Origin of the sequence: Sphingobacterium sp. Ag1, assembly GCF_000988325.1 — a bacterium.
In the GTDB taxonomy this organism is placed as follows: Bacteria; Bacteroidota; Bacteroidia; order Sphingobacteriales; family Sphingobacteriaceae; genus Sphingobacterium.
In genome coordinates this window covers 346,030-807,402 of the sequence record NZ_LBGU01000043.1, presented here as the reverse complement: position 1 = coordinate 807,402, position 461,373 = coordinate 346,030, and the positions used below count along the sequence as shown (strand labels likewise).

At 42.1% G+C, this 461,373-nt stretch carries 326 protein-coding genes, 3 tRNA genes, 1 pseudogene and 1 riboswitch (2 of these 331 cut by a window edge); of the genes and pseudogenes, 94 read left to right on the top strand and 236 right to left on the bottom strand.

Annotated features, from left to right (window positions below):
* The 5 genes from obgE to AAW12_RS20680 all read right to left on the bottom strand — a co-directional run.
* On the bottom strand, window positions 1-152 hold the beginning of the coding sequence (gene obgE / locus AAW12_RS20700) for a GTPase ObgE (protein ID WP_046675449.1). Its footprint begins 847 nt before the window's first position; 152 of the gene's 999 nt are visible here — the first part of the coding sequence; it begins with the start codon at window positions 150-152; its stop codon lies beyond the left edge, outside the window.
* Window positions 153-188: 36 nt separating this feature from the next.
* Complete coding sequence (locus AAW12_RS20695) at window positions 189-758, bottom strand: adenylate kinase (protein WP_046675448.1); 570 nt, start codon at window positions 756-758, stop codon at window positions 189-191.
* Between the two features lie 74 nt (window positions 759-832).
* A tRNA-Arg gene (locus tag AAW12_RS20690) sits at window positions 833-906 on the bottom strand.
* Between the two features lie 173 nt (window positions 907-1,079).
* Window positions 1,080-1,153 (bottom strand) — tRNA-Arg (locus AAW12_RS20685).
* Window positions 1,154-1,180: 27 nt separating this feature from the next.
* Window positions 1,181-1,254: transfer RNA gene (locus tag AAW12_RS20680), tRNA-Arg, on the bottom strand.
* Window positions 1,255-1,441: 187 nt separating this feature from the next.
* On the opposite strand from AAW12_RS20680, the gene AAW12_RS20675 reads away from it, so the two are divergent.
* The gene (locus tag AAW12_RS20675; protein WP_046675630.1) at window positions 1,442-2,275 is read left to right on the top strand and encodes an alpha/beta fold hydrolase; all 834 of its coding nucleotides are present in this window, start codon (window positions 1,442-1,444) and stop codon (window positions 2,273-2,275) included.
* Between the two features lie 105 nt (window positions 2,276-2,380).
* On the opposite strand, the gene AAW12_RS20670 is transcribed toward AAW12_RS20675, so the two are convergent.
* Window positions 2,381-2,716, bottom strand: a complete 336-nt coding sequence (locus tag AAW12_RS20670; protein ID WP_046675447.1) for a DUF3276 family protein — start codon at window positions 2,714-2,716, stop codon at window positions 2,381-2,383.
* 266 nt (window positions 2,717-2,982) lie between these two features.
* Here AAW12_RS20670 and AAW12_RS20665 point away from each other — a divergent pair, with 266 nt between their 5' ends.
* The 6 genes from AAW12_RS20665 (at window position 2,983) to AAW12_RS26535 (ending at window position 8,389) form a co-directional block, all read left to right on the top strand.
* Window positions 2,983-3,861, top strand: coding sequence for a LiaF transmembrane domain-containing protein (locus AAW12_RS20665; protein ID WP_053003878.1), 879 nt, complete (start codon window positions 2,983-2,985; stop codon window positions 3,859-3,861).
* A 3-nt stretch (window positions 3,862-3,864) separates the two neighbouring features.
* A complete protein-coding gene (locus tag AAW12_RS20660) occupies window positions 3,865-4,911 on the top strand; it encodes a sensor histidine kinase (protein WP_046675446.1) in 1,047 nt (348 codons plus the stop codon).
* Complete coding sequence (locus AAW12_RS20655; protein ID WP_046675445.1) at window positions 4,904-5,644, top strand: LytR/AlgR family response regulator transcription factor; 741 nt, start codon at window positions 4,904-4,906, stop codon at window positions 5,642-5,644. The genes AAW12_RS20660 and AAW12_RS20655 overlap by 8 nt, the downstream gene beginning before the upstream one ends.
* 31 nt (window positions 5,645-5,675) lie before the next feature.
* Window positions 5,676-7,106 (top strand): serine hydrolase domain-containing protein, encoded by a 1,431-nt coding sequence (locus AAW12_RS20650; protein WP_053003877.1) that lies wholly within the window; start codon window positions 5,676-5,678, stop codon window positions 7,104-7,106.
* Between the two features lie 153 nt (window positions 7,107-7,259).
* On the top strand, window positions 7,260-8,234 hold the full coding sequence (locus AAW12_RS20645; RefSeq protein WP_046675444.1) for a 2-hydroxyacid dehydrogenase: 975 nt from the start codon (window positions 7,260-7,262) through the stop codon (window positions 8,232-8,234).
* Window positions 8,231-8,389 carry a hypothetical protein gene (locus AAW12_RS26535; protein ID WP_197084121.1) on the top strand — a complete coding sequence of 53 codons (159 nt, stop codon included), beginning with the start codon at window positions 8,231-8,233 and terminating at the stop codon, window positions 8,387-8,389. The genes AAW12_RS20645 and AAW12_RS26535 overlap by 4 nt, the downstream gene beginning before the upstream one ends.
* Here AAW12_RS26535 and AAW12_RS20640 read toward each other — a convergent pair.
* Window positions 8,386-9,243, bottom strand: a complete 858-nt coding sequence (locus tag AAW12_RS20640) for a mechanosensitive ion channel family protein (RefSeq protein WP_046675443.1) — start codon at window positions 9,241-9,243, stop codon at window positions 8,386-8,388. The genes AAW12_RS26535 and AAW12_RS20640 overlap by 4 nt on opposite strands.
* Window positions 9,244-9,388: 145 nt before the next feature.
* Between AAW12_RS20640 and AAW12_RS20635 the strand changes: the two genes are divergently transcribed.
* From AAW12_RS20635 to AAW12_RS20610, 6 genes are all read left to right on the top strand, one after another.
* On the top strand, window positions 9,389-10,255 hold the full coding sequence (locus AAW12_RS20635; protein ID WP_084823260.1) for a helix-turn-helix domain-containing protein: 867 nt from the start codon (window positions 9,389-9,391) through the stop codon (window positions 10,253-10,255).
* Window positions 10,256-10,257: 2 nt separating this feature from the next.
* Window positions 10,258-10,683: a DUF983 domain-containing protein gene (locus AAW12_RS20630; protein ID WP_046675442.1), complete on the top strand. Its 426-nt coding sequence runs from the start codon at window positions 10,258-10,260 to the stop codon at window positions 10,681-10,683.
* Window positions 10,684-10,709: 26 nt separating this feature from the next.
* Complete coding sequence (locus AAW12_RS20625) at window positions 10,710-11,888, top strand: cysteine desulfurase family protein (protein ID WP_231585316.1); 1,179 nt, start codon at window positions 10,710-10,712, stop codon at window positions 11,886-11,888.
* 81 nt (window positions 11,889-11,969) lie between these two features.
* A complete protein-coding gene (locus AAW12_RS20620; protein ID WP_046675441.1) occupies window positions 11,970-12,296 on the top strand; it encodes a HesB/IscA family protein in 327 nt (108 codons plus the stop codon).
* A 253-nt stretch (window positions 12,297-12,549) separates the two neighbouring features.
* Complete coding sequence (asnA, locus tag AAW12_RS20615) at window positions 12,550-13,596, top strand: aspartate--ammonia ligase (RefSeq protein ID WP_231585315.1); 1,047 nt, start codon at window positions 12,550-12,552, stop codon at window positions 13,594-13,596.
* Between the two features lie 235 nt (window positions 13,597-13,831).
* The gene (locus AAW12_RS20610; RefSeq protein WP_231585314.1) at window positions 13,832-15,085 is read left to right on the top strand and encodes a DEAD/DEAH box helicase; all 1,254 of its coding nucleotides are present in this window, start codon (window positions 13,832-13,834) and stop codon (window positions 15,083-15,085) included.
* 475 nt (window positions 15,086-15,560) lie between these two features.
* Here AAW12_RS20610 and AAW12_RS20605 read toward each other — a convergent pair whose 3' ends face one another.
* The 4 genes from AAW12_RS20605 to AAW12_RS20590 form a co-directional block, all read right to left on the bottom strand.
* Entirely contained in the window at window positions 15,561-16,289 is a 729-nt protein-coding gene (locus AAW12_RS20605) for a menaquinone biosynthetic enzyme MqnA/MqnD family protein (RefSeq protein ID WP_046675438.1), read from the bottom strand.
* Window positions 16,282-16,908 carry a histidine phosphatase family protein gene (locus AAW12_RS20600; protein ID WP_046675625.1) on the bottom strand — a complete coding sequence of 209 codons (627 nt, stop codon included), beginning with the start codon at window positions 16,906-16,908 and terminating at the stop codon, window positions 16,282-16,284. The genes AAW12_RS20605 and AAW12_RS20600 overlap by 8 nt, the downstream gene beginning before the upstream one ends.
* Window positions 16,909-16,921: 13 nt before the next feature.
* On the bottom strand, window positions 16,922-18,121 hold the full coding sequence (mqnE, locus tag AAW12_RS20595) for an aminofutalosine synthase MqnE (RefSeq protein WP_046675437.1): 1,200 nt from the start codon (window positions 18,119-18,121) through the stop codon (window positions 16,922-16,924).
* A gap of 103 nt (window positions 18,122-18,224) precedes the next feature.
* On the bottom strand, window positions 18,225-20,060 hold the full coding sequence (locus tag AAW12_RS20590; RefSeq protein WP_046675436.1) for an ABC transporter ATP-binding protein: 1,836 nt from the start codon (window positions 20,058-20,060) through the stop codon (window positions 18,225-18,227).
* Window positions 20,061-20,325: 265 nt separating this feature from the next.
* Here AAW12_RS20590 and AAW12_RS20585 point away from each other — a divergent pair, with 265 nt between their 5' ends.
* Both AAW12_RS20585 and AAW12_RS20580 read left to right on the top strand, forming a co-directional pair.
* A complete protein-coding gene (locus tag AAW12_RS20585) occupies window positions 20,326-21,486 on the top strand; it encodes a pyridoxal phosphate-dependent aminotransferase (RefSeq protein ID WP_046675435.1) in 1,161 nt (386 codons plus the stop codon).
* A gap of 130 nt (window positions 21,487-21,616) precedes the next feature.
* On the top strand, window positions 21,617-22,456 hold the full coding sequence (locus tag AAW12_RS20580) for a prephenate dehydrogenase (RefSeq protein WP_046675434.1): 840 nt from the start codon (window positions 21,617-21,619) through the stop codon (window positions 22,454-22,456).
* 54 nt (window positions 22,457-22,510) lie between these two features.
* On the opposite strand, the gene AAW12_RS20575 is transcribed toward AAW12_RS20580, so the two are convergent.
* The 3 genes from AAW12_RS20575 to AAW12_RS20565 all read right to left on the bottom strand — a co-directional run bounded on the left by AAW12_RS20575 (window position 22,511) and on the right by AAW12_RS20565 (window position 26,870).
* Window positions 22,511-23,722 carry a tetratricopeptide repeat protein gene (locus tag AAW12_RS20575; protein WP_053003876.1) on the bottom strand — a complete coding sequence of 404 codons (1,212 nt, stop codon included), beginning with the start codon at window positions 23,720-23,722 and terminating at the stop codon, window positions 22,511-22,513.
* Window positions 23,723-23,771: 49 nt separating this feature from the next.
* Complete coding sequence (locus tag AAW12_RS20570; protein ID WP_046675433.1) at window positions 23,772-24,155, bottom strand: hypothetical protein; 384 nt, start codon at window positions 24,153-24,155, stop codon at window positions 23,772-23,774.
* Between the two features lie 102 nt (window positions 24,156-24,257).
* A complete protein-coding gene (locus tag AAW12_RS20565; protein WP_046675432.1) occupies window positions 24,258-26,870 on the bottom strand; it encodes a TonB-dependent receptor in 2,613 nt (870 codons plus the stop codon).
* A 397-nt stretch (window positions 26,871-27,267) separates the two neighbouring features.
* Here AAW12_RS20565 and AAW12_RS20560 point away from each other — a divergent pair, with 397 nt between their 5' ends.
* The 12 genes from AAW12_RS20560 to AAW12_RS20505 all read left to right on the top strand — a co-directional run bounded on the left by AAW12_RS20560 (window position 27,268) and on the right by AAW12_RS20505 (window position 37,994).
* Window positions 27,268-27,897, top strand: a complete 630-nt coding sequence (locus tag AAW12_RS20560; RefSeq protein WP_046675431.1) for a Crp/Fnr family transcriptional regulator — start codon at window positions 27,268-27,270, stop codon at window positions 27,895-27,897.
* Between the two features lie 59 nt (window positions 27,898-27,956).
* On the top strand, window positions 27,957-28,802 hold the full coding sequence (locus tag AAW12_RS20555) for an NAD(P)-dependent oxidoreductase (protein WP_053003875.1): 846 nt from the start codon (window positions 27,957-27,959) through the stop codon (window positions 28,800-28,802).
* Between the two features lie 118 nt (window positions 28,803-28,920).
* Complete coding sequence (locus AAW12_RS20550) at window positions 28,921-29,664, top strand: dienelactone hydrolase family protein (protein WP_046675430.1); 744 nt, start codon at window positions 28,921-28,923, stop codon at window positions 29,662-29,664.
* A 33-nt stretch (window positions 29,665-29,697) separates the two neighbouring features.
* Window positions 29,698-30,948, top strand: coding sequence for a hypothetical protein (locus tag AAW12_RS20545; protein WP_046675429.1), 1,251 nt, complete (start codon window positions 29,698-29,700; stop codon window positions 30,946-30,948).
* Window positions 30,949-31,088: 140 nt separating this feature from the next.
* Window positions 31,089-31,931, top strand: coding sequence for a VanW family protein (locus AAW12_RS20540; protein WP_231585313.1), 843 nt, complete (start codon window positions 31,089-31,091; stop codon window positions 31,929-31,931).
* Window positions 31,932-31,994: 63 nt separating this feature from the next.
* A riboswitch (TPP riboswitch) is annotated at window positions 31,995-32,087 on the top strand.
* Between the two features lie 79 nt (window positions 32,088-32,166).
* Window positions 32,167-32,970 carry a hydroxyethylthiazole kinase gene (thiM, locus tag AAW12_RS20535; protein ID WP_046675427.1) on the top strand — a complete coding sequence of 268 codons (804 nt, stop codon included), beginning with the start codon at window positions 32,167-32,169 and terminating at the stop codon, window positions 32,968-32,970.
* Window positions 32,960-33,592: a thiamine phosphate synthase gene (thiE, locus tag AAW12_RS20530; RefSeq protein ID WP_046675426.1), complete on the top strand. Its 633-nt coding sequence runs from the start codon at window positions 32,960-32,962 to the stop codon at window positions 33,590-33,592. Before thiM ends, thiE begins: the two co-directional genes overlap by 11 nt.
* Window positions 33,589-34,428: a bifunctional hydroxymethylpyrimidine kinase/phosphomethylpyrimidine kinase gene (gene thiD / locus AAW12_RS20525; protein ID WP_046675425.1), complete on the top strand. Its 840-nt coding sequence runs from the start codon at window positions 33,589-33,591 to the stop codon at window positions 34,426-34,428. Before thiE ends, thiD begins: the two co-directional genes overlap by 4 nt.
* Window positions 34,415-35,071, top strand: coding sequence for a thiaminase II (gene tenA, locus AAW12_RS20520; protein WP_046675424.1), 657 nt, complete (start codon window positions 34,415-34,417; stop codon window positions 35,069-35,071). Before thiD ends, tenA begins: the two co-directional genes overlap by 14 nt.
* A gap of 243 nt (window positions 35,072-35,314) precedes the next feature.
* Entirely contained in the window at window positions 35,315-36,058 is a 744-nt protein-coding gene (locus AAW12_RS20515) for a GIN domain-containing protein (RefSeq protein ID WP_046675423.1), read from the top strand.
* Between the two features lie 320 nt (window positions 36,059-36,378).
* Entirely contained in the window at window positions 36,379-36,957 is a 579-nt protein-coding gene (locus AAW12_RS20510; protein WP_046675422.1) for a DUF1572 family protein, read from the top strand.
* Window positions 36,958-37,106: 149 nt separating this feature from the next.
* Window positions 37,107-37,994: a helix-turn-helix domain-containing protein gene (locus AAW12_RS20505; protein WP_046675421.1), complete on the top strand. Its 888-nt coding sequence runs from the start codon at window positions 37,107-37,109 to the stop codon at window positions 37,992-37,994.
* On the opposite strand, the gene AAW12_RS20500 is transcribed toward AAW12_RS20505, so the two are convergent.
* The 21 genes and pseudogenes from AAW12_RS20500 to katG form a co-directional block, all read right to left on the bottom strand.
* Entirely contained in the window at window positions 37,991-38,797 is an 807-nt protein-coding gene (locus AAW12_RS20500) for a DUF2490 domain-containing protein (protein WP_053003873.1), read from the bottom strand. The genes AAW12_RS20505 and AAW12_RS20500 overlap by 4 nt on opposite strands.
* 28 nt (window positions 38,798-38,825) lie before the next feature.
* Window positions 38,826-39,716: an urea transporter gene (locus AAW12_RS20495; protein WP_046675420.1), complete on the bottom strand. Its 891-nt coding sequence runs from the start codon at window positions 39,714-39,716 to the stop codon at window positions 38,826-38,828.
* A 10-nt stretch (window positions 39,717-39,726) separates the two neighbouring features.
* Window positions 39,727-40,524: an urease accessory protein UreD gene (locus AAW12_RS20490; protein WP_046675419.1), complete on the bottom strand. Its 798-nt coding sequence runs from the start codon at window positions 40,522-40,524 to the stop codon at window positions 39,727-39,729.
* A gap of 2 nt (window positions 40,525-40,526) precedes the next feature.
* On the bottom strand, window positions 40,527-41,165 hold the full coding sequence (ureG, locus tag AAW12_RS20485) for an urease accessory protein UreG (RefSeq protein WP_046675418.1): 639 nt from the start codon (window positions 41,163-41,165) through the stop codon (window positions 40,527-40,529).
* 12 nt (window positions 41,166-41,177) lie between these two features.
* Window positions 41,178-41,867, bottom strand: coding sequence for an urease accessory protein UreF (locus AAW12_RS20480; RefSeq protein WP_046675417.1), 690 nt, complete (start codon window positions 41,865-41,867; stop codon window positions 41,178-41,180).
* 42 nt (window positions 41,868-41,909) lie between these two features.
* The gene (locus AAW12_RS20475) at window positions 41,910-42,485 is read right to left on the bottom strand and encodes an urease accessory protein UreE (RefSeq protein ID WP_084823259.1); all 576 of its coding nucleotides are present in this window, start codon (window positions 42,483-42,485) and stop codon (window positions 41,910-41,912) included.
* A 3-nt stretch (window positions 42,486-42,488) separates the two neighbouring features.
* Entirely contained in the window at window positions 42,489-43,076 is a 588-nt protein-coding gene (locus AAW12_RS20470; RefSeq protein ID WP_053003872.1) for a hypothetical protein, read from the bottom strand.
* 158 nt (window positions 43,077-43,234) lie between these two features.
* Window positions 43,235-44,956 carry an urease subunit alpha gene (ureC, locus tag AAW12_RS20465; RefSeq protein ID WP_046675416.1) on the bottom strand — a complete coding sequence of 574 codons (1,722 nt, stop codon included), beginning with the start codon at window positions 44,954-44,956 and terminating at the stop codon, window positions 43,235-43,237.
* Window positions 44,957-45,021: 65 nt separating this feature from the next.
* Window positions 45,022-45,327: pseudogene (gene ureB / locus AAW12_RS20460) on the bottom strand (urease subunit beta); the annotation flags it as partial.
* A gap of 18 nt (window positions 45,328-45,345) precedes the next feature.
* Window positions 45,346-45,648 carry an urease subunit gamma gene (gene ureA, locus AAW12_RS20455; protein ID WP_046675414.1) on the bottom strand — a complete coding sequence of 101 codons (303 nt, stop codon included), beginning with the start codon at window positions 45,646-45,648 and terminating at the stop codon, window positions 45,346-45,348.
* 175 nt (window positions 45,649-45,823) lie between these two features.
* Entirely contained in the window at window positions 45,824-46,174 is a 351-nt protein-coding gene (locus AAW12_RS20450; RefSeq protein WP_046675413.1) for a hypothetical protein, read from the bottom strand.
* A 186-nt stretch (window positions 46,175-46,360) separates the two neighbouring features.
* Window positions 46,361-48,799, bottom strand: a complete 2,439-nt coding sequence (locus AAW12_RS20445; RefSeq protein ID WP_053003871.1) for a TonB-dependent receptor — start codon at window positions 48,797-48,799, stop codon at window positions 46,361-46,363.
* A 42-nt stretch (window positions 48,800-48,841) separates the two neighbouring features.
* Entirely contained in the window at window positions 48,842-49,435 is a 594-nt protein-coding gene (locus AAW12_RS20440) for a GNAT family N-acetyltransferase (RefSeq protein WP_231585312.1), read from the bottom strand.
* A gap of 95 nt (window positions 49,436-49,530) precedes the next feature.
* Window positions 49,531-50,373, bottom strand: a complete 843-nt coding sequence (locus AAW12_RS20435) for an ABC transporter ATP-binding protein (RefSeq protein WP_084823258.1) — start codon at window positions 50,371-50,373, stop codon at window positions 49,531-49,533.
* Window positions 50,370-51,386, bottom strand: coding sequence for a FecCD family ABC transporter permease (locus AAW12_RS20430; RefSeq protein WP_231585311.1), 1,017 nt, complete (start codon window positions 51,384-51,386; stop codon window positions 50,370-50,372). The genes AAW12_RS20435 and AAW12_RS20430 overlap by 4 nt, the downstream gene beginning before the upstream one ends.
* Complete coding sequence (locus AAW12_RS20425) at window positions 51,383-52,384, bottom strand: ABC transporter substrate-binding protein (protein WP_046675412.1); 1,002 nt, start codon at window positions 52,382-52,384, stop codon at window positions 51,383-51,385. Before AAW12_RS20425 ends, AAW12_RS20430 begins: the two co-directional genes overlap by 4 nt.
* A complete protein-coding gene (locus AAW12_RS20420) occupies window positions 52,385-52,915 on the bottom strand; it encodes a hypothetical protein (protein WP_053003870.1) in 531 nt (176 codons plus the stop codon).
* Window positions 52,916-53,070: 155 nt separating this feature from the next.
* On the bottom strand, window positions 53,071-53,799 hold the full coding sequence (gene hypB, locus AAW12_RS20415; RefSeq protein WP_053003869.1) for a hydrogenase nickel incorporation protein HypB: 729 nt from the start codon (window positions 53,797-53,799) through the stop codon (window positions 53,071-53,073).
* Between the two features lie 11 nt (window positions 53,800-53,810).
* A complete protein-coding gene (locus tag AAW12_RS20410; protein ID WP_046675411.1) occupies window positions 53,811-54,155 on the bottom strand; it encodes a hydrogenase maturation nickel metallochaperone HypA in 345 nt (114 codons plus the stop codon).
* Between the two features lie 82 nt (window positions 54,156-54,237).
* Window positions 54,238-54,639 carry a hypothetical protein gene (locus AAW12_RS20405; protein ID WP_046675410.1) on the bottom strand — a complete coding sequence of 134 codons (402 nt, stop codon included), beginning with the start codon at window positions 54,637-54,639 and terminating at the stop codon, window positions 54,238-54,240.
* Between the two features lie 408 nt (window positions 54,640-55,047).
* The gene (gene katG, locus AAW12_RS20400; protein WP_046675613.1) at window positions 55,048-57,327 is read right to left on the bottom strand and encodes a catalase/peroxidase HPI; all 2,280 of its coding nucleotides are present in this window, start codon (window positions 57,325-57,327) and stop codon (window positions 55,048-55,050) included.
* A 266-nt stretch (window positions 57,328-57,593) separates the two neighbouring features.
* Here katG and AAW12_RS20395 point away from each other — a divergent pair, with 266 nt between their 5' ends.
* On the top strand, window positions 57,594-58,178 hold the full coding sequence (locus tag AAW12_RS20395; RefSeq protein WP_046675409.1) for a DUF4126 domain-containing protein: 585 nt from the start codon (window positions 57,594-57,596) through the stop codon (window positions 58,176-58,178).
* A gap of 670 nt (window positions 58,179-58,848) precedes the next feature.
* Here AAW12_RS20395 and AAW12_RS20390 read toward each other — a convergent pair.
* From AAW12_RS20390 to AAW12_RS20350, 8 genes are all read right to left on the bottom strand, one after another.
* Window positions 58,849-59,304: an Hsp20/alpha crystallin family protein gene (locus tag AAW12_RS20390; RefSeq protein WP_046675408.1), complete on the bottom strand. Its 456-nt coding sequence runs from the start codon at window positions 59,302-59,304 to the stop codon at window positions 58,849-58,851.
* Between the two features lie 75 nt (window positions 59,305-59,379).
* Complete coding sequence (locus AAW12_RS20385) at window positions 59,380-59,673, bottom strand: hypothetical protein (RefSeq protein ID WP_046675407.1); 294 nt, start codon at window positions 59,671-59,673, stop codon at window positions 59,380-59,382.
* Window positions 59,674-59,910: 237 nt separating this feature from the next.
* Entirely contained in the window at window positions 59,911-60,249 is a 339-nt protein-coding gene (locus AAW12_RS20375; protein ID WP_046675405.1) for a hypothetical protein, read from the bottom strand.
* Between the two features lie 12 nt (window positions 60,250-60,261).
* On the bottom strand, window positions 60,262-60,819 hold the full coding sequence (locus AAW12_RS20370; protein WP_197084120.1) for an RNA polymerase sigma factor: 558 nt from the start codon (window positions 60,817-60,819) through the stop codon (window positions 60,262-60,264).
* Window positions 60,820-61,143: 324 nt separating this feature from the next.
* A complete protein-coding gene (locus tag AAW12_RS20365) occupies window positions 61,144-62,124 on the bottom strand; it encodes an FAD:protein FMN transferase (protein WP_046675403.1) in 981 nt (326 codons plus the stop codon).
* A gap of 85 nt (window positions 62,125-62,209) precedes the next feature.
* Window positions 62,210-64,408, bottom strand: coding sequence for a PepSY domain-containing protein (locus AAW12_RS20360; protein ID WP_046675402.1), 2,199 nt, complete (start codon window positions 64,406-64,408; stop codon window positions 62,210-62,212).
* Between the two features lie 13 nt (window positions 64,409-64,421).
* Window positions 64,422-64,907, bottom strand: coding sequence for a DUF2271 domain-containing protein (locus AAW12_RS20355; RefSeq protein ID WP_046675401.1), 486 nt, complete (start codon window positions 64,905-64,907; stop codon window positions 64,422-64,424).
* Window positions 64,908-65,025: 118 nt separating this feature from the next.
* Window positions 65,026-66,531 (bottom strand): ankyrin repeat domain-containing protein, encoded by a 1,506-nt coding sequence (locus AAW12_RS20350; protein WP_046675612.1) that lies wholly within the window; start codon window positions 66,529-66,531, stop codon window positions 65,026-65,028.
* Window positions 66,532-66,955: 424 nt separating this feature from the next.
* Between AAW12_RS20350 and AAW12_RS20345 the strand changes: the two genes are divergently transcribed.
* Window positions 66,956-67,900, top strand: a complete 945-nt coding sequence (locus AAW12_RS20345; protein ID WP_046675400.1) for an alpha/beta fold hydrolase — start codon at window positions 66,956-66,958, stop codon at window positions 67,898-67,900.
* Here AAW12_RS20345 and AAW12_RS20340 read toward each other — a convergent pair.
* The 9 genes from AAW12_RS20340 to AAW12_RS20300 form a co-directional block, all read right to left on the bottom strand.
* Window positions 67,892-68,953, bottom strand: a complete 1,062-nt coding sequence (locus AAW12_RS20340; protein ID WP_046675399.1) for an acyltransferase family protein — start codon at window positions 68,951-68,953, stop codon at window positions 67,892-67,894. The two genes, AAW12_RS20345 and AAW12_RS20340, sit on opposite strands and share 9 nt — an antisense overlap.
* Before the next feature lie 67 nt (window positions 68,954-69,020).
* The gene (locus AAW12_RS20335; protein WP_046675611.1) at window positions 69,021-70,109 is read right to left on the bottom strand and encodes a family 43 glycosylhydrolase; all 1,089 of its coding nucleotides are present in this window, start codon (window positions 70,107-70,109) and stop codon (window positions 69,021-69,023) included.
* Between the two features lie 54 nt (window positions 70,110-70,163).
* Window positions 70,164-72,638 (bottom strand): glutaminase family protein, encoded by a 2,475-nt coding sequence (locus tag AAW12_RS20330; RefSeq protein ID WP_046675398.1) that lies wholly within the window; start codon window positions 72,636-72,638, stop codon window positions 70,164-70,166.
* 90 nt (window positions 72,639-72,728) lie between these two features.
* Window positions 72,729-74,573, bottom strand: coding sequence for a glycoside hydrolase family 2 protein (locus tag AAW12_RS20325; RefSeq protein ID WP_231585310.1), 1,845 nt, complete (start codon window positions 74,571-74,573; stop codon window positions 72,729-72,731).
* Between the two features lie 38 nt (window positions 74,574-74,611).
* A complete protein-coding gene (locus AAW12_RS20320) occupies window positions 74,612-76,657 on the bottom strand; it encodes a beta-L-arabinofuranosidase domain-containing protein (protein ID WP_046675396.1) in 2,046 nt (681 codons plus the stop codon).
* A 2-nt stretch (window positions 76,658-76,659) separates the two neighbouring features.
* On the bottom strand, window positions 76,660-77,334 hold the full coding sequence (locus AAW12_RS20315; RefSeq protein WP_046675395.1) for a DUF3823 domain-containing protein: 675 nt from the start codon (window positions 77,332-77,334) through the stop codon (window positions 76,660-76,662).
* A 10-nt stretch (window positions 77,335-77,344) separates the two neighbouring features.
* Window positions 77,345-79,165 carry a RagB/SusD family nutrient uptake outer membrane protein gene (locus AAW12_RS20310; protein WP_046675394.1) on the bottom strand — a complete coding sequence of 607 codons (1,821 nt, stop codon included), beginning with the start codon at window positions 79,163-79,165 and terminating at the stop codon, window positions 77,345-77,347.
* Window positions 79,166-79,169: 4 nt separating this feature from the next.
* The gene (locus AAW12_RS20305) at window positions 79,170-82,331 is read right to left on the bottom strand and encodes a SusC/RagA family TonB-linked outer membrane protein (protein WP_084823257.1); all 3,162 of its coding nucleotides are present in this window, start codon (window positions 82,329-82,331) and stop codon (window positions 79,170-79,172) included.
* A 200-nt stretch (window positions 82,332-82,531) separates the two neighbouring features.
* Window positions 82,532-83,692, bottom strand: a complete 1,161-nt coding sequence (locus tag AAW12_RS20300; protein ID WP_046675393.1) for an aldose epimerase family protein — start codon at window positions 83,690-83,692, stop codon at window positions 82,532-82,534.
* Window positions 83,693-83,868: 176 nt separating this feature from the next.
* Here AAW12_RS20300 and AAW12_RS20295 point away from each other — a divergent pair, with 176 nt between their 5' ends.
* Both AAW12_RS20295 and AAW12_RS20290 read left to right on the top strand, forming a co-directional pair.
* Window positions 83,869-87,024 (top strand): sensor histidine kinase, encoded by a 3,156-nt coding sequence (locus AAW12_RS20295; protein WP_197084119.1) that lies wholly within the window; start codon window positions 83,869-83,871, stop codon window positions 87,022-87,024.
* Window positions 87,025-87,026: 2 nt separating this feature from the next.
* A complete protein-coding gene (locus AAW12_RS20290; protein ID WP_046675391.1) occupies window positions 87,027-87,806 on the top strand; it encodes a response regulator in 780 nt (259 codons plus the stop codon).
* A 52-nt stretch (window positions 87,807-87,858) separates the two neighbouring features.
* Here the strand turns inward: AAW12_RS20290 and AAW12_RS20285 are convergent, their stop codons facing one another.
* The 16 genes from AAW12_RS20285 to AAW12_RS20210 all read right to left on the bottom strand — a co-directional run bounded on the left by AAW12_RS20285 (window position 87,859) and on the right by AAW12_RS20210 (window position 108,739).
* Entirely contained in the window at window positions 87,859-89,322 is a 1,464-nt protein-coding gene (locus tag AAW12_RS20285; RefSeq protein ID WP_053003866.1) for a glycoside hydrolase family 76 protein, read from the bottom strand.
* 162 nt (window positions 89,323-89,484) lie between these two features.
* Entirely contained in the window at window positions 89,485-90,234 is a 750-nt protein-coding gene (locus AAW12_RS20280; RefSeq protein WP_046675390.1) for a YoaK family protein, read from the bottom strand.
* Window positions 90,218-90,718, bottom strand: coding sequence for a hypothetical protein (locus tag AAW12_RS20275; protein WP_046675389.1), 501 nt, complete (start codon window positions 90,716-90,718; stop codon window positions 90,218-90,220). Before AAW12_RS20275 ends, AAW12_RS20280 begins: the two co-directional genes overlap by 17 nt.
* Window positions 90,705-91,223, bottom strand: coding sequence for a hypothetical protein (locus tag AAW12_RS20270; protein ID WP_046675388.1), 519 nt, complete (start codon window positions 91,221-91,223; stop codon window positions 90,705-90,707). The genes AAW12_RS20275 and AAW12_RS20270 overlap by 14 nt, the downstream gene beginning before the upstream one ends.
* A gap of 129 nt (window positions 91,224-91,352) precedes the next feature.
* On the bottom strand, window positions 91,353-92,783 hold the full coding sequence (locus tag AAW12_RS20265) for a TolC family protein (protein WP_046675387.1): 1,431 nt from the start codon (window positions 92,781-92,783) through the stop codon (window positions 91,353-91,355).
* 7 nt (window positions 92,784-92,790) lie between these two features.
* Window positions 92,791-94,152: an HlyD family secretion protein gene (locus tag AAW12_RS20260; RefSeq protein WP_053003865.1), complete on the bottom strand. Its 1,362-nt coding sequence runs from the start codon at window positions 94,150-94,152 to the stop codon at window positions 92,791-92,793.
* On the bottom strand, window positions 94,142-95,143 hold the full coding sequence (locus AAW12_RS20255; RefSeq protein WP_046675386.1) for an ABC transporter transmembrane domain-containing protein: 1,002 nt from the start codon (window positions 95,141-95,143) through the stop codon (window positions 94,142-94,144). The genes AAW12_RS20260 and AAW12_RS20255 overlap by 11 nt, the downstream gene beginning before the upstream one ends.
* Window positions 95,144-95,210: 67 nt before the next feature.
* The gene (locus tag AAW12_RS20250; protein WP_046675385.1) at window positions 95,211-95,693 is read right to left on the bottom strand and encodes a hypothetical protein; all 483 of its coding nucleotides are present in this window, start codon (window positions 95,691-95,693) and stop codon (window positions 95,211-95,213) included.
* Between the two features lie 124 nt (window positions 95,694-95,817).
* Window positions 95,818-97,176 (bottom strand): ATP-binding protein, encoded by a 1,359-nt coding sequence (locus AAW12_RS20245; protein WP_046675384.1) that lies wholly within the window; start codon window positions 97,174-97,176, stop codon window positions 95,818-95,820.
* 10 nt (window positions 97,177-97,186) lie between these two features.
* On the bottom strand, window positions 97,187-97,951 hold the full coding sequence (locus AAW12_RS20240) for a response regulator transcription factor (protein WP_231585309.1): 765 nt from the start codon (window positions 97,949-97,951) through the stop codon (window positions 97,187-97,189).
* Window positions 97,952-98,097: 146 nt separating this feature from the next.
* Window positions 98,098-100,560 carry a phosphocholine-specific phospholipase C gene (locus AAW12_RS20235; RefSeq protein ID WP_046675383.1) on the bottom strand — a complete coding sequence of 821 codons (2,463 nt, stop codon included), beginning with the start codon at window positions 100,558-100,560 and terminating at the stop codon, window positions 98,098-98,100.
* Entirely contained in the window at window positions 100,560-102,053 is a 1,494-nt protein-coding gene (locus AAW12_RS20230) for a SusD/RagB family nutrient-binding outer membrane lipoprotein (RefSeq protein WP_046675382.1), read from the bottom strand. Before AAW12_RS20230 ends, AAW12_RS20235 begins: the two co-directional genes overlap by 1 nt.
* A 12-nt stretch (window positions 102,054-102,065) precedes the next feature.
* Window positions 102,066-105,284 (bottom strand): SusC/RagA family TonB-linked outer membrane protein, encoded by a 3,219-nt coding sequence (locus AAW12_RS20225; RefSeq protein ID WP_084823256.1) that lies wholly within the window; start codon window positions 105,282-105,284, stop codon window positions 102,066-102,068.
* 118 nt (window positions 105,285-105,402) lie between these two features.
* Window positions 105,403-106,752 (bottom strand): MATE family efflux transporter, encoded by a 1,350-nt coding sequence (locus AAW12_RS20220; RefSeq protein WP_046675381.1) that lies wholly within the window; start codon window positions 106,750-106,752, stop codon window positions 105,403-105,405.
* A 15-nt stretch (window positions 106,753-106,767) separates the two neighbouring features.
* Complete coding sequence (locus tag AAW12_RS20215) at window positions 106,768-107,592, bottom strand: siderophore-interacting protein (protein WP_046675380.1); 825 nt, start codon at window positions 107,590-107,592, stop codon at window positions 106,768-106,770.
* 160 nt (window positions 107,593-107,752) lie between these two features.
* The gene (locus AAW12_RS20210) at window positions 107,753-108,739 is read right to left on the bottom strand and encodes a helix-turn-helix transcriptional regulator (RefSeq protein ID WP_046675379.1); all 987 of its coding nucleotides are present in this window, start codon (window positions 108,737-108,739) and stop codon (window positions 107,753-107,755) included.
* A 185-nt stretch (window positions 108,740-108,924) separates the two neighbouring features.
* Between AAW12_RS20210 and AAW12_RS20205 the strand changes: the two genes are divergently transcribed.
* Window positions 108,925-109,185, top strand: a complete 261-nt coding sequence (locus AAW12_RS20205) for a hypothetical protein (protein ID WP_046675378.1) — start codon at window positions 108,925-108,927, stop codon at window positions 109,183-109,185.
* Window positions 109,186-109,252: 67 nt separating this feature from the next.
* Here AAW12_RS20205 and AAW12_RS20200 read toward each other — a convergent pair whose 3' ends face one another.
* The 7 genes from AAW12_RS20200 to AAW12_RS20175 form a co-directional block, all read right to left on the bottom strand.
* Window positions 109,253-110,092: a glycine betaine ABC transporter substrate-binding protein gene (locus tag AAW12_RS20200; protein WP_046675377.1), complete on the bottom strand. Its 840-nt coding sequence runs from the start codon at window positions 110,090-110,092 to the stop codon at window positions 109,253-109,255.
* Window position 110,093: 1 nt separating this feature from the next.
* Window positions 110,094-110,921, bottom strand: coding sequence for an ABC transporter permease (locus tag AAW12_RS20195; RefSeq protein WP_046675376.1), 828 nt, complete (start codon window positions 110,919-110,921; stop codon window positions 110,094-110,096).
* Between the two features lie 2 nt (window positions 110,922-110,923).
* Window positions 110,924-112,165: a glycine betaine/L-proline ABC transporter ATP-binding protein gene (locus AAW12_RS20190; protein ID WP_046675375.1), complete on the bottom strand. Its 1,242-nt coding sequence runs from the start codon at window positions 112,163-112,165 to the stop codon at window positions 110,924-110,926.
* Between the two features lie 481 nt (window positions 112,166-112,646).
* The gene (locus AAW12_RS20185; protein ID WP_046675374.1) at window positions 112,647-114,389 is read right to left on the bottom strand and encodes a RagB/SusD family nutrient uptake outer membrane protein; all 1,743 of its coding nucleotides are present in this window, start codon (window positions 114,387-114,389) and stop codon (window positions 112,647-112,649) included.
* Between the two features lie 4 nt (window positions 114,390-114,393).
* Window positions 114,394-115,659 carry a hypothetical protein gene (locus tag AAW12_RS26685; protein ID WP_053003864.1) on the bottom strand — a complete coding sequence of 422 codons (1,266 nt, stop codon included), beginning with the start codon at window positions 115,657-115,659 and terminating at the stop codon, window positions 114,394-114,396.
* Window positions 115,634-117,661, bottom strand: a complete 2,028-nt coding sequence (locus AAW12_RS26680; RefSeq protein WP_053003863.1) for a SusC/RagA family TonB-linked outer membrane protein — start codon at window positions 117,659-117,661, stop codon at window positions 115,634-115,636. Before AAW12_RS26680 ends, AAW12_RS26685 begins: the two co-directional genes overlap by 26 nt.
* A gap of 663 nt (window positions 117,662-118,324) precedes the next feature.
* On the bottom strand, window positions 118,325-119,224 hold the full coding sequence (locus AAW12_RS20175; protein ID WP_046675373.1) for an SPL family radical SAM protein: 900 nt from the start codon (window positions 119,222-119,224) through the stop codon (window positions 118,325-118,327).
* Window positions 119,225-119,546: 322 nt separating this feature from the next.
* Between AAW12_RS20175 and AAW12_RS20170 the strand changes: the two genes are divergently transcribed.
* The gene (locus tag AAW12_RS20170) at window positions 119,547-120,392 is read left to right on the top strand and encodes a cold-shock protein (protein ID WP_046675372.1); all 846 of its coding nucleotides are present in this window, start codon (window positions 119,547-119,549) and stop codon (window positions 120,390-120,392) included.
* 115 nt (window positions 120,393-120,507) lie between these two features.
* Here AAW12_RS20170 and AAW12_RS20165 read toward each other — a convergent pair whose 3' ends face one another.
* Both AAW12_RS20165 and AAW12_RS20160 read right to left on the bottom strand, forming a co-directional pair.
* Window positions 120,508-122,268 (bottom strand): alpha-L-fucosidase, encoded by a 1,761-nt coding sequence (locus tag AAW12_RS20165; protein WP_046675605.1) that lies wholly within the window; start codon window positions 122,266-122,268, stop codon window positions 120,508-120,510.
* A gap of 12 nt (window positions 122,269-122,280) precedes the next feature.
* The gene (locus tag AAW12_RS20160) at window positions 122,281-123,564 is read right to left on the bottom strand and encodes a Gfo/Idh/MocA family protein (protein WP_046675371.1); all 1,284 of its coding nucleotides are present in this window, start codon (window positions 123,562-123,564) and stop codon (window positions 122,281-122,283) included.
* 348 nt (window positions 123,565-123,912) lie between these two features.
* On the opposite strand from AAW12_RS20160, the gene AAW12_RS20155 reads away from it, so the two are divergent.
* Window positions 123,913-124,782, top strand: a complete 870-nt coding sequence (locus AAW12_RS20155; RefSeq protein WP_046675370.1) for a DMT family transporter — start codon at window positions 123,913-123,915, stop codon at window positions 124,780-124,782.
* A 161-nt stretch (window positions 124,783-124,943) separates the two neighbouring features.
* Here the strand turns inward: AAW12_RS20155 and AAW12_RS20150 are convergent, their stop codons facing one another.
* Window positions 124,944-126,626 carry an FAD-binding dehydrogenase gene (locus AAW12_RS20150; protein WP_084823255.1) on the bottom strand — a complete coding sequence of 561 codons (1,683 nt, stop codon included), beginning with the start codon at window positions 126,624-126,626 and terminating at the stop codon, window positions 124,944-124,946.
* A gap of 331 nt (window positions 126,627-126,957) precedes the next feature.
* Here AAW12_RS20150 and AAW12_RS20145 point away from each other — a divergent pair, with 331 nt between their 5' ends.
* Together AAW12_RS20145 and AAW12_RS20140 are read left to right on the top strand one after the other, a co-directional pair.
* Window positions 126,958-127,941, top strand: coding sequence for an aldo/keto reductase (locus AAW12_RS20145; protein WP_046675368.1), 984 nt, complete (start codon window positions 126,958-126,960; stop codon window positions 127,939-127,941).
* Between the two features lie 9 nt (window positions 127,942-127,950).
* On the top strand, window positions 127,951-128,928 hold the full coding sequence (locus AAW12_RS20140; protein WP_046675367.1) for a cyclase family protein: 978 nt from the start codon (window positions 127,951-127,953) through the stop codon (window positions 128,926-128,928).
* A 284-nt stretch (window positions 128,929-129,212) separates the two neighbouring features.
* Here AAW12_RS20140 and AAW12_RS20135 read toward each other — a convergent pair whose 3' ends face one another.
* The 3 genes from AAW12_RS20135 to AAW12_RS20125 all read right to left on the bottom strand — a co-directional run bounded on the left by AAW12_RS20135 (window position 129,213) and on the right by AAW12_RS20125 (window position 131,750).
* Window positions 129,213-130,199: a Gfo/Idh/MocA family protein gene (locus AAW12_RS20135; protein WP_046675366.1), complete on the bottom strand. Its 987-nt coding sequence runs from the start codon at window positions 130,197-130,199 to the stop codon at window positions 129,213-129,215.
* Between the two features lie 92 nt (window positions 130,200-130,291).
* Window positions 130,292-130,774, bottom strand: coding sequence for a YdeI/OmpD-associated family protein (locus AAW12_RS20130; protein WP_046675604.1), 483 nt, complete (start codon window positions 130,772-130,774; stop codon window positions 130,292-130,294).
* A gap of 19 nt (window positions 130,775-130,793) precedes the next feature.
* On the bottom strand, window positions 130,794-131,750 hold the full coding sequence (locus tag AAW12_RS20125; protein ID WP_046675365.1) for an aldo/keto reductase: 957 nt from the start codon (window positions 131,748-131,750) through the stop codon (window positions 130,794-130,796).
* A 308-nt stretch (window positions 131,751-132,058) separates the two neighbouring features.
* On the opposite strand from AAW12_RS20125, the gene AAW12_RS25775 reads away from it, so the two are divergent.
* The 4 genes from AAW12_RS25775 to AAW12_RS20105 all read left to right on the top strand — a co-directional run bounded on the left by AAW12_RS25775 (window position 132,059) and on the right by AAW12_RS20105 (window position 137,313).
* Window positions 132,059-133,099 (top strand): sensor histidine kinase, encoded by a 1,041-nt coding sequence (locus AAW12_RS25775; RefSeq protein ID WP_053003861.1) that lies wholly within the window; start codon window positions 132,059-132,061, stop codon window positions 133,097-133,099.
* A complete protein-coding gene (locus AAW12_RS20115; protein WP_046675364.1) occupies window positions 133,089-133,778 on the top strand; it encodes a LytR/AlgR family response regulator transcription factor in 690 nt (229 codons plus the stop codon). The genes AAW12_RS25775 and AAW12_RS20115 overlap by 11 nt, the downstream gene beginning before the upstream one ends.
* Before the next feature lie 154 nt (window positions 133,779-133,932).
* Window positions 133,933-136,461 (top strand): outer membrane beta-barrel family protein, encoded by a 2,529-nt coding sequence (locus AAW12_RS20110; RefSeq protein WP_046675363.1) that lies wholly within the window; start codon window positions 133,933-133,935, stop codon window positions 136,459-136,461.
* An 87-nt stretch (window positions 136,462-136,548) separates the two neighbouring features.
* Window positions 136,549-137,313: a helix-turn-helix domain-containing protein gene (locus AAW12_RS20105; protein ID WP_197084118.1), complete on the top strand. Its 765-nt coding sequence runs from the start codon at window positions 136,549-136,551 to the stop codon at window positions 137,311-137,313.
* A 385-nt stretch (window positions 137,314-137,698) separates the two neighbouring features.
* Here the strand turns inward: AAW12_RS20105 and AAW12_RS20095 are convergent, their stop codons facing one another.
* From AAW12_RS20095 to AAW12_RS20085, 3 genes are all read right to left on the bottom strand, one after another.
* Window positions 137,699-138,391, bottom strand: a complete 693-nt coding sequence (locus AAW12_RS20095; RefSeq protein ID WP_046675360.1) for an HAD family hydrolase — start codon at window positions 138,389-138,391, stop codon at window positions 137,699-137,701.
* Window positions 138,392-138,489: 98 nt separating this feature from the next.
* Window positions 138,490-138,939: a membrane protein gene (locus AAW12_RS20090; RefSeq protein ID WP_046675359.1), complete on the bottom strand. Its 450-nt coding sequence runs from the start codon at window positions 138,937-138,939 to the stop codon at window positions 138,490-138,492.
* Between the two features lie 52 nt (window positions 138,940-138,991).
* A complete protein-coding gene (locus AAW12_RS20085; protein WP_046675358.1) occupies window positions 138,992-139,558 on the bottom strand; it encodes a Crp/Fnr family transcriptional regulator in 567 nt (188 codons plus the stop codon).
* 300 nt (window positions 139,559-139,858) lie between these two features.
* Here AAW12_RS20085 and AAW12_RS20080 point away from each other — a divergent pair, with 300 nt between their 5' ends.
* Window positions 139,859-140,959 (top strand): hypothetical protein, encoded by a 1,101-nt coding sequence (locus AAW12_RS20080; RefSeq protein ID WP_156167712.1) that lies wholly within the window; start codon window positions 139,859-139,861, stop codon window positions 140,957-140,959.
* Between the two features lie 33 nt (window positions 140,960-140,992).
* Window positions 140,993-141,874, top strand: coding sequence for an AraC family transcriptional regulator (locus tag AAW12_RS20075; RefSeq protein WP_156167711.1), 882 nt, complete (start codon window positions 140,993-140,995; stop codon window positions 141,872-141,874).
* 56 nt (window positions 141,875-141,930) lie between these two features.
* Here the strand turns inward: AAW12_RS20075 and AAW12_RS20070 are convergent, their stop codons facing one another.
* Entirely contained in the window at window positions 141,931-143,517 is a 1,587-nt protein-coding gene (locus tag AAW12_RS20070; protein ID WP_046675355.1) for a glycoside hydrolase family 16 protein, read from the bottom strand.
* 263 nt (window positions 143,518-143,780) lie between these two features.
* Between AAW12_RS20070 and AAW12_RS20065 the strand changes: the two genes are divergently transcribed.
* On the top strand, window positions 143,781-144,152 hold the full coding sequence (locus tag AAW12_RS20065) for a nuclear transport factor 2 family protein (protein WP_046675354.1): 372 nt from the start codon (window positions 143,781-143,783) through the stop codon (window positions 144,150-144,152).
* A gap of 42 nt (window positions 144,153-144,194) precedes the next feature.
* Here AAW12_RS20065 and AAW12_RS20060 read toward each other — a convergent pair whose 3' ends face one another.
* The 8 genes from AAW12_RS20060 to AAW12_RS20025 form a co-directional block, all read right to left on the bottom strand.
* On the bottom strand, window positions 144,195-146,189 hold the full coding sequence (locus AAW12_RS20060) for a hypothetical protein (RefSeq protein WP_046675353.1): 1,995 nt from the start codon (window positions 146,187-146,189) through the stop codon (window positions 144,195-144,197).
* 6 nt (window positions 146,190-146,195) lie between these two features.
* Window positions 146,196-147,719 carry a hypothetical protein gene (locus AAW12_RS20055; protein WP_053003859.1) on the bottom strand — a complete coding sequence of 508 codons (1,524 nt, stop codon included), beginning with the start codon at window positions 147,717-147,719 and terminating at the stop codon, window positions 146,196-146,198.
* Window positions 147,720-147,780: 61 nt separating this feature from the next.
* Window positions 147,781-149,409, bottom strand: coding sequence for a RagB/SusD family nutrient uptake outer membrane protein (locus AAW12_RS20050; RefSeq protein WP_046675352.1), 1,629 nt, complete (start codon window positions 149,407-149,409; stop codon window positions 147,781-147,783).
* 17 nt (window positions 149,410-149,426) lie between these two features.
* Complete coding sequence (locus tag AAW12_RS20045; protein WP_197084117.1) at window positions 149,427-152,762, bottom strand: SusC/RagA family TonB-linked outer membrane protein; 3,336 nt, start codon at window positions 152,760-152,762, stop codon at window positions 149,427-149,429.
* A 109-nt stretch (window positions 152,763-152,871) separates the two neighbouring features.
* The gene (locus AAW12_RS25770) at window positions 152,872-153,927 is read right to left on the bottom strand and encodes a FecR family protein (protein WP_197084116.1); all 1,056 of its coding nucleotides are present in this window, start codon (window positions 153,925-153,927) and stop codon (window positions 152,872-152,874) included.
* Window positions 153,928-153,987: 60 nt separating this feature from the next.
* Entirely contained in the window at window positions 153,988-154,536 is a 549-nt protein-coding gene (locus AAW12_RS20035) for a sigma-70 family RNA polymerase sigma factor (protein WP_046675351.1), read from the bottom strand.
* Between the two features lie 251 nt (window positions 154,537-154,787).
* Window positions 154,788-155,621, bottom strand: coding sequence for a universal stress protein (locus AAW12_RS20030; protein WP_046675350.1), 834 nt, complete (start codon window positions 155,619-155,621; stop codon window positions 154,788-154,790).
* A gap of 80 nt (window positions 155,622-155,701) precedes the next feature.
* A complete protein-coding gene (locus AAW12_RS20025) occupies window positions 155,702-157,102 on the bottom strand; it encodes an inorganic phosphate transporter (RefSeq protein WP_046675349.1) in 1,401 nt (466 codons plus the stop codon).
* 471 nt (window positions 157,103-157,573) lie between these two features.
* Here AAW12_RS20025 and AAW12_RS20020 point away from each other — a divergent pair, with 471 nt between their 5' ends.
* Window positions 157,574-158,692 carry an alpha/beta hydrolase family protein gene (locus AAW12_RS20020; protein ID WP_197084115.1) on the top strand — a complete coding sequence of 373 codons (1,119 nt, stop codon included), beginning with the start codon at window positions 157,574-157,576 and terminating at the stop codon, window positions 158,690-158,692.
* Window positions 158,693-158,786: 94 nt separating this feature from the next.
* Here the strand turns inward: AAW12_RS20020 and AAW12_RS20015 are convergent, their stop codons facing one another.
* The 5 genes from AAW12_RS20015 to AAW12_RS19995 form a co-directional block, all read right to left on the bottom strand.
* A complete protein-coding gene (locus AAW12_RS20015; protein ID WP_046675348.1) occupies window positions 158,787-159,452 on the bottom strand; it encodes a hypothetical protein in 666 nt (221 codons plus the stop codon).
* A 169-nt stretch (window positions 159,453-159,621) separates the two neighbouring features.
* Window positions 159,622-160,614 carry a hypothetical protein gene (locus AAW12_RS20010; RefSeq protein ID WP_046675347.1) on the bottom strand — a complete coding sequence of 331 codons (993 nt, stop codon included), beginning with the start codon at window positions 160,612-160,614 and terminating at the stop codon, window positions 159,622-159,624.
* Between the two features lie 18 nt (window positions 160,615-160,632).
* Window positions 160,633-161,307, bottom strand: coding sequence for a hypothetical protein (locus tag AAW12_RS25765; protein ID WP_053003855.1), 675 nt, complete (start codon window positions 161,305-161,307; stop codon window positions 160,633-160,635).
* Window positions 161,304-161,642: a PadR family transcriptional regulator gene (locus tag AAW12_RS20000; protein WP_046675346.1), complete on the bottom strand. Its 339-nt coding sequence runs from the start codon at window positions 161,640-161,642 to the stop codon at window positions 161,304-161,306. Before AAW12_RS20000 ends, AAW12_RS25765 begins: the two co-directional genes overlap by 4 nt.
* A 378-nt stretch (window positions 161,643-162,020) precedes the next feature.
* Entirely contained in the window at window positions 162,021-162,788 is a 768-nt protein-coding gene (locus AAW12_RS19995; RefSeq protein WP_046675345.1) for a pentapeptide repeat-containing protein, read from the bottom strand.
* Between the two features lie 617 nt (window positions 162,789-163,405).
* On the opposite strand from AAW12_RS19995, the gene AAW12_RS19985 reads away from it, so the two are divergent.
* A complete protein-coding gene (locus AAW12_RS19985; protein ID WP_046675343.1) occupies window positions 163,406-164,452 on the top strand; it encodes a hypothetical protein in 1,047 nt (348 codons plus the stop codon).
* Window positions 164,453-164,463: 11 nt separating this feature from the next.
* Here AAW12_RS19985 and AAW12_RS19980 read toward each other — a convergent pair whose 3' ends face one another.
* Window positions 164,464-165,633 (bottom strand): glycoside hydrolase family protein, encoded by a 1,170-nt coding sequence (locus tag AAW12_RS19980; RefSeq protein ID WP_053003854.1) that lies wholly within the window; start codon window positions 165,631-165,633, stop codon window positions 164,464-164,466.
* Between the two features lie 249 nt (window positions 165,634-165,882).
* On the opposite strand from AAW12_RS19980, the gene AAW12_RS19975 reads away from it, so the two are divergent.
* Window positions 165,883-167,658 carry a family 43 glycosylhydrolase gene (locus tag AAW12_RS19975; RefSeq protein WP_084823253.1) on the top strand — a complete coding sequence of 592 codons (1,776 nt, stop codon included), beginning with the start codon at window positions 165,883-165,885 and terminating at the stop codon, window positions 167,656-167,658.
* 201 nt (window positions 167,659-167,859) lie between these two features.
* On the opposite strand, the gene AAW12_RS19970 is transcribed toward AAW12_RS19975, so the two are convergent.
* The 17 genes from AAW12_RS19970 to AAW12_RS19895 all read right to left on the bottom strand — a co-directional run bounded on the left by AAW12_RS19970 (window position 167,860) and on the right by AAW12_RS19895 (window position 202,788).
* Window positions 167,860-170,703, bottom strand: a complete 2,844-nt coding sequence (locus AAW12_RS19970) for a hypothetical protein (RefSeq protein WP_046675342.1) — start codon at window positions 170,701-170,703, stop codon at window positions 167,860-167,862.
* 4 nt (window positions 170,704-170,707) lie between these two features.
* The gene (gene galB / locus AAW12_RS19965) at window positions 170,708-173,224 is read right to left on the bottom strand and encodes a beta-galactosidase GalB (RefSeq protein WP_046675341.1); all 2,517 of its coding nucleotides are present in this window, start codon (window positions 173,222-173,224) and stop codon (window positions 170,708-170,710) included.
* 65 nt (window positions 173,225-173,289) lie between these two features.
* Window positions 173,290-175,524 (bottom strand): glycoside hydrolase family 3 C-terminal domain-containing protein, encoded by a 2,235-nt coding sequence (locus AAW12_RS19960; RefSeq protein WP_084823252.1) that lies wholly within the window; start codon window positions 175,522-175,524, stop codon window positions 173,290-173,292.
* 69 nt (window positions 175,525-175,593) lie between these two features.
* The gene (locus AAW12_RS25760) at window positions 175,594-176,559 is read right to left on the bottom strand and encodes a glycosyl hydrolase family 95 catalytic domain-containing protein (protein ID WP_053003853.1); all 966 of its coding nucleotides are present in this window, start codon (window positions 176,557-176,559) and stop codon (window positions 175,594-175,596) included.
* Entirely contained in the window at window positions 176,513-177,880 is a 1,368-nt protein-coding gene (locus AAW12_RS25755; RefSeq protein WP_053003852.1) for a glycoside hydrolase N-terminal domain-containing protein, read from the bottom strand. The genes AAW12_RS25760 and AAW12_RS25755 overlap by 47 nt, the downstream gene beginning before the upstream one ends.
* Window positions 177,881-177,988: 108 nt before the next feature.
* Entirely contained in the window at window positions 177,989-179,245 is a 1,257-nt protein-coding gene (locus tag AAW12_RS19950; protein WP_084823251.1) for a DUF2264 domain-containing protein, read from the bottom strand.
* 84 nt (window positions 179,246-179,329) lie between these two features.
* Window positions 179,330-180,736 (bottom strand): alpha-L-fucosidase, encoded by a 1,407-nt coding sequence (locus AAW12_RS19945; protein WP_046675340.1) that lies wholly within the window; start codon window positions 180,734-180,736, stop codon window positions 179,330-179,332.
* Window positions 180,737-180,798: 62 nt separating this feature from the next.
* Complete coding sequence (locus AAW12_RS19940) at window positions 180,799-183,114, bottom strand: GH92 family glycosyl hydrolase (RefSeq protein ID WP_046675339.1); 2,316 nt, start codon at window positions 183,112-183,114, stop codon at window positions 180,799-180,801.
* A gap of 470 nt (window positions 183,115-183,584) precedes the next feature.
* Window positions 183,585-185,729: a right-handed parallel beta-helix repeat-containing protein gene (locus AAW12_RS19935; protein ID WP_046675593.1), complete on the bottom strand. Its 2,145-nt coding sequence runs from the start codon at window positions 185,727-185,729 to the stop codon at window positions 183,585-183,587.
* A gap of 26 nt (window positions 185,730-185,755) precedes the next feature.
* A complete protein-coding gene (locus AAW12_RS25750; protein ID WP_053003850.1) occupies window positions 185,756-187,201 on the bottom strand; it encodes a glycosyltransferase family 2 protein in 1,446 nt (481 codons plus the stop codon).
* 150 nt (window positions 187,202-187,351) lie between these two features.
* Entirely contained in the window at window positions 187,352-188,647 is a 1,296-nt protein-coding gene (locus tag AAW12_RS19925; protein ID WP_197084114.1) for a family 43 glycosylhydrolase, read from the bottom strand.
* 128 nt (window positions 188,648-188,775) lie between these two features.
* Entirely contained in the window at window positions 188,776-191,184 is a 2,409-nt protein-coding gene (locus AAW12_RS19920; RefSeq protein WP_084823250.1) for a family 20 glycosylhydrolase, read from the bottom strand.
* A complete protein-coding gene (locus AAW12_RS19915; protein ID WP_084823249.1) occupies window positions 191,177-193,105 on the bottom strand; it encodes a right-handed parallel beta-helix repeat-containing protein in 1,929 nt (642 codons plus the stop codon). Before AAW12_RS19915 ends, AAW12_RS19920 begins: the two co-directional genes overlap by 8 nt.
* A 26-nt stretch (window positions 193,106-193,131) precedes the next feature.
* Window positions 193,132-195,411 (bottom strand): hypothetical protein, encoded by a 2,280-nt coding sequence (locus AAW12_RS19910; RefSeq protein ID WP_053003846.1) that lies wholly within the window; start codon window positions 195,409-195,411, stop codon window positions 193,132-193,134.
* Between the two features lie 40 nt (window positions 195,412-195,451).
* Window positions 195,452-197,680, bottom strand: coding sequence for a hypothetical protein (locus tag AAW12_RS19905; protein ID WP_046675338.1), 2,229 nt, complete (start codon window positions 197,678-197,680; stop codon window positions 195,452-195,454).
* A 110-nt stretch (window positions 197,681-197,790) separates the two neighbouring features.
* Window positions 197,791-199,578 (bottom strand): RagB/SusD family nutrient uptake outer membrane protein, encoded by a 1,788-nt coding sequence (locus tag AAW12_RS19900; RefSeq protein WP_046675337.1) that lies wholly within the window; start codon window positions 199,576-199,578, stop codon window positions 197,791-197,793.
* Between the two features lie 12 nt (window positions 199,579-199,590).
* Complete coding sequence (locus AAW12_RS19895; protein ID WP_084823248.1) at window positions 199,591-202,788, bottom strand: SusC/RagA family TonB-linked outer membrane protein; 3,198 nt, start codon at window positions 202,786-202,788, stop codon at window positions 199,591-199,593.
* 289 nt (window positions 202,789-203,077) lie between these two features.
* Here AAW12_RS19895 and AAW12_RS19890 point away from each other — a divergent pair, with 289 nt between their 5' ends.
* The gene (locus AAW12_RS19890) at window positions 203,078-203,959 is read left to right on the top strand and encodes an AraC family transcriptional regulator (protein WP_053003845.1); all 882 of its coding nucleotides are present in this window, start codon (window positions 203,078-203,080) and stop codon (window positions 203,957-203,959) included.
* Here the strand turns inward: AAW12_RS19890 and AAW12_RS19885 are convergent.
* From AAW12_RS19885 to AAW12_RS19845, 9 genes are all read right to left on the bottom strand, one after another.
* Window positions 203,946-204,377 carry an L-rhamnose mutarotase gene (locus AAW12_RS19885; protein ID WP_084823247.1) on the bottom strand — a complete coding sequence of 144 codons (432 nt, stop codon included), beginning with the start codon at window positions 204,375-204,377 and terminating at the stop codon, window positions 203,946-203,948. The genes AAW12_RS19890 and AAW12_RS19885 overlap by 14 nt on opposite strands.
* Window positions 204,378-204,477: 100 nt before the next feature.
* Window positions 204,478-206,037, bottom strand: a complete 1,560-nt coding sequence (locus AAW12_RS19880; RefSeq protein ID WP_046675585.1) for an SLC5 family protein — start codon at window positions 206,035-206,037, stop codon at window positions 204,478-204,480.
* Window positions 206,038-206,059: 22 nt separating this feature from the next.
* Window positions 206,060-207,232: an enolase C-terminal domain-like protein gene (locus AAW12_RS19875; protein ID WP_046675335.1), complete on the bottom strand. Its 1,173-nt coding sequence runs from the start codon at window positions 207,230-207,232 to the stop codon at window positions 206,060-206,062.
* Complete coding sequence (locus tag AAW12_RS19870; protein WP_046675334.1) at window positions 207,225-208,124, bottom strand: aldo/keto reductase; 900 nt, start codon at window positions 208,122-208,124, stop codon at window positions 207,225-207,227. The genes AAW12_RS19875 and AAW12_RS19870 overlap by 8 nt, the downstream gene beginning before the upstream one ends.
* Window positions 208,125-208,158: 34 nt before the next feature.
* Window positions 208,159-208,695, bottom strand: a complete 537-nt coding sequence (locus AAW12_RS19865; RefSeq protein ID WP_046675584.1) for an RNA polymerase sigma-70 factor — start codon at window positions 208,693-208,695, stop codon at window positions 208,159-208,161.
* A gap of 249 nt (window positions 208,696-208,944) precedes the next feature.
* Window positions 208,945-210,840 carry a glycoside hydrolase family 97 protein gene (locus AAW12_RS26090; RefSeq protein WP_046675333.1) on the bottom strand — a complete coding sequence of 632 codons (1,896 nt, stop codon included), beginning with the start codon at window positions 210,838-210,840 and terminating at the stop codon, window positions 208,945-208,947.
* A 165-nt stretch (window positions 210,841-211,005) separates the two neighbouring features.
* Window positions 211,006-213,369: a beta-galactosidase gene (locus AAW12_RS19855; protein WP_197084113.1), complete on the bottom strand. Its 2,364-nt coding sequence runs from the start codon at window positions 213,367-213,369 to the stop codon at window positions 211,006-211,008.
* A 123-nt stretch (window positions 213,370-213,492) separates the two neighbouring features.
* Window positions 213,493-215,823, bottom strand: coding sequence for a GH92 family glycosyl hydrolase (locus AAW12_RS19850; RefSeq protein WP_046675331.1), 2,331 nt, complete (start codon window positions 215,821-215,823; stop codon window positions 213,493-213,495).
* Window positions 215,824-215,858: 35 nt separating this feature from the next.
* Window positions 215,859-219,914 carry a hybrid sensor histidine kinase/response regulator transcription factor gene (locus AAW12_RS19845; protein WP_046675330.1) on the bottom strand — a complete coding sequence of 1,352 codons (4,056 nt, stop codon included), beginning with the start codon at window positions 219,912-219,914 and terminating at the stop codon, window positions 215,859-215,861.
* A 64-nt stretch (window positions 219,915-219,978) separates the two neighbouring features.
* Between AAW12_RS19845 and AAW12_RS19840 the strand changes: the two genes are divergently transcribed.
* Window positions 219,979-221,331, top strand: coding sequence for a glycoside hydrolase family 105 protein (locus tag AAW12_RS19840; RefSeq protein WP_084823246.1), 1,353 nt, complete (start codon window positions 219,979-219,981; stop codon window positions 221,329-221,331).
* Window positions 221,328-222,584, top strand: a complete 1,257-nt coding sequence (locus tag AAW12_RS19835; protein WP_084823245.1) for a DUF2264 domain-containing protein — start codon at window positions 221,328-221,330, stop codon at window positions 222,582-222,584. Before AAW12_RS19840 ends, AAW12_RS19835 begins: the two co-directional genes overlap by 4 nt.
* Window positions 222,585-222,820: 236 nt before the next feature.
* Here AAW12_RS19835 and AAW12_RS19830 read toward each other — a convergent pair whose 3' ends face one another.
* The 11 genes from AAW12_RS19830 to AAW12_RS19780 form a co-directional block, all read right to left on the bottom strand.
* On the bottom strand, window positions 222,821-224,668 hold the full coding sequence (locus AAW12_RS19830) for a right-handed parallel beta-helix repeat-containing protein (RefSeq protein WP_053003842.1): 1,848 nt from the start codon (window positions 224,666-224,668) through the stop codon (window positions 222,821-222,823).
* 93 nt (window positions 224,669-224,761) lie between these two features.
* Window positions 224,762-226,375 (bottom strand): glycoside hydrolase 43 family protein, encoded by a 1,614-nt coding sequence (locus AAW12_RS19825; protein WP_084823244.1) that lies wholly within the window; start codon window positions 226,373-226,375, stop codon window positions 224,762-224,764.
* A 26-nt stretch (window positions 226,376-226,401) separates the two neighbouring features.
* Window positions 226,402-229,326, bottom strand: coding sequence for a glycoside hydrolase family 2 TIM barrel-domain containing protein (locus tag AAW12_RS19820; protein WP_053003841.1), 2,925 nt, complete (start codon window positions 229,324-229,326; stop codon window positions 226,402-226,404).
* 16 nt (window positions 229,327-229,342) lie between these two features.
* Complete coding sequence (locus AAW12_RS19815; RefSeq protein WP_197084112.1) at window positions 229,343-231,868, bottom strand: beta-galactosidase; 2,526 nt, start codon at window positions 231,866-231,868, stop codon at window positions 229,343-229,345.
* Entirely contained in the window at window positions 231,865-234,222 is a 2,358-nt protein-coding gene (locus AAW12_RS19810; RefSeq protein ID WP_156167710.1) for a glycosyl hydrolase family 95 catalytic domain-containing protein, read from the bottom strand. Before AAW12_RS19810 ends, AAW12_RS19815 begins: the two co-directional genes overlap by 4 nt.
* 169 nt (window positions 234,223-234,391) lie before the next feature.
* Window positions 234,392-236,011, bottom strand: coding sequence for a RagB/SusD family nutrient uptake outer membrane protein (locus AAW12_RS19805; protein ID WP_046675328.1), 1,620 nt, complete (start codon window positions 236,009-236,011; stop codon window positions 234,392-234,394).
* A 17-nt stretch (window positions 236,012-236,028) separates the two neighbouring features.
* Entirely contained in the window at window positions 236,029-239,370 is a 3,342-nt protein-coding gene (locus AAW12_RS19800) for a TonB-dependent receptor (RefSeq protein ID WP_046675327.1), read from the bottom strand.
* A 119-nt stretch (window positions 239,371-239,489) separates the two neighbouring features.
* A complete protein-coding gene (locus AAW12_RS25740) occupies window positions 239,490-240,584 on the bottom strand; it encodes a FecR family protein (RefSeq protein WP_053003840.1) in 1,095 nt (364 codons plus the stop codon).
* Between the two features lie 72 nt (window positions 240,585-240,656).
* Entirely contained in the window at window positions 240,657-241,235 is a 579-nt protein-coding gene (locus AAW12_RS19790) for an RNA polymerase sigma-70 factor (protein ID WP_046675326.1), read from the bottom strand.
* Window positions 241,236-241,378: 143 nt separating this feature from the next.
* Window positions 241,379-243,805 (bottom strand): hypothetical protein, encoded by a 2,427-nt coding sequence (locus tag AAW12_RS19785; RefSeq protein ID WP_046675325.1) that lies wholly within the window; start codon window positions 243,803-243,805, stop codon window positions 241,379-241,381.
* Window positions 243,806-243,862: 57 nt separating this feature from the next.
* Window positions 243,863-245,860, bottom strand: coding sequence for a DUF5054 domain-containing protein (locus AAW12_RS19780; protein ID WP_053003839.1), 1,998 nt, complete (start codon window positions 245,858-245,860; stop codon window positions 243,863-243,865).
* 208 nt (window positions 245,861-246,068) lie between these two features.
* On the opposite strand from AAW12_RS19780, the gene AAW12_RS19775 reads away from it, so the two are divergent.
* Window positions 246,069-248,258: a hypothetical protein gene (locus AAW12_RS19775; RefSeq protein WP_046675324.1), complete on the top strand. Its 2,190-nt coding sequence runs from the start codon at window positions 246,069-246,071 to the stop codon at window positions 248,256-248,258.
* Window positions 248,259-248,415: 157 nt separating this feature from the next.
* Here AAW12_RS19775 and AAW12_RS19770 read toward each other — a convergent pair whose 3' ends face one another.
* The 3 genes from AAW12_RS19770 to AAW12_RS19760 are packed head-to-tail and all read right to left on the bottom strand — an operon-like array spanning window position 248,416 to window position 254,370.
* The gene (locus tag AAW12_RS19770; protein WP_046675323.1) at window positions 248,416-249,264 is read right to left on the bottom strand and encodes a metallophosphoesterase family protein; all 849 of its coding nucleotides are present in this window, start codon (window positions 249,262-249,264) and stop codon (window positions 248,416-248,418) included.
* A gap of 23 nt (window positions 249,265-249,287) precedes the next feature.
* Window positions 249,288-251,096 carry a RagB/SusD family nutrient uptake outer membrane protein gene (locus AAW12_RS19765; protein WP_046675322.1) on the bottom strand — a complete coding sequence of 603 codons (1,809 nt, stop codon included), beginning with the start codon at window positions 251,094-251,096 and terminating at the stop codon, window positions 249,288-249,290.
* Window positions 251,097-251,115: 19 nt separating this feature from the next.
* The gene (locus tag AAW12_RS19760) at window positions 251,116-254,370 is read right to left on the bottom strand and encodes a SusC/RagA family TonB-linked outer membrane protein (protein WP_084823243.1); all 3,255 of its coding nucleotides are present in this window, start codon (window positions 254,368-254,370) and stop codon (window positions 251,116-251,118) included.
* A gap of 898 nt (window positions 254,371-255,268) precedes the next feature.
* Here AAW12_RS19760 and AAW12_RS19755 point away from each other — a divergent pair.
* Together AAW12_RS19755 and AAW12_RS19750 are read left to right on the top strand one after the other, a co-directional pair.
* The gene (locus AAW12_RS19755) at window positions 255,269-255,844 is read left to right on the top strand and encodes a Crp/Fnr family transcriptional regulator (protein ID WP_046675321.1); all 576 of its coding nucleotides are present in this window, start codon (window positions 255,269-255,271) and stop codon (window positions 255,842-255,844) included.
* Between the two features lie 132 nt (window positions 255,845-255,976).
* Window positions 255,977-256,675 (top strand): type 1 glutamine amidotransferase domain-containing protein, encoded by a 699-nt coding sequence (locus tag AAW12_RS19750; RefSeq protein WP_046675320.1) that lies wholly within the window; start codon window positions 255,977-255,979, stop codon window positions 256,673-256,675.
* Between the two features lie 144 nt (window positions 256,676-256,819).
* Here the strand turns inward: AAW12_RS19750 and AAW12_RS19745 are convergent, their stop codons facing one another.
* The 7 genes from AAW12_RS19745 to AAW12_RS19715 all read right to left on the bottom strand — a co-directional run bounded on the left by AAW12_RS19745 (window position 256,820) and on the right by AAW12_RS19715 (window position 266,450).
* The gene (locus AAW12_RS19745; RefSeq protein WP_046675319.1) at window positions 256,820-257,020 is read right to left on the bottom strand and encodes a helix-turn-helix transcriptional regulator; all 201 of its coding nucleotides are present in this window, start codon (window positions 257,018-257,020) and stop codon (window positions 256,820-256,822) included.
* Window positions 257,010-257,489: a hypothetical protein gene (locus tag AAW12_RS19740; protein ID WP_046675318.1), complete on the bottom strand. Its 480-nt coding sequence runs from the start codon at window positions 257,487-257,489 to the stop codon at window positions 257,010-257,012. Before AAW12_RS19740 ends, AAW12_RS19745 begins: the two co-directional genes overlap by 11 nt.
* Before the next feature lie 201 nt (window positions 257,490-257,690).
* A complete protein-coding gene (locus AAW12_RS19735; protein ID WP_046675317.1) occupies window positions 257,691-258,566 on the bottom strand; it encodes a hypothetical protein in 876 nt (291 codons plus the stop codon).
* The gene (locus AAW12_RS19730; RefSeq protein ID WP_046675316.1) at window positions 258,566-259,756 is read right to left on the bottom strand and encodes a hypothetical protein; all 1,191 of its coding nucleotides are present in this window, start codon (window positions 259,754-259,756) and stop codon (window positions 258,566-258,568) included. The genes AAW12_RS19735 and AAW12_RS19730 overlap by 1 nt, the downstream gene beginning before the upstream one ends.
* 71 nt (window positions 259,757-259,827) lie before the next feature.
* Window positions 259,828-261,495 (bottom strand): DUF5018 domain-containing protein, encoded by a 1,668-nt coding sequence (locus AAW12_RS19725; protein WP_046675315.1) that lies wholly within the window; start codon window positions 261,493-261,495, stop codon window positions 259,828-259,830.
* Between the two features lie 18 nt (window positions 261,496-261,513).
* The gene (locus tag AAW12_RS19720; protein WP_084823242.1) at window positions 261,514-263,217 is read right to left on the bottom strand and encodes a RagB/SusD family nutrient uptake outer membrane protein; all 1,704 of its coding nucleotides are present in this window, start codon (window positions 263,215-263,217) and stop codon (window positions 261,514-261,516) included.
* A gap of 23 nt (window positions 263,218-263,240) precedes the next feature.
* A complete protein-coding gene (locus AAW12_RS19715) occupies window positions 263,241-266,450 on the bottom strand; it encodes a SusC/RagA family TonB-linked outer membrane protein (RefSeq protein ID WP_046675313.1) in 3,210 nt (1,069 codons plus the stop codon).
* A gap of 310 nt (window positions 266,451-266,760) precedes the next feature.
* On the opposite strand from AAW12_RS19715, the gene AAW12_RS19710 reads away from it, so the two are divergent.
* A complete protein-coding gene (locus AAW12_RS19710; RefSeq protein ID WP_197084111.1) occupies window positions 266,761-267,990 on the top strand; it encodes an ROK family protein in 1,230 nt (409 codons plus the stop codon).
* A 39-nt stretch (window positions 267,991-268,029) separates the two neighbouring features.
* On the opposite strand, the gene AAW12_RS19705 is transcribed toward AAW12_RS19710, so the two are convergent.
* From AAW12_RS19705 to AAW12_RS19630, 16 genes are all read right to left on the bottom strand, one after another.
* Window positions 268,030-269,871 (bottom strand): carbon starvation protein A, encoded by a 1,842-nt coding sequence (locus AAW12_RS19705; RefSeq protein ID WP_197084110.1) that lies wholly within the window; start codon window positions 269,869-269,871, stop codon window positions 268,030-268,032.
* 10 nt (window positions 269,872-269,881) lie between these two features.
* The gene (locus AAW12_RS19700) at window positions 269,882-271,048 is read right to left on the bottom strand and encodes an AGE family epimerase/isomerase (RefSeq protein ID WP_046675572.1); all 1,167 of its coding nucleotides are present in this window, start codon (window positions 271,046-271,048) and stop codon (window positions 269,882-269,884) included.
* A 135-nt stretch (window positions 271,049-271,183) separates the two neighbouring features.
* A complete protein-coding gene (locus AAW12_RS19695; RefSeq protein ID WP_046675312.1) occupies window positions 271,184-272,122 on the bottom strand; it encodes a DUF4434 domain-containing protein in 939 nt (312 codons plus the stop codon).
* Window positions 272,119-272,838: a GDSL-type esterase/lipase family protein gene (locus tag AAW12_RS19690; protein ID WP_053003838.1), complete on the bottom strand. Its 720-nt coding sequence runs from the start codon at window positions 272,836-272,838 to the stop codon at window positions 272,119-272,121. Before AAW12_RS19690 ends, AAW12_RS19695 begins: the two co-directional genes overlap by 4 nt.
* Window positions 272,835-273,524: a GDSL-type esterase/lipase family protein gene (locus AAW12_RS19685; protein WP_053003886.1), complete on the bottom strand. Its 690-nt coding sequence runs from the start codon at window positions 273,522-273,524 to the stop codon at window positions 272,835-272,837. Before AAW12_RS19685 ends, AAW12_RS19690 begins: the two co-directional genes overlap by 4 nt.
* A 5-nt stretch (window positions 273,525-273,529) precedes the next feature.
* Entirely contained in the window at window positions 273,530-274,846 is a 1,317-nt protein-coding gene (locus AAW12_RS19680) for an MFS transporter (RefSeq protein ID WP_197084109.1), read from the bottom strand.
* 1 nt (window position 274,847) lies between these two features.
* A complete protein-coding gene (locus AAW12_RS19675; protein WP_046675311.1) occupies window positions 274,848-276,275 on the bottom strand; it encodes a DUF5009 domain-containing protein in 1,428 nt (475 codons plus the stop codon).
* Between the two features lie 24 nt (window positions 276,276-276,299).
* Window positions 276,300-278,150 (bottom strand): FAD-dependent oxidoreductase, encoded by a 1,851-nt coding sequence (locus AAW12_RS19670; RefSeq protein ID WP_046675310.1) that lies wholly within the window; start codon window positions 278,148-278,150, stop codon window positions 276,300-276,302.
* A gap of 125 nt (window positions 278,151-278,275) precedes the next feature.
* Window positions 278,276-279,067, bottom strand: a complete 792-nt coding sequence (locus AAW12_RS19665) for an alpha/beta hydrolase (protein ID WP_046675309.1) — start codon at window positions 279,065-279,067, stop codon at window positions 278,276-278,278.
* Window positions 279,068-279,316: 249 nt separating this feature from the next.
* On the bottom strand, window positions 279,317-281,815 hold the full coding sequence (locus tag AAW12_RS19660) for a sugar-binding domain-containing protein (RefSeq protein WP_046675308.1): 2,499 nt from the start codon (window positions 281,813-281,815) through the stop codon (window positions 279,317-279,319).
* A gap of 26 nt (window positions 281,816-281,841) precedes the next feature.
* On the bottom strand, window positions 281,842-283,755 hold the full coding sequence (locus tag AAW12_RS19655) for a family 43 glycosylhydrolase (RefSeq protein ID WP_046675307.1): 1,914 nt from the start codon (window positions 283,753-283,755) through the stop codon (window positions 281,842-281,844).
* A gap of 123 nt (window positions 283,756-283,878) precedes the next feature.
* Window positions 283,879-284,556: a DUF3823 domain-containing protein gene (locus tag AAW12_RS19650; RefSeq protein WP_046675306.1), complete on the bottom strand. Its 678-nt coding sequence runs from the start codon at window positions 284,554-284,556 to the stop codon at window positions 283,879-283,881.
* Between the two features lie 12 nt (window positions 284,557-284,568).
* The gene (locus AAW12_RS19645; protein ID WP_046675305.1) at window positions 284,569-286,419 is read right to left on the bottom strand and encodes a RagB/SusD family nutrient uptake outer membrane protein; all 1,851 of its coding nucleotides are present in this window, start codon (window positions 286,417-286,419) and stop codon (window positions 284,569-284,571) included.
* Window position 286,420: 1 nt separating this feature from the next.
* Window positions 286,421-289,543 (bottom strand): SusC/RagA family TonB-linked outer membrane protein, encoded by a 3,123-nt coding sequence (locus AAW12_RS19640; protein WP_046675304.1) that lies wholly within the window; start codon window positions 289,541-289,543, stop codon window positions 286,421-286,423.
* A 362-nt stretch (window positions 289,544-289,905) separates the two neighbouring features.
* Window positions 289,906-290,691 (bottom strand): response regulator, encoded by a 786-nt coding sequence (locus tag AAW12_RS19635; protein WP_262506885.1) that lies wholly within the window; start codon window positions 290,689-290,691, stop codon window positions 289,906-289,908.
* Window positions 290,692-290,696: 5 nt separating this feature from the next.
* On the bottom strand, window positions 290,697-293,900 hold the full coding sequence (locus AAW12_RS19630) for a two-component regulator propeller domain-containing protein (protein ID WP_046675302.1): 3,204 nt from the start codon (window positions 293,898-293,900) through the stop codon (window positions 290,697-290,699).
* A gap of 369 nt (window positions 293,901-294,269) precedes the next feature.
* On the opposite strand from AAW12_RS19630, the gene AAW12_RS19625 reads away from it, so the two are divergent.
* Together AAW12_RS19625 and AAW12_RS19620 are read left to right on the top strand one after the other, a co-directional pair.
* The gene (locus tag AAW12_RS19625) at window positions 294,270-296,561 is read left to right on the top strand and encodes a family 20 glycosylhydrolase (protein WP_046675301.1); all 2,292 of its coding nucleotides are present in this window, start codon (window positions 294,270-294,272) and stop codon (window positions 296,559-296,561) included.
* 137 nt (window positions 296,562-296,698) lie between these two features.
* On the top strand, window positions 296,699-297,466 hold the full coding sequence (locus tag AAW12_RS19620) for a DUF4382 domain-containing protein (protein WP_046675300.1): 768 nt from the start codon (window positions 296,699-296,701) through the stop codon (window positions 297,464-297,466).
* Window positions 297,467-297,630: 164 nt separating this feature from the next.
* On the opposite strand, the gene AAW12_RS19615 is transcribed toward AAW12_RS19620, so the two are convergent.
* Entirely contained in the window at window positions 297,631-300,087 is a 2,457-nt protein-coding gene (locus AAW12_RS19615; protein ID WP_046675299.1) for a PIG-L family deacetylase, read from the bottom strand.
* A gap of 136 nt (window positions 300,088-300,223) precedes the next feature.
* On the bottom strand, window positions 300,224-301,255 hold the full coding sequence (locus AAW12_RS19610; protein WP_046675298.1) for a sulfite exporter TauE/SafE family protein: 1,032 nt from the start codon (window positions 301,253-301,255) through the stop codon (window positions 300,224-300,226).
* A gap of 254 nt (window positions 301,256-301,509) precedes the next feature.
* Here AAW12_RS19610 and AAW12_RS19605 point away from each other — a divergent pair, with 254 nt between their 5' ends.
* On the top strand, window positions 301,510-301,749 hold the full coding sequence (locus tag AAW12_RS19605; protein WP_046675297.1) for a hypothetical protein: 240 nt from the start codon (window positions 301,510-301,512) through the stop codon (window positions 301,747-301,749).
* An 11-nt stretch (window positions 301,750-301,760) separates the two neighbouring features.
* On the opposite strand, the gene AAW12_RS19600 is transcribed toward AAW12_RS19605, so the two are convergent.
* The 8 genes from AAW12_RS19600 to AAW12_RS19565 all read right to left on the bottom strand — a co-directional run bounded on the left by AAW12_RS19600 (window position 301,761) and on the right by AAW12_RS19565 (window position 310,990).
* Complete coding sequence (locus AAW12_RS19600; RefSeq protein ID WP_046675296.1) at window positions 301,761-302,474, bottom strand: LytR/AlgR family response regulator transcription factor; 714 nt, start codon at window positions 302,472-302,474, stop codon at window positions 301,761-301,763.
* Window positions 302,471-303,583 (bottom strand): sensor histidine kinase, encoded by a 1,113-nt coding sequence (locus AAW12_RS19595; protein WP_197084108.1) that lies wholly within the window; start codon window positions 303,581-303,583, stop codon window positions 302,471-302,473. Before AAW12_RS19595 ends, AAW12_RS19600 begins: the two co-directional genes overlap by 4 nt.
* 261 nt (window positions 303,584-303,844) lie before the next feature.
* Window positions 303,845-304,531: a class I SAM-dependent methyltransferase gene (locus tag AAW12_RS19590; protein ID WP_046675294.1), complete on the bottom strand. Its 687-nt coding sequence runs from the start codon at window positions 304,529-304,531 to the stop codon at window positions 303,845-303,847.
* Between the two features lie 293 nt (window positions 304,532-304,824).
* Window positions 304,825-306,036, bottom strand: a complete 1,212-nt coding sequence (locus AAW12_RS19585) for a GTP-binding protein (RefSeq protein ID WP_046675293.1) — start codon at window positions 306,034-306,036, stop codon at window positions 304,825-304,827.
* A 123-nt stretch (window positions 306,037-306,159) separates the two neighbouring features.
* The gene (locus AAW12_RS19580; RefSeq protein WP_156167709.1) at window positions 306,160-306,738 is read right to left on the bottom strand and encodes an RbsD/FucU domain-containing protein; all 579 of its coding nucleotides are present in this window, start codon (window positions 306,736-306,738) and stop codon (window positions 306,160-306,162) included.
* The gene (locus AAW12_RS19575; RefSeq protein WP_053003837.1) at window positions 306,735-309,449 is read right to left on the bottom strand and encodes a GH116 family glycosyl hydrolase; all 2,715 of its coding nucleotides are present in this window, start codon (window positions 309,447-309,449) and stop codon (window positions 306,735-306,737) included. Before AAW12_RS19575 ends, AAW12_RS19580 begins: the two co-directional genes overlap by 4 nt.
* Before the next feature lie 215 nt (window positions 309,450-309,664).
* Window positions 309,665-310,261: an outer membrane beta-barrel protein gene (locus tag AAW12_RS19570; RefSeq protein ID WP_197084107.1), complete on the bottom strand. Its 597-nt coding sequence runs from the start codon at window positions 310,259-310,261 to the stop codon at window positions 309,665-309,667.
* Window positions 310,262-310,540: 279 nt separating this feature from the next.
* Window positions 310,541-310,990, bottom strand: coding sequence for a protein-disulfide reductase DsbD domain-containing protein (locus tag AAW12_RS19565; RefSeq protein WP_046675290.1), 450 nt, complete (start codon window positions 310,988-310,990; stop codon window positions 310,541-310,543).
* A gap of 368 nt (window positions 310,991-311,358) precedes the next feature.
* Between AAW12_RS19565 and AAW12_RS19560 the strand changes: the two genes are divergently transcribed.
* Together AAW12_RS19560 and AAW12_RS26335 are read left to right on the top strand one after the other, a co-directional pair.
* Entirely contained in the window at window positions 311,359-311,880 is a 522-nt protein-coding gene (locus AAW12_RS19560; RefSeq protein ID WP_046675289.1) for a ClbS/DfsB family four-helix bundle protein, read from the top strand.
* 85 nt (window positions 311,881-311,965) lie between these two features.
* Complete coding sequence (locus tag AAW12_RS26335) at window positions 311,966-312,118, top strand: lmo0937 family membrane protein (RefSeq protein WP_112376008.1); 153 nt, start codon at window positions 311,966-311,968, stop codon at window positions 312,116-312,118.
* A 92-nt stretch (window positions 312,119-312,210) separates the two neighbouring features.
* Here the strand turns inward: AAW12_RS26335 and AAW12_RS19555 are convergent, their stop codons facing one another.
* Window positions 312,211-312,717, bottom strand: a complete 507-nt coding sequence (locus AAW12_RS19555) for a pyridoxamine 5'-phosphate oxidase family protein (RefSeq protein ID WP_046675567.1) — start codon at window positions 312,715-312,717, stop codon at window positions 312,211-312,213.
* A 183-nt stretch (window positions 312,718-312,900) separates the two neighbouring features.
* On the opposite strand from AAW12_RS19555, the gene AAW12_RS19550 reads away from it, so the two are divergent.
* Window positions 312,901-314,154 carry a putative DNA modification/repair radical SAM protein gene (locus AAW12_RS19550; RefSeq protein ID WP_046675288.1) on the top strand — a complete coding sequence of 418 codons (1,254 nt, stop codon included), beginning with the start codon at window positions 312,901-312,903 and terminating at the stop codon, window positions 314,152-314,154.
* A complete protein-coding gene (locus AAW12_RS19545; RefSeq protein WP_046675287.1) occupies window positions 314,154-314,912 on the top strand; it encodes a TIGR03915 family putative DNA repair protein in 759 nt (252 codons plus the stop codon). Before AAW12_RS19550 ends, AAW12_RS19545 begins: the two co-directional genes overlap by 1 nt.
* Before the next feature lie 32 nt (window positions 314,913-314,944).
* Here the strand turns inward: AAW12_RS19545 and AAW12_RS26530 are convergent, their stop codons facing one another.
* The 5 genes from AAW12_RS26530 to AAW12_RS25725 form a co-directional block, all read right to left on the bottom strand.
* Window positions 314,945-315,118: a hypothetical protein gene (locus tag AAW12_RS26530; protein ID WP_197084106.1), complete on the bottom strand. Its 174-nt coding sequence runs from the start codon at window positions 315,116-315,118 to the stop codon at window positions 314,945-314,947.
* A gap of 547 nt (window positions 315,119-315,665) precedes the next feature.
* Window positions 315,666-316,532 carry a helix-turn-helix domain-containing protein gene (locus tag AAW12_RS25735; RefSeq protein ID WP_053003835.1) on the bottom strand — a complete coding sequence of 289 codons (867 nt, stop codon included), beginning with the start codon at window positions 316,530-316,532 and terminating at the stop codon, window positions 315,666-315,668.
* A gap of 436 nt (window positions 316,533-316,968) precedes the next feature.
* On the bottom strand, window positions 316,969-317,460 hold the full coding sequence (locus AAW12_RS19525; protein ID WP_046675284.1) for a c-type cytochrome: 492 nt from the start codon (window positions 317,458-317,460) through the stop codon (window positions 316,969-316,971).
* A gap of 42 nt (window positions 317,461-317,502) precedes the next feature.
* Entirely contained in the window at window positions 317,503-318,357 is an 855-nt protein-coding gene (locus AAW12_RS25730; RefSeq protein WP_053003834.1) for a FixH family protein, read from the bottom strand.
* A gap of 83 nt (window positions 318,358-318,440) precedes the next feature.
* Window positions 318,441-318,818, bottom strand: a complete 378-nt coding sequence (locus tag AAW12_RS25725) for a hypothetical protein (RefSeq protein WP_053003833.1) — start codon at window positions 318,816-318,818, stop codon at window positions 318,441-318,443.
* A 119-nt stretch (window positions 318,819-318,937) separates the two neighbouring features.
* Between AAW12_RS25725 and AAW12_RS19510 the strand changes: the two genes are divergently transcribed.
* The gene (locus AAW12_RS19510) at window positions 318,938-319,654 is read left to right on the top strand and encodes a hypothetical protein (RefSeq protein ID WP_156167708.1); all 717 of its coding nucleotides are present in this window, start codon (window positions 318,938-318,940) and stop codon (window positions 319,652-319,654) included.
* 501 nt (window positions 319,655-320,155) lie between these two features.
* On the opposite strand, the gene AAW12_RS19505 is transcribed toward AAW12_RS19510, so the two are convergent.
* The 3 genes from AAW12_RS19505 to AAW12_RS19495 form a co-directional block, all read right to left on the bottom strand.
* The gene (locus AAW12_RS19505) at window positions 320,156-321,049 is read right to left on the bottom strand and encodes a sensor histidine kinase (RefSeq protein WP_046675282.1); all 894 of its coding nucleotides are present in this window, start codon (window positions 321,047-321,049) and stop codon (window positions 320,156-320,158) included.
* A gap of 294 nt (window positions 321,050-321,343) precedes the next feature.
* On the bottom strand, window positions 321,344-321,733 hold the full coding sequence (locus tag AAW12_RS19500) for a hypothetical protein (protein ID WP_231585308.1): 390 nt from the start codon (window positions 321,731-321,733) through the stop codon (window positions 321,344-321,346).
* Between the two features lie 38 nt (window positions 321,734-321,771).
* Window positions 321,772-322,128, bottom strand: coding sequence for a PKD domain-containing protein (locus AAW12_RS19495; protein ID WP_197084105.1), 357 nt, complete (start codon window positions 322,126-322,128; stop codon window positions 321,772-321,774).
* Between the two features lie 185 nt (window positions 322,129-322,313).
* On the opposite strand from AAW12_RS19495, the gene AAW12_RS19490 reads away from it, so the two are divergent.
* From AAW12_RS19490 to AAW12_RS19480, 3 genes are read left to right on the top strand one after another with little or no spacing between them, the layout of a single operon-like run.
* Window positions 322,314-323,408: a zinc-binding dehydrogenase gene (locus AAW12_RS19490; RefSeq protein ID WP_046675279.1), complete on the top strand. Its 1,095-nt coding sequence runs from the start codon at window positions 322,314-322,316 to the stop codon at window positions 323,406-323,408.
* A complete protein-coding gene (locus AAW12_RS19485; RefSeq protein WP_046675278.1) occupies window positions 323,408-324,685 on the top strand; it encodes an MFS transporter in 1,278 nt (425 codons plus the stop codon). The genes AAW12_RS19490 and AAW12_RS19485 overlap by 1 nt, the downstream gene beginning before the upstream one ends.
* Window positions 324,682-325,695, top strand: a complete 1,014-nt coding sequence (locus AAW12_RS19480) for a metallophosphoesterase family protein (RefSeq protein ID WP_053003832.1) — start codon at window positions 324,682-324,684, stop codon at window positions 325,693-325,695. Before AAW12_RS19485 ends, AAW12_RS19480 begins: the two co-directional genes overlap by 4 nt.
* Window positions 325,696-325,806: 111 nt before the next feature.
* Here the strand turns inward: AAW12_RS19480 and AAW12_RS19475 are convergent, their stop codons facing one another.
* Entirely contained in the window at window positions 325,807-328,245 is a 2,439-nt protein-coding gene (locus AAW12_RS19475) for a mechanosensitive ion channel family protein (RefSeq protein ID WP_046675277.1), read from the bottom strand.
* A 126-nt stretch (window positions 328,246-328,371) separates the two neighbouring features.
* Window positions 328,372-329,388 carry a zinc-binding alcohol dehydrogenase family protein gene (locus AAW12_RS19470; protein WP_046675276.1) on the bottom strand — a complete coding sequence of 339 codons (1,017 nt, stop codon included), beginning with the start codon at window positions 329,386-329,388 and terminating at the stop codon, window positions 328,372-328,374.
* A 364-nt stretch (window positions 329,389-329,752) separates the two neighbouring features.
* Here AAW12_RS19470 and AAW12_RS19465 point away from each other — a divergent pair, with 364 nt between their 5' ends.
* A complete protein-coding gene (locus tag AAW12_RS19465; protein ID WP_046675275.1) occupies window positions 329,753-330,616 on the top strand; it encodes a helix-turn-helix transcriptional regulator in 864 nt (287 codons plus the stop codon).
* 47 nt (window positions 330,617-330,663) lie between these two features.
* Here AAW12_RS19465 and AAW12_RS19460 read toward each other — a convergent pair whose 3' ends face one another.
* From AAW12_RS19460 to AAW12_RS19395, 14 genes are all read right to left on the bottom strand, one after another.
* Window positions 330,664-332,715, bottom strand: a complete 2,052-nt coding sequence (locus tag AAW12_RS19460; RefSeq protein WP_197084104.1) for an alpha-glucuronidase — start codon at window positions 332,713-332,715, stop codon at window positions 330,664-330,666.
* 19 nt (window positions 332,716-332,734) lie between these two features.
* On the bottom strand, window positions 332,735-333,706 hold the full coding sequence (locus AAW12_RS19455) for a glycoside hydrolase family 43 protein (protein WP_046675273.1): 972 nt from the start codon (window positions 333,704-333,706) through the stop codon (window positions 332,735-332,737).
* A 5-nt stretch (window positions 333,707-333,711) separates the two neighbouring features.
* Entirely contained in the window at window positions 333,712-334,857 is a 1,146-nt protein-coding gene (locus tag AAW12_RS19450; RefSeq protein WP_053003830.1) for an endo-1,4-beta-xylanase, read from the bottom strand.
* 19 nt (window positions 334,858-334,876) lie between these two features.
* Window positions 334,877-336,289: an MFS transporter gene (locus tag AAW12_RS19445; protein ID WP_046675272.1), complete on the bottom strand. Its 1,413-nt coding sequence runs from the start codon at window positions 336,287-336,289 to the stop codon at window positions 334,877-334,879.
* 170 nt (window positions 336,290-336,459) lie between these two features.
* Window positions 336,460-338,523: a hypothetical protein gene (locus tag AAW12_RS19440; RefSeq protein WP_197084103.1), complete on the bottom strand. Its 2,064-nt coding sequence runs from the start codon at window positions 338,521-338,523 to the stop codon at window positions 336,460-336,462.
* A gap of 114 nt (window positions 338,524-338,637) precedes the next feature.
* Complete coding sequence (locus tag AAW12_RS19435; protein WP_046675270.1) at window positions 338,638-340,542, bottom strand: sialate O-acetylesterase; 1,905 nt, start codon at window positions 340,540-340,542, stop codon at window positions 338,638-338,640.
* Window positions 340,543-340,553: 11 nt separating this feature from the next.
* Window positions 340,554-341,930 (bottom strand): glycoside hydrolase family 43 protein, encoded by a 1,377-nt coding sequence (locus AAW12_RS19430; protein WP_046675269.1) that lies wholly within the window; start codon window positions 341,928-341,930, stop codon window positions 340,554-340,556.
* A gap of 6 nt (window positions 341,931-341,936) precedes the next feature.
* Window positions 341,937-343,496, bottom strand: coding sequence for a glycoside hydrolase 43 family protein (locus AAW12_RS19425; RefSeq protein ID WP_084823269.1), 1,560 nt, complete (start codon window positions 343,494-343,496; stop codon window positions 341,937-341,939).
* Between the two features lie 28 nt (window positions 343,497-343,524).
* Window positions 343,525-345,996: a glycosyl hydrolase family 95 catalytic domain-containing protein gene (locus AAW12_RS19420; RefSeq protein ID WP_197084102.1), complete on the bottom strand. Its 2,472-nt coding sequence runs from the start codon at window positions 345,994-345,996 to the stop codon at window positions 343,525-343,527.
* 106 nt (window positions 345,997-346,102) lie between these two features.
* Window positions 346,103-346,939 (bottom strand): alpha/beta hydrolase, encoded by an 837-nt coding sequence (locus AAW12_RS19415; RefSeq protein ID WP_231585307.1) that lies wholly within the window; start codon window positions 346,937-346,939, stop codon window positions 346,103-346,105.
* 113 nt (window positions 346,940-347,052) lie between these two features.
* Complete coding sequence (locus AAW12_RS19410; RefSeq protein WP_046675266.1) at window positions 347,053-348,015, bottom strand: transketolase family protein; 963 nt, start codon at window positions 348,013-348,015, stop codon at window positions 347,053-347,055.
* Between the two features lie 27 nt (window positions 348,016-348,042).
* Window positions 348,043-348,903 carry a transketolase gene (locus AAW12_RS19405; RefSeq protein WP_231585306.1) on the bottom strand — a complete coding sequence of 287 codons (861 nt, stop codon included), beginning with the start codon at window positions 348,901-348,903 and terminating at the stop codon, window positions 348,043-348,045.
* Window positions 348,904-348,910: 7 nt separating this feature from the next.
* Complete coding sequence (fsa, locus tag AAW12_RS19400; protein ID WP_046675264.1) at window positions 348,911-349,579, bottom strand: fructose-6-phosphate aldolase; 669 nt, start codon at window positions 349,577-349,579, stop codon at window positions 348,911-348,913.
* 184 nt (window positions 349,580-349,763) lie between these two features.
* Window positions 349,764-353,840: a hybrid sensor histidine kinase/response regulator transcription factor gene (locus AAW12_RS19395; protein WP_046675263.1), complete on the bottom strand. Its 4,077-nt coding sequence runs from the start codon at window positions 353,838-353,840 to the stop codon at window positions 349,764-349,766.
* Window positions 353,841-354,273: 433 nt separating this feature from the next.
* Between AAW12_RS19395 and AAW12_RS19390 the strand changes: the two genes are divergently transcribed.
* The 8 genes from AAW12_RS19390 (at window position 354,274) to AAW12_RS19355 (ending at window position 369,495) form a co-directional block, all read left to right on the top strand.
* Window positions 354,274-357,456, top strand: coding sequence for a SusC/RagA family TonB-linked outer membrane protein (locus AAW12_RS19390; RefSeq protein WP_231585305.1), 3,183 nt, complete (start codon window positions 354,274-354,276; stop codon window positions 357,454-357,456).
* A 13-nt stretch (window positions 357,457-357,469) separates the two neighbouring features.
* Entirely contained in the window at window positions 357,470-359,368 is a 1,899-nt protein-coding gene (locus AAW12_RS19385) for a RagB/SusD family nutrient uptake outer membrane protein (protein WP_046675262.1), read from the top strand.
* Between the two features lie 27 nt (window positions 359,369-359,395).
* Window positions 359,396-362,275, top strand: a complete 2,880-nt coding sequence (locus AAW12_RS19380; RefSeq protein ID WP_046675261.1) for a SusC/RagA family TonB-linked outer membrane protein — start codon at window positions 359,396-359,398, stop codon at window positions 362,273-362,275.
* A 24-nt stretch (window positions 362,276-362,299) separates the two neighbouring features.
* On the top strand, window positions 362,300-364,060 hold the full coding sequence (locus AAW12_RS19375; protein ID WP_197084101.1) for a RagB/SusD family nutrient uptake outer membrane protein: 1,761 nt from the start codon (window positions 362,300-362,302) through the stop codon (window positions 364,058-364,060).
* A gap of 16 nt (window positions 364,061-364,076) precedes the next feature.
* On the top strand, window positions 364,077-365,102 hold the full coding sequence (locus tag AAW12_RS19370; RefSeq protein WP_046675259.1) for a DUF5627 domain-containing protein: 1,026 nt from the start codon (window positions 364,077-364,079) through the stop codon (window positions 365,100-365,102).
* Window positions 365,103-365,125: 23 nt separating this feature from the next.
* Entirely contained in the window at window positions 365,126-366,811 is a 1,686-nt protein-coding gene (locus tag AAW12_RS19365; RefSeq protein WP_046675258.1) for an endo-1,4-beta-xylanase, read from the top strand.
* 31 nt (window positions 366,812-366,842) lie between these two features.
* Window positions 366,843-368,573, top strand: coding sequence for an RICIN domain-containing protein (locus tag AAW12_RS19360; RefSeq protein WP_046675257.1), 1,731 nt, complete (start codon window positions 366,843-366,845; stop codon window positions 368,571-368,573).
* A gap of 100 nt (window positions 368,574-368,673) precedes the next feature.
* Window positions 368,674-369,495 (top strand): sialate O-acetylesterase, encoded by an 822-nt coding sequence (locus tag AAW12_RS19355; RefSeq protein ID WP_231585304.1) that lies wholly within the window; start codon window positions 368,674-368,676, stop codon window positions 369,493-369,495.
* Window positions 369,496-369,629: 134 nt separating this feature from the next.
* Here AAW12_RS19355 and AAW12_RS19350 read toward each other — a convergent pair whose 3' ends face one another.
* From AAW12_RS19350 to AAW12_RS19320, 7 genes are all read right to left on the bottom strand, one after another.
* A complete protein-coding gene (locus AAW12_RS19350; RefSeq protein ID WP_046675256.1) occupies window positions 369,630-370,772 on the bottom strand; it encodes a TlpA disulfide reductase family protein in 1,143 nt (380 codons plus the stop codon).
* 33 nt (window positions 370,773-370,805) lie between these two features.
* Window positions 370,806-372,257: a PKD-like family lipoprotein gene (locus tag AAW12_RS19345; protein WP_197084100.1), complete on the bottom strand. Its 1,452-nt coding sequence runs from the start codon at window positions 372,255-372,257 to the stop codon at window positions 370,806-370,808.
* Window position 372,258: 1 nt separating this feature from the next.
* Window positions 372,259-373,065, bottom strand: coding sequence for a DUF4843 domain-containing protein (locus AAW12_RS19340; protein ID WP_046675254.1), 807 nt, complete (start codon window positions 373,063-373,065; stop codon window positions 372,259-372,261).
* Between the two features lie 12 nt (window positions 373,066-373,077).
* Window positions 373,078-374,571, bottom strand: a complete 1,494-nt coding sequence (locus tag AAW12_RS19335; RefSeq protein WP_046675253.1) for a RagB/SusD family nutrient uptake outer membrane protein — start codon at window positions 374,569-374,571, stop codon at window positions 373,078-373,080.
* Between the two features lie 43 nt (window positions 374,572-374,614).
* Window positions 374,615-377,986 carry a SusC/RagA family TonB-linked outer membrane protein gene (locus AAW12_RS19330; RefSeq protein WP_046675252.1) on the bottom strand — a complete coding sequence of 1,124 codons (3,372 nt, stop codon included), beginning with the start codon at window positions 377,984-377,986 and terminating at the stop codon, window positions 374,615-374,617.
* Between the two features lie 112 nt (window positions 377,987-378,098).
* Window positions 378,099-379,295 carry a FecR family protein gene (locus tag AAW12_RS19325; RefSeq protein ID WP_053003829.1) on the bottom strand — a complete coding sequence of 399 codons (1,197 nt, stop codon included), beginning with the start codon at window positions 379,293-379,295 and terminating at the stop codon, window positions 378,099-378,101.
* A gap of 65 nt (window positions 379,296-379,360) precedes the next feature.
* Window positions 379,361-379,948, bottom strand: coding sequence for an RNA polymerase sigma factor (locus AAW12_RS19320; protein WP_046675251.1), 588 nt, complete (start codon window positions 379,946-379,948; stop codon window positions 379,361-379,363).
* Window positions 379,949-380,186: 238 nt separating this feature from the next.
* Here AAW12_RS19320 and AAW12_RS19315 point away from each other — a divergent pair, with 238 nt between their 5' ends.
* Complete coding sequence (locus AAW12_RS19315) at window positions 380,187-381,893, top strand: trypsin-like peptidase domain-containing protein (RefSeq protein ID WP_046675250.1); 1,707 nt, start codon at window positions 380,187-380,189, stop codon at window positions 381,891-381,893.
* 5 nt (window positions 381,894-381,898) lie between these two features.
* Here AAW12_RS19315 and AAW12_RS19310 read toward each other — a convergent pair whose 3' ends face one another.
* From AAW12_RS19310 to AAW12_RS19295, 4 genes are all read right to left on the bottom strand, one after another.
* Window positions 381,899-383,533 (bottom strand): alpha-L-fucosidase, encoded by a 1,635-nt coding sequence (locus AAW12_RS19310; RefSeq protein WP_046675249.1) that lies wholly within the window; start codon window positions 383,531-383,533, stop codon window positions 381,899-381,901.
* A 252-nt stretch (window positions 383,534-383,785) separates the two neighbouring features.
* A complete protein-coding gene (locus tag AAW12_RS19305; protein ID WP_046675248.1) occupies window positions 383,786-385,390 on the bottom strand; it encodes a RagB/SusD family nutrient uptake outer membrane protein in 1,605 nt (534 codons plus the stop codon).
* 15 nt (window positions 385,391-385,405) lie between these two features.
* A complete protein-coding gene (locus AAW12_RS19300; protein ID WP_046675247.1) occupies window positions 385,406-388,513 on the bottom strand; it encodes a SusC/RagA family TonB-linked outer membrane protein in 3,108 nt (1,035 codons plus the stop codon).
* A 780-nt stretch (window positions 388,514-389,293) separates the two neighbouring features.
* Window positions 389,294-389,797, bottom strand: coding sequence for a hypothetical protein (locus AAW12_RS19295; protein ID WP_046675246.1), 504 nt, complete (start codon window positions 389,795-389,797; stop codon window positions 389,294-389,296).
* A 173-nt stretch (window positions 389,798-389,970) separates the two neighbouring features.
* Here AAW12_RS19295 and AAW12_RS19290 point away from each other — a divergent pair, with 173 nt between their 5' ends.
* The 3 genes from AAW12_RS19290 to AAW12_RS19280 all read left to right on the top strand — a co-directional run bounded on the left by AAW12_RS19290 (window position 389,971) and on the right by AAW12_RS19280 (window position 393,340).
* Window positions 389,971-390,942 carry a helix-turn-helix domain-containing protein gene (locus tag AAW12_RS19290; protein WP_046675245.1) on the top strand — a complete coding sequence of 324 codons (972 nt, stop codon included), beginning with the start codon at window positions 389,971-389,973 and terminating at the stop codon, window positions 390,940-390,942.
* Between the two features lie 190 nt (window positions 390,943-391,132).
* Window positions 391,133-392,593, top strand: coding sequence for a tagaturonate reductase (locus tag AAW12_RS19285; protein ID WP_046675244.1), 1,461 nt, complete (start codon window positions 391,133-391,135; stop codon window positions 392,591-392,593).
* A gap of 267 nt (window positions 392,594-392,860) precedes the next feature.
* Entirely contained in the window at window positions 392,861-393,340 is a 480-nt protein-coding gene (locus tag AAW12_RS19280; protein ID WP_046675243.1) for a hypothetical protein, read from the top strand.
* A gap of 33 nt (window positions 393,341-393,373) precedes the next feature.
* Here the strand turns inward: AAW12_RS19280 and AAW12_RS25720 are convergent, their stop codons facing one another.
* Window positions 393,374-396,775, bottom strand: coding sequence for a family 43 glycosylhydrolase (locus tag AAW12_RS25720; protein WP_053003827.1), 3,402 nt, complete (start codon window positions 396,773-396,775; stop codon window positions 393,374-393,376).
* Window positions 396,776-397,048: 273 nt separating this feature from the next.
* Here AAW12_RS25720 and AAW12_RS19270 point away from each other — a divergent pair, with 273 nt between their 5' ends.
* The 3 genes from AAW12_RS19270 to AAW12_RS19260 all read left to right on the top strand — a co-directional run bounded on the left by AAW12_RS19270 (window position 397,049) and on the right by AAW12_RS19260 (window position 404,788).
* Window positions 397,049-399,778: a DUF5695 domain-containing protein gene (locus AAW12_RS19270; protein WP_197084099.1), complete on the top strand. Its 2,730-nt coding sequence runs from the start codon at window positions 397,049-397,051 to the stop codon at window positions 399,776-399,778.
* A gap of 402 nt (window positions 399,779-400,180) precedes the next feature.
* The gene (locus AAW12_RS19265) at window positions 400,181-403,225 is read left to right on the top strand and encodes a SusC/RagA family TonB-linked outer membrane protein (RefSeq protein WP_046675242.1); all 3,045 of its coding nucleotides are present in this window, start codon (window positions 400,181-400,183) and stop codon (window positions 403,223-403,225) included.
* A 21-nt stretch (window positions 403,226-403,246) separates the two neighbouring features.
* Complete coding sequence (locus tag AAW12_RS19260; protein WP_046675241.1) at window positions 403,247-404,788, top strand: hypothetical protein; 1,542 nt, start codon at window positions 403,247-403,249, stop codon at window positions 404,786-404,788.
* Between the two features lie 89 nt (window positions 404,789-404,877).
* Here the strand turns inward: AAW12_RS19260 and AAW12_RS19255 are convergent, their stop codons facing one another.
* The 5 genes from AAW12_RS19255 to AAW12_RS19235 all read right to left on the bottom strand — a co-directional run bounded on the left by AAW12_RS19255 (window position 404,878) and on the right by AAW12_RS19235 (window position 412,326).
* Entirely contained in the window at window positions 404,878-405,534 is a 657-nt protein-coding gene (locus tag AAW12_RS19255) for a response regulator transcription factor (protein WP_046675240.1), read from the bottom strand.
* 83 nt (window positions 405,535-405,617) lie between these two features.
* Window positions 405,618-406,445 carry a CheR family methyltransferase gene (locus AAW12_RS19250; protein WP_046675239.1) on the bottom strand — a complete coding sequence of 276 codons (828 nt, stop codon included), beginning with the start codon at window positions 406,443-406,445 and terminating at the stop codon, window positions 405,618-405,620.
* Window positions 406,442-406,816, bottom strand: a complete 375-nt coding sequence (locus AAW12_RS19245; protein ID WP_046675238.1) for a response regulator — start codon at window positions 406,814-406,816, stop codon at window positions 406,442-406,444. The genes AAW12_RS19250 and AAW12_RS19245 overlap by 4 nt, the downstream gene beginning before the upstream one ends.
* Before the next feature lie 20 nt (window positions 406,817-406,836).
* Complete coding sequence (locus AAW12_RS19240; protein ID WP_046675237.1) at window positions 406,837-410,472, bottom strand: response regulator; 3,636 nt, start codon at window positions 410,470-410,472, stop codon at window positions 406,837-406,839.
* 138 nt (window positions 410,473-410,610) lie between these two features.
* Window positions 410,611-412,326, bottom strand: coding sequence for an FAD/NAD(P)-binding protein (locus AAW12_RS19235; RefSeq protein WP_046675236.1), 1,716 nt, complete (start codon window positions 412,324-412,326; stop codon window positions 410,611-410,613).
* 206 nt (window positions 412,327-412,532) lie between these two features.
* Here AAW12_RS19235 and AAW12_RS19230 point away from each other — a divergent pair, with 206 nt between their 5' ends.
* Window positions 412,533-413,000, top strand: a complete 468-nt coding sequence (locus AAW12_RS19230; protein ID WP_046675555.1) for a PA2169 family four-helix-bundle protein — start codon at window positions 412,533-412,535, stop codon at window positions 412,998-413,000.
* A 68-nt stretch (window positions 413,001-413,068) separates the two neighbouring features.
* On the opposite strand, the gene AAW12_RS19225 is transcribed toward AAW12_RS19230, so the two are convergent.
* Both AAW12_RS19225 and AAW12_RS19220 read right to left on the bottom strand, forming a co-directional pair.
* Entirely contained in the window at window positions 413,069-415,513 is a 2,445-nt protein-coding gene (locus AAW12_RS19225) for a glycosyl hydrolase family 95 catalytic domain-containing protein (RefSeq protein WP_156167706.1), read from the bottom strand.
* Window positions 415,514-415,701: 188 nt separating this feature from the next.
* Window positions 415,702-416,304 (bottom strand): Crp/Fnr family transcriptional regulator, encoded by a 603-nt coding sequence (locus AAW12_RS19220; RefSeq protein ID WP_046675235.1) that lies wholly within the window; start codon window positions 416,302-416,304, stop codon window positions 415,702-415,704.
* Window positions 416,305-416,764: 460 nt separating this feature from the next.
* Between AAW12_RS19220 and AAW12_RS19215 the strand changes: the two genes are divergently transcribed.
* On the top strand, window positions 416,765-417,637 hold the full coding sequence (locus tag AAW12_RS19215) for an AraC family transcriptional regulator (RefSeq protein WP_046675234.1): 873 nt from the start codon (window positions 416,765-416,767) through the stop codon (window positions 417,635-417,637).
* On the opposite strand, the gene AAW12_RS26085 is transcribed toward AAW12_RS19215, so the two are convergent.
* From AAW12_RS26085 to AAW12_RS19160, 10 genes are all read right to left on the bottom strand, one after another.
* Window positions 417,634-419,148, bottom strand: coding sequence for a tetratricopeptide repeat protein (locus AAW12_RS26085; RefSeq protein WP_084823238.1), 1,515 nt, complete (start codon window positions 419,146-419,148; stop codon window positions 417,634-417,636). The two genes, AAW12_RS19215 and AAW12_RS26085, sit on opposite strands and share 4 nt — an antisense overlap.
* A gap of 140 nt (window positions 419,149-419,288) precedes the next feature.
* Window positions 419,289-419,657, bottom strand: a complete 369-nt coding sequence (locus tag AAW12_RS19205; protein ID WP_053003825.1) for a helix-turn-helix transcriptional regulator — start codon at window positions 419,655-419,657, stop codon at window positions 419,289-419,291.
* Window positions 419,658-419,865: 208 nt separating this feature from the next.
* The gene (locus tag AAW12_RS19200) at window positions 419,866-421,359 is read right to left on the bottom strand and encodes a hypothetical protein (RefSeq protein WP_046675233.1); all 1,494 of its coding nucleotides are present in this window, start codon (window positions 421,357-421,359) and stop codon (window positions 419,866-419,868) included.
* A gap of 32 nt (window positions 421,360-421,391) precedes the next feature.
* Window positions 421,392-421,580, bottom strand: coding sequence for a hypothetical protein (locus tag AAW12_RS19195; RefSeq protein WP_046675232.1), 189 nt, complete (start codon window positions 421,578-421,580; stop codon window positions 421,392-421,394).
* Between the two features lie 482 nt (window positions 421,581-422,062).
* Window positions 422,063-422,935 (bottom strand): SMP-30/gluconolactonase/LRE family protein, encoded by an 873-nt coding sequence (locus AAW12_RS19185; protein ID WP_197084098.1) that lies wholly within the window; start codon window positions 422,933-422,935, stop codon window positions 422,063-422,065.
* A gap of 57 nt (window positions 422,936-422,992) precedes the next feature.
* On the bottom strand, window positions 422,993-423,784 hold the full coding sequence (locus AAW12_RS19180) for an SDR family NAD(P)-dependent oxidoreductase (protein ID WP_046675229.1): 792 nt from the start codon (window positions 423,782-423,784) through the stop codon (window positions 422,993-422,995).
* Window positions 423,785-423,796: 12 nt separating this feature from the next.
* Window positions 423,797-424,963, bottom strand: coding sequence for a mandelate racemase/muconate lactonizing enzyme family protein (locus tag AAW12_RS19175; protein WP_046675228.1), 1,167 nt, complete (start codon window positions 424,961-424,963; stop codon window positions 423,797-423,799).
* A gap of 13 nt (window positions 424,964-424,976) precedes the next feature.
* Window positions 424,977-427,883 (bottom strand): glycoside hydrolase family 2 TIM barrel-domain containing protein, encoded by a 2,907-nt coding sequence (locus AAW12_RS19170; protein WP_046675227.1) that lies wholly within the window; start codon window positions 427,881-427,883, stop codon window positions 424,977-424,979.
* Window positions 427,870-428,577 carry an RraA family protein gene (locus tag AAW12_RS19165; RefSeq protein WP_197084097.1) on the bottom strand — a complete coding sequence of 236 codons (708 nt, stop codon included), beginning with the start codon at window positions 428,575-428,577 and terminating at the stop codon, window positions 427,870-427,872. The genes AAW12_RS19170 and AAW12_RS19165 overlap by 14 nt, the downstream gene beginning before the upstream one ends.
* Window positions 428,578-428,677: 100 nt before the next feature.
* Window positions 428,678-431,647: a glycoside hydrolase family 2 protein gene (locus AAW12_RS19160; protein WP_046675226.1), complete on the bottom strand. Its 2,970-nt coding sequence runs from the start codon at window positions 431,645-431,647 to the stop codon at window positions 428,678-428,680.
* Window positions 431,648-431,862: 215 nt separating this feature from the next.
* Between AAW12_RS19160 and AAW12_RS19155 the strand changes: the two genes are divergently transcribed.
* Complete coding sequence (locus AAW12_RS19155; protein ID WP_046675225.1) at window positions 431,863-432,741, top strand: AraC family transcriptional regulator; 879 nt, start codon at window positions 431,863-431,865, stop codon at window positions 432,739-432,741.
* 70 nt (window positions 432,742-432,811) lie between these two features.
* Here AAW12_RS19155 and AAW12_RS19150 read toward each other — a convergent pair whose 3' ends face one another.
* The 3 genes from AAW12_RS19150 to AAW12_RS19140 are packed head-to-tail and all read right to left on the bottom strand — an operon-like array spanning window position 432,812 to window position 438,456.
* The gene (locus AAW12_RS19150) at window positions 432,812-433,363 is read right to left on the bottom strand and encodes a DUF5018-related domain-containing protein (protein WP_046675224.1); all 552 of its coding nucleotides are present in this window, start codon (window positions 433,361-433,363) and stop codon (window positions 432,812-432,814) included.
* A gap of 31 nt (window positions 433,364-433,394) precedes the next feature.
* Window positions 433,395-435,263 carry a RagB/SusD family nutrient uptake outer membrane protein gene (locus tag AAW12_RS19145; RefSeq protein ID WP_046675223.1) on the bottom strand — a complete coding sequence of 623 codons (1,869 nt, stop codon included), beginning with the start codon at window positions 435,261-435,263 and terminating at the stop codon, window positions 433,395-433,397.
* 16 nt (window positions 435,264-435,279) lie between these two features.
* Window positions 435,280-438,456, bottom strand: coding sequence for a SusC/RagA family TonB-linked outer membrane protein (locus AAW12_RS19140; RefSeq protein WP_197084096.1), 3,177 nt, complete (start codon window positions 438,454-438,456; stop codon window positions 435,280-435,282).
* A gap of 393 nt (window positions 438,457-438,849) precedes the next feature.
* Here AAW12_RS19140 and AAW12_RS19135 point away from each other — a divergent pair, with 393 nt between their 5' ends.
* Entirely contained in the window at window positions 438,850-439,200 is a 351-nt protein-coding gene (locus AAW12_RS19135) for a lipocalin-like domain-containing protein (protein WP_046675222.1), read from the top strand.
* A gap of 185 nt (window positions 439,201-439,385) precedes the next feature.
* Here AAW12_RS19135 and AAW12_RS19130 read toward each other — a convergent pair whose 3' ends face one another.
* Together AAW12_RS19130 and AAW12_RS19125 are read right to left on the bottom strand one after the other, a co-directional pair.
* Window positions 439,386-441,635, bottom strand: a complete 2,250-nt coding sequence (locus AAW12_RS19130; protein WP_053003824.1) for an alpha-L-fucosidase — start codon at window positions 441,633-441,635, stop codon at window positions 439,386-439,388.
* Window positions 441,636-441,972: 337 nt separating this feature from the next.
* Window positions 441,973-443,454, bottom strand: coding sequence for a TlpA family protein disulfide reductase (locus AAW12_RS19125; RefSeq protein ID WP_046675221.1), 1,482 nt, complete (start codon window positions 443,452-443,454; stop codon window positions 441,973-441,975).
* A 568-nt stretch (window positions 443,455-444,022) separates the two neighbouring features.
* Here AAW12_RS19125 and AAW12_RS19120 point away from each other — a divergent pair.
* From AAW12_RS19120 to AAW12_RS19100, 6 genes are all read left to right on the top strand, one after another.
* Entirely contained in the window at window positions 444,023-444,205 is a 183-nt protein-coding gene (locus AAW12_RS19120) for a hypothetical protein (protein WP_046675220.1), read from the top strand.
* Between the two features lie 45 nt (window positions 444,206-444,250).
* Window positions 444,251-444,979, top strand: coding sequence for a PRC-barrel domain-containing protein (locus AAW12_RS19115; RefSeq protein WP_046675219.1), 729 nt, complete (start codon window positions 444,251-444,253; stop codon window positions 444,977-444,979).
* A 302-nt stretch (window positions 444,980-445,281) separates the two neighbouring features.
* Window positions 445,282-445,440: a hypothetical protein gene (locus AAW12_RS26330; RefSeq protein WP_156167705.1), complete on the top strand. Its 159-nt coding sequence runs from the start codon at window positions 445,282-445,284 to the stop codon at window positions 445,438-445,440.
* A gap of 94 nt (window positions 445,441-445,534) precedes the next feature.
* On the top strand, window positions 445,535-450,943 hold the full coding sequence (locus tag AAW12_RS19110; protein ID WP_046675218.1) for a translocation/assembly module TamB: 5,409 nt from the start codon (window positions 445,535-445,537) through the stop codon (window positions 450,941-450,943).
* Window positions 450,909-453,239, top strand: a complete 2,331-nt coding sequence (locus AAW12_RS19105) for a BamA/TamA family outer membrane protein (RefSeq protein ID WP_046675217.1) — start codon at window positions 450,909-450,911, stop codon at window positions 453,237-453,239. Before AAW12_RS19110 ends, AAW12_RS19105 begins: the two co-directional genes overlap by 35 nt.
* A 46-nt stretch (window positions 453,240-453,285) precedes the next feature.
* Window positions 453,286-453,549 carry a SemiSWEET transporter gene (locus AAW12_RS19100; protein WP_046675216.1) on the top strand — a complete coding sequence of 88 codons (264 nt, stop codon included), beginning with the start codon at window positions 453,286-453,288 and terminating at the stop codon, window positions 453,547-453,549.
* A gap of 51 nt (window positions 453,550-453,600) precedes the next feature.
* On the opposite strand, the gene AAW12_RS19095 is transcribed toward AAW12_RS19100, so the two are convergent.
* On the bottom strand, window positions 453,601-453,786 hold the full coding sequence (locus AAW12_RS19095) for a CsbD family protein (RefSeq protein ID WP_046675215.1): 186 nt from the start codon (window positions 453,784-453,786) through the stop codon (window positions 453,601-453,603).
* A gap of 95 nt (window positions 453,787-453,881) precedes the next feature.
* Entirely contained in the window at window positions 453,882-454,865 is a 984-nt protein-coding gene (locus AAW12_RS19090) for a YihY/virulence factor BrkB family protein (RefSeq protein WP_046675548.1), read from the bottom strand.
* A gap of 307 nt (window positions 454,866-455,172) precedes the next feature.
* Between AAW12_RS19090 and AAW12_RS19085 the strand changes: the two genes are divergently transcribed.
* Complete coding sequence (locus tag AAW12_RS19085; protein ID WP_046675214.1) at window positions 455,173-455,634, top strand: PA2169 family four-helix-bundle protein; 462 nt, start codon at window positions 455,173-455,175, stop codon at window positions 455,632-455,634.
* A gap of 285 nt (window positions 455,635-455,919) precedes the next feature.
* Here the strand turns inward: AAW12_RS19085 and AAW12_RS19080 are convergent, their stop codons facing one another.
* The 3 genes from AAW12_RS19080 to AAW12_RS19070 all read right to left on the bottom strand — a co-directional run bounded on the left by AAW12_RS19080 (window position 455,920) and on the right by AAW12_RS19070 (window position 458,578).
* A complete protein-coding gene (locus AAW12_RS19080; protein ID WP_046675213.1) occupies window positions 455,920-456,741 on the bottom strand; it encodes a LytR/AlgR family response regulator transcription factor in 822 nt (273 codons plus the stop codon).
* A 2-nt stretch (window positions 456,742-456,743) separates the two neighbouring features.
* Window positions 456,744-457,775: a hypothetical protein gene (locus AAW12_RS19075; RefSeq protein WP_046675212.1), complete on the bottom strand. Its 1,032-nt coding sequence runs from the start codon at window positions 457,773-457,775 to the stop codon at window positions 456,744-456,746.
* Between the two features lie 113 nt (window positions 457,776-457,888).
* Window positions 457,889-458,578, bottom strand: coding sequence for a hypothetical protein (locus tag AAW12_RS19070; protein WP_156167704.1), 690 nt, complete (start codon window positions 458,576-458,578; stop codon window positions 457,889-457,891).
* A gap of 819 nt (window positions 458,579-459,397) precedes the next feature.
* Here AAW12_RS19070 and AAW12_RS19065 point away from each other — a divergent pair.
* The 3 genes from AAW12_RS19065 to AAW12_RS19055 all read left to right on the top strand — a co-directional run.
* The gene (locus tag AAW12_RS19065) at window positions 459,398-460,420 is read left to right on the top strand and encodes a helix-turn-helix domain-containing protein (protein ID WP_046675210.1); all 1,023 of its coding nucleotides are present in this window, start codon (window positions 459,398-459,400) and stop codon (window positions 460,418-460,420) included.
* A gap of 108 nt (window positions 460,421-460,528) precedes the next feature.
* Window positions 460,529-461,101 carry a MauE/DoxX family redox-associated membrane protein gene (locus tag AAW12_RS25710; protein ID WP_053003823.1) on the top strand — a complete coding sequence of 191 codons (573 nt, stop codon included), beginning with the start codon at window positions 460,529-460,531 and terminating at the stop codon, window positions 461,099-461,101.
* A gap of 163 nt (window positions 461,102-461,264) precedes the next feature.
* Window positions 461,265-461,373: the beginning of a hypothetical protein gene (locus AAW12_RS19055; RefSeq protein WP_046675209.1), read on the top strand. Its footprint extends 233 nt past the window's final position; only the first 109 of its 342 coding nucleotides appear in the window; it begins with the start codon at window positions 461,265-461,267; the stop codon falls past the right edge of the window.

The window sequence follows — 461,373 nt, the reverse complement described above, 5'->3', positions numbered from 1 at the left end:
AGTATAATATGTCCGCCACGACCGCCGTCACCACCATCGGGTCCACCAGTCGCGGTGTGCTTGTCACGGTGCAAATGAGCCGAACCTGCCCCACCATGTCCAGAACGACAACACACTTTCACATAATCAACAAAATTCGAACCTTGCGCCATTACAGTTTATTACAGTCTAAAAAATACTTATCTTAATTAATAATTATCGATGATATCTGTCAAACTTTTAAAGATAGAATCGATATCGCCGATACCATTCACTTTAGAAAGTTTGCCTTGTGCCTCATAGTACGGTAACACATGAATCGTCTTGGTGAAATATTCATCAATACGCTTCACCAATTTATCCGCATCATCATCCGCACGGCCAGAAATTTCCTTCCGTTTAGCGATGCGTGCTTTCAATTCATCCTCATTCACATCCAGTGCGATCACAACCGAGATTGAAGTATTGATACCTTCTAAAAAAGCATCCAATGCCTCAGCTTGAGCAACAGTACGAGGAAATCCATCAAAAATAAATCCTTTTGCATCTGGATTTTTCTTCACTTCCTCTTCCAGCATTGCTATCGTAATCGAATCTGGCACTAAATTTCCCTCAGCAATAATCTGGCTCACTTGTTGACCAAGTGGCGTTTGACCTTTAATATGTGCTCTAAAAATATCACCGGTTGAAACATGAACCAATTGATATTTTTCAATAAGCTTTGCAGATTGGGTTCCCTTACCTGCACCCGGAGGGCCAAATATTACAAGGTTTAGCATAGTTTTATTTAAGAAATTAAAACGAGTTAAAAAATAAAAGCCTAATCACAGATGATGACTAGGCTTTTCAGTTGTGCGCTCCAAGGGAGTCGAACCCCTAACCTTCTGATCCGTAGTCAGATGCTCTATCCAATTGAGCTAGGAGCGCAATAAACCATTACGTTTAGAACTCTGTCCCATGTGTTTTGGTGACGCAAATATAGTCAGAATTCGTTCTTTTACAAATTTTTTTTCAAAAAGAAGTTCCCCCCCTCCCAGCGACAACCTTGCAACAGCGCTACTAAAAACAAAAAGCCAATCAAATTGACTGGCTTTAATTTGTGCACTCCAAGGGAGTCGAACCCCTAACCTTCTGATCCGTAGTCAGACGCTCTATCCAATTGAGCTAGGAATGCCTTTTTAACATACAGAACCTGTATTTGTGCGCACCAAGGGAGTCGAACCCCTAACCTTCTGATTCGTAGTCAGATGCTCTATCCAATTGAGCTAGGAGCGCTAGGCAACCAAAACAAATCCGTTATCCTTTTCCGTTTTGGTGATGCAAATATCGTTATATTTATCGATTTAACAAACATTTTTTCTCTTTTTTAAACTTTATACAACAACATTTCTTTTATCTCGTTGATAATATTATATTTAAAATATCAACTTTTTTTTTCAGACACGGACAAATGTTAGCATTCATGAGCAAAAGAGAATTAAAACTCAGCAAAATTCGCATCGGAGATATCAGTATCTCCTATTATCTTCGCCCCAGCAAATTATACCCCGCTCCAAAAACAGTCATTTTTATCCATGGTTTTCCCTTCAACAAAAACACGTGGAAACAACAGCTCCTGCAACTCGACGAAGATTATATGGGCATCGCTATTGATGTTCGAGGACATGGCCTAAGTACCAACGGTCATGGTTTTTTCTCCGTTGATGTTTTTGCCAAAGATCTCGTGGAATTTATTCGTAAACTCGACCTCAATCATGTCATCCTTTGCGGAATCTCGATGGGGGGCTATATCGCGCTCAGGACTTATGAACTGATCGGACAACAGCTTAAAGGACTTATCCTCTGCGACACAAATTCGCTTGCCGACGACAACAAAGCCAAACAAAAGCGTTTTGATTCCATTCAGGCTTTATTAAAATATGGCAGAAGACCGTTTGCCATTGGCTTTATCGCAAATGTGTTTCACGATAAAACAATCCGTGAAAACACCGAAGCTGTTGAACTCATCAAAAGCTGTATTCGCAGAAATGAGGTTGCCAGCATTTGTGCAACTCAACTTGCTCTCGCTTCACGAACAGATACAACCCATTCGCTGAAGACGATTATTATTCCAACACTGCTCATAAAAGGGAAACACGACAAGATGATGAGCGAAGAACAAACCAATATCCTTATTGAAAATATACCAGACGTCCGCTATATGGAGTTTGAAGAATCCGGGCACTTGCCAAATCTCGAGGAACCCGAAAAATTCAATACCGTGCTAAATGATTTCCTACGAAATATACCACAATAACACTCTATTTGGTCGCCAAATACCATATCGGATATAAAAACAATAAAAAAAGCCACATCAGTGGCTTTTATTTCTTTTTTTCATTCAGATTTCGCTCTACGGATACTAGAACGAAAAATCATCTTTTGACCGAACATCCGCTTCTTCAGCGTATGCATCATCAAAGTTAGGCTCATAACGTTTCTCGATTACTTCCTGATTAGACTTGATGTAATTAACTACATCTGTCAAACCCTCAGCGAACTTTTCAAAATCTTCTTTATATAAGAAAATCTTATGCTTAATAAACTGGCCATCCTCAAAGCGTTTCTTGCTTTCTGTGATAGTAATGTAGTAATCGTTCGATCGAGTTGCTTTTACATCAAAAAAATAAGTACGCTTACCTGCTCTCACCTTTTTTGAAAAAACTTCTTCACGTTCTTTGTTTTCAAAATCTCCCATTGGTTGTTATTTAAGTTTAAAGTAATCTTAATCTTTGATAAATATATAATAATTCATTTTAATACACCAAATAATATTAAAAAAAAAGACAATTACGCGTAAAAATGGCAGTTCGCTTCAATTTATAGCCAAGATAAAAAATAAACAACAAGATTTTTTACCGACGAAATCATTACATTTACCGAAAATATAAGTTGTATTACCTAAAGCAAATATGTAGAATATATTTGTGACGCTATCTTTGAGTCATAAATAGTAAAAACATTATGGAAAAAGAACCCATCATACCAAACAGCAATAATAGCCGCAATATTGTAGGAGCGATTGTGATCATCGTAGGTATATTCTTATTATTGAATAACCTCAATTTAGGAAGTTGGTTTCCGGATTGGTTATTTGGCTGGCAAACGATATTAATCATAATTGGATTGGTCATTGGCATAAATTCCCAATTTCAGAAAAAATCGGCAATTATCCTATTGATCATAGGCGGAGCGAGCCTTATTTCAAGAATGATGCGCACCGACTTCGGTTCTGTAACCGTCCCTATCATCATCATTTCGCTCGGGATTTACTTTATCATGAGCAAAAGGAAACCACCGATGGTTCCCCCAGCTTACCCTAATCCGCCGCAAGGCTCTTACGACTGGGATAAGCGAGTCAATGTACCTACCGAGGGGACCACGGACAGCCTTACTGATCAGGAATCCAGACCATTTAACGAACAATACGGTTCAAGCCAACAAGCCTCGCCTAATCAGCAGGCTTTTGGCGACAAAGAGAAAGATTCCTTTCACCAGTCATTTGAGGACAACCTCAATCTGAACAGCATCTTTGCGGGCCAAAAGAAAGTAATCTATTCCAAAAACTTCAGGGGAGGCAATTTGACCAATGTATTTGGAAGCGTAGAGCTGGATTTAACCAAAGCGGATATTCAGCAGCCAATTGTGATTGATACGTTCCAATTGTTTGGCAGCGCACGTATAATTATCCCCCCGCATTGGACAGTATTTAGCAACGTCGCCTCGGTCTTAGGCTCTGTCGATGACCGTCGGTTCCAAACGATTTATAACCCCGATACAGATAAAAAAATCTATATAACAGGCACCTGTATTTTAGGTAATTTAACCATAAAAAATGCTTAATAGATGAAAAGCAAGCTGTTCCTCAGTGTTAAAAGTCGACTAATTGGCATTATCTGCATATCCGTATTTATCGGATATCTTGCATTACAATACCTATTGATGCTTCGTTCTGGTTTTGACCAACAACTCGCATTCAAAGATTCATTTATAAACAGCATGGTGATGATGTTTTGCTGCTATGGCATGTCATCAGCACTCAATTTTTATACCCCACAACCCCGGGAGATTTGGAAAGTACTCATCATCGGTTTAATCATGGGCGCAATAAGCATCGCATTAAGCCGATTCTTGATGAGTTACTTTATTCAATCGACCTTCACCCCACTTTTGGATTTAACATTACCCTATCGCGGTATTGTTAATTTCCTTATTTTAACTTCGGTTGCTATTATCAACATTGTCTGGAACATCCAGGAAGACAATATCAACAACATCAAACGGAAGCAGGAATCTGAAAATTTACTTCGGGAAGCCGAACTGTATAATCTAAGGCAACAGTTACAGCCTCATTTCCTCTTCAATAGTCTCAACTCCATCATAGCACTTATTGGTGCCAATCCGGACGAAGCCCGAAACATGACATTCCAGCTGTCGGACTTTTTAAGAGGAACATTAAGAAAAGAAAACAATCAAATTATCACACTTGAAGAAGAACTCGATCACCTTCAACTTTATCTCGATATTGAAAAAGTACGCTTCGGTCATCGACTCCATACATCCATCTCTTCCTCAGAAGAAATTTTCAACAATAGATTGCCAGCCATGATTATTCAGCCACTGGTGGAAAATGCGATTAAACACGGATTATACAATGTAACCGATCAAGTAGAAATTAAAATAAAATGCTATTCGATTGATGGTCAACTACTGATCCAGATTACCAACCCCTTCGACACCGAAGAACAGTCAAAGCCGAAAAAAGGCACTGGATTTGGACTATCGAGCATTCAACGCAGATTATATCTCCTTTATGGAAGAAATGATCTACTGGAAACTCAAATTCAGGACAACATATTTACCAGCACCCTAAAAATACCTCAATATGATTAAAGTCGTTATTATCGATGATGAACCCCTTGCACGCTCCATTATTGCGGGTTACCTAAAAAATGAAGCCGATATATCCATCATGGCGGAATGTGGTGATGGCTTTGAAGCTGTTAAAGCTATCCATGCGCACGAACCGGATTTAATCTTTCTGGATGTACAAATGCCCAAATTGACCGGATTTGAAATGCTTGAACTTGTTGACAACCCTCCGGCGGTCATCTTTACGACCGCTTTTGACGAATATGCCTTGAAAGCTTTCGAAAAGAACGCCTTGGATTACCTATTAAAACCGGTATCACCAACACGTTTCAAAAAAGCCTTAGAAAAATTCAGAGCAAGCTACTCCGCACCCGAGAAAAAAGTTCAACCCAACTACGAAGTGCTTACAGCGCAGGACGAAACAAAAATCGACCGTATTGTTGTCAAAACAGGCACCCAGATCAAGATTATTCCGATTGATACCGTCAAATACCTGGAGTCTTATGATGACTATGTTAAGATTCATACCAAAGATGGCATGTACCTAAAAAATAAAACAATGGCATTTTTTGAAAAATCTTTGGATCCGAATCAATTTGTCCGTATACACCGATCTTTTATCATTAAAGTGGATCAGTTGGCCAAATTGGAACCTTATGAAAAGGATTCGTATATTGCTGCACTGACATCAGGAGAAAAGCTCAATATCAGTAAATCAGGCTATGCCCGATTAAAACAATTGATTGGAATTTAAACATTCCGTAGATTTGTGCCCATCAATCGTTATGAAACATTTTATTACAATAGTATTGCTGGGCATCACATCTTACTCCTTTGCCCAAACGAATCCTGAGGAACAGATCAACAGAGGAGTTTACAATAAGCTGGAATTTTTTATCAATTCCCAGATGACAGACTCCGCCTATAATATGGCCAGTGACGCCTTCAAACAACAATTTAGCCTAGCCAAATTTACCCTAGTACTACAGGAGCTCTATCCTTTAGGAAGGGTAAAAAGCTCAACCACAAAAAAGTTTGAAAAAGGGCTTGCAACCTATCAGATGGACTTCGACAGCCAATCGTATGAAGTTCTTTTTGCAACGGACACAACCTTAAAATTCAATACATTAAAATTCACTCCTCTGGCAATCAAGCCTCAAGTGGAAAAAACTATTGTGGTACCTGCCACACAGAAATCAGTCGATAATGACGACCTTTTTGTCGATTCCGTTGCAAATGCTTATTTGAAACAACAAAATACGCAATCACTTGCAATTGGCATTCTAAAGAATGGACAAACAAAAACCTATTTCTATGGTGAGACTGCCAAAGGCAACCAAACAGCGCCTACAAAAACGTCTACCTATGAAATTGGCTCGTTAAGTAAAGTTTTTACCGCTATACTTTTGTCAAATCTTGTCGAGGAAGGAACGATAACCTTAGATCAGCCTATTGCGCTATTTCTTCCTGATACACTCAAGAAAAATGAAGAACTTTCAAAAATAACGTTTCAGATGTTGGCCAATCATACCTCTGGCTTACCAAGACTTCCTGACAATCTCGACAAAGTCAAAGGATTTAACGAAAACGATCCTTACAAAACATACGATAAAAAAGCACTTTATAGCTACCTCGCAAGCTTTAAAAATACGAAAAAACCAGGTGAAGAGTACGAGTACAGCAACCTTGGTTACGCCGTATTAGGAGATATTATATGCAGTATCTATAAAAAAAGTTATGATCAGCTCGTAAAAGACATCATCTGTAAGCCGCTTGAAATGAATAATACCTTTCAGGTATTGGATCCTAAGAGGAAAGATACCTTTAAAGTATATAACAAAGATGGTCAAGAAGTAATTCCCTGGTCGTTTGACGCTTTTGGTCCCGCTGGCGGATTAAAATCGACTCTTGAGGATCTACTTAAATTTGCGAATGCGCAATTCAAGATGCCGCAGACCCCATTGGAAAACGCCATGGCAACCACCAGATTGTTTACTTTTTTTCTACCTCCAGACACCGACCTGGGACTCGCATGGCATATGAACCTGATTGACGACCTAACGGTCTATTGGCACAATGGCGGAACTGCCGGAAGCAGCTCCTACCTAGCCTTATCGCCCGATAAAAAAAGTGGCGTTATCATCTTGTCCAATTCTGCCATCTCTGCCGATGACAAGGGTAAAGCTATTTTAGATTACATACTCCGTAAAAAATAAAGTTCAAAAAATAGAGAATAATGCGCCATATTGAAACAACAATATGGCTTTTTTTGTTGTTATAGCGATGAGTGATCATTAATTTTGACTAGAAGAAAACACAAATTGGTTTACCAAAATCAATCACAAGAAAGCTAAAGAACAGCTATTTACATGAAGATATTTATCACTAAAAAAATACCACAAAAAGGTATAGATTTATTAAAATCTGCCGGTCACGATCTAACGATACACGATTCAGCCGATCCCCTATCCGAAAGGCAGCTTATCGAAGCGAGCCAACAGGCTGATTACGTGCTCAATGGCGGAATGCAGAAGTTTGATGCAAATTTTTTCCAAAACTGCCCAAACCTTAAAGCCTTATCCCTCATGAGCGTAGGCTATGACAATGTAGATATCTCAGCTGCCACACTGCATGGAATACCTGTAAGCAATACGCCTGGCATACTTTCGGGAGCAACAGCTGATGTCGCCTTCCTTTTAATGCTGTCGGTATCACGGAAGGCATTTTTCAACCACAAGAGAATTTTGCAGGGCGAATGGAAAGGTTTTGATCCAACGGCAAACCTAGGCATCGAGCTCAACAACAAAACACTGGGTATTTATGGACTGGGGCGAATTGGCTTTGAATTCGCGAGAAAAGCCAAAGCAGCGTATAACATGGATATTATTTATTACAATCGGAGCCGTAATGACGAAGCAGAACAAATTCTTGGCGCACGATATGTGAATTTCGACGATCTACTCACGCGGAGCGACGTCCTTTCAATCCATGCGGCTTTGACAGCGGAGACTAAAAACCGGTTTGACAAAATGACATTTGCGCGCATGAAAAACTCCGCTATATTGATTAATACCGCTAGAGGCGGATTGGTCAATGAAATAGATCTAACAGAAGCCCTAGAGACTGGCCAACTATGGGGTGCCGGACTTGATGTGACAAATCCTGAACCGATGGATCCGAAAAATCCACTGTTAAATATGGAAAATATCTGTGTACTACCACACATCGGGTCTGCTACAGAAGAAACGCGGGATAATATGGCATTGATGGCCGCCAGTAACTTACTGGCAGCAATTAAAGGCGAAAAAATGCCCCAGATTATCAATAAAGAGGTATATCAATGAAACGAAGATTTTTTCAGATTTTAAACAGCTTAAATAAAGCCATCTTACCAAAATATGGTAAGATGGATCCATTGAAATTAAAAAAGTACCAGCAGGCTATCATTGCCTACCGGTACTTTGTCCTTATACACGCCTTGGGAACAGATCAGGACTAAACTTTTGCAGTCCCTAGGTCGCTTGAATTCGAAACAATGCTAATCTGTGTCGGATTGGAAGATAAACTAATATCGTTCCTTTCCAGCTCCAACATAATCTTTTCCTGCATTGAGTTTCGAGCAGCGACATAATGCTCTCTTTTCGTCCACGCACGAACGGTTAAAACCATGGCACTGTCTCCCAATTCTTTGATAAAAACAGTTGGCTCAGGAGTCGTTAATACGTTTTCGTTGGAACGAAGTACCCTTAAGATAATGTCTTTCGCTTCTTTCACATTTTTATCATAAGAGATACTGATGGTATATTCAAACATGCGTTGCACAATTTTCGTATAGTTTTTAATAACCGAATTGGCCAAAGGGCCATTTGGGCTAAAAACACGTACACCATCATCGCTTATTAAAGTGGAATACAAGATATCAATCCGTTCTACAGTACCTGCGGTACCATTTGCACTCGATATGGAATCGCCTACTTCAAATGGTCTAAACATCAAAATCAGCACGCCGCCGGCAAAATTACTCAAACTTCCCTGCAGCGCCATACCAACGGCCAACCCGAAGGCGGATAAAGCGGCAATAAAAGAAGTTGTCTGTATTCCAATCTGACTTGCGACGGTAAGGAGCAACATCACCCACATGACGATCTTTACAATACTGGAGATAAATGCCCGAATAGAGGGATCTACATTCTTCTTTTCGAAACGTTTATGTAATAAGCGATCTACAAAATTGATCACATATTTCCCAAGAATCAATAGGATAATTCCCCCTATAATCCCCGGAATAGACTCAATGACAATATCGGTCAAACGACCAAATCTACTCCCCAAACTATTTAAATTACTTTCCATGTTTTAAAATATATTTTAAACCTCTAGGCACAAGGATTGTTCCAACATATCGCATACCGTATCAAAATATAAAAATCATTGAAAAACACCATAAAAGACCAAATAAACACCACTATTAAAAGGATATTTAGCGTAATTTTGCTATATGAATAGAAAAAATACCATTCCGATTATTGATAGTTGTAGCATTGATCTCAATAACAAAACAACGATTCATATTGATGATCTAAAAGAATATATCATCAAGCATCAGGATATGGTGTTTCCTCACAAACATAATTTTTTCCATTTCGTGCTATTCACCAAGGGCTCAGGAGAACACATTATCGATTTCAATCATTACAACATTGAACCTTATCAAATCTATTTTATGGTACCAGGTCAGGTTCATACCTGGAACTTTACAGGTGACGAAGAAGGCTATGTTGTCAATTTTTCCATTGACTACTTTCAGTCTTTTCTCTTAAGAACCGATTACCTGGAACGCTTCAGCTTCTTACAGGGTAAAATTGAGCAGCTGATTTTTGTTATTGCGGAACAATTTCGAAAGCAGGCTATTCACATTCTTGAACAAATTGCTTCCGCAAAAGCGGCAGGTCAATCGGAAGACTATATCCGTACACTTCTGCTCCAATTTATATTGTATATCTCAATTTCTACAGAAAAGGATCATCAAGAGCACAGTACGCCATATAATCACAAAATATTCAATAGTTTTCAGCAATTGGTTGAACAGCAATTCAGGTCTACCAAATTGCCCAGTGTATACGCAGATCAGTTATTTATTACGCCCAATCACCTGAATGCAATCTGCAAATCATACATCGGCCAATCAGCAGGTGAAATTATACGAAACCGGATTGTACTCGAAGCGAAACGACTATTAGTCAATCGAAACTTAAATATCAGCGAGATTGCAGATGAACTGCAATTCAATGACAACTCATACTTTACTAAATTTTTCAAAAAATCCGCTGGGCTCACACCGGAAGAGTTCAGAAAACAACTATAACTATGGAAGAAGTTAAATACGAATTATCTGAATTTAAAGCTGCATGGCAAGCGAAATGTCCAAGATGCCGGATCGGCCATGTGTACCAAGGTCCTGCATATGGTCTTAAAGTACAAAAAATGAATAGCCATTGCGAATACTGTGGACTTCGTTATGAGCGTGAGCCAGGTTATTTTTATGGTGCCATGTATGTGACCTATGCGTTCTCCATTGCAGAAATGGTGACAGCTTGTATGGCGACCTATATCCTGACAGGCAATGACTCTTCTTTTATACTCTATGCAACCGTTGCTATCATGAGCGTTGTTTTAATGTCGCCATTCAACTACCGCTATTCCCGTATCATATTGATGTATTGGTTAACTCCAGGCTTAAGATATGATCCGAATGTCAAAAAAAAGGAAGTTGACGTGAAGGCTTCAGCATAACCTTCATTATCCTTATCTTTATCCTGATGAAGGATATGATTTATTTGGACAACAACGCAACAACGCGGATTTTGGATGAGGTATGGAATACCATGACGCCCTACTTCATCCAAAACTATACGAATGCATCGAGTGTCTATCACCAAATGGGGCGTGAAGCCAATGCCGCCGTCCAACTGGCTAGAGCGCAAATAGCTGAAGTGCTGAATTGTTCACCAAAAGAACTATTTTTCAATTCAGGTGCAACAGAAAGTATTAATACCGTAATCTGTGGCATATTTGACAAATATCAATCCAAGGGAAATCATATTATCACCGTTTCAACAGAACACAAAGCTGTATTAAGCTGCTGTGAACAACTGACGAAAAAAGGAGCGCAGATCACCTATCTCCCCGTCGATGCACAAGGCATGATTCGTATAGACGATTTAAAAAATGCGATGAGCTCCCAGACCATACTCGTTTGCATCATGGCGGCAAATAACGAGACAGGAGTATGCACATCGCTAACTCAAATCGCCACTATTTGTAAGGAGAAAGACATCTTATTTTTCTGTGACGCTACGCAGGCTATTGGAAAAATCAACATTGATCTACAAAAAGTCCCGATTGACCTTTTATGCCTGAGCGCGCATAAACTTCATGGCCCGAAGGGAATCGGTGCCTTATATATCCGTCGAAAATCGAAGCCGATACAGATTACTCCGCTGATTGTAGGCGGTGGTCAGGAAAGCGGATTTAGAGGCGGTACGTACAACGTTCCAGCTATCGTCGGCTTTGGAAAAGCCCTGTCTCTGCTTAAACCAACATCTTATCATACGGTCGAACGAAACCGCGATCTATTGGAAGAACTTTTAGGTGGTATTCCTGAAATCATCATTCATGGAAAAAATGTACCCCGCCTACCAAACACCAGTTACATTAGTTTTAAACATATCCTAGCCAGCGAAATAATGACTGCCTGCCCTGCTTTGGCCCTCTCCTCGGGCTCAGCCTGTGTAACCGGATCCAGAGAACCTTCCCATGTTTTAATGGCTATGGGTATTTCTAAAGAAGACGCATTATCGGCCATTCGCTTTAGCTTAAGCGTGTTGACGACGCAAGAGGATATTATACACTGTGCCCAATTGATCACAGAAGCGGTTGGCAAAATCCGCGATCAATCCCCCATCTGGCAACTTTTCAAAGCTGGCCTGATCGATTAATTTATGACATTCTAAAAACTTTAGAACAGGCGAAATATAACAAGATTGTATGTATCTTTGTGCTATACAAAGGATATTACTATGATTACAGTTACTGACAAAGCAAAAACTCGTATCGAGGAAATCATGAAGGATGAGCAATATGACAGCAATTACTTTGTGCGTGTTGCTGTGGAAAGTGGCGGTTGTTCGGGCTTGAGTTATAAGCTGAACTTCGATAACGAAGAAAAAAAAGGTGATCAATTTTTCGAAGATAAAGGCGTGAAGGTCTGTTTGGATATAAAATCGTTTTTATACCTAGCAGGTACAGAACTGGATTATTCCGATGGTTTGAACGGAAAAGGGTTTGAATTCCACAACCCGAATGCCAGCCGGACCTGTGCATGCGGCGAGAGCTTCTCAGTTTAATTAATCACGTCGATCCACCATAAACAAAAGAGCCCTGAAATATTTCAGGGCTCTTTTGGTAAGTAACCAAACACTTTTGGTTGCACCAACAAATTATTAGTTTTATAATTAAATATTGACCTACCTTCATTTTGTTAGAATTTTTTTATTTTTTCAACTTTTTAATGGATAAATATTAAAAATAACAACCAAACAGATTAACCAATGATATTTTCATACTTTTGTATGAAATAACTGAATAAAAAATAAAACGATGCGTACCAACCCACGCATGGTATTTCATTTGACTCATATGGAGGGAAGAAAACTTTTAAATACCGAAGTTGCTATCAGCTTCGTGAAAGATACATTTGTCCAACAACTAAAAAAAGCATTAAATTTAATTCCGATCTCGTCACCATTGGTGGTTTTAGATGGCACAGGATTAAATGATGACTTAAATGGAATTGAGCGTCCGGTATCATTTCCGATTAAATCATTGAATGAAAAAAGAGCGGTCGTGGTACATTCATTGGCAAAATGGAAAAGAGTCCGTTTAAAAGAGCTTGAAATGTTACCCGGGGAAGGCATTGTGACCGACATGAAAGCACTGCGGCCTGATGAAGATTACACCCCTATCCATTCGATCTATGTAGACCAATGGGATTGGGAAAAAGTAATCAATAAAGATCAACGTAATTTGGCCTTACTGAAAGAAACCGTACTAAAAATTTACGATGCCTTACGCTATACAGAACAACAGGTTGAAAGCAAGTATCCACAGATAAAAGCTATTCTTCCAGAAAATATTACATTCATTTCGGCTGAAGAATTACTGCAAAAATATCCTAATCTAACTGCAAAAGAACGTGAAAATACGATCACAAAAGAATATGGTGCGGTGTTTTTATATGGTATCGGAGGGGCACTCAGCAATGGTGTTGCACACGACGGACGCGCAGCGGACTACGACGACTGGAGTACTGCAAATGAAGCTGGACACAAAGGATTGAACGGAGACATTCTGGTATGGAACCCCATCTTAAATTCAGCTTTTGAGCTTTCTTCCATGGGAATCCGCGTCGATAAAACCGCTTTGGCACATCAGATGGAAATCAGAAATTGCACTGAAAAATCCAAACTGACTTTCCATAGCATGCTTCTCAATGATCAATTGCCGGAATCTATGGGCGGTGGAATCGGACAATCGCGTGTCTGTATGTTTATGCTCAAGAAACAACATATCGGAGAAGTCCAAGTCAGTATCTGGGAAGAGGACAAAAAAGAAACACTAAGACAAGAAGGTATTGATATATTATAAAACAATACTTATTGAGAATTAATAACGCGACAACTATACCGAGTTTTTCAGTATACCGATACAAATCAGCGCAAGGTAATCATCTTTTATAGACCGATTACCTTGTTTCTTTTTCATACAATGCCTTAAAAATTTTCATTCCTTTTGTTCCGTTCAAACTAGCGGTATTTTGTATTTTTGCTAAATGCAGCTAGAAGCTATTTTAAATAAATTAGGTATTTCATCCTTAAATGAAATGCAAGAAAAAGTAGTGGAATCGTACCAAAAAGATCATGATTTCATCTTACTTTCACCCACAGGATCTGGCAAAACCTTGGCCTTTTCATTGCTGATTTTAGAGCAACTGAAGGAAATCGTTCGGGAGGTTCAAGTACTGATCTTAGTTCCGACCCGCGAACTGGCCTTACAGATAGAGCAAGTACTGCGCAAGGTAGCCACAGGTCACAAAGTCACCTGTGCCTATGGCGGTCATAGTACCCGCATCGAAAAAAATGAATTCAAGGATGCTCCCGGAATTATTATAGGAACTCCAGGACGCATAAAACAACATATCGAAGAAGGAAATTTTGATCCTTCCGGTATTCATACCCTCGTGCTAGACGAATTTGACAAATCGTTGGAACTGGGATTTCAGCATCAAATGGATTTCATTATTCGGCATATACCGTCCATCAGATCACGTATACTGACTTCTGCAACGATGATGGAGGTAATTCCGCCATTTACACAGATACAGGAGCCTATTCTTATTGATTTTTTGAATAATTCACAGAATATACCCCACATTACAATCAAAAAAGTAGTTGTCCCAGTTCAAAAGAAATTGGAGGCATTACTAAAACTCATCTGCAAGATCGGAACGAAAAAAATGATTATCTTCTGTAATCATCGCGATGCAGTAGATCACATCAGCGAACTGCTGGACAATCGCAATATTATTCACGACACGTTTCATGGCGGACTCGAACAACAAGATCGTGAGCTGGCGCTTCTCAAATTCCGCAATCATTCCAACAATGTTTTGATCACGACCGACTTGGCGGCAAGAGGACTGGATATCCCTGAAGTTGATGCCATTATTCATTACCAGCTACCACATAAAGAAGATGGCTTTATTCATCGCAATGGACGTACTGCGCGTATGCAGGCAAAGGGTGATGTCTATGTCATCCTAAAGCCTGAAGAAGCCTATCCCTATATATCGACGGAAATACCTGAAGAGGAATTTCCCGAGTACTATGATCTTCCGGAGAATTCACCTTTCGCCACACTTTATGTTAGTGCTGGACGAAAAGATAAAGTCAATAAAATTGACATTGTAGGTTTTCTCCTGCATTTGGAAGGTGTTGAAAAAGACGACATCGGTATAATAGAAGTGAAAGATAAGGTCGCCTATGTCGCCGTTAAAAGAAAGCTTGCTTCTGTTATTATCAACAAGGCAAATGGGCAAAAAATCAAAGGACGTAAAGTAAAAATTGGACGTACCTAGTTCTTCGCGCGCGAAGGTCAGTCGATAATCCAACTGTGATTCCAATCCATAAGGAGACCTGCATTGTCGTTAAAATAAGTCGATATAAAAACCCACTCAATGAGTGTTTTTTATAGGAACCTGGTTAACTCTTGGTTAATACCATGTTTAATTCTAACAGGGGTATTACAGGGGGTTAGCAGGGGTATAACAGGGGGTTAACAGGGGTGTACCCCTATTAACCCCTTGTTAATACCCTGTAAAAAGGGTACTGTCACCCTTTTAATTCCAGACATGGCGTAATCGGAGTTATACGCCTTACCAAAGTCGTTAAAAACAAAAGCAAGAAATAAAGGGAATTTATCAGGGGGTAGTGCACCCGGAGAATCAATCGCCAGATAAGCCTTCACAACGCCGTGTAAGGCTTACCTGGCGATTCTGATTTAAAATTTTTCAGGGTATGTCATCGTTCCTGTTCAGGCCAAGCGCCCCCAGGTTAATCCAATTCTTTTAAATACCGGAGATACAATTGCACAGCTTCGCGCTTCTTGGCTGTCAAATGAAAATTAAGATGCTCCGTCAGATATTTTGTATAATCAAAGCCCTCAAATTCTGGGAGACCAGCTATCACATCGGTTGCATGTTCAACACCATACGCTAAAGCGTCATTAAATTGCTCCACAAAAGAGTCGGGAAGTTTTTTGTTACTCACCCATAAGGCAAAAGCGAAAGGTAACCCGGTAAAGTTAAACCACTCTTTCCCTAAATCATAAACATAAGGTACTACATTCTTCTTACCGAAAGTACGATCCCCAATTAAAACATAGGCATCTGGTTCTATAGATTCATCAGTGACCAATTCCACATCCTTTTTCCAATAATTTTTTATCAATACACGTGCTAAACCATTTGAAGTGCGCGATTGCTTATCTAAACGTAAAGTTTTTACCTCTTCAATAGGTTTATTGGCAAAAATAAATACAGAATCGACAGCACCTTCTGTACCGATACAAAAATCAGTGTTAATATAATACTCAGGTAGACTTAACAAGGCAGCGGTCGGTATGATCCCGATATCAGCTTGATCATCGATTACTTTCTGTGCACAGGCACTTGGATAATCGACGCTCAAATCGATTTGTTCCATCACTTTTGATTTACGTATTCCATTCAAAAACGGATAAGTATTGGTATACGATACGGCAGAAACTCTAATTTTATTCATTTATCAATGCTTCTAAGTGTGCAGTATTGTAATGGTCTACAATCTCAAATTGGCCATTATCATACAGCAATTTATATAAAGCAGTATTTGTATGCGGGAAATCATCCATATAACGGGCATCGACGCCAGTCATTAGACAAAGCATTATCCGTAGAGCACGCCCGTGCATACAGACTAATATGTTTTTTTCATCTGTCTGAGCGAGCATATGATCCAAGGCGACTTGTTGACGAGCCATTAATTCATGGGGAGACTCTCCGTTTTCAATACTGACATCCAATTCTCCATTACGCCATGCTGCAACCAATTGTTCAAAACCAGCAAGCAACTCCGGTGTTTGTTCTTTCCCTTCATAAATTCCCCAGCTTATTTCATCCAAACCAACGAGCTGTTCCCAAGGCAAATTCAAATCAAGGAAGCCCTGTACAGTTTGATGAGTACGCAATAAAGTGGAGGTATATATCTTATCAAAAGGCACCGTACTATAGTGATCAAAGAAAGCCTGAGCTTGAGCTATGCCCATCTTATTGAGTGGGGAATTAACACCACGCCCCTGCACAATACCTCTTAAATTTAGATCAGTCTGTCCGTGTCGTATAAAATAAAATGTCTTTTTCAATGTGCGATATGAGTTATGAATTGACAACAGGTAATGCGTAATAGCTTTTCTTTTGATCAACTTGATCAAAAACAACATCATTATAATCGGTTACCACATTGTAGAGGGTATCTCTTTCAATCGGATGGCGTCCAACATTTTTTATCAGCTCGACAACCTCTTGTGTGGTCATCCCTGGTTTTTGCTCTTCTGCTCCTGCCATGCTGTATATTTTTGTCGTATCATCCAGTGTTCCGTCTATATCATCGACCCCAAAAGCCAAGGACAACTGGGCCGTATCCCTCGATATCATTGCCCAATAAGCTTTAATATGATCAAAATTATCCATGTAAATTCGAGCAATCGCGTAATTCCTGAGGTCTTCAATAACGGATACCTCCGGAATATGGGACATTTGATTCTCCTTGTTTCTAAATTTTAATGGAATAAAGGTCTGAAAACCACCAGTCTTATCCTGCAGCTGTCTTAAGCGCTCCATGTGATCCACACGATGCCAAAACTGCTCTATATGGCCGTATAGCATGGTTGCATTGGTATGCATGCCCAGCTTATGCGCCTGCTCATGAATATCCAGCCATTGTTCGGCTGTGCATTTATCATGTGCAATCTGCTCTCTGACTTCCGGATGAAAGATTTCCGCACCACCGCCCGGCATAGAATCTAATCCGCAGGATTGCAGATACTTCAATCCGTCGTAATGGCTCAATTTTGCTTTCTTGAAAATATAGTAATACTCTACAGGTGTAAGTCCCTTGATATGCAACTCGGGGCGATGTGCCTTACATTTGCGAAAAAAATCGGCGTAAAATTCGAGGTTCTGCTTAGGAACAACCCCTCCGGTAATATGAACTTCAGTAACAGCCTCCTTGTCGTACTTTTTCACAATATCCATCATGCCGTCGACTTCCATCTCCCAACCTTCAGCCCGTTCTTTTATTAAGCGGGAATACGAACAAAACTTGCAGTCATAGACACAGACATTAGTCGGCTCGATGTGAAAATTACGATTGAAAAAAGTATGATCACCATGGCGTTTCTCGCGAATATAGTTAGCAAGCACACCAAGGTAGCCTAACTCACCTTTCTCATACAAAAGTACGCCTTCCTCAAAAGTGATACGTTCCTCTCGCAAAACTTTCTCCGCTATATCTCTCCATTCGACAGCTAAATTCTTATCGTTAATCAAGAAATTCAATTTATCTATTGCGTTCATTAAATGTATCTCCTATCTTAAATCAAATGTACCGAAAAGGCAACAAAAGTTATAATAAAAAATGTGACAACAACTAATTTGACATAGCTCTTAGAAAAGGAGCCTAATCTGTAAACTGTTGCATTTCGATTAATTTACGGTATAATCCTTCTTGCTGTATCAGCTCACTATGGCTACCTGCTTCTACAATCTTTCCGGCTTCAATAACCACAATTTTATCCGCATTCTGAATGGTACTTAAACGATGGGCAATAACAACCGTTGTTCTATTGTCCATTAATTTATATAAGGAGTCCTGCACCAATTTTTCAGATTCGGTATCTAAAGCAGAAGTCGCCTCATCAAGAAGCATGATCGGTGGATTCTTCAAGACAGCTCGTGCAATACAGATCCGCTGACGTTGGCCACCAGATAATTTACCGCCCCGATCACCTATGTTGGTCTGATAACCCTGTTCTGTTTTCAAAATAAATTCATGCGCATTGGCAATCCGTGCAGCGGCTTCTACTTCCTCTTGACTGGCCGAAAGATTAGCAAATGCAATATTATTGAAGATCGTATCATTAAACAAAATGGACTCTTGATTGACGACACCGATCATGTCCCGTAAAGAATCCTGGTCTAAATCCCGTAAATCAATACCGTCAAACAAAATTTGCCCCCCAGTGACGTCCATAAAACGCGGAATTAAATCAACCAGCGTTGATTTTCCTCCTCCCGAAGGCCCGACCAGTGCAACGACTTTTCCCTTTTCGATGGTTAAATCGATGTTCTGGAGAATCTCTTTATCTTTGGTATACGAAAAATTCACCTGATTGAAGACAATATTCTTCTCAAAGCTTTTCACAAGCTTCGCTTCGGCCTTATCTTTCACTTCCGTCCGTTCATCGATAAGTTCCAATACACGCTCACCCGCAGCGAGACCGTTATGAATACCGCTAAAAGAATCTGTTAACGCCTTTGCCGGACGCATCACCTGCGAAAAAATAGCGATATAAGCAATAAATGCGGGAGCAGTTAAACTCTTGTCACCCGAAAGCACCAAATGGCCTCCATACAAAAGAATAATAGCCACCATAATTACCCCTAGCAATTCGGACACAGGTGAACTTAACTGTTGTCTTTTAGCCATAGCACGACCGATATTGGCGTAACGTTCGTTTTCATTATGAAACCTGTTCTTAATAAATGAAACGGCATTGAAAGCTTTGATAATTTTAATTCCAGACAATGCTTCGTCCAAATAAGAAATCATATTTCCATACGACTCCTGTGCCGCATGCGCTTGGCTTTTAAGATTCTTAACGATTCTAGAAATAAAAAATGCAGAGACTGGAATGACCAATAGGGAAAAGAATGTCAATTGTGCGGAGATATTAAAAAGCATCACGATATAAGCGATCAATTGCAAGGGCTCTTTAAAAACCACCTGTAAAGTCCCCGTCACAGAATACTGCACGACTTGTACATCAGACGCAACTTTAGAAACAATATCTCCTTTTCGCTGTCCTGTAAAATAACCGACATGTAAATCCATTACGCTATCAAATACCGCTCTACGCAATTTGAGCAAAGTATGAATACGGAAGTTCTCCATAATTCGTTGACAGAAATAGCGAAACAGATTACTGATAAATACGGAGATCACAATTGCAATACAGACCCTTTGCAATGCGCCATAGGCACCAAACTGCTCATTTGCCATCGATGCATAGTAATTGAACCAAGCTAAAATATCTGTGTACGCTTCAGGTTTCACGACTTCAGAAGCTGCTTCACAAGCCTCTTTTCCGGTTTTAAAAAGTGTATGGAGTAAAGGAGCAAGTAATGCCAAATTCAACGTGCTAAAAATAACCGTGATCAGCGTGCAAATTACATAGGGGATTGCAAATTTCTCAATGGGTTTAGCAAACGATAAGAGCCTAAAATATGTTTTCATTTATGTTGAACTAAGACAAATTACTTTTACATCAAAAGTAATTCGTCGGTCTCTCCTCTACCTTTCAGATTTTTGACGAGGAAATTGAACAAAAATAATAAATTAATCAAGAAAAGCACATATCCTGGCAAGGGACTGTAAAATTGTTGCATCGCAAGAATAAAGCATTCAGCTTGTTCAGCTTGAAAAATCGATAAAAAAATCTCCTTTTAATAGATAATTCCCTAATTTAGCCTTATTCAAATACCAAATTTATTAAAATAAAATGCAAATAGACGTTGCCAAAAGATTGCAGCACACTGAAGAATATTATTTCTCCAAAAAATTAAGAGAAATAGATGAGTTGAACAAACAGGGAGCGCGTGTAATCAACCTAGGAATTGGAAGTCCAGACTTACCCCCGCATCCGGAGGTGATCGAGACATTAAATACGAATGCCCAACTTCCAAATGTGCATGGCTATCAAAACTATAAAGGCGCACCCGCCCTACGACAAGCCGTTGCAGATTGGTATCAACGTTATTATAATGCGACTTTTAATCCCAATACCGAAATATTACCCTTAATTGGGTCAAAAGAAGGCATTGTGCATATCTGTATGACCTACCTACAGGAAGGGGATCAGGCACTTATACCTAATCCTGGCTACCCAGCTTATGCGGCTGCAGTGCGGCTGAGTGGTGCTGAAGCGATTACTTATAATCTTACACAAGAAAAAAATTGGCTTATTGATTTAAATGAGCTCAAAAAACAAGACTTGTCAAAGGTTAAACTGATGTGGATAAACTATCCCCATATGCCAACAGGTGCCTCAGCACCCGATGCATTTTATCAAGAGCTGATTCAATTTGCCAAAGAGCGTAATATCCTGATTTGCCACGATAATCCGTATAGCTTTATTTTGACAGATACGCCAAAAAGCATTATGAGTATACCTGGCGCCAAAGATGTGGCTATTGAATTGAATTCGCTGAGCAAATCTTCCAATATGGCGGGTTGGCGAATTGGCGTACTCGTGGGTGCTGAAGAACGTATAAACCAAGTACTCCGTTTCAAAAGCAACATGGACTCAGGAATGTTTTTACCAGTGCAGCTCGCCGCGGCAAAAGCGCTACAACTTGATGTATCCTGGTATGCTGATCTAAACAAAATTTATGCTGAACGACGCGAACAGGTTTATGAGATCATGGATTTGCTGGACTGTGCTTATCAAAAAGACCAAGTAGGTCTATTTGTATGGGCGCGTATTCCGGAGAAATACGAGAATGGCTATGCCCTGAGTGATGCTGTTTTGGAGAGATCACGGGTATTTATTACACCGGGCGGAATTTTCGGAGATAAAGGCGATCAATATATACGCATCAGTCTCTGTGCCACCGTGGATGTACTCAAAGAGTCAATCCAACGTATCAAAGATAATTTCTAAGCACATTGTACGTCAAAGGCTGCAATGTCCTGAAAATGATAAATAAAATAATTAATGGACAAACAACCGCTGTATAAATTGCTCAATGGATTCCATTGAACAAAAGTACGCTTAATATAATTGTTTATATATGAACATTGCCATTGTAGGCGTAGGCTTAATTGGTGGCTCAGTCGCCATTCGCCTAAAAGAAACAAAATTCTGCAACAAAATAATCGGTGTAGATAAAAGTCAAAAAAACTTAGATAAAGCGATGCATATCGGCTTTATCGATGAAATAGCCAGCTTAGAGGAGGCAATTAAAACCTGTAAAGTACTGGTGCTCACAATACCTGTTGATGCTATTTTGCATGTTGTCCCCCAAATCTTGGATTTGGTTACCGATCAGGTCGTCATTGACATGGGATCGACAAAAACAAATATTCTCAACAAAATCAAGGATCACCCTAACCGGGGGCGTTATGTTGCAGCCCATCCCATGGCCGGAACAGAGTATTCTGGGCCTGAAGCTGCAATAGCGGGCTTATTCAAAGGAAAAATGATGGTGTATGTTGAAGCATTTAAAACGGATGAGGATGCTTTCGAGATTGCCGATGCCATCACCGACCAATTGGAGATGCGCAGCTGTTTTATGAATGCAGATGAACATGATGTGCATACGGCTTATGTATCCCACATTTCTCACCTGACGTCTTTCGCCCTCGCCTTAACAGTATTGGAAAAAGAGAAATCTCAAGGGCGTATCTTTGAGCTGGCAGGTTCGGGATTTGAATCTACAGTACGTCTTGCCAAAAGTTCCCCCGATATGTGGACACCGATTTTCAAGCAAAATCGCGAAAATGTACTCGAAGTACTCGAAGAACATATCAAACAGCTGCAATCGCTGCACGATTCTATTGCCACGGAAGATTATGACAAATTGCACAAACTGATTACCCGTTCCAATAAGATAAAAAGGATCATTAAGTAAAGGATACTTTAGTTAAGATAGCCGGTATAAAAGTCCACCATAAGGTGGACTTTTTTATTCATCTTCCAATTCATTGAATTTATCCAAGTCGGCTTTTGCACCAATAGGATCACCCAATTTCTCGCGAATTGCCGCGCGATATGAATACAAATCTGAGTAATATGGATTCAAATCGATCGCCTTCGAGTAATCTGCTAAAGCAGCGGGAAGATCCTCCAACTTTTCATTCAAATCGGCCCGTAGGGAATACACATAAAAATCTTCCGGATTAAGCGTAACAAGACGGTCAAAATCCAATAATGCTTCCTCAAAATTCCCTAATCGCTCAAACAAAGATGCCCTTTCTTCGTATACGATCGATGAATCACGGTCTATTTCCTCCGCCTTAGCATAATCTTCCAACGCACTTTGGTAATTGCGATAAGATTCAAACACTTTTGCCCGAAATATATAGGCGGCAGAACGATTCTCATCAAGAGCAATGGCCTGATTGAAGTCAGACAATGCCAGCTCAAAACAAGTCAATTTCAGGTACAAACTTCCCCTGAAAACAAACAGGTTGCTATCCTTGTTGTCGGACTCCGCAATAGCAGAAGAATAAAGCCCAATTGCTTTTAGATAGCTATAGCAATGGACATATTCCAGTCCCAATGAATTTATTTCGTCTATACCGAGCGTCCTAGATTTCGATTCCAGCTCTTGTATGACCAAATTTTCAGCTTCAAAATACGTTAGTTCAGCTTGATTTTCCTGCCATTCCAAAACGCTATGGTAATTAAAATCCAGTCTTTTAGCAATTTGATAATCATAGAAAGCGCCTTCATCTTCCTCGACCTGTCTGTAGACTAAACAACGACTTGCATAAAAAAATGGTTCTTCTTCATATTGTTCAATGGCGCTTGTAAAGGTCGCAATAGCTTTGTCATAGGCCCCTATCTTAAAATAATAAAGCCCTAAATAACTATAAGCAAGCGCATTGTTATCCAAAGCAATCGCCTCCTCAAGTAAAGCGGCAGGATCGCCATTCCCAACGATTCCGCTATTAAAACCTTCCAGTGTATGCCTCAAACTACCCTGTTCGACTGTATCAAGTGAAAAGGACAGGCTCTCTTCCGGAAAAAAGGATGAAATCGGTAAAAAAGAAAACTTAGCGAGAAGTACAGGTACTGGCAGTGTAAAATCTGATCCCACAAAAGTATTGTTCTGTAGGATAACAGCTAGATTTGAAATCATATGCTTCATGCCCAAAACTAAGGTAAATTTCATTACAAAAGAAATCTAACGATAGATCAGGTATTATAGTCGGGTATGCTCATTAACTAATTTCACCTGTCAGGTACAAGTATTTATAGCGGACAATATCCCTCGAATTTGTAAAACGGATTAATTTTTCCTTTTTGAAAACATAATTGGAAACCTTCTCTTCCATCAAGCGTAGGAATTCGACAAATTCAGCAAAGAAGTTTTGACGTTCTACGGGTGTAAACTGGCTATTTTTGACAATCCAAAAGAATTGCTCCTCATTCACATGGAAAGATACCTCATTTTTCTTTTCTTTTCGAAAAATAAAAATCGGGTCATTTTCTTGGTTAATAAATAAAGCAAAGCCCGTATTTCCACCATCCAAATTAACAACAAAAGCAGAAAAATGGACAGTACCGATCTGTAAATTTTCCAGACAAATTAATTTATGCAACATCAGGTTGACAATTAGATCACCTAAAATTATTAAGTTTTTATTAAAAAACAAAAAAAGGCCCACAAAATAATTGTGGGCCTTTTTGTATTCAAGATAATTTTATTAGAATGTAAATTTCACAGATGCATTCCACGTTCTACCTTGGCCGATCAAAACAAAATTGGACGTATCAATACCATTCCAAGTATTGTTCACATCTGTCACCAAGTTGCTAGAAGTAGCTTCCGAGATATAGAACTTATTCAACACATTGTTCATGTTGACACGGAAACTCATGCTGTTCTTGTCACTTACCTTAACATTGTAAGAAAGACCGGCATCCAAAAGATTAAAAGACGGCAATTTCATATAGCGTCCATAGGTTTGGCCATCGATAACTTCCCTACGATAATTCGACGCATATAAACGCTCATAGTATCTGTAATTTGCGTCAACAGACAAACCTTTAAACACTTTATATTTAGCGCCAAATCCGTAAGAAGTTTGTGCTGCGTTACCAACGTGTTCACCTGTTAAATTCACCTGAGAACGCCCCAGTTCGATGCGGTTGTCGTTACGTACGACCGAATTTACTGCACCATCATACTTCCAGTCACCTATCGATAAAAATCCTGTTAGGCTTAATTTTTCGATTGGACGGGCTTCAAAATCAACTTCTACCCCTCTATGCACCTGTTTTACACCGTAATTGGTTGTATAAAGGTAGGCACCTTCGACCAAAATACCAGGATCATTTGTCGGATTGTATTTTTTCACATCATCTGCCGTCGCTAAACTCGAACTACCCGTAACACGATTTTCCCAAGTTGTACGGTAAACATTCACATTCACATCCAAGAATCGAGAAGCAAATTTGTAACCAGCCTCTAAACCAAGGATTTTTTCATTTTCAGCATTTTCATTAATATCATTTGCAAAGTTCATGAAAATATTGTTTTGATAAGGCTGACGGGAATAATACCCCGCATTACCAAAAACACTATGATGTCCCATTGTATAACTTACACCACCCTTGGTATTGTAGCCAAAATTGTTCACGTCTTTAGAATCCTCATTACCTGGCGTGTATTGAAAATAATCAGAACGTTTGTTTTGTTGTTCGGAAACCGATCCTTGGAAAAACGCTGTAAAGCCATTTTTCGCATATTCCAATTGACCGAACAGACCTCCGTAACGGATGTATTGATTGTAATCCCAAGCTAAACGATCTTCACGCGAATCAGGTTTACTGGAGAAAGCTTTCCAAGGATTTGTTGAGTATGTATTGGTAACCAATGGCTTATTAGGGAAATTAACATTACCGCCCAATACAACACCATTTGTATTTCCAAGTGGATCTGTCAATTTACGATAATGTGTACCCTTATAATCTCTCACATCAAAACCCACATTAAAATTCAGGGACTCTGAAAGCTTACGGTTATAATTGGAAACTATACCAAACCACTGATGATTGTTCACATCAGCAGCCAAATATTTGCCTTTGTTGTATTTATCACTTCTTAACGATTGACCACCCCCAGCAGCTAACGACGCATAAACGACAGTTGACAAAGATGATTTATCATCGATGGTCCAGTCCCAGTTCAAGTTGGCTACCGGCTTATGATAGAAGTTCTTTTGTGCATTCATCATCACGCCGTTTGCATCCTTATAATTGTCGTTGTAACGTCTGCCATTAGCGAGATAGTTCGACAATTTTGAGGTATATCCTTGGTTGTGCCACTGTGGTGCACCGGTTACCATGAAGTTCAGGTTGTGCTTTTCATTTGCTTTGTATCCAACGGACAAGAAATAACTTTGTCCAGCACCTTCCGTATGATCCATATAACCGTTACCTGACCATTGCGTAAACATAGCCGAAACAGCAAAACCGTTTTTCATCAGACCGGTATTGTAACCTACTGTTGCCTTCATAAACATATCGTTACCAACAGTAGTGCGGACAAAACCACCTTCTTTCATTGCGGTAGATTGTGTCACGTAATTTACGGTACCGCCGACAGATGAAATCGCTAATTTAGATGATCCCAAACCACGTTGAATCTGCACTAAAGAGGCAATATCTGTAAGTCCCGACCAATTTGACCAATATACACTTCCATTGTCCATACCATTGATCGGCTGACCGTTCAACAAAAATGCGGTATTGGACTGATCAAAACCACGTGTTGTCATAGAAGACTCACCAAAACCTTTTGCCTGACCAGTGATATAAACCGACGGGGTATTAGCTAATGCTGAAGTAATATCCTGTGCGCCTACCCTTTCCTCTAAATCCTGTTTACGGATCGTCGAAACGGCAATCGGCGTCTTTCTTCCCGCAGCAATATCAATAACACCATGACCGACAACAACAACCTCATCCAAATTTGTTGAAGATCCAGCCGTAAAAATTGGATTGATATTCAACGATTCCCCCGATTTCAGCATGATGTTTTCGAAAACAACAGGCGTTTCGCCAATGTAGGTTACCTCTACTTTGTAGGGACCTCCTTCTTGCAGATTTGAAATTTGAAATTTTCCTTGGGCATCGGCTGAGCCACTTACAACTTGACCACTTGGGATGTGGGTAATTTTAATGGTTGCTCCTTTAACCGTTTGTCCAGTAGCTTCTTTGACAACTCCTGAAACCGAACCAGTATTTGCTGTTTGACCATGAACGGCACTATAACTAGCAAAAACGAGGGCAAAAAAAAGTAAAGACTTTTTCATGTTAGATGTGATTGTTTTGTTTTTGTGGCGCAAAATTAGGAATTGATTGTCTTTTTAACTAATTTTAACAATAGGATTATCAGACCCTAGCGCTATACAAAACAAATCAGTTTTAAGCTTCCACAGAAAAATAGCTACTTCTAAAACAAAGAGGCAATAAAAAAACAGATTAAATAAAATAAATACAACACATTCATCACATTCTTAAAAAAACACTAAAAACAATCAGAATAACATTTTGTCTGTTTTGAATAAATCAAAATTTATCAATTTCGCGATTTTATATATACTACAAAAAATCGGGTCTTTCCATACATCATTTTTATCGACGTTCTTTTCCATCCACAGTAGATAAAATAAGCCCGTAAATAATTAACTTTAACTAAAATAATACCGTATGTTGTCAATCCAACAAGCTTATACAGGCATTCTTGAGCCAGAGTTAATTACTGCAATAGCCGAAAACGCACACATCAAAACGTTTCATGAGGGGGATCTCATCATTGATACCAATCAATACATCAAGTCGATGCCCCTCCTCCTAGATGGAGCAATAAAAATTGTCCGGGAAGATGAGGACAAAGGCGAACTGCTACTCTACTATTTGGAAAAAGGTCAAACCTGTACGATGTCAATAGCCTGTTGTCTCGGAAATAAAAAAAGTGAAATTCGTGCCCTCGCAGAAAAAACAACAACGGTTGCCATGATTCCAAATGAGCTTGTCAACCTTTGGATGGGAAAATACCCCTCTTGGCGAAATTTCATCATATCAAGCTATTCAAGCCGTATGGACGAAATGTTACAAGCTATTGATAGTCTAGCTTTTTCCAATATGGAAGAACGAATCATCCAATATCTGAAAGCCAAAGTAAAGCTGAACAACGACCGAATACTTACTCTTACGCATCAGGATATTGCTTCTGACCTAAACACATCCCGGGTAGTTGTCTCCCGAATTTTAAAAAAACTGGAACAGGAAGATAAAATAGTGCTCCTTCGCAACGAAATCAGGGTATTAGTGGAATGACCAAAACATTTGTATCTTTAGTTAGACGTAAATTTCAAGAGCTATTAATGTAATTTTAGATGAAGATAGAAAAATTAGGATTTATAGGATTAGGAAACATGGGGCATCCCATGGCTAAAAACCTGGAAAAAGCAGGATTTCCCCTTTCTGTTTACAATAGAAACCGTGCAAAAGCAGCGGGCTTTGAAGAGCAATCAATGATCAGAGAAGGTATAGCCGAATTGGTCGAACATGCTGATATTGTATTCTCCATGCTCACCAATGATGAAGCTGTCAATGAAGTATATGAAAAAATCCTTCAAGGAGATATCAAAGGGAAATTATTTGTCGATATGAGTACCATATCCCGTGAACTCACGCTGTCTATCGCATCCAAACTCAAAGAAAAAGGAGCCGCATTTATAGATGCACCTGTGGCCGGGAGTACAAAGCCAGCCACAGAAGGCACTCTTATTATTATGGTGGGTGGTGATCCCGAAGATCTTCATCGCGCCCGGCCATACCTCGAGCAGATGGGCAAGTCGATCAAACATCTTGGCGAAAATGGACAGGGAATTGCCGCCAAACTTGCGATCAACTATTTTCTTTCAACGATCTATCAAGGTCTCGCAGAGACGATCTTATTTTCAGATAAACTGGGAATTCAACGGAGTGATATGCTCGAAATCATCAATGATAGTGCCAGTGGCAGTGGCGCAACAAAAGTCAAAACGCCTTTACTGGTGGAAGAAAACTACAGTCCTGCTTTCGCGCTAGATCTTATGCTGAAAGATATTCGACTGGCGCAACAAGCCGGTGCCGAATATCCCCTCCTCAAGACATTACTCGATACCTACGGAAAAGCACACGACCAAGGTCTCGGACAACTCGATGTTATTGGTATTATTGAATCCATAAAGTCGTAACTTCAGGTTGGCGACAGCGGAAAAAATATACATTGAAAATTATATTTAGTTGAGATGGACTCCAAATTAGGTTCATTTCTGATCACATAAAATAATGAGCGGAACAAATTATTGACAGATGAAAACAGTTATGACACTATTGATGCTTACTATGGTCACGATGACTACGCAGGCCCAACAATTAAAGCAGGTTTCTTACCAGGATGGTGAACAAAAACTCAACGGCATGGTGACCGCCAATAGGGCAAAAAAAGGCCCTGCTGTCTTAATTCTTCCTGCGTGGAAGGGAATTGACAACGAAGCGAAACAAGCGGCATTGCTTCTTGAAAAAGAAGGTTACATCGCGTTCATTGCCGACATCTACGGTGAGGGAAATATTCCTGCGGACAACACCGCAGCTTCGAAAATTGCAGGCCACTACAAGACGGACTATAAAGCTTATCAGCACCGCATCAAGCTCGCATTAGAACAACTGAAAAAAGAAGGCGCAGATCCGACAAAAATTGCGATCATTGGCTATTGCTTTGGAGGTTCAGGAGCATTAGAAGCGGCGAGAGCCGACTTCCCCGTCAATGCCGTGATCAGTATCCACGGAGGCCTATCCAAAGCTGCCGATAGACCCAATGGTTCCATTAAAACAAAAGTACTCATTGAGCACCCTGCAGCCGATAAGAGCGTATCAAAAGAAGATTACGATGGGCTGGTCAAGGAATTAAATGAAGGAAAAGCAGACTGGCAAATAATTACCTACGCAAATTCTGGACATACGTTTACGAATCCCGAGTCAGCGGAATATAATCCCGTGATGGCCAAACGTGCCTGGGAGCACACCTTATTATTTTTGAAAGAAGTATTAAATTAAATAGCAAAGTCAACAACAGCAATATCGACCCAAATGAATTATAACGCGAAACTGCACATTTATCCGATTATCATTCAGTTGTTGATATTGCTGTTATATAGTCCCATTGCAGCATCGCAAACAGTAAAATCGTTAACAATAGCTAGCCCTACACAGGCAGTTCTGTTTGTAACCAATGAGTCCGATAAATCAACTGATTTTATCATGCGTTTACACGAAAAAAATGCTGCGGCGATTTTCAAGCAAGTACCTTTTAGCACAACAAATTTACTGGTCACAAAAACCGATGCAAAAAAACTTACATTTAGCGTTAAAAATCAACAATGGACCATCGATGTATTGTCATTGAAACAACGTCATGCCATGATCTTGTTTGATGGCTTAGGCAAACCCAAGATCATATACGATAGTAATACCTATCTGGCAGCAGCCAAATCCATATTAAGCAACAACACACAAGTTGCGTCAAAGAATCCTTCGTCACAATATAATGCCCAACATTTCTTTGACTCCATTGCACAAGTGCAATTTATTCCATCCAGGCAATATGCAGCGGCTATTATCGCCAATACAGCTCTCCCTCTTTACTACAGTCAGCGTAAAAATCAATGTGACGGCACGTACGTCATGCAGCAGTTTTCCGATGAAAATGAGGTGGAAACTGGAGCAATTGTGACGACTGTATATGAAGAAGGCAAAGAGCTCACATCCAACAATCTTTCCGGCGGAAATAATTATTTCAGCAAAAGATGCTATAATCAATTCGGACTTATCGACTCCATACAGTACCTTCAAAACAGCAAATGGAGCAACAGCACCATTTACCGTTATCTCCCAAACGCCATTGTTTCCTACGATCCAACATTACAAACAGCGACAATAGACCACTTGAACAGCAAACTCCAGGTTGTAAAAAGTGAATCCATTCATTTTTTATACCAGCGGATAGATTGGACCATTTACAGTTATGACAAACAGAATCGCATTAACGAAGAGGTGTCGGGCAGAAATGATCAAAGGGAAAGTCGGGTCCGTTATGCGTATAGCGATCCGAAAACAAGTGATTATATACTACGCCAAACCTTCGACCAAAATGACCAACTCACAGCGGAAATCAAGCGATCCTACCGGGCCAACGAAACAGTTGATGAATTCTACTTCAAGGGAGTATTGCAACAAAAATCAATTGTAAAAGATTTGGGAAACTGTACGTATGAAAACTGGAACTATAACGGGCATGGGAAGCTCACGGGCAAATACGTACAAACAAGAAAACCGCAATAGACATAGACCGAAAAGACAGTATACACCCGATGGAACAAAAGTTCTACCTCCTTATACAGTAAAAACGCAGGACAAAATCAAAAAAAGCGGCAAAAGATAGATTTCTGCATTAATTTTGATAGCGATAAATAAACATCGTATTGAAAAAAAGAAAACTGATCAGTCAACAGCACCCCATACTCTATTTTTTTGCAGTATGGGTAAGAAGAATGCAGCGAAAAGCCGTCTGGCTATTTGACGACAAAAAATACAGCACAGTTAAATCAGCTGAAAAACTTCCCTTTCGTATTAAAAAGCATCAGTCTGTATTATTAAAAAAGCTGGGCGAAAATAATATGCAATTGCAGATCAACAAAGTGACCAACCTAAAAATTGCAGCAGCACAGATCAATAGCATTCTGATCAGACCGAAGGAAACCTTTTCATTTTGTAAACTCGTGGGGCTTCCCACCGTAAAGAAAGGGTATCTGCCCGGCATGGAGTTATCCTTCGGTGAAGCAAGGGCGGGTATTGGCGGTGGAATCTGTCAAATATCCAATCTCATCCATTGGCTTGTTATCCATAGTCCACTCACCGTCAGCGAACGTTATCATCACTCCTTCGATCCTTTTCCTGACGATGGTCGTGTTTTGCCATTCGGCAGTGGGGCTACCGTATTTTATAACTACCGTGATTATCAATTCACCAACAACACGCCTTACACCTTCCAGATCAACCTCTGGTTTACAGAGAAATGTTTAGAGGGCGAATTGAGGATCGATCAGGAGCTGGATTTTGCATACCATGTCTTTGAAAAAGAACATCACTTTCTCAAAATAGACAATCAGTTCTTTCGTAAAAATGAGATTTGGCGCGAGAAGTTCTTAAAGTTTCAGGGTGGAAAGATTTTAGAAACAGAACTTTTAACCAAAAATTTCGCCCGAGTCACCTACGTCCCTACCCTGTATACTGAAATTAGTGCCGATCAAAATACGACCGATTAATTCAGCGAGCGAAGTGATCGAAAAATGATAAATATGAAAAGTCCACTTTTTTGTTTAAGTTTGGTATGGCTTTGGGGGTATTCTGTATAGAATTGAGATAGTCCCTTTGAACCTGATTCGGTTTATACCGGCGTAGGGAAAAGCAAAAATCCACTGTACAGCATACTCCTTCTGCACAGGCTATCGCTCTTCTTCCCCCCAAGGCCGCACCGTACATCTTAGCACATGTAAAAGAATGGAAGATTCAATTATCAATTTATTAGCGCAGCTGAGGGTTGAAAAACCCCTTGTACACAACATCACAAACTTTGTCGTGATGAACAATACCGCCAACGCACTTTTAGCCCTAGGGGCGTCCCCTGTGATGGTTCACAGTCCTTTAGAAGTACGCGAAGTTGTCGATATTGCGCAAGCTCTTGTCATTAATATCGGCACCTTGAGTGAAGATACAGCCGAAGCTATGCTGGTTGCTACCGAACATGCCAATACCATTGGACGGCCATGGGTACTTGATCCCGTGGGTGCCGGAATATCGGCATTCCGCAATGATTTATTAGCCAATCTACTTGATCTCAAACCAACGGTTATTCGGGGAAATGCATCAGAGATCATGACGCTGTACAATTTCAACCAACCGAACACAAAAGGAGTCGACAGCACGACAGCTAGTAAGGATGCACTCCGATTTGGCCAATTATTGCAAAAACAAACCGGCTCCATTATCTGTATTTCCGGAGAAGTAGACTATATTCTTTCCGAACAATACAGGGTTGAAGTCTTTAATGGCGCCCCTTTAATGACGCAAGTAACAGGACTTGGCTGTAGTGCTACTGCACTTATTGGTGCATTTCTAGGTGTTACAGACCAATATGTTGAAGCAGCTGTTGCCGGCGTGTCCATTTTGAGCTTGGCTGGAGAACTCGCGGCCCAAAAAGCCACTGGCCCGGGTACCCTACAATTGAACCTCTATGATGAGCTCTATCAGCTCAATGCAGAACGTCTAAAATCAAAGCTCAAGATCAAATGTTATGCGCATTAATCCGCTTTTTCCCTACCCTTTATATTTGGTAATTTCTGAGCGGGACTGTTATCCTCAACATTGGCTCAATGTCGCCGAAGAAGCCATCATTGGTGGAGTCGATCTTATTCAATTACGCGAAAAAGCTGACGATCCGGCCACATTTTTGGATAAAGCCATCCGTTTGAAAAAACTGACCGATCATTACGGTATTCCGCTCGTGATCAATGATGCCGTAGCAATCGCTGCAAAAATCGAGGCATGGGGAATACATGTGGGGCAAAATGATGTGCAGCCGCTCGCTATTCGCGAAAAATATGGTGACAAATTAACCATAGGCTGGTCCATAGAAGCTGTTCAACAGCTAGAAAGTCAACAAATGTGCGCTGTCGACCACCTTGGTGTAAGCCCCATTTTTTCAACGAGAACAAAAGTGGATACGGTAACCGAATGGGGAATTTCGGGTTTAAAGCAACTTAGGACTAGGACGGAAAAACCATTGATTGCAATCGGCAGCATGAATTTGCAAACCGCTGAACAGGCTTGGAAAGCAGGTGCAGACTCCATTGCAGTCGTTTCGGCCATCTGCCAAAGTCAAGATCCCAGAGCGGCCAGTGCACAACTAAAAGAACTATTAAAATGACAAAAGATAAAAAATACCGTGTCCCTACTGTACTCAGCATTGCAGGGTTCGATGGTAGTGGTGGAGCAGGCATACAAGCAGATACCAAAACCATATCGGCATTAGGTTGTTATGCCATGAATGTTTTAACTGCCTTACCCGTTCAGAACACACAAGGTGTAAGAAATATTTATGAAATCCCCACTGCAGCCGTCAAGGATCAATTGGATGCGATTTTTGACGACATCTATCCCGATGCAATCAAAATAGGGATGGTACACCATATTGAACTTGTGGAGCTTATTAGCAGCTATTTAAAAGAATATAAAGGGCCTATCGTATTTGACCCAGTCATGGTATCGACCAGTGGACACAAGCTCATTCACGATGATACGATTCAGGCCTGCATTGAACTTCTTTTTCCTTTGTCCACGTTAATTACACCCAATTTAGATGAGGTAAGTGTCTTAGTAAACGAAGTTATTGACACTGTTCAGAAAATGGAAAAAGCGGGAAAGACCTTGTTGGCCAAAGGTTGTCAATCCGTACTGATTAAAGGCGGACATCTCCAAAGTCAAGAGTTAACATCCTTATTGTTCCAGCACACGAATTCACCAATTGAATTCAAATCACAAAAAATTAACAGCAAAAATACACATGGTTCCGGTTGTTCGCTTTCTTCAGCAATTGCGAGCCATTTGGCACAAGGCGTTGGTCTCGATAGCGCGGTAGATTTCGCATTGGCCTATATACACGCAGCAATAGCCGGTAGTAAAGATCTTCTTATTGGCAAAGGAAATGGGCCATTAAATCACTTCCACAATCCGATTAAACTTATTCAATATGAACTGGACTGATCATGCCTGGGAATCCATAACAGCTATTTATTCGGATATACTTACTATGCCGTTTATTGTTCAGCTTAGTGATGGTAGTCTTCCCCTGGATAAATTTCAATTTTACATGCAGCAGGATGCTTTCTATTTAGAAGAATTTGGCCGTGTGCTCGCCTTTATAGGTGCAAAAAGTGCGGATAACCAACAAGCATTGGACTATTTCGAATTTGGTCGCAATGCGCTTCTTGTTGAACGGGCATTACACGAAAATTACTTTCGGGAGTTTGGTTTAAGTCCTGTCGACGAGAACAACAAGATCCAACCAACCTGCCATCATTATGTACATTTTCTCAAAAGCGTCGCCGCTTTCGAGAGCGTTGAGGTCGCAATGGCGGCAACACTTCCCTGTTTTTGGATTTATAAAGAGGTCGGAGACCACATTGTATCGACAGCAAATACGCAGGGAAATTCCTATTCAAAATGGATAGAAACTTATAGCGGTGACGATTTTGCACAAGGAGTTATCAAGGCGAAAGACTACGTGGACAAAATTGCAGCAGAAACTACTGCAACAAAACGGGAGAAGATGCGACAAGTATTTGTAACAGCTTCCCAATTAGAGTATCAATTCTGGCTAGCAGCCTACAAACGAAGGGTATGGTAAACAAACTATTGTCCGATACCGAACAGTTGATGTTCAAAAATGAGCACGAACTAAAATAGGACTCAGCAGCAAAACTGGTGTTAACCAATATTTTAGACGGATTTAAAGTTTTGGCATTACTATTATACTATAAGTAGCCGTTAACAATAAGGTGTACATATAATAAGCACACAGGATAAGATAAAAGGGAAATTAAAATGAAACTTTAAGCAGTAATATATCTAAACTAATAACAGAAAAATAATGAAAAGAATCTTAACCATTGCCTTTATTTCATTTTTATATGTAGCTCAGGCACAAGAACGCGAAACACGTAAGATCACTGCTCCAGATGGCATTTCATCGGCAACTTCATTACGTGTAGATTATATTTACTCTAATCGCAATGAGGTTGTTGTTGAAGCAGATAATCCCGAACATTTATCCCTCATCGAAACGACTGTAAAAAACGGTACACTGTATGTACAGTATAAAAGAAACAGTTCAATCAGAAATGCGAGAAACAATCGCGTAACTGTTTACTCAAGCAAGATACCGACACGCTTTTCGGCATCATCCAGCAGTTCGATCTATACCGATGAAACGATTAAGGCAAACAAAATTTCTGTAGACGTATCCTCCTCCGCAAAAATATCGCTTAAAAAATTAATTGCTGATGATATCAACCTTTCAACGAGCTCTTCTAGCAAGTTAACGACAGATGTCAGCAGTAAAAATTTGCAAGTATCGGCAAGCAGTTCGTCTAAGCAGGAAATTGCGGGTAGCGCTTCAAATTTAAATTTGAACACCAATTCATCCGCATCGGTTGACATGAGCCGTTTCTCGACAACAAATGCCCAAATACAAGCCAATTCGTCTGCAAATGTAACGCTCAGCGTGAAAGAAAACTTACAGGGAAATGTTTCTACATCGGCAAGAATTGCGTTAAAAAATCAGCCAAAAAATGTCCAAGTTGACAAATCAACAAGTGGCAGAGTAGTATTGTAATTTTTAGTGTGGTCTTTAAAAAAGACTGTTTATTTATGTTTAATGTTTAGTTAGCTTAAAGGTGATACATACCCCAGTATCACCTTTGCTTTTATCGGCCTTTTTGCTCACACTTCTCCTTCTCCTTCTCCTTCTCCTTCTCCTTCTCCTTTCCTTCTCCTTATAAATTCACACATTTATCACCTCAAAAAGCAATATCAGGAGTTTAGTGAAATCGATAGCAACACCAGATTTCAGCTTAAAAAAAACTATTTTTAGATCTCGGTTTCACGACATTTTTGTATATTAATATTCATAATAAATGACAAACTTTCGAGGCAATGGATAATCTTATAGCGACTTGTATCAAGCAATTTCAATATTATAAATCATTGGGTGATAAAACAATTGCACAGCTAAGCACTGAACAACTCTTTTGGCAACCCAATGATTCGAGCAATAGCATTGCATTAATTGTTAAACATTTAGGTGGAAATATGCTTTCTCGATGGACCGATTTTCTCACCACAGATGGCGAAAAAGAAAATAGAAACCGTGATCAGGAGTTTGAGAACAGCTGGGCCGATCGCAATGAGCTTATTACCTATTGGAATGCCGGATGGGCCTGTTTGTTTCAGGCTATTGAATCCCTCAAAGAAGAAGATCTCGCTAAAATTATCTATATCCGTAATCAAGGACATACCGTCATGGAAGCGATCTTACGGCAGCTAGCACATTATCCCTATCACATCGGTCAGATGCTCTATATCGGGAAAATATGTTTGGATGACAAATGGACCTCCCTATCGATACCCAAGGGTAATTCAGCTTCCTATAATAAGGAGAAATTCAGCCACGAAAAACAGCAACAACATTTCACGTCCGAGTATCTACAGAAGGATCAGGAGAAGAGGTCTTAAATCAGCTTTTAAACTCAATTAACGCCGTAATTACTTGTATGGAAGCAGTGGATTTTAAGTTAATTTTCGCAAACTTTTAAGTATATTTGTCATACATACAATTAGTCTTTTTTTTTGATTTCATTGGTAAGTAGGTTGTTTTAAAAACTATGAAAAATTCGATTAAGATCATCAATAATTACGAGTACAAAAAGTTATTTCTACCGGATGTTTCTGAGCACAATTTATTCAATGAGAATAAAATTCAAGTCTATCGAATCGAGAATTACCTCCGCAGTATCCTGATGCCTGTCATCCCCTATCGTACAACGTTTAATTTTCTCATTTTTGTAACGAAGGGATCACTGACCCAGCATCTCGAAAGCGCATCTTATACCTTAACCGAAAATCAAGTCATTAACATTAAACAAGGTAATATCACGGCAACGCTGGCAATTTCTGATGATGTAGAAGGTTTTTTCGTGGTCTATGAAAATGAAATTGTGACTGATATTGAACTCGGTATAAACGATATCAAATTTTTCAATTCCCATCCTTTTACCACACTAAAACCCCATGTAGCGCACTGGATCCAGCAAATGCTCATGTTGTTGGAAGAGGAACTTTTTACCGAGGGCCGCGTGATGGAAGTCTGCATATCCATGATGCAGTGTGTCCTATTGAAGGTGATAAAATCGGATATTGAAACAAAGGCACCGATGAGCCGACAGCTCGATATCGCTTTCCGTTTTCGCGAATATGTACAAAAATTCCATATTGATCATAAAAACGTATTATTCTATGCCAATTTATTGCATATTTCAGAAAATTACCTCAATAAATGTGTAAAAGAAGCGACGAATAAACCTCCGAAGCAATGGATTAGCGAAATAAGTATTTTACATAGTCAGATTCTGCTGCAGGACGCGACGAGAGATATCGCTGGAATAGCCTTTGAATTGAAATTTCAATCGCCATCCTATTTCACCAGACTATTCAAAAAAATCACTGGGTATTCACCCAGTGACTATCGGAAACATAAGTTCATGGCGGACTAATGCTTTTTTCGGTAAGGCAGATTCCAGATTAAATCTACAGCTAAATAATGAACCCCAAAATCTACGTTATCATAGCCTTTAATTAAGTCGTTCATATAACCCAGATCCAATCGCAAAGGTGTCTTAGGAATATCTGTCATGTAATAGAAACCCAAGCGGGTCTCTTTATAGCCAAAGCTAGACCAGGTACTAACAGGTTCGTAGAGCTTACTGATTGCAAAAAGTCCCTCTGCGCTCAACGCCAATTCCTGCTTATTTTTAGCTGAAATTTTAAAATTCAGTTGCGACTTCAAGCGGGTCCTAAATTGAAAATTCTCTTCTGCTTTTTGAAAATCGGCTGTAAAGAATTTTCGGAACTCTTGCCTTAATGTATTTTTCCATTTCAAACGATCGTTAAAGGTCAATGTATACGCGTATCGACCATACAACCTAAACTCTTGCTCAACACCTTCGTTATGATATGGCGCCGCCTCATCGTAAACGTTTTGGCGACGGTAACTCAACGCATAACTATATTGTTGATTTTTGGCAAATTTATGATAGACCTCATGGTTTAACACCCAAATAGCCTGCTTGTGAAATGGATTTGAATCGTCCGGTGTGCTTTTAGTCCCTAGACCAATATAAGTCAATGCTTCCTTCGTTCCAGCACTGTCCAATTTCCTTCGCAAGCCCAAAACCGACCAAGATGCGGTCCTTGCTTTTCCTAATCCCGGCGGACTGACTTGTCCGTACACCGTATTCACATGAATTCCCAATAAGAGCATTATTGGGAATAGTTTTACTAAACGAAATTTAAACATACATAAAATTTTAGTTCACAAAAAAGGACTAGGAAGTCCCTTCAGCCGATGAAAACCTATTCACCAACCATTGATCGATCAGTTTGACAGGGTGCATAGCCCACATCGCAAAAACAAATGGAAAAGTCAATGTTGTCCATCCGTTGTGAATCAAAAAATGATCAAAATATGTTGCGATAATTGTTCCGATCAGAACAAATACACCATCTCTAACGCGGGGGCCGCTTAGGGCAATTCCAACCAAAACCGCATTGAAGCTAAAAATGCCATTATTGGTCATATCTACAGATTCATGACCATGGTGTGATATATAAACACTGATGATAACAGCAGCGAAACCGTAAAGTGCGCCCATAGGATTGCTCAGGAAAACCCCGATGAAAAAGATCAATCCAGCAATTAAACTACCCTGAAAAATAACCTGACCAAAGGCATGGCCTTCGATTAAGAAGTCATCCATTTCCTGAATATCAACAAAATGCTCGGGAACAGTCCGCAAGGCCAGTTCTGGAATACTCAACACATACAATGCGATCCAGGTAATTAAGATAAAAGGAAATGTAAATACCGGCAGATTCTTCTTTAATGCAAACCCCATCAAGATGGTGGTCAACGCAGATCCTACGATTAAGGCTCCCCATACCCAAACGTTTGTCTGGAAATAGAACACCAAAGCAATACCGTAAAGCGTAGCATTAAATCCGAAAAGTCCATCATTGATATGATCCTCATCAAATTTCATCAACTTGGCCGTCAGTACGCCAACGATGTTGGCGAGAACCCCTGCAAAGCCCATAAGTGCCGAATCATAAATAATGGCTCCGATAAATAAGATACCCGTCCAAATGTTACCCTGTAACATAATCTGCCCAAATCCTTTAAAAAAAGCTTTAATAAAAGCTAGGATGTTATTTTTCATTGGAATATAATTAGTTGTTATTCAAAAATATGTTGTCCCATAATGTGCTTTGCATTTCTTTAAAAAGAAGATAAAGCTGTTCGGCACCGTAACCTAAAACGCGAACCATAAAACCGTCATGTTGCAATTCACTAATACCAAACGCAACGTCTTTGGTTTCCCCGTATTGCTCATGGAAAGCCTCGATCCAATCACTTGGATTCAAGCCGGCGCTATTCAGATAGATCAACGTTCCCTGGTGCGTATAGCCTTCCAAAATACCCAAACCTTGTATAGGCATACGATCTGGCTGCAGCAATACATTATCCTTCACCACGAGCCTACCATTGACATAGCATTCTGTCAGATTTTGAAAGTGGTTGTACATAAACTCTTCACCGGACATTTTCCGGCCACAAGTCACGATTTCACTCAGCAATAAGTGACAATTTGAAGCAAGATGTACAATGTTATGGCTCAAAAAATGAGACGAATGCTGAGGTACTACTGGATGAGGTACATAAGAAAAAACAGCATTTTCGCCTACATTCACTTCCATCGTTTGGGACGAATGACCTTTCATATGAAACAAACGCTGGTAAGCCTGCGTTTGTAACTGTAACTTAGAACCCGGAGCAATATCAACTTGAATACGATGGTCATCTCCATCCAACAAACCAGGCGATGAACTCATAATCATCAAGTACGCGGCATTGTCTTTTTGATATTGCCCAACAGGAACGATACGAAACGGTTGTGTGGCATACGCATCTTTTAAAAAGGATTTTCCTTCGCGATGTGCTATCTTAATAGCTAAAGAACAAATCATAATTAACGTAGTAAATTAGGTTCCTCAATATCTTGAAGGAGTGCGTATTTTTTAATCCAGCCCACAATCTCTTCCAAACCATCGCCGGTTTTTAGATTTGAAAACAAGAACGGAGAACCTTTACGCATTTTACGCGCATCATGCTCCATCACTTCTAAGCTTGCACCTACATAGGGTGCCAAATCTTTCTTATTAATCAACAACAGGTCTGATCTTGTAATTGCCGGACCACCTTTACGCGGCATTTTTTCACCTTCGGCAACATCAATGACGAAAATGGTGATATCGGCGAGATCCGGACTATAGGTAGACGTCAGGTTATCACCGCCACTTTCAATCAAAATCAACTCTAAATCCGGGAAACGACTTGCCAGCTCATCCACAGCTTCCAGATTCATACTCGCGTCTTCCCGTATCGCGGTGTGCGGGCAACCGCCGGTTTCTACACCGATAATTCGTTCACGGGGAAGCAAACTATTTTTGGCCATATATTCCGCATCCTCCTTGGTATAGATATCATTGGTAATTACGGCAAGATCAATTTCATTCATCAAACGTCTGCTCAATCGTTCCAATAATGCTGTTTTACCAGATCCTACCGGACCACCAACCCCTATTTTAACATATTTTCTATTTTCCATTTTAATTGTTCTTTAAGAAATATAAACTCTAGAATATAATCGTTCGTGTTGCATGCAACGGATATCAAATCCGATGTTGCATAAACCCACTAAATTCCGTTCAACTGTTAAGGTCTCTTTGCAGAGATCAAGTATATCATCATGTAAACCAAAAAGTATATCCTGGCCATCCAATTGTCCTAATGGCACAAGTTTAACAGCATTGGTCACCATCGTAATGGCGGCATTATAGTAAAAGCCGTGTAACGCTTCTTCCAAAGGAATTTCTAAAAGTGACGCCAACATGCCATACATCAAACAGTAATGACTATCTACTTCCTTCTTTTGGATTAATTCGCCCCAGGACAGCATAAAATCCTGCTGTTGATACCGACTGAATATTTTATAAATACGTAAGCCCAGTTTTTTACTGGCATCGCGAATTTCTCTTGGGCTTTTTAATGCTGTACATTCTTGATCCAGGGCGATCAATGTATCCATGTCCTGCGAAGAAGTTGCTTCATAGGCCAATTTCATCAAAGCAGCATCATTATACTTCAAATTATACCAGAGGTTATGACGCACATAATTGTCTGCCGTAGCCTTATCACAGACCAAGCCCTGTTGCACATAAGTCTCCAGTCCATTGGAATGGGTAAACCCACCAATTGGCAATGTAGGATCTGCTAAATGGAGTAACTTGCCTAGAAATGTATTTTTCATTGACATTATTTTTTATTATAAGTATATATCATCAAGGACCTATCAATTCCTTGCGCAATCTTCGCTATCATTGGGCATTAAACCGATACCGGCTGTTGGCGCCTGTAAATTCATGAAGACTTTATCGCTGATTAACAGCGGTATATTCTTCGTCGAAGACTTCATCTTCTGATGATGTTTCGGATCGACATTAGCATTGAGCTGATGTAAAAGTTGACGCTCGCCACACTGGGGGTCAAAACCTTGTTTCACAAGCCATTCATACATTGACCGTTCATAAGGCATGAGCAATTCATTTGCCTCCACAAATAGAGGCAAATGTTTGTTTCCAATTTCACTGCTTACAAAGGCCGTTCGCTGGAAATCAATTGCCATGACACGGATGACTTCACAAGGTTTGATCGTTACCACAACAATTTTCTCTTCATCTTCGTACAAGATATCGCCATCCTGCAAGCTGGATGTCTTGCCCAACAATTTGACAGCAATATCCATTCCCTCCGCTGTACGTAAACGTTGAATACGTTTGGTCGACTCATACCATTCAATAGCAAGCAAATCCAGACGCTTAGTGACCTGCTCACCATGAATATTCCTTGTGATTTCCGTGATTATCATTTTTTAATTCTTAACAAATAGATTTTTAGACAGACCTAAACCTACAGTTGATCCATTGATTCCTGTAATAACTTCGTGATCGTTCGGAATAGCGGGATCTTTACTATTCGTCTTTTTATAAGAAAGTTCAGCTATTTTGGCCTTTAATGCCCAACCTTTTCCCAAGGCGATGCCAACAAGTGGATATACTCTAAACAAGTAACCGTTGTATTTACCATCGACCATGGCTCCGTTGGAATTGACATGTTGATCGCCCCAAAGGTAATGTACGTCCACCTGGCCTATCAACATAAAGTGCTCACTCAATGGCCAGGTATTGCTGTAAAATGGTCCTACTTCATGCGAATGATCCGTAAAATCCAAGGTCTTATTTTTGGACGAGTTGAATCCATAATTTAAACCGACGTTCATGTTGTCGGTGAAAAAATATGCAGCACCTAATGGTGCGGCACTAAATTGATGCCCAGCCGTCGTTTCGTGGTAATTCAGTGACCCATAAACCATGATACCTCCCTTTTGCGCATAGGCAGATTGAATGGTAAAGCACGCTATTGCTATACAACAGCCTAAGAATGTCTTCAAATTTTTCATTAGCGTAAATCGTATTTTAGCTTAATGAAGCACCATGAGCAATCATTATTCCCTCTCTTTATGCGCTTTTGATAAGCCCATGATGATTTCATCAATACATTGTTTTTTCATAGCTTATGGCGTGATCTTAAATCACGCCATAAAAAGTAGTTATAGGGTTAAAACAAGAAGTATCGTTGTCCCAACGAAACGGTATCCACAGGTTTCGACCGCAAGATCTCGCCGTCAAGACTTACCTCATAATTCTCCGGATTGACGATAATTTCAGGTGTAGCATCATTATGGATCATATCTTTTTTGGAGATATTTCGACAATTTTCCACAGGTAACAAGGAGCGTTCCAAACGATATTCATCCTTAATGCCTTTTTCAAAAGCCACTTTAGAGACAAAGTTAAAGCAGGTACGATGCACAGCCTTTCCTAATCCGGCAAACATGGTTCTAAGGATAATAGGCTGCGGTGTAGGAATAGAAGCATTTGCATCCCCCATTTTAGCAGCGATGATCATTCCTCCTTTCACAATAATTTCTGGTTTTGCACCGAATAGATCTGGACGCCAGATAACCATATCGGCAATTTTACCAGGCTCGATTGAACCAACATAGTTGGAAATGCCGTGAGCAATTGCTGGGTTGATGGTATATTTCGCTACATAGCGACGTGCACGGAAATTATCGTTGTCTTTACCTTCGTCTTCAGGTAACGGACCGACTTGTTTCTTCATCTTGTCTGCAGTCTGCCAAGTCCGTGTGATGACTTCACCTACACGACCCATTGCCTGTGAATCCGAGCTCATGATACTGAATACACCACGATCTTGCAGTACATCCTCAGCAGCAATCGTTTCTGGACGGATACGAGAATCGGCAAAAGCTACGTCTTCCGGAATTTCTTTACTCAAGTGGTGACAAACCATCAGCATATCCAAGTGCTCGTCAATCGTATTTTTAGTGAATGGACGTGTTGGATTGGTCGATGCCGGCAAGACGTTTGGATACATCGCAGATTTGATGATATCTGGAGCGTGACCGCCACCAGCACCCTCGGTGTGGAATGTATGGATGACACGTCCATTGATAGCTTGAATAGTATCTTCTAGGAAACCCGCTTCATTCAGTGTATCCGTATGGATGGCCACCTGCACATCGTATTTATCAGCAACTGTAAGTGCACGATCTATCGTTGCCGGAGTCGCTCCCCAATCCTCGTGGATTTTTACCCCCAAAGCTCCTGCTTCGATTTGCTCCACAATTGGTTGCTCTGTCCCCACATTACCTTTTCCAAAGAAACCAAAGTTCATCGGAAGGTCTTCAACCGCTTGTAACATGCGCCGTATATTCCACTTTCCTGGAGTTACCGTAGTTGCATTTGTTCCATCTGCGGGACCAGTTCCGCCACCTATCATTGTTGTTACCCCACTATACAAAGCGGTCTCAATCTGTGTAGGGCTGATGTAATGGATGTGTGTATCAATACCTCCTGGTGTAACAATATATCCAGCACCACCATGTACCTCTGTAGATGCGCCAATAATCATGTTGGGTGTAATATTGTCCATGGTATCAGGGTTCCCTGCGCGCCCCACACCGACAATCTTACCATCTTTGATACCGATATCACCTTTTACTATTCCCCAGTGGTCAATCACAATGGCACCGGTGATGACCAAATCTAATGTTCCTTCATCACGCTTCTGAATGGAAGACTGACACATCCCGTCACGTACCGTTTTACCACCGCCAAACTTAGCTTCATCACCATAATGAGCATAGTCTTTCTCCACCTCAACAATGATATCGGTATCTCCTAAACGAACTTTATCTCCTGTTGTAGGGCCAAAAATGGCGCTATAATTGATTTTTTTTACTTTCAAACTCATGATACTTTATTTTTAAAGCCTTGTTCTTTTACTTTTTTCAGCGCATTTGCTTTCGCAACCTCAGTTTCGGTATTACCATTCACCAAATCGTTGTGACCATAGATATTTCGGCCACCTGCATACGGTACCAACTCAATCTCTTTTGTCTCACCGGGTTCAAACCGTACTGCTGTGCTGGCAATAATGTTCAATCGTTTACCAAAAGCTTTCTCACGATCAAATTCCATCATTTTATTCACTTCGAAAAAGTGAAAATGTGAGCCTACCTGAATTGGTCTGTCACCAGTGTTGGTAACTTCTATTGTAGTAACTTCTCTACCTTCATTGCAGATCACATAGCCATCTGCAATAAAAAATTCTCCTGGGATCATAGATTATATTTTTAACAATTAGCGAATCGGGTTATGAACAGTAACCAGTTTTGTACCATCTGGAAATGTAGCTTCTATCTGTACATCATGAATCATGTCGGGCACACCTTCCATAACATCTTCACGTGTCAACAATGTTGCACCATACTGCATTAAATCGGCGACAGTACGTCCGTCACGAGCGGCTTCCAATAGTTCACTACTGATCAATGCAATAGACTCCGGATAGTTTAATTTAAGTCCTCTAGCTTTACGTTTTTTCGCTAGTTCGCCGGCAAGATGAAGCAATAGCTTCTCTGTCTCTCTAGGTAATAAATGCATATAAATTTATTTAAATTGTTGTTATTCGAATTAAAAACAAGTCACGGTGGGTACAGGTCACGACAAGGTCATACGACTTAAAAAAATCGTTCAAAATCGTGATTAAAAGGACAGATTACACCCTTATGCAGCGCAAGGTCTGTCTCTTCTCAACCCTTGTAAGAAATGGAAATTTTTATCCCAGAAACGGGATCTTTAAACTTTGGAAAAGAATATATTTTGGCGGAAGGATCAATCGATCCATGTAAGGCCTTCTGTTATTCTGAATTTTGAGACATACAGGATAGCAGAATACAAAAAGACAAATTGAAAGCACCCCCCAATAGAGCAGCTTGCTCCATTCATCCTTGAGGTCCATCTGCTCAGTAATATCATAGAAATCATGATCTTTAACCGCAGCAACCAAGTTTTCCCGCTCGGTATTTCCTGAACCTTTTTCTAGATGAGCTTGAAGTGTCGACAGACTTAGGCGGACGAGGGGTAAATGCTGAACAGTAGAATGCGATGGCATAGCTATTCCTTTCATGAGCAGGGTGCTCAAAAGAAAAACTAAAAAGACTAAACTATACCTCATTCTTGTGTTCACAATACTATTATTTGTTGTTCAAATTTACAACCAAAGCGGGCTACTTGACTAGCACAAATCTTGAATTAAATAGTCCAAATTTGTTGAAAAAGCCCGCTATGGCGGCTATAGATTACTATTTCAGCATTAAAAAGAGTAACCCACTGATACCATGACATTTCGCGGTGCACCAGCAAAGGCCCGTGTGTAGTCAAAACCACCTAAAAAGTAATATTGATCGAATACATTGTTCAGATTTAACGCCATTTTCATCGCACCAATGTGGTAATATGCAGCAGCATTTACAGTGGTATACGAAGGCCATTGTCCCCAAAGTGCATTTCCTTCGCTATCCTTTCCGATACTGTTATCCATCCTTTTACGATCTACATAGTAAACACCGGCGCCAAAACCCAAACCTTTTAATGTACTAGTTGAAAACACATATTTCAACCAGGCACTCGCCATATTTTTGGGTGCTCCCGGCAGGGACTGCCCTATTTCAGCAGGAACAGAGGAAGATTTTACCTCCGTATCGTTATAGGTATAATTGGCCATAATCTGGAACTCACGTGTCAACTGCCCACGGACATCGAGTTCGACCCCCTGGGATAACGCTTTGCCAGATTGTCTATACTCCGGCAGCCCTGAATCATTGATAGCCCCTGTGGCAATGAGCATATTCCGTCGTTCAATTCGGAATAAGGAAAGATCAACTTGCAATTGCTCTTTAAAAAAAACCGCCTTCATCCCCGTTTCCACCTGGAAACTCCGCTCGGCATCAAAGGGTTTATCAGCTCCGTAATCTTTATAGTTCTGAATAAAATTGGCACCCACAGGCACAAAGCCCTGTGAATAACTTGCAAAATAATTAATCTGCTTATTGATTCCATAGGTCACACCGAAACGCGGTAATAAGGCATTTTGTGTCGCATGAAAACGATTTTGTCCATCAAGTGTTTCAGAAGAATAGTGTTCATGACGTAGACCTAAAATAAGTTTCAATCGGTCGTCAATGCTGATTTGATCCTGAATATATTTACCTGTTGTTTTATAAGGGCTTAAAAAAGGATAAGCGACTCCCGTGCGCCACACATAATTAGTCAGGTCATGCGTTGTATAAGTGGGATTGTTCAAGTCAAAAGTCAACGGGACAACTTTGCCATCTACAGTTTGCTGCCGCGCCTCCCGCAATTGATTTTCTTTGTCGCCCCGATACTGTGCAAAATCAACTCCCGCAACTAAATGATGATCAACCCGATCACCCAAAAGATCCCACTTAACATAACCCACAACATTATCTGTATAGTCACGTCCATGACGATCAAAAAAACGCATATTCATAATGGTATTATGTGGCGCATCAGCAAAGGTGTTCATTGTCCGATGTTCGTTGACATCCTCCTGATAGATGGATTTCATGTAGCTCAGATTCAAGCTAACATGTTCTGCCAGACGCTGAGACAAGCGGCCGTTTAACGAAAAAGTCTTGGAATTATAAAAATCGGAAGGCTGGCTCAACGTAAATGATCTTGGCAAAGCATAAAAGTTATTTTCCTTAATACCCATTCCCCGATCAAGATAACCGTTGAACTGATTATACACCATATCAATATCCACCACCGTGCCCTCAGCTGGTTTAAAGGTGAACGAAGGAGCCACCATGACTCGTTTCTGGCGATTTACATCTCGGAAAGTCTTTGTATCTTCGTAACCCGCATTAAAACGATATAAAATACGTTTGGCACTGTCCAGAGGTCCACCGAGATCCACAGTTGTTCGCATCGTTTCAAAACTACCACCTGAAAAATTCACATGCCCTCTAAAATCTTCCAAAGGCTTCTTGGTCGTCATGTTAATCGTACCACCCGGTACGATATCTCCAAACAAGGATGCTCCTGGCCCTTTCAAAACCTCGATATTTTCAAGATTGATTGTTAAGGGAGAGTTATAATAACTGTTACCATAACCATACCCCGAGCGTAAGCCATTGACAAGCCGTACACCCGTTTCATAACCGCTTTTAAAGCCACGAATGACAACATCATCATAGGAAGATGCTTCGGTCACACCAGCCAAATCCTGAACCAATGCCCCAGTAGTGAATGCCTGCTTATCCTCTATAAATTCCTTACTTAAAACAGCAACAGATTGTGGAAGATCTTTTAATTTTCCAGCAAATTTTCCGCCCAACTCCATGTCATTTGTCAAATAGGAATTGTTGCGTCTACCTGTTACCAATACCTCATCCAAGGTATTATCACCGGCTACCATCAGTAATCGAACTCCTTTTTTTGCATTCCAGCTAGCGGCGTTCAAATCCAGCAATACAGGCTTATAACCAATTGCATCTGCACGTAACTGTACAGGAAAAGAAATTATTCCTGTAAAACTAAATTCGCCCTGAGCATTAGAACTTGTCTGTTGTTGTCCACCGACTAAGGTCAGTGTAACCCCAGCGATGGGATCACCGTTTTCATCCTGAATTTTTCCAAATAATGCTACACCTTGTTGTGCATATACAGCTCCCGGTACGGAAGCACTTGTCAATAAAGCGAAAGCTAGCGCTTTCATCACGTTGTTCATTCGAATAATTTTTCTTTTTTTTGGGGATTACCCAAATTGGGGTTAAGCAATACGATCAATGAATAATTCCATGTGAATCGTTGGAAAATTCGATTCATTACAAAAGTCCTTTAATTGAAAGCCCTGTTTTCCCCAAAACTCATAGGCTCCTGCCAAGAATGGGTGCGTATGTAAATAAAGCCTTTCAATACTTTTCTCCTTAGCTACAGCGACCAAGCCCTTGAATAAGGCTGTTCCTAAACCGGACCTACGGTAACTCGGATCCACAAAAAGTCGCGCAACTTCTACCGTTTTCCTTCTATCTATATCCAAATGCGGAAAACGGTAATCATAAGCCGACATACCAACGACGCCGATCAAATTACCCCGATGATCTTTTGCCTGCAAGAATGCAGCAGCTTCAGCCTCAAGATATACGGCTGAAAATGCGAGTAGATCCTTAGGAAGCTTATTGGAATCCAACATGGGGAACAACTGTTTCCGAAATTCAATGACATAAGGTAATACGACATCAATATCCTCCTCTTCAACACGAGATATGGTTATATTTTTCAACTGAGGTTGAGCGGGAAGAGATCGCTTACTCATCCGTTTATTTTCAATCAATATATGGCCACTGTCTTTAAATATATTCATAGTGTTATCGCTATTTTAAAATAATCGCCCCGTAAACTGGGCATCTTACCTACAATCCATGATGTTTTTACAAAGGCGCTTACTCCAGCACTTCATCAGAGGGTATTCATCTCAGTGACCGTTGCTGGACTATGTTGTGCCTCCACCATAGGTTCAAATGCCGCAGCGCCACTCAGCCTCGGAACAAACATCCACTTCTTTTGATTCTCCAAACTAATCAATGGAAGTTGATAGGTCTGTTCCAATAAATTTCTTACTTGTTCCCGATCCAGACCGTGGAGGTCCACAAGCCTATTGTCTTTCATCAGATAAAAATGATCACCAAAAAGAAACGCCATATTAGGGTCGTGCATTACACATAACACGGTTGTTCCTTCCTTGACCAGCTCCTTGGCGGTCTGCAGCACCGCAATCTGATATTTCAGATCCAAATGATTCGTAGGCTCATCAAGCAATAATAAATCAGGTTGCTGTACCAATACCCGACATAGTAACACCAATTGTCGCTCCCCTCCAGACAACGACGTATAGGGTTTGTCCTTTAAGTGTGTGAGGTTAAATTTATCCAAGATCTGTTCTACTGCCTCGAAGTCTTCTTTACTTGGTGAAAAACGAGAAAATGAAGCTCGTCCCGTCAGAATAACATCAACAACGCTAAAAGGAAATGTGGTCTGATGGAACTGGTTCAGAAAACCCAATTTCAATGAATTAGCCCGACCAACCTTCCAATCGCGACGCTCCGTTTCATTAATAAGAACCGATCCATCATATTTTTTTTCCAGCCCTGCAATAATATTGAACAGCGTAGATTTACCACTTCCATTCCGACCGAGAATAACAGAAAGCTTTCCTTTTGGGAATGACATGGTTACATCATTTAAAATGATATCCTTGCCGTAGGCAAAAGAAAGGTTGTTGATATGAATCGAATTACTCATGAATTCCAGTTGATTTCATTACGACGCATCAGGTAAATAAACAAGGGAGCGCCAATAATCATTGTAAATACACCGATCGGAATTTCAAATGGCATGACCGCCCTGGAAAAATCATCGATCAGTAGAAGAAAAGTACCACCAATACTGATATTTGCCCACACAACAATATTGTTATTGGGGCCAAAGATCATCCGGCTGATATGTGGAACAATTAATCCAAATAGACTTATTACCCCTACAGCTGCAACGGCTGATGCTGTAATTAGTGTAGCTACAGCAATAAATCCCAGTTTCAACAGTTTCGGATTGACGCCAACAGCAATGGCTTCTTGATCGCCCAAGGCTAAAAGATTCAGCTTCCAACGAAACAGAATCAGGATAGCCAATCCTATCGTTATCGGCAGAAAAGCATGCTGCACTTTCGACCAGGAGGCCGTATGCAGATTCCCCATTGTCCATTGTACAATAGCTTGTAATTTATAGGGATCACTGATGTATTGCAACAAGGTTAACATGGCTGTAAATACACCGGAAATAACCATTCCTGCCAATACCATCCCAATAATCGAGGTTTTCAAACCAGCATTTGAAACAAAATAAGTCAACCCCACAGCACATACACCAAACAAAAATGCGGATATATTGACCGGCAATAGCGGAAACAACATAGCCAAGGCGGCCCCAAAAGCAGATCCCGAAGAAATACCCAATGTAAAGGGATCAACGATTGGATTCCTAAAAATGGCCTGCAAGATTCCGCCGGACGACGCTAGAGCAGCTCCGACCATAAAGGTCAGCAGAATCCGTGGTAAACGTACCTGCCACAATATGGTATCCATATTATCCTTCAATACCGCAGTAGGGTGACTTAAATATCCCCCCACTTCCGATCCAATGCGTTGGCAGAGCTCAACAAAACCAATATTCTGGCTTGAGCCCACCAATAGGGAAAACAATAAAACCAACAATGGTAGAACAACGAGTAATAACAGCTTTTTTAATTGATGCATCATTGAAGTAGTCCCGCTTTACCGTAAAGTTTTTCAAAAGCGATAGCCATATCCTGGTCAAGTTGCTGTTTCGTATAATCCGAAAAACACCAATGCCTTATCTGTTTGGCAAAAAGCATAAATTTGACGGTATGTGGGTCGAATGGAAACGATGGTGACATCACAAATACCTGTTTATTTCGCACTGCCGGTAAGGCCGCGAGTTCCTTTAAGTTATAGACATCTGCCAATGTAGAATTCCAAAGAATAATGAGGTCCGGATTCCATTTATAAATTGTCTCTGCGCCGACATTTGGGGCTTCCATTTCCAACGGACAGGCGTTAGCTGCGCCCGAAAGGCGGATCGCCATATCAATCAAACTACCACGACCGGATGTCGAAAGGACCCGACCTTTAGACCAAGCGTAATAAACCTTCTTCTGTATTTGATCCTTGGGAGCAGTCATTTTTTTGATCTCCGCCGAAACAAACTTAACAATTTCTTCCGCTCGCGCTTTCTTTCCGAGTAATACTCCCATCCCTGTCAGTTCATTAAAAATACTTTTTTCATCCTGCGAAGAAAAAGTGAACACGGGAATTCCAAGATCTTCTAGTTGGGAAATATTATCCTGATCGGTATTGAATGTCAAAACAAGGTCAGGGTTTAAGCTCACTATGCTTTCCACATTATTTGCCTGGCCTGCGAAAGTAGGTGTCGCCAGTGTTTTTTTTGCGATCCTATCATCCAATTTGGACAAAAACTTATAGGTATCTTCGACATGATAAACCTGTTCAGGAATACCAACAAGGCTATTTTCAGCACCCAACATGTAGACTTCATCAACAAGGGACGGAAATAATACAACCACACGTTGTGCCGTATGCGCTAATACCACTTCTTTTCCACGGCTGTCGACAGCTTTCACTTGATTGCTGACCGTACCTGCTTGCCGATTTTGGCAGGCGCTCACCAAACACAAACATGCCAAAAGCAATACAGGTATAATACGATTCACTTTCATCTACTTATTTTTTAGGACTTGCTCACGCGGATCAACATGTTCATCTGTTCCGCTTAAATCTGCTTTCTTTTTATTTCTCGCCTGCAGTCGAATCAAATTCTCGGATAACAGTAAGGCTTCCTCCAATTGAATCGAGGTTCCATACTTTGCCAGGACCTGCTCATAGAGCCGTCCATCGTAAGGAAGACGAAGTGATTGGGCATCTGTTACGTTGAATATGGGCAGATGTCTGTTTCCGATAAAATAACCAAAATCTGCAAGCTGCACCAAATCTATTGGATTGAATCTTATGGTCAACGTAGGCTTGACAACCAGGATCGCCTGTAGCGTTTCCTGATGAAATAAAGCATCGCCATGACGCCATTCCGCACCTTTCTCCAATTGCATAAAGATTGTCTTTCCGCCCGTTGTATTGCGTGTTAGGCGCCTTTTGTGGACTTCATACCATTCAAGATACACTTGATCGACTTGACTAAGAGCAAACTCATGCTTTGCTACAATTTTATCTATTGGTACAGGTAGCTCATTCATATTGTAAACCTATCTTCTTCATTTCCTTAACGGCACTGACACAGTTTCGTTCTCCGTCAAATCTATTTCCTCTAAACACAAATAACATGTCAACATATACAGTATAACAATGAAGCGCGGATCATTGCTATACCACTCTTTTTATCAATTGGCCGTTATTTTACTTCAAGCGCCTTATATTGATCTTTTTTCGCCTGAACTCTTTCTTTCAACCAATCACACCAGGTATCAAGACCGTCACCATTTAATGTACTGATTGTAATAACTTCCAAATTGGGGTTCACCTCGCGCGCATCTTTCGTTACCGCATCTACCGAGAAAGGTACATATGGCAATAAATCAGCTTTGGAAACCAACATCAATTCGCTTGTTAAAAACATACGTGGGTATTTTTTCGGTTTATCGTCCCCTTCTGTGGTCGCCAATAAGGTCACGCGGTAATCTTCTCCCAAATCAAATGCTGATGGACACAATAAATTCCCGACGTTCTCAATAAACAGCAGGTCTATTCCTTCGATATTGATATGATCCAAGGCTTGTAAGATCATCTGTGCCTCAATATGACACATTCCGCCAGTGACAATCTGCAATGCATTAATGCCTACCTCACGCATACGAACCGCATCACGTTCGGTTTCCGGATCACCCACCAAAACAGCAATATTCAGATCTTTGGCCAAACGTTTTCCCGTTTCTTGCATCAAGGTGGTTTTACCCGAACCCGGAGAAGAACATACATTGATCACACAAACGTCTTTCAGTCTATCGCGGATGGCTTTTGCGACAAAATCATTTGCTTTTAATAAATGTAGCGTTGTATTTTCACATTGAACCGAACCTACACGGTTACCTAAACTTTTAGGATTTGAAGTATTGTCTGACATGATAAACGATTTTAGTCTTGTTTAAAAATTACTTTTGATATATAGAGTTCATTCCCTTGAACAATTGTACTAGAAGCTTGTCCGCAATCACATACAAATCGATGAAAATGAACCGGGAAGTTTTTCTGACAATGTTCACAATATGCAATGATATCGTTTACAACGACTTCCATTTCCATATCTTGGTATTGCGTATTTTCGGCAATAAAAGCATCAAATGCATTTTGGATCAATACAGGCTGGACGTTGGATAACAACCCTGCTGTAACTTGAATTTTTTGAATATCATCTACCCTAGCCTCATAATGCGAGGTCAACGTATCAAAAATATCCTTTACTATACTTAGCTCGTGCATTGGTATATTTTAAGAAATAAATAAATTTAGAAAAGAAATGACAGTTCTCCTTGCCTGTATGATTTGAAGAAAAGCGTATGCTTTAGCATGGAATTTTGATTTGCTCAAACAGCAAAAATCGAGCGATGGGTATATGCTCTAGATCAAGGGTATGTTCATACCGATAATCTTTCTGTTGTGGGGATGGCAGAAGTTCATGCCATAGCAAATCAACCGTAACCAACCAACGCTCCATCAACCAATCTTGCGCCACTTCGGCGTCCAATTCCGCAACAATGGATTGAAGCGATGGGTAAAGCGAACAAAATTGACTATGATCTTTATGAAAATGGACGATGTGTGTATGGTCCGCATTGTTGGAAGGAGTTTTTGCAGATAAAAACTGGGATTCGACACTTTCACTTTTCAGTACAAGACTGTTTGCATTTAAATTCTTAAATGAGAACAACAGTGCTGCAAATAGAAAAATAAAGTGCTTCCACATAGCTTTAACCTAACAATGTATCAAAGATTCCTTTGAAACCATTACAAAGTTACTACCGATCAAAGAAGAAAAAGTAGCACAAATCTTGAATTTTATTTCACAAAATAGGAAACACCCAAAGAAAATTCCATAATTCTTCATATATTAAATTAAAATTTGGTTAAAGTGAGATTAAAATGATATTAGAGGCAAAAATTGGTTCTTTTTTGGTTGCTATTCTCATTAAATAAATTGGTCCATGTCGTAGACCATAGCGATAAATATTGGTCAAGTACATCATAAAAAATCTGAGCCAATCTTAGCGCAGGAGCAAAAGGTTAATTTCAGGGTTATCTGGATAAATCTAAAATAACAAGAAGCCAGGTTCGCGTCGGACCTGGCTTCTTGAAAAACTGATATTCTTAACAATTAGCGATGCAGATCAAAACGGTCTAACTCCATCACTTTAGTCCATGCCTTCACAAAATCTTGTACGAATTTATCTTTTGCATCGGCACTGCCATATATTTCAGCAACAGCTCTCAGTTCAGCGTTGGAACCAAAAACAAGATCTGCACGTCCGGCTTCCCATTTTTTAACACCAGATTTACGATCTGATCCTTCAAAAACTTCCCGATCCGGAGAGATGGCTTTCCAAGCTGTTCCCATATCCAATAGATTGACAAAAAAGTCATTCGTCAATTGGCCTGGCCGATCTGTCATCACTCCTAATGCAGAACCATCAAAATTTGCCTGAAGAACACGAAGTCCGCCGATCAATACCGTTAGTTCCGGAACAGATAGCGTGAGTGATTGCGCTTTGTCGATCAATAATGATTCCGTAGACACGGTATAAGCACCTTTACGGTAATTTCTAAATCCATCCGCAATTGGCTCAAGATAGCCCATGGATTCTACATCAGTCTGCTCCTGTGATGCATCCATACGCCCCGGATGGAACGGTACGTTGACAGCATGTCCAGCTGCACGAGCGGCCTGCTCTATCGCAGCAACACCACCTAAGACAATTAAGTCAGCCAATGAGATCTTCTTTCCGCCCTGTTGCTTTCCATTAAAGTCCTGTTGAATTTGCTCAAGCGCCGTAAGAACTTTTTGCAATTGTGCTGGATTATTTACTTGCCAATAACGCTGCGGAGCCAACCGTATCCGCGCACCGTTTGCACCACCTCTCTTGTCAGATCCACGGAAAGTAGAAGCTGAAGCCCAAGCGGTCGTTACGAGCTCTGCAGTGCTGAGCCCCGCGTTCAATAGGGCAGATTTCAATGTGTTAATATCATCAGCATCGACCAAAACATGATCGACAGCAGGAATAGGATCTTGCCACAATAATTCCTCAGCAGGAACTTCGGCACCTAAATAACGCTCTCGTGGTCCCAAATCACGGTGCGTCAATTTAAACCAGGCGCGAGCGAATGCATCAGCAAATGCGTCTTGATCTTCGTAAAATTTACGCGAGATCTTTTCATAAATTGGATCAAAACGCAAGGACAAATCTGTCGTCAGCATCGTTGGCCTACGTTTTTTAGTTGGATCAAAAGGATCTGGAATAGTCGAATCAGCTCCTTTGGCTACCCATTGATGCGCTCCTGCAGGACTCTTTGTTAACTCCCATTCATTTTCGAAGAGATTTTTAAAAAAGAGATTGGTCCATTCTGTCGGTTTCTGTGTCCAAATAACCTCCAAGCCACTCGTGATCGCATCTGCTCCTACTCCACTGCCATAGGTACTTTTCCAACCAAGCCCTTGTTGTTCAATGCCGGCTGCTTCAGGTTCTTTTCCGACATTGTCGGCAGGTCCTGCTCCGTGTGTTTTTCCAAACGTATGCCCTCCAGCAATCAAAGCGACAGTTTCCTCATCGTCCATCGCCATCCGACCAAAAGTATCCCGTATATCTTTTGCTGCAGCGATAGGATCTGGATTTCCGTCTGGTCCTTCCGGATTAACATAAATTAATCCCATCTGTACCGCTGCCAACGGTTTTTCAAGATTGCGCGAATGTTGTTTACCATCCGCATCATCATCGGCAGATAATACACCGTGTGATTCCACTACGCCTTCTGAACCATGAGCATAGCGTACATCACCACCCAACCATGTTTTTTCAGAACCCCAATAGACATCCAATTCAGGTTCAAAAGCATCCACACGTCCACCAGAATAACCAAAAGTCTTGAAGCCCATAGACTCTAAAGCAACATTACCTGTTAAAATCAATAAATCTGCCCAGGAGATATTTTTACCATATTTTTGTTTGATAGGCCACAACAGGCGACGCGCTTTGTCCAAACTCACATTATCAGGCCAGCTATTCAGTGGTGCAAAACGTTGTTGCCCAGACCCAGCTCCGCCTCGACCATCGCTTACCCGATAGGTTCCTGCACTATGCCAAGCCATCCGGATGAATAATGGTCCATAATGTCCAAAGTCAGCAGGCCACCAGTCCTGCGAATCGGTCATCAAGGCATGCAAATCTCTTTTTACGGCTTCTAAATCCAATTGTTTAAATGCTTCCGCATAATCAAAGCCCTCGTCCATCGGATTTGACTTGCTCGCGTGTTGTCTCAACAGATCTACACGAAGTCTATTTGGCCACCAGTCCTGATTTTGAGTTCCCCCTCCCGCAACGGCGTTGCGCATCGCACCATTATGAAATGGGCATTTGCTAATGTCTTTTTCGTTGTTGTCCATATGAAAAGAAAGTTTATTTATATAATATCTTAAGTGATCAAATTGTTTGACTCCCACTTTCATAAAATTACACAAATGAGATCCCACTTGTACATCGAATGATTCGATACACTATAATCAAAATCTATATACACAATATATAATTATATAAAATACTAAAAATCATCTTTTAATGAGCAGCTAGAATATGACGATTTTTGGAAGTCTGAAAAACAAAAGCGATTCTTTTACTATTCTATAATTAGGTTGTATCAAAAATATTGACCATGAATGAGCTATCCACATTTTTGGTAAGTGCTTTTATAGGCTTGAGTCTGGCTGCTGCTACCGGCTTCCGGGTTTTCATGCCGCTATTCTTATTGAGCCTTGGCTGTCGGCTTGAATTGTTCCAGGTTGGCAATGAATTGGCCTGGGCGGGCTCACCTATTGTTTTGGCAGCTACAAGCCTAGCCATGATCCTAGAAATAGCGGGATATTACATTCCTTTTATTGACAATATATTGGACAGCCTTTCAATTCCTCTCGCGACGATAGCAGGCACCTTACTTTTTGCCATACAGTTTGCAGATATTTCACCCTTTTTCCGCTGGGCCATGGCAATCATCGCTGGTGGCGGTACCGCGGCGACCATTAGCACAGCGCTAGCTGGCACCCGGGCAGTCTCGTCTGTTGGAACGGCAGGTTTTGGCAATTTTATGATCTCGACCATGGAAACCATCGGTTCAACCATTTTGACCATACTCGCCATATTTGTGCCCTTTATGGCAATTATAGTTGTTATAGGCCTATTCTATTTCTTTTGGCGATTTGGCAAAGAACAACTCAATAAAAAACTTAAAAGAACGGAGTAGCTTTCACAACATAACATCTAAATAAACTTCACACAGTGCCATACGAGCGACAATAAAGCCAAGCCTCACCAGCACAGGCGTAAGCAAATTTAGCGCAGACAAACCAACTAGGGATATTGTAAACATCTTATAGCCCTAGCTGATCTATAGCTGCGTAAACTCCAAATCCCTAACCTTTATACCTTTCAATCAAGCGAATACCTGGCAGGTATCATGTTATGCCTTTCGACAGTGTTTATTCAGTGCTCGTTCAGTGCTTGTTCAGTGATTGCTCAGTGATCGTTCAGTGTAGACTGAATAAACAATGACTGAGTACTGTTTAAAAAATGATTAAAAATTGTTGTTACCTACAATCTGGTGTTAGTTCATTTCCGTTTTGAGATTATCTTGATCTAGGCCCTTATTGAGCAATTATGGCACTCGTCAACAATCGAGACAAATTCTGGGAATACTTAGAAAAGTAGTACGGATATAAGGACCATAGCGCCAAACAGCTATTCGAAATTCGTTTACTGTTCACTGCTTTTGGGCACCGGTTGGTGGTAAATTAAGAGACAAAAAAAGGACAGCAAAATTCGATGCTGTCCTTTTTCAACATCAGCTCTTACGCTGATTTAAGGCTACGCACATCAGCAGCCTTGATGTGCGCCCAGATCAAAACTGGTTTTTACTAATCAATAACAACCTCTTGTGGCCGTTTTACTTTTTCAAGATCTTTTGGAAGGATAACCGTCAATACCCCATCCTCGAAACTTGCATGCACATTATCTGTAAGTACTTGTTCATTTAACTGGAATTCACGTTCAAATGCCAATCCATCCTGCTCTTTATAGATATAATCTATGGCATTGTCCTGGGTGTTTTCTGTACATGAAATCTTCAGTATCCCGTCATTTATGCTGACTTGGAATTGTTCTTTCTTACGTCCAGCGGCAAAAAGCTGCACTTCATAGAACTCTTGATTTTCGGCAATATTTACAGGAACAGCTTGCTGTACGCCAGCATTGTGCCCGGCTTCACCATCAAAAAACTGTTGTTGGAATTTTTCAAAGCGGTCTTTGAAATGTTGTCCGCAAAATTTATTATGATTTGAATATTCGCTGGTATAATGATTTCTTTTAAACATGTCTTTAATTTTTAATATTGAATAATACGTGTAAACTGATGTGGGATGAATTTCCTCGTCTTGCAATTTTTAAACTTAGTAAACTGGAACTATTGTTGCTTTCTTAGCACGTTTTTGCCCTTGTAATGGAACAATAGCGACCACAGTTTTATAATGACGGTGAACGTTCGGATATACCGGAGCCCTATCCATTTTGAATGCTTGTCTATCTCTTCTACGCATTCTTGCCGCGGCAAAGCTTCCTATACCAAAGAGAACTGTCCCAAACAACAAGAGTTTAAAGATCGTCCCAATAATCAATGTTGCTAATCCTGCTATTGCCGTAAGCACAATGAGGCGTGGCAATATAAATCGAAGTTTATTTTTCATTTGAATACATTTTTTAAAAATGATCGCGGATTATATCTATTTTCAGCACATTGCACATAGAATTTTCCTAGATCATTTGTATGTTGTAATTAACTATTTGTTTTATCCAACATCCCTGCTGACAGATCCTCGCGTTCTGTTATTTGTTTACCATCAGGATATCGGCATAAAAAAAGGCGCCTTTATAGAAGAAGACGCCCAACAACAGTTTTTACTTTAAAATTTTTATTCTTTTTTTCAGAACCCGCATCGTCCTCCAAAACGACGCTTCCATTCTTCGCGCAAACGTTCCCTTTCCTCATCGGAAAGATCTTCTCCTTTTTCCATCTGAGGCGGAAAATCCCGTCGGAATCGGCCACCTCCCGGTTTACCGAAGCCCCTGCCGAACAAGATTTTCGACAAGACAAAGAGTCCCAGCGCCTGCCAATAGGTAATTGCTTTCAGATTGAAAATATCAACCATTAATGTATTCCACAAATATTGTAGTAATGCTACCAACAAAAAAACACCAACGATGATAGCGACAACCATAAAAGCGAATTTACCCTTCCGCTGTCTTTTCATTCTTCCATTCATAGCTTAATCCTTTTAAAATTTTAATTCTTCATACAAACTTCGCAACCGTATTCTCAGGTGCTTCACTGCATACCCTTTTCGGCTGATAATCGTCTTTAGGTTCTCATTTTCCATGACTGCAATTTCCTGAAGAGTTTTCTCTTCCAGTTCATTGAGCACAAAAACCCGGCGTTGCTTCTCCGGCAATTCCTCCAATGCTTTCATCAGCTCATCCCAAAAGATATCCTTAAATAATTTTAGCTCAGCATTATTGGAGTCGTCAGCTAAAAGGAGCTGACGAATAGGAAACGTACTTTCGCTATCATCGTCACCTGCTATAAGCTCATCAAGCGATTCACTTTTCTTTTTCCGGTAGCTGTCTGTAATCTTATTTCGTGTGACAGCATAGAGCCACGCTCCAGCATTCTCCAATTCGTCCATATTGGTCAAACGGCTAAATTGATACCAGACTTCCTGTAAGATATCCTCTGCATCCTCCGTTTTCTTTACCCTTCCCTTAACAAAACGTAGCAGCTGACTTCCATAAGTCTTAACGATATCCGTAAATGATCTGGAATTTTTTTCTGCCATATGATTTTGGTATGCAATGTCCATAGCAGCATAGACGAACTAGTCAAACTTTTACTTTAAATTATTTTCATGAATCTTTCTTCTTGCTGACTTCCACCTCCCCAACAATGGCACACGTTTTCACGGTCTTCTTTCGTATACGCTTTGTTAGGATAAAGATACGAGATAATCAGCTAATAGCTGATGCATTCAACCTACTTTATCAGGAATAAAACAAAACCTTCATGACTTCGCAGACACCAACAGCAATGAAAGCAAACTGAAGGTTCTTTCTGGCCAATAAGATCAGACACTTTCAGAAAAAAAATGATGCTGTGTGGTCTATTACTTCCACCGCTGCTGAATGACTTTACCTTTATCGGTAATAAAAATATAACGGTATGCAGGGAAACGCTGAATTAATTTTTTTCCTTCTTTCTCACCAAGTACCATGATTGAGGTACTGAGGGCATTTGCAATCTCGGCGGAAGGTCCATAAATCGTCACTGATGTTAATCCCGTAGCTGGATAACCTGTCACTGGATTTATAATATGTGAATACCGTTTTCCATTGATCTCCGCATATTTCTCATAGCTGCCTGAAGTTGCTACGGCCATTTCGTTCAGATGAAGAACCTTGACCATTCGATGGGGTTTGAACGGATTGTTTACACCCACTTTCCAGGCATCCCCCCGGGGTGGGTTTCCCCAAGCCGAAAGATCTCCGGAAGCATTAACTATACCTGCTTCAATTCCTTTTGCCTTCATTATGTCCCTGCCACGATCAGCAGCATAGCCCTTCCCGATCGAGCCGAAACCGATCTTCATACCGGGCAATTCCAGAAAAATTGTCGAAGATGCACTGTCGAGACGGATGTGTTGATAGCCCACCTTGGCGACAGACCTTTTAACCAGATCTTCCGTAGGCATCGTGGTCATACTACCATCAAATACCCAAACTTTATCCAAGGCAACAATACTAATATCAAAGGCTCCGCCTGAATTTTGAGCATACTGGATCGCTCGCTTTGTTAATTCAAATACTTCCCGATCCACCTTAACGGGCTTAATCCCTGCATTGCGGTTCACCGCTGCTATTTGGGTTTGCGGACGCCATTCTGAAATCAGGTTTTCTATTCGATCTATTTCGGAGATGACTTCATCGATATGCTGATTTGTAATCGCGCTATCCCGATCTACCAAGCTGATTTCAAAAACAGAGCCCATAAGGGTAACCTGCCGCTTGACCAAGACCTGCGCAATCCCCGAAGTAATGGACACAAAGCAGAGCATTAAAAGCAGGACACATTGTTTATTGTTCTTCATGAGATTGATCCAAAAAGGAATTATAAAGTCGATCTATACCAAAAGTAGTCTTCGTGACGGGATTTACCATTGTACCATCAATTTACTAATAACAATCCGTTAAGATTTGTCCACTTTCTTTGTAGTCGGCAATAGTTTTGCCGACATGCGCCAGGAGAAGTTCATTTAAAGTATGTTCAACATCATGCTGCATACGCAATGCACCACAAAGCAATACACAACCTCCTTTTTCAAGCAATTCGACAAAATATAGCGCATCCCGACGGATCAGGTCCATGACATATTGTGGATTTTCCTCGCGCGAAAAAGCCAGTTCAAGCTGCTGCAGATGCCCTAATTTCAGCTGTTGATCAGCAAAATCCACATAGTGCGCAGTCATTTCATTTCGATGGCGAAAACCAGCATACAGACGCAAAGGCGTCCTACTTTCATTTTCTGAAATCATGCCAAGAAAGGGTGCTACCCCTGTACCATTCGCAATTAAAGCGACTGCATTTGCTGCTTTCGGGAAATGAAAACTTGGATTAACCATGACACGTGCCTGGAGGGTTTGATTCGGTTCCAATCGATAGAGGAAGCTAGAACCAAATCCATCAGGAAACAATTTCACCACGAGCTGCACCATTCCATCTTTGTAGCCGATCGAATAAAAACGTTCACGTTGATCTTGCGCGGGATAGATTGCCAATAAATCGCCCGATTGCATGTTAATTTTACTTGCAGGCTTCAGCACTAAAGTAAAGGTCGTGTTAGTCGCTGAAACAGCAGACTTCACTACCACCTTAAATTTCGTCAGTCCGACAACTTTAGCACTATAAATAGCTGGTGCAGAAGCGAGTGCAATAGTGGCCTGCGAAGACCAGTCATGTATCCATGAAATAAGTTCATCAACATCCTTATCATTAACGGTATGTAAGTCTGTTAAACGCGAAGCCCAACCTTGTTTTTCTAGTAAACAATCAATTTCGCGCGCATAAGCACAAAAATCGGGATAGGCTTTTGAACCAAAGCCGAGAACCGAAAATTGTACATCTTGTTTTTGTGGATGGCTATTGAGCTTTTGTTCAAATTGAAGTGCATTGGAGGGTGCTGTTCCTAGCCCGTATGTCGAAGTAAACACAAGCAAGTGTTTTGCCTTTGGAAAGCACTGATATTGATTCATTCCGAGCAGCAACGATTTTTGCCCATCCGCCAAGAGCTGTTTATGGATCTGATTGGCGAAAAACAGCGTACTTCCATTTTCCGTTCCGAAAAGAATAACAATCTCCGCTTCTTCAGGTTTATATTTATTCTTGATTTTTGTACGCGTGCGCTTGAATGTAATGACGAACCCTGTATAAATAAAGAACACAATATTCAACGATGCGAGCCCCAGTACAATAGCCCATATAATATTGGTCTTACCCGTATGAAGGTCCAAAGACAACTCTTCGGCCAATGCAGTAAAGGGGTACTTGACTTCTTTATGCAAGCTTCCATTCAACTGGTTGATGGTCAATTCCCGATCGCGAAGCTTCAATACAAAATATTCGTCAGGATCGCCTTCCATAAACGGAAACTCCAAGGTCTTCAAATCAACAAGTTTTGTATTTTGGAATATTGAAAATTTTGCCACCTCCAATTCGATATCTTCCTTCATCTTATTGGGATATTCGATGGTTTGATTCGGCTTCTTTAAGATTTCAATACGTACCAGGAATAAATAGGTACCAGTTAGGGCCAATATCAAAATTGGTATCAAAAATAAACGTCCTGAAACAACGTGGAAATACTGGGCAAAAAAGTCCCGATTGATTTTGGCAAAGAAGTGTCGAACGCCCTGTTGACGCTTAACAATCAGAACAATTCCTGAAATAGTAATAAGAAACAACAGAAATGAAACCACACCAATAATCACCCGGCCGGTCACTTTCAGAAAGAGCGAGCGGTGTAAAGCTGTAACCCATTGAATAAATTGGGACTTATTCAATTGGGGACCAAGCAGACGCCCGGTATTCGGATCAATATAACCCTTCACGGTATTGCCATCAGCGTCTATGGCATCAATACTCACAAATTGATTGTGATCTACCGAAATCGCTATGATTTCGGGATAAACCTTGCGCAAGGCTGTTACGGACTGCGCAAGGTTTAAAGTTTCAATATGTTCAACCCGATAAGGTGGAATTTTTTCGTTGACAGCGTCAACGGCCAATATTACGCCAGTTATCGATAATAAAAGTAAAAAGACAGAAGAAACAATAGCTAAGGCTAAATGTGCATACCTCCAAATAGATACCAGCATTTTTACCCCTCTTTTATTGTATTTTATTTAACTTGACAAGTTTGATGTATCCCTTGCCGTTCGTTTTTTCGGTAATGGCTTCTTTTGTTAAAGGGATTTCAACATCGGCAGTATGATATTTTTGTTCCTCTACAGCAGATTCAAAACGGAGTTTATACCCTTTGTTGAACTTCGATTCGTCAATATCCAATGTACGCATGGCACGGTCACCGCCACCAACTGACGCACCCGTCACCGCATTTAGCTTCTCTTTGGTCTTATTTTGAAACTTGTACCATTCCTTGATCGTATTATACCATTGCTTATCAGATCCCAATACGGCGAGTGTTTTTTCGTAAGCTCCACTAGGATTAATCAGTGAAATCACGACGTAGGCTTTCTCACCTTCGTAGGCATTCATTTGGATCATGCACTTATATTTAGCTGCCTGTGCGAAAGAGCTTAGGGCTGCCATTGAAAATAAAAGAGTGGCTATCGTTGTTTTAAATATGTTATTCATCTTCAATTGTATCTAATTTTAAGGTATCCGTAGTCCATTCAGCGTTACCAATATTTCTATTATTTATCGGGATATTTCATCGATATGATTAGAAATACCACTGAAATACGATGTTGTCTTATTTCAAAAAGTCAAGCTGCACATTGGACTTAGCTAAGAAATCGTTCTCTTTCGCCAGGTCATAAGCTGTTTCATCGAATTCTGTTTTCAATTCCTTTTTTGCACCAAGCGAAACCAATGTTTTTAATATGGAATCGTCTTTAGCTAGGAGAGCTGCCTTATGTAGTGCCGTCGTTCCTTCTTTATCTTGTGCGTTAATGTCTACTCCAAGTTCGCTAGCTTTCTGGATAAGCTTCACATTCTCTTTGGCTACTGCCAAATGATACAATGTACTACCATTTTTTTGCGGAGCAATAACGTCCAATCCGTTCGTCTTAAGGATCGCTAATTTTTCTTTAAACTCATCTCCTTGTGACACATTTCCCTGACCACCTGGTCTGCCCCCCTGTGGCAATTCCTTGTAAGAATTAAACCAATAGAACGCTAAGTTATTGCCCTCCTTATCCAATACCTTGGTATCGGCTCCATTTTTAACCAATGCCGCAGCTACTTCAGGAGTTCCATTTGCTATTGCTTTAGTCAATGCAGATTCTCCTTTTTCATTTACAGCATTCACATTTTTCGCTTTAGTAAGCAGCAACTCGACCAATTTAGTATCTTTACCACTAGCAGCCACCATAAGTGCCGTATTTCCTTCGTTGTCAGCTTTTGCGACATCTACACCTTTATCCAAAAAATAATTGATCACATCCATATCTGGCCTACGAACCAAAGCATGAAGTACCGTAGCACCTTCCTTATTTACCGCCTTAGGATCCAATTTGAACTTTTCAACCAAATAGGTATAAACCGCCAAACCGTTAGAAGCTTGTCTAGAACCTTGAGTCGCAAAAAACAACGCATTGTTGGTCGGCTTTACACCACGGGCGATGAATTTCTCCATAAGCGCGGTATTTCCAAGTTTAGCAGCATAATCCGTTACCGTACGGCCCGACTCATCTTTATCTTGAATAGATAATCCTTTTTTTATGAAATAATCCGTCAATGCCAGGTCCTTGTCTGCAGACGCTGCAAGCATCATCAAAGTTGCACCACCTTCATATTTCTGTTTGGGATTCACACCTGCTTTAAACAAGGCATCATACACAGCAGTATTTGTATTTCCTGTTGAAGCTGCATAAGCGACAATTGGGTAACCATGGCTATCTTGGTAATTGACATCAGATCCCTTCGCTATTAAAAAATCGACCAATTCAGCATTTCCACTTGACGCTGCCCAGTGTAAATAACTACGGCTGTGATGTGTCTTCTTGGTTACACTATTCCCTTCTTGTTCGATCATGAATTTGACGACATCAGTCGGAGCACCATTTAATATAGCCATAGTGACCGGATCAAAGGATGCCGCATTCGGCTGAGAAGGGCTATTTCCTTTGCTGATTTCTGATTTAACAACGGTCAATGTAGGTTTGCCCTTCCAGAACTCGCCGTTCATCAACGAGTTTGTCTGCGCCTGTGCATAAGATGCAGCGAATAATAAAGCTGCCAAAAGTGTCTTTTTCATTCTTTTATTTGTCTTTTGAAGGTGATGGAGCAACATAACCTATTCATTCCCTACTCAATTATTCTGCAAATTGAGCTTTAATTATACGATAACATGGGTTGAAATATATCGTGTTGGTTTCATCAGAATATGTGTAAACGCGTATATTTTTAGAACATGGATGCGTTCCGAATTCGATGTTTGCAACAATTTCTGCATACAGACAAGCCCATGTCTAAAATAGATTAGCTACTTTATTTAAATTAATTCTAAATTAATGCAAATCTAAAAAATATTCCCAAACCACAAAAATTAATCGTGCTAATTTTTATTGATCCATTGCCCTGAAAGGCTTTCGGCTTCATCCGAACAACATCTGAAAGAAGATTGTTAAACTTGCAAATGCACTAAAATTATCTTACTTTACTTAAAATAAAGTGGTATAATGAGCAAGGTAGTTTCCAATTTTTATACAATCAGCGCAACGACTGAACCTGAACATAAAATTTTCTATCGTCTGTATGTACCCGACGACAATCAAATAGTGGCAACATTACTCTTGGTTCATGGCATGCAGGAACATAGTGGTCGGTACGAAGAATTGGCCAGTTATCTGACTACACAGAATTTTGCGGTTTTAACCTACGATCAATTGGGCCATGGAAAAACGGCGCTACAGGTCGATCAATTGGGTTATTTTAAAAAGCGTGGGGCTAAAGAACAACTTATTGATGACGCCATTACAATGAGTAACTTCTTACGTGAAACCTATCCGCAACTGCCTCAATTTATTTTAGGGCATTCCATGGGATCCTTTGTCACACGTTGTGTTTTACAAAAAATTGGTCGGCAATTTAAGGGGGCCATCATCGTGGGGACAGGCCAACGTCAAAAAGGATCCACAGCTTTTCGTCTTTTACTCACTCTTCTCAATAATATTGCCCCTAAAGGAAGAAGTAAATTGATCAATCGCATTTTTGACAAACGTAATAATGCTCGGTTTAAGAACGAGCCTAACCAAAATAACAGCAATTGGTTAAGCATAAGCAAGACAAACCGTATTTCATTTTTGGAAGATCCTCTTTGTGGGGGATTGTTTACCAACAATGGGTTTCATACCGTATTAGACCTTTCCTTGCAAGCGACAGCTATCGAGGCTACCAAGAATATCCCAAAAAACCTACCAATTGTATTTATCAGCGGACAGGATGATCCAATTGGAGATTTTGGCATAGGCGTTGAAAAAAGTGCGGCACAGTTAAGGGCACAGGGACAGACCGATATAACCCTTAAATTATATGCAGGCATGCGGCATGAAATTCTTAATGAAGACTGCAAAATGGAGGTATTCCAGTTCATCAGTAGCTGGCTTCATCGCCATTTACTTTAGTTTTCGACCGTAATATTTCCGAATAGGCTCATCTAAATAGTTAAAGACTAATAAAGATAAAAAAATCAACAACAGCATTCCAATAACAATAATCACAGCCATTTGCTTATTCGATGGGTGATTAAGTTCTACATAGCTCATAAAAATCCAGATAAATGGATAATGAATGATATAGAGCGGATAGGAGATATCACCTAAAAACTTGCATAACTTCTTGACCCCTCCAAACACAGGCTGCCCTCCTATCCCCAGTAAGAGTAATAAAGGAAAATAGAAGATAACGACAATAGGATCAATGTATTTACCATAAGCTTCAGAAAATGGAATAAAAAATACGGCGGCAAGTAGACCTAGAACACCGAAAAAAGGAAGCTTGTTGGAAATGGTCCAGTTCGATCTAAAAATAAGTAGTCCCATTGAAAACGAAAACCATAAACGAATTCCACCAGCCCAAAAGTTGTCTGCTCCAAAACCGACAGCTAAATAGCCCGAACGAAATGATTCGGCACATAGCGCTGCTGCACCAAGGAGCACTATCCCCCAAAGAAACTTTTTTGGAATCCGTACCGGTACCAAAGCATAGGCTATATTAGCGATATACTCCCAAAATAGCGACCATGTAGGTGGGTTTAAATGAAAAAGATTAAAATAGCGTTCTGGTACAACCGGGTATGGAATCAACGTTATCCCACTGATGAACATCCCCATCTTTTGCAAAACAGAAAATGAGCCAGACAAACTGCTGAATGGATCGTAAATAAATGCGAATAAACCAATCAACGTACCGATGATAACCAATGGGTGCAATCGCAGCAAACGCAAGAGAAAGAATCGTTTTAGACCGATTGCGGCCAGCTTCTGATCGTAGGCATAGGCAATGACAAAACCCGATAAACAAAAGAAAAAATCAACGGCTAAATAGCTATGTGGAATAAAACTATTGCGATAATCCGGTTGTGCAATTTCCATAAAGTGAAACAGGACGACTGCGATTGCGGCTACCCCACGCATGGCGTCAAGAAGTTCAAAATGTTTCTTCGTTTGATGTACCATATTTTTTATCGGCAGCGAAAATTAAGACCGACGAAGATCGAAGATCCGCTGCTAGCTATTGAAAATGCTATTTAAAATTAAACGTTGGTGCTGGTTGTGGCGCAACACTGCTGGTTGTCCCTTCAATTTTTGGCCAGTCCTTATCCCAGACGATCTGATCCAACAATAGCATCCGGCGATTTCCCCCCGTAGCAACACGAGGCTGTTTTGGATCTATACCATGATAGAGTATCCAATCTTTTCCCTTGTCGTCTGTAATAATGCGCGAAGTATGGCCCGTCCCCACAAATTGATCATTTCCTTTTAACAACAGTGTTCCACTCCCCCGCTGTGTAAGGTTGCGGCCTTCTTGATCCACATAGGGTCCTTTCAGATGGCGAGAGCGCCCCACAAGAACATGATAACTGCTTTTTTCTCCTTCACAACAGGAGCCTTTGGACCCGACAAAGTAATAGTACCCTTTCCGTTTATGAATCACAACGGCTTCAAAATCTCCTGCGGCAACTTTAAATTTTTTATTTAAATCGGGTACCACTGTCCCATTTTTATCCAGTTCAACACCATATGTACCCTGCGTGCTCGCATCGCTAAAACTGCCCCAGAATAGATAGTTCTGCCCATTTTCAGTAAAAAAATAAGGATCTATTGAATTAGGCACATCGATCTCCTTGCTATCAAAAAGTTTACCTTGATCGATAAAGGGGCCTTCCGGTCTAGCTGCTAGGGCTACACCGATGCCGGGATTGGGATCGCCCCATGTTGAATAGGCATAATATAAGAGATACTTATCACTTAACCTCACCACATCGGGAGCCCAGATTCCGCCTTCTGCTTTCCAGCTTGGTTTTGAGCTGAAGGCCGTACCAATCCAAGTCCAATGAGCAAGATCAGCCGATTGTAGAATAGACACCAAACGTTGCCCCTTTCCGTCGCCCCAATTGTCGGCTGTCCCGTACGCATAGAACATTTTGCGCTGTGGGTCTCTAACGACTGTAGGATCAGCAAGTATGGGCTCAAAAACCGGATTGCTATAGGTTTTATGCTGAGCCGTAGCATTTGTTATTTGTCCCGACGGCTTCACTGAACCTGTAGCGCTTCCACAGGAGCTCAACAGGTTCAGTACGGCAACTCCGCCAATCCAATATCTGAACAACATTGCATTCAACATCTTATTATTCTATTTATATTATTTTCTATATCATAGGGAAAGCTATTTTGCTTTTCCCAATTTCTCTTCCAACATTTTGATAAAATAGCCCCCGACAACGGATCTTGCTTTAAATCCAGCTCTCTTAGGACGGTCTGTATAGGTCCAATCCGACATGGGAACGCGATCGGTTGTTTCGTTCATAAAACGGTAGACTGGCTTCAAAAATGCCTCAAAGGTGGGCTTATCATCTGCCATGGTCGCCGTCCAAATAATCCAATCGGTTTTGGTGTAAGGCTGACGATTGTCCAGGGGAAGTCCGTATTTATTTTGTTTGCTGAGATAGTATTTAATTTCAGTTTCACGGATAGAAGGGTCAAAAATATCCATCTTAAGCAATTTATCCCAGACCATATTATACTTTTGACTCCAGGTTCCACTTTTATCAAAAGTTAACTTGTAGTGATCCCCATCTTCGGCCATCTTTTTCCATTTCATCGCCATTGCTTTTGCTTCGGTCAAATACTTTTTCGCCGTAGCCTCTTCACCAAGCATTTGGGCCAGATAACCGTAAGATGCAATACCCAAAATAGCTTTAATGGATAAATTGGCATTATGCGCAAAATGGCCTGCAAAATCATCTGTACACAACTGATTTTCGGGGTCAAGACCTTTATCGACTAGATAATCTACCCAGGTAGACAACACTTTCCAATGTTTTTTGGCATAAGCGGCATTGCCTTCCACCTTGGCCAAAGCATAAGTTAATAGCAGCATATTGCCTGATTCTTCCACGGGCATATCCCCACCGTAAGTTTGGCCATTCGCTAAAGGATAGGTCCCAACATCATGCGCAGCAAAAGGTTTTGTCCACTTATTGCTTTCACTATAATAAAAAATGGCGTTCATTAGTGCTTTTGCCAGTTCTGGATTATAGTAAAGGAAAATCGGAGCCGAAGGATAGGTTACATCAACAGTTCCTATTGACCCATTGCTATCATTTTCCTTGGACAGTAAAAGCAGATCGCTATTGGGTGCTTTTACAAGTTTATGAGCGGCGATTGCCTGTCTATAGGCCAAGGCACATAATGCAGCATAGTCTTCACCTCCGTTGCGCAAAGCCGTACCCCATAATTCGGCATCAAATTTATCAGCAGCCTTTTTGAGAACAGTATACTCTTTGTCGGCCAGTTCAAATTGTTTCTCAATGGAACTATTTCCATTGGTATTCCAATAAGGCCGTAAATTTTGTCCAAAATATTGGATCGAGTACAGGTCATCATAGCCCAACAAGATCTTATCCTGGTAGCTTGATGAGACATCAAAAGTTTGCATCAGTGCCAATTGTTGCCCTCCATTTGGAGAAGAGCTATTTTCACTCTTCAGAAAATTAGAGCGTAATTGATGGCTACTTCCGACCGCGGACTTTGTCTTTGATTTTGCACCTGCCATATAGAAATACCCCCAATCTATCCGTAGGTCGTCACCTTTCCTTCCTAGAACCTGCTGGCTTTTGCTTCCTGTCTTTACAAATTGGAGATTTCCGGAAATAAAGGAACTGCTTGTCGCATCTTGAAGAGGAGAATTCAGTGCCCAATTTGGTGCCGCCTCCAAATAAAGTTGTACCTGGTGTTTCTTGCCATCCTTCGCATGGACTGTATAGGAAAGATAATTTACGGGTCTAGCCATTAAGTCCAATTTATCCAAAAACATCGGCGCAGTAAATGTAATATTTAAGTCCACGGGCCCGCAGTTAAACGAATAATGTGTTTGTGTTGCCTGCACATTGGAAGTGATCTGATTCGCTTCATTGTCGAATTGAATACTACCTTCTTTTTCTGTAAAGAGTCCAAAATCAAAATATCCATTCGCTACCCTATTATAGCAATAACCCGCGAGTATATTTTTTCCTTTCTTCAATGTTTTTACGACATGTTCGGGCAGCTTGACCCGACTATTTTTACCTGTCGAATTGCCTGTATTAGCAACCTCAATACCGTTGACGTACAAAATAGCGTCATCGTCATGTGTAAATTCGATATATACAGATTTGCCCGTAAGATCCTCAGTCAGTTCAACTTCCCTTCTAACCCAAATTTTAGGTTCCTGCCAATCAGTCTCCACATTGGGTTCTTTGTCCTTGGTGCCGAATGGCGCTGCTCCCATTTTCCATTGCCGTGCATCAAATGAAGGTTTCATCCAGTCTGAGGCAGGTTCATTGACAACGTAACTTCCCGTCCAAGCCGCATGTTCGCCCATCCGTGCCAAAGGCAAGAGTTCAGCCTCTTCGTTGCCCAGGAAGCGATAGGGTTTTCCATCCACTTTAAGGACGCCCAATAAGGGAAAGGATTTTCCGGTCCAATGGCGTACAACATCCGCATTCAATTCGTTGCTATAGGACCAGGCACTTGTATTCGGGTCAATTGTTACTAAAGGATAGGCAGGCGCGCGAAGATCATTCTTAAGGACTTGTTTTTGTGCAAACGACGATACCGATTGACATACAATAGCCGTTGCAATTAGTAATTTTAATTTCATTGATTTCGTATAAAATAGGTTTAGGTTGACAGGTATACTTTCAGCTATAAATTTAGGCCGCAACCCGAGTTGCGGCCATATCGCTATCAATTATTTGGTAGGTGCATTATAAAGCGCCTGATGTGCAGCCTTCAATTCTGCTTCAGGCATTTTTACAACTTTTCGATCATAAGTCATCAAACCATTTGTTTCTACTTCCACATCTGTTGTCTGTGTATAAACAGCGGCAGACAATCCCATCGGAATTAGACGTGTCAAATCATGGATAAGGCGTTTGTAACGCTCCAATAATTCCGTTTTATTTTTAAAACTTTGGTATCCCCAGTTGTCTTTCTGTTGCCAAGAATGTCCGTCTATCGGTAATCCCAGACCACCAAATTCACCCAATGCAAGCACTTGTTTAGCACCAAACAAATTTGGATCAGGCATGGCTGCATCCGGATAATTATGGATATCCAAGATATGTCCAGTTTCCATAAAGTTACCACCACTGGCGCTATTTACGAGTCTTGAAGGGTCATTAGCCATGGTCCATTCCGTAATTTCCTTCGTTTTGAATTGCCCCCAAGCCTCATTGAAAGGCACCCAGATGACAATACTGGGGTAGTTGTGCAATACCTCCATAATGGTTTTCCACTCTTTCCGGTAGTAATTCTCAGATTCCTGTGAACGTACTTTATCCCGATTGCCACCTGAAATCTTTCCCGGTTGCATATCCCAATGATTTCCACCAAGATCGCCGCTAGGCATATCTTGCCAGACAAGCATACCTATACTATCACAGTACCGATACCAACGTGCCGGTTCTACCTTGATATGCTTACGGATCATATTGAATCCCATTTCCTTTGTTTTGACGACATCAAACTTCAGCGCTTCATCCGTTGGTGCGGTATGTAGACCATCCGGCCACCAGCCTTGATCCAATGGACCATATTGGAACGTAAACTTATTGTTTAACATTAAACGTTGAACGCCGTTTTCATCTTTCTGCATGGCTATCTTCCGCATGGCGAAGTAGCTTTTCGTCTGGTCTACGATTTTTCCTTTTCGAATCAGCTGAATTTCCAGATCATAGAGTTTAGGGTTACTCGGCGACCAGGGCTCCAGATTGGGTACCGAAAGATCAAAGGATGTATTGGGTTGTCCTATTTGTTCTTTAATAAGCTTTCCGCCATCCAATGCACGCACCTTTATTTCGTCGCCGGCTTGGCTTCCCTCTACGGAAGCTTGAAAGGCCAAGACAGCATCGTCCAATCGCGGCGTCTGTTTGGTACTTACAATATAAGCTTGTGGAACACTTTCTAACCAAACGGTCTGCCAAATTCCCGTCACTGGTGTATACCATATACCATTCGGCTTGTTCACCTGTTTACCCCGTGGTTGTGGGCCATCATCAGTCGGATCCCATACCCGAATGGCTATTTCCTGTTTCGCTCCTTTCTTTAGGAAGCTTGTCACATCCATCGAAAATGGATCAAAACCACCTTCATGTCTTCCGACCAATTGATTATTTACATACACATCACATTGCCAATCTACGGCACCGAAATGCAACAGGACCTTATTTTTATGGACAGACTTGTCCAATGTTATGGTATTATTATACCATAAGGCTTTATCTTTTCCAACCTCTTTACCAACACCGGACAATGCCGATTCAATAGCAAAAGGAACAAGGATGTTGCCGTCCCATTGCCGAGGAATCTCTTTAGTGCCTACCGGAGTGACAGCATATTTCCATAGTCCATTTAAATTCTGCCAGTTATTGGTTCTGATTAATTGTGGCCTAGGGTATTCAGGATGTGGCTTTTGGGCCGTTACTTTCTCGCCCCAGGGGGTTAATATATGTGATCCGGCGGGTTTCCAATCCTGAGCAAAGTTCAATTGTGCTGCCATCATCAAACTGGCAAAAAATAAGGTTTTCTTCATCATAAAAAATCGTTAAGTCATTTATTTATATCGTATTTATATTATTTCACCGTGGGAAAAGCAGCAATGCGCAAACGTGCTGCTCCCATTGGAATTAGTTCAACTTCCTGTACCTCGCTTTTGCTTTCCACGGGGCTCAGAGGCAATACCCCCGTTAACCCGTTTTCATCAATTTTCCACCCATCGATACGTTTCGCTTTCACAAGAATCGAAATAGGTACTGCTTCTGCGTCGAAAGGAAATGCATCTTTAGGCCATGGTCGTTTGACCACTTTTAGGTGGTTAACAGCTTGCAATTGATTTTGTACAAGTCCGTAATTCCAATCACTTGCAGGAAGGATTTCATAGGATGGCCACTTGGATGGATCTGCAGTCTCCTGCCATTTGGAATCTCCTATTGCCGAAGCCTTACTATCTTTTTTCACATAATTCTCCTTGATTTTAAGGGCATAAGTCAATGGTCCACGCTGGATACTCACTGAATTTTTATTGGCTGTCCATGTTTTCAGATCTATGGTCATTGGTAAGGAAAGTTCGACCTTGTCGCCGTCTTTCCACTGCCGTTGAATCCGAATATATTTTGCACCAGCTTCCACAGCTTGGCTTTTACCATTAACCGTTACTTTCGCTTGTTTCGCCCAGGCTGGAATACGGAGATAAAAGGGAAAATCAACCATTTTGCCCTGTGTTCCTATTTCAAATCGTAGCGATTCTTCAAAAGGATAATTGGACTCTTGCCGGATCTGAATAGCCTGCTTGTTTCCGACGTTGATTTCAGCCTTTGATGCGGCATATAGTACTGCCGCAACACCATTATCATTCGTTGCCATATACAAATGCTCAGCATAATATGGCCAGCCCTGACTGTGATTATGCTGACAACAGCGTGAACTAAAGGGATTCATCATTAAAAATGGCCCGTTATTATCAATTCCAGGAGCATGATTATGGCTGTCACTGATGGTCATATTTGGACTTGTAATATACCTTAAGGCCTTGAAATCTGCTGTTACGGCTGCTGGATAGGTATTGAAAGCGACTTCCTCCGCATGATCTGCCCAAAATGGGTCGCCTGTTATCCCAAGAAGGATTTCGTTGGAGGCCATCTGTTCGACCATACCACAGGTTTCCACCCCTTGACGGGGATCGGTATATCCTGGACGTGCATTTTCATCGGCACCGAACATACCGCCTGGAACCTGACCAAATACCTCCCTGACAAAATGAAAATTAGCGTAGGTCGCCTTCAGGTCTTCACTCGATTGGCTTTTCAGATAATAGGTTGCCGGCTCTCTGAAACATTGTGCAACATTGACATTATGCCAATTCGGCAAATCATCTTTCTGTCGCCAATTGGCGGTATTGCGATGGATTTTATCCGCTAAATCCATCAGCCATTCATTTCCTTGTGTTCTATTATAGAGCCAATAAACCGAGAGCAGATTGTCACCACCCCGACTATTTTCCCAATAGTCTTTAAGAAAAAAACTATCCGGCAAATTGGCCTGCCATTTAAAGTAATTGGTCATCAACGTTAAGACACGTTGGTCACCGCTATATTCATAATAGGATTGCAGGCACCACAACATCAACATATTCCCCCAAAGATCCGGTTTGTTGTTACGCAGCATCAATGGCCCAAAGTATCCATCAGGACGCTGGCTTTTTAGTGCGGCTTCCAACCATATCTTTGACTCCGCTAGGATTGTAGGATCTTTTAAGATGTAGCCCAGATTAGCATAACCTTTTAGCCAATAAGGAACTTCTTCCCAGCCATAATCTCCTGTCCCATCCGTACTTAACCATGCATTATTTTTTTTGGACAACCAGGCACTAATTTCGCCCAAATGACCTGTAAGACCATCTTTTTGCAACGCTAGGTACTTCCCTAACCAGCCTTCAGGCACTATACTGCCTACCGGCAATTTCAGCAAGGCATTCTGTCTTAGTGGAGCCCTATTGTTCACGTATTGTGTATTCTTACCTGTCAACGGCAATTGGTTTACGGAAGTTGCTATTCCTGATTGGGCCGACGCAGCTAAGCCAAACCCCAACAATAAGCTTAAAAAGCCAATTCTTTTAATCATTTTTATTTTAGTTTCTTTGGTTCACTATCGTACAGCGCCTCGGTAATCCCATTTACCCGTAACCCTACGCGCGCATACACCGCTGCACTCTTGGTCAAAATATCTTTGATATCCAGTTCCAATTCGACATGGCCGGCATTTAATCCGGTTTTTTCCATCTTGTAAGTATATTGGCCCAAATCCACAAATTTTGTATCATTGACCAATAAGGTGACTAAATCAATCGTTCTTGAAGCATCTATTGTTTCGATATCAAAAGATGCTTTAAGGATATTTCCTTGTGTGTTATAGGTTATATTACTCATCATGTAGTAGGGTTTCACCTGATAATCCACTGTGGTATTACCCTTCACATCAACCAGCAAGGTATCGGCACTGCTCACCCATGGTCCATTTCCACTGGTTGTCACCAATTTGTACTTTCCATCAAAGAGTTTCGTGGAAAACGAACCATCTTGAGTTAAATAAACATTAATAGGAGACCGAAATTGATAACCATCCTGCCAGAGTTGAAGATAGACCGATTGATTGGATCCTCTCAGCCCCAAAGGTTTGGAATTATAGGTTACATGTCCGCTTAATGTGCTTTGTGGTGCATCATAATTATCTTTGCCACAAGCAAAAACACCCAAGAGTAAACACAACCCGACTATTAATTTACAAAAAAAAGTTTTCATAAGAATAATGCTATTGATAAGGATTTCGGACTAGCTTCGGATTGTTGTTAATCCAATTTTGGTCAATGAAATTATAATAGTTCTGATATTTAAAATTTCGCGGATAGAGCGTATGGCTAGATTTCTGTTTCTCGAAAACCCACTTGCCATTGTTAGGATCCCCAGGAGCATATATTTTATACGGAAATAGGGCATAGTGCACCGCATTGTAATTATCAGCACTTCCGTTCCAGATTTCATGGGCGATGCGCAAACGTTTCAAATCCCAATAACGATGATCTTCGAAAGCAAATTCAACGCGACGTTCCTGAATGATATCATTTAAAGAAATAGTCGTCAATGCTTGTATTCCCGCGCGCTCCCTGATCTTATTGATATATCCAGTCAACTCAGCTTGCGGTTTACCAAGTTCAAGCCCCGACTCTGCAGCGATCAACAGAAATTCAGCATAACGAAAACGGACAAACCAAATATCCGAACCGCGCCCGCGTGTAGAGGCATCTTTATTTTCGTCAATAAACTTCCGGATATTAAATCCAGTTTTATTGACATACATATCGTTGGAAGTCGTAGGGCCATCCTCACTCGTAATAAGTCCGCCAAATTTATCATTTGAGGAACCAGGCGAACCTGTTACTGTCTTCCATGTACCATTTTCTTTATACCGAACCCCCGCCTGATAAGTTATTTTTGTTCCAGCAAAATCTGCTCCGGAGTAAATTACCGTACCATACAAGCGTGCATCCTTATTGGCAAAAAGATCTTCGGGATTTGTATAATAAACATAGTCACCAGCAGCAGTCTTCGTTTTCAGATCCCCTTTTCGATCATTTGTATATTCAAATGCTTCTACCAAATTGAGTACTGGGGTTACGAAATTGGCATCAATATCACCGCGGACTGATGAGGCTATATTATTATTGGTAAAAGAATGGGTCTCACCAGGATAAGCATAGTCTTTTGCCCAAATTACTTCATTACTTGATTTTGAGGTTACGGCAAGATAAAAGTTCTTGCCCTTATCCGGATTTGCATTATACAGCGCATAAGGGCTATTATTTATAATATCCAAAGCAGTTTCATAAGCTGTCTGATAATATTTAGTTGCTTCAGATGCAGGGATACCTACCTCATTGCCTGCGGTCTTCACATCGGGTGTTTTATAATTATACTTTGCGATGGATGCGGCATATAAACTTGCGCGGGCTTTAAGCGCCAAAGCTGTCCATTTATTGGCTCTCGCTGAATTGATGGTTTTCTCTGTACCGAGCATTTTAGCCGCTTCAGTACATTCACTGATGACATAATTATAGCTCTCAGCTTCCGTGGCTCTGGATAACTGCAGTTCGGCCGGATCCATCCCACTTGTATAATCATATACCTTATCTCCCACCAATGGCACACCGCCCAAACGCTTGATCATATTGAAATACGTCCAAGCACGAATAAAACGAGCCTCCCCTTCTATGCTCTTCTTATTATTATCGTCTAGTGTCGATTGACGGACACCCACAATAAATTGGTTTAAATTGCGGATCAATTCGTAATCATACATCCGCCAAAAATCATTTGGAAACTCTTGCATATTGTTGGGAGAACCGCTGGAAAATCCGGCTTCATCTAGCATTGCAAAGGAGCCGTTGTCGCCAAACTGCTGGCCCCAGCTGACTCTTCCGTAATAATTGGCCAACACTGACTTCACCATATTTTGATCTGAAAATATCTGATCGTCGGTAAAAATTGCCTGTGATTCCCGGTCCAAAAACTTATTACAGCTTGAAAATGTACATACTAAACATACACCCCATAAAATAACCTTCCTCTTTATCATGTTATTAAAAAGTTAAATTAACACCCACATTTATAACCCGGTTTGTTGGGTATTGAACACCTGAATCACTTGTGATTTCCGGATCGATCTTCATATCACCCAAATTATCTATACTGAAGAGATTCTGCATCATTGTATATATTCGTAATTTTTGGATTCCACGAGCTTTCATCCACTTATCTGGCAAGGTATATCCAATCTGAAGATTTCTTAGTTTTATATAATTGACATTGGTGAGCCAAAAATCGCTATGCCAATAATTACTATGGTTTTGATTTCCGCGAATCAATGTTGGATATTTGCCCGGGATCAATGCACTATTGGGGTTGGTAATATCACTGAGCATCCATTGATTCTCCATGTAATATTGCGGGTTATTTCCACCATCGTGGAAAGGATTCATCGCTTCGTAATTGGGACGATAGGATGCAAATGCTGCTCCTGTCAAATCCATGGCCAAATCAAATCCCTTGAATTGTCCGCCCAGATTAATTCCAAAATTGAAATAAGGAAGTCCGCCTTGCCGATATCCTATTGGCCGCTGATCCAGCTCATTGATCACTTTATCCCCATTGATGTCTTCATATTTTATATCTCCTGGTCTCAAGGTAGAATTACCTTGACGGTCATTGTCTACATCGTAATTGGCAATTTCTTCCCAGGACTGAAACTGTCCAGTAGCATGTAAGCCCCAATTTAGATAGGCGTAGCGGTCAAAAATGGAGTTCCGATACTGATCCCAGGAATTCCCAAACCGGGGTTTATATTGTTCACCATCAATCTGACGGGCAAATGTAAAATTACCACCGACAAAGTAGTTGAAATCGCCAGCCTTACTCCGCCACATAATTGAGCCATCGATACCCTTATGCATATCGGAGTTTAGGTTTTCATAAGGCAGACTAAAACCAACCTCATTTGGTATCAATACATCATTTCTGGAAGCCGGTAGACCGCTTCTTTTCCTTCGAAAGAAATCCAAGCTACCCGTCAATCTTCCCTTTAATGTGCTAAAATCGAGCCCGACATTCAACATGTGTGCCTCAATCCAGGAAAGCGTTTTAACAGGAAGTCCACGGGGTTGGGTGCCAATAACATATTTTCCGTCAATCGTCGAACCTTTGGAATTATAGGTATATCCGCTCAGGTAACCAAAAGCATAATATTTCCAATCATCCAAATTGTCATCCCCCAATATCCCGTAAGATCCCCGAAGCTTAACATCATCAAGTACCTTCCGCATGCCATCTGTCCAAAACTTTTCAGAAGAGATCCGCCATCCCGCGGATGCTGAAGGAAAAAATCCCCATCGACTTCCAGGAGCAAACTTCCAGGATCCATCATAACGCGATGAAAGTTCTAAAAGATATTTTTGATCGTAGTCATAATTGACCCGACCTGCAAAGCCGGCTCTTGCTTGCGTATTTACTCCAGTATCATTATAGGTATCCATCGTTTGAAAATAGATCAAACTCAAGGCATTCGATGCTGGTCTGTCGTGGACATAAATATCGGGGTTATCTCGTTTTATTGACTCCGCGGCTAATACAGCATTGACACCATGCTTTCCAAAACGTTTGTTATAATTTAAAGTGAATTGTGTTGAAATTTCTTCGATTTGAGCGATAGACCGCTCCCGCCAAGGGTTATCCATGCTAAATATAACTGGATAGGTATCCGTTTTTTCATCATAGCCATACAATTTGTAAGTGAACTCCTGATTATCCATCCATTTATTAGCCAAATAATACCCTACCGTTCCTTTGGCAACCAAATCATCTGTAATCTTATACTCGGCATTAAAATTTAGTTGCATCACCCGCCATTTTTCCTGATATGTACCCGATAGATCATAATTCAGCATCGCAAAATTCGTCTCGGTATTGGCTGCAGTTTGTGTTGGATAGAGCGGATTGTCATTGGCAAATGGCCGCGCAGTAGGTAAGTTGCGATAAATGGCAAATAATGCCTGCCAAGTATCGTCAGCACCGGGTACCCCAGGTTGTTTACGCTGTTCAATCCGTCCGTTCAAATTAGCCCCTATTTTTAATCGTTTAGATACGCTCGCATCAATGTTCATCTGAACATTAGTACGTTTGAAACCGCCATAATTACGGATAATGGATTGTTGGTCGAGATGCCCAGCACTTAAGTAATAATTGATCTTTTCGGACCCACCACTCACATTTCCAGCAATATAGGTTTGCGGACTAGTTTTTAAGATATAATCGTACCAATCAAATGGGCGGTAACCCTTTTCTGTCCCCTGTTGCCATTTTTCAAGATCGCTTAATGTGTATTTTGGATCCTTCACACCAAGAATGGCATCCGATTGAATGTAGCTCTTTACATAGGTACTTGCATCTGCAGGCTTAGGAAAACGAAACATACTTTGCCAACCGTAATAGGAATTGATATTAAAGGTATTGTTATCGCCCCGCTTCCCCTTCTTTGTCGTTACAACCACCACTCCGTTGGCTGCACGTACACCATAAATCGCTGCGGACGCATCCTTCAAAACCGAAACAGATTCGATGTCATTGAAGTCCAAATTATTGAATTGGCCTTCATCTTTTTGAACACCGTCGATCACATACAAGGGAGTTCCCATATTCCGGATGCTGATCCCCGTCCATGCACCAGGGCGTCCATCCGACATCCGGCTATTGACCCCTGCAATCTTCCCGACCAAAGCTCCTGAGGTTGTTGTCGCAACAGATCTGGAAATATCCTGCGAAGAAATTGCCGTGATTGCACCAGTAACAGATTCCTTCTTTTGTGTACCGTACCCCACCACAACCACTTCGCCGATACGTGAATTTTCATCGTCCAATGTAATGGCTAAATCGGCGCTCGCGGCCACTTCTTTTGAGAGATACCCAACTGAACTTACAGTCAGTAGATCCCCAGCATTCACACCTGTTAGACTAAAATTACCTTTTGCATCCGTTGAAACGGCAGTGCTCGGTTTGGATTTTAAAGCGACTGTCGCTCCTACGATCGGATTGCCGCTTTTATCTTTAACCACACCCTTGATTGATTTTTGCAAAGCAATGCTTTCTGCAGGAACTGGAAATAAATCTGCTCCCTTTGCTAAAGGAATAAAACTGCTCGCACAGCAGAGTAAAGTAGCAGAAATTGGCAGACATTTAAGACCCTTAAACATACCTAGATTGATTAGTTTGTATAATTGATTTGTCCAAAATTAAGGTATATTCAATCGGACAGGCTTTCGTTTTTTCTCAAAAAACTGCCTATTTGTATCAAATAATTAATACAACCTAAAACGTTTTAAAGTCTATTAAACAGAGAAAGTACACCTCTTTTCAGCGGTATACTTTCAAACCAATCATTATTAAATATGTATTATTTTACTGAAAAACGATACAGGGATTTCGTTTGATATACTTGCCCCGGGTTCAGGACTGTTGTTGGAAAAGCTGGCTGATTCGGAGCGTCCGGAAAATGCTGCGGTTCAAGGCAAAAAGCCGTACGGAAGGAATCTTTTTTACCATTCTTCAATTGTACTTGTTCGTTCATAAAGTTGCCGCTATAAAATTGAATACCAGGTTCGGTTGTCAGAATATCCATGACCACCCCTGATTTATCACCGATCACATGTGCCGCTTTAAACCAGTCGCCATCTTTCTCTTTACTTAAGACAAAATTGTGGTCATAGCCCTTTCCAAAACTAAGCTGCTGGTCATTGGCATTAATATCTTTTCCTATCGGTTTCAAGGTTGTAAAATCAAAAGCTGTTCCCTTTACCGGTGCTAATTGCCCTGTGGGTATTAGTGTACTATCTACTGGTGTGTATTCATTGGCAAACAATTGAAGTTGATGATCCAGAATGGTACCACTTCCTTCACCGTTTAAATTAAAGTAAGCATGGTTGGTCAAATTGATCACCGTCTTTTTATCGGAAGTAGCACGATAAGCTATCATCAATTCATTATTATCGTTCAGCGTATAAGTCACCTCCATTTGGATGTTTCCTGGAAAACCCTCGTGTCCGTCAGGTAAGGTGTAAGCAAATGTAAGGGATGATTTATCTGACGATTTTAATGTCCAATTGGCAAAATGCACACCTTTAAAACCGCCATGCAGGGTATTAGGACCGTTATTTACCGCCAATGTATAGGTTTTATCATCCAACTTAAATTTGCCTTTGGCGATCCGATTACCAAAAGGCCCTACAATAGTACCAAAAAATGGTTCTTTGGGATTATTATAATCAGCCGCTTTAGAAAAACCCAAAACCACATCGCATAACTCACCCTTATTGTCAGGCACCCATAATCCCACCAAACGTGCACCAAAATTGGTAAAATAAGCTTGTACGCCATTTTTATTGCTCAGTTCATATAGATACGCCTGTTTTTGATCAATAGTTCCGCTGAACTGCGCGGTATCCATGAAGGCCGATAAAGAATCTGCTTTGGGAGTTTTAGAACCAGTCGGCTGCTGGCAAGACACACTAAAAGCAAGTATTGCAGAAAGACCCAGCAAGGTCAATTTTCCTCTCATTCGTAATATTTTAAAGGGTTTATAATCTTTGTTTAGATAGAACTTACGTCCTTTTCTAGATTTTTTATAATTTTAACGATTACAATCTATAAGCTAAAGTCTTAAATTTTTTAGAAATTTTAAGATTAAATTGTTTCATTTTAGCTCTATTTTGTATCAATAACCAAAAAATGATCATGATCAACCTGAAGCCTTTACGATTGCTATTTATCCTGTTACTCCCTTCCTTGCTATATGCGCAGCCCTACTATTTCAATCATTATCAAATCAATGAAGGTTTGTCAAACAATGCTGTCATTTGTAGCATGCAAGATAGTCAGGGTTTTCTTTGGTTCGGCACAAAGGATGGATTAAATCGCTTTGACGGTAACAATTTCAAACATTTTGATGCCACCCAATCTGGGAAAAACAGCTTGGGTGGTAATAATATCATCTCCTTGAAAGAGGACTTTCGAAAAAGAATTTGGATTGGAACAGATCAGGGAATCTATTGCTACGACCCCGTCGACGAGCAATTTAGATTACTGAGCAAACAATTTGAAAATGCGGACGTACCCGTCATTGTTACCGATCAACGCAAAAGGATCTGGTTTATATCCAATGGAATGCTCTATTGCCATGATTTGGTTAGTCACGCAATTCAACAATTTACAAAATCGGACCTCTATATTACGTCTATCAGCTGCACAAAAAATGGAACTGTATTTTTTGGAACTCCTGAAGGTAAGATCTTCCAGATAGGTTCTTCTGGAAAACCCGCACTCATGCTTGACTTTCAAGCAAAATATGGTCCTAAAGACTGGTTTAGTATTGAGAAAATAATGGAAAACCGCGATGGAGACTTATTGATTGGCACGTCGAAAACTGGGGTTTATAGCTACAATTTTAAAAACAAGTCCCTCAAGTCAATTCTTGGTCCGGACAAGCTGCATCAATTTCTCTATGTAAGAGATATTATACAGCCAAACGATCATGAATATTGGTTTGCAACCGAATCTGGCCTCTTTATCTACCAAATTGCGAGCGGAAATTACACCAATATTCAAAAAGAACAAGAAAATCCTTGGGGGATATCTGACAATGCCATTTATAATATCCTACAAGATAAGGATGAGGGTATTTGGCTGGGAACCTACTTTGGTGGGATTAACTATTATCACAAGAATAATAGTATAATCGAAAAATTCCTCCCACAAGATCGCCCCGGGAGCTTAAAAGGCTCTGTCGTTCGGATTATCAAAAAAGACATCAACCACGATATATGGATAGGCACCGAAAACGGAGGTCTATCTAAATTGGATCCTAAATCGGGTTATATCCAGAACTTCTCCGATAAACAGGGGAATCTGGCAAATAACAATATTCACGGTATTCTCCCTATTGGCGACAAACTATTGATTGGTACTTTCGTCAATGGTCTGGACATTTTTTCGCCAAAGCTTCAAAAAGTTATCTATCACATCGATCGTAACAGCAATGTATCAACATCCGATCTCCAAAGTAATTTTCTTTTTTATCTCTATAAAACTCGAAAAGGAGAAATCATGGCTGCATCCACTCGCGGCCTATACCGCTTTGATCTAGAAAAAAAATCTTTCCACCTTATTGATAATGTCCCAGAATACATGTTTTATACAAGCATTTTGGAAGATAAAAAGGGGAATATCTGGGTCGGAACGTGGCGTGATGGACTATTCTGTTATCATCCGACCACACGTTATTTCAAACACTATACGCATCATCAGAGCGATCCCAATTCCTTGCCCAACAACAGGGTAAACAGCATATTTGAGGATTCAAAAAATCAAATATGGATAGCTACCGAAGGTGGGATGGCTAAAAAGAAATCAAATCAGGATGGCTTTGAAAACATTGGCCTGGAAGAAGGAATGCCCAGTAATGTGACACTCGCCTTTTTAGAAGATAAACAAAATAACCTTTGGGTGAGTACTTCCAAGGGCCTGGTACGCTACCATCTTCCCAGTGGAAAAAAACGCATCTTCAACTTGGAGTCTGGCCTACCGACTATTCAGTTCAATTACAATTCATCCTTTAATGATGATAATGGAAACTTTTATTTCGGCACCATCAATGGACTGATACGTTTCAATCCCGAAAGGCTCAACCAAATCAACTACAAGAATCAAATTCCGATTTACATCACTAATTTTTACATCAACAATAGGGCGATCAATCAGTACACCGATACAAATATTCTGTCCAAATCAATTCTGTTCACGGATAAAATCAAACTGAAACACGACGAGTCATCCTTCAGTCTTGATTTTGCGGCATTACACTACCAAGCCCCCCATTCCATTCACTATAGCTACAAAATGGATGGTCTCGACGACAATTGGATAGACATTACAAGCAATCAACGAGCTTACTTCACCAAGCTAGCGCCCGGAAACTATGTTTTTACTGTAAAAGCAGAAGATCCAAATGGCAATACAATCCCCACTTTTGCTAGTCTTAAAATCACTATTCTTCCTCCGATCTGGGCAAGTATACCGGCCTTTGTTTGCTATGCTCTAATCCTTGTGGGGCTGATTATATTTGTTATTCATCATTTCAATGAAAAGATCAAACAACGCAATCGACAACATCTTTTAACCGTACAAAATCTACGCGAGCAAGAACTCTATCGCTCAAAAATCAATTTTTACACCGATGTTGCGCACGAAATACGCACACCGTTGACATTGATCAAGGCCCCCTTAGAGAAGCTTATGGACAAAGTCGATCACAATCCTGTAACCGACAAGCTACTATTGACCATGCAAAACAACACGGAGAAGTTGATTGCCCTTAGCAATCAGCTATTGGATTTTAGACAGGTCGAAACGGAAGGATTCAAATTACACTTTGAATCAGAAAACATAAGCCAAACGGTCCAGGAAATTATCAACAATTTTACAGTCACACTGCAGGCGCAGGACAAGCAGATGGTATCGCACATTATGCCAGATATCATAGGTCAAGTCGATATCGACGCATTCGACAAGATATGTTACAACCTCTTGAATAATGCCCTGAAATATTCTTCATCCTATATTGAAGTGAATTTGAATATGGATAAACAGAAAAATATCTTTATATTGACCGTGAAAAACGACGGAGCTTTAATTCCTTCAGAAGAAAGGGAAAGAATTTTTGAACCATTCAATCGCTTAAAACAAAATAAGAATGTTCCTGGAAGCGGCCTAGGCTTGGCATTGACAAGGTCCTTAACGTTAAAACACCAAGGTACCCTGTTATACAGTACAAACGACCTCCAATTGAACGTATTTAGTTTGACATTGCCTTTGAATCACAATACAAACCCATAATTATGAATGCCAAATCCAATTTATTATTAGTAGATGATCATACTGAACTACTTGAATTCATTGCGGATGATCTCAATGAGGATTATCAGATAACAACGAGTTCCAATGGTAGGGAAGCGCTGGATTTATTAGCCACTGAATATTTTGATCTGATCGTCAGCGATGTGATGATGCCAGAAATGGATGGTTTTGAACTCTGTCAAAAAATTAAAGAAGATATCGCATATGCACACATTCCAGTTATACTCTTAACGGCAAAAAATAGTATTGAATCAAAAATTCAGGGTTTGGAGTATGGTGCCGACGCTTATATTGAAAAACCTTTTTCACCTGCCTTTTTAAGAGCACAAATCGCGAGTTTATTAAAGAATAGAGTTAAAGTCAAGGAATTTTTTATTAAAAATCCGATGTCGCAAATACAGCAAATCGGTCAAAATCAAAGTGAACAAGAGTTTTTGTTGAAGATTGAAGAAATCATCATGCAACACCTCGATGACCCACAGTTTAATGTCGATCGGATGGCCGATATTCTCTGCATGAGTAGACCTACCCTCTATCGCAAAATTAATGTGGTATCGAGCCTATCGCCCAATGAACTGATTAATTTAACGCGGCTCCGAAAAGCAGCAGAACTGCTCATCCAAAAGCAGCATAAAGTCTACGAAATTTCTAATTTACTAGGCTATAGCTCCGCGACTCATTTCTCTCGTAATTTTCAGAAGCAGTTTGGACAGAGCCCTACTGAATTTCAAGACGCCCAAACTGCTTTATCTAAATCATAACGATGCAGACAATTCTATCCCAACCAAAATAAGTGCCTCATTAGGGGAGCATCTATTTTGGTTGTTCAACTTGCGCAAGTGTAGCATACTGTGCCGCAAAAGTGAACATAAACATTCCCTCCAGATCATTCTTGCTTTTATCTTTTGCCCAACCTCCGAGCAAATCATTTGGCAAAAATCCTTCGCTCAAGAAATGCGTATAGCCATAATCCAAGTTTTCCTGAAAAGACTTCACATACATCCCAGCCTTACTATAATTCGGTAATATAGTGGTATAGCCTCTTAACAAAACACCGTTAAACCAGTTATTAAAACCGTCTGTCGCATACGTATAATGCTCAGGAATCTGCTGCCCTAACTTTCCAAAATAAGTAAAAGTCGCATCGGCCAGTTTCTTGCCATCTTCTAAATAGTTTTTAGCTTTCGTAACACGATATAAGTCTGCTGCTCCGGAAATCATCGTTCCACTATTATAGGAAAATGCAGTTCCGACGGCTTTTCTGAGTTCGGTATTTTTTCGGTATCGCACACCGTTGACCGTTTCATAAGCTATCGAACAATCTGGATAACAATCACCCATCATATCCGCATAGACACCTTTTTCATTAAGAAGATTTGCCTTTTGCCAGTCGTAAATCCTTTTAGCAAAACGGAGATAAAAATCGGCCTTCCGCTCTTTTTTAGCAATACGGGTTAGTTTATCTTGCTGATCGATCGAATGTGCAATTATTTGGTCTCCTTTGTTTTTATAGATTTCATACAATGTAACAAGCGGACTAATGATCGGTGCATTACTACAGGCATGCTTCGTTACATATCCTGGTCCCCATGGAATTCCGCCATGCTCTTTCCCTTTCTCATCCAAAGTACAATCCCAACCATCAAGAACATAAGCCGTAAGGTACTCCGCTTCTTGCAAATAGCGATCTTGCCCGGTCAAATGATAAGCTTCCAATAATTCCCGTACCAACCACATCTGATCATCATAGACGTTCAATACGCCCGTTACATTTGCTTTTCCTTTTTCTCGAACGCGATCGACAGCATACACTGTCCATTCTTTATGCTGCGTAAACGACGTTAGCGTAAAGGTCCCTAAATAATAGGCTGCATTTGCATGAAGCTTAGCCAATAAATCTACATAGCGGGAATAATACATTTTATAAAGCTTGCCGTTATCTACCTTCTGTTGTTTTTTCAAGCCACTCAACACAGCGTTTACAGCTTCTATGGAAGCAGAATACATCCATACACTAGCTGTTTCTTCGGATCGAACCTTCGTAAATGGGTTATAAAAACGATGCATTTTGAAATCTTCACCGGAAAAATAGACGTCCATTGATCGATCAATCAATTGGATTGCCCGTAAAAGATTCTGCTGGCTTTTATTTTGATCATGTACTGATCTTTGGGTGTGCAATTCTTGCGCATAAGCCTGTTTTACGCAGAGGGGTGATACTGACAGCGAAATTAGAGAAAGTGCCCAAAAAGGCCGGTTGGAAAAGAATTTGATCATGATACGGTTTTAAATTGATTAAGTAGTCTTTCATTCGCTTCGGTAGAGCGTGATAACTGTGTATGAAGATAAGCATTTTTTGGACAAAAAAAATCGCATTTTTTGAAATGCGATTAAACTATTTGCCCTTTTGCTTAGCTAACCAAGAACTTGCTCAGTCAACTAAGCTGCCACTGGTTGACGATGACGATTCACAAATTGCTTTTTCAACAGATACAATTTGTAGTGATCGTATAAACCGATGACTAAAAGAACAAAACAAACCACGTAAAATGTTTTATTTGATAGGTAAGTGAATGAAATACCGCTCACAAGTCCGCCAACGACATACGCGCTCACGATGCTCAATAGCAAATGGAATTTGTCGACCAATGCCTTATTGCTCCGGTTAGACTCCTTGGTGAACATCGAAATCAATATGGCCAAATCTGTCGTTAGCCCGGTCAAATGTGTTGTTTTCACAACAGAATTCGATATGCTCGCAGTCAAACCGTTTTGTAGCCCCATCGCAAAGAGCAATGCACCGACAAGTATCTCAGTTTCTTTCAAAGAATCCTCATAAAATACATCAAGATATATCCCAACAAATAATATACTCAATATTTCCAATACCAAGGGAATGGAATGTGTCAAATAGGAGCTAAAACGTCCTTTACCATGAATGATGATCAGATTAGAAAGCATACTCCCTACTAGAAAAAGTAAAATCCAAAAAAGCACCACAGCACCTTGGTACCAATTCCCTTTCGCTATCTCCTGTGCAAAAACAGCATAATAACCCGTTACATTCGAGGTAAACGAGAAAAAGACAATGACAGATGCGACATTGACCATTCCTGCAGAAAACGCGGTAATTCCCCCCAGCCTAATGTTATCTTGAATCGTCCTATGGTTACTATATTTTCTCAGCATACTTTTCCTTTCCTCCTTTTTTCAGCACGATACGTGCAATTCCTTTCGTCTGCATATCCAAATTAAGATGCAGCACCAACTGGTTTTTATTCAATTTTTGGATAACGAAGCTCTCTATTAGCTCGTCATTCTTACGAAGCTCAAGAATATGGCCTCGTCCCTTCAAAAACCAATTGTATTGTTTGTCCTCATGATGGGCAATAAAATTTTTATCACCCATTTTTTCAAAATGCCATAATCCATCCTGCAGGGGTGGAAGGTGCGCGATTGCAGCATCTTTTATTCCTTCATGGATAACCGCCTGTTTTTTGAATGTTGGAGACTTCTCCACTTTCTCAAAGTACCAACCCTGCTCTTCCCACTCCCCTTCTAAAAGCCGCTCAGGGTTTTCATAAAACATAACCATTGAACTAGCCCCTAAAAGCAAAAAGGACAACAAGACAAAGTTGAATTGTGCCAATATTTTTCTCTTAATAATTAACATCCCATTTCTTGTTAAAAAATAAATCCGCCAAGACATTTCTGCCGGTTTTGTTTGTCCCGGGTTTTTCTACGATCGAGACATTCTTCTGCTTACTTTTACTCAAGTGAAGCAAAGCCCGTCCGACGTCAAAAAAATGCCTTGTTCTTTTTTCAAATTCATAATCTGTGGGAACCTTAACTTCATCAATCCGAGCTCCGCGCAAATAATGTTGTAAATAATTGAGATTGTCAGAGCCGATAATATCTGTATAGATATTTAGCTTACGATTTTCATAACGATGACAGATCATCTGGCAGGCTTTCAAAAAATCTTCTGATTGCAGATTATTAAGCTGATCTTCCAGTGTAATCCCTAATAACTCACTAATCGAAGTACTGCTCTTATTGCCATAGACCAAAATAATGTCTAGCTCTTCAGCTGACGATTGTTCTATACTATGAATCACAAAAAAAAGTGAATCAATCGTAAAATCACTTGGAATCAATACACGCATTGCCTTTGCCATATCCAATTATTTTTATACAAAATTAATAGGTCATCATGGCAACCGAATGAATCTGAAATTAACTTTCTATTAGAATTTTAGGACTTGTATTAAAATGAGATTAAAAATAAAATGTAGATTAAAATGAGATTAAAATTTAGTTCCGGCCTTGTAGTATAACTCTGCCAGTGCCTTCCGATAGTCCGTAAAAAGCTTCTCTTGCTTGATACGCATTTCAATCAGCTTGTTTTCCCTGCTATTGACAACAAACAAAGTTGATTCACCCAGCTCAAACTTATTTAATTCACCCTTAAGGAGCAATTCCTGGTTACTTATATTGATCGATTGAAGTTCAATCTGTTTACTGTAAGCATTTAAATCATTGTACTTTTTAACGACGTCATTGTAAATATTTCTTTCAGTCGCTACCTGCTCAAATCGTAGTTGATCTTGCTTAATCCGTACCTCTTTGAGCTTCCCACGTTCGGCGCGAATAAAAAGTGGAAATGCAAATTCAAAACCTAGCTTATAGTTCTGCCAATTAAAATCATACTGCGGTGGTACAAAATCATTTAAACCGCGACGGCTAGAAATGAGCGTACCCGACACATTCAATTTAGGTTTAAGCATTTCTTTTCGATAACGTTCTTCAAATAGCAGTTGCTGATTTTTACTAGCCAACTTGATCATTTCGGGATGAGCAATTTTTGCCGAATCCAGTAGTGCCTCGATCACACGATTATCCGGCAAAATAACTTGGTCTTCGAGCTTATGTGGTATGGCGTGATCGGGAAGTTCAACCGGAAATTGTTGATCATTCCACAAATGATTGGACAATACAATTTTCGCATTTTTAAGTTCTACTTCATACTTTGAAAGTTCTATCCGACGTTCTTTTACAACGACCGAGGCTTCTATGGAATCGATTACAGGTTTATCACCCAGCATAGTCTGCTCACTGATTGCGCTAAACCGCTGATCCGCTAATTTAACGCCCTCTAATAAAAGTTGGTATTGCTGGTAAGCAAAATACCAGTTCCAATAATCTGAAAGTGCCTGAAACCAAATGGCATTAATTTGCTTGATCTTTTCGCCTTCCAGATAGCTGATCATCGCCTTTGCCTGCTGTAACGTATTCCTTCGGCTATCGACGATTAAACCTTGCCCCAAAGGAATACTTAAACCGATTGCAGAGAGCCCCGCATTATTCGTTCGGGATTGTGGGTTTGTATAATCCCCTACATTTCGATCATAAGCTATTTTCAGATCTGCTCCTGCTAACCAAAGTGGGATTTTCAACTCGCTATTCCACTCATTGTAATAATCCGTATGACCGAAATGCTTATTTTTAAAGCTCGAATTTAGTGTTGGATCAAACTTCCCTAACGCTTGTGTTACTTGGGCTTTTGCAGTTTCACTCAGTAGATTTACTTGTTTAACAATGGGATGATTAGCCATTAAAAGCTCTTCCATGTCATCAACTGTAAAAGTCTTCGGTGCTCCATATTCCTTTTCCTGAGCCAAAAGATGAGAATAGAAAAAAAAGCAGAACACGATAAAAATAAAATTCAATTTATTCATATAACAATTACTTTTTCTCACTTTCTTTTGGTTCTCGTTCCAAACTCGGGGGAAAACCATTCAACTGTCGCCATATCTCATACCACAAAGGAACTTTGTTTAAAATAACCCTTCCATAAGCACCTGAACCTTGGTTTAACTGGATTGGCCAAGGCTCGTCACCCTCAGGAACCGGATCGGTCGCGCGTATTAAAATCCTAAATCGACCATTCGTACTGCTCACTTTATCGATGACTGAAACTTTTCCGGCAAAGGTACCCACCGCGACAGAAGGCCATCCGGAAAATTGGATTGATGGCCAGCCATCAAATTGTAGCCTTACATCACTCTCCGGCTCAATCAATGGTACATCCATCGCGTTTACATAAAGCTCTACGGCCAGCAGTGGTTTTTTAGGTTGCAATGTCGCAACGGACTCCCCTTCCTTCATATTTTCACCGATTCCTGCTTTAAAGGTTTTTACTATAAAACCATCTTGTGGGGCCCTCACGACATATAATCCTCGTCGGACATCGATATTGGAGATCTCATTTCGCAGTTTGGCGATATCGCCCTGTACTGAGGCCTTGGAAGAAAAAGCGGAACTTAAATCAGACTGCGCTTTCGCTAATGATTCATTATACTTTGCACGGATGTTGTTTAATTCGATGCTCGCATTTGTTAGTGATTGTCTTGAATTTGATAATTTGTTATCCGCACTTACTACTTTAGCTCGATCATTTTGTAGATTTAAGCGTCTTGTCTCAATATCCGTTAGCGAAAATAAGCCATCACGATACCCTTCTTCGTACCGTTTAAGCCGCTTTTCACTGGTCTCAAAAAAGCTCATGACAGCGACAAGTTCTGCACTATCTATTTTTACCACATTTTGTGCTTGAACCACCTTATTTTTAGCTGATGCAAGCTGAAAATCCAGCCCATTTTTCGATGCTTCAATCTGTGCTTGGGTAGCTTGCATCTTTTGATTAGCGGCATCTTCTCCACTCCTTTTGGCATGCAATTGTTCTTCTAATCTCACAGGTAGCATGGGATCAAAATAGGATTGTGCAGTCTCCGAAAGGACCAAAATTGTGTCACCTTTCTTCACTTCCTGCCCTTCGGTAACTGCCCAATACTCGATGCGGCCACCAATCTGATTTTGGATAGTCTGCGGTCTATCTTGTGGACGTAAAGCGGTAACCGTTCCTACTCCAAGAATTGTTTGCCGCCAGGGGAGAAAAAGTGCCAGTACAAAAACAATCCCAGATAACACAAGGATCCGCCCCAAAACTAAGGATCCCCGCTCTTTCAATAAGCTATCAACAGCATCATGAGAAAGATCTCTCCAAGAGAGCGTTGTTCGATTCGAATGATCCTTATTAATCAACATAAACCGCAGCGTCCTCCTCCAACGCAAGATCGGTTACAGCCGCTAGTTTGACAACTCCCGTAAGCATATCAAAAATCGTATTTAAGTTAGTCATCAGTTTTTCAATGGCATAACCAATTTGAACGATCACAACTTCAGCAGCTACAAATTGACCAAAAGTCATTTGCCGCTCGACAACAAAATAGGATCCAAGCAAGAGCATCGCTCCAAACAATAGCGTCCGAAGCAGGACAGAACCTAGAAAAAAACGCTTTAAAACTTTAAAATGATCGTTTCGAGCCGATAAATATTTACTGACAATGGAATCTGTTGTTCTTGTCACTTCGTTCATTTTCATCTCATCTCCACGATAATGGTCGATTTGTCCGGCAACAACTTCCAAATAAGCTACCGTCTCATATTTGTATTCAGACTCTTCAATACTTGTTTTCAAGCCTCTTTTATAGTATAAAACAAGTATCGCAATGACAGAAAAAATGACAATAAGGCCAAAGGCCAAAAATACGGGATGATAAAAAGATAATAAAACCACGCTGAAGAAAATTGTCACGACCGCGGCGATGATATCGATCAAAAGTTTGATAATTCCCTTTTGAATAATGATGACATCAAAAAATCGGTTGACCAACTCCACTAGGTTTTTTCCAAGTAACTCTTTAGGTTTAATTCTTGGCAGTCGATACGAAAATTCAATCGCCGATTTTAGAAAGATTTTCTGCTCCAAATACTCGACCAAGGTCAATTGTCCGATCAATAATACTCCACCCACGATCACGCCAAATAACACAAAAGCAATTAAGATATAGGTAGAGCTATACATCGCTCCATTGCTTAAAAAATTAAATATTGCTGTTATCCCTATTGGAATAGTCAAACTAAAAATACCGATCACAATAGCATAAATAAATATATAATTGATCGTTTTCCGTTCAGTATGTAATAGGCTTGCCAACCGCTGTAAGGGGGATGGTCCGCCTTGTATATGCCCCATAAAAATAGATAGAAGATAAGTTAGAAATGATGAATTTCAGCTAAAACAATGGTAAAACTCCGAGCGATCATTCAACTAGTCCGGTTGCTCTGTTTCCGATACTTGATTGCTCTTTAAATATAATCGTAGAACAAATTTGGCCCTCAACCTTACGGAGTGCATTAGCGACATTAAAAAAATTGCGTGTTTTCTTTTTGTAGATATAATCTCTTGGTATTATGATCTCATTTACAGACTGTCCCCTAAGATAATGCTGCAAATAATGACTGTTATCGGTACCCAAGATATCTGCAAAAATACTGAGCCCACGGTTTTTATAGCGCTGATAGATTACGCTGCAACCTTTTAAAAAAGAATCCGATTGAAGTGTCTCCAGTTGATCTTCCAATCCAATTCCGAGTAATTCACTCGCAGAAGTGCTGCTTTTATTGCCATACACAAGGATAATATCGATAGAATCTGCCGTTGACTCTTCAATACTTTGACGCACAAAATGAAGGGAGTCGACTGTAAAATCACTGGGTATTAATATACGCGTTGTTTTAGCCATGCTTTTTTTTAGCAAAGTTAAAACGCACATATGGCAACGGAATGAATCTAAAATTAGCTTTTCATTAGAAAGCTCGCAACTGTATTAAAATGAGATTAGAAATGCCATCTAAATTAAAACTACATTAGAATCGAAGGTAAGTGGGTAGTTCAATTTCTACAGTGGTACCTTCACTCACAACAGAATTGACTTTCAATGTCCCACCATGCAGCTTAATAATATTCCTGGCTAAGGGTAGTCCTATACCATAACCATCTATCCCACTCGTATTGGAAGCTCTAAAATAGGGATCGTAAATATGGTCCAATTCACAGGAAGGTATTCCGATACCTTTGTCTTTTATTAGAATAAAGACTTTATTGTCCAATGCACCCAAAGCAATGTATGCTGTTCTATCAGATGAATACTTACATGCATTGCTGATAATATTGGATAGCGCAAGCTGTAGCAAAATTGCATTTCCATTCACCTTAAGTCGCATACTATCATCTGGTAATAGACTGAAATCTGTAATAATCTTAAACTTGTCATTGATGGCCTTAACTGTTAGTTCGGCATCCATCACAATCTGATCAATACGAACGGGGCTAAATGCAGTCGCATTATTAACAAAACCTGTACGCGCCAGCAGTAAAAGTGCTTTTGTTTTCTTTTCCAAATGCTCTGCCGACTCAATGATCTTAAATAATGTTCGTTGGTACTCCTCCATTGTGCGTTCTTTTGATAAAGCAAGATCTGCCTGTCCTATGATGGATGTCAATGGCGTATTCAGTTCATGTGATGCATTGCTGATAAAGTTCTTTTGTGTTTCGAAAGAGGTTTCCAAGCGCGTCAACATCCGATTAAAGGTGAGTGCCAGACCATGAAGCTCCCCTTTATATTTATCCTCATCCAATCGTTTATAGAGATTTTCAGAACCAATCTCCTGCACCTCTTTCATCATGGTCAATATGGGCTTTAAAAACGAGCGCTTCATAAAAACCGAAACAACGAATATAAAGAGAATTCCCAAAATCAGACTTATAATAAGGAGATTACGAAGATAGGCCAAATGGTGTGTATAAAAGTAATTTTCAGCAGAAGCGCCCACGATATACTTTCGACCATTTTGCGAGAAATATTTGGTTGAATAGAATTGATTGCCCGACTTGAAATTTGAGCTTCCGTTTTTATTGATTTTATCCCAAAGCTCTTTATGGAATCCCTGGCTTCTTACAATAGCACCATTGCTATCAAATTCCACCAAAAATTCATGCTGATTATTGAGATTTTCAATAAAATCAAGGCTCCACTGATCAGTTTGGGAGGCAGATTTACTATTCAGAAATTTCTCTGCAGCAATATTTCGCCGCAGGTCCAGCCGCTTATAAAAATCTGTAAAAGCAAAATTCGTAATGGAATAAAAAATAAAGCCAACAAAACAACTCACATAAATGACTAGAATTGCAATGAGATAAGTAAGCTTTCGGTTATAATTGTGCATGTTTAAATATTCAGTCTTCTATTTTTAAAACATATCCCATACCAATAACCGTATGGATCGCTTTTTTGCTCGTTACTTTTTCAATCTTTTTTCTCAGATAATTCACATAAACATCGACAACATTTGATCCGATATCGAAATTTATACCCCATATTTTGTCCAAAAGCTCCGTGCGCTCAAATACCTTTTTGGGGCTCTGAATAAACAACAAAAGCAAACGATACTCGGTACTTGTCAAATTGAGTTCCTGCCCGTCACAATAGGCTATTTTTTTATAATCATCGATACGCAGAAAACCATAACTAAATGTATCTTTCGAAGGTAGCAATTCACGTTGCGTTGCCTGTACGATAGACTGTTGTCTGCGGATCAATGAACGTATCCGAGCCTTCAATTCAATGAGCTTAAAGGGTTTGGAAAGATAATCATCAGCACCATTATCGAGTCCGAGCACCACATTCTCTGGAGTTCCAAGTGCAGTCAGCATCATAACAGGTAAATCTGTATAGCCCCACTGCCTGATCTGCTTACAAATATCCAGTCCATTAGTTCCTGGCAAAAGAATGTCCAGTAGCACAAGGGAGACATCTTGCTTCGCCAAGAGCTGTTCCAGACCTTCCGAACGCCCCAGATGAATAACCCTATACCCATCTTCGCCTAAGCCTTGTACGATCAAATCGGCAACATCCTGCTCATCTTCAACCAAAATAATTTTTTGCTCCTCCATATTCGTCATGATGTGTAGCTCTCTGTAATGAACTACGATCCAAACCATAAAAATAACGTTTTGACACAAGAGACACAAATCCCATTTTTGCCCGAATCCACACAAAAAGATCCTTGCTTTATTTTGCAAAAGCGAAAGCGCTGTGTTCATCGATCGTGAAACAGCGCTTTCGTCCTAGTATTTAATTGGTTCAGTTATAATTTTACTTTACCCATCAACGGATCCGTCTTACTTGATTTACCAGTCTCTATATGTCCAGCATAGCGGAATTTGACCTTACGATCTTCTGAACTCGTTATTTCAATATCATACCAACCTTCACTTTTGCTGCAATCGATTTCAAACAAAGCAGGATCATCCTTGCGCATGGCTTTAGTTTGGAAAAGATCATAGGAACAGTCCTTAAGAACTAAATCCAAATTTGGCGACACTAATTGTACACAAAGAATAGGTTTTCCAGCGACAACTTTCGTATACACATCAATTGCAGGAATATATGACTTTGCGGCTTCAATCGCGCGGTAAAAACCGTTGGGGCCATGCAATGCAAATGATATGTACTCTCCTACAATTTTATCGAGTTCCCATTCATACGCTAATTGATCCCCTTCCCGTACCGTAAAATTCCAAACTTTACCCGCCGGATGGCCATCATACGCCACATAGGAAATAACATAATAAGGCATGCCCGCTCTCGCTTTAGCTGTATTGAGCCTTCTTTCCAAGGTTGAGCTGATGGAAAGCATCGTTGGTGTATGTTGTACTTTTAGCTGCAATTCATAAGGTAAAGCACAAGCATCCTTCCATCCCTGCTCTTGCATCTGCATAGCTGCATGATACTGACCTGTCGATTTGATTTCCTCCAGTTTTTGGCTGTCGATTTTCACAAAATCTGTTGGGAGTTTTTTATTCCTGGCGGAGAATATACTTTCAACATACCCGTCTCTGTCTACCGGATTAAGCCTTGTTTTGGAAATGTTATCTACAGGACGAAAAGAAGTTGTTAAGTCGCCACAGACCATTCTTCGCCATTGACTGATGTTTTCTTCCTTTACCACCTTACCTGTTTTCTTTTCTACAAAATATTCTAAAAATTGTAGGCAAGAAGTGTGGTCAAAAACTTCGGAATTGACCCAGCCCCCCTTCGACCACGGCGAAGCAATCACCATGGGTACACGATAACCCAAACCAATAGGACTTTCCAAACTTACATTCTTACTATTTCTCCTTTTTCTCTCCTGTTCTAGCGTAACATATTCATCCGAAGTATCGATTTCCGACACAGCACCCTGATCGCTATTCGAGCTCAATGGTGGAACAAAGGGAGCGATATGATCAAAATATCCATCATTTTCGTCATAAGTTAAAATGAAAATCGTCTTTTTCCAAACCTCAGGGTCTTTGGTTAATATATCGAGGACTTCGGATACGTACCATGCCCCATACCAAGGTGAGCCCGGATGATCCGAGAAACGACAAGGTGCCACTAACCACGACACCGTAGGTAATTGGCGATCTTCAACATCTTTTCTAAACTGATAGAAAACATCCCCCGCAGGAACCTCTATCTCTTGATGTTTCCTTTCCCCACGATAAGCTATTTTTTCAAGTTTGTGAAATTTAGGATCGGCCAAGTTAGTTACAAAAGCATTACGATGAATATCTTTTTCAAATTGGGGTAGATTTTCAAAATTTTCGGGAGTATAATGGATGACATCTCTTTTCAAATCCTCCAATTCAGCTTTGGCTTTGTGCAGCAATTCTTCTTTTGGATTTGTTTCCAAAAATTTATGCAGCTCATTTACCCTTTCTTTCATCCACTGATAATGTGTCAAATGATATCTTACACCATATTGTTGATGAAACTCCAGGTTGTTATCTGTAAAATTGGCCAACCAATCTTCCTCTTCTCCTTTAAAGCCTACGGGTAAACTTAATTCATTTTGATAAACTTTCCACGGGATCCCTGCTTTTTGTAGTCGTTCAGGATAGGTTTTCCATTTGACATCCTTGTAATTGATCTGGCCGTTGTCTACATGCGCAACCGATTCGGGATTACGGGGTTCTTCGCGCACTGTACCAGTCCAAAAATAAGATCGATTAGCGCTCGTTCCGGTCAATGAAGAACAAAAATGCTGGTCACAAACCGTAAATGCATCTGCAAAAGCATAATAAAAAGGAATATCTGCACGATTATAATACCCCATTGTTAAAGGCATAGCCTTATATTCTGAATTACCAGAGCTCTTTGCTTCCAACCAATTATCCATTTTCCCGTCATGACGAGCCGCGACCATATCGCTCCAACCATGGGGAAGTGATCCCATCCAAGTCGATTTACTATTGACGATATCTAAGTGGAAAGGTGCAAAATATGCACCTTCCTTATTTCCTTGTATCCATACCGGTAGACCATTGGGCAATTTCATTGCGCGCGGATCATTAAAGCCACGTACGCCCTTCAAAGTGCCAAAACAATGGTCAAACGATCTGTTTTCCTGCATCAAAAAGACAACATGTTCGGCATCCAAAAAAGTTGATCCTTTTGGAGCTTCAATCGCCAAAGCTTTTTGTATCGATTCAGGCAGCCAGTTTATCGCTACAGTACTCCCAGCCAGCATTGCTGCTTTTTTTAAAAATGACCTCCTTGAATCCATTATTTTAACCACCAAGTCTGTAAATTAATATTGTCATTTCCATTAAATTGTGATTTGATTGCATCAGAAACATTCGCAGTATTGTTATTGTATTCATCTTGAGGATACATCCAGCGATAGGCTGTTTTCACATTCGCAGATTTACGGAAACTCGGATATCCCGTGCGCAAATGATCAAAATAAGCCGAGTATCCCCCCTGATGAAATGAGCGCAGGTATTTCTGCATCAAGATACGTTCTAGCTTTTGCTCATTGGAACTAGCTCCTTCAAGACTTACTGAATTCTGCGCAAGATATTTAACCGCCTGCGCTTCATTGGTATAAGTTCCCAAATTTTTCGCGTACTTTTCATAAAACTTGAACGACGCCTGTACTCCTTTAGCATAAGTTGCATTGAGATCGCCTGTTATCCAACCTTTCACAATGGCTTCAGCCAAAATAAACTGCATCTCCGAACAGCCCAATAAGACCAATGGCTCAGCTGTGGGGTCTTGATAAAATCGTTCGTGAACCTTCGATAATTTACCTAATACCGCTTTTGCATTCACCTGTGCATAAGGAACAATTGGATCTCCGCCTTCATACGCCGTAAAGTCGTTTATCGCTTTACCCGCTTCTTTACCCAATCTGGTTTGCGTAGCGACTGCAAATAAGCGCGGATCTTTCAGGTCCTGCAACCGTTGGATAAAAGTTGAATCCATATACATCCCCGATCCGTAACCACTTGAATTAAATTCGGGATAACGATTGCCATCTTGATTCAAAAACACAAGTTGCCCGTCTTCAACACCGCTAACATCAGTGATTCGAGATTCATTGGTAAATATTTTCGAAAATTCTGTCGCTGCATTAAACGGAAGATCAGTTGATTTTTTCGAGAGCGTCAGTAATACTTTTAGCCGAAATGAATTGACTAATTTGTTCCAATTGCCACTATTTCCACCATAAATAATATCCCCACTTATGGTGTTATTGTTTTTCTTCAGAATAATACTTGCTTCCTCAAGCTCCTTCAATACACCCAACAAAACATCTTTCTGTGTATCGTATTTCGGTGCAAAAATAGCCAAATTTTCACCCTTTGCTGCTTCTGAATAGGGCACATCACCAAACGTTAAGGCAAGATTATAAAAATAATACGCACGGAAAAATTTTGCTAATGCCAAATAACTTTCAGCACCAATACGTTCAGCTTCTTCGGTCATCTTGGTAATATTGCGAAGATGACCATATTGCTCAAAGCTCCCTCGTTGCCAATTATAAATCTGATTGGCATTTTCACCATCTGTTTGCACAATCATTTTCAAGGCATATAATGGTGAGGTACCGTGCCAAGTCCGAAACGCATCCCATTCTACCTTCGTCAATAAAGCTTGCGGGTGGGTTGTTGTCGCTTCATTTGGATTAACATTTACTTCCGTCAATTTCTGACAAGAAGTCATGATTGAAAGAGAAAAGAATCCAAGAAATATATGTTTATTAAATAATTTCATCGTACTACTTTATTAAAACTTAAAATCTAGAGAAAAACCAATATATCGCGTGGAAGGATCTTGTAAGTTTCCATCGTTTCCAACACCAAAATCAGGATCGATATAAGGTACTTTCTTCCACATAGCCAAATTATAGCCAAATAGTGATGCATTTAAGGCCGTAAGCTGTTTTAATTTAAACACCTTATTGACATCATAACCTACCGACAGTCTACGTAGTTTTACAAATGATCGATCAAATACATTGGCAAACAGTTTACTTTCAGACTCTGTAACTCTGGCCTGATAAGGATAATTTTGACTCCAAGCCTGCCAATCAACAGCTTTTGTATTACTTGTATACGTTCGGGTATCTGAAGTAATATTACCGTTCACGTCGCGGGTAAGCTCACCTCCTGTTACGATCACCCCATCTGGCACAAAAACTGGTTTCCCTGCATCGTATTGTTCCTGACGATATAAGACCGAAGAAGGATGCTTTCCACCCCACCACATTTTTTCTATGGTTGTCGAGTTCATCACGCCGCCAATAGATCCGTCGAAATCAAGATTTACCTGAAATCCCTTAAATTTAAACTGGTTTGCAAAACCAAATTGCCAGTCCGGTTGAAAGTAACCTAAATACTGTGGAAATGGATTTTTGGTCGGCATACCCGTATTCGGATTCAAGATAACCTTACCATCAGCCGATTTTTCCCAGACAGTACCATAATAGCTGTCTGCACGATCGCCTTTTTTAAGATTACCGTATTTCGCTTGGTTATTGTAAATTTCTTCCAAACGCTGAATTGCACGGGACCAGTTTACAGTAGAGCTCCACGAAAATTGATCATTTTTAATTATATTTCCTGTCAAAGAAATCTCCAGTCCTTTTGTACGGTATTTATTTCCATTCACCTTGCGCGAAGTAAAAGCGGATGCTTGGGAAATACTCAAATCGATAATCTGATTTTTATCAACAACATTATAGTACGTTACATCAGCCGAAAGCCTATTTTTAAAGAAAGCCATAGAAGCACCAATTTCTAAAGAAATGGACTGCTGTGGAAGGATATCAGGATTAATAATACCTGCAGGATAGGTTACTGATGGCGTCGAACCATAGGTAACATCTTTTTTATAAGTCGCAGCAATGCTATAAGGATCCAGATCAGAAGATACCGATGCCCAGGAACTGTACAATTTAACAAAGTCAATTTGCGCTGGCAGTTTAAAATAATCGGAGATAACACTACTTAGCGAAACCGATGGATAAAAGAATGACTGATTTGCTTTTGATAATGTGGAAGACCAGTCATTTCTTCCCGAAAAATTCAGATAGGTGGACTTAAACACATTTAAGTTTACCGACGCATAAGCACTTCGGATTATTTTCTCAGTTGTTGTATTTGTTGCCTTAACTGGACCTTGGGTATTGCCTAAGTTGTAGACAAATGGTACAACTAAACCATCAGTAGTTTGATAAAGCTCACGATAATCTCTTTTGAAAGTGGAAGATCCCGCATTAACGGTTACACCGAAATTATCAGACAGCTGCTTAATATAGGTTGCTAAGACGTCCGCATCAAAATTGAGCTGCTTGCTATCCCAGTTTTTATAATCCCCATTCCGTGAATCGCCATAATTCATGTAAGACTTGGGACTCTGCATGTCCTGGAATAGATTTTTTTGTCTTGCTGCAGCACGACCTTTGATGGTAAATTCAGGTGAAATACGCCAAGTTAAAGCAGTCTGCCCGGCCAAAATATCCTGATCGTATACTTGGTTCAGCTCATTAGCTGCAAAATAAGGGTTGTTGTACCAAGCATAGTTATAGTTTGCTTGACGATAGCCTTCCTGTCCCGGAATATAGAGGTGATCCTTTAATTCCTGTCCATTTACATCATTTCCCATCCACAACAGAATCGTATACATATGATTTTTAGGTCCATATCCATACCTTGGATAATTTGGAGATTTCACTTTGTTATAGGATAAGTTAAGATCTAATTGTACCTCAGGAGTAAAACGGTAAGAGGTATTCAAATTTAATCCACCTGTAGAAAGCTTTGTATTGGGCACCTGACCTTTTTGATAGGCATATTTTCCTGTTCCAAATATGCTTACCTTTTCCGAACGATACGATAATGTCGCATTATTCTCGGTAATCAGTCCAGTTCCAAGGAAATCCTCTAAATTGTTATGAGCAACCCAATCAATTGGCACTCTTTCATAGCGAGACTTATCGTTATACTTGGTTCCACTCACATCACCCCACCAAGGAATCACTTCGCCAGTTTGCTTATCGCGAATCGGACTGTTCCATTGCGCAACCTTTATTCCGGAGTTCAATTTGGGGCCCCATGTCATATCCCCATCTGAAATCCCCCCATCAGCGCCATCCCAAAACTCATATTTTCCGTTGGATCCACTTCCAAACTCCTTCTGTGATTCTGGAAAAACCGTAAATCCGGCAGAAAACATATTACTGGTTCCAACCGAAAACTCCAGTCTATCGCTTTTTGCACTTTTGGTTGTAATTAAGATAGCGCCATTTTTACCGCGTGATCCATATAAAGATGAAGCAGCTGTTCCTTTCAGCACATTGATATTCTCGATGTTTTGGCTGGACATGTCGTAAAAATCAGATTCTACCGGAATACCATCTACGACGATAAGCGGGCTCTTACCACGCAATTGAAAAGATGGTGCCTGAAAAATTCCGGTTGGATTATTAACAATCAGACCCGAAACTTGTCCTGTTAGAGCTGTACCAATATTCATTGTTTTAGACTCTTTAAGTACGTCTAATTTTACTTCTTGGGTAGCGTAACCGATTTGCTTCTTTTGTTGCTTGATACCAATTGCTGTGACAACAACCTCATCCAACTTTGAATCATCTTTTTCTAAAACCACTACAAGATCCCCATCTGTAGCAGTTATTGTAGTTGTTTTATACCCTAAAGAAGAAACACGGATTTGATCGCCAACCTGACCTTTCAGATTGAATTTACCATTAAACTCCGTACGTGTACTCTGTTTGCTGGTTTCATTGATGATCGTGCCGCCGTCAATAGGTTTGCCGTCTTGATCCTTAACAATCCCTTTAATAATAGCTTGATCGGCAATTTCGAGCTTGGTTTCATTCGCAAAGTTTGCCCATACGCTATCGACATGTGCCGCATTCAGCAATGCAATAGCTAAGGTCACCTGAGCTGTTTTCCTAAATTGAGGTAGTTTAATAGGTTTCATTATTTTGAATTTTGCCCAAAAAAATGAAACCTATATTACTAGAAGATGAGTAGTATATTAACAATGCAATCTTAAAGATTGCTTAACTTAACATTAACATCGTTCGCGCTGAAATCTCCTAAACATCAACTTGCATATTGAGCTTCAGCCTGCTTCGTCGAACCGCATAGATGACTATAATGAAAATAATCCAATCTATCGCCGCGCTCGCTACATAAATGCTGTGTACACCAAAATATTTTGGCGCAATAATTAAGATAGGAATATAAAATACAACCTGTCGCAATACACTAATAAAAGTCGCAGGCTTGGCATGATCAATGGAAGGAAACCACACCATCGCCATAAAAATAAATGGAAGAACCAATAAAACACTCATGTAAATTCTGAAATCCATTAGCTGCTGTATTGAAAAAATCGCTCCTGGGATCATGATCGATAGCACAGCAACGGGATGCAGCATCACCAGCAACCAGAACGGGAGCAGAATCAGCAGCCCAGTAATGGCAAATAAACGGTACGAATTGATACTTCTCGTATACTGCCCAGCACCATAATTCATCCCCGTTACAGGCTGCAAAGCCCGCATAAGCCCCCATAGTGGGGTATTTAATAAAATATAAAGCCGATTGATCGCTGTAAAAAACGTAATATCCATATTATTTCCGTAATTGGCCAATGCGTTGAAGACAACAATATTCTGGATTACAATCATGACCATCATGACAAAGCCGGGCATTCCTAATGAAAGCGTTTCTTTTAAAATCGATAAATCCCAAGATAAAGACCAAAACTTTGTTTTGAATGAAGCCTTTCCCCCGGCGTAATACCATACACCTAAAAATGTGTAGATGATCATCGATATATTGGTTGCCCAAGCTGCTCCTGAAACACCCCAACCAAAATGCTGTATAAAAACTGGTTTAAGCAAGACATCAACAAGCAATCCTATTGCAATCATCCAGGCCGCAGTTTTCATACGACCCTCCGCACGAATGATCATATTAAGGGCCAAACCATAAATCCAGAAAAAACTACCCAATATTGTCCCTCGAAAGTAATCGATCCCAAGGGCCAATATCTCACCTCGCCCACCCATCATATAGACCAGTTTGTCTGCAAACAAATAACAAGGAAGGGTAATTATAAGAGAGAAAATAATCGTCAAAAAATGCACCGTACCAAATGACTTATATAATTTCTCTTGTTGATTCCCACCGATCCAAATACTAATTGCCGCCCCCATACCTGTTCCGATCAGGGTGCCAAAACCTTGAGCAAATTGGGCCAAAGGATAGGTTACACCGACTGCTGCCAACGCTGTATTGTTAATCAGATGACCAACAAAAATACCATCCAGAAAATTGTTCAGACCATACAGGACCATTGCAATCACGGCAGGCCACGACATCTGCCACATCACTCTACTTAACTTATCGCTTAAGATCAGTTGTCTCTGTTTTTCCATAATTCATCGTAAAAGTTAAGCCTGGATTTCTTCACTCTCGCTACGACGATCTGTAGCAGATTTGTCCTCCGCAACTCCAGCTTTCCAATACGAATAAGCATAAAGCTCCTCTCGTCCCCAACCGAGATCCTTACGCAAATAGTTGCGAATCTCCTTTACTGTCGAAAATTCTGCAGCTACATAAGCAAATTTATCCTGTGTAGGCAAGGATCTGATCTTCACCAAATCCGCCAAAAGGCTACCTTCCTGTGGCGTATCATTATGTAACCAAATAAAATCAATAGCAGCCTTAGTCTTCAATTGCTGTATATCTTCGCTACCATGTACTTCAATCATACAGATTCCCTTTGCCAAAGGTGGCAAATCTTCTAAGATTGCCCCCAGAACAGGAATTGCAGTTGCATCCCCAACAAGGAGATAGTTAGCTGCAACTTCATATAGAGACGTCTTACCTGCTTTCATCAGAATCCCAAGCACGTCGCCAGGTTTTGCAGCCATAGCCCAAGCTGAAGCTGGCCCCTCATCACCATGGGCAACGAAATCAATCCATACTTCATTTCTATCAAGGTTGATACCGCGATGTGTATAAGTTCGAACTGTTGGCCTAATCGCCTCATCCATCGGCTTCCACTGCCCTCGTTCATAATCAAATTCTGGAAAATAAATGCGATCTACATGCTTTGGCGGAATCAAGATCTTGTTATTGACTCCGACGGTCGTATTAGCGATTTGATCTACACCATCACCAGTCAAATAAACACGAATATAATGTGGCGTCAGGTATTCTTTTCTACTTACAGTCAGGGCGAGCTGTATTACTTTCATTTCAGTTTTTCGCATGATTTTCTAATTACGTACATATTTGATCAAAAGACCATTATTAAGAATCTTTCTAAACAAAGGTAATTATTCGACTTTTATCAAACCCGATTCATGCGCTATTAAAACTTCCGTAAGAAGGAATAAAAGGTCCGTAAAGTGTAAAAAAAACTATTCCACATTACAAGGTATTTTTTAGCTTACTCGGTGGGATTCCAAATTTACGTTTAAAGGCGTCCGAAAAATGGCGTTGATTTTTGTAACCAACCAAATCAGAAACTTCACCGATTGTTCGATCTTCATCTAAGATCAGTTTCTTGGCATGTTCCATTTTTGCGTCATGCCAAAAACCAAAAACAGTCGTACCAAATAGCTCCTTAAAACCTTTTTTCAATGTGAATTCATTGGTACCCACCAGATGCGCGAGATTGACTAGTGTACTATTGGTATCCATATTTTTTAGTAGAAACTCACGAACGGCATATATCTTATCGATATCGGCTTTTTTTAACGAAACTGCTACAAAATCCTCTTCCTGAAACTGTTCCAATTGAAGAAGCAAGAGCTCCATAATCTTTGCTTCCAGGAAAATTTTCTTAAAAATTCCCTTTCGTTGACAATTGATTACATCGTCGATAATTTCATACATATCGTGGGTAATCCGTCTATGCATATTGGTCAGCAATCCCGATTTACCACGGTCAATAGCATTCCGAAAATCTGCAAAGAATTTAGAATCTTCGGGCAGGAATCTTTTAAAAAATTCGGGCGATAAGTTTATTTCACATAACTGAAACTCCTGATTCCCCCACTCCATTTGACCACACATTGAATTTCCGTAAATAATATTATGCTGGTATGTCTCAAAATTTACACCTAAGGGCATCATTTCGCCACTCGCCTGACTATTGCCTTTTAAGGCAAAGTGCATTTCAACTGTTTCAAAATCACTTTCAAAACGAAACCGCATCCGTTTAAATAACTGTGCATGACCGTAACCAATATGAATACCATCGAAGAAAACCTCCTTATAAAAACCTTTTCCAAATGTAGTATCTAAATGTGTTACAGATTCATAAATTCCAGTGTCGACAGAAAAGTAGGTACTTGGGTAAGTCCGCTCCAATAATAAATTGGGTGAATCAATATCATATAATCTTAGTGCCATTTTTAATTCCTTTTAGGATTCAAATAGTCTTACGCACATTAGGCAATATACCTTAACAGAAATATTCCCTTCGACGGACATTTTATTCCTTTATGCAGACCCCATAACAATAGAATGCCTGCTATCTTTGACTAAAGTATAAAATTATTTAGAATCATTCTTAATTATTTGAAAAATAATTCACTATGGATACAAATAGAAATCAGGATATGGCAGACAACTTTCCACTCATCCAGGATAGCATTTATAATAACATCAAGATTGCCAATCCAAATGCAACGAAACATGACATTATTTTAGCCGCAGAAAAAGCGAAAGTCTTAGATTTCGCCTGGGAATTTCCAAAGGGGCTCGACACATGGATTGATGATAGCAGATATCCTTTATCCAGCATACAACAACAACAAATTCAACTGGCCCGTAAATTTTTAAGGGCATTGTCGTAATGACAATGCCCTCCTTATGCTATGCCGGGTAGCGTACTGGGGGAGCATAACTATTTATCACCTCAGTTTACAATAACCAGCCCTTTACGAGATCGTTATGTTTCTTGACCCATTCTTTTGCCGTAAATGCTTTGTCCTGGCTTCCCTGAATTTTTGACAACAAATCAGCCATTGTTGATTCATCGAAGTAGACTCTGGAGAAAAATCGGGCTAGCTCAGGCTGCTCAATGTTAAAGTTTCCCCGTGCAAAAATTTTAATTTGCTCGGCATCACCCAATGTCTTTTTGGGGTCATCCAAAAACTTCAATTTCATTTTAGCAAACATCCAATGCGGCTGCCAGCCAGCTACCACAATCCAACGTTTTGCTTTGATTGCATTTTGCAATTCCGTGATCATAGCTACGGTAGATGAGTTCACATGCTTATAATCGAGGCTATAATCTTTGATCACCTGATCCACGGCACGTGTTATTCCAGCCCCTTTTTCTATTCCAATGATCCGTTTATCAAACTCTTTTTCATGTTTTTTCAACTCTTCAATTCCATCAATTGTTACGTAATCCGGTACAACAAGTCCATTTCGCGCATGGTTATAACTCGTTCCAAGCTCTTCAATATTGGGGAATTTAGCCACTTTACTTCCATGGGTCAATGGCAGCCAGACATCCATATATAGATCTGTATCGCCATTGTTCATGGAGGCTAACATCATATCTGGCGTAGCCCGCTGGACAACAACATGATATCCCTTTTCTTCCATAATAACTTTTGCGACCTCTGTCATTGCGACCCCTTCGGCCCAGCCATCGACCATACCGATATGAATAATATTTTTATTCCGACCTGTGCTGCATGACGCAAGCAACAACACCATCAGACACAATACCATACTTTTTATTTTCCTCATACTATGCTTTCTTTTTTACAAAGCCCTGCGTGATTCGATCCAAAATAATAGCGAGAATCACAACGGACAAACCACTTTCAAAACCAAGACCAATATCCAAGTTATTAATACCCTCAAGCACTTTTTCTCCCAAGCCACCAGCAGCAATCATTCCGGCAATAACAACCATAGATAAAGACAGTAATATGGTCTGATTGATCCCTGCTAAGATTGTTTTTGTAGCCAAGGGCAGTTCTACTTTAAATAAGATCTGACTATTGGTCGCGCCAAATGAACGTGCAGCTTCAACGATATCTTTTGGAACCGCATCAATCCCTAAAGTCGTCAAACGGACGGCAGGTGGCATAGCGAAAATAATGGTCGCAAAAGCTCCTGGGACTTTACCAATACTAAAAAATAACACTGCCGGAATCAAATAGACAAAGGCCGGCATTGTCTGCATCAAGTCAAGCAAGGGACGAATGATCTTGGCCGCTAGTTTATTTTTTGCAGCCCACACACCCAAAGGAACTGATATAACCAAGGCTGTCAAGGTAGCGACCAATACCAGCGCCAAAGTCTCCATCGTTGCAATCCAAAATCCCATCAGATAGATCAATGTTAATCCCAACAATGTCGTCAGTGCGACCCCTTTCCCAGATTTCCACCAGGCTAATGCTGTAAATAATGCGATGATAATAAAAAAAGGTATCGTTGTTAACACCCATTCCAGCCCAATAATGGATGCATTCCCTGTATTTTTTATCAGGTTAAAAAATGGCTCTAAATGATCTGTCAGCCAATTGACGGCTACAGCGATGTATTGTCCTATATCGATTACTTTATTCATTTCTACTGATTATTTGCTTTCTCTTTTAATTCAATAATTTCCTCTTCATTATACTTTGTCGCTTCAATAATCAACGACGTCTGTGTTACGATCCCCAATAAACGATTATGTTCGTTCACCACAGCGATTGGGGACCGGATCTCCGATATCAAAGGCAACATTTCTTCAACGGTGACCTCCTTCGATACTGTTGGAACGTTGGCATGTATAATGGATTCTACGGTAGGTTCCCTACGCTTTGCCGATTGAATGACTTCACTCATATGAACAAAACCAAGAAAAGTATCATGCGCATCGACTACAGGGAGAATTTCAATTCCTGTCGCCCGCATTTTCCGCAGCGCCCCCTCAGGGCCATCTTTTTTGAAACGTACAACAGTAGGTTTCTCAAACATCAGTGAACCTGCCGAAATGATTGACTTGCGATCCACTTTTTCAACAAAGGCTTTAACATACTCACTTGCTGGATTTGTCAAGATATCTTCCGCAGTACCGATCTGTTCGATGACACCATCTTTCATAATAGCAATACGATCGCCCAATTTGATCGCTTCATCGAGATCATGGGTAATAAATACGATTGTTTTTTGTAGATTATCCTGCAACTCCAGTAACTGATCTTGCATTTCTGTTTTAATCAGGGGATCCAGAGCTGAAAATGCCTCATCCATCAGTAGTACTTCAGGATCATTTGCAAGTGCCCGAGCCAGTCCAACCCGCTGTTGCATACCACCCGATAACTGAGAAGGTAGCTGTTGCTCAAATCCACTCAGCCCGACGACATCAAGCGCTTGCTGCGCTTTAGATTCCCGTTTGTCCCGTTCTTCCCCTCTCAATTCTAAACCAAAAGCAGCATTGCTCAACACGGTATGATGTGGCAATAGACCAAACTTTTGAAAGACCATACTCATTTCCGTTCGACGGACTTCAAGAAGATCTTTATTATTTTTCCCTGTTATATCCTCACCATTGATATAAACCTTTCCTGATGTCGGTTCGTTCAATCGATTCAGACAACGGAGCAGGGTAGATTTCCCACTTCCCGAAAGCCCCATTATAACGAAAAATTCCCCCTCAAAGATTTCAAAATTAGCTTTGTTAATCCCAATAGTACAGCCCGTTTTCGCTAAAATATCCTTCTTCGAGAAACCCTCGTTCAGTAAATGCAAAGCTTGTTTCTTTTGCTTTCCGAAAACAAGTACCAAGTCTTCAACTTTTACTTTTACCTTGCTAGTTTTATCCATTCTTTAATTTTTTTAAACATAAATAAACCAAAAGGGCATAAGTGATCCACTAAGGCCATACGCCTACGCTATTTTCTTGCAAATAAAAAATATCCCTACAGTTGAGTTCGTTTGATCGAAATCCTACTCGTACAGTTCAATCAACTTATTAACTAACATACTTTACTCTCGGTTCGGTAAGAGCAATGATGAAAAAGAAACTAATCTTTTAAAGACGAAATGCTCCATTTATAAAGCATCTCCAAAATATACTTCAACAAGTATAACGAACAACCTAGGCTGTGCCAAAGGCACAAAGCCATAGCGGAATAAACTCACGCCATTCTGTCTTTTGACGATACAAAGGTACGAAAAATAAATTAAACGCATTTTTCACAACCCATATAGTTAAAATACAGTTAGTTAAAAAAACATATCGTAATATTAAAAATACGATCAGCGGGAGAAGCACTCGACCACTGATCGCATTTTTTAAGGTGTATTATTCTCCCCAGTTTGGATTTTGGGTAAGGTTAGGATTTAATTGTCGTTCTTGGACAGGTATTGGATATAAATAGTCTTTCTTTTCATCGAAAACTTTTTTGATATGCGCATTAATAATCACATTTCCTTTATTCCCATTTTCCAATAAGATTTCCGAGCCCAGTTTCAATAGCTGAATTCCCGAGGCACTCGGCTTGTTACCTTCATAAATCCAAACGTCATCTTTACCATCATTATCTAAATCAAACTTGCCTGTACCCGGAAAATACATCCCTTTAAATTGTCTCGTGACCAACTGGCCGCTTTTCCATCTTAAGATATCATCCCAACGGAAAGATTCCATCACCAATTCAATACGGCGTTCTCTTCTTATTTCCAATAGTACCCCCTTCATATCACCAACTACATTCGGATAGTCTTTCGCTAAAAATGCATCTGGATTTGATTTAGCCGCCTGCAGATTTAGATTTGGCATGCCTACACGATCGCGCAATAACTTAATTGATTTGTCCAAATCGGCCTGGCTCAATGTACCTAACTCTGCTTTCGCTTCAGCATAATTTAATAAAACCTCGGCATACCTAAAAATAGGCATATCATTTTCAGAACGATTGAAGTTATCATACTTTACATCTCCCACAAATTTGATCAATTGATATCCCGTCACTGAATTCCCAAAGTTCGGAGCAACAGCAGCGGCACCTCCAATACGCTTATAGCCCGGCGTACGAATCGTCTGGCTTAGACGTGGATCGCGATTTAGGACCTCCTCCTTAAACGTCATTGTTTGGTAATTGGATTTATCGGTAAACCTGGTTCCATCTTTCATCAAGTAAGAATCCACCAAGTTTTTATCCAATCCGGGTTTTCCGTAGGAAGCTGTAATCGTATAATAATTTACATTGTGCCAAATTTGCAAAGCATCCGAGAATTTCCGCGCTAAAATAACCTCTTGTGGCAAACTATTAACGCTATAAAACAATGCACCATAAGAGTCTGTTCCCGCGGCATTGTATATGCTGTATTGCGCTCCCTCCATAAGCTTGCTGGCTGCGTCGGCTGCCTTCTCCAACAGGCCGTTTGCATCGGGTAAATTAAATTCTGTATGATATTTACGAAATGTTCCTTCAAAAAGTGCGACCCGGGACTTTAAGGCCAATGCAGTCCATTTGGTCACTTTTTCATCACTTTTGGTAGCCGGTAGATTGGCAATCGCATAGTCCAGATCAGCGAGAATGTTTGATACAACCAAAGTTCTCGGATCCCTTGCCTTCTTAAGTTGTTCTTCGTCATTTTGATCAATGACCTTGTCATACCAGGGCACATCTCCAAAACGTTTCAGTTTATCGAAATAAAAATATGCCCTAAAAAAGCGCGCCTCGGCAGCATAAGGTGCAGCAGTTGTTTCTGAAACTGTATTAAAGCAATTCGCCAAAAAGTAATTGATATTACGAAGATTTGCCCAAGTCCATCCACCGCCACTTATCGGAACCTGTCTTTTTCCGGTCAATTCATCATCCAATGTTGTCTTAACGATATTATCGACCGATTCGTTATAAACTCCTTCGGCCGAAGGTAGTGCGGCATCGTAAAATGACTTTGTAAATAACGCCAAATCCTTTTCTGTTTTAAAGGAAGCCTCAGGAGTAACCGACGATTCAGGCAAACGTTCCAAATAATCTTTGCTACAAGCTATCATGCCACAGCTCAACAATGCATATATATATACTATCTTTTTCATACTATTAAAATGTTAAATCTAGACCAAATGAAAATGTTTTAGAGATTGGATATGATCTTCCGTTGACCTCTTGAGCCGACTGTTCGGGATCAATATATTTGGAACGGAGCTTAGTCGCCGTCCAAATATTTTCACCAGACACATAAATCCGCGCATTGGCCAATTTCACGCGCTTCAGCCAGGCCTGAGGAACCGTATAGCCTACGGTTAGATTTTTTAGCCGTATATAAGCTAAATCCTGTAAGTAACGATCCGATTTGACGTTCAAAGATCCACGATCATTCAAGGCAATATAGCCTCTTAACAGTGGATAATAGGCATTTGTATTTTCAGGCGTCCAAATATCCTGTTCAAAATCTTTCGGCACAAACGAATAATACGGTCTTGAGTATGGCCCCCAGAACTTATCTGCATTTGCTCCAGGCCACCAATGTTGTCGACCTATCCCCTGAAAGAAAGCTGAGATATCAAATCCTTGCCAATTTGCTCCTAAATTAAAACCAAATGTATAACGGGCTCTGTTGTTCCCAATGATCACTTGATCCCCAGGGTTCATCAATGTATTGTCTCCAGCATCAACCTTTCCATCCGGAACGCCATCCTTTCCACCAATGTCAACAAATTTCAAATCTCCAGGATGAAGTTTGGACCAGTCTCCCGGTGCTGCCAACCGTTGTTTATCCACATAATCCTGGTTAACTTTCCAATTGTCGATTTCCGTCTGGGACTGAAAAAAACCATCAGTTTTATACCCCCAAATTTCGCCCAAAGTCTGGCCGACATAATAGTTACTTAGCAACATTTCCTTATTGTCAAAACGTGTAATCTTCGCTTTAGAATCCGACAATCCCAGCCCAATATTATAGCCAAAAGGTTTTCCATCCAAGTCAAATTGATCACGCCAAGCCACAGAAATCTCCCAGCCTTTATTTCTTAGGTCTCCGGCGTTTGTCCGAGGCGACGCCGAACCAAAAACCGCTGGCAATGTTTTTCCTGGGATCAACATATCGAGCGTATTTCGAATAAAATAGTCAGCAGATACACTCAATCGAGTTCTAAAAAATTCGAGATCTGTTCCGAAATTTAATGTATTCGTTCTCTCCCAGGTTAAATCAGCCGAAATTGGAGTTGGTGCACTCAGGTATTGTGTTTTTGTACCATTGGTTATGTAATTAGACAATCCTGCATTCAACAATTGGATGTAACCATACTCAGCAGCTTCCTGTGCGTTACCCAACGCCCCATTAGGAGACTCTAAATTTAGCTTCATTCAAAACCGGCTTCAGATTAGCCATAAACGACTCTTCCGAAATCCGCCATCCGCCTGAGAAAGAGGGAAAAAAACCATATCGCTGACTGGATGGAAATTTAGACGTTCCATCGTAGCGACCATTCACCTCCAACAAGTACTTCCCTTTATAATTGTAATTCAACCTTCCAAAATAGCCTCGTAATGCCCAGGTATTTGCATTCCCGAGTAACTGCATTTGACCAGTCCCCAGCGCAAAATCATTCAGGTCCTCCGACAGCAAATTAGTATGTGTACCACCGATCCGTTTGTACGCTGTGGTTTCCTGGTTAAAGCCTACCGTGGCAGCAAGCTGATGATCTCCAAATTGCTTGCTATAATTGGCGAATAGGTTGAGTGAATGTTTTGGCCTATTGATGATCGTTTCGGTATAGGTATCATTTCCCAAGTAATTGATCACACCAGGAAAAACAGACCAAGGAGCGGCCGTTCTTCTATTCCAGTTATGGATCGGATTATAAGTAAAGGTATAATTACCCGTTAAGGTCAAGTTTGGCGCCAACTGAAATACTGTCTCAAACATATTGATAAACTCATATTTATCCTCGCCACCTTTTGACTTTCCATGCAACAAATCCGCATAAATACCATCACCAATATTATAATTGTTCAGTTCCGTCCTATAAGTCGCGGTACCATCGGGATTCATGGGCACGTAAGATGGTAAAGCGTGTACCGTTGTTGAAATAAAATTATTGTTATTATCTGGACTTGTCGCCCATCCTGGATAGGTGTAGTTTTGGTAATTCAGCTGGGTATTTGCACTTACCTTCAACCAAGGGGTCACCTGCGCATTTATGCGCGATCGAACATTATAAGCATCGAATTTATCTTGGTTAATTTTCATTAGCCCCCCTTTTTCATAAAGTCGCCCCGACACATAGTAATCAATTTTTTCACTACCGCCAGAGAAATTTAACGAATGTTCCATTGAGGTCTGTGTTTTTCGATACATCTCGTTCCACCAATCTGTATTGCCATAATATACATATTGATCTTTTCCATTTCTATTCTGAACCACTACGGAAGGCAGACTAGGATCTGTTTTTCGTTTCAATAGTTCAGCATAGTCATCTTCTGAATATCCCGTATAACTATTACCGGTGGCACGAATAAAAGCTTCATCATTTAGTTTCGCAGCATCATACCCGCTCGTCATAAAATCTGTCCGCACCGTCAGTCCAGACCAACCAAAATTATTACTGTAATTAATGTTCATTTTTCCGGCCTTTCCTTTTTTGGTTGTTACGAGCATAACACCAAATGCCCCCCGAGCGCCATAAATCGCTGCTGCCGAAGCATCCTTTAAAACGGATATCGATTCAATATCACGGGGATTGATCGTATTGATATTTCCTGGAACTCCATCTATGAGAATAAGAGGTTGTGCATTAGCTGAGTTTATCGAAGCGAAACCCCGGATATTAACGTTTCCTTCCCCTCCTGGCCTGCCATTGGTAAAAGTAATATTCAAATTTGGTATTGCTCCCTGCAAAGCTTGAGTTGCATTGGCAACTGGGCGATTTTCAAGTATCTTCGCATCAATCTGAGTAACAGCACCTGTTAAGTTTACCTTTTTTTGCTTACCATACCCGACAACAATTACTTCATCAAGGGATTGATCTGTCGAAACCAGCTGAATGGTTAAGGGTATTGCCTCTACTTTTACGTGCTGTGTTTCAAAACCGATCATCGACAAGCGCAATACATGCCCAGTTTTCCCTTCGATGACAAAAGCACCTTGTTGGTCAGTTTGCGTAGTTTTGCCAGTAGTTGAATTAAAAATCGACACACCCGAGATAGGTTCACCGGTTGCTGTTTTTACAATGCCTCGAATAGGCCCCTGAAATTTGGCGGAAATTTCAACATCCGGAATAGATGTCAGAAAGACAGGTCTGCTCTTGGCCCACGCGCCGAGAGACATCCCGATCATTACAGGAAGTAATACGTGTTTCGTTTTCATGAATTTGGTTTTGTTTTTCTTCGGTTACAAAGAAAGGTTATTTAATATTTGTAAATTATTAACAAAGCATTACTAAACAATTAAACGACAATTGGTTAAATCAATATTAAGATAATACAATTTTAACACGAAACAGAATGTCTTTTTTAATTTTTTAGTAAAACAAAACATCAATAACTTTAAAAAAACAAGACAAAATATTGATAATCAAATTTTTAAATAAAAATGAGCAAACAATATTTATAAAAAACCTTATACGAAATGAAATGTAACATATTTGAAACAAAACAACATGAAAAACAACGAATTGCAGCCAATACTAAGTCGACAGCATACCTAAACAATTAGGTTAATTATTTTCTTCGTATTAACATAAAACTTCGTCATAAAAAACCTTTATCCAATACATTTGTCTTCAATCGGTTTTAGTCAGGGCGAAAACATACAATTAAAAGCTAAAATTCAAACAGTTAGCATACCTAAAAACCTGTATTTACTACGGAATAAGATTGCTTATTAAAAAGATTAGAATCAAGACCATCACATTCAACTTAAATGGCCTATCAATAAGGAAAAAACGCAAAAGGCTCAACTTAACACACATCACAGAGAAGGAGAAAAAGCTACTTTGGTATTGATCAACCGCCAAAAATACCCAGGAATTTATAAGGGATCAATATTCGTCAGCCGGTCCCTAAGCCCATATTGCAGACATAGTCCCTTAACCTTTTCCGCAAATGCCTGTCGATAATAGCCAGGAAGTTTACCGTCCGCACCAAACAATCGTTGGTATTTTTCCACGAGTTGTGGATAGTGTTTTTCGACCGCACGCATAACCAACGTCCGATTATCACCAGGATCAGAACCATACAAGGCCAAGGTTGCTGGAAAAATATAATTTGCATCAATGGATCGAAAAGTCCCAAACATCTGATCAAGATGAGTTCCGGTATCCGAAATAAAGGGCAACAAAGGCATTAAACTTACGCCACTACACAATCCCATCTTACGTGCTTCACTCAATGTATTCAAACGAAGCTCAGGCGATGGTGCACCTGGTTCAAATATGCTGGCAATTTCCATATCGATGGTTGAAAAGGAAAAAGTAATAAAAGCGCGATGTGTCAATTTACCCTGCAGATCCAATGGAAGTATCGCTTCAGCATCGATCTGCTTCAACAAATCAAAATCCCGACTTACTAGATCCGATTTGGTAATAATATGCACCGGAAAACGATAATGTACTATAATTTCCAATAATTGCCGCGTCAGTAACTCCGTTTGCTCAAATTGCAAATAAGGATCCGTTGCAGACGACAATACAATTATTCCATATTGTTTTTTACGGGCACGGAGCGCTAGGGCTCGGTCCAACAAATCCACCGCATTGCGCTTTACACCTAGCTTTTCGGCCATATTAATACCATATTTACTACCTCTGATATAACAATATAAACAATTGAACGAGCATCCGCTATAAGGGTTAACGGTGTAATCGTCAAGAAACCAAGGATCTCTTTGTTTTGTTTTATTGAGAATAGATTTGACAATTACAGACTGCATAGGGTACGTTATAGTAATGAACGATTTTATAGAACAGATTTCAACAGACTAAGTTAACTCAAAATTCCGCCTAGGCGACAAAAAATGCTATGAAATTATTCTCTCAATCGATTTTTCAAAACGCCTTTTGACTACCTGTCCAATTCCGTCCCACTAATTTGATTGTCGCTTTCTATTGAAATTACGAACATTTTGGCTGTTTAGAAAGCGTTCTTAACCATGTAGACTAAGAATCCATCGGATCCGTCAAAAGTCTTTCACGACAAATAAATACAAATATTTCATTTTCAATGCATAATAAATGCATTTATTCATTACCTTTATGCTATTGAAACAAAACTCAACTCCAGCCATGTTTATCGGCGCTGTCAAATGGTTCGACAATAACAAAGGATTTGGTACTCTTGCGTTACCTTCCGGAGAAGAACTCTTTGTGCATATACGCAGGTTTAAAGTTCCTCCAGAACATGTTATTCAACCTGGAGAAGTTATTGTCGGAGACAAGAAACCTGACCCAAAAAGAAGCGGTTATCTCGCTCAGAACTGCAGGATTCTCAAAAGGCCCGAAGATTGGAAATTCGTCATCTCGCTCCTCGACAAAGAACACACCGTGCTCCTCCCCGATAGCCACGGTCGAGAACAAAAGCACAACTTAACCTCATTAACAGCAAGACAACTTCTAAGAATCCAGCCCAAAGAACATATATTGGCTATGCTTACCGCTAATTTTGATGTTCATTTCGATAGCTCAATTTTCATTCCTTATGCTGAATTGATAGACAAAAGCATTACCGGTGTTTTTGAGAAGGAGGCAGCCTGCGATCTACTTTCCAAGGTGTTCGAATACTTTGGAAAACATGTCTCGCATCAAATTCTATTTCGTGTATGGAAGGAAAGCATGTTTAGGTATATCGGCTATCCGGCAGAAGGCGACTACGAAATACCTGAACTTGTATTTAATCTGAATGCCACGGAGATCGATTGTGATGATCTTGCGAGAATCATCACTTATAGCTTTGGCAAATCTTTTTGCAGTGATTTTGTAAATGCTTTATTTGAAGACATAGAAACAATGGACAAAAAAGATATCGAACCTTTGTTACCGTATCTTGAGTTTTTGGAGAATGAGGATTCTATTGAGAAAATACAGACTCTTATGCAAGAGTAGCTGAATCGAATGCCTGCCTAAAAATCCCTGTTTGATTTTTTTGGGAATATCATCAATTAAGGCAGAAAGCACAGAAATTGATGATTGAAAAACCTGTAGAATAGACAGCAACAGCCTATTCTACAGGTTTAAATCGAAGTGCACTGAGACTGACCTTGTCACCATCACCTTCAAGAAATGAAACAGTAACGCTGTATCTTCCTGCGGCTTTAAATTTCATCCATCCCCAAGGGTACCAATTATACACAGAAGCGGCGGCTTGTTGATTCTGCACGATCTCTCCAGTCGAGTTTTCAATCTTCCACACCACTCTCCCCTGCCCTGTATAATTTAGATCAACTTGATAATAGCCTGGCTTAACAATGTCTATAGCATACGTTAGTTTACTTTGATCATTCCATTGCCCTACTTGAACGACATGTTTCCATTCACCGAATTTCTCCATCCAGGATTTCCCGGTTTTATGGCATCCTTCAACTTCGGCAAAGTCTACAGGAAGAATTGTCTCCATCGCCGGATCGACACCCAACATTTTATCAATAACAGGTGTCTCCTGCATAACGACCTCAATCACAGAAACCAGCGGATCCGACGCTACCGATGGGATATTGATCTCCAACCATTTTCCATCGGTCGTATAATTTAACTTTTTCTTCCCATCTGCGTTTAAAAGATTGATCGACGTTATCCCTTTTGTTAGGCCCGGAACAAACAACTTTCCATTAGTTGGCCAGTGATAGACCAATAATGAAATTTTACGTCCTTGTACAGTAGCATCCCCCCAAGGCAAGGCGTGCCCCCAAGGTGAAGCTTGCGCACCATAGACGGCCGCTGGATATTTTCGGATCCATGCACCAGCACCACGCAAAGCTAAGCTCGCTGGCTCTGGAATAGTCCCATCTGGTTTAGGCCCAACATTTAACATGTAAGTCCCGCCCCGGCTAATTGTAGACAATGTACGAGACAAGATTTCACGGGCACTCTTCCAATTATTGTCGTACCAAGCATACCCCCAAGAGTCGTTGGTTACATCTACTGCCTCCCAAAGACCTGGAACATTCTGCCGTGGTACTTCCATATCCCCCAAAGTAGAATAATCACCGAGTCCATGCCCAACACGTCCCGACACGTAAGCCCCAGGTTGATTTTTATGAACCAATTCGACAAGTTTTTGGGCGTATTTCTTATCCATCCCACCAGGCGTATCGAACCAGACCAATTCTATCGGCCCATACTGCGTCGTAATCTGGTTCACCTCAGGATAGCATTTCTCCCAAAAATAATCGTCAAATGTTTTCGGCTGACCAGCAGCATCTACCTTGGGACCTCCGTTTCCACCGGGATAAGTCCAATCCTGATTTTGCGAATAATAGAAGCCAAAACCGATGCCCCCTTCCTTACAGGCTTTCGCAAGCTCAATCATCGGATCACGTTTAAAATCGGTCGCCTCAACAATATTAAACGAATTCACTTTCGAATGAAACATCGAAAATCCATCGTGATGTTTGCTCGTAATCACGATATAGCGCATCCCCGCATCTTTTGCAAGCTGCACAATCGCCTTAGCGTCAAAATGATCTGGATGAAATGACGCCGCCGCGGCCATGTAGTCAGCGACGGGGATATTGGCCATGCTCTTGTTCATGAGCCATTCCCCTATGCCATAAAACGTTTTCCCCTTCCAGGTATTTGCCAGCTGCGAATAGATTCCCCAATGGATAAACATCGCATATTTGCCGTCACGGAACAGTTTCCCTCTATTTTGGGAAATGGAATTTTTTCCTCCTTGACCATCCCACATTTTTTCCATCTGTTGCGCCGAAACTTGCTTTGCAGACAATGTCGCCAGAGCGAGACCCAATACGATACCTTTCATACCCATATTTCCTTACACTTTAGGCAGATTATAGCCATTATGATAAACTTTCACTAAGTACCCATCCGCATCTTTATCATTGAAACTGCGCTTTTGTTTGTCCCAAAACAATTTCTTTTTAGAACGGTACGCAATATTTCCCATCTGTGAGAATATCGCAATATGAGCCCCCGCTTCTATCGGAGCATGAAGACCTTCTACTGATTTCTTTCTAACAGCTTCAACGAAATTAACCATATGCTTGTCCAGTCCATTGTCCTGTGAACGTTGGAAAGAGACAGCGTCCATTCGTCCTTTCTCGGGAATAACTTCCCAGCCTTCACGATTAACGACCAAGGTACCATTATTACCAATGAAAGCAACACCGTGAGTCTTCTGATAAGGGCCCAAATCTATACCTGTTGCCTGCTCCCATTGAACATTAAATCCATCAAACTCATACACCGTTGTTAGACTATCTGGTGTTTCAGCGGCGTCGTCGGGATAAGCAAATTTACCGCCAGCAGCCATTACCGAAACAGGATCTGACACTTTCATTCCGATGAGCGCATAATCCAACATATGTACACCCCAATCGGTCATCAGGCCACCAGCATAATCCCAATACCACCTGAAATTGAAGTGAAAACGATTGGGATTAAACGCACGTTTTGGGGCTGGCCCCAACCATTTATCATAATGTACTCCAGTAGGAACAGGAGCGTCTGCCTGAACCGGAATACTCTTCATCCAACCTTGATAAGCCCAAGCCTTAACAAGGCGTATCTTTCCCAATTTTCCGCTATGAACAAAATCCATCGCATCTCTAAAATGTTGTTGGCTTCGTTGCCACTGCCCTACCTGTACAACACGTTTATACTTTTTAGCAGCTGCAACCATAATTTCACATTCTCGAATGGAGTTGCCAATCGGTTTTTCGACATATACATCTTTTCCTGCCGCAACAGCATCAACCATTTGCATGCAATGCCAATGATCGGGCGTAGCGACAATAACAACATCAACGTCATTTGCTTTCAGAAGATCTTTATAATCGATGTAAGTCTTCACATCAATATTGCGTTTCTTTAATTCCTCAGCGCGATTCTTCAAAACATTTTCATCGACATCACATAATGCCGTACACTGCACGCCTGGTACTTTCAAGATAGCGTTCAGATTAGACCAACCCATACCGTTGGTACCGATCAGCCCCACACGGACCGTATCAGCTTGAAAACCGAATACTTTCGTCTGTGCAAAAAGTGCCGATGCCGCCAACAGACTCGTATTTCGAATAAATTCTTTCCTCTTCATTGTTTAGTTTGGTTTATATTGATATTGCATATTCAATACTAGGAAGACGATTATCTTGGGCATCCCCCTAGTGAGATCACTAATATAAGATTTAGTCTTTAGGATGAAGAATATTAATCCAACAAAATGGCTGAAATAAAGGACTTTGAATACCGTAGATAATTTCTATATTTGTTAAAAACTAGCATAAAACCATGGACCGAAGAACTTGTCTTTCTCCACCAGCAAAATAACATAGCGCAATGTCAAACGAATAATGACATCTGATCAGGAGCAAATTCGGATGATACAAGGATTAACTATTTATTTGGCTTTTAAATTTCCCTTTATGGGAAAGACATTTTTCTTATGAAAAAATCATATTTAGTACTTCATACCGCGGTACTGCTCGCAGGCTTCACCGGAGTTTTCGGCAAACTCATTACCCTCAATCAGATACCACTCGTGTGGTTTAGGGTTTTACTTTCAACACTTATTCTTTTCGTTGTCCTCAAATTATTCAAGATTGAGCGATTAAAATCGACAAAAGATATACTGAATATTGCAAGAGGTGGATTATTGCTCACCATCCATTGGATATTTTTCTATGGAAGTATCAAGTTTTCCAATATTTCCATTGGCGTAGTGTGCTATTGCCTGACCAGTTTTTTCACAGCCATTCTAGAACCTATCATCAATAAAAAAAGATTTAGTGCGGCGCAGCTGATGTTAAGCATGTTGACCTTGATCGGAATCAGTTTAATCTTTCATTTTGATAGCTCTTATCAAATGGGCATTATTTTGGGTGTAATTTCAACTATTTTCGCGGCCCTATATACCATCTACAATGAGCGATTGGTCAAACAATATGATAGTAAATTACTCAACTATTATCAAATGCTTAGTGGCACCATTGTATTGGGACTTGGACTGCCTATTTTCTATTATTTATTTCCCACCGAACGTTTTATACCAAGCTTTTCTGATGGGATCTATTTAATCTTGCTGTCTTTATTTTGTACGGTTGGTCTTTATGTTCTTTTTGCCGAATCACTCAAGAAGCTATCTGCATTTACGGTCAATTTGAGTTTCAATCTTGAGCCCATCTATTCGATTATCATTGCTTTTTTATTCTTCAACGAAGGCAAACAAGTCAATGCTTCCTTTTATGTGGGGCTCGCTTTTGTACTCGTTTCTGTTCTTCTTCAAACGCTGCGCTCTATCCGGAATAAAACTTAATAATTTCTTTTTCAATAGGCAAACATCGCATTGATTGCCTATAGAAATGTTGTTTTAACGTTAAATGTAACCACCGATGGCCTGGGCCGACGCTATCCGGCAACAACATCGGGTGGAAAAACTGGCATTATAAAGAAAAGAATCGTCTTTCATAACATTTTTTAGGTAGATGCTGCCTTTGGCAAACGCGCAATATGTTGTCCGGCTTTCATGCCTGAGAATATACAACCGCCCAAAAAAGTGCCTTCTAACGCTCGATAACCATGCATGCCACCACCACCAAATCCAGCTACCTCGCCCGCTGCATACAAACCCGCTATCACCTTGTTATCCTTTGTTAGTACTTGCGAATGGAGATTCGTTTTGAGACCGCCTAAGGTTTTACGCGTCAACACATGGAGACGTACCGCAATGAGCGGTCCATTTTCCGGCGCCAGGATTTTATGGAGGGCTGCCACTCGACCTAATTTATCACCAAGGTAGTTTCGTGTATTTCGAATATAATTTACTTGCGTGTCCTTTGAAAACTTATTATCGACCTCCCGGTCACGCGCTTCAATTTGCGATTTAATCGCTTCATAATCCAATAGATCCTCCCCTGTCAAACCATTCATACGAGCGACGAGATCCTTTAGATTGTCCGAAACAATAAAATCAGGTCCCTTTTCCTTAAAAGCCTCAACTGGTCCAGGTGCATTTTTCCCAAAAATGCGTTTCAAAAATAACCTATAATCCTTGTTGGTGATATCCGGATTCTGTTCTGAACCTGAAAGAGCAAACTCCTTTTTGATAATCTTCTGTGTCAGGATAAACCAGGAATAAGAAAAGCCTGTTTCTTGCAGGTGTCTGAGTGTACCCAAGGTATCAAATCCAGGTAAATAAGGAGCTGGAAGCCTATTACCGCGGGCATCAAACCACAATGAAGACGGCCCAGGCAAGATACGGATGCCGTGCATAGGCCATATTGGATTCCAATTTTCAATCCCTTCCGTATAATGCCACATGCGATCGCGGTTTATCATATGAGCCCCAACCTCTTCGGCAATTCCAATCATTTTTCCATCGACATAGGCGGGAACACCTGAAATCATTTGCACTGGTGCTTTCCCTAATCGTTCAGGCCAATTTTCGCGTACCAATTGATGATTTGCTCCAATCCCTCCCGAAGCAATAACGACCTGATCTGCATAATATTCAAACGCTGCAAGAATATTTCTGTTGGTAGCAACACCCCTTGCTTTGTTATCATCTTCCAAAACATCGCCCGCAATTCCGATGACCGCGCCATCTTGCGTTAGCAATTTTGTCACGCGATGTCGAAAGCAAAACCGCAGCAGACCTTTTTCCTGCGCAGCAAAAGCTTTATCCACAAAAGGTTTCACAACGCCAGTTCCAGTCCCCCAACTAACATGAAATCTAGGAACGGAATTACCATGCCCCGAGGCCGATCCGTCACCGCGCTCAGCCCAACCGACCATAAACATCAGCTTAATACCGAGCTTAGCGACGTAAGCAGCCTTCTCTTCCGTCGCAAATTTCAGGTAGGCCTCTGCCCATTGTCGCGGCCAATAATCCTCCTCGCGGTCAAATCCTGCAGTTCCCATCCAGTCCTGCCGAGCCAGTTCAAAAGAATCCTTGATACCCATGCGACGTTGTTGAGATGAATTGACAAGAAAAAGCCCACCAAAGGACCAATAGGCCTGACCACCAAGATTTTCAGCTGTCTCCTGATCCACAAGAAGCACTTTCTTACCAGCATTGGTAACCTCCATTGCTGCTGTAAGCCCTGCTAAACCCGCTCCGATAATAATCACATCAGGTTTAAATTGTTCAACTGTTTGCATAGATATTCTTTTACTGAACGGTTATCCCAATAAAAATGTAAGTGCTCACAAGACCTACCACACTATATAAATCTACTAGTTTGTGTAGGAATGTACAAGAAAAACTTAACAGAAATCTGCCGGCGCTTTTCAAAAAAAGGACCCAGCATTATATCATAAAAATAATAGAATAACCTAATTTAAATTATTTTAATAATAAAAAATAGCGTTATAACTTTGTGCCATCAATCATTCAGATAATAGTAGGCATCCTTTCGAACAGATTTATTTGGTAAAAAAAGGTGCATCAGAACGACAAATAAAATTTAACAAGAGACATAAAAAATAAAAAATGGAATACAGAAAATTAGGAAAAACAGATTTAGAATTATCAGCAATTACGTACGGAGCTTTTGCAATTGGCGGCAACATGTGGGGCGGAAATGAAAAGAAAGATTCTATTGATTCTGTGAAAGCATCGATCGACAACGGTGTCACTACATTAGATACAGCCCCGTTTTATGGCTTTGGTTTGAGTGAAGAAATGATCGGTGCGGCAATTCAAGGTTATGATCGGACCAAAATACAGGTATTGACCAAATTTGGTTTGGTATGGGACGGTAGTAACCAAGGAAAAGGTGAATTTTTCTTTGACGCAGAAGAAGCTGGTAAAACTATTCCAGTTTATAAATATGCATCAAAAGCTAGTGTAATTCAGGAAGTAGAGAATAGCCTAAAACGCTTACGCACCGACTATATCGATCTACTACAGATTCACTGGCCAGATAGTACAACTCCGATTTCCGAAACGATGGAAGCCTTGGATCTTCTTTTACAACAAGGTAAGATCCGTGCTGCCGGTGTCAGCAATTATAGCGTTGATCAAGTTTCAGAAGCACGAAAAACCCTCAATATAGCGAGTAATCAAGTTGGTTACAGCATGCTGAACCGAGGTATCGAACAGGACCTTGTTCCTTACGCAAAGGAAAATGATCTAGGTATCATTGTATATAGCCCTATGGAGCGTGGTTTGTTAACCGGTAAATATTTCAATACGGGTAAATTAAAAGAAAACGATCACCGCAATGGTTATTTCCAACAATTTGATCTGGCCAAGGTAAAGACCTTCTTGGATACCATCAGTCCAATTGCCGCAAACAAAGGTGTCACGCTTTCCCAATTGGTATTACGCTGGACTAGTTTACAGCCGGCGATCACTGTAGTCTTGGCAGGTGCCCGAAATGCAGAGCAGGCCATCGCAAATGCGCAAGCCATCGACATCACGCTTACCGCAGAAGAACTATCCTTTATCAATCTTGCATTAGCAAAAATTTAATATTCAACGATGAAAAAATTCAATCAGTTGACAGTACTCCTCATGGGGGTACTGTCACTCACAGCATTGCAAAGCAATGCGCAAAATAAAACATTATTGGTAGACCCAACAGATAGTACATGGCATCATGCTGCTTATGGTAAGAACGACGAGATCGGAGCTGCCAATTTAATATCACCAGAATTGGTGCTACAGTCATTAAAACTTGTCAAAAAGGGAAAAACTGTCCCTCTTGCTGTCCCTGTAAACAAACAGCTTCCAGCTTTCCGCCACCGTAGTTTTAACTTGTATAATATACAACCCGGAGAACAGGCTGGTGCAACACTTGGTCCCAATAAATTCACTTTCAACGACGAATTGGTAAATGCCTGGACCGGTGTCGGCACCCAATTGAACGGTATTGGACATATCGGAATCAACAATATCTACTACAATGGCAACAAAGCGCAGGATTTTGTTACGGTAGAAGGCGTTAAAAAACTTGGAATAGAAAAAGTCCCACCACTGGTAACCCGTGCTATTGTCTTGGATATGACAGCCTATTATGGAAAAGATATCGTTCCAGGTGGTACAGAATTTACCGTTGAAGCCATTCAATCGGTATTAAAAAAACAAGGGATCACGATCAAAAAAGGTGACATCGTCTTATTCAACACAGGTTGGTTAGAATTGATCGGCAACAACAACCAACAGTTCCTGGAAACTGAACCCGGTATCGGTATGGATGCAGCAAAATGGCTAGCAGATCAAGGTATCGTTGCTTTTGGTGGTGACACGTGGGCATCCGAAGTATATCCAAACCCCAATACCAACGAAGAATTTCCAATCAATCAGTTTTTATTGGCCAAACGTGGCATATACAATCTTGAATTAATCGACACACGCCCCTTGGTAAAAGAAAAAGTCTGGGAATTTCTATTTGTCCTTGGACAGCCCTTATATGTCGGATCCACACAGGTCAATGTCAATCCAGTAGCGATCTATTAATTGCTTTTAAGATCAGTTCGGTGCACCTCTTTATGGCACCAACTTAGAACTCATTGCTCCAATGGGTCCATTCAAAAGAAAGAATACTTAATAAAACCTTCTTAACTTCGCAGACACCAACAGTAATGAAAGCAAACTGAAGGTTCTTTGTGGCTAATAAGATCAGACACTGTCAGAAAAATTAAGCCTATTTGGAAGACCGAAATCATACCTATCTTCCAAATAGGCTTTCCATTATACCTGCTTCATCCTTAAAGACTACAGCTTATCAGCAAAGCAAAATATTATTGCCTTATTGTCGAAAAGTTATCGATGATCTGCATCAGGACCAAGGCTTCCTCAATCGGAGATGGATTTGGCCCAATGCCGCTGAAATACTCTACCGCACGCGAAATCATCGGCAATTGAATATTTTCGGGATGGTCAAATCTGAATTCCTGCTCTCCATCCCCTGTTTCGATAACAACTGAATTTCCAAAAATGGAAAAACAAATACGACCAAGGCTTCCAACAATTTCACAACTGTCTACCTGATTTTCTTTGGCAACATTAAAACACCAACTTCCATGAAAAACAAGCTGATTATTAAATAAAATGGTCCCTGTGGTTTGATCGGCAACAGCACTGTCCCTATCCTGAATTAAGCTAAAACCATCGTATGAAATCGGCATTCCAAAAAAGTAAAGCATCAAATCCAATTGATGAGGGGCTAAATCAAAAAAGTAGCCGCCGCCCGAAACAGCAGGATCAGTACGCCAATCTCCGCCACTTTTAGTTACCAGGTCGGGCGTTCTGCTTTGCCATAAACGGAGTTGCACCGTCCTTAGCTGGCCAATTTCACCGTTTTCAACAAGCTCTTTAACCTTTAGAAACAAAGGCAATTGTCTACGGTAATGCGCAACAACCAATTTCCCGTTACTGCTTTTTACTTCCGCCAATAATGATTCAGCCTCTATCGCATTTAACGTAACGGGCTTTTCAACGTAAACAGATTTCCCTTTACGCAGGGCAGATAGTGCATACGCGAGATGAGAGGACGGTGGCGTTGCGACATAAATTGCATTGAGATCGATATTATCAAGTAAATCGTCAGCGTCTGAAAACCATAGGGGTACCTGATGTCGCTTAGCATAATCAGCAGCTTTCGCCGCATCCCTTCGCATGACAGCCATTAGCTGACTATTATTTATCCGATTAAACGCAGGTCCACTTTTTTTTTCTGTGACATCACCACAGCCGATGATACCCCATACTATTTTAGGATTGTCCATAAGTATATTCAAATTATCACTAAAATTCTAACCAATCCTCCCTATATCTGGCCGTAATTACAGGACATACATGGAAGTACTGGTCTGAGTTCTTAGGGCTTTTCACGCCCCACAAATCGATTTTTACCCAATAGAAAACCGATCGCCCTTTCGATGTTTTTTCTTCGACTATCCGCAGTTTTTAAGTTAGAAATATAACGGATAATTTCCTTTTGCTTTGATGGAGACAATCCATCAAACACCTTTAGTGCATCCTTATTTAGCGCAAATGCTGCTTCGAGTTCTGGATGAGGCAAAATAGTCCGGTCTTCCGGATCAAAAGCGATTGTTATGGTTAAGGTCTCGCCGATTCGTTTCGGCGAGTTCGCCAATATAACCGTGTTAATGTACAGTCTCCATTCCCCCTGAAATCGCAGCAAGGTCTGAACATAATCTTTTTCATTAACTTTTCCCTTCACAGGAATATAACCTTTGTTCATTCCCGCATCCTTAAATAGGTTTTCCAGAATATCAGCAGGAACAAAAACAAAAGGATTGATACCGATAATTTCCAATTGTGCTTCAAAGGCAAACATGACACGATCAATTAGGTGATTAATTATACTTGAGAATAGCATCAATAAGTGCCAATTCATCCTCTGTAAAGTCCAGCTTGTCCAGGGCCTTGAGCGAATCAACCAGTTGCTCACTATTTCTGGCCCCTACCAAAACGGAGCTTACACGTTCATCTTTCAACAACCATGCAATTGCCATTTGAGCCAATGTTTGGCCTCTTTGTATCGCCAGATTATTCAACCGGTCTATCTTCTCCATCAATTCAGCAGTGATCATGTCACTTTTCAAAAAATGCTCTTTCGAAGCGCGCGAATCTGCCGGAATGCCACCTAAGTATTTATTGGTCAACAGTCCCTGTGCCAAAGGAGAGAAAGCGATCGCTCCGATTCCTTCTGCCTGCAGCACATCCAAAAGCCCCTCCTCAGGTGTCCGCACCAACATCGAATATTTAGGCTGATGAATAAGGCATGGTGTCCCCATTGCACGCAATAACGCAGCAGCTTTCTGAGCAAGATCAGGAGGATAATTGGACAAACCCATATAGCAGGCCTTTCCTTGATGAACAATATCTCGCAATGCGACCATCGTCTCTTCCAACGGTGTATTCGGATCCGGTCGATGATGGTAAAATATATCCACATAATCGAGCTTCATACGTTTTAAGCTCTGATGTAAACTGGCCATCAAATATTTACGACTTCCCCAGTCACCATACGGACCCGGCCACATGGTATATCCCGCTTTAGTGGAAATTAAAAGTTCATCACGATAGCCCACAAAATCGCTACGCAATATATGTCCAAAGTTCTCTTCTGCACTTCCCGGAGGCGGACCATAATTATTGGCAAGGTCAAAATGGGTAATCCCGTGATCAAAAGCGGTCATCAAGGTTTTGCGGAACACCGTTTGAATATCGGTTTCACCAAAATTTTGCCAAAGCCCCAATGAAATGGCTGGCAAGAGAATGCCACTCTTCCCACAGCGTCTGTAGGGCATATGCTGATATCGGTTTGGATTGAACGTCACGTTACAAAGTTTATACCTGCAAAATACAAAACTATTTCCAACAGTCCAGCCTATTTCCCGTTTTCGTGTTCTTTCGTGAACCTCTTTTTAACATCATTTCATTTAATAGCTGCTCATGTTTATAACACCATATCGATTGACAACAGACCATGATAACCTTCGGAGAACAGCTTTGATGAATAATTGTTTTTACCTATAAACGTATTTATATTGCATATAAAAAGCAATTTATCTAAGTTTGGTCTTATCCAAAAGTAAGGGGATTAATTAGATATAACATGATTGGCAGATTCTTCAGAAAATTCTATTTACATATTGTCATCTGGACCATATTACTGCTTTTGCCCTTTATTACGTACCTCTACCAGCCGGATAAAATCGCGGATTTCAAGCCTTATTCGGCATTATCGCATTTAGTAAATATTGTATTCCTGGCTACTCATTTTTACTTGCACTGCTACGTTGTTGCACCTACCTATTTTTTTGGTCGCAGAAAGATCTTTGTACTATTAATGGCACTTGGATTCGCCACCTATGTAGCACTGAACTACTGTATAGTCTATTTTAATCCAGATGGGGAGCTCGCTCATCTGAGCAAGGAAAATATTCTTTTCGTACGATTGGTCATCGGCCCGGGCATTATTTACTCACTCTGTATGATCACCTCTTCGATGATCTTTCTCTACGATGAGCAAGCCCGACAAAAGGAGCTCAACAAACAGATTGCGCTTGAAAAAACAACGGCAGAACTAACGATGTTAAAACTTCAGATCAGCCCACATTTCCTATTCAATACGCTCAATAATATCCGTTGGCTCATTCGTAAACAATCATCAGATTCCGAAGACACTATTGTTAAGTTGTCCGAAATGCTACGCTACATACTTTACGAAGTAGACGGCCCCAAAGTCGAACTTTTTAAAGAGATCGACCATATGCGCAATTTTATCGCCTTACAGACCCTTCGTCTTCCTATTCAAGGAAATGTAGCACTGGATATCGAAGACAGAGTCAAAAACAGAATGATCCCCCCATTACTCTTCATCCATTTTGTGGAAAATGCATTCAAGTATGGTGTGGATAGCAAAACTGAACCACAGATACAGTTTCAATTTCAGGATACTCCAGGTGGCATTATCTTTATATCCCGAAATAGCATTTTACAACATACGGAACCGCGTCCAAACGAAGGGATAGGACTGACCAATGTACGCAGACGATTACAATTACTGTATCCCAACCGACATGACCTCAGGATCGGAAAAACCGATGCTGGAGATTTCGAAGTGACTTTAAAACTGATGACCGATGAAGATTAAATGTATACTAATCGATGATGAACCCTTCGCGCTCAACATTTTAGAAGACGACTTATTGAATTTTGAGCAAATCGAAGTCGCCCGTAAATTTAATGCGACGGCCGAAGCTGAAGACTATTTAAAAGATCACGCTATCGATCTGATTTTTCTGGATATTGAAATGCCCGATCAATTGGGTACGCAGTTTATTCGCGAACTCACTCCACGCCCCTTAGTTATCTTCACCACGGCCTATCACCAATATGCTGTTGAAGGTTTCGAGCTAAATGCCGTAGATTATCTGCTTAAACCCATTTCAAAAGAACGACTCGCAGCCGCAGTCCGAAAAGTGGAAGAAAGTATGCTGCTCCGTGCAAAACAGCTACCCGAACAGGATCATATTATCGTCAATGTAGAATACAAAAAGACGAAAATTTTTCTCCATGAAATCAGCTACATCGAAGGCTTGAAAGACTATGTGAAAATATACCTGGTCGACCGTGAATCGCCACTTCTTACGCGCAGCAACCTCCGAGGGATGGAAAAAATATTACCTACAGTCGATTTTCTACGCATACATAATTCCTTTATTGTCAACAAAAATCGTATTGAACAGGTCGGTCAAAGCAAACTCACCTTACCCGAAACTGCCCTTCCTATCGGTAAAAAATATATTAAAAATATCGAACAGTTTATCTAATGCTAAAGGTACAAATTGAATCGATACAATTATCCGTTCGTCTACACATTCGCCGCTTCGGTCTACAGATGATTGCATAGCTAAAAAATCCTTTTCAAATTTGCGTACTATCGAACAGCCTAATCCGCATAGCCGATAGCATAGCAAAGAAAAAATGAAAAGATTTATAGCAATAGCACTAATGGCAACTGCGGTTGCTTCTGTACACGCTCAAGCCCCTGCAGGCGGTCGTCCTGCTTTCGCCATGTCCGAAGGTCAGCTCTCCGGCCAAATTGTGGACGACAACGGGAAACCGATCGCACAAGCTTCCGTGAATTTATTGAAGGTCATCAAGGATCAAGCTACAGGTAAAGAAAGGGAAATTCTCGTAAAAAGTACCAGTTCTTCAGAAAATGGAAAATTCAATTTCGCAGCCATTTCACCAAAAGAAAAATGGAAGTTAAAAATTAGCTCTGTAGGCTATGCACCGATTGATCTAGCTGTAGACTATACCGATGGAAAAACAACCAAAGATATCGGCGCGATCAAACTGGAAAATGACAACCGTAAGCTCGATGAAGTCACCGTGACTGGCCGCAAGGCATTACTCGAAATGGATATCGACAAAAAAGTCTTCAACGTAGAGAAAAATATCGTCGCGGCTGGCGGTACAGCAATCGATGTACTCCGCAATATGCCTTCTGTACAAGTAGATATCGACGGTAATGTAAAATTGAGAAATGCAGCGCCAACGATTTTTGTTGACGGAAAACCGACCACGCTTACACCGGATCAAATTCCGGCTGATGTCATTGACAAAATCGAGATCATCACAAATCCATCTGCCAAATACGACGCTTCTGGAAGTATGGCCGGTATCCTCAATATTATTCTGAAAAAAAATAAGAAAGCCGGATACAATGGTATGGTCACCTTAGGTGGCGACCGCTTTGGCGGGACCAACTTTATGGGTAGTTTAAATCTGCGTCAGAATAAATTCAACATCTCACTGACGGGAATGAATATGCGCATGCGGACCAACACCGAGGGCGACAGCCACCGTACCAGTACAATTAATGGCATAGAATCGACAGTAGATCAAGATATCGAGGGCAAAACAAAAGGTATGATTACCTTTGGCCGGCTTGGCGTAGATTACGACTTAAGTCCCAAAACAACGCTATCTGTCGCCGGAGTGTTGGTTCAGGGTAAATTTAAGCCTAATGAAAATTCAGCAATTTCCACCACTTCAGGGGGCAATACTTCAATGAGCGATCGCATTTCCGAATCTGAAAGAAGCTTTAAACCACGTGGCCTGCAAGCTGGTCTCGTCCAAAAATTCAAAACTGAAGGCGAAGAATTGTCTGTCGATTTCAATTACTTTGGCGGTAATAACACCTCAAATGGTCTATATACGACCAATTATCGCAATGCCAGCGATGAGGTCAGCGGAACGCAGATCCAAAAAAACAACGGCTCCGGCAACAATAAATTTATGACTGTGCAGGCAGATTATGTCAAACCGTTCAAAAATGGCATGAAACTCGAAACTGGCCTGCGTGCCCAGATCAATAAACTCAAAAACCTCAACACGAATTCCTTAAAAGCAGTGGATAAGGAGGATTTTGAAAATATCACCGCAGCTTCAGCAAACTATAATAATAAAAACAGCGTCTATGCAGCCTATGCCTCACTTGGAGGAAATCTCAAAGACTGGGTATCCTATAAAGTTGGATTACGCGCAGAAAGCTCAACGTACGACGGCGAACTTTTGAATACAAATGAAAAGTTTCACAACAAGTACCCCCTTAGCTTATTTCCTTCTTTGTTCCTGAGCAAAAAGCTAACCGAGAAAGACCAAATACAAATGAGCGTAACCCGTCGTGTCAACCGTCCGAACTTCTTTCAGCTCATCCCTTTTGTTGACTACACAGACAGCTTAAATATTACACGAGGTAATCCCGATCTTGTTCCTGAATTCACTACATCCGGCGAACTTTCCTACAGTCGCGCACATGGAAAAGGTACATTTTTGGCAACGGTATACTATAAACGTACAAACAATCTAATTACACGTTACCTAACACAGGAACTCAATCCGGTGACGAACAAAATGGATTTTATCAATACCTACATCAATGCCAACTCCAGCAAAAATTATGGTGCCGAATTCACGTATACCAATAATCTCAAAAAATGGTGGGATCTGACAGCAGACCTCAACTTCTACAATTCTAAAATTGAAGTTGATGAGAAAACACCGTCGGAAGGTATGTGGACAGTATTTGGAAAATTGAACAATACATTCAACTTACAGAAAAACTGGAACCTACAGCTTGCTTTTGAATATCAAGGCAAAACAAATATGCCAGTTACACAGGGCCAGACATTCGGCCCACCAATGAACCAGGCACAAAGCTCTTCCCAAGGCTATATCAAACCATTCTATGGCATAGATTTGGCTATTAAGAAAAGCTTCTTGAAAAATCAGGCTGCCTCAGCAACATTGGCTATTAATGACATCTTCAGATCACGTGGCAATACCATTGTTTCATCAGGTGAAGGATTCTCTCAAACCTACTATCGACTTTCTAATCCACAGTTGATCAAATTAAATCTTTCCTACCGTTTTGGAAAAATGGATATGAATATGTTTAAGAAAAACAAAAACCAGAATTCAATGGAAGGCTTACAAATGCAATAAAAAATAATTGTATCTTGAGGCGAGATTATTGCTTCAAGATACAATTAACACCTTATGTATAAGATATTATACCCTAAAACCGAGCTCATGAAAAAACATATTGTCAATTATGACAGTATGCAAAATTTTGACAACACTTCAGTTTTACGTTATTTTGTCTTCCCGCAAAAAGGCACAACAGTAGCAATCCTTAAGAATGTAAGCATCGAAACCGAAGGCAATACTATTACACTGTCAAAAAGCAAAAAAGAGAACCTCAAAGTCCTCTTTTTTGGTAAGTATTTACAGCCGCTGCAGATGAATTACAGAGACTCGATAGACGAGATTGCTATTAACTTTAACGAGACTGGTATAAACTATTTTTTCAGTAATCCCTATGCCTTTCAAATCATTGATGCAGAGAATATTCATCTAGACCGTAATAGGCTTTTTCAACATAATGAAGAAAATTCGCTGGCATACTTAGAAGATTACCTTTATCATAGATACAAACCAATTCAGTTACAGGCCGTGGAAGAGACCGTCAGGTCAATTAATAAAAATCCTTTACAGTCCATACAGACGCTTGCTGAGCAGGTCTTTCTAACAGAGAAAACACTGCATAGGCAATTTCAAAAATATATTGGCTGTAGTATCTCAAAATATAAAAGTATACTGCGCTTTAGAAATACGATTCAAACTCATTTTGCAAACAGTCAACAGAATCTGACCGCATTATGCCTTGAGCATAACTTCTTTGATTCGCCACACTTTTATAAAGAGATTAAAAAGTTAGCCCATTTTAATCCTAAAGATTTCTTTAATAAACTTCAAGCAAGTGGTGGTGAAAAGTATCCCTATATTTTTGTGTAGAATGTCCTTTTCGTACAATTTTCGCGTAAGGTTTTATTTGAACTTTACAGCATGGAAAAATTTAACAACTACCCCATGAAAAAAACGGAAATTTTTAAATCGATTATGGTTTTTATAACCTTTGTATTATTTATCTTAACCAAAACACCTTTGCTTACCGGAAGTAAACCGGCAAATGTAATAATTAGTATTTTAATCACTTCGACACTTTTGTACGTCTTTATGACCGCGATTAAAAATATAAAAAAATCGAATTCACGTTAATAATTGGGCGGTAAACCCCAATGCCGATACCTTATTAACCGTAAAAAAAAGCATATGTAGAAGAAGTCGAATCCATACTCTTTTCCTCCATACGCTTTTTTTCCTTCCGTACAGGAATAATTTAACGGTTCCTTTCGAAAATTTCGACAATTTCCAATAAATCATTAATCACATAATCGGGATTTGCAGATGTGAGTTGAGCCTTGTCATGTGCTCCTGTTGTTATGCCAATACTCAAGGCGCAACCTGCTTGTTGCCCCTCCTGTATATCGATAATAGAATCACCAATTTTAACCACCAAACCCGGATCGGCAATTTCAAATTTTTGCATTGCCAGCTCAATCATATCGGGATAGGGTCTGTTTCGAGGTACATCAGATGCAGTAACTAACGCATCTACATCTTTGCCAACTTTCCAATTAAGCTTCTCCAAAAGTGACTCAGCTGTCTTACGATCATAGCCCGTATTGAGTACACGCAAAATGTCCTTTTCTTTCAAAAAAGCAAAAAGTTCTTCGGCATTCGTATTTGGGTAAATTTCTTCTACATCATAGGCATGTTCCAACTGCTCCAAAAACAATGTAAACATCCGTTGTGCCAATGCATCGTTATCGACATCCAAACTATTTTTGAGTACGGTCTTAATCGCCTGTAGCTTCTCTTTACCCGCGGCATGGGCCAATACCTCAGTTAATGTCAGTTCGTATCCACCTACCGTATTTATAGCATTTCTAAGTGTCTTATAAACAATATTATTTTCGTTCACTGTCGTACCTGCCATATCAAATACGACCATCTTGATGGCTTCTTTCATTCTATTCAATCTAAAGTTTAGCAAAAATAAAAAATTGTTAAATAAAACTAAACAAAATCATATTAATTTATTGCTATGCTTTAGTTAAGAAAACTACTTTAATGCACCACAAAATAATAAGTCCAAACGATCAGCAAAATTTGAAATGGAATACGAAACCACAAATAGTTTGGACCAGCGCCATCAAAGGTAGCCGTCTCATAATTGATACGCTTTAAGTTTGCCCGAATATTTGTAGGTAATACCAGTAGAAAGAAGACAATTAAAAGGATTCCCGTTATGCGGCTCACCTGCGGGACAAATAGTCCAATTGCAGCCATGAATTCCATTAAACCAGTTCCATAGATCATTTCTTTTTTAAATGGAACAAAGTCGGGCAGCATCAACATCATTCCTTTGGTATAAAGTAGGTGTCCCAATGCAGTGAACAACAGCATCACCGCCAATCCAACTTTTCCCGCTAAAAGAATATCCATATCCCCCTTCAACAGCAATAGGACGAGATTGGAAATAATGCAAACGACAATTAAAACAAAAAATGGTTTCATCTTTTTTATAACAAAAATAGGAGCCCTTCCCTTGGTTATCAATGAACATTTGTTAATAAATTTCTTTCCTGATCCGACTTAACGACTGCGGCCTAATACCAATATAAGACGCCAGATATTTTAAGGGAATGCTGCGAATCAGTTCAGGCTGCTCACGCATCAAATTGATATACCTGGTTTTCGCCGAATCTTCGAGTAGCGTCAGTTCCCGTTTCATTTTTTTTAGAAAAATGTCCTCAGCCGCTTTCCGTCCAATTAGATTTCCAACCGTTGTTGTTTGATATACCATATGGAGATCCTCAAACGATATCCGCCATAAAATACAATCTGTTATTGCCTCGAGATGATACGAGGAAGGTTGCTGTGTCAAGAAGGAATCGTACCCACTTACAAAAGAGTTTTCAAAAGCAAATCCAAAAGTAAAATCATAGTCCAGTTTTGGGATATTGAAACGTACAATTCCTTTTTCAATAAAAGATAAATACTGTTCGGTTTTTCCGATTTCCAAAATCAGTGATTTTTTTGGAAACACCATCCTAACAAGCTTAGCGGAAAATAGTTCCCAGTCCGTATCATTCATGACAACGATCGATTCGAAATATTCTCTGATCTTGTTCATGATTCTTAATTTTTAGGAGCAAGATAAAAACTTCTGTTCAAATATAGCGTAATGATTATTTACTATTTAATCGATTATTTATTTCAATAAACATACGACCTATTTTACCAAAAAATATTAACTTAAATACTATAAACTTTAATCATGCATATACTTAACGAAAACGGTCCACACCGGTGGCCTGCCTTTAGAAAATTAGGTTTTCGATTTCCCTTTATTTTCATTTTGTCGTTTATTCTTGTTTTTAATAACGGCACTTATCCGTTATATGGATATATCAGCACCCCTCTTACCCATTTTATGCAAAGGTTGACTCCCTGGTTTGCAGAAAATATATTGGGCTATTCTTACGACCACAGTATCTTCATCAACGGAAGTGGGGACACCTCTTATGCCTGGGTATGCTTATTGATTCTATTCATACTGGCATTAGTTGGGGCAGCTTTATGGTCCATATTAGATCGAAAAAGAGCGAACTATAATTTTCTTTTTTACTGGTTAACCACAGCAATACGCTATTATGTTGCTTTTATGCTTATTAACTATGGCCTTATCAAACTCTTCTATATGCAAATGCAGCCACCGAGGTTAACGCAACTCCTGCAGCCATTGGGCGAGTATTCTCCTATGGGCCTCGCATGGACCTATATCGGTTATTCTCAAGGCTACAATATACTCATCGGCTCAATAGAAATATTATCGGGCCTATTGCTTTTCAGAAAGACGATGGTTTTCGGTGCGCTAATTACAGTTGCGACAAGTATCAATATTATGGCCGTCAACTATTTTTATGACGTCCCTGTCAAAATGCTCTCTACAGCACTCCTGCTACTTTCCATATTTCTACTGCTTCCCTACGTAAAAGCATTGTACGCAATTTTTATTTCAGGAAAACCTGTACAATTACTCCCTATTCAACAACCTCCATTCAACAAAAGCTGGAAAAGAAAAAGCTTATTTATCGCCAAATTGGCCCTGTTAATTCTCTTTATGGTACAACAGGTCATGGGTATATGCAGTACAAAAAAAATGATGGCTGAGTACCTAAAAAAATCATCTTTGTATGGAATTTACCGTATCGAAGAAGCGGGAACACCACGCAAAACAATCCCCGAAAATTGGCGACTTATTGTTTTTGAAATTGACAACAACAAGGTCTTAATACGCACCTCAGACTATAACCCACAAAAAGAGAGCGTTGTTATTGATGCGGTTGGAAAGAAAATCACCCTAAACAATTATCAATTTGATTATCAAATCAACCAAGATGGAAATATTCTTCTGACAAAAGCCTTTGATGACCATACAGAGCAAATTAAACTGATTAAACAAGACGTGCAAGCCTTCGAATTAATGCAACGCAAGTTTCATTGGGTACAGGAATATCCCTATAATCGTTAAATAAGAATCGTAAAAATTAAATAAAAACAAATCGTGCACAACCTCCCTATCCAGCTCAAATTAACCATGTTTTACGCCGGAAATGTCTTGGTATATGGTGAACATGTGAAACATCTCGGCTTTTTATACCAATCTTGGAACGTCAGAAATTACACCATTCAAGCTGCCGGAAATCAAGTTTTTGTTCTCACTTTATCACACTCAAAAGGTGGCATCCATCAAATTGACCAACAGAATCATCAGCTGAAGGGTTATCAAATTCATTTAATCTTTCCAGGACAAACAAGTTCTTTTTCTTTTATTGAGGAAACCTTGGCCCATCAGTTTAAAATTTCTAAACAAAATTTTGAAAAGCTTTGCCTTACCCTTCCGATTAATACAAAACTCCTGCGGGATCATCCTATACTTGACATCGCTCAGCATGAATTTGAAAAACTCCATAGTGAATTAACTAAAATCGGTTCAGAGCTTTGTCGTTTTCAGCCTCTATTTACAATCATAGGATCACGTACAGCAACTAGTTTGCAGGAAATCAACCGTATCATGTTGAATAGAACTGGTCGTGTCCCACAACATTACCTACCGACTACGATGGATCGGCTTCTAGAGTTGATCGAGCTAAATTACAAACAGGAACACCAGGTGGCCTATTATGCGAATTTGCTCAATATGACCACGTATAGTCTTCGGAAGCTGACAAATCAACATATGGGTATTCTACCACTTAAACTGATTCACAATCGCTTATTAAAGGAGGCGATGCATCTATTAAGCTTGGGGCCCAACCCAATCAAGGCTACTATGATTGAATTAGGCTTTCAGGAATTATCTACATTCGCTCATTTTTTCAAGAAACGAACGCAGATGTCGCCATCGGAATATCAAAAAAAATCATTCCCTGCTTACTTACCATAAAAACGGCTCCACCCTGATATAAGTGGGGCCTTTTTATACTCAAAATAGCTTACAGCCTATTTTTTCTTCAATGTGATATTATCCAAAAATGCGTTTTCCTTTCCGACATTGGTAAATCCGATCCGAACTATTTTTTTATTCGGATTGATCTCCTTGCCAGTAACAAAATCAACGGCCTGTTTTCCACCTCTCTTTCCTGAGTCAGCTATTAAAGTCTTTAAATTCGATAACTTTCCTGTTACGACAGCGACATCATCCACTTCCGCCTGAACTTTGCCTCCATTACTCCAATAGACAAGCTTGAAGTCTTGTTGAGGATTCAAATAAACATATTGCTCTATTTTTTGACCCGGCGAAAGTACCACCGCTTTACTCCCCATTTCTCCGCGCCCTTCTTCGATGACCGCTGCTCCTTCCCAAGGTGCAAGACCAGATTTACCCTCAAAATCTGGATTAGGCAATTCATTACCATTTTTTAAAGGCCAATTATACGCCCGAATATAATCGACCTCCATATTGACTCCGCCTTCAGATCCATAGGCTCCAAGAAATACGTTCAAAAAGTGGTTGGGTGAATAAATCTGATTTTTATTCGTATACTCCTTGATCAGGTCTCCATTGATATAATGTTTAATACTGGTAGGTGTCCACAATACCCCATGTGTTACCCATTGTCCGACATGTTCATATCCCTCCGCAATATGTGTAGCAAGATTACGTTGAAATACCCCTTTTTGATCGACATGCCCATGTATCACAAATTGAGCCGTAATATATTCGAAAACGTCGATTTCAAAAAGCTGTCCCTTGGGGCGAATGCCTTTAATTCCGTCGACTTCGGATCCTTCTTGAAGATAATAACGAATATCTGGTCCAGGTGAATCAAACCAAAAAGCTGTATTTGTTCCCTTTGGATTACCCTGGCGGTTGCGTCTCACCTTAACTTCAAAGTACCCACCTTTGCTGTTGTCCAATAGATTTTCATTGGACTTCCAATCGTAGGTTTGGATGGATGAAATCTTTTGGTTGCCACCCTCCGTAAAAATCCGCTTGGGAATGGTATCATTGACATACAGATTGATCGCTGATCCATTTAAAGTATAAGCGGGTTGTGGCAAACGATCATGCAACATTTCATCCTTGGATTTTGAATTCAGATAGTTCAAAGATGAAAAATAGTTGGTCGTCCATTTATTCCGATTAAGTAATTGATCGTTAAATTCATCCTGCCAATAGACTTCCATACCAACAGGAACTGCTCTTGAACTTGGATTCCTTTGCTCTTCATCGAGTTCAGTATCATCCAGCTGCCACCTCTTGCTCGTATACACTTTTCCATTCGCCAAGGATTTTCCTGTAGCAGATTCTATCCAGATATAATAGGTCGTTTCAGGCTCCACCTGCTGAATATAATAACGTTTGGCACCCTCTGCTAATATCGCATTGGCTGTTTGCGGTTTCTTATTCGTTTTTGCCCAAAAGACTTTCGCTTCGGACATGCTCGGTTGATTATCCTTCGTGTCTACACGGATCCAACTCCGGGTACCCAATAGTTGTAATGGCACAGTTGACCTTGTCGTTTGGGCTGATAACCCTAGCACTGACATTACCTGAATACCCGCAAGAAATAGATATTTTTTCACAATTTTCTTATTTTATAAACGAACAAACTATAGTCCATCTGCTTACGAACAGACTATAACCTTACGATAATAACGAGAATTATCAGCATTGACAACTCTGATCAAAACGCAACCGTTTGTTCAATTTAGCGATTCCAACAAATTGTGGGTCAATAACGGTTTATCCATCCTTACGGCAGATAAGATAGTTAAATTATGTATATTGCTTTAAGCGGTTTGGTTTGACAATTCCGTCAGATACATCGATTAATTTTTAATACAACATGAATACACTAGATAATTTTAATCAGCCTGCAGATCTTGCGCAACATTGGGTTGACGCCTGGAACCAACACGATCTGGATACAATTATGCGACACTATAGTGAAGACATTGACTTTCGCTCCCCCATTATTCAGAAAATGGGTGTGAATACGGCGGGAAATATAAACAACAAAGAAGAATTAAAAGCTTATTTTAAAAGCGCACTGGAAAAATATCCAGAACTTCATTTTGAGCTTTACCACATACTTACGGGCGTAAACTCCATGGTACTTTTCTATAAAAGCGTCAACGATTCGCTTTCCGCGGAATATATGGAATTAGATGTACATGGAAAAATATGCAAAGTTTCAGCGCACTATAAGGGACTATAGTGAAAAATCTCCACAGGACGATGACTTGTGGAGATTTTTAGGTTAATTTAAGGTGATACTGATTGCCTGCTGGCTCAAAATTGGTTTCTGAATGAGCCGACCATCTTGCTGTTTCACGATAAGAAACTCTTGCGTACCTTTCCGGGATACTTCAATATCAAACACTCGATCAAAGGCTTTTATTCGTCTAAGCCGCATATACTTCCACTCCTTTGGCAGACTGGGACTTATACTGAACTTTCGAAAACCAGTGGGTACAATATGAAATAATCCTTCCGTTATAACCCGGCAATACAAGGCACTTTCGGCACTTAAATGCCGTTGTCCACCTTCAGGCCAGGCCTCAACCGGATAGGGTACATGATCCCCCAAAAGACGCATCGAAGAGTAATACTTAAAATAAGGCAGCGCCCTTTCGCTTGCTCCCGTCATAAAAAATCCCTTAAAGGCATATAAGGTTGCCCGATCCCAAAATACCTTATCTCCGGATTGTGTGAGGATACCGTTGTTTGTCCAGAGATATTTTGATAATAAGGCGTCAATTGTTCCAGCACTCCGCTCGGTTATCCCCATGGTCATTGGCAAACATATCCAAGCCCTTAAGATGGTATTACCATCGTAATAACGGTAGGTGGAATAGCCTTGCACATCAGCACCAAAATAACGCACAATCGAACGACGGAGTTCTTCGGCCCGCTTTCTGTATTGCTGAGAAAGATCCTCCTTTCCCAATTCATGAGCAAGGTCTGCCGCACTCTGATAAGCGCCATAGGCAATACTGTTTGTCGACAGATTAATTTTACCTGCCGGTGCTCTCCCTTCCAGTTCATCACTGTCCGATCGATAAACTCCTTCACTTGTCTTCTGACGCTCCAGATACTCAAAACACCAGTGAATCAATGGCCATAATTCGACGGCAATATCTTTCTTGCCCAAGGCCAACGCATACCGGGATGCTCCATAGGCAATCATGGCCATGTCCCCCCTATCTTTAGCACCATTCCAATAACTATCGCCCTCCGCCACTATTGAGCTCGGAATTGGTTTATAATCCGAATTCATAAAACGGGCAAAATGACGAAAGGAGTTTATGGCACTTTCGTTGCCGTTGCGATTGCCCAAGAAAGGAAAGAAAGGATTGGCATATTCTGCCTGATCATTTGCCCAAATAGCAGCGTAGTAGCTTAAACCTCCGGGACCGTGCATCAATCCGCCCTTCGTATCATAAATACTTTCAGTTGCACGAATCTTAGCAAAAGCAAATGCTGTATTGATCGTATCATTGGGTGTTTCCAGCATGAGATCGTCGGCTAAACTTTTCACGAAATCCTCTCTTTTCTGCAATTCATAAGATGGAGAATACTGATAAACAGGCGTTGATATTTTCTTTCCCTCATACACAATATCAAACAGGTAACTTTGCTTTGGTTCGAGATTTGGCACTAGCGTATCCCGTAATAAGGCCTGTACAACATACGGCCCATATACACTTTTCGTCGGGTCAGACTCGAATTTCGAATACTTGTTCATCAGATCGATTCGTACGGATTTACTCCCTGTATTCACCAGCTTAATGCGTTCAATCAAAACAGGTTTATCGACGGATGGGAATAACGTCCGCTCTACTTCCAGTGGTGAGTTCGTCGTCGAATAAACAGCTAATTTTCCGTCAAGTACAAAACGTAGCGGATACTCATCGACCGCTACGCCATCTACTTTTATCAATAAAGACTTATTATCCTGAAAGGGTACGGTTAAACTTGCATGTGTATTGTTGGGAATTGTTCTTAACATCGGAAATACAACCTTCTTGTCCAATAAAAGCCGACCGTCGCGAACACCATAGTAAACGACAGCAGCCGATTGTAAACCTGCCATCTCCATATGATCTTCGTGATTCTCCCCCTGCTTAACCTTCCATTCAATCCTATTATCCTTTAATAGTGACCATTTTTTTGAATTTTGAGCTACCGTCGAATTGCACTGCAGTATTAAGCCAACGGCAACGATGCCCCAATAATATAATTTAATTTTCATGACGATCTATAATTGCGTAGCTACCGTATATTGCATATCGCGGTCAATCTTCACCTCGATATAGCTGTAAGTAAAACCATTTTTCTGACCAATACGACTTTTCTTCTTGATGCCATTACAGTAAAGATAAGGGTGACTTCCCGGAAAACCAGCCTGCCAGTACTGTATTGCTTCTCCGCCACTGTATGACAGGGTAGTCTCCGATAAGCCACGTTGCGCTACCGTAAACATTGCCCCACCAATCTTGACATTCGACACCTTCACCCGACCAATTTTCTGAGGAAGGTGGGAGCAAGTTTCTAAAGAATTACCTTTTATACCAGGGTTGATCCCCATCATATCCTGCACAACATTACTGATCAGCACAAAGGAAACTTCGGGGTAATCACCATTGGTGCCTGTTAACGTAGCCATGGCATGCACCGTATTAATTTTGGATATAATATATTTCAGCCATTTCCAACCTCGTTCGTTCTGACCATATTTGAAAAACAATTCTGGAACATATGTGATTGATTCAATATTTTCGGGCAGCCCTTCTTTTGAGCCAAGTTGAGCATCGATATAATCCAAATATTTCAGATGCCTATGTGATCGCTGGTCGGTAATTTCTTTTAAGGGCAGAAACCAAGAATTTTCTTTTCCCCAACCAGACACCGGGAGATTATTTTTATCGTAGCCTCGGTTATACAGTCCCTTGTTGCCTTTTATGCCCCATACTGTGTTGAAATAGTTCCACAAGGTTTGGGCTTTTTTAGCGTAGTTCCTAGCCTGGTTTTTCTTGCCACCCCATGCAGAAAGTTTAGCGAAGGCCAAATAGGCTTGATACTGACTACCAATACCGTCACCGGCTTCAATTAAGGTTTGGTCACGATGTTCATTGTAGGTGGCCGTGCCTTTGAAAATATTACCCGAACCATCGCTTTCGGGCACACCATTTGGCGCTTTAACATCATGCAATGCCACAAAATCACTCACCGCTTTTGTGTTGAATAACAACAAAGCCGGATCGTTAAGATAGCGTTGATCTTTGGTCCAGTCATAGAGCTGAGCACTCTTTTCAACCAACTCAAACACTGCCGGTATCTCGCGGACAAAGTCATCGTCATTTCTGTAGTCCAACGTATAAGGGCTACCATCAAAATTGATCGCCCACAAAGGAAACCACTTTCGTTCCTTTGTAGCACTTGCCGCGAAGGAACGAAGCATCGTAAAATTCTCTTCTTCCAAACCCAACAGATGCGCTCCTACCGCTTGATGACAAAAATCACGCGAATAGAAGGCCGTTCGCAAAGGATATCCCGCCCAATAGGCCGGTTGATACAAAGCGCTGTCTGCGGATTGATTTTTCTTGTAAACATTCACCGGCCCCCGCGTTCCCGTAACAACAAAAGATCGCGCTTTTTGCTTAGCCCAGTCGAAGACCTCTTGGAGTTCCTTTTGGTCCGTATCGATTGAAATATCTTGCTTCTGAGCAAACACACTGACAGAAAGCACAGTCTGTACCGCAAATAATAAAAAGGTTTTCATAAGGAGTAGCAATTTAATAAACCAAGGATCTGCATTGGGCAGACCCTTGGAGGTTGGTTGATTAGTCGTAACTTGGATTTTGTTTCAACAATGCATTTCGTTGAATCTCACTGCGTGGAATTGGAAGTAAGTAATGCTGCGGAAAGAACTTCCGTTCCTGAAGCACCTCAATTTTATAACTTTTCTTCTTCGTTTGGTCATCCCGCACAATCGTAATTTTTCGCGCCGGTTTGTTTTCAGTCTGTTCAGCTATTTTCCAACGTCTTACATCAAAAAAACGATGATCTTCAAAGGCTAGTTCTATGCGTCGTTCCTGCTGTATTTTTCCCAAAAGCGCGGCACCCGTGCTCGTAATTGCAGGAAGTACACCTACCTTCCCACCACGTGCACGTTCTCTAATCTTATTGATGTACGTGCGAGCCACCTCTTCATTGCCCAATTGATACTGCGTTTCCGCATAATTTAGATATATCTCGCCTAGACGCATATAAATCCACGGTTGAGCACTTTTATCATTCCAGGGATTACGCAAACTTTCATCCATAAATTTACGGATCGTATAGTGGGTCTTCGATGCATTCCAATCATCAATACCGAATTCGCTATCCTTACCACTATTCGCCCGGTTTCCTGTTGAGGATATATAAAACTCAATCTCTCTACCCCTAAACTGCTGACCATCACATACAATGGAGGCATAGAATCTAGGTTCACGATTTTCCCAAGGTTTGCCATCCACATAGGCCTGTGCAGAAGGCATAGCCCCATCTTCCATCTCATAGGCATCGACCATGTCCTGAAGCACGCAGGTCCTTGACCAACCTGTAAAACCATTCGGAGAATCGGTCCAGTCAAAAGAATGTCCAAATTCAGTATTGAACTGCTTCATGAAGATGATCTCCTTACTTTTGTTGCTCGTAAAAAGCTGTTTGTAATTTGGATCGAGCTGGTATTGGTTGAGGTCCAAGACAGCCTTTGCCGCATCAGCAGCTTTTTGCCATTTCGCCTTATCATTGGATGGATTCCAATATGGACTTGCAGCATACAATGTTACCCGTGACTTCAGTGCCAATGCTGCACCTTTAGTTGCCCTACCAAAATCCTTTCCTTCGTAACTGAGAGGGAGCAACCCAGCCGCTTTATCCAATTCTTTCACAATAAAGTCTACACATTCATCGTAGGAATTACGTGGCACCATCATATCGCTGTTCAGATCGAAAGTTTTTGTGATCAATGGAACACCACCAAAACGCGAGACAAGATCCGCATAAAAGAATGCGCGAAGAAAGATCATCTCACCATTCAACCGATCAACTTGCCCCTTGTCGGCTTTCAACTTATCAATATTATCAAAGAAAATATTGCAGTTCTTAATCGCTTCATAATAAGCATTCCATGTGGAATAGTCCCCGAACTGGTCTGCCGTCACTTCTCCCCGGTTGTATAAATAAGGATTTCCCGAATTGAAATTGTGATAAGCCTCGTCCGAAATATACCTCAAACCAAGATTTCCAAAACCGTCCCGTATTTCTGTATAACGCTTATTTACATAGGTTTCGGTCAATTTCAGATCCGAGAATATAGCATCTCCAGTAAAAGAATCCAACGGTTTAACATCCAAATAATTTGAACAGGATGTCAAACAGCTTGCAAAAAAGATCGTTATATATAATTTTATCTTTGTATTCATCTGTCAATAAATTTTCATTAAAAACTCAAATTCACCCCTGCACTATAAATCCGCTGCTGTGGATAGTACATACCACCTGCATTTGTTCCTTCAGGATCCTGTATCTTGATCTGATCGATTGAAAACAAATTAAATCCACTAATGAATACCCGTAAGTTTTTCATTTTGATTTTTTCCAGCACTTTAGGCGACAATGAATACGCCAACTCCACATTTTTCAGTCTTAAAAAAGAGGCATTCTTTAACCAGAATGTCGAATTCATGCTATTGAATGTATCGTCACGGTCGAAGGCTCTTGGATAAAGAGCATTGGGTGTCTCCGTTTCAGAAATCCATCTGTTCTCAAAATAAGTTACATCTCTGTTGTAACTTCCTGGTTTAATAACCTGTTTTGCACGTCCCTGTCCTGACCAAAGGATATTTAAATCAAAATTTTTCCATTTGGCCCCCATGGTGATACCATAGGTAATTTCAGGGATCGGACTTTCATAGATACGTACCATATCATTGCTGGTAATTTTTCCATCACCATCCACATCCATATACTTGATATCCCCTGGCATTGTATTCAGCAAATGTGGTGACGCATCAATCTCCGCCTGGTTCTGATAAATACCATCTGTCTTATACACCAACCAGGAGTCTATGCTGTGATCAGTCCTACGCTGCCATTCCGGCGTATTTTGTGCTTCGTCAAAAAAATGAATCTTATTACGTACAAAAGTGAAATTTCCACCCACTGAGTAGCTAAAGTCATTAACTCTATTGCGGTAAAGCAAACTACTTTCCACCCCTCTGTTTGAAATTTCACCAATATTTTGATCAGGTAGCGTTAATCCTGTATAGCGTGGTACAGAAGCTTGTTTGGGTGTTAAGATGTCCGTACGCATCGAATAAAAATACTGCAAGTCAAAACTCAAGGTATTCTTGAAGAAAACAGACTCAAAGCCTACGTTTTTCGTATCCACTTTTTCCCAGGTAATATTTGGATTAGCCAATCTTCCGACAGTAAAACCCTTTGTTCTTTTTGGGTCAAGACCAAACATGGCACCATCTCCAAGAACATAGGTACTGATATATTGAAAAGGGTCCACACGGTCGTTTCCTAGCTTGCCCCAGGAAGCCTTGATTTTCAACTCATTGACAAAAGGCACATTTTCCTTGAAAAAATTCTCCTGAGAAATCCGCCAGCCTGCCGATACCCCCGGGAACCACCCCCAACGTGCATTGCTCATAAAGTTTTGTGAGCCATCTCTTCGCACTGTAATATCAGCCAGATACTTATCCTTAAAACCATAACTTACACGACCAAAATAATTCTGACGTGCCGAGATCGTTGCTTTTCCGTCATTATTTTTTTGATTGTCACTTCCCGCAAATAGGTAATCTACGGCATCGCTTAAAAAGTCTCTCCGATACGCCGAAAACCAATCACCTCTGTTCTTGCTCTGCTCATAAGCAATGAAAGCATTGACACTATGTGAGCCAAATTTCTTGTCGTATCCGATTTTAAAATTCCAGGTCTCAGTGCGTATATCATCGTTTCTTTCAGTGAGGTTGATATTTGCATCGCCCGTTGTTTCACGGATATTATCGTAATTCTTTGTTGCAGGATTATAACGATAAGCATCCCACATATCATTGAGCTTCTTTTCATGTCTATATTGTGAATCGAATGCTGCGTAACCAGAAAAACTTAATCCATCTAATAACCAAGGTGTTTTGAGATCAAAACCTGCTTTTGTATTGACAAAATTATCCTTTACACGCTGATAGCCGGTCTTACCCGAAGCTAGAATCGTTAAATTGTTGCCCCACGAAAGGCCGGGACCAGGTAAGCCATTTGGATAGTAGTCTGGCAAAAAAGGATAAGCATGGAAAGCTTCCCAAAAGAAGGTTCCCATATCGTAGTTTGAATTATTCCGATTTTCCTGTCTGGTGGCTACCTCAACTAATACCGAAAGGTCTTTGGTTACCTTAGCATCCAAGTTGGTGCGAAATTGAACTGTCCTAAAATTTAGATCCGTATTTCTAAACCCTGGTTTCTGATAGAGGTATCCTCCCGAAACATAATAACGCACTTTTTCGTCTCCACCGCGAAGTGACAGAGAATGTTGCGTCTGTGGAGAAGATTTAAATACGGACTTCATCCAGTCAGTATTGGCATACAACAGGGGATCAATTGTACCATCCAGATACTTTCCTTTGATATCTTTATACTTTTCAGCACGCCCAAAATGTGCATTGATTTCATCATCATACACCATAAACTGGTAAGAATCCATCAGCTTTGGTGTCCTTGTATGTTCGGAAAAACCGTAACTACCATCGTAGGTGATGGTCGGTTTATCACCGTTACCCCGTTTCGTCGTGACCAAAATAACGCCATTTGCTGCTTGGGCACCATATATGGCAGCCGACGCATCTTTTAAGACCGAAATTGTCTCTATATCACTTGGATTAAGCCGCTCTATTCCACCGCGATTGGCCACTCCATCAATGACATACAAAGGACTGTTGTTCCCCAAAGATCCCTTGCCACGGACATAGATCTGCGATTGATCATTTCCAGGTTCACCAGAGCGATTATTAGCTACTACACCCGGCATTCTTCCTGCTAGGGAATTGGACAGATTCGGTGCAGGAGATCGCTGCAGCTCGCTCCCCGAAACCTGGCTCACCGACCCTGTCAATGTTGCTTTCTTCTGTGTTCCGTACCCAATGACCACAACCTCTTCAAGCTGCGCGAGATCTTCCTGGAGAACGACATCAATAGCCTGTCGCTGATAGGCAATCTCTTGAGAAAGGTATCCCAAATAAGAAAATTGTAAAATACTATTTTCTTTTTCAACGACCAGCGAGAATTGACCATCGCTATTTGACTGCGTCATTTTATCCGTACCTTTTATGCGTACAGATACCCCTGCCAAAGGCTTTCCTTGCTGATCTTTGATTACACCCGAAGCTATTCTATCCTGAACCTTTGCTGTCGAACGTATAATAATACGGTTTTCGCTGACCATATCCATTTCCAAGGATTCCTTGGCTAAAATTGGCAACAAAAGATCAGTCCATTTTTTATTGCGGACGTCAACATGCTTGATTTCAATCGCTTTGATCGTGTTATCGTTGTAGATAAAATTGATCTTGGTCTGCTCTTCAATTGAAGTCAATAGATTTTTGAGTCGGATCTCTTCAAACCGTAAAGAAACTGTTTTCTGCGCTTTCGATTCTTTTGCAAATCCGGTGGCGACACATGCAAATAAGAAAATGATTAAAAATTTGGCCATTAACAACCATTTTAGATAATACGAGATAGGCACATGATAAAGAACATGTGATTTTTTTTTCATAATTTTGGTATTTAAGAAATAATCGATTGGCATCCTACTTTCCTAGGGTCCGATGCCATTGGTTAAAACATTTGGGTATTGCTCACTATGAGGGATACCCTTTTTTATATTACTTTACATAAAGTGTATCATTTTGGGTATAATAATTTAGTTTAGTACCTGTGCGCTTGATGACATTCAAGACTTCTTCACAGGTTGTTTCGTCAAATATGCCGGTGATGGGCTCTTTTGCGAGCCGCTCATTTTCGACGACAATAGGTTTACCGAACCAACGCTCCATTTTCTTTGCAACCATATCAAAACCTTCGCCATTGAAAACCAATCTATTTTTCATCCAGAGTGTTTCAGTAACTTCGGCATCAACGAGGTCAAGCTTTGCAAAGGTCACTTTTGGTTGCTGAACAACAGACTTACTCCGATGATCATTCGTTGATACAGGTTGATTGATCACAGACACTTTATTACCCGGCAGGAGTTCATACAGCTTCTCCTGCTGATTATCCATGACCTTTAGACGCACTTTCCCTTCGATCAGGGAGGTTGTCGTGGTGTTCTCATCGGGAAGCGCCCTGAGGTTAAATTTTGTACCTAAGACCTGTACCTCCGCATACGCCGTTTTGATTTTCAACGGTAAATTGGGGTTCTTGGCTATAGCGAAATAACCTTCACCAACCAATTCCAGCACACGGTCAGTCTTACCAAATCCAGCCTTCAACCGCAATACACTTTCATTGTTCAGCCATACTTCCGAGCCATCGCTCAATTTGATCGATTTACGTTCCCCTTTGCCAGTAACAATGGTCTGCCATTCCGCATCTCCAGCTACCTTTTTATCATTTTTGATAAACCAAAAGGACCATACCCCAAAAACGATAAATAGGCTGGCGGCCATGGATAGTAACTTAACTTTACGGCGACCTATAAACGGACGGACGGTTACATCCTCGACAGCGTTAAGCTCTATTGGTCTTGACTTTTCATAGCTTATTTCAGCTTCTAGATCTTCTTCTTCCTCATGCTTCTCCGCTAAATAGGCCAATAACTCCCTTTTATTTTTGTCGACACGTAGCAAGTCATCCAGCGCGATTCTCTCCTCGGATGTGAGCTCTCCTGCTAGCAACTTAGCCGCTAAAAATAAAAAGTATTGTTCCTCAGATGAAAACATGTGCATTCGGTCTATTTGGAGTAGAGACACCCGAAGAAACCAAAATCCCCAATAGAAAAATTATTTTTTTTCTTTAATACAGGACCACAGCTTTTCTAAAGCAATTTGAATATGTCGGTCTACCGTTTTCTTGGATATGCCCATCATTTCCGCAGTTTCCAAATACGTTTTCCTTTCCTCTTTCACCAGTTTAAAAGCCTCTTTCGTTTTCGGCGGAAGCCCCTCGACAGCCTGTTGAATACGTTGTATACTCTCTGTTGATATTAAAATTTGCTCCGGGGTATTTTTATCGATCAACGTATCCTGATATTCCGTTCCGTCAGTGAGTATGACCTGGCGGAGGCGCAGGAGGTTAAGGCATTTGTTTTTTATCGCTCGAAGCAAATAGCCCTCGACATTTGCGATGTTCATGAGATCTGGCCCCAGGTACCAAATTTTCCATAGGACTTCGGAAACCACATCTTCGGCTAGCTGCTTATCCTTGATAAAAGAAATCGCATTGGACTTCAAAACTCCATAATTGGCCACGAAATAAGCCTTAAACGAGCTTTCATCTCGATCAATGGCAATATTCCTCTTATTTTCCGCAGATAAAGGTTTCAAATACATTGGTTACGTTGCAATTCGCAGCACAAGTTAAACAAATTCATTCCAAGAATGCAAAAAAAAATCGAAAGCTCAGTGCCAAGGTTTTCTCATGAGGTCAAGGCAATACATTGACCAGTCGTGTATAAACTATGGATCAGACAACTCAATTTTTTTCCACAAAGGTGTTCTGCAGCATGGGGCAAGGCAAGAAAAAAGCCGCTTGGAAAATCCAAAACGGCTTGATATATAGCGTAAAAAAGTTTCGACATAGACTATTCATGCAACACCAAAATCGCTTTAACCGATCGGTTCAGAACTTCATTCACTGTACTACTTGCAAATAAACGATAAATCATATTATGGTTGCGTTTGACCAAACATAGAATATCGGTCTGATTGTTTTCCACAAAATCAACGATCGCATACGATGGGCGTGTATCATCCTCATCCACATAGTTAAAGTTGATAGTTACGTTAGGAAGCAACTGACGCATTTTTTTCTCCCCATTACGCACCAGCTTTTCGTCCAAATCCCTTTCTGAAACATGTAGAATTTCCAACTTCTTGGGGTCCGAAAGTTTTAAAATACGATTGAGCGCTTTGACATCACGCACAGACAATTTTGTGGTTTTGTAATCCGTTGCCAATGTGATGACCGGAATAGCGGACAGATTACTTTCAGGAGGTACAATCAAGGTCGGAATACGCAATTTTGTCACAGCCATACTTGCATTACTACCGACAATTTCCTTAATGCCCGTCGCCCCAGTGATTCCCATTACCAAAAAAGAAACATCGGTATATTCAACATACTTTGTGACTACATTACGCAGATAACCTACTTCGACAACAGATCTCACTTTAAGGCCATTGTATTTATTTTCCTGAACCACCTGATCAGTCCATTCTTGCAAAGCAGCTCGTTTTCTAGCGTAATAATCTTCTATAAAGATCGCGTTATAAGTACTGTTGTTGATCCCTTCTGTCGGGTGTATGGCGTGTACAACAGCAATTTCCATATGCAAACGAGAAGCCAAAGACAAGGCATAACGCAAAGCATGACTTGCATTGATTGAAAAATCAGAGGCAACGAGAATTTGTTTCATTTTTTAAGTTTTAATATTAAACTGCCAATAGCCATGTGTACAAAGTCAGTGGATGACAAAAACATTCAGATAACAATCAACTAAATAAAAAGATGGAAGAATACAAATAGTATTAAAGCCAAGCCAATCGACACAGGTAAAGTAAGTACCCAAGCAAGACCGATACTTTTGAGTGTTCCTTTGTTTAAATTGCTCTTTCCTCCAGAAGCTACCATTGAACCAGCAATACCACTTGAGAGCACATGCGTTGTGCTAACGGGCAAACCCAATACGGTACTGATACCAATTGTCGAAGCTGCGACAATCTCGCTTGAGGCCCCCTGAGCATAACTCAAATGTTCATTTCCTATTTTTTCACCTATTGTTATTACAATACGTTTCCAACCGATCATTGTTCCCAAACCTAGTGCTACCGAAATCGTTAAGATCACCCAAATCGGTGCAAAGTCCGTAAGATGTTTCAATTCACCCAACTTACGATTGAGCTCCAAACGATTTTCAGCATTGATATTGATCCGTTTATTGCTCTCCAATGTAGCAATCGATTTGACCAAACCTTCAACCTCTTTTCTGAATTTAAACGTCCCAGCTTTATCCGTTAGACTTTTATCCATCAAATGCAACTTGACTTGCTCAATCTCTTCATGGACATGTGCAAACATCGTTCCTTGAACAACATTACTGGAAGCAATTGTCTGCAACACGATTTCCGTTTGATCGAGCGTTTTAATGACAGCCGCATCTGGTACGGAATGGTTTATTGCAAAACGGGCAGGAAGAAATGCAATTAAGATCAACATAAACAGCCCTACTCCTTTTTGTCCATCATTGCTACCGTGAAAAAAACTGACCAATGTACAGGTCAGTATAAGAATACCCCGTACTAAAAATGGGGGTCTGTCATCTTCTCCTTGTGGGATGTGAAAAAGTGCTTTATAACGGACAACATGCTTCAAAAAGAGCATCAATATCACCGCTAGACCAAAGCCAATCAAAGGTGACAGAATCAAAGAAAGACCAATTTCCTCAGCCTTATGCCAATTGACACCGCTGCCACCGTAATACCAGGTGAAACCTATACCAGCCCCGATAAGGGCACCAATCAAGGTATGTGAACTCGAACAAGGAATACCAAAATACCAAGTCCCCAAATTCCAGATAATAGCAGCCAATAATACAGAAAGGACCAGACAAGCGCCTACGGAAACCGGGAGTGCCATTAAGGTATCCAGAGGCACCAATTTAAGGATTCCCATAGCCACGGCTATTCCGCCTGCGAAAACACCGAGAAAATTCCAAAAACCAGACCAAGGAATGGCTACAATTGGTTTAAGTGCTTTGGTATAAATGACCGTTGCAACAGCATTCGCGGTATCATGAAAGCCATTGACAAATTCAAAGGCCACAACGGCAAATAAACAAAGGGCAAAAACAATAAGGAGTCCAGTACTAAGATCGGTTTCCCCTAAGAGAGGAATCATGTTGCAGAAAATGTGCATAGTATTCTTTCATAAGATTTATGGTTGTCCTTGCTGAGTTTTTCTTACTTGCTGAGTTTTCCTTAAGGAAAACTACCGCAGGAACAATCGCTTCATTCAGCTCAAAAATAATTTTCAGATGTTAACTTTTGATAAAGGATATATTACGTTATACAACAAGAAAGAAAAACTTAAAACACTGTTAACGAATCTTATTCCGTCGCTATTTTATTTCCCACAAACTTTCTTAATTTTCAGGGCGCTAATACGGACTTTATAGGGACCTCATTCGGACTTCATTCGGATGAAAGCGAATAAAGACCGAATAAGTTCCGTAGAAATAACGATTATAAAACGGATCAAAAGTAAATTTGATCGCTAGTTTCTACCCACAAAATATAGCCCCCCCATATAAAATCAACTGTGAAGTAAGAGCCGTATTAGACCTTTCGCAAACTTTTTTCAGAAATGGATATGGCGTATCCGCGAAATGCCAAGCAGACGATTCAAGGGAATTTTGATCCGCCATTTACAGCAAAAACAGGACGATTTACCGATTCAAACCTACAGTCCACCGAAAAGCACAAGCTTTTTAAATTTAAACTCGTTACTTTAGACAAAAATAAATTTAACACCGAATTAATTATGCCTAAATCCTCCTCATTAAACTGTTCCCTGACGAACTATGCTCCCTTACATCGGATTACACTTCGTACGCTACCTTTTCTCGTCGCTATGTATTGCCTACTCTTCGCGCAACATGCAAAAACTCAATCTTTAGACTGGTCTACAAAAGATATTGTATTTAAAAGTGAGGGTATTAAGTTAACAGGAACCATACTTCAGCCTCGCCGTGCCCATGCGGCCATTGTCCTTATCCATGGTTCTGGACAAGAGAAAAGGATGATGGAGTTTGCCTCATATTTGGCTCAAAACGGTATTGCTGTATTTACTTATGACAAGCGCGGAGTTGGTAAATCTGAGGGAACCTACGCTGGCCCTGAGGTCGGTACAAATAATATCGACTCTGCCAACCTCCACCTGCTGGCCAAAGATGCACAAGCAGCGGTAAAAGCATTCCATCAGCAACTCGGGAAGGCGAACATTCCAATGGGACTACTCGGATTCAGCCAAGCGGGATGGATCATTCCCTTAGCGACTAACCAAAATCCTTTGATCGACTTTTTTGTCTTGTACAGTGGAGCAGTTATCCCTGCCCGTGAGCAGCTGCGCTTCCAGTTCTTTACGAATGGAAAAAAAGATTTTTGGGATAAACATACGGAAGCCGATGCCCGACAACATGTGGCGAATGATCCGGATCGCTATCAATTTACAAATACCGATCCCATGACACCACTTAAAACGATAACAACTCCAGGGCTCTGGCTTTTTGGATCCAAAGATATCCAAATACCTGTAGGTTTATCCATTGAACGTCTCAATGCACTTAAAGCACAAGGAAAGCCTTTCGAATATTGCCTATTTCCTTTATTAGATCACAATACAAGCCTTTCGGCATCTAGTGAACCTAGCACTATTGCATTGAACTGGATCAAAAGTAGAAGTAAAAAAAAGGCACAAAGAACATCTTGATAAGGTTTCATGAACATAAGATTAAGCATTAAAAAAGGCCTAAATAAAAAACTTAGGCCTTTCTTCAATCAATTCAAATGTTTAACTCGCTGGATTAATGCAAATCCGCACGAAGCACTTTATTTTTGTTCAATGCTCTATTGGAATAGATGATATACAAGGTGCCGATAATGGTTGGCGTAATCCAAACCAGCGTTGAACCAAGCTGAATCCCGGCAACTAAAAAGGCAGTCACCGACGCAATCAATGCGCCTACCATACGACCCAAATGACTGACCAGCCAGCCATTTTTCTTTTCTTTGAAACTTTTAAACAGCTGAAAATCCCGAATACTCATAAATGCACCAAAACCACCAAAAAAGACATATAAAGCAGAATTTGCCACCTGCTGTACCAATCCAATTAAACCAAGACACAACATACCAACCGATGCAAGCAGCATCGTAGCCGAAATAAGTTTGTCTTTCCAATCGGCCTGTTGTTTAATCTTACTGCGTAAAGTCAACGCGCGATTACCCGCCAGAATGAGATAGATGGTAAAGATACCGATCAAAAATAAAAATGTGTTTTCGTGGCCCGGCATTCTCGCAATAACGAGTGAAATTAAAGAACTAATCACCATCGCATAGGAAAATATGATCCCCGTCTTCTTATGCCCTGCTCCTCCCTTTTTTACAGCCACACTGATCAGCCCGGTAATCAATCCTATCCCACCAAAAAATGCGTGAATGTAGATCAATGTCTTAATTGTTTCTTCCATAGTTCTTCTTTAATAATTGTTTATAGCTAATAATGGTATTGAAGCAAAAAGGCGAATGGTTATGCCTGGTTTAAAATAGATAGACAGGAAACAGCGCTATGATGCCGTTTGCGACAATAGCCCAAATGTAAAAAATATCCTTTTAATTATCCAAATGTTTAAATAAAAATCACTCTTTTTCCTCACGGACGAGAAAATCATAAGAGTACCAGAATTTCAGGTCCCCATAGGAATTAAGATTTCCTAGGCTATAGCTAATGGGATAATCAAAGCTATTCTGTTGCAGTTCAAGTTCATTTTTATAATCAATGACAAGTTTTTTAATAGCGTCCAAACCTGTTGCGCGTCTAATAAAACTAGTTTGACGTCCACCACGCAAATAAACCAGCACATCGGAACGATTTAACACCGTTTCGTCGGTTTTCGTCAGAAATTGATTGTACAGCAATTTTTCCAATACGTTTTTAAGATCACCACGTGGAAAATCACTTTCTCCCATCATAATCGAGTGGGTACCATAGTTGACTGACGAAACATAGTAGGGATTATATCCTGATTTTTTTAACTTCCCTAGTGCATCCTTACTAAAAGCCTGTTCATAGTCTTTCAGATCCGCATAGAGACTAAATGTAATATGTTCTCGACGCAATAACAGGCTATTAGTTCTTTTTATCGTGGTAGAATCATGGTGACGGACCAATTTTAGTACACTATCTACGTCAGGGCTATTATTAAGATGGTAGCGTATCGCTCTATAATCGAAAAATGCCCCTACAGACGATTGCCTCAAAACAGCCGGTTCCCCCTTGCTTTTCTTAGCGAAAGCTCGCACAGCATCAAATCCAGGAATGATACGGATTGGAGCTAAAGTTGGTTGTGTAGAAGAAATTGTGCTCTTGAAAGGTTTATAATTGCGAAGGGAAGTTAGTTTTAGTTGCGGAGTAGTATCTTTTAATCCCCAAACTGTCCCCAAATAGAAGTTTTTATCTGTAGTGCCATCCACGTAGATCTGGCTAACCGAAAACCCGACGGAACGCCCTACAAATTGATACCTTTTAGCCATTGTTCCATCACCGATCTCCCTAGCGTCAAAATCACTATCTTCTTTGTCACAACTGGACAAAAAACAAATGCTTAATAACAACAGGAAAAGATATTTCATAATTTAAAAAATTAATCGTCAGCTCTGGTGCAGCACTTCGATCTCATCTACCCGTCGGACAATGGCCTTTAGATTCTTCTCAAAGATAGACAAAATTCCTAATCCAATATACATAAAAATAAGAATAACAACACGATACAAAGCTAAAGGAACATAACTAACGATCCATTCCGAAGAAACCAACCCGATGATCAAAACCATAATCGGTATTGTTAAACCAAGATAATTGCGATAAACGCAGTATTTGTTCCCTCGAGGCCGATGCCGCAATAGGTATACTGGAATATAAAAAACTAGTGTACCAATCATCCCTAATTTTAATCCCGTCCAAAAAGCATCTGCATCGAGCGGCACAAAATAATAGAACAATGTGAAGTACAGGATATAAATTGCACTATGCCAATGCTTGACGAACTGTAAAAAATCAGCAGGAAATTTATTGATCTGTTTTCTTTGCAGATTCAATTCATAACTAGCTGCAATGCTTCCAAACCCTGCCTCTCCAAAACCGGCATAAGCGAGATCAATGGCTCGATTGAAATACATGCCGGCATCTGAAGACATCAGTTCCTCTACCTTACAGGCGAAGTGATCCAAAATTTCAATTTGAACATCAACATAATGATATCCTTTAGAACGGATAAAATCCATCAGAATACCTAACTCCGCTTTGGTCAATTTCTTTTCTGTCATGATACAATTGGTTTCGTGTTCAAAATAACCTGCAACTTCTCCACAAAGGTCAACGCATCTTTCATTTTACTTATCTGCGCTTTTTTTCCTTTCACTGTCAGGGAGTAATACTTTCTTGCTCTTCCATCGACAACTTCTATTGCTGTATCCAGGAGCCCTTCCGCTTCTAGCTTATGTAGTGCAGGATAAAGCGCTCCCTCAGTGAGGATAAACTCCCCATCTGTTAAGAGTTTTACCTGCTGAGTCATTTCATAGCCATACATTCTTTCCGTTCCAGACAATAGCTTCAGAATAATCGTTTGTAAAGTACCTTTTAATAGCTTCGTATCTTTCATTCGTTCATTTTAAAAAAGTAATTAAATATACCTAATTTTCTTACATATACAAAGACATAAAAAAAACTATGATACAGCAGGTTGCATTTTAACTTCCATCATCAGGTTTGGCCTTTGCACGGCCTTTTGACTGCACCGCTTCTACCCTGCTTTTGCCTTGCTTTTGGAATTCACCTAGCAAATCCCTATGAATCGCCCAGTCTTAACCTAGTTCACTAGGTAAACACAAGGTTTCAGCTAAGTGTTTACTAGGAACAAGAGCGAACAAAGGTAATGACAGGAGCGAATAAAGGCATAAGCAGGTCGGGAGCGAAAAAGCCGCTAGAACTGGGAACTCCAAACGGCTTTGCACTAACAATTATATATAGAATGATATGATTATCCTGCTTTTAATAGATCAACAATAAGACGATCTCTATTTTCATTCAATGAGGGGTAAAACTGATTTAGATCAACCAATATGATTGGCATCCCCCTATTTTCGGGTTTATACAAGACATTATCCACCAAGTCCCGACAGAAAACCAACGATTCATTATCCGTAAACACTTCTCTTGACCTTTTGAGGAAACTATCAAAAAAACGTCTGGGATTATTGATGATTTTAAGATGCTCTTGGTTTGGAAAAACTGTACTGGAGAGATCTAGCCCTCGAGAAAATATGACGTCCTTTAATTCTGCATGACCAAAATTTACCAAGGGAGTCTTTAATGGTTTGGCTTTTTTGAGAATAAAAAGATTGGTGGAATATAAATCTTCTGTAAAAGGAATTCCATAAAACCATGAAGAACTGATCTTTCCTTTAAATACCACATGAATCAAATTCGTCCCGTCGAAAGTTGTTTTGTCAAATGTATTGTAAAGGAAGGACGATTTTTCAATTTTTAGATTTCCAATGATGGCTTTCGAAAAATCATTCGCTTCGAATGTACTTTCCATCCAAAGCCCAGATTCCTGAAAAACAACAGACTGAAAGTTACAGTCTACAAAGGTACAGCGGATGAACTTACAATCACGAAACATGGAGTTCATGAAGCTTTTCCCTTTTATCTTGCAATCGATAAAAGAACAGTTTTTTAAGACTTTGTGATTGAATTCAAAACTTTCAATCTCACTTTGCTGGAATATTTTATTAGTCAGTGCCATGCTAAAAATGATTAATAGGCTAAAATTTCATAGTAGTTGCATTTCAAATGGATATTTAACGGCCAAAATCTCCATTTATACAATGATGACAACGGGAAAGACAAAACGTCCTAAAGGAATTTTGACTTTTTTTATTTTTTTTTATCCCAGCCTAAAACAGCCAAGACATAAAACATGTCGTTGCAAACTAACGATAGGAATATGTCAGCCAGCCATTCTTCAACTGACCAATAGGCACAAAAAAGCCGCAAGGACGGGGAGTCCTTTACGGCTTACTACCTATGAAAAACATTTACCTTAAGTGTAAGGCACTATCTACTATGACAATTAAAATTAAAATGTCGCACATAAATCTGCAGCACAATAAATTAACAAATTAAGATCGGCTCATTTCTTACTTCAAAAAAGCACCAAGAACTTCAAAAAAGCACCAAGATATGTTTCGGCATTTCTTGGAACCAAATATAAAGTGCTCAGTCAGCGATTCAAGCCACCGTTTACAATTCGCCAAAAATGATTTACGATTCGTTCATTGTATTATTTTAATCGGCTGGTTAATTAGCCCTTTACTGCTATAAGAAAAAAAAGTATATTGGTGGACGCAATTAAAACTGTTTATGAAATTGATAAAAAATATCTTGGTAGTGCTTGTACCGCTTACCTTATTCAGCGGCATAACCTTTTCCCAAAGCAAAGAGGAGCTTAAAAAAAAATATGAAAACAGCAGTATAGATGAAGAGCTCAAGAAGAAAATGGCTACGGAATATGTCTTTCCCGATAGCCTCATCTTACCCCCTTTACACTATACCAATTCCTATTATGTATTGGACTCTGCAGTCAATGATTTCCATTCTATTTCCATTGATGTTATTGTACAGGATGACATTCCCGACCATTATTCATTTTATATTTCACCTTTTAATATATCCCTAAACAATATGCCTTTATATTGTGGTATTCAATCTTCCGGTGGCGGTATCAGTGTTAAGACGGGTAAAGAAGAGGATATCAAATTTAATGGCATCTTTTCGCGTTGGTTTGAAAGGACAAAAAAAGCCTTAAAAACCAAGGGGTACTATGCCAGTTCGGATGCGGAGGGTGATTTTATCAGTGTCCGGAATGTTGTAGGCTGGCATAAAGGTTCTTATCGCATCACATTAAAAAAAGAAGGCTATATCGCGGGTAAGGCTATCCCAGATACTATTAAGCCTAAAGAAACCTATTTCAGCTGGGGAGATTATGAACATTCCTGGGTCACCATGTATGTCGAAGATTTAAGCACAAAAAAAGTGGTTAATGTAGGATCCCTAGCTTTCCCGGGTAAAAAGATTCAGATGAAAGGGCATATTACATCGTTCTTAGAGCAATACAAGTATTTCATCGATTTTGCCCAAAGGTCGAGGGATCTTGAGGGACTGAATGTCATCCGATACGACAAATTACCTAAAGTAACCATTGTTCAAAAAAATCTACGCATTAATGGTAAATTGATCAAGCTTGAAAAAGTACCAACCTACCACAACCGTACACACAATCCCGAACAAAGTAAAGTTGCCGGTGAAATCCCTATTCTATCCAAGGATAGTTATAACCCTACGACCGGTGAACTGACACTCGAAACGGGCGTGTTTGTAAAATGGCCAGAGAAAAAAGATGTTAATTAAAGGGAATGCTTTTAATTCAGTCCAAAATTGACAATAAAGGAGTTTTCTTCTTTCGGGATCTTATCGGACTTATTTTTAAAAGGATCTCCGATCGAAGCAGCAGCATATAATGCCTGTGGTCGTCCTTTTTTATCGAATAATATAAACGGACGATCCAAATGGGCCAGCACTGTTTTGTGTTGTCCGGTTACCTTCAATTCGCGTTGTGATACCAAAGGGTGACGGGCAGCATGCCAGTGCAGGCCATCCACTGAGGTAATCAGTGCCAAAGCACCAAACTGCGCGACCAATTTACCTGAATGCGCATAGTACTTGACAACTGCATAAAATTGCTTTCGCTGTTTATCATACCATAAAAATGGGTCTTCACAGGCCATGTCCGGCTCCGTGAATACTTGTGAAAGGAGTTTAAATGGCTTATCCGGTCTATCGCTTACCGCGATCCACATCGTCATATTGCCCACGTTGGGTTTTCGCGACTTAAAGATCATATAATATCGTCCGTCGGGTCCTTCTGTCACCGATGGATTTGTCGTCACCTCAAAAGTTTGTATCCCATCTGGCTCAATCAGCGGTTCTTTTACTTCCTGAAAATTACCCAGCGCAAAGTCGCTCAATTTATTAGCGACAAGTACACCGATCTTCTGCGTACAATTGTATTTAAGCCAATGTCCCCAGTCTGAATTGGGATCGACATTTTTGGCTCTAAAGGTCGAATCGAAGGCATTACTCATGTAATAGAGGTAATATTTCTGACCAAATCTGCGTATTTGTGGATTGTGCATGGTATAGCGGTTCCATTTATGTTGATCTCCATTTCCTTTTAAAATGGTCTTCACATAATGGAAAGGCCCAGTTGGCTTGTCGGCGGTTGCATAGGCGATTTCCGAATATTTTAACCAACCACTGAAACCATCAAAAATTCCATTCGCAGGATCATCATCCAATGTCCGTTTGCCATGTGGCCAACGCGCGTAAAACATATGGTATTTACCGTCCTCCCCCTGAATTACACTATTGCACCAGTGATAATATTGGCCGTCGATAAAAACTTGACTGGTATCAATTGTCTGTTGGAGCTTTGCTCCAAGATTAAGATTATCCTGTGCTTTAGCAATATAACCAGTTCCGGCACATAATACCCGCAATAGCAAGGTTAAAAAGAAAGTTAGTCTTTTCATCACATAATTTCGGCTAAATGCATTGTAGCATCTGTTTTATAACTGAAGGCAAATTAGCAAGACTTTACAACAAACTAGTCATCTCTATTGATTATTTATGAATCAGTATTAACATGATTTCGTCAACAACGGCTAAAAAACTATTAAAGACTTAATTTTACTTATCTTACCTCAGTTTACATCATCAAAACCTTTTGGCCATTTTAGGGACGAAAAGGTTTCGATCGTCTTTATTAGAAAGCGAAAACTATGCAAAAACCAATCGGTAAACCCATAAAACAGCGAACGATAACAGCAAACAAAAATAGGTTCACAAAGATTTTCATAACTGTTCTTTTCGGTACAGGTTCTCTTTCTGGGCTTGTTTACGGACAACAGACCACAAAAATCATCGCCAATCCTTTGCCATTGGAATATCGTTTTATGCCCGAAAGTCCCAGTAGACGGGAAGCAGCAGATCCCGTCATCGAGCTTTTCAACGGCCAGTATTATTTATTTGCGTCGAAATCCGGAGGATATTGGCACTCCTCAGATTTAAAGGATTGGCTGTATATCCCTTGCAAAAGTATTGGTAGTATTGAAGCTTATGCACCTACTGTATTAAATTACAACGGTACGCTTTACTTTTTGGCTTCCGGTGGAAAACCCCAAATTTATAAAACAACCAATCCTGATCAGGATCAGTGGGAACCCGTACCGACCAAATTTACCATCGGCATGACGGATCCAGCCTTCTTCAAGGACGATACTGGTAAAGTTTATCTGTATTGGGGATGTTCAAACGTTGATCCCATCATTGGAGTGGAAGTAGATCCTAACGATGGTTTCAAACCCATTGGCGCCCCACAAGTATTGATTCAACATCATGAAAAACAATATGGCTGGGAAGTGCAGGGCGAACATAACGAACTGGGAACCCCCGGTTGGAACGAAGGGGCAACAATGATTAAACACAAAGGGATATACTACCTCCAATACGCATCTCCTGGCACGCAATTCAGAAGTTATGCCGATGGTGTGTACACCGCCAATTCACCCTTGGGACCGTTTCGCTATGAAGCCAATAGCCCTTTTTCTTATAAACCCGGCGGGTTTATTGCAGGCGCAGGTCATGGACATACTTTTCAGGACAAGCTGGGCAACTTTTGGCATGTCGCAACCATGAAAATTTCGGTGCGAGACTGGTTTGAACGACGTATTGGTCTTTTTCCTGCATTTTTTGACAAGAAAGGCCAGCTTTATGCACAGACAGTGTATACTGATCTCCCCTTTCAGCTCCCCAGTACCAAAGTTGACCTCGAGAAGAAGGATCTTTCTCTACCGTACAATCTTTTGTCTCGAAATAAGCCCATTATGGTATCCAGTGAACTGGATAAATTCCCAAAAACATACGCCAACGACGAACGAGTAGAAAGCTGGTGGTCGGCAGCTTCAGGAGCTATCGGTGAGTATATACAGATTGACCTTGAAAAGAACATGTCCATCAGTGCCCTGCAAGTAAATTTCGCTGATCAAGATTTCCAGCTTAAAGCGCCCCAATCTTATTGCTATCAATATTTGATCGAATACTCCAGCGATGGCAAAAAATGGTCCCCGCTGATAGATCAAAGCAAAAACACAAAAGACCACCCCCATGAATTATTTAGCCTAGATCGCAAAGTCAACGCACGGTATGTCCGCCTGACCAATAAGAAAGAGATTCCTGGTAAGTTTTCGCTTTATGATTTTCGAATTTTTGGTCATGGCCTGGGGCAAAAACCCGGGGGAATCAACAGCTTGACAGGGCAACGTAATACGGAAGATCGTCGCCAGATTACACTGCATTGGCCAGCATCGCCAAACACCAAAGGTTATATTCTCCGTTGGGGTATTAAATCCGACAAATTATACAATGCGATCGTTGTCTACGATAACAACTTTGATGGCCGTAGTTTCAACAGCGATCAGGGCTACTATTTTTCGGTAGAAGCTTTTAATGAAAATGGTCGTTCGGAACGGAGCAAAAAATTGCTCCATATTGAATAGCATCTAAAACGGCCTATCCCGTTGGATAAACGGAGAAACACAATCCGGGAAATTACATTGGGTGAACTCTTGTCAATCAAGTGTAAAGTCAAACACGAAACAGCATATAAGCCAAGTCTAAAAAAAGGAGTCTTCTCATCGTTGTGATGAGAAGACTCCTTAAAAATGTGAAATCTCAATCCGAGACGTCCACCGAACAACTTACTTAATCACAAACCAAGTTTGACTTTTTGCTGGTATATTGACCTCAAAGATCGCTTCTGAGGCTGCATTCAATGGTATTGTCCTACTGTTCTGATCTTGCTCAACCACTTGCACATTTCCTTGCAGTCCTGTATAGTATAAGTTGACCTTAATTTTTCGTGTTATCGCTTCGTCCAATGGGTTATAGATCATTAGTAATCCCTTTTCTTTTCCCGCCGGATTCACGTGCAAAATAGCATCATAATCCATCCCGTCGGGACGTCTCACATGGATGATATCACTGTCTAAAACTTCACGGTGTTTCTTGTAAAAATTCACCCATTTGGTTACTACATTTTTCGTCTCTGGGGAGTCATAAAGCTGTGGTCCACGATAACAAGCCTGTACACCTGCGCCAAATAGATTGGCCAAGCGTTGTTCATAATGAGGCAGGTGATCCTTCAAAGGCTCTATCGTTGCCTCTTTGCCGCCACCTTGGTATTCTACCAAAGGAACAAACATCCAACCCATCGATGGTGCTTTCGCCCAGGTACCATCGAAGATATTCTGTCTTTCAACAATTTCCTGTTGCGCCCTTGGTAAAGACCAATTCGCTTCACGGTAGCCCATCCCTACTTTGTTGCCGCCATTCAAGAAATACATATCCGGAATATTCAGGTAGATTCCCTTTTCACGGCACCATTTATAAAAGTCAGTGATCCGTTTGAACTGATTCCATTGCGAGTCTTTTTCATTATGATGTCCGGGATGGTCGGTGGCATAACACCAATCCCCTGGATAAGAGCCATCATGCTCAAATACACCCAGTCCCGATTGATCAAATAACGAATAAAGTTTTTTAAAGTAAGCCTGTCCCCATTCACTTTCAATACAGGGTGAACTTCCAAAGCGTGGGTGCATCCCTTCGGGTAATACAACATCATTTTTAGCATCAATATGCCGACTGGCAAGAAGCGAATACCCCCCAAGTTCAATCCCTTTGCTATGTGCATAGTCAGCGAGCTCTTTCATGCGCTTAATATTCTCTGGAGAATCATCTTCGGCATTGAATCCAGACCAAAAGGTCATGATCACCATTTCAAAACCAACTTCCGCAGCCTGATCAATTGCCTTTTTAACCGACTCATTATCCGAGCTCCGTACATGCATCAATATCGGATTTTCAGTTGCCCATGGTGCCATGGAACGCATCATTTTTCGGTATCCAAGGCTCTTACGTTCACGTTCCCAACTATCGTTCAACAGTTCCCAAACGCGATAACTCGCAAACTCAGCACCAGAAGATATGGTCTGCTCAGGTCCCATTTTAGGTGCAACTTCCAACAGACAAGGCGTCTCCCTGTCATAGTGTACCTGTGTCGTATATAGCGGGTCTTTTTTCCATTCCACACTCGACGAATAAATGTACTCTTCGCTCATCCCGCCAAAGTTATAATCTGTTTCCAACGTGATGTTTGGCAACAACCAGCGATTGCGTTGATCTACCGAACTTTCGGGTTCAAAAACCGCAAGCTGCTCACTTTTGAATTTATTGACAACGATGTCTCTGCCAGACTGGTTCTGCACCGTAATCCACTTGCTAAAGATTGGCATATCGTCATAAAGGTCGTAATGCACCTGTACTGTGACGTCTTTCATATAGGCAAGTTTACTGGACAAATCACCGGCAAATTGAGATGGGAAATCACCGTATGCCCAAAAGCCTTCAACTTTCGAGCGACCTTCCTTTGTAGAAGCCTTGCCATCTTTGTTCCCGCCGTTTGGATCCATTTTTCCGACACGGACCAATTGTATCTTGTCACCTGACTTTAGCGAAAGATGACCAACAGTATGCCATTGTTGTCCATCCAAAGAGGCTTGTGCCAATAATTCCTTATCTGCAATTTCATATCTCAACCATAGCTGATCTGCTTTACCAACTTCGAAGGTTCCGTTATCGCGTTTGCCATCAAAAAAGACTACTTTACCTTCGCTCGCTCGCCAATAAAGTCTGGGGCTACTATTCGTTAGTGTTAGTCCAAAACCCAATCCCCAATCATTGGATTGATCAGTACCTTTATTCATCTTGACGACGAGTACCTTTGCTTCTTGAGGAACCGCTCTTTCAGCAAATACTGCCGCATTCTCCAGTGCCATAATCTCGCCTACTTTTCCTTCATTGACAAAGGAATTACGCGCATGTGATTTTGACACCATCAACTTCCATTCGGACGCTAAACGCTGAAATTTATCTTCCAACAGCAATGCTCTGTTTTGGTCACTTTTGCTCTTTGCGGCAAGAGCATCGATCGCCTGTTGATCCAATTTATAGTTAAATGTCAACTCTTTGCCCGGCACTGGCCAGGGCATATCTTTAGGCATCCAGTTTGGTCTCTTTTTCCAGCCAAAACGGGGTTTTGTATCTTCAATTTTATAGTCATGGAACTTAAAAGCTATGGGATTAGCCTTTAAACTCGGTATCCACTCTTTTAGTAAGTAATTATGTACTTTCTGTCCTTCCAATCCACCGACATCAAAGGTAAACCCATCGATTGTTACACTGGCTTCAGGTCGAATCGACCTTAGAAATGCTGTATTTCCAGTCAATTCGTCCAAACCAATACTGGCTACATTTGGAAAAGTCGTAAATGTGCGGCTGACCAAGCCATTGGAAAACACCAAATGACCTTCTTTCGTTTTGAAAAGTCCCGCTTTTGCTCGGGGAGTTCCAATTAACCAGTCTCCAGACAGGCTGTTGCTTTCTTTGTTAAACAGCGGCAGCTGCTGACTATAGCTCTGCGTTGCCTGCCCCAAGCATCCCAATAGACACAGGATATAGAGTTGTTTTTTTAAATAATTCATCTTTTTATTTTGCCAATACTTGTACCGTAGCTACTTTCAACCCCTTACTCGATGCGTTGATTCGAATTGCACCCTGCTCTCCTTTTTTTGCTTTTACGATGACCAATGCCATTCCATTATAGGCTTTACGCGAATGACTTTGGAACGAGGTAAAATCAATTGCATTTCCATTATCGGTAGATACAATTTCACCCGCACCTTCGACCGAAAAGTCAATCAGTGCATCCGATTGAGGCACCAGGGTTCCTTTTTTATCAGTCACTTTTACCGATACAAAAACAAGCTCAGAGCGTCCACCATCTATTGTAGCACGATCTGCTTCCATCTGGAGCTTTTCAGCTTTTCCAGCGGTTTGGATTTCTGCTTTGGACCATTCCTTACCGTCTTTATAAGCAATTACCTTAACCGTTCCCGGTTCGTAACGCACGCTATCCCATTGCAATCGGAAATCCTGTCCTGCAATCTTCTTCTTACGTCCTTGACTTTTTCCATTGACAAAAAGTTCTGCTTCTGTGCCAGAGGTATACACATGCACCGGTGTAATCTCCCCTTTTCTGCTTGTCCAAGTCCAATGTGGCAGGATATGCGTCACTGGCAAGTCTGGTCGCCAATGAGATTGATATAAGTAAAACCGATCTTTTGGAAAACCTGCAAGGTCTATAATACCGAAATAGCTACTCCTCGAAGGTGGATTTTTCTTTTTCAATTCTTCCAATGCAGCTTCCAATTCAGCACGTTTTGGGGGATCCGTTCTAAAATTCAACAAATTGGTTTCCGCCGAGTTATAAGGTGTCGGTTCGCCCAAATAATCAAAACCTGTCCAAACATACTCTCCCAACAAGTTTGGATACTGCGCCAATATCCGGAACTGTGTATCCGGTGAACAGCCCCAGCCTGGAGCGGCACGATCGTAGGAAGTGACCTGCCAGCCATCGTAATCGGTTCCAAAAAAATATTCTCCGCGGGAAGAAACACAGGAAGAAGTTTCACTGCCCAAAGTCGGCATTTGCTGATACCGCGCATCTTTATCCCAACGCCCCTGTTGACTAAAGAAGTAATTCACACCCATGATATCCAAAGCGGTTGCAGCGCCCGATTCACGGCCGCCATCCGGGTCATTATAACCATTGGAAACTGGTCGTGTTGGATCTGCCCGACGAATAATATCGGCCAAATGCCGAGTCATGTTGACATCCTGCTGTTCAAGCACCTCATTACCAATGGACCATATAAATACCGAAGGATGGTTCCGGTCGCGATGTACCATGGCCAATAGATCGCGCTCATGCCACTCATCGTATAATTTATTATAATCTTTTGCGCGCTTACCTGTACGCCAAGCGTCAAAAGCTTCGTCCCAAATCAAAATCCCCATTTTATCAGCCAGTTCCAATAATTCTGGTGCTGGTGGATTATGAGATGTGCGCAGGGAATTCATACCCATGGCCTGTAACATGTTGAGCTGACGCTCCAACGCACTTTTATTGAAGGCAGCCCCCAATGATCCCAAATCATGATGGTTACATACTCCTTTTATGTCTACACGACGGCCGTTTAACTTGAAGCCTTCATTTGCTGTAAATGCGATTGTCCGCACCCCAAAAGGACTATAATAGGTATCACAAAGTTGACCGTCGACGATTACCTCAATCTTTTCTACATAACGATTTGGTGATAGAATATCCCAACGTTTCGGCTGATTGATACGTGTTTCAAGATTCAGTTTGCCACTTGCATTGGCATGAAGGTCTACAGATCCACTGGCGGTGGCCACCTGTTTTCCAGGTTTATCTTGAGCATCCAACTCGAAATAAGTCGCCTTGACCTCAGCATGTACTGGAAAAAAACGGAAGTTATCCAATGTTACTTCATTCTTGACCGTTGCATATTGATCCTTAACAACAGGTGTGGTGATTGAGGTTCCCCAATGTGCCACATGCACAGCGGAAGTACGTACCATCCATACATGGCGATAGATTCCTGCTCCGCTATACCATCTTGATTCCCAATTTTCCGTATCCAAACGTACTGCCAAAACGTTCTCACCATCTTTTTTTAGATAGGGCGTTAAATCCATACGAAAGGAACTATAACCATAAGGCCAAGTTCCTACATAACGGCCATTTAACCATATTTTAGCATTCGCCATGGCTCCATCAAAATCCAGATAAACACGCTCTCCGGCTTGAAGGTTCTCGACTTTAAAATGTTTCCTATACCAACCTATTCCTTTATAGGGCAGCTTTCCGGATTCACTGGCCAATTCAATACGGAATGGTCCCTCAATAGCCCAATCATGCGGTAGATCCAAGCTACGCCAAGTATCATCATTGCACTCGCTCTTATACAAATCATTAGGTTCAGCCAATTGATTACCATCAGCCTGCAAACCAAAGCGGGAAAACTTCCAGTCCCGATCAAAAAGCTCCACACGCGCGTTTCCCATGCGTGTTATTTCCTGCTGTTGTCCAAATAAGGAAAAGGATAACATCGCGAGGATCATTCCGAAAATTACTTTCATTTATTTTTGTTTATTCGTTGATTATTTTACAGTAAGGTCTATACAAACCTACTTCTTTTTTTGCCTTAATAGGGTCGATACGCGGTTCCTTGCATTGTAATTTCGGTCTCGACGCCTACAGATTTTCCCGGCTGACCGCCACCAACATATATTTTGACAGCGCCACCTTTTTGTATCAACTCGCCTTTTTCGCTCACCAGAGCCAAATCTTCTGGTGTCAGAGTGAACGTTATTTTCTGCGAATGCCCCTTTTTGAAAAATACGCGCTGAAAGCCCTTTAAAGCACAATTAGGTACTTTATAGTTTCCTTCTTTCGGATGAACAACATATAATTGAACAACCTCATCACCGTCACGCTCGCCGCTATTTGTAACTTGTACGGTGACCTGAACATCAGTTCCTGTTTCGACGATTCTAGGCGTCTGTAATTGCTTATATTCAAAGTTCGTATAGCTCAGTCCATAACCAAATGGATAACGGACCTCACCTGTAAAATAACGATAAGTCCGGTTTGCCATGGAGTAATCCTCAAAATCAGGTAAGTCCGCATCACGTTTATATGTTGTCAAAGGCATACGTCCGGCAGGATTATAACGACCAAACAGCACATCCGTAATAGCATCTCCGGCTGCCTGCCCGCCGTACCATGCCTGCAATAGGGCATCTACATGCTGTGATTCCCAATCGAAGCTCATCACTGATCCCGACATATTGACCAATACAAGTGGTTTCCCTGTTTTTTTCAGTTCTTTTAAAAGTGCCGTCTGCACTTCAGGAGAAGCCATCGTCGATCGGTCGCCATTCACAAAAGCACCATACCCCGCTGCACCAGCATCGCCAGCTTCACCTTCGTAGTCTGCAGTTATACCACCAACGAAAACAATAACATCTGCCGCTGCAACCTTTTTAACAATTTCTTCAAATGAAGGACCACCATCAATTTTTTTCATAATTTCGGTTCCCGGAAGATAGTCTATCGCGATTTGCTTTCCATAACGCTTTTGTAAGCTGCTCAGTGGTGTAACAATTTCCGAAGGTGTACCAAAATAATTTGCTAACTGCGCATGTCCATTATCGGCATTAGGGCCAATCAAAGCAATTCTTTTTATTTTATTGGGATTAAGAGGTAACAAGTTATGCTCATTTTTCAAGAGCACCATCGACTCCTGCGCCATTTTATATGCATGTGCCTTATGCGATTTACTTTCGATAACTTCGCGACCAATCTTTGCATAAGGTACCAGTGCTTGTGGATCGAACATCCCCAATTGAAACCAGATCTGCAGAAGTCGGGCTAGTGAAACATCAATATCCTTTTCGGATAATGCGCCTTGTTTTACCCCCTGTTCTAACAATTGATAGAGATTACCACATTCGAGATCTGTTCCGGCCAAAACCGCCGCACTGACAGCCGCTGTATTATCCGGATGTGTCTTATGTCCACTTGCAAAATCATTGATACCGCCACAGTCCGAAGTTACATAACCTTTAAAGCCCCACTGATGGCGTAAAATAGTATTAAGCAACACATTATTGCCACAGCAGGGCATTCCGTCTAATCGATTATAAGCACACATGATTCCGTGTACTTTTGCTTTCATTACCAACTGCCGAAATGCAGGAAGATAAGTATCCCAAAGATCATAAGCGGAGACTTCTGCATTAAAAGAATGTCGATTATGTTCGGGACCGCTATGCACAGCATAATGCTTAGCTGCCGCAACCGCTTTCAAATACTGCGGATTATCACCTTCCAATCCGCGCACGATAGCCGTTCCGATCTGCCCTGTCAAATAAGGATCTTCACCATAAGTCTCCTGGCCCCTCCCCCAGCGTGGATCACGAAAAATATTGATATTTGGAGTCCAATAGGTCAGTCCGCGATAGCGTTTACCTGTTTTTCCAGCTTTGAGATCTTCATTGAATAATGCGCGACCTTCTGTCGCCGTATAATCCCCCATCTGTTTGACTGCAGCCGTGTTGAAAGTAGCTGCCATGCCTATAGCCTGCGGATATACAGTTACTTTTTCTTCTGTCCGTGCAACACCATGCAGCGCTTCATTCCACCAATCGTATGCCGGAATGCCCAACCGTGGAATGCCCTTAAACTCGTGCTTCATCATCTGCACTTTTTCCGATAGGCTCATTCGCGCAATCAGATCCTGAATACGTTCCTCGCGACTTTTTTTTACATCAAGAAAAGCGTAACTTTTGCTTTGTGCCATTGTCGCTTGCTTTCCCCCAGCAATAAGCAACAAAAAAAGGACATTCAGTCTCAAAAAACAACGGTTAAATTTCATTTTTATAGTTTTATTTTCTCAGGTATACCTTTCTAATTTCTCAAACAGCAACAGTTCCCCTCTGCATATCTAGACCGCAACTATCAAGTGAATACGATCTCCTTTTTTCGTTGCTATACGTAAGCGATCGCCCTCCAAAGGCTGCATTATTTTTCCGTTTTTGCGCCAAGAAATTTTACGTCCGGGCCAAGGGTTGTCAAGAATCAAGTTCCGCCCTTGCTCACTTAAGATCTCGACGTAGGCGACAACTCCATTTTCAAGTTTTGATGACACAAGGAAGGCGCCGTCCACACGTAGGTTGCCAAATTGCCCATGCTGTTGTTTGGGCCATACAGGAAATAATTTTAGCACCTGCTGATGGACGCCACATAACATCTGATTAATGGTTGTCGGCACAGTACTACAATTTTCTATACCATGCGGGTTGTTCAGTTGCAACCCATTGGGATAAGTATGTTGACTATATCGATGCAAATGATACAATATACTATCAGCACTGTAACCCACCCGAACTGCCGCGGGGAAAAAACTATTAGTACCATTGTTATCTGTCCAACGCTCCATTTTTTCGATCGTATTACGCGCAATGGTAATCCAACGCGGATCACTTTCCAGATCAATCTGCATGGACGGAAAAATATGCTGTATGCCCAATGTATTATCATTCCACCATGCTGGGCCCTTTTCTGTATAACGAAATACAGGTTGACCATCTCTTTCCTGAACCGGAAAAGTAGCAAGATTCTCCCTGACCCGCATCCAATTCGCCGCCAGCTGGCGGTCCAAATCCAAATAGGCACTCAGATCGGTAGCCAGCTGCAGTGTTTGCCTTACCAGTCCAAGGCTTAGAATTGGATTGCTATCCCCCACTGTTCCTTCGTGAATTGCATCGTTAAAAATCACATAACGACCATTTTCATCTTTCTTTACATAGTTGCTCCAAAACACAGCTGCACCACGCACATAAGGATATATTCTTTCCGCATACTTACGATCGTAAGTCGTATAAAACGCTGTAGCCATATTGGTTACCATAGGACACATTGCTTTTCTGACCAAAGAATAAGCCTTTATGCTCTACCTGTCCCCCTTGGATATATCCACCGAATACGCTTTCCATGATTGCATTCTGACGAGTTGTTTCCATCCCTTTCGGACCTATTCCCACCGGATATAGCAATCCATCCGAAATCCCGGTTATTTCTTTTGAGTAGAACTTACCCCGTTCCATAAAGTCGAGCAGCGGTTGCTCATACGAACCAGCAGTACCAAGATGGTTGGAAGAATAAAGTCCATAGTAAGGGGCCATATAGTTATAATTCAAATGGTAATCACCATTCCAATTGGGAATCTCGCGGGTAATCCAGGTTCCAAAGATGGGCGGGGCAAATTGTGGATCGCGGCTACAGGATCCCATCACATAGTGAGACAGGTAATACTGTTTTTCGATCACTTTATCAGGAATTTCAACATAAGACTCGGACCAAAAATCTGCCCACCACTTTTTATGTTCGCGTTCGAGCTGCTTTACATTTTTTTGATCTAAACCATCCAGGGTCTTAAGCACCTTTTCCACACAATTCTTACTTTTGAAATTGGAAGACAAGGCACATACATAGGTTAGCGACTCGCCTGCATGTAAGTTGAAAGCAGGTTGCTGCTGTGTGATTATTTTTCCAGCAGCTGCAGCCTTTGTCGGAATATCGACCAGCTCCTCAAAGCCCCTGCAGATCAATTTTGTTCCATTTCCTCTCGTCTCCTGCTGAGTGACAGCAGGGAAAAGTGACTCAGCTGGTGGATTGTTTTTAAATTGGTCTTCGGCAGGGAGAAGCAAATTTATCTGCCCCTTGATTTGTTGTTTTCCCTTATTTTTAAGCCGTAAAATCAAACAGTCATCTTTCGTTGAAACAAAGGATCTGATCTCCAGCAACGTATCTCCTGCCTGAAAGGTTGATGTTGCAATTGCTGTATAAAGATCCACATTAACCTCATAACTCGCCTTCTTTAACATTGGAACGGCAACTTCTACCTTACCCAATACAGCAGGGTAAGATTCGTTAAATCCAGATTTTAACCGCCAAAAATCATTTCTTGCCAGGTAATAGGTCTGCTTATCGGGCGTACCTGCAATTGCCACTCCAGTACTGCCATTACCCAACAATGGGGCATCCACGGCAACTTGGGATGGTATCCGTACTGCTGGTCGATCGAAATTGGCTACATATTGCGATACAACAGCTTTACTTTTTTGCAATAGTCCTTGTTGTACAGCGTTTTGCTGAGCCTGACCTGGCGCGTAAAAACTAAAACCAAGGAAACAGGTTAAAAAAACGAGCTTAAGATTTGGCGATTTCATGATAATGCTTTAGTTAAAAGACGACTCACTCCCACCGTTCCCTAGAACAATTGTAAGAAAATCATTAGGCAAGCTTTCTCGAAGGAATAGCAGGTAATTCGACTTATCTTAATAACCAACTTTATAATCTTTTTTAAACGCCTCACCTCGCCAAGCTTTCTTTGTTGTCCAGTCTTCCAATTTACTTGTCCAGAATGGATCATTTGCCGGCAATCCCAAAGGTAAAAAACTGAGGGTAGTCATATATAAACTTCCAGTCGAAGTATAGGTATCCGCAACTTCCGGCTGTGCGCCGCAGAATCCCAGCAATAACCATCCATTTGGATCAAAGTTTGAACAGGAATCGAACATTCGACGATGCATAGCCGTCATCGCGCTTCTAATCTGTCCCGGAGACAGTCCTTCCGGATACCTACCCATAAGCGCCACCTGTGCCAAAGCCTGGAAAGCACCCGTTCGATAAGTTATCGAACGACCAAATGGCGGAAAACTTCCATCGGCACCAATCATCCGTTCCTGAAAAGTGGCATAGCGTTGCATACGTTTTAGCACTACATCATATTCCTTGCTACCCGTCTTCTTTACATCCATGAGCGTACGATAGATATCGACCAGCATCGGCTGAATGACAAAGCTATTATAATAATCCATGGCAAAATGAGGTCCATCACTGTACCAGCCATCGCCCAGATACCACTCCTCCATTTTCTTCAGTGCTATATCGATACGCATGGGATCAGCATCTTCACCTATCCGTAACAAAAAGGCTTCTGTCAATGCCGAAAATAACAACCAATTGTTATAGTAGGCGGCGCGATTGCGCAGACTTTTAAAATTATGGATAATCCTTGATTTTGTAGTTGCGTCCAAAGGTTCCCAAAGTGCTTGAGGCGCTCTTAAAAAGCCTTCTGCCATAAATGCCGCATCGACAATGGGTTGTTGCTCCTTGCTGAAATCCAAGCAATCGGGATTCGTTGGATTCACGGCATTGGCAATTCCTTTTAGCAATGCCAAACGCAATTCTTTACGCTGTTTCCCCTCTTGCGTATTGTCATCAGGAAGCGACAACCAAGGCGCAACACCGGCCATGGTACGCCCCACAGCTTCCAGGTAGGTAACCTGCTCAGCCTTTAACATATACCCTGGAGCCTTTTCCAGCGGCATATTCTTTTTCAGTGTTCCCGAAGCGAGGTTATGGATCACCGGAGATACAATTTTGTAAAGTAGTCCTGTCCAATATTCACGATCTTGATTTCCTTGTTCAATTGTTGCAGGAAGAGTAGTAGTCTGCTGAGCGACTACGTGTTGAGCTATCACGGCATAAAACACGGAGGTTATGCAGGCAAGCAATCTAACATATTTCATTCGTCTGGGTTTGATCTAAGCGATTGGTTATCAATTCTGTTTAGATTTACATCATGTTTACAGTACATAAATCTAAACAAAATACTAGACTCCTCCCAAAGCAATCACTTGAAAATTATTGATTAACGGGCAAGCCAAACTTTTATTGACATGCAGTCGAACCGCATCTGATACTGGAAATTTAATGTCCTTTGCCGAAGCCCCTCCTGCCAATATAATACGCTTATACCCAATTTTCTTTCCTTGAAAAACTTCAACCCATTTCCCATCAACACGACATTCAATACTGTAATCATCCACCCGTTGACCAAGTGGAATGTATTCTTGCAAGATAAAACCATCAATTTTTGTTTTCTTACCTAAGTCGATCGTTATACTTGCTTTATCATCGCCATCATCTGTTGCGAAATAACTGTCATAATTTCCATCATTCACCTGCGAAGCACCATACTTTTTCGAATTGCCACGATGGCCGTCGTCTGTTGCCCTTTTTTTGAATGCAGGATTGCTATTGTGCAATTGATCCACCCAGGATTTAAACGCGATCAGGGTTTTCTCTGTTTCTTCATCCATTAATCCCCGTGCATTGGGAGAAACATTCATTAATGGAGTCGAACCGTAACCAACAGAAGTCAAATAATACTCTTTCATCTTTTCTAGACTCACGGCAGGTTGACCAATATGAAACCAGTTTCCCTGCAGGATAATGGAAGCCTCATTCGGATACCAGCGCATCACACCGTCGATTAATTGGCGGTAATTTTGATCTGGCTTGATTCCACCATGATTTCCTGGCCATGCGATACAGCGATCCGGAATAGTTTTGACCAAAACACCAGAATCATAGACCACTGCATGGGGCTGTTTCGCCACGATCATTCGTCCAATTTTAGGATAATCCATTTTTAGGTTATCTGCATTAAATCCATCGAACCAATATTCATCAATTGGGCCATACTTGGTACTTAACTCCTCAATTTGGTCATAATAATAATCACCATAGGATTGATGTTTTGGCGAGCCATATTTGTTAAAATGATGATCGATAATAGAGACATATAATCCAAAATAGAGGTTATTCTTTCGGCAGGAATTAGCCAGATCACGCACAACATCTCCCTTTCCTTTCTGCCAAGCCGAAGAAGCAACCCCATGGTCTGTGGTCGACGTCTGCCAATTTGCAAACCCATCGTGGTGTTTTGTCGTTAGCACCATCCCTTTAAAACCGCCTTCTTTAGCCACTTTAGCCCATTGGTCTGTATTGAATTGTACCGGATTAAAACGGTTTGGATCTTCATCTCCAGTCCCCATATGGTTGTCACTCGGATAAAATGTCTTCATGCCGAAATGAACAAACATAATATATTCGGCTTTGTGCCATCGCAATTGTGCGGGATTTGGAATAGGTAAAAATGGCGCTGGAGCTTGCTGCCCGATTACAGTGCCAGCCAATAGAACCGCCACAATAGAAGTTTTCAGTTTTTTTATCATAAAATAAAATCTTTAGTCATTTTATACAATAAGACGATTAACACCCCACATCGCCCTAGTATTTATTGTGTTCCAAAAGCTCTACCAAGCCCCCATTGTTTATTAGGTTCACTTCCCATAAACAGTACCAAGGTCCCGCCTCGCATGATTTCACGGTGGTCTATAAAACAGTTGTTATAAGGGACGCCATTAAGTTCAGCTTTTTGGATGTAGCAATTTTCAGGCGAATTATTTTCTGTTTTGATTACAAACTGTGTCCCAGAATGATAGTTGGGATCAAGTTTAAAGGTGACTGTATTAAATACGGGGCTTGTGATTTCGTAGCGTGTGTCGCCCGGACAAACGGGATGTATGCCAGAGGCTGCCAAAACATACCATGCGGACATCTGCCCCACATCTTCATTACCGATTAAACCATAAACTGAATTGTGGTACGCACGCGAACAAATTTCGCGCGTCCATTTTTGCGTAAGCCAGGGAGCTCCTACCCGATTATATAAAAATGGTACATGATGTACTGGTTCATTGGCATGGTTGTAATAATTATTCCACATCATGTCTTGTGGAGCAAGTTCAAAAAAATTATTAAGATCCGCGATGGCTTTTTCTTTTCCACCCAAAAGGCCTACAAGCCCATCCACATCATGAGGGACAAACCATCCTTGCTGATAAGGGTTGCTCTCAACACAGCCGTAATTTTGAGTTAAGCGCCCCGTCTCTGGCCATTTACTCCATGTACCATCTTTTTCTTTCGGTCGAAACCAGCCAACTGTTGGATCAAATAGGTTTCTGTAGCTTTGCGCACGACGTGCATATAAATGCTCATCGGCCGTTTTATTTAATCGTGCCGCCAATTGCGACAGACACCATTCTGTATAAGCATATTCCAATGTCGTCGAAATTCCACCGGTAGTTCCCTTTTCACCATTTCCAAATTTTTCAACCGTTTGCCGCGCATATTTATAAGCCTTTTCTACATCAAAGTTGGCTATCCCTTTCCTATAAGCGTCGGTAATAACCGATACAGCAGGGTTTCCGATCATACAGCCACTGTAAGCGTTCAAAAATTCCCAACGTTCCAAATAATCGTGTTTACTTTCTTCTGCCAATGTGACCAAAGAATTGATCATATCGTTTACGATAGTCGGATTAATAATCGTTTGCAATGGAAACTGACTTCGAAAAACATCCCAGCCGCTAAATACCGTTCTTTTGGTAAAATCTTTCGTTTGATGAATATGCTCGTCACCGCCAACATATTTTCCATCTACATCCGAGAAATCTCGCGGATCGATCATCGAATGGTACAGAGCCGTGTAAAAAATGGTCTTCTCATCCTCTGTCCCACCAAGGACACCTATTTTTCCCAAAGCATCATCCCATCGTTTCTGCGTTTGCTGCAATACATTATTAAAGTTCCAATCTTTGATTTCTGTTTGAAGATTATTTTTTGCCCCCTCCATACTGACAAATGAAATTCCGGCTTTCATCAATACCTGTTCATTTGCCTGCGTGGGGAATTCGGTATAAAAACCTAAGTGCTTCCCTTCCATGATACCGATATTTTTGGTAACGACAGATTTGGCCACCATGTCTTGGTAGCTTGCACTTGTGACATCCTGTAATTTACGTTTTTGCCCTTCTGGAATGGCACAACTCCATACCCCTGTTTCAATAAAAGGCTTACTAAATTGGGCATAAAAATAGACGGTATAATTTGCCTTTCCATCCCCATTTCCCCAACCGCCACCTTCGGGTGTGCACTTCATCCATCCTTGAATGGTATGGTTGTCCACTACTTTCACATATTGTTCCGTAGATGTCCCGCCTACACGCCGAGCTAAGTCAATCTGAATCCGTGACTTTTGGTGCTTAGGAAAAGTAAACCGGAGCATTCCACTATGTGGTACAGCAGTCATTTCGGCCTTTATATTATAATCTGAAAGCAGTACCTCATAGTAACCTGCACGGGCTCTTTCATCTTTTTTAGCGAAACGGGAACGGTAGCCATTTTCTGGATGTTCGAGGCTACCCGCGGAAGTTTTCAGTTCTCCCGTTGTTGGCATCACCAAAAAATTACCTAAATCACCGTACCAGCCTATACCGCTCATTTGCGTAAAAGCAAATCCCTCGATGGAGGTATGTTCGTAGTTGTATCCAGAACCATTGTCTCCCCCAGTAATCGTGTTAGGACTAACCTGTGTTAGGCCAAATGGAGTCGCCGCCCCCGGAAAAGTTTTACCAAAGCCATGTCCCCCCGTTTCCGCTTTTTCACCACTTGTGACCGCGCCGATAAACGGATTGATATAGTTAGACTGCGCATAGCAATTAAAAATCACGAAAAATAAAACAACACTGAATTGAATACGGTATATCATAAAAGTGGTTTATATTATTCAACCTGCGTAATCTGATTAAAACAACCGGTTGCATTTTTATTTAAAAAAAAACAGAAAATCGCTAATTCCCTTACATTCGCTAAATTAAAAAGCGATTAAGCAATTGATTCTGTTCGACCAAAAGTTTGCCATAGGCTGTAAAACTGGAACAAGATAATAAATATCGACATAAAAAACAGCTGATCTTGTGCTATATTGACTATTGATGCTAACTTATCCAAACCCTACTTCTATAAATGACATCGTTGCCAATTCTTCGAGACAAGCTCATAAGCGATTCGTCCTCCTTTCAGCTTTTGCCCACCGTGCGCCTACAGATTCCCTACTCATTCCCTTACGATAGGTAGGGAATCTATAAAGAAAATGAAGAGCTTTTGCGAAAATGGGGCGAACATGAGACGAATTTATGACGAGCATGGTCCGAACAAATAATGAAGCTTAGCTATAACTTATTTATTAGACCTTAAAGCTACCCTTTTCTTAAACTCATCGAGCGTCTCATCGCTCAATCGTCCTTTCATTAGCCAAGCAGAATCGCCGTAAATACCCGCTTTTGTATAGTCAAACGGTTTGAATGCAATCTTGCGGATAGCTTTTTTAGATGAAAATGAAAAATCGGCAGAAAGCGGATTTTTAAAAAGTGGATCAGCACATATGGAATGTGGCTCTTTTAATTTTTTCCAATCCTGAAATGTGTATTTACCAACAAACTGAGGTACCCCATTGAGATGCCAATACAGATTTGAATCAATGTCCAAAGATCCTTTTTCCCAAGCTCCGGCCAAGGTCTCCCCCCTGTCTTGCAGAATTATATTGTGTTTAAAACTAAAAGACTGATGTGGTTCCGCACGCGTATACTGCGCTTGATAATAATGGCCAAAAGCAAAAATATTATTTTCAATCTTATTTTCTCGGCCGTAGTGTTGATGAAAACCGCCACTTTTACATCGATAGACCAGGTTATTGCTCATTTCTACGCCTGTCGAACCTTCATCTGTGTAAAGTCCCCATCCCCCATAGTCGTAGGACAAAACATCATGAATGACATTATGTGTTATCTTGGTCCCTTTAGACTCTCCAAGCGTATACACCGCTCCCATATCAGATAGTTCCCCCCAACCAATATGATGAATATGGTTGTAGGAGACGACATTTCTCACAGCCGGACTTATTAACCTCGCTTTATGAAATTCAGGTTCGCCTTTTTCGTTCACATGGTGTGTCCAGCTATTTGGATCATCATTATATCCCCAAGTCCAACCGACTGAGACCCCAGAATAATACAAGTCGGCGATTTCATTATGTGTTATCTGATTGTCACTGCTATGAAAAATAGCAACTCCAATTCCACAGGGCAGTTCACGACCTGCCTGCATAATAATGTTGTTATGAATTACATTGAAACTACTGACTTTTCGGTTGCCCGGCCGGAAAAAGGGTTCTCCAATTTTGATTCCTCCCGCCCCTAAATCAGTCAGATAACAGTGCTCCACTCGATTATAATGGCATTCCCGCCCCAACCAAACAGCATATGCCCCAGTATGGAGCACTTCACAGTTTATCAAGGAAATATTTTCAGAAAAATCAAAAGACAATGCGGCTTTGGTCAATGCTGCTGCTTGCATGGGATCCTCTCCCATTGGAGGTACTTGGTATTTGGTCGCTTGAAAAGAAATATTTTCAAATGTTATATGTTTGATCGGGTCATTTTCTTTCCCCTTAAACACGACTAATTGTTCCAACGTAGGTATCAGTGTCTCAGCCATGTCCATATTCTCCCCAGCCAATGGCATGTAATAGAGGTACCCTGTATTCCTATCCAAATACCATTCACCTGGCGCATCCAATGCTGCCTTGTAGTCATACATGACATAACGACTACCGGCCTGTATCGGATTCCAGGGGTGCATTCCTTTACCGCTCATATAAATAAATGCGGAATCCAGACTTGTATATTCAGCCTTCTTTATTGTGACATCCCATTTGTGATAGAATCTAAATTTAAAATCTGCAAAATCCGCGGGTTTTAACTGCCTCATTTCATTCCAATCTTCCCTTTTAAAATCAATGCGTTGTACGGCATAATTTGCAAAACGTACTCCTCTTACAAAATTGGTTTCGACAGAATTTTTCACCGTATACCAATCAACATTAGGGGTACGAGCCAAAATAGCGCGTTTACCATTCACAAAGAGTTGCTCTACAGTCAGACCATAGCGGACGACTTCCGGTATGCGTATCCGATACAACTTATCATCATATTTTTGCCAGCCTTTTATCGCTATCCCCCCAATAAAACGAGGCTTATTTTCAGCATCATAACCTCGAATAACAATAGGACGACGAGACGGCTGCTCGATTTCAAAAGGTCGGTCCATATAATAATTTCCGGCCAACACATTGACGAATAAAGTATCATTTTCACTCCGGCTTTCTAGCCTACCCTCTATCGCTTTATTCAACGAGTAATAGGGTGTAGCCTTCGTCCCATCACTTGTGTCACTCCCTTTGGGGGATAGCCATACAATTTCATTGGCAAACAATACAACAGGTATAAATAATATGGAGATTGTTACTAGTATGATCTTTTTCATATCAGATTTTATCATAGAATGGACTCTTATCGATAAAGTCCACAAAGGTTTTCTTTAACATAAGTCCTTATAGCATTCGAAAATTTCTTCGAATAGGTTCTGTTTATTTTCGTGTCTTGTTTTGTCTTGACAATATGCGCTATTAGAAGTTCCAACGAACTTAGTTTTTCCTTATCATTAAAATAAATATTTCCCACTCCAAAACCAATGGCAAGTAACTGCTTGAGTTCATCTGTATTTAGCTCGACAGACAGCGACTCTAACTCATCTGACAATAAATTGGCAACGCTCTCTTTTCGAACCTTACTATTTTTCGAGGAAAAGTTACTATTATGAGCTCTACAATACATCAAAGATTCAGGAATATTGACAAAATCTTCTGTTTTTAAAAGTTTTACCGACAATGCGTAATCCTCAGTCAGAGGATAGTTGTCTCTGTACTTTGTATTCTTGATAACCTCACTCCGAAACATGACAGAGCTGTGCGCAACAGGATTTCCGAATAAAGAAATAAATTCTATTTCATCTGGCATACAAGAATATTGTTTTAATCCAATCAGTTTTCCATTTTGATCGATGACGTAATGATCAGATCCCACAGCGGCAACATGTTCTCCCGAAGCGCTTTCAAAAAAGGAAACCTGTTTTTTCAAACGATCTGGATGCATGATATCATCGGCATCCATCCGTGCAATATATTTTCCTTTTGAAAGCTCTATTCCACTATTCAAACTCTTAGTGATCCCTCTATTTGATGTATTCGAAACAATAATCAGCCGCTGATCAGTTTGTTTTTTTAGGATTGCTTTTGTTGCATCTGATGATCCGTCATCAATAGCAATTAATTCAAAATCGGGATAGGTCTGAGAAAAGATGCTTTCCAAGCAATCCGGCAGAAATCTTTCTGCATTAAAACAAGGTAGGACAATTGACACCAACGGCCGGGAAGCAGTTTCGTTTAGAATTTCAATCGTACTTCTAGTCGTCCTTAGATTTTCCAATAAACAGATGGAATGCTTTATCATGCCGTCTATGGAGAATTTACAGCCTGGATAGCTGTAGTTGATCGTATTGGAACTAGCCGGATCATTGATTGCACTTACTGTGTTAGCCCAAAACGAAATAGAACCTTTCGACGGATACCTATGCCAGATTATGAAATTGCTGGCATTTACATTGGCTGAGGTATAATTCTCATGATCTAAGCCTTCATGGTATTCAGGTTCTATACATTGTTGTGTTTCAGAGGCTATTTTGGAGCAATCAGACTGCTCGCATTTTAGTTCCATGCAAACATTATAATCTGAAATAGTATCATAATATGATTTCTTGGCAAAGGTCACTATCGCTTGAACTATCCAATCATTCTCCCCCACATAGAACTTGCCCAAAAGCTTACTTCGATTCGTAGACATCATGTGCTGAACTTCCACCTGTAAGGTTTCCATTGCCAACTTAGCTTTTTTTCTCATAAAATAGTCTAATGGTTATATCTAAAAATAAAACTCTTTTTCTCTAGCTAAATAACCATAGACTATAGTCTAATAACAACCAATATCTTACCAAAGATCGATGCTATTTTACCACATAACCCCACAAAATTATTTCATTTCCTCCTTCAATTAATGGCTAAACTCAAACCATTCAAGATTCAGTAACTCCTTTGGTTTGGCTTCATCTTCTTTCCCACGAACCACAAGATAAATTGCATGAGTACCCGTTATGTTCGCTACAGCAGTGGTATGGATTGCATATTGTGTCTCCCCCTGCTGCGATGCAATAGCTACCGTTCCCAATAATTTACCGCTGATACTATCGATGCGAATTTCAATTTTTGCATCTTGTGTATTTCCCCAGGTTTTACAGGTAAATTGTTTCAGGTCCTTATGGGTAAAATCAAAATATCGCCAAACAGCATAATCACCATCACGGAAACCTTTTAAAAATTCTACTGGAATGTCATTAGCTGGACGACGGACATGAACAGCTACATTTCCCTGCATCAAACAGGCCCTTGCTGCGTCCATCCGGCTAGTAGGATCAATAAGCCCACCGGCCCCTTGTGTCGTCATTTCAACTTCCGCAATCGTGCCATCTTTTGCAAAGAAAATCGGCTCCAAACATGCTTTGCGCATGGTCTGACTTCCATGTGTTGGACGATGGTAAAAGACATACCACTGTCCATTAATTTCTTCTATACAACCGTGATTATTAACGAGGTTCCTACCACTGCCCCAATTATCAATAATGACCCCTCTATAGGTATAAGGTCCAAGCGGAGAAGTTGAGGTAGCATAACTTAATGTAGCGCAGTTGCTCTCACCATGCCTCGCATGGCTTGCAAAAACATAATAATAAATCCCATTGCGTTTTCTTACTGAACTTCCTTCGTTAAATTTATGTGTTTCGTAAGTCAATAAACTATCCTTTGCCGTACCTACAATCTCTTTCATATCTTTCCCTAGCTTCGCTCCTTTCGCATAACCCTGTCCCCAAAAGATATAAGCCTGACCATCATCATCAACAAAAACAGAAGGATCAATTCCCCGCATATCTTTCATGATTTGGCCATCTTTAAAAGGTCCGTAAGGACTATCCGAAACCGCAACTCCCTCATCCTCTCCTCCGCCGGCAAGACAATAGTACAAATAGTATTTCCCATCATGTTCTATACAATCTGGTGCATACAAAATTTGATTGGTATAGTTAGCTTGTTTTCCTATCCCCACTGTAGCAAATGAAGTCTGTTCGTTATTCCATTCCACCAGATTGTCGGTAGAAAGGACATTGTAAGCTGTCGAACAATAGGCATTCCCAAGATCATCCTTTGAACCGTATAAATAGATTTTACCATTGGGCATCTTTCGGACTTCCGGATCGGCAATATATACTCCCGGTGGTGCAATCGGATTCAACATTCTTTTTGTCGTTTGAATCGTCCTAGACCTAGGTACACTTGATATGCTATTGCAGCTCGTGAAACCATAGGAAATTATTCCGATCAGAATACCAGCAGTCCATCTACGGTAGTTCCTCGTCCTCCAAATCATTTCCCGTTTCCTTTCACCATCCAATATTCACTTCTGATTTCCTGTGCTGATAGCTTTTTATTATATATTTTAAGTTCATCGAGCACGGCATGTTTCAGTTTGATCTCTGCCAATGGAAATACTAAGGTCTGTATTTTCTTGAATTTTACCTCTTTGTCGTTTTTATCCTTATAAGGCTTGACTACATCAAAGGGTTTCATATCTTTAACCAGTTCGCCATTGCAATAAAATTGTGTACCTACCCCATCGGCAATTACCGTAACAAAGGACCATTCGTCTACCGGCAGCTTACAGTCGAAATCATAATGATATCCATCTCGATCAAATCCCAAGCCCTGTTCATTGGCTGATATTGTCGCGTTCTTAGACACAAAAAGATTTCCCTTCAATTCCTTTTCTGGCTTGATCCAAAACGAGACAGTATATTGTTCACCGATCTCATCAATCGGCATTTTAAGTACGCTCGTCTCGCTGTTAAAATGCAATCCTTTACCTGTTACACCTGCGACATAATCAACATGTGTACCTTCTGCTTTTTTCCATTCATTATTGACTTTATTGTTGGATTGGGACTCAAAATCAAAGTAACCAAATAATGGTAATGCTGTTTTATAATACCCTCTTAGATTTAGTCCCGGTGCCTCCCGAACATCCTGACGTTTCTGGTTAAAGGTGTAAAGGCTAAGGTGCTGGTCTTCTGCCGTCCACATTTTCTCGGCAAGAACCTGAATCCCCGGAAACACGCGATTGTGTACATCTTTTTGTGACACCCCATTTCCGACCACATCATTCCATACCGCAAAACTTCCGCCTCGGAGGATGGGATCACCTTTTTCAAAAGTGACTTTCCCTATATTTCTTGGGCTCCAATTATTATATAGGTAATCGGTATTTAAATAGTCATAATAGTAACCTGCGGCAGGTACAATGTACAGATAACCATCTGGTGTACTAATCTGAGCATAGCCTAACTTTTTCATTTCTAAAGGATCCGCGTAACCATTATACCACATATTTAAGGTAACATCTTTCACGCGTACAGGTGTTTTCCCCTGCGCATGAGTTAACGAGCCCCAAGCACGTACTTTTTTCCCATTGTCCTGAACAGTCTTAAACACAAAATCGGTAAACTTACGAAAGGGTTCGGCTTCCTTTTTATCGTACTCATCTGTCCCAACATGCACTTCCTCTCCAATAAAAACAGGCTGAGCTCCTTGTGTATATTCGTCGAAAATATTTTTAACAACTTCGTAAGTTTTTGGATTGTCTAAATCTAAATGATCCATACCAAACTTCTTACTTCCAACTTCGGGAATAGCATGTGAGATCGCCAAAGAATGTGCTGGCACATCAATCTCAGGGATAATCGTAACACCGTAACGTAATGCTTTCTTTTGGAGGTTTATAAATTCCGCTTTGGTATAATGTCCATCCTTGGAAGTAAGGTTGGGATAGCGCTCATTTTCTAAACGAAAGGCCGCGTAGGTACTATCCCAATCGAAGTTAAAGAACTTATGAAAACCATTATCTGTAAGATGAATATGGAAATCTGATAATTTATAATAGGAAAGAATCTCCACATAGTCATTCAAGAAATCTATGGTAAAAAACTTTCTGGCCACATCGATAACAAATCCCCGAACCTCATAGGTTGGATAATCCCTAGAATCACCTTTTGGAATGCGTAAAGCTGTTCGGTCGCGGTCCAACAACTGGAGTAACGTTCTCGTTGCAAATACCTTTCCTTTATAATGCTTCGCCTTGATTGTAAAGACATCATCAATATGAAGTGCATAACCTTCTTCACCCAATTCTTCAGCTCCAGAAGCCGCAATAAAAATATCCCCTTTTTTGGGTGTTCCTGTCTTAACGATCAACTGAAGCCCAAACATCTTACGAATATCATCTTGAAGCAATTCGGCTACCTGTCTAGCATCCTTATCTTTATCCGATACAATGATCGCTGTCGCTTTATTTAAAGTATAATACCCTTCTTGTCCATGCCACTCCCGGAGCGATGGAATCACAAAAGGCACTTCACCGGTACCCGTTCCTTGATAACGTCCCTTGACATCAATATCTTTCACCGGTATTTCGGCATAGGCTGCATCGGACAGTCTGGTAACCTTGAATAATAAATTCACTTTCTTATCCACCAAAGGCGACGAAATGTTTCCTTTCAGATCGATTATTACTTTATTATCTGAACCGATTAAATTGACTTTATAGCCCTCGATCTCCGGAATGCCAATCGTTGGTTTATTGCCATTGATATGCAGGAAAGCAGGTGTTAATTTCGCAACCGTTGCACTATCCAACTGTTCTTGTCCATATCCAGACAAAACGCAAAAAAGGATGCTCAACAGCATCCCCGATTTTAATTTTATTATTAGATCTCTATTCATAAATCAATGTTATTTTTTCTTCCTTCTTCCCAGTGTATTCAAATGGACCTGGAGTTGGATTTGTGTGTTTTCGGGGTTTACCGAAAAAGTCCCGGTCAATCTGCAAATGCTGTCCATTACGATCATCAAATGGTAAGTTTGAGATCACAGTAGGCTGCAATGATCTTGAAGTGACCAAAACCCTCTTTTGCTGCAGCCATTTTGTCCGGAATGGGAAATCCAAATAGACCCGCCCCTGTTTTTCGACTAGATTGGCAGCAGTAACTTCATTGGTATCGATCAATGCATTTTTTTCAACCGCACCTTTACTGGTATATGCTTTCATGCGTTGCTCGGCATCAGCATGCACTTCGCCCATGCGCGCATTGTTTTTATAGGTTGAAATTCCTACACTGCCTTTTAGGTAAACATTTCCATTGAGCAATACGGGTAGATAGGCATTACTATAGTCACTGATATCAGCTCCTTTCACAAAAATATTGTTGACAAACTGTACGTCACCACCGGGATTATCCTTTAATGCAGCAATTCCAGTCGCATGAGGTTTCAGATACGGCGTCAATCGACTATCATAAGCAACTACATCTATTTTTCCTGCAAAGAGATTATGAGCAAAAGCAGCCCCTTGTGCGTTCATTAACAGACTCTTTTTGGAAAGCATGATATTATTGGTTACTAATGCGGGTCCATGTGTTACTTCCAGGAATACATCAAGATCATTCTGATAAAGCAAATTGTTCATAATTTGTGCACCTTGGGCCATCCAGTCCAGCCAGATTCCTTTGTCTGTACGAAAGATACGGTTATTTCTGATACTGACATCAACAGCGCCATGAAACTTAATTCCTGCCATCTCTGCTCCCGTAAACAAACGTTCGATGTGTATATCATGAATTGTATTTTTTTCGATCGTACTAAAAGAGCAGCCCATACTCCCCACAATTCCTGCCTGTTCACAATAGGCTATCTTATTATTCCCTACATAATGACCACCTACACTATCTTTATTCCAACCAAAAGCCAAGGCTCGTTTTATGGTCCCAACGTAACCTTCAGCTGATTCGGTATCCTTATTGTCGAATGCATCCCCGTATTTCCCTAAGGCTATCCCCACACATTTCGAGTACTGTATGGTATTGTTGACAATACGCCATCCCTTACTCCAATGTGTTCCCAGAAGTCCTTCCTGTTCGGCCGTTGGGGGTGCCCAATTGGTCGCCGCCTGTTCCATCACAAATCCATCCACAGTGATATAATTGACAAATGGGCGATCGGGATAGAAGACCCGAGGCCGTACATTGATTTCTACCTGTTCCTGATTCGGATCAACCTGTGGGAACCGCGCCCATATAGACGTCTTTTCGCCATCAACCGAAGCCCACCATCCTCCTTTTTGGGAATGATCGGCCAATAACTGCTCCTTGGAAGATGCTTCCATCAGCCAATGACCATGGAGATAGACAGCACCACGGTGATATTTCCGTTCTTTGGGTGTCGGCCAAAACCAGTCGCCACGAATTTCCTCCGCATAGGGATTGAAGGTACCAAAGAAAGAATTAGGCAGCTCCAACTGCCAAATATCGTCATGCAATAGCTTCCAGCCCTTTACTTCTTCCGACCCTTTGATAACGACCTTTTCACCTTTTGCGGCGCGATAGGTAATGGGCTGTTGTGCCGAGAGGCCACCGCGCGGTGGAATGATACTTTCGCGGTATACCCCCTTGTGAACGATAATGATATCACCCGGCATCGCAAGCTTAGCCGCCGCCATAATGGTACGCAGTGGTCTCGTCTGCGTACCGGTCTGCCCATCATCTCCCACCACAGCAACATGATATTCTGTTGGCTTTGCTTTGGTTTGTGCTGACAGAGTCATTGTCCCTAAAAGGAAAACACATGTTAAGAAAGAGGTCACTTTCATTTTATTCAGTTTAGTGCTATTTAAGCTTAATATCCTTTAGCTCTTCTCAATGTTGTTAAGAGTTTCTTATCCGAGCCATCTTTATTTAAACGATACAAATTCCAGCGATCTTTATCCAATTCCTCCAGTCTGAAGCTTTGTGTAGGATCAACCAATTGTTTTTTCACCCAGCTTGGGAAAGCACTCGCTGCACGGGCATTTTCCCAGGTACGAATCACCTTGAAAATAGCGTCTTTCTGTGGACAGCTCTCTACCTGTTTTTGATTCAGCTTTAGGCTATAGGTCGATCCGGTACCTACGGACATTGCCTGGATATGTTCGTACTCTTCTACAGTGGACTTTTCGGTAATCGGAAAATTTCCGCCCATTCCTACGGGGAAGAAATTGGCCTGACAGACATCTCTTAAATCTTTCCCTTGACTTGTTGCGCTACCCCACTCCCGTGTCTCGGCATCATATAGATTTTTACCGCCACCTACATTCCATATACTTTGGTAATGCCATGAGCCTTCAGACAAAGTTGCACCTGTAAAACGAATGTCAGCTAGCCTATGCTGTTTCGCCCGATCAAACATTTTACGGAAAAAACGTTTTGCCGAATAATAGCCATGCCCATTGTTAAACAAGAATTCCTGTCCATCAAAATCGTAATATCCCAAACCATTTATGGCACAGACATCGGCATAGTAAGCCGCAATTTCATCCTGCAACTGCATATTCGGAATTAAGCCATCATAACCGTAGTTGATGGTTACCTGCAATTTATAGAGTGTATCTAAAGCCTGATGAGCTGTCGCCTTGCTATCCCAGTAACCACGTTTTACATTCAGCAGACGATACGGCTTCGTATCACTCACCCCGAGATAATGAATCAGTTCCTTACCAATTTTAATTATATTTAAACTCTTGACGTGCCCTTCCCAGCTGCCGATTTCCTCCAAATGCGTCGGGTCATCAACATAAATTAGTGTATCCGTTGAATTGATTGCCTTAGCTAGCAAACGTTTTTGCTGATACCAAATACTGTCACTCGGAACGGGACTCGCATCTTTTGTACCCGGAGCCAAGGCATTTGTGATCGGTGTACGACCAATAACCAAATTGTGCTTGGCTGCCAACGCCGCATATTCCTTATGAGAAAGCGCTTTCCCATCGGAGAACTTCAGGGGTTTACGTTCGAAGTTTTTACCGTCAATATAACCCGCATTACCGCGATCAGGCCGTAAAAATCCTTGATCGTATAAACTGATTGCCTTGAATCCAAGTCGGTCTGCATAAGCGATCATATTGTCGTATAGATTTCCTTCTGTCAGCACATCCGGTACAAAAGCCGCTGGATCTTTAATCCATTTTCCATTAACGGTTGGATGTGGTAAACCTTCTTTCAGGACAATATCCTGTACCACATCTAGCAAGGCCGTACTATCTGGGCTACCCCAAAATGCAATGGAAGAGCCGATGTAGTCAACTCCAGGTAAGGGTTGAACCTGCAGATGGTTGGGTTTATTAGAAGGCATATTGGGAATTAACGAATAATAAACTTCCCGCGGGCTTCTGCGATCCCGAGATTGATAAGTAATTGAAATTCGTCCATTTTTATCGACCTCAGCTGCATTCCCATACATAATCCTGTAGTAGGGTTCTTTGTGCGCATAAAAAGCGACATCGCTGATACCGTTGCCCCCCAATGTGAAAACCTGTCCTTCATGCAGATCATTTGGTAAGGGAAAACGTGACGCATCTGGTGAGTGGATAATATATTGGAAAGGAGCCGCGTCACCTTGAATATCTGCGGTACCGCCCAACGTATTGTCGTTTAACGCCAGCATGCCTATTGCATAATTGACAGCTTCACTTGTATCACGGCTCACACCAATGATCTCACCCAATAAATTCGTGATGTTTGTATGATACGAACCCCACTGTATGGCTTCAATTTCCTTCGAATTTGTCAGTGAAAGGAGCTTCATCTTAAAGTACTTTGCCTGCGGCAAGATACTGATGCGTGCTGTAGAACCGTTGGGATAGCGCAAGGTCATGATTTTATCCGTAGCGGAATAATTTGCTTGTTCTGGATAGCTGTATACCCTTTTCTTTGCATTATACAGAACCATCAAAGGAGAAGGTTTATCTGCCGGGCTAAATTCCCGGTTCGATTTCTTTGTAATATTCTGCATGCTCGTGATATAACCTTTTTGGTCAATAACGATCTTAAAATAATTGGTTTTTAATGTTGTTTGGCTATACCCCATTGTTGACAAAGCTGTCAACCCAAGAAATAACAAGCTAGTTTTTAAAAATTTCATTTGTTTTAGATTTTAACATAGTATACCTTTTGCATCCGCACTATAGCGCAACTACAATTGTATCGCCGGCTTTAATATTGACCTTTTTATTCCAGTCCCAAAAAGCATTCTCACCTAAAGGTCGAGCTGCTTCAGCGGCATCCTCCGCCAGTATGCTCACATTTGCATCATAAGCGGTTGGATTATGAAGTGTTACAGCGAGTCCCTGACTGGTTTTCTTGACAGTTTTAACTAGAATATGATCAAAAGCATAGGCTGTTGCTTTGTCCTTGCGGACATAAACGCCCGGTATTTCCAAGGCCATCAGTGCTCCATTTGTTTCGTTCCAGCCTGTTTTACCGCCATCCCCACGTGAGCCTCGACTATCAGCATCGCAATAAGTCAAACGCTCAGTGATCTTACCATTGGGTTGAATGCCTTCGGCATGTGCGTGGATCACATCGCGTATCAGATCAGCATACAAGCTTGTACCGGTTTCCCTAAAGAGTTTAAATAAAACATCACCAGACTGTGTACAGAATCCTGGCGCCCCGTGTTTATTTTGTGTACTCGCCCAAACTGCCCCCGTTAGATTAGCCCCCAATTTTGCTAAGGCTGTATTTTCGGGCAGCTGATAAGGAAAAGACACTGTCCATGAAGCTGTATAATTGGCTAAGTTTTTTGCTTGCTCGAGGTACTTACGATCGCCAGTTTGTTCAAAAAGAGTCATCAGCGAAGTCGTTAACGCTATTGCGGTCTCTGAGTCTGCATTTTGCAAAATATCACCACAGGCACCTGAAGTAAAACCTACTAGTGCAAACTCGTCATAATACTTTTTGGCGGCCTCTTTTGCCACAGCAAGGTAATGATCATGATGAAAATAAGAAGCTGCTAAAGTCAGCCCTGCAACGGCCATGGCCCCACCTGTCGTGTTATAAGCCGCAATTTTACCCGATTCAATCGCTAGGTAATTCCCCCAAGTTCCCTCATCTTGCCAGGTTTTCACGAAGGCATCTGCAAGTTGTTTGACTTCATTTTCCCATGCGCTATCAATCAGAGCAGACTTACCCTGCTTTTTCAACAACATAAACTGCTTGACCATCCAATACAGCACATCGGCATTTTTACGGGTCAAACCGATCCCTGGATTTAGCTTTGCTCCATCACGATAAATGACCCGACCGTCTGCGCCAAGCACATCGTAATAATAGCTACTTGCTCCACGGCCTCGCGGTAAAGCAAAATTGAAGGTATGGCTTACCCTGTCAAAATGCACTTTATCTGCCATAGCAAGCATAGGATACGTATTGATCAATCCGCCAACCCAGCCATAGGACATCCAATCGGCATTTTCGGGACAGTAAAACCCAATATTGTCTTTTGTATAATAACGTTCATCAATATTTTTTGCCATACGTGTAAAAACCTCACTCATGGGCATCAGATTGCGGGGCGCAGTTTCCTTGACATGAAGTTTTCGTTCTTGCATAAAGTGTGCATAGAGTTGCGGCACATCCATTGCTGGAAACACAATTCTTGTCACACGGATCTGTAATTCATCACCTGGAACGACACTTATCCCACGATCAGGACTTTCACTAAAGCCAATAAATTCAGGTTTCCGAGACCGTACACCAGGAGCACTGACGACAAAACTGGCCAAGCTCCGATCTCTACTTTCTTCGATAATGAGTGCATGATCTTTCACCTCATTTTTCCAGGTTATTCCCTGATCGGTAAACAGGAAAACACCCTGCTGTTGCTTTCTGTCCAAATAAGCCATCAGGGGTGTGCTGGTATTGCTGATATTAACTTCCAGCTGGGAGTTGGCCCCAAACTCAGGTGAAAGCTGTGGAATCGGATTGGAGGTAAGCGCTAGATCTTTTCGATAATAATCCGTTTTGTCCAACCCCGTTGCATATTCCCGGTTAACGATCCGTTGACGATTGCCATTATAAACAACCGCGGGAATCATCACAAAATTGTCGCTCGACCAATTATAAGCATCAAAGGCGACTGCTACCCCAGCATCCTTCATCGCTCTTTTTGCCTTAAAGGTAAATCGGTAGGTCACCTCATTAGTTCCCTTTTTTTGCAAAACCTCCTGCTTGACATCCCAATTATCCGAACGCCCTCCTATTGTCGAACTGTGTACCAATTTTGCTCCTTCATATTGGCAATCCAGCAATCTGAACAGTACATTTTTATCCCGCTTTTGAGGGAGCCAGTCTTGCGAAAAACTATTTAGCGCTAATGCACAGAGTAGAAAACTTCCTACTATCTTTTTCATCCGTATATTATTTTTACTTTTCTTTCAATCTTAACAGAAGAGTTGGACCGTATGCACGGCCCAACTTTCACCACTTTAACACTAAATTACACTATGAATAAACCAAATTATTATTTTAAAGGATCAAAAGTTCCACCCCACTCCGAATTCTGTTCAATTTTTGAATTTCTATCCATCACCTCTTTATGAATCGGATAAAACCAATGTTGTAAATCCACTTTAAATTGATATTGGTTATCACCATCTAAATTTTCGACGTAATCGAAACGGAAAAGTTTGCGTACTTCAGGATCATACATATCTTTAGTCCAATCAAAGCCAACAAGACTAGCTTCGTTTTTTATAACCGCATTCAATCCGGAACGATATTTCAGGCTATTCAAAATATCATACCGCTTCCATCGACGTAAGTCAGCAAAACGCATACCTTCATAAGCAAATTCGATAAAACGTTCATCCATATAAGCTTGACGGATACTTGTCTGTGAACTCGCTGTGATACCATAGTTTCCAGTACCAATCTCGATACCTGCACGTTTACGGATATCATACAGGACACTTAGGGCCTCCGCTGATTTGCCTGTTTCATTAGCACATTCACCATAATTCATCAATACCTCCGCAAAACGGATTTCAATCCAGTCGGTTTTTCCATCATAAACGGTAGGAATGGTTAATGATTTATCCAGCCCCTTTAATTGAAAATAACCCGAAGAGCTACCACCGACACCTTTCCCCAGTTCATTAAAGATCAATGTTGTATACTTGTATCCCGTAGGTGATGATGGCTCCGCTACTTTTTTCCAGGCATTCCAATATTTCATACCACCGGTCAAAACATCATTTGCAGGATAGGCTGTTCCCGGACTAAAGATGGTTGCATAGAAACGTGGATCACGTCCGACGTAAAAATCGGTCATAAACTGCTCATTATAGGCTGGGTCATTGGCCAGTCTATTCAAATCAAGGTTTAACTTGGAGCCATCTGCTTTGGGATAGGCCATCAACAACGGTAAAATCGCCTGATTATAATTCGCATTGTCTTTTGTCAATGGTTCTGGACGAATGGCATTTTGTGCTAATTTGTGATCAGGCATATAATATTGATTTAGCATAATTACTTCCTTGTTACGTTCATTATACCAAATATCCTCATATTTACCTTCATACAAGCCCTTCCCCATACTTTTCAAGAAATCTACGGCATCTTTATTGGCTTTATAAGCAGCATCCCAACGCTTTTGATCGTTAGTAGGATTAAATAGAGGGCTGGCGTAACGCAAAAGAACACGTCCTTTAAAAGCCATCGCTGTCCCCTTATCGATACGTCCATAGTCAGTTCCTGTCCAGGTATCTGGTAAAGACGCAATCGCATCGTCGAGGTCCTTCAAAATCTGCGTCATACATTCCGTTGTTGAATTACGGCTTACGAATAACGAGGGAACATTGGTTACATCCTGAAAATGTAGGATTAAAGGGACACCACCCACGTTCCACACCTTACCCCAGTAATCCCAGGCCCGCCAAAACAGGGCTTGTCCGACCATCTGCTTCTTTTCAGCATCAGAAAGAACGGTTATTTTTTCCATTTTATCTAGAAAAAAGTTTATTCGGTCTATATTGGCGTAATCCAATTTTTGCCCCTGATTATCGACCGTAATCAGCCCCCGCGCAAAGTCTCCCATACTTGTTGGGCCATTCATGCCTTCGTCAGTACCGTTGGCCGAAGTAGGCCACCCTGGCATCATTTTCCCATAAACGTCGGTCAAGTAGGAATTAATCATGGTTTTATCCTTCCAGACGTTATCGGGATTGATTGCACCTGTATTTTGATAGTCTAAACTACAGCTGGTCAAAAATACCAGGCAGAGTCCATATATTAGTTTTCTAGATTTCATTGTTCAAAAGATTTAAAATTTAACATCGATACCAAAGTTGTACGAGCGCAGCACAGGGAACGCATTTCCACCACCAATCTCTGGATCATAATATTTATTGAACGGACTGAGGACAAAGAGATTGGTACCTGTAGCAAAAATCCGTACGTTGTCGAAGACTTTATTATAAAATTTTCCTTTCGGTAAATCATAACTTACAGTCAGGTATTTCATTCGCATAAAGCTGCCATTTTTTAACCAAAAAGAGCTGGTTGTTCGATATGTAGCCGGATTATTGGCGCTCACCCGCTTTGGCAAAGTCGCATTCGGATTCTCCGGTGTCCAGCTATCCGAATACCATTGGTCCCACATCCGGTTCCATTCAACCCCTCCGTTGAGGTCCGCCATAGATTTTTTCTCACCAAGACGTCCCGACAACATCATGTCAATATGTAGGCCTTTCCAACTTCCGCCCAGATTTAAACCGTATACAATAGGGTAATTATTGGGTTTTAACATCACACGGTCCCAATCATCTATATTTCCGTCGGGTTTACCATTAGGGCCACTTAAATCCTTATAAACCATCATCCCTAAGGCAGGTGACAAGCCATTATGCTTATAATTTGGATTGGCCGCAACAAAAGCGTCTACATCAGCTTGGGTACGCAAAATTCGATCGAATTCCCAACCCTTAATTGTGCTTAGCGTTTTTCCTACCGGAATATCAATCCATTGCGCATTTTGTGCATAATCTTGTTCAATTACCTTATTCCAGCCATAAGACATAGTTAAGTCAGCATGATAAGAATAGGTTGGATTATCCTTATGATAGCCCAATGTCAGGTCAAAACCCTGCGCCTTAACTTTTGCATAATTTTCGGCTGGCATAGACAAACTAAACGTCGATGGTAAAGTCGTTTGACGATTCCTCAGAATATCATAGGAATTGCGATACCAATAATCCATTGAAACATTCCAATTTTTAAGGAAATTCATATCGACCCCCGCATTGTAACTTAATGCTTTTTCCCATGTTAAATTGGGATTAACCACGCTACCATAGCTAAGTCCTACTGACTGTGAAGGGCTCGTACCGAAATAGGCCGAGCTTCCAGCCTGATAGGATTCCTGCCACTGCCATCCACCGACCGCATCATTACCTGTTAAACCGACAGAACCCCTGAATTTCATAAATTGAATCAACGATTTATTGAAGAACTTCTCTTCGGAAATCACCCAGCCCACTGATCCAGCAGGAAAAAATCCCCAACGCTTATCCGGTGCAAAATTCATGGAACCATCTTCACGAAAATTAAAATTAAACAGATACTTATCTGCGTAAGCATAATTAAACTGCCCGATATAAGACATCCGACCACTGACCCAATCGGTATCTCCATTGGCCCATCCATCAGCACGTGCGCTGCTGGCAGCCCAGAACTGATCAGTTAGATAAACCGGAAAAGTCTCTCTTCCTCCGGTAATACCCGATCCGGCTCCTTCATACCACTCTGTTACCAAGGCTCCCGAAACACGGTGCACATTATTAAACACATGATCATAGTTTAACTGCACATTGAATTGTTTATCGTCACTCCATGTCGATTTACGCTCAATATAGTCCTTTCCAACCCATGTCGATTTTTTTACATTTATAATATCATTATCATCTGTAGAAATAATACGACCATTGGTTCCACTTCGTTTCATCACCATCATATTATAATTGGTGTAGAATATTTTACGAAGATCATTTGTCCAACTCCGATTGTACGTAACTTTTGCTTTCAAGCCCTCCAAAAACGGTGCTTTATAGGTCGCACTCACAATCATTTGCGGCTTCAACATGGCCTGCTTATTATAGCCACTGGCACCGCTCACACGGGCCCCGACATTCCCAATCCAACCGTAATCCACATATTGTCCGTGATCCGTATATACGGGCTGATCCGGTTGCCAAATCCGCAATTTACCATAGGTATCGGATGGATCTGCATTATCCGCAACATTCCCCGTAAACGTATTATAAAGTGCTATTCCGGTAAACAATTCCAAATCCTTTGTGATGTCGGCTGTTACATTCATCCGCAGGTTATATTTATCATAGGTCATGGGATCCAGAAACCCCTTTTGCTTAACGTAAGAACCAGCTCCAAAATAACGTACTTTATCGTTCCCCCCATTTACACTCAGGTTGTGTGTTTGGGTTGATGGATTGCGCCATACTGTCTCCAGCTGATCATACCCCCAACCATTGTTGATCGTTTTATAATGATCCAACTCTTCCTGTGACCACGCCCAGCCTGCGGGATCAGCTGCCCCATTGATCCGTTTGTATAGCTCACCCGCCTGTATCGCACTGGTCAAATTAACATTCCTCGTGCGTGTATCGATACTATAACCTGTTGAATAATCAAATACCGGTTTGCCTTGTACTCCTTTTTTAGTTGTGACAATAATGACCCCACCAGCCGAACGCGAACCGTAGATGGCCGCAGACGCAGCGTCTTTCAACACCGAAATTTCATCAATTTCATTTGGACTGAGGTTATTAAAATCTCCACCACCGCGAACCACACCATCGATGACATAGGTCACATTCTGATCATTGAGTGAAGACCTGGTACGAATACTGATACTTGGTTGCGTACCAGGTACTGAATTGACGGTACTCACATTCACACCGGACAATCGACCTATCAGTAAGTTACCAGCTGATGTCGTCGGAATAGCATTCATGCGCTCATCTACTTTCATCGTAGACACAGCACCTGTCAATAAGGACTTCTTCTGCGTGGTATAGCCGACAACGACCACTTCATCCAGGTCACTCACACCAGCCTCCATAACAACATCAGCCATGCTGCCTTTAGACACAGGACGTTCTAAAGTCTTATAACCGACAGAAGAAAAAAGCAATACCCCAGATGAAGACACTTTGATCTGATAACGACCATCTTTATCCGTTTTTTGTTGATTCCGCTTCCCTTTCTCGGTCACAGAGACACCAGACATCGCATTTCCGTCCTTATCTACTACACGCCCTGTCACTACAATCTCTTCTTGATCAATGGTTAGATCATTTAACATTATTGGATCCCCAGCCAATAATATAGCTTTCGCCTCTGCCGCAATAGGGTTGCTGGCTATGGCCAAAGCACAAAAAAGCACCAAGTTTTTGGTATTTTTAGTCGCATTTTGAAATTTTGCCAATTTAACGTTGTTCATAATTTTCTGTATTCATGGTTTCACTGGTTATTAAGCACATCGACTACCGCGCATCGTTGGTGATGAACAGTTTTCTAGTTGCTATTTTAAAGATGACAAGGGTAAATCTCAGGATAATAAAAAGCGAGAACCACCAATAATTTGCTCTTTTGTAATGTTTTTTTGCATTAAATATTTTACAAGCAAGATTTTCAAATTTTATACTTTCATATTTTTTTTTCTTACCTTTAACTAATTATGCAACCGGTTGCTATTATACATTAATTTTCACCATCATTATCCTAATACTATGATGCAGCATATTTATGAAAACTTTACTTTCCCACCAGATCAATCATTTACGGTCCGTAGTGAAGAACTGGAGATCAAAAAATACACTTCCTTAAAGTCGCATCTTAACTTTGAGATTGCTTTATTGGAAAACTGCATGGGAAAACGGTTTATAGGAGACCATATTGAAGATTTTGAAGGTGACGAATTGGTTTTATTGGGTAGCTACCTACCGCATTGCTGGCAATATTACAATACCATTGATAGAGATAAACCGGCTAAAGCCTCCATCGTTCACTTTTATCCTGATTTTCTAGGGAAAGATCTGCTAACCAAACCCGAAGCGATCCTGCTCAATCAATTGTTTATCAATGCTGCAAAAGGTGTCTTGTTTTCTGGTCCCATTGTTAGAGAGGCGAAAGAAATCCTTAACCAGATGTTGTCTACTTCAGGGTTGTCTCGCGCTGTATTGATGTTACAACTTTTGGATAAATTGGCCTTATCAAGTTCATATAGGACTTTATCCTCACCATCGTTCAATATTATCGAAAATTCAAATGATGCCAATCGGATCAACCGGGTTTTCGACTACATATTCAAACATTTTAGAGAGGATATTACACTACAGGATGTCGCTTCAATTGTACCCATGTCTTCATCTGCCTTTTGCCGATTCTTCAAAATGCAAACCAATAGAACCTTGGTGGATTTTATCAAGGAAATACGTATTGGTCATGCAGCCAAATTATTGTTGGAAGGAAAATACAATATCACAGAGACCTGTTTCAAAAGCGGTTACAATAACATTTCCAATTTCAACAAGCATTTTAAAGACGTAAAAGGCAGTTCGCCCCGTGACTTTCTAAAGCAGTATCGGACCCCCGAGGCTAGTTGTGTTTAAACTCATAAAAAAGCTTCGTTTCGGCCCATTTTTGTCCTGCTTCCGTTCCGCGCACGCCTTGTTGGTAGGCATTCATACGTACATTCCATTCTGCACATTTTGGACTGTAAGCCTCGGCTTCTTTACCCATTTTATCGAGATCGGCTCCTATCGGAACCCTAACCGTCATAACAATTAATTTATCAAACCGATACAATGCAATTTGCTGATAACCTGCTTTTTTAAACCCAGCCTCAACCTCAGGCCATACCCGATCGTGATAGGCCAGGTATTCCTTTAGTTTTTCTGGATTGTCTACAATATTGACCACAAATACATGCTCTTCATAATCTGGTAAATGGGAGGGTGCTTTCTCCCCTTTACACATCACAAATAGCACCGAACTACATAGTATTAGCAGGCGAACAAGCAATTTCATCTTTATTTTCGTTTAATTTTTCACTAAATGAAGTATATGCTAATGAATCATCCCATCGCTATGCCTAATCATTGACTGATGAAATTATTGATGGATGACGTCAATTAAAATAAATATAGATCATGATCATAACGATCGCCAATCCTGCCCAGGTCAGCCAAACTGATCGAGATTGACCAGACTCGCGACTAGGCGTTCGGTCAAACAGGGTCGGTATTTCCGAATGCTCCTTGGATTTAGTCAAGAAAGACACGGCGACAACGACCACGCTCAAGGCTACAAAAATATAAAAAGAAAGCATTAAAAAATGAGGCCAGTACCCTTGATAAGGATAATTCATTACATGGCAAATACCCAGTATCAAACAGATCAAACCGCCACCATATAGCACAACCTCTGCGGCCGTACTATTGATTCCGCGCCAGATGACTCCCCACAGAAAGACCACCGCCAATGGTGGAGCAAGAATCGAAACTAAACCCTGTGTGAGATCAAAAAATCCTTTTCCGGAATAAGAAAACAGCATCGCGATCGCAATACCTGCCAATGCGACTAAGACAGTCACCCATTTCCCCATCCGCCTTTGCTGATTACTATCCAGTACTTTAAACTGCTGGACAACGTCCAATGTAAACACCGTACAGAATGAGTTTAAACTCGATGATACGGTATCCACGAGCGACGCAATCAATGCCGCAATACTTAATCCCAGTAGACCGTGAGGCATCAATTGTTTGATCATGGTAATATAGGCATTGTCTGGTGCGGTATCTTTGAACAATACAAAGCACATGATGCCGGGCAGAATAAATATAATCGGCATAATAATCTTAAGTGCCCCAATAAATAAGGCACCATATTGTCCTTCTTTTAAATCTTTCGCTGCCAGCACCTTCTGTACGATCGTCTGATCGGCACACCAATAATATATGGCCACTACAGGGTATCCCAAAACAATACCTACCCACGAATATTCGGGATTGGAAGCCGGCAAAAATAACTTCCAGTACGACGCTGGTGTCTGACTGATCAACGTTTCGAGCTGGCCGATCTTTTGAAAGCCCAAGAAGGTCAGTATAATCGACGATATAATAATGATTACAGACTGGAAAACCCCGGTACGAACCACAGCCTTCAATCCTCCAATTGCCGTAAAACTGGTTGCGATGGCACCGATTATTAAGATCGCTGTAAACAACTGACAACCAAATATCCCTGATATAAGCAACCCTCCAGCATACAAGGCACTCCCCAGCCAAACAACCAAAATGGAAATAAGGCTATACACGATCAGGAAATTGTATGATCTTTTACCGAAGCGAATCAATAGAAACTGGGGAATCGTACTAATCTTGGCTTTCAGATAGTAAGGCAAGAACACCATAGCCAACAGCATCAAAAAGATCCAAGCCAACAATTCGAAGTTGCTGGCGACTATCCCATGAGAAAAACCAATACTTGCAAATCCGATCAACATCGTGGGTCCAGCATTGGCACCAAAAATGGAAAAACCAATCTGCCACCATTTCAGAGAACGCCCACCAAGAAATATGTCCTGCTGATTTTTCTCTCTCCTGGAAAAACGAAACCCCACATACAAAAGAACCAACGCGTATGCTATTAAAACCAAATAGTCAATGTAATTAAATGTTAAGTTCATGATCAGGTTTGTTTTTTCTGTATTACATACTAACCAGCGGATTATATCCAGGAACATCTGCTTTCATCCAGACCTGTTCCCTTATTATTTTATTTTCTTTCAAACAATACTCCCAATTGATCCGAACAGGTAATCCTTCTGATTCAGGTAAATGAAAATGTCCTTTTTCCAATGATGGTTTAATCAAGAAATACTTTTCTAAACCATACATCAAGGAATATAGGTACTCGATCATCCCCCTTTCACTGGCCGTAGTCATTAAAAAGCTCGAATATAAAGAATAACCACCAGAAGAAAGCTGCAAATTGCGACTGGTACATAAATCTCGTACTTCCATCCATTCCTTTATTCCCCCGAATTGTGTCGGAACAGGCTGTAAGTGTTTTACTCCACAGTTGGCCAACATGGGAAATATCTTGGATGTGCGCTCGGATTCACCATAAGCAACTGGAACGGTTGTCCGCTTACAAAGCTCTTCAATCTGATCATATGCCGCAGAATGTATCGGTTCCTCGAGCCAGGCTAATTCTTTTTCACCAATGGCATCCAGAAATCTAAACACTTGTTCGCAAGACCAGATCTGATTGACATCCACAGCGATCTGCATATCTTTCCCCGCCAGTTTGCGTACATGTTTCACACGTTCAATATCGGTAGCTATATTTGTCCCAAAATCTTTTCCGATCTTCATCTTATAGCAGTCCACTCCAGCATTCAAAAAGAGTGCGACTTCCTTTTCCAATTCTTGCAGCGTATAATTGGTGCCGCCGCCACTTCCATAAATCTTCACGGTGTTGCGATTTCCGCCAATATAACGGTACAAAGGCAGTCCACTTCGTTTAGCAGCCAGATCGTGTAAGGCCATATCGACCTGCCCTAGTAGCGCCGACGCCGCCCCCTTGAAGCCTTCATTTCGAATGGACCAATACAGCTTAGGAAAAAATTCCTGATAAGACATGCCTTCGCAATGAAATAATATCGGAAATAGGCAGGTCTCCAAAATATTGGTATAACTATTATACACGGGTGCTTCACCGACAAACCCCTCGGCATCTTCAATACGGATGATCGATAGACCAAAGCTCGGAAAAGGTCCCATGGTTGCGTCCTGGAAAGGAGTTATTGTTGCGACGGGTGCCAACACCCGGATACTGATTTTTTGGATATTAAAGGTTTCCAGATCTATACTATTCATCTATTATCATTAACGTTTGGAGGATTTCGTTATAAATATCTTTTGGCAATATGCCTTGGTTGATTGCGTTGAGAGAACGATGCAGTTCGCGCTGATTGGCGGCGCCTATGACCATTTTAAAGGGAGCATCAATATTCAATAAAAATTGTAAAGCTAATACATCCAGCGATAGGTTATATCGTTCCGCAATAGCCTGTATTCGTTTTGCCTGTTCAACCGTCAGCACATCCAACCACTCGGGCACTAGCAGGGAAAAATCTTGAAATTTACGTCCCAATAGCCCCATATTTAGCGGGCTCGCGGCATAGTATTCCATTCCCTTCTGCTCACAGATTGGGATAGAGCTATGAAGTGCCGCTATGTTACATGCGTTTAATGTATTGTATTCCATAAGCACATCGAATTGTCCTTCGATCAGGTATGGCATAAACCAGCTTGGAGGGTTCCCTCCTATTCCAATCTTTTTGGCCAGCCCTTGCTCCTTAAAACACTGCATATCCGAGACTACTCGCCCCACAATATCAGCCGTCAAGACAGCAGGCTCATGCAGAAACAGTACATCTACTTGCGCCAACCCTAATGTCTTTAAACTCTCCTCCACACTTCGCTGCATACCAGCAGTGGAATAATCATACCGTGCTTCGGTTGCCACATAGCTTTTTAATCGTCCTACTTTCGTACTAATGGCCGGTTTTGTACCATTCCATTGCAATAAAGCCTGTCCCACAAAGTATTCCGCATCGCCGTAAGCTGCGGCCGTATCTAATGCACAGATTCCATAGGATAAAGCCTCATGTATAGCTTGAATGGACTCCTCGGGTTCTACGGCTCCCCAAACACCACCCAAGCCTGCAGTGCCCAATATTATTTTATCTATTCCCGGATTGTGCATTTTATTTCAGTCAAAATTTATAGCATCTAAATTACTAAGAAGCAACCATATAATCTTTAAGATTAATGGTCAATACCTTGAGTGCTTTTGTGATATGATACTCCACGCCTTTAAGCGAAATCCCCAGCTGTTGGGCGATATCTTTACCACTGATATATTGCTGTCGACTCAGTTGGAACACCGCCCTTGTCTTTAAGGGCATTGCATCGAGCGTCTGCTGTGTTATTTCCCTGATTTCCTGGAGGAAAACCCGTTCTTCATTGATATCGTTTAAGCTGTCTATACGAAGCTGCAATTCCCACTCATCCCAGTTATCCAGGGGTTCTATCAATTGTCGATGGATCCGCTGATGTTTCAAATAATCCAGCGCCTTATTTTTTATAACTCGTAAAAGAAAACACTTGGGAGACAACAGTGTCTCCTCTTGCATCCGTTCCCAAGTTGCCAATAATGCATCGGCGGTGATATCTTCCGCTACCGCATCTATATGAACAAAAGACTTTGCGAATAGAAAAGACCGCTGGTGATATTCTTTAAATAATTGATCAAAATGATGTACTATCTGCTTCATTACATAACTAAGGCCACAGGAAAAATCAAATCCCATTTATTTTTATGTAAAGTTTCAAATATGCCGGCGACACAACTAGGTCAAATTTGACCATTATCGGTGTTTTATTTGCAGATGTTTCATTTTTGTCGTTCTAATTATTATACGATTCCAAATACGATGTTAGCATTAAAAATGAGCGTAGTGAAACAAAAACAACTGCGAACAATGAAGTCCACAGCTATTTTGAATCGTTAAGGTTGTAAGCTTTTACTTGATTTTATCCAGGATCAATACTGCTCCCGCATCAGGTTCAAGTGTCAGATTGAACGCATTGTTTTTTAATGTAAATTCCGTTCTATCGACTGTATTTTTAGCCAACCCCTGCTCACCTTGACTCCACAACTGCGCTTTGAAACGATTAACTGTTCCGAGAAAGGAAAGATCAATTTTGAGATCCTGTTTTACCTTTGCTCCAAGCATCGCAACGTACCAGCGATTACCCAAGCGACGTGCGATAATACCGCATTCACCAATAGCCGATTTGAGTACTTTAGTTTCATCCCATGTGACAGGAAGGCTCCGATAGAATGTCACCGCGTTTTCAGATTCATCGATCAGCGTTTCGTGCTCTCCTCCGGCTCCACCCGCCTTATGTGGCGCATCTGCTGGACGATCATACCAATAGATAAACTGCCATGGACTATATAACATCACCGCTTTGGCCATTTGGGCCGCCTTCCCGCCCATTTTGGTATTTACGCGAACAGCATGGTAACAGTTGGTATAATCACCAGCTCCCGCGATAGCACGAGTAAACATCGTGATCAGACTTTGCTCGGTGCTCGGTGATTCTTCATCGCCACGGATACCTTCTTGCGTAATGAGATTGGGAAAAGTCCGTGAATACCCAGTAGGTCGGTATTCATCGTGTACATCTACCATTAACTTATATTTTGCGGCCTTACGGATCGCTTCGTGCAACCAAGCTGTAGCCTGTTGACTACCGACGTTGACAAAACCAAATTTAAGTCCTTTGATACCCCATTTCTGGTAAATCGGTAGGATCTGATCCAATTGTTTTTCCAAGGCCTTTTTATTGACATAAAGTAAAATGCCTATATTTTTCTTACGCGCATAATCAATTATCGATTGTAAATCCAATGGACCTTTGGAACGTGCTGGGTCGACATCTACACGAGACGCATCTGATGCCGTAGACTCTTCTGGGCCATACCACCCCGCGTCAAACTCGACATAATCAATCTGGTTACGTGCGGCAAAGTCAACAGCAGCAATCCCGCCTGCTGTCGTTAATGTTACTTCGCGCAATACCTTACCGGGTTTTATCCAAGAGCTATTTGCTATCTCATTGGGCTTATTTAAATTGAGGATGAAATAGTTATTCTCAACCAATTCTCCCGCTGTCTTTCCAACCATCACATAGCGCCACGGACTTTCATAGGCTGCTTTATCAAGGTCTACCGGTCCAGACAATGCAGATTGAACAATATAACCTTTCGGGTCAGCCTTATAAGTAAACTTCATGCGTGCAAAATCAACCAATGCAGCCTCCCCTATCGCCATAAATAATTGCGGTGCCGGATTAACGACCAAAGGTCTTTCAAACTCACCCTTCAGCTGGCTTAATGTCGTTTTTGTATAAGCACTTTGTGCCGCTCCCGCAATCCAGGTTGTAGCATCGCTATGAAACTGGAAAGCCGTAGATTCTGATTTGATGGTTGATCCAGAAAAGTCACTTTTATCAAATCCATATTTTAATGCGATTCCCTCATCGTAAAGCCTCACATAGAGCCGCATTTTTTTGTAGTTTCCACTGGACTTTACTTGTAGCTCCAACAGATTATAGTTGTCCTTGATGTTGTTACGTTCACCAAAAAGAGGTTTCCATTTCTGACGCACGGCCTTTCTGTCGCTCTTTATCACCTGCCAGCTACCTTGGATTATATTTTCGGTCCAGTCAAAATCCAAGATCTTGATATCCGTCATCATTTGGGAAGCTGAAGATAATTGTATCGTATTGTTACCCAAAGCGATATTAACCTCTGCCGATAGAACCTTATTTGGACTTTCCAATCTTAATTTTTGACCTTGTACAATTATAGCACAGGATATAAGTAAGGTTATTAAAATCGATTTAAACATAAATTAGGGTTGAATATATTGATGTATGTTTCTTATAATAAAAGACTTCTTCATGTTAAGACGTATGAAACCTATCATACCCTAGTAAATGGTAGGAAAATAAAATAATCCAGCTCAAATCAGTTTCAGAAATAATAGGTCTTTTGAAATGCCTTATAACAGCTATTATTTCACTATTTTAAAAGGCAATTCCCCAACATAGACTTTAAAATCTTTAAACCAGCCAGGTGCATCCTTTTCCATTCTCGGTAATACACGGATTCCGGCGATGGACTTTACCGCCCCAAGATCAATGACAATCTGATGTGGGTAAGCATCCGCTTTCCTTGTCTTCCAATAGGTAGACTCCTGCAGATCAAAAACTTTATCAGCCGTATAGTTTCCATCTTTTATTTCCTCACTATCGGCATAGAGGACTTTCCAATTTTCTCGCGAGATATCATGGCCATCTGCCCCAGTCAGATTAAGTTCGGCAATTGCCAAAGCACTTTTTTCTTGCTGACCGGAAAGCAATTCAAGACAGACATAACGTCCTTTGGCCGATTGTGGAAAACGGATCATTTTCCAGCCATTTCCCGATTCCGCCTGACCACTATAGATCGCCTGCGCTCCACTAAGATCCAACCGCTCATCATTCTTGCGATGTAAATTTGATTCCAAAAGATGAAGCTGATCCAAGATCGGTTGATCCAGTCCTTGTATAATAGGTGATTTTGTACCTTTCAAATCGAATACGATAATTTCATTCTTCCCTTTTTTCAGCCAACAACCCGGCATGTACAAAGTCTGCTGCGGGCCTATTTCCCAAAACCGGCCAATCGAATGCCCATTCACCCATACCATGCCTTTTCCCCAATGTTCCATATCAATAAACACATCACCAGCCTTTTCAAGTGTAAAACTCCCTTTATAATAAGCTGGAGACTGAACACTGCCGGTTTTATTTTTAGTATAGTTCTTTTTCTTTACAAAATCATAATCAGGAGGGAATGAATAAACATTCCAATTTTTAATCTCCTGGCGCCCCTTGACTGTAATTAATTCTACTTTTTCGGTAACACCTTTCCGATCATAAATTGCGTCTCCAAAATTAACACGTCCCATTGCCTCAACCAGAATATCCAGTCGGGAGGTCTTTTCTGTTCTTGGAAGTTTTACGGTATTTTCTCCCTTACGACGATCGAGAGTCCCAATCAGCTGGCCATCCAAAAATACCTGCGCCCAGTCATGTACTTCATTTATTTCAAGTGAAGATTCTCCCGTAATGACAGGCAACGATGACCGGTACAAGATTGTTCCCCACCCCTGATCAAAAAACTCCATGGGTTTAATATCATTGGACACATGAGGACGAGGCAGATTGTCAAAAAGTAACGCTGACTCAACTAATTTAAATGCAGGAATACGGATAGTAGGAATCTGATCAGGAACAGCTGGAAGTTCTTTTTTGTCATCGGAATAACGACCTAGCAGCGTGCGAAGTTCAGTATATTTTGGTGTTACCCAACCAGCCTCACTTATCGGAGCATCGTAATCATAGGAGGTACACATGGGTGAATAGGCCGGACTGTTCGCTCCACCCCAATGTCCGAAAGTTGTCCCACCATGGGTCATATACAAACTAAACGAAATATGGTTATCCAACATTTCTTCAATACCTTGAATCATCGTTTTTGCATTTCGAGTTTCATGCTTACGGCCCCAATTATCAAACCATCCGCTCCAAAATTCACTGCACATCAGCGGTTGGGTTGGAGCGGCCTTTTCTAATGCAACAAACTGTTCTTTAATATTTGCACCTGTACCAAAATTGACAGTCCATAGCAAGCCATCCAATGCATTGTTTTGAAAAGTAGATGACCAGTCACATTGAAATAAAGGAACGGAAGAAAAACCAGCATCTTTAACAATGTCCCTAATGGAAGCGATATAGGCTTTATCAGTATTAAAAGCACCATATTCATTTTCCACCTGTACCAAAATGATATTTCCACCACGATCGATCTGCAGATCCGCCAATTCCTCGCCAATCTTATGCAAGAAAATGGAAGTACGTTGAAGAAAATAAGGATCTTGAGTCCTCAACTTGATATCCTTTTTCTTCAGTAACCACCACGGTAATCCACCCATCTCCCACTCGGCACACACATAGGGACCAGGACGCAAGATAATATACATGCCATGCTTTTGCGCCAAGCGGCAAAAGGCAGCAATATCATTTTGTCCCGAAAAATCAAATTGATCGGGCCGTTGCTCATGTATGTTCCAAAATGCATACAAGCAAATCGTATTCATACCTAAAGCCTTACACATTTCGATGCGATGCTCCCAATAAGCTCGCGGAATACGGGTATAATGCAATTCGGCTGCCTTAATCAAAAAGGGCTTTCCATCCAATAGAAAAGTTTTGTTTCCCAGTTGAAAATTGTGGGGTGCGACAGTAGCGTTTTTAGGTTGGGCGAAAGCCATATACTGTAGTCCCAAGATCATTTGAAGCATGAAAACAAAAAATGTCTTCCGTTTGCGCATGGAATGTTTTTTAGATTTTATAGGGTTCATTGTCTATTTAAAGATTATTTTTAAGAATATCTTGTTGCTATTTTATGGATTTATTCGCCATTAAAGTAAATGTACAAATCTGATGCTATACGATTATTCCGGTTTACGGTCGATGCCCCATTGTTTATTAGGCTCATCATCCAATTCCAAAACCAACGCTCCCCCCTTTGTCAGTACTTCATGATCAAACCAGGCACTGGTCCAATTCTTACCATTTAGTTTCGCCGACTTGATATAGGGAGCCTTCGCCGTTTTACGAACGGTTTTAATTTCGAAAGTCTTACCTGGATAATAATCTGGATTTAGGTGAATCGTTATACGTTCAAATATCGGTGCTGTAATCTGCCAGGTAGGCTGTTGAGCAGCTCCACCTTGGAAATCAAAAAGTCCCATGGCCATTAAAGCGCCAACCGAGCCAAATTGCCCCTGGTCTTCATCGCCATGATAGCCATCTTGTGGACTTACCGATGTGAACAAGGTCTCTTTAATCGCATGCACCCATTTCTGTGTCAGCCAAGGTCTATTGGCATAACTGAACAACCAGGGCATGCCTACTGCAGGCTGATTCTCAAAATCTATCCAAGCTGTTCCATGCAAACCATGTGGAACAACATAATTGGACGCTGCGCCCTTAACAAATTGATCATTCAAACGATCACTGAATGCCTGGTCACCCCCACTAAGTCGAATGAGTTCCCAGGGGTCCTGCGGCACGTAATAGGAATAGATCATACTGTTAGATTCGCAAAAACCTTTGGTCGCAAATTCCTTATTTGTACCTATTGGTTCAAAATCCTTTAACCAGGTACCATCGATCTGACGTGGTCGAATCAGTCTAAAACTACTATCCCATAGATTTTTGTAATTCTCTCCGCGTTTCAGGAATTCTTTTGCCTCTTGTTTTTTAGCCAAGGATAACGCCATCTGCCCAAGACACCAATCCTGGTAGGCATATTCCATCGTCATGGATGCGCCATCTTTGTGCATCCCATCACCTGCAATATCTTCCGGTACATAACCGTTTTTAAGATAATAGGTCATTCCCCCTCCTAAAGGATTGTTCCGATTATGTTCATAACCTGCATGGTCGCGTATACCGCCTAAAAAAGCATTCTTTTTCAAACCTTCCCAGGCTAGATTGATATCCCAATTGCGTATTTTGTAATGATAGGCCGACACAAAAAATGGTGCTGCAGGATCTCCAATCATTACAAAAGTATAATTACCGCCTGATGGCCCTCTGGGGATCAACCCTCCATTTTGATACATATCCAACATCGTGTTACAGAATCCGTCAACAATCTCCGGATAGGCTAGTCCCCAAAGTTGAGACAAAGACCAATGCGCTCCCCATAGTCCATCGAAATTATAATGTGCATAGGGCTTACCATGTATGTTCAACCTCGTTTGTTTTATCCGCGATGTTAAACCTGTATTATCGCAATAGGAGCCATCGACATCGCTTATTGTACGACGTCCCAATAAGGCATGCCATAGGTCAGTGTAAAAACGTTGCTTGGCTTGCAGATCTTGCGTCTTTATTTCTATTCTATTCAATAAACCATTCCATTCACGCCGCGATTCGGCAACTACTTGATCAAAATCCCAATGTGGCACCTCAGTTTTCATATTTAACCTTGCTCCATTTTCATTCGTATAAGAGAGTGCGACCTTCATTAACAGGGGCTTTTCAGAGGGCGCAAAATTCAACCAGGCGCCAATACTACTTCCAGCAATTGAATCTTTGGGGATGTTGATTTTAACTTTATTTTGCCATTTGCCCAAATAATCGATTTTATCGGAAAATTGGGCCACAAAATAGACTGTAAATGGTTTAGGTCTACGCATGGTACTGGCCATGGTTACTGTTCCTGCTATCTCGTAATCATTTACCTTATGTAATTCTGCCGTTTGAATTTTGTCCATTAAAGTAGCTCCAAGGTCAAAGTAGACACCACGTATCGAGTCTTTTGGAAAAAGATACCGATGCATCCCAACACGGGTGGATGAAGTGAGTTCTGCCTGAATTCCGTAGGTCTTAAGCTTTACAGCATAATAGCCCGCTTTTGCAATTTCATCTTGATGACTGAATTGAGACTGGTAAACATCCATGCCCAATTCACCTTTTGGCGTGCCCGTAAAAGGAAGTACAGCTAGCCCATAAAGCTGCCAGCCATGAATATGACTAAAACATCTGATTTTGTTATCATCGTATAAATACCCGTTGTTCCAGTCCCCACCTGTGCGGGTATCTGGCGATAAGTTTACTAAGCCAAAGGGACGGGTTGCCGTGTTGAAAAAAAACCAACGACTTGTCTGCGTACCTGCAAGCGGTTGCACGTAATCTACCGTTTCCAAAGCTTGCTGTGCATTGGCCTGCAGTCCATAAACAATAAGGCTTAAAAGAAAAAAAATATACTTCATCTTATTACTGGATTATTTTATTTAAATACCGTATGTTATCCTTGATATTGTGAAGGTAAAACACCAAATTCTTTTTTGAACTCTTTCGCAAAATATTTACTATCCATAAAACCTACCATCAAGGCTATTTCCGAAATCGTATATGCCCTTTGTTCAAGTAAAAATGCAGCTCTTTTTAGTCGAACTTTTTTAGAAAATTCATTGATTGTCATTCCTGTTAATGCCCTAACTTTGCGGTAGAGGGCTGACTGACTCATCGCCATTTTCTCGGCAAGATGTTCAACATCAAATTGTCCAGTAGCTAGACCGGTTTCAATGGTCGAAATAAATTTGGTCAGGAATTCTTCATCCACTGCATTGACTACAATATGGCGTGGTCCAACCACAAACTCCTGTCTGTACTTTAATTGGCTTAAATAACGTGATTCCAATAAATTGCTAATTTGCAACAGCAGAATTTCACGATTATATGGCTTAGTGATATAAGCATCTGCACGGCTTTTAAGTCCAGTAATTTGGTCACCCTCTGATGTCATCGCCGTCAACAATATCACGGGAATGTGACTCGTTAATTCATCTTTTTTCAAGAGTTCGCAAAGCTCGATTCCGTTTTGCTTTGGCATCATGATATCACTCACCACCAAATCAGGAATTATACTACGCGCCTTTTCCAACCCTTCCAAACCATCTTCTGCCGTTGATACTTCATAACTTTCTTTCAACAGACTGCATAACAAAGACAATAAGGAGGGATTGTCTTCAACGATCAATATTTTAGCTCTATTGTCCATCAGCTGCTCTTCAAGCCCGAGCCCAATCTCCGGGGTTGGATTTACCACATGTGGTGATACGTTTGTATCTGGTGTCGATTCACCTACTTGATCACAGGGAATGCTAACCGTAAAGGCAGTCATCCCATCCCTACTTTTCACGCCTATCTCACCATGATGCAGTAATACAATATGACGACTCAAGGCCAGGCCAATTCCATATCCAGTTTCCTGATCTTTTTTTTCAATTTGAAAATAGTTTTCAAAGATCTTTTCAAAATGATCAGGATTTATACCCTTGCCTTTATTCCTAACAGTGACAAGCAATCGGTTAGCTTTTTGCTCCAATTCAAACGTTATTTTCTCGCCTGGGCTCGTATATTTCAGTGCATTGCTCAATAGATTGAACAATACTTTTTCAAATTGGAAGGGATCCAAGCCAACCACAACATCATTCGCTAAGTTATTATAATAAAACAATAGACCCCGATCTTTGGCTATTTGTTCAAATGGCCTTACAATTGGCTCTAAATATGCTGCGAGCGACACATTGGTTTTATTGAGCGTCAAATGTTTCGACTCAGCTTTTCGGAAGTCCATCAATTCGTTGACCAAACGCAATAAACGTGTAGCATTATCTTTTGCCATTGCTAGATTATCGGCTAGATTTCGGTTGCCTTTAGCCAGTAAGATAGCATTTTCAATAGGAACCATGATCATCGTCAGGTGAGATCTGATCTCATGCGAGATATTGGTAAAGAAGTTCAATTTAAACTGTTGCAGCTCCTGTTCTTTCTGTCGTAATTGTTGCACATATATATAACGAATTACCATAAAGACAATACTCCCCAAAACAAGTGCGTAACATAAATAAGCCCACCATGTTCGCCAAATTGGTGGTAAAACCTCAAAATCAATTGAATTGACAGCACTCCAAACACCAGCGTTGTTTTGTCCCTTTACGAGAAGCCGATATTTACCTGCGGGCAGGTTCGTAAATGTTGCCTGTCCATCATCGACATTCGTCCAATCTTCCCCTATTCCCTCCAACTTATAAGCATATCGATTTTGGTTTGATCTAATAAAATTTATAAGAGAAAACTCAATCGTGAAAATATTCTGTTGCGCTGTAAATGTTATATTTTTCTTGTTTTTACCTCTGGGTTCTTCTAGAATACCATTCGCCAATCGAATCCCTGTGAATACTATCTTTCCCGCTGTTGAATTTTCGATTAATTTTTCTGGTTCAAAATAGGCCAATCCATCTAAGCTGCCGAGATACATTTTTCCGTCTAGTATATGAATTGCAGAATAATTGAATTCTTCACTTTGAATACCTTCAATGTCCCTAAAGCTTCGCAACCCATGGCGATTAGTATTCAGCCTATTCAGTCCTGACGGCGTCGAAATCCATAAATTTCGCTGTTTATCCTCACACAATCCAACGACACTATTATTTGACAATCCGTTTTCTTTGTTCAATCGATAGATTTTTTTCCCAGAAAGATTGTAACCAATTAGTCCATCATAAGGACTTCCCAACCATACTATTCCGGAATGATCTTCCAAAAGACAGGTAAATCCAGTGCTATCTTCTAAAATCTTCTCGAGATGGTCACGAATTGGTTCATAACTGTAGAGCTTCTTTTCGGTCAGTATCCATATTTTTTGATTTGCACTTTCTTTAATAGATATAATGGTTTCATTTCTAAAAGCTGTTTCAATCTTTTTAGGTGTCACATCAATCGGTTCCGAACCACCCATCTTATAAATTCGATTATAACCAAGTCCACCGATCCAAAAAAGCCCATTCCGGCCTTCATATATAGCCATGATCGCCGAACGCTTCGTTTTATAGCTATCTAAACCCAGATTGTAAGTTAGTGGCACATCAGTTCCCCTTTTGATGAATTTTAGTCCGCCTCCACTTGTTCCAATCCATACATTACGCTGTGAATCAATAAAAATAGTCTTAACGAAATTATTGAACTCAAGCGATTTATTTGCAAAATGATAGTGGGTCACTTGATGTGTTATCGTATTTAGTTTACTCACACCCCCACCTTCCGAGCCTATCCACAAATTCCCATAAGGATCACTGTTGATGGCCCGAATGACCTGATGCCGTGCTAATAATGCGGGATACTCGCGCAATAAATCGTGAAATACTGTCCTGCCGACATTAAATATATTCACACCGCCATAGTAGGTCCCGATCCAAAGTAGTCCTTGTCTATCTTCATAAAGCGAATAAACTGAATTTTGACTCAGCGTACTTTTGTTCTGCGGGACATGTTCAAAATTTCGAAATTCTTTACTATTGACATTCAGGAGACTTAATCCTCCTTGTGTTCCAACGGCGAGTTGATGCGCTCCGTATCGGATAACTTTTCTTACAGAATTATGAATCAAGGATTTGACATTTCCGGACTCTTTTTGAAAATTGACCAACTGATTGTTTAAGGGATTGAAACAAAATAGCCCTTTCGACTCGGTTCCAAACCAAATATTACCCAAATCATCTTCCACAATTGATCTTACCGTACTAAGGTCATTATCCAACGAGGAAGGTTTATCAGCAAACTCCAATTTATTCCCTAAGTAGTTTATTTTACTTAATCCTTTTTCAGAGCTAACCCAAATAGCCCCCTTAGTATCCTGGTAAAGGGCCCAAATATCTTTACCTACAAGATGAGCAGATCGATGAAATTTTGAGAATGGTTGAATCGGATTTTTTAGGTGAGACAAATTAAGTATATAGAGTCCGTTATCTGTTCCTATCCAAAGATTAGCTTTATCATCTTCCATTAGACGAAGAACATCGGGGCGCCCGTCTTTACTATTGTTTTGACTAAAACGAATATGAAAAAAACAGTCCCGTTCTTTATCATAAAGATCCAGACCATGATTTGTACCGATCCATAGCCTCCCTTTACGGTCTATTGTGATGGCATTGATATAATCTCCTGAAATACTTGAAGGGTTCGCATTTTGAGTATAAATTTTGAATCGAAGACCATCGTATCGGTTTAAACCATGACGCGTAGCGAACCACATAAAGCCTTCCTGATCCTGTATTACATCCAGAACTCCACTTTGGGATAATCCATCCCTTACATTTAACGAATTAAAATGCATAGGTTGTGCCCCTAAATGGTATAAAGAAAAAAACATGAATGTGAGCAACACCAATGCCACTTTAATACTCTTCATTGCTGTATAATTGGAATCGTCATTAAAAATAACGTTAAATCCCAATAGGTAGCGATCAAAAAGTAAAATTCTCCCATCATTGACGGTATTTTCTACCTTCTTATTCAATCATTATCTCCAATTTTACGCCAATAAAAAATCGATATAACGTTCGATACAATTAGTAAAAATTATGAATAAGTGTTCCTTATTATTTACACTTCTGTTTTCTTGTGCTGTCTTTTCCGGTAGCAAGGCCCAAGAAGTTCGGATGGATTCAACATTTTCCTTATTAAAGAAGGTCGCCGATTGGCAGTGGCATGAGTTGGAAACGGTAGGTTGGAAAAATCACCGAAAAGATTGGACGAGTGGCGCCATGTATACTGGTATGTTTGCCTGGGCACAATACGCCAATAATGTCATCTACTACGATAAACTAAAGGAGGTGGGTGAAATGAACAAATGGCAAATCGGTAAGTATCGCCATTTTGCAGATGATTACTGCGTAGGCCAGCTTTATACCCAATTATATGAAATTTTTAGGGATGAGCGGTATATCCAGGATTTTAGATCCCTGGCCGACACCCTGGTTTCTATTCCCCATAATGAATCCTTAGCATGGAAAAACAACATCTATACCCGGGAATGGGCATGGTGTGACGCCTTGTTTATGGGGCCCCCGGGACTGGGCTATCTGACCGAGGCAACCGGCAATCCGAATTACCTTAACAAATCTATAGCATTATGGTGGAAGTCCACGGCCTTCCTCTACGATAAAGATGAAAGACTCTTTTATCGAGACAGTCGCTACTTCAATAAGCGAGAAAAAAATGGCGCGAAAGTCTTTTGGAGCCGAGGAAATGGTTGGGTTATTGCAGGTTTAGCTCGTTTGATTTCGGCTACCCCCAAACATCATCCAGCCTATGAGCAGCTCAAAAGACTCTTCATCGAAATGGCAGATAAGCTAGCGGCTATACAATATAAGGACGGTAGCTGGCACGCGAGTCTGCTTGATCCTGAAAGCTTTCCAATGAAGGAAACAAGTGGTACAGGCTTTATTGGCTATGCCTTGACGTGGGGAATCAATGAAGGGCTATTGTCTTTTCCGAAATATCAGCCTGTAGTGACCAAAGCTTGGGATGCCATGCGTTCTTCCGTCCACTCGGACGGCAAGTTAGGTTATGTTCAACCCCAAGGTGCCGCACCAGACCAGGTTAGTTACGATGGAACAGATGTTTATGGTGTCGGTGCTTTTTTGTTATTCGGAACCGAAATGTTGAAAATGCTTGCCCAGTTTGACAACAACGGTACAACACATGTTGTCTATAATCCAACCCCTAAGACGGTGACAAGGCAGGTTGAAATTAACCTGCGAAAAGAAAAAGGTACAAAGATCCGATTAAATGAGTATGGTGTACAGGATTTATTCACCGGTGAGAAAATCAAGTATTCAACTACAGAAAGCTCACGCAACATTGTGTTCAAGTTTGACACTGAGCTAGCTCCTGGAAGTAAACGTTATTTTGCATTAAAACCAAAAAGATGATAACCCTTAAAAAATTAACAAGTCTCTGCTTCTTGGCAATTGTCCTTATGACAAATGCCAATGCCCAAAAGAAAACCAAAATCAAGGAACAGCTCCCTTCGGGTTTACAGGACCGTCAGTATTGGTCCAATTTGCTTTATAAGATGGCCTCACCGGTGATTCTTCATTTAGCCAACGGAACCCTTAAACAGCACATGCCTGTGGAAGTGCCGCCTGGTAATAAGCCTGATTTTTACAAGAAAGTCACCTATCTGGAAGCTGTCGGACGTACAATGGCCGGGGTCGCCCCCTGGTTGGCACTACCTGATGACAGTAGCGATGAGTCGAAATTGCGCAAAAAGCTCCGCGATGCACTATTAATCGGTATCCGTAATGCGGTAGATCCACAAAACCCAGATTACCTCAATTTTAGAACCGAAAGCCAACCCATTGTTGACGCAGCTTATATGGCGCAAGCTTTTCTCCGCGCACCAAAAGCACTCTGGGAACCTTTGGATGATATAACCAAACAACGTATCAGAGAGGAGTTCAAAGCACTTCGCACGCGTACAGGAGCGTACAACAATTGGTTGTTATTTGCAGGTATCAATGAAGCTTTCCTTTCCACCATTGGCGAACAAGCCGATCCTGTTCGCGTCGAGTTTGCCAAACGAAAAATCTTGGAATGGTACCAAGGAGATGGTTGGTATAGCGATGGTCCAAGCTTTAGTATGGATTATTATAATTCCTATGTTATCCATCCCATGCTCGTAGACTTTTTCCAAATATTAACGAAGTCCAAAAAAGTAAGACAAGAGGATTATGATCTTGCGGTGAAACGTATGGTCAGGTACGCAGAATTTTCGGAAAGATTCATCGCACCAGATGGCAGCTACCCGCCCTTCGGAAGATCCATTACCTATCGTACCGCCGCATTCCAAGCTTTAGGTCAAGTTGCTCTTATGCACAAGTTACCTGAGTACATAGATCCGGCACAAGTACGATGTGGGGTCTCGGCCGTAATGCACCGTATGTACGATCAACAAAATAATTTTGATAGCGATGGATGGCTTGTCCTGGGCTTCTGTGGATCGCAACCGGACATTGCGGATAGCTACACTTCTACAGGAAGTTTGTATATGGCAACTTTAGGTTTTCTCCCTTTAGGCTTACCTGCAGACGATCCTTTTTGGGCCAATCCTCCTGCAGATTGGACAGCAAAGAAAGCCTGGTCAGGACAAGCATTCAAAAAGGATTACCATGTTGAATACTAATCTGGAGTACTAACACTGGGTTCTGTTCGGAACAGCTAGGAACCTGCTTCGGATCACCACCAGATGTTGACCAGATTCCGATCAACTATTGACCTGTCCCTGACCAGACCTTTTCTGGTCAGGGACAGGTCAATATTGATATCATATTAAGTCAATCGGCGAACATGGTACGAACAGCGTCCGAATACGATCCAAACAGCCAGCATGTATAACTAAGCTGATGGATTGTTTGAGATTCAATACACTTTGATCTTTTGCATACCATTTTTGCGAAACTCAATTGGCCCAGGATAATGATGTTTATTTTTCCTTGTATTTCCGAAGTAGTCTATGTTGAATGATTTTAGGGCTTCGGCTGCACTAGCAATTCTTTGCTGGGGAATAGCAGCGTTCCCAAGTTCCTGAGCAAAGACCGGCATTCTATTTTTATTCGTTTTCCAATCTGATGAAACATTCATATATAGATACCACCCATCTGCCTCTTCGACTACTTTGATATTTGTATCCGAAACGGGATCAACCTGAGGTTCTACCTCCGATTTTGCAGGAGCTGCTCCTGCCAAAAATAAGTTTCCTTTCATCTTGACGGTTAATGGACATTCATCGTACACAGTAAGATCTGCCCGAGTAAATAGATTGTTATAATATGAAACATCGCCGCAAGGACAATCATGAAGCCCCGCAATTTCTGTGCTGTGAGGAGTTAAATACGGTGTTTTGCGTTCATCTACTTTTCCTGTTGGCCAGATCTTCCATGCGATCAGATTATTGATAAAAGCGATTCCCTGTGAAAGCTTCACTTGTGCTAATTCTTCGGATAGAAATAAATTATTATCGACCAAGACGGGGCCATGATTTACCTCCAGAGAGAAATCCTGTACCTTGTTGTCATGCAATAAATTATTTGTGATCCGCGTTCCCTGAGTCATCCAATCCAGCCATATCCCCCCTTCGGTACGATAAATATGATTGTGACGAATCACAACATCCACAGGTGCATGTAGTTTTAATCCAGCAACTTCATAGCCCCAAAATTGTTGATTTAAGCCGATATCACTAATGATATTGTCCGCAATGACGCTATAAATAGCCCCTAAACTTCCCGCAATACCTGCCTGCCCGCAAAATGAAATCCGATTGTTCCTGACAATATGACTACCGATATGGTCACGATTCCAATTATTTTCCAGTGCACGTTCGGTCGTTTTGACAAAAGCTTCTGCAGACTCCGATTTGTTATCCCATGCGTCCCCATATTTTCCCAAGGTTATCCCGACGCACTTTGAATGACTTATGGTATTATCTTCTATTAACCAACCTTTACTCCAATGTGTACCGAGTAAACCAATCTGTTCAGCAGTTGGTGGCGCCCAAGGTGTAGCGGCATGGCTCATCATAAATCCCTTTACATGAATGTAATTGATATAAGGCTTTTCAGGGTAAAAAACAGCCTGACGTACATTAATCTCAACCGTATTTTCATTGGGATTGGCCGCTATAAAATTCGCCCAAATCCGGATTTCTTTTTCATCTACTTTTGCAAACCAAAGCGCTTTATCAGCTTTCGCCAGCAGCATATTTTCTAAAGTTTCGGACTCTCGGAGCGGAATATTGTTCAAGTAGACTTCTCCTGTATGACACCATTTTCCCCGCTCAAGCCAATCACCATGAATTGTGTCTGCGTATGGATTAAATGTGCCAAAGAAAGCATTCGGAATGCTCACCATCCAAGTATTTCGATCGATATGCTTCCATCCCTTGATCACCTCCGAACCTTTGATCTCCACTCGCTCACCAGCAGCAGCCTGATACCGAATCATTTTTTGAGCTGATTCGCCACCACGTGGCGGTGATACACACTCACGATAAATCCCTTCGTGCACAGTAATGACATCGCCTGGTTGCGCTATTTTAGAAGCAGCCTGAATCGATTTTAAGGGGGACGATTGAGCTCCGTTATTGATATCACTCCCTTCCTGGCTTACATGTATTTCCTTATAAGAAGACTGTTTCTGCCCATATAACGATCTCTGCGATATAACACAGCACAGCATTATTCCAACTATCTTATGATAATATTTCATTAATTTCTAACATTAAAATTAAACCCTTCTTCACATCTCAAATACCCGTTCTTTACGCAAGAACTGCATGCCTAATTTTTCGTCAGCATCGCTTTACTTATTGGTGAACCTAAACCAATTAAAGTCAGCAAAACCGTCTACCCCTTCCGATGTTTTGCTATAATTGAATAATGCAAAACGGTTTGCTGTCCAAGGTAAGCCTAGTTGCATCGTTAAATCATTTCCAATGACATAAAAATTATCACCGTCAGTACTATAATAAAATTTCGCTATGCCTCCCCTGTCAGTGACGCGTGCCCGCACCCATAGTTTATCACCAACGAAATTTTCTTTGCTTTCAATAATCTTGTCATCATTGCTCATGATAATTTTCCGTTTGCCATTGACCTGCTCCACAGCCACAAAAGCATATGGGAATTCAAAGATGCCAAAGCCAGCCACGTTGCCATTTTTCAATCCTTTCACATCGATTTCTACAGTACCTTCTGAACTTGGTCCCTGCACCCGCTGTGTTAAGGTATTACGGGCAGTCTTTAAAGAATCCGCACGAGAAGCATGTAAGCGCATATATCCCTTACGTTCTTGAAGCGACCATTTGCTATTGTCAGGGTTATGATTCCATTGCCATTGCAATCCTAACTTTGTCCCATTAAACTCATCAGTCGTAGCCGGAGTTTTTATTGGATAAGTCTTTCCGACATTGGGCTTTTTGTAGGTAATCACGTCCTTGTTACCGGTTCCCAGCATAGGCCATCCATCCTCCCATTTTACAGGTAAAAGATGAGGGACCCGACCTATTGCTCCACGATCCTGCATAATAATAAACCACCAGTCCCCATTTTTCAGCTGTACCATACCACCCTGATGTAGACCGTTGTCAGGATAAGAACTGTTATCATTGAGAATCAATTTATGCTCATAGGGCCCATAGATATTGTCTGAGCGCAAGCAGATCTGCCAGCCCTGTGTTCCACCTGCCGGACAAGTGATATAGTACTTGCCGTTAATCTTGTACATATGCGCTCCTTCCATTCCAAAATGTCCGCCGAGTTCGTTCGCATTCTTGAAGCTGCCCTGCCAAATTTTGACTTTATCACTCTTGACCGATTTAACATCCGCATTCAACTCTGTTAAATATAATGTACCTTGACCATGTACGACATAGACTTTACCATTGTCATCAAAGAACAAACCCGAGTCATACAGGTACTCGGGGAAAATTGTCCGCTTCCAAGGCCCCTCAGGCTTGTCTGCTTCGCAGATAGAAAAATTTCCTTTTTCACGTCCCCAACCATATGGCGTACAGAATCCAGCATAAAATTTCCCATTATGATGCTTCAATGTGGCCGCCCATGAACCATTCAAATACAATGTACCGCCTTCCATATTGTAGCGCGGATCTTCGGTATAGTGATCCAAAGCATAGCCTACCATTTCCCAGTTGACCAAATCCTTCGACTTCACTATTGGAGCTCCTGGCACATAGTGCATACTTGTCGAGATCATATAAAAATCATCCCCTACACGAATCACATCAGGATCGGGCCAATCGCCCCAAAACAACGGATTAGTGAATGTACCATTGCCATTGTCAGGACTCCAAACCTGCTGTGCCGACGCTTGTCCAAAGAGTGACAGTGTCAAAGCCAAAGCAAGCCCCAACTTTGTGGATGACTTACCATAGCGCTTCGTTATAATCGTATTCATATTTATTTTTAATTCCTTGTTATTAATTATTGAAATAGGGTCACTTCAGCCAATCCCGCCCGTCCTTCGGAGACCTCCAAAATACTGACCCGTATGAATTTTAACACCTTATCCAATTTGACCGGTTTAAAATCCCATCCCGTACATTCTTTTTCATACAATTCTTCCCATGTCGTTCCATCTAACGACCCTTCAACTTTATAGCGATATTTCGAGCTATCTTTTTGCAAACGTACACGAGTACCGACCACCTTGGTTGCTTGGTCCAATTCAAAGGTGACAATCTGAGGGAATTTATCCTGATCCGCAATCCACCACGAATAGTCGTCGCCGTCGGTCACCTGAGTGACCGGAAAATCAGGATGTGCTGACGTTGCTGTTACCTTTTTGAATTTTACTTTTGGTCGGGCCAACAGTTCTTTATCCCATTTCGTGGGTTTAATAACCGCATGATCTTCTTCATATCCGCGAAAGACCGCGTGATCACCATCAGGGATTTCGTTGGATACAGGCCGGATCGATCTGACATCTTTACTTCCACTTTCCAAGCCTGCAGCTGATGCGCTGATATGAATTGTCCCACTTTTTTTGCTGGTACGCACAAAAGCAAATCCAATACCGCCTTCTACGACCTGTGGGTTCACTGCGATACGCGCCGAACCATCCCCGATTAAGTGTCCTTCACCTGTCACCTGAATACGGATCGCTGTCTGTGCATCATGCAGCAGATTCCCCTGTTTGTCACAGATTTTAAAATATACCGGAATCATATCTGAGCCATCCGCAACTGGCTGAATGCCATATTCCGGTAGCAGGACTTCAATATGATGCGCGGCACCGGCTGTTTGCACCGCATGTTGCGCCACCACTTTTCCTTTTACATAGGCTAATGCCTTCAATTCTCCGGCTTCATAGCCACCTGCATCGAAAACAAAACTTGGACTTCCGCCTTTTTCCACGATGTACGGGTAGGCCTTGGCTCGTTCATCACGGGTTTGCCGTCCGATAAGTTTTCCATTCCGATAGAGTTCGACAGCTTCACAATTTGAGTACACCGTAATCTCCGTACTTGATGTTTTCAGTTTTTCTGGCGAATTATAGGAGGCTATAAATACCATGGGGCCTTTGAAAATCCCCTTTTGAACCAGCTGATAAGGACGCATACTTTGCATCATGTAAAAAGCAAACTTAGGATATCGGTTTACATCAACCACACCGGAATACATAGTCTCTTCTTCGGCACCACGAGTATAATCGTTATAACTCCACATAAAGTGCCCACCCATACGTGGGTTGGCATCCAACATACACCAATCGAAATAGCCATTTCCATTCAGTTGATGTAATCGGCTACGCCCCTGCCGCATTTGTTCATATTCATTTTCAGTCATACTCACCCTTGGCTTTTCCCCTACACCATCACCCCATTCCCTTGTCAATAAGGGTTTGACTGCGATTTGGTCCTCCAGATAATTACTCATCACATTGCCATCTTTGGGGTATTTGGAAACCTGTTTGTAGAAAACATCATAATAAGGTTCTGTTTCTTCGTGACTAAAATAATCACCGGCAGTATAAAACTGATCACCAGGGTATTCAGCATGTGCAGCTTCCGCAATGCGCTTCACCACCGACAGGGGGTAACTGGTTTCATTTAATGCGGTCTCCCAAAGAACAACAGAAGGTCGATTTCGGTCACGGCGGATCATACTACGCGTGATGGCTTCCAAACGATCTGCAAATTCGGGAGCCTTATTAAAATATTGCCATCCCGGTACACATTCGACAACCAAGAGCCCATGGCGGTCGCAAGCTTCCAAAAATGCAGGGTCGTGTGGATAATGTGCTGCCCGAACGGCATTATATCCACCGCGTTTCATATCGATCACTTCCCGTTCCTGGACAGAATTAGATGCTGCATCACCGACATAAGGATAAGCTTGATGCCGATTGGCTCCAACCATATAAAGATGTTCGCCATTAATAAAGAACCCACCATCTTTGGTATACCGAATCTGGCGGATACCTATTTGCTCAGTACGGCGATCCACTTCGACTCCATCGGCTAGGTACACCCGATTTTCCAAGTTATAGCAGATCGGACGATAGGGATGCCACAATTGCGGGTTTTTGATATCTATCTGCTGGTCTATCCGCCGACGTTCTTGCGGTTTCAGCTCAAATGGTAGTTGCTGCTGGCCCACAACTTTTCCCTTGGTATCTTTCAGTACGGTCAAGAGATACCCCTTCTTGGCCACTTTATCATCATTTTTTAGCTCAGTATTTACAGCAACAGTAGCGTTGCTCTTATCCACCTTCGGGTAATGCACAAAAACACCCGAATTTTGGGTCGCATCAGGCTCCAGTTCATCGGTAATGCGCAAGGGGTCGGAAACAATCAATTTGGCATCCCGATAGATTCCGCTATAATAATAGAAGTCAAGTCTATCCTGCGGCTTACCCGGAGGTGTCAATGGATCGTACTCAGCTGACACCCGAACTGCAATCACATTGCTTGTATGATCAAAATGAAGCTGATCCGTGATATCCAATGTAAAGCCAACATATCCACCATGGTGCTTACCAACGCTTTTACCATTGACAAACACCTCACAGCTGTTCATCACCCCTTCAAACTGCACAAAGACCTTCTTGCCACGATACTGATCCGATAGTTTGAAATAGCGCCGATACCAGCCTATCCCATCGTAAATAGCATCTCCACCATTATGTTTCTTTTCGAGCTGCATTACATGCGGCAACACGACGGGGATCCATTTGGAGTCATCCAGACCAATCCCCTCTCCACCTTTAAGGTCGCCGCGATAGAACGCCCAATTCGTGTTCAGTTGATATTCGATACGGCTTGCAGGCTTTTTCCCGAAACTCTGCAAACAAAGTCCCAGTAATAGAAAAAGCGCGACAGCTAATTTTTTAAAAAGCTCATTCATTCCTCACAAGTATTGATTATTTATTTTTTCTTACCTCAGCAGTATTAGGATAAGGTAGAATCTCCAATGCGTGTAAAAGTGCTCCGTTTTCCGTTTGTCTCAGCCCAAAAGTGAGTACATTTTTCTTCGAACCAAAGTTCAGCCAACATTCCGGAAGAAAAAATTCACGTTGAGGTCCTGCCTCCCAATGACGTCCGATATTATGTCCATTGAGCCACATATAACCGTTGCCCGAAGCATTAACCTTAGCCATCCAGGGTACCCATAGGTCTTTCGGAAGTTTGTCCAGATTAAATTCAACACGGTACCAGGTAACAAGACCGTCCTGTTTACCTTTGGGCTGTACTTGATTCCCCTTGCGTGGAATTTCATTCTTTGTATCCAGAGACACTGTCGTCCAGCTTGTATCATCAAAATCGGGTAAATTCCAGCCTTGCTGTATGCCGGCAAGATCCGTCGAAAACTCCCATTCCAAGGGATGCGTAAGTGCTGTTTCACTGAGCGAAAGTCCCGCTTGATGAATACCTGCCAGCTCTTCCATCGGTACATAACCATGTGCGTGACCAAGGTTTTCATAAGCCACAACAATCTCATTTTCTCCAGCTTTCAATAGGCCGGCAACATCAAAACGGTTGTCGTATTCGTCCGCGCGAATACGCTCAAAAGCATTGCGTGTTGTCCAACTTTGGGCATCCGCACGGTCCGGAAAAAGCCGCTTGGCGGGCTTTCCATTAACAAGTACCGATACAATATCCCGTGTGTACATATTGAAGAGCAAATAATGTTCACGTTCCGCTTGTTTTGCCGTCAGGACCACACGGCTGCGATAACTGCTGTATCTAAAATCGTTGATATCCATATCAGAAAGACTGACCAACTGTGGCATCGTGTTCCAATCGGCCTGCCCGATAGCGTCCTCAGCCTTACGGGCTGTACTGACACGGATTCCTGTCGGCACTTTGGAAGGTCGTTCAATGGCATCAGCCTTCTTTGGCCACCAATCACCCTTATTTGCCGATTGCCCCTTTGCCACAACCAATATCTTTGATTCCAAACCTGCAAGATCATAATCTACTTCAATTTTCTCCATGTGCTGAATCTGATTGACCAGCTGATCATCAGTTTTAATCAGTACTTTTTCTCCATTTTGATTGACATTGTAGATCGGATCTTTTACAAGATTGACACTGTTTGGCAATAGGGTCACTTTTCCCTTGATTGCTTGTTTCGGATCCGTATTATGCAGAAATATAAACTTTGTACCATCGCTGGCCACCCTCACTCCGCCAAATAATGATTTTGGGGCGCCTTGCAGCTCACAGGGGCCTCCTTCCGTGCGGACCAGTTTGGATTCAAACTGTTGAATGAACGCACCGATTTCTTTAGCAGCAAGGTATTTCGGTCCAATGGCGCCATTTTCATGGATGGCAGCGTTATAGTCATAACTTGTGGTCATGCCCCGTGCTCCCCAACCATCAAAATGTGTACCGCCAAAAAACATATAGTAATTGATGCCTGTTCCGCCACCCAGCATAGTCATTAGACCGATAGCCTTGAAATGTCGGTCGTCGGAATAATGCTCTTCACTTAATCTCCCCGTGACCAGCGAAAACCATCCACCTTGTAACTCGGTCACAAACCCGGGAGCGTCAGGTTGCTTTTTGCGCAGATCCATCATCCGGTAAGCGCAGCTTGGTGCATCTGATGGCCCGCTCACATAGTAATTATCACAATCAAAGACCTGTGATAATTCGGGATCTTTGCTTCCCCTGGTTTCATTGGTCAGACAGGTGAAGACCGGAATATCCATCCCACTTTTATGCACCGATTCATTGAGGGCCTTCAGCACTTTATCTTTTCCGGGACTCCAATGCGCATCGTATTCATTTTCAATCTGGATCATGATAATCCCTTTTTTACCCTTTTCCTTACGGGTGATCTGTTCAGGTACCAACTCTTTGCATACTGCATTAAACCAATGCTGGGACCAGGCAATATGCTGTTCGTCGTTGCCTCGCAACCAAAAACCTTCCAGATTATCGGGGCGGTATTTGGCTAGCCATCTTGGGTAACCACCGCCAGAAAATTCAGCGCAAATAAAAGGGCCGGGACGAACAATAGTATAAAAACCAAACTCTTCCTGCGCCATTTTTAGCCACCTTTTGAGGTCGGAAAAATCAAATTTGGATTGATCCTGCATATCTCTTGGAATATGGCGTTCATGCCAATTCCAGGGTACATACGTTTCTACCGTATTGAAACCTGCTTCCTTTATTTTTTTAAAACGATCACGCCACAATTCTTCGGGACAACGAAAGTAATGGAAAGCCGCACTATAGATATAAACGTCTTTTCCCTCAATGGTCATACAGGATCCATCGTAACGGATCCGCTCCGGCTGGGCAAATTTTTTGGCCGGACGCATCTGGTCACCATTTTGTCCAAATGCCATCGAAGCATAAAAAATAATCGAGCAGAAAGTCAAACGCAACACCAATAAGAGCGTGTCCTTTCTACTAAAAGTTAACTTGAAAATATTCATATTTGATTTAATACTAAGGGCTTGTTACGGCTTATTTTTACTTTTTTTATCTGATCCTTATAGCGAAGTGTAATTGCGACATCTTGATCAGCCGCTAATGTGACGGAGGTTAATGTCCCCTTACTCCATTTCAGATCAACAGTTAATCCCTGACGGGCACGCAAACCTTTGATTTCACCATCCGACCAAAATGACGGCAATGCAGGCAATATATGAATCTCTTTATTATGGCTTTGAATGAGCATCTCGGCAATTCCGGCAGTACCGCCAAAGTTTCCGTCAATCTGAAAAGGTGGATGTGTATTGAATAGGTTGTTTAATGTTGTCTTAGCGAGCAATGCCTGTACATTTTTACCCGCTTCTTCGCCATCGAGCAGTCGCGCATAAAAGTTAATCATCCAAGCCCTGCTCCATCCTGTGTAGGAGCCATTGCGGTTACTTTCGTTTTCATTATAAAACCGACGACGGGCAATCGTTTTTCGCGCAGCTTCAAACAGCTCCTTCTTATCCGAAGTAATCGACTTCCCCGGATAAAGTCCAAAAAGATGGGACATATGACGGTGCCCTGGTTCGACCTCTTCGTAATCTTCAATCCACTCCTGGATTGTCTGATATCGTGGGCTGATTCGGATTGGGGGCAATTTAGCTAACACATGTTTCAGTTTTTTAGTAAAATCCGTTTCTTCTCCAACCATCGTCCCTGCAGTTAGGCAGGCCTCAAATAACTCACGAATAATCTCGATATCCATGGTAGCACCGTAGGTCAATTGAAATTCTTTTCCATCGGCCATGCGATACCTATTCTCGGGAGAATTGGATGGCGCTGTAACAAGGTAACCCTTATGATCTTCCACGAGATAACCCAAAATAAATTCAGCAGCTTCTCTCATGGAGGGATAAGCCTCCTGTTTTAGGTAGTTCTTATCGTTGGTAAATAAATAGTGATCCCATTGATGAAGCACCAGCCATGCTGCGGCAATAGGAAATGTTCCCCAGCCGACACCATCTGCAATTGCTGTACGCCCAAATGGGTCCGTTAGGTGGTTCATCGTCCAGCCTGAGGAGTTGTAGGTTTTACGGGCTGTTACCCGTCCCGGTTCACGCAAAGCTGTTATCAGATTTGAGAATGGGACAACAGTCTCTGAGAGGTTACATACTTCGGCCGGCCAATAGTTCATTTGGATGTTGATATTCGTATGAAAATCGGAACTCCAAGCTGCATTCATGTCCTTATTCCATATCCCTTGTAAATTGGCCGGGAGCACACCTGGACTACGCGAAGACCCCATCAACAAATAGCGTCCATACTGAAAATAAAGACTGATCAAAGAGAGATCCTGACCGCCCTCTTTTATTTTTTTTAGTCGTTGGTCCGTTGGCAAATCCGAAGGTTGTCCAATATTAAAGACCACACGGTCAAAAAATTGACGATGATCGGCAATATGTCTGGAAAGAATCTGTTCATAATGCTGCTTTTGAGCCTGATCCAATAATGCTCGACAACGTGCCAAAGGATCAATACGATGATCAAAGTCCAATTTTGACACATCATAATCTGTGGCTGCCGTAAAGTAAAAAAGGACTTCATCCGCATCCTTGACAAAAAAAGAATTTGCATTGGTTGTCATGCTTCCGCCTTTGTGACTCCCCTGGACTAGTCCTGCAAATTTCATATGTGCGCCTACCTCACCACCATCTTCCATTGGCAGATCCACCACCTGCCCCTGAATTTTCAGCTCATGGTCAGATAAAGGTGTAGCAACCGCATCCTGTTCACGTGAATAGGAAAACCGGAAGGTCAGCTTTCCAGGCTTGTCTGCCGATAAACGAATCACAATCATATTATCGGGCGCTGAGGCAAATACTTCCCTCGTGTACTTTACGCCATTGATACAATAGCTCGTTGTTGCAACCCCGGTCTGTAAATCAAGATCGCGACGGTAGTTCGTGACCTGTTCCCGCCAAAAGCCTTCCGTTCCAAAATCAATGCGAAAATTCCCGAATGATTGATAGGATCGTATACGTAGGGGGCTGCTTTTGAGTTCCTTTTCAGACAGCGCAGCTGCTTTTTCGATCTCCCCAGCAACAAGTAAACGTTGAATTTCGGGAATTTTGTCCGCAGCAGCGGCATTGGCATCCACCTTGGAACCACCCCACAGGCTTTCTTCATTGATCTGGATATTTTCCTTATTCCAATCCCCATAAACCATCGCACCCAAACGTCCATTACCTACAGGAAGGGCGTCCTCCCAAACTTTAGCCGGTTCACGGTACCATAAAACGTGATCCTGATGCTGTGCTTTTAGCTGCATGCCAGAGAGCATCACTATGCAGCCCCATAAATATACTTTCATTTACAAATTATTAGTAGTACTGATCCGCAGCTAAACAACTTGTTTTCACTGACCGGTTTATTTCATTGATTATTGTTAGGCTTTTTATACCTAAATCTTGCTCAAAATTGATAATAAGCAATTTAACAAAGTTTTACATCTTTTTAGGGATGTAAAACTTGTTTAAAATTTAATTATATCCAGGGGTTTGTGTCAGGTTTTTATTTAAATCGATCTGTTGTTGACTTACAGGTAAGTACTTATTGAATGGTTGGAATTGTCTAGTTTCCACTGATATTGGATCCCCAATTTGAGTCAACCGTTTATCCTCATTGGGCTCATCTGCTTTAATAACGCCCATCCAACTACCTTCTGCCTTTCCATTCAGTACATTTTTAGCGATATCCCAACGAATAATGTCCGCTCGTCTCAAACCTTCAAAAGCTAATTCTACACGACGTTCACGACGTACCAACTCTCTTAATTTTTCTTTCGAAGCATATTTGACACGGTTAACTTTAGGCATACCAGCACGTTCGCGAATCATATCTAAACTTTGGTACATTTCTTCGTCCAGTCTACCCAATTCTATCTTTGCTTCCGCAATGGTCAATAGAACCTCGGCGTAGCGACTAACAATTAAATTCATACTTGTATTCCAAGGATCATCATATTGCGAGATCGGAGCGGTGTATTTTTTGAAAGAAAATCCCGTTTTTGATGCATTATTAGCGCCGTTAAAATAATCGGGGTTGCTCACTTCTTTTCCATCCTCTTGGATATTTTTCGCCAGCGGATCAAAGACACGTCCATTCCAATCCTGCCCAGGATAAAGAATAGACATTTTCAATCGTGGGTCTCTATTGAGAAAAGGATATTTACTATCGTAGGTACCCGATATTTTTGCTTCTTCAACAGTGCTTCCGTCTTTCATTTCATAAGCATCAACCAAAGCTTTAATAGGTACTATAGACGACCAGCCTCCATCACCATTGGGGAACAGCGCTGCAATAAGCCAGTTCTCCAAGTCATTCGCTTTATATTGTACATCAAGGATAACCTCTTTGTTGTTCACGTTAGCGAGTTGGAAGGTTCCGTCATAAGTCGGAAACAACTGGTAAACTTGAGATGCCTTGATCGCAGTAGCGTCAGCCAAAGCAGCCTCATAGTTACCCAAATAAAGATTAAAACGCATACGGATGGCCAAAGCAGCTCCTTTCGTAATGTGTCCTACTTCGGCAGAACTATATTTTTCTGGAAGGACTGCGGCAACAGCTTTTAATTCCTCCAAAATAAATTTTTCAACTTCCGCCTTTGGTGTACGTGTCAATCGTGCCTCTTCAATAGTCGCAAATGTTTTTGTCGTAAGCGGTACATCACCATAATTGTTTGTCAACAAGAAATATCGATAAGCCCGAAGAAAACGAACTTCAGCCTTGTAACGCTCCTTCAAATTTGCATCCTTAAAATTAATCGCATCAATGTGTTCCAAAAAATCATTGCAACGGTTGATCGTCGTGTAATCGTACAAATCAGAACCAGGATCGGCGGAACTCATTCCACCATTTCCGATCACTTGCCATCCCTCGTGCTTGTGAAAACTATAAGCGTTGTCGGACGCACAATCGCGATACAAAATTTCTTCTGATTCCCAGCCCCGATAACAACCTACTAAGGCAAGTTTGGCATCGGCCTCTGTTTTCCAAAAAGTCTCTGGTGTCAATGCATCTCCGGGAAATTTGTCCAAGAAATCCGAGCATGACTGTAAACTAGCTGTCGCCAGCATAATTAATAAATATATCTTTTTCATTTGTATAACTCTCTAAATTAAAATGTAATGTTCAATCCGACAGTATTTACCTTAACCTGAGGATAGTAAGAACCAGAGCCAGCAGGCATTTCCGGATCGTAACCTTTCAAAAATTTGGTTATGGTCAATAAGTTCTGTCCACTATAAAATAATTTGACTTTTGACGCTCCGATTCGGTTTGCCCAAACATCAGGAAAAGTATAGCCAACTTGGAGGTTTTTCAAACGTACATATTGCGCATTCTGTACCCAGTAATCTGAAACAATGCGATTTGGGCTACTTATTCCATTATTATTCTGAATACGCGGGATTGTGCTTGTTGGATTATCTGGTGTCCAACGGTCAAGCCAAAAACGTAATGGACTTCCGGTATCACCGCTGAACTCGCCTATCCCAGACGATTCAACATAACCGTATACACCGGATGCGCCTTGGAAAAATGCCTGAATATCAAAACCATGGTATGCTGCGCTGAGGTTTAATCCAAAAGTATATTTCGGATCAGTGGAACCTAATATTGTACGGTCATCGGCAGTTACAGTCTTATCTCCGTTGCGGTCCACGTAGCGCAGGTCACCAGGCAATACCTTATTGCTTGCCATTTTATATTGTGCCCAGCTTTGAATATCTTCCGTACTCTGAAAAAGTCCCGCTGTCTGATAACCATAGAATGAATTAATCGGTGCTCCGACTTGTTTAATTTTCCAACTTCCATCTAAGAGATAAGAATCTCCGCCAAGATCAAGAATACGGTTTTTGTTATAAGAGAAATTTGCTGTTGCACTAAAATCAACCGCACCTAGACGTTTTCGGTAACTCGCAATAGCCTCAAATCCTTTATTTTGCATACGACCAACATTATCGACATATCCCTTCAAGCCATAGGTTGCAGGAGCCAAAACCTCCATAAGGATATCCGTTGTTAAACGATCGTAATAATCTAATGTGAGTGTTAGATTGTTTCCGATACCAAGATCCAATCCAAGATCCCAAGTACGCGTCTTCTCCCAAGTGATACTACGTTTATTTGCTTTCTTTAGCGTCGCCCCCGGATAGATCACATTATTAAATGGATAAGCATAGTCTTTACCTAAGCCAATAACGGGAATAGAAGGATAGTATTCCAAAGCGCTCTGATTTCCTAGGCGCCCCCAAGATCCCCGAAGTTTAATATTGCTAAAGGCAGGTTTTGCAAACTCCATAAAGGATTCCTCTGAAAGCCGCCACCCTGCTGAAAACGATGGAAATGTACCCCAACGGTAACCTTCAGAAAAACGGCTTGAAGCATCGCGGCGAACATTGGCCTCAAAGAGATAGATTCCCTTGTAATCATAATTGACACGACCAAAGTACGAAAGCATATTCAGGTGTTTTGTATCACCTTTATTTGTTTGTCCATTCGTGTCACCGGCGTCAATATCTGTCAGATCATTATTTGGAAAATTCTGACGGTACATCTCACCGTATTTATAATCGTATTGCTCAGCATGATAACCCGCAAGTGCCCCCACGTGGTGATTTGAAAACGTACGGTCAAAATTCAGGGTAATATCCCCCGTGTACATTGTTGATATAGTCGTTTTCTCGAAAAGTTTATTTGGCCCTTGATATTTTGAGGGATTGTACCAGATATCTTTTCTAAATTCATGCGAATCGTCCGTCGAAGGTCTATATGATCCTTGCGCTTTCAAGGAAAGACCATCGATAAATTTATATTGAACACTTCCAATGGCATTGAATCGGCGTTGCACTTCATCTGTTGTCGCTCCTTGTTCCATCCAAGCAATTGGATTTCCATCACTAATGGTACCATAGTTGCCGTTTGCGTCTTTATATGGAATCCATGGTGCCATTTGGTTGGCTAGACGAAAGTACTGGCCCATACCACCAACATAGGGATTGGTCGGCTCTTGGAGTTTGCGATTCGATAGGTACATTGACAAACCGATATCCAGGTTTTTCACTGGGGTCATATCCAAATTGGTACGGGCATTAAATTGCTTTTTTGAGGTCAGCTTAATAATACCGTCCTGCCCCTGATAGCCTACGCTTCCCATATAGCGAACTTTCTCAGCACCACCTGAAATATTGAGATTATGCTGGTGCTGAAAGCCCGATCCAGTCAAAAGCAAATCGTGCCAATTTGTATTCGGATATTTATAAGGGTCGCTGCCATCTTTAAAAGCTTTGATATCCTCTGCCGTAAAACGCTCCTTCTTTCCATCTAATCGCAGTCCTTCATTATACAATTCTGCATATTCCCATGAGTTCAGGCGCTCGGCCATATTCGTGGCATTTTGTTTTCCGAAGAAATTGCTATAGTTTATTGTGGTTTTTCCTTCTTTTCCTCTTTTTGTCGTCACCAAGATTACGCCATTCGCTGCCTTAGAACCATAGATGGATGCCGAAGCAGCATCTTTTAATACAGATATCGATTCAACATCATTTGGATCGACATTTTCCATGGATGATTCAATACCATCCACTAACACCATCGGGTTCGAGTTATTAAGTGTCCCTACTCCACGCACGCGAATTGTTCCATTATCTTTTCCAGGCTGGCCACTACCTTGCGTAATGGTCATTCCCGGTACCAAGCCTTGAAGTCCCGCCGAAAGCGAACTGATCGGTCTATTTTCCAATTGTTTTGGAGAAATTGTTGCTACAGCACCGGTAAGGTTAACTTTTCGCTGCGTTCCGTAACCAACGACAACGACCTCTTGTAAATCACCTATTTTCTCCGATAAAATCACTTGATACACATTCCGATTGTCAATGGTCGTTACATATTGGCCATAACCGATTAAATCAAACTGAATTCGATCGCCATCTTTGGCTTGGATTTCAAATTCCCCGTTTTCATCGGTAGCGGTAGCCGTTCCGTTGATAACCTTTACAGTTACCCCCGATAATTTAGTTCCTTTATCATCGGTAACAGTCCCTTTGATCGATCGTTTTTGCACTTTAACATCTTCATTAAGAGATTTCGATGGAATATGCTTTGATTTCTCAACGATGATTCTGTTATCTCGAATAACATAACTCAATCCATTTTCGTGTAATATCTGATCCAATGCCTGGGTCAAAGAGACGTTGCTTAATTTAATTGAAATCTTATTTCCACTCGACTTTAAATCATCTTCCAAGTATAGAAAATGGTAACCGGACTGTTTGCTGATTGAATTGAAAATCTCTTTCAATGAAGTTCTTTTGGTTTCGAGGCTCACCCGTTGTCCAAAAACATTAGCGTTCACTTGACTACTCATCAACAGCATAGTAAGCACCGTAACCTTAGTCTTGTTGAAATACTTTAAAGCCTCGTCATATCGATTAAAATATGGCCTATATTTTTTATTCATTTGATTTAGTTTTTGATAATAATTTAGTTAGCTTTTCATTGATCTAAAGGCTTATCTAGTAACAATATTTATTATTATGAAGAGAATTATTTTCAGATCAATATTTGGATAGTATTGTATTAGTTGATAATTTCCACCTCCTTTCCATTTACTTTAAATTCAACCCCGCTTAAAAGCGTGAGGTCTTTCAAAAAATCCGTTAGTAATACGTTATTGGGAAATGTTCCTCCTATTTTTTTATGTCCTATAGGAGACTTTGATACGACTGAAATATTGTACCATCGAGAAACTGTTTTCATCACGTCAACAAGTTCCATATTATCAAACACGAAATATCCATCTTTCCAAGACAGTAACTTTTCTGAATCAAATATTCGCAGTTGAATTTCCTTACGATTTTTATTGGCAATAACCTGAAAACCTGGAGTCAATTTAATGTGTTGAGCATCCATGCAAAAATCCACATGCCCCTCCACCAGGGAGGTTTTCACGATAGGCTCATCTCCAAAGGCCTGTACATTAAATTTTGTACCTGTTACCTTTACCTCAGTTCCGGAAGCGATGACTTTAAACGGACGTTTCTTGCTAGCAAAAACTTCAAAATATCCTTCACCAGCTAAATCAACAATTCGCATTGCTTGTTGATTAAATGACATTGGAAGTTTTAATGTTGTTCCCGCATTTAACCAGACATTTGTTCCATCTTCCAATAGGAGTTTACATTGCCGCTGCGCAGGTACTTTGATCGTTAGAAGATCAGTGATTTTTAAATTCGTTGAACTTTTATAATTCCATTTTTGTTTAATATCACTTATGGAAGCCGCTGCACCAAGTTCGTGTTTTTCACCATTTGGCATGATGAGCAGCACCTCTTCACTGGCATATTGTTTTGCGCTAACGAGCTGGTAGTAGCTGCTTGGAGGCCTTTGTAAAAAATAGAGATATAGAACAATAGAAACACAGATCAGACAGGCCGCAGCGATCCCTATCCATTGAACATTGATTTTACTAACCTTTGTAGGTTTGTATCTCGCTACAATGCTAGCCCTGATCCGACTTTCCATCGCATCCCGATGGGCATTGTCCTTCCAGTCCCATGGTTTCCCCAAGGGATATTTAATAATGAGATGTTCTATTTTCTTTATCTCAGGTGCAGACAGCTTCCCTGCTGCATAATCGGCAAGTATTTTCTTGATTTGCTCCTCGTTATCCATGTTCTCTTCTATCAGATTTTTAGGTCTATATAAAAAAGAGCCTTGAGATTGCTTTAGGGCGTAGAAAAAAAATTAAAAAAGTAAATCTGTAATCAAAATTGCGACAAGCAATGGCTGATACTCTTTATCAACCTTTACCCGAAGCACTTTCAACGCATTGTTAATCTGCTTCTTAACAGTTTTATCCGAAATATTTAATTTTTTCGCAATTTCCAAGTGAGATAGGTCATGATTACGGCTGAGAATAAAGATCTCTTTCATTTTTGCCGGAAGTTTATTCACTTCCAGCTCAATCATATTATTTAGTTCCTTAAATACAATCCACTCTTCCAATAACGGAGAAGCTTCATTATATTGACTGGCATAAAAATCGCGGTAATTATCATTAATAAGTTTCCGTCTCAATTTTTTAAATGCCAAATTTCGACTCATGATAAAAAGAAAAGATTTAACCGATTTGATTTCGGGAATCTTCTCTTTCATTTCAAGAAGATCCAGAAATGTTTGCTGCACCACATCCGCAGCTTCATCTTCATCCAAAAGAATGCGCATCATTTGTTTGAACAGACTTTCCCAATAATCGTGATAGAGTGCTGAGATATCAAATTCAACAGTTGAATTAGCGTTATCAAAGATGGTAGATCGTCGCATACAGCGGATGAAATTTTTATCGGTTACAGCACAATCTTAACAAACAAAATTTTCATTTCAAAATCAATTTTCATATTCCTGAAGATCTTAGCCCTATCCTTCGTTGATGCATCTTCCAAAAGCACAACTCAATACCCTCTATATTATTTTCCCAAATTCAGCATCTCTCCTTTCATCCGCGTATTGTATCGTACAATTACTTCTGGCTTATCATCGCCATTACTGTCACAAGAAAATGCTACTGCGGAACCACCTTTTGGCAGCATGGCAGTCCCTTGTACAGTCAGATCAGCAATGAAACCATAATTTTTGTCTGTCAATAGTGCTTTTCCTTTATGGTCCAATAGGATATATTGGTCCTTTTCTAATTTCCCTAAGATTTTAACAATCCCTTTATCGGTTTTAAAAGATGGATTTTCGATGATACCGTCACCTTCTACTTTTATCCGTAAGGCAAATGAGCTCTCTTCCGGAGACTCCCAAGACCAGTCTGCTCCACCAGGTTGTCCCGGCTGCATCGAAGATAGGTCGCAATGGAACCTTTTAGACACATATAAAGGATACAACATGAATTTGGTCTCATCTATCTTTTCCAAATGCCATTCGGTCTTTGGATCCTTCAACCTGAGCTTTTGTTCGGCTGTAAATACATCGGCAAGCCGCAATTGATCCCAATTTTTCATACTTTCCAGAAGCTGATCGATCTGTCCATGTTGCTGTAAAGTCTTCATATCAATACTCATGGCATATCCAGAATCAAAACCTGCAGATTCGGAGAGTGCCCATTCGAGATCTTCTAGGGAAGTAGCTTCAAATTTACGATCTGCCAAACGCACCAAAAACCAGCCAAGCATGCGCGGAAACAGATTCCGCTGAAAGTAAGCCTGATTCTTGATCCGATTTTCCACCTGTCCTGCACGCATCTCCTCACCCCAGGGCTCGCCCCAGTTCATCCGGGTGTGAATATGCCATAGATAATGATCGAGACGACTAGCATCATTGATGATATCCGTCTTATTCGCAAGGCCTTGATAAAAATCAGAAACGAATTTGCCCGTTGCATAGTAATCCTGTCCTGTATACATACAGCCTTCAAGACCATCAAATGAGATCTGTTTCACCCCTGTTTTATTAAAAATGGTCGCTAATCTGTTGGCGTACTCGTCCTGAAGTGTTAAATCCGGGAATAAAGTCTTATAGGGATAGTCCCACAATTTATAAACGACTTTGCCGACATCATGACTTGCCTTATGGGTACCGAAAGCACCACGTACGCAATTTGTCAATACCCATTGTTCACCTTTCTTTTCGGCCTTAGCATAGGTGATCAATTCGTCTTCGATCTGGAGTGTATTGAGTGTCAAAGGCAGCGAAAATAACTCACTATGCTGAACTATAATCTGCTGTTGGCTATCATCCAATGCAGCCGTAAGCTTTAATTCGCCTTGTTTAAGCAAATGCTTACTTGGGACTGGTGTCACATAAGGATCGTTGGTTGTCGTAAAATTAGAAAGTGTGTGTATACCGATATGGATTCCCTGCTGTGCAGCCCTATCGACTAATTTCTTCATACCTGCATCGGATTCTGTGCTCAATTCTTTGCGCCATTCAAAATGCCCCCAGTTCAGGAAGGGATCAGGATGGTAGAGATTTTTAAATCCCGCACGTTTTGTTTTTTCCAGTGCAAAATCCAGATTGGCCGTAGAGAAATTGGTGATCAGATAGGAGCCCATAGCATTACGGGATACCTTAGCCCATTCACCTGCAATCATTGGATGGGGCAAGCCCTGCTCCACTTCAACTTTTCCTATCCGTGACAATATCTGACTTTTTTTATCTCCGAAAAGTGCAACTTTGGCCCCTGCAATTAAGCCATCGGCGCCTTCAACAGGCAAAGTCACCATATGATTTAGGCCCTTGACATTTTGCACTTCCTTGGCACTTCGATTCCTGGCAGATAGCTGAAACACAGCTCCGTTCCCAGCATCTACTGCTGCAAAATGACCAAAAGAAATACTGGCCACTGAAAGATTGCTATTCTGTCCTTGGTAGCCAAATTTTGTACTGTATGCCCCAACACAATCTTCTGGAATACCTGCTACAGTTTTAACATGTAATGCCTGCATACCGAAGGCAAGATCCTCCCCTTGGGCCACACCAACCACTTCTCCCACCACTTCATGAAGCTTGATCTTAACCGGCCCAAACACCAACAACTTATAGGCAGGCGATAACTTGAGGACTTCATATGTTATGGCTTCCTTTTGTTGGCCCACCTTCAGTTCCACAGCTTGTCCATCTTCCATCGTGAGCGAAAAGCGATCACCATTGACCTTTAGTGCTTTCGGTTGTATAATTTTATTGTCTTTATAGACAGATACGATCGGGTATTTACCAGCCTCCAAAAGCTCTTTACCAGCTACCTTAATGGAGGTATAGAATCCCTTTTGGTCAACATTAATCTGTGTTAGCGTCGTTTTTAGCTCTTGCGCCATTGCAGGATTGCCAAATCCTGTCATCATCAGGCCAGCTATCAACGTAACATTTTTCAGCGTATCTAATTTATTCATATGTAAGTAATCATCTTTGTGTTTATTTCAATTGGACGAGGCTCCTATAGCAGTCGATTATTTGTTCGGTATCAGTTCAACATCGAACCTATAATTCACTGTTCCACCAAACCACATGCTAAAGTTTGTTCCCCAAACATTGTTATACAGACAAAAGTGCAGGCCTCCATGTAAATCAGGTTGGTCTGTGGAATAGTTCAACAAATCACGTTTGCCGATTGCCACCAGTAGGGCATCTTTGCTACGGATACGAATTTTACCAGCATCCGTTACAATATCCACGTAGTGATCTAATCCATGCATCTGTCTATTCCCGCCTTCAACAACATCCAGTACGCGGACAGGCTGGCCTACTTTCTCAACGAGCATGTCCACTACTCGTTCTGGATAGAAGCTTAACCAATAGGCTTCCGGGAGACGGTTGGCAGGTTTATCCACCAAAGTATAATTCAGTTCGATATGCTTTGTTTTCTCATTGAAATGATAACTGCTATAGATTTGTTTAGGAAGAGCCTGCTGTTCAACTTTCCCCACCCCAGTTAAGGTCAATTGGCCATATAACTCATTTTTGGCTTTATTATAGACTGATTTTTGAAGAGTAGCCACTAAGCTGCGGCTTTCCGCCATATCTGGAGTCAGTCCCGGTTTTCCAAAATCCCGGATTGCCCAATCCACTTTTTGAGTGATATAAGAATCCCTGAAACGTTCAAAATCTCCTGTCGAAAAACTCTGATAGCTGAGCTCTCCCATTTTCATCCGAAAACCTTTTTTATTGAGTTGGAACGATCCGTCTTTTGAAAATTGCTGTGACGCATCCACGCCTTCAAAAGTAGGTTTAGGGACTAATGCCAATTGCCGTAAAACATTTTCGGCCTCTGCACGCAGGTCTTTAGGCAGATATTGCAACGATTGATTGATATGGGCTTCCTTTTCGGCCCATGATGCTTGCATCTTTTTAAACGCTGGTAAATTCAAGGCGGCTTGAAAATCAGTAAAACGATAAGTATCCCAATGTTGAAGATGTGTCTTTACATCCAATCCCCAGGTATGTTCTGCGACCAACCCCAATTTAATCGCGAATCGAATAGCAGCATCGCTATTTGGATTGATACGTCCATCTTTCACCCAGGTTTCATAACATCTGGCCAATGCCCTAAACCGGGCCATCATCAGGGGAGAACTACCGAAACCATGTATCCAGGTATCACCAATCTCTTGTGTCACCATTGGCAGTTTATCCTTCATGGGGCGCACAACCGCAGCTATATCACTGAGTGTCGAAGCTTGCAGTGTAGCATTGGGATAGCGTTTCTGAATAGAGGCATAGATTTCTTTGACCTGTTGTAGGGTATGTGGTCCGTGGTTATCCCCGGTGAAAGCAATGACCATAGCGGTCTTTCCATCAGGCAATAGCATATCACTACCGTAATCCTTTTGGTACATCAAGGTCACCTCACTTCCGTCAGGGCTTTTCCAGCGACACAACGCCGGGACGTTAGGAACTTTACTTGCGGGATTCACACCGACCTGCAAAAAATCTATTCCATTCTTTCGAAGCAAGGGAACAATCCCTCTGGTATGTCCGGGAACATCGGTCATCTTTGCGGCGCTTGTTTGTTTACCATACTTCTGATCCAGCTTCCTGGACAATTGCAACATTGTACCAAACAGGGCTTTGTTGAGGGATTCAGATTCTACGGTGTAGGGAATTGCATTCCATACGATATCTCCGCGACGAATTGCAGCCTCCAATTTTGCTTTATTTTCCGGACTTGCCTGTTCCAGATAGGTCGCAATCAACCAAGAACCTGTGGTCCAGACATACCGCTCTTTGGCTCCGGAATTCCGAAGTTCTTCAGCAACAGCAATGGCTTTGGGAATAAATTCGTTCATATAACGCTGCTCTACCACAGAACTCAGTTCGGTAAATCCGATATCGAGATGTGTCTTGAAGATCAGGTGTACCTTTTGTACAGCATCATTCGGTGTCTGTCCAACGGCAAAAAAGGTCGTGAGCACAAGGAGACAGGAACAATAAAATTTTCTGCATTTCATGGATAATAGTCGGTTTATCTTTTACCAAATTTCGATTATTTCTTATGAAGACGACCGAACATCGCCTATCCCTAGTCAGGAAATAAGAATAATAGAAAAAAGCAGTCTTTTACCATATTAATTTTAAGGTTTGAACTAGGGATATATGGTATTCAAACGACTTATTATATAGGCTTTAACATCAGAAACATTCCTTGTATAAATCAACATGAAACGTATTAAAATTTTATTCTTTCTATCGGCTTTTTTTTGTCTTTTAAGTGCCAACGCAGTATCTCGTCCGCTGTACAGATTCAGCACGAAATACATGAGCTTAACCATCGACGACCGCGGTTACATTGTTAACATTATCGGAAAAGCCAATAAAAAAGATTACGCGGTAAAGGGACATGCATCCCCACTCCTTACGCTGGACAAAAATGGTAAAATTTTGTTACCCCAGACCGCGGATTATGAGTCCACAAAAGGAATACTAACGTTGAATTATGCCGATTCCTATAGGGCAGCAGTAAAAATTGACCAGCGCGGCGATTACCTAAAATTTCAATTTCAGTCACTGAACACAGGAGCTGAAATTGACAATATCATATGGGGCCCCTATCAGACCAATATTCATAAAACAATCGGCGAAATTATTTCTGTCGCACGGGACGATGAATACGCCGTCGGGATTATGGCGTTGGATGACAACACAACGAGTGGGCCTCCAGTTGCTGGAGATATGGGCCAAGGTTCTTATATCATCCATAGTCCCGACCCTGTTAAATTTCCGATTCCATCTTCATTGAAAGCAGGGCAACGATTTCGCATCGGCGGCGATGGAATTAATGACGTAGCGTTTTACTCACATCCCGAAGAATACTATCGATTTATGAACGGCAATGGTGCTGAATATATACCGGAATATGGAATTTCGCTCACCTTACATGCGCGTAATAGACGTAAAAGACAAACCATATTCTTCCCTCACTTCAATGATTTTCCATCGATAAAAGCACCTCGGCATATGGATGTTGAACCCATTCCCGTTGATTTCAGCACATCCGGAATTGCGTTCTACGCATGTCCTGATACAAAAGGATTGGATGTCATCGAGCAGATTGTACGCAAGGAAGGGCTCCCTTATGTGACACGCAATGGAAAATGGATTCGTCGGCCAGAGAATTTCAAAGTTGACCTCGCCTGGTTCGGCAAGCATGACAGCTTAGTATCCTATGCCAATCAACTCAATTTGAAGGCGGTACAGGATGAAGGTTTAGGCGAGTATTATGTTAATCCAGTGGACCGCTGGGCTGGTAAAAAAGTGATCTTAGACGGCAAAAAACAGCCTATTACTGCACTAACAGTACAAACCAATCCGCAAGGGATCGCCTATGGTCTGCATACGCTAACGGAATTTATCCAATCCCATAGCAGCGACGTGCATCCTTATGCCAATGACAGCCTTTGCACCGTACTAAAGACCATATTGGCCGCAAATATTGGCCCTAATGATAGCTCAATTATAGTCAAAGACACCTCCTACCTCAATGAGCATGGTGGTTGGGATGATAATGGTACCAACGTACTAAAAATCGGTAAAGAGCTACTGAAATATAAAGGAGTAACACGAAAAGCGCCTTTTATGCTGACCGGAGTAGAGCGTGGAGCCTTCAAAACCATTGCCACAGCACACCAACAGGGTGATACCGTCGCTAAATTACAAGTGAATTGCTATTCAGGATTTATCCCCGACATGCGACTGCAAGACAAGTATGCTTACTTTTACGCAAAACTGCTTCGCGATGGGGGCATGAACTATATCGACTTTGATGGTTTTGAGAGCTTTGTCTACACCGGACATGGGCAATATGCCTTCAAACTGTTTATGCGCAAATTGTTCGATGATTTTAAATCTTTGGGAGGAGACTACCTTCAGGTAATGGGCTCCTGTGTGTTTGAAGGTAACTGGCATTACATGACCACCTGCAATATTGGTGGTGGCGACCACATGTTCAATCCCCGTACCAATAAATGGGGCATTGAAGGAAAAGACATCCGGTATTCGTGGGCTTCCAATTATTTTCCGCCAACTTTCGGCATTCAAAACCTTAAACCTGACTGGACTGTGCAAATGGTCGAAAACCTACAGGCTAAAGCCATTGCTTGGGATGCGACTTATATGTTTGGGATCAGCGAAGATATTGTTGAAAAAAATCCCCATAAGAAAGAGATTTTCATCACATTCCGGGCATGGGAAAACGCACGTGAAGCAAACGTTTTCTCTCAAAAGCTTAAACTAGAAATGCAGAAAGAAGAAAACCAATACCATTTGGAGCAGATTGGTACCAAGGCATGGAAACTCTATTTGGTAGACAGCTCAGGAAAATTCCATTTAAAGAGCCATTTAAAAAAATAATACGCATTAATTTCCGGCAGATTCACCAATCTATCAAAATCCTTATCGGCCGGTTACAGCTGATGCCACTGCACTCAAATAAACACAAAAAACGCCCGCCGCACATTGAAGTGGGCGGGCGATCATTTTAAACTACCTACCTAATATGATCATCTTTTTATTTTCCTTTCACTGTCCAGCCGTAATCAATGTATTCCCATTTAAACTGGTCGCCGTTGATATCAACCTTTAAATATCCTTCCTGAGTACCGTTGAAGGCTCCGCCCCACCAACTCGCACAGATCGCTCCTGCAGTAATGAACTGTACACCTTTCACCTTGATTTCTTCATAGAGATGCTGGTGTCCTTGCAAAACAAGCTTCAGATTGTGACCTGTAAATAGATCCAAAATCGCTTTTTGGTTGGTAAATGTATCTGCATCCGTATAGTGTCCATCCAATACAGGATAATACAAAGACAAGAACGGTACGTGTGCAACAACAACAATCGGTTGCGTTTTTGGGGTTTCATCAAGCACCTGTTTCAGCCAGGCCTGCTGCTCATCACTCACACAATACTTGCCATTGCATATTTCCGTAGAATTTAACACAATAAAACGCCAGCCCTTATGTACAAAGCTGTGGTAGCTCTTTCCAAAAACCGATTCGAAAAGTCCAGCTCCATCTTTTCCGTCATAATGCCAGAAACGATCGTGATTGCCAATGGCATAATACCACTTCAATTTGGAAGCATCCACTTGATCCTTATACTTTTGAAACATGCTCTTCGCTAAAGGCAACTGTTCTGCCTTATAAGCGTCTACATCCACATTGTCGCCACCGTTTAGGACGAAGTCTACTTTTTTGCTTTTGGCATTTTGAATTGCTTTATCAAGACCTTCAAAACAATGTGTTTCTGCACTGGTGTTAAGGTGTAAATCGGTAAAAAACGCGAATGAAAATTTCTGTTGAGCATGTACTAAGACTGTTGTAACGAACAGACTTATCGTTAAAAAAAATGATTTCATGTATATTGTATGTTATTTATATGTTACTTCCAACCAAATACCTGTTTAAGATTTGGATTGAGAATGATCTGTTTTGCAGGAACCGGACGATAATAATACATCGGTTCTACAAATCTACGGACATTGACATCTGTTACCATTGTTCCACCATTGACACCATTTTTAAGATAAACACTAGCATTACCACCAAAATTTCCAATGGTATAGTAGACAAGTGGTACGCCAAGTGAATTCTTTTCTCGATCGGTAGGAATGGTCTGTCCATCAGGAATCAATTTGATATCGGCAACGCCATCCCCTGTCATGTCGTAATTACCTACTCCGGGGAAATACATGCCTTCTGGAATACGTTCAAGCAGTTTACCTGCATTCCAGCGCATAAGGTCATCATAACGTGAATTCTCAAAAGCAAACTCCACACGTCGCTCGCGTCTGATTTCAAAAATCACACCCCGGAATGCTCCCTTCACATTCGGGTAATCTGCGGCCAATTTAGGATCAGGGTTCGCATTTGCTACATCCATTTTTAGATCGGGCATCCCTACTCTTCTTCGCAACAGATTAACAGACTTGTCGAGATCAGCTTGTGTCAACGTTCCTAGTTCAGCCTTTGCTTCAGCATACATCAATAGAACCTCAGCGTAACGGTGCACTGGAAAATCAACTCCGTTCATAATAATTTGATCGGATGAATTGACATAGCCTTTCAACTGGTGATAGCCCGAAAAGTTTTTGTTCAGCTTTTGCACATAATTTGATTTATCAGGCTGTCTCAGCCATTGCGGATATACCAACGTTTGCATCAGACGAGGATCACGATTTTCAAATTCCTGAACATACAGTTTCTTATCATAATTAGGAACGTCCGTAAAACGTGAACCATCTTTCATCAAATAAGTCTGTATCAAATCCCGTGAAGGTGACTGTTCATAATCACCAAAAACATAACCGTTAAGCGCCTGTCCCCTATTTTTGTTTTGATCAAAAGCATTCAATAAGATCACTTCTTTATTTTGGGAAAGATCTTGTGATTCAAATAATGCAGCATAGTCTTCGTTCGGCTTTCCGGTAGAATATATACTATATTTATTGGTAGCGATGATTTGTGAAGTTGCTTTCTCTACAATGTCAAAGTAATTCTTCGCCGTTTTGTCCAAATTTAACTCATTGTGATACAACCGATAGGTTCCTTCATGCAATGCAATCTTAGCCTGCATCAACAATACAGCATCTCGACCTGGTGTTCCAAGCGCGACTTGTTCTTTAACATTTTTTGTTGCGAAGTCCAAATCTGCCATGATGCTATCGACAACTAATGTACGAGGCGATTGCCCATCACGTAGAGCTTCGTCACTTGGGGTTAATGTTTTGCTGTACCACGGCACATCCGAATACTGCTTTACCATACCATGGTAAAAAATAGCGCGATAGTAACGTGCCAAACCTGCATAATGGTTTTTAACATCTCCTGCTACATTCGCACGCTGATAGTTTTCTAAGAAGTAGTTTATTGTGCGTAAACGTCCCCAAGACCAATCCCCTCCAGCTGTTTCTGACGTTGGCTCTGTTTTGCTGGTCATCATTGTCTTAAGCGTTACGGCGGCTGTTGTCGCCGCATTATCTGAACTCTGATCTCCCACATAAGTCCAACGATCGTTCATACTCAACATCCCATTGATATACAGCGAAAGATCTTCTTCGGTATTAAAGAAAACCTCAGGTGTGATCGAAGTTTGGGGAAAGCGATCCAGAAAATCTTTCTGGCAAGCCGCCATGGTTAATATAAAACCACCGCTTATAAGTCCTAATATTATTTTTGATTTGACATTCATCTCTGTGTACTGCTAATTGTTAAAAATCTAAGTTTAAACCAACGGAAAACTTACGTTGGAATGGATAAGCCCAGGCACTACCATCGGTTCCATTGTTGATCGCTTCGGGATCCACATATTTTTTGATCTGTGAGAATTCAAATAGATTCTCTCCCGAAAAGAAAATACGCAAACGTTGAATTTTCCATTTTTCCAGCAACTCATGCGGCAAGGTATACCCCAAAGTGACGTTCTTCAAACGCAGATAAGAGCCATTCAACATATACTGTGTATTGGGAATAGCCAATCCTTTTCCGTCATTGACATCGGCCAACCAAGATTGCAATACCGGATAGCGTGCATCATGATTAGCATCCGCCAAGCCAGCATTCAAGTACGCCTGGGAGTGTTTTGCTCGTTCTTCTGGTGTATCACTGGTTTCTCTATAAAAATCCAAATGCCATGGGTATATATTTGCATAAGGTTGCTGATAAGGACCCCAGAACAAATAATGCCGTGGATAGAAATCTCGTTTCAATACACCCTGTAGAAATACCGAAGCGTCAAATCCACCCCAATTCATGTTGAGGTTAAAACCGATACGGTAGCGATCAGCAGAATTACCAATCACCTGAAGATCTTTCAAATTCGTTTCGGTCAACCCTCTTTCAATTTTACCATTTCCGTCGATATCCTTAAATTTTGGCCAACCATTCACAATATTTAAAGCTCCCCAAGGTACTATGCCTGATTCATCCAGTGCTTTGATTTCATCGGCACTTTTAAACAGTCCATCACCCTGCAAGCCATAGATTGTACCGAACTCATATCCATTGAAATATGTCGACAGCAGACGTTCATCGTTTTTGAATTTTGTAATCTTAGCACGGGAATCAGACAAAACAACCTTCGCATCAAAAGAAAAAGGCTTATTGGCTAATTCAAATTGATCCTTATAAGTCACTGAAAGCTCCCAACCCTTTGTACGCAAATCAGCTGCATTCTGCCTTGGTACGCTTGTCCCCAGTACACCTGGAAGCTCCCGTCCGGCGGTCAACATACCGGTTGTATTACGGATGTAATTATCGTAGCCTACAAAAAACTTATCATTGAAGAGCCCCAAATCAGCTCCAAAGTTTAAAGTAGACACATTTTCCCAGGTATATGAGTTTGGATCAATTGTCAGCGGAGGCGCCCCATTCACGACATATTGTTGATTTCCATTAATAAGGTAGCCTGAAAGGCTGGTTCCCATCGTCTGGATATAAGAGAAGTCGCCTACATTTTGATTTCCCAAACTACCGTATGACGCTCTTAACTTTAGATTGGATACTTTCGGTTTTAATGATTCGAAAAAGGATTCATTGCTAACGATCCAAGCCCCTGAAACGGACGGAAAAAATCCCCAGCGACTTGCTTTAGGAAAACGGGAAGAACCGTCGTAACGTCCTGTACCTTCCAAGATATAACGCTCATTAAAAGTATAATTCAATCGTCCAAAATAGCTTCGCGTCGCATAGGAACTATAACCAGCATTGAGTGTCATTTCTCCCGTAGTCAATCCCAAATAAGGTAAAGTAGAAGAAATTAGATTATTTCGGTTGACATAAGTGGATGAATAAATATACTCTTCTTGGTTATACCCCACCATTGCACCAAAATTATGTTTGCCAATTGTTTTGTTGTAATTCGCATATAGATTAAATACCGTATTTTTCATATCGGCTCGGGATTCATTCACATAGCCGGTTCCTCCCTCTTCACGGATATCATTCGGACCAAAACCAATCTTGAATTTTTTAGCATAACCATTGCCTTTGTAGTATTCTCTTTTAACACTTGCATCGCCAGATATTTTTAGATCGCCATTTAAAAATGTGCCTGTCGCATTGAACGTATTTTGGAAACCAAACGTGTCACCATTGCTTTTTCCACCGTCAGATAGACGAGCAGCCAATCGTCCTGCATCCGTATTTGCCCAAGTGCCATCCGGATTTTTCGCAACCTGAATAGGCGTTAAATAATAGATATCGGTTAAACTTGCCGCCGGACTTTCACGATGTGTATTATATAAGCTAGTGTTATTATCCAATTGCAACCATTTGAATGGAGCAATATTAATTCTTCCCCGTAGTCCTTTACGTGTCCAATAGTCGGCTGCCAATTTACTTAAACCATTTTCCTTCGTATAGTCGCCGGACAAATAATATTTAAAAGGAAGTTCATTCACCTTCGCTCCACCTGAAAAAGTCAAATTGTAGGACTGCGAATGTGCTGCGTTGTTTAGAAAGTACTTATTCCAATTGTTGTTTCCCATATAAGCCCAACGCTTTGGATCTTTAGGATCTATACGTACATCTTCCAAACTGGGATTATCAGAACGTTCCTTTGCCCATTGGTAGTGTTCATCGCTATAATTGACGTAGTCCCAAGGGGTATTATTTGTCGATAATTCCAAAAGTTTAGAGAAGATATACGGATCAGTGACGGGATCAGGCATTTCAGTTGGTTTTCCCCAAGCCGAATTTGTATTAAAAGAAACGGATTGTTTTCCTAGTTTTCCCGATTTAGTGGTAATCAAAATTACACCATAGGTCGCTCTAGCACCATAAATTGCTGATGAAGCTGCATCACGTAAGACCGTGTAAGATTCAATATCAGTGGGATTTAGGCGAATTAAATCGTTAGCATCAGTAGCTGGAATACCATCAATTACAAACAAAGGTGATCCACCATTAATGGAAGTTGTTCCACGAATATTAATATTTGGGATTCCCCCAGGTGTACCATTACCGTAGGTAATATTTAAGCCAGGGCTTACCCCTTGTAGACCTTGCATCACATTAGAAATAGGCCTAGATTCCAAGACTTTGCCCGATATCTGATCTACTGCACCTGTAAGGTTCTTCTTTTGCTTTGTACCAAACCCAACCACAACAACCTCGTCCAAATTAGCCAAATCCTCCTCTAACTGTACATTCAGTTCTTTCTGCCCTTCATAGATTAGCTCTATGCTTTTGTAACCGACCGAAGTAAATAGCAACACCTGATTTTTTTTGAGTTTATTCAACTCGTAGGTCCCTTTATTTGAAGTAGACATTACCGAATTCGGTGCACCTTTAATGGAAACTGTCACCCCTCGAATGGGCTCTCCTTTTCGGTCCGTCACCTTACCATGCGTTTCAAGTTCCTGCGCTTGGACCACACCCGCAAGACAAACAGCTCCAACTACCAGCCCGAGCCGATACCTGAAATTGCGATTCCTCCCTAAGGATTGAAATTGTTGTTTTTTCATAAATATTTGTTATTATTAATTGAAGAGCAAAATAAATGTACTAATATTAAATTAATATTAATCAAAGGTTATATATTGGTTTAAATTTAGTTTTTTACAGGTTATATTTGATAGGTCCCACCTCGGGTCTACCGTCCTTCATTGAATAGACGACTGAAGGACTGGCATCCCTAATCCGTTTTGTCTATTTTTTTCAATATGTTATGTGATACATAAAAGCGTCCCACGACACTATTCAAAAAAATAGATGAACTATGCTGCATTCGTTTCCCAAAAAAGCTGCCCGGTTATGTGTTGAAGACCGATTTATGATGATTTTAATAGTAGAATTTATAGCCCGGAATACAGGCTTTCAGGACGACAAAAGGTTAAGTAAAAATATCAGGACTTTGTTGTTAAAATTACTTGGAGGTATTCTAGGATCGCGGAGAAGGTGAAAAACAATAAAAAAACACCCGAAAGCATGGGGTACTCCGGGTGTTTTAGCCATATTATTAACCTATTTTATGAAAAGTGCCCTTGAATGGGCAACACTAAAATAGAAAATAACTTTGTATAAACAAAATAAAATTTAAAAAAATCATTTTTTATAAATCACTAAACCGGTTAAACATGGAAATTTAGCAGCACGGCTAAAGGATTTCAAGTCCCCTTTTTGTCTAGGAACAAGTTAAAATCAAATTAATATTATCTTAATATATTATAGGGAGATTACAGGGGGTTAACAGGGGTATAACAGGGGGTTAGTAGGGGATTTACCCCTACTAACCCCTTGTTAATACGCTGTAAAAAGATTGTTATTTCCCTATTAATTGGGGATATGAAGGGAACTTGATGCATCCCTTCGCTATCCTTGTGAGATTTTGTTAATTTTAAATCGATCAAGTAACTGTTAGCTATGACCGAACGTGAAATTCTGAGACAACATATCGACAAGACCGTCCAGTTGAACGACGAACAATTCGACTACTTCTTTTCTTTTTTTAAACCGGTCTCCTTTAAAAAGAAACAACAGATTATCAGCATAGGAGATCTGGTCGAACAAGAGTATTTTGTGCTAAATGGTTGTTTAAAGACCTTTTTTACCAACGATGAACAAAAGATGCATATCTTACAGTTTGCCACACAGACCTGGTGGGCTTCTGATTATAATGCATTGCATAATCAGAGCAGGGCTACAGTCAATTTAGATTGTGTAAGCGAGGCAGACACGCTCTGCTTATCGAATGCGGACAGGGAAAAAGTATGTAAGGAAATTCACGAAGTTGAAACCTTTTTCAGATGGCGTTCTAATAAAGGATACATTGGGCTGCAAAAAAGAATAATGTCACTGCTGAACAACAATGCGCGGAGCCGCTACGAGGAACTCATGCAGCAATACCCTGAACTCTATAATCTCGTTCCCAAACATTTGATCGCAGCATATCTGGGCGTTTCCCGCGAAACACTAAGCAGGCTATACCAAGCCAAATAATGTGATCTAGATCACAAAAGCAAAACCATTCTCCAAATTGTGATGTATATCACATAGGGCTCCGGCAATTTATCCCCTACTTTGTACTATCGTTTTAAACATATAATTTTTTAACAGACTTGGTTATTTAATATGAAAAAAGACAAATTAAAAGTATTGGTTGTATTGACATCACATGACCAATTGGGCAATACAGGAGAAAAAACAGGTTTTTGGGTGGAGGAATTTGCAGCGCCTTATTATGTTTTACAAGATGCAGGAGTGGACGTCACCATCGCATCTCCAAAAGGAGGGCAACCACCAATCGATCCTAAAAGTGCGCTCCCAGATTTTCAAACAGAAGCAACCAAACGTTTTGATGCAGATAAGGAGCTCCAAACAAAATTGGCAAATAGCTTAGCTTTGGATACGATCAATGAACAGGACTACGATGCGATTTTCTATCCTGGGGGCCATGGTCCTTTGTGGGATTTAACCAACGATAAGACATCCGTTGCATTGATCGAGTCATTTTGGGCCCACAACAAACCTGTCGCCGCCGTATGCCATGCGCCAGCTGTATTTCGCTATGTCAAGGATAGTAATGGTCAGCCACTGGTCAAAGGTAAAAAAGTTACCGGATTTTCAAATAGCGAGGAAGAAGCGGTTCAACTAACGGCTGTTGTTCCCTTTTTAGTGGAAGATGAACTCGTAAAATTGGGTGCACAGTACAGCAAAGGGGAAGATTGGCATAGTTATGTAGTCAAAGATGGCCATCTCATTACCGGGCAAAACCCTGCGTCTTCGGAAGAAACTGCTAAAGCTTTGTTTACTCTATTGAGCAATTCCTAGCAATAAACTAATCAAAAAATAAGTAAGGACTGTTGTCATCGAAATAGTCCTTGCTTATTTTTTGACAAAGCATCAACATCCTCTTCCAATTGAAATCTATGATCCTTGCAACTCTTCAGGATAAGAACTATTTGCAAAATGACTTTAATCTTTGTCTTCAAGTTCAAACAATTCTTCAACACTACGCTCAAGCACATGGGAGATTTTTAACGAAAGTACAGTGGAAGGAATATATTTTTCGGCTTCCAGCGCATTGATGGTTTGCCTGCTTACACCCACCAAATTTGCGAGCTGTTCCTGTGAGTAGTTTTTTATTAATCGATGGATTCTTATCTTATTCTTCATGTTCCGATCTCCTATTCATCTTCCAGATATTTACCTTAAAAATCGTAATATAGGCAAGCAATAATAAATGTGCAAATAGAAACGAAAAACTAATAAACGTTTTTCCATAAACAAATATCATAACAAGCGTACTCAACACAATCATGACGATTACTGACCATGACCAACTATACAAGCGTATTGAATTGATCATTTCATCTTCCACTTTACGTCGTGTAAAAGCAAAACATGATAATCCGAGCAGCATTGTCAACATGATCAGGGTCAACAAAACATCGACTTCCATAATTTCAAAGAATCCAATTGGACTCAATGGCGTATCATTGATGAAAACAAAGGTTTTAATAAATATTCCTCCCGGATCAGATCTATCCCGAAACGAATCCAAAAAGTACAGTCCTAGACTGATTACAACAAACAAGAAGCCAATCCAGCGAAAATAACGGGGCAATAAAGGGATTTTTTTCATAATACAATAAGTTTATCAGTTTATTCAAATGTAAAAAATATCATACATTATGACAAATATATTTTACATAAAGACAAATATATTTTACATTAAATTTACGATAACGCTAATGATAACAGTTCCTTTAAAGAAATAGGATTTCAAAAAAAAGCCAGCTGCATGCAGCTGGCTTTGGCCGTTTATATTTTTTGTGAGCAATATTTAAAAACCGGCTCCATTTATCTGTACATTCTCCCCTCCTTTTTTGAGGTTGGCTGCATCTTGTTGGATTTTAAAATATTGTGCCGCTGGGCAGGCCATCTGCGTCATCCGTCCCGCATGCATAGGTACTTCGATCACTTGCTTTGCATCATAGCGGAGTAAAGTGCTGTAGGACCAAATCGCTTCCAATACTTTCGTTTTTGTTGCCTGCACAGGTTTTCCTTCATTGGCCACCTGATCAATGGCGTTCACTCGTTTAAACTCCCCCAATCCACCCAAGGTATATCCTGCACTTTCAAACGTAGCTTCATATTTCTTGCCGTTACCCTGTATAGCAAATTTTAATATGCCTGGACCAACAATTTCCAATGTCATCAGCACCTTTTCGCCAGGATACCAATAATATTCGTCTTGTGCCGGTGCATTTTGATAAAGACTTGCTTGACCAGAGCTGTGTGCTGCCCTTCGCAAAAAAGGTCGGAAAGCCCGCCTGTCTTCGGTCACATTTCCTTTTTCATCTTTTATAACTTCCCAGGTAAGGCCAATATCCGTTTCTTGTCCCCCCATGTTACCGCCCATATAAACAGAGGGGTTATCCAGGTATTGCTTGGGTTTGCCCGGGTTCAATCGCGCCGGATCAAATTCCATCTTTGGTAAGGTAACTTCGGCCTTAATGCCGACCCAGACATCTGTACTGGAAACGACTTTTCGATAGTAGGCTCCTTGAAAACAAGCTTTTGAAGAAGCCGGACGCACCTCATTTTTGAGATACTCATTCCCATCAACACCTACAACCGGAAATTCTGGTTTAACAAATTCATTTTTTGCACTGCAGGCGGTCAAGCTTAGTAAAAAAAGTAAGCGTATGTGTTTCATTATTTCTTCGGATCAATGGGTACAAAAATTAATGGGGTCGGTAGGCAGGAAGCTCCCGGAGGAGAATAGGTGAATTCAATTTCCTGTATTTCCTTCTTCGGGTCGGGCCAATAAGTTTCGATTAGAATTGCCTCTGGATAACCTTTTGTAATCAGCGCATTTTTGGGATATTGCATCACGGTCTTTTGACCATCTTTACCCACAAGTTCCATGGTCAGCCCCATGCCACCACACCATTGGTTGTCTCCGGAACGGCTGTTCCAGCTAACCAAAGCTAATCCTTTTCCGTCTGTACTCTTCCATTTGATCTTTGTTTTATACAGCACACCATAGTTTCCGGCATTCTTGGCAAATTCTTTTTTCGCACCAATCGTTCCCGTGATCCATGGATCGTCCTGCCCGTCGGCCACAATCAGCTGCACTGCTCCTTTTTTGGTATCGAGCGTATCCGTCGGATTAATCTGATAATTAGAAATCGGAAAAATACCGCGACCAGCGTTTGCGTGACTATGAGGAATCAAGGTCTTGATCCGCGGAAACACTTTTGGCCCAGACTCATCTGGAGCAAATTGAATGACAGCGATCTGCGCCGGCTGGTCAACCACAAACTCATAAAACCCATGGACAAGTTCATCGTATTGTACCAGCTGTTTTTCCAGTTTTTCATCGATAGCCATTACTTCTCCTGGTTTAAGCACTTTCACCTGATTGTTTACAGCAGATAAAAAGTAGTCCTCAAGCCCCTTCTTTCCAATTTCAAAATAGTTTGAACTCGGTTTTTGTGAAGCATACTTCAGCATGCGAAAATGCATATTTTCATGGCCTAGATTTTTAATGACCGCTGAAATCTTACGCGGCATTTTTTGTGGTTCTTTAACACCATTGACGTTATAGACATACAACCTAACAGCCCCAGGGTCAACCGTCTCCTGTAATGCAATAGCCTCAGGAACACGAATATACTCGGGATCATCAGATATGATATACTGCGGTCCCGGTAATACGGTCTTTGTGTAAGGCAACTTAGGAAAGTCCGTTTTTAGAAAATCCTCCAACAGGACGATATCGCCTTTATTTGCGCTGACAATCTTTTTGGACACGCTACTTAAATCATTTTTTTGTGCAAATCCAACTTTACACGAAACTAAACCTAACATCAACAATAAGCTTGTTTTGATGTGCTTGTTCATAATTTTATTTTTTTACGAATGAATACAATGTTCCTCCACTGCAACACAAGCTGCATGAAGGAACGATTATTTTAATTTGAATCGGCATAAATTGTAAACTCCTGCGCAACGAGATAACCAAAGGTTGTCAACATATACACCTGAAGCCTTTGTCCATTTTCTGAGGTTCCCATACAGATGTCGCTGGTTGCATTACCGTTGGTACCGCCAGTAAACAGTTCCGACTCATAAACACGCAATTGGTTATAGGTAGGTGAACTCAGTGTGGTACCAATGCGGGCTCGATCGCTAATATCATAGACATACATCTGCCCGATCTCATTGCTTCCAAACAATTTGACCTGAGCCAAAATATCTGCATTGTTAAAACGCTGAAAGGCGATACCACCATTCATGGCAGTACCGGTAATTGCCGGGAATGCTGCTAGCCGCCCCCATGTACTTCCCGAAACATAAGCAAGTTCGGCGTTAGTGCTCGCGATCAGTTCGGCGTTAGCGCCGACCCCTAAAGGAAGATATTCCGGTAGAAAGCCTAATGATGCCGCACCATCCTTATATTCCAGGACATCGGCAGCGGTAGATTTTATCTGGCCATTTTCGACTGTCCAACGCAGGAGGTAACGACTGGTTGCAACCGAAGCAAGTAACTGACCGTTTCCGTCCATATCCCCTACCCAGTTAAGTTTACGACCGATATTGCCATCGCCGGCAGCTACCGCAGCAGGTTTGCTATAAGGTAGATCCAATAACTTGACAGGACTGGTATCAAAAACATCTTTGTATTTGTATAACACAAAGCTCTGTCCATTCGGCGTATAAGTTCCTAGCATAAATCGTCCTTTTTCATCGCTCACACCTTGGAAGATCAAGCGACCTGCCGGGAAAGGATTTGTTAGGTTATGGGAATAAGCTCCTGTGAAACGGTTGTACACCTTAAATACAGATGGTGAAGTCCGGCTCACAATCACCAAGTAATCGCCACTCACAAAACAGGACGTTTCACTATTTGCAGTGAAGCCCAAGTCTGCCGCTTTCTTCAGGAACAAGCGCCGGCTAATGCCCACCCCTTTTTCAAGTTTGACAGGTTCTTTAACAACCAATTTGAGCTGCCGCTTGATATTTCCGGCTCCAGAAATCGTCAGGGGTACTTCTGCACCGTTTGCCAAATTGACCTGACCACCGCTTGCTATTGAACCACTTGAATGCTTGTTGATGACGTAACTCAGGCTAGTTTGCGAAAGATCCATGCCCGGCACCACATAAAACGTCACCGTATTCCCGTTTAGGATCCCCTCAACCTCATTGACCTTTTGTTCGCTGTCTTTAAATGTAATTTTGACTCCCGAAATATCCGTATTGCCTTTCTTCTCGGCAATGACCACATAATCCTTTGCGTCACCGTTTCCCGCGGTGACAGTAATTTTCTTGGGTGCCGTCAAGTCTGTAAATCCATTTAAACCCGGCGTCACCTGGGCATCAGCTGGAACGGAAGCACGCAACATCAGTCGCGAAAGATCTACTTCATTGTCCGAATCGATCGGATAATAATAATCTACGTGCAAATACACCGTATCATTGCTGATCGTACTCAAGAAGAGGCGATCTTGCCCTTTCCCATCAATCGTAGCGTAAAAATCCATCAATTGATTTTTCACATTCCGCTCCAGATAATTAGGTTTTTGACATCCTCCCAAAAGGATTGCACAGGCCCATAAACTATAAAATTTTATTTTGTCCATTGTTAGTCTTTATTATTTTTACCAACCTTTAATTTGAGTCAACGCACCGTTCAACTGCACTTCATTTTCAGGTATGGGCAGATAATATAATTTTGTACTGAAACTTCTGTTGGTTGCGTCTGCTGAGACAACTTCATACGTTAATCCTGTTGCGTTCGGACTGATCTTATGCCCTGTAAACTTCACATTATCCAACAGGAGGTGAGCTTTTCGCCAACGGCGCAAATCCCAAAAACGGTGTCCCTCGAAAGCGAGTTCAACTTTACGCTCATGCTCTACAGCGGCCATTGCCTGATTATTATTGGCAAGGCTAAGAGCATTAAGTCCACGTTTCTGGCGGAGCTGATTGATGTAGGTTGTTGCTGAGGCAAAATCGCCCAATTGCGCTTTCGCTTCCGCCATAATCAACAAGACCTCGGCATAGCGCATTTCGATCCAGCTTTGTGTACTCTTATTTTGAACGAATGTCGTGTTTGTAGGATCAAGCATTTTGCGTACATAGTATCCCGTAACGGTACGTTTGGGGTCGCCACTCGCGCCAAATGTTGTAAATCCTTCTATCGCATCGGTCGTCGACGTATTCAATGTTCTTCCTTTCCAGGTTGCACCATTGTACAAGATCGTCGCATAGAAACGAGGTTCACGATTTGTATAGGGAGCCGCTGCCTGCGCAGCATTCTGCCAGGAGAATTTGGATCCGTCGGCCATTTCAAATTCATTGACCAGTTCCGCGGTTGGTACACCATAAACCAATGTATTACCCGGAGCATCCCGAGGTGGAGCATAGCCCAGGTCGTATTGATGCGTTACATCAGGTGCTGCAAAATCTACCCGAAAGATTGCTTCCTTTGTATTTTTATTGGTAAAAATGCCTGCAAAATTATCGTCCAAGGCATAGAGTCCCCCATTAGCCATATCGATGACTTTTTGCGCTGCATCGGCTGATTTTTTAAAATACTCCGCGCTCCTCGCCTGTGAAATACCCGTCAAAGGATCCTGATTGAACTGCTTGAGATCATATTTAGCAATAGAGCCTGCATACAGTCCTACACGCGCCATCAAGGTATAAGCCGCGCCCTGGGTAGCCCTGCCGGCAAGATTGTTGAGCGGAAGATGATCCACTGCAAATTGGAGATCCTCCAGGATAAAATCATAAACGGCTTCCTCACTGGAGCGTTCGTGATCTTTTTCAGTATACTGATCCATACTCTTGAATAGAATCACGCTTCCATGGATCTTTGCCAGCCAGAAATAGGCATATGCCCGCACGAACCTGCCCTCAGCCTCATAAACCTGTTTTTGAGCATCGGAAAGAGTGGACTTCGTGTTAATCCCACTGATCATTTCGTTGATACGACGGATACGTTCATATCCGCTCGCCCAATAATTCAGACCCACGCTCGCGGAAGAAAACTGGTTTGAGTTGGATACAAGAATATTGACTGTACCATTCCCTGCCGTATTTGAGGTAAATTTCATTCCATCGGCTAAGGCATCCATTGCATTGTCATAGCCTAAATTGGGAAATTGACCAAACTGGAATTTTTTAAATTCAGCATAGATGCCCGATACATATAGTTCGGCCGAATTGGGGTCAGCCCATACTTTCTCTTCTGCGATCCGGTCCTGTGGAATTAGATCGACAGAGCAACCTTGCAACGCCATAAACAACAGGCCTAAAAATGAAAGTTGCCGACAGCTGGTATATAGAGTTGATTTCATCTGAAATAGTAATTTTTAGGAGATTAAAAAGTAACGCTTAAGCCAAATTCAAAAATCCGTTGCTGCGGATAAAATCCATTATTGACATTTGGCATTTCGGGATCGAGGTATTTCAGGTAATCCCATGTGAAAAGGTTTGAGCCCGAAGCAAACACACGTACATGTTCAATCTTCGCGGCATTCAGCAATCCTTTCGGGAATGTGTAGCCCAACTGCACGGATTTAAGTCGCAGATAATCGCCTTTTCTGATCCATCCTGAATTGGCATTTGCATTGTTCGTCGACATTCCTGTTGCTTTATAGGCACTCATACGTGGAAATTCGGCGTTCGGATTGTCTTCACGCCAGGAGTTTTCAACCAAGAAATAAGGGGAGTTTCCATAGTTGTAAAAAGGACGCGTAAAAGGTGTATTATCCTCTACCCCTGAAGTTCCTGACGATCCTTCGTACGCTCCTGCGAGGGCAACATCAACTCGTGCGGCACCTTGCAACAATGCCGAAAAGTCGAAGCCTTTATAAGCCATATCGAAATTCAAACCAAATGTTAATTCAGGTACGTTGGAGCGTCCAATATAGGTCATATCGTCCGTTCGGGTAATCCGCCCGTCGCCATTCAAATCTTTAAATTTGAAAAAACCAGGAGCCATAAATCCCGAACTTGGTGAAGGTGTGTTACGGGCTTCCTCCCAGGTCTGCACCATCCCTTCTTTGACAAAGCCGATTTTTGTTCCGATCGGTTTGCCGATGAGACTCTGCCAAGAAGGAATCCCATTGGCTTCATCGAGTTTCAGATACCTGTTTTTCGCCCAGTTGATATTCCCGGTCAGACCCAATTTAAATTCGCCAAAATGGTCGTTATAACGCAATTGCGCATCGAACCCACGGTTATCAACTTCGCCTATATTGGCCAAAATCGGAAAATATCCACCTATCGACGCTGGATAAAGGTTTCCTACCTGTCCCAGAATACCGGAAGTATAACGGTAGAACCATTCGAAATCAAAACCAAACTTGCCATTTAAAAACCTTGATTCAAAACCCACGTTTGATGTGGTGGACTCTTCCCATTTCAACAAAGGATTTTGAGGTGCATTGGTATATAAAGCTTTGACCGGTTTGCCGTCTATGACAATGACTGGTGTTGTATTTTGCGAAAGGGTATTAATGTAAGGGAAACTACCCACCTGCGCACGATCATTGCCAGTACGCCCAATAGATCCTTTTAATTTAAGGAAATCTGCAAAAGGGACAGCTTCCTTAAAGAAGGACTCATTTGAGACAACCCAGCCCAATCCAATGGCCGGAAAAGATTTCCAGCGGTTTTCCTTGGCAAAGTTAGCGGAGGCATCCCAACGCGACACCAACTCCACTAAATAACGATCGCGGAAAGCATAATTCAGTCGCGTCACAAATCCCGCCCGTGCAGATTCCGCATCACTGGAACCTGTAGACTTGATAATATCTTCCTGGGAAGCCGAACCATAGTTTATTTCCTGAATAATACTGATCGGAAAATTACTTGCGCCGGCACCAAATTGATTACCATGAGTTTTTGCATATTCATATAAACCTAACACACCGATGCTATGATCACCAAAAGTCCGGTTGTAATTTAAACTCGCTTGCCATGTGCTTCGGTAGCTAGCCGCAAAGCTCTGACGAAGGGATGTTTTGGTGATCCCGGGCAATGTGGTCATGGCTACGAAATCGCCTGCAACCTGGTCCCGCTGTCTTCCCATCGTCGGATACGGTGTCAGCCAAGATTTGGATTCATCCGAATTATAGTCGTACGCACCCTGAACTTTTGCCAGCAAACCTGTTACTCCTGGAATTTTAAAATCGATGTTTGCCGTTCCCTGAAAGATATTGCTTTTGAGCTTCTGATAGCCCGAATTTGCTACCGAAGCAATTGGATTGACCCAGCCTGCTCCGGCCTGATACGCTACTGGGAGTCCATTTGGAGCATACATTGGCAGATTTGGCAGCATCCGAACAGCCTGGTAAAATGGATTCATATAGGCCGAGTTGTCGGGTGAAATACCCGGTAAATTGGTATTCTGATTACGCAAACCAATGTTCAAACCCACCGTCAGGTATTCATTAAGCTCACTTTTAAGGTTTGTACGGATGTTGTAGCGTTTGAAATTGGTATTATCGATCACCCCATCCTGGTTCATGTGGCTGACCGATGCAAAATACTGCGTTTTGCTCGCTCCACCAGAAATTGTCGCGGCATGATGTTGCGAATAGCTATTATTATCTGCCAATAGTCCAATCCAATCGGTGTTGCCAAACAAGGGATTGGTATTGGTTCCATTTGAGACCGCATCGATAAGTTCCTGCGTGTAGATGTATGGTGCTTCAGTTTGCTTCGTATTTCGAAGAAAATCATTGTCCAATTCTGTCCCTTTATTGTACCAGTTCATATAATCCGGTCCATTGAGGAATTTTGGAAAGCGGGTATTTTGGCCAATGCTATATCCAAAGTCATAGGTTACTTTGGTCTGCTCCTTTCGTCCATTTTTTGTTTTAACCAATATAATACCATTGGCAGCCTGTACACCATAAGCCGCTGTGGAGACGGCGTCCTTTAAAAAGGAAATGGTTTCAATCTCACTTGGATCCAGATAAGCTAAGGTAGAAAGTGGGCGCTCGATATCATCGACAATCACCAAAGGACTTCGATTACCACCATAAGTCCCCACTCCGCGCAGATATAATGTCGCATTGTCTGCTCCAGGGCGTCCTGATTGTTGCAATGCTGTCAATCCGGGAACACGCCCTACAAGTGCATTGGTCAAGTTCATCGACGGGGCTTTCTTGAGCTGGTCACCTCCAATCTGTACGACAGATCCAACGACATTGTTCTTTTTTTGCGTACCATAAGCCACAACAACAACCTCATCAATCTGACGTTCATCGGGCTGCAAAACAAAACTCTGTGTGCCGGCAACTGTAATCTTTCGCGACTGCGACAAATAGCCGATATAACTTACCTGAAGTTCGGCTGGCAATCGGTCCACCTGCAGCGTAAAACCTCCCTTTTGATCCGTCCGCGTTGTTGCAGAAGTTCCCACTACTTTAACCGTTGCCCCAGCAATAGGCTGTTCATCGTGATTGCGTACGGTACCGTTTACAATGGATTGGGCAAAGCTTATTGCGGATTGCATAAAAACAATAAGTAATCCCAAAGCCTTAAAAAGATACCTGCGTTTTACATGTGTTGGTTTCATAATTTAGGAATGAAAAAATAGTGTTATGTTAAAAAATAGTATTTATGGTCACTCGGTTACCTCACATGAACAGACGTTTTCCATTGGATAAAACACGCAACGTTCTGACACGGACAAGGCAACGTATTTTGGTTTACAATTATTAGGTATATTATTTATACAACACTAAATAAGAAATAAAATTTTAAATATTCAAATTATTTCTAATTTTTTTTATTAATTCAAATAGACTAAAGAAGAAAAAACATAAACATAATTTAGGATGATGAGATATTTACTATATTTACCCAAAAGTTAACGTAACCAAGTTATGGGCATAAAATTTTTGAGTGATTTACATGATGCGAGCTATAGCGGTGTAGCGTATAAAAACATTTTACTTAAAAAGGAAATTTTAACCTTTTTTGCGACCAAAGGCCCCTCGACCATTCCTGAGTTGAGCAAGGAATTCAACATTAGCATTCCCAAGATCAACGAATGCATCAATGAACTCATCGAAGATGCATTGGTACAGGACAATGGAAAATCGACTTCGGGAATTGGTAGAAAACCAAATTCCTACGGTCTACTTCCGAATGCCGCATTTTTTGTCGGCGTGCAGGTGAGCCATGATCATCTCAGTATTGTGGTCATGAATATGAAAAAAGACATTATTGCCAGTCAAGAGGAAATTCCACATCGTTTGGAGAATAATCAGGAATCACTCCAGAATATATGCCGGGAGATCAATCAGTTTATTGCCACCCATCAGATTCAGAAAGACAAAATATTGGGGGTAGGTATCAATCTTTCTGGCCGTATCAACTATCGAACAGGTTATTCCTACAGTTATTTTAATTTTTATGAAGATCCTTTATCGAAATATTTCGAACAGGAGCTGCAATTACGTACCTATCTTGAAAACGATAGTAAGGCGCTTGCCTATGGGGAATTCTCCAGCGGAATTTTAAAAGACGAGAAAGATGCACTTTTTGTCAATGTGGACAATGGTATCGGATTGGGCATTTTGATCAACGGAAAGATCTATTATGGGAAATCGGGTTTCTCGGGTGAATTTGGACATATTCCAATTTTTGACAACGATATTATCTGTCGCTGCGGAAAAAAGGGATGCCTCGAAACGGAAGCATCTGGTTTTGCACTTAGAAACCGTGTAATAGCAGCACTGCAAAATGGTGCAACGAGCATACTGACAAAAAAATTTAATGATCTGGAAGATATTCGGCTGGGCGATATTATCCATGCTGCAAAAAAAGATGACAATCTCGCTATTGAGTTAATCAATGAACTTGGGGAAAAATTAGGTCGTGGACTTGCTACATTGATCAATATTTTCAATCCAGAAATCATCATCGTCGGTGGAATTTTAGCCAAAAGTGAGGAATACCTGATGTTACCGCTGAAGAATGCTGTCAATAAGTTTTCATTGTCTATTGTTAACAAGGATACCAAACTTGCTTATTCAAATAATGGAGAAAAACTTGCAGCCTTTGGAGCCTGCCTTCTCATTCGGGACCGTCTGCTTTCTATTATCGATTAAGACATAAGACGTGGATTTCACGGAAATCCACGCGCTACTTTATCTTTCCACAATTTCCTTCACAACCTCTCCATATCGATCTTTCACCTGCTCTTTCCGTTGTGCAAGGTGTATCCACTTCTTAAACGTTCCGATAAATACAATCGCCATCAATGACATCGCAGCTACGGCCAAGCCCGCCAGTAGGTACTGTCCTTTAGGCACATATCCTTGTACCACCTGAAGATAGCCGGCCCAAAATGTAATCACGGCCATAAAGACACCGGGAACGGCTGCAAACAAGACATATTTTCGTCTATTCATCCGGATGAGCATCGTTGTACATACAATTAGACCACAGGCTGCCAAGAGCTGATTGCTAATACCAAATAATGGCCAAATGCTACTTACGTTACCGGTATAAACCAAATATCCCCAAGAGAACGTAAACAGGGCGCTGCAAATCCATACACCTGGTTTCCAGTTTTTATCGCTAAATTTAGGGAAAACAGTTCCTAGCATTTCCTGTAGAAAAAAACGTCCCACACGGGTACCTGCATCAATCGCTGTAAGAATAAAGACCGCTTCAAACATGATAGCGAAATTATACCAATAGGCCATTATATCGTTCATAAAGGGAACCTTATCGAAGATATGAGCCATCCCTACAGCCAACGACACTGCGCCGCCCGTCCGACCGTGCAGATCTACACCTATTCTGTCTATAAAATGCGGTAAATCCACAGCTGAAAGATGGGGGTGCTGCGCTAGAAACTGTGCATATTCGGCTACCGGCGTATTAATTGCAAAATAATCACCGGGCATCAACGTACAAGCTGCAATCAATGCCATCAAGGCAACAAAGCCTTCAACAAGCATGGCGCCATATCCCACAAACAAGATCTCGCGTTCATTACCGATCATTTTGGGTGTCGTCCCGGTTGCGATAATAGCGTGGAACCCTGATATGGCTCCGCAGGCAATCACAATAAAGATAAAGGGCAAGACAGGTCCTGAAATTACGGGTCCGCCACCATGGATAAATGAGGTCAGGGCGGGCATCTGAATTGTTGGTGCAACAAAAAATATCCCTACCGTCAGCATAATAATTGTACCTATTTTGAGATAGGTCGAAAGGTAATCTCTCGGAACCAATAATAGCCAGATGGGCAATACTGAAGCGAAGAAACCATATACAGCAATACCGATAGAGATCGTCTTCACATCCCAGTTGAAAAGTGCGTGAAAAGTCGGAAGCTGCATCAGGTGATGACCAGCTATAATACCTGCAATAAGCAAGATACCGCCAATGATACTCGCCAAGGTCACCGAGCCCTCCCGATAGCGCATCATCAAGCCCATGAAAATAGCAATGGGCATTGTCAGTACAATCGTAAATAAAGACCATGGTGCCTCGTGCATGGCACTAATACAGGCCAGCGATAATCCGGCCAACGTTAGGATCAAGATGAAAAGTACGGCAATACCAGCAATAGCACCAATGGGTTTACTAACTTCCTTCGAGGCAATGGTTGCCAAACTTTCTCCTTTATGTCGTACAGAAGCGAAAAGCACGACCATATCGTGCACACCGCCACCTAATACACAACCAATTAATATCCACATGGCGCCCGGCAGATAACCAAACTGTGCCGCGAGTACTGGGCCAACCAATGGCCCTGCCGCCGCGATAGCCGCAAAGTGATGACCAAACAACACTTTTTTATCGGTTTTCACATAATCATGTCCATCAGCAAACTCCACCGCTGGTGTCTGGCGACTTCCATTCAACCTGAGCAGCTTATTTGCTAGAAATAAGCCATAAAAACGATACGCGATCGCAAAGATCAATATCGCTGCGAAAACTAAGGTCAACGCATTTATTCCATTGAGAGCATCCATAGCAATTAAGTTACACGATTATTTTTGCTTTTTCAAACACCTCATATACCTTCCATAAGGCACGAGGCACATGAAAGCATCCCTTCCATTTTCCGCCTTTGAGATCGAGTAATACCTCACCTCTTCGATTGAGGTAGCCAAACCATTCGCCATGTTCGGGGTCCCTAAAATGTGTCCAGGTATATTCATGAACTCTTTCAAACCAACGTTTAGCCTCTTCATTACCCGTCAGTACCCAGGCTTTCGCCATACAGACCAGTGTTTCACAGTGCACCCACCATAACTTCTGGTCCCATTCCAACTGCTGGGTTGGTTTACCCTGCGCATCCATAAAGTAGAATATACCTCCATATTTCTCATCCCATCCATGCTCCAACATACGAAGACCAATACGCATGGCTTTTTCAATCAACGCTGGTCGCTGCAGTCTTTCTCCCAGATCCATCATAAACCACATGGCTTCTATCGCATGTCCCGGATTGAGCAATCTTCCTTCAAAACTATCCAGCAATGAACCATTGGGACTTACATTTTCAAATACAAGCCCCTGCTCCTCTTTATAAAACACATCCATTACCTCGAACACGATATCCTCAATCAATTCCTGCACCAAATTAGGTTCCAATAAATGCTCCAGTTCGATGGAGAGATTGCTCAAGATCATAGGTAAAGCAAAATTCTTTGATGGACGTACCCCTGGAACAGCCTTATCGTATATCCCCTTCGTATGTGTTCGACGTTTCAATATATTATGAAAGGTATCTTGAGCAATTTCCGCGTAACGCTGCTCCTGAGTTGCTGTATACAGGGCACCAAATCCCATAGCAGCAAAGCAATCGGAAAAAATATTATAGGGCTGCACAAGTGCCTTCCCTTGCCGATCAAGTGAAAAATACCAGTTCCCCTCTTCGTCACGTCCATGTTTTTCCATAAAGCTGGCACCATGAACTGCAATATCCAACCAGGATGACCGTGTTTCAATTTTGTTGTAAATACTCGAAAAGAGCCAAACTTGCCGCCCCTGCAGCCACATAAACTTATCCGTGTCAAAAACTCCACCTCTTCTATCCAGACAGGTAAAATAGCCACCATACTCCCTATCGAGCGAATGCTCCGTCCAGAAAGGAAGAATATGATTAAATAATTCGTCTTTATAAATTGTACTGTAATGATTCATATATAAATGAATTTGCTCTTTAAAGGCCATTTAAAATCTCTGGCCTACTTTTATCAATAATGCTATTTCTTGTTCTCTGACTTCTTCGAGATTGCTTTTGTCGTCATTTCGCGTGCTGTAAACACGCGATCCCTATCACCAATTGTGGTTCAGTGCATATTCTCGGTACCGATTGTAAAGGTGTCCCGCCTGTAAATAAGCGGATTGCGGACTCATAAAGTGAGAAAATTCGAAAGTAATAGCCTTATCATAACCAGCCTTCGCTGCAGCTTCAAGTTTTAGCCTTAGTTTATCAAACTTGATCGGAAGAAATTTGATCGGCATATCCCGGTCGAAAGATTCGGCATTCGTCCAACAGGCCATACCATATTTATCAGCCAATTTCTTATTGACCTCAAAGAAATCGGGAAGCTCATCGTAATCAATGTGTCCATCCTGAAAGGCCACTGCGTCGACAGCTCCTTGTATACCTTCAAAAATTTCGCCCCATTCCCTTTCATGTTCCAATACCGAAACTGCATCGGCTTTACTAAGCTCTGGAGAAGCAGCAAGCACGGCTTTTTTCCCATCAATCCAGGGCGATATGAATGTCGGCAAGCCCCCACTGACGGCTTTGCACTGTAAACCAAGTGTACGAAAAGCATGAACAGCCCCTTTCGTTTTACGGCTGATTTCCGTACTGATATACCATCCACCGAAGCTTTTATAATGCCCATATTTAGCCCAGACCTCTTCAATTACATGTTGATTGGCATCGATTTCGTGACTCAGATCTCCTGTCTCCCAATAAATACCGCTGTCATAAAGTCCAAAATAGAATTTCATCTCATACTTATCTGCAAGCTGCAGATAAAGCGCTACAAGATCCAACGATGGTTTAAAACAGCCATATTTGTCCATCAGATAAGCCGATGGATAGGTTATAAATTTACGATAGCCACTGCGAATCATAATAACAGTGTCTATACCAATTGCCTTCATATATGCAAAATCCCGATCCCACTCTTCCGGGCCCCAATTTTGGTGCGGAATATCGTGGGAAATCTCGTCAATAAATGTCCCTGTAATTCTCATAAATATTTCTTTTCTTTTAATAATTGTACCCATTTTATGTAGGCACTTGGTATCAGATGGATACCATCAGCAGAATAAACTGCGTTAAGTTTTCCCTCATTGTCCTGAAAAAGTGGACAGAGGTCGACAAATGGAATATTTTCATCTGCTGCAAGCTGTCTTAGTTTTTCATTTAAGATTGGAACCAGCACATTTCTATCTTTTGTATAGGGCTCTTTTGTGAGTTCTTCATTGATTGGTAAAGCACTCTGAAGATAGATAAGGGTCTTTGGTGAGATCTTTTTTATTCGTTTAATGATACGCTTGTAGTTATTGACCGACACTTCCTGCGGAAGCTTTCTGAATTGGTCATTAATGCCATCCATCAGAAAAATTGCCCGCGGACGTCCGCGCAACACCTCATCGATACGCGCAAGAATCCCAAACGAATTATCTCCGCCTATCCCCCTGTTCAGTACAGGATATCTTAAATCTGCAAGCAATTCCTGCCATTCTGCCCGTTCAGTAATACTGTTTCCCAAAAACACGATTGCTCCTTTAATGGTTGGACTTTGTTCGAAATAGGCCATTCGTTGTTGATAATACCAGTTGGCGTAACTGCTATCTATTTTAATCTCCTGAGCTGAGAGGGGCTGGGAAAATACCGATAGATATATTCCAATTAGGAAGCAACCTTGGAAAATACGATACACCTTAAAAAATTCCAATGATCTCATAATAGTTTTTGCTGTTTTAAATAATTGGCCCAGATCAAATAGCTGGCCTGCTTCAGATGTAAACCATCAATTGTTAGCTCAGCTTTTAGTTCCCCATTACCGTCCGCCAATATCGGCTGTAAGTCTACAAAACGAACTTGATGTGCCTTACACAATTCTTTCAACGCATTGTTCAGTAGCACGATCTTGTCATTCCGAACCTCTTCATAGATTTTTGGCAGTAAAGCTTCATTCACAGGCAGAATTCCCTGCACAAAAAGCGCTGTATTTGGCGACTGCTTTTTAACCTGCTTTATTATCCTTTCTATATTCGTTGAAATAATGGAAAGCGGTATTCCTCTTTTCATGTCGTTCACCCCACAGAGCAGAAATATTTTTCGTGGTCTGGACGCTAATATCTCGTCTAGTCGTGCTAAAATACCGTAAGTCACATCACCGCTAATCCCCCGATTGATCACATGCTTCCGCTGGAGGATTTCTTGCCATTTTCCACCTTCGGTAATGCTATTACCAAGGAAAACGATTTCGTCCTTCTGGTTGGGCATCACTTTAAAAAACTCAAGCCTTGCGCGATAATGCTGATTATCAAACGTAGAATCAATGCCCTTTGATTGCGCTAAAGTCAATGCCGGTAAAAAAAAAGGCAACCATAAGGCCTTCCAGTTCCTATAAGAAAGTATGTTCATATGCATTAATTATTTTCGTCGGTATGCTCTTTTTCGGGTTTTCGCAATGGCACCCACCAGGAAACCAAAAAGGCCGGAATAGTAGAAATCAACACCCAGATAAAAAATTCTTGATAGCCCAAATGATCACTCAGCCAGCCGCTGATCATCGAAGGAATCATAAATCCCAGATTAACAAGTCCACTTCCGAAAGCGTAGTGTGCCATCTTATATTTACCTGGGGCAATATTTTGCATGATAAAAAGAATAATTCCGATAAAGCCAAAACCATATCCAAAGTACTCGATGGCGACAGCAGTAGCGATGAGATAAAGGTTTGTCGGCAATGTGATCGCAAGAAAGGCATAAGCTACAAATGGAATATTAAAGAAGGCACAAAGGATCATAAGTGTCCTGCGGTCTAAGCCCTTTTTGGATACAAAATGCCCGGCGACAATCGACCCCAACACAAAAGCTATGGCACCAAATACACCATAAAGCAATCCAATTTCCGAAGTACTCAGGCCAAGCCCACCTTCGGTACGTTGTGCTTTAAAAAATAACGGAGTGATCTTAATGGCCTGCCCTTCAGCAAAACGATAAAAGACAATAAAAAGTAAACTAAACCAAATATTCTTTTTCTGAAAAAATGTTATGATAACGTCTTTAAGCGTATCCATCCCCTCCTTTAAAGAAGTGGATTGGGGAGCTTCGTGGTGAGCAGGTAAAGCACGTATACTGTACAATCCAATCACCAACATAATAAATCCATAAGCAAACATCACCACCATCCACGCGGATTTAATGCCGATTTCCTGCTCCAATCGCCCCGCCAAATAAACGAGTACGCCTCCAGAAAACACTTTGGCCACATTATAGAAGGCACCCTGCCAGCCGACATATTTTGCCTGTTGTTTTGCATTCAGTTCATTCAAATATACCCCGTCGGCTGCGGTATCATGTGTGGAACCACTAAATGCAATCAGGGTCAATAAGGCAATGGAGAAGCTAAAGAAATGATCCAACTGCAGCGTAAGACCAAGCAGACCAAAGAGTAGTCCCGTGAGCAGCTGCGTGGTATAGACAAAAAATTTCTTGGTCTTATACAGCTCCAAAAAAGGACCCCATAAGGGTTTTATTGTCCAGGGCAGCATAATCAAAGAGGTCCAAAAAGCAATCTTTGCGTCCGATACCCCCAAATTTTTATACATAATGGAGCTCGCACCCGAAAGGGCAACAAAAGGTAGCCCCATGGCAAACCATGTTGTGGAGATCCAAAAAATAGGCGGAAGTGCCTTACGCCCTTTGCGAAGCTCCATCGTTTGTTCTAATAATTCATTCATTTTATGACTTCCAATAAAGTTTTAACCGGCTGCTCACGATCGTCAACAGCGCCACGATTCCAGTGAATAATACACCTCGCATCACTCCCCCAAAAACACCCTGTGCCCCCATCTGATCAAGAGCGCTCTGTAGTCCCGTAAGCGCCAAAAGTGGGATCAACACTAGATTTCCTGCGGTATAGGCGACCATCGGATTTTTACCAACCAGTGCTATACCTCGAAACAGCGATTTTCCAAAAGCAAGTTTCTCGATACAACACAACATTGTTAGCGCATAACAGGCTAAGCCCGTAGAGACAAAATAATAGCTGTATGTGGAATAATCCTTTTTTATTCCACCCTCATACGCTTCGAAGATCAGTCCTAAAAAAAGCAGATAGCTTCCGAGCACAGCCATTTTTGCCTGTAGTGTCAGTACTTCGCCCTTCCGAAAAACATCTGAACAGAAGCATAGTGAAAAGATCAACATCAGGGTAAGTCCGATATTGATATCGAGATCACGCATATAGAGATTGAAGACATTCAGCCCAATGAGAATGGCACAGAGCGAACCTTGTAACGCTAGTTGAGACCGCCGCATCTTGGGTTTGTCGGCCAACGACCTATCAGCAATAATCCACTCGCCGACAACTGTAGCCGGAAGGATAATAAAGAGGTATTTGAGGTAATAAAATTGATAAAGCCAAGTCGCAGGGCTGAGTTTGTAGATAAATTCGTTGATACTACCGACTTCTTTCGCGCCCAAAAAAACGCCCATAATAAATGGTAAAATCGCCATACGTAACCACATGGATTTCGCCGTCAGCCACCACCACAGTGTTCCAAACAAAGCCATATTGGCCAGTACCAGAATAATAATATCTGTCTTCTGGAGGGTAAATCTATCCGTTTGTGCATACAGCAGATACAGCATCCCTACAGATAGCAACAGGGCCGCTACGTGAACAAGTCTCGCGGTCCGCATCGGCAAATAGGACGTTAAATCGGCATAGAGTGCAAAGAGCAGGACAAACCCCACAATTGACAAGAGATACTGCGACGCAGCAGGCTCACCACTCATAACCCAAGCGCGCATATAAAAAGAAAATAAGGCGAAAAAGAATAAGGCAACAAAACGCTTAAAAATTGTACCCACAATACGCCAAGCGTTTAGGTTAGCCACTTTTTTCCGCATAGCCAATGGGATGGCCGCCCCCATCGTAAAAAGGAAAATCGGAAAAACCAGATCTACCCAGGTTATACCCGCTATACTGGGATCAAATACATGTTTAGGCGGTGGCACCTGTGCATGGTACATCCAAGCAGGAAGGTTTCCAAATGAAATGCTCGATGAAAGCACCATTAAAAGGATGGCAATTCCTCGCAGCACATCTAAACTATCGTTTCGCTGCTGTGGCGTCGCTGTGGAATTTGGTAAAATTGGTATCATCTCGTTTTTCTATGCGTTAGGAAATCAATTTTTTGTTGTTATAAATTGGCCGGTAAAATCCACTGGCCGTTCAAACGGCTTTAGGATATCATCCAACACAACCGCCACTTGAGCCCTTGTTAACACTTGATTTTCTTTTGCTGCAATGACGGACCAGATTTTATCTTTATCCAAAGTGGGATCGACTTGGAGCAATAGAGCCGCAAAAAATCCTGCGGTCACATCGGCACCCGAGCCAGCGACTTTATAGGCCGCTGGATAATAACTACGCATACCATCGATCAGATCCACTTCGCTTATATGGTGTTCGGGATAGAACCATGTCTGATTGGCCCATTTGTATGGCACACCTCTGCCTTTAAGAATACCTGTTGCTCCAATACGTTGGATTACCTGAAAAAGGCTATCTTTTGGATCAACATCTATAAAGGGCATGAGATAGGCATGATTATCCAAAAGTACTTGTTGCACTTGTCGCAACGAAAGTTCTTTGGGGCTTACACCTTGTTTTGCGGACAGCGCTGCAAGTACTCCGGCAGCTTGACCAACACCCAATACCACTGGCTGAAGGCGGGTGGCTCCAGCCACAATATTGCTCACACTGATGCTTTTTTCAGCAACGATAAAATCCGTTACTTTCTCAGGAATCAAACTTCCAAGGGGCACATTATAAGAAGGTACCCGAATCTTAACAAAATCGATTTTGGGTGCATTCGGGTTCTTCAGGTGATGATGATCGATGGTATAGTCCCCTACTATCCCACCAGTGCGGTATAAGGGCAGCTCCTGCTCATAAGGACGCTGCACATAGGGCAATATCAACTGTACCAAGCCCTTAGCGCGTCTAGACTCGCGATGATAAGCAATAAAGGGAAGTTTATCGGCTGTATCATATTCATCATCGGCAAGCCCCAAGTTTTTAAAACCAAGCTGATTTTGAAGATGATATACAAAACGTAAGGTATGATCTTTCGCCTTTTGCAACTCCAAAGCCCTCGCCTTTGGCGACATTTCGATAATATTCAGGTAGATATCATTTCCATCTTTAGGCCAGTTTATCATGTATTTTCCATTCGGCAATTTCCCATAGGTAATCATTTGATCACAATTGATGATAGGCGTATCACTGTGTGAAGCAGGATCTTTAACATCACAGGCATGTTCAAATTCTTTAGGATCATAACCCTGAGGTTTCTTTAGCAATCTTTTTGGATCAGCACCATAGTCTTTCAGAATAGCGACATAAGTAAGGTCTTGAATTATTGAATTGGCCTTTTCGGGGGCAAATTCTTCTTTCGTATCGTAGCGGCTATCCATACCGATGCTGTAAGCAACACCCGCACGCGGCAAGAGATCACCCAATTCGGTCGCATCGACTAAAATAGAAGCGTTTACGGTTTTCTTTTTTCCTTCCTGTTCAATGGCAACGGTCCAGCCTTTAGCCTGTTTTTTCAGGTCTAAAAGGGTACTTTTATACCAAACGTCAATATTTTTTTCGGCTCCAACCATCTTTTTTAGCAAACGGTTACCGACCGAAGGTTCAAATAGCGTATTGCTTACCCAGCCTGTTTCCACGGCCTTTGGACCACCATAATAGGCATAAAGCTCTGCCCTAAATTCGCCCCATATTCCCGAAGGCATACGATGGTTACCGTCAATAGCGGAGACCCCAGCGGCAGTGAGCATACCACCCAACCAGCTTGTCTCTTCCACCACAAGGACCTTACTTCCCAAACGGGCAGCCTGCAAAGCCGCAGAAACACCGCTTGCGCCTCCCCCAACAATCAAGACATCGTATGAAGCAACAGCCTGCCCCTGCGAGGAGAGCGTGACAGAAACCAATAAAATAGAAAAAAAAGATTTAAACCAATTCATATGAAGTTAATTGCAGTAAATAATTTGAAAAATACGCACCAAATACCGACGTAAGAACCAGAGATACACGGTTTTGTTGTCGGACTAAAGGATCAGTATAAGGTGAATAAAACATAGGTTATCGATTAATGGATCAGACGATTAAAATAAGCGAAATGAACCGGAATGGTTTTAGCCCAATAGCCAGAGGTATGAGCGCCGGGCTGAGCAATATAAGTGGCTTTGATCTTGAGTACATCACAGCTATCCCGAAGGGACTTATTGGCCCCATATAGGTAATCTTCAGTACCACAATCAAAAATAAATGTCTTTTCAGTCCCTACGATCTTATGAACATTATGAATGGCACTAAAACGATCGAATAATGGATTTTGATCGCTGTATTGCCCTAAATGTTGTGCTAGACTTGTCTTCTTGAAAGCCGAATGTCTCAGATTGACAACTCCCGAACTGCTACCGGCACTCTTAAAAAAAGATGGATAGTTAAAAAAGAGCCAAAGTGCACCATGCCCCCCCATGCTCACACCCGTAATAAATGAGTTGTCCCGATCCGTATGATATTTATCCTGTATGTAAGGCATTAATTCCCCTGTCAAAAATCGACCAAATTGTGCTCTGCCTTTTTGTGGACTGTCTAAAAACCAGCTCGTACCAAGACCATCAGGGCATACAACGACAAAGCCATATTGATCGCTCAATGCCTGAAAATCGATAAATCTTGACAGGCTTTTATAATTCGCCCCATGGCTATGCAACACATATACAACAGGTAAGGCACGGTTGTCCGGCTTCATCTTTGGTGTATAAACGTAGCCAGAATCTACTCCAGAAAGATGAGCAGACTGTAAGGTATAAAGCTTTTGTCCTTTGGCCAACATGCTGCCGAGCACACATAAAAGGCATATGATTAAACGCATTGGTATAATTGAGTCAGTCTTTAGATTTATAGTGAAGCTAAATTAATAATAAAATTTATAATAAAAAAAGTATTTAATAATTTTTTTTACTTAATACTGCTTTATTACGGTATTTTATAACAAAGTAATTACGGATAGACCGCTGAAATAAAAAAGAGCATGGAAGGTTTTTCCAATGCTCTTTTTATTCCCAAGATGAAACACCTGGTAATGAATTGACTTACTTATTTCGTAAACCTTATTTATTCTTTATTTTATCCGGCATTTTACCGTTGCTGTTTTCAACCAAGGTGCGGTAAAACGTACATCGACCGTTTCTCCAGATTTACCCAAAGCCTGAACATAAGTGATCATCTTTCCGTGATAAACGCGCTGCTTCTTGTCCGTGTAATCGCCCATATCGGCATTATTTCCAGCTTCCATTCCAAGTAGACGCGCATTTCCCACGATATTACAGGTAATTTCATCCTCCGAAATAACGACAGGAACGCCCTTTTCATCCAGGATCTGCAAAGCAATCTGGATCACTCCACCAGCTTCGACTTGCTGATTACCCAACATGACAGCTTGAATAACTGCGGGTCTCTCGCTGGATTGAATCGCATGCCGAACGACCTCCTTGCCATTCGCATCCAAACCCACAACCTCTAGCTTTCCTGCTTTATAAGGAATGTCCCAAAAGATGATCCCTGTTTTCTGATCGTAGTTTTTCTTTTCGCCCACCACTTGAGCATCCAATTCTAAGCGCGCGCTAGCACTATTGGTATAACAGACCACCCTGATCTGCTGGCCCTCTTGGTAGTTCCAGACTGGCCAGGCGTCCATGGAAGGTGCCTCATTTTTCCGTTGCCCCTGTTCAGATTCCAATGCAGACCAAACATCTGTGGCTGCGGCACCTCCCTGCAATGGATAAGTACCCAAGTAAGCCATCGGTTTATCCAACCACAGTGATTGACGGTAATAGCCTCGCGGCTTGATAAAACCTGCGAAATCCAGCAGTCCTGAATAAAATCCACGTGAAGGCCAACGCCCCGACTCTCCGAGATAGTCAATACCTGTCCACAAAAATTGGCCAAATATATGGTTGTTGTCACGTACCGCAAGCCATGCTGGAAGATCATGTCGATTCTCGCTTCCAAAAATTACCCGTGCTGGATAGCGCTGATGATCCTGCTGATAACGACTTTCGGTATAATTGTATCCAGCAATATCAAGCGCTCCCGGATAGGCTGTTTCATTCGACATCGCTACCCCAGCAAGCCCTGCTGTAACAGCCCTGCTTTTATCATATTTTTTTACAACCGCTACCAAGCGTTTGGCGATATCTCCCAATCGCATCGCATCTGGTGCATCCTTTTTGTAACCACCATACGAGGCCTGCGTGAAACCACCATCCTTCTTCTCGCCGTTAAGGACAGGATGTGAATAAGGGTCATTTGGATAATCCACTTCGTTGCCTATGCTCCAGGCGAAGATCGAAAGGTGATTGCGGTCTCTTTTGACCATATCGGCCAGATCCTGCTCTCCCCAGGATTCAAAAAAGTCGTATGATCCCTCAAAACCCGGTGTCCCGACATTCCATCCCTGTAACCATTTCCTCTTCGGGTACTCCCACTCATCGAAGGCTTCGTCCATAACAAGTAAACCGAGCTCATCACATAAAGCATAAAGTGATGATGCCTGCGGATTATGACTGGTTCGAATGGCATTAACCCCCAAAGATTTTAAGGTAAGCAGTCGGCGGCGCCATACTTCAGTATACATTTCAGCTCCCAATACCCCAGCGTCGTGATGCAGACAAACGCCTTTGACTTTCATCCAGGAATTGTTTAAGGCAAAGCCCTTGTTCGGATCAAATGTAAAGGCCCTAAAGCCTGTTTTCACCTCTGACTGATCAATCCGCTTTCCATTTTGGCTTACGATGGTCCGCAGGGTATATTGTGTGGGTTGATCCAAACTCCACAACGATGGATTCGATACTGCCAATTGCTGTGTTACAGTTGCCTTATCCGCGGCCCCGACCTGCACTTTCTGCGACTTTTTGGCAACCACCTTTCCTGTTGGATCAAGCAGCTCCTGTTCCACTTTAATCGGGGCAGCAACTTGCGTACTGTTGACAAGGGCTACTTCTGTATTTAAAATTCCTTTTCCTTGTCTTAGTTCTGGATAGGCATAGACTCCCCATTGATCGATATGCAGCGTATTCGCCTTTACAAGCCATACATCGCGATAGATTCCTGATCCTGTATACCATCTTGAATCGGCGCTTTTACTATGGTCGACCTTAACAGCAATGGTATTTTCCTTCCCAAACTCAATGTATGGTGTGATATCGTACGAAAAGGAAACGTAGCCATTGGGCCGCTTTCCAACCGATTTACCATTGACAAAAACTTCGCTTCGGTTGTAAACCCCCTCAAAATATAGAAACAACCTTTTCCCCTGATCTTCCACTGGTATAGTCAGTTGTTTTCGATACCAGCCAATGCCGCCGGGTAAATAGCCCGTCGCACTGGCTAGCGTTGGGCTCAGTGGATATTTTACGCTCCAATCATGGGGCAAACTAATGGGCTGCCAGCCTGCGCGATTCTTTTCAGCGCCCGCCTGTCCTTCAATATCGCCCAAATGGAAACGCCAATCCGAATTCACACGTTCGGCGATACCAAATCCGGGCTGTGCATACAGGCTATGGATACCCATATATGTCGATACAGCTAAGACTGCTAGATTTCTTATTATTTTTTTCATTGTACTATATGCATTAGGTTTAGTGATTAAAGTGTAGGAACGACAGGCAATACATGGCCCTGATCATCAAAAAATAACCGGTCCATGCACACCTCTCGATTAAACCCAGCAGCATCGCCCATATCGATACCTTTGGGATAATTAAAACGATGATATACAATATACCATTCATCTTTACCTGGAATCTGCAAAATAGAATTATGTCCTGTACCATAAATTCCTTGGGTAGGATCCTTTTGCAAGACTAAATTATTTTCAGGAACAGTGATCGGTCCATCTGGAGAAGTCGCGGTTCCATAACGTACCCGATAATTTTCACTTCGGGTGTCATCCTCCGACCAAAAGAAATAATAAAGACCTTTTCGGTAGACCACATAGGCGCCTTCCCGGAAAGTCTTGTCGGGTGTTAACACTTTGATTGTATTTCTTTTAATCGAGATCATATCCTTATTGAGTTCAGCAACAGCTAGGTAGCCATTTCCCCAATACAGGTAGCTTTTTCCCGATTTCGGATCGTTAAACACTGCAGGGTCAATTTCCTGCCCTCCTTTTACACCATTTGGTTTGAAATCGATCAAGGGTTTACCTGAATCTTTAAATGGGCCTGTTGGCAAATCGGCCACCGCAACACCAATCTTTTGGGCTGCTGTAAAGTAATAATAGTACTTATAATCGTTCTTGATTTTCTTTTCCGTAATGGTAGGTGCCCATGCATGTCGAGGCCCCCAAGCAACATCTTTTTTCAGATCCAAAATCACACCCTCATCTTTCCAATGACTTAGATCTGTGGAAGAAAAAGTTTTAAAATAATAACCACCCCAACCGTCAAAGCCATCACTCGTTGGATAGATATAGTATTTCTTTGTTTTGTTGGAATAGAGGACATCCGGATCGGCATAAAAGCCATCCAATACTGGATTCTTTCTGAATGTGAATTCCATATCTTTGGGTGTCCCCCATTTGGTGGTCAAATCCAGAATTTCTTGTCTTGAAATAGGAATGATGGTCCCATGCCGTGGATGAAAATCCATGTCAATTTGATGGTCGATTACTTTAAAACGATCAAGGTCTTCAGAGGTGCAGAATTGATACTTCCCCTTACCATAGACATCATACATCAGGATATATTTGTCCGACTGATTGAGTTTAAAGACACTGGATCCTTCCACAGCATCATTGGTCTGTTGTTTATAGCCCGGTTGTTCAATCCACTTACCCGAAGTGAGTGAATCGGTTATCGCCAGCTTAATGCCATTTCCATGTCCTTCGGTCTTGTAAAAAAGGTAGAATAAACCATTCTTTGCAATAATATCGCCATCGATACAGGATTTACCATTTTTTGGAAGAAACAGCACGTTAGGTTCGGTTTCAAAATCTGTAAAGTCCTTGTTTGCATAAGCATAGTAGATGATATCTGGACCATTTCCGTGCTGCATGGACCAGTACACCATATATTTGTCCACGGAAGGGTCAAATATAGTCTGGGGCGCCCATACTCTTTTCAACGCTTCCTGACCTTTGAAACGCTGCTGTATATCGATTGCCTGATGGGACCAATGGACAAGGTCTTCGGATTTTAGCAGGATCAAACCCCGATTAGAATCCCAGCCTTTGGAGGAAGTCATGTCGGTGAGCACCATATAAAATGTTTTTCCATCTTCGCCACGGAGAATATGCGGATCACGTACACCGCCGGTTTTACTGATTATCTTCGAACCCAGGATAGGCTGATTGTCATTCAACGCGCGATAGGTATAGCCATCTGTGCTGATCGCAAAACAAACAGCTTCGTCTACAACAGCATTCCCTTTGAAATAGGCAAATAAGTAACCTGCAAAATCTTTCTCGGTAGGTCCGCTGCGATAAACCTGTGCAAAAACACCGCATGTAGCATGTATTAAAAATAAGGTAACTAAGATTGAAATTCTGTTTTTTTTCATGAAGATTTAGTTGAAGAAATAAGCATTGGCTTATTTTCGCGTCTATACATTTTTGCATCTCTAAAAGCCACGGGATTTGATCCCGTGGCTTCGTAATCTGACCATTTAACTTGTCGTCAGTACCTATTTTAAAGCTATTTTTTGAACGGCAGTATAGTAGTACTCTCCCGATACCGTAGCTTTCACCCCTATTCGGGCAAACACATAATCGAGGTTTTTCAAATTGTCCGGCAACTCTCCGACAATCCTCGTCGGTTGACCGAAAGCAACGTTAGCCAAATTGGCGTCCACACGTAGCTCGCGTTGTACCTGATCTGTCAAGACAGATTTACCGAGGTAAAGACGCACAAACTCCAAATTTGCCGTACCTACTATTCTGTTCACCGTAAAGTTAGCCGAAATACTGTTATTATTTTTTTGAAAAGACTCGTTTGTCACCGTAAAATAGGGTGTTACAGGTACATCAATGGTCGTATTGCCCTTCACTTGTACCAAAACCGTATCAGTTGCCTGTTGCAGCCATGGTGAATCTCCTTTCCGCACCAATTTGTATTCGCCATCAAAAAGACTAACAGAAAAAGAGCCGTCCTGATCAAAATATACGGGTATTGCTGAGCGAAGCGGGTACCCATCCTGCCATAATTCCAATTGAGGGCCGTTATTCCGAACGCCAATTGCCTTCCCCTCATAAACAACGCGTCCTGAAAGGGTTGATTTTGGAGCTTCAAAATTATCATATTCGCAACCTACAACGAGTAGACTTGCAAAAGCTATCAATAAGCTTAAAAATTTTATTTTCATGGTTCAATTAGATTAATGGAATGGATTTCTAACTATTTTAGGATTTTTATTGATGACATCCTGACTAATGGACGCATAATAATTGGCCATACGGAAAAAGCGTGCCTTTCTGAAACGCGCGGGTCTTACCCGTTCATAGATATACTTACCGTCATCGGCATGCCCTGGACGCACGACACGATAAGCATATAGTCCATATACAACCGCGTTGGGATCATTTTCAGATCCGTCCCACACCAAATGTGCAATACGCCACCTTTTAAGATCATAGTAACGATGGTCTTCGAAGGCAAGTTCGACACGGCGTTCATTTCGGATAATATCCATCGTTAGGTTACTGATGCTATTGGCCGGGAATCCTGCTCTTTCCCGTAACTTATTGACATAGGTTCTTGCGTCTACAATCTGTCCCAACTCAAATGCAGCTTCTGACGCATTGAGATAAATTTCCCCCAGACGAAACCACGGCCACCAGTTAGCAGCTGATGTACCGCGTGTACTGGCTGCCGGCGCATCACTGACAAATTTACGGATATAGAAACCGGTGTTGCTTACATCCTGTGCATCATAAAGCGGTCCATCAAAGCCGGTCCACAAACCACCACTCGCATAATTTTGTCCCAGTTGTGGTGCTGCAGTAAACTGGTAGGCTCCATTTGCCCCCCAAGTTGCCACTCCAGCCTGAATACTTACAGCGCGTCCGCGGAATGAAGTTCCCGGATAAATCACCGTTCCAAACAAACGGGCATCTTTATTTGCAAAAATATCGTTGATATTTTGGTAGGCTATGTAATTTCCTGCGCCGTTTTTATCATGTAGTGTACCTTTGCTACCATCTAAGTAATCAAAACTTTCCACAAGGCTCAACGATGGCGAAATCGTCGATGACGACTCATTGTCTTCGGTCAGACTTCTGACGATATTGTCATAAGCAAAGCGGTGAACTTTTAAACTCGTTACAAAATCCTTTGCAAAGATGACCTCAGCACCAGTTTTCTTATTGAGCATATCATAAAAATTGGCACCTTTATCGGCATTCTCATTGTAAAGCGCATAGGGGCCGTTCATAATTTCCTTGGAGGCAGCCAGCGACTTGGTATAATACCCAGTAGCCATGTTGGCAGGAATTCCCACTTCTCCCCCTGCAGTCGTTATCGGTGAGGCCATCAGATTATTATATTTCGCGATGGATGCCGCATAAAGCATTGCCCGACTTTCCAAAGCTAATGCCGTATACTTGTTGGCTCTGGTCTTACTGGCATTATAGACGGCGAGATCTTCCTTGATCTCTTCCAGTTCTTTGTAAATAAAATCGTAGACTTCATACTCTTTGGCACGTGCCACCTGCAATGGTGTTGGATCGCCGCTAAAGTCATAGATAAGTTGGGTAGTGACAATCGGAACGCCCCCCATGCGTTTGACGAGTTCGAAGTAAACAAAAGCGCGGATGAAGCGTAATTCGGCTTTATACTGCTTGCGTTGTGCATCAGACAATAGTGTACTGAACTGATCGATATTTTCTAGGGAAAGATTCAGATCCCGAATAAGTCCATAGTCCCAATAGCGACCGTAGTCGTCGCCAAATTGGTAATCGTTACGCCAGTTTTGATCGCGATGTCCCGACCACATCGCATCATCCAATTCGGTCATTCCTCCTGTATTGAAAACACCATGTAACGTTGGCATTCTATCGTAATAATTGGCGACGAGTGAAGTCAATAGTTTCGGATCATTCCAAAGCTGTGCATCGGTAATCAATGATTTTGAATCCCGGTCAAACCAATCGTCGTGATTGCAGCTGCTCAACGAGGACAAGGTCAATAAAGCAACGCCTATGTAGGTAAGTTTAAATCGTAGTTTCATGTTAAAAAGTCATATTAAATCCAACCATAAATACCCTTTGCTGTGGATATACTACTGCTGCTCTAGCTTCGATCTCGGGATCAATCTGGTAGTCTTTGACATTGTCAAACGAAATCAAGTTTGAAGCGTTGATATAGAACCGTATTTTTTCGGCCTTAATCTTTTGAATCCATGCTTTTGGCAGATTGTATCCAACCTCCAGGTTGCGGACTCGGAGGTAACGCACATTGGTCAACCAAAAATCACTGTTTCGACTATTGGGACCTGAGTTGCCGTTGCGAATCGCAGGGTAGCGTCCCGGAATCCATTCGCTGTTTGGATCATAAGGGTCTTTGCGATGCCATCTATCTTCCAGCAGGTAGGCTGGAGAATTGCCTCCACCATGGAAGGCATTACGTAACTCATAATCCTGAAACCAGGATTGCACCGCACCACCGGCCAAATCGACATTTAAGTTGATGCCTTTCCAGTCAAGTCCTATCCGACCACCGAAGCTCATCATCGGTGCCCAACCCGTCGGATAACCAATCGGACGCTGATCCATATCATTGATAACACCGTCGCCGTTTACATCTTTATAAATGAGATCACCAGGAAGTTGTGTCCTATTGTTCTGACCATCATTATTGATCGGATGGTTGCGGATCTCTTCTTCTGACTGAAATCTTCCGACAACTTGGTATCCCCACCATACTCCACCCCAGCGGTCTTCAATCGAGTTACGGTATTCATTCCACGAATTACTGAAACGAGGCTTATAGGTTTCTAGGTCACGATAACGTGAAAAAGTCATATTCCCACTGACAACATAGTTAAGTTCACCGACCTTATCGGTATAGGTAATGATACCTTCCGCACCATAATAGCCGTTTTTGCCGAGGTTTTCATTGGGAAGGTCATAACCGATTTCAGCTGGTAATAGGACATCGTATCGTTTGCCAGGATATCCTGTACGGATAATTTTAAAGATATCGGCCGTCAATGTCAGCTTATTATTCAACAAGGTAGCATCGACCCCCATATTATAATTGGTATTTTTAACCCAGGAGAGGTTGCGCACTGGTAAACCTCTAGGCTGTACCCCGGGCACATAGGCTCCGTCTAAGACAGCACTTCCAGCCGCCCAATTATATCCGGCAAGGTAATCATGCATTCCCACGCCCTCTTCAAGTCCGGTTTGCCCGATCGAACCACGGATTTTAAGGTCACTCACCACGGATTTCAAAGGCTTGAAGAACCCCTCATCCGAAATACGCCAACCTACTGATGCTCCTGGAAATAATCCCCAGCGTTTACCCTCATAATATTTAAAGGACCCATCATAACGGCCCAGAACTTCCAGAAGATACTTGCCCTTGTAGTTGTAATTGATACGGCCAATATATCCAGCCCGAGCCTCGTAAGCCCATTCATCGGCCAAACTATTGAGCTCCGACAGTCTCAACAACGGAATATAATTGTTCGAAGGATTTGCGCCCAACGCTTTATACGTCCGGTCCCAGTCTGAGCGCTCATAGCCTAACATTCCTGCGAAAGTGTGATCGCCGATCTGCTTGTTATAATCGATCTGGAACTGCGCAAACCGAGAAACAATCTCCCTCGTGGTATCGTAACGCCAGCCAGCATCACTTCCGCCAGTTCGCTTATAGGCATTATTTTCGTATCGATATACATCATAGGTATATTGGAAGCCTTCAAATTTATTGTTGGTATAATTGTAAGAAACAGTTCCCTTTGCCGACAAACCAAAATTTGTCTTATAGGCCGCAAAGAGATTCACATTTCCAGCAAGGTATTTATTGTCTTTATAGCCGGCAATATCGCGACTAAAGAGAGCCGGGTTATAGGGAAAATCATTGGTATGATTGATATACTCTGGATTGTCATTTGCATAAGGGCCTACCGTCGGTCTATTTTTCATAATAGCCAAAATCGAGGAGAAGTAGCCATCTCCACCTGGTAAGCCAACATCCTGGGTTCCCTCATGTCTTCCTGAAATCTGTGTACCGACAGTAAACCCCTTCAGCACCTCAGCTTCCATATTGGCCTGAAAATTGGTTCGCTTATAATTGAAATCCTTGATCATTGCATCCTGATTGAGGTGGCCCAATGACAGGAAATAATTTGATTTTTCACTTCCACCGGTGACATTGGCATTGATGTATCGCTGTGGGATATTCTTACGGATCACCATATCATAATAATCATAGCCTTGGTAGCCGGGCTCTGTTCCAGCCTGCCATTTAGCCAACTCTTCGGGCGTATAAACCGTCTTCGGATCACGGTTTTCATTCTGCGCAGCCTCAACCAATCCACGTGTGTATTGTTTAGCGTTTGCCATGGTCGGAAAACGTGTCAAATTCTGCCAGCCTTGGTAGCCATTAATATTGATTTTTGCACTTTCTCCTTTTGCTCCTTTTTTGGTGGTAATAAGTACAACACCTCTAGAAGCACGGAATCCATATACTGCCGCTGCGGCATCTTTCAAAATAGAGATACTCTCAATATCTTCGAGATTCAGCGAGTTGAAGATATCTGCTCCGGAGCCATTCTGTGTACCGACCCAGTCAGTACCTTCCTGACCGCCGTAAGCGACCCCATCAATTACATATAATGGCGAGCCCATATTCCGGATTTCAATCGCTGCACCACGACCCGGACGCGCGTCTTTGGCACGCACGGAGATCCCCTGCACCTTTCCTGCCAAAGCCCCAGCAGTTGTCGTCGATGATGACCGTACAATATCCTCTGATTTAATATTGCTTACTGCCCCCGTAATATTACGTTTGGACTGTTTACCATAACCAACAACGACGACATCCTCCAAAACATTTTCATCTGCCTCGAGCTGGATTTTTAAATTTGTTGTTCCATCCAATGGAACTCGGCGAGTCTTATATCCAACAAATGACACAACGAGCGTTCCTTTGTTGGCATTCAGCTCAAATTTCCCCGATTTGTCTGTTGAGGTTCCCTTTCCCCCTTCTAGGAGGAGTACACTCGCACCAACGATAGGCTCGTTTGCTTTGTTGAAAACTTGTCCCGTAACCTTCTCCTGCGCATACAGCAATGTTGGCATCACACTCAACATGGTGTAAAAAGAAGCAATCTTTAAGTTTTTCATAAATTTAAATACGAATTAAACAGTAAATAATACAATCTAGCCGGACAAGACAATATGATGGTAAACTATGGTCTACTTTGGTTATTTCTTTTGCATCGTTGCCACCCCTACCTAGATTTTATAATTGGATAATACCTCAAACTTAGCCCATTTTGCAGCATTACATCATATACAAATCCGTCAAAAACCATATAATTTTCAGTCAAAAACAGCTTTTATAATATATTTAAGGCATATTTCCTGTTTGATAAAACCTGAGCCTGCTTTTATCGGTCTGCCATGGGGAGGCTGTTTTATGCGAAAAAAAAATGCCCCTAGCCACGGAGGAGTAGCAGGGGCATTATGAGCTTTTGTGTATTATTTTAATACGTTACCCGGATCTTATTGTCGGCTCGTTGGTATTCGGAAGGTAGCTGGCCAAACTCTTCCTTAAAGCACTGCCGAAAATAAATTGCACTATTGATTCCGACCATAAACGACACTTCAGTCACATTATATTTCCCCGTCCGAAGTAGATCCGCAGCCTTATGGATACGTATCTTGCGAACCAGTTGATTGATATTTTTACCTGTGATCCCCTTCAACTTGCGGTATAAGGTAGACTGACTCATATTCATTCGGTCAGCAAGGGCAGCAGCGTCCAATACTTCATCCTGCATATGTTGCTCGACAATCTGCATAAAATCCTGAACAAATTCATTTTCCCGCCACAGCTCCTCAGGAGGTTTTTGCTCGGTATAATCATCTGAATAGGGTGATTTGCTGTTTAAACTTTCCAAAACCAGTTCATTGATCTGTTTCTGTCGGCTCAATAGGTTGTCGATACGTTTGAAGAGTAAAGCTGCCGTAACAGGTTTGATCAGGTAGGAGTCTATCCCCAGATCATACCCCCGTTGCCGGTCTGCATCGGTGTTTTTCGCCGTCAATAGTAGCAGTGGAATATGACTTGTACTGCGTTCCTGTTTGAGCTGCTGTACCAGCTCAAAGCCATCCATATCGGGCATCGTAATATCACTGATCACCAGATCAGGTATTAGTGCCATCGCCGTTTTATAGCCCGCAGCTCCATTTTCAGCAAGTACCACATCATAATGCCTTTGCAAGGTAGTTCCCAGATACTCACGGAGCTCCCAATCGTCCTCAACCAGTAGAATCAGGGGCGCTGCGAAGCCGTGGGCGGGTCGCTTTCTTGTGCGACAACTTGATCTACTTTTAGCTTGACCGTAAATGTAGTGCCTAGCCCAAACGTGCTACTTACCTCCACCTTTCCATGATGTATTGCAACAAGTTCCTTGACCAAAGCAAGGCCAATTCCTGTACCTTGCGTACCTGTGCCTGGAATCTGATAATACTTTTCAAAAATCCGGACCATATCTTTTTCGGCAATACCAACACCCGTGTCTTCTACAGACAATATGGCCCAATGATTTAGATCTGCACCTTCGTAGCGCAGGCTTAGTTTAATATAGCCGGACATTGTGTATTTATACGCATTCGACAATAAATTATCGACAATCAACTGCACAATTTCTGCATCAAACAACGTACGTATATCCTCGGCAGGGAGTTCGGACGATACGCGAAGACCAGGTTTGTGATTCAATGTTTTATATTTATGTGTCAGATCGGCTAGCATTTCGCCCAAGGATCCAGCTTCGGGGACAAAGGGTTTAAATTGCGATTCTACCTTCCGAAACTCCAAAAGCTGGTTGACCAATGTGAAAAGTCTATTGGCACTTTTCTGAACCGTCTGAACTAATGCACGGTGTTTCTCAGCAAGCTGCTTTTCTTGCGACAGGTCCTCAAGGGGGCCCAGGATCAACGTCAGGGGTGTACGCAATTCATGGGTAATATGCGTATAGAAGTTCATCCGCTCGGCATGCAGCTGTTCGTCCTGTAGGTGTTGTCGCTCTTTAAATTTTAGTTCCGATTCGGCTTTCATTCTCTTGAAATAAAAGGAAATGATCACATATCCAATCAGCAGTACGAGTACTATATAAAACACCTTAGCAGGTAAGCTTAAATAAAAAGGTGGCGCGATGTTAATCAGCAGCTGTTGGTACTCGTGCGACCACTTACCGTTTTTCATTCGCGTACGAATGAGCAGCTCATGCTCACCATAGGGAATATTGCGAAAGTCGAGGTTTGTCTCATTGCCCAGAAAAATCCAATCATTATTGAATCCCTCCAATTGATACCCAAATTCGACCAATCCATCCAAAGCAAAATCCATGACAGCAAGTTCGATGCGAAAACTATTTTCCTCATAATTGAGCGTGATAGTCTTTGTGCCCGACGGATATTTATCAACCTGCGCATTGGATTCGCCCGATTGAAAAACAATAAATCGGCTCACACTTACAGGCGAAGTAGGTAAATCGGATGGAATAGCTGTGGGATTGAAATAACACATCCCTTCCTGCATCCCAAAATACAGGCGTCCTTCTGTATCTTTTCCAACGCTTCCGTTGATAAAGCCTCCCAAGGGTAAACCAAAGGATTGGTCGTAGTGTAGAAAACGTCTCTCTTGCGGGACATAGCGCAACATCCCCGATTTGGTTGCGCACCAAATATTTCCGGTATGATCCTCAGCAAGTCCATTAACAAACAGCCAAGCATTACCTTCCGGGGGTAACAATACTGCGAGATCACCGATTTTCTTACCTGCATCCTGCATGGCCAATCCGTGGTTTGTAGCGATCCAAATATTATTATCCCTATCGCGTAGCAAATGATTGATTGTATTATTGCGCAATCCACTCTTATTGTCCATCTTACGAAGCAGCTTACGGTCGGAATTATATACATAGAGTCCCTGCCCATAAGTTCCTACCCACATATTGTGCTGACCATCTTCCACTAGCGTTCGCGGTGCATAATCACCAAGCATAGGCTTATTGATCAGAAGCTTTTTAACATGGTGTGCCACTCCATCGTATATAAAAAGACCTTGATGGGCAGCAATCCAAATGTGCCCCAAATGATCCTCATATATCGCACGAACTTCGGTCACCGACTCCCCTAAATCGATCATATGCCAATCGGAAGATCCAGCATATTGGACAGCAATCCCGCCCTTCCGCAATCCCATCCATACATGCTGATGCCGATCCTTAAATGCCGTAAGTATAAAATCGTCGGGCAATCCATTTTTTTGGGTAATTTGTCGCAACAAACCGCCTTCAGCATTCATTTCTACTATACCCGAGCCCTCAGTTACCAGTCGAGTCCGATTTTCACCAGTTAATACATTACTCACTGTTGCCAATCGGTCAGGTAACATATTGTCTGAAGGAAAAACACTAAAAAAAGGAGCCATATGCGAAACAACCCCTACACCTCCACCATATAACGCCAGCCAAATATTTCCGAACCGATCCGGAGTGATATGCTGGACCATGGTATTATTACCTTTGCCAAGATCAAAAAGCTGTATGTGCTGCACGCCTTCAAAACATTTATCAAACGTATATTTCGGCTGCAGCAAAAATAGTTGCGATGACTCGCCTCCTATCCATAAGGTATTGCCGATTTCCTTGATTGCGTAGACAAAAGGTTCATTCCCATTTTTTGCTAATCCTGCCAAAGGGACTTGCTGTAATCGACCTGATGCCGGATGATATACTGCCAAGCCTTTACGGGTTCCAATCCACACATTTCCAGCCTGATCACAAAACAACACTTTAATCTCATTATCAGGAAGTTTACCCAAGGTATTCTGATAAGTCAATCGTTTCAATGAGCGACGAAGAGGATCTAAAATTGTCAGGCCCTCATTTACATGCCCAATGTAAAGCATGTTACTGCGATCTTCAGCTAAGGACCAAACACTATTCTCGGGAAGTCCGGGACAATTTTTCTTATTGAAATGATTAAACTCTTTAGTTATTGGATCGAAATGCTGTACACCTTGATGATAGGTGGCCAGCCACAGTTTTCCATCTTTCCCTTCAATCATATCGGTTATATCATTTGTCGCGATGGATTTCGGATTAGTGCCGTCATGTGTGTAATAGCTAAATTTATTTGTACGTAAGTCAAGTACATTCAGGCCATTGGACCGCGTTCCGATATACACTTTCTTGTCGGTATAAAGCAAGGTATTGATTTCATTACTATTGACCGATAGCCCATCCGGCTTGTCTGTTGCATAAAATGATTTAAAAGACTTCCCTGCATACCGGTTCAATCCCAGCTCGCTGGCTATCCACATAAATCCGTCATCATCGTGCACAATATCCAGCACCTGCTGATTGGTCAGACCATCTTGAAGGGAGAAAAAATGGACGCGATTAGGCTGTCCATAAACGTGGGCCAACTGCCAAAAGAAAACAATGCTAATAAGAAAATTTTTCATAGCTCTACCACCACCAATAAATTAACAACACCAACCTACTTTATTGAAAGGCTTCTCTGCAAAATATCAAAGCAGTCAATCCACAGGCAACTTTTTACGATCTTGTTTAAAACAGCAGTAAAATAATTATGCAATGAAAATATTCAAGATATAAACATACTATAGGCCTATTCAAATACAGGTTATTTTCAAGTTAAAGATAAGAATAAATATATAAATGTCGAACAAACATTTATAACAATATTAGGAGAAATGCTTTGCTTATAATGCCGAGAAGTACAGATCAACCGAAATTGCCGGCCGATACCTGAAATATTGGTATATTGCAGCAAAATCTAAAACTACTTGTGAATCACAAAAAACACATTTATGAATAAAATCTTCTCAACCTTACTTGTATCCTGTGCCCTGTACCTGCCGACATTAAGTTTTGCGCAACAAAAAAACATACTTCCTCAACTTATTCCGTTTCCTCAACAGCTGGAAGCCGGGCCGGGCCTTTTTCAGCTAAATGGTCAAGAATTGGGTTACGCTATTGATCCAGCATTTTCTTCCAGGTCACTGCCGGCATGGATCAACCAATCCCTATTCGGTCAACTGAGCAAAAAAAGCGTGAAGAAGACAAACGCCACGCTGCAATTGATCAAAGTCCAGGGCCTCTCAGATGAAGCGTATGAATTGAAGATAGATCAAAAAGGCATACAAATCATCGCTTCTTCAGAAAAGGGCGCATTTTATGGTTTACAGACAGTCCAGCAATTGTATCTACTTTCGGGAACAACAGGCAAGCTTGCTCTTCCCTATGTGACCGTAAAAGATCAGCCTGCTTTCAAATGGCGCGGTGTCGAGCTCGATGTAGCCCGCCACTTTTTTCCAAAAGATTATATCTATAAATTCATAGATCTGCTTGCAACCTACAAATTTAACAAATTTCATTTGCACCTTACGGACGATCAAGGTTGGCGCATAGAAATCAAGAAATACCCTAAACTAACCGAACAGGGGGCTTGGCGTACTTATAACAACCAAGATTCGGCCTGCTTTGTGAAAGCCAAAGAGAACCCCGACTTTAATCTGCCGAAGGAATTGATCCGTACCACAAACGGAAAGGAAGAATATGGTGGTTTCTATACACAACAAGATATCAAGGACATTGTTGCCTATGCGGCCAGTCGGCAAATAGAGGTTATTCCGGAAATAGACATGCCCGGACATATGATGGTGGCTACTAAGGCCTATCCTGAGCTCCTATTGGACAGCCAATCCGCGGGCTGGGGGAAACAGTTTTCTGTCCCCATCAGTCCTTGGAAAGAAAGCAGCTATACCTTTGTTGAAAACGTTCTAGGCGAAATTATCGACTTATTTCCTTCACATTATATTCACATCGGAGCCGATGAGGTCGAAAAAGACTCCTGGTCAAAATCAGCAGCGGCCCAAGCTTTTATGAAAGAAAAGCAAATAGCGGACTTACATGATCTTCAAAGTTATTTCGTCAAACGGGTAAACAGCTTTATTCGTTCAAAAAATAAACGGAGCATCGGCTGGGATGAAATATTAGACGGTAGCTCGGACACGAGCATGATGGTGATGTACTGGCGTGGTTGGGTAAAAAATGCACCGATAGAAGCTGTAAACCGTGGTCACCGGGTCGTTATGACACCTACCAACCCGCTTTATTTTGATTATTTACCCAATAGTAGCAGCCTGGATGCCGTGTACAATATGAATGTCGTACCTACAGATATTTCCAGCCAAAAAGCACCGCTGATCCAAGGTGCACAGGCCAATATCTGGACAGAAATGATTCCTTCCGCCGCTCGATTGGAGTTTATGATTCTCCCGCGCTTAAGTGCTTTATCAGAACGTGTATGGACCAACAAACCGCTGTATGATAGCTATATCAATCGAGTAATTGCGCACTTTGGACTTTGGAACAAAATGGGTTTACGCTATCGTATGCCAGACCTCACAGGATTCGCCGAAACACAGGTTATTGTTGATGGACAATCTGTTCTAAAGGTAGCAAATGAACTTCCACAAAATCAAATACACTATACAACGGATGGTAGTCTCCCAACGCAGCAGAGCCCAGTATTGAACGGTTCGCTCGTGGTTAAAAAAGAAGGGCCAATTCGTTTTGCAACAATCTCCTCTTCCGGTGCAAAAAGTGAACTTTATCAGGTTGATTTTAAAAATGATACCTGGAAAAAGAGTATAGAACCTGATGAAAATAGCATGGCTCCAGGGCTTATGGCAACACTTTTCAATGGAAATTTTGCCAACACTTCGGCCATTACAGGGCCTGAAGTACGCCGGGAAGTGATCAGCAATGTCGCTTTAAGCGATACCATCAAAATGCCTTCATTTGGTGCAAAAATACGGGGATTTATCTATGTCAAGGAAAAAGGGATCTATAATTTCTACTTCACCTGCGATGATGGCGGCGTCTTGCGGATACATGATCAGCTCGTCGTCAATAATGACGGGCAGCATGCACCGATTATGAAAAGTGGACAGATTGCTTTAGAACCAGGCTACCATCCAATTGCTGTAGATTTCCTTGAAGCTGGAGGCGGATTTACCCTAAAACTTCAATACAGTCTCAATGATTCAAAGGTAATTGATATTCCCAAAGAGTCCTTTTTCCATAAAAAGGATTAATAATCATTATGATATATAGAGAGATAACCCCAGTATGGTCAATTCCATCTGGGGTTATTTTTTTCGGGCCTAGGGACTTTGTTTTATTTATAGAATGGCATAAGTTTTGCCTAGCTGTAACCATAATGTTACTAACTATGAAAAAGAACTTTATTCTCCTTGCTCTAGCGACCCTGGTGTTGTTAGGCAGCTGCAGCAAAAATGATGGTCCCTCCTCACAAAAAACACCTGTCACAGTAAAAATTACGGATGCTCCAGGTTACTATGACGCGATCAATCTTCACATCGATGCGATCGAGATCCGAACTACTTCGGGTAGCACAACGATAGATGTCGCCGCCGATCCATTTAATATTTTGAATTATACAATGGGAAAAGATACCGTCATCGCAGGGCAGGATGTTCCATCTGGTATGATCCAAGAAATTCGGCTCAAACTTAATGACTCAGGAAATGAAATCTGGGTCAATGGCGTTGTCCACCCACTAAAAACACCCAGTGGACAATCCTCCGGCGTTAAACTCAAAGTACAAGATGAGTTAATTCCGGATGTAGCCTACACGCTTCTCCTGGATTTTGATGCTTCAAAATCGATTGTAAAGACGGGCAATGATCAATATCTTCTTAAACCCGTTATTCGTGCTATTCCGGTAGCCACGTCGGGTGCGATCATTGGAACTGTTAATCCGGCTGCATCACTCGCCAATGTATTCGCTATCAATGGAGTAGATACCGTGGGTACTATGGCAAATTCAGCTGGAAAATTTTACTTTCCTGGGATGCCTGAAGGCACTTACAAGATTGTTATCGAACCTTCAGTAGCTGGTTACATGAACAAAAGCATTGAAGGCGTGCAAGTGGCCAAAGGAAGTGTTAAAGATTTAGGAATTATTTCTGTACAATAACGTACGATCGGATTAAAGTATCTGATAAGAAACCTATTGTAAAATTGGACATGCCCCAAATAGTTACCACTATTTGGGGCATTTTAATTGTAGTGGTCTTCTAATCCATCCACGAAAATGTGTTGATTCAATTTTTAGATCATCTCGCCTACAACACTGATTGATCAATAAGTATCTGAGACTGATGAAAGTGAAAGCATATTGGCAAAAAGACGATATGCTCCCGCTACTCCTGCAGGCAGTTGTCTAAATAGAGACAAACTATTGTAGATATAATAACCTTTTCCTGTTTTGCGAAGCAGTAACAAGCCATCTTCATGCTGATTGTTTGCGTTTTGCCCGCGTAGTATTGGTTCAAAGTCTGCACTCCATTTTTGCGGTAAAAAAAGTGCCCGATCTTGTACCCAATTTTGAAAATCATGCTGTCCAATTACATTGGGGTAATTCAATATACGATGAGATGGGTCTAAAAATGAAATGCGGCTCTCCACATCTGTAATTCTTTCTTGAGAAACAGCTAAAGGATAAGTCCCAACCTCAGTCAAATGCAAATCATATGGCGTATTATACTGCCCTATCAATACACCGCCCTGCTCCACATAGTCACGGAAAAGCTGATGAAATTCCGCAATTAAGGAATGAGTATTGTAAATCCGTACTCCCAGGACCACTGCATCAAAATCGAAGAGATTTATTTCACCAATGGACTCAAATGGAATAATATCCAATTGTTCAACAAGTTGGCACAAGCTCCCTCCAAGTTCATCATTCATCCCCGAAATATAAGCAACTTTCCGGGCCGTAATATCCACTGGCAAGTTTAGCACCCGTAGTATTCCCTTAGGAAAGTAAGTTACTTTGTTAATATGCGGATAAACAATACTTCTCGATGTGAACGGATATTTACCTGAACTGGTCTCAATCTCAAATCCAATCTCTTGAATCTCTTCCTGTGATGCTGCTGAACTCAACTCAAAATAAAGTTTTTCCGCTGCATTACCTGCGATGTTGAGATCAATTTCTTTCGGAAATGCGCTCAATCCGTCCGGAAGCGTTAACCTCACTTTAATAGGTAAGGATTCGGCTATATTGGATTGCAGCTCCAAAGCAACTAAACGTTGGGTCGCTTTAGACAGCACAACGATATCCGAATCAAATGCTGCTGTTACCGGGGGAGCTACGACAACTGGACTACCTGCATGTCTTACAGGAAGCTTAATCGCGATCGGTAAGCCGGCAAATTCCAGTTCCAAATGAACCAACAATTCGGTCCCATATTGTGTCAATACAACATCAGCAGACGATTCTGGTGTGTAATTATGTGCGTCACCATTAGCATTAAGCCAAGTTGGAAAAGAAGGTAAAATTGTATGAAGAAGCTGACCATTCAAATGGATCATTTTCGATGGAGACAAGGGAAGATCTATTTGCCTTGCCCCCCTTATAAAAGGAACATTTACCGCTGTCAACTGCAAATTAGACTCAGCTGGAATATGCGCATGCAAGATCATATTAACCTCGGTTCCCGGCACCCATAGGTCGTTAGAAGCCTGTACTTCTAAGGAGACACCAGCAAAATCAAGCAGAAGACGTTCTACCTCAGCTCGTTTTTTATGAATAATATTATCTTCGGGAACGATCTTCATCCAAAATAAGATCGAAGCAAGCTCCAATGTAAGCTCTGCCGTATCAGACTCACATTTTGCGATAAGGTCATCCACCAACCGATTGAATACATTTGCATAAGAATCTTGCACTGAACAATGCGTAAAAATAGTATTCACAGCCTCTGAATTGATCGATGCACTTTTTAATACTTCAAAATACTCGATACTAGAGTGATGCTGCGCCAAACTTACCATGGCCTGAGAACGATGTCGATTACGACTTTCTGCTGCAATTTCACCATAATGTAAATCAAAAGAGCCATGTCTTACAGGAATATCCAAAGAAATATATGCTGGCAAAGGTGTTACTTCTCCGCCAATATCTTTAACACCACTCTCCTGATATACATTCCACAGCAATTGCCGCGCTTGCCAAGGCCTTAGCTCTGCTAACTGTTCTATATAAGCTGTTGGATCAGCGGCTAGATCAAAAGCCTTTGCCATTAGAATCGCTGAGGCCTGATGGTGTCCATGCGCGTCAGGAACATCCGGTGAAAATCGCGTTATGATTACAGTGGGACGAAAATAACGGATAGTCCATACCATATCTGCCAGCACACCGTTTTCATCCCATCGCGCTAAAGTTTCATCCACTGATTTTGCAAAGCCAAAATCCTTAGCACGCGTAAAGAATTGTTTTGTCCCTTCAATTTCACGTGCTGCAAGTGATTCCTGCACCCGAAGTACCCCTAAACCCAACCCCTTCTCTTTACCGATAAAATTCTGTCCCCCTTCACCTCTCGTGACAGAAAGGTAGGCTGTCTCGACCAATTGATCCTGCGCTAGAAAAGTCAATAATTTATTGTTCTCGTCGTCCGGATGGGCACCGGTATATAAAACACGATCCGAAATTTTAAGCATACATAGCTTGCGCATCATCATTTGTTCTCTCCGTGAAAAAGCTTGATTCAAATGCTGCGTTAGTGCCTGTTGTGCTAAAAATTCCAATGCCATATCCTTCCTGCTAAATATTTCTTCGGTTCAAATATAGGAATATTTTCCAATAATCTACTAAATAGATAGATTATATATCAATACAATTTAAAACCAGTAGAAATAAACATTTTAAAATGAAAAGGCAAGAGACAATTTAATCCAATCGTGTTAACACACCTCCTTTATGGCAGTAAAATTCATAACTAACTTCTTTTCTAAAACGTATCACCTTTTCGATATAGATACTACGATGGTTTTTGCAAAGGGAAAAATACTTTTGCTGAAGCTGGAATGGTAAACCAGTCCAGTGAATAGATCGTTCGAATTCCAAACCATGTGTTTGACTATATTCCAAGACAAAATTGGAGTCTCTCCAGCTCAATGCGAATTCAGTTTTATTCTTCGCGTGATCTAAGGCTATCTGCAAGCCATTTTGATCGACAATCTGACGCGAACTACCTGCCAACAATATCACTCCCGAGACAACCATAGCGCCATAACCTATTTTCTTGAATGCCCGGTCGCTGATGTAGGGTAATATAAACTGAACAGTAAATGAAGAGACTATCGTTGCAACAGCAATTGCCAAACCCAGTCCCAGCGCTGCTTTAGAATACAGACCTAAAATAATATAAATAACAAGCTTCACAAGATGTAAAAACACTTCATTTGCAGCACGGGTGGCAATAATCTCCTCCTTAGAAAGCCCCATTCTTAAATAAAACCGGTTGAACAACAAGCCAATTGCACCTGTAATTCCTGAAATAAAGCCCGAAAGAAAACCAATAATTGCCAGAAAAGATTTCGAATACTTGGGTTCGGAAGGCAGCTCTGCGTTTTTTGATTTAAACAATTGAGGAATATTTCCCATGAGAAAAAAAGCAACAAGTAGCTGCAAATAGGAAGGTTCTATAGATTTAATCAGATATCCACCCAATAGTACAGCCGGAATTGAAAATGGTACAAACCATAGAAAGATCCTCCATTTGATATGCCGCTTAAAAACAATTATTCTCGACACTGAGCTGGTAAACGAACCAATAGTTAACGAGAATGGAATTACCGAAGAAGGTAACATAAAATTCAATAAGGGAATAAGGATAAGGCTTGCTCCTCCCCCACATATAGCGCTGATCCAAAAAGCGGCTATCGCACCTAAAAACAGGATAACTAAATTTATCATCATATTTCAACAAAAAACATTTTATCGTAGCACCCTACAAAAATGCACCGGCATTCTGCAGAAATTTAGAATTGATATCCCTAGCCTCTCCATATGATCTACACCATTCATCTGCTCACTGCTCAACCTTGTTTTTGTATAAAAACTAAATGCTTTCGTATAATATAGGTTGCGTGAAGCAACGAAGAATATAGATTTGTACCGATATTCCCTATGATTGGGGCATCAGATAATTTTGAACATATAAATTAGTCGTGATGAAAGTTAGGCAAGTATTGATTTTTAAAAGTTCTGTAAAGACCAAAGACAAGAAAAATTTTTTGATGGAGTTGGTCAAAACTCATCTTCCGCAAGTGCAAGATGCCACTGTCGATTTAGATGATGAGGATGCCATTTTCAGGTTCGAAACAGAAGAGTGTTCCATAGACTACCTGACGCATTTCCTAGCTGGTTATGGTATCCAAGTCGATTTTCTGGATTGTTTTGTAGTCGCCTAACAGCCGAAAGGTTACAGCAGTCCTCCCGTGTACTGTTTAAAGAAAGCTTCTCGATAGATTTCACCGATCGGAATTTCAAATTTGTCGATGTAAACAGTATGATTGTCAAATGAATCAATAAAGGACAAGTTAATCAAATAGGATTTACTGCTACGGGCGAAGAGGTTATCCGGAAGTTTCTGGTGGATTGTTTTCAAATTCATCGCAGTAATCAGTTTATTGTTCCGCGTATAGATGACCACGTAATCTTTGAGCGCTTCTATAAAGCGAATATCAGTAAACGCAATTTTATAGTATTTCCTGTCGGATTTAATAAAAAGAGCCTCCTCACTAGCCTTCTCCACCGTACTTTGTATTTCTGCTAAGGCCAATAGCTTTTTATAAGCTAGTGCTTTATCGATCGCTTTGGCCAAACGTTCCTTATTGATGGGCTTCAAAAGATAGTCTATTGCGTCCAATTCGTAACTTTTCAGTGCATACTGCGCATAGGCTGTCGTTAGGATCACCAACTTATCACTGGGAAGTGATTGTGCAAAATCAAGACCATTAACCGTCGGCATCTCAATATCCAGAAAAAGCAGATCTACCGCATTCGTCTTGATACATTCCAATGCTGATATCGCGTTGGAAAATGTACCAACAATCTGAATCGAAGAAATTTCTTCGATTAAATTTTTCATTTCTTCCCTCGCAAGGGGTTCATCATCTACAATAATGCAATTCATAATGGAATAGTAAGTTTAACGCTATACAGGGTCTCAGTTGTTGACACCAACAGTTCGTAATCATTTCTATACAAGAGATCCAGCCGTCTTTTGGCATTAGCCAATCCCAGCCCGCTGTATTTGCTTCGGACAAATGAGCTGTCGGGATCTTTCGAATTTTCACATTCAAAACAAAGCTGCTGATTAGCCTCAGAAAAATGAATTGTAATAAAGGTATCACCAGCGCGTGGGCTGAGACTATGTTTAATTGCGTTTTCAACAAAGGCTGTAAAAAGATGTGGTGGTAGGAATATACCTTTCTTTTCCAATTCTGCTGGGCAGGATATACGCGTTGTGAGGTTATCGCGGCGTATTTCCTCCAATTTTAGAAAATTGGAGATAAAGTTGATTTCAGACCTCAAAAGCGTCCTATCATCATTATTTTCGTAGAGCTGATATCTCAGAAAGTCTGATAGTTTCATGATGACCTCGGTAGCCATATTTGGATCTTTTCGAATTAAAGCCTTAACGTTGTTCAGCATGTTGAATAAAAAATGTGGCTGAATCTGGTTCTTCAAGGAAATAAGCTCTGTGGTCAGCGCCAAATTTTTCAGTTCAGAAATGCGCTTATTGTCTTCCAACCAACGTTTAAAAAGCTTGAAAGTCGTCGTAGTTAGAATAATAGGGAGACAGATAAATAAAGCTGCAATCAACCCCATAGAATCCGATTCAGGCTTTTTTATAGCCGGAACATGAATGGAATAGATATAGTTGGCAATGTACATAACCACCAGTAAGCTAGCTGTCACCAGCAGTATTAATGCTAAGACATATAACTCATATTTGGCCTTAAAGAAAAACTTGGGTATAAGTACATACATATTAGCGTAAAACATGCAGACAAACACAAACCATAGGATAATAGAAAAATAAAACCGATAACTACCCTGAAAATGAGAACTCGAATTTGCATTTGCAAAGAGCAGGAGTAAACCGATCAGAAAAAACACGTGTCGCAGTGGCCTGAATTTATTTTCAGTAAAAAACCTTAAAACGATACTATTATTGAAGTCTTGCATGCAGGAGAATAATGTTAACCCGAATAACAAAAATAGTGCTTTTCTTGCCACATAACCGATCTCTTATACGAAGGCTTGTTTTTTTTATACCAAAACTAGTGAATGATCACCTTTAGTCAGAGGGAAATCAATTCAGGTCTGACCCTCGAGCATAATCTTGGCCGATCTTTTATTGCCCCCTTAAATCTGGACTAAAAACTATACCTCGTGCACACATGTTTGAAAAAAATAACACCCAGCGCGATTATGTATGGGAAGCAAGTCCCGATCCGTCGTTTTATATTAATGCGGGACTTTCCTTCAATCCCTTTACTAAGAAAAGGAAATAATATCTTTTTTTCGGGTTATCCACCCCATATAAATCGATGATTGAAAGAATCGAATAGGAGGTTCAAATCCGGCTTCTTCACAGAGCTCGGCTAATCGCTCTTCCGAAACATGCAACAATTCATGTTCGATTCTTCGCAATCTTTGAGCGACCTGTGTTTCATCTATCCCCTTGGGCAGAAGGAGCCGCAACAATTGCAAGTTTTGTTGAATCTGCTCCTTATTGCCCGTAATGTCTAATAATAGCAACGGTGCTTGCGGTAACATTCTCTTCGAGATATTTTGGAGCAGAACCAATTTATCACCATTGTCTTCTAAAAAGTGTAATACTAACAAAAGCGTCGCAGCACCATATTGTTTCTTTTCGTCCAAATCACTTACCACACCTTCGACGAGATGAACATTCTCATCCGCTTCAAATTTTTCCCGGGCCTGACTAATCATCTCAGGTGACGGATCGACTCCTGTTATTTTCCAAGATTCTACCGTCTCGGCAAAGCGTTCGATCTCATTTCCTGTACCACAACCCACCACCAATAAATCCTTATTTTCAATTTCTTGAAGGAGCTTAGGCAACAGATCTAAAAAATAATGGTAATTGGGAATCCATGTCTCAACAAATTGATCATAGCCACTGGCACGTTCATTTTCAAACAGTTCTACTTTATTCATCTATATATCAATAATCGTTCAACAAAAAATTAGAAATCATTTAAAAGGCTTTAGTCCTTCTTCATTCCAAATATATGGGGAAAGCTCATTATTTAAAACTATTCTAAATAACATGAAGCTATTCTGACAATCTCGTTACTTATATTTCGTCGGTTAGCTGGGTGCCTGAGTTTTATATGCTGGTCAGGTAAACCAATATCAAAAAGGCCAGAGAATCGATCTCTGGCCTTCGAAAAATACAATATCTAACCTACATTACCTATTTTTTTAACCATTGCAAATCACAAATAGTTTTAAATATTTTTGGGAAACTCGTCTTTCCACCACGTATAACGCCAGTCATCGCCTTCTTCTTCTGTCAATAGGCATTCTTCCAGTTCTGCCAAATATTTTTCCTTATCCAGATCCTGACCTATAAATACCAATTCATTTTTTCGATCTTCCCACTCCGGATGCCAGCTTTTAAGAAGCTCAGCTCTAATTTCAGCATAATTAGGGTACTGATAGCGCTGCTCCTCGGGCATACTACTCCACCATGAACCTGCACTTTCCAACCTTACGCTACCACCTGCCTGACTAAAGCTAATCGCCAGATTCGGTCGGGAGGCCAACCACAGGAGACCTTTGGCTCGTATGATATTGTGCGGGTAGCGCTCGTTGAGATAACGGTGCAATCGTTGTGGATGGAAAGGACGCTGCGATCGAAAAACAAAAGACGAAATACCATACTCCTCTGTTTCAGGGCTATGTTCACTTTCAAGTTCACGGATCCATCCTGCCGAAGAAGAAGCTTCGTCGAAGTCAAACGAGCCAGTCCCCATGATTTCCTTTGGATCAACACGTCCAAATTGGGCACGGATAAGCTTAGCTCCTGGATTGAGTCGCTTAATAGCAGACTCCAGAGTGCCCAAAGTTTCCTCAGATACCAAATCGGCTTTATTCAGCAGGATAACGTTGGCGAATTCGATCTGATCAGTCAACAGATTTACAATGGCCCTGTTGTCATAATTGTCATCCGTCAGTTTCCTATCCAATAGGGTATCCGCGCTTCCAAAATCTTTAGCGAAGTTAAAACAGTCCACAACAGTTACCATGGTATCAATGTAACTGAACGTAGACAGATCAATCGCATTATCAGCACCAACATAACTGAATGTCTGCGCCACTGGGATAGGTTCCGAAATACCGGTACTCTCGATAAGGAGATAATCAAAGCGATTTTCTTTTGCTAGGCGCTCCACCTCCACCATCAAATCCTCCCTTAAGGTACAACAAATACATCCGTTACTCATCTCCACGAGCTTTTCTTCTGTTCGCGAAAGTACATTTTCGCGCTCAACAGCCTGCGCATCAATATTCACTTCACTCATATCATTGACAATAACGGCAACTTTCTTGCCCTCTTTATTGTGTAAAATATGATTCAATAGAGTTGTTTTTCCTGCACCTAAAAATCCACTTAAAACGGTGACAGGCAATTTAGCTTTTTTGGAAATGCTGCTCATACTAATTTCGTTTAAACAAATGTAACAACAAAACATCGTAAATGCAACATTGTTGCTTAATAAAAGTGTACGCAAAACCAACAAGCTTCATAACTCTCTTAAAAACTCATGAATAATGAAGACTCATTTAACATGATCAGCTATTCTTTGCCGTAACATCCGTTCACGATCATCATCCCAATATTTGCAGTCTAGTTCGATAAACAGGGAACTGTAAGGTACTGTTGATTCTGTCTTCAGTATAACAACGCCGAAAAGCTGCGCGGCTTTATCCATTTTCGCAAACACCGCTTCGTGCATCAATGGGATTAATTTTGTCTTCGGAAGTAACTTCTTTAGACTTTCCTGATGTGCTTTCAAGCCCGGAGCGATGCTTTCATCCAAATATCCAAGCTCATTGTCTTCATAAAAAATAGGCCTTACATGCGTTTGCGTATCGAGTAGCCCCACAACCGTATTCAATACTTCAGGCATATTTCTTTCCGTATTGATTATCAGCATACTTTTGTTTGCAGGAATAGGATAGGCCTTATCCACAATCAATATCCAGTTACGGTGTCCCAGCAAAGGTAATTGCTGCGTAAATAGATCTTGCCAATCTGGTTTTAATGGTGGGTCACCCAAATGACGTGGCGATGAGTTGCATCCCGCCATTACGGCAAACATCATGGTAAAAAGCAAATTATTTATCCATTTTTTCATAACCATTGTATTGTTAGTATATCTCCGATTTTTAGTGTAACTTGGTTCCTAAAATTGAGGATCAAACGTCCGTCCAAACGCCTCAATCCAACCAACCTGATCGACGTATCATTTTGGTTTACAATAACATTAGTCTTATCAATCGATAATCCATCTGCATCACCGATATGAAATTCATTGAGTGTCAACTGACCATACTTCAAGGTTAATGTACATGTACAGTCGCTATTCGTTTTTCGCTTTTGGGAATAGGTTCCCCATCCTCTTGCTGTTGTGAAAGGTGCTTTAAAATCGGATCTTCCGAACTTAGGTGCAAAACCGATCTGTCCTTTGGGTCCGTGATAACTGAAACCACAGGCGCTGATAAAGGTTCCATAACTCGCCATTGCCCGTGCGTAATGATCGCTGCATTCAATTTCGTTAAAAGGATTTCTCTTGGCCGCATGATGACGATCGTGGATCGCCCTTGTCAATGCCAAACTTTCATCAACCATGCCTTCTGCCATCATATGTGCAGCGACCTGATGTTCAAACCCGCTCATGCACTCATGAAAATAACCTAGTTGCCATGTTGTATTATCACCGTAAGCCTTGTCTTCATTCTTAGGGTTGGTATTCATAACCATCCCACCCTCCCCTGCTAAGGCATATGGTCTTCCACCAAGATGTGTTTTTATATAAGGCCCTACATCCATGGTGAAGTTATATTTCCAGAGTGCTTTCAAGGCAGATATGACTTTCTCCCGACTACTTATCCGTGGCATATCCACCTGGGCGCACCAAGCCTGTCCATAGACCTGATCAATATGACAAGTATTATAGGATCCCAACATCTTCCGCCCTTGCAACATATCGGGACGATGAATATAATACTCCCCGTTGAAGAGCTTGCTATCCATATTTTCAGATCCTTTGCGCACGTATTCCAAACACAATTTTTGAAACTTTTTATCGCCGACTTCCTGTGCCATCAATGCGGCGGCTTGTACTGCAGCGAGACACAATCCGACAATCCAGGCGATTTCACCTTCCCAGACCGCATCCAGTGTATTTTCCATTGGTGTATCAGTCATCCCATCACCGTTTTTATCCTGATTAAGGACAAATTGAACCGCCTTCTTAAGCTTAGGCCAGTTTCTTTTCAGGAATTCGCTATCACTACTCATCTGATGATCGCGATAAAACCGTAGAATCACACCAGCCTGCCCATCGATAGCTGGTCTTTTTTCATATTCAGCACGAAAGATAATGGCACCGGTATCAGCTTGAAAACCTACGCCCAGATCTGTTACTTCACGTAAATTACGTTCAAGATCCGGAAATATCCTGCCCATAGATTGTCCATATTGCCAAACGTGGGTACAAGTACCAGCACATGCTCCTACTCCCTCCCAGCCCCAGAATCTTCCTGAAGCAATACGCATGGTGTTTGCTGTGGCCAATGTTCCTATTGTGACAAAAGTGCGATCCATAAACCAGTATGGCAGTGTCGTATCATTCCAAGTTTGCTGCCAGGCCATGGTTTCACGCTCAAGCTTTTCGCGATTGACCAAATAATAATTTATTACCCCCCAGGCATCGCTAAACTTGGCACCGTACCAATACCCCGATTGCGCATCCTTTAAATGATGTTTCAGTTTAGGATGGGGGTTATTAAAATACCAAGCTATAGCATAAGAAATTTGGCTCGTTGCTTTTGCCCTTATTGTCCGTAACACCGTAAAAGCCCCTACTTGCATAGCAGAAAAATCCACCGTTGAATTATTCCTATCAGCCTCAATCGCCTGAGGTTTTACAGGCCAATCTTGTAGCCTTGTCGTCGGCTGTGCTTCCTTATCCGTACAGGTAAAAGCCATTGTTCCGTGGTCGCCTGCTTGCATGGCTTGATCGGGAACCTGATCACAGCTAAAAAGCAATACTTGAGTACCAGCATATTCGGCGAGATAAGAGCGTTTCTTTACCACATCAAAATCATTCCGTCCTTTATGAACACCATTTTCCATCCACCCCGTCACAAATACATCGATTGGCGCATCGACCTTATTCTGTAGCTCGATATGTAAGGTAGTAAGGGGCAATGAGGAGTTGTCCTGATCCAAAGGAATAAATGGCGAATAGGCAACCAACACCACATCCAATGGAAAATCTACGCTGCTATAGGTAATTCGACAGGTGGGATATGTCGCTTCAAATACAATCTCATCCCAATGGCTTTCTCGGAGTTCTTTGGTTACCTGCTTTCCATTAACCGCAGTTGAAATCGCAAATCCTTGCTCCATACTTCGAAGATTGTCTGCAATAGCAGGTTCAATATAAGCTGATCCATCCCTCGGGCGCACAGTAACGAGTTCCCTTCCATTGTTCCACAGCACATTTTTGGGTTCTATCCCCTCACATTCACCGTCATAAGCTGTATTAAATATCTGCCAAAGCCATAGTCGACCATCACCTCCTATATAGACGGTACCCGCATGTAAGCCCCCTACGGGCATCCCAATGTACCGAAGCTCATTTTTACTTTTTCGATAGCTAATCTTCTCTCCCTTTTCATAGAGGGCTTCAAGCCACTGTCTACTGAAACCTTTTTCCTCTGGAATGTTGTGTATAGGTTTATCCCAGGCAAATAGGGTATTTGACCATATTGGAAATTTGGTAGCCAGGAAGCCTAGTCCAAATAAACTGGCTTTCTTTAAAAAACTTTTTCTATCCATTCGTTTATAATTTATTGCCGTCCAAATCTAACGGAAGGAAATACTGGTTTGTCCTTGCAAGATATTGAAATATCCTTTATATACGGCAATAAACATCCAAACAACAAATGGTGAATTAATAAAAAATTAAAGCCGCCTGATGTAGCAAAATCAGAGCGGCTCAACTTACAGCACAGGAAAGTCTGTAAAGGTTGTCTACCAGTGGACCTATTCGCTTAAAACAAACGCATTTTAAATCCCAGTTGGTACTGGTCAATATGTGCATCCCAGTTGTCTACAATTTTATTATTCTTTTTGAACTGCCGATATCTAAAATACAGCGCACCAAGATCTATGCCCAATGCGTATCCTATCCGTGTACGACTGTTGAACGCGGGTGTTCCGTCGTTGAGTTTATACGTATCGTCGTTGAGCAACATATTCAAGTCTAGGCCGCCTAAGATTGAAAATTTTCTCGTAAAATTAACCTTAAGGTATGCCGGCGTGTTGAGATATTTCAGCGAGCGGGTTCCCTTGGACAAACCTCCGGAAAGAGAAGCGGTATTGTCGTTGACACGTATTCGAGTTAAGTTGTAACTAGGTTCAAATTGAATATCCATCTTGCTATTAAGTCCAAAAATCAAATCTGCTCCCAATTGATATCCCATTCTATTGGCGCCAAATGCATTTCCATTTGCACGTGAAATATTACCTCCCACCCGAAGTCCAAACCCCATTTGTCCGTAACAAAGCGTATTGAAGCCAAACAATACCATGATCAAAAAACAAACTAGCGGACAATACTTCAATTTTAATCGATTTATTTTTATCATTTTTACAATACACCACATCGTTACTTCACACAAACAATTGTTTTCCGATAATTTGTCTTTTCAAGTAAGTATTTGTAATCCATTTAAACAAAGCTAAAATTCCTTAAAAAATAGATTTAACATATTATACCAAAGGGCTGATTTTTTATACCAAAAGGCTCCTTTAAACAAAAAAGGCCAGGTAATCAAACCTAACCTTTTATCCTTAATTTTCCTTTTTCTATCAATTATCCTAGGCGCTAAATCACTTTAGATGGTTAATTGCTGCTATTTATTACGCTATTTGATCGTTACAGCAAAAGCATATTCATCTGGAGGAAGACATTGTGAAGCGTCACATGCTTGCCATTCCACGGTACCTTTTACTGTTGCTGTTCCTTTAGTGAGCGAAACTTTTTGCTGAAAGATCACTTCATTGGTGAAGTATCCCACGTCCATTTTGAAAACCTCTTCGTGTTTGATCTTCGGTTTTGGTTCAGCCGTCTTACCGAGCAAAGCATAGTCAGCTGCTTTACCAAAATTGAAAGATGTTGGAATTGGGCCACCATCTTTTACATTTTGGGAGTAAATATGCCAACCATTTTGAATAGTAGCCTTCACATAGACCATAGCTTCTTTGTTGTTCAATTTTTTGCTGGCCACAGTCCACTTAACAGGTTTATGAATCTGAGCGAAAGTCCCCGTAACAGCGAACATAACCACAGTTACTAACAATAAAATCTTTTTCATCTTTGTATCAATTTTTCAGTTTATTATTTCATCGGCAGCATACCTCTTGCAGTATTTCCCCTAAAAAATATGCTGCCTAAATGCTTACAACAATATTCGTTATAAACAGAACAAAACACAATACGATTATAAAAAAACAATAAATTTTATCAAAAAATATACATATAACCAAATTTTTTACAATCTTAGGTTATCCGTTTTTTCAATTCCAATAATATATTCAAAAAAAGCTATCAGACTAAAACAAAGGGTTTTGTCAAAAATAGCATATTGAATAGCTTTCCCATTCGTTCTGCCGTATAACACCATCCAGAGCTAATCAATTTTACTTAATTATCTGTATCTTATGCTTTATTCACATTTATACCATGGCTATACCAACCACAAAAGACGAACTTCTTCAAGCGATTCGTACAAATTACAGCAAGCTTGTGTCCGAACTTTCCGATATTCCTATCGATCAGACTAATCTTCTTACACTTCCGGGGCATACTAGAGGAACGTCAATGAGTATAAATAACTTAATTTCCTATCTAATTGGCTGGGGGGAGCTGGTGCTCAAATGGAATAAGAAAAGTGAAGATCACAAACAGGTTGATTTTCCGGAGACCGCTTTTAAATGGAACGAGCTCGGCAAACTGGCTCAAAAATTTTATCAGGATTATGCCGACATTAATTTTACGACATTATGTACTAAACTAGATCAAACTGTTTTAGCAATTGAGGAACTCATAGCGCAAAAAAGTAACATGCAGCTTTATGGTGTACCATGGTATGAAAAATGGACTTTAGGCAGAATGATTCAGTTGAACACCGCTTCACCATATCAAAATGCGGTCGGAAGAATCCGTAAGTGGAAAAAAGAGCAAAAAAATGAACAGTATCCTTAGTTGGCCAATCAGCGAAAAAACTTAAAAAACAGTAAACCATCTTTGGCTAAATATTGTTATTCAATAAACATATATATTCATTGCTATGGGAAATCTATTATATACTATCGCTGTTATTTTGGTCCTGATATGGGCAATCAGTTTCTTTGGGGGCTTTGTTGGCGGCGGGCTAATCCATATTCTTTTGGTGATAGCTATCATTGCAGTACTTTTACGTGTGATAAAGGGAAATGCGTAACAAATTTTTCAACAAAAAAGGTCCTCACTTTCGAAAAGAGGACCTCTTTATAGCTGTTAATTATTGTGTTGAAATTAAAGACACCGTTTATTTTAAATATGTAGATCTCCTTCTTTACCTATATCTTGTGTACTACCGGTTACAGCCGCTTTCAACATCTTAAACAAGTTGACGACCATATTGGAGTTTGAATCCCAATAATGTGCTTCGTCAGGTGTGATCTGCAGCAACTGAATATTGGGGTCCTCTTTTCCTTTCTTAAACCATCCTTCCATCATTTTGTTCCAATAGCGGTCTATCCTTTCCTGATCTCGAGAAAGACTCGCTGAACCATTTATACTCAAAAAGGTGTAGGTTTTGGGATCCGCATAAAACAGGGAAACTCTGGGATCCTGTGAAATATTTTTAAAGGTCTCACTTTCCGCCGAACAGATGTACCAAATATCGCCATTTGCATCCACTTCCTGTCTGCTCATCGGAACACCATGGGGATAGTCAGAATTTGATGGGAACGAACAGACCGTTCCTACATCAATTTGATCAACGATCTCTTTTAGCTTTTCTAAAGCTTCTTTATTATTCAAATTATTCTCTGCCATAATATGTAGTTTATTCATAAACAATATCCCATCACAAATCGTTTATTTTTTAAGCAAATTCAGGCAATCTTCGAACGCTAAGGGTGAAAAATGCGACTATAAAAAAGGCAAATCAGGTAATTTTACGCGCTACGACTACTAATAATATTAGTATTTTTACAGCAAACTATTAAAGAATAAATCATGTTTGGTTTTGATGATAAATTACGAATCTTAGCTGACGCCGCTAAATACGACGTAAGTTGCAGCTCAAGCGGAAGTAAACGAAAAAATAGTGGTGGTATAGGTGATTCATCGGCTAGTGGCATTTGTCACACCTACACCGAAGATGGCCGCTGTGTTTCTCTGCTAAAAATTTTAATGACCAATTATTGCATCTACGACTGTTCCTTTTGTGTTAGCCGACGAAGCAACGACGTCCAAAGGGCAGCATTTTCAGTGAAGGAAGTCGTCGAATTAACCATGAACTTCTACCGTCGTAATTACATTGAAGGTCTTTTTTTAAGTTCGGGTATCTTCAAATCCGCAGACTACACGATGGAACGCTTAATGTTAGTTGTTAAAAAACTTCGAACGGAAGAACGTTTTCATGGTTATATCCATCTCAAAGCCATTCCGGGTGCGAGTGAATCGTTATTAAAAGAAGCTGGTCTATATGTTGACCGGATGAGCGTGAACCTCGAAATTCCCACTGAAGAGGGACTTAAACTAGTTGCTCCCGAAAAAGATCATCAGTCCGTTCGCGAGCCTCTGGCGATTATTAAAAATGAAATTCTCAACCTTCGTCAGGATCGAAAAAAAGACAAGAAAGCCCCCTTATTTGTACCGGCAGGCCAAAGTACGCAGCTCGTTATTGGAGCCACACCAGAAAGCGACCTACAAATTATGGAGGCGGCCAATACATTCTATAAAGATTACAATCTCAAGCGGGTGTATTATTCGGGTTATATTCCCATTAATGCTACCGATTCCAATCTTCCCCAAATCGGAACATCACCACCGCTTGCGCGTGAAAACAGACTTTATCAAACAGATTGGCTTCTTCGGTTTTATGGTTTTTCGCTTCATGAAATACTCAACAGTACGCATCAACAACTCGATCTGGAAATAGACCCAAAACTTGCTTGGGCGCTACGCAACCCGCAATTCTTTCCCATCGACATCAACAGCGCTACTTATGAGTGGATTATCCGAATCCCGGGTATTGGCAGGCAATCCGCCAAAAAAATTATACAGTCGCGCAAATATGGAAAACTAAAGGAATATCAGCTTCGAAAAATAGGAATTGCCTATAATCGCGCCAAATATTTTATGGTTTGTCAGGATACACTCATCGCTGGGGGCTTCCACTATCCTGAAAACATCAGAAAGTCTATTCTTGAAAGTAATCCTCGTACACAAGCCACGGCTTCCAATACACAGCTAACACTTTTCTGATGGACTATATTTTTGACGGAAGTTATTCCGGTTACCTCTGTTGTGTATTTGAAGCTTTTGAACGGAAAGAATTTGATAGCATTCCCACAACAGAAAAATCTATGACAATTAATATTTTTTCGCAAAAGCGACAAGTACATACTGATGTAAAAAAAGCCATGCGCATTTTAGTGGGAATGGAAAAGATACTTGGAGCACAAGAAACAAAAATCTTTTATCATAATTTTTTGTCCGATAATCAATCTGAATGGTTCAATGGATTTCAACTGATTGTTGAACTTTTTCAAAGGGGAAAATTGGATATACGCAATTATGGATACCCACCTATACTCCGTATCCATCAGATGGTCAAAAAGATCAACCGCGAACGACACCGCATGAAGGCTTTTATCCGATTTGTCCGGTCTAACGATAATCTCTACACAGCCATCGTTGAACCCGATTTCAATGTGATTCCCCTGGTTGTAGACTTCTTTAAAAACCGATTCGCGGACCAGTGCTGGTTAATTTATGATATACGGCGAAACTATGGCTTCCATTATGATGGCAAAAATATCTTAGAGGTATCCAATAACAATACATACGAGGTTCAAGATCCATATCAGCTAGAAGTGGATCTCGATCCTCAAGAAAAAGATTATCAACATCTCTGGAAGACTTATTTTAAAAGTACCTCTATTGAATCACGCAAAAACCTGAAGCTTCACTTAAGACATGTTCCAAAACGCTATTGGAAATATCTGGTTGAAAAAAGATAAGTCCCTAAGTTGCGAAAATCCTGTTCATATAATCATTTTGATCCACCAAACAACTTGCTCACCAACCAAATGACAATAGCGACTACGACAACAACCAATAGGATGCCCGACCATACACCTGCTTTAAATATACCTTCAATTGCTGCACAGCTCGACACGAGTACCAATAAACTCGACATGAGTGCAAATGGAATTAACTTTTTCATAAATACCTGTTTTAATTATTAATCGGAAGTATGACAATGCTGGCGTGGAAAATGTTTTACAGCAAAGACGTTCATGTATTTTTTACATCTTACTGCTGATGCATCCACTATTTTTACTGCATTAAATACCTGAGCAGTCCGTATTTTTTTGTCACAAAATGAAACCTCTACGTTATTTACACACTAAAAATACGGTTAGCGAGCCAAGGGAAATTTTTGGGTACAGCATTTGATTATGCTTATCCAAATCGCAAAATAAAATTTAAACAACAATTGACTAAAGATATGGATACGATACACCAAAAAGCAAAAAAAATGGGATTGGAAAAAGGTTATTATCTATTACTAATGGCTATATTGGATTTACCTGTTGAAGGTCAGAAAAAATCGGACAAGAAAAAATAGAAGTGGATCAATAAAAGTAAGAGGAAAGATCAAGCCTTTGAATTCAAATAAGCTGTTGCCAAAATCTGGCTAAAGACAGCTATAATATTGAAAAGTAAAGCCTTTTTCAAATATATGAAAAAGGCCTTTAGTGGTATTTAAACTAGCAATTTTTCCTAAACTCTTCGGGACTTATTCCTTTATTTACTTTAAAAAATGTATTGAAATATGGGACATTTTCGAAACCGAGCTCAAAGGCAATTTCTTTTACCGTTTTAAAAGTATGGTAAAGTAAGCGCTCTGCCTCCAACAAAATGCGTCCACGGATGATCATACCGCAGCTCGTGGATCTCTTTTTCCTACAAATTCGATTAAGATAGTTGATCGATATATTCAATTGCTCCGCGTAAAATGAAGGATAACGCTGCTGCGCATAATGACTATCAACCAAAGATTCAAAACTCCGGACCTTATAGTCGACTTCATCCCATGTCATCCCCCCTTGATCCACCATCATATGCCTGCCTAGAATTTGGAACAGCGTAGTTAAGTAGCGTCTCAAGACACTGTTAGCACTCAATTTAAAGGAATTGTATGCGGTCTCCATCAAGCGCACTATTCGTAGGAAACCAATCGTATCTTCTTTTGATAATGTAATCTCGTGCATATACCTACTCTTCAAAAAATGAGTGTAGTTCATTACTTCCATACTATACTTTTCCCTAAAAAAAGATTCATTAAATAATATACTGTACCCCTCTATAGATGAACATGGTTGAAAACTGCAAACGCAATTTGAATTGATACTGATGATATCATGACTCCTCACAATATGTAAACGTTGATCTGCTACCATGGACAATTCGCCGCTGTTAACGAACAAAAGGCTGTAAAACGAACGTATATGCAACGTATTCTGATTAGCCTTAGCTTGCAAAAAATCTGCTATAGGCATAATAACGATTCCCTGCGAAGTGGGATCAATATCTTCTAAATTTAGAAAATCTAATTTCTCTTTTCGTATGACCATTTCTTTATGATTATTCTGTAAAAAAATATGTGTAGAATAATCAAACAATCGGCGGTCTTAAAATTTTAGGCATTATACCCCTGCACGTATCGGAGTCAAAAGCCTTTGGATACACAATATTTATAGCAGCACACACGAGAGAGCACAGCAAGATTTCTCTAATTTGCTGTACAAAGACCAATATTTCCATCCCTTTCATCTTAGCAAGTGTATCGTTCACATCCTTTTGTTCAACCGTTTTTTCACTGACGTAACAAAAACCTTTACAAGTCGCTGCGGGTTCAAAACGATTGACACAGAGATTTTGTTCGATATACGCACGATTGCATTCAAATTCAAGAAATGTCCACAGGAGATTGGTTGCCTGCAAACATATCGCCCAGGCCATTATCATACAAAACCACCATCTACTGCATAGAGATTTCATTGATCCTATCTATTTTGTGGTGCTATTACGTTCGCGCAAATATTCTAAAATGGCACGTGCCTCTTCTTGCTTCAAGCCCAAACTAATCATTGGCGAAGCATATTCCTTACTAAGTGCTTTCGCGTCGGCATCTTTCTCCAGCATGGTTGCCGGATCTAGCATCATGTTCATAATCCACTCAGGCGTACGACGTTTGATGACAGCGTCCAACGATGGACCTACCAATGTACGATCAAAACTATGGCACATTGCACATTTCGACACAAATAGTTCTACGCCCCTATTTGCAAGCTGCGCATCAAACGATTTGTGTTCGAAGGATGTAATGATCCCTATACCTTTGGGCCCCTCGGTTTTATAATCGAGCATGGTCCCAGACTCAGCTGCGGAAGGTTGCTGAGCACTATTTTCCTTCTTAACTTTTGTCGCCTCGTTTCCGCTACACGCCAGTATAGCTACAAAACCGAAACAGCCTAGGATTACGTTGATTCTCTTTTTCATTTTTATTGTTTAAGTATATTGGTAAAATAAATTCTGTTTGTATTAAGTGACCTGCACTAGATATTTTATATCATCCTGATTTGATTTTTTGCCCGCTTTCCATAGTTCGACAATGACTTCCCAACGACCAGGCATAGAAAAATTAACAGTGCCTTCATAGTAACCATTACCTGTACTTTCAGCAGCAAAATTTTCCGAAGGCCCCTGCCCCATAGAAAGCCTATTGGTTTTTAGTTTAATCACATAATGATCTAATACCGGGAAATGATGACCATCCATTTTATTCAATAGAAATCGAATCCGATGCTTTCCCTGCTTTACGCTATCAGGCAATAGGCAGGAAATAAATACGCGGCTATCGTCTCTGGTTCCAGAGCTCATTGTTCGCATGGTTGCTGCTGCAGTAACCGGAATCTTGATGGCAAGTGTATCTTTTATGCGATTATGACTACGTATCGTATGTAATTGCCACCCCTTTCCCATCTGCGGGATATCCGCCATAATAAAAACCATTGGGCCTCTATACCAGCCTTCGCCGAGCGCGACGGGATGCTCAAAGGGGCCTCTATGCTTCATACGTCCCATACTCATTTCTGGATAGAAATCAAGGGATTTGTCATTGATCGGAATTCCCGAGGTATCTCTTAAACGCAGATAAATGGTATGATATTTATTGTTGAGTTTGGCATCCGCATATACGGTATAATTGGTAACATCCCAAACAGTATCCGCTATACGGACCAGATCGGATTCCTTAGGCAGTATAAAATCTGTAGCATTCTTACCGTTCTTTTTTGAATGATCGGCGGTACAGGATGAAATTGAAAAAGCAACTGAAAATGCGAGTAGCAGTAAGATTACGCCCCCGACAGTCCCGACACGGGAATATAAATTCATATGTATTGATTTAAATCTTTTGAAAATAGACAGTACCTGCCATCAGTCAATATGCCGACAGCCCGTACGAAAAGCAAAATGATTTAAGCCAAGGGTGGGTGAAAAATAGTAAAGATTGGTCTATAAGCATAGTTTGCCTGATATTCCGGAAGTAGGGTTTCTGCCGCTGCTTCTTCAAAAAAAGTGATATCAAGGTTAAAACATTGCTGATTATTGATAAATACAAGATCGATTATACGAGATTCCAGGTTCTTTTGTTCCTTCTCCTCATGTTCACGCATTTTTTTCATCAAAATACATTGTCCTCTACAGGAAAGTGCCTTTTCATTGAATCGATTGATACATTCATTCTTAGCGATATAATCTCTGTTAAATTCAAAAACAGTCCATAGCCATACCGACGAGAAGCTCTGCAGGAGCATCAGCGGCAGTAGAATCCATATCAATTGTTTCGCTTTCATGTATCGCTAGTGCAGCAAATATACTAATTATTGACATACCAACAACGAACTGCCTCTTTTCAAAACGCTCAAATTTTTTCTAAAACATCAAGAAGTTTTAGTACATTTAACTAAAAATCATGCGCTTTGAGCAAATGAAGTTTAACCCTCTTTTAGTCATTAAATTATTACTTGGGCTGTTTATCTGTATCGGAATAGCTTTGACTATATTGATGATGGTTAATGGCAGCAAAGTTGTGGGAGCTTATGTCGTTTCTGTACTTTTCATACTATTCCCCGGTATTATCCTATACGGTATGACCCTTGGATTTCGAGTATCCGAGAAAACCATAACACAACAGATTGCCCAACAGGAAAGTGTAAGATCCGATCATAAAGGCATATCCTATCAAATCCCCTTGCTAAAAATAACCCAATTTATCTCCTGGGAAATTATCGAGACCATTATCTACAGCAACTACCACAGCGACGACCAGGCGCAGTTCAGCTTTTATCTGACACAACCGGCATTTCAAATCGCGTCAGAAAAGCCAGGATGGTTAGCGAAAGTTCTCCTACCCTTGATTAAAACAAGTAAAAAGGTCGTTATTTACGAAAATTGCATCAATTTTCGCGAAATCCCGAAAATGCTAGAAAAACATTTTTCCTCCATCAACCCTGTTGACATAAACGAAGTCCATGGAAAAGGTACACTACTGAGCTCAAAGACCACCTTAAGGAAAAATACGATTCAGATTGAAGAATACTGGAAACCAAACCCAAGTTTTGAATTTGAAAAAGTAATTTATGATCGATACAATCGAACGATTGATGAACTTAAAACAGTCAAGCAATAGCTTAAATTCGCTTTCCAACCAATTTACCGATTGCCTATCCGCGCAATCAACTACTACTACTTATAGCTATCCTATGCCTTGATAGAGTTAATTTTCATGGTGCTAGTATCTATGGCTTTTTCATTCAGACAAAGAGAGATGTCGATATGGATGCCCAAAATCGTATTCCTGACCTCCCTTTCGAAACCGAAGGGCTGTTTATGCTGGAAGCTGCTAAGAATTAAAATGCGAATTTATCCTAATAAGGCACTCCAAAAAGGCATACAGAAATCAAGTTCAATATACAGAACAAACAAAAGGCATCCATTAAATTGAGCGCCTTAATGATTTAATGCAATAATTTTTAGGCATTAGATGTGGTATAACCGATCCAAGCATGTTCATGAATCAAGTTGACGGCTTTACCTCAACGTTGAACTTATACACATTATTGAACTTATTAACATGAAGTACAACGTATTAAGACAATTCAAAGAGTTCCCTTAAAGCAGGCCTATGTTATCAAGAGACAGCCTGATAAACTTTCCGTGGAAACGAGATACGGACAGTAACCCCAATACCATGCTGATTTTCGTACTGCATAGTTCCATCAATCCGTTTGATCAAATCCTTACAGAGTGAGATACCCAATCCCGCACCATTTTTGTTTTCAGATCTTCTACGATCCCAACTATTGACAAAATTTAAATTATGCAGGACTTCCGATGAAAGTTCCTCCCCATCATTGCTGACAATAAGTTCCCATCGATCGCTCTGTTCATCGATCAATTGCAGCGTAATATTACCGCCGACTCTTCCATATTTAATGGCATTGCTGATCACATTTCTAAGTACAAAAGCAAAGATTCCCTTATGGGTATCCACCCAAAAATCCTGGCTCACTGAATTTATGATCTGTATATTGAATCGCTGGATTTCTAGGGTATAGATGCCTAATACCGCGTTAATTTGATCGCAAATATTGCAATTCTCGGTATTTTCAAGCTTATCCCGAAGTTGTGATTCAGTCCATAGCAATACCTCTTCCAACATCGTACGTGATCTGGCCACTTGTCCTTTTAAATTTAAAAAGATGAGTTTAAGATCTTCCTTATCGACTAGGGAAATATCTTCAATCCCCAATAAAATTTCGACCGATGCAAATGGTGCTCTGAGATCATGCGAGGCAATCGACAGTACTTTAGTCTTGAAACTCTCGGCAATTTTTAACTCCTCATTATAATGGTGAATACGAATTGCCTGTTCACTGAGGATACTATTGGCAGTCGTCAATTTGAGTTGCTCGACCTTTAGCAAACGGTTCTTTCGGATTAAAAAGTAGATAAGTACGCCTATCAGCGTTTTACTGATGATTATTCCAACAATAAGTAAAGTAATAATAGTTTGGCTTTGCACAATTTTCAGGTAATAAATTTATAATAATAATGACTAATGGAATATCAAAGCTAAACAATCGCGTGCTAATTAAAAAATTTACCTTAAAACAAGTCTCACTCGTTTTGGTCAATCGTTGATTTCCCCCCCAAAAAAGACCGGGTCGACATTTCCCCAGCCTTTACAAAAACTATTCCCTAATATGCATATACTTTGTATACCATCTACCCGTCTTTGCCTGCACATGTCACGCCGTTTTATTTCCCAGAAGTGGCCAATCCAAATATACCAATTTTGTGGCAACGTGTTCCCGATTTATTTACAATTGGGTATGGCTGTCATCACATCGAGCGACATATCCATCGCTTTCTTGGCCCACTTTTTCAAACTCTCAAAATCTGCTGCTTTTAAAGCCTTATTACCAAAGGTCACGGCATTAAGTGAGTAATTTTTGGCATTAGCACAGTTGCAATCCGGAATTAAACTATACGCGGAAGCTTCCTTTGCTTTGCCCACAGCGTCCTTAAGCGAAACCCTGGCATCGTCCAGTGATCCAGCCTGATAAGCTTTTTTAAAGCTTATAAACGCCATTTCAGCATAGGTGGATGCCATACTGCAACCTGTATTTACTTTTTTGTACTCTTGGGCGATTATCGAACAAGACATACTCAGTAAGAGTATCGTAAAAAAATATTTCTTTTTCATAACAAGGTATAATTATAGGGTGAGCCTAGCTTAAAACTCTATTTTATTGTTACTGTTTCTTTAATATCAAAAGAGCAATGTCCGTTGTTCAATCTTACCTTGGCAATGGCTGTATACGTCCCCGCTTTTGTGTAGGTATGACTCGCATCCCGTCCTGTAAAATCTTGCACCGTTCCATCACCAAAATCCCAACGAACAGCATTGTCAATTGTCTGCTTGCCTGCATAAGTGATGTTGAAATCAATCTTTGATGCATTTGACTCTGAAGTTTTATGAACCACATCAACCAGAATGGATTGACCGAAACAATCCACGACACTATCTTCGACCTTATCACTACATGCGGAAACTGCTATAAACCCCGAAAACAGCACCATCTTTTTAATAACTTTCATAGAATAATCTAAAAAAAACAGTTTTCTGATAAAATAACAAAATATGCGCCACAACACTTCCATTTTTCTATTTTTTTCGCTCGGCAGTAAAAAATACGCCCCAATTCACAAAAATTTAATTATTTAAAAATACAGCATAAATAAACTTTGTTTAGTATTGCAAAACTTATGTATTTTTATGCAAAATGAAACAACTAGCAACATATTACGTTTTTGATCGTGCCAATACGACGCTCACCAAAGTGAGTAAACCTATTCCACCTTTGCAAGATGGGGAAATTTTGGTCAACATACGCTATACCACATTGTGCGGTAGTGACCTTCATACCTATTGCGGGCTGCGCAGCGAGCCATGTCCTACAATTTTAGGTCATGAGATTGTGGGCGTTATCGCAGCGATATCTTCTGGTCATAGCGGGCTTGATGCGCGGGGCAATACGCTACATGTTGGCGACTTGATTACCTGGACAGTTTTTTCCAGCGACCCCAACAGTGCCAATTATCTGCCCGATATTCCACAGAAAAACGATCAGATCTACAAATATGGTCACCGCCAGATAACCGAAGCGGATGACCTTCATGGTGGATTGGCAACACATATCGTCTTACGGCAACATACCTACATACGGATACTTCCAAAAGATATCTCTCCTGCTGTAGCCGCCACCATCAATTGTGCTGTTGCTACTTCGTCCGGGGCCCTTCGCCTGGCAGGAACCATTGCAAAAAAAAACATTCATGTCGCAGGCATTGGATTATTGGGGCTGGTTAGCATTGCCATGTGCAAAGAAATGGGTGCTAAAAGTATCATCGCTTCTGACATTAATCCTGCACGTTTAGAACTCGCCAAAAAATTTGGAGCGACAACTACAATAGATCTTCGTGAAACCACATCCAGCACAGCCTTATATGGTAGAACTATTGATCGATTTATCGACATGAGCGGCTCCCCAGAAGCCATGGAGCTCGGTATAGACACCTTGGGGCTCCATGGGAATGCTGTTCTCGTAGGTGCTGTGTTTAAGCAGCGCGCTACGGGGATAGACGCCGAAAAAGTGATTCGAAAGATGCTCACGATCAGGGGGCTGCACAATTACAATTATACCGATTTCTCTGACGCTGTAGATTTTATCATCGAAAACTGGCAAAAGTATCCCTTTGAATTATTAATCGAACGTGAATTCCCACTTGCTGAAGTCAATAAAGCAATAAGCTATGCGTTAACGCACAAACCAATACGAGCAGGTTTATTCGTCCACCCCTCAACGGAGCAGCTTTAATGGAAAGAAAATTTAGAAAAGACCAGTGGAAAATGTTGTTTGTAACCATGTTTTGCTATTTATTCTTTTACACAGGTCGACACAATTTTGGATGGGCAGCAAGAGGTATTGCCAAAGAGCTAGACATCAGTTTTCAGCAAGTCGGTTGGATCAGTTTCGCAATGTTAATGGGCTATGCGATCGGCCAGCTCATCAATGGCAATCTCGCCGATCGATGGAGCCCCAAGATGATGATTGTCGCTGGTGGAGGTCTGTCCATTCTCTGTAATCTCGCCATCAGCTTTGCCAGCTCTTATACCCCTATTTTGGTTCTTTGGACATTAAACGGATACTTCCAATCCATGGCTTGGGGCTCGGGAGGTAAACTTATCTCCAATTGGTGGAGCACTTCCGAACGTGGCAAGGCTTTTGGCTTTTATACCATGGCTGCCGGAAGCTCCTCCGTTCTGACCTTTCTGATGGCCTTGGTACTCGTCCAACAGGAACAAAGCTGGCGCACCCTATTTCGCTACCCCATCCTATTTCTCGCCGGCGCATTATTGGTCTTTCTTTTTGTCGCGTACAGCGACCCTAAAAAAAAAGGCTATACTCCTGCTGACGAAAAAGAAGGAACAGCGGAACAGGAAGACGCACAAGAACAAGTTGCAGCATCAGAAAAACAAGAAAACTGGAAGCAGTCCTATCTGCATGTATTTCAGCATCGCAACTTTATGATCGCTTCGCTCGCCATTGGTTTTCAAAGTATGGCACGTTATGGCTTAATCTTTTGGGTACCGATCCACTTTTTAGGAAACAACTACAAAGAATCTTCAGGCAACATGTGGCTAACTTTACTCATCCCCATTGGGATGGCCCTTGGTGCGGTTTCTTTCGGATACATTTCAGACCTCGTCTTTAACAAAAACAGAAGTAAATCGATCGCTGCGGGTATGATGATCAGCTGCATTATTGCCCTTCTCATTTATTTGGTACCTGTTCACAATCACCTCCTGATGGGCGTACTCATGTTTACCTCAGGATTCTTTGTGTATGGTCCGCAAGCCAATTTCTGGACCCTGAGCCCAGATCTGCTTGGAACCAAACTTGTTGGAACAGGTATCGGCGTGATGAACATGTTTGCGTATGTATTTGCGGCGGTCGGTGAACCTTTATTTGGTAAGCTGATTGATTACACAGGCAACACAGCCAATATATTTCTTTTTGTTGCATTGATATGTGCGATATGCGCAACAGTCATTAGTGTTGTCCAAAACCCAAAATCAATTAAAAAACCATGATAAACCGAAAAAAATTCTTAAAAATTGGCAGCCTGGGTATTTCGGGTCTTTTAGTTCCCTCCACTTTTATCCATGCAAAAACGCGTACCGAATTGGACCAAGCTGTAACTGAGGAGCTTGGAGTTAGACAACAAAACCTTAAATTCGGTGTTATCAGCGATCTACATTACGATCTGATGCATGATGGCGACCGTCGTGCCCAATGCTTTATCGATGCAATGATCCGTGAGCAACCGGACTTTATTATTTCCTTAGGTGATTTCTGTGTTCCCAAACCGGCCAACAAAAAACTGATGGCTATATGGGCACAGTTTAAGGGTAAAAAACACTATGTACTGGGCAACCACGATACCGACGGCGGATTTACCAAGCAACAGGCCTTAGCCTTCTGGGACGCGACATCCCCCTATTATTCCTTCGATAATAAAGATTTTCATTTTGTGGTGCTGGATGGCAATGAAAAAGATCTCAATAATCGAATTGAAGGCTATGCGCGTACCATCGGAAAAGAACAATTGACCTGGCTAAAACAGGATCTTCAACAGACAAAACTCAGAACGGTTATTTTTTGCCATCAAGGGCTCGAAAATACCATGAACGGCCTAGACAATGGTATGCAGGTCCGCTATCTACTTGAACAGATCAACAACGAGGCAGGCTTTAATAAAATCATCCTTGTACTGACGGGACATCACCACCTCAATTATCATAACCAAATAAATGAGATCCACTATGTACAGATCAATAGCTCATCGTATTATTGGGCGGGCGAAACCTTTGAAAGCAAAGCTTTTGACGCAGCGTTCTATAAGGATCATAGCATCTTAAAACGAGCATTGGTCTATCAAGACCCCATATGGGCCACGGTATCTATTGCGAAGACAGACATTATAATCCAGGGAACAGAAACCGTTATGGCAGGTATTCCCCTCAATCAGACTGGAATCGATATTTACAAAGACGTCTACCCCATTACCTCGAAAGTCGACTCCCGCAAACTAATGTATTGACGTCACCATCAGGGAATATGATACTAAAATAATCCTCAGATCAAAAAAAGAAGCCGCTTTCCACAAAGGGAAGGACGCTTCTTTTACTCGACCTTTTCAGGCAGAGCAACTTTAATGATTGGGTTTCACTGTTGTTCCGCTATCGGCTTGGTTGAGGATGACCTGTTGAATCGGCAAAGCCATATCGATACCTTCATCAGCAAACGCGTTATAAATCTTGGTTAATAATTCGCTCTTGACGCTGCCACTATCTTTGGATATTCTGACCCAAAAATAGAGTTCAACCACCACTGCCTGTGAGGTCACCTGCACAAACTGCACAGCAATGCCACCTGAAGAGAGAATCTGCTGATCCTCTTCCATTATTTTTTTGAGCAGCTGAGCTACCCGTTCTAGATCTACCCCATATTTTACCTCAAGCCGAATGCAGAGCCGTTTTTTTGCACCACCTTGGCTCCAATTCATCACATGTGCATTGAGCAGATCCCCGTTGGGCATAATCAGATCGGCTCCCTCGGCTGTCGCAATTACACTGCTGCGAAACCCTATCGATTTCACTTTTCCCGATCGTCCACCTACTTCGATTAAATCGTCCACATTCACAGGCTTTTCAAAAGCAATAATCAAACCGCTCACAAGATTGTTGACTAGCGTCTGCAAACCAAAACCTATTCCTACTCCCAATGCCCCTACAATAATTCCGATCTGCTGAACCGGAATTCCCAGTGCCGAAAAGGCTAAAAAAAATCCAATCACGATAATCGTGATTCGAACGAGTAAAATCCAGCTTCCCAGTCGAAATTTGTTCTGAGCTGCCCCTTCCTTTTTCTCCCATTGGGAATCCGCAGCAAAATAGGATACGATCTTCGAAAGCACTGTTGCACAGACCATAATTAATAAAAATACCACGAGGTTATTGACAGAGAACTGATAGTTGCCCAAGCGGTGTCCAGTTTCCAAAAAATCTTTCAAGGGATCCGCGAGGAATTTGAATTCGTAGAAATTTCGGCCGAAGAGCACGAACCATCCAATAATCAATACCGCATAGAAAAAAACTGGCGCTCTTTTGCCCACCCTGTTATAATTGATATAAAATAGTCTTCTTTCCTGCTTCTGATAGACTGATGAGGCCAATTGCAATCCCTCATTGACCAATCGGATGACCCACAAAAACAAAATAAAGACCACAGCATTTGTCAATCCCGCTACAAGGAGCACTTTACTAAGGTTAAAACGACCAAAAAGATTCAGTATAATGGAAGCAAATTCCAGAAAAACCATAAATGAGATCGGAAAAAGTATCCAGCGTTCTTTTATCTCATCGCGACGTTTCTTATTACAGAGCGCAAGCAGACCCACCAGGCAGGCAAGGGCGGCAATGGCAAGAATCAACCAGCGTTCCAACCGCGAAGGCTGCAGCACCAGGTTATCCAATCCGGCAAAAATAAAAAGGATTAAAATACAAAGCCAAACCTTCATCCAATACACCGTAATTGCCGATCTAAAAACAAAAGACAAAAAAATCGAAGCAATAGTCAATATCGTGATCGTAAATACAAAAGGTGGTGACGGGAATATAAATTGCATGACACACAATCCGATCATCATTCCGCTCAATAAGGGCCTATGCAGCAACAGACTTGCCTGAACCACATTTTTATCGTTGATCTTTCTGCGCAAGACATGGACATAGATAACCACGATTACAGTCGCCAGAAAAAAGAAAAACAGCTTTCCAAGATGTGCCCTTAAATAATAGGAATAGAGCAATTTGGCTTTCACGAATGAGAAGTAAAGGATTTCGTTCATGGGCCGTTCAAATTTACTTGGGATCCAAATATTGACAAAGTTGCGGGCTATTGTTCGGCTTGAGAGCCGGTTCTGGTAATACAGAACCTCCTCCATATCCGATTCAAGCCGCGCCAGTTCCAGATTAATTTTATTCTGTAACTCTTGAACCCCATTAATTCGTTCTGCCAGTTTCAAAGTAATGGGTGCGATTTCTAATGCAATCACTCGAATCCGACTCAGATAACGGGCAAGATTAGCGGAATCCTTTGAAATAACAAAAAGTGCAGGATCATTGCTCAGTGAATCGAGTTCCAGCTGATAGTTTGTAAGCCTGTCCTGATAGCGGTCCATGTCATGCTTTAAGCTCCTCACTTCAATGGACAAGGCATTCAAAATATTAAATGTTACGGTAAGATTGCGCGAAGACTGGGCCGATCCTTTATTCTCAAAAACCCCGTCCTTGGCTATATCGTGTAAAACGATCAGTTCTTTCAAACCTAGATCCACACTTAACGAATCGAACCCCTTGCGTAGAAAAGAACGCGATTGGCTAGCCAATAACTTAACATCCTCCAGCACCCGATTTTGACGGATGGCCGCACGGTCCATCTCCAAATCCTGGACACTTCTTTTTGCCGATTCCTTAAAAAATTGTTCTATCTTGGCCACAAACCCCACACGGACCGAATCCTGAGAATTGCCCAAAAGCACTTTTGAGAACAGCATTACTAAGAAAAACGCTACAACTTTCCTGCTCATTGATTTTAAGTCTATTTTTCCTGTTAGGTATTATTTTTACAGGTATTAGCCTAAATGTACATATATTAGTTCAAAAAAACACGAGATTCCTTTTAAACAATCTTATATGGGTCAACAGTTGCTCTTTTAAAATGCAATCAATAGCCTAAATATACGCCCAGGGTCATTTGACCAGGTTTCTAAAGCTAATTGTGCATCTTCTATACGATAAATGGCCGTTATCAGTTCTTCTAATGAACAGGTTTTCATTTCCAGGTAATTCATTACTGCAACAAAGTCTTTTGACGTAGCGTTGCGCGACCCCCTGATATCGAGCTCCTTTTTGACAAAAAACTGTGTATCAAAGGGAATAGCATCTTTTGCATAACCAATATACAGCACCCTCCCCGTATAGGCTGCAGCTTCAATAGTAGCCAAGTACGTTTCTTTTCTACCAACGGCTTCGATCACGACATCAGCCCCCATGGCCTGGGTCAACATTGCCAACTTCGCCTGCAGATCTTCTTCAACGCTGTTAATCGTAAACTTTGCACCGAGTTTTCTTGCAAGAGCAAGCTTTTCAGCACTGACGTCAACAGCAATGACTGTGGCTCCCCGTAATGCTGCCCGAATGATTGCCCCCATGCCGATCATACCGCATCCAAATACCAATACAACGTCACTGTCCGTTACTGAAGCTCGATCAACAGCATGAAATCCCACACTCATAGGCTCCACCAAAGCCAATTGTTTGGATGATAGTTGTCCCCCAGCGATAACCTTTTCAATCGGTACAACAATATATTCCGCCATAGCACCATCACGCTGCACCCCCATAGTCTCATTATAACGGCAGGCATTAGGCCTATTATTTTTACATGCTGTACATAGACCACAATTGGAATATGGATTGACGGTAACTTTTGTACCGATCGTAAGATCAGTCACCAAATTAGCGCCCAATTCCGCTACCGTTGCTCCAATTTCATGCCCCGGTATGACGGGCAAATTGACCAATGGATTCAATCCCCGAAAGGTGTTCAGATCCGAACCGCAGAATCCAACATAATCAATTTTTAACAGGACATGTCCCTCTTTAACAGTGGGACGCGGGATATCCGTGATTTCCACACTCCCCGCTTTAATAATTCTTATTGCTTTCATTTATAAATGGTATCAAGATTTAAACAGCAACTGCTATGGGTTATTGTGATACCAAAGATCATATCAGAATTCAGAAGGTTTCCTATTTCAAAATCTTTGTATTATCATATAGCCAAAAATAATTATATAGCATGGAGAAAGAAACTACATTAGCGATAAAAAATAATACGATATCGACCCATCTCCACTAAGCATCACAAAATGCTCCGTTTAAAAAACACAATTAATTTCCTAGCGATACATCGATTGCGCCAAAAAGAAACATTATCAATAATTGTACGTAAAAACGCTATTTTTTTTAGAGAAAACGAGTATTATTGTATCTGGGATTAATATTGTATCTAATTATTTTCCGCTTCGCATAATGATAAATAACGAAAAGAATAAACTCGATTTTACACTATTGAATATTGGCTATGCGGAACATCAGGCAGATTGGAATTTTAAAGATATTAAGAGTCCTTTTGCCAGAATACACTATGTCTCTGAAGGAGAAGCAGCTATTATTGTACATAACGAGGTCATTAAACTCCGACCTGGCCATCTCTATCTCACCCCAGCCTATATCCATCACAGCTATGACTGTTCCGATAAATTATCCCTCTATTATATCCATATTTATGAAAACCCCGAAATAAGATCAAGTATTTTCGACCGTTACACTTTTCCGAAGGAAATCAAATCGGATCAGCTATTGGAGACAGTTATCCAACATCTACATGCTATAAATCCAGGTCGTGAATTAAAAATATACGATCCAAAGGGCTACGATAATTCAACAGAGTTAATGAAAAACATGGCACTGCAGACGGCTTCACCTTTCGCCAGAGCTTCCGAAAACCAAGCGATCATTCATTTATTGATGAGCAGATTCCTTGCGGAAGCAACCAACAAGATACCGCAAGTCGAAAAACGCCTTCTACGTGTACTCGATTACATAGACGAAAATATCCATCATCCGATTGCTATCGAACAACTCGCCAATCTAATTTTTATCTCCAAAGATCACCTGATCCGACTCTTTAAAAAGCATATAAATACCACACCAGTGAATTATATCAACCAGAAGAAAATAGAAAAAGCACAGTTAATGATGTTAGTTGATGAAGGCAATATCCAACAACTGTGTTTTAGACTGGGCTTTGAAAATATATCTTACTTTAATAGACTCTTTAAAAAACTAACAGGCGAGACACCGATGAGTTACAAACGCAGAATAACGAGATAAAACAGCTTTTTTCGTAAAAAGGATCTTGCTAAGACCTGACTTTCGATTTAATTATGATGCCCCATCGGTAACTTGATTTTCTTTAACTCTTCTAAATCGTGTATGGGACGCTCTAACTCGTATGGAATCGGTTGACGTGAAAAAAGTTGAAAGTATTGCAAGCAGGCATCTTTCCACCAAACTGCATCTCTAGTTTGGATTCTCAGTTTAGCTTGAACAGCTGAAAAACGTGATCGATCAATATATCTTTCCATACGATCCCAAACTTTTTGAAACGCTCTCACTTTTTGGACCCCGTGATCATAACGGAAACATAATTCGCTCCAAAGCGTATTGCCGCTATTCATTCGATGATTCCAGGAAACATGATGAAACCACAATAAAAGGTGTTCCGGACAAGTGGCTCTATTTCCATATATTTCGTTCAATGGTGGATTGTACTGTGATACGGCATTACTTCCCTTGGCTGTTCGGTCAAAACCCAATCCCACGCTATCCGCATTATGGTAGTACCAGGGCATCCAGTCTGGACGTCCCCCCGGGATATCGCCCCAAGGTTCCGGACCGTAATGATGCTCAAAAGCAAAAAGGTGATGTAGACCTAATGGCATCATATAATCGACCGCTGCCTCCCGAGATTCCAACATCAGCTTCTTGACTGGCTCGAGAAACTCCTGCGCTCCCGTAAACGTCAACCGTATCCATTCATCCGCTATTTGTGCTGAAAACAGGCTATTGTTCCAAGCCAAACGGCCGAAAGCGTACCAGTTGGCTTGCGCGAAGTGGTGCCCCGTCCAATTGGAATCCAAACCAATATTAGCTACTGCAGCGATTGCCGTTTTACGCCCCGAATGCCTGCTACTGTCGGTCTGCTTTGCCACCGTTCCGCCTTTTCCAGTGGCATAGGTTTCACTATCCAATACTTCCTTAAACAAAGGTGCCAAATAGACCAAATGGTTGGAAAATCCCAGATACTCTTGTGTCAACTGAAATTCGAGCATCTTCGCTGTATTTGGCATCGCCCCCAATAAAGGATTGAAAGGTTCCCGGGGTTGAAAATCTATCGGGCCATTTTTTACTTGAAGAATAACATTGTCACGAAACTGACCATCGAGTGGAACAAATTCTTGATAGGCTTGTTTGGCACGGTCATCTTTAGTCGGATGATAAACAAAAGCACGCCAAAAAACGGTACCGCCATAGGGGCTGAGCGCATCGGCAAGCATATTGGCTCCGTCCGCATGGGTTCGTCCATAATCTTGGGGGCCTGGCTGGCCTTCAGAATTTGCTTTGACCAAAAATCCGCCGAAATCCGGAATTAACGCATAAATCTCCTTCACCTTGGATCTCCACCAGTGTTGAACATCCTTATTTAAGGGATCCGAATTAGCTAACCCACCTAAATTTTTCGGCGCAGAGAAATTGATCGACACATATACTTTTATACCATATTTACGAAAGACATCCGCCAGAGCTTTAACTTTTATCAGATACTCCTTCTTCAATAGATCCGAAGAAGCATTCACGTTATTCAACACGGTAGCATTAATTCCAATCGAAGCATTGGCCCGTCCATATTGTTCATATCGGGGTGAAAGTTTATTCGGTAATTCCTCCCAGTTCCATAGCGAATGCCCTGCATATCCACGTTCTATCGTCCCATCCAAATTATCCCAATGATTCAAGACCCTAATATCGTAAGAAGGTATTTCAATGAATCCTGCAGGAGGTATCCCTGCTCCTGTCTTCTGAAGCCGCAATAAATGATAAACAGCATACAATATACCCGCTGATCGACCGGCAACCACATAAACCTGATTTCCCTGTCGGCTTATTTGATAACCATCTTTTAAGTCCTTTCTGCTATGATCAAGTTTTAAGATGACATCCTCACCCTTCCAGTAACATTCCAGTTCCTGTTTTGCTAAAACAAGTGTTGCATCGGTCGATTCACCTTTTACCACCTGAATCTTACCTATAGGTTTCTCCTGTTTTGTAAATCGCAGCCATAACTGACTACCGTCCTCAGCTCTCAAAGCAGCAGGAACACAATACAGTACGATCGCAAAAAAGAAATGAAAACGCATGATATACCTCATCTTGAACTAAAATATATCATTACGAAGACAATCCATCAATCGGCTTAATATGACCATTTTCATCATAGCTCAACTCAATAACTTTCATGCTTCTAAGCCAGGTCTTTCCTCCAGAAGGTACCGAATCATGATAAAATAGGTACCACTTACCCTTGAATTCGACAATGCTGTGGTGCGTGGTCCAGCCAACTACGGGCGATAGAATCACACCCTGATAGGTAAATGGTCCATATGGATTGTCTCCTATGGCGTAACAAATCAAATGGCTGTCGCCTGTAGAATAGGAAAAATAATACTTACCTTGGTATTTATGCATCCAGGAAGCTTCAAAAAATCGCTTTTCCGTATCCCCATGCGTTAATGGTTTGCCCTCTTTATCTAAAATAACGAGATCCCTTGGTTGTTCCGAAAATTCCATCATATCAGCAGACAGCTTGACAACCTTTGGAGACAATGCGGGTTCATCAGATGTTGGCAATTCATTGGGCGAAATAATTTTATTATTCCGATAAAATTGAAGTTGTCCACCCCATATACCACCAAAATATAAATAATAGGAACCGTCTGTATCTTTAAAAGCACATGGATCAATACTGTAACTTCCTTTGATAGGATACTCCTGCGGAACAAATGGTCCATAAGGATGGCTTGCCACAGCAACACCGATTTTAAAAATATCGTTTCTATCCTTCATGGAGAAATACATATAGTATTTTCCGTCTTTCTCAGTCACATCAGAATCCCAAAGCTGACGACCAGCCCAAGGAATATCTTTTACATCCAGTACCTTTCCATGGTTAACAATGTCCGCATTGATATCTTCAAGAGAAAACACGTGGTAATCCTGCATATCGAAATGGTCGCCGTTATCATTTTCGGGAATACCGCTCTCCCTGTCGTGAGAGGGATAAATATAAATTTTGTTTTCAAACACATGAGCTGAAGGATCAGCCATGTAATCTCCGGAATATAAATACCTACTTTTGCTCATATTTCTTATTTCTTTTTTTTTTGAGTCAACGCAATAATATCTTTTACAAAGGGTTTGGGCTGATAATTCCGATCAAATAACAACGGATAGTCTGTACGTCCCGGAATAGGCCAACCATTCTTCCATGAATCTCCATCGCCTACACCCCACAATGTCACACGCGATATTTTATCCCGATGTTTGAGATATAATTTAAAAAACGCTACATATCTCTTTCCTAGCTCATCCATTTTCTCTGCTGGAAGCCCTTTTTCGTAGGGATTCATTGCTTTACTGTAAGCATGACGTTCCGCAACTTCGGCTCCCATATTGGGGCGTACATGTGGCAGGACCGAAATATCCATTTCCGTTACCATTACCTTTGCACCAAGGCCCGCAAATCCGAGTATGGTTTTTTCAACTTCTTCAATAGGTGGATTGTCCAGCGCATTATGTTCTTGCATGCCAATCCCACTGACCTGACCACCGGCGGCCTTTACCTGTTGCACCATGCGCATAATCCCTTTTCTTTTTTCGGGGATTGCTGTCGAATAATCGTTATAATATAATTCAGCTTTTGGGTCTGCTTCATGAGCAAATTTAAATGCTAATTCAATAAATTGCGGTCCAATAATCTGGTAGAATTTATTTTTACGCCATTCTCCATTATCCAGTATAGCCTCGTTCACCACATCCCAACCAAACACCCTTCCCTTATAGCGCGACACTACGGTTTGTATATGCTTCCGCATGCGTGCGATAAGTACTTCCCGGGTGACCTCTTTCCCGTTTTTATCGATAAAAAACCAAGCTGGAGTCTGCGAATGCCAAATTAGCGTGTGACCGATAATTTGCATTTTATTTTTTTCTCCAAACGCCACAAAACGGTCCGCATCCTTAAAATCGAACTCACCTTCCCTTGGTTGTAAAAACATACTTTTCATACAATTCTCGGCAACAATGGAATTGAACTGCTTTTTGACCACCGCTACCGCAGCCTCATCCCGCTCCCATATCTGATCAAGGTTTAATGCTGTTCCTATATAAAACTTACCTTCAAATGCATCTTTCAAGGTCAATGAATCTGGGGCTCGCTTCGGATTTTGCAAAGTGGCTGAAGCAGTAGGACCAAATAATAATGTTGATACAGCTACAACAATAGTTTTTAACATCTTCATGGTTTATTTTTGATTAATATGTATGTCTTGATTCTATATCCCGGTTAATTTTATCGATCGTTACATCATCCAGTTCATATCTGGAGATAACAACCATGGCGAGTACCAAAAGTACTGCAGGAATAACGGCCACCAACCATAAAATTCCTTTTTCAGCCAATGCAGATTGTCTTATGGCATTATCTTTATCAAATTCAACATAGGCGAGTACCAACCCGGGCACTACACCTCCCAGTGCCATGCCAGCCTTATAAAAAATACCTGTCAGTGCATTGACAATCCCCGAAATACGCTTACCGGTTTTATACTCGCCATAGGATATGACTTCGGGTACAAGCGCCCACATATACCCCGTAGCAACGATTACACCAGTTGATTTGATAAACTGAGCTGTCAATACCAATCCAATATTACCCTTAAGTGTCTCGTTGGATGAAATCATATATAACATGAGCATTCCAAGGATAGCAACACCCAGAAAAACATAGAACATTTGCTTCTTACCTATTGCACGTTTGATAGCAGGCACCAATGGCATAAAGATGAAAGCAGGTAAAGACCCCAGGGCCATGAAATAAGGCAACATATCCGGAGCATGTACATTGTAGATCATGTAATAGGATCCTGCCGAATTACCGATGGCCATCATCGCAAATGCTGTAATGAAAAAAAAGGCTAAAATGCGCAAAGGTCGATTGTGCTTAAATTCTCGCCATAGATCAGATACGCGCACATTATCTGTATCCTTTTCATCCATAATAACCCGCTCTTTTGTTTGTGAAAAACAAAAAATTAGAAGGGCCAATCCGACTAAAGCGTAAATCAGCATCGTTATAAACCAAGCTTCGGCCGAATCTTTTGAGTTTATCTTTCCATCCGGAGAGAAATACTGTACAACCAACGGAACGCCATAACCGACCGCAAGCCCACCAACGTTGGCCATGAACATACGCGTCGATGTTAGTTTTGTCACCTCGTCTGTATCCCTCGTCAAGGAAGCATTTAAAGCACCATAGGGGACATTCACCAGGGTATAAAGCATGGATAGCCCAACATAAGTGACATAGGCGTAGACCAAAGAACCCGAAAATCCATTCCAAAAACACAGAATTGCAAAGCCCGTCAACGGAATTCCTCCCAACACCAAATAAGATCTGTACTTTCCCATCCGTGGATTTCTTTTATCAACAAATGCGCCTACAATGGGATCCCACAGTACATCCACGATTCGGACAATAAGAAACATGACTCCTGCCGAAGCAGCAGAAATTCCATAAACATTGGTATAAAAAATCAGGAGGTACATCGAAACAGTCTGGTAAATAAGATTCTGGGCAAGATCACCAGCACCAAACCCCACCCGTTGTTTCATTGAAAGTTTGTAAAAACCTTTAATAGGCTTTACCTCGGTCATACTTTGATCCATATAATTGGTTATTCGATTAGTTGAATTACAAGGGTAAAACTACAAGTAGCTTTGGACCGGGAACCAATACAAATGTTTTATATTCCAATAAAAATGTTTAAAAAAGGCCGTCTATTTTTTTAGACAGCCTTTTTCTACATGGTTTGTAAAGCCGCTTACCGGCTAAAGGTTCAATTCCTTACATACTTTACAAGATAGCTTTTGGTTTTTCCTCTGTAAACACAATCTACCTGTGCGTAACCGGTCAACGAGCTGCCTTGTTTAACTTTGATTTCAACTTCAGCATTATTTGCCACAGCCTTCACCACTGGAATCTTCTTGTCGTTGGTTTCTATTGGAAAAGTAACTTCATAATAGTTGTAACCAACGATGCCATTCTCATCAGTCGATCGCACGGGAATCGAAGGCAACATTAGTTTTTTGCCATTCACTGTAATCGTAACCGAAGGTGGTACTGGACGTTCAATTTTTTTGTCTTTCGAACTAAATCCCAATCCTATAAAATCAAAAAGCGGCTTGCCTTCTTCACCCTCAGCGACAAGAAACAAGGCATGTTTGCCATCCAGTTGATCCACATAGTTAGAAACATCGACCGTAAATTGCTTTACTGTTGTCGCAGTATTTTCCGGAACGGTTATTTGGGCAATCCGCTTTCCTTTCCAGATATCATTATCCCAAGGGCCATCCAGCCACACGTTGACCTTAAATGAAGTCTGTGTCTTTGGTGCAATAAACAGATTAAAAGCGCTGCGGTTGCCATTTTTCGTTCCCTCAAAGGCCTTTAACCCAAACTTATCTTGTTTCAGACCACCGAATCCGAAATATTTAAAACCTGCGATAGTTCCATTTTTCATATTTGTCACAGGCATATGGTTATCCCATACATCCCATGAATCCTGTTGCAAACTGATATCTGAAAGGTAACAGGCATATCCAGCGGAATAGTACCGATATGGGTCTAATCCATAAAAATGAAATCCTTCTGATGTTACCTCTGCACCTTTATATTCTTTTCCTTGTTTATCTTTGATGGTTAAATTTTCTTGAAAAGGGTCAAAAGCCCGGATAGAAACCATTCCCCCTTCTTTGACACTTTTTTCATCCCATGCAACTTTGATAGGTTCGACCACAGCCTGACGTGCAAAACCAAATCCGCGCGGTGGTCTATGGTAAAATACGTACCATTGTCCGTTGATTAGTTCGATACTCCCATGGGTATTATGCCCTGCATTACTGGTTTCGATAGCCGATCCGTCTTTATTTAATACTGGAGCACGCGAATCGACCAGGACACCGCCGCTCTTCCAAGGTCCCAAGGGTGAATCTGCCACCGCATACCGTAAGGTTGAATTTGAGCTCCCGACCCCATATTCTGGACCTGAATAGCCACTGTATACCGATACATATTTGTTGCCGACTTTACGAATTGACGACGCTTCAAAAAAATTAAAAGTTCCTAAATCCTCCCCCTCAAAAATATTAGGGTACGCGGTGCCTTTTGGATCACGCAATTCACCATATCGCGCACTTGCCGGCAATAGATAATTAATAATTTCGGTACCCGGTCGCAGCGAATACATCGTTTTCTGATCTAACTGTGCCGCCATCGAGCGTTGAAACCCCCAAAAACCGTATGCCCGGAATCCAATTTCGTAATCAGGATCTTTGGGATCCGTCACATATTCAATGTAAACGGCCGGATCAAATCCAAGGATACTTCCAGGCAGGGTACGCTTGCCATCTTCCGTGAGGTTTATCGGTTTAAAGGGCCCATTCGGCCGATCGCCTTTGACTACCATTGCTTCACGTTTATCTCCTCTGCTGTGTGGAAACAAGTAGTATTCTTTTTTCCCATCTTTACGTTTGACCTCTACCAGATCTGGGGCATACATCACATCCCATTTTCCATCGATCGGATAGGTAAAAATAGCCCCCTCATCGCGCCAACTCGTTAAGTTTTCAATCGGCGCTGACCACATCCGAATGTCAGGCCCGCAATAACTGGTAAAACGTAAATCATGGGAACCAATAATATAAGCGCGATATTTCCCCGGCTGGTCAGGATCTTCAAAAACACGGGGTTCACCATCAGGAAGATGCTCCCAAAGCGGTAGGTATGGATTACCGATAGACTGGTGCACAAACCCCTTACTGAGATCCTTCACCATATTTTGCTGTTGCCCCAGTATCCTTGTTGTTGATAAAATTCCCGTAACGGATAATAACAATACCATTGTCCGTTTTTTTAAGACAATATTTAGTGCCTTCATAAATTGATTAAATTAATTAAATTGCTGAATTATATTTTATAGTATTCAATTGATTTCTTTTGCCACGAGCTACTCATGCTACCAATTATCAGTACGAAATGGTACGGCTAGCATTCCTTCCTTATTGATTAGATTTGCATTTTCGGGATTATTGCTCCATGCGTAGCGGACTGCCTTCGGATTGCTGATCTTTGGATGACTCAACACGACCTCATTCCCATGTATGACGGCATTCGCCCATAGGAATTTTCGATCTGAACCGGCAATCGCAAAATGTTGTAGTTTTTTTCCCTGACGGACAGCCAGCCCCTTTCCAATTTCGTCGAATGAAATAATAATCCGATCCCCATCAACCCGCATCTGCTTATACTGAGGACCTGAAGCAACGACTTGGTCTTTATACAACATCTTGCGCGCGCATAGCAATAAACGCTTGGCCATATCCTTTTTATTGAGCGGATGAATATCGTTCCACTCACCAAGATCGTACGTTACCGCCAGTGCGGTAAATGATAGTTCTTTGCTGGCCTGAAACTGAGCTTCCCTGATACGTGCCCAATTGGATTCTGCTGGTACCGTATCCTTGACCATAAAGTTCGGCAACTGTACCATCAGAAAGGGGAGCTGCGGTTGACCAAAATGCGCGCGCCAACTATGAACCAACGACGTAAGATACCGCTGATAACGTAATGGATTGGCGGTATTGGCCTCCCCTTGATACCAAATTACTCCCTTTAACCCGTAGTCATGCAACGGATAGATCATTCCATTGTAGAGGCCTGAGCCAACCTGTCCCAAGTTCTGTAGGCGGCTTTTATAGCGATCAACTTTATCTTGGTCCACGGCAACTTGCCAATGCCATTCGCCTGTGAGATCAATGCGTACGTCGTCGAGCTTGATCTCATAGGATTTATCAGGTGTGAATCCACCATCCTTATCATCCGTTCGAAGACGTACAGTTAAATTATTTCTTCCAGCGCGAAGTATCCCCGCTGGTATATCGTAAATCCGTGGTGGATACCGATAGGCCGTAGAACCAACAAAATGACCATTTACATACACCGAATCACTATCAATCAACGTTCCCAAATACAACTTGGCATGCCGTCCCTCTTTAGCGGCCGGAACGGCAAAATCCTTCCGAAAATAACTGACACCTCTGTTTAATCGATGCGGTTTGCTCCAGTATTCGGGAACCGGCACTGTTGGCCAATGCAAATCATTATAATTTTCTGCGGTCCACAGATCTACCCCGCCATCTTTTTCAGCCAACCTAAGGCTATCGATCGCATGTTGATCTAGCAACAGCTCTGGAAATTGCCTTAGAGACTTCTGGTCGACCCAGCGTTCTATTCCCGATCCACCAAGGCTAGATACGATCATTCCGACCGGAATACCGTTATGTTGATAGGACTCCAATGCATAGAAATAGGCTAATGCCGTCCAATTCATCACATCTGAAGCTATGCCCGAATGCCAACGTTCACCAGGCGGTATCTCTTGCTTTACCTCGATGGGACTATTTTGTGTCGGAACCTTGAAATAACGGATCATATGATTATTAGATTCATTTATTTCAGGAAAACGTTCGACAAGACGCTTAATTGGCGTTTCCATATTAGACTGACCCGAACAAAGCCAGACATCGCCGATTAACACATCACGAATAACAATGTCATTAATCTCCATCGTATAGGGTCCCCCATGATGCTGTGGCGGGATCCGCACATTCCACTTGCCATCCTGTCCGGCTTCTGTATAATAGTATGCCCCTCTAAAACGAAGGGTAACCTTCTCACCTTTCGATGCCCATCCCCAAATATGGAGTTCGATATCCCGCTGTAGAACCATCTGGTCTCCCATGATTGCTGGCAGCCGTACACCGGCAGCGCATGGCAGCAGTCCGAGAAGACAAACAATAACCAGTGTTAGACGACTAAAAAAAGATGAAAAGCAAAAGAAATTTTCTATTCTAAAAAACATATTCTACCACTTTACCTTCCAAATTTCCAACAATCGAAAAACAGGATATTTGACGGAGCCTTGCCTTTAAAAACAAAGTATAAATCATGTACTCCCTTCACTTTATCGGCTAGTACAGTCTCCACTGTAGTCCAGCGGTCATCGCCTCCCGTCATGGGAACTTGTATAGTAGCTAGTAAAGCCCCATCGATCGCTCCCGAACGTACCTCCATACTGACACCACCGTTATGTGTTGTTCCCAGTCGCGCAAAAAAATTGCTTGCACCTCTCTCACCAAAGTCAACGTTTTTCACACAGGTATAAGCTCCATCTTTCTTTGCTTTTATAAAAACGCCTACTTTTTCATTCTGATAGGATTTAACATATTCGGACCACGCAATCATTTCGGCCTGATGGAGCTCGTAGGGATTCACCGCTGCTAGCGCACGAGTAATTCCAGCTGTCATTTTCATCGGCGGGATACTGCCATCTGGATTAAAGCTTAACTCCTGAACAGCAACAGAGCGCGTAAAACCTCCACCGCCGGGCAAAGCTCCATTGTGGTAAAAGAAGTAACTCTTTCCTTTAAAATCAACAACACCTGGATGGTTTGTGAATGCTTTTCCTTCCGCAGGCATGATTACTCCGCCATACTTCCAGGGACCTTCGGCTTTTTTGCTGGTCGAATAACCGATAAATTCAGGTAGAGGACCTCCCGGCCAAAAGAGATAATACAAGCCATTTCTTTTATACAACCAGGGACCCTCCTCATAGCTTGTCGGTCGTTTCGGGTCGCCCGCTCGTTTTCCGAAAGAAGCTGCCGTCATTGGAACCTCAACGATATCACCTGCATAGGAGATCATATCTTCATTCAGCTTGACATATTTCAATTGGGGATTCCCCCAGTACATATGCGCCTGACCATCGTCGTCAATAAATACAGTCGGATCGATATCGCCCCATTCACTCTGCAGCAACGGTTTGCCCAAAGGATCATGAAATGGACCTAATGGGCTATTCCCGACAGCAACGCCGATCGCACCGCGGTTGTTCTGCTTAGAAATAACAGGCACGTATAGATAAAATTTACCGTTTTTTTCAACACATTGTGCCGCCCAGGCATCACCTTTTGCCCAATCAAAATCAGTATAAGAGAGAATCGCACCATGATCCGTCCAGTTTACCATATCATCGGTTGAATACACACGCCAATTGTTCATATTAAACCAGGTGGACTCTTCTTCATCCTGTGTGGTGTATAGATAATGACGGTTATTATATACCAAAGGTGCAGGATCTGCCGTATAGGCTGTTTGTACAATCGGATTTTGTGCCTTCAATGCATTTATCGTAACAAAAAACATGATCAGAAACCCGACCAGTAATAGCGTAAAAAATTGTTTTCTCATATCATTTTAATTGCTGGTCAAATGGAAGTAATCAAAGTCTACATAGCCGCCAGCTGCTTTACTCGCATAGTTAAAAAGTCCGAACCGATACCCCATAAAATGAGGAATGGTATAACTCATTTTTAACACGTTACCTATTCTGTTCCAATTGTGTCCATCCGTACTATAAAAAAATTGGGCCGTATCTTTTTTGTTTGAAAAATCACAGCTCGCTTTAAAAAATACACGTTGCTGTTTGAGGTCGATCTTGGCCAGTTCTTGTGGTGCCCCCGTCATCGCATTGATCATTACCAATGATTTTGTGTTTCCTTCCATCCGAACTCCTACTAAACCATAGTTTTTTTGCAATAGCGATAATCCGGCGAAATCACCATCTTTCATGTTAGAAACCTCTACAGCAATAGCGGCGCTGCAGCTCGGGCCGATGGTGCGTTGCGTCAATGTATTTTTAGCCGACAGAAAGTCCTCAGTAAGGTCGCCGGTTCGCAGTCTCAAAAAGCCACTGCGTTCGGTCACTGACCATAGATCAACAGCTGGGTTATGGTTCCATTGCCATACTAGGGGAAGGGCGGGTTCGCCAGCTTTCCGCTCAAAATCATCTGAGCTAACAATTCCAGGGCTTAAGCTTTTATTTGCGGCAAGATCCAATGTGGTTGGTACCTTTCCATCAATTCCAAGCACAGGCCAGCCATCCTCCCAGTTGACCGGAACCAAAAACGGAATTCGGCCTACAGCACCATAATCCTGAAAAAGATAAGCATACCATTTTCCGTTGGGCATATCGATCAGCCCTCCCTGTGCCACACCCTGATCCTGCAAAACCACTTTCCCCTCATACGGACCTTCCAATTGGCTGGCCCGATGTACAATTACTGTGCGCATCCCTCCCGCTGGCCATGAAATATTAAAAAGATAATACATACCATTGATCTTAAACATTTGGGATCCTTCCGCAGGTAAACCGGCTTTGCCTTCTTTAGGATTGGCGGGTAAAGAGGCATTCTCTATCAATACCCGTTGTGTTCCTGCTTTAACACCTGAAAAATCTGGCGATAATTCAGCAATATAGATGCGCCCCCCACCCCAGATCATATAAATTTTCCCCTCGTCAAAGAATAAGCTATGATCGTGCATCATCGGTTGAAATTCTTTCGAAGTCCAGGGTCCATGTTCAATATCTGCTGTCTGGTAAACATGCGTTTTTCCTGTATTGGCCGAAAATGTGCTGACATAGTACCGCCCCTCATGAAAGCGCAAACTGCTCGCCCAGGAGCCGTGCCCATACGCATTTTTATGGTTTGACAGATTGAGTTCATCCTGATCGCCAAGACGATCGTAAGCATAATTGATCATCGTCCAATTGACAAGATCTTTGGACTTCATAATCGGGACACCGGGATTCATATGCATGGTCGTGCTGCTCATATAATAGGTATCACCGACGCGTATCATGGACATATCGGGCACATCAGCAAAGATGATTGGATTATGGGCCTGTTGCGCTGTCGCTCCCAAAAACGTGATCATCGAGGAGAAGACAAAAGCGCTGATTTTCATTCTTAACATATTGACAGGATTTATGAGTCGCATTAATTTAGTAAACCTTAAATGTATAGTATTTTCCAGGCAAGGTTCCTACATCGTATTCATAATAGCTTGGTAATTCAATTCCTTTCAAGTGTGAATCTGCCGAATGAATAGTTGCTGGTGTTATTACAGGAGCTAAAAGGGCATTAGTCTGTTCGCCTTTTGCTATTTGAAGTTCAGGTCCTTTCAATGGCGAAGCCGTGCGCAGCCGCAAATTACCGCCTAAAGATGAAAAGACCATAACTTCCTTTATCTTTCCTTTTTGCCATTGCATTTCAATTTCAAATCCACCGCGCGCCTTGATCCCCTTTACCCAGCCGTCTTTCCATTGATCGGGAATAGCTGGCAGTAAATGCACAGCACCATCGTGGCTTTGGATCAGCATCTCCGCAATTCCGGCCGTTAAGCCAAAATTACCATCAATCTGAAATGGAGGATGTGCCGTAAACAGATTGGGATAGGTACGTCCCTCGGGATGGTTTTCATCGGAAACCGTCAACATCTTTTTTATAATTTCGTAGGCATGGTTTCCGTCCAATAAACGGGCCCATAAATTTATTTTCCATCCAATTGACCATCCCGTCGCAAAATCACCTCGATAGATCAACGAATTACGTGCTGCCTCAAACAATTCAGGCGTGCGGAACGGTGAAATTTGACTACCTGGAAACAATCCATATAAATGGGATACATGCCGATGTTGATTGTGCGGATCATCCACGTCTTCCAGCCATTCTTGTAACTGAGTATAACGACCTATATGCATTGGTGGAATCCGCCGTGCCGTTGCCAATAATGTGTCCCTATACATTGCATCAACACCGAGGGCTTCTGCCGCCAAAGCAGTACGTGTCAGCATGTCGTAGCATAGCTGATTATCCATGGTTACGCCTGCCGCAAGTGGCCCTTGCTCGGGCGAAATTGAAGGACTCAGAACGAGCCATTGTTTAGTCGGATAACCACGATGCTCGACAAGCACAGACAAAAGAAAGTCGCAAGCTCCCCTCATTACTGGATAATATTGCCTTAAAAAGACCTTATCTCCCGTAAAAATGTAATGTTCCCACAAATGTTGAGACAACCACAGCCCTCCACTCGGCCACATTCCGGCAGCCGCAAAATCAATCGGACTCGTCACGCGCCAGATATCGGTATTGTGATGGGCCACCCAGCCGCGCGCATGGTACAATGTCTTCGCTGTCTCTTCTCCACTTTCACTGAGCTCTTTAATCATCGAAAATAACGGCTGGAGCGTGCCAGAAAGGTTGGTAACCTCTGCTGGCCAATAGTTCATTTCGGTATTGATATTGATCGTATATTTACTGTCCCAGGCTGGTTGCATGGAGCGGTTCCAGATGCCTTGCAGATTAGCAGGTTGACCACCTGCCTGCGAAGAACAGATAAGCAAATAGCGGCCGAATTGAGTCAACAAAGTCACGAGCGCCGGGTCCTGTGTACGGGCAAAATTTGCGATACGCTTTGCAATAGGCTCCTGATGTTCACTGCTCAAACTGCCCAAATGGAGCTGGAAGCGGTTAAATTGTTTGCCATAAGAAGCGATGTGCTGCCGCAAAGCAAGCTGATAATCCTTATCCATCGCTTTTTGCAACCTTTTAGCAGCCACCTTATGGGGATCAGCCCCCAATTGTTTGTAATTTTGAAAATTGCTCGTTATGGAAATGTAAAGAGAAATAGAACTTGCACCTTTTATATCAATCGATTGGTCTTTCACAACAAGCTGTCCATCGGTATGCTTTACTCCCGTATGAATCTGATAAACAACCTGCCCTTTAATACCCTCATGATCGGATCCTCGTCCTGCTAATATAAGCTTATCACCGTTTTTGTAAATAGTATGCTTCGACTCATTCTCATAAGTTAATGTGCAGTTGAGTTTCCTTTTCTTACTCGACTTTATTTTCATGACAATGACATCATCAGCAAACGAAGTAAAAACTTCTCTGGTAAATGTTACCCCATCTACTGTATAACGGGACAGTGCTACCGCCCGTTCAATATCCAGTTCGCGATAATAATCCTGATACTGTTCGTGCCCAGGAAACCGCAGCAGTATATTTCCTGCGGTCTGATAGGGCATGCCATGGGTTTTGGTGAAGAAGGTTTCATTCGCAAGCCTATCGGCTTCAGCCGATTTTCCATCGAATATATAATGCTGAATAGTTTTTAATGCCGCCCCACCTTTTTTATTATCGTTGCGATAAGGTCCACCCGCCCAAATAGTTTCCTCATTGAGCTGCATGCGTTCACAAGATGGAATTCCATAAACCATCGAGCCCAACCGACCATTTCCCAGCGGTAAAGCTTGTTCCCATACCCTTTCGTCTGCAGGCCGATCATACCATAGGGTCAATGTCGATCGCTTTTGGGCAAACAACAAAGTAGTATGCAGTGACAAGATCACAATGAATATACTTATGTACTTCCAAATAAAGTTTTCAATCATTTTTCTTGATACCATTTTTTGCAGTTTCGGGATTAATGCAGAGGACCAACAAACTCATTGTGAGATAGGCCGAGGCAAACCGTCGAATAGTTTATTGCTATGATCAACTTATTAAGGTCTTTTATTTCTTATCCTTAAATAACAATTGCGAAACATTATAGAGGTCATTTCTCCACACATTGAAGTCATGCCCTCCAGGCTCCAGATAATAAATATGAGGCACTCCGTGTTCTAAAAGGTACTCATGTGTACGCTTACTGATATTGAGCAAACCGTCCTGGTCACCACAGGAGATCCACAGCATTTTTAGGCTATCTTTAGCTTCTTTTGGAGCAGGCAGTAATTCCTGTGGCATCTTGGTGTTTGGCGCAGAAGAAAAACCCCCGACCCACGAGAAGGTATCCATATGGCCCAGTCCAAAATTCAGCGCCTGGCCTCCCCCCATAGACAACCCAAAAATCGCGCGGTGTTCACGATCCTTGATAACGGGAAACTGCTTTTCAACAAATGGAATCAGGTCATTGAGCAGATCTTTTTCAAAAGTTGAAAACGCCGCTACCCGATCCGGTGCCATCACATTTCCACCAGCACGGTCATCTTCCATGGCACGGCCATTGGGCATGATCACCAGCATGGGTTCCATTTTTCCTTCCGCATATAGGTTATCGAAAATAACCTGCGGATTTCCATGTCTGAACCATTCCCGTTCATCGCCGCCTATTCCATGCAGCAGGTACAGTACAGGGTATTTTTTTGCGGTATCATATCCCGGCGGCGTATAGATTAAGGCTTTCCTAGTAAGCCCTACAGTTTTCGAAGGATAAACTACGGAGTCGATTTTTCCATAGGACGCCAATTTTCGTTCCACATCGAATCCTTGTGGAGCAGCCTGCTGCGCCCGAGCGATTAAGCTGACAGAAAACACGCACAATAACGTGTAGATCATTTTTCTCATCATATAATTGGTTTAACAGTACATCAATTTTAGGTAAGCAACCGATAAAAGCAACAGCGCACATCCAATCTAGAAACAGTTGCCTAATTTCATAATAGAACAATAGCCCATGGCAATTAGGTCGCCACTTTCCTCTTGATTACCCGTAATACCGCCGCTACAATAGCGTCGGCGTTTAGGCCATATTTATCCATCAGCGCACTTGGCGGTCCCGATTCACCGAAACTGTCGTTTACAGCTACATATTCTTGCGGAGTAGGCAATTGTTTTGCTAACAGTTGCGCGACACTATCTCCGAGTCCACCGATACGGTTATGTTCTTCGGCTGTAACAACGCAGCCCGTCTTAGCGACAGAAGTCAGTACCGCTTTCTCGTCTAGGGGTTTGATGGTATGGATATTAATGATTTCGGCATCAATACCCAATGTTTCCAATTCTTCCCCCGCACGTATAGCTTCCCAAACGAGATGCCCTGTTGCCAAAATAGTCACTGCATTACCCGGGTTGAGCATCACGGCTTCACCGATCACAAATTGCTGATCTTCGGGTGTAAAAACCGGCACCACTGGCCGTCCAAACCGCAGGTAAACAGGCCCTTTGTGCTTGGCGGCAGCTTTCGTCGCTGCCTTCGTCTGGTTATAATCGCAAGGGTTGATCACCGTCATCCCGGGAAGCATCTTCATCAATCCGATATCTTCCAATATCTGATGCGTCGCTCCATCTTCGCCTAAGGTGAGACCTGCGTGCGAGGCTGCTATTTTTACGTTTTTATCCGAATAGGCGATGGACTGCCGGATCTGATCATATACCCGACCCGTTGAAAAATTGGCAAATGTACCTGTAAACGGTATTTTTCCACCAATGGTAAGTCCAGCCGCAATACCCATCATATTTGCTTCGGCAATGCCGATCTGAAAAAAACGCTCCGGAAAGGCCTTGATGAAATCGTTCATTTTGAGGGAACCGATCAGGTCTGCACAGAGTGCTACCACATTTTCGTCTTCCTTTCCCGCTTCCAGCAAACCGGCACCAAATCCAGAACGTGTGTCTTTCGATTCTGTGTATGTATATTTTTTCATGTTAATTCTATTTCAAAATCTCCTTTCCTAGGAGACGATATAATCACCCAAAGTTTCTGCATTCTGGTTTAAAGCTATAAGCAGTTGCTCTTCGCTGGGAGCAATGCCATGCCATTTATGCGAGCCCATCATAAAATCGACGCCATTACCCATTTCCGTATGGAGCAACACCATTACTGGCAAGCCAACTCCGGTTGAAGCCTGAGCCTTTCGAAGCCCTGAAATCACAGAACCAATATCATTACCACGCATAATCTCAATAACCTTCCAGCCAAATGCCATCCATTTGCGAGGTAGGTCGCCCAACGAAAGGACATCGTTGGTCGCACCATCAATCTGGGCACCATTGTAATCTACAATAGCAATCAGATTATCCATTTTGTTGTGGGCGGCATACATGGCCGCTTCCCATACCTGCCCTTCCTGCAATTCACCATCGCCCATCAGCACATAAACAAAGCGGTTATCTTTATTTAGTTTTTTTGCTTGAGCAGCGCCAATAGCGACAGAAAGCCCTTGTCCCAGGGATCCCGAAGCGACCCGGATACCTGGCAGTCCTTCATGCGTTGTCGGATGTCCCTGCAACCGTGAGTTGAGTTTTCTGAAAGTGGCAAGTTCATCGATTGGAAAATACCCCGATCGCGCCAACACACTATAAAATACCGGAGAGATATGACCATTGGAAAGGAAAAACAGATCTTCCCCCACACCATTCAAGTCAAAATGATCGTTTCGCTGCATCAACTCGAAATACAAAGAGACCAACAATTCAGTACAACCCAATGATCCTCCAGGATGCCCCGATTGACAACCGTGTACCATGCGGACAATATCTCTTCTAACTTGCTTAACAATAGCTTCTAAATTATGTATACTATGTTTCGTCATGACCATCTTAATTGTTACTTTGTGCAGCAACGCGTTTATGATCAGCTAAAAATTGAGCGAGCCCACTGTCCGTCAGCGGATGTTTTAAGAGGGAGAAGATGGCCTGTAATGGACCCGTCATGACATCTGCACCAATCTTGGCACAACCTAGTATATGCGCACTATGACGTACCGAAGCCGCAAGAATTTGGGTTTCAAAAGCATAATTATCATAAATGGTCCGTATTTCACGGATCAGCGCCAATCCATCGACAGAAATATCATCTAGCCTTCCGACAAAAGGCGATACATAAGTAGCTCCAGCTTTCGCGGCCAATAGTGCCTGGCCTGCGGAAAATACCAACGTACAATTCGTTTTAATATGTTTCGTACTAAAATATTTGATCGCTTTAACGCCGTCTTCAGTCATCGGAACCTTAACAACAATCTTAGCGTCCAAGGCCGCCAGGAGCAAACCCTCCTCAATCATTGCGTTATAATCTGTCGAAATTACTTCAGCACTGACATCACCCTCCACAATATCACAGATAGCTTTGTAATGGGCATGTACATGAGTTGTTCCTGTAATGCCCTCTTTGGCCATGAGCGAAGGATTGGTCGTCACTCCATCTAGGACACCTAAATTTTGAGCCATACGAATCTCAGTGAGACTTGCTGTATCGATAAAAAATTTCATCTTTTTGAGTTGATTAGTTTTGTATTCGCTAGATCTCTAGCGATTGGTTATAAGGCAAAACTATAGTTTTCAACCAGATAGGATTGCAACAAATAAAAAAAAGAAGGGTAAAAATGTTTAAAACAGATTACCCTTCCAAAAAACTGATCTAAAACGACCTTTTTAAACGACAATTTTGTGCTTATTACACGGATGTGCTTTTTTGCAATTGGATATATTCACTTGGTGTCATTTGATATTTCGCTTTAAAGACTTTTGTAAAATAGTTTGGATTGGCAAATCCCGTCTCGTAAGCAATTTCAGAAATGGACTTATCACTTTTTTCAAGCAAGCCTGCAGCCTTTTCTAGTTTTACCGAGCGTATAAAATCTACAGGTGACATTCCCGTAAGTTCCAGCAACTTATTGTATAGGGAGGCTCGGCTCATCGATGTGTGGGCACTCAGCGCTTCTACCGAAAGTTGTGGATTATCGATATTATCGTGCACATATTTGAGCACTTTTTGTAAAAATTTATCTTTTTCGGACTTAATCGTCATTTCGGGAGCTACAATAGATACCTGTTTACTATAGACTTCCTTGAATGCTTGGTTCAGCTGGAGCAGGCTGTTAACCTTCGCCACCAGTACATCCATATCAAAGGGTTTGGTCAGGTAACCCACCGCCCCAGACTCAAGGCCACAGACAAGACCATTATCGACTTGCGAAGCCGTTAGCAAAACAACAGGGATATGTTTTGTCCGCTTATCCTGTGCAAGCTTCTGTGAAAATTCCATACCATTCATATACGGCATCTGTACATCGCTCACCACAAGGTCAGGATGATGGAAAAGTGCTTTTTGCCAGCCATCCTTACCGTTGGTAGCCTCGATAATCTGATAATACTCTTTTAAAGACTCGCTGAGGTAATACCTAAAATCTTCATCATCTTCAATAATCAACACAAGTGGGCATTGTCTAAGCTCCGCAGGTTGTGCCAAAGCGATCGCTTCTGGTTCAGGCACACCTTCGTAAACTGGATCAGCTTGATCCAACCATAGATCAAACTTAAAGACACTTCCGCTGTCAGGTTGACTGCTTACCGAAATCTCGCCATGATACATCTGAACAAATGATTGTGCAATTGACAGTCCGATTCCTGAACCTTGGCTCGCCACCTTACCTTCATTATCATGCTGAAAAAAACTTTCAAATATCGACTTCTGCAGCTGCTCAGGAATGCCAATACCTGTATCGCGCACTTCAAGGTAAACATGCAGCTTTTTATTGACCATATTTACCGAAGATATACTTACGGCGATATCCCCACCTTTTTTCGTGAATTTGAAAGCATTATAGATCAAATTAAACAAAATACGCTCAACCTTGTTACGGTCAAATCGGCAATATAATTTATCCTGGCAAGGGTAAAAAGAATAATCTATCCCTTTTTGTAAGGCCATATCCTGAAATGAGCGATATACTTCCTGGACAAAAGTGACCAACTCGCCAGCCTCATCCTGCAATTTCAGTTCATGGTATTCCATTTTTCGAAAATCAAGTAACTGATTGACCAAATTCAACAGGCGGCGCGCGTTACGGCTGATCAAATTAAGCTGTTCCCCCAGCTTACTATCTTTATTTTTAGCAACCAATGCATCTATAGGGCCCATGATCAAAGAGATTGGTGTGCGGAATTCATGACTTAAATTAGTTAAAAACCTAATTTTCATCGCATCCAATTGATGTTTGGTCTCTGCATCCCTTTTCTGTTGCTCAATAAGCTGCCGCGCCTGGATACGTTCCTGCTCGAGCGCAAATTTTTGCTTTAACTTTTGAATCCCACGATGCCTGATGGACAACAGCACCGCAACAAAGGCTAGCACATAAAATAAATAGGCATAAATTGTACGCCAAAACGGTGGCGCAACGTGTATCGCTATCGATTTGATTTCCTTATTCCAAATACCATCATTGTTGCTTGCGCGTACCTCAAAAACATAGTCTCCAGGATCTAAATTTGTATAATAAGCACTGTTTTCCTTTCCGTTTCGAATCCAGTTTTTGTCAAAACCGACGAGACGGTACTCATAATTGTTGTCTTCCGGCACGGTAAGGTTTAATGCCGCAAAAGAAATTGAAAAATTCTGCTTATACTTCAGGTTGATGCGATCGGCAGTCAACAGAGACTGTTGTATCGGACCATTTTCGGTAGGCTGAATGATCACATTGTCAATTTTTAGATCCGTTAACGCGACCTTGGCAGGATTACTGTTGGTTTTTAAATGAGCGGGATAAAAATGGTTAAACCCTTTCTGTCCGCCAAAGTAAATTTCTCCGTCATCCGTTTTTAACGACGCCCCAAGCATAAAAGCGCCGTCTTGCAATCCAACTGCATTTGAATAATTTTTAAACGTATGCTGTGTTGGAGAATAACAACTCAAGCCTTTGTTCGTTGAAAACCAAATCCGCCCTCTATCATCTTCAATAATACTCTGGATAGCACCATTCACTAACCCATCTTTCTCGGAAAGCGTTTCAAATAGTGCTTTCCCTTTTCGTAGCAAACCTACCCCGTTACCGTTTGTTCCGACCCATAGATTCCCGTTTTTATCTGCATGTATAGCTAAAATATAATTGCTAGGAAGCCTATTTTTTGCTTTATCATAAAGTGTAGCGCTTTTTTTCAAAGGATCATACATCGCCAGACCCGAGCCGTACGTCCCTATCCACATGTTGTGACCCTGGTCTTCAGCTAGGGCACGTATAAAATTCCCTGGCAACTCCATCCCATCGTCTGAGTGTTCTTCCCGTTTGTATTTTTTGACAGTTCCACTTCCCTTTTGGATGATATTCACACCGCCTCCATTTGTCCCAACCCATGTATTTCCCTGAAAGTCAACTTTCAAACAAAAAATATCATTATTATTCAAGTTGTCTGTCCGATTACCAACGGTGTATCTTTTGAGATTCCCTGAAGTGAGGTCATAACGCATCACCCCTTGCTGATAAGTTCCGATCCAAAGCTCATCGAGTTTTCTTTCCAAGGCCAGTACTGTAAGATCTTTAGGCAGGCTGGCAGAAAGCGCAACGGATGACAATCGGTCAGTCGTTCGATCGTATTTCCAAATACCACCACCGTCAACTCCCAAAAAGATCTTACTTTGATAGGCCGCAAAAGAGGTCACCATTGCTGGGTCTCCAGTCATACCTTCCAGGAAATCCAGACTTTTTAAACTGAACTGACTTAAATTGGTATCGAATTTATTTAAGCCCCCCTGAAATGTACCTATCCAGTAGATTCCACTGTTGTCCATAAATATAGACCGTATCGATTTATGAGAAAGGCTATGAACATTACTTAAGTCAGGCTTAAAGGTCCGAACTGTAAAATCATTGGTATTAAGTATATCAAGACCATTGTCCGTTCCGATCCATAAGTCCCGCTTTTGATTATAACACAAGGTATAAATGCGTGGGCTACTCAAAACAGCTTTTCCCACGCCTGCCCCAAATTTATTGAACAGAACATCGCCCGGGCTTAAATATTTAAGTCCGAGCATAGACCCGATCCAGATTCTCCCTTTATCATCTTCAACAATGGAAGTAACTTCAACCCCATTCCCATAACCTTCCTGCTCCGTAAGAACTTCAAAACGTTTGATGGTCTTTAAATCTGCTGAGATACGAAAAATTCCATTCTCTGACGACACCCACATGTTGCTGTGTCGATCGCGAAAGACACATCCTGTCACTTTACCCGCAAACATTTCCACAATACGTCGATAGGTTGGATCCATCTTCTTTTGTAGATCATTGACATCCAAAATATACAGAGCACCATAAGAAGCGATCCAAATATTTCCTTTTGCATCCTGATCAATTGCGTTAATCGCCGTGCTGAGCCATTTACCATCGGGTGTAAGATTATACGACCGTATACGGTCAGCTTCCCGATCATAATAACTTAAACCACCCCCATTTGTACCGATCCATATCCTTCCCTTTTTGTCTTCATTTAAGGCTGAAATATGATTTGCCATTAAACTGTTTGCTTTATTCGCATCATAGCGATAGACACTGTAATGACGTCCGTCGAAACGATTCAGTCCATCTTCTGTCCCCAGCCAAAGAAAACCATAGCTATCGCGATAGATACTATAGATCGTATTGGAGGAAAGTCCGTCTTTTGAAGAATAGCGTTGAAATGTTACAGGCTGGTTTTGCCCGTATGAAAACAACGTCAGCAGCATCCAGCTTAATGCCAGTAAAATCCGTATCATATCTTTAGGTATATCATCCCACCACAAAAACTTGAGGTGAGCAACTAAATTATCAAATTAATCCCTTCCAAACTAGTCTTCACAACGATTTATACACCACTGACTGTCATTTTTGACATTCTTATCCTTCATTTAAACATTCTTGCTATCCCTGCGAATTTACAATGGCTAGCTTTGGTCTACAATTATAAACTGCTTTGAAAGGCATCTCCCATTGATGGGGAAATTGTGTCTCAATGATGCAACCGGTTGCGATATAATTAAGACCGGGAGAAATAACCAATTATTAAACAAAAATATGATAGCACAGAACAGTCCTTAAATGACGGTTCATTTTTGCCAAATGAACCGCACGAAACAGGTATCATTATACCTAACCAATTCAAGAAAATTTAACCAATAATTCTTCAACCTATTTATCAATCAACATGCGATGATGATTATATGTACAATCACACAAGTAAGGCATTGGAAAAAGCTATGGGGCATAGCTAAACCGTTCACTTTACTGCTGTTCCTACTTTACATGGGACAAGCGACACTCTACGCCCAAGCCAAAAGGCAGATAAGGGGTATTGTCGTCGATAGTAACCATAAAAAGGTGAGCGGCGCGTCCATCAGGGTAAAGGGCACCTCACTAGCCACGGCTACCGATGACAATGGAGTTTTCACGATCCAAGTCCCTGCCGATATTAATTTATTGACCATCTCCAAACTAGGATATGGTCAACTCGAAGTGGATATCCACAATAAGAACACGGTGGAAGTACAGTTAACCGACAAGTCTATCGAAATCGAGGAAACCGTTGTTGTCGGTTACGGTCGTCAGAAAAAAGAAACCGTTGTTGGCGCCATTGCGCAAACTTCCGGTAAAATACTCGAGCGCGCAGGTGGTGTTTCTAGTGTAGGAGCGGCATTGACCGGTAATGTGCCCGGTGTCATTACCACGGCAAGTACCGGTATGCCGGGGGAAGAAGACCCCCGTATTGTGATCCGCGGACGCAGTACCTGGAATAATACCGACCCATTAGTCATGGTCGATGGGGTGGAACGACCATTATCCGCTGTTGATATCAGTTCCATCGAAACTATTTCCGTGCTCAAAGACGCATCAGCAACCGCCGTGTATGGTGTCAGAGGAGCCAACGGCGTTATTTTAATCACCACCAAGCGAGGGAAAGAAGGGCAAATGCTGATCCGCGGTACCGTAAACAACATTGTTAAGACCGTCTCCCAGCTTCCGGGCAAAATGGATTCATACGATGCATTGATGCTACGCAATAAAGTGATTGAGTATGAATTAGGCATTAACCCTGCCAGTTGGGCCGATTATTCACCACAGGATATTATCAATAAATACCGTTTCCCGGCCGACCAAACGGAACGGGAGCGCTATGTAAATACCGATTGGGCAAAAGAACTCTTTAAAAGCCAAGCATTTTCGCAAAATAGCAGTATTAATATTGCCGGCGGTACACCATTTGTCAAATACTTTGCCAATGCAGATTATCTCTACGAAGGTGATATGTTCCGCCAGTTTGAAAACGCCAGAGGGTATAAAGCAGGCTATGGATTTAACCGGCTCAACGTGCGTTCGAATCTGGATTTCCAGCTTACGCCAACAACAAAATTTTCAACGAATCTTGCGGGCTCCCGCGGTGTCCGAAAAAGTCCGTTTGGTGGCGGCAATAATTATTCCTATTGGATTGCAGCCTACACCGTAGCGCCGGATGTTATTTATCCACGTTATTCCGATGGCACCTGGGGATTTAATGCGCCAAACCCGAATGCCGGAATAAACTCCGCGCGTGTACTGGCCATCAGTGGAACGGAATATACAACTACAAGTCGCATTACAAGCGATTTCACACTGGAACAGGATCTTAAGTTCTTAGCAAAAGGGCTCAATATACGGGGAACGCTCTCGCTGGATAACACTTTTGTTGAAGCCAATCGTGGTATCAACGACGCGAATAATAACACGCAGAGCAAGTGGATAGATCCCAAAACTGGACTTCCTACCTATCAGATCCCTTTCGATGGCACCAATAGATTTGATTTTGTGGAGGGTATTGACTGGACAACAGGAGCAGGATTTGTCGACGACAGAGCCACTTACAGAAGATTATTTTATCAGCTACAATTAAATTATGCAACAACCATTGCTCAACACCACAATATTTCGGCAATGGGACTTGTCAACCGAAATCAATACGGTAGGGGGAGCACCGTTCCCTCCTATCGCGAAGACTGGGTATTCCGCACGACCTACAACTATAAAAACAGATATATGCTGGAGTATAACGGCGCATACACAGGATCGGAGAAATTTGCCCCCGAAAACAGATTTGCCTTTTTTAATTCAGGTGGTATTGGCTGGTTAGTTTCGGAAGAAGAGTTTATGAAGCCATTATCCTTTTTGAACACCTTAAAGCTGCGTGGCTCTTATGGGGATATTGGCGACGATAGTGGTGGTGGACAGTTTCTTTATTTAACGCAATGGGCTTATGGCGGTACTTCAGGAATGGGGGTAGACGGCCGGTTTTCCTACTCGGATGGAAATACCAGTCCTTACATCTGGTATAAAGAAAATGTGCTTGGAAACCCCAATATCCGTTGGGAAAAAGTGAAGAAATTAAACTTCGGCGTAGATTTCGGACTGTTCAATGGACAGATTTCCGGAAAGGTAGACTTCTTCAAAGATCATCGGACGAATGTGCTTATCACAGGTGGCGGTCGGTCTATTCCATCCTATTTTGGAGTCGAGGCTCCAACGGCCAACCTTGGAGAGGTAGAAAATAAAGGTTATGAGGTCGAACTGAAATTCAATAAACAACTTAACCCCGATTGGCGGATATGGGCCGATGTCAATTTTACTCATGCCAAGGATAAAGTCATTAATGCCGATGCACCTGAGTTGCTACCCGAATATCAAAAACCGGATAACAAACAGGTGAGTCAAACCTATTCCTATGTTAGCTCCGGATATTATAATACCTGGGATGAACTGTATGGCAGCACCATACATGAAAGCAATGACCTTGCTAAGCTTCCCGGCAATTACCACATCCTGGACTATAACGGCGATGGTATTATCGATGCCAAAGACAATATTCCTTATGCCTTTCCCTCCGTTCCACAAAACACCTACAATTGTACGATTGGGTTTGACTGGAAGAATTTCAGTGTCATGACACAATGGTATGCCGTCAACAATGTGACGCGTCAGGTTGTCTTCAATAGTTTCTCGGGACAGCTAAATTTGGCCTACGATGAGGGCTCTTATTGGTCAAAGGACAATATCAATGCGGATGTACCACTCCCCCGGTGGTTATCCCAGTCAAGCAGCTACGCCCCTGGCAACAGATATATGTTTGACGGTTCATACATTCGATTGAAGACAGCAGAAATTGCTTACAATTTTAATCGCGAATCCGGCGTAATCAAACGCCTGGGTCTACAGAATCTCCGCCTATTCCTGAATGGCAACAACCTGGTCTTCTGGTCGAAAATGCCGGATGACCGAGAATCCAATTACGCCGGTACCGGTTGGGCTTCTCAAGGAGCCTATCCTACGGTAAAGCGTTTCAATCTAGGTGCAAACATTACTTTTTAAAGCAATTAGACAGATGAAAAAATATTTTAAGGTAATCTTTATAACGGGTGTACTGTGGTCCACTGCCTCACTACTATCCTGCAATAAATATCTAGACAAAGAGGAACAGTCGAATGTATCATCCAAAGAAGCATTTAAAAACTTTATCAACTTTCAGGGTTATACTGAAGAACTGTACAACTGTGTAGTCAATTTCAGCAACAACTACTGGACCAACTCCTGGAACTGGGGTGAAGATGAAATAACTTCCACAGCGAACAACTTTCATTACGTAAACAAGATCGATCAAGGCAATTTTTGGGGTTGGCAAAGGGAATTCGACGGTTGGGGTGCCGGTTGGATGGATCAGGGTGATTTTACCACCAGAAACGACGATGTATTTGCCAATCGTGCCTTCCGAGATCTATGGAGTGCCTCCTGGTTTGGCCTTCGTAAAATAAGCCTTGGCCTAGAGAATATCGATAAACTGACCGAAGCGACGCAGGAGGAAAGAAACCTGATCAAAGGGCAATTGTTATTTTTCAGGGGTTGGTTTCACCACCGGTTGATGGAATACTTTGGCGGTATGCCGTACATCAATTATGTACTCCCAAGTGACGAAAAGCTCCGGTTGCCAAGACTTAGCTACCAGGCCTGTGCAGACCTAGCTGCAGCCGATTTTAGAGAAGCGGCCAACCTCTTGCCGATCGACTGGGACAATACAACCGCAGGAAAGCGTACACTCGGTAAAAACCAGTTGCGCATCAATAAAATCATGGCACTGGCCTATCTTGGCAAAAACTACCTTTGGGCAGGAAGTCCACTGATGAATTTTCAGTCCACCGGAAGTAAAACCTATCAGGCTGATTACTGCAAAAAAGCTGCCCAGGCCTTTGGCGAATTGCTGTCCCTTGTGGAGAGCGGCCAGACAAATTATGCACTGGTACCCCTGGCCAATATTCATTTAAACTTTTACACCACGGGACAAAACTGGGCCATGCCAGGTAGTACAGAGGCCATATTCAGAGGCCCTTATATTGACGCTTGGGTGTCTAACTGGGGAACAAGCAAACAATATATTCCACTGGAGGTTGGAGATGGCGACCTTAAGTTTAACCCAACAGCAAATTATGTCGATTACTATGGCATGAAAAGCGGCTTACCAATCAAGGACATTACCCAGTCCGATGCGGAGTCGGGATACAATGCCGAATACCCCTGGAAAGATCGCGACCCACGCTTTTATAAGGACATTATTTTTGACGGCACAAAAGTCGTACAGGGAAATATGTCGGCATCAGAAGAAAAAAACCGCTATGCCAATCTATTCACAGGTGGCAGCTATCGGGATACCCGTACCGGAAGTCAGACAGGCTACGTCTTACGCAAATTTATCCCTTTAACATCCAATAAATATGATCAAGCCTACAGCTACGGTACCAATCTTCATATTTACGTCCCTTACATGCGTCTTGCTGATGTCTATCTGATGTATGCCGAGTCTGCCCTAATGGCTTCCAATTCGGCTACGGGCAAAGCAGACAATTACGGTAAAACAGCTGTCGATGCCATCAATATCGTACGCGATCGCGCCGGTGTGGGCCATGTAGACAGCAAATTTCTCAGCTCCGCGGCCGCCCTGCTTCCCGAGCTACGTCGCGAACGTGCTGTGGAACTTGCCTTCGAAGGTCACCGTTTTAATGATCTGCGCCGTTGGTTGTTATTGACCGAAGCGCCTTACACCTTAAAGAAAGCAGTTTCGTTTGATCGAGCAGGTATGTTTAACAACCAAGATCCGTCTCAAAATCGCGTAGTCAATATTCAAGAGAACGTTATTCTGGAACGCAAATTTACGAGCAAGCATTATTGGCTGCCACTAAAGGTCAGAGATGTCAATATGTATCCCGAGTTCTATCAGAACCCAGGCTGGTAACGAGTTTTTCATTTAATCATTTAAAAAATGAAGTACAAAAAATTAAGTATAGCACTATGTCTTGGATTAAGCTGGATTGCCACCACGGAAGGAATGGCCAAAGAATCGCTTAATCCAACCATTGGACAATATAAAAATACACATTCAACATGTTCGAAAACTGGTCTTCAGGATAGTATCGGCAAAGACAGTACAACACTTGTACAAGTTGCTTTCCGGAAAGTTCAGAAAAAAGACCTCATGGGCAATGTCCAGTCCATCAACATCCCACAATTGCTCGACAAGAGCTACAACACCTACAGTCTGGAAAATCTCGATGCCTTTATTTCCGGATATAACGGTAATATCTGGGGGATGAGCGGTTATCTGGTCTTAGTGGATGGATTTCCGCGCGACGCCAATAACGTTATGCCGACCGAGATCGATCAGATCAGTGTCCTAAAAGGAGTCAATGCCATTGCACTCTATGGTAGTCGGGCGGCAAAAGGAGTAATCAGCATTAACACCAAACGCGGAAAAGCTGGGGGTCAGCAGATAAAAATCAGGGCCAATAGCGGTATCAACACGGCGGTCAGTTATCCGCAATACCTGGGCTCTGCCGAATATATGACGTTATACAACGAGGCCCGGCAAAATGACGGTCTCTCGGCACTCTACGGTGCCGAAACCATCTACCAACATGCAGCCGGAACAAACCCTTTCCGCTACCCAAATGTTGATTATTATTCCTCGGACTATATCAAGGATCATTATAATCGCTACGATGCCACCGCCGAAATCTCAGGCGGAAATCAGCGGGCACAATATTATACCAACTTTGGTTTTTGGTCTGAAGGGTCTATGCTCAATTTTGGACAGGCCAAGAAAAATGGTGGTGCCAATCGATTTAATATGCGTGGCAACATCGACGTCAAAGTCAATGAAATGATCTCGCTCAATGTGGACGCTTCGGCCAGCTTTTACATGTTAAAAGGAGTCAACGCAGATTATTGGGGAGCAGCCGCCATCGCTAGGCCGCATCGCTTCTCCCCACTCATCCCGATCGATATGATCGAAGAAGGTGACATCAATTCGATGGTGTATGTCAACAATAGTAATTTTCTCATCGATGGTAAATACCTTCTGGGGGGAAGTCAGCTGGATCAGACCAATGCCTTTGCTAACATTTATGCCGGTGGCACCAACCGCTATCTTAACCGCCAGTTTCAATTCAATACAGGTTTGAATTTTGACTTGAAAAATATCCTGGAAGGATTGGTTTTCAAAACCAACCTCGCCGTGGACTATCAGTCCAATTACAATCAGGCCTACAACAACAATTATGCAGTATATCAAGCTTCATGGAACAACTATGACGGAAAAGATCGAATCAGTAGCCTTACAAAATATGGGGATGACCGCATTTCGGGCTTGCAAAACATCAGCGGCAGCACCTATCGGCAGACCATCGGACTCAATGGATCCTTAAACTTTAACCGCACCTACGATAACAACCACCATCTTTCGGCAATCCTATTGGCCAATGCATTTCAGATCGCTGCCTCCGGCAGTTACCATAAACTCAGTAATGCCAACCTAGGGCTACAGTTAGGCTACAACTATTCCGGTAAATATTATGTTGATTTTAGTAGCGCCTATAGCCATTCGGCAAAATTACCGCAGGGGAACAGACAGGCCCTCTCCCCGACATTAGCCCTTGCCTGGCGCCTGTCAAAAGAAAACTTTCTTGTCAATAGCAAAGTTGTCAATGACCTAAGGTTGTCCGCTTCGGCGGGGATCTTAAACACGGATCTGGACATTAGCGATTATTTCCTGTATCAAGGCTATTATACCTACAACAATGGGGCCTGGTATAGCTGGGCGGATGGCGCATTGGTGCACTCTTTCGACCGACGGAGAGGCGACAATCCAAACATGAAATTTCCAAAACGCAAGGAACTTAACATCAGCCTTGAAGGTGGACTTTACAATAACTTGATCACTTTCAATACATCCTACTTTTTTAACCGCATGAGCGGTGGTTTGGTGCAAGCGGCAACGCAATACCCGATGTATTTTACGACAGGTTGGCCTGTTTATTCGGATCTTCCCTTTATCAATTACAACAGTGACGAACGGCGGGGTGTAGACTTTGGAGTCAATCTGAACAAACAGTTAAACCAAACTTTTGTATCACTGGGACTCAATGGGATGTACTATACGACAAAGGCCGTAAAAAGGGACGAACTTTATCAGTTTAGCTATCAAAATAAAGCCGGGAAACCGCTCGATGCATTATGGGGTTTACAGCATGATGGTTTTTATATGAGCCAGTCCGACATTGACAATTCGGCCTTCTCTTCATTTGGTGAAGTAAAACCGGGTGATATTAAGTATAAAGACCAAAACGGGGACGGCACGATTGATACGCGTGACGAAGTTTATCTGGGCAAAGGCGGATGGAGCGGAGCTCCACTTACATTAGGACTCAACCTGACGGTCAAATGGAACAACTTCACCCTTTTTGCTGCCGCCACAGGCCAGTTTGGTGCCAAGGCCATGAAAAACAGTTCTTACTTTTGGGTAGATGCGGAGGATAAATATTCCGTGGTCGTGCGCGACCGCTGGACAGAGTCGACCAAAGAAACCGCTACTTATCCACGCCTAACTACCTTCAACAGTGATAACAACTTTCGAAGCTCAGATTTTTGGCTTTATAAGACGGATCGCATCAACCTGTCCAAAGTGCAGCTTTCCTACGATTTCCCCAAACGTATACTCAGTTCCAAATTTATCCATGAATTAGGTATTTACGCCAACGGATCCAATCTGTTGATGATTGCAAAGGAAAAAGAAATCATGCAATTGAATATCGGACAAGCGCCTCAAACGCGATTTTTCAACGTCGGCCTAAAGGCTCTATTTTAATCATGAATATTTAAAATGAGAATGATGAAAAAACTATTAACGCTAGCCATCGCGAGCAGCCTGTTATTTTCTTCCTGCGAAGATATGTTTGAACCGGCTCTCGAGAATAATCTTGAAATTGAAACGGCCAATAGCCGCCCGTTATATGCTCAGGGATTGCTTTTAAACGGATACAACCGAATTCCAAGCAATAGCTACAGCTTTGATGACGTTGCGACCGACAATGCGGTGAGCAACGATAAGAACAATACATTTCTAAAAACGGCAACCGGCCAGTGGACAAGTATCAACAACCCCTTTGATCAATGGCGCAACAGCTATTCGGCCATACAATACCTGAACAATTTTCTGTCCTTAACGGACCAGGTTGAATGGGCCATGGAGCCAAAAGTTAGCGCCCTATTCAACGACCGGATGAAAGGCGAAGCCTATGGCCTTCGTGCACTGTTTATGTTCCATCTCCTACAGGCGCATGCCGGCAAGTCAGGCACTGGAGAGATATTGGGCGTTCCGATCCATTTGACTCCTGAGACCGTCAATTCGGATTTCAATCAACCCCGAGCCTCATTTGAAGCCTGTATGCAGCAATTGTACGACGACATCAACAAAGCAGAGGATCTATTGCCGATGGATTATGAAAATATAGCAAGCGATAGCCAGGTTCCAGTTAAATATGCGGGAACCGTAAACGCCAATGATTACAATCGCGTATTTGGCTCCACGTTTAAATTACGGATGACCAAGCGCATTGCACAGGCTATTCGTGCCAGGGCAGCGCTATTAGCAGCAAGTCCAGCATACAGTGAAGGGAGTAAAACGACCTGGGAGCAAGCCGCGATCTATGCGGGGCAGGTCATCCAAGCCAAAGGCGGTGTCAGTGGGATCGACCCTAAAGGATTTACCTGGTACAATAAAGAGGTGGTCGACGGTTTAACCTCCGGCTCCAATCCGGCCGAAATTCTTTGGCGTACAGACAAAGGAAATAGTAACAGTATGGAACAAGATCATTTTCCGCCAACATTATTCGGTAGAGGCCGACTCAACCCAACGCAGAACCTGGTCGATGCCTTCCCTATGGAAAATGGCTATCCCATTGCCGATGCCAATTCGGCCTACAATAAAGCCAATCCTTACGATAAACGGGATCCACGATTGAAGACCTATATCATTGTCAATAGTGCGACAGCAGGTGTGAGCAATTCAGCGATCAATACGACAGCCAATAGTCCGACCAATGACGGCTTGAACAAAGTCGAAACATCCACACGAACCGGTTATTACCTGAAAAAGCTCCTGCGTCAGGATGTCAACCTCAACCCCTCATCTTCTACGCAACAAATGCACTTCAACGCGCGTATACGCATGACGGAAATGTATCTGGCCTATGCCGAGGCGGCCAATGAAGCTTGGGGACCTACAGGTATGGGTACCTTTACGTTCTCGGCCTACGACATCATCAAAGCTATTCGCCGGCGTGCAGGTGTAGGCACCAACAATGGCGACCCTTACCTGGAGCAAGTCAAAAACAATAAAGATCAAATGCGGCAGCTGATCCGAAACGAACGCCGACTGGAGCTTTGCTTTGAAGGATTCCGGTTTTGGGATCTTCGCCGTTGGAAAATGGATATCAATGTCGCCGCCAAGGGCATGAGTATCAACAACAACAGCTATACCGAAATACCTGTCGAGAATAGACTCTATGAAAACTATATGAATTACGGCCCAATCCCGTACAGCGAGGTACTTAAATACAGCAATCTTGTACAAAATATAGGTTGGAATTAAACTTAACATGCACACGATGAAAAAAATCAATATCCTGTACGCAATGGCTTTAGTAAGTTTGGCGTCCTGCAAAAATAACGACTGGGAGTTCCCTGACTTTGAATTTCAATCGGTATACTTCGCTTATCAGACACCGGTCAGAACAGTGACCCTGGGCGAAGACATCTTTGACAATAGCCTCGACAACCAACATAAGGTCAAAGTCATGGCAACTACAGGCGGCGTGTACAACAACAAAAAAGATATTCGTATCGACTTCGTTGTCGACAACAGTCTCACAAATGGGCTTCACTACCCAAATGGGCAGGCTGTTACCGCACTGCCTGACAATTATTATCAGCTTGCCAGCAACCAGATCAGCATTCCCAGCGGTAGCCTCACGGGCGGTGTGGAGGTACAGCTGACCGACGCGTTTTTTGCCGACCCCAAGTCGTTGGAAACCTATTACGTTTTACCGCTCCGGATGACAAAGGTTGTCAATGCCGATTCAATACTCTCCGGTAAAACCTCATTACAGACCGCCAATAGGGCAATTGCATCCGACTGGGACGCTGCACCGAAAGATTTTATCTTCTATGCCCTCAAATATATCAATCCCTGGCATGGCAATTACCTTCGCCGCGGTACCGATCAGATCGTTGGCAAAGGCGCCAACAGTAGCTTGACAAAAAGCGTTGTCAGGCATCAGGCCTACGTCGAAAAAGATGAAGTCAAAAACATCAGTACGGCAGCACTTAAGAAATCAGTCTTGCCCCTATCTTTTAAGGGAGCAGGTGATGTCAATATCAATGTCAATCTGAACCTATCTTTTGACGACGACAACAATTGCAGTGTTAGCTCAGCTAGTGCCGGCGTATCAGCTACCGGAAGTGGAAAATTCGTCAAACGGGGCGAAAAAAACAGCTGGGGCAATGCAGACCGAGATGCACTATATCTATCCTACACGATCGATATGGCACAAATGACCGTCACAAGCAAGGATACCCTCGTTATGCGGGACCGATCCGTAAAAATGGAAACTTTTACGCCCGTCAAAAAGTAGTATCAATTCAATAACGAACAACGATGAAAAAAATCAATAAAACTATCGTCATCCTACTTTCGCTCGGCACTGTCTGGAGTTCCTGCTCCAAATATCAACCCTTGGAATTTGCTGTTGATAAACCGCAGGAAGTGCTGGCGCAGGAAGATATAAATGCCTACAATCCCCTGAAAACTTATTTAGACAAACAGGCAAACCCCGCATTTAAACTTGGTGTCGCGCTCAATATGAACGATTATTTTAATAAAGGAGTACTCTACCGCTTGGCTAATCGTAATTTCGAAGAAATGGTGATGGGCTATGAAATGAAGCATGGTTCCATTGTGCAAGCCGACGGAAGCCTGAATCTATCTCGTGTAGAACAGCTGATCACAGCTGCACAGGAAAACAACATGGCACTGTATGGCCACACGTTGTGCTGGCATTCGGGACAGAATGCCGCCTATCTGAATAAGTTAATAGCTCCTGTGGTTATACCAGGTTCTGGAGGACCAGCTCTAGCGGGACATGCACTAAAAATGAGCAATCCCTCTGTTGTCAATGCCTGGGAAGCACAGACAGCCACAGACATTAACCCAACGGAAATAGGGAAAGAATATGTATTGAAGATTGTAGCCCGGGGCAGTAAAGCGGGCAACATTGGTATCGATCTGCAGAGCACCTCCAATTATACGGGCGACAATATGGGTTCATTGGCATTAACAACAAGCTACAAAGAATACGAACTCAAAGTCACCGCAACTGCAGCGCGTAACCGTTTTATCATCAATTTTGGTCAATATGATGGAACTATTTTCATCGACAAAGTCGTGCTGACAAAAACAGGTAATTCGGCAAGCCTTATTGCCAACAGTGATTTTGAAAACAATATTGATGGCTGGTTTGGCTGGGGAAACAATTCCTCCAGAGCGCAGTCCGCCAATGGCGAAGGTTATGGAAGCCCTGGGGGCAGCACGATCGAGAAAACCCCTGCCGAGAAAGAAGCCATTCTCGCGAAAGCGCTGGAGACATTTATTGCCGGCATGCTTGAGAAAACCAAAGGCTACATCAAGGCTTGGGACGTAGTCAACGAACCGATGTCCGACTGGCCCGACCAATATGCCCTAAAGACGGGAGTCGGCAAAACCGATCTGGCGGATGATGAATTCTACTGGCAGGATTATTTGGGTAAAGATTATGCCGTGAAAGCCTTCCAGTTTGCCCGCAAATATGGTAATGCCAATGATCTCCTTTTCATCAATGACTATGGCTTGGAAGGCAGTGGCAACAAATGTAAAGGGCTCATCGCCTATGTCGGCTACATCGAAGGCAAAGGGGCCAAAGTGGATGGAATCGGCACCCAGATGCACATCGATATCAATACCAGTAAAGACCAAATCGTCAGCATGTTCAATCTATTGGCCGCAACAGGCAAGCTGATTAAAGTGTCTGAGCTCGATATCGGCCTTGGAAACGGCATAAAGACCAGCAATGCAACAGCTGAAATGTATCAGAAACAGGCTGACTTATACAAGTTTGTCATTGAGAAATACCTCGAGATCATTCCCAAGGATAAACAGTACGGTATCACCCTATGGAGCCCGTTGGATAGTCCAGACCAAGAGGGTTCATTCTGGCGACGTGGAGAGCCCATCGGCTTATGGACCGAAGGATTTGTTCGAAAGCCAGCCTATCAGGCTGTTGCTGAGGCATTGTCAGCTAAAAAATAAGATCATTAATCACCCTTTAAATATGTAAATTATGAGAACAAACAACATGTGGTTATTGCTGATCTTTTTATTAGCTATTTTTTCCAGCTGCTCGCGGCTGGAAGAAAAAACATTGATCAGCGAATCCGAAAGAAGTCTTAAATCCAATGTTTCCGCGCAAGCCGTTACAAGCTGGCCGCGGCCAACCCCTACCCTACATGTCGGTGGCAAGTACCTCAAAGATCCCTGTGACAATAATATTGTCCTGCACGGGGTAGCCATTACACCAAGCCCTTGGTTCAATGGCTGTCAGTATGGAGCCAACTCGGGCTACTGCACCTGGGACAATTACAATGTGCAGGGCGCACTCAATTACAACAAGGCGGTCATGGACAAGCTCAGCAGCGCCGCCGACGGTTGGTACCTCAATTATATCCGTCTGCATATTGATCCTTATTGGACCAATGATCCAGGTGCACCCATTCCCGAAGACGATATCTCAAGGTTCAACTACAATCGTCTGGTTACCTACACTGACCAGGTCATTGTACCCTTAATCAATCATGCCCGCAGCCGCGGTATGTATGTCATCTTACGTCCTCCAGGTGTATGTCCGCACCGTATCGCCGTCAATGATGCTTATCATACCTATCTCAAGACCGTATGGACTTTTCTGTCGCAGCACACTGCCCTAAAAAATGCAGACAATGTGATGTTTGAATTGGCTAACGAACCTGTTGAAATCCTTGGGACGAACGGTACTTGGGGAATGACGGGAAATGAACATTTTGCCGCGCTGAAAAATTTCTTTCAGCCCTTAGTCAATATCATCCGTAACAACGGAGCCAACAACGTCTGCTGGATACCCGGTACCGGTTGGCAATCCCATTACCAAGGCTACGTCAATAACCAGATTACGGGTGGCAACATTGGCTATGCGGTACACATTTATCCCGGTTATTGGGGCGGTGTCAATACCTATCAAGCTTTCCAAAATGCCTGGAATACCAATGTCAAACCTATTGCTGACATTGCGCCAATCGCTATTACAGAGACCGACTGGGCTCCACAGGGATATGGTACTTTCGGCACAGGATCTACGGGCACCGCTGGTGGTAATGGTTTTGGTGCAAATTTGAAATATATCGTCGATCAGTCTGGCAATGTCAGCTGGAACCTCCTTGCTCCCGACGACCTGCTCCATAAAGGCGACCCCAATGCCGGCACCGCCTTTAATAACGATTGGGATGCCTGCGCTGCACCGAGCAAACAATGGTTTCAGCAATATGCCGCCTCCAATTACCCCATGTCTAACTGCACCGTCACCAGCTTGGTGAACAATGGGATTTACGAAATTGAATTTCAGACCGATGCCAACAAAGTCCTTGATTTGAAATCAGGGGAAGATGCCAACGGTGCAGCACTCAGACCTTGGACCCGAAATGGTGCAAACGCACAGCGCTGGGTAGCCATCGATGCAGGCAATGGTTACTGGCGCTTTGTCTCCAAAGCAAGCGCAAGCAGTCGTTGCATCGATCTGACAAGTAACAGCAATGTACTCGGAACTGCCATCCGGCTCTGGCAGAACTATGGCAATGATGCGCAGGCCTGGAAGGTCACAGCTGTAGCTAATGGCTATTACAAAATTACCTCAAAGGTAGATGCCACACGCGGTTGGGATGTACCCAACTGCACGATGGATGGCAACTCCAATCTGCAGCTTTGGGATTACTATGGTACATCCTGTCAGTTGTTTAAATTCAAATTTATAGCGATGAACTAAAGGTCATCTTTTCGCGGTAAGCTATTCTTACCGCGAAATAGTTTATTTTAATCACATGAAAAACTTCACCATGCGACAAACACAATTTAAAATCCTGTTAATGATCTTCCTTCTATACGGTTTTTCAGGTACAGCAGCGTTCGCCCAAGACAAAAACTTCCATATTTACCTTTGCTTTGGACAATCCAATATGGAAGGGCACGGTAAATTCGAACCCCAGGATACCATGGCCATCGAACGGTTCAAGGTACTATCGGCAGTAGATTGCCCCGATTTAGAGCGGCAATATGGCCAATGGTCGCCGGCCCGGGCACCACTCACACGCTGCCACACCGGACTTACACCTGCAGATTATTTTGGCCGAACACTTGTAGAAAATCTTCCCAAAAATATTGAGGTCGGTGTCATCAACGTTTCAGTAGGTGGCTGTCATATTCAATTATTTGATCAGGACAGCACAGCAAGTTATGTTGCAAAGTCACCGGAATGGATGAAATCCATGCTTGCTGCCTATGACAACAATCCTTATCAGAGACTGGTAGCCCTAGCCAGGATGGCGCAGCAGAAAGGTGTTATCAAAGGTATTTTGCTTCATCAGGGTGAGTCCAACACTGGCGATCGGCAATGGCCCAATAAAGTAAAAAAAGTCTATGAAAGCCTCCTGCGCGATTTGCACCTGAGCGCCCAAGATGTCCCGCTGCTTGCCGGCGAACTCCTTTCGGCCGAAGCCGGCGGTAAATGCGCAAGCATGAACGCTATCATTCAGACACTGCCCGCTACCATCCCTACTGCCCATATCATCTCCTCCAAAGGCTGTGCAGGTATTGGCGACGGACTACATTTCAGTCCTGCGGGATACCGGCAGCTAGGCAAAAACTATGCGGCAAGCATGCTTAAATTGCTAAAAAAAACAACGAAATAAAAAAGCTAGGGAATCAATCCCTAGCCTTTACAGATAATCAGCCATAGTGATACACACCATGATCGATATGGCCATTCGTTCTAATAATAGTATCCTTTATGGCTTAAGGCAATAACAGTACATACTGTTGTCCTTTAATTTCCAAAAATTTTGGCTAATTCCTGGTGTAACAGTTCACCTTTGATATTGATAGCAACAATGTTTCCTTGAGGATCCACCAGATAATTTTGCGGTACGGCACGCACGCCATACAGCACTGCTGCCTCATTGCTCCAGCCCTTTAGATCGGCGACATGTATCCAAGGCAATCCATCATCCTTAATGGCCTTTAACCAGGCATTTTTTCCTTTTGTATCATCCAGCGAAACCGCGAGCACTTCCAGGCCCTTATTTTTATATTTGTTGTATGCCTTCAATAAGTTGGGGTTTTCAGCACGGCAGGGACTACACCAGCTTGCCCAAAAGTCGATCAGCACATACTGACCTTTAAAATCGGATACGTTGACCAATTTCCCTTCCGTATCTGGCTGGGAAAAATCAGGTGCCTTATTACCGATTTTCACACTTCTCTCCGCTAGGAAACGTGCTTCCAACTGTCGCGCATTTGTCATTTGACGCACCTCTTTGGAAAGCTTCAAAAACAAAGGTTCGATCTCACTGAGCTTGCGTTTATTGGCCGCATCAATAAGCGCGTCCACCGCAAAGATTGAATTGGGATTTTTGGCAGCAAATGCCAGCTCTTTAACCCGTCGCGCCTCAAATCGCGCCTCAAACTTCTCATGGATAGCCTTATACTGCTCATTGGCATCAGGAGCATCCTGCTTTACGGCCGAAAAGGCCTTGTTACCCGCATCAATAATATCCATAAAACCACCGCCAATCTCATTTAAATAAGCGACATAGGCGTTATGCAAGGGCGCCCCCTTTATGGCAGCGGTACGCAGTGAATCTTTGATGGTCATGTTGTAAGTTTCATTACCCAAATAAAAATATAATCGATCGCCAATATTTTGTGCGATCAATTTACCCTTACCGTCCTGATCAAACACCATTCGGGAGTAAGCTGGCTCCTCCACCGTTCCTTTGAAACTAAACTTGCCATCCACAATAGCCGATGAATCCGAGGCTGGAAATCCATCTTTTGTGTAATCGAGATACACTTTTTTGCCATTGAAAGCTTGTGGTACAGTTCCTTTGATCTGAAAACCGGCTTGTTGCGCAAATAATGTCAAGGGCAAAAATGCCAGCGCTAAGGCAGCTATTTTTAAATTTTTCATGTTTATATAATTAGATTGTATATTGTTCTTTTTTTACTTACGCCAGGTCATATCCACGGGATTTCCGGGAAGACCGTCAATTGTTTTAAGCAGCTCGCCGTTTTTCCCTACCCGGATATCTATATAATACAGCGCGCCTTCTGCCCCCGCAATCAATGTATTCTCATCATCATCCAGTTTGAGCAGGCTGACATCCGATTTGATGGCTGCCTTCAACAGTTCCACCTGCTGATTGAGCGGATTATAGCGAAACACCTGATTTTTGTAGGCCACATAGATGTACCCATTGCGGGTGGCCACCATCTTTGTTTCGGTATTTATCCATTCTTGTTTTATAAAGAGTCTCTTATGTATTGCCGTAATCATAAACGGTCCGTTAAAATTTGCATTGAACTTCAGTTCATACAGTTGGCCGCTACCATCCTTCACATAAGCGTAGGTATCTGTGTTATTGATCTGTACCATTTTAATCAGATCCATACCCACCTTTGTCGGATCAAAAATTTCAGTATTTAGGGGACTATACTGGGTACCAAAATACATCGGACTGCCATACATATTGATTCGGATAAACTGCTTTTTATTTTTTTCGAAAGCAATTACACTATAGTTGTTGTCGACGGTTGTCAATATAATTTCCGGTGCCAATTCATAGTCCCCATCCGCGTAAGTTCCAAACATACCATAGGTATTCGATTGATCCCAGGTATTCGTTGTTCCGCCATAAAATTTGCCGTTAATGACGCCCATCATTACTCCTTGCGGATGAGCGAGCAAATTTCCGACAGCAATCGTTGCGGGAGCTAGAAAAAAGTTATCGTGCAGCGTACCGGGCTTCACCGCTTCTTTAACCAAGTTGTTGACATCGAGGCGCACACCTGCCTGTTTGGAAATAATCCAGTATCCTAATGGGGTATTTCCCGTGAACTGATTTTTGAGGTAATGGATATGCATCGGATCAGGTGGTAATGGTTCGCGATTGATCGCCTCATAAATATTGGCTTGTACGCTGTTGTCAGGTTTTATAAAGGACAGCTTACTGACCCCATTCTGGATGGATAACACAAGTGATCCTCGCGAAAAAGCCGTCGCTCCCTGGATTTTGAAATTATAGAAATATTTCATTCCATTTGCCGTATTGGTCACCGTAAGACGCGCCGTGTATCTTTTGGCCTGAAGCCCAAAAACGATGCGTAGGGTGGGCCCTTCGTAGTGGTTGGCTTCGGGGACAATTGCCTCCGGTACATCGATGCGCCAGTTACATTTCAGTGAAGCCGCATCGATGCCCGTAATTTTAGGTGCTATAATAAGACTATCGCCAACCGAAGCTTCATACAAAGTATCCAATCCGGTAATCTGCGGGCCCTCAGGCATATCGATGGCATAATTCCCCTTGTCCTTATAACAGCTACCCAAAACCACTAAATTTAAAGCCGCAATGGCAAAAAATAGTATTGCTCTTGATCTCTTTACATTTCTTTTCATCTTATCTGACTTCCTTTCCTGATTCATCTATAAAATAATACTTACCCGAAGCGCTATTCTTTCTCAATAAGATGCTTCGGTTTGGATTGTCCACGTGATAGAACTGATAGGTCTGTCCGTCGTCTTTACTGCTCAGCACATAATTCTTTTCCGGGTGATCTTTCACCCATTTAAAAGGATCATTGAGCATCATCAGCAGGAGATTGACAAAGTAGAGATTCTTGGGTGCATCAAGTCCGACTGTAGAAAGCGAGCGCTGTTCAGTCACAATCAAGAAGAGCTGATGTTTTACCCGCGAATAATTATCAAGCCACATGGTCCACCAGGCCGGTTGCTCCAATCGGGCAGAAATTATGATGCGCGCGCGTATCAAGGCTGGATTTTCAACACCAAAGTCATCGCTTGCCTTTAGTTTTATGAGCAGTGATACAGATTGATTTTCAAGTTCGCTGATATTGTGTACGATAATGGGCAACTGTGCCCGGCCTGCATCACTTTCTATGGTATAGGCCGGTTTCAACTGTTCATAATGCAGATCAGCACGGGCCGTTGATGAATCCTTTTCCACGAAAGCCTCGTATTGTCGCGCTTGCTGATCACGGTATCCCATCACTTTGACAGGAACAAAAACGGTATCCTGTGCCTTGGTCATATCATAGGCAAAGGTGTATACAATGCTATCCCGATCCGTGTCGCTCAGATCGAAATAAACATTAGCCGACCTATCGTAAGTCGTTAAAACCGCCTTTTTACAAGACCACAGTAGCAGCAGCGGCAGTAGCAGAAGTAATAAAATATTTTTTTTCATTTTGGTTACTATTTACCGTTGTCCATAAATTATTTCATCATCAGGCAGCGGCCAAACATAAATTTGTTGACTGGCTGGAATTGTGGTGCCTTGCTGTCCGACAATTGGTACATTGAGCCGCTTATAGGCAAAAAACAATTGCCCTTCGGCAAACATTTCCTTACGGTATTCCTTAAGAAGTTCGTTTCGAAGTTTGGAATCGGTTGATATATCTACTTTCTGACCAATGCCGCGATGTTCACGTACTTCATCGAGCCATGCTGCAGCCTGAGCGGGAGATGTCTCGTAGCTACATTCAGCAGCGATATAATAGATTTCTGACAAGCGGATCGCAGGCGCGACCAAATAATGCAGATTGGCTGCAAAACTGTCGCCCAGTGTATTCCTTCGATATTTGTGAATAGATGATATAAAGGAATTCCCAACACTTACCGTTCCAAACCATTGCGTATAGCGCATGTCACCGCCACCGGCTCCTGCAACCTCGTAAATGGTTTTTGCTTCATCCTGATCTAGATAAATCGCGCTGTTGTTATCCTGGAACCAGTCGTTGTTATAGGTGCTGTTCATGCCTGGGATGTACCAGGCAAACAATAGCTCTTTATAGAAAATCCGATCTTTTTTATCCGCATCGACGGCAAGGAAATCCGTGGCATTGGTCCATGGAAATTTTTTGACATCGATCACTTCACGTGCGTTCAGCAATGCCTTTACTTTATCTCCACTATAGAGATAGGTACGCGCTAGCAGCCCACACACGGCATAATAGTTGAGCCGGTGCCTTCTGTTTTGTAAAAAGAGACTCTTATCCTGCAGTTCTGAATTTTTCAAGGTGTCTCCGACGGTAGGATAACCAATCACGTAGGATTTCATGCGGATGGGATCAACCTTGAGCAATTCTTTAGCGTCTTCCAGATCCCGGATCACCGAATCCAGAAGTTGTGACACCGTGGACAGTTTAGTGGATTTATTGGAATAGGTCGTTACATAGGGAATGGCTTCAATTTTGTCATTCACAACCGGAGCCGGACCAAATAGGCGTAAAGCATCAAAATGTAGGTAGGCTCTCAAAGCCAGCGACTCCCCTTTGATCAATTGATAGTTGCTTCCCGTAAATAACTGCTTTTTACGGTCAATTTCACCAAGTATCAGATTGGCATTGACAATACCATTGTATAAACCCTTCCAGATATTGTCCTTTCGACCAATAAAGTTACCATCATTGTATTTAAACAATTTGGTCTGTTGATAACGCAAGGGATCATTACTTGACAGCGCATAGTTCTGCGCAAGCACTTCTGGCGTTCCGATGGTCAGCTCCTTGCCATAAAGATCATCTTTAGCACATCGCGTATATACGCCGATCAGGGCTTCCTTGAAACCGTCCTCGGTAGAAAAGAGGACCGACTTGTCGATTTCGCTTTCAGGTTGTATATCCAGCCACTTGGAGCAAGAAAGCGTACTCAGGGCTGTGAACAGTATTAAAACTATAGTTAACTTCTTCATCTGTACATATTTTTTCCATCCGTAGGATGGGACTTACCATCTTTTATAATCCTGCCTGTAGGGTAAAAGTCACACTGCGGGCAAATGGGTACGTAATTCCGCGTTCTACTTTCACCGAAGACCAACGAAAAATATCATTTGCAACAAGTCCAACACGCAGGCTCGACAGCGCCAATTTTTTCGACAGCGCTTTTCCAGCATCGTAAGAAAGATTCAGTGACTGCAGGGCAAATAAATTGTCAGGCATGATAAAACGCGAGGAAACCCGCGTTTGCCCCAGATCCTGTATGCTTTTGTAAAAGGTCACATCGCCAGGATTTTTCCATTTTTCCTCCAGGACTCTACTGTCCACATTATAACGCGGGTCAGCATTTTCGACACGGTCTACCAAGGTTTGATTATAGGTTTTACCTCCTATCCGCGTCTGGAAATAAGCGACCATCATAAATTGCTTATAGCGTAGTGTCCCGCCGAAAAATCCTTCCATTTTTGGTGTGGCCACCCCGACGACATCAATATCCCGTGCATCCCAGTCATACGACAATGTGCCATCTTTTTTGATATACACTTCCTTGCCGTTTTCCGGATCTATCCCCAAGGATGGGACGGCATATATGGCGTCCAACGACTGACCTTCTTTATATCGAAGCAAGGGTACGGCCATTAAATCACTCCCCTGCTGTGCTTCATCGACGCGTTCGTTGTAGCTCTTCAGTGCATTTGAAATACGTACGATTTTATTTCTGTTCCGTACCAAATTTGCCAATAGACTCAGCGTCCATTTTTCTTTTTTAAGGGCAATCCAATTGGCGTTGAGTTCAAATCCTTTGTTTTCAAGATCGCCCAGATTCTCTTTATAAGAGCTGAATCCCGTAGAAGGAGCCAAGTTGATATCGGCCAAAATATCTCGGGTAATCTTATGGTAGTAGCGTGGCGAAAGTGTCAGACGATCGTGCCAAAGTCCAAGATCAAGACCGACATCGGTACTCTGGGTCTTCTGCCAGGTCAGATTTTCATTACCATAATTACGGACCGTACTTCCCAACCCTGAGGAATACCAATTGCTCTTATCATAACTATAGGTTGTCCGCGACATGTAAGGATCGAACTGTACAGACCCCGTCAGTCCTATCGTAGCACGGAGCCGCAACTGGCTGACCACATTGTTGGCAAACCATTTTTCCTTATGCATATTCCAGCCGATTCCCGTCGACCAAAATGGAGCAGTACGCTTGTTGGACCCAAATTTGGAGGAGCCATCAATACGGACGGTAGCATCCATCAGATAACGGTTATCATACGAATAATTAGCACTGAGAAAGGCACCAAATAGCCTGGAGGCACCCAAGCTACTCGAAGGACTCGCATTCTCAGCATATCCTTTGGCAAATCCCACACTGGTAAATCGGTCATTCGGAAAGCCTATCGCTTTGAAAGAACGCTCATCATAGCTTTCCGTCCGGATATTGGTTCCCCCGACCACATTGAAGCTATGTAGATCAATCGTACGCATCCAATTGAGCCGTATGTTTGCATCCCAATACAATTCATTATTTGTATAGCTGGTATAACTACCCTTTTCATCTGTTTGTGCTGTAGGATAGAAATAAAAATCATTGGCTAAGGGAGAGCGGAAATTATCATCGGTATTCAAGCGTTTCAACAAACTCACCTGTCCCCGCAGGCGCAGTCCATTGCTGAGGTCAAAATCACCGGAGAAATTGTTCAGCAATTCGGTATATCCCAGTTTATTGAAACTATTCAACGTCGCATTGTAAAGTGGATTCAAGACATATTCCCGTTGTGCACTTCCCGAATTTGCTACCCTTGTCCATACATCGGCCTCCTGTATTATATTTCCTTGATCATCTGTCATGCGGTAATAAGGATTCATTCTGACATAATCCGCAAAATTTCCATAGGGAGATTCACGTCCATCGACCACTGTTACGGCAAGCTCGTTCTGAAATCTAAATTTACCTTTGAGGTTATAGCTAAAGTTTAATCCGCCCGAATATTGATTTCTTCCCGATCCTTTCATCACACCGGGCCTGGTCTGATAACGCATGTCCACGCCATAACGAAACGTCTCCGAACCACCTTCCAGATAAAGGCCATGCTTTTGCCCTACCGCAGTCCGTACAGGCTGTGACAGCCAATAGGTATCCACACCGCCAAGGACATTGGCCAGCTTTTGATAATACAGTTCATCCAAGGCATCCTGTTGCTGCCGCTGAATCTTGGCATCATACAGCCCGGCCAGCTTCTCATAAGCCAATTTATCAGCAGCATGCAATACATCATATCCTGTCAGGTCGGGCATATTCACATTGCTCTCATGCGTATAAGTCAACTGCAATTTACCGTCCTTGGGCATTTTGGTCGTAATGACCATCACACCGTTGGCCGCTCTCGAACCATATATGGCGGTTGCAGCAGCATCTTTCAAGATCGTGACACTTTCAATGCGGGTCATATCCAGGTCGAGCACCTTCTGTACACTTACTTCAAAACCATTTAATATAAAGGCCGGCATATTGATTGTGGTCGTGATATTATCCCTTCGCAGCACTTCATTCCCTCCAGTGGGCAATGAAGAAGATCCACGCACATTGATATTTGGCAAAGCATTGGGATTGGATCCAGCAAGATTGTTGTCGAGCAATTTAAATGATGGATCGAACACTTGCATGGCCTGCAGCACATTCTGCGGATTGACCTGCCGTAGTTCATCGCCACTTTTGGTAATAGCAGTTCCGGTATAGGAATCTTTTTTTAGTACCTGATAACCGGTAACAACGACCTGCTCTAGTGCATTCGCTTCTTCTTCCATCACTACACTATACTCATCTTTGTTTTCGACCAAGGCGAGCGTGTAGTTTTTATAGCCCACCCGACTTAATGTAAGCGGTTGCATTGTACCGACAAAAGAAAAACGTCCCTCTTTATCGGCCACTGCGATGGTATTGCCCAGCTGTGAAATGTTCACGTCGGAAAGCGGCGTACGGTCTCTTCCAAGGACTTGTCCGCGAATCTGTTTTTGGGATGATTTTTCTACCGGGGGGAGGTTTTTGGGCTCGGATTTCCGTGGACTTGTTTTTTTTTCCAGGAAAATCGTCTTCGATTCAATCGTGTAGCCGATTTCCTGCGGACTTAAAATTTTATCAAGAAATAATTTAAGCGGCATTTTGTCCGCTTTAATTGAAATTGGCTTCGCCGACTCCAATATCTTTTTGGCTCCGAGCACTTCATAGTTCGTCTGAATTTTGACCACCTGCAGCACATCCATCAGTGGAACATTGCGCCCGGCATAGGTTACGGTTTGCCCATTTACCTTATGACCCAGCTGTAGCAAGACAGCCAAAATGAGCCATAAAAAGGGTCTGGTCGCTTGTGAAAAACAACTTAATTTCATTAATTCTAGTTCGTTTAGTTAGGTTAGATTGCAGGATCGATTGCATAGATGACAAGATCCACTGCTCAATTTGTTAATTCATATCGTTTGGTCAAGTATAATTTTACGTTCTTTACTGCCCTCCTTTCTGTGCTTTAGGATTATTTTTTTCAATGATGAGTTTCCCATCGTCCGTCAAATGATAGGACAGGTCCTGGTCTTTTAATATTTTTAGGATCGTTGATAACTTGCTCGTTCTGAATGTTCCCCCGAAGAAGGAAACATCGGGTACATCGCCCTTATAAACCACATCAACCGCATACCATTGAGACAGTTCATCCATGACCTGCCGAAGTGATTTTCCGTCAAAGTTGAATTTGCCATATACCCAAGCCATTTCCTGCGCTATGTTGACCGGATGCTTGGTAAGCTGCGTTCCGGCATTGACCGACTGATCGCCGGGGAGCAAGGTTACTTTTTGGCCTTTGATCAATTCTTTTACCTGTACTTTTCCCTCCAGCAAGGTTGTTTTTGTCTGTGCTGCTGTCGGATAGGCATTGATATTAAAATGCGTTCCAAGCACCTGCACCTGTTGATTTTTGGTGTGCACAATAAAAGGTTGATCTTTGCGTTTTGCAACTTCAAAATAGGCCTCGCCCTGGAGACTGACCTCGCGTCTGTCTTTCGCGAATACCGTCGGATAAGCAAGTGTAGTCCCAGCATTTAGCTTCACCTGAGTGCCATCGGGCAAAGTGACCTCGTAGGTACCACCACGCGGAGTTTCTATCCGGGCAGATACCGCTGCATCGATCGACGCCACTTCATGACCATCGTTATAACGTATACCTCCGCCATCGATCACGACTTGCTTTTCGCCCCTATCCAAAGCATATTGTCTACCATCTGAGAGTGTTATAATCGCCCGATGGGAAGCCGGAAGGCGGTCATTTACAGCCTCAAATTGGGTTTGAACCGGCCGGCTGTTATCCTGATTCCAATACCACACAACCGAAAGTGCTAACAGCACACTAGCGGCAGCAACATAAGGCCATAGACGCTGCAGCAGCCCAGACCTTTTGGTTGAAGAACGAAAGGAAAGCTTAGCTTTTATCGACTCAAAATTACGTTGCTTTTCAAAATGCTGTAGACTGGCATAAGCCTCACGCTGCTGCTCCTCATCCAGGCAACGCCAATAAATCTGTTTGTTCATCACGGATTCTTGCAGCCAGCGTTCCAAAAAAAGACGGTCTTCGCCGCTGAGCGTTCCCCGCATTTCACGGAGGACAAGCGAACTGATACGGATAAGTTTTTCTTCTTCTTTAGGGTCCATTTTACGCTATTTCATCTATAGATACCACGCCGATTTAAAAAAGTACCAAAGACAATTAAAAAAAATTAAATTTTTCCAAAAAGGACGATCAATGAGAGTAGATAATTAAAGGAATCGCGTTTTAAATGTTGGCGTAGCAGGCCTAGGGCACGTAACTTTTGATTTTTTACTGTTTGAATATTTAGTTGCAATAGATCCGCAATTTCCTGATTGCTGTTGCCTTCGAGGTAGCTCAGCTGTATAATTTCACGTGCTTTGGGTGGCAGCTTCTGAATGGCTTCGTAGAGTTCGGCCATGGCTTCGGTATACACAATTTCATGCAGGTAAGATTTTTGATTCTGTTCCTGTTGTGCCACATAACTATCGACTCGATTCAATCTTCGCTGCCGAGCGGTCTGGTGATTGATGCCTACATGACGCGTAGCCTGATAAAGCGCCGCCTTCAGATGTGATAAACTTTCAAAACGCCGTCTGCTCTGCCATAAGCGGAGAAATCCCTCCTCGGCAATATCTTCCGCTTCTTTGCTTTCATCCACAAAGCTCGATGCGTATAAACAAATGCGACTAAAATAACGGTTGTATACATGCGCACAAGCCTGCTCCTCCCCGTTGAGGAAATCTTCAAGCAGCTCTTTTTCGCTCGTATAGTTCATTGGTAGATCGGTTTAGCTAGCAGTTCATCTTTTCGTGGTTAAAGATAACTAAATTAATTTTCACCATTTACCTCATCAAGCCATAAATTTTTCAGCCAAGCACATAAAAAACAAGCTCAGGTCAGTAATTTATTCAGAACTGTTTCCCTACCCTTGTTTTTTCGTTGACAAATGCCCTACCTTTGAGCTGTCGCTTTTTAAAGCAAAACCTAATCCAATAAATCAACCTATTTGCCCTATGACACCTTGCTCCAACAAAATTTCTGAAAGCACCTTTCTCCGATACCTCATTATCTGGACAATTTTGTGCTTGATTACAGGCTTCAATTACTGCTTAGCGCAGCATAAGCAGACCGCTGACCGCGAGATACCGAGATCTTTTATTGACCGAGCGCTAGCGGCTTCCATAAAAATGTTCGGCATAGACAGTGCGAGCAGTCAGCAAAACAGTGCGCCTTTCAGTGGAGTCATCGTGCGCTCGGATGGAACGATCCTTACGGTGGCGCATTCCACCAAGCCGGGCAATTTTTATCGGGTGATTTTTCCTGATGGCAAGCAGGGTGTTGCCAAAGCGCTCGGACGACTGGTCGTCGACCAACAGAGCAACCTGCCCGATATTGCGATGATGAAGATGCAGGGCGAAGGTCCTTGGCCCTTTGCTGAAATGGGCTGGTCGTCATCCATCGCCGAAAAGCAACCCTGCTTTGGATTATCCTATCCCGAAACCCTGCCCTTCAACATCCCTTTTCTCCGCACTGGGCGCATTCTAAAAAAAATGGATGACTACGGTTTTATTCAAAGTAGCAGTATTATGGAGCCCGGTGATTCCGGCGGTCCATTATTTGACGCCTTAGGCCGCGTAATTGGCCTACATAGTCGTATCGATGCTGCGGAGGGCATCAATTTTGAAGTACCTATAAACAGCTATCGCATCTATTGGAGCTCGCTGACCCATCCGGTTGCAATAAACAGTTACCCCACTGCTACTGATTCAATCGGTAGCGATCCCTTAGCGAAAAACCTCGTGGTATTCGGAATCAAAAAGCCGACACAAGACCCCAAAACAAATGTTCAGTCTATCCCTATCCACAGTACATTGCAGGGAGATAGCATGTATATATTAGGCACCGCATTTAATCTGGCAAACAACAAGCAGGTGATATTATCCAAGAGTAGCCAGATTGGCGCAGCGCCAATGGCCAAATTCCACAACAGCACCTATGCTTTGAAGATCCTGCTTAGAGATGAAGAAAACGACCTGATCGCACTTATAAGTGATCATAAATTTCCGGCAATCACTGTATCGGCGAACACCGGACTAGCCATTCCTGATTCTTTACTCGGTATAAAGCTGTGGTCGCTGCTTGCAGACAATAAACGTAAAAGCGGTGTCCTAGGCATGCCGCCGCGAACCTTTCCACGCATACCTATTCCGGGCACGTTCGATGCGCAGATGCAGGAGATTGCAGGTCTTCCAACCTTAACAAAAGTGGACAGTATGGGTGCTGCAGGACGGGCTGGACTTCGTATTGGAGATCAAATCATGGCATTAAACGGCCAGGATGTTGCAAGTGCCCTCAAAATCAATGCTGCCATGCAACAATTTTCTGCAGGCGATACACTAGCAGTTCAATTCCGTCGCGGGGTGACGGCGCTATATACCCAGGTCATTCTGTCCAAATGGGCAGTGCAGCAAAACCCACATCCCGCCAATCACATTCCCAAAGGAAAATCAACGCGCAGGGATAATTTTCCACGTGTATTTCTCCACGATTCCCGTATTCATGCCGACGAATGCGGAAGTCCGATCATCGACAGCGAAGGCAATTTTATAGGACTCAATATTGCACGCTTTAGTCATACAGCTTGCCTTGCTATCCCCCGAGATACTATTCTGGACATTTTATCCAAAGCACAACACCTCATTAGCAGCTCAAAAAGATGATGTTATCAGGTAATTTTTAATACTGTCGCAATATTGTTTTGAACGAAGTCGTCGGGTAGCGATACTTGCAGGGCATTGTCGAGTTGTCGAAAGGAAATCCGATCATCCGTTCCGAGCAGCTCTACCTGACTGAGCTTTCGCGTATGGCCTCTCGAACGGCCCAATGACTTGATTGTAATCTGCGTTCCGGTCGTTGTTCCCATAATAAAGGCATACACTGTATTTCCCTTTGTCGTAAAACGGACATCATCGCCGGTAAAAGCTTTACCTTTTCCTTCATTGAAGCCCTGCACATGCAATGTAGGAGCTTCCTCTTGTGCGGGTCCCTCACCAAAAATGCGCCAAGGACGCGTTCCAATAATGGCTTCTTTGTGTATGGCCATCCAGCTTCCTATGCCTTGTACCACTTCCTTCGCCCTATCGTCGATAGAACCATCGCCGCGCAAGGGTACGCTCAATAGTAAATTACCATTTTTACTAACTACATCAATCAACATGTGAATGACGGTTTTGGCCGATTTATACTGATTATTCTCATAAATCCGGCGATCATAATGCCAGGAACCTATGCAAGTGCAGGTCTGCCAGGGCTGCGGTTCAATGGTATTGCTCTGTCCCCGTTCGATATCCCATACCAAGCATTTCCGTTGCTGTTCATTCAGGATTTTACCGTTGATGACCACATCAACCTTGCCTTTGTTTGCCTGCATACTTTTATTATAAAAGTCGGCCGCGATCTCCAGTCCAACATTGCTGATTGGATAAAGCGGCAGTACCGTATCGTCGAAGTAAACCATGTCGGGCTCGTAGTTATCCATCAGTTCCAGGGTGCGCGCTTTAAAATTTTCACAGTACGCTTTATGCGGTACGCTCACGCCGGAGGCGACATCCCAATGCCACTGCCGATGAACCGTGTTGTCGTCTTTGCTATCTAAACTAGGCTCATGATCCTGAGCGTAGAGCTCCTGTGGATCGTAATCTGCCCACCATTTTCCGACGCCATCTTTCTTTGTCAGCTTCCCATCGTATGGTATTCCGGCAAACTTTCCGGCTTTATCACTTCGTTGCGCTGTCTCATACCAGGTCCAGGCATGGGCTGCGTGAACGCTCACACCAAATTTGAGTCCTCGTTTTTTGGCAGCACGCTCCCAGCCGCCTACAATATCTTTTTTGGGGCCAACATTGACGCTATTCCATTGATGGTGGCTACTGCGGAAAAGATCCAGATTATCATGATGATTGGCTAGGGCCATGAAATACTGGGCACCGGCATTTTTATAGAGGTCCATCAGCTCTTCCGGATTCCAATTTTCGGCTTTCCATTGATGGATCACATCCTTGAAACCAAAAACGGAAGGATGTCCATATTTTTCGAGATGATACTGGTATTGATCGGATCCTTCTTGATACATACCGCGTGCATACCAGTCGCCCCTTTCCGGCTGACACTGAGGGCCCCAATGTGCCCATATACCAAATTTGGCATCCCTAAACCAATCAGGTACCTGATAATTTTCAAGTGAGCGCCAGTCGGGATGAAAAGGTACTCTTCCCAAATAGGTGTGTGCAGCGCTAAATTTGCCAAGGAAAAGCGTCGGAATAGTTGCACCGAGAAACTTAATTGCTGTTCTTCTGTCCATTATACAATGATCTTCGATCAGAATGCCTCGACACAAATAGCACGACAAAGGCATCCGGTTTATAATTTGTTATCTACTTGAATACCAAAAATACCTGTATTGGATCAGGAAAGAAACTACATAATCGATCAATACTAGTACAATATCGACACAGGATTCTTTTTGATCAGTTGAACCAAAAAAAGGCGCCCTAAAAAGGACACCTCCACCTAACACTAACTATGAATAAATAAAAACATTTATTTTCCCAGATCAATTGTTCATATCATTGCCTTTCAAATTTTTATTGTTGTCCAATTCCGACTGTGGAAAAGGATAGAACATTGCTTTGGTAGACCAGCCGCCTTTTTTTAAAGGTTCCAGCCAGCTTGGATTGGCCATCCCCCACCGTAACAGGTCAAAATAACGTTGATATTCACCCAAAAATTCAACAAATCGCTCATGCACGATAATATTTTTGATCGTATTTAAAGGAACGCCGTTTTTTACTAATCCCTGGGCGATCAATCCATCTACATCAGGAATTGTTCCATTGGATTTTTGATACCATAGGTGTGGCTGCTCATCCGGAACGATATTATTGGCGCGCTTACGCACCAGGTTGATGTATTGTTTCGCTCCGGCGATATCGCCACGTTCATTGAGACATTCCGCATAAAGCAGCAGCACATCGCTATAGCGAAAAATACGATCATTGTTGCCATTATCAAAGTCAGCGATCTGAACATCCGGACAATATTTCCGGGTACCAAAGAAATCTTTATTGGTCGCCAGGTTTTTCATCCAGTCCGTATAGGTCGTGACCTTACCGTCCAGCTGCGTAAACTTTGCACCATTCTCGCACCAAAGCGTCATATATTTCCGGGGATCTCCTTCTTCAAATTCATCATGTGCCATTTTATTGGGCGCCAGATTCCACCAGGCACCACCCGTTCCGTCAAACATTCCGATTTCCTGCCACCGCCATGAACTCGATATATCGTCCCCTAGCCAACCCGGGCCATTGTAAAGTTGCACCTCGAAAACCGATTCTTGATTATTCTCTTTCTTTTCCAAAAAATTATCGCTGTATGCGGACATCAATTGATATTCCTTGCTATCAATAACGCTTTTCAATTGAATCTCGGCATTTGCAAAATCCGCTGCCTGTCCTTTTGCCAAAATCGGTTTGTACAGGTAGGTTTTAGCCAAGTAAGCCTGTGCTGCACCTTTGGTTGCCCGACCGATCATTTTACTGTCGGCATAGAGTGCTGCCCGCGTTGGCAACAATTCCGAGGCCCTCTTAAAGTCATCCACGATTAGGGCATATACGGCCCCCGCCTGTGCATTGCCGGGATAGTAATCTTCGTTGGTCTCGACAGGTTTATTGATCAGCGGAATGGTTTCACCAAACAACATGCTCAGGTGCAAATAGTTCAGCGCTCTTAAAAAATACGCTTCTCCCAAGAGTCTATTCTTTCTATTTTGATCTATTTCGCCTTCAAACTTCTGAATCCGATCGATGGCTAAATTAGCCGCAAACACCCCGTTCCAAAAATCTCTCCAGGTCTGGGCTGCCATCCCATCGCTCGCAGGGGTATTGTAGGTATCCTGATACATGGGTTCCCATTTGAAGGTATGATTATAATCATCCCCAGGAGCCAAGAGCTCGAAATACAAACTGCGCGCATATCCCCCCTGTGTGCGGCCGACTAACGCTTGGTAGGCCGGTATGACCGAATTTTCCAATTGATCTGCTGTTTTATAATAGGTGTCTGTCGACAATTCCTGCGGGTTGGAGAGATCCAGATTCGGTTTGCAGCTTGAAAACTGTATCAGCAATGCAGCAGCTGCGAGTTTTATATATTTTCTATTCATGATGTCAATAAGGGATTAGAATGTAAATTGAATACCCATAAAATACTCTCTTGAATTTGGAAAGCTCAACCCCCAAGGCGTTTGCCCATCGATACCACGGCTTAGATTGGAGCGTGTATCGCCCGAGCCCACTTCAGGATCATAACCTGAATACTTGGTAAAGGTCAGTAGGTTTTTTGCGCCTACGTAAAACCGCAGTCGGTCGATCTTCCAACGTTCAAGTCTAGGACTTGAAAAACTGTAACCAATGTTGACGACTTTGAGCCGCAGATAAGAACCATCCTCCACAAACCTGTTGGATGCCCTTAAATTTTGATTCGGGTCGCCGAGTACAGCACGTGGAATATCGGTATCTGTATTTTTGGGATAGATGGTCGTTTCACCGGATATGGGATTTTTGAAGACAAGTTCTTCTGCGCGGTAGCGATCAAGTGTTGACGCAAAATTATTGTAGTAATGGTACATCCCCTCGCCCCAGTATCGGCTATTGTTGTAGATATCGTTTCCCTGACTTCCTTGCCACATCATCGATAGGTCAAAGGTACCAATAGCACTCTGGTAGTTAACGTCAGCATTGAAACCATAGCTAAAATCAGGTATCGGGCTTCCCAAGAAGTCCTTATCCTGATCATTTAAGACCTTGTCGCCATTTCGGTCATTGAAGCGTACATCGCCCAATGCTGCATGGGGCGCAAAAGCTTTATCAGCATCCAATTGTGCCTGACTGGTATATAAACCGTTGGTGGTGTAGCCCCAAAATTCCCCTACCGAACGACCAACTGCTGTTCTTGTGACGTTTTCACCCCCAGGAGAGATACTTCCCCATAAAATTTCATTATTGTTGCCCAGACTCAGCACGCGGTTTTTCACAAAAGAAATATTGGCGCCGATACGATAGCCAAAATTACCGACCTGATCTTTGTAGGAAGCCAGGATATCCCAGCCCCGATTCCGTATGCTACCGGCATTCAGCACGGGAAAGTTGTTACCATAGCCTGCGGTAAACGAAATGGGTACATTGATCAGCATGTCCTCGGTCTTTTTATTATAGTAATCAACTGTCAAAGCCAATTTATGATCAAAAAGCTCCAGATCGAGACCAAGATCAGTTGAATACTGACTTTCCCATTTTACATTCGGATTCGAGGGAGTCTGTGGCAGGGCCCCCGTGACCATCACATTGTTCAGGTAATACCAGACATGGTCGAAACTAACCGTCCGTTGATACTGATATTGTGCAATATCCGAATTACCCAGAAGCCCGTAACTAGCCCGGAGCTTCAATTCGCTGATTGCAGGAAACGCTTTCATAAAGGATTCCTGGCTGATGCGCCAGCCTGCAGATACCGAAGGGAAATTTCCATAGCGGTATTGATTACTGAAGTTGGCCGATCCATCCCGCCGCATGTTAAAAGTCAACAGGTAACGATTGTCATAATTATAGTTGATACGCCCCAGCATGGAATACATGGCCGACTGTCCCACACCTGACCCCACAAGACGGGAACTCGCCAGGGATGCCGAATTAAGGATCAAAACATCCGGACTCGGCAAACCGCGGGCCCCAGCATTGACAGCATTATACCGGGATTCTTCTGAAGTGATTCCCGCCAAAGCCGAAATCGCATGCTTACCAAAGCTGTTTTCATAAGTCAGCGTGTTTTCAAACAACCAGCGGTTATTCTGACTGCTGGAAATATTAAGTTCATCCGGATTATGGTTCTGATATTGACCAACGGAGTAATTACCAATATAGCCTTCATTGCGTATGCGGCTAAGATCAATGCCCATGTTAAATTTATATACCAGTCCTTTGATGATCTCATAAGTAGCCCAGGCATTGCCGTTTACCGAAAAGTTGTCATTGACGTTTTTATTGAGGTATGCATTTGCCAATGCACTCTGCACATCCGTTCCATTGCCAGCTCCGGCAAAACCAGTGCTGCTGTTGGCATCGTAGAGCGGTAATGTCGAGGACCACTTTTGCGCATCGATGATATTTTTGTCGCTCCAGTTGCGGCGGGTGTAACCTAAGGAAAGGGTTTCGCCTATCTTGAGTTTTCCTTTGGTAAAATCAGAGATAAATTGGGTGCCATAGTACTTATTTTTATCTTGAATAATAATGGATTTGTCTGTCGCATAGATACCGCTAAGCCGAAAATTGGCGTTTTGAGATCCGCCGGAAACCGAGAGATTATGCCGTTGATAATTGCCCGTCTGCAGCAATTCGTCCATCATATTATACCCCTGCCCGATGTCGGAGGGTTTAGACAGCGCGGCCAGATAATCTTTGCGTGAAGGATCCTTATTGTACATTTCCTCATTAATCAATTCGGCCAGTTGCTGTCCGTTCAGCAGAGGTATATTATGGGAAATATTTTTGATGCCGGCGAAGGCATTATAATCGAGCTTCACCTCTCCGGCTTTACCCCGTTTTGTGGTGACCAAAATAACGCCATTGGCCCCACGGGAACCATAGATGGCACTTGATGCGGCATCTTTCAAAACCTGAATACTGGCAATATTATTTTCATCCGGCATAGCTCCGCCGATCATCCCATCCACGACATAGAGCGGATCGGTTCCGTTAATGGATCCAACGCCACGGATACGGATAGCGCCATTGGTTACCTGCACTCCAGGCACGGCACTCTGAAGCGTAGCAATTGTACCTCCAGGTACTTTCACCAGATCTTTGGTTTCCACAACAGCGATTGAAGAGGTCAGATCCACCTTTTTCTGTTTGCCATAGCCCACAACAACCACTTCATCCACCGCAATTTCTGCGGCAACAAGCGGGATACTAATTTCCGAAGAATTACCGATTACATATTCTGCCTGATTATAACCCACATTGGATACAATTAGGATTTCACCCGGATTGAGCTTGAGTACAAATTCGCCTTTCTCATTGGTTGAAGTACTGAGGGTTTTATTCTTTACTTTGATCGACGCCCCGATAATGGGTTTTCCTTGATCACTTATGATCTTTCCATGGATCACCTTTTCTTGAGCAGACAGTCGTCCAATGGACATTAACATGGAAGCCATTAACAACCACTTCACTTTCCTATTCCTTTCTTTAGGAAAACAAAAGAAAGAAGACACATAATTTCTGTTCATAATCTTTTTTGAGATAAATGTCTTTTTGCCCCGAGAGGCGAGTACTTGGTTATTTATTTATACAAATTGGTTATTCGTTATTCCCTTTGTCGGATCAGTCATTCGAATGAGCCAGCTATTCGCCAATTGGTTATAAAACAAAGCTAGAAGTTTCGGTAAGATCGCTTTGCAACGAATATTTAAAAGAAGGGTAAAAATGTTTAAAACCTGTTATCAAGGACATCTCCAATTGATTTTAGCTAAAGATTCAAAGCCAGCCTTTCGAACGAAAACAGCAAATCTATGGGAAAAGCCTTTCGGGAAGGCTTATAAAAATGCAGCGATCAGCACGCTACGAAAAACAATTTAACGCAAAAAATAATTCCTCAAAATTTTTCATCTTTTGAAGAAATATCAACTATATTTCACATCTTTGAATTGATTTATGCAATCGATTGAATTAACCATTTAACGCATATTTTGGGTAATCTTACCCAGCCTATTTTTTAAAGAAAAAAACGAACCAAACTTAATGGAATATTTTTCACTATTGAAACATCGTTCTGATTAAATAATTAAATTCATCGCTAATTGCGGTATATTTTCTTTACTTCTTAAAAATGGTCAGGTAATCCATTTTATACCGGACAATCCCGATCATTTTATGGAATGGTTGGGGAGTAAAGGCATCAAAGATATCAAAAGACAACAAACTAATCGGTTACAGGAAGAAGAGGCTGCTGTCTGATATTTTTCAGCGGTATAGCTCCGACGGCTCCGACACGTATTATAATTGCATTTTTATTCATTGCTGTTATCTTTTATTTTTAATCCGCAGATCAGTAAAAAGTTGAGCATAAAAAATAGGACCACACGCACAATATTGAGATTGCGCCACTGCATGGCTTTCTCTTTCAGGATCAGATCCACGGTATCGCTGTAGGGCAATCGCTGAAATTCCATCAGGGTGGGCGCAAAGTAGATCAGGGTCCAGATTCGAAGCCCCAAATGGGCCAAAAACAGCACGAGCATCAAATCTCGGCGTGCTTTAATTTTCCAATTATAACATAAAGCGACGATAAAGATAATTTCATGTAGACTGTGCATGACAATCCAAAACAACTTAAAATCCAAAGCGTAAGGCTTCTGAAAAATAAGCAATGAAGCGGGAGGTGCCGCTGTCCATGCCGGCACCATCAGTGCTGTCTCCCAAAGCTGTGCGCCATTCACTAAGAAGTAAGCACAAATCGAATAGAACAACCACTGTGTTGGTTTTGAAAATATAAGGGTATTCTTCTTCATCATTGATTACAGTTAACATAAAATATCATCCGCTAGTATTGAAAAGTAAAAAATCAGAACAGATCGTTTTTAAATGCTATTTTTACAGTTCCTGATTAGCTCTTTCATACAAAATTATACCGTGGCAGTCGAGGAAACTTGCAAAAAAAGGAGTAAAATTAGTAAATTAGGGAACAATGGGATTCGAATTCAAAACTGACGATAAACCATTTCACATGGCCTTTGATCACGATAACTTCGATGGTGAAGGCTTAAAAGAGCATGCCTTTAACATCAGGCTTCCGGATGGAGAGCTATCATCAAAACAATGGTTTTTTGATGGTATTAAAATCCTATACACCGAAGCCATTCTTGACCGGACAACGCATTTCGACTGGAAGGGAGATACCGAATTGATCAGCATGCATTTTAATTTGCAAGGTTGTACATCGATCCAACAGGATGGAATGGAAGCTGCTTTTGAATTGAAAAAAAATCAGCATAATCTAAGCTATGGCACACAGGCGCAGGGAAAAATGATGTTTGATGAATTAAAAATGAAGTCCTTTGTGATTCAATTTCAAAAGGAATCTTTTTTGAACATATCAAAAAATGGAAACGAATCTCTTAAACGATTTGCCGATAGCATTGTAGCAGGTAAGCCCATCCTATTTTCCAAAGCCAATTTGAACATCGATCTATCCCAACTGAACTGCATTCATTCGATTTTGAACTGTAATTACGCTGCCGATCTCAAAAAGTTATTTTTTCTTTCGAAGACCATTGAATTACTTGTCCTGCAAGCAGAGTCCTTCAATACTATCCAACATTCAAACTCTACCTACCTCAAATATGATCACGATAAAGAACGGATTATATTCGCACGCGATTATCTGGTCGACAATATCGAGTCGCCTCCCTCGCTGATTGAACTGGCAAAGATAGCCGGTCTAAATGAATATAAACTCAAACGGGGATTTAAAGAAGTATTCCATCAAACTGCATTTTCTTATCTTTCCGACCTGCGTCTAGAGCTTGCTAAAAACCAGCTCCTCGAGGGTAAAAAACCGGTTACTGAAATCGCATTTGAAATGGGCTATTGTTCGCTGCAGCATTTCAGTACTGCATTTAAGAAAAAGTTTGCGGTCAGTCCCAGCCAGGTCAAGTAGCATACTATTCCTTTCGAAGACAGGATGCTTATCGACCAAAAATAGTACAATATCGACCAATAAAGGCTGCTAGATTATTTTCATTTGTAAATAAGATGAAGATCCGTTAGACTTGTACTTAGATAAATATGCGCGCGTCATAAATAGTTGCGTCATCATTTTTGATTTTTAGAATCTAATCTTACGCCACATGAAGCTGTCTAAAGAAAATCTGATTAATATAGCTGTTCACAATATAGATCTACCCCACTCCTCCATTTTCGATTTACCCGAAAAAGTGATTCAGTTTGGGACAGGTTCCCTTTTGAGAGGACTACCCGATGATTTTATCCATCGGGCGAATCAGGCAGGGCTATTTAATGGACGAATTTTGGTTGTAAAATCAACTACCCAAGGTGACAGTTCAGCTTTCAATACACAGGATGCGCTATATACCCTCTGCGTGCAGGGTTATTCAAATGGAAAGATTGTCGATCGTCAGCAAGTAAATGCCTCCATTTCCAGGGTATTGTCGGCACAGCAAAGCTGGTCAGAAATTTTGGAAACTGCTACAAATCCGCAGATGGAAATCCTGCTATCCAATACCACAGAAGCAGGTCTGGTCGAAGATAAAGGTGACATCGGAGATAATCCTCCGGCAAGCTTTGCAGCTAAAGTAACTGCATATCTCTATACCAGATTCCGTCATTTTAACGGCGATCCAAGCAAAGGACTTATTATTATCCCGACGGAACTCGTTCCCGACAATGCACAGGTACTTAAAAAAATCATCATTAAAATAGCTGAACGGCAAAATCTTAACCCCGAATTTGTCAGCTGGATTAAAGAGGCCAATCACTTTTGCAATTCACTCGTCGACCGTATCGTCCCAGGCAGTATCTCGAGCAGCAAGTTCCCCTATGAAGACCTACTCGCTATTATGGCCGAACCATATTGTCTCTGGGCAATAGAAACAGACAGTGAAACCGTAAAGAAACAACTTTCATTTGCTGCAATTGATCCTGCAGTTAAACTTGTATCCAACATCGAGCAGTACAAAGAGATCAAACTACGTTTATTAAACGCTACCCATACCCTATGCTGCGGCATCGCGCTTTTGTCTTCTGTGGAATATGTGAAGGACTTTTTCCAAGTTCCTGCGTTTGACCGATATATCCGCCATATCCTTTTTAACGAAATCGGCCCTATCTTGCAGCATTGTGTCCATATCGACAAAGTAGACTGGGAGGAATTTGCAAGTGCTGTCATCGACCGCTTTAAAAATCCCTTTCTTGCCCACCGCTGGCATGCTATAGCTTTACAGTATACCACCAAGATGAAAATGCGTGTGTTTCCGCTACTCGCCCCATGGTATTCTTTTCAGGGCAAACCACCAGTAGGTCTAGCCATTGGTGTTGCGGCTTATCTGCTGGTCATTCGTGAAGCCGCCAGTGGAAGGCTTGTTTTTCAGGACGACCTCCAACCGAAGCTGAGCCAATATATCGACGGTTTAAAGTCGACACACGCCCTACTGTCGGATAAGGATATCTGGGAGCTATCATTAGCGGACTATCCTGAATTTTCTAACCTGGTACAGGAATTAGTTGAATTTATCGAGGTCAACAGTATCGGGCAAGCAATTGAAAAATATCTAAAGATCAACGCCTACTAGGACCAAAATTAGATATGTGACTAGTCATTTCAGTAATGAAACGACTTAACCTCATTCCAGTGTATGAATGGCTGGATGGAACGAATGTTTTTGATCGTTCCGTATTTTACTTGTATGGATGGAAAAAAGTCTTTTATTTTTTTTGAAAATCGACTTTAGAAGCGCATCACTCCGTATTTTTTTAATATATTTAACCAGCAAACAGCACTTTATTGTCTAGCTACAATAAAAAGCGGAAGCTAGCCAGGCAACATCAAAAGACCACTTATGAAGAAGACCACTTTTCGGAACCTATTTGTCGTATTATCTTTTATTGCTATTCTATTACCCATTTATCCTTCCATCCGGTCGTATTTCAGCAAAACATGTATCACCGAAAAATATGGCCTTCATTACAATGAACAGCGTAAGAAACTGGGCCTGTATCCCATTCCCGATAGCTGGGGCAGAAGAAATCTCGATTCTTCCATCATCTGGTATAATCCCGTTGGCAATTTAGGACATCGCTGGAAAAATGTTTATTTTAAAGGCTGCAACATCAAGGAAGAACTGGATCTTTTCGCTTTCGGCTACGATGCCGAAAAGAGGCAATATACCAAAGTCCTGAAAGTGATGACACGCTATAATATACAGGATAAAGTATTAGATATCAACTATCAAGTACTGACCGAATCATACAGTAAGCATATCGGAAAGGCGGAGGCTGACTCATTAATCGGCACACTGGCGCTATCCGACTCCAAGTGATCCTTCTTACCGTTTTTCATCTACTCACTGTTTTTATTTCCAGATACGAAGTCTTTCAAATTCGCCATAGCCCAACTGGTTGTTACCGGCAATCTGGTAAAGGCCGACGCGAAGTCTTTTGCCGTTCAGATCGGGACGTAGAAACGGTGTTCCAGGCAGATCTTTCCAATCCACACCGTCTATCGAGCAACGCAAAAAGAAATAACTACCGACCTTTTGGACCTGAAGGTAAGGCGAAAAATTAAGGCCCGTTCCTGTATTCTCTTCCTGAAAAATCTGTGGACCGATGCTCCGCGAAAGGTTGCCTAGGTTCCATCCCGTCAAAATACAATTGCTGATGTAGGCATCCTTACGATCCATGCTTTGAATCATGATACCAGCTTCACTTGATGTACGTACTTTACGGCCCAGGCCTACCACATCACTTACCTTAACCTCTAGCGTGAAATCGCCCTCCAGCTCTTTATAAACAAAGGGCGCCAGAAGATCTGCATCGCCCCATTTTGTATTTTTGGACTGGATTTTCCAGGTTCCAGCCAGGTAGGAAAGCGCTGTCTGTGTACTATCGATTCTTTCACTGTATTGATAACCATCCCAGAAAGGAATTTTCTGATCCTTGGCTGAATAGCTTTCATCCTGTGCTGGCTGCACCAATTTCGGCTTTTGCGCCGAAATCGCTTCCACTACCGGTTTACTGACATGGCCAAAGGCATCCTTTGCAAGAATTTCGATGGAGCCGCCAATTTCGGTCCATTTAAAAAGATGGTAAGGCTGTTGCTTCCAGCCTGAGCTCTTGTTCCCAGAACGGAATAGATACCACATTCCCTGCTGTTTTTCGACCTGTGCAAACACCTGATCGGCATTGATCAGGCGCGGTGGAAAGAGTACTTGCGGAATATACCCGTCCAGGCCATTGGCCAAGCCCGCTTTCCACTGACTGAACTTCGCGTTTACCTCATCCGATGTTGAGGTGCCGGAATAGGCACGAAAGAAATGAAATGGATAAGCAAAGTCGATAGTAGGCTTATTTATCCGCAGCAGTTTGTCAGAAAACACGCGCTTTTCAATCTTCCCATTGCGATAAAAGCTCTTCTTTCCTTTATCATTGACAAGCACAGCATGCTGCCAGGTAGCATCGTCATACCAATCAAAATCAAGTGTATAACGCTGCTGCTGAAGAACCTCTCTTAGCGCCGCACTTTCAAAAGCTTTACCTTTCAGTGCCAGTCTATTTCCGGCTATCATAACTTCCGCATCGTCAACCGTCACTAAAGTATCCTTAGCTGTTCCCTGGTTCCGCAAGGTACTGAGCTTTCCGGGGTTTAAATCGTCAGTTTGCAGCGCAAAGAAATTCGATTTAGGTACTTCATTGGCCAACCTAACCACTTCCTCCTCATCCAAGCTCGTATTATATACCTGCAAACTGGATACATAGCCCGAAAAATGCTGGTCCAGTACATCCGAAGCTCCCAGGACAAAAACATCCCCGGGCTTGACAAACAGCATCCTATTTTCCCTGCGCTGCAGCTTTCCGTCCACATAAACAGACTCCTGATAGCCGTCAAAAGAAAATACAATATGATGCCACACATTTGCGTCCGGAACCGATGCATACCCCATATCAGGCCAGGAACCATGCGTGATGGCCCCACGTCCGGCATCAGTACCATAACCAAAAATCGCTTTACTGAGATCCTGCTGCCCCGACGACCAGGCAACCAGCTGTTCAAACCGCGCTATGTCCGGATTATTGACCCACAGTCCTATACTATAGGAGCCATTTGCTGCCAACGATTGTGGCACAGCGAAGGTCGAGCGCAATGCGCTAGTTCCGTCAAAGAAGAATGCCTTTCTACCCTGATAGTTTTTAACGGCCAAGGCATGGTCCGTACTGAACATACCCCCGAGTAGCCCTTTGTTCTGAATACTTTTTACGTATTGCCCTTCCTGGTAATTAGCCGCATCGATATGGATCAAATTACCCACTGCGACTTCCTGCACAGGCATCTTTTGTGCTGCAGACCATAGCGTCTGTTGTGGAAGCTGTTGTGCATATACTTTCATGTTCCAAACAGCCCTGGGAAGTCCATTCAATTGCGTGTTGAAAATGGTTAATCTAACATATCTTGCCGAAGCTTTACCATGTTCCACAATAGGACTTGCCCAACGGTCGTTATCCAAACGATCTACAAAACTTTTCCAGGCAAGACCATCCACAGAAGTTTCAAGTCGGTATTGATAGGCATACGTCGGGTATTCAAACTGAATGGCTATGGTCTGTATATCCATTGGTTTACCCAGGTCAATAGCTACCCAGGCGGGTCCCTGATTATTTTTGGCCCGCCATAGCGTTCCATTGTTGTTGTCTACTAAAAAAGAAGGCCTAAATTCCGCATTGTACCAGGAAGAGGCCGTCACGGTTTTACCGAAAGCCAAATCTACCGGCTCTACCGCCGATGTAAGTAAATCCGGTACACCAGCATGTGTGGGCCGCACCGGCTCAATATCGCCGTCAGGCGTAAAGAACAGCTCGTCCATGGCAACCTGACGGTGGAAGCCACCCCCAGCGTGTGGATTGTTATGCCTGTGATAGACAATGAAATAACGATTATCCTGTTCAAGAATACTATGGTGTCCCGGACCGTGTATACTGCCATCCTCGTTTGTACTCAATATTGGATTGGTCGACGGGTATTCAAAAGGCCCCATTGGACCGGTTTTACTTTTAACGTACTGAACACGATACGTACCATCTTCGCAATGCCCCGAGGAGTACATCAGGTAATAGATGCCCTTACGCTTAAACATATAGGGCGCCTCAAAAAAGTCCTTTGCCACCGTATTGGGGATCAATGCTGTCTTTTCGAACGTTTTCATATCCCTGTTGAATATCCCCACCCCACATCCATGATCGGGGTAGATTCCCCAGGTTCCCCAAAATAGATAAATGCGGCCATCATCATCCCGAAAGGTTTGCCCGTCCAGAGTAATTACACCTGGAATCATATAATTAGGGATCATCGATTTGCCTCCAGCTACCAAAGGTTCCCAGGGTCCCGTCGGGCTGTCGGCCACTGCACCAAAAATTTCTACAGGCTGACTATAATAGAGGTAATACCGTCCGTCGTATCCCTGCGTCATATCAGGCGCCCAGTACCAATGTGTATTGGGCCAGTTCATGGGTTGAATGGTCCAGTTCTTCAGATCCCGGGAGCTCCACACCTGCGAAGGACCTGCGCCCCAACCGTTCCCATCCGTAGTCGCATAGATATAGTACGTATCGGCAATTTTCTTAATGCTCGGGTCCGCAAAATATCCGGGCAGCAGTGGATTCAATACATTAGGCTGTTGGTACGGTTTCAACGGCTGAGCCACCAGCCCTGTTAGCGACATAACCATTGCTGCCAAAATAGCGAAAGAAAAATGATGTTTCATGATAACACAAGGTTTACAAGTACATAAGAGTTTACAGGTACATAAGAAACGATATTGCCATTTAACAGACTTTACAACAAATAAAATCTACGATAAATGTCTATTTAACATTAAATTTATAACTTCAGTCATCACATTACAAATTTTGAGGGCTAACTGGTTAAAAATGGGCTATTGAAGGTTAAAATCTACCCATAAATACAGGGTACAATCCTTCATCTTTGTAAGAGCATTGACCTTAGCTGTCTTATAATGAGTATTAAAATATCTAAAATGAATCTTAAAAAATGCTATTGGATCCTATTTGCGCTCGTATGCACACAGTTGCCAAGCAGCGTATATAGCCAGCAGGACGAACACCCCGTATGGAAAGCAGTCAAAGCGCAGCAAGCCACCTTAGGCGTAGAAGAGGGCGCCAAAAGCTTCACCCTCAAAAACCTCAGTGTAGCCATTCTCAATGCGTCGCAGACGCTATCTTCTTTTCGACCCAACGGAAGCGAAAAAGACTTTGACTATACACCTGTTGAACTCCTGCGCAAAAGAGACCGTAATCAATTTTTTCATATCGGTGACATCACGATCAGTTTGCGTCGTCAGGGCGACAGCTCCTGGAGCGCCTATTCTTCGGCTACAGCGCGTAAGCACGTAAAGGCGCTAAGTCCTACAAAAAACAACCTGGCCAGCGCAGATATTAGTCCTACGCTCAACAACATCCCCTTAAAGGTCATCCGCAACTGGCAAGATGACCATGGCGACCTGATCCTTAGCTTTGAGATTTCAAATCCAACTGATTATACCATCGAAATTGGCGCGCTGGGTATCCCCCTTCCATTCAATAACAACATGGACTGGAAAAATCTCGATCAGGCGCATGCACAGAATGTATTTTTCGATCCCTATATCGGCCAAGATGCAGGGTATTTACAGGTCAACCGTCTACATGGCAATGGACCGAGTCTATTGGTATTGCCCTATAAAAATGCAGGCTTTGAAGCCTACAATCCGCTCAATACCGACCCGACTCCCCGAAGTATTACCTTTGAGGGATTTCATGAATGGCTGATCCACAGTAAGGCCTATGCCGAGACTGACTGGAAAGGCGTAGAACAATGGAATACACCGACTTCTACCCTCCTGAAGCCACATGAATCAAAGACCTTTGCCTTAAAATTTGTCCTCGCACCAAGTATCCGGCAAATTGAATCGGAGTTACTGAAAAATAATCGGCCTGTTGCTGTTGGACTGCCCGGATATGTTGTCCCCATGGACAATCCCGCCAAACTTTTTGTTAAGCATAGCAAAGCGGTCAAAAATGTCAGTGTCTATCCTGAAGGTGCTTTAACCCTGACAAAAAAAGGAAGTACAGCACAGCACTGGACCGAATACGAAGTGAAGGGCAACCATTGGGGACGTGCGCGGCTTACCATCAACTACCGGGATGGCATTACACAGACGATACACTATAAAGTGATCAAATCTGAAAAAGAAGTCGTCCAAGATCTGGGCCATTTCCTCACTACCAAGCAGTGGTATGAAAATGATAAAGATCTTTTTGGCCGATCACCATCTGTTATATCCTACGACTATGAAGAACAGCAGCCCATCACCCAAAATAAGAGTGCCTGGTTTGCGGGTCTAAGCGATGAAGCCGGTGCCGCAAGCTGGCTTGCCGCCTTGATGAAACAGGTACTACAGCCCGATCAGCAGGAAATAGCCAAATTGAAACGTTTTGTCAATGAGACGCTATATGGCCATATCCAGCATAAAGAAGGCGACAAGAAATATGGGGTTGTCAAAAGCCTATTTTATTATGAACCCGACTCGATGCCCGCAGGAACCTACCGTTCGGACATCAACTGGAAGACCTGGGCGGCCTGGCCAAAAAAAGAAGCCGATGACATTGGGCGCTCCTACAATTACCCACACGTGGCGGCAGCACACTGGGTGATGTACAGGCTTGCCCGCAACTACAACAATCTGGTCAACGAAGAAACCTGGGACAAGTACCTCGAACGGGCGTACCAGACCAGTATCGCCATGGTCGAAAAAGCGCCTTATTACGCGCAGTTCGGTCAAATGGAAGGCAGTATCTTCCTTATCGTACTCAATGACCTCAGAAAGGAAGGATTAACCACCATGGCCGATAAGCTTGAAGCCGCCATGCGTAAGCGAGCAGAGCATTGGAAGACCCTCAATTATCCATTCGGAAGCGAGATGCCCTGGGACTCTACCGGTCAGGAAGAGGTATACCTCTGGTCACGCTTTTTTGGTTTCGATGAAAAGGCTCAAGTCACCCTAAATGCCATCATCGCCTACATGCCGACCGTTCCCCACTGGGGGTACAATGGCAGTGCGCGCCGTTATTGGGATTTTGTTTATGGTGGCAAACTCTCCCGTATTGAGCGTCAGCTGCATCATTATGGTTCGGCCCTCAATGCCATTCCCGTCCTGACGGCCTACCGCGACCATCCAGACGATTTCTACCTGCTACGGATCGGACATGCCGGTATGATGGGCGCATTGGCCAATGTCACCCAAGACGGCTTTGGTCCTGGAGCATTCCACTCTTACCCGTCCACACTGGCCAATGACGGCATCTCGGGCGATTATGGAACCGGTTTTTATGGTTATGCTGTTAATTCAGGTACCTATATTGTCGACCATCCCGAATTTGGCTGGCTGGCTTTCAGCGGTAAGCTAAAAACCGAAAAACAGCTGGTCTCGGTTGCCCTGACTACAGCTTCCAAAGGACGTGTCTTTCTGGCAAAAGAAAATCTTTGGTTGACCACCGATGCCGGAGAAATTGCCGAATTACAGTACGATCAAAAAGACCGCAGCGTCACCCTGATCTTCAATACTGAGGCAAACCAATATAGCACGAATATGCTGCTCAATGTAAATCCCGAAAGCCATTATGAGGTGGAAGGAATAAACAAAGATCCATTGAATCGCTATGTAATACCCCCATCAATAAAAGCGGTAAAATTGAAAAAGCTGAAGTAGAAAAGAATCCAGGCAATGGCCTACTCAAACATGGGCTATGTTTACGCTAGCATCCATGCTAGAAACAGAAGCGATCATAGATGCCAAAAAAAGCGGGCTTCCATTTAATGGAAGCCCGCCTTGATTTAATCGCAACTGCCAAACTCCATTGATCTAAAAATAATCTACCAATATTATAGACCTTATTTATTATTTCCTATATTTGACTATTACATTCAATCAACTAAACTTTTTTAACATTTAAGATCCTTTATGAAAAATCAACAATTCAACATCCTATCCATGCGAATGCGTCGCTAACAAAAAGCTACAGTGTTCTGCTGTAGAAACATTCCCTAGAAATCCTGCAAGTAATCAATTGGCGTTGGCACTTGTTTAATTTTAACTATTAATCCAAATCCTATGAAAAACATTGGAGTACGGCTGTATTCTATCTATTTTCTATTGTTCTTTTTTTGGGTACACCCCACTTATTCACAGAACAAACCCAAACCTATCGTAAACGCAACCCTTGAGGGCCATATCATTGACGCTTCTACCAAACAGCCTATAGAAGATGTCACTGTGCAATTGGACGCTGTTACCCATGCTGTGAGAACCGACCGGGAGGGTAAATTTCAATTTGTTACTGGACAGAAGCTCCCTTTTAAGGTCAAGCTAACGCATCTCAACTACAAGTCGCTAGCCCTTGTTATCGACAAAAGCCCCATTGTTATTGAGCTTAGCCCAGCAAGTAAAGACCTGGAAGAAGTCGTGGTAACCGGTGTTGCTCAAGGTACAAGCCGCAAAAAACTATCCTTCGCATTGACCAAAGTAGACCAGGAACTGATCGGCACCGTTCCTGCTCTTGATGCCTCCACGAGCTTACGCGGAAAAGTCGCCGGCCTTCGTATCGACCAGTCGGGGGGCAATGCCGGGGCATCGGTATATCTCCGTGGGTCAAAGTCCGTGACCGGAGAAATAGAACCTTTGATCGTGGTGGATGGCTTCGTCACTGCCCTCCGTCTTTCAGATTTTAATCCCAACGACATAGAGAGCATTGAAGTTGTCAAGGGAGCTGCAGCTTCGGCCTTATATGGAACCCGCGGCGAGGGCGGAGTCATTCAGGTATTGACCAAAAATGGCAAAAAGGAGGGGAAACTGAATATCGCCCTTGACAACGAACTTGGTTATTCGAGTCTGTTATTACTTCCTCCCCTATCCTATCAGCATCATTTCAAGGTCAACCCAGATGGATCTTTCCTATTGGTCAATGGTGCCCGGGTGATCGACTACAAGGAAAATGGTTTTTCGGTCAATCTGCATCCCTATAAAGACTATGTGGACAATACCAAAAATCTATTGGGTCGGACCAGCTATTTTACAAATTCCATATCTGCGGCAGCAAGTGGTGAAAAATATAACATCTATTTATCTGCGCAAAACCAACACAAAGGCGGTGTTTCACCAGTCGTCGATGCAGACAAAAGACAAAACATCCTGTTCAATCTTGGCTACCGGGTTTCACCCAAGATTACAGCCGATCTGACCACGCAGTACAGCTTCTTCAATACACCTTCGAGTGCTGTATCCAGCCGTTCGGATGGATTGCTTTATTCGACGTTACTTGTCGAACCTTTTATCGATCTCAGTGAAAAGAATGAATCGGGAAAATATGTCTACCTTCCCAAGGGGAGCAATCTTTCGGGGCAACAATGGACGAATCCTTTCTATCGACTGAGCAATGAGGAATATGCCTATCAGACCGAGAATCTGCTCTTGGGCGGAAAATTAAAATATGCAATTACCGAACACCTGAGTGCCGAAGGTGCTCTTTCCTTACAGACAAAACAATATAATACCGAAGAATACTATCCAAAAGGTTATCAAACCATTGTCCCGGATGTCATCCTCAACAACGGAAACTATCCTTTAAGAACCTCTAAAAGCACCAGCAAAAATGGTCAGCTACAGTTAAATTATAACCGCAGAACGGAAAAGCTGGATTGGGGACTTACCGCCAAGTATGTGTATGAATTTGCATCACAGACAGGTTTCAATGCATCGGGGCGAAATCTGACGGCACCGGTCAAAAGCTTGGATGTAACCGAACCGAGCACCAGGGTCATTTCATCCAATTGGGAAAAGACAGTTAATCATGGCTATTTCCTCAATGCGAAGTTTGCCTGGGCAGATAAGTTATTTGTCGATGCTCTGGGTCGGCTCGATCAGAGTTCACGGTTTGGCCGCGATGTGGGTACGGCCTTTTTTCCCCGGATTTCTGCGGCCTACCGTTTAACGCAGGATATCAAGCTCGATCCACTGACAGAATTCAAGCTGCGGGTGGCTTACGGAAAAGCGGGAAGCCTTCCTCCTTTTGGAGCCAAAGACAGCCGGGTCAGCATCACCAATACAGGGGGTGTCAGCTATACACAAAATGATAATACCGACCTGAAGCGGGCAGTTACCGCGGAAACGGAACTTGGTTTTGATGCCGTTTTATTTAAGCGACTTAATGTGCAGTTCAACTACGCTTTTTCCAATAGTACCAACGATTTTATATCTGTCCCAGCCTTTACACCAATTTCGGGCTCAGCAAGCATCTACGACAATCTGGGCGCTGTAAAATCAAATTCACTCGAACTGGAGATCAATGGAAAAGTGCTCGAGCATAAAAAATTTAGTTGGTCATCGGGCCTTACTTTCAGCCGTGTCCGTAGCCGGATTACATCACTGGGCGATGTTCCCGAATTTACATACAACGGTTACCGAAAAGCTGTCGGCGCCAGTACCACAGCAATCTATGGATACAGTATCCACTCGGATCTCGCGCAACTGCAAACCAATGCCGACGGATTTGTCATCAATGCCGGTAACGGTACAAAACGGATTGAAGATTATGTGGTGAATGACTTTGGTGTTGTCGTCGAAAAAGCAGCTTTGGGTACGGCAAATGAAGCTCCCGTATTTTATGTCAATGCCGCAACGGGTAATGCCAAAATTATAGGCGATGCGAATCCAGATTTTTTACTGGGCTTTACCAATACCTTTAATTACGGGCGTTTTTCACTTTACAGCGTGCTGGACTGGCAGCAAGGAGGACAGAAATTCAATGAAACTGCACAATACCTGACCTATGTGTATCGCTCAGAATTTTCTGACCGAAGTGCGGCCGCCGGCAAACCGCTAAACTTTACCACGCAGGTATTCAACGCTTCCCAAGTGACAGATTATTGGATCGAAAAAACCACCTATTTGGCCCTTCGCGAGCTCTCGTTATCCTATAAACTTCCTACAGAAAAACTAGGCCTTTCCAAGGTTCTGAAAAATGCCAATTTATCCCTTATCGGTAGAAACCTGTTTATCTGGACAAACTACAAGGGCGTTAATGTAGATGGAATCGGACAGGATGGATTCAATTACCCTTCCTACCGTATTATATCCGGCAAGTTAACCTTCAATTTTTAACCTAATCAGACAAAGCAAAACATGAAGAAGATATTTTTTGGTTTAGCCGTTCTTTTCACATTCGGTTCATGCGAATCGATCGGATTTGATGATCCCTCGACATTGACGAATGCCGAAGCAATAGAAAAGATAAAAAGTTTGGGCTATGTACTCACAACAAGCAGTGTGCAGACCACTTTTAATACCACGACCAATAACGCAGGTGGTTCCCATTTTAGCCTTTGGGCAGACCAGTCAACCAATACCAATGGCAGCCAGTCCTGGTGGGATTTTGCGAACGAGCCGCGGTTACGTTTGAACAACAATTCGGCTTACCGCGGTAATGCAGCAGTTCGTGAGGTGTATTCCAATTTTTATCAATCCAATTTGGATGCCACCAAAGTGATCGACCTGATCGAGCATCAAAAGTTAACGATCTATGATGACAAGGGTGCCGACCGGACTAAGGACTGCCTTATCGGTGCCTACTACGCAAAAGGTGTCTCCCAGGGTTACCTGGGCGCAATATTCGACCGCGGACTGATTGTCGATGATGTTAACCTTAAACTCAAGGAGTTTCCCAATTCGTATAAAGAGCTGATCGAGAATGGCATCAAGCACCTGGATAAGACCTTGCAGCTGATTGCCGAAACGCCCAACCTGAATTTCGATTTTTTAAAGGGCGTCACCATTTCCAGAGGCGATCTTGTATTGCTGATCAATTCGCTTTCTGCACGGATCCTTTCCTCCGTAGCACGGGACAAAGTCGAAGCAGAAAACCTAGGTTCCCCTTATTGGAACAGAGTTCTTACCTATGCTAACAAGGGTTTTACGACCGATTACACCATCACCACTACCGTGGGCGGCTATTATAATGCCTTGGTCGATGTACTAGAACGGCCCTACGGAACGGCCTCGTATGTGCCTGCAGATATTAAAATAGCCTATTTGGCGGATAAAACAAAAAAAACGCCCACAGCCTATCCAACCAACAACAGCATTATTTTGGCACCTATCGAATCTGACGATAAACGTTTCTATCAATATTTTACCTACACCAATAATTTCGGCATTTTACTGGAAGCAAGGGGAAGGGGTCTCTTTAGCAATTACATGCGGTCCAGATGGATGTATCCCAAATTGTCTACCCTCAATGTTGCCGGTGCTGTCAACCCTTACTTTTTGGCTGAAGAAACACGCTTGTTGCGGGCCGAAGCAAAATACTGGTTGAAAGATTATCAGGGTGCTGCGGCTGAGCTGAACGTTTCGAATGCCGCCCGCAAACAAAAGGGTGGTCTTCCCGATGTGATAGCCACTGCCAGTGCACTACGAGACGCCATTCATTATGAATATGCCATAGAAATAGATGGAGCAGGGGGTACTTTTGTACCCTTCACCTTCATGCGGAGAAATGATCTGCTACAAGGCGGTACTCCGACCCAGTTCCCCATACCGCAGATCCAGCTCGAGCTCATTGGGGAACCTGTCTACACCTTTGGCGGGAAAGACGCTGCCGGTGAAAAAGGCAAGTTCGGTGAGCTCGGTACAGCGCGGGACAATGGCTGGAAGCCAGCTTCCCCTTAAACAGCGGCAACTAACCATCGCTAATAGAGGCCTTATGTTTTCTGCGTTGTACCAAACAATGCGAAAACAAAGGCCTATTTTTCGTCTGCTTATTGCAAAAGCTTCTGCTGAAAAGCGAAACGGATCAAATCTGCCGTATTCTTACTTTTTGTCTTATCCATCAAATTTTGGCGATGTCCTTCAACGGTTCGTTTGCTTAGAAAAATTTTATCCGCGATTTCTACAGCTGTAAAACCCTGGGCAATCAGTTCCAGCACTGCAAACTCCCTGTCGGAAATCTCATACTGTGCCAGGCGCGAACCTACATCGACCGTAGCACTGCTCTCGACGTTATAATCTTCCATAAAGCGCAAACCGAAATTGGTCATCAGATACTTGTGACCTTGCGCCAAGCGCAATAAGCCAAACAAGATCTCATCATAATCGCCACCTTTCGATAAATAGCCATCGGCCCCACCCCGAAAAGCTTCAGCTACCTGAACGGGCTCTTCGATCATGGATAATATGGCAAACTTGACGTCCGGATAGATTTTTTTGGCCATCCGGATAAAACTGATTCCATCCATCCCCAGCATATTCACATCAGTTAAAACCAGATCCGGCAATGTATTTTGTTCGAGATAGACTAATGCGTCCTCAGCACTGTCTACCTCAGCCACCACCGAAAGCTTGTCGTGGGTATCAATAATCAAGCGTATCCCATTTCGCACAAGCCGGTGGTCATCAACTAAAAGAATTTTAGTCATTTTTCCTCCAATCCTACCAAGATACTTTATTTTTTTTATTTAGTTATTTTTTTTAACGAGTTCACGTAAAAATCCCGTCCCGCTTACTTGATCTTTCGCCATATTTTTTCGTTGCCCACCTGATCATAGTTGGGTGCCAGCGCAGAGAAGCGCAGTGTCTCCTGACTGCCTAAGGCAAGGTAACCAAATGTTTCGAGGCTTTCATCAAAGAGCGAGAGTACCCTGGCCTGCAACTGTGCATCGAAATAGATCAGCACATTACGGCAAAGAATCAGCTGAAAAGCGTTAAATGAAGCGTCACTCACCAAATTATGAGAAGCAAACACAATGCGTTCCCGCAACGTGGAATTGAGTTTCACCCAGTTGTAATTAGCGGTATAGTACGATGAAAAATCAGCCTTCCCACCCGAAAGCTGATAATTTTCGACATAAGATTTTAGATTTGCCATCGGAATGACAGCCCGCTTTGCCTGCTCGAGCACCGAAGGGTTTATATCGGTGCCGTAGATCAGCGATTTGTGCAGGAGATTATCTTCCTGTAATAGGATGGCCAGCGAATACGCTTCCTCACCTGTCGCACAACCAGCTATCCATATACGGATAAAAGCAGAGGTGCGCAATTTGGGTAGGATTTCCCGGCGAAGATGTGCAAAAAAGCTTGGGTCACGAAACATTTCCGTCACATTGACCGTCATTTTTTCGACAAATCGCTGCAGGTATTCCGGATCGTGGACAACACGGTAACGCAGCTCGGCAAAACTCGCAAAATTATCCAGCAGACAAAGCTGGTTGATCCGCCGCGATAAGGAGGCTTTCGTGTAATGGGTAAAATCGTAACCATAGAGACGCTCCACATCCTCCATCAGGATCATCACCTGCTCTTGGCTGACAATTTTTTTTCCCGTAATCATCCTTTTATTTCCCCTATTAGCTGCACCAGAAGTTCAATGTCTATCGGTTTGGAAATGTAGCCATTTGCTCCTGCAGCCAGACATTTTTCACGATCGCCGGTCATGGCTTGTGCCGTCACCGCGATGATGGGCAACTCACAGGCATTCTTTGTTTTCCGAATCAGCTGGGTGGCTTCGTAACCGTCAATCTCGGGCATCATCATATCCATGAGGACAAGGCCTATGCCGGCATGATCCCGTAACTGAGCAAGTCCCTCTTGAGCAGACAGGCAGCCTATCGCTTGAAAACCTCTTGACTTCAGGGCCAATTTCAACGCAAATATATTGTTCTGATCATCGTCGATGATCAATATGGTTTTGTTCTTATCCATGTTGTTTATTTATTGCGTTATTATTCATACATCCATACCCGCAACAGGGACAAAAGCTGATCAATATCCACCGGTTTGGATATATAATCAGATGCTCCTGCGGCGATGCATTTTTCCCTATCCCCCATCATTGATTTGGCTGTGACAGCAATAATGGGCATATCTTTGTATCGCGGGTCTTTTCGGATCGAAGCAATCGTTTCGTAACCATCCATTTCGGGCATCATCATATCCATTAAAATCACCGCCACATCCGGATTATCTTCCAACTGTTTTAGCGCATCTTTTCCGTCCGTTGCCGGCACTACAGTCATCTGATATTTTTCGAGCGCCTTGGTGAGCGAAAAGATATTTCGGATGTCGTCGTCTGCTACAAGTACCTTTTTGCCCTGCAAAACATCCTGCAAAAAGCCAAGCCTGCCGGGAGCTTTGATCGAAGGACCGCTATTTTCCTCCACGAGATGTAGAAATAACCCCACTTCGTCCAAAATACGCTGATAAGAGTTGGCTGTTTTTACAATGATGGAATCGGCGTAGCGTTTCAATTTCATTTCCTCTACTTGCGAGAGATTTTTACCGGTAAATACAATAATCGGTAAATTTTCAAGCCCCTGGTTGCGTTTTACAGCTTCCAATGTCTCGTAGCCAACACGGTCCGGAACGCCCATATCGAGAATCACACAATCTGCCGTATCCGAACTCAGCGCCACAATGCTATCTTCGACATTGTTCTTGATCTCCGAGGCAATGTCAAAACTTCCAAGGAAGAGCGACAGCGCTGCCGCATGTTTGGGATTTTCTTCAACAATGAGTACTTTTTTGGGATGCCGCGTGAGGGCATCCTCTATTTTTCGGAACATATCGCCCATCTGCTCCAATGCCATCGGTTTATTGATAAAGTCTATTGCGCCCTGCAGCAGGCTTTCTCTTTTGACCTGTAAAGAAGACATAATATGCACTGGTATATGTCTTGTCTTTGGATTTTCCTTGATCTCAGCCATGACCTGCCACCCATCTTTGAGCGGAAGTTGAATATCCAGCAGAACCGCCAGCGGCATATAGCGTGCTACCATCTCCGCAGCAATATCACCACGGACAACAACGATACCCTTGTAGTTTTGCTGGCGCGTATACTTCAGCAGGATTTTAGCGAACTCAATATCATCTTCGACGATCAGGATAAATCGGTCGCCTGCAACGATGCTGTCGCGATCATCGGGAATATCGGCTGGGATCGGTATCTCCAATGTCTTTTCGGCAGACAAGTTCACTGTTTGCGAAGCCTGCACTACGGCTGTAGAAGCCCCTGCAGCAGAGTCCAGCGCTATTGGCTCCACATCACCGGCCACCGGTAACAATTGCTCCGCGCCGAAAGCAGCTGGCGTGGCATCCGAAATTCGCTCCGGAAGGATCAGCCGGAATACACTGCCTCTATTTTCTTCGCTTTCCAGCAAGATTTCACCTCCGAGTAGGCGCGCCAGTTCACGGCTGATCGAGAGCCCCAGTCCTGTACCACCAAATTTGCGGCGTGTGGAACCGTCAGCTTGTTGGAAAGCTTCAAATATCAGATGCTGCTTGTCTTTGGGTATCCCGATTCCCGTATCGCGCACTTCAAAGACAATACGGTCGCTCTGCGATTGTTGGCGATCAATAGACAAAGTCACCTTGCCCGCTGCCGTAAATTTGATCGCATTCGACAATAGATTGCGTAAAATCTGATCGAGGCGCTGCTTGTCTGTTTCGAGCTGCAGCGGCAACCCTGCGGCCGCGGTCATCTCCAATCCCAGCTGCTTGTCGGCGGCGATTGGTGCGAACATCGCCGTCAATCCATTCAATATATCGGCAAAGAACACAGGCTGTACATCTAGATCCATTTTTCCAGATTCTATTTTGGAAAGGTCCAGAATCTCGTCTATCAAGGTCAGCAGGCTTTTTCCCGAACTTTGAATCACGGCTGCCGATTCCATCTGTTCGTCATTGAGATTCCCATCCGAGTTTTCGGCCATCAAGCGTGAAAGTAACAGAATTGAATTGAGTGGTGTACGCAGTTCATGCGACATATTGGCCAAAAACTCAGACTTATAGCGTGTACTCTGTTCAAGCTCCGCCGCCTTTTTCTGTATTTCCTGATTGCGTTCGGCAATCTCCACATTTTTATCTTCCAGCAATTTGGAGCGCTCTTCCAATTCACGGTTAGACTGCACCAATTCTTCCTGCTGTACACGGAGTTCCTCTTCCGAGGCCTGCAGCTTATAGGTATGCATTTCGAGGCTCGAATTGAGCGATTCCAGTTCGGTATGCTGCGCCTGCAGTTCTTCGGTCTGCGCCTGGGTTTCTTCCAATAAATTCTGTACCACCAGTCTGGCCTGCGCAGCCGCAATTGTCGTACCTACCTTTTGCACCGCATCCCTAAAAAACGCCAGCTGAATGCTCGAAAAAGGTTGTAGTGCGCCCAGCTCCATTACACCGATACAGTTGTTACCATCAAAAACAGGCAGTATAAAAAGGTTGTTCACCAATACCTTCCCAGCAGCAAAGCTGATGACATAATGGGTATCTTCGAGGTTTTCGAATAACTTTTCTTTCTTGTCTTTAAAGACCTGGCCGACCATGCCCTCACCTGGGGCGAAGCGTTTACGTTCGGGATCTTCGAGTCCATAGGATCCCCTTAAGACAAGCTCATCTTGTTCCATCAGGTATATAGCGCCGTTTACACAGTTGCCATATTTTGTCAGGTGGCCCAGCGTGACAGCCGTGAGCTCTTCCTGCTGTTTATTACCCATCAACAGGTTACCCAGCTGGGTTAGTCCAGCTTGATGCCAGTTGTTATTATTGAGTTCTTCAAAAGATGTTTTGAGCGAACGCGCCATTTCATTGAGGGATCCCGTTAGGCTCCCCAGATCGTCCTGTTCGCCATCCTGTATCTGCATATCATAATGCCCGGCCGCTATCTCCCGTGCGATGCGCTGGGTAATGCTCAGCCGCCGCTGGATCTCTTCGTCTTTACGTTTCAGGTCATTCTGCAGCTGCTCCCGTTGAAAGAAATCCGCTCGCAGGCGGAAGTAAAAGAAGAGGGTAATCAATAAGGATACAACAGCGGCCAGTAATACAAAGATGGAGGTATAGCCCGAAGAACGTCCGAGTTCTTCCGAACGCTTGTTGAGTAAAAGTTCTTCACGATCGATAATTTTGCTGATCAGCAAACGGCAACTGTCCATATAGGTTTTCCCCTCCTCAAGCTGCGATACGGAGACCATTCCACCACGCTTTTTGATATTGACCAGGCTTTCAAGCTTTGCCAGTCGGGATTGCACGAGTGTGGATAGCGTATCGATTATCTGCTGTTGCTCGGGATTATCGGAAGTAAGGTCGTGCGCACGGCTCAGCGATTGGGGCAGCGACTGAAGACCGGTTTTATAAGGCTCCAGAAATTTTTCCATACCTGTAAGCAGGAAGCCGCGCTGGCCGGTTTCGGCATTCTGCAGGTCCTGCAGAATTTTGTTGACACGGCTCATGACACGCCGGCTGTGGTCGACCATCGCACTATTATGGTTCTGCTTATGGATACTGATATAAGAAGCCGTTGAGCTCGCTAACAGGATCAACAGGGATATTCCAAAACCTATCTGCAGGTTTCTTAAAATAGTTTTAGGCATGCTTTTTCATCAATTGAGTTAAGACTATGCCAACCGATGGTCTAGATGGCGGCCAAATATAGCAATAGGGAGCCTAAATTAAATCCTACGCCCCCGGGCCTCAACCATCTTACCGTATTTTAACAAAAAGTTGCGTATTTATCCGCTCTCCGCAATCTTCCCAGCAATGATAGCCGATGTGGCGGCGCAAAAATCAAGGCCTGAATAATCCGGATTATAGCCGCCCATATAAGGCACGGCCATCATAAAAAGACGTTGACTGGCGCTACCGCCGTGGTCTACCAAACCAAAGCTGTCATCGATCTTTACCCCGGGTACCTGCAAAAAAATGGCGCCATCCGGTGCCACAAACATATGATCGTTGCCTGCCAGCATTTGTTCCTTGGCCTGTTCCACGGAGCGAAACCGTAAGTAAGCGCGACTGACCTGTCCATTGTCGACCAGACTCCTGAAAGGAAATTCTTCAAAGTTCAAAGGTCGCTGTCCCACACAATCCACAAATGTCTTATAATGCGTTTTTATTTCGATCCCCGATTCATCGGTATAAAAATAATTGGCACCGCGGTCGTGCGCAGGCTCAACCCGACTTTCGGTACCAACATTGACCACCTCCAGCCGACCAGCATCGTGCAGCGCAAGCAGCTCGCGACTGGAACTCTGCGGCACAAAAGCGATGACAATGGAAATCAACGGCATGAGTACTTTTTTTAAACGCAGCATATCTTCTGCAGACATGTACTTAGCGGGATAATTTAAGGTGAAACTCAAGGCAGAAAGCACTTCTTTCCAATAGATCGATTGGCGTTTTCTGATCGATTTCAGCGCCTGTTGGTGCTCCTGACGAAATCCCTCGAAGGCGTCTTTCTGTTCCCTTAAATGGAGTACTGCCTCTACAAAGTCTTCCAGGCTGAGCTTTTCCACGATCGCATAAAAATCGGGATCCCTTTCCTTGAACTGCGCTTTAAAATTACGCTCAAACAGAAAATCCAATGAGACGAAACCTTCATTCTCAAGCCTGTTAAGCATCAGTTCCTCTTCGGAGATCAAGAGGTTATTGGCTAGGAAGGGTTCTTCCTGATGGAAGCGGATCGCAGGAAGCAATCCACTGCGGGTATGCATAAATAATTTAAAATTTTCGCTTCCCGGGTCGATCTGATACCTTAGCTCACCGGTCTTCAGGGCTTCAAAAGAGCCATTGTGGCGAGCCAGGGTACGAATGGCATCTATGGCCGTTAGGGAAGCGCCGCGTATCCCGACGGCATGATTGGTTTTTAAGGCCAACTTGGACGGTGGATAGGGAGACTCAAAATAATGTTCGACATTGCCCTCATACTTGGTTGGCCACTTATGTCCGGTACAGATGACCACCTTGTCTACGATATAGGTATCGGTGCTACCCACCATAATTTTAACCTGCGCCTGGCCTTCGAGGTCAATAATATCAGTAACCTGGCTAGCGAGGTGAACCTGTGTTTCAATACCCTGTTCATCCGCCATCCGCTTCAATAACATAAATTGCTCCGACAGGTAGCGCCCCAGGAGCAGCCGTGGAACTACTTTGTAGCGATTAAAATCGTCCACATCGATTCCATAGGTACGGAGCGTGGCCTCTGACAGGGATTGAACATAGTCCTCAATCGTCGTGACCAGTGCGGGGATTTCGTGATCCGATACGTTAGTCAGATGTTCCGGTGTAGCACCTTCATAGCTGTAAGGCATTCCTGCCCCCAATTGCTTGCGGGACTCGAAAATAGATACTTTGAGACCGGGGATATTCCTTTCGATCAATCTTTTGTACATAAACAGGCCACTGGGTCCGCCCCCGATAATGGCTACATGAATGTTTTGTTGCATAGTTTTCGTTGCCTGCCTAATGGACAGTATTCGGTTTTAAGAACAAGGGCAAATTGCAGAAAGTTTTAAGCAGATTTATTCCCGTACAATAAAAAATGGGATAAATACGGGCTACGATTTAAATACCTGAATATCGGATTCTGCAAACGATCATGCAACGCCTGCTGTTTTTCGAATAAACAATAATGATAACAAATAACAATATTATGGAAAACAACATCAACAATCCGGAGATCATCAACGACATTATCAAAATCAACAACGACCGCATCGAGGGTTATAAAAAAGCAATTGATCTGGCAACCAGCCACGGCTTGGATAAACTAATCCCAACATTTCAAAAATTTATCGGACAGTCGGAAGAATTTATTGCTGAGTTGACACCTTATGTTGAACTTGAAGGCAAAGAACCGACAGACAGCACCATGCTGAGCGGTAAGCTTTTCCGCGCCTGGATGGGAATAAAAGTGAATATCACGGGAGATGACGAAAGAAGTCTACTCGAAACCTGTGAGCAGGGCGAAGATGCATTCAAATCCACCTATCAAACCGCTTTGGCTGATGGATCGGAAGAGCTCTCGCAAAATGTGCATAGTTTGATCAACACGCAGCTCAGCAAGCAGCTTGAAGCGCACAATATCATTAAGATGCTGCGTGACAGCAAAACTATCTAACTTTAAATTGTAATTTTCTTTTTCACAAAAAATACCGAAGGATAAATCCCTTCGGTATTTTTTTGAAGTTATATTTTTAGATTGACTTTTTCACCCGCCGGTAGTTCAAGCTCGAACAATTTCCCGGCATACTTCACCCGACATTTCTGTTTCTTTTTGGCTTTTGCTGCAGCGCTGACCAGTTGACCATTTTTCCATTTCAGATCAATTTCGATCGCTCCCCTAGCTACCAGGCCCTTTATCTCGCCATCTTTCCAGCTGGCCGGAAGCGCCGGAAGCAGCTCAATAAAATCTTCATGGCTTTGCAGGAGCATTTCCGCCATTCCGGCAATCACGCCAAAGTTACCGTCGATCTGAAATGGAGGACATGCATCAAACATATTGTAATAGGTACCGCCACCGCCGTCATATTTGGTATCCATATCCGCTGTAGGGCGCAGTTGTTTATTGAGCAATTTCAGTGCCCGATCGCCCTGCTGCAATCGTGCCCAAAGCGCAATTTTCCAGGCGTAGGTCCAACCCACCCCATCATCGCCACGTCTTTCCAACGACTGCTGCACAGCTTTTGCCAATGCAGGCGTACGATCCAACGTGATTTCATTTCCCGGGTATAGCGCAAACAGATGGGACAGATGACGATGAGCAGGTTCTACCTCCTCAAACTCTTCGGCCCATTCCATCAGGCGCCCGTCATGACCAATTTTTGGACGGGCCAGTTTGTCCTTTGCGGCCTTCAATGCCTTTCCAAAAGCATCGTCCTTTAAACCCAGTATTTCCGACGCAGCCAGTGTGTGCTCAAATAGATTGAAAATAACCTGCTGGTCATGCGATGGCCCCATACTGATCTGCGCAACAGAGCCATCGGGCGCTTTAAAGGAATTTTCCGGCGAAGGTGAAGGCCCCGAAACCAGCAGTCCTGTTTTAGGATCCGTTGTCAGCCAATCCTGGTAAAAAATTGAAGCCTCTTTTAGAATCGGATAAGCTTTTCTTAAAAAGGCTTTATCCTGTGTAAAGGCATAATGCTCCCAGATATGTTGGGCAATCCAGGCTCCGGCCCCGATATGCATCCCCCAGCTTGCACTTTCCCCCGGAGAAGTGTAGCCCCAAACATTCGTTATCGGATGCAGCGCCCATCCCCGCATCCCATATTGTATCTGGGCTGTTTTGCTACCTGGTGCCACAAGCGATGCGATCAGATCCATCAGGGGGCGATGTGATTCGGATAGATTGGCTACCTCCGCAGGCCAGTAGTTCATCTGTACATTGATATCGGTATGGTAATCGCCATTCCATGGTGTTTGTATCTTATTGGCCCAGATTCCCTGCAGGTTGGCAGGAAGACCGCCTGCTCTCGAGGAAGAAAGCAATAGGTATCTGCCGTACTGAAAATACAGGGGATATAAGGCCTGTTCATTTCCGCTACGCAAATTATTGGCCATCAGCACATTGGTAGGCATATTATTGGTACTATTTCCCAGCTGAAAACTCACCCGTCCCATAAACGAAGAAAAGTCTTTGATATGACGATCCCGGAGCGTCTGGTACGATTTGGCCGCAGCCGCTTTCCGTATTTCGAGATGTTCTTTTTGATAATTGGCATTAATATAGTCTGGATAATGCTGTTTATAATTTGTTTTTGCGGTTACGATAAGCGTCAACGCATTGGCACCTGTAACCTGAATACCGGTTTTGGTCTGGCTACTGATTTTTCCGCCCTCCAGGACCGGTGTCACCTCAGCTTCATACTGCATACCATTTCCACCCCGCCCATTATCGAGCACGCCAAACATGCGCAGTCCATGCTTTGCCGTAACCTCCGTTGCAAACCGCTCGGGCCGGTCCAGACTGAAGAGCACATTGATCGCCCCAGCTTTGTCTGCAGTGAGCCGGATAATGATCGCCTGATCGGGGTGACTAGCGAAAACCTCCCGTTTAAACTTGACGCTATTTTGGACAAAAGAACTGGAGGCAATCCCTTTCATCAGATCCAGTTCACGGTGATAATCCTGATAAGCGGCATCCGTACCAAAGTCAAGCCGTAAATCGCCCAAGGTCTGGAAGCAGCCAAAAGGAACATTGGCGCCATTGCCACTTCCCGATCCTTTTCCCTTTGTAATCTGGGTTTTATTGGTCAATTCGGTTGCTTCCTTATAGTTGCCCTGAAACAGTAGTTCACGGATCTTCTGCAGGGACTGTGAAGCCGCAGGATTGTCGCCTGCGTCGAAGCTTCCACTCCATAACGTCATTTCGTTTAGCTGAATCCGCTCGTGGTTGACATCGCCAAAAACCATAGCCCCAAGGTTTCCATTACCAATGGGTAGGGCTTTCAGCCACTCGGGGTCACTCTCCCAGCCATTTTTGGAATCTACGGCTAAGGCATTTGCAGGTTGTTCAAACCAGATACTGTTTTCTTTCTTGGCTCCAGTCTGCGCAACAGCAATTTCCACCGACAGGAGAAAACAGAGCGCAAGACCAGTACATATACGGTTTAGCATTGATGTGTTCAATTTCATTGAGGTTTACGATTCGATTTAGGGATGCAATGCCGACTGTTCGCAATAGAAAAGCACTGAATCCTCGCCATATCATCAAAAATAAGGATAGCTATTGGCAAACACATACACTTTATTGCTCTTTTTAGATGCCCTATTAACACATTGTGTTCCTTCCGTATAAAAAAGTTCAGGATTCTGTGGGCATGTTAAACTTTTGCTCTTATGCGGCTCAATGTAGATTGCGTTATCCCCAAATACGAGGCGACGATACCCAATGGTGTGCGTTTTAAAATCTCAGGATAACGTTCAACAAGATTTCTATACCGGTCCACCGCGGGCAACATCCGTAGCTCATTGGCTTTCTCTTCACTTTTGATATAATAACGTTCGGTCAATACCCTACCGATGAAATTAAATTCGGGGAATGTATGGTACAGCTCATTCAATTTCTCGTAGCTCAGAACCAATAGACGGCAGGGCTCCAGTGTTTCAATTGCTTCGAAACTCGGTTTTTGACTAAAAAAGCTATAGACCGCAATAGCGAGCTCCCCTTCATACAGCAGCCAGGAGCTGATCTCGTTACCCGCCGGATCAATATAATAAGTATGTACACCGCCCTGGAGAATGAAGTAGATCTGCTTTTGAACCTGTCCGATATCAATCAGACGAACCCCGGCTTTCACATCGATCACATAGCTATGCGTTTCGATCAGCTGTTTTAAATCGTTCGACAGCGGATGAATGCTTTCAAACAGCTTTACAATAAGATCTGTGGCCAATTGGCTATATCGATTGGTCTTTTTTTGCATACAATGAATCTATCGCACTAATGGCGTGCCAGCAATAAATTACCCTAAATATACACGATAAGCATGCTATATTTTTTGCTTTTTGGCAAAAAATACTTTCGACAAATTGCCAAACTTTGGTTATGAAAGGTAAGCGATAAATCCGCTGTGCTTTTGGCGCTGGCGTTATTATTTAACTGTCAGCAGACATTTCACCTATAGAAACTGGGATGAAATCAAAAAAATAGGACTACGCCACCCGCCCTGAACAGTAGGTGGCAAAAATTTTCAACCATATGAAATACATCAAATACAGTTTGATTGCCGTCAGACGAACAGGAAAAAGTAATAATTTACATGATATTAAGTGTTTAATACATGCCTTGTAATCTTTAAAAACCGTTTTTTGAGTGATCACTTTCAATCGATTATGAAGATTGGTGTACGTTCCCATTTATTTCATTAAATATGTTAAGAATCTATGCAGCCAATTTACGCGAAAGCACTTTCAAATTCAGGAAATAGGATTTTTGAAATCCGACACGAAAATTGTCCCAAACTTCTTTCCGAGTACCATTTTCACCGTGAATGCCAGCTTACCTACATCATTAAGGGCAAAGGTCAAAGCTGCATAGGAGATCAGCTGGAAGACTTTGAAAGCGATGAGCTGACTTTTATTGGTCCTGGTTTGCCACACGTCTGGTACAACTCGCCTACAGAAACCGACCAGGAGCAAAACGTACAATTTATCATCTTGTATTTCGATCCAGACGCCCTGCTGTCTTTCTGCTCCCTATTATTTGAAACAAGCAAGCTGAATGAGCTGTTGGAAAGATCAAGGCAGGGTATGCTATTTTATGGAAACACAAAAAATAAGCTAAAAAGGATATTGCGAAAAATGGTCTATGCCCCAGATATAAAAAAGACAGCCTATTTCTTTACATCTTTAGCTATTCTACTTCAAACCGAAGAGTACAGTGTCGTATCCGGTAAGCCCTATAACAACGGATCCCCCCGCCGGGAGGGTGAAATTATTTATAGTGTTTACCAGTATGTATTCAAAAATTTCAACAATGAAATTTCTTTGGAGGAAGCAGCCAAATTGGCCAACTTGACCAAGCCGTCTTTTTGTCGTTTTTTTAAAGCACGTACACGGAAAACATTTTCGAAGTTCGTCAATGAAGTCCGGATCAATGAAGCCTGTAGGCTTTTGGCTCAGCAAGAAAACCCGATCACCCAAATTGCTTATGCCTGTGGTTTCAACTCTTTACCCAATTTCAACAAGTTCTTTAAATCGATTAAAGGGATTACACCTTCTGATTATAAAAACAAGCTGCTATCTCCTAAAAGCTAGCGAGTAAGGCGGATGTCCTCGGATCGCAATGGCATCATTGGCTTTCCAGCCAACTCACGCATCCAATTATTAAAATCAGCATCTGATGGAATGTCAAATTTCTTGCGTAGCCTATTTTTACGGATCTGCACAGCCCTGATCGTTACATAGGTATATTCTGCGATATTTTTGGTCGAAAAGTTGAGAAAGGCCATCGCACAAAACTCCAGTTCAGTACTCCGTAGATTGGGGTCAAGTATTTTCAGCGCTTGAATAAACTGCGGATATAGTTCGGTAAATAAGATTAAAAACTCGGGATTGTTACTTTTGGCAAGTTCAATCAGGTTATTGAATTTGTTTTCCCCAATCTGTTCGGTGAGCTCTTTATTGATGGTTTCGGTTTCCTGCAAGGCCTCTTCTTTCTGTACCAATATCTCTTTGTTGTGCTTAGATCGCCATACAAAAAACGAAATCGCGGCAAGCAGCAGCACGATCGCAGCAAATGTAATTGTCGCGGCCTTCGACACCTTGGTCTCCGACTCCTGATCTTTTAGATTCAAAATCTGGCTGAGCACCTGATCGACGACCTGTCTGTTTTCATTTTCCAGGGAATCGTTGAGCCGACTAAAAGCCATTTCGTAATGGTCAGCTTTGGCGTTGTCTAGTTTTTTTGTCCGGTAAAAGTCGGAGAGCTCGCGATAAGAATTCTTCACTCCAATTCTGCTGCCGACAGCCCGTTTTTTTGCTAGACTTTCCTCAAAAAATGCAGCGGCCTTTTTAAGGTTACCTCTTTTCTCCTCCAAATCGCCCAATATGCTATAGGTATTTAGCGCAATAGGAATTTTATATTTCTTAATGAGCTCCAGTGATTTATCGAGGCATTGCTGTGCTTTTTCTAAATCACCTTTCTGAACATATAAGCTACCAAGGTTTTCATATACAATCTCATAGCGCATAGAAGCGTCCTTGTCTGCAAAAACCTTGAGGTTATCCAATTGGAGTTCGGTATACTTTTGCATCGAATCCAGCTGCCCCATACGCTGGAAGACAGCACTTAAATTTTCGTAGTTATATTGGTAAGCCTTGACTTGTTTTTCGCCAGTCAGTTTTTTGATCAGTCCCTGCTGCAGACGAAACTCCCGAATAGCCTGCTGATGAAGCATGAGCCCACCATAGGCTCTGCCACGCATGCGCCGAACGTCGGATTGCGTGAATATATCGTTCTTATAGTAGTCTGTGCTTTCCACAATATCCAGTTGTTTCAGCCCTTCTTTAAATAAACCTACTGTCACAAGACCTTCTGCTATATAAGAACCCGATTTAGCTTTCCCTTCATCGTAGTTTGCTGCTTTGGAGATATTAAACGCTTTTATCGAATTCTCGATATAAGGTAAGAGTTGCCCTTTGCTTGCGAGCTCCATCGCTTTTGCTAAAAGGGAATCTACGGTACGCTCCTGTGGCGACTTACCTTCAGCAGCTATTGTGGGTAACGTAAATAAACATAAAATAAAAAGTAAAAAATGCTTCTTCATTGTTATATTAGGTCATTATTTATCCGTAAGCAGCTCTTCGCCGCTAACAGATGAGATTCATTAGATCTTACTATTTGGCGTGCGCAAATCTAACTATTTTGAGAAATTAAACAAGGCTTCCCCCCTTTCAAAGATCTCTTTTACAATAGCCTTTTTCCGAAAAGCTCCGACTCCTCTCGATCTGTCAAAAGGCTATGTTCCGGGTATTTCGACCTCTCTCGCATCCAATTATTGAAATCCGCATCCGAAGGGATGTCAAATTTCTTCCGTAGTCTATTCTTTCTGATCTGTACAGCCCTAATCGTTACATAGGTATATTCCGCAATATTTTTTGTTGAAAAATTAAGAAAAGCCATGGCACAAAACTCCAGTTCAGAACTACGAATATTAGGTGCAAGCGCTTTTAATGCTTCAATAAAATCAGGGTACAAGTCGCTAAATAACAGCAGAAATGCGGGATTGTTACTTTTGGCGATTGCAATAAGATGATCGAACTTATCCTTGTCCATTTTTTATGACGTTTTCCATTGAATGCTCCGTTATTAAATGCAACATCCTTCGGTAGATTGAGGAGGTTTAGTTAAGCATAGGTAAAATAGGTTCCCTTTTTCAATAAAGTATTGGGCCAGGAGAACACATCGTAAAAAATAGTTATCAGCCGAAGCCGATAACTATTCCATTAAATATTACATTATCCAAATAATATTTCAAGGGTAACTATTTATTCCGCACACAACGTATTCCGATTGCGTTGTTTTGATGTATAGGCATGATGTAGACGTCGGTAGCCGTTAATATTACAGCTGGCTTAGCCGTTCCCTGCACTGTGCGATCAGCCCAATAAACCCCAAGAGCATCCGCAGGTATATGCGTGCTCACATTTCCTGATCCGCTTTCTACAACGACCGATTTGTTGTCCGGTAAGAACATATAATTGTCCAGATTTGTAGTTGGCACTGTAGCTGTTCCCAAAAACCATCCTGTCTGGCCATTGTATGTACCTCTAGCTTTTCCAGCTGCAATAAGCGATTCATATTCAGCCTGTGAAGGCGTTTGCCAGCCTGTACCTAAAACCGATGAACAATATGCCTGAGATCCGCCACCATTATGAGATCCACCCAATAGGTATTGCGCAGCTTCAACTGCAGTTGGAGGCGAACCGGCTTTTAAATTGGCCGAACCCCAGTAGTAGTTCGAGTTAGGAATATCCAGTGCACCACGAGGTACAAGGCGCAGTTTAAGATCGTATTTGATCCCTTTTTGTAGCGATAGGTTAGCTAGATCTATTAGTCCGGAGCGCACGCCTGCCTGTGTTGCATTTAATGTTACGGTTCCAAAGTTGATCTTTCCAGTCGTTGTGCCTTCGGTGATAATCAACGCGGGGTTACTTGACCATGTCAAGCCTGTACCTGTAAACGACAATGCACGATTTAGAGATTGGCCACCCTGCGTATAGGTTCCGCTCGCAAAGCTAAATGTCGCCGACTGGTAGTTAGGTGTTATTGTACCGCCTACCATGGAGGTAATATTACCGACAACATTGGCCGAAGTACTCTCCAAAGTCGCTTTGACTTCTGTAAATACATGGCTCAAAACGAGATTTTGGACCGTATTTTGTCCACTAACAACAGTTACCGACTGCTTTTTCCACAATAGATCAGCATCTGCCCCCGTCACGTTGAAGGTAATATTGGAAAGATTTTGATTCAAGTTGATCGTTGGGAAAGTCTGGCCCGGATCGACTGCCAATGCGACAAACGTATAGGTACCTGCCGATAGGTTCATGCTCCAATTGGTACTCGCATTCGTATAGGTCAATACACCCGTATTGTTGACATAATTTCCTGAAGCATCATAAGCGGCTATAAGGTATTTGGCTCCATTGTCAAGTACGGTAGGCGTGGTAGACATCTTGGTGTTTGCTGTCGACGCACGCAACGTACTCGATGAAGTTACTGCTGTTAAGGTTGCTTTAACGTCAAGTTCATTATTGAATGGAACAGTCTTATTTTGTGTTGCCGTCGCTGATGCTACACTTTTCGCTGTTGAAGCTTTCGTTTGTAGGTCTCCCTCGGGATCCGAATAAGATACTCCGGCAATTTTTATGGTTACCTCACCTTTATCAACATCGGTATTGCCGTCGTTTTTCTTGTTACAAGAAGCAGCAATAATAGTTAGGGCGAGTAGTATTTTTGTGATATTTCTTTTCATTCTTTATACAGATTTATGTTGTGATTTTACGATTACCACCAGCCGTCGTTTTGGCTCGATGTGGTTGATTCTTCTCCATCCCATTGTTGTTGTACAGTTCCATTTGCCTGGACTGAGCCAGCTGCAACACTGTACTCTAGGACGATGTTTTCTACCCTAATTTCAGGGGTCTCATAGGGCAATTTACCCTGTTCGATTCTTTGCGTTGTTTTTGTGTTCATGAGTTTAAATGAAAAAATATGATCTATGTTATTTTCGTTTCAATGGCTGGACAAAGTTGCTTTTAAATAAATAATTAGCGAAAAAACAGCCTATCACATAGGTATCACACTTTATTTTCTAAAAAACAAAACACTGATTAACAAGAATATAAACAACAAAAACACCAATTAACTTTAGGTTATATTGGATAAAAGAAAGAACGCTGATTATGAATTACGGACGAAAAAATTATTCATCTTTTGTGGATGGGCCGTTTTTAGTCTTTATGCGGATGCAGGACAAACGCAAAAGGCCAATCCTCTTGGACTGGCCTTTCAATACTTTAATTTAATTTATCCTGTTTTAGAAATTTCCTTTGTCAGCTAAAATGTCAACCACTGCCGAAGATTCTCCTATGGAATCCAACGAAGAGATTAAGTTATAACTTAAATAGAACAATTGCAAGCAGATTATAATGGTTTATAGTTTTTGGTACGTATCGTTATCCACGCAGGTCAATGTGAAATATTTTGCCACTATCTGGATAGCGCTGCAATTGCGCCTCCGTAAGGCCTTCCCTAGCGGTACTGATAAATAGGTCGGTGCCCGTGGCGCCGCCGAAACAACAGGAAGTTACATGCGGTGCGTTCACCCTTATTTTATCCAACAGTTCGCCCGTCTCCCTGTGCCACTTGCAAACCGCAAACCCGGCCCAATGCGCTACCCAAAGATGTCCATCGGGTCCTAAGCACATGCCATCAGGCATGCCCAGCTCATCGGGTACGCGTACTAATGTACTGTAGCGCTGTCCATCTCCTCCCGCCGATTCCCCTGTATTATGCCTAGCATAACGACGGATTTCGCGGGTATAAGTATCGATAAAATAAAAATAGGGGCTATCGCCGGGCCATACGATACCATTGGGAATCGTCACTGCCGGAATAACAGTCTCCAAAAGCCCGTTGCGGAAACGCATAAGCTTCCCCAGATCCGGCAAAGCTTGCATGTGCATCGTTCCGAACCAAAAATTACCCTCGGGATCTACTCCACCGTCATTGGTACGGATTTGTCCCCCCATAGAATCTAGCTCAGCTACGACCGTCAAATCTTGCGTTTCCTTTGTCCAAATGGCCAGCCCTTGCTGCATGGCCACAAGAAATTTACCCGATCCATCTGGCCAGGGTACAATTTTGCTCACATAACCTGGTAATTCCCAGTAAGCCGACTTCTTGCTTTCCAATGGATAAGTGTAAATACGCTTGCGCAAAATATCCACCCAATATAAACTGTTATCCAGCTTGCTCCAAACTATGCCCTCTCCCAGCAGACATTCGGTATGTAGTAAGACTGCTGCTTCTTTTAAATTCTTTTCCATCATCATTTTGCTTTGCCTGACCGCTCACCAATTAAATCGGCAAGCTCACATAAGGCTTTAATCCTCTTGCAATAGTGCACTTCTTCCGCCATCAATTAAATAGGTACTTCCACTTGCAAAGGACGCGTAGGTACTGGAAAGAAAAACACACCAACCACCGATCTCTTCTGTCGTACCTAATTTTTTGACAGGATGCCGATCAACCGTCTTTTGTCTTTCGGCATCAGCATCCGGAAAACTGTCAAACCATTTTTTATTACCCGGTGTATCGATAAACCCCGGTGCAAGTCCGACCGTACGGATCGCTGGTCCCCATTCGATAGCCATGGCCCTAACCAGTGAAAGGAGCGCCCCCTTGGTTACATTATAAGGAAAGCAACCTGGGATGGAAGCATAAGCATGGTTGGAGGCCATTACAATAATCACCCCCGGTGAAGCTTGAGCCAAGAGCGGTTTTAAAGCCCGTGCCAGCAACCAATGGGATGCCAGATTTAAGCTATTATTATGATTCCAATCTGCCAACGTACAATCATCCAAGCCTTTGAACACATTCTGCCCTGCATTCGATAACAGTACATCCAAACGGCCATGCTCCTCTTGAAGGAGCACAGTCAATTCCTGAATAGCAGTCTCATTGGACACGTCAGCCGAATAATAGAACGTTCGTTGCCGATAAGGTTCCATTGCAGCAAAAAAGGAAGCCACTGCCGGATCATCGACCGCCAATTCAGCACAGGCTATCACGGTCGCACCTGCCGCAGCAAATTGCAGACTCGCTCCCAGCCCAATGCCCGAAATTCCGCCTGTGATCAGGACGACCTTATCTGTTAAATCAATTGTAAATGCCATGTACTATTAAAATTACACATAAAAACCTGGCCGTGGTTCCAATATCCCGGGATGCCTGCGCATTTCTTCTTCGATCAAATCCACCCCCAATCCTGGTCTTTCGCTCAAGACCAGATGACCATTTTTCACCATATCTTTAATCGGATGATCGATGACTTCATCGCGCCAAGGCACATCATTGAACATAAATTCCTGTCGAAAGAAATTGGGCACAGAAGCACAGACATGTGCACTGGCCAATGTGGAAAGTGGTCCGTTGGGGTTGTGGGGTGCCAATAACACATTGTATGCTTCCATCATTGTTGCCATACGCTTCATTTCGGAAGGACCACCGCAACGCGTAATATCAGGCATCATAATGTCACAGATATTTTTTTCCAATACCGGTCGGATCCCATGACGGGTATAATGTCTTTCGCCCACACAGATTGACACATTGGACGGAATACGCTCCCGCATCGCACGTAGGTTGTCTGCATTTTCTGGCCCCGCAGGTTCCTCATACCAAGTAATATTCAGTTCAGAAAGACGTTGCGCCATCTGTACGGCCACACGATAATTGAGCATGGCATGTGTCTCGATCATGATATCAAAATTGGGTCCAACGCCATCACGTACCGCTTTACTCACCTCAAACGCCAGATCCTGCTGTTCGGCAGTCAAGGTCAGGTTTGCGGCCAAATCTTCCCCATACAGATAATTTGTATGCGCAAATGGATCAAACTTTAGGCCTGTAAAACCAGCTTCTTTGACTGCTTGTGCTTGTCGCGCATAATCTTCGGGATTATGCCCACCACCAGTAAACCAATAATTGGCATACAACAGGATCTCTTTACGGAATGCACCGCCCAACAGTTCATAACATGGTACACCAAGCACCTTACCTTTCAAATCCAATAGTGCCATATCAATACCAGAAATGGCGCACATGCTAGCACCATAAGGTCCAATCCAATTGAGGTCGCGGTAGAGTTTGGTCCAGATAAAATCTGTTTTCATCGGATCCAGACCAATAATACGCTGCCCCACGTGCTTGGCGGCCTCATACACAATGGGGCTGCCAGGCCAGTTGGTCGCTTCGCCTACACCCGTATGCCCCGTATCAGTGTAAATCTTGACTAAAGTCCAATTATATTTTACGCCTTCAACCAGCCAGACTTTAACATCTATAATCTTCATTGTTCTACTATTTTTAATTTATCTTAAGAATAATCTGTCCGCTTAACTTATCGCCTTTTTTTAACTTTTTGCGCCCATAGCTATGCGGCGATCCATAAAAAGGCTCCGAGCCATTATTCGAATAATCAGCTATCAACCATTGTATATGCTGATCCTGTTTCCAGGCTCTTGCATGCTGCTGTCCATTCGACAATACCTTTACCGCTGCGGCAGGGCTATGCAAACTTGCCCAGTAAATATTTCCCTTTGTCGACCTAAAGTCGTTCGAACCCAATATATTGGCATCGTCTTTCCAATCTTTCGCTTGTGGCTTACCGTGCTCTTCTACTTCATACAACGGTAGGGCATACAATACAGCCTCCCCCTCGTTGCGTCCGATATGATTGGCAGGATAAGTGGAAAATGATCCATTTCGCGACCATGCCAACTTATCGTAAGATAAAGGCAATTCTAGCATCAGACCAGCTTGATAGAGATTCATTTCCTGTCCCTGCTGATAAACCATTTCATACTCCACCCGCAATAGGCCATTTTTAAGGAAAACAAATTTTTGTTTTCCGGTGCCTTGCTGATACCGCAGGTCGAAGTGAACACTTATACTGTCGCCTGTCTGACTGGCTTCTGCAGCATCCGCAAATAAGGTATACTGCTCGTACTGTTTCAATGGCGCAATGTTATTTTGATAGGTCTCTCCCGCCACATTTGGCTTGCCCCCATCTTCCGCATTTGCTTCGATGAGCGCTAACGCCGGCCCCTTCGTCAAAATAAGCTCACCATCTTTGCGCACAGCAAGCAATTTGCCATAGGTTCGGCTGAAAGTATAATTCACATTTCCCTGCTTTACATAAATATACGCCGAATCTTGTTTGAGCTGTAATTCCGTAGCCGAAAACTTTTCCTGATTTTTGGCAACTTTCTCAAAAAGCTCATTTTCAACCTCGTTTTGCTGATTGTCCATGGCAATAATTCGCAATGAGCCATAATCCGCTTGGATCGGTAAAACGACCTCGCTACTCGTCCGCGGTCCAATCGCTGCCCTAAAAGGAACCTCCTTACCATCTACAATGGCCACAAGTTTGAGCTGATCAAGGGAAAGAAAATCGTATCTGTTTTCAATATTGACCACCACTTTACCATTCTTCAATTGCGGTGTACCGATCCTGACAGGCGAATAAGCCTTTTTCATTCCAAAATACTCTGGTTTTGGCCTACGCCATCCATCAATCGGTCCCCAAGGTCCATAACCCACGATACGTCCATCGGGCAGATGAAAGGTATCATCGATTCCACTCCATATAGCACCACCCAAGTTGGCCGAATGCTTATAGATAGCATCAACAAAAGTTACTAAGGGGGCATTATAAGCATCGCGGATACCAGGGTCGGTCAGCAATTCACGCCGGTTGTAGGTCGACAAATGGGCATATTCACCAAATAAAGTGGGCCTTTTCATGGTATCGGTAGCCGCAGGACCATCGATACCCGGATAGTGGTAATTGGCAATATCCGCTTTACTTCCGCCATTATTAAAGCCACCCCAGGTCTGATCGTGAAAACTGGTTGGACGCGTTGGATCCAAGGCCTTCACACGCGTATTGACTTCAGCCCACAGCGGGCTCCAATGCGACTCATTGCCCAGCGACCAGAATAATATCGACGGATGATTGCGGTTGCTCAGTACATTATCGATGTTTGCCCCCAACATGACGGGCAAAAAACGTTTGTCTTTGTAGTCCCATTTTCGCCAAATCGGTGATGCACCATGTTGTATCCAGCTCAAAGCCGCTTCACTCTCCACATACATTCCCAACTCGTCTGCCGCATTCAAAAATTCTTCCGATGGCGGGTAGTGCGACGTGCGGATGTAATTGACATTGGCCTGTTTAAATAAAACAACATCCTGCCGATCTATTGCCGGATCAGATGCTCGACCATTCAGCGGATGTACCGCATGTCGATTGACCCCTCTCAATTTGACGGGTTTGCCGTTTACCATCAACTGATTTTTGACGACTTCAATTTCACGAAATCCGACCTTTTGCTTGTTGGTCTGTATCGCCTTTCCATCCGCAATTAATGCCGTTTCCAACACATAGAGGTAAGGTGTCTCCGCCGACCAGTGCATCGGTTTTTTTACTGCTAATAGACTTTCGATCTGTTTATGGCTCCCCACCCCAAGCTGAATCTTGTCGGAGGATTTTTCAAGCACTGTCTTGCCGTCAGCATCTCGGAGTACGTAGTGCAATTGAACCTGCTGCTGCTGGTTTGAACTATTTTGTACCAAGCCCGCAAGTTTAAGCGCTGCATGGACATATTTTGAATCGAAATCAGTTGCAACCACCGCATCCGAAATATGCACCTTAGGCACTGTAAACAAAGTTGCTTTGCGCAAAATTCCACCCACAGTATGCACTGCGTACTGAGACACACAAGACAATATATCACTGATGGTATTGGCCTGAATTTCTACAGTCAGTTTATTTTTTCCTTTGTTGACCTTTCCAGTTAGGTCGACCTGAAAAGCTACAAATCCACCTTCATGTTCACCGACTACCTGATCGTTTACCTTGACAAGCGCATGTGAACTGACTCCGTCAAAGCGAATGTATACTGGATTGCCTTCCCAATCGTCGGGTACATCAAACAAACGCTCGTACACTGCCGTTTCACCCGCAGCGACATGCTGGCCTTGCATTTCCCATTCTCCCGGTACCTGAATGGCCACGGGCTTCGTATTGGCCGCCCTGAAGTTCCACTGTCCATTCAACAGTATCCGGCTGGTTTTACTCGTGGCCAACTGATCGGGCATGGGCGTCAAAAATGGTCCAGCCTGTTGTGCCGACAGATTTCCCAGGGACGAACAGGCCAGCAACAGCGCTAGCCAGCTTCCTTTGCTTAATTTGAATTTACATAATTCCATATTTTTCAAATGCTTCTTTGGCACCCATGCCTTCCATAACCTTATTCAATACGACTTTTTCTGCTCTCGCTTTTTCAAATGCCCGAGCGAAAACCTCCTGTTCATGTTCGCGTGGTACCACGCAGACACCATCAATATCGCCGATCAGCATATCGCCATCCTTGATCAGGACATTCCCAAAATGGATGGGAACACGCCAGTCAATAACCTTTCCTCGTGGTGCCTGATCCTGTGCATAACAGCCCATCGAGAAACAAGGAAAATCCAAAGCCAAAATCCCCACGGTATCTCTTGAGTAGCCATTGACAATCGCCCCATGTGCACCCAATGTTTTGGCCCGCGCACTCATAATCTCACCCCAAAGCGCATATTCAGGCGAAGAGCCACTGCAAATATAAATCTCGCCCGGACGTAGATCATCCAAAGCTTCAAGCATAAATCCAAATGATTTAGCCAATACAGGATTCTTCGACTGTTGTTCAGCATTTCCGCAAACATCGGCCTCCAATACCGTCATTGCCCGACCAATTAAAAACAAATCTGATTTTAACGGCCTTATATTCGGTGGCAGAAATTGATGGAACAATCCCATTTTGTCCATCACGTCCCCAATGACAGCTGTAAAAAGTTCCTTGCGGATCAGCTCAAAAAGCTCCTCATCATTTGCCCATTCCACCAGATAGTTTTCTTTCATTTTTTATATAAATTAGATCATGTTACCACAAAGTGAACCCGAACGGTGTTTGCGTCGCAGATAAATGATTTGATCAATTCAAGCCCACATCGTGATACCATTAGAATTTTAATGTGATAGATCCCTGGCAGGGTGACGCTTCCAAAGTCTTGCAATAATTGCCCCAGGCAATTTCAGGATAATCCCATTTGTTGTTTACATACAGAACCAGCTGTTCATTTTCCAGGCGATCCAAACGGCACGCATTGTCGCCCAGTGGAGAAACCACATGCATCAGGTTCTTTGCACCACTACCCAAAGAATAGTAGTATATATTTTCTTTCATGCCCTTCGCCTGCTGCGTTAGCGGATGCTGGCTACGTGCACCTTTATCGGCCCAATAGTAATAGTTGTGCGTATCCATGTACCAGGGCTGCTTAGGCTCTTGACCATACGGCGTCGTATCCATAGAAGACAAGCATGCTGTTCCTTCATTGCCCGCAAATGATTCTTGGGGATAATCGTTCCAATAACCATTTCTGCTCCAGGCAATACGATCGAGCTCGTTGCTGAGATAATACTTAAGGCCGATCTCACGCAGGTAGCCATTGGGCTCACCTTGGGTATGATATAAAGTCTTCATTTCTCCTTTACCGTCGATAGTTAGATCAAACTGAATGGATAAACTGCCATTTTTTCCCACAATCGATACCAGGGCCAAATTGTCTTTGATATGCACATCCAATTTGCTCAATTGCCAATTTCTATCTTCGAGTAGGTATTTACTTGCACTTTTGCGTACTTCTGCACCAGTCAGGTGATTGAGGTTGATGTCCATATTTAAGAAAGGACCTTTTTGAATCACTACCTTACCACCAATTGTTGCATTTTCAATCAGGCCTGTTGCTTTCGAAATCGGAAAGGTGAAGTTTTTTCCCCTGATCAGATAACGACCAGACTCTTCAACAAGCTGAATATCTCCATTCTGAGTCGATTCAGGCATTTTAACCGGATGCTCACCCAAGAAATAACGATAGCTATCCAGCATCAACCCTTTGCCATCCACAAAGCGCAAAGCCAGTTGCTCCCCCTGCTGCCAGGCTAAACCAGGCAGTTGAATATAGCCTTTCTGATGCGGTGCGATGTCGGGTAATCCTAAGGTGTAGGTCTTTCCGTCATAGGTGTACTGCAGTTTAATTTCCTGGAGCGAAGTATGATCAAATCGATTATATACGGGGATCGTTAGCGGCTGAAAGCGGGCAAAATCAGGTATAATCTTTCCTTTCAAGGTGATCAATACAGGAGACTGTGCTTTTTTTGTTGACCAAAATTCAGGTTTCTTGCGTCGCCAAACATCGACGATCCCCCACTCACCGTAGCCTATCGCCTGCCCCTGAAAATCTTCGGGTTTGGCGGTATGGGCAAATTCCTTCCAAAAAGCAGTTCCTTTCTTGAGCTGTTGTGGAATCATAAATACTTCGTCCACATAGCCCCATATTGCACCGCCAAGGCCGCCCTGCTTTGGAAACAACCCACCCCACATCATGTCCATGGAGATTCCCCAAAATTCACGGATATTCGGATCATCCTGTAAAGTTTTATAGGTATAACAGGCTGGATGAGCCCATTCATCAAATAAAGCCGGAATGCCATGGCCCTCAAAGTTACGCGTGGTCTTGCCATACTGTGTCAAGTTGCCATACACGTCCTGATAATGCATACTCAGGATTTCATAAATCTTAGGTTCGGTAGTTTGCGAGCCCGGATAACTCCAAATAATAGGTCTTGTCGGATCTGCACGCTTCACAAAGTCATGACTTTGCTTAAAGTTGTCGCCGTAGATCGACTCATTACCAATGGACCAGAAAAGTACAGCCGGATGGCTTTTAAAAGTATTAACCATCTCGCGCGATTGGCTCAGGTATTGGTCCGTCTTTTTCGGATCATTTTGTGAAGCGCCAGGTGCATAATTTTTTTGCCTGTAGGTATCCACAAAACAGATTGCGGTCTCCACTTCAACATAGATACCATATTGATTACAATATTCAACGAAACGCTCCGTCGGCGGATAATGCGAAGTACGAATGAAATTGATATTTGCTTCTTTAAACAATTGAACATCCAGGCTATCGTAATAGGCCGAAGCACTGCGTCCTAAGGTCGGGTGCATATCGTGCCGATTGGCGCCACGTAGCTTGACAGGTTTGCCGTTTACCATCAGCTGGTCTTTCACCACTTTTACTTCACGGAAACCGACCGATTTATGAAAGGCATACGTAGCCTTCCCCTGCTCTTTCACTTCCACATCCAACCGATAAAGATTGGGATGTTCGGCATCCCATTTTAGCGGTGCAGCTACACGGAATACATGGCTGTTAGCACCATCTACAATTGGTCTTTCAGGATGTTCCAAGACAATACTTTTGCCGTTCGGATCAGTCAATGTATACCTAATCGTAGCTCCTTTGGCTAGAAAACCGTCAAAATCCAATTTTAGCTGAGCGTCCGTATACGACGCATCAAAGGCCGTTTCGAGATTAAAGTCGGTCAGCGAATGTGCAGCTGTTGCAAATAAGGTGACATCCCGCAAGATTCCACCTATCGGATGATGTGCATAGCCCGATGCGTACGAAATATCATCCAGCTGATCCTGTACCTCCAGTTCGATTTCATTTTGCTTTCCAAAAATCACATAGGGCGTAATATCTACTTCCCAACGCGTAAATCCACCTTGATGGCTCGTAACCGCTTTACCATTGATGCTAAGTTTGGCAAAGCTATACACACCGTCAAAACGGATGATTGTCTTTTTGCCTTTATACTGGCTGGGCACCAAAAATTTACGGCTATAAAAAAAAGAATTGTCGTGTTGAATACCATAGCCCTGCATCACAGCTTCCCCGGGAACCTGAATAGTTTCCCAGGCCGAACTGCGATCAAATTTGAAATTCCATCGGCTATTTAAGGATTGTACAGAAGCTTTCAGCCCAGTCACTTTGTCCGGCAACTGATAAGCTGCCTGCTGCGCCATTGCTAAACTCCCCATTACCCACAACAAGGCCAACAACAGCAATTTTTTTAGTTTTTTCATATCATAACAGGTTGTAATTACCCCAATTAGAACGCCATACTACGATGTTACATTCTTTGTCAAAGATAGCTGCTCCCGCACGGCAATACTACAACTGGTTATACAAAAACTAAAACTATTTACACCCTAATAACAACCATTAAAATATTATTAAGTGAATATTGTTTGATATACCAGCAAATACTGTATTTTTGTAGCAACCAATGTAGCTATGTATGAACAAATTATCCAAACCCCAATTTATTGAGCTTACTCCACCGAGCGAAAAGACAATCCATGTCAAATTGGTCGATCAGGAATTTTTGAGCAATCCGTTGCACTTTCACGAGCTCTGTGAGCTGGTGCTGATCGTGGAAAGTTTCGGCAAGCGCATTGTGGGCAACAATGTAGCGACCTTTACAGAAGGAGACCTGGTCTTGATGGGTCCCAATATTCCCCATATCTGGCGCAACGACAATTTATTTCTACAGCAGGATAATGATTTGCGTGCCCGCGCCATCGTTGTCTATTTTCCGGCAGATTTCTTACTTCGTCTGACCGACGAACATCAAACCATCCAGGCCATGCAGCAATTTATCCGCAAGGCGCAGCGCGGACTTCGTTTTTATGGCGAAACACGCGACAAGGCACAACGCTTAATGGAAAAACTCAGTGATAAACAAGGATTTTCGAAAATAATCGAATTCCTCAACCTAATTCAGTTGCTACAGGAAACAGCCGAATTTGAAAATTTGGCTTCCGACGGTTATCGCCCCACTTTCAGTGAGCAGGAGACCCAGCGCATCAATAAGGTTTACCTCTACGTGATGAGCAACTTTAAGGAGGAGGTTAATCTACAAGTTGCCAGCGACATGCTCAATATGACACCCAACGCTTTCTGTCGCTTTTTTAAACGGCATACCCAGAAACCCTTTTCTCGTTTTGTCAATGAAATGCGCATTGGTCATGCCTGTAAACTGCTGATGGATCGGACACTGAGCATATCGGAGATTTGCTACGAATGTGGTTATCAAAATCTGACCAACTTCAATAAGTTTTTTAAATCCATTATGAACAAAACACCACGCGAGTTTCGTAAAGAGATGGATCTGTAGCCACAACTAACAAGGAGGGCTGTACAAAAGTACAGCCCTCTCCCACCAATTTACTGAAACTAACACCTATTTAAAAACCTTTTATTGTTTTCAGCGTATAATCTTGGGCGTCACCATTCGCTGCTGTAACCCGATACATTCTATCCTGTGAAAAATTGCCTGGCTTACCCAATACTGGAGCTCCATTGAGCGGCGAAACCACCGAAACATCCGACACGGTGATCGTAACCCACAGATTAGCAAGTTGATCTTTTTGAATTCGTTTTTTAAACTCATCGAATAACATCTGCTTGGTGACGGATCCCGAAGGCCCTGCCTTCTTAACAGAATTGATATCGTACGAAATCGTAGACGTATATCCTTTTTGTCCATTTGTATCAAAAGCTACCGCCGTATTCTTAAAAACGACCTCACAGACCCGATCAGGCTCAATCTCCTGCATGGGAGTTCCTTTCTGTATGGTATCATTATATAGAAAGCGGTATGAATAACTTACTGCAGTCAATTTGTTGTCCGGCGAATTTGGCAGTTCTTCATAGCCCTTTTTTAAACAACTTCCCATCGCCATGAGCGTCAGTGCGCCGAGTAAAATACGCCCTATTTTGTAATTTATTTTATGCATAATCAATTTCATTATATCTGTATACCAGTTTTTATTCCCATCCCGGATTTTGCTTCACACCCGATTTCAAGCGGAATGTTTCGTTGATTGGCATCGAGTACCTTTTGGCAGAGAATCGAGCTTCCCCAACGACATTATTGTCTTCAAAAAAAGAATAGGATTTACCATCTCTCGAAATTCGAATACCCCGTAAAGCGCCCTGCAATTCAGGGATGACAAATCCCGAACCTACATAAGCTCCATCACGCAGACCACCCGACGTGCGCATTCCCCAACGCAACAGCGACCAATACCGATCGTTATTTTCGTAAACCATCTCCACATTGCGTTCTCTTTTATAGGCTTCAAAAAGCGAATTTCCCCAGCTGTTGCCCGAAAGTGTATTTAAATACTGATTGACACTACTTTCAGAAAAACCACCATGCCGTACCATGGTTGGCAGCATGTATTTTTTTGCATTGGCAAAGTCCCCTTTCATGAGATAAGCTTCGGCCATATTGAGATAAGCCTCACCATAACGGAGCACTGAAAATACATAGTCCAATTTTTGGTCAGATGGTGAAGGTAAGCTCACTATATTATCGTAAAAATACTTGATCATCGCATAACCCGTACTGGAATTATAATTTTCGGTATTTCCGGACTGGTATCCATATTCTTGTACCGAACCTTCATTAATTTTGCTATTGGCATTGCTCACATTTCCGTCCCTTCTAAAAAACACACGTACCTGATTGTTGAAATACATACAGCTATCATAGAGTATCGTTGCATAAAAGCGTTGGTCTCTTTTCTTCGTGTTGGAGAAATACATTTTCTCGTCTACATTTTTACCTGTCGTTACATAACTGGCATTATTCCATGATTTCAACTGTCCATCTACATCCGAGACCAGATAGTCATCGACCAGGTCCTGCGTTGGCCATGAACCGCCATCCATCCCCCAAAAGTTCATCGTGACATTGATTGGAAAGTTAGCTTTGGCATAAGCCGAAAACTTACCCGTGGACCAAAGCCCCTGATATTGCATAGGCACATCATAGAGAGAGGTATTTGTTTTGTTACGATCTCGGGTCAGGATAAACTCGGTGGCCGTAACTGCAGTTTCATAGGATCGAAACATGTTGTAGTAAGGACTTAGTTGCGTCCCGCTATTGCTGAGCCCCAATGCCTCTCCCGACTGGATCACTTTGTCATAATACCCGCTATTTGCTGCCCCTCCATCTACATAGGCAGCAGCCTGCAAGCCTACCCGCATGATCAGGGCATTTGCAGCCTTGGCAGTAGCTCGTCCCCTTTCGGCTGTTGCCGGAAGAGCCGCCGCTGCTTTTTGAAGATCAGCCAGCATAAAATCGTACGTTTCCTTGGCTGAACTTCTCGGAATCTGAAGATCATCATCCAGTGTCAACACTTTGTCAATCAGTTGCAGCCCGCCATACAGTTTAGCATACACAAAGTAGTGCGCAGCTCTTAAAAAATATAATTCCCCTAAACTTCTATTTTTAAATTCACTCGAGAAAGTCGTGCTTGTTTCAATATTTGCTATTGCCGAATTGATACGCCACAAAAGTGAATAATTTAACCAGCCATAATTATCTGATTTTAGCATGAGTTCGGCTCTTTCTTTTGTCCAAAAGGCACCGTTTAGCGTACCCACCATCACATTTTTAGTGGTCCCTTCCGACCTTGCCGAATAAGGATGTGCATAGCCCGACATCCAGGCATCGGTTCCCAATACGTCAGCATATACCTGATAAATATAAGCTGTTGTCAAATTTTCACTATTCCAGGTCTGCTCACCAGTAATCTTATCGTATGGTGTCGTTTCCAAAAACTCTTTACAGGAAGAGAAGAACATCACCGTCATGCCCAGCATCCCTATTATCAAACGTTTTTTCATAAATTTTCTTTGTTAATTAAAATCCCAATAAAAATCCCGCGGAGTAAGTTCGCATCATTGGATATGCGTAACCATCAAAAGTGTTGGATTCGGGATCACCATATTTGACTGATGGACCAAATGCCAACAAGTTTACACCCGAGACAAAAAGGGTCAAGTTGTTCATCCATTGCTGTGACTTCATGATCGAATGTTTGAAATCATAGGATAGTGTTAAAGATTTCAATCGAACATAATAGGTATTGCGGGCCCAGAAGTCTGAGGACGAATAGTTATTGTTATTGTTCAAACTCGCGTTGCCGGGTCTTGGCATCGTCGCATTCGGATTAGATGGCGACCAATTATCGTTCTGAAACTGAAAGTCCAGGCGTCGTTCGCCTTCGGAACCCATGGCCACATTGGAGAAGTAATTTTGTTTCATCCCTGTTCCCTGAATGGTAGATTGCACACTGAAGCCTTTGTAACTTGCGCCCATATCTACTCCGTAAACGAAAGTGGGACTCGAATTATGTCCATAACGCACCTGATCCTGCCCATCAATCTTACCATCTCCATTGACATCTTGGTACCAGAGATCCCCAGGCCTAAGATCGGTAGAAGTTTCGCGTTTGGGATTATTCAGAATATCCTGTGGATTCGTATAGAACTGCGCCCCCACATAACCAGTACCCACGTAGCCATAGTAATTACCCTGTTGACGAATCCGCGGATTAGCCAAAGTGACACTGTCCTCATTAGTTTTAAAGGCAAACGATTTATAATAGGTAAAGTTAAATCCAGCATTGAAATCGACGTTGCCAATCTTGTCTTTGTATTTGATAAAACCATCAAGTCCTTCTTTCCGGTCTTCGGCATCGGTCACCACCAGCGGAAGTGTATACCCGATTGGATCTGTATAGCGATAGGAATTATCGGCGGCGAGATAACCTTTGGTCTTTTCAAAGAAATAGTCCAATGCACCATCAACTTTATTTCCAAATAGGGCAAAATCTGCTCCTATATTGTATTTCGAACGCGTATACCAAGTCATATTTATACTTGGCTGTGCACCAGGAGTAACTGTATTGACCAACTTCCCATCCACCACATAACCATTTGTATTGTAGTTGTAGGTGGCGAGATAAGCATATGCCCAGTGATCCGCATCATTGAGACCAATTTGCCCGTAAGAGCCCCTCAGCTTCAAATAAGTCAAGACATTTTTGGCCTTTATATCTTTGAAGAAGTTTTCCTCAGACAGCGCCCAACCAGCAGAAAATGAAGGGAAGAAACCCCATCTTTTGGTCGATATAAAATTGTCGGAACCGTCATAACGTCCGGCAAAATCAAAAATATAACGCTGTTTATAATCATAGTGAAACTTACCCACATAACCCATCCACGCCTGTTTGCCTTCGGTATTGCTCGCTGTGATCAACTCTGCATCACCTTTTTGGATCTGCTTGATCGCTGTCGTGTAAAAGCCCCGGGAGCCCGCATTCAGGGCATTACTATAATACTGACGCATGTTTTGAACCAGGGTTGCTTCCACATTGTGACCATCACCAAATGTCCGCCGATAATCGGCTCTGAAATTGACGTCAAAGTTCTGGGTCATGTAAGAAGAACGTCCGACACTAATATTTGTAGGATCTTCTTTTGTGGCATTCCCCTGTTCATCGTAATAGGTAGCCGTTTCGACCCAGTCTACACGATCCTGAGATTCGATGTTAAAATTCCCATTAAATCCGAGGCTCAATCCTTCGACCCATGGGACGTTCCAGTTGAGTGCCCCCGATAGTTGATTATACACCGTCTTTAACTTGATATAACCGGGGCTCAACAGTGCCAAAGCTGGATTGTCAAACTGGTTGGATATCTGGCCGCTGGATGTAAAAGGTTTTTCAAAAGGATTACGATCACGTAGCCTACTATAGATTGTATAGGCACTTGCCGGGGGATAATCCTCATTTCGGATGTATCCATTGACATTGAAATCGAGTTTCAGTCCGATTTTATCGAAGTTGCTCGACACATTACTCCGATAAGTATACCGGTGATAATTTAGTGATTTGGCTTTATAAATACCCTCTTGACTAAAGGCGTTGAGGCTACCAAAGAAACGCAGTTTTTCACTACCCCCGTTCAGCGAAAGCGTATGGTCTTGTTGCGGCACAAACCTACGCGTCAACTCTTTTTCCCAGTTGGTAAAGTTACTGAGATTGTTTTTGATATCCTCCATTTCTTCCGTCGTCTTGAAGGAGTTAATTCCCATTCCCAAAGCCTGATTCAGGTTGTTGATCGCTGTGGCATATTGATAGGCATCCATGCGTTTGGTTTGGTAGGAAGGGGTATTAAAGCCAAAGTTTGCCTGATAGTTGACATTGAGTTTACCCGAATCGCCCTGTTTGGTGGTAATCAGCACAACCCCATTTCCGGCATTCATCCCATACACTGCTGTTGAGGCCGCATCTTTCAAAATCGTCATCGATTTGATATCCGCTTTATTGAGGCTAAAAAACTGCTGTTGTGTAGAGATAAATCCATCAATTACATAAAGCGGTGTGCCATTGCCACGAATGGAAATACTAGCACCATTTTGCCCCGGTTCGGCCGAGCCTTGCTGCACAATCACTCCGGGAATTCTTCCCTGCAAAGCCGATCCCATGTCTCCAAAGGGCAAATTTTCAATTGTTTTCGCATCAAAAGAAGCGATGGCAGTAGAGTTTTTCTTCACACTGGTCGTACCAAAACCAACCACAACAACCTGATCCAAGGCAATATCATTATCATCCAGGACAATTTCTACGTTCTTTTGGGCACCTTGAACAGGGATTTCCTGATTTCTATAATTTACATGGCGAACAATCAAGGTCGAGCGGTCAGCTACACGGATGGAAAAGTGGCCTTCATCGTCAGTTTTTGTTCCGATTTTACTATCCTCTTTAGACAATATCGTTACACCAGACAGTCGTTCGCCTTTTTTATTCCGCACGGTGCCTTCGATCAGGACCGCTTGTGCCTTACTGTTCAATCCGCCTTTATAAGACCATTGGATGGCAAATATTTTTTCACTTTCGGGCCGTCCCTTGGCAAATGAATCCTGTCCATGGCAAATAGACATGACAAGTATCCCTACGCTCATTCCAGCCTTCAACAGGTCAAAATTGCCCATACGATCCCTAGGCTTTTTATTGGTCAACAGTTCTTTCATAAATAATAATAAGTTAGTTTATAATTCAGCATCGGTAAACGACGGCACCATGGATTCGCTTCGGTTTACAGCGCTATTATTAACCAAAATTATTACAGATTGAATGGAGAAACTAAAACTTGAAAATCAATTATTAAAACTATTTTACCCCATTTAAGACTCAGTTATTCAATAAAATACGAAATCAAAAGGCCACATCAACAGGATATTGATGTGGCCTTTTGATTAGCTAAAGACAGCAGTAACTCTCGTCCCTATTTGCTATTCGCTTTCAGTATAAATTTATGAACATCGATTTATCCCAAATTTAATTTTAATGAGACAAATGTCGCTCTGAAATGCGCCAATATTTACTACATTTAAGGTATACTTTACACCGCAATCAAACACAACATGAAAACACTCGTAACACTTATTTTGGTCCTTTGTTCCTTTGCAGGATATAGCCAGACCGCCAAAGAACTTATCGGGAAATGGAAATTAGTCAAACAGACAAACGTCGATGGCGTTGTGTCTACACCGAAGGACACTTATCAGGTGTTTATGGAGGATGGAAAATTTCAGGGTATCCACAATGGTGATTCCCGTAATGGAAAATGGAAACTTTCCGAAGACAATAAAATACTTACCGTTAAAATAAGCATCATCTCCATCAAATTTAAGGTAGAATCCTTTGACGACAAGAAACGTGTCATCAGCAGCGATAAAACCGGTACGCTGGAATATGAAAAAGTGCAGGAATAACAGCTTAAAATAATTCCTATCGGGAGCAATGCATTGAAAAGCCCGGCATGGATTTCCATGACCGGGCTTTTGTCTACTTTATCCTGAGCCATCGTCCATTCAACTACGCCTGTATAGGCATGACGGCTATTTTTTTGCACCCTAAATCAAGCATAGCTCCAGGTCCAAGGCGATTGACTCGATCATTATGGTGTAAAAAAATCAAGCTCTGCTATGGCCAGTGACTGCGACTTCCCGGCAATGACCGTCGATTCTACCTTGACAAAGCGTGCATTTTTTGCATTTTTTAAGCGATAGGTACGCGTCGAGGGATCATTAATTAAATTGCCAAACTCAAAGCTGCCCGCATCTTCCCAATGCGTACCATCCAGACTTACTGAAAGCTTACCTGATTGCATCATGCCTTCCGCATTTTTACGCTGTGGGCTGTAGCTGAATGCAGCGATTGAATACGCTGTCCCCATATCGATGACCAGCTCCTGCACCGGGCCAGTGGCTTTCGATTGCCAGTATGAATCGGCCCGCTCGTCAAAAGCTTCACGTCCATTTTTTCCATCGAGGGTACTGCTTGCAGCGACCAGATTCCAGCCGTGTTTAGGAATTCCCATTTCTTTCTGTGCTATGGCCCCTTTTGCGCCATCCATGTCAATTGCGATCGCTTTAATGTGTTTACCTTTACTTTCAAATGCACCGCTGTATTTCCGGGACGCTGCTGAAGGCATTGTACCATCTTCGGTGTAATAGATTTCAAAAGCGTTATTGAGATTTTTGAGAATATCCTCATGATGTGGTTTCCAGCCAAATTCGCTTTTTGCGGGATAAATGCTGATTTTACCCTCCATATCCCGAGCGATATCCAATTGCGGTGGTCGTGTAGGTACATAGTAAGCACCAAGACTAGCCAGCACCGGTGTTGCACGACTTGCCAATACGCGTAATCGAATGCGGTCTGTTTCTTGTGCCGGGAAGCGCAAAATGCGTTTGTACCCTACATTAGTAGCAACTGCAACCTGATGCCATTTTCCGTCTTTCCAGATGTCAAGCGCATGCTGTTCAATACGTTCACCACTGCTGTGCACCGCTTCCTGAATCACCAAGCGGTTCAATTTAACTGGATGTGGAAAAGAAACGATCAGCTCACCTGTTTCGGCAGGAAATGCTTTATTCGTTTTATCATTATTGTCCAACAAGGATTTGTCCAGATTACTTCCGGTCAGCAGATTGTTTTTATAGCCCACTTCAATCCGCTCGCCAACAGCATGAAGCACATTTACATCTTCATCGGAGAAACGCCCCTCTCGATTGGGTGGAATATTTAAAAGGAATGTGGAATTACCGCCAACTGAACGTTCGTAAATATCGAAAACATCGTCTGCCGATCGCACTTTTTGATACACATCATCGCGGTAAAACCAGCCTTCCCGTATCGATGTATTGGTTTCGGCCTGCTGATAATGAAGAAATTTTGCGCTATATAACTTTTCCCTACTGCCCAGATCCCCATCCGTCAGATCACGGAAACCTTCCATCTGGACAGGATCCGCATCAAATGGGATCACATTCCACTCAGTGCTGCGTGTCTTGCCAGCCTCATTCCCACACCAGCGAATGTCCTCCTTACCAAAAACGACCGCTTTCGGCGCCAAATTGGAAATTAAATCCCGCCAGGCTGCGTAGTTATATTTCTGTCCACCTTTTGTTTTTGGATGTGCGCCATCAAACCATACTTCATGGATCGGGCCATATTCAGTCAGTAATTCAAAAAGCTGATTCAGAAAATAAGCATTATAATCGTCTACTTTATAGTGGAAAGTACGCTTATCTTTAAAGGGCCTTCCCGACACCTTTTCCGGTATCGTACGTTCTGTATAAACACTTTGATTCCCATAGAGCCCTTGCTCATTTTCAATCTGATAAAGATCTGCCGGAGAAAGATAAACTCCCAATTTGAGTCCATATTTTTTACAGGATTTTGAAAGATCTCTTAAAATATCGCCCTGTCCCTGCTGAAATCCCGTCGACATAATACCATGTTTTGTGTAGCGACTTTGCCAAAGGACGAAGCCATCGTGATGTTTGGCCGTAAAGATCACCTTTTTCATCCCGGCAGCTTTCATTGCAGCACACCACTGGTCGGTATCGAGATGCTTGAGGTCGAATATTTTTGGATCTTCTGTTCCGCTGCCCCATTCCATTCTGGTAAATGTATTGGGACCAAAGTGTATAAATGCGATGAATTCATCCTTTAAGGCCTCATACTGCTTGTCAGTCGGTATAATATGGACTGCCTTGGCAAGAATGTCTTTCTTACTATCCTGTGCATCAATAGCGTAGGTATTCTTAAATACCAGTGCATTGGATTTCATTTGCTTCTGCGCATAGATAGGTGTAAAAAAACTACTCACACATAACGCAAACATCAATTTCCTTTCCATAATTCGTTACTATTCTAAAAAAGTTCACTCTAAACTGGGCAATGCCTCCCGGAAACAAATATATCAAACAGACTAATGTCACAAAGAGCACCATATGTTTAATTTTAGTAAACTTTTGTTTACAAATATATTAATCGGCGTAAAAATAGAAGATTTAAAAAAAAGCAAAAAGAAGATTATCGACCAATCATTGTACATTATCGACTTAAAATACAGCAAATCACCGATAAGTTACCGAAAAACAGGTCTCCAACGGCACATCGGATATCAGCTTTCCACAGTTGCCACTTTTTTATACAGATTCGGAGTCGAATACACCGCATGTACACCTTCTTCCTTAGTTGTTTAGGGCCTTTTCTATCCAGGACTTGGCGACCACAGCCTGATTCTCCGGAGCCGTGGAACGGTCGGATAAGTTACCTGTTTTATCGAAAACGAGGTAACTTGGGATAGCGTTATTAAACTGTTTGATGATTGTTGCAAATTGTTTTTTATAGAGGTAATAGTGATCGCCTTTGAGCAGATCTGTAAATTCCTGAAATTTTTTGCGATCAGAGCTTTCATCCGTCACATATACAAATACGACATCATCCCGATTGCTATACTGATTCTTGACCTTTTCCATTTCTGAAAAAGATGCGATGCAGGGGCCACACCAGGTCGCCCAAAGATCGATCACAACGACTTTTCCCCGATAGGGCTTGATCAGTTCTTCAAGGACATCTTCCTTATCGGCGGCAAAAGGAAACATAGAGACCTTTGCCATGGACCTTTGTTTTCGGAGTGCATTTTGCTCATCCTGATAAAGAAGGTATTCGACCAGATCTTTTATGGTAAAACTATGTGTAATGTCGTACTTATTTTGCGCACTTAATTGATAGCCACCAGTCATTTTTTGGACAAAAGCACTGGCTGTGGCCATCTCATAAAACAGCGTTCCATCCTGTTTAAATATGGGGGCCAGGTGCTGTTGCAGCTGCTCTCTGAAAGCTATGGGGCCAACCTCGGTAATATCCGGAAGATGCAACAGAGAGTCCTGCAGTATGGCCGCCTGAATGGCAGCATAAGCAGCAGAAAATAGACTCAGGGTATCCTGATATCTGGGGCTAAGGATTTCCTTGTAAAACGAAATATCCCGCTTCGGCACCAATGGAAACTGCGTAGAATCCAGTCCTGCCTTTTTATTGTGCTCGTAAATATCCGCATAATTTAAAAGAAAACTTGGTATCCGAAAACCTTCGACAATTTTGGTATAGTATTCCCTCAGAAATCCTGAAGTTGAGTCTGGAATCAGCTTTTTGGTCATTTCGTCTACCTTACCCAACTGATATATCATAAAATCATTCGCCGATTTAAAGGGTATTTTTTCATTTTTTTTATCCGCGGGATAGCGAAACAGGCCCATCAGCAATTTCTCCTGCTTCGCCGAATTGTCGAAAACCTGCTTAAACGGTCCCTGGTAATGCAAGCTGCTGCTTCCGTCATTCGACATCGCAACAGTTAATGTGCCCACTTGCTTTGGTACAAGCAAAAAAGCGAGGTATTGGCCATTTAGCCTTAAATAAACCGACGAAGGGCCAAAGGAATAGGCCGATGCCATCCATGTAGAATCATTTACTTGTGTAAATGGCAGTGGCTTATCCTGCTGGAAAGGATTACTCATAAAAGGAATGCTCAAGTCAAGTTCTTTTACATTCGTATTACCCTTTAGCTTAATAACCAAAGATACAAAGCCGCTCGATAGCGATTGTCCCTGTGCAAAAGTATAACTCAGCAATACAAGGCACAATACGATGACAAGATTAATTTTTTTGAGCATAAATCAGTATTTATAACGTACATCAGGTTTTTTATCTTTAAATTTAAATAATTTTTATAAATTATCAAATAGGATTATTTTATACGGGGATATTCAGTCGACGGAAACCAGTGACCGTTGGAGGACTTAAAACCATCTGCTGATTAAAAATTTAGGCGAGACAGCTCTTGGATGATCAGACAATAGCCGCCAACATAAAAAGGCTAGGTCAACCACGAACCTAGCCTTTACAAAAAACAATCCTTTAACCTCTGTTTATTTAACTAATTAATACATTTCCGATCAAAGAACAGTATCAGCGGAAAATCGTTTAAATTATTTTTCTTTTTTCTAAAGGCTGACCAAAAGCTGCGAAAGGAGTCCGGTCATCCACCACCAATCCACCCGAATCAATTCTGCTTCTCTTCCCTCGTCGTGGCCATGGCCGTTTCCGCCCCTCACTATTCCATTGCACTGTTGGGATGCAATTCATGAAAACAGCACAGTGAGAGCCCTTGCGAGGAAAGCGTCCGAAAAAAAAATTTCAAACGAAGCCATTTAAGGGTTGTTCTTTTTGAAAAAAGAACTTATGGCACATTTAGAAGTAAAACCTAGAAACGGAGCGCCCAAGTGGCTATGGATCCTGCTTTCATTGATTGCATTGGCATTGGTACTGTATTTTGTGAACCGCTACAACAGCGACGACAGGCTACCTGAATCTACGCCCGACACAAGCATCAATAGTACCGCACCGCAACGGGATACCCTTTAAATCACTGTCAAACATACGAATTGATAACTCAAAAAACTTGAAGACATGGCATTAGAAGAAAAAAACTATAATCATTTGATTGAACTCGGTGGAAGCGATTTTGAAATTGTCGATGGCGAACCTGATATCCGCGGCTGGAAAGTAAAAAATGAGGCCGGTCAGCTGATCGGCAGGGTCGATGATCTGCTCTTTGATCCTGAAAGCCAACAGGTCCGTTATATCATTGTTGATCTCAATGATGCCGAATTTGTTGTGGAAGACGATAAGAAAGTATTGGTGCCGATAGGCCTTGCGTCGCTCTACGACGGCACAAAGATTCAGGCGAGCAATGATGAAGCCTACCCCACCCCGCCCGTCGAACCCATCAATCATAGCGTGATCTTTACTGTAGATGAAATTCCTACGGAAGAACCCGCCACCGATTATTTGTATAATCCTGCCGATGATGGTGAAGTCGTGGTCATCTCCATTAGCGAAGATCAGGCTATCCGACTGCCGGCTTACCAACCTGATCAGCTCGATCCGGAGACGGAACTAAGCGTCCGGCATGTGTTTGAAGGAACCGGTGATGTGGGGTTTATCGTGAGCGCCAACAATTATGATCCAGCCGAATTTTACCAGCATTATCACTTTAGTGAAGATACGTTTTACAGCCGGGGACAGCAGACCGAAACTCTTCCTTCGGATCAGACGCAGCGTACGCGAAGGGTAGCTGCGCGCTATGACCAAAACAGGGGACATGAACCCGGCACAATCGATAACAACGAACTGTAGACAACAGTCCTATAAACAAGACTATCGAAGATAAAACGCATACTGAACGAAGCAATCAGGCTTAGCTATTCAAGCTAAGCCTGATTATTGTCCGAAAAATGGCAAATTTCTTTCCGCAAACAGCAACCAGTAATCGACATGTATCTTTCCTGAACGTATTTGGTAAAATATCATGTGAGAAATACCCCTTTAGCCTGTATTTTATAACCAATAGTACCACATAAACTACCTAAATTCGCTTGCCTGCGCCTAAAACTGCATTAAAATTGCATGTTCTTCCATGACATCAATATAAATCGGTTATGAAAACAAGCTATAAAATCGTCATTGAAAAGAACAGACAGACCATCCGGAAGTATTATGAAAAATATAGCTGGTATAAGCTAGACCGCGAAGAGCTGACACAGGAGCTGCTTATCCGGGGTGGCTTTCTCGCCATTCTGACCTGGCTGCTGTGGTAAGCTAATCCCATTCGAGCAGGGATTTTACTGCATATTATCCAAACTATTTGCTGTCGGGTGTTGTCCTCAATGGAAACTTAAATCGAAAAACACCTTGAACAGATTTACACGAATTGCTTTAAAAACAATACTGTGGATTATTGGCGGCATCATTGCGCTTTTTATGCTGATCCTTTTTCTATTGCGCCTGCCCAGTATACAGAATTATATCGCCGGAAAAGTAACGCACTATGTAGAAGGCAAGATCGGCACGCCCGTTAGCATTGGCTACATCAATATTGATTTCCCAAAAAAATTGGTCCTCGAAAACATCTACCTCGAAGACCAAAGTAAGGATACCCTGGTTGCGGGAAAAAGCATTGCCGTCGATATCAATATGCTCAAGCTATTGAAAAATACGGTAGAGATCCAAAGCCTAGAAGCCCATGGAATTACCGCCAAAATACGACGTACTCTTCCCGACAGCGCCTTCAACTTTGATTATATCGTTAAGGCCTTTGCTTCTGAAAAAGAAAGTGAACCTACTGCTGACACCACTTCTGCCCTGCTGTTTAACCTCGATAAAATACAGTTTGAAAAAATACATGTGGTTTATGCCGATGCTGTGATCGGTACCAGTGCCGACGTCTATCTTGGTCGTTTAAATACGAACATAAAGAAATTTGACCTGACCAAAAACATGGCCTTTGAGCTACCTAAAATCAACATCGACGGACTAAATGCCACGGTCAAGCAGTGGAAGCCCGCCATAGAAGGCGCAGGCCCATCGGTAGAAGATTTTGGTATCACCGATAAAACGGCACAGACGACTTCGCTCCTTCCTGACGTGGGTATACAGGTGGCCGACCTCAATAATATTTTGGTCCGCTACGAGGACCAGTCCAGTGCACTGAAGTCGCAATTTGTCCTAAAAAAATTCCATGCCGACATCAATAAGATCGATCTGAACAAACAGGTTGTCGACATCAATAAGCTCGATCTCGACGGCTCGGACAACAATGTCCTGCTCGGAAAAATTCAACAGACTACTGCCAAGGCGACAAAAATCAACGCAACGACAGCGAACACAGCAGCAGTGGATGCGGCAACAACCAACGCAAAAAACAAGGAAGCAAAAACTGAGAAATCAAACACCCAGGGAGAAAAGAATGACACTGCAAAAACAGATACCAGTTCGGCCACAAAAATGAATTGGGTCGTCTCAGCCAAAGACATCATCATCAACAATACCAGTATCCGTTTTAAAGACGACAATCAGCCGCGCATCAAAGGCTTCGATTATTTTAATATCCACATGCCCGGTCTTAAAACCAGGTTAACCGATCTGTACTACAGCGCCGACTCCATGAGCGGATCCTTGAAAGAACTCGTGGCAGCCGACCACTCCGGCTTTGTCATCAAGCAATTAAAGGTCGATTTCAATTATACCAATACCGGTGCCGAAATCAAAAATCTCTATGCGGAAACACCACGCACGCTGATTCGCGATTACGTTAAGCTAAGTTATCCTTCCCTGGATATCATCGCTAAAAGACCAGAACTGATCACGGTCAATGCCAACATCACAAAAAGCCATATTGATATGCGCGATATCCGATTTCTAGCGCCCTTCCTGGACACCATGCAGGTGATGAAGCCCCTATTGGACAAGAAATTTTATATCGACACCCGCGTGGCCGGCCGTGTCGATGATCTGCATATTCCAAATATCGATTTCAGGACACTTTCCAATACCCGATTGATTGCCAGCCTGCATCTGAAAGGACTACCCGATATGAATAAATTGTCGGTAGACCTCAACCTGAAAAAACTGACGACCGGCCGTTCGGATATCGAAAAACTGGTTTCCAAGTCGATGTTACCCCAGGGCATCGAGCTACCCAACGCCATCGGTCTGAGCGGAACTTTTAAAGGTGGAATGACTGCCTTCAAGACCAACCTCGCATTGGTAACCGAAAAAGGCACAGCCAAAGTCGATGGAACGGTCCAAATGACCAAGCGCGATACCCTATACGATGCGGCAGTCAACGTTCGTGACCTCAATATCGGTCAAATCATGAAAATGGACAGTACCCTGGGCATCCTTTCTTTCGAAGGAAAAATCAAAGGCAAGGGTACCAATCCTAAAAAACTGATGGCCAATTTTGACGGTAAAGTGAACCGGCTGGATGCGATGGGCTACCGCTACCATGATATCGACATGGATATATCGGCCGATAAAGGTGCGATGAAGGCATCCATTCTAAGTCCCGATCCGAATATCAACCTTAAGCTGAATGCCAGCGCCAATATGAAATCGACTTATCCCAAGGTATCATTCGAACTACTGGTCGATAGCATCAACCTGCAAAAGTTACACCTGATGCAGGATGCGCTCAGCTACCGGGGTAAACTGAGCGGTAACTTCAGCACGGCAGATCCGAACTTTTTGAATGGTGAAGCGCATATTACCAATTCGTTTATCCGATATAACTCCGATCGTTACGCACTGGATACTGTCTCACTCTTGGCCAAGGCCGATACCAGCCGCAATCAGTTGGTGCTGCGTTCTGATTTTCTGAATGCCCACCTGGTTGGCAAATACAAAATTCTGGAGCTGCAAAGTGCCGTCCAAGATTTGCTTCAGGTTTATTACAAACCCGAAAAGCCGGTAAAGATTCCGGCCTACTCACCGCAGGTGATCGAATTTTCGGCACAGCTGACCCGCAATAGACTGATTCAGGATTTTCTGCCACAGCTGACAGAAATGAAAGCTATTACCCTGGACGGTTTCTTCAATAGTACCTCCAAAAATCTCTCGGCCAAACTGGATGCTCCACGCATTGTGTATGCGGGTACAGCGGTTGACAATGTGACCCTGGATATCAACAGTCTGGATAGCGCCCTCTATTATTCGGCCTTAATCAACAAAGTTAAAATGAGCAGCATTGAGCTGACCAATACGGTTTTCAGTGGTAAGGTTGCTCAGAACATCGTCAACATAGGGCTTTGGATCAAAGATAAGCAGGATAAAGAACAGTACCACCTGGGTGCCAACATGGAGGCCAAAAATGGCCTATTTGAATTCAGCCTGCTGCAGGACGGCCTCATGCTCAACTACGATAAGTGGGATGTGGCGCCCAACAACACCTTAAAATTTGGCAGCGCAGGACTGCTGGCCAACAATTTTGTCCTCAGCAACAAGGGACAGGAACTGCGCATCGCTTCGAAGGACAGCATCCTGAACTCACCGCTTGATGTGGCGTTTAAAAACTTCCGCATCGAGACCCTGAGCAAGATGGTCATGAGTGACAGCCTGGATGTTGGCGGCGGCATCAACGGACAAACCACGCTCTCCCGCTTGGAAAGCAGTCCTGTTTTTGTTGCCGCTCTTGTCGTCGACAAGTTTTACTTTGGAAAAGATACCGTGGGCAATATCAATATCAAAGTCAATAATGAACGCGAAAACACCTACAATGCCAACGTAAGCATTACCGAAAACGGAAATAACCTCGTCCTGAGCGGAGACTTTATCAATCCACCGCAAGGCGATGCAGCGCTTGACTTCACCCTGGATATTGCGCCACTGACGATGAAGACCGTACAGGCCTTCAGCATGGGCAACCTCAAAGACGCAAAGGGCAACCTCGAAGGTCAGCTAAAAATAAATGGGTCTCCTTCGAAACCACAGATCAGGGGCGACCTCAATTTCAGGGAAGCCGAATTTAATGTAGCCATGCTCAATGCCCTGTTCAAAGCAAAAGACGAACAGATCCGTTTTGACCAAAATGGAATATCGTTCCGCAAATTTGAACTCGAAGATAGCAAAGGTAATCGGGCGCAGGTGAGCGGTGCCGTCCATACACAGACCTACACCGCCTTTGATTTTGACCTCGATATTGCGATGGACAATTTTGAAGTACTCAATTCCACACAGGCCGATAACGACTTGTTTTATGGAAAAATGTTTCTGGGTACCGATCTGCATGTAGGCGGTAATCTGGACAAGCCTGTTGTGGACGGTACCATCAAAGTACTCGACAGTACCGATTTTACAATGGTAATGCCCAACAATGATCCCGGTATGGCCGATCGGAAAGGTGTGGTCGAATTTGTGGACAAACGTGATACGGCCACCGCAAATGCCCTTGCCCGATTAGATTCCATGACCGTCACCAAACTGACGGGCATAGATGTCGACCTGAACCTGCAGACCGATAAGGATGCCAAGTTTAAGATTCTGCTTGATGCAGGCTCGCAGGATGCCCTAAACATTCAGGGCGAGGCCGAATTAAATGCCGGCGTAGATGCCAGCGGTAAAATAACTATGTCGGGCACTTTTACCGTGGAGCGGGGAAGTTATTCGTTCAGTTTTGGACCCGTCAGCAGAGACTTCAAATTTCAGAAAGGAAGTACAATTACCTGGAATGGCGATCCATTGGACGCGCAGTTAAATATTACGGCAGTATATACCTTAAAAGCCCCTACGCTAGAACTGGTAGCGCCACAGCTTGGAACACAGAACGCTAACCTATATAAGCAAAAGATACCTTTTGACGTGTTGCTGAAAATTTCAGACCAACTGTTTCAGCCACAGCTCAATTTTGATATCGACCTGAATGCCAACAATGCCATCGTATCGCAGGATGTGATCAGTAAGGTAGACAATGCCCTGGCGACCTTACGCGATAATCCTTCCGACCTCAATAAACAAGTCTTTTCCCTGATAGTGCTGGGGCGTTTTATGTCGGCCAATCCATTTGAAAGCCTTTCTGGTGGCGGTGGTACAGAAGCACTGGTACGCAATAGCGTCAGTTCGTTTTTGAGTTCGCAGCTCAACCGCCTGGCCTCCGATTTAATTACGGGAGTTGAACTTGATTTCAACCTGACCTCAGCAGACGATTACAGCACCGGAACTGCCCAGACGCGTACCGACCTGAACATCGGTGTGTCCAAAATGCTGCTCAACGACCGCCTGAAAGTAAATATCGGATCTAACTTTGAAGTAGAGGGAAATTCACGCCCTGGTGAGGCGGCCAATAATATTGCCGGTGATATACAGCTGGATTATCAGCTTTCCCAAGATGGGCGCTACTTTGCGCGATTCTACCGCAAAAACCAATACCAGGTCACTTTGCAGGGACAGTTTGTTGAAACGGGTATCGGTTTTATCATTACCATGGATTACAACCGATTTAAGGAAATCTTTATGCGCTCCAAAAAACTCAAGGAATATTACAATACAGGCAGCAAGAAGTTTAGGAGACGTTTTGATGTCGAGCGTATGGAACAGGATTCGGCTTATCGGGACAGCGTCCGCACCGTCATCCGCGACAGCCTGATGCTCCATAGCCCCGAATACCGCAAACGCATGGAAGAACAGGAAAAAGAACAGCAGCGCCGCCAGCAGGTGGACAGCACAGCAAACAGCGCAGGGAAAAAGAGTACGCCGAAACAGTTAGACACGATCAAAACCACAGCAATTAAAAATGAAGACGAAGAAAGGGCTTACCATGCAAATTAAACTACAGGGGCTGATTGGCCTATTTATAATAAGCGGCATCATTGCGGCCTGTTCGTCGACCAAAAACCTACCCGAAGGCGAGAGCCTGTATGTGAAGGGGAATGTGAACATCGCATCCGATACCATTTCGAAGAAAAACAAGGAAAAGCTGGCGATCTACCTGGCCGAATCGCTGCGGCCCAAACCCAACAAGCGGGTGCTGGGCATGCCCTATAAGCTATATTTTAACAATATGGCTGGCGATACCGCCAACAGCAACTTTATAAAACGTTTCCTCAAAAAAATTGGTGAGGAACCCGTACTGCTGAGCGATGTAAACCGGGAGTACAATGAAAATCTGCTGCGCAACCGACTGGAGAATATCGGATTTTTCAATGCCGAAGTAACCTCTGATACCACCGTTGAAAATAAAAAAGCAACGGTAGACTATACCGCCAAGCCCAATCTGATCTACCGCATTAAATCGGTCACCTTTGATGTGGACAGCACGACCCAACTCGGCCGGGATATCCGCGAAACTTCCGGACAGAGCCTGCTACAGGTCAACAAAAACTATAGTCTTGATGTGGTGCTCAACGAAAGGGACCGGATAGACAATGTCCTTAAAAATAAGGGCTACTATTATTTTAGCCCCGACTATATCCTGGTGCAGGTCGATAGCACCATCGGCAACCATAAGGTGAATCTGTATGTCACGGTAAAAAAAGAAGCTCCTGAGCAGGCCCGGGTACCGTCCAAAATCAACAAGATTTATATCTACCCCAACTATACGGAGACCGGGGCAGGCTACCAGCGGTCGGCCCGGAATGCCGAGCCCTTTGATAGCAGTTATTACTTTATCGATCCAAAACACAGCTTTCGCAAACCTGTTATTGCCAACCACATCTTTTTCAAGCAGGGCGACCTCTACAACCGCGATGCCCACAACCGGACCATCAGCCATTTGGTAAACCTGAACAGCTGGAAATTTGTCAAAAATAACTTTGTGGACAGCAAGGAAGTGCCCAACGCGCTGGATGTGTACTATTATCTCACGCCCTTGCCCAAGAAATCCATCCGGGTAGAGCTGCTGGGTAAGATGGCTTCCGTCTACAACGGTACGGAAGTTAATGTTAACTGGACCCTGCGGAATGCTTTTAAAGGAGCCGAAAAGCTCAATATCAATGTATTTGGCGGCTACGAACTGCAGACGGGAGGCAATGCCGATCTTAACTCCAGCTATTTCCGATACGGTACCGAGGCCACCTTAACCTTTCCGAGGATATTGACGCCATTTGGTACCATCAATCCTTCGCGCCAATTTATTCCGAACACCTATATCAAGGCACGCTATGAATTTTTAAACCGGCGAAAAGCCTATACCCTCAATTCCATGGCGCTGAGCTACGGTTATACCTGGCAAGAGAACGAAGAGAAACAGCATGATCTGGCGTTGATGGAAATCACCTATGTACAGCCGAGAGGCATTTCGGAAAGCTATAAAATGCAGATGGATACCATTCCGGCGCTGCGGCATGTAATCGATCCCCAATTTACGATTGGGCCCAATTATAATTTCACCTTTCAGAATACCATGAAAAAGCATCTGCAGAATACCTTTTATTTTAAGGGCAATCTGGACCTGTCGGGCAATATTCTGGGACTGATCAAAGGAGCAGATTTTAACAAGGGGAAAACGTTTAAACTCTTTGACGCCTACTTCTCACAGTATATCAAAGCCAGTGTTGACGGCAGGCATTATTTCAAACTCAGCGAAAATTCACAACTAGCTTCCCGGGTGAGTATCGGGATGAGCTACTCGTACGGCAATTCGCGTTCCCTCCCCTACTTGAAGCAATATTATGTGGGTGGTCCGAATAGCATCCGTGCCTTTGGCGCGCGGGCAATTGGGCCGGGTACGGTGGCACCCGAGCGCCTTGGAAATGGACTGTTTTATGCTGATCAGACGGGCGATATCAAGCTGGAGCTGAATACCGAGTACCGAGCCAAAATAGCGGGTCCCGTCCATTGGGCTGCCTTTATTGATGCCGGTAATGTGTGGTTACAACGCGAGGATGAGAATAAGCCCGGAGGCAAATTCAGCAAGGATTTCCTCAAGGAGCTTGCCGTGGGCGGTGGCCTGGGGCTACGCTTTGACTTTACCTTTCTGATCCTGCGTACCGACTTTTCTATTCCATTCCGCATTCCTTATTTACCAGAAGGCGAGCGCTGGGTACTGAAAGATATCAACTTTGGAAGTTCAAGATGGCGGAAAGACAATCTGATGTTTAATCTTGCGATCGGTTATCCATTTTAGTCGATTTGAGCAGAATGCATGATACAATTAAACAGCTATTTCTCTTATGATCAATGAAAACTTATTGGGAATTATTGCCGGGATTCTGACCTCCATTTCGATGTTGCCGCAGCTGATCAAGGTATTGAAAGAAAAGAATGTGGATGACCTTTCTCCTGTTATGCTGTTAACGTTAATCATAGGGCTTTCCCTATGGGTATGGTACGGCGTAATGAAAAGTGAGGCGCCCATTATCTATTCAAACAGCTTTGCTGTTCTCGTAAACCTGTGTCTCCTGGGCAGCTATCTGATTTACAGAAAAAAGGCATAAAAAAAGGCGGATAGCATTGCTACTATCCGCCTTTACCCTGAAAACACTATTCTACAAACCGTTCAACCAGCTATTCACCTCATCTTGTGTCTTACCTGTTTTCTTTTGAAGTTTACCCACCAACTCATCTTCTTTGCCTTCTGCATATAGTAAATCATCATCTGTAAGGTCTGCATATTGCTGTTTAACCTTACCTTTAATTTCGTTCCAACGACCTTTCCAAGTTAATTCGCTCATAATAATTTCCTTTCGTTTTTTATAGATATAACAGCCTGCAGCTGGAATCGTTTAAAAAAAAATGTTATCAAATGTTAAAAATAGTCGCGACAATTTTACGTTGTTTTATCAATGGTGTTTTCCTCGGAATCAAGTGGTGCCGGTGGTATTTCATCCACATTTCGCTCGATTTCCTGCGTCTCCACATGCACCGCGAATTCTGAAGGTTCAATCGGTATTTCCATTTCCGTCGCATACTCCCGTGTGAAAATAGCGCCAAAATAAAGGATTGCCGCGGTATAGTATACCCACAGCAGGATAAGCACAAAGGAACCCGCCGCACCGTAGGTATCCTGCGTGGCCGAACGTTCTAAATAGATGCCGATCAGGTAACGACCGATAACAAATAATATAGCCGTGAATAGCGCGCCCGCCCGAACAGTTTTCCATTGAATATTGACATCGGGCAAGGTTTTAAAGATCACGCTAAAGAGGACGACGATAACCACAAAGGAGATGACAAAATTGATCAGGTTCATCAGCACGACCGTTATTTCCGGAAAGTACCGCTGCAGCTGACCTGTCAAGGCCAAGATTATCCCATTAACAATCAAGGTGACCACCAACAGGAAGCCCAGTCCAATAACGAGCGAGGAGGATAGCAGTCGGTCCTGAATCAGTTTTAACCAGCCCTTTTTTGGTTTTGGGCGCACATGCCATATTTTATTGATGGAGTTTTGCATATCGCCGAAAACCGTAGTTGCCCCGATAATCAGGGTCACCAAGCTGATCACCAACGCCATATTGGATTTTCCCGACAGCTGGAGGTTCTGGATGACCTCTTCAATCTGTTTGGCGGCACTATTGCCCACCAAACCGTTCAATTCGGCAAAAACCTTTCCCTGAATGGCTTCGGCACCATAAAATATACCGGCTAGTGCGATCATCAATACCAATATGGGACCAATGGAAAAAACCGTATAATACGATAATGAAGCACTATATTTCATGGAGTCTTCATTAATAAATCCCGATACTGTATTTTTCAGTATTGTCCAATAGGTCTGTAGTCTGCTTTTCTTTTCCTTTTTTACATCCATTGCTCTCGTGCTTTTTTTAGTCTTTACTGTTCTAGATCTGTATTGTTTTCTAAGAAAGAAACTATTAGAAAGGCAGAACGTTTGTTTTTTTAAGAAAATAAAGTCTACATTATACATTTTCCGCTTGGGCAGGAGTCTAGCTTATGCGTACAAATTGGAATTAAGTCTGCTTAAAATCAAGCAGTAAGCCGCTACAAATTATCATAAAAGAAATAAAGACAAACTAATGATTAATCTTCCTTGTTCCTCTTAAAAACAGCATTTAAGATTAAAACAGCATAAAGATTAAAAATAGTATAACGAAAAGATGAAAAGTAATCAGAACGACCCCAATATTTTAAATGACCTTATTAAAATCAATAATGACCGCATCGAAGGATACAAGCTGGCGGTTGATCTGGCCAACGAGCAGGGTGAAGGTGCCCGGGAGGCTGTTTTTAACCAGCTCGCTGCGCAGTCTGAAAAATTTATTACTGAACTCAGTCCGCTGGTTGAGTTTGCCGGTCAATACGCCACGGACCGGACGAAACTGAGCGGCGAGCTTTTCCGGCTGTGGATGGTGATCAAATCCAAATTATCGGGCGGCAATATGCAGTCTTTGTTGGAGCAATGTGAGCGGGGTGAGGTGGCTTTCCGTGAAGTTTATGAAAAAGCGCTAGCGGAGGAAAACAAGCTATCCGTTGGGGCCAAAAACCTGATCCAAATACAGATCAGCCAGCAGCGCGAAGCCCATGAAAATATTAAAATCCTGTGTAACGGCAGCAAGTAGAATGTGAATACACAAATTTAAGCTAATGACATCCTGAAATTTTGAAAATTTTAATTTTCAGTGGTCTTCTTGCAAATATAGTATATAAAGCTTATTACCAGCTTCGCGTTGCGGCCAATATGTAAAAACCCTGCAAGCACAGTGAAAGCACTATTAAAAGGTGGACTCAACGTGGACTCACTGTGCACTCACCACGCTTGCAGGTCGAATCAGATAGCCGTCCGTTCACAAGCTGCCCCCTAGTACAACAACTTACAGCCGAACGACATTTTTGCTATCCCGTTGTTAATAACTACGGTCGATACCATAACGCCGGAATTTCCCTTTGATTGTATTCGCGTCAATCCATTGGTAAAAATATTTGTATTTCCCTTTCTCTCCCCGATTGATTTCAATATCGGGGAGCAGCACATGTTTGTTTGTAATCCCGATCACATGCCTGAGCGACACCACAAAACTACGGTGCACCTGTGCAAAGCCCGACTTGGGCAACCAGGAGACGATATCGCCAAAGGCCTCATTGACCTCGATATAGTTTTTAGCATCCAGCCATATCCAGGTATGCTCGTCCTTAGCTTCCACATAGCGGATTTCATCATAATTCAGTCTTTTCTTGGCTGCACCGCGCTCCCCATAGAAAAAGCAGATATTGTCATCATCGAGATCATTTAGGCCCATTCCTTTGATTCTGTCCTTTACCTTATTGATCGCTGTATAATAACGCTCTCGCTCAAAAGGTTTAAGAAAATAATCCGTCACCTCATAATGGTACATTTTATCGCCAACCTCTCTATTGGTACTGCAAACCACAACCTGCAGATTGGCAATACCCGGATTACAGCGTTTGAGACCCGCAAGCTGCCCCAAAATATCAAGGCCACCCACGATGGGCATTTCAATGTCCAAAAACAGCACATCCAGTTTTAGCGTGCGCAATGCAACCAAGATTTCCTTTGGATTTGTTGTCGTATATGCACATTCAACGCCATCCGTCAAGTCCACATATCCTTTGAGATCATCAACGATATCGGGATCATCGTCAACAATGGCGACCCGGATTTTTCGAAGCCGCCCTTCTTGTTTCAATAGTTTTTTTATCGTATCCATGTTTACGTTTTTATTTCCAAGTTCAAGTAAAATATTCCGTCGTCTACTTTTTTTATCAGGGAAAACGCCTCACCGTATTGCAGGTGAAGTAATTTTGTCATTTGTTCTAAACCTGTTCCGCCCGCCTCAAAGATCCAGCCCGACCTTGCGGACACTTTATTCCTGCAGCTTATCGATACCTTTTCAGTATCACTAAACACATATATCATACTTTCAAATGAATAATCACTGAAATCGCCATGTTTAACCATATTTTTGCAGATGCTCAACAGGACCAGGGGAATGATTGTCTTGCTCCGATCCTGTATTTCCAGCTGCAGTTTGATCTGCTGCTGCCTGTACAACTGAAGTAATTGCTGTAGATAAAAAAGCTCATCGTCCAGTTTCCCCAGGCTATTTTTCTCAAAGTTGAGCTTTCGCATGGCATAAACTTCCAGCGCAAAAAAAAGATCCATTCGGGTTAATATTGCGGGATTCTTCTTTGCCAGGTGAATAAAGCTCTGTGTCAGATTTCCCATAAAATGAACGGCCCAGTTGCGAAAGAGCTGTGCTTTTATACTTTCCTGTGACTGGTACCGTATCCATCCCAAATGCCGAAAAATGCCCGTACTGAGGTTATAAAAAATCTCGGTGGCAAGAATGAGGATTCCTTTGAGAGCAAAAGTGATGTAGAAGGTGAACACATCAATTACAAAGTCGATCGCTTTAAACATCCTGGGATTGCGTAGCACCCGCCGGCTCAGTTCAGTCGGAAATTTATACAGCACCAAGAAAACAGCCACCGCCGTCAGCAGAAAATAGCCGAGCACAATCGTCAAACGTAGCGGGGCGAATCTTCTAAAAAGTATACGGCGTAGCCAGGCACGGTTTACATAACTGATGCCTAACATCAGGGGAGTTACAGCCAAAACGATAAAGATATGCCACCAGCCGAATTTATAGGTATTGACTGCCATGATCCAGGTAAAATAGCCAGTCCAAAAAACAACATGAAAACGACGTGGCAATGGCTTAAAAATCCTTTCTTTGATCATAATTAGTTTAGGTAGCAAGCAAAACAAACTTTTGTTTTTATAAAAAAATTATTTTAAGAGACAATTTATACATTAAACAAGATTTACACAACCTTTCCAAGTAAAAAATGCGTTTAAACATATAATCGCAACAATTGAAATTGCCGGCAGGCCCGTTCAAATTCCTGGGCTCCAATAACAACCGAACGTCCCGTAGCCAAATCGAAGAGCATTTCTTTTTCGCCTACGACAAGTGGCAGCCAGATACTTCGCCTCGGCAGCTTATTCGGCCCATCCGCAGCGCCGCTATCAAACAGTCTTGGCAAGCACTCCCATTGGATCAGCTCCTCCGGTTCCAGTTCCTGCACAAGATCAACTACGGATTGTAATATCGGTTGGTAATCGGCTTTATTATGTACAGGGCAATCTTCTCCAAGATAAAGCGACATCTGCTCCTGCCTGCATGTGAGGATGGCTGCTGTGATCGGAACGCCCGACCAGCAGCTCAATGCAGCAATACCAGCTCTTAAGGATAAGCCCACACCGTGCAGCCTGACCGGGATCCAGCCTTTAGCAGATTGGCCGATGTCAAGCTGTCCATCGACAAAAAAAATCACATGAAAACCCTGCTGGAGCGCTTCTCGGAGTCTGCGCAGCGGATTGCCCTGGTCAGCTTTGACAAAGATCAGTTCGGCCGCCGTAGCCTCACGCCCAAAAGTGCATCTAAACTGTTGCCGGTAAATCGCCGCCTGTGCTTCAAAAACAGCTGAGCGAAGCAGTATGGCTAGCTTATGCCCCTGGCGCATCAACATCCTAGGCAGCATCCCATAAGGACCTATATGCAGGCAGGCCCAGATGTGCGGCTGCCGATCAGACCTAGGCCAGTTGTGAACCAACTGCTGAAATAAATGATCGTCGCTGCGATAACGCGGCTGGTTGAACCAGTCCTGGCACATCTGCAGCAAACGGATCAAATCCCCATCTTGCGGGATCAGCTGCCACCGGTATAAGAGTGCCACAGCTTTGAGTGATCTGTGCCAGCTATCCGAATTGAGCGCAAGGATATGTGTTTTTAAATCGGGGTCAAGTCCCCTGTTTTTAGCTCTGATAAGCATGGTCATTCAAATAAATTGGTTATTAGGAAGGATGTCCGGATCACCCTTCGTTCTTTTACGATTTAATTAGAAGTAGTAAATGCTGCATTTTTCCTCGCTACTCTTGCTCAGTAGTTTTACTGTTTCCGTGTTGGAAAACTTACAAAGCGCCTGATCAGCCAAGAACTGCATTTCCATAAAAAACTGTTCCATTCTATTGTCTTTTTTTGTTTCAGTCCAGCACCAAACATGCCCCGTTTGGTCACTTTGCTTTCGAGCCAGGAAAGCCTGATGATCACAGTGACGAATTTGGTAGAAATACAACAGTTCACCTGCATTTTTGGGCGTATAGGTTCTATGGCAGGGTGAACCGGTAATTTGACCAGTGCTTAGATTTCACCGGGTCTCCAGAGCCTTTCACCGGATCCCCAGACCGATCCACAGTTTTTTTTGCGGCTATTCTCGCTTTTTAGTAGACTCCGACCCCTATAAAGCAACATACAGTAAAACAAACAGTTAAATCAGGCCAATTAGTAACAAAACAATCACATGAAAAGAAGCTATGACTTTACCCTACCCCGGGAATATGAACCAGTCACCTCCCCACTACAGCGTCTGACTTATCCCATTCGCAATGCGCAGGAGCGGCACTGGGTATCCCCTACCAACTGCATCAGCGAGCAGATTTTTGATGGCCGCTATGGCTATCTCTATTATTATGAATTTTGGATGGAGCGCCAAGAAACGATCCCGGTGTATACCGCACAGGGCGACCTGCATCTTACCTACCCTTTGTTGAGCGGCTCCCCCCTGCAGCAATACCATTGTACACAAGATTTTGCAATGGACTTTGTCGAAGGGCGGGGCGCTTACCTCTATTTAGCCAAAGGTGAATACCAACTTAGGGTCCCAAAAGGCCATCATATCTTAGTCGGGTTCATTCTGGATGCAGGACTTTTTCGGCCGCCCTCCAATCGGCATTTTAGTTTTTTACAGCATCTGGTGAGCGCCAAGAAGGAACGGTCACCACGGTCGGATACCAGCATTACCTTTGCTGTGGACGAGGTGACCAAAAGGCATCTGCAGCTGCTTTTCAGCAAGATCAATCCCCATATTTTGGACAATGAGCATACACTGCTGAAACACCTGATCTTTCTGATCCAGCTGAGCCGATTTAAGTTGCATACGGATCATCAGGAAAGGCCGATCGACCAAGCACGCAATTTACTGGAAATCATGATTGTGCATCAGGGGGCAAAGGCCAGGTTATCGGATATAGCAGAAGTACTGTTAAAATCCAGAGATCATATCAACGAAGAACATAAAAAACAGTATGATTGCACATTTCACGATTACCGCAACCAGCTGCTTCTGGCTCTTATTGCTTCCGTTATTGTGGGCAATGATAAGCTGGCTACCACTGCCGAAGAGTGTGGATTCAGCAGTATCAATGAGCTGCACAAATTTGTCAAGAGCCAGACGGGACTTACTCCGCTAACCTTTAAGCATCAGCAGGAAAATGTGGCCAATGCCCCATCTTCTGAAAACAATTCTGCTGGCCCCTCCTGCTAGCCAAGCCGGTTTTTTGCCAATCAATACTTTGTTTTCTGCTTAACGCTCGGGAGTTTATCGCTGTAATTTAGCTTTATAAAACCTGGTAAACAATTAACAAAAACGGCAATGAAAGAAAACGGAAAATATAGACAGCATGATGGAATTGCAGCAGCGAATATAGTTCAAGGCCTGAGGTCACGTAGCTGGTTAGGACGCAAATTCACTGGGGTGGCTTCGTACATCAGGAAGCATCCCCAGGAATTTGTCCTGCAGGTATTAACTTTTGCTTTGCTCTGCATATGGATCTATGTCGGGTCGAAAAAGGTATTCACTTACGCCGAATTCAGGACATTCATGATCAGGCAGCCCTTTACCGATCAGTATGGGATTATGCTGTCCTATATCCTGCCAGCCGTGGAATTAGCCACCGGTATCCTCTTTATTTTTGAAAGGACAAAACGGTTGGGATTTTGGTTTACGCTCCTCCTGATGCTTGTTTTTTCAGGCTATGTGATCCTTGCCTTGCGCGATACCTGGGAAAGTATTCCCTGCGATTGTATACTCGAGTTTCCGATCAGCTGGAGAGCACATCTTTGGGTCAATGGTCTGATCACCATTACATGTGTTGTAGGCTTGTTACTTGATAGAAAGATAAAGATTCCGCATCGAAAGAAATTGGTGACGAAGTTAGGTTCATAAAAAAATTAGCACTATCTGCCACAGCGGAAGCTGAACCCTAGGCTGGTTCGGCGAAAGGGCGCGTCTGCCAAAAGACTTAGGGCTTCTCTCCCTAGATAAGCTTCATTTGCCGATCAAAAAGAGAAAAGAACACAATTATAAATTATAGAAGTACACTAAATGTATGAAAACATTAAAATTTAATGCAAAAGCCGCAGTAGCTGTGGCCATTGCAATGGCATCCTTTATTGGATTGAACAGTTTTAAAAATGCTGAGAAAAAAACATCATCGT

Excerpts from the sequence above, each read along its gene's own strand:
- AAW12_RS19290 (WP_046675245.1), top strand. The coding sequence starts at position 389,971 with ATGGGATTCGAATTCAAAACTGACGATAAACCATTTCACATGGCCTTT.
- AAW12_RS19905 (WP_046675338.1), bottom strand. The coding sequence starts at position 197,680 with ATGAAAAAGATAGTAGGAAGTTTTCTACTCTGTGCATTAGCGCTAAAT.
- AAW12_RS19370 (WP_046675259.1), top strand. The coding sequence starts at position 364,077 with ATGAAAAAAATCAATATCCTGTACGCAATGGCTTTAGTAAGTTTGGCG.
- AAW12_RS19225 (WP_156167706.1), bottom strand. The coding sequence starts at position 415,513 with ATGAAATTGAACACATCAATGCTAAACCGTATATGTACTGGTCTTGCG.
- AAW12_RS19560 (WP_046675289.1), top strand. The coding sequence starts at position 311,359 with ATGGCTATACCAACCACAAAAGACGAACTTCTTCAAGCGATTCGTACA.
- AAW12_RS20635 (WP_084823260.1), top strand. The coding sequence starts at position 9,389 with ATGAATAGAAAAAATACCATTCCGATTATTGATAGTTGTAGCATTGAT.
- AAW12_RS20325 (WP_231585310.1), bottom strand. The coding sequence starts at position 74,573 with ATGATGAAGAAAACCTTATTTTTTGCCAGTTTGATGATGGCAGCACAA.
- AAW12_RS19770 (WP_046675323.1), bottom strand. The coding sequence starts at position 249,264 with ATGAAATCATTTTTTTTAACGATAAGTCTGTTCGTTACAACAGTCTTA.
- AAW12_RS20560 (WP_046675431.1), top strand. The coding sequence starts at position 27,268 with ATGTTGTCAATCCAACAAGCTTATACAGGCATTCTTGAGCCAGAGTTA.
- AAW12_RS19960 (WP_084823252.1), bottom strand. The coding sequence starts at position 175,524 with ATGAAATTTAACCGTTGTTTTTTGAGACTGAATGTCCTTTTTTTGTTG.
- AAW12_RS19525 (WP_046675284.1), bottom strand. The coding sequence starts at position 317,460 with ATGAAAAAGAGAATCAACGTAATCCTAGGCTGTTTCGGTTTTGTAGCT.
- AAW12_RS19375 (WP_197084101.1), top strand. The coding sequence starts at position 362,300 with ATGAAAAAACTATTAACGCTAGCCATCGCGAGCAGCCTGTTATTTTCT.
- AAW12_RS19215 (WP_046675234.1), top strand. The coding sequence starts at position 416,765 with ATGCAGCCAATTTACGCGAAAGCACTTTCAAATTCAGGAAATAGGATT.
- AAW12_RS20575 (WP_053003876.1), bottom strand. The coding sequence starts at position 23,722 with ATGAAATTTACCTTAGTTTTGGGCATGAAGCATATGATTTCAAATCTA.
- AAW12_RS20015 (WP_046675348.1), bottom strand. The coding sequence starts at position 159,452 with ATGGAAGAAACAATTAAGACATTGATCTACATTCACGCATTTTTTGGT.
- AAW12_RS19755 (WP_046675321.1), top strand. The coding sequence starts at position 255,269 with ATGACCGAACGTGAAATTCTGAGACAACATATCGACAAGACCGTCCAG.
- AAW12_RS20505 (WP_046675421.1), top strand. The coding sequence starts at position 37,107 with ATGAAAAATTCGATTAAGATCATCAATAATTACGAGTACAAAAAGTTA.
- AAW12_RS19830 (WP_053003842.1), bottom strand. The coding sequence starts at position 224,668 with ATGAAATATTATCATAAGATAGTTGGAATAATGCTGTGCTGTGTTATA.
- AAW12_RS19815 (WP_197084112.1), bottom strand. The coding sequence starts at position 231,868 with ATGAATATTTTCAAGTTAACTTTTAGTAGAAAGGACACGCTCTTATTG.
- AAW12_RS20160 (WP_046675371.1), bottom strand. The coding sequence starts at position 123,564 with ATGAAGAGGAAAGAATTTATTCGAAATACGAGTCTGTTGGCGGCATCG.
- AAW12_RS20365 (WP_046675403.1), bottom strand. The coding sequence starts at position 62,124 with ATGAAGAACAATAAACAATGTGTCCTGCTTTTAATGCTCTGCTTTGTG.
- AAW12_RS20165 (WP_046675605.1), bottom strand. The coding sequence starts at position 122,268 with ATGAAAGGTATCGTATTGGGTCTCGCTCTGGCGACATTGTCTGCAAAG.
- AAW12_RS19920 (WP_084823250.1), bottom strand. The coding sequence starts at position 191,184 with ATGAATAGAGATCTAATAATAAAATTAAAATCGGGGATGCTGTTGAGC.
- AAW12_RS20065 (WP_046675354.1), top strand. The coding sequence starts at position 143,781 with ATGAATACACTAGATAATTTTAATCAGCCTGCAGATCTTGCGCAACAT.
- AAW12_RS19725 (WP_046675315.1), bottom strand. The coding sequence starts at position 261,495 with ATGGACAAAATAAAATTTTATAGTTTATGGGCCTGTGCAATCCTTTTG.
- AAW12_RS20265 (WP_046675387.1), bottom strand. The coding sequence starts at position 92,783 with ATGAATAAATTGAATTTTATTTTTATCGTGTTCTGCTTTTTTTTCTAT.
- AAW12_RS19140 (WP_197084096.1), bottom strand. The coding sequence starts at position 438,456 with ATGAAAGAACTGTTGACCAATAAAAAGCCTAGGGATCGTATGGGCAAT.
- AAW12_RS26085 (WP_084823238.1), bottom strand. The coding sequence starts at position 419,148 with ATGAAGAAGCATTTTTTACTTTTTATTTTATGTTTATTTACGTTACCC.
- AAW12_RS19390 (WP_231585305.1), top strand. The coding sequence starts at position 354,274 with ATGATGATTATATGTACAATCACACAAGTAAGGCATTGGAAAAAGCTA.
- AAW12_RS19705 (WP_197084110.1), bottom strand. The coding sequence starts at position 269,871 with ATGGATGCTCTCAATGGAATAAATGCGTTGACCTTAGTTTTCGCAGCG.
- AAW12_RS20410 (WP_046675411.1), bottom strand. The coding sequence starts at position 54,155 with ATGCACGAGCTAAGTATAGTAAAGGATATTTTTGATACGTTGACCTCG.
- AAW12_RS20375 (WP_046675405.1), bottom strand. The coding sequence starts at position 60,249 with ATGAATGGAAGAATGAAAAGACAGCGGAAGGGTAAATTCGCTTTTATG.
- AAW12_RS20110 (WP_046675363.1), top strand. The coding sequence starts at position 133,933 with ATGAAAAGATTTATAGCAATAGCACTAATGGCAACTGCGGTTGCTTCT.
- AAW12_RS19430 (WP_046675269.1), bottom strand. The coding sequence starts at position 341,930 with ATGAGAAAACAATTTTTTACGCTATTACTGGTCGGGTTTCTGATCATG.
- AAW12_RS19435 (WP_046675270.1), bottom strand. The coding sequence starts at position 340,542 with ATGTTTTTTAGAATAGAAAATTTCTTTTGCTTTTCATCTTTTTTTAGT.
- AAW12_RS19495 (WP_197084105.1), bottom strand. The coding sequence starts at position 322,128 with ATGAAAGTTATTAAAAAGATGGTGCTGTTTTCGGGGTTTATAGCAGTT.
- AAW12_RS20495 (WP_046675420.1), bottom strand. The coding sequence starts at position 39,716 with ATGAAAAATAACATCCTAGCTTTTATTAAAGCTTTTTTTAAAGGATTT.
- AAW12_RS25760 (WP_053003853.1), bottom strand. The coding sequence starts at position 176,559 with ATGGTAACCAATATGGCTACAGCGTTTTATACGACTTACGATCGTAAG.
- AAW12_RS20130 (WP_046675604.1), bottom strand. The coding sequence starts at position 130,774 with ATGTTTGCCTTTGAAGCACAATTGGAAATTATCGGTATCAATCCTTTT.
- AAW12_RS20655 (WP_046675445.1), top strand. The coding sequence starts at position 4,904 with ATGATTAAAGTCGTTATTATCGATGATGAACCCCTTGCACGCTCCATT.
- AAW12_RS20545 (WP_046675429.1), top strand. The coding sequence starts at position 29,698 with ATGAATTATAACGCGAAACTGCACATTTATCCGATTATCATTCAGTTG.
- AAW12_RS20240 (WP_231585309.1), bottom strand. The coding sequence starts at position 97,951 with ATGGTTTGGATCGTAGTTCATTACAGAGAGCTACACATCATGACGAAT.
- AAW12_RS19305 (WP_046675248.1), bottom strand. The coding sequence starts at position 385,390 with ATGAATAGAAAATATATAAAACTCGCAGCTGCTGCATTGCTGATACAG.
- AAW12_RS25725 (WP_053003833.1), bottom strand. The coding sequence starts at position 318,818 with ATGAAAGCGAAACAATTGATATGGATTCTACTGCCGCTGATGCTCCTG.
- AAW12_RS19855 (WP_197084113.1), bottom strand. The coding sequence starts at position 213,369 with ATGCGCAAACGGAAGACATTTTTTGTTTTCATGCTTCAAATGATCTTG.
- AAW12_RS26330 (WP_156167705.1), top strand. The coding sequence starts at position 445,282 with ATGAAAACAAGCTATAAAATCGTCATTGAAAAGAACAGACAGACCATC.
- AAW12_RS19460 (WP_197084104.1), bottom strand. The coding sequence starts at position 332,715 with ATGAGGTATATCATGCGTTTTCATTTCTTTTTTGCGATCGTACTGTAT.
- AAW12_RS20440 (WP_231585312.1), bottom strand. The coding sequence starts at position 49,435 with ATGAATATATTTAAAGACAGTGGCCATATATTGATTGAAAATAAACGG.
- AAW12_RS19270 (WP_197084099.1), top strand. The coding sequence starts at position 397,049 with ATGAATCTTAAAAAATGCTATTGGATCCTATTTGCGCTCGTATGCACA.
- AAW12_RS19690 (WP_053003838.1), bottom strand. The coding sequence starts at position 272,838 with ATGAGATCATTGGAATTTTTTAAGGTGTATCGTATTTTCCAAGGTTGC.
- AAW12_RS19580 (WP_156167709.1), bottom strand. The coding sequence starts at position 306,738 with ATGAAAAAATGGATAAATAATTTGCTTTTTACCATGATGTTTGCCGTA.
- AAW12_RS19870 (WP_046675334.1), bottom strand. The coding sequence starts at position 208,124 with ATGCACAATCCGGGAATAGATAAAATAATATTGGGCACTGCAGGCTTG.
- AAW12_RS19765 (WP_046675322.1), bottom strand. The coding sequence starts at position 251,096 with ATGAATGTCAAATCAAAAATAATATTAGGACTTATAAGCGGTGGTTTT.
- fsa (WP_046675264.1), bottom strand. The coding sequence starts at position 349,579 with ATGAAATTTTTTATCGATACAGCAAGTCTCACTGAGATTCGTATGGCT.
- AAW12_RS19180 (WP_046675229.1), bottom strand. The coding sequence starts at position 423,784 with ATGGCATTTACAATTGATTTAACAGATAAGGTCGTCCTGATCACAGGC.
- AAW12_RS19250 (WP_046675239.1), bottom strand. The coding sequence starts at position 406,445 with ATGATTACGGGAAAAAAAATTGTCAGCCAAGAGCAGGTGATGATCCTG.
- AAW12_RS19410 (WP_046675266.1), bottom strand. The coding sequence starts at position 348,015 with ATGAAAAAATATACATACACAGAATCGAAAGACACACGTTCTGGATTT.
- AAW12_RS19220 (WP_046675235.1), bottom strand. The coding sequence starts at position 416,304 with ATGCAAAAAAAGACCAATCGATATAGCCAATTGGCCACAGATCTTATT.
- AAW12_RS25755 (WP_053003852.1), bottom strand. The coding sequence starts at position 177,880 with ATGAAATCGCCAAATCTTAAGCTCGTTTTTTTAACCTGTTTCCTTGGT.
- AAW12_RS19645 (WP_046675305.1), bottom strand. The coding sequence starts at position 286,419 with ATGAAACTACGATTTAAACTTACCTACATAGGCGTTGCTTTATTGACC.
- AAW12_RS19910 (WP_053003846.1), bottom strand. The coding sequence starts at position 195,411 with ATGAAATTTTTAAAAACTAGCTTGTTATTTCTTGGGTTGACAGCTTTG.
- AAW12_RS19075 (WP_046675212.1), bottom strand. The coding sequence starts at position 457,775 with ATGATCAAAGAAAGGATTTTTAAGCCATTGCCACGTCGTTTTCATGTT.
- AAW12_RS19425 (WP_084823269.1), bottom strand. The coding sequence starts at position 343,496 with ATGTTAAGAATGAAAATCAGCGCTTTTGTCTTCTCCTCGATGATCACG.
- AAW12_RS20090 (WP_046675359.1), bottom strand. The coding sequence starts at position 138,939 with ATGAAACCATTTTTTGTTTTAATTGTCGTTTGCATTATTTCCAATCTC.
- ureA (WP_046675414.1), bottom strand. The coding sequence starts at position 45,648 with ATGCATTTATTACCTAGAGAGACAGAGAAGCTATTGCTTCATCTTGCC.
- AAW12_RS20030 (WP_046675350.1), bottom strand. The coding sequence starts at position 155,621 with ATGAAACAAATTCTCGTTGCCTCTGATTTTTCAATCAATGCAAGTCAT.
- AAW12_RS19490 (WP_046675279.1), top strand. The coding sequence starts at position 322,314 with ATGAAACAACTAGCAACATATTACGTTTTTGATCGTGCCAATACGACG.
- AAW12_RS20045 (WP_197084117.1), bottom strand. The coding sequence starts at position 152,762 with ATGAAAAAAAAATCACATGTTCTTTATCATGTGCCTATCTCGTATTAT.
- AAW12_RS19485 (WP_046675278.1), top strand. The coding sequence starts at position 323,408 with ATGGAAAGAAAATTTAGAAAAGACCAGTGGAAAATGTTGTTTGTAACC.
- tenA (WP_046675424.1), top strand. The coding sequence starts at position 34,415 with ATGAACTGGACTGATCATGCCTGGGAATCCATAACAGCTATTTATTCG.
- AAW12_RS20270 (WP_046675388.1), bottom strand. The coding sequence starts at position 91,223 with ATGGCAAAGGCAATGCGTGTATTGATTCCAAGTGATTTTACGATTGAT.
- AAW12_RS19630 (WP_046675302.1), bottom strand. The coding sequence starts at position 293,900 with ATGAAAAATTTTCTTATTAGCATTGTTTTCTTTTGGCAGTTGGCCCAC.
- AAW12_RS20010 (WP_046675347.1), bottom strand. The coding sequence starts at position 160,614 with ATGAAATATCTTTTCCTGTTGTTATTAAGCATTTGTTTTTTGTCCAGT.
- AAW12_RS25735 (WP_053003835.1), bottom strand. The coding sequence starts at position 316,532 with ATGGTCATACGAAAAGAGAAATTAGATTTTCTAAATTTAGAAGATATT.
- AAW12_RS20260 (WP_053003865.1), bottom strand. The coding sequence starts at position 94,152 with ATGTTGATTAATAAGGATCATTCGAATCGAACAACGCTCTCTTGGAGA.
- AAW12_RS19090 (WP_046675548.1), bottom strand. The coding sequence starts at position 454,865 with ATGGATGTAAAAAAGGAAAAGAAAAGCAGACTACAGACCTATTGGACA.
- AAW12_RS19590 (WP_046675294.1), bottom strand. The coding sequence starts at position 304,531 with ATGAATAAAGTAGAACTGTTTGAAAATGAACGTGCCAGTGGCTATGAT.
- AAW12_RS20515 (WP_046675423.1), top strand. The coding sequence starts at position 35,315 with ATGAAAAGAATCTTAACCATTGCCTTTATTTCATTTTTATATGTAGCT.
- AAW12_RS20335 (WP_046675611.1), bottom strand. The coding sequence starts at position 70,109 with ATGTTGTTCAGATATTGGATTGGCGGAGTTGCCGTACTGAACCTGTTG.
- AAW12_RS19680 (WP_197084109.1), bottom strand. The coding sequence starts at position 274,846 with ATGAATGAATTATTAGAACAAACGATGGAGCTTCGCAAAGGGCGTAAG.
- AAW12_RS20345 (WP_046675400.1), top strand. The coding sequence starts at position 66,956 with ATGAGCAAGGTAGTTTCCAATTTTTATACAATCAGCGCAACGACTGAA.
- AAW12_RS19380 (WP_046675261.1), top strand. The coding sequence starts at position 359,396 with ATGAAGTACAAAAAATTAAGTATAGCACTATGTCTTGGATTAAGCTGG.
- AAW12_RS19810 (WP_156167710.1), bottom strand. The coding sequence starts at position 234,222 with ATGAAAGTATATTTATGGGGCTGCATAGTGATGCTCTCTGGCATGCAG.
- AAW12_RS25730 (WP_053003834.1), bottom strand. The coding sequence starts at position 318,357 with ATGAATTTATATTCCCGTGTCGGGACTGTCGGGGGCGTAATCTTACTG.
- AAW12_RS20230 (WP_046675382.1), bottom strand. The coding sequence starts at position 102,053 with ATGAAATTATTTAATAAACATATATTTCTTGGATTCTTTTCTCTTTCA.
- AAW12_RS19230 (WP_046675555.1), top strand. The coding sequence starts at position 412,533 with ATGGAAAACAACATCAACAATCCGGAGATCATCAACGACATTATCAAA.
- AAW12_RS20620 (WP_046675441.1), top strand. The coding sequence starts at position 11,970 with ATGATTACAGTTACTGACAAAGCAAAAACTCGTATCGAGGAAATCATG.
- AAW12_RS20175 (WP_046675373.1), bottom strand. The coding sequence starts at position 119,224 with ATGCAGTCTGTAATTGTCAAATCTATTCTCAATAAAACAAAACAAAGA.
- AAW12_RS19835 (WP_084823245.1), top strand. The coding sequence starts at position 221,328 with ATGATAACCCTTAAAAAATTAACAAGTCTCTGCTTCTTGGCAATTGTC.
- AAW12_RS20020 (WP_197084115.1), top strand. The coding sequence starts at position 157,574 with ATGGCGTATCCGCGAAATGCCAAGCAGACGATTCAAGGGAATTTTGAT.
- AAW12_RS20205 (WP_046675378.1), top strand. The coding sequence starts at position 108,925 with ATGGATACAAATAGAAATCAGGATATGGCAGACAACTTTCCACTCATC.
- AAW12_RS19785 (WP_046675325.1), bottom strand. The coding sequence starts at position 243,805 with ATGAATAAATTAGATACGCTGAAAAATGTTACGTTGATAGCTGGCCTG.
- AAW12_RS19405 (WP_231585306.1), bottom strand. The coding sequence starts at position 348,903 with ATGACGAAACATAGTATACATAATTTAGAAGCTATTGTTAAGCAAGTT.
- AAW12_RS19500 (WP_231585308.1), bottom strand. The coding sequence starts at position 321,733 with ATGAAAAAGAAATATTTTTTTACGATACTCTTACTGAGTATGTCTTGT.
- AAW12_RS20670 (WP_046675447.1), bottom strand. The coding sequence starts at position 2,716 with ATGGGAGATTTTGAAAACAAAGAACGTGAAGAAGTTTTTTCAAAAAAG.
- AAW12_RS19865 (WP_046675584.1), bottom strand. The coding sequence starts at position 208,695 with ATGAAGCAGATAGTACATCATTTTGATCAATTATTTAAAGAATATCAC.
- AAW12_RS19715 (WP_046675313.1), bottom strand. The coding sequence starts at position 266,450 with ATGAAACCAACACATGTAAAACGCAGGTATCTTTTTAAGGCTTTGGGA.
- AAW12_RS19670 (WP_046675310.1), bottom strand. The coding sequence starts at position 278,150 with ATGAATTGGTTTAAATCTTTTTTTTCTATTTTATTGGTTTCTGTCACG.
- AAW12_RS26335 (WP_112376008.1), top strand. The coding sequence starts at position 311,966 with ATGGGAAATCTATTATATACTATCGCTGTTATTTTGGTCCTGATATGG.
- AAW12_RS20170 (WP_046675372.1), top strand. The coding sequence starts at position 119,547 with ATGCTATTGAAACAAAACTCAACTCCAGCCATGTTTATCGGCGCTGTC.
- AAW12_RS20390 (WP_046675408.1), bottom strand. The coding sequence starts at position 59,304 with ATGTTTAAAAGAAATCATTATACCAGCGAATATTCAAATCATAATAAA.
- AAW12_RS19415 (WP_231585307.1), bottom strand. The coding sequence starts at position 346,939 with ATGATGAGAAAAATGATCTACACGTTATTGTGCGTGTTTTCTGTCAGC.
- AAW12_RS25775 (WP_053003861.1), top strand. The coding sequence starts at position 132,059 with ATGATTGGCAGATTCTTCAGAAAATTCTATTTACATATTGTCATCTGG.
- AAW12_RS20095 (WP_046675360.1), bottom strand. The coding sequence starts at position 138,391 with ATGAAAGAAGCCATCAAGATGGTCGTATTTGATATGGCAGGTACGACA.
- AAW12_RS19240 (WP_046675237.1), bottom strand. The coding sequence starts at position 410,472 with ATGCCTAAAACTATTTTAAGAAACCTGCAGATAGGTTTTGGAATATCC.
- mqnE (WP_046675437.1), bottom strand. The coding sequence starts at position 18,121 with ATGAACGCAATAGATAAATTGAATTTCTTGATTAACGATAAGAATTTA.
- AAW12_RS19890 (WP_053003845.1), top strand. The coding sequence starts at position 203,078 with ATGATGCAGCATATTTATGAAAACTTTACTTTCCCACCAGATCAATCA.
- AAW12_RS19545 (WP_046675287.1), top strand. The coding sequence starts at position 314,154 with ATGGACTATATTTTTGACGGAAGTTATTCCGGTTACCTCTGTTGTGTA.
- AAW12_RS20395 (WP_046675409.1), top strand. The coding sequence starts at position 57,594 with ATGAATGAGCTATCCACATTTTTGGTAAGTGCTTTTATAGGCTTGAGT.
- AAW12_RS19615 (WP_046675299.1), bottom strand. The coding sequence starts at position 300,087 with ATGGCATTGGAATTTTTAGCACAACAGGCACTAACGCAGCATTTGAAT.
- AAW12_RS19575 (WP_053003837.1), bottom strand. The coding sequence starts at position 309,449 with ATGGATAGAAAAAGTTTTTTAAAGAAAGCCAGTTTATTTGGACTAGGC.
- AAW12_RS26090 (WP_046675333.1), bottom strand. The coding sequence starts at position 210,840 with ATGTTTAAATCGATTTTAATAACCTTACTTATATCCTGTGCTATAATT.
- AAW12_RS19395 (WP_046675263.1), bottom strand. The coding sequence starts at position 353,840 with ATGATACGGATTTTACTGGCATTAAGCTGGATGCTGCTGACGTTGTTT.
- AAW12_RS19245 (WP_046675238.1), bottom strand. The coding sequence starts at position 406,816 with ATGGATAAGAACAAAACCATATTGATCATCGACGATGATCAGAACAAT.
- AAW12_RS20310 (WP_046675394.1), bottom strand. The coding sequence starts at position 79,165 with ATGATAAAGAGGAAGGTTATTTTATGGGGTGTATGTTTAGTATGTACA.
- AAW12_RS19095 (WP_046675215.1), bottom strand. The coding sequence starts at position 453,786 with ATGAGCGAATTAACTTGGAAAGGTCGTTGGAACGAAATTAAAGGTAAG.
- AAW12_RS20425 (WP_046675412.1), bottom strand. The coding sequence starts at position 52,384 with ATGAAAGTGAATCGTATTATACCTGTATTGCTTTTGGCATGTTTGTGT.
- AAW12_RS19155 (WP_046675225.1), top strand. The coding sequence starts at position 431,863 with ATGAACAAATTATCCAAACCCCAATTTATTGAGCTTACTCCACCGAGC.
- AAW12_RS19470 (WP_046675276.1), bottom strand. The coding sequence starts at position 329,388 with ATGAAAGCAATAAGAATTATTAAAGCGGGGAGTGTGGAAATCACGGAT.
- AAW12_RS19700 (WP_046675572.1), bottom strand. The coding sequence starts at position 271,048 with ATGAATCATTACAGTACAATTTATAAAGACGAATTATTTAATCATATT.
- AAW12_RS20645 (WP_046675444.1), top strand. The coding sequence starts at position 7,260 with ATGAAGATATTTATCACTAAAAAAATACCACAAAAAGGTATAGATTTA.
- asnA (WP_231585315.1), top strand. The coding sequence starts at position 12,550 with ATGCGTACCAACCCACGCATGGTATTTCATTTGACTCATATGGAGGGA.
- AAW12_RS19550 (WP_046675288.1), top strand. The coding sequence starts at position 312,901 with ATGTTTGGTTTTGATGATAAATTACGAATCTTAGCTGACGCCGCTAAA.
- AAW12_RS19350 (WP_046675256.1), bottom strand. The coding sequence starts at position 370,772 with ATGAAAAATTTAAAAATAGCTGCCTTAGCGCTGGCATTTTTGCCCTTG.
- AAW12_RS20570 (WP_046675433.1), bottom strand. The coding sequence starts at position 24,155 with ATGTTGCATAAATTAATTTGTCTGGAAAATTTACAGATCGGTACTGTC.
- AAW12_RS19420 (WP_197084102.1), bottom strand. The coding sequence starts at position 345,996 with ATGGTATCAAGAAAAATGATTGAAAACTTTATTTGGAAGTACATAAGT.
- hypB (WP_053003869.1), bottom strand. The coding sequence starts at position 53,799 with ATGTCAGACAATACTTCAAATCCTAAAAGTTTAGGTAACCGTGTAGGT.
- AAW12_RS19345 (WP_197084100.1), bottom strand. The coding sequence starts at position 372,257 with ATGAAAAGAAATGTAAAGAGATCAAGAGCAATACTATTTTTTGCCATT.
- AAW12_RS19175 (WP_046675228.1), bottom strand. The coding sequence starts at position 424,963 with ATGAAGATTATAGATGTTAAAGTCTGGCTGGTTGAAGGCGTAAAATAT.
- AAW12_RS19895 (WP_084823248.1), bottom strand. The coding sequence starts at position 202,788 with ATGAACAACGTTAAATTGGCAAAATTTCAAAATGCGACTAAAAATACC.
- AAW12_RS19445 (WP_046675272.1), bottom strand. The coding sequence starts at position 336,289 with ATGGATCAAAGTATGACCGAGGTAAAGCCTATTAAAGGTTTTTACAAA.
- AAW12_RS20305 (WP_084823257.1), bottom strand. The coding sequence starts at position 82,331 with ATGTTTAAGGGTCTTAAATGTCTGCCAATTTCTGCTACTTTACTCTGC.
- AAW12_RS25765 (WP_053003855.1), bottom strand. The coding sequence starts at position 161,307 with ATGACAGAAAAGAAATTGACCAAAGCGGAGTTAGGTATTCTGATGGAT.
- AAW12_RS20665 (WP_053003878.1), top strand. The coding sequence starts at position 2,983 with ATGGAAAAAGAACCCATCATACCAAACAGCAATAATAGCCGCAATATT.
- AAW12_RS20250 (WP_046675385.1), bottom strand. The coding sequence starts at position 95,693 with ATGGCTAAAACAACGCGTATATTAATACCCAGTGATTTTACAGTCGAC.
- AAW12_RS19105 (WP_046675217.1), top strand. The coding sequence starts at position 450,909 with ATGAAGACGAAGAAAGGGCTTACCATGCAAATTAAACTACAGGGGCTG.
- AAW12_RS26535 (WP_197084121.1), top strand. The coding sequence starts at position 8,231 with ATGAAACGAAGATTTTTTCAGATTTTAAACAGCTTAAATAAAGCCATC.
- AAW12_RS19365 (WP_046675258.1), top strand. The coding sequence starts at position 365,126 with ATGAAAAAAATCAATAAAACTATCGTCATCCTACTTTCGCTCGGCACT.
- AAW12_RS19950 (WP_084823251.1), bottom strand. The coding sequence starts at position 179,245 with ATGAAATATGTTAGATTGCTTGCCTGCATAACCTCCGTGTTTTATGCC.
- AAW12_RS19625 (WP_046675301.1), top strand. The coding sequence starts at position 294,270 with ATGAATAAAATCTTCTCAACCTTACTTGTATCCTGTGCCCTGTACCTG.
- AAW12_RS19650 (WP_046675306.1), bottom strand. The coding sequence starts at position 284,556 with ATGAAAATAAAATTTTTAAGCTTATTGATAGCTTTTGCAAGTCTACTC.
- AAW12_RS19065 (WP_046675210.1), top strand. The coding sequence starts at position 459,398 with ATGAAAAGAAGCTATGACTTTACCCTACCCCGGGAATATGAACCAGTC.
- AAW12_RS20350 (WP_046675612.1), bottom strand. The coding sequence starts at position 66,531 with ATGAAAAAGACACTTTTGGCAGCTTTATTATTCGCTGCATCTTATGCA.
- AAW12_RS25750 (WP_053003850.1), bottom strand. The coding sequence starts at position 187,201 with ATGAGAAAAAAAGCTAAGTTGGCAATGGAAACCTTACAGGTGGAAGTT.
- AAW12_RS19925 (WP_197084114.1), bottom strand. The coding sequence starts at position 188,647 with ATGTTGAATCCGATTGCACCACCGGGAGTATATATTGCCGATCCGGAA.
- AAW12_RS20675 (WP_046675630.1), top strand. The coding sequence starts at position 1,442 with ATGAGCAAAAGAGAATTAAAACTCAGCAAAATTCGCATCGGAGATATC.
- AAW12_RS19790 (WP_046675326.1), bottom strand. The coding sequence starts at position 241,235 with ATGCGACGATCTACCATCTTTGATAACGCTAATTCAACTGTTGAATTT.
- AAW12_RS19660 (WP_046675308.1), bottom strand. The coding sequence starts at position 281,815 with ATGAAAAAAATAATAAGAAATCTAGCAGTCTTAGCTGTATCGACATAT.
- katG (WP_046675613.1), bottom strand. The coding sequence starts at position 57,327 with ATGGACAACAACGAAAAAGACATTAGCAAATGCCCATTTCATAATGGT.
- AAW12_RS19360 (WP_046675257.1), top strand. The coding sequence starts at position 366,843 with ATGAGAACAAACAACATGTGGTTATTGCTGATCTTTTTATTAGCTATT.
- AAW12_RS25770 (WP_197084116.1), bottom strand. The coding sequence starts at position 153,927 with ATGTTTTCATCTGAGGAACAATACTTTTTATTTTTAGCGGCTAAGTTG.
- AAW12_RS20500 (WP_053003873.1), bottom strand. The coding sequence starts at position 38,797 with ATGTTTAAATTTCGTTTAGTAAAACTATTCCCAATAATGCTCTTATTG.
- AAW12_RS19475 (WP_046675277.1), bottom strand. The coding sequence starts at position 328,245 with ATGAGCAGGAAAGTTGTAGCGTTTTTCTTAGTAATGCTGTTCTCAAAA.
- AAW12_RS20235 (WP_046675383.1), bottom strand. The coding sequence starts at position 100,560 with ATGGATTCAAGGAGGTCATTTTTAAAAAAAGCAGCAATGCTGGCTGGG.
- AAW12_RS19320 (WP_046675251.1), bottom strand. The coding sequence starts at position 379,948 with ATGAACTATACGAGCGAAAAAGAGCTGCTTGAAGATTTCCTCAACGGG.
- AAW12_RS19385 (WP_046675262.1), top strand. The coding sequence starts at position 357,470 with ATGAAAAAATATTTTAAGGTAATCTTTATAACGGGTGTACTGTGGTCC.
- AAW12_RS19310 (WP_046675249.1), bottom strand. The coding sequence starts at position 383,533 with ATGGACAGAAGAACAGCAATTAAGTTTCTCGGTGCAACTATTCCGACG.
- AAW12_RS20405 (WP_046675410.1), bottom strand. The coding sequence starts at position 54,639 with ATGTGGAAGCACTTTATTTTTCTATTTGCAGCACTGTTGTTCTCATTT.
- AAW12_RS20245 (WP_046675384.1), bottom strand. The coding sequence starts at position 97,176 with ATGCACAATTATAACCGAAAGCTTACTTATCTCATTGCAATTCTAGTC.
- AAW12_RS20650 (WP_053003877.1), top strand. The coding sequence starts at position 5,676 with ATGAAACATTTTATTACAATAGTATTGCTGGGCATCACATCTTACTCC.
- AAW12_RS20470 (WP_053003872.1), bottom strand. The coding sequence starts at position 43,076 with ATGAAAAATTTGAAGACATTCTTAGGCTGTTGTATAGCAATAGCGTGC.
- AAW12_RS25720 (WP_053003827.1), bottom strand. The coding sequence starts at position 396,775 with ATGAAACATCATTTTTCTTTCGCTATTTTGGCAGCAATGGTTATGTCG.
- AAW12_RS19655 (WP_046675307.1), bottom strand. The coding sequence starts at position 283,755 with ATGAAAAAAAACAGAATTTCAATCTTAGTTACCTTATTTTTAATACAT.
- AAW12_RS19995 (WP_046675345.1), bottom strand. The coding sequence starts at position 162,788 with ATGGCACTGACTAATAAAATATTCCAGCAAAGTGAGATTGAAAGTTTT.
- AAW12_RS20225 (WP_084823256.1), bottom strand. The coding sequence starts at position 105,284 with ATGAAACCTATTAAACTACCTCAATTTAGGAAAACAGCTCAGGTGACC.
- AAW12_RS19840 (WP_084823246.1), top strand. The coding sequence starts at position 219,979 with ATGAATAAGTGTTCCTTATTATTTACACTTCTGTTTTCTTGTGCTGTC.
- AAW12_RS19735 (WP_046675317.1), bottom strand. The coding sequence starts at position 258,566 with ATGAAACACATACGCTTACTTTTTTTACTAAGCTTGACCGCCTGCAGT.
- AAW12_RS19885 (WP_084823247.1), bottom strand. The coding sequence starts at position 204,377 with ATGAAATTGCTTGTTCGCCTGCTAATACTATGTAGTTCGGTGCTATTT.
- AAW12_RS26680 (WP_053003863.1), bottom strand. The coding sequence starts at position 117,661 with ATGAAAACGAAACACGTATTACTTCCTGTAATGATCGGGATGTCTCTC.
- AAW12_RS20255 (WP_046675386.1), bottom strand. The coding sequence starts at position 95,143 with ATGGGGCATATACAAGGCGGACCATCCCCCTTACAGCGGTTGGCAAGC.
- AAW12_RS19295 (WP_046675246.1), bottom strand. The coding sequence starts at position 389,797 with ATGATGAAGAAGAATACCCTTATATTTTCAAAACCAACACAGTGGTTG.
- AAW12_RS19335 (WP_046675253.1), bottom strand. The coding sequence starts at position 374,571 with ATGAAGAAGTTAACTATAGTTTTAATACTGTTCACAGCCCTGAGTACG.
- AAW12_RS19710 (WP_197084111.1), top strand. The coding sequence starts at position 266,761 with ATGGGCATAAAATTTTTGAGTGATTTACATGATGCGAGCTATAGCGGT.
- AAW12_RS19185 (WP_197084098.1), bottom strand. The coding sequence starts at position 422,935 with ATGGAAAAGAATTTAAAAGAAGCAGCAGTCTTACTACATACCGAATGT.
- AAW12_RS20060 (WP_046675353.1), bottom strand. The coding sequence starts at position 146,189 with ATGAAAATTAAATTATATTATTGGGGCATCGTTGCCGTTGGCTTAATA.
- AAW12_RS25710 (WP_053003823.1), top strand. The coding sequence starts at position 460,529 with ATGAAAGAAAACGGAAAATATAGACAGCATGATGGAATTGCAGCAGCG.
- AAW12_RS20640 (WP_046675443.1), bottom strand. The coding sequence starts at position 9,243 with ATGGAAAGTAATTTAAATAGTTTGGGGAGTAGATTTGGTCGTTTGACC.
- AAW12_RS19280 (WP_046675243.1), top strand. The coding sequence starts at position 392,861 with ATGAAGAAGACCACTTTTCGGAACCTATTTGTCGTATTATCTTTTATT.
- AAW12_RS19235 (WP_046675236.1), bottom strand. The coding sequence starts at position 412,326 with ATGCAACAAAACATTCATGTAGCCATTATCGGGGGCGGACCCAGTGGC.
- AAW12_RS19070 (WP_156167704.1), bottom strand. The coding sequence starts at position 458,578 with ATGCTGCCTAGGATGTTGATGCGCCAGGGGCATAAGCTAGCCATACTG.
- AAW12_RS20625 (WP_231585316.1), top strand. The coding sequence starts at position 10,710 with ATGAAGGATATGATTTATTTGGACAACAACGCAACAACGCGGATTTTG.
- AAW12_RS19750 (WP_046675320.1), top strand. The coding sequence starts at position 255,977 with ATGAAAAAAGACAAATTAAAAGTATTGGTTGTATTGACATCACATGAC.
- AAW12_RS20290 (WP_046675391.1), top strand. The coding sequence starts at position 87,027 with ATGAATGCCAAATCCAATTTATTATTAGTAGATGATCATACTGAACTA.
- AAW12_RS19555 (WP_046675567.1), bottom strand. The coding sequence starts at position 312,717 with ATGGCAGAGAATAATTTGAATAATAAAGAAGCTTTAGAAAAGCTAAAA.
- AAW12_RS20445 (WP_053003871.1), bottom strand. The coding sequence starts at position 48,799 with ATGAACAACGTGATGAAAGCGCTAGCTTTCGCTTTATTGACAAGTGCT.
- AAW12_RS20300 (WP_046675393.1), bottom strand. The coding sequence starts at position 83,692 with ATGAGAGGAAAATTGACCTTGCTGGGTCTTTCTGCAATACTTGCTTTT.
- AAW12_RS20215 (WP_046675380.1), bottom strand. The coding sequence starts at position 107,592 with ATGCGAAAAACTGAAATGAAAGTAATACAGCTCGCCCTGACTGTAAGT.
- AAW12_RS20430 (WP_231585311.1), bottom strand. The coding sequence starts at position 51,386 with ATGATGCATCAATTAAAAAAGCTGTTATTACTCGTTGTTCTACCATTG.
- AAW12_RS19150 (WP_046675224.1), bottom strand. The coding sequence starts at position 433,363 with ATGCATAAAATAAATTACAAAATAGGGCGTATTTTACTCGGCGCACTG.
- AAW12_RS19300 (WP_046675247.1), bottom strand. The coding sequence starts at position 388,513 with ATGAACAGAAATTATGTGTCTTCTTTCTTTTGTTTTCCTAAAGAAAGG.
- AAW12_RS20330 (WP_046675398.1), bottom strand. The coding sequence starts at position 72,638 with ATGAAATTAAAATTACTAATTGCAACGGCTATTGTATGTCAATCGGTA.
- AAW12_RS19080 (WP_046675213.1), bottom strand. The coding sequence starts at position 456,741 with ATGGATACGATAAAAAAACTATTGAAACAAGAAGGGCGGCTTCGAAAA.
- AAW12_RS20155 (WP_046675370.1), top strand. The coding sequence starts at position 123,913 with ATGAAAAAATCATATTTAGTACTTCATACCGCGGTACTGCTCGCAGGC.
- AAW12_RS19325 (WP_053003829.1), bottom strand. The coding sequence starts at position 379,295 with ATGGACCCTAAAGAAGAAGAAAAACTTATCCGTATCAGTTCGCTTGTC.
- AAW12_RS19585 (WP_046675293.1), bottom strand. The coding sequence starts at position 306,036 with ATGAGCAGCATTTCCAAAAAAGCTAAATTGCCTGTCACCGTTTTAAGT.
- AAW12_RS20140 (WP_046675367.1), top strand. The coding sequence starts at position 127,951 with ATGAAAAAATTCAATCAGTTGACAGTACTCCTCATGGGGGTACTGTCA.
- AAW12_RS19610 (WP_046675298.1), bottom strand. The coding sequence starts at position 301,255 with ATGATGATAAATTTAGTTATCCTGTTTTTAGGTGCGATAGCCGCTTTT.
- AAW12_RS20210 (WP_046675379.1), bottom strand. The coding sequence starts at position 108,739 with ATGGCACTAAGATTATATGATATTGATTCACCCAATTTATTATTGGAG.
- thiD (WP_046675425.1), top strand. The coding sequence starts at position 33,589 with ATGACAAAAGATAAAAAATACCGTGTCCCTACTGTACTCAGCATTGCA.
- AAW12_RS19255 (WP_046675240.1), bottom strand. The coding sequence starts at position 405,534 with ATGACTAAAATTCTTTTAGTTGATGACCACCGGCTTGTGCGAAATGGG.
- AAW12_RS20025 (WP_046675349.1), bottom strand. The coding sequence starts at position 157,102 with ATGATTCCTCTCTTAGGGGAAACCGATCTTAGTACTGGACTCCTTATT.
- AAW12_RS20050 (WP_046675352.1), bottom strand. The coding sequence starts at position 149,409 with ATGAATACAAAGATAAAATTATATATAACGATCTTTTTTGCAAGCTGT.
- AAW12_RS20420 (WP_053003870.1), bottom strand. The coding sequence starts at position 52,915 with ATGAATGAGCTACCTGTACCAATAGATAAAATTGTAGCAAAGCATGAG.
- AAW12_RS19130 (WP_053003824.1), bottom strand. The coding sequence starts at position 441,635 with ATGGAAAGGAAATTGATGTTTGCGTTATGTGTGAGTAGTTTTTTTACA.
- AAW12_RS26685 (WP_053003864.1), bottom strand. The coding sequence starts at position 115,659 with ATGAAGCTAAATTTAGAGTCTCCTAATGGGGCGTTGGGTAACGCACAG.
- ureC (WP_046675416.1), bottom strand. The coding sequence starts at position 44,956 with ATGAGTTTGAAAGTAAAAAAAATCAATTATAGCGCCATTTTTGGCCCT.
- AAW12_RS19330 (WP_046675252.1), bottom strand. The coding sequence starts at position 377,986 with ATGAAATTAAGTTGTTTTTCACAAGCGACCAGACCCTTTTTATGGCTC.
- AAW12_RS19915 (WP_084823249.1), bottom strand. The coding sequence starts at position 193,105 with ATGAAAGTGACCTCTTTCTTAACATGTGTTTTCCTTTTAGGGACAATG.
- AAW12_RS20475 (WP_084823259.1), bottom strand. The coding sequence starts at position 42,485 with ATGATAATCACGGAAATCACAAGGAATATTCATGGTGAGCAGGTCACT.
- AAW12_RS19980 (WP_053003854.1), bottom strand. The coding sequence starts at position 165,633 with ATGAAAAGACTAACTTTCTTTTTAACCTTGCTATTGCGGGTATTATGT.
- AAW12_RS19745 (WP_046675319.1), bottom strand. The coding sequence starts at position 257,020 with ATGAAGAATAAGATAAGAATCCATCGATTAATAAAAAACTACTCACAG.
- AAW12_RS20585 (WP_046675435.1), top strand. The coding sequence starts at position 20,326 with ATGCAAATAGACGTTGCCAAAAGATTGCAGCACACTGAAGAATATTAT.
- AAW12_RS19880 (WP_046675585.1), bottom strand. The coding sequence starts at position 206,037 with ATGAACTTAACATTTAATTACATTGACTATTTGGTTTTAATAGCATAC.
- AAW12_RS20360 (WP_046675402.1), bottom strand. The coding sequence starts at position 64,408 with ATGCTGGTATCTATTTGGAGGTATGCACATTTAGCCTTAGCTATTGTT.
- AAW12_RS19975 (WP_084823253.1), top strand. The coding sequence starts at position 165,883 with ATGCAAAAACCAATCGGTAAACCCATAAAACAGCGAACGATAACAGCA.
- AAW12_RS26530 (WP_197084106.1), bottom strand. The coding sequence starts at position 315,118 with ATGAAAAAGTTAATTCCATTTGCACTCATGTCGAGTTTATTGGTACTC.
- AAW12_RS19165 (WP_197084097.1), bottom strand. The coding sequence starts at position 428,577 with ATGAAAGAAAACTATCTGGTGGAATGGGCAAATGATGAGGAGCTTTTT.
- AAW12_RS19145 (WP_046675223.1), bottom strand. The coding sequence starts at position 435,263 with ATGAAAAAACGTTTGATAATAGGGATGCTGGGCATGACGGTGATGTTC.
- AAW12_RS19935 (WP_046675593.1), bottom strand. The coding sequence starts at position 185,729 with ATGAAAAAGATCATACTAGTAACAATCTCCATATTATTTATACCTGTT.
- AAW12_RS20190 (WP_046675375.1), bottom strand. The coding sequence starts at position 112,165 with ATGGATAAAACTAGCAAGGTAAAAGTAAAAGTTGAAGACTTGGTACTT.
- AAW12_RS19740 (WP_046675318.1), bottom strand. The coding sequence starts at position 257,489 with ATGAAAAAAATCCCTTTATTGCCCCGTTATTTTCGCTGGATTGGCTTC.
- AAW12_RS19260 (WP_046675241.1), top strand. The coding sequence starts at position 403,247 with ATGAAGAAGATATTTTTTGGTTTAGCCGTTCTTTTCACATTCGGTTCA.
- AAW12_RS20285 (WP_053003866.1), bottom strand. The coding sequence starts at position 89,322 with ATGATCAAATTCTTTTCCAACCGGCCTTTTTGGGCACTTTCTCTAATT.
- AAW12_RS19985 (WP_046675343.1), top strand. The coding sequence starts at position 163,406 with ATGAAATTGATAAAAAATATCTTGGTAGTGCTTGTACCGCTTACCTTA.
- AAW12_RS19120 (WP_046675220.1), top strand. The coding sequence starts at position 444,023 with ATGGCACATTTAGAAGTAAAACCTAGAAACGGAGCGCCCAAGTGGCTA.
- AAW12_RS20565 (WP_046675432.1), bottom strand. The coding sequence starts at position 26,870 with ATGAAAAAGTCTTTACTTTTTTTTGCCCTCGTTTTTGCTAGTTATAGT.
- AAW12_RS19940 (WP_046675339.1), bottom strand. The coding sequence starts at position 183,114 with ATGATATACCGTATTCAATTCAGTGTTGTTTTATTTTTCGTGATTTTT.
- AAW12_RS19605 (WP_046675297.1), top strand. The coding sequence starts at position 301,510 with ATGAAAGTTAGGCAAGTATTGATTTTTAAAAGTTCTGTAAAGACCAAA.
- AAW12_RS19945 (WP_046675340.1), bottom strand. The coding sequence starts at position 180,736 with ATGATAAAAAAACTGAAAACTTCTATTGTGGCGGTTCTATTGGCTGGC.
- AAW12_RS20610 (WP_231585314.1), top strand. The coding sequence starts at position 13,832 with ATGCAAGAAAAAGTAGTGGAATCGTACCAAAAAGATCATGATTTCATC.
- AAW12_RS20195 (WP_046675376.1), bottom strand. The coding sequence starts at position 110,921 with ATGAATAAAGTAATCGATATAGGACAATACATCGCTGTAGCCGTCAAT.
- AAW12_RS20035 (WP_046675351.1), bottom strand. The coding sequence starts at position 154,536 with ATGTATTTGAAACCTTTATCTGCGGAAAATAAGAGGAATATTGCCATT.
- AAW12_RS20605 (WP_046675438.1), bottom strand. The coding sequence starts at position 16,289 with ATGAATAAAATTAGAGTTTCTGCCGTATCGTATACCAATACTTATCCG.
- AAW12_RS19565 (WP_046675290.1), bottom strand. The coding sequence starts at position 310,990 with ATGAAAAAGATTTTATTGTTAGTAACTGTGGTTATGTTCGCTGTTACG.
- AAW12_RS19665 (WP_046675309.1), bottom strand. The coding sequence starts at position 279,067 with ATGCGTTTAATCATATGCCTTTTATGTGTGCTCGGCAGCATGTTGGCC.
- AAW12_RS19675 (WP_046675311.1), bottom strand. The coding sequence starts at position 276,275 with ATGATACCAATTTTACCAAATTCCACAGCGACGCCACAGCAGCGAAAC.
- AAW12_RS20370 (WP_197084120.1), bottom strand. The coding sequence starts at position 60,819 with ATGGCAGAAAAAAATTCCAGATCATTTACGGATATCGTTAAGACTTAT.
- AAW12_RS20590 (WP_046675436.1), bottom strand. The coding sequence starts at position 20,060 with ATGAAAACATATTTTAGGCTCTTATCGTTTGCTAAACCCATTGAGAAA.
- AAW12_RS19340 (WP_046675254.1), bottom strand. The coding sequence starts at position 373,065 with ATGAAAAAAAATATTTTATTACTTCTGCTACTGCCGCTGCTGCTACTG.
- AAW12_RS20450 (WP_046675413.1), bottom strand. The coding sequence starts at position 46,174 with ATGAAAGGAATAGCTATGCCATCGCATTCTACTGTTCAGCATTTACCC.
- AAW12_RS20000 (WP_046675346.1), bottom strand. The coding sequence starts at position 161,642 with ATGAAAGATACGAAGCTATTAAAAGGTACTTTACAAACGATTATTCTG.
- AAW12_RS19695 (WP_046675312.1), bottom strand. The coding sequence starts at position 272,122 with ATGAGAATTACAGGGACATTTATTGACGAGATTTCCCACGATATTCCG.
- AAW12_RS20510 (WP_046675422.1), top strand. The coding sequence starts at position 36,379 with ATGGATAATCTTATAGCGACTTGTATCAAGCAATTTCAATATTATAAA.
- AAW12_RS19160 (WP_046675226.1), bottom strand. The coding sequence starts at position 431,647 with ATGAAAAAACTAAAAAAATTGCTGTTGTTGGCCTTGTTGTGGGTAATG.
- thiM (WP_046675427.1), top strand. The coding sequence starts at position 32,167 with ATGGAAGATTCAATTATCAATTTATTAGCGCAGCTGAGGGTTGAAAAA.
- AAW12_RS19775 (WP_046675324.1), top strand. The coding sequence starts at position 246,069 with ATGAAACGTATTAAAATTTTATTCTTTCTATCGGCTTTTTTTTGTCTT.
- AAW12_RS19805 (WP_046675328.1), bottom strand. The coding sequence starts at position 236,011 with ATGAAAAAGATATATTTATTAATTATGCTGGCGACAGCTAGTTTACAG.
- AAW12_RS20150 (WP_084823255.1), bottom strand. The coding sequence starts at position 126,626 with ATGCAAACAGTTGAACAATTTAAACCTGATGTGATTATTATCGGAGCG.
- AAW12_RS20695 (WP_046675448.1), bottom strand. The coding sequence starts at position 758 with ATGCTAAACCTTGTAATATTTGGCCCTCCGGGTGCAGGTAAGGGAACC.
- AAW12_RS19800 (WP_046675327.1), bottom strand. The coding sequence starts at position 239,370 with ATGAATAAAAAATATAGGCCATATTTTAATCGATATGACGAGGCTTTA.
- AAW12_RS19195 (WP_046675232.1), bottom strand. The coding sequence starts at position 421,580 with ATGAACACAAAAACAACGCAAAGAATCGAACAGGGTAAATTGCCCTAT.
- AAW12_RS19100 (WP_046675216.1), top strand. The coding sequence starts at position 453,286 with ATGATCAATGAAAACTTATTGGGAATTATTGCCGGGATTCTGACCTCC.
- AAW12_RS19510 (WP_156167708.1), top strand. The coding sequence starts at position 318,938 with ATGCGCTTTGAGCAAATGAAGTTTAACCCTCTTTTAGTCATTAAATTA.
- AAW12_RS25740 (WP_053003840.1), bottom strand. The coding sequence starts at position 240,584 with ATGGATAACGAGGAGCAAATCAAGAAAATACTTGCCGATTATGCAGCA.
- thiE (WP_046675426.1), top strand. The coding sequence starts at position 32,960 with ATGCGCATTAATCCGCTTTTTCCCTACCCTTTATATTTGGTAATTTCT.
- AAW12_RS19730 (WP_046675316.1), bottom strand. The coding sequence starts at position 259,756 with ATGAACAAGCACATCAAAACAAGCTTATTGTTGATGTTAGGTTTAGTT.
- AAW12_RS20185 (WP_046675374.1), bottom strand. The coding sequence starts at position 114,389 with ATGAAAAAGATAGTATATATATATGCATTGTTGAGCTGTGGCATGATA.
- galB (WP_046675341.1), bottom strand. The coding sequence starts at position 173,224 with ATGAAAGTAATTTTCGGAATGATCCTCGCGATGTTATCCTTTTCCTTA.
- AAW12_RS19620 (WP_046675300.1), top strand. The coding sequence starts at position 296,699 with ATGAAAAAGAACTTTATTCTCCTTGCTCTAGCGACCCTGGTGTTGTTA.
- AAW12_RS20550 (WP_046675430.1), top strand. The coding sequence starts at position 28,921 with ATGAAAACAGTTATGACACTATTGATGCTTACTATGGTCACGATGACT.
- AAW12_RS20295 (WP_197084119.1), top strand. The coding sequence starts at position 83,869 with ATGATCAACCTGAAGCCTTTACGATTGCTATTTATCCTGTTACTCCCT.
- AAW12_RS19125 (WP_046675221.1), bottom strand. The coding sequence starts at position 443,454 with ATGCTCAAAAAAATTAATCTTGTCATCGTATTGTGCCTTGTATTGCTG.
- AAW12_RS20490 (WP_046675419.1), bottom strand. The coding sequence starts at position 40,524 with ATGATTTGTTCTTTAGCTATTAAGATAGCACATCGCGAAGGAAAATCC.
- AAW12_RS20200 (WP_046675377.1), bottom strand. The coding sequence starts at position 110,092 with ATGAGGAAAATAAAAAGTATGGTATTGTGTCTGATGGTGTTGTTGCTT.
- AAW12_RS19850 (WP_046675331.1), bottom strand. The coding sequence starts at position 215,823 with ATGAAGTATATTTTTTTTCTTTTAAGCCTTATTGTTTATGGACTGCAG.
- AAW12_RS19780 (WP_053003839.1), bottom strand. The coding sequence starts at position 245,860 with ATGAAATGCAGAAAATTTTATTGTTCCTGTCTCCTTGTGCTCACGACC.
- AAW12_RS20085 (WP_046675358.1), bottom strand. The coding sequence starts at position 139,558 with ATGAACAAGATCAGAGAATATTTCGAATCGATCGTTGTCATGAATGAT.
- AAW12_RS19900 (WP_046675337.1), bottom strand. The coding sequence starts at position 199,578 with ATGAAATCTAGAAAACTAATATATGGACTCTGCCTGGTATTTTTGACC.
- AAW12_RS19760 (WP_084823243.1), bottom strand. The coding sequence starts at position 254,370 with ATGAAAAAACAACAATTTCAATCCTTAGGGAGGAATCGCAATTTCAGG.
- AAW12_RS20315 (WP_046675395.1), bottom strand. The coding sequence starts at position 77,334 with ATGAAAACTTTTTTTTGTAAATTAATAGTCGGGTTGTGTTTACTCTTG.
- AAW12_RS20480 (WP_046675417.1), bottom strand. The coding sequence starts at position 41,867 with ATGAAAAATACATTTCTAGGCAAGTTACTCCATTTAGCAGATCCTACA.
- AAW12_RS19170 (WP_046675227.1), bottom strand. The coding sequence starts at position 427,883 with ATGGAATTATGTAAATTCAAATTAAGCAAAGGAAGCTGGCTAGCGCTG.
- AAW12_RS20145 (WP_046675368.1), top strand. The coding sequence starts at position 126,958 with ATGGAATACAGAAAATTAGGAAAAACAGATTTAGAATTATCAGCAATT.
- AAW12_RS19970 (WP_046675342.1), bottom strand. The coding sequence starts at position 170,703 with ATGAATTATTTAAAAAAACAACTCTATATCCTGTGTCTATTGGGATGC.
- AAW12_RS20355 (WP_046675401.1), bottom strand. The coding sequence starts at position 64,907 with ATGAATAACATATTTAAAACAACGATAGCCACTCTTTTATTTTCAATG.
- AAW12_RS19720 (WP_084823242.1), bottom strand. The coding sequence starts at position 263,217 with ATGAAATCAACTCTATATACCAGCTGTCGGCAACTTTCATTTTTAGGC.
- AAW12_RS19875 (WP_046675335.1), bottom strand. The coding sequence starts at position 207,232 with ATGAATAGTATAGATCTGGAAACCTTTAATATCCAAAAAATCAGTATC.
- AAW12_RS20280 (WP_046675390.1), bottom strand. The coding sequence starts at position 90,234 with ATGCTGAGAAAATATAGTAACCATAGGACGATTCAAGATAACATTAGG.
- AAW12_RS20080 (WP_156167712.1), top strand. The coding sequence starts at position 139,859 with ATGCAAAGGTTGACTCCCTGGTTTGCAGAAAATATATTGGGCTATTCT.
- AAW12_RS19265 (WP_046675242.1), top strand. The coding sequence starts at position 400,181 with ATGAAAAACATTGGAGTACGGCTGTATTCTATCTATTTTCTATTGTTC.
- AAW12_RS19450 (WP_053003830.1), bottom strand. The coding sequence starts at position 334,857 with ATGTTAAAAACTATTGTTGTAGCTGTATCAACATTATTATTTGGTCCT.
- AAW12_RS20125 (WP_046675365.1), bottom strand. The coding sequence starts at position 131,750 with ATGCCCTACAGACGCTGTGGGAAGAGTGGCATTCTCTTGCCAGCCATT.
- AAW12_RS20340 (WP_046675399.1), bottom strand. The coding sequence starts at position 68,953 with ATGGTACATCAAACGAAGAAACATTTTGAACTTCTTGACGCCATGCGT.
- AAW12_RS20555 (WP_053003875.1), top strand. The coding sequence starts at position 27,957 with ATGAAGATAGAAAAATTAGGATTTATAGGATTAGGAAACATGGGGCAT.
- AAW12_RS19315 (WP_046675250.1), top strand. The coding sequence starts at position 380,187 with ATGACACCTTGCTCCAACAAAATTTCTGAAAGCACCTTTCTCCGATAC.
- AAW12_RS20105 (WP_197084118.1), top strand. The coding sequence starts at position 136,549 with ATGAAAAAACATATTGTCAATTATGACAGTATGCAAAATTTTGACAAC.
- AAW12_RS20055 (WP_053003859.1), bottom strand. The coding sequence starts at position 147,719 with ATGAAAACCTTTTTATTATTTGCGGTACAGACTGTGCTTTCTGTCAGT.
- AAW12_RS19570 (WP_197084107.1), bottom strand. The coding sequence starts at position 310,261 with ATGATAAAAATAAATCGATTAAAATTGAAGTATTGTCCGCTAGTTTGT.
- AAW12_RS20660 (WP_046675446.1), top strand. The coding sequence starts at position 3,865 with ATGAAAAGCAAGCTGTTCCTCAGTGTTAAAAGTCGACTAATTGGCATT.
- AAW12_RS19455 (WP_046675273.1), bottom strand. The coding sequence starts at position 333,706 with ATGAGCAAAAGTAGGTATTTATATTCCGGAGATTACATGGCTGATCCT.
- AAW12_RS19820 (WP_053003841.1), bottom strand. The coding sequence starts at position 229,326 with ATGAATGAGCTTTTTAAAAAATTAGCTGTCGCGCTTTTTCTATTACTG.
- AAW12_RS19685 (WP_053003886.1), bottom strand. The coding sequence starts at position 273,524 with ATGAACATACTTTCTTATAGGAACTGGAAGGCCTTATGGTTGCCTTTT.
- AAW12_RS20115 (WP_046675364.1), top strand. The coding sequence starts at position 133,089 with ATGAAGATTAAATGTATACTAATCGATGATGAACCCTTCGCGCTCAAC.
- AAW12_RS20220 (WP_046675381.1), bottom strand. The coding sequence starts at position 106,752 with ATGGAAAAACAGAGACAACTGATCTTAAGCGATAAGTTAAGTAGAGTG.
- AAW12_RS19135 (WP_046675222.1), top strand. The coding sequence starts at position 438,850 with ATGAAAACACTCGTAACACTTATTTTGGTCCTTTGTTCCTTTGCAGGA.
- ureG (WP_046675418.1), bottom strand. The coding sequence starts at position 41,165 with ATGGAAAATAGAAAATATGTTAAAATAGGGGTTGGTGGTCCGGTAGGA.
- AAW12_RS20580 (WP_046675434.1), top strand. The coding sequence starts at position 21,617 with ATGAACATTGCCATTGTAGGCGTAGGCTTAATTGGTGGCTCAGTCGCC.
- AAW12_RS19355 (WP_231585304.1), top strand. The coding sequence starts at position 368,674 with ATGATCTTCCTTCTATACGGTTTTTCAGGTACAGCAGCGTTCGCCCAA.
- AAW12_RS19480 (WP_053003832.1), top strand. The coding sequence starts at position 324,682 with ATGATAAACCGAAAAAAATTCTTAAAAATTGGCAGCCTGGGTATTTCG.
- AAW12_RS20385 (WP_046675407.1), bottom strand. The coding sequence starts at position 59,673 with ATGAAAAATAAACTTCGATTTATATTGCCACGCCTCATTGTGCTTACG.
- AAW12_RS20320 (WP_046675396.1), bottom strand. The coding sequence starts at position 76,657 with ATGATTAAAAGAATTGGCTTTTTAAGCTTATTGTTGGGGTTTGGCTTA.
- AAW12_RS19205 (WP_053003825.1), bottom strand. The coding sequence starts at position 419,657 with ATGGACAAGGATAAGTTCGATCATCTTATTGCAATCGCCAAAAGTAAC.
- AAW12_RS20135 (WP_046675366.1), bottom strand. The coding sequence starts at position 130,199 with ATGGACAATCCTAAAATAGTATGGGGTATCATCGGCTGTGGTGATGTC.
- AAW12_RS20435 (WP_084823258.1), bottom strand. The coding sequence starts at position 50,373 with ATGAGTAATTCGATTCATATCAACAACCTTTCTTTTGCCTACGGCAAG.
- AAW12_RS19465 (WP_046675275.1), top strand. The coding sequence starts at position 329,753 with ATGATAAATAACGAAAAGAATAAACTCGATTTTACACTATTGAATATT.
- AAW12_RS20630 (WP_046675442.1), top strand. The coding sequence starts at position 10,258 with ATGGAAGAAGTTAAATACGAATTATCTGAATTTAAAGCTGCATGGCAA.
- AAW12_RS20275 (WP_046675389.1), bottom strand. The coding sequence starts at position 90,718 with ATGTTAATTATTAAGAGAAAAATATTGGCACAATTCAACTTTGTCTTG.
- AAW12_RS19200 (WP_046675233.1), bottom strand. The coding sequence starts at position 421,359 with ATGAAAAGAAATATCACAAAAATACTACTCGCCCTAACTATTATTGCT.
- AAW12_RS19115 (WP_046675219.1), top strand. The coding sequence starts at position 444,251 with ATGGCATTAGAAGAAAAAAACTATAATCATTTGATTGAACTCGGTGGA.
- AAW12_RS19285 (WP_046675244.1), top strand. The coding sequence starts at position 391,133 with ATGAAGCTGTCTAAAGAAAATCTGATTAATATAGCTGTTCACAATATA.
- AAW12_RS19440 (WP_197084103.1), bottom strand. The coding sequence starts at position 338,523 with ATGGTATTGTTATTATCCGTTACGGGAATTTTATCAACAACAAGGATA.
- AAW12_RS19825 (WP_084823244.1), bottom strand. The coding sequence starts at position 226,375 with ATGAATACGATTATAACGAAGCGCTATGGTAAGTCATCCACAAAGTTG.
- AAW12_RS19085 (WP_046675214.1), top strand. The coding sequence starts at position 455,173 with ATGAAAAGTAATCAGAACGACCCCAATATTTTAAATGACCTTATTAAA.
- AAW12_RS19600 (WP_046675296.1), bottom strand. The coding sequence starts at position 302,474 with ATGAATTGCATTATTGTAGATGATGAACCCCTTGCGAGGGAAGAAATG.
- AAW12_RS19640 (WP_046675304.1), bottom strand. The coding sequence starts at position 289,543 with ATGAAAAACTTAAAGATTGCTTCTTTTTACACCATGTTGAGTGTGATG.